Raw genomic sequence first — 449,585 nt, forward strand, 5'->3', positions numbered from 1 at the left:
GAGGCAATCCTCGCCGCGGCCGAGGAGCTGTTCGCCACCAACGGCTTCAATGCCGTCTCGGTGCGCGATATCGCGCACGCGGCCGGGGCCAATCCCGGCAGTGTGACCTATCATTTCAAGACCAAGGACGGGCTGCTGCTGGAGATCTATCGGCGCCATTGCGGGCCGATGAACCTGCGCCGTTCGGAGCTGCTCGCGGCCGCCCGGCGCGTGCGCGATCTGCAGGACCGGCTGGAGGCGATCGTGCGCGCCTATGTGGTGCCGGCATTCACCTCGGGCAGCGATCTCGCCGGCGGCGGGGCGCGCTTCACGCGGCTGCGCGCTGTGATGTCGGCGGAAGGCAACGAGGTCACGCGAAAGATCATCGCGCAGACTTTTGACGATACCAGCCACGCCTTCATCGATGCGGTCCACGAAAGCCTGCCGCATATTCCGCGCACCGACATCGTCTGGCGCAGCCATTTCCTGCTCGGCGCGCTCTATTATTCACTGGTGACGCCGGACCGCGTTTCGCGCCTGTCGCGCGGCGAGGCCGACGGCGGCGATGCCGCCACTGCCATCGAGCAATTGGTGCAGGCGACGGTTGCCTCGTTCCAGGCGCCGCCGCTCGATCATGCCGCGCCGGCGCGGCGCCGGCCGGTCGTCAGCAGCAAGACTTGAAACAAGCGGTCTCGCTTCGGCGGGCTCACCTGATGACGATGATGTACACGCCGACCATTCCGCCGCCCGATCCGAACACGCGCACGCCGAAGTTCAAGCTGCCGAAGCTGGCTTGCGACGCGCATTGCCACATCTTCGGGCCCGGCGCGAAATATCCTTATGCGTCGGATCGGTCCTACACGCCGCCGGACGCGCCGCTGGAGGATTTTCGCGTGCTGCATGCCAAGCTCGGTGTCGAGCGCGCGGTCATCGTCAATGCCAGCGTGCACGGCACTGACAATACGGTCGCGCTCGATGCGATCGCTGCGAGCAACGGTGCCTATCGCGCGGTCGCCAATATCGACGACACCATCACCGAGCGCGGGCTTCACGTGCTGCACGAGGGCGGCTTTCGCGGCTGCCGCTTCAATTTCGTCCGCCATCTCGGCGGCGTGCCCGATAAGGGCGTGTTCGACCGCGTCATTGCCATGGTCGCGCCGCTCGGCTGGCACATCGACCTGCATTTCGACGCGATCGACCTGCCGGATTATGCCGATATGCTGGCAAGGCTGCCGCTGAGTTACACGATCGACCATATGGGGCGGGTGAAGGCCGCCGAGGGGCTCGACCAGCTTCCGTTCAGGATCCTGATCGAGCTGATGCAGCGTGACGAGAAATGCTGGGTCAAGATCTGCGGCTCCGAGCGGGTGTCCTCGGCCGGTCCGCCGTTTACCGATGCGGTACCGTTCGCACGAAAGATCGTCGAGACCGCGCCCGATCGCGTCATCTGGGGCACGGACTGGCCGCATCCCAACGTCAAGGCGATGCCGAACGACGGAGACCTCGTCGATCTGATCCCGCTGTTCGCGCCGGAGCCGGAGTTTCAACAGAAGATCCTCGTCGACAATCCCGCGCGCCTGTTCGGGTTCGACCGATGACCGGGCGCCGATCAATTTGATGCCTACAAACGAAAGAAGGGAGTTCGTCCCATGAAGACAGGTCTCGTGGTCACCGCCCATCCCGGCGATTTCGTCTGGCGCGCCGGCGGCGCTATCGCGCTGCATGCGAAGAAGGGCTATCGCATGAAGATCGTCTGCCTGTCCTTTGGCGAGCGCGGCGAGAGCCAGTTCGCCTGGAAGGAGAAGGGCGCGACGCTGGAATCGGTCAAAGCGGGGCGCAAGGACGAGGCGGAGCGCGCGGCGAAGCTGCTGGGCGCCGAGATCGAGTTCTTCGACTGCGGCGACTATCCACTGAAGCTCACCGAGGCGCACTTCGACCGCATGGTCGACATCTACCGCGAGCTCAATCCGAGCTTCGTGCTGACGCATGCGTTGGAAGATCCGTACAATTTCGATCATCCCAACGCGGCGCATTTCGCACAGGAGACCCGTGTGGTCGCGCAGGCGATGGGCCACAAGCCCGGCGCGCAGTACAAGTATGCGGCACCGCCGGTGTTCCTGTTCGAGCCGCATCAGCCCGAGCAGTGCAACTACAAGCCCGACCTGCTGCTGAGGATCGACGAGGTCTGGAAGGAGAAATACGAAGCGTTCCAGATCCTGGCCGCGCAGAAGCATCTGTGGGGCTATTACGAGCGTGTCGCGCTCAACCGCGGCATCCAGGGCAGCCGCAACACCGGCGTGCCCATGACCTATGGCGAGGCCTATCAGCGCCTGTTCCCGACGGTTGCAGAGGAGCTGGCATGAAGCCGGTCGTCGTTCGCAACATCAAGCGAGCCGACCCTGCCGGCATGGCCGAGTATGGTGTCTCGACCGTGCATGAGGCCTACGGCCGCCTCGGCCTGATGAAGCCATACTTGCGGCCCGTCTGGCCCGGCGCGGCGATTGCCGGTCCCGCGGTCACCGTGCTGGCGCAACCCGGCGACAATTGGATGATCCATGTCGCCGTCGAGCAGTGCAAGAAGGGCGACATCCTCGTCGTCGGCTGCACCACGGACAATACCGACGGCATGTTCGGCGAGCTGCTGGCGACCTCGCTGCAGGCGCGCGGCGTGCAAGGGCTGATCATCGATGCCGGCTGCCGCGACGTCAAAGCGCTGCACGAGATGGAATTTCCGGTCTGGTCGCGCGCGGTCTCGGCCAAGGGCACGGTCAAGGCGACGCTCGGCTCGGTCAACGTTCCCGTGGTCTGTGCCGGCGTCAACGTCGATCCCGGCGACATCGTCGTCGCTGACGACGACGGCGTCGTGGTGGTGCCGAAGCGCTACGCCTCGGAGGTCGCCGACAAGGCGAGAAAGCGCAACTCGGACGAGGGCGGCAAGCGTAAGCGGCTTGCCTCCGGCGAGCTTGGCCTTGACATGTACAACATGCGCGAGGCACTGGCGAAGGCCGGGCTCGTCTACGTCGATAATCCCGAGGACGTCTAGGGCGAACACAAGCGGAGCAGGCGGATGGATCGTCTCAAGCTGAAGGCCGTGCTCGGCAACCACCGCCATGTGCAGGCGGTCAAGAGCGGCGAGCTCCGCTCCGACCAGTTCGATCTCGACTTCATCGAGTACACACCGACCAACACCGCGTTCAAGCCGATGGTGCGCGAGCAGGCCTTCGACGTCTGCGAGATGGCGATCGTCACCTATCTGATGGCGAAGGCGCACGGCAGGCCGCTGGTGCTGCTGCCGGCGACCATGCTCGGCCGCTTCCAGCATTCCTACGCGCTCTACGATTCCGCACGTGGATCGCTCGGGCCGTCCGATCTCGAAGGCAAGCGCGTCGGCATCCGCTCGTTCACCACGACGACAGGCGCCTGGATCAGGGGCATCCTCGCCAACGACTACGGCGTCAATCTCGACAGGATCCGCTGGATTACCTTCGAGGATCCGCACGTCGCCGAGTATGTCGACACCACCGAGCGCGCGCCCAAAGACAAGAAGATCCTGCAGATGCTGCTCGACGGCGAGCTCGATGCCGTGCTTGGTGAGACCTCCGACGATCCCCGGCTCAAGTCTCTATTTCCTGATCCTGCCGCCGAGGCCGCCAGATGGTACGCCCGGCGCGGCGTCGTTCCGGTCAATCATCTCGTGGTGGTGACTGAGAAGCTGGCGAAATCGCGTCCTGACGTGGTCGCGGGCCTCTATGATCTGCTCAAGCGGAACAAGGAACAGATGAGGCCTGCGGCAGAACCCGATCTCGTGCCGTTCGGGATCGAGGCCAACAGGAGGCCGCTCGAGCTGATCGTCGACTACGCCTTCCAGCAGTCGCTGATCCCGCGCCGCTATGCGATCGAGGAGCTGTTCGACGAGACGACACGAGGATTGAACTGATGGCGGATCCGAAGCGCTGGCAGATCGGGCTGATCGGTTATGGCGAGGTCGGGCGGATCCTGGCCGAGGATTTGCGCCGGCAGGATATCAAGGTGTCAACCTACGACATCAAGCTCGGAAGCGAGCAGGGCGCCTCGCTGCAGCAGCATGCGGCAAAATTCGGTGTGGCGCTCGCGGCTTCGCACGCCGAGTTGGCTGCGAAATCCGACTTCATCATCTCCGCCGTCACTGCCAGCCAGGCCGTGCCGGTGGCGAAGGCCTGTGCCGTCGCGCTCAACCAGGGCACCTGGTTCCTCGATTTCAATTCGGCCTCTCCCGGCGCCAAGCAGCGCGCGGCGGCCCTGATCGACGGTGGAGGCGGCCGCTACGTCGAGGGCGCGGTGATGACCTCGGTGCCGCCCTATCGCATCAAGGTGCCGCTGCTGCTCGGCGGCCCCGGCGCGAGGGAGATCGAGCCGCTTCTGAATGCGATCGGCTTTGCGGCCAAGATTGCGAGCGACGAGCTCGGCGTGTCCTCCGCGGTGAAGATGTGCCGCAGCATCATGATCAAGGGCCTCGAGGCCATGGTCATCGAGAGCTTCACCACCGCGCGCGCCTATGGGGTCGAGGACGCGGTGCTGGCCTCGCTCGCGGAGACGTTTCCCGGAATCAACTGGGAGAAGCAGGGCGCCTATTGCTTCCAGCGCGTGATCGAGCACGGCCGCCGGCGTGCCGAAGAGGTGCGGGAGGTCGCCGAGACCGTGCGCGAGGCGGGGCTGACACCATGGTCCGCGCAGGGCACTGCCGAACGGCAGGCGTGGATGGCCGATCTCGCCGACGAAGGGGTGTTCGGCGCCAGGGGCACCAAGGAGTTCGCCCGCAGCGCCGATTGGCGGACCGAGGCAGACCGGATCTTGGCGAAGATCGGGTGCTGAGGCCGAACGCCTGCGTTCAGCTCAACGCCCTGCGGCCGTCGCGATAGTTCGAGATTTCGTCACGAGCATGCTCGATCGCATCGACCAAGCTCTTGGCCTTGCGGACAACCTGCTCCTTGGCGGGCGCGGTGCGGAACTCCGAGACGATCATGCGGATGCACTTGTCGGCGGTCTCGAGCGTCCAGAGCGCGCGGGTCATGTCGTCCTGTGTGTGGATCGTGGAGATATCGAGGCTCGACAGGACTTCGCCGATTCCGTTGAGTCGCTTGACGGCGGTTTCCGCAGGGCTGTTGGCCCGAATGGAGCGATAATCGAGGCTACTGAAAGCGTTGAACATGGACAGACTTCCCCACTGAACCCGGATGGTTCAGAGCGCCCCCTTAGTATGATCCGGATGACCTCTTGTTCAATGCGCACAGCTACGGTCCGGGATTCTACCGGACTCGGATTTGGGGTGAGATCGGCCGTGAAACCAGCGCGAACGGCCTATATCCGGCTCCGTGTCCCGACGATTCTACCATTGGTGTTCAACTGAAAGGGGTCCAGGTTCCGGGCCGGAACAAGGTGGGCCGCTGCCGCTGAAAGGTCTGCCGGCCGCGCTTGAAGCCCATCACGACATCAGGCAGCTCGGCGATGGCGAAGCGGCTATCTTTCGTATCGAGGACGATGAGATCGGCGGGATTTCCGACCTTGATGCCGTAATCTGCAAGGTTCATCAGCCGGGCCGGCTGTTCGGTCACGAGATCGAGGCAGGTGTCGAAATCGGTCACCGCGACGTGCGCGACATTGGCGTAGAAGTTCGCCATCCGCAGCAGCGAGGCGTCGCCGAATGGCGTGAAGGGATTGAGTACGTTGTTGGTCGCAACCGAGCACACCACGCCATTGCCCGCGAGCTTGTGGGCGAGCGTCAGTCCGCGCGGCGCGTTGTGGGTGACCTCGCGGCCCATCAGATAGAGATCTGTCGCGGGCAGCACGGTGACGGCGACGCCGGCTCTTGCCAGCTGCGCGGTGGCAGCCTTCATCCGATCCGGCGGCAGGGCCGAGAGTTTTGTCGCATGGCCGATCACGACCCGTCCGTGATAGTTGCGCCGCTCGGTCTGCCGGCAGACTTCGTCGAGATGCCACCAGGAGGGATCGAGATCGAAATCCAGGTGAAGGTCGACGTCGACGTCGAATTCCCGCGCGAGATCGAAGATGCGTTCGAGATGCGCGTTCGGATCGGTGTCGGTATAGGGACAGCCGCCGATCACGTCACCGCCGTCGCGCAAGGACTGGATCAGCAGGTCCTCAGCTCCGGGATCGTTGGTCAGGCCTTCCTGCGGGAACACGCAGAGCGACAGGTCGATGGCCCAGGCGTAATCGCGTTTCAGCGCCTTCACCGCTTCGAAGCTCCGCAGGCCGATCCGTGGATCGATCTCGACATGCGTGCGCATCCGCGTCGTGCCGTGCACGATCGCGCGCTCCAGCACCTTGGCGCCGCGGGCGTAGACGTCCTCGACCGTGAAGTCGCGTTTCATCGCCGACACCGCCCGGATGGCGTCGCCGAGACTGGCGTGTTCGTGCCCGCAGCGGTCGAGCAGGCAGGCCTTGTCGAGGTGGATGTGGGTATCGACGAAGCCGGGCAAAGCCAGATGCCCGCCGAGATCGACGTCGAGCGTTTCGCAGGCCAGCTGTGACTCGATCGCGGCGATGCGGCCGCCATTCACGCCGATATCGACGGGTGCGGCCGACGATCGCAACAGCGCGTTGCGGAAGATCAGGTCGAAGGCGGGTTGGGTGATCATGGCTCTTGCGGACGGAATTTAGAGCAAGCGGCCGGGATCGGCGGCTCCAGATTGTCGGCAGTGTAGCGAGGCAAATGTCCAAAATATATGCATGGATCTTGTGCGAGTGGCGGTACTATTCCGCAAGTTCCGGGAGACCCAGCCATGTCCGTCGCCGTCAAAACCGAAGCCGCTCCATTGCCCGACGTCGCAATCGTGGAGGCCTATCTCACGGCATCGATGATCCCGGATCCGGATGCTGCGGCGGCCTATATGGCGCCGGGCACGGTTATCACCTTCACCGGCGGAAACACGTTCGATCATCCGCGCGGCCCGACCGCCTTCAACGCCAAGCGCTACCGCTGGGTCAAGAAGAAGATGGACCGGTTCGACGTCTGCCCCGGCGACGGCGAAACGGTGGTTTACAGCGTCGGCACGCTCTACGGCGAGTGGAAGGACGGGACCCCCTTCGAGGGCAACCGTTACGTCGATCGTTTCGTGGTGCGCGGCGGCAAGATCATCAAGATGGATGTCTGGAACGACAGCGCCGAGCGCATCCTGATCCGGCACGGCATCGACGCGTAAGAGCCGTCTCGCGTATTGAAAGCCGGGATAGCTGATAGGCGCAAGCGAGGCTGGCGGCCGGTGCGCGCCTGCGCTATCAACGCGCTCGATTGCGCCCGGCAAGGAGGCGCGAGACCCCTTGAGGAGCAGCCGATGCGTCTACCTACCGTTATTCTGGCCCTGACATGTCTTGCGAGTGCCGCCTCGGCCGAGGACCTCACGGGCACGCTCCAGAAGATCAAGGAGACGAAGAAGATCACGCTGGGCTATCAGGAGGCCTCGGTCCCGTTCAGCTATCTGGACGGCAACCAGAAGCCGGTCGGCTTTGCCATGGACATCTGCCTCAGGATCGTCGATGCCGTGAAGAAGCAGCTGGGCATGCCCGACATCGCCGTCGACACGCTCGCCGTGACCTCGTCGAACCGGATCCCGTTGATGGTCAACGGCACGCTCGATCTGCACTGCTCGGCGACCACGAACAACGCCGATCGCCAGAAGCAGGTCGCCTTCACCAACACGCATTTCCTCAGCGCGACGCGGTTCGCCGCCAAGAAGGCCGCGAAGATCAACACCATAGACGATCTCAAGGGCAAGGCGGTCACGGCCGTCGCCGGCTCGGTCAACCTGACGCAGCTCGCCAAGGTCAACACCGAACGCAATCTCGGCCTCAACGTGATGCCGGCGAAGGACCAGGCGGAGGCTTTCCTGTTGCTGGAAACCGACCGCGCCCAGGCCTATGCGCTCGATGACGTGCAGCTGGCGGTTGCGATCGCGCGCTCCAAGGAGCCGCAAGCCTACATGATCAGCGAGGAGGCGTTCTCGAAGCCGGAGCCTTACGGCATCATGCTGCGGCGGGAGGATGCGCCTTTCAAGGCACTCGCCGATCGGGCGACGGCGGAGCTCTACGCCAGCCCTGAGATCGAGGTGCTCTACAAGAAGTGGCTGCAATCGCCGACGCCGCCGAACGGCCTCAATTACAACGTCCCGATGTCGTCCGCCTTGCGCAACGCTTTCAAGAAGCCGAGCTCCAGCGCCGATCCCGACGTCTATGTGGTCAACTGAGGCGAGGGAAGAGCGCCGTTCCTACGCGTTCGAATATTTCCTCAGCTCCAGCCGCGCGATCTGGTTGCGATGAACCTCATCCGGTCCATCGGCCAGACGCAGCAAGCGTGCGGTCGCATAGGCGTGCGTCAAGCCGAAATCGTTCGAGGTGCCGCCGCCGCCATGGGCCTGGATCGCCCAGTCGATGATCTGGCAGGCCATGTTGGGCACGGCGACCTTGATCATCGCGATCTCGGCTTTCGCCACCTTGTTGCCGACCGTGTCCATGGCAGAAGCGGCGTTGAGCGTCAGCAGCCGGGCCTGCTCGATCATGATGCGGGCCTCCGCAATGCGCTCCTGCGTCACCGTCTGCTCCGAGACCGGCTTGCCGAAAGCGACGCGGCTGCGCACGCGGCGGCACATCTTCTCCAGCGTGCGCTCGGCGAGGCCAATCAGCCGCATGCAGTGGTGGATGCGGCCGGGACCGAGGCGTCCCTGCGCGATCTCGAAGCCGCGGCCCTCGCCGAGCAGCATGTTTTCCCGCGGCACACGCACATTGGTGAAGACGACCTCGGAGGCGCGGTCGGGCACGCCGTAGAAGCCAAACACGGGAAGGGGACGCTTGACCTCGATGCCGGGCGTATCCATCGGCACCAGAATCATGGACTGCTGCTTGTGGCGGTCGGGATTGTCAGGGTCGGTCTTGCCCATGAAGATGCAGATCTTGCAGCGCGGGTCGGTTGCGTTGGTCGTGTACCATTTGCGCCCGTTGATGACGTAGTGGTCGCCGTCGCGCACGATCGAGCTTTCGATGTTGGTCGCGTCCGATGAGGCGACCGCTGGCTCGGTCATGGCGAAGCAGGAGCGGATCTCGCCCGCGAGCAACGGCTTCAGCCAGCGCTCCTTGTCCTTCTCGCTGCCATAGCGCTCCAGCACCTCCATGTTGCCGGTGTCGGGCGCCGAGCAGTTGAACACCTCGGGCGCAAGATGCGAGCGGCCCATCACCTCGCAGAGCGGGGCATAGTCGAGATTGGAAAGACCCGCGCCATGGCTTGATTCCGGCAGGAACAGATTCCAGAGGCCCTCCGCGCGCGCCAGCGGCTTCAATTCTTCGACGACCGGATAGACCTTCCACGGCCCGAGTTCCTCGGCCTCACGATAGAAGCGCTCCTCGTTCGGATAGATGTGCCGGTCCATGAAGCTCTCGAGCTTGCGCTTGAGCTCGACGACCTTTGGCGACATCGGGTACAGCATCTCTGGTCTCCTTGATCGAAGGCGGGCGGCTCACGCAACCCGGTACTCTTTGAATCTATCGCGCAGCGCCGACTTTAGCACCTTGCCGGTCCCCGTCATCGGAAACTCGTCGAGGAATTCGACGGCGTCCGGCATCCACCAGCTTGCGATCTTCGGACGCATATGGTCGAGCAGCGACTTGCCGTCGACGCTCGCGCCTTTCTTGCGGACGACGAGGAGCAGGGGACGCTCCTGCCATTTCTCATGGTGGATCGCGACCACCGCGGCTTGGAGCACATCGGGATGCGACAGTGCGACATCCTCAAGCTGGATCGATGAGATCCATTCGCCGCCGGATTTGATCACGTCCTTGGAGCGGTCGGTCAGCGTGACGTGGCCTTGAGGGTCGATCACCGCCATGTCGCCGGTGATCAGCCAGCCGTCGCGGTCGAGACCTTCGTCCAGCTTCATGTAGCCGGAGGCGACCCAGGGGCCGCGGGCGCGCAGATGTCCGACCGTCTTGCCGTCGCGCGGCAGCTCGTTTCCGGCGTCATCGACGATGCGAAGAGAGGTGCCGAAGCAGGCACGGCCGGACACCTGGCGGCGGTCGAATTTCTCCTTCTCGCTGAGGTGCTCCGAGCCCGGCCGCAGGCCCGGCATCGAGCAGCCCAGGGCCTCGGTCATGCCCCAGGCCTGGATGTAGTCGATGCCGTAGTCGCGCTTCAGTTTCTCGACCATCGCGCGCGGCGGGGCGGAGCCAGACGACAACGTTGCGCGCAGGGTCGAGAACCCGTTGCCGGTACGCCCGAGCCAGTCGAGCAGGATCAGCCAGAAGCTCGGCACGCCGGCCGACAGCGTCACCTTCTCGCCTTCGAGCAGTTCATAGAGCTTGTCGGGCTCGTAGTTGCGGCCGGGCAGCACCAGCTTGGAGCCGGTATAAGGCGCGGTGAATGGCATGTTCCAGCCGTTGCCGTGGAACAGCGGCGCCATCGGCATCATCACCTCGCGCACGCCCTCGACATGTCCCGGCAGGAAGTCGAAATTGCAGCAGGTCATGGTCTGCAGGATCGCGGCGCGGTGCGAATAGATCACGCCCTTGGGATTGCCCGTCGTGCCCGAGGTGTAGCAGATCGTCGAGGCTGACTTCTCGTCGAACTCTGGCCAGGCGAAGCCGGCGTCGTTCTCGCGCGCCAGAAGCTCCTCGTAGCAATGCACGTTCTCTAGCTTCGTCTCCGGCATCCGCTCGCGCGAGGACATCACGACGTAACCCTCGACTGTCTCGAGCTGCGGCGCGATCGCTTCGACCAGCGGCAGCGTGGCGCGGTCGACGAACAGCAGGCGGTCTTCGGCGTGGTTGATGATGTAGACGAGCTGCTCGGGAAACAGCCTGGGATTGACGGTGTGCAGCACGTAGCCCATGCCCGGCGCGGCGTAGAACATCTCGAAATGCCGATGGGTGTTCCAGGCCAGCGTGCCGACGCGGTCGCCTTGCTTCATGCCGAGCCGCTTCAACGCCAGCGCCATGCGCTTGATGCGCGGATGTGCGTCCGCATAGGTGTAGCGATGAATGTCGCCCTCGATCTCGCGTGCGACGATCTCGGCTTCGCCGTGATAATCGGCGGCGTACTGGATCAGGCCGCTGATCAGAAGCGGCATGTCCATCATCAATCCCTGCATGGTCTCCTCCGGAAGCCACGTCGTTGCGCGGCGTACGCTTGTGATTTGCGCGCGAGGTTAGCGGAACGTCTCGCGACGTTCACGCAAAAAGCATTGGACGCGATTGCATGCCTCACTTTTTCGGGGCTAACGTAAGGCGAGCTGCCGGCGAAGCAGCGCTCTACTTGGAGGACGTGCATGGCAGCGGAAAGACACAAGACCGGTGCAGCCGGCGAGCCTACCGTCGACATCGCGACTCTTCGTGTGCGCTATCGCGAGGAGCGCGATCGCCGTTTGCGTGCCGAAGGCAAGGCTCAATATGTCGAGGTGGCAGGCGGCTTCAGTCGCTACCTCGACGATCCCTGGGCCGATCCCGGTTTTGCGCGCGCACCTGTCACTGAAGAGACCGAGGTGGTGGTGGTCGGCGGCGGCTTCGGCGGGCTGCTCTGTGGCGCGCGTTTGCGCGAGGCCGGCATCGATGGTTTCCGCATCGTGGAAAAGGCTGCCGATTTCGGCGGCACCTGGTACTGGAATCGTTATCCTGGAGCTGCCTGCGATACCGAGAGCTACATCTACCTGCCGCTCCTGGAAGAGACTGGCTACATGCCGGTGCGCAAATACGCCCGGGCGCCGGAGATCTACGAGCACTCCCGCCGCATCGGCCGTCATTTCGGTCTCTACGAGCGCGCGCTGTTTCAGACCGTCATCTCCCGCATGGTGTGGCGGGAGGAGGAGGCGCGTTGGCTGGTCGAGACCGATCGGTGCGATCAGATCCGCGCACGCTTCGTCATTCTCGCCGGAGGCCCGCTCAGCCGCCCCAAGTTGCCGGGCATTCCCGGCATCGAGAGCTTCAAGGGCCACAGCTTCCACACCAGCCGTTGGGACTACGACTACACCGGCGGCAGTGCTGATGGCGGTCTGACCGGGCTTGCCGACAAGCGCGTCGGCATCATCGGCACCGGCGCCACCGCGGTGCAATGCGTGCCGCATCTCGGGCGTTCGGCGAAGGAGCTCAATGTGTTTCAGCGCACGCCGTCCGCGATCGGCGTGCGCGACGACCGGCCGACGGATCCGCGCTGGGCAGAAAGCCTGAAGGCGGGCTGGCAGCGCGAGCGCATGGACAATTTCACCGCCGTGATCTCAGGCGAGCCGTTCGAGCGGGATCTGGTGCAGGACGGCTGGACCGGCCTGCTCGGCGAGATCCTGCTCGCGCCGCGCCGACAGCCGCAACCCGTCACCTCGATGGAGGAGGCGTTGAAGGTCATCGAGCAGGCCGACTACCGCAAGATGGAGGAGATCCGCGCCCGGGTCGACGCGGTCGTCAAGGACAAGGCGACGGCGGAGGCGCTCAAGCCCTGGTACAAGGCGTTCTGCAAGCGGCCATGCTTCCACGACGAATATCTCGACACTTTCAATCGTCCCAACGTTCATCTCGTCGACACCAAAGGGCAGGGTGTCGATCGGATCACCGAGAATGCCGTCGTGGCCGGCGGCAAGGCTTATGAGCTCGACTGCCTGATCTACGCCAGCGGCTTCGAGGTCGGCACCGATTACGCCCGCCGCATGGGTTTTGAGGTCTATGGCCGCGACGGCATGAGCCTGTCCGATCGCTGGCGCGATGGCGTCAAGACCATGCACGGCTTCTACAGCCGCGGCTTTCCGAACTGCTTCCTGATCGTCACGGTGCAGGCCGGCCAGAGCGCGAACTTCCCGCACATCATCGACGAGCAGTCGCGGCACATTGCCTATGTCATCGATCAGGCGCGCAAGCGCGGCGCCAGAACGCTGGAGCCGACGCTCGCCGCCGAGGATGCCTGGGTCGACGAGGTCGTCAAGGCCGCGATCGGCCGGCAGACCTATCTCGCCGAATGCACGCCCGGCTACTACAACAATGAAGGCGTGTTCGATCCGATCGCGGCAAGAAACAGCCAATATTGGCGCGGGCCGGTGGCGTTCCTGCGGCTGCTCGACAAATGGCGGAAGGAAGGCAATCTGGCGGGTCTGGAATTGACCTATGATCGCACCATGGAGTCGGCGCCTTTGACGGGGTAAGATTGCCGATCGGTACAGGACGGGAGACGGCGGGTATGATCAGGGGCAGGGCTGTTGCGGGGGCGATTTTTGGCGCGATGGCGCTGTTTGGTTGTCTGGCGCCCGCCGCCGAGGCGGCCACTTGCGGCAACGGGCCCGGCGGGTTCGAGGCCTGGAAGCGCGAGTTCAGCGCGGAGGCGCAAGGCAAGGGCATCGGTCAGACCGCGCTCTCGGCCCTGATGCAGACCAACTACGCCAGCGCCACCATCGCGGCCGACCGTGGCCAGCGCAGTTTTTCACTGACGCTCGACCAGTTCCTCGCCAAGCGCGGCGCCACCACCATCGTCGCCAAGGGGCGGCAGCTCAAGCAGTCGCAGGCCGCCTTGTTCGCCTCCATCCAGCAGCGCTATGGCGTCCCGCCTGGACCCTTGATCGCGATCTGGGGCATGGAGACCGGTTTCGGCAGCCAGCGCGGCAACCAGAACATGCTGTCGTCGATCGCGACCCTTGCCTATGATTGCCGCCGTCCCGAATTCTTCACCGACCAGCTCTACGCCGCGCTGAAGCTGATCGACCGCGGCACGTTGTCGGGGGCAACCCGCGGCTCCATGCACGGGGAGGTCGGCCAGACCCAGTTCATGCCCAAGAGCATCCTGGCCTATGGCACCGGCAATCTCGAAGTGGCCGCCAACGCGCTGAACTCGACGGCGAATTTCCTGAAGGCTCATGGCTGGCGCGCGGGAGCCGGGTACCAGCCCGGCGAGCCGAATTTCGCCGCGATCGAGGCGTGGAATGCCGCCGGCGTCTACCAAAAGGCGATCGCCTTGATGGGCCGGCAAATCGACGAGGGCGGAGCGGCGGCCGCCTCGCGGTGACCAGTTCAGCAAGGCGTGATGCGCCGGCGCGAGAAAATTGTTGCCATCAGGAACAGACGGCACGAGGTTTGCTTTGATCAGATTCAGGGGTGGGCATGAGGAGACTCAACATGGCAACCCAGATCGTGATGGACCAGACGGGCGATACACGCCACGAGTTTGATCCTGGCAATGCCGAAGCGCTGGCGCGAGCCGAACGGCGCTTTCGGGAGCTGACCGGGGCCGGTTTCACCGCCGCCCTGCGAACCGGACCTGGCGAGGTTACCCGCATCAAATCGTTCGACCCGACCGCGCAGGAAACGCTATTCTATCCCCGTCTGGTCGGCGGTTGATCTGAGCTGCACATGATCGCGGCAGTTTGGCTCCGCGCGCCGGCGCGTGCGCGTTTGCATGCGCTGCGTGAACTCTATCGGCGGTTCTTCGGCGAGAACACGCCGGATGCTCGTGGCCGCCGGCTTCTGGCCGAATGGTTGACGCCGGCGCAGCGCGCACAGTTCGAAGCGCACCGGTATTTCGACGTCGTCGGCTGTGACACCGGCAAGACATACCGCATCCACTACGGCACGGCCGCCAATGTCCACGAGATCGACGAGGCCGGGCATGCGACGATGGGCTGGTGCTTCGTCCCGTCAGGCTTTCTCGTCCCGGGCGACGTGATGCTGGCTCAGAAGATCGGGCTCGAAACGGACGAGAAGGGCACCTTGGCGCTCGCCAACCGCTTTCCACCGGCAACGCATTCAGAGCACTTCTACCGGCGACCATTCTAGTGCCGGAGAAGCGAGCCGGTCATGAATGCGTGGTGCGGTAGGCATCCAGCGCATGCGCTGCGAAAACGCCGACGCTGCAAAGGGCCAGAAGGGCGGAGATCAACTCGATCATAACTCGTCCTCCTGTAGCGGCTGGGCGACGAGGTTCTGACAGCAGGAATATTCGTAGATCAGGTCGAGAAGGAATTGCATGGTGGCCGTCCCTGTACTTGTTTTGACAACCACTTAACCGGCGATCTGTTTCAGGGATGTTTCGTCGCGTCAGGAATGCGGTTTCGCGGGGAACCCGGAGGGCGGGTTTGTGCGCTGCGGCCGCACCAAATGCCGGAGCCGAACAAGGATGAAGGCACCCTTGCGGCCGGCGCGGACCCTTGCGGCTCGCCCACGGAGGTGGTCATCTCGGCGCGGGGAATGCGCTGGAGGCTGACATGACACGATTCTTTCGCGCCGTTTTGCTGACCGCGAGCGTCCTTGGGGCAGGGCCGGCGCTGGCGCAGAAATCCAAGGTCGGTGACTGGACCATCGAAAAGCGGACGCAGGACACCCATTGCAATGCGAGCCGGGGCTACAAGGACAAGGACGACGAGAATCGCGACTACGTCATCGTGATCACCTATTCCGAGAAGACGATCGTGATCGTGATGATCTATGACGGCTGGGAATGGGAGACGGCCGGCGAGATCCTTCGGGCCGATGTCGGCACTGACGATGCGGACATCATGAAGAAGGCGAAGTGGGAGGTCATGGACAGGACCACCGTGCGCGGCATCTTCGAGTACGACCAGTCGATGATGGACCGCCTGTCGAAGGCCAAGCGCCTCACGCTCGACTTCGAAGACGATGACGACGACAGCATCGAGATGCAGACACCGCGCGCCGGCGAAGCGCTGGCCGCGTTGAAGTTCTGCGAGGAGAATCGGAAGTAAGCGATGCGAGCTTGGTCCCGCCGCGGGCGTGCCGCGGCGGAACTCACTCTGCAGGCCCATGAACAGGCGCCGCGCTAGTGTCGCTGCCGTGATGCGTCAGCGGCTTCATGCCGGTGATGGTCCGCAGCAGCACGTAGAACACCGGCGTCAGGAACAGGCCGAACACGGTGACGCCGATCATGCCGGAGAACACGGCAACGCCCATCGCGCGGCGCATCTCCGAGCCGGCGCCGGTCGAGAGCACCAGCGGCAGCACGCCCATGATGAACGCCATCGACGTCATCAGGATCGGACGAAGCCGCAACCGGCTCGCCTCGATCGCGGCCCGGATCGGCGTGCGGCCCGCGAATTCGAGCTCCCGCGCGAATTCGACGATCAGGATCGCGTTCTTGGCGGAGAGGCCGACCAGCACGATCAAGCCGATCTGGGTGAAGACGTTGTTGTCGCCCTTGGAGATCCAGACGCCGAACATCGCTGCCAGGAGGCCCATCGGCACGATCATGATGATCGAGAGCGGCAGGGTCAGGCTCTCATAGAGCGCGGCCAGCACCAGGAACACCAGCAGGATCGCCAGCGGGAACACCCAGATGCCGGAGTTGCCGGCGATGAACTCCTGATAGGTCAAGTCGGTCCATTCGAAGGCGAAGCCGGGCGGCAGCACCTCGGCCGCGATCCGCATCGCCGCCTCCTGGGCCTGACCCGAGGAGAAGCCGGGCGCGGCCGCCGCATTGATGTCGGATGACAGGAAGCCGTTGTAGCGGATCGCGCGCTCCGGCCCCGCGCTCTGACGGATCGTGAGCAGGGCCGACAACGGCACCATGTCGCCCGATGACGAGCGCACCTTCAACTGCCTGATGTCGTCGGCACGCGCACGGAACGGCGCGTCGGCCTGCACGCGGACGGAATAGGTGCGACCGAACTTGTTGAAGTCGTTGACGTAGTAGGAACCGAGGTAGATCTGGAGCGTGTTGAACACCTCCGTCACGGGCACGCCCAGCTGGAGCGCCTTGGTGCGATCGATATCGGCGAACAGCTGCGGCACGCTGACCTGAAAGCTGGAGAACACGCCGGCGATCTCCGGCGCCTTCTGCATCGCGGCCATGAAGGCGTTTGTCGCGTCGTTGAGGGCCTCGTAGCCAAGGCCCGCACGGTCCTCGATCTGCAGCTTGAACCCGCCGATGGTGCCGAGGCCGTTGACGGGTGGCGGCGGGAACATGGCGATGAAGGCTTCCTGGATGCCGGCATATTTCTTGTTTAGCTCGGCAGCGATGGCATTCCCACTCAGCGCGGGGTCCTTGCGCTCGTCGAACGGCTTCAGCGTCGAGAACACGATGCCGGCATTGGACGAGTTGGTGAAGCCGGAGATTGAGAGCCCCGGGAAAGCGACCGAACTCTCGACTCCAGGCTGTGTCAGCGCGATGTCGCTCATCTTGCGGATCACTTCTTCGCTGCGGTCGAGCGCGGCGCCATCGGGCAGGCGGGCGAAGCCGACGAGGTACTGCTTGTCCTGCCCCGGCACGAAGCCGCCCGGCACCTGCTGGAACAGGAGCGCGGTGAGGCCGACCAGCACGGCGTAAAGACCCATCACCGCGGCCTTGCCCGAGATCACCCGGGTGACGCTGCTGCCGTAGTTCTCCGAGGAGCGTGTGAAGGCCTTGTTGAAGCCGCGGAAGAACCAGCCGAGGCTCTTTTCCATGATCAGCGTCAGCCGGTCCTTCGGCTCGTTGTGCCCCTTGAGCAGCAGCGCGGACAGCGCCGGCGACAGCGTCAGCGAGTTGACGGCGGAGATCACGGTCGAGATCGCGATCGTCAATGCGAACTGCTTGTAGAACTGCCCGGTGAGGCCGGAGATGAAGGCGAGCGGCACGAACACCGCGATCAGCACCATCGCGATGGCGATGATCGGTCCCGACACCTCGCGCATCGCCTGATAGGTGGCATCGCGCGGCGATAGCCCGGACTCGATGTTGCGCTCGACGTTCTCGACCACGACGATGGCGTCGTCGACGACGATGCCGATCGCGAGCACGAGACCGAACAGGCTGAGCGCGTTGATGGAGAAGCCGAACACGTGCATCACCGCAAAGGTGCCGACGATCGACACCGGCACCGCCAGCAGCGGGATGATCGAGGCGCGCCAGGTCTGCAGGAACAGGATCACGACCAGTACCACCAGCGCGATCGCTTCCAGCAGCGTATGGATCACCGCCTCGATCGAGGAGCGCACGAACTGGGTGGGGTCGTAGACGATCTGGTAAGACACGCCTTCCGGCATGTTCTTCTTGATCTCGGCCATGGTGGCGCGGACGTTGTCCGAAATCTGCAGCGCGTTGGAGCCGGGCGCCTGGAAGATCGGAAGCGCCACCGCCTGCTTGTTGTCGAGTAGCGAACGCAGGCCGTATTCGGATGCCCCCAGCTCGATGCGTGCGACGTCGCGCAGGCGCACGACTTCGCCGCGCGTGCCCGTCTTGACCACGATGTCGCCGAACTGCTCCTCGTTCGAGAGCCGGCCTTCTGCGTTGACGGAGAGCTGCAGGTCGATCCCCTTGACGTTCGGGGAGGAGCCGACCACGCCGGCGGCGGCCTCGACGTTCTGGGCCTGGATCGCCCGCACGATATCGCTGGCGGTCAGGCCGTGCTCGGCGGCCTTCTGCGGATCGACCCAGACCCGCATCGAATAGTCGCCGGCGCCATAGAGCTGCACGTCGCCGACGCCGTCGATCCGCGCAAGCCGGTCCTTGACGTTGAGCACCGCGTAATTGCGCAGATACGTCATGTCGTAGCGGCCGTTCGGCGACAGAAGATGCACGACCATGGTGAGGTCGGGCGATGACTTTTTGGTGATGATGCCGAGCTGGCGCACTACGGCCGGCAGGCGCGGCTCGGCCTGCTGCACGCGATTCTGCACCAGCTGCGTCGCCTTGTCGGGGTCGGTGCCGAGCCGGAACGTCACCGTCAGCGTCATCGCGCCGTCGGTGGTCGCCTGGCTCGACATGTAGAGCATGTTCTCGACGCCGTTGATCTGTTCCTCGATCGGCGTCGCCACCGTTTCCGCAATCACCTTGGGATTGGCGCCGGGATAGGTCGCGCGCACCACGACGGAGGGCGGTACCACGTCGGGATATTCCGAGATCGGCATCGCGAACAGCGAGATCAAGCCGGCAAGGAAGATCAGGACCGACAGCACGCCGGCGAAAATCGGACGATCGATGAAGAACTTTGAAAGATTCATGGTCTTGCCCCTGGGCAATATCTTGGTCGTCCCCCGAACAACTCCGCAGTCATTCCGGGGCGCGCAAAGCGCGCGCCCGGAATCCAGAGGTGATGTGATCGGAGTTCATAGGCTCGAGATCCCGGGTTCGCGCGATGCGCGCCCCGGGATGACGGCGTGCACTAACGCTGCACCACGTCCTGGTTGCTGTGGTTGGAGGCCTGCTGTGCTCGCGAGCCCATGGCGGCAACCTCCGTTTTGAGAAGGCCGCCGGGACGCACGCGCTGCAGGCCGTTGACGACGATACGGTCGCCCGGCTTCAAGCCCGAAGTGACGACGCGAAGTCCGTCCACGGCGCCGCCGAGCGTGACCGGCCGGTACACTGCGCGGCTGTCATCGCCGACGGCCATCACGAACTTCTTGTCCTGGTCGGTGCCGATCGCGCGCTCGTCGATCATCACCAGCGCCTGCTGCTTCGGTTGGCCCATGCGCACGCGCGCGAACTGGCCGGGCATGAGACGGCCATCCTCGTTCCGGAACACCGCCCGGACCCGGATCGTGCCGCTCTGGCCGTTGACCTGGTTGTCGATGAGCTGGATGTGCCCTTTCGCCGAGAGGCCGCCGGAGGTCGTCATCTCCACGGGGATCTGGTCGAGCTTGCCGCGCTGGCCGGAGGCGTCCGCGATCGAGTTCAGCGCCCGCAGCACGACCTCTTCATCCGCATCGAACGAGGCGTAGATCGGATTGACCGAGACCAGCGAGGTCAGCACCGGGGAGGCGGTGCCGGCGGCAACGAGATTGCCGACGGTGACCTCGATCTTGCCGACGCGGCCGTCCACCGGCGCGCGCACCTCGGTGTAATCGAGATTGAGTTTTGCGGTCTGGAGCGTCGCCTCGGCCGCCTTCACATTGGCGATCGCTTCGCGGTTGGCGTTCTCGCGTTGGTCGAAATCGCGCCGCGTCACCACGGCGTTGCCGACGAGCTGTGCGCCGCGTTCGACCTCGCCGGTGGTGAACACCATGCGTGCCTTCGCCGCCTCGAGCTGGGCGTTGGCCTTGTCGACCTCGGCAGCATAGGGCGCCGGGTCGATCTTGAACAGGACGTCGCCGGCCTTCACCAGCGCGCCTTCGGTGAAGTTGGCGGAGAGAATTGCGCCCGCAACGCGCGGGCGCAGCTCGACGCGGTGGATGGCCTCGAGCCGGCCGGAGAAATCGTCCCACAGCACGGTCTGCTTCGGTTCGATCAGCGCGACGGTGACGGGCACCGGCTGCTCGGCCGCGGCGGCTGTTGCTGTCGCCTGGGCGGCGTGGAAGTAGCGGCCGGTCGCGATCGAGCCGGCGGCGGCGAGGACGCCCACGACGGCGACGCCACCGAGAAGACGGCGAAAACGGCCGGCGGAAGACGTTTCTTGGGAGGGGGGCATTTGCGCGCTCCAGATATGTAGTGTTCACTACAGATGTGGAGCTGGATACCGCAGCGCAAGATACTTATGTACCGGTCACTAAGAAAAATGTACGCCGATACCGCGACAATTGGAAGACACAAGAAAAAGAAAGCCAGAACAAATAGATAGGAACTGGCGTTAGGCTGATACGGTCCGCCGCTTCCGAGGAGACAGGCACATGCGCATGGGACGCCCCCGCGAATTCGACGCCGAAGCGGCGTTGGACCAGGCGATGGAAGTGTTTTGGCGCCATGGCTATGAGGGCGCTACCATCGCCCAACTCACCGAGGCCATGGGCATCAATCCGCCAAGTCTCTACGCCTGCTTCGGCAACAAGGAGGGCCTGCTGAAGGCTGCGCTCGACCGCTACACGCAGCTGCGCAATATCTGGATGGACGAGGTGGTCGCGGCCCCCACCGCCCGCGACGTCGCCGAGCGGATGCTGATAGGCATTGCCGACAAGCAGACCGATCCCGCCAATCCGCCCGGCTGCCTGCTGGTGCAAGGCGGCGTCGCCTGCGGCTCCGGCTCCGAGAGCGTCCCCTTCGAGCTCGCCGCGCGCCGCGCTCAGAACGAGGACCAGCTGCGCGAGCGCTTCATCCGCGCCAAGGTTGAAGGCGATCTGAAGCCGACGGCCGATCCCGCAGCCCTCGCGCGCTACGTCTCGGCGGTGGCCGTCGGCATGGGCGTGATGGCGTCCTCCGGTGCCGACCGTGAAGCGCTGCGGCAGGTGGCTGAGGTCGCCGTGCAGGCAGTCGAAGCGCAGTCGACCGCCAAGACGTAATCGACCATCATCACGGCGCGGACTGCTTCTCGGACAGCGACGGCGCCGTCGCGGCGAGGACGGGCGCTGGACACACGGACGACGATGTTTGCCCTCACATTCCTCGGCACCTCGGCAAGCGTTCCCTCCGCCGAACGCAATCATCCGGCTCTCCTCGTCGAGGCCGCGGGCAAGCGTGTCCTGGTCGATTGCGGCGAGGGAACGCAGCGCCAGTTGTTGAGGAGCGGCTCGGGCTTTCGGCGGCTCGACCGCGTGCTGTTGACGCATGCTCATCTCGATCACGTGCTCGGCATCCCCGGTCTGTTTTCGACACTGGGGTTGCGGCAGAGCGCTGAGGTGATGACCATTCATGGCGGGCTGGGCACGCTCGACAGCGTCATCCGAATGCTCGCCGGGTTATGGGGTGCGGGCAGGGCGCCGATCGCGGTCGAGTTCGTGGCGCTGTCCGAAGGAGAGGTCGTCGACGCCGGCGATTTCACCATCGGTTGCTTTCCGGTTCGTCACCGCGACTCCGACAGTTTTGGATTTACCTTCCAGAGCCCCTCGCGCCGCCATCTTCAGCCGGACCGGCTCGCGGCGCTGGGCGTACCCGACGGTCCCTTGCGCGGCGAGTTGGCCGCAGGTCGGGCGGTCGTGACCGAGGGTGATCGCAAGGTCGATCCGGAGGATGTTCTGGGGCCGCCGAGTGGCGGCAAGAAGCTCGTGGTGATCGGCGACACCGAAACCACCGAGGGATTGTCGCAATACGTCGCCGGCGCCGATATGCTGGTGATCGAGGCGACCTTCCTCGAGCGCGACGCCGCAACTGCGCGGGATTACGGCCATCTGACCGCGGCGGAAGCGGCCGCACTCGCGGCCGCCAGCAACGTCCGCCAGCTCGTGCTGACCCATCTGTCCGGACGATACGAGGACGACGAGATCCTGGCCGAGGCGGCGCGGATCTTTCCGAACACCCGGATCGCCGCCGATTTCGATCACATCGTGATCTAAAGCGCGCCGGCCGGCGCTCAGCTCGTCAATCCCGACTTGATCGCGAGATCCTGCACTTGGGCCGTCACCTGCATCAGCCTCGGCAGCGCTTGGTCGCGGAAGGCTGCCATCTCCATGCGCATCGCATCGACGGTAACGCTCAATCCTCCGATGACCAGTCCCTGCGCGTCGAAGATCGGCGTTGCCAGCGTGCGCAAGCCATAGGCGTTCTCGCCGTCGGAGACGGCGTGGCCTTTCTTCTTCACCTGGTCGAGCCGGGCGAGCAGGGCATCGAGATCGGTCAGGGTCCGCTCCGACAGTTTGACGCGCGGGCGCGATTCCAGCCGCGCGATCTGCTCCTCGCGCGACAGATGGGCCAGCATGACGTGGCCGAGCGCGGCGCTGTAGGCGGGAATGCGCGTGCCGGGCCGGCGGTCCATCTTGTGGCGGTCAAGGCCCGCGCCGACCCGCGCGAGATAGACGACGTCGCCGCTGTCGAGGATGCCGAGCGAGGCGGCATCGCCGACATCAGGCACGAGCTCGCGCAGCAGCGGCTCGGCGATCGGCCGCAACGATCCGCGCGACAGCACGGTGTAGCCGAGGTCGAGACAGGCAATCCCGAGGCGGAACCGCCGGCTCTGCGGAACGGCCTGGAGATACCCGAGCTCGACCAGGGTCTGGATCAGGCGAAACGCGGTCCCGCGATCGAGACCGGCAGTTGCGGCAATCTCGCTCAGGGTCAGCTCGAAATGCTCGCTGCTGAAGCTGCGGAGCACGGCAAAGGCCTTCCCGACGGAAGCAACATGGTTCTTTGGATTTTTCGGGAGCGAGTCCGATTTGCGCTCGGTGGCCTTCTTCTCGGCGTTGGCCATGCTCGAATACCTTGCCAATGGCAGCCATCGCCCTTGACGTGGCGGCCGGCTGATTTTACGACAGGTCACGCTAATAACAAATGTTCGCATTCCGAACAATGCTGATTTGACGATCGGAGGAAGCTTGTCGACACCATCGCTGCACCCCCGTGGCGTGTTCTCCGCCGCGCTGACGCCGCTCGATGCCGAGCTCGCCCCCGATCACGCGCGCTTCGTCGCGCATTGCCGCCATCTTCTCGATGAAGGCTGCGACGGCATCGCGCTGCTGGGTACGACAGGGGAGGCGAACTCCTTCTCCATCGCCGAACGCACGGCTCTGCTCGAGGCGGTGGTGGCGGCCGGAATCGCTCCGCAACATCTTCTGCCGGGCACCGGTGTTGCCGCACTCAGCGAGACCATCGCCCTGACACGGCACGCGCTCTCGGTCGGCGTCGATACCGTCGTGATGCTGCCGCCGTTCTACTACAAGGGCGTCAGCGACGACGGCATCTACGCCTCCTATAGCGAGATCGTGCAGCGCATCGGCGATGCCAGGCTCAAGGTCGTGCTCTATCACATCCCGCAGATGTCGGCGCAGCCGATCTCTCATGCGCTGATCGAGCGGCTGCGTGCGGCTTATCCGGCGACGTTCGTGGGGATCAAGGATTCCTCGGGCGACTTCGCCAACATGACCGCGATGGTCGACCGCTTCCCGGGCTTTTCGGTCCTGGTCGGAGCCGATCCCTTGCTGCTGCCGCTGCTGCGCAAGGGCGGCGCGGGCTGCATCACAGCGACCTCCAATCTGGTCGCGCGCGATCTGGCCTATGTCTACAAGCATTTTCGCGACAGCGACGACGACGCGGCGCTCCAGGCGGCGCAGGCGCGCATCGTGAAAGCGCGCGAGCTGGTCTCGCGCTTCCCGCAGATGGCGTCGCTGAAGACGCTGGTGGCCGAGCGCACCGGCCATGCCGGATGGCAGCGTTTGCGGCCGCCGCTGGAATCCTTGCCGTCGGCTCAGGCGAAGGAGCTGCTCGCAACGGCCGCTGCATTCGCAGCCGCCGCTTAAGGCCAGGCCCGAGAGGCGAGGCGATCCGATGTCCGACTCTTTGCAGGATGTGGTGGCCGGGCTTGCTGCGATCGTCGGCGACAAGCACGTCATCGCACCCGGGTCCGACCAGGAGCCCTACGTGGTGGACTGGCGCGGGCGCTATCGCGGCCGCGCCGCCGCGGTGGTGAAGCCCGGCTCGACCGCGGAGGTCGCCGCGATCGTCAAGTTCTGCGCGGCGCGCCAGCTCGCGATCGTGCCGCAGGGCGGCAACACCGGCATGTGCGGCGCCGCGACGCCGGACGATCGCTCGGGCAATGTCGTGATCCGGCTCGACCGGATGCGGGCGGTGCGCAACGTCAGTCCGCTCGCCAACACGATCACGGTGGAGGCCGGCTGCATCCTGTCCGAGGTGCAGAACGCGGCCCGTGACGTCGATCGGTATTTCCCCTTGAGCCTGGGCGCCGAAGGCTCCTGCCAGATCGGCGGCAACATCTCGACCAATGCCGGCGGCACGGCCGTGCTCCGCTACGGTCCGACGCGCGATCTCGTGCTCGGGCTGGAGGTCGTGCTGCCTGACGGACGCGTCTTCGACGGCCTGCGCGCATTGCGCAAGGACAACACCGGCTACGCGCTCAAGCAGCTCTTCATCGGGGCAGAGGGGACGCTCGGCATCGTCACCGCGGCCGTGCTGAAGCTGTTCGCGCCGCCGCGCAGCTCGGCGCTGGCGCTGCTGAAATTGCAAGGGGTGGAGCAGGCGCTCGAAATCATGCAGCGGCTGCGCGGCACGGTCGGCGACCGGCTCGGCAGTCTCGAAATCATGTCGCGGTCGCAGATCGAGGCGATCGCGGCGACGGTGCCGCATGTCGCGATCCCCTTCGAGCTGACGACGCCGTGGTATCTGATCGTCGAGCTGACCGACGCGCTTCCCGGCGTCGACCTCGACGAGCCGCTCGCCACGGTGCTGGCGGAGGCGATGGAGGCGAAGCACGCCGAAGACGTGATCCTCGCGTCAAGCCTCGCGCAGGCCAAGGCGATCTGGGCGGTCAGGCACAGCGTGTCCGAAGGCAACAAGCGTAGCGGCTACGTTGTGTCGCATGACAGCGTGGTGCCGCTGGAGCGGCAGGCGGCCTTCGTCGCCAACGTCGAAGCCCGGATCAAGGCCGCTGTTCCCCATGCTAACGTGGTGATGCACGGCCATATCGGCGACGGCAACATCCATGTCATCGCACTGATCGATCGCGCCCGTTGCCAGGACCCGACCGCGACGGCCGCTCTGGTCGCCGAGATCAACGGGATTGTCGACGACGAGACCGCGGCGCAGAATGGGGCGATCAGTGCCGAGCACGGCATCGGCATCACCAATCGCGACCGGCTCGCCCGCGTCACCGACCCGCTCGACATCGAGCTGATGCGCGATATCAAGCGGCTGTTCGATCCGAATGGCCTGATGAACCCGGGCAAGATCTTCGGCGCGGGAGCGGCACGATGACGAGCATCCGCCTGCTGGCCGACGATCTCACCGGTGCGCTCGACACCGCGGCGGAGTTCGTCGGGCTGGGCGGACCGTTCGACGTCGTCTGGTCGGAAGCGTTTGCGCCGCGGGACTCCGGCAGCTTCGCCATCGATAGCGGCACCCGCGAGCGCTCGAAGGCCGACAGCGTCGAGATCGTCGGGCGACTGGTGCCATACCTTCAGAGCGGGACGATCGCTTACAAGAAAGTCGACAGCCTCCTGCGGGGCGCTTGGGCGGCCGAGCTGGGCGCCTGCCTGCGCAATGGCCATTGGGCCTCGTGCGTGGTCGCGCCCGCGTTCGACTACCAGGGGCGCCGCACCGTCAGCGGCCAGCAATTCGCCCGAACCGTGCATGGCGATTGGCATAAGGTCGGCGACAATCTGCTGGATCAATTGAGGCAAGAGGGCATCGAGGCACGACAGGGCACGGCCGACACGCTCTCGCAAGGCGCCGTTCAGGTGTTCGATGCAGAGAACGATCTCGACCTCGATCGCGTCGTCGAGATGGCGCGGCGCATGCCGGGGCCGGTGCTGTGGTGTGGCAGCGGCGGCCTCGCCGGTGCGCTGGCCCGCAGCCATCGTGCCGATGCACCGAACCAATTGAAGCCGCCGGTGCTGGGCCTGTTCGGCTCCGATCAGGCGGCCACCGCATCGCAACTCGCGGCATGCGGCGAAGTCGCCATCGCGCTGGCCGAGGGCGAGGGCGGCGCGGGCGTTCGACGCAAGCTGGCTGACGAGGGCGTGGCGCTGGTTAAATTCTCCCTGGCCGACGGTCTGTCGCGCGTCGAGGCGGCGCGGCAGATCGCGCGCGAGATGAGCGGGCTGATCGCGTCGCTCGAACCGCCGGGCACGCTGATCGTGGCCGGTGGAGAAACCCTGAAGGCCGCCTGCGTTGCCCTCGGCGCGCATGCGCTCCAGGTGACAGGACGTATCGTGCCGGGATTGCCGCGCTCGATCCTGCAGGGCGGCCGCTGGGCCGGTGTCGACGTCATCTCGAAATCAGGCGCATTCGGCCCGAGCGCGCTGTGGCGCGACCTGCTCCGGGACAATCATCTGCTCAGAATGGAGAGTCCGACATGACCTCTCGTCATCTTGCCATCACCATGGGCGATCCGGCCGGGATCGGGCCGGAGATCATCGTCAAGGCCTGCGTCGGGCTCAAGGACCGGATCGCGAGCGGCGATCTGCGCCTGCTGGTCATTGGCAGCGGCGCGGCGCTCGATGGCGCGAAGGCTGCGCTCGGCACCGACATCGCGATCCCCCAGGTCTCAGCGGAGGACCGCGACTGGCCCAACCTCTGCTACCTGCAAGCCGACGCCGAGGGCGATCCGATCAAGCCCGGCGTGCTCAGCGCCGATGGCGGCCGCTTCGCCTACAAGGCGATCGAGCAGGGCGTGCGCCTGACGCAGGCCGGCCGGACCGCGGCGATCGTCACCGCGCCGCTCAACAAGGAAGCGCTCAACAAGGCCGGCTATCATTTCCCAGGCCATACCGAGATGCTGGCGCATCTCACCGGCGTGCGCGGCTCGGTGATGCTGCTCGCCCACGGCAACATGCGTGTCAGCCACGTCTCGACCCACGTGGCACTGGAGGACGTGCCGAAGCGTCTGACGCCGGAGCGGCTGCGCATGGTGATCGACCTCACCAACGATGCCTTGCTGCGGCTCGGCATCGCCAAGCCGAAGATCGCCGTCGCCGCGCTCAATCCGCATGCCGGCGAGGGCGGCCTGTTCGGCCGGCAGGATATCGACGTGTCCGCGCCGACGATCGCCAAAGCAGTTGCGGATGGTCTCGATGTCGTCGGGCCCGTGCCCGGCGACACCATCTTCGTCAAGCTGCGCGCCGGTCAATACGATGCAGCGGTCGCGATGTATCACGATCAGGGGCACATTCCGGTCAAGCTGCTCGGCTTCCAGGTCGATCCCGCGACCGGCCGCTGGCAGGAGCTTTCCGGCGTCAACATCACGCTCGGCCTGCCGATCATCCGCACCTCGGTCGATCACGGCACCGCCTTCGACATCGCCGGCAAGGGCATCGCCAACGAGCACAGCCTGATCGAGGCCATCGACTATGCCGAACGGCTGGCCGCCGGCGCCTCCGCATCCAAATCATGAGATCGAACGCACGATGACCAACGCCTTCACGCCCATCGAAATCCAGCGCCCCACCATCCTCGAGTTCGGCAACGGCACGATCGTCGCGGCGGCGCGCTTTGCCAAGCGGATCGGCGCCAGGCGGCCGCTGGTGATCTCGGATCCGTTCAACGCGCGGCGCGTCGACGTGCTGGCGCTGCCGGGCGCCGTCAAGGTGTTCGGCGAGGTCAAGCCCGAGCCGGACCTGCCCAATCTCGAGAAGGCGGTGGCGATGGCGAAGGACGTCAAGCCCGATCTCGTCGTGGGTTTTGGCGGCGGCAGCGCGATGGATCTCGCCAAGCTGGTCGCGGTGATGTGCAGGGGTGACGTGGCCTTTGCCGACATCGTCGGGCCGGAAAAGGTGGCGGGCCGCAGCGTCGCGCTGATGCAGGTTCCGACGACGTCCGGCACCGGGAGCGAGGCCGGCACGCGCGCGCTCGTCACCGATCCCGTCAGCCAGAACAAGCAGGCGGTGCAGAGCCGTTTCATGCTGGCAGACATCGCCATCGTCGATCCGGACCTGACAATGACCGTGCCGAAGGAGGTCACGGCGGCGACCGGGGTCGATGCGCTGGCGCATTGCGTCGAGGCCTATACCAGCCGCAAGGCGCATCCGGCGATCGATCTCTACGCGCTCGAAGGCGCCCGCTTGGTCGGACGTTATCTCAAGCGCGCGGTGGCCGACGGCGACGACCGCGAGGCGCGTGCCGGCCTGTCGCTGGCCTCGCTCTACGGCGGCTATTGCCTGGGACCGGTCAACACGACCGCCGGCCATGCGGTGGCCTATCCGCTCGGCACGCGTCACCATGTGGCGCATGGACTGGCCTGCGCACTGATCTTCCCGCACACGCTGGCCTTCAACATGCCGGCCGTGGAGGCGAAGACGGTCGCGGTGCTGGGTGCGCTCGGCTTGCCGGAACGGAGCGATCCGCAGCTCGCATTCGACGCCACCTACGCCTTCTGCAAGGATCTCGGCATCGAGATGCGGCTCTCCGCACTCGACGTGCCCAGGAACGATCTCGGCGTGATGGCGGACGAGGCGCACGCCATTCGCCGCCTGCTCGACAACAATCCGCGCGACCTCGGCCGGGATGCGATCCTGACCATGTACGAGGCCGCGTTCTAGCCCATCTGCCGCTCGCGGCAGTCAATCAACAACACAGTAAAAGCAGAGGAAACTTCGATGAGATCGATGTGGTTTGGTCTTGTGTCGGCACTGGTGCTGGCGATGTCGCCGACGAAAGCGCAGGAGGCTTATCCGTCCAAGCAGGTGACGGTGATCGTTCCCTTCGCCGCCGGCGGCACGGCGGACATCTTCGCGCGCATGGTCTCCAACCATTTGCAGGCAAAGTTTGGCAAGCCTTTCGTGGTCGAGAATGTCGGTGGTGCCGGCTCGATCCTCGGTGTGACGCGGCTGGCGAAGTCGGCGCCGGACGGCATCACGCTCGGCGTTGTCAGCACGTCCGCGCTTGCGATCAACCCGTCGCTCTACGGGCCCAAGCTCAGCTACCAGCCGGACAGGGATCTGGTGCCGGTCGCGCAGATCAGCGTCGTGCCCAACGTGCTCGTCGTCAATCCCAACAAGATCAAGGCGCGCACCGTGCCGGAGCTGATCGCCTATCTGAAGGCGAATCCGGACAAGATCTCGTTCGGCTCGGCCGGTGTCGGCACCTCGCAGCATCTTGCCGGCGAGCTGTTCCAGCAGATGACCGGCACCAAGATGGTGCACGTGCCCTACAAGGGCTCGAGCCAGATGCTGACGGACCTGCTGAGCGGACAGATCGACCTCGCCTTCGACAACGTGCCGCTGCTGCTGCCGCAGGTGAAAACCGGCCAGCTCGCGCTGCTCGCGACCGCAACGCCCAAGCGCGCCGACTTCGACCCGCAGGCCCCGGCCGTTGCCGAATTCCTGCCCGGCTTCGAGGCGGTGGCCTGGCACGGCTTCTTCGTTCCTGCCGGAACGCCGAAGCCGATCGTCGAGAAGCTCTCCGCAGAGATTCGCGCCTTCATGCAGCAGCCGGAGACGGTGCAGAAATTGGCCGAGCTCGGCGCCACCGCGGTCGCCGTGGATTCCGAGCCCTTCGCGGCCTACATCGCCGCCGAGACGGCGCGATGGAAGAAGGTGATTGAGGCCGCAAACATCAAGCTGGAGTAGGAATGATCCATCCACCGCAGCGCTTGCCAGCCCGGGGACGAGCGGGTAGAACCCTGCCACGCCTGAGCCGTGATTTGCGCCAAACGCGCTGCCGGCGACAGTCGAACAAATCAGCAAGTCATTGAATTTGTTCGACTATTCCGTTGGGGAATGGTGTAACGGTAGCACAACAGACTCTGACTCTGTTTGTCTTGGTTCGAATCCAGGTTCCCCAGCCAGTTCCGGGCGCTTTTCAGAGTCCAGCTCCCCGTGTAGAGCGTCGGGGACGTTCGCGCCATTGGCCGCTCCGCCGCTCGCGACGGTTTGCCTCATCCTGAAATCGCATCTCGACGTCGGATCGCGCCGCGCTCCATCGTCCTTGGGCCATACAACCCAAGGAGATCTGTGATGCCCTATGTCGATGGTTTCGTTCTGGCCGTGCCGAAGGACAAGCTCGAGGCCTACAAGACGCTGGCGACGACCGCCTGCACGATCTGGATGGAGCACGGTGCGCTCGATTATGTCGAATGCATCGGTGACGACGTTCCCTATGGCGAGCTCACCTCGTTCCCGCGTGCCGTGATCGCGAAGGAGGACGAGATCGTGGTGTTCGCCTGGATCGTCTATCGGGACCGCGAGAGCCGCGATGCCATCAACAAGAAGGTGATGGCTGACCCGCGGCTGAAGATGGAGGGGATGCCGTTCGACGGCAAGCGCATGATCTATGGCGGCTTCAACACCCTGCTGCGGGCAAGCGACGTGATCGGCTGACGAGAGGCGAGCTACTTGATCTTGTCGTAGGCGGCCGCGAAATCGCCCAGCGGCATCGGGATCGCGATCGTCTCCTTGGCCATGTTCTGGAACGAGACCTTCAACTGCTTGCCGGCCCTCAAAGCGGCGAGCAGGTCCGCTGCGATCGGGGTCGAGGCGTAGCAGCCGCGGTTCTCGCAGGTCTGGATCTGCAGGTCGAAGGTCTTGCCTTCGTCGACCTGGAGCTTGGCGCCGACGGGAAGGTTGAGGCCCAGCGGCAATTGCAGCAGCGCGATCGGCGTGCGGGTGTCGGGCGCGATGCGGATGTTGATCAGGACGACGGTCTGGCCGGTCTTGGTCAGCACCGCGTTCTGCTCCATCGCGCATTCGAGCGGGGCCTCGCGGCTGGCGCTGGTGCAACGGACGATCCAGCCGGGCTGCCCGGGAGCACCGTCAGCCTGTGCTTGCGTCGGCGCGGGCGTGGGCTGCGCGGCCGGGGCAGGCGCTGCGTTCTTCTTCGCGCTCTGCTGGGCCTGCGCGGCGGCCGTCGACAACAGGATAGCGGCGGCGAGAGCGGCAAGTCTGGATTGCATGGGCATGGCGAAACCACGTTGGCGTTAACCGAGGGCCTCGCTGTAGCGTCGTGGCGGCCGCGGCGCAAGCTTACTCGGCGGCTTCCTTGACCGTGCCGGGCGCGGGTGCCTCGTCGCCTTCGTCGTCACCCGAACGGCCCCAGGTCGAGAACCAGTTGTTGAGCTCGTCGAGATAGAGATAGACCACGGGCGTGGTGAACAGCGTCAGCGCCTGGCTGACGATCAGGCCGCCGACCATGGCGTAGCCGAGCGGCTGGCGGATCTCGGCGCCGGTGCCGTGGCCGAGCATCAGAGGCACGCCGCCGAGCAGCGCGGCCATCGTCGTCATCATGATGGGGCGGAAGCGCAGCAGCGCGGCCTGGCGGATCGATTCCTCCGGCGTCTTGTGCTCGTCGCGTTCGGCTGCGATCGCGAAATCGACCATCATGATGCCGTTCTTCTTCACGATGCCGATCAGCAGGATGATGCCGATCAACGCAATCAGGCTGAAGTCGAAGCCGGCCGCCATCAGGATCGCGAGCGCGCCGACACCGGCTGAGGGCAGCGTCGACAGAATCGTGATCGGATGGATGTAGCTCTCGTAGAGGATGCCGAGGACCAGGTAGACCACGACGAGCGCGGCGAGGATCAAGAGCGGCACGGTGCCGAGCGACTGCTGGAACGCCTGCGCAGTGCCCTGGAAGCTCGAATTGAGCGTCGGCGGCGCGCCGAGATCGGTCATCGCCTTCTGCACCGCCTCGGTCGCTTGGCCGAGCGCGACGCCTTGCGCGAGGTTGAAGCTGATGGTGATCGACGGGAACTGGCCCTGATGGCTGATCGAGAGCGGACGGACCGGATCGGTGGTCCAGGTCGCGAATGTCGACAGCGGCACCTGGTCGCCGGTCAGCGGCGATTTGAGATAAAGCTTGTTGAGGCTGTCGAGATTGCCCTGCATCTCCGGCAGGATCTCCAGGATCACCTTGTAGGTGTTGAGCTGGGTGAAATATTGCGTGACCTGCCGCTGTCCGAAGGCGTCATACAGCGTGTCGTCGATCAGCTGCGGCTGGATGCCGTAACGTGAGGCGGTATCGCGGTTGATCTTGAGCTGGACGGTGGTGCCCTGCGTCTGCTGGTCGGTCGCAACGTCGCGCAGCTCCGGCAGCGTCTGCATCTTGGCGAGGATCTTGGGCGCCCATTCGTTGAGCTCTTCCAGATTGGCGTCCTGCAGCGTGAATTCGAACTGCGTACGCGTCGGCCGGCCGCCGAGCCGCACGTCCTGGGCCGCCTGCATGTAGAGGCGGGCGCCCTCGACCTTGTCGAACTGGGGACGCAGTCGCGCGATGATCTGCTGCGCCGAGGCCTCGCGCTGGTCGCGGGGCTTCAGCGTGATGAAGATATTGCCGTTGTTGCCGGCACGGCCGCTGCCGCCGATCGACATGGCGACGCTGGCGACGTCGGGATCGGCCAGGATGATCTTGCCGAGCTGCTCCTGGCGCCGGGTCATCTCCTTGAACGAGATGTCCTGCGAGGCTTCCGAGGTGGCGGTGATCAGGCCGACGTCCTGCTGCGGGAAGAAGCCCTTCGGGATCAGGACGAACAGGTAGATCGACAGTCCGAGCGTGGCGAAGAAAATCGCAAGCGTGGTGCGCCGCCAGGCGAGGGCGTGATCGAGGACGTATTCGTAGCCGCGCAGCATCGCGTCGAAGGCGCGCTCGCTCCATTGATAGAAGCGGCCGTGCTGCACCTCGCCATGGGCACGCAGGAAGCGCGAGGCCATCATCGGCGTCAGGGTCAGCGACACGAACATCGAGACGAAGATGGTCATCGCCAGCACGACGGCGAATTCGCGGAACAGGCGGCCGATGATGCCGCCCATCAACAGCAGCGGGATCAGCACCGCCACCAGCGAGATGCTGATCGAGACGATGGTGAAGCCGATCTCCTTGGAGCCCTTGAAGGCGGCCTCCATCGGCGAGTCGCCTTCCTCGATGTAGCGGGTGATGTTCTCGAGCATGACGATGGCGTCGTCGACCACGAAACCGACCGCGATGGTGAGCGCCATCAGCGACAGATTGTCGAGCGAATAGCCGACCGGCCACATCAAAGCGCACGCGCCCAGCAGCGCCAGCGGAACCGTGACGGTAGGAATGACCGTCGCCCAGAAGCTGCGCAGGAAGATGAAGATCACCATGACCACGAGGGCGATGGTCAGCAGCAGCGTGAACTGGACGTCCTCGACCGCCGCGCGGATGGTCGTGGTACGGTCGCTGATGAGCTCGATCTTGATTGCGGGCGGGATCGCCGCCACCAGGCGCGGCAAGGTCGCCTTGATCCGGTCGACGGTCTCGATGACGTTGGCGCCGGGCTGCTTGAAGATCACCAGGAACACGCCGCGCTTGCCGTTGGCCCAGGCCGCCTGCTTGGCATCTTCGGCGGCACTGACCGCCCGGCCGACGTCGCGGATTCGCAAGGGACCGCCGTTGCGATAGGCGATGATGACGTCGTTCCAGTCCTTCGCCTGCGTGAGTTGGTCGTTGGCGTAGATCGTGTAGGCGCGCTTCTCGCCGTCGATATTGCCCTTGGGACTGTCGACGGTGGTGATCGCGATCTGGCTGCGGACGTCCTCCATCGACAGACCCTTGGCAACCAGCTTGGCGGGGTCGACCTGGATTCGGATGGAGGGTTTCTGCTGGCCGCCGATGAAGACCTGCGCCACGCCCGACAGCTGACTGATCTGCTGGGCGAGCTGGGCATCGACCGCGTCGCTGACGCTGGTCAGAGGCAGCGTATCCGATGTCGCCGACAGCAACAGGATCGGCGCGTCGGCCGGGTTGACCTTGCGGTAGGTCGGCGGCGAGGGCAGGTTCTTCGGCAACTGGCCGCTGGCGGCGTTGATGGCGCCCTGCACGTCGTTGGCGGCGCCGTCGATGCTGCGGTTGAGGTCGAACTGGATGGTGATCGACGCGGTGCCGAGATAGCTCGTCGAGGTCATCTGGGCGATGCCGGGGATCTGGGCGAACTGGCGCTCCAGCGGCTGGGCCACGGACGAGGCCATCGTCTCGGGGCTGCCGCCCGGCAAATTGGCGGTGATCTGGATGGTCGGAAAGTCGACCTGAGGCAGCGGTGCGACCGGAAGCAGGGGATAGGCGACGAGACCGACAAAGAGGATGCCGGCCATCAGCAGCGAGGTGCCAATGGGATAACGGATGAAAGGTGCCGAAATCCCGCCCTCGGTCATTCCTGTCGCACCTTGTTCTGGGTCGGGTTCGAACTCGCCACCGCCGTCGAGACCAGGCTTCCGGGCTGCACCTTGAACTGGCCGCCGGTGATCACCTGCTGCCCCGGGCTCAAGCCTTCTTCGATCACCGAATGTCCGTCGATGGCATAGCTGACCTTGACCTTGTGCAGCTCGGCCTTGTTGTCCTGATTGACGGTGTAGGCGTAGAGGCCGTTGGTGGAGTGTTGGACCGCGTCGTCCGGAACCACGGTCGCATCCTTCAGCGTCCGCACCAGAAGCCGCGTCGAGACCGATTGGCCCGGCCACAGCGCGTGGTCCTTGTTCTCGAACACGGCCTTGAGCCGGATCGTCCCGCTGCTGGTGTCGACCTGGTTGTTGATGACTGCGAGCTTGCCCTCGGCCAGCGTCTTCTTGCCGTCGGTGGTGAAAGCGATCACCTTGAGCGGGCCGCTCTTCTGGCCTTCGCTGATGTAGGGGAGCTGGTCTTCCGGCGCGGTGAAGATCACGGAGATCGGCTCGACCTGCGAGATCGTGACGATGCCCGTCTGCGTCGAGGCGTTGACGATGTTGCCGACGTCGACTTGGCGCAGGCCGGCGACGCCGGTAATCGGTGCCTTGACCTGGGTGTAGTCGAGCTGGGTCTGGGCGTTGGCGATCGCGGCTTCGTCGGCGGCGATCTGGGCGGTGAGCTGGGCCACGGTCGAGCGCTGGGTGTCGACCCGCTGCGCGGTCGCGAATTCGCCGAGCTTCATGGCGCGCTGAAGCTCGAGATTGGCGTTGGCGAGGCTCGCCTCATCCTGCGCCTTCTTGGCCTTGGCCTGGTCGAGCGTGGCCTGATAGGGACGGGGATCAATCGAGACCAGAAGCTCGCCCTGCTGGACGATCTGGCCTTCCTTGAAGGTGAGCTTGTCGATCTGCCCGTCCACCCGGCTGCGGACTTGGACGGTGTTGAAACCCTGAACCGTGCCGAGACCGGTCAGGTACACCGGGAAGTCGATCTTCTGGACCGGCGCAACGCTGACGGGGACGGGGGGCGGTCGCGGTGGACCCTTCTGGGCGGTCTGGGTTTTTCCGGCTCCAGGTCCGAATTTCTGCCAACCATAGTAACCCGCGGAGGCCACGGTCGCGATGATCAGAAGCCAGAGGATCGGCCGGGACTTTTTCATGTCGTCTCGTGTCGGCTCGTATGCCCTCAGCTGAGAATGACAGGGCAATCGCAGGGTTCCAGCGCGTTGTATAATACACGCCAAGTTCCAGTGTAAACAGCACTATCCGTTGATAATCCTAAACAATTGGAAAGCTTTGCACCGTGTGGGCAGTGCTCTGGCGCGGCACTGTGCAGCGCTGCATTTTCGCGGGCGGGTCGATCGGCGACAAGTCTTGGACGATGCCTCTTGGATGATACCCGCAGACGGTCTGCTCGAGCCGACGGCGCAGCCGACCCCGCTCGCGCGACCGACAAGAACGGTTCTAAATCGCGCGGACGCCGTTCCGGTTGTCAGCAATTTCGGCATCATTCATATCGGCGCCGCCACCAATGGAGCGCAGCATGGATGAATTGAACGGCAAGCTGATCGCGTGTCAAATTCTGATCACGGGATTGATCGCGCGGGTGGCCAACGAGCAGCGCGATCCCTTGCGCTTCCTCACCGACTTCCGCGACGAGATCAAAGCGGTGGTGAACGGTATCAACATCGCGGGCATGGACAGCACCGATCGGGTGCGAGCCGTCGCGCAGAAAACCGTCGACGAATTGTTTTCACTGATGAAGCCGCCAAGCAGCGATTGATGAGGGAGGCTGCGATTGCGCGGCGAGCGGCGCGTTTCTTAGAACGAGTCCAATCGCAATTTAGAACGGTTTCAAACTGTAGTTTAGAATTGTTTTGATCTGGATCGATTCAAGGGTTCTTGCGAGGTGCTCGCATTGACCCGCTATTTTGCGGCCGATACCAACACTCGTTGTTCGCCGAAGAGAATGAGCGAACAGGAAGATGGGGCGTTTGGTAATGGGGCAGGTGGTCGCACCGAAGTCGTTGCGTTCGGTCGCAGCATTCGATCTGGTGGATGAGAAATTCGCGGGCGTTTCCGGTAAGAAGGTTTCAGCGGTTGCGAGCTTGATCGCAGCGGCATCGGTGTCGAGCGGCGCGCAGGCGCAGCAGTCGAACCTGCCGCCGGTGACCGTCGACGCACCGATCGAGCGGCCGCGTCCGACGGCATCGAAGCCCTCGCCGGAGCAGGTCCGCGCCCGCAACGCGATTCGCCGCGCCGCGCAACGCGAGCAGGCGGCGCAACAGACGGCGCCGACGACGCCGTCAGGCGCTCCCGACGGCAATCCCTATGCCGATCCGGCCGCACCCTACAAGGTCGACCACGTCCAAGCCTCGGGCAAGTTTCCCGAGAAGATGCTGAATACGCCGAAATCCATCACGGTGCTCAGCAAGGAAGTGCTGGAGGACAAGAACGCCACGACCCTGAAGGAGATCGGCCGCTCGACCGCGGGCGTGACGCTGGGCTCGGGTGAGGGCGGCAACGCGTTCGGGGACCGCTTCTTCATCCGCGGCTTCGACGCGCGCAACGACGTCTTCATCGACGGCATCCGCGATCCCGCTGTGTCCATTCGCGAGAACTTCTTCACCGAGCAGATCGAGATCCTGCGCGGGCCGGCATCGTCCTACGCCGGCCGCGGCACCGCCGGCGGCGCCATCAACATCGTCACCAAGCAGGCCGGCAATCGCAACTTCCAGCGCGTGGACTCCGAATTCGGCACCGACATGACCAAGCGCGTCACGCTCGACGTCAACCAGGTCATCGACCCGACCTTCTCGGTTCGTGCCGGCGGTCTGTTCCAGGACGCCAACGTCGCCGGCCGCGACCACGTGACCGACAATCGCTGGGGCAGCTTCATCTCGACCAAGTACACGCCGACCAACGATATCAAGATCACGACGAACTACGTCCACACCGACCTCAGCGGTTATCCGGATTTCGGCGTGCCTTACTACAAGCAGGGCAACGTGCCGGTGACCTCGGCCGGCATTCCGCGTCAAAACTGGTACGGCTTCCTCAACCGCGACTTCCAGACGGCGCGGCAGGATTTCGGCACCGGCACCATCGAATACAAGGTCAACGAGGCCATTACGCTCACCAGCAAGGTGCGCGGCGAGCACTCGCTGCTCAACTATATCGGCACGCTTCCGCAGAATCCGAATACCACTAGTCCCAATCCGCTGCTCTGGACCACGACGGCGAGCGCGCAGAGCCGCTACCAGAACGTGGACGTGTGGGCCAATCAGAACGAGGCCACGTTCAAGCTCGACACCGGCGGGATCAAGCATACGGCGGTGTTCGGTGTCGAATATTCGAACGAGAACATTTCGATCGATCGCTATGCAGGACTGGCATCGGAACTGTCCGGCTCCGCCTTCACGAGCAACGGTGCCGTGACCGGCGTCAATCTCTACGCGCCGCAATACACCTACATTCCGTTCGGCATACCGTCGCTGATGGGCAATCCGACGCGCTATGGCGTCAACACGACCAGCGTGTATGTCATGGACACCGCGAACTGGCAGGACACGGTCATCGTCAACGGCGGCGTGCGCTATGACGGCTACAGCCAGAGCGCGTCGAACAATGGTCCGCAATATGTGAAGCAGAGCTCCGATCTGGTGAACTACAACGTCGGCCTGGTCTACAAGCCGATGTCGATCGGCAGCATCTATGGTGCCTACGCGACCTCGGCCAATCCGTTCGGCTCGGAGCTCGACGCGACCGGCACCGAGTACGGCGGCGTTCCCGCCAACTCGACTATCTTGCTCGGGCCCGAGCGCAACAAGGCGATCGAGCTCGGCACCAAATGGGAGCTTGCCGATCGCCACCTGCTGGTCACCGGTGCGCTGTTCCAGACCACCAAGGACAACGCGCGCGAGACCGTCAACGGTCTGCTGACCTCGGGCGCTGCCTACAGGATCCAGGGCATCGACATCGAAGCCGAGGGCAAGATCACCGATCGCTGGAGCATCTTCGGCGGCCTGGTGCTGATGCAGTCCAAGGTCACGCAGAGCGGCGTTGCTTCGAATCTCGGGCTGCAACTGGCCAACATTGCCCACCAGTCGTTCAGCATGCTGACCAAGTACAAGTTCGACGACGGCTGGGAGCTTGGCGGCCAGGCGGTGTACCGTTCCAAGGTCTATGGCGGCACGTTCGCGGCCAACACCAACGAGCTGCCGAGCTATTGGCGCTTCGATGCGTTCGTCGAGAAGAAGATCGACAAGAACTGGACCATGAAGTTCTACGCGCAGAACCTGACCAACAAGCTCTATTACGACTCGTTCTACCGCAGCAACGTACCGTTCGTGGCGGTCGCGCCTGGCCGGGCGTTCTACGTCGTGACCACAGCGAAGTTCTGATCATGTTGACGTGCCTGCCAGGCGTTCTCGGCAAGGATGATGTGGCGGACTTCCGCCGCATCATGGACGCCAGCGAATGGGAGGACGGGCGTTCTACCGCGGGCGCGCAGTCGGCCATGGTGAAGCGGAACGAGCAATTGCCGCCGGACAGCGAGGTCGCGCGCAAGCTCGGCAATCGCATCATCTCGGCGCTGACGTCCAACCCGCGCTTCATTGCGGCGGCTGTTCCGCTTCAGATCTTCCCACCGCTGTTCAACCGCTATGCGGCGAGCAGCGGCCATCATTTCGGCCTGCATGTCGACAACGCGATCCGCGGCGACCGTCTGACCGGCCTGCGCATCCGCACAGACCTGTCGGTGACGCTGTTCCTCGCTGAGCCGGAAGAGTACGATGGTGGCGAACTTGTGATCGAGGACACCTACGGCTCGCACGAAGTCAAATTGCCGGCCGGCGATTGTGTGCTCTATCCCTCGACCAGCCTGCATCTCGTCACCCCCGTGACGCGGGGAACGCGGGTTGCGTCTTTCTTCTGGCTTCAGAGCATGATACGGGACGACCAAGCCCGGAGCATGATCTTCGACCTCGACACCGCGATACAGGCGCTGGTGGAACGGCTCGGGCGTGACGATCCCGAAACGGTCAAATTGACGGGTATCTATCACAACCTCATTCGCTACTGGGCCGAAGTATGAAGACCATGACCTTCCAAGCGAGCCTTGCCGCAGCCGTCATCCTGACGGCCGCCTGGCTCGCGACCCCTGTTTCCGCCCAGACGCAGACCCCGCCCGCGGCGGCGGCGCAGCAGGCATCTCAGCCGCCCGTGGCCAGCCCGGCCCCGGCGGCTCCACCCTCAGCACCTGCGGCCTCGACGGCGACCGCGCCGGCAGCCCCGTCCGTGGCCGCCGCTCCGGCGCCCGCAAAGTCCGAGACCTCCGCTGTCGCGCCGGCGATGAAGGAGCTGTCGCCCTGGGTCATGTTCATGTCGGCCGACGTCATCGTGAAGGCGGTGATGATCGGGCTCGCCTTCGCATCGCTGATGACCTGGACCGTCTTCATCGCCAAGTCGATCGAGCTGTCGGTCGCCTCCACCAGGCTTCGCTCGGCCCTGAAGAAGATCGCCGAGACGCGCTCCCTTGCCGAAGCGCAGATGGCGCTCGGCGCCAAGCAGGGCGTCCTGTCGTCCTTCCTGGCGGCGGCTCTGCGCGAGGCGCGGATGTCGGCCGGCCTGTCCAGCGATGCCGGCATCAAGGAGCGTGCGGCCTCCAGCTTCTCCGAGATCGTGCGCGCCGAGGCGCGCCGTATCCGGATCGGTATGGGCGTGCTCGCGACCATCGGCTCCACGTCGCCCTTCGTCGGCCTGTTCGGTACGGTCTGGGGCATCATGAACAGCTTCATCGGCATCTCGAAGTCGCAGACCACGAACCTCGCCGTCGTCGCGCCCGGCATCGCCGAGGCGCTGCTCGCCACCGCGATCGGCCTCGTCGCCGCCATTCCCGCCGTCATCATCTACAACCACTTCTCACGCGTGACGAAGGGCTATCTCGAGCTCGTCAGCCGCGCCTCGGGGGCGGCGGGGCGGCTGCTCTCGCGCGATCTCGACCGCAGCCACGGCAGCGTGCATTCCCGCGCGGCGGAGTAGACCATGGCCGTTTCGCTCGCAGACAACGATGACGACGACGACTTCTCGGAAACGCATGACATCAACGTCACGCCGTTCATCGATGTCATCCTGGTGCTGCTGATCATCTTCATGGTCGCAGCCCCGCTCTCCACGGTCGATCTGCCGATCGACTTGCCGACGTCGAGCGCGACGCCCCAGAAGAAGCCGGACAAGCCGACCTATCTCAGCATCAAGCCCGATCTGACCCTTGCGATCGGAGAAAACGCGGTGCACCGGGCCGAGCTGATCGGGACGCTCGACGGCCTGTCGGATATGAGCAAGGATAAGTACGTGTTCCTGCGTGCCGACAAGTCGGTACCGTATGGGGAGTTGATGGGGGTCATGGAGCTGTTGCGCTCAGGCGGCTATACGCGGGTGAAGCTGGTGGCGCTGGAAGGCGCGCCTGCGGCCGGCGCCGCTCAGCCTTGAGAAGGCCCGCTATGTCGGACGAGCTCAGACCATCCCGCAAGCTCTGGATCCTGGCCGCCGTGGCGGCGCTGGCGCTGCATCTGGGCGGTGCTGCGCTCGCGCTGGCGCATCTGCGCGCCGACGACGACGGCGACGGCCTGGGTGCGAACGGTGCCGAGTTCGCCGTGGAGATGGCATCGCCCAAGGCGCCCGAAACCGATCTGCCGCCCGGGCCGGACAGCGAAGCGATGCAGGAGCAGCAGGCGCTTCCCGAGCAGAAGGCCGAGACCCAGGAGACGGAGCTTCCGAAGGATCAGCCGCAGGAGGTCGAGGATCCCGACCGCGTCGTGACCGAGAACAACGCGAAGAAGCCGACGGAAGACGATCCGAAGATTCAGGCGGTCGAAACGCCGGCCGCCGAAGCCTCGCCGAAATCGGTTGCCACGGCACGGCAGACGCTGGAGGAGGATGCGCGCGAGGCCGAGAAGGCGCTGGCGCCCGTCATCGGCATCGGCAAGGACGTCCTGAAGCTGACTGCCGACTGGAACCGCAAGATCAGCGCGCATCTGTCGCTGCACAAGATCAATCCGGAAGGCAAACATCCCAATAATCAGAAGGTCAAGGTGAGCTTCGCGATCAACCGGAAGGGCAACGTGCTGTCGGTGGATGTCGTGGAATCGTCCGGGGACGCCGCCTACGATGCGGCCGCGGTCTCGATCGTCCGCAAGTCCGATCCCATCCCGCAGCCGCCCGCCGGCCTGACCGAGGACCGGTTCGAGCGGACCGTCGATATCATCTTCACGCCGCCGGACGCGAAAAAGAAGAAGACCGCTCAGCGCCAGTAGAGCCGGATCCCGACATAGACCACGACCAGGCATGCGAAGATCAACGCCACCGGAAGCGGTCGTTTCTGGGGACCGGCGAATGCCGCCGCCCCGAAGGAAGCGGACCTCTTCGGCGCGGGTGGGGGGCGGCGGAAGGCGGTAACATTGTCCGCCGCCGGCTCGGCCGCGCGAGGGCGGACGTCGGGCGCAGTTCCCGCGCCGCCCATCTCGGCATAATAGGCCTTGTAGATCGCACCGATGGTGGCCTCGGTGGCCTCGCCCTCGCTCATCTGCGCCAGCAGGTTCTGGTAGCTCGCCAGGAATTCCTGGGCCTCCGGGGGTAAAGCGGACGCCCCGTTGAGCTTGGCCATCATCTTCCAGGTGGCGAAATCGGCGCGGGCACGGGTGTCGGCGCGTCGCGCGATCAGCATATCGGCAGCTTTGACCAAGTCGGCCTCTGGCCCTTCGGCTTGTGTTCGGTGTCGTTCGTCAACTACGCGTTGCCGGTCAGGAAGAGAACAGCCTGAATCACATGCCCGGTCAACGTCCGCAGTATCGCTGAAATAACATCAAGATTTAGACCGAACTGGGAACCCGCAAGGGGCAGCAAGATCAACAGCCCGATCAGGATCAGCATCCCGAACGGCTCGAGCCGCGCCAGGGGCAAGGCGAGGGGGCGGGGCAACAGCCCGACCGCGACGCGCCCGCCATCGAGCGGCGGGATCGGCATCATGTTGAAGACCGCCAGGATCGCGTTGATGATGAGGGCGTTCTTGAGGTTGTCGGCAACCCATTTCGCCGAGCTCGCCGGCATCAGGGGCAGGGCATGGAAAGCGAAGGCGGCGGCCAGCGCCAGCAGGATGTTGGTGGCAGGCCCCGCCAGCGCCACCCAGACCATGTCGAGCCGCGGGTTGTTCAGCTTGCGGAAGTTCACCGGCACCGGCTTGGCATAGCCGAACAGGAACGGCGAATGCGCGAACAACAGCATCGCCGGCAGGATCAGGGTGCCGAACGGATCGATGTGCCTGACAGGATTGAAGCTAACCCGCCCGAGCTGCGCGGCCGTGTTGTCGCCGAGCCGGTCCGCGACGAAGGCGTGCGCAGCCTCATGAAAGGTGATGGCGAGCAGCAGTGGCAGCACCCAGACGGAAAGGTCGTAGAGGGAAATGTTCACGGCTCGTTGATCCCGGTTAGCCTGCGGCCTTGCAGACCAGCCGAACCGGCGGTGCAGCAGCGCTTCGACGCAACATAGGGTGGCCGGTCCAGAAATGCCACGCTGCTGATGACGGGGGCCCCGGAGTCGCAACGCCGTCCATGCGGGCTTACGCGGGTATCGTCCCCGGATGTTGCACCAGACCGTCATCGAGCTTCAGCCAGGCGGGCTTTTCCGCCACCCAGATGTGCTCGGTCGGCGCGAAGGCGTTGCGATCGTCGAAAACGGAGAGGGACACGCCCGCCAGCGTGCCGTTGCGCCGCCAAGCGAATAGCCGCGTGCCGCAGCGCATGCAGAACACCCGGTCGATGGCCTCCGAGGAGGCGTAGCGCTCCGTGTCGCCGTCGACGGTCAGCGCACGCTGGTCGAACTGCGCCCTGGCGAAGAAGGGCGAGCCCATCGCCTTCTGACAGATGCGGCAATGGCAGATGCGAACGTTGAGCGGCTCGCCCTCCGCCTTGAACCGCACCGCGCCGCACAGGCAACCGCCTTCCCGGATCATGATATCCTCAATAGGTTGCGCGCCCGCCCGAAATGTCGAACACCGCGCCGGTCGAGAACGCGCAGTCCTCCGAGGCCAGCCAGCTCACCATCGCGGCCAGCTCTTCCACCAGCACAAAGCGCCCCTTGGGGATCTTCGACAGCATGAAGTCGATATGCTGCTGCGTCATCTGGTCGAAGATCGCAGTCTTGGCCGCCGCCGGGGTCACCGCGTTGACGAGGATGTCGTGCGCCGCGAGCTCCTTGCCGAGCGACTTCGTCAGCGCGATCAGGCCGGCCTTGGACGCCGAATAATGCGCCGCGTTCGGATTGCCTTCCTTGCCGGCGATCGAGGCGATGTTGACGATGCGCCCGTACTTCTGCGCGAGCATTGCGGGCACGATCGCCTTGCAGACGATGAAGGGGCCGTCGAGGTTGATGCGCAGCACCTTGCGCCATTCCTCCAGATCCGTCTCCCAGACCGGCTTGTTGATTCCGGCGATGCCGGCATTGTTGACGAGGATGTCGATCTTGCCGAAGGCGGCCAGCGTCGCATCGCGCGCCTGCTCGACGCCTGCGGTGTCGGTGACGTCGACCTTGAACACGCGAACGCCGTCGCCGATCTCCTTTGCGGTCTTCTCGGCCAGCGCCGCGTCGAAATCCCAGATCGCGACCTTGGCGCCGGAGGCGACGAAACGCTCGGTGATGGCGCGGCCAAAGCCCTGCGCGCCGCCGGTGACGACGGCGATGCGCCCGTTGAGATCGATCTTGTTCATGCCGCAGGCCCTTGGCGTCAGAGCATATAGCCGCCGTCGACGACGAGGTCGACGCCGGTGGTGAAGGCGCTCTCGTCGCTGCCGAGATAGACCGCCATGGATGCGATCTCCTCGGCGGTGCCGAGCCGGCCCATCTTCTGGCGGGAGATGAACATCTCCTTGCCCTGCGGTCCCTGCGCGGCGGCGCGGTCGAGCATCGAGGGCGTCTCGACCGTGCCGGGGCAGATCGAGTTGCAGCGGATGCCCTTGGTGATGAAGTCGAGTGCCACCGCGCGCGACAGCAGCGACACCGCCGCCTTCGACGAGGAGTAGACGTAGCGGTTGGCCGGCGGCCTCAAGGCCGCGCAGGACGAGATGTTGACGATGCTGCCGCCACCGCCGGCGATCATGTCGGGCAGGAACGCCTTGATGGTCCGGTGCATCGACTTGACGTTGAGGTCGAATGAGAAATCGAAATCCTCCTCCGAGCAGTCCAGGATGGTGCCGTGGTGCACGAAACCCGCCGCGTTGAGCAGGATGTCGATCCTGCCGACACGCTTGGCAAAGGCATTGACGTCGGCGGTGTTGCGGACGTCGAGCTTGGCGACTTCAGTGATGCCTTCCTTGGTCAGGCTCGCGATGCCAGCCTCGTTGATGTCGGTGGCGATGACGGTTGCGCCTTCACGCGCGAATGCGATGGCGCAGGCGCGGCCGATGCCGGCGGCTGCAGCCGTGACGACGGCGCGTTTGCCCTTGAGGCGGTCTGCCATTTTTCTTCTCCTTTAAATGAGTGCCGTCATTCCGGGGCGCGACGTAGTCGCGAGCCCGGAATCCATAACCACGATCGGGAGTATGGATTCCGGGCCTGCGCCTAACGGCGCATCCCGGATTGACGGTCTTTCCTAGTGATTATCCCGCGCCACACCGAACGTGCCGGCGACGTTCTGATAGCGCGTGGCGAGCTCCATGCAGGCGCCGGTCGATTGCTGGCCGACGGTGTTGCGGTAGATCTCCTGCCACGGCGTCTGATTCGGCGGATGCTTGAAGCCGCCGCTGGCCTTCAGCTCGGCGTGGCGCTTCTTCAGCTCCTCGTCCGAGATCAGGATGTTGGCGCTGCCCTTGTTGAGGTCGATGCGCACCTTGTCGCCGGTCTTGAGGATCGCAAGACCGCCATTGGCGGCGGCTTCCGGCGAGGCGTTCAGGATCGAGGGCGAGCCAGAGGTGCCGGACTGGCGGCCGTCGCCGATGCAGGGCAGGGACAGGATGCCGCGTTTGATCAGCGCCGCCGGCGGTTGCATGTTCACGACCTCGGCGCCGCCGGGGTAGCCGATCGGCCCGGTGCCGCGGATGAACAGCACGCAGCGCTCGTCGATGTCGAGCGAGGGATCGTCGATCCGCTCGTGATAATCCTCCGGGCCCTCGAACACGATGGCGCGGCCCTCGAAGGCGTTGAGGTCCTTCGGGTTGCTGAGATAGCGGTCGCGGAATTCCTTGGAGATCACCGATGTCTTCATGATCGCGGAATCGAACAGATTGCCTTTCAGCACCAGGAAGCCGGCGTCCTTCACCAGCGGCTTGTCGTAGGCCCAGATCACGTCGTTGTCGGGCTTTGGCGCATTGGCGCAGTTCTCGCCGATGCCGCGGCCGTTGACCGTGACGGCGTCCTCGTGGATGCGCTTGTGCTTCATCAGTTCGCGCACCACGGCCGGCACGCCGCCGGCGCGGTGGAATTCCTCGCCGAGATAGAAGCCGGCCGGCTGCATGTTGACCAAGAGCGGCACGTCGTGGCCGACTTTCTGCCAGTCCTCGATCGTGAGCTCGACGCCGATGTGACGGGCCAGCGCATTGATGTGGATCGGCGCGTTGGTCGAGCCGCCGATCGCCGAATTGATCACGATGCAGTTCTCGAACGCCTTGCGGGTCAGGATGTCCGAAGGCTTGAGGTCTTCCCAGACCATCTCGACGATGCGTTTTCCGGTCTCGTAGGCGATCTGGCCGCGCTCGCGATAGGGGGCGGGAATCGCCGCGCAGCCCGGCAGCGAGAAGCCGAGCGCTTCGGCGAGCCCGTTCATGGTCGAGGCGGTGCCCATGGTGTTGCAATGGCCGACCGAGGGCGCGGAGGAGGCCACGATCTCCATGAACTCTTCATAGTCGATCTCGCCTGCGGCGAGCCGCTCGCGCGACTTCCAGACGATGGTGCCGGAGCCGGTGCGCTCGCCGGCATGCCAGCCGTTCAGCATCGGGCCGCCCGACAGCACGATCGCGGGCAAGTTCACCGTCGCCGCCGCCATCATGCAGGCCGGCGTGGTCTTGTCGCAGCCGGTGGTGAGCACGACGCCGTCGAGCGGATAGCCGTAGAGGATCTCGACCAGGCCGAGATAGGCGAGGTTGCGGTCGAGCGCCGCGGTCGGGCGCTTGCCGGTCTCCTGAATGGGATGGGTCGGGAATTCCATCGCAATGCCGCCGGCCTCGCGGATGCCCTCGCGGACCCGATGGGCCAGCTCTATATGGTGGCGGTTGCAGGGAGAGAGGTCATTGCCGGTCTGGGCGATGCCGATAATCGGCTTGCCGGACTGCAGCTCGGCGCGGGTGAGGCCGTAATTGAGATAGCGCTCCATGTAGAGCGCGGTCATGCCCGGATTATGCGGGTTGTTGAACCATTCCTGCGAGCGAAGATGGCGTCGCGCGCCGTTGCCGGCGGGCGCATGCCCATTGGTTGGTTTCTTTGTCATTGGTTTCTCCTGCAATGCAAACGCACCGGCGTCCGTCCCGGGGTCTCGGCTTGTGCGATGCCCAGCGGCGCGAATGATGGATCGCTGGCCCGCTGGCGGGTCGTTTCCTCACAGATCCGATACTAGTCATGACCGCTTGGTAACGCTACCATTTTGTTCGCCGGACCCGCGCCTGATACGGCCGGCCTGCTTTCCGAATGACGCGACGACGAGCTTTGCCGCTCGATCACCTTGAAGCCGAGATCGAGCACCGGCTGCTCGGGACGTCGTCCGTCGATCGCCTCGATCAGCATGGTGGCGGCTGTGTTGCCCATCTCGTAGCGGTTGGTGCGCACGCTGGTAAGGGTGGGGACGGCGGAGGCCATGAATTCGAGGTCGTTGAAGCCGACGATCGCGAGCTGGTCGGGGACCGCGATCTCGCGGCGCCGGCATTCGAACAGCACGCCGAGCGCGAGGTCGTCATTGGCGCAGAACACCGCGTCGAGATCGGGCTCGCGCGCCAGGAGATCGGCGAACAGGGCGCAGCCGAGCGTCACCGAGGTCGGCGTCGCGGTGGTGACGACGAGGCGCTGCTCGAACAATGCGGCGTCCTTCATGGCCGAGACATATCCGTCCAGCCGCCGCTGCACCCTGGGATCCATCCGGGCACCGATGAAGCCGATCTTGCGGCGGGCCTGGTCGAACAGGTGCGCAACCGCCGCGCGGGCCGCATCATAGTGCGAAAAGCCGATCATCATGTCGACCGGATCGGGGCCGATCTCCATGATCTGCACGATCGGGCAGTCGGCGGCCTCCAGCATCGCGCGCGATTCGGCGGTCTGGTCGATCCCAGTGACGATCAGACCGGCCGGCTTCTGCGCGAGAAACAGCCGCAGCAGCTTTTCCTCCTGGAGAATGCTGTAGCGCGTGTTGGACAGCTGGATCGAGTAGCGGCTGCCTTCGGACGCATCGTAGATGCCGCGCAGCACGTCCGAGAACACGTTGTTGGTGAGAGAGGGGATCAAGACACCGATGACCTCGGTGCGTTGCGAGGCCAGCGCGCGTGCCGCAAGGTTCGGGACGTAGCCGAGCTCCTTGGCCGCGCTCTCCACCCGCGTCCGCTTGGCGACCGACAGGGCCTCCGGATTACGAAAGAAGCGAGACGCTGTAATCGGGCTGACGCCGGCAAGCTCGGCGACTTCCGCCAGCCGGATTTTGCCTGACTTGGTGCGTTTTCGACCCATTTGCTGCTCTTAACACAGTCGGTCCCGCAAACAAAGGAACGTTGACAGCGCTACCAGCAGCGACTAACCAAAGACAAATTGCCAAAACCGCACAAACTGCCGACAATGTTGCCCGCTACGGTCGGGCTTCGTTCGGCGAAGTCTGAAAAAACAAGACGGTCGCGGCGCCAAGGGCCGTCGTGGACTATCGAGGAGGGAGCTAGATGTCGTCTGTGCAAATCCGCGACGTGCGGAAATCGTTCGGCAATTTTGAAGTCCTGCACGGCGTGACCGTACCGATCGAGGATGGGCAGTTCGTCGTCCTGGTCGGCCCCTCCGGCTGCGGCAAGTCGACGCTTCTGCGCATGCTCGCCGGTCTCGAGAACATCACCTCCGGCACGATCTCGATCGGCGACCGCGTCGTCAACAATGTCCAGCCAAAGGAGCGGGACATTGCGATGGTGTTCCAGAACTACGCGCTCTATCCGCACATGACCGTCGCCGACAACATGGGCTTCTCGCTCAAGCTGCGGAACGCGAGTGCCGACGAGATCAACAAGCGCGTCAAGCGCGCCGCCGAGATCCTCGCGCTGGCGCCGCTGCTCGATCGCTATCCGCGCCAGCTCTCCGGCGGCCAGCGCCAGCGTGTCGCGATGGGCCGTGCCATCGTGCGCGACCCGCAGGTCTTCCTGTTCGACGAGCCCTTGTCGAACCTCGACGCCAAGCTGCGCGTCGCCATGCGCACGGAGATCAAGGAGCTGCACCAGCGGCTGAAGACGACGACCGTCTACGTCACCCACGACCAGATCGAGGCCATGACCATGGCCGACAAGATCGTCGTCATGCATGACGGTATCGTCGAGCAGATGGGTACGCCGCTCGAGCTCTACGACAAGCCCGACAACCAGTTCGTCGCCGGCTTCATTGGCTCGCCTGCGATGAACTTCCTGAAGGGGCATGTGCGCGTCAACGGTGTCGCGAGCTTCGAGGGGCCGAACGGCGTCAAGTTGCCGCTCAAGACCGCGCCCGCGGCGTCCGACGGCCGTCCTGCGGTCTACGGCGTGAGGCCCGAGCATTTCACCATCGCCGACGACGGCGCCGAAGCGGAAATCATCGTGGTCGAGCCGACCGGCTCGGAGACGCAGGTCTTCGCCAAGATCGGCGGCGAGCAGGTCGTCGCGGTATTCCGCGAGCGTCACCAGTTCAATCCGGGCGACAAGATCCGGCTGAAGCCGGATCCGTCGCTGGTGCACTTGTTCGACGAGGCGACGGGAAAACGCCTGAACGCGTAGTGTGAGTTTTACTTAAGATAATAAAAGCATCACAGGGAGGACGACATGCAAGACTTTACCCGCCGCACGCTGCTTCAAGGCGGAACGGCACTGGCTGCGACCGGCATGCTCACCGGGCCGGCGCTGTTCGACTTCGCCAAGGCCTGGGCGCAGAGCGCGCCCTGGAAGCCGGAGGCGGGCGCCAAGCTGACCGTGATGCGCTGGAAGCGCTTCGTGCCTGCCGAAGACGATGCGTTCAACCAGATGGTGGCCGCGTTCAAGGCCGCGACCGGCACCGAGATGAACGTGTTCAGCGAGTCCTTCGAGGACGTGCAGCCGAAGGCCTCGGTTGCCGCCAATACCGGCTCGGGGCTCGATCTCGCCTGGGGCCTGCACACGCTGCCGCAGCTGTTCCCCACCAAAGTGCTGAAGATGAACGACGTCGCCGATTATCTCGGCAAGAAATACGGCGGTTGGACCGATGCGGCCGCCAAGACCTGCAAGCAGGGCAACGACTGGCTCGGCATCCCCGTCGCGACCAACGGCGGCTACATGACGTACCGCAAGTCGGCGCTCGACAAGGCCGGCTTCAAGGAATTCCCGAAGGACTTCCCGGGCTTCCTCGAGATGTGCAAGGCCTTGAAGAAGAACAATACGCCGGCCGGCTTCGCGCTCGGTCATGCCTCGGGCGACGGCAATTCGTGGCTGCACTGGGTGCTGTGGGGTCACGGCGCCTACACGGTCGACCAGAACGACAAGATCATCATCAATTCGCCGGAGACGGCGAAGGCGCTGGAATATTGCAAGGCGCTGTACGACGCGTTCATCCCGGGCACCGCGTCCTGGAACGATTCCTCCAACAACAAGGCGTTCCTCGCCGGCGAGCTCTATTGCACGGCGAACGGCATCTCGATCTACGTCGCTGCCAAGACCGATGCCAGCAAGAAGGAGCTCGCCGAGGACACCTATCACGCGCTCTGGCCGGTCGGGCCGGTCGGCAAGCCGACCGAGCTGCAGCTGGCTCTGCCGATCCTCGCTTTCAACTTCACCAAGTATCCGAACGCGGCGAAGGCCTTCGTCGCCTTCATGCTGGAGAAGGAGAACTACGAGAAGTGGCTGGACGGCGCGCAGGGCTATCTGACACAGACCCTGAACGCCTACGAATCGGCGCCGATCTGGAAGGCCGATCCCAAGAACGAGGTGTTCTCGCAGGCCTCCAAGCGCACGCTGCCGGCCTCCGGCATCGGCACGGTCGGCGAAAAGGCGGCAACGGCCATCGCCGACTTCATCGTCGTCGACATGTTCGCCAATTACTGCACCGGCACCAAGGATGTGAAGGGCGCGATGGCGGAAGCCGAGCGCCAGCTGAAGCGCATCTATCGCTAGGCATCACGGAGCGGGCGGCAGTCGCGCCGCCCGCTCGTCAACATTTCGATCAGGGATATCGGGCATGGCTGATGTCGCAATTCCCAGGGCCAAGCCTCAGATGAGCGAGGGCGGCGCCTGGACCCAGCTCAAACACAACCGCAACTGGCTCGGCTTCTGGTTCATGGTGCCGGCCATGGCGTTCCTGATCTTCTTCCTGGCCTATCCGCTGGGGCTCGGCATCTGGCTGTCCTTCACCGACACCCGCATCGGCAGGGTCGGGCAATTCGTCGGCACCGAGAACTATGAGTGGCTGTGGGACGATTCCATCTTCTGGCTGTCGGTGTTCAACACGCTGCTCTACACCTTCGTCGCCAGCGCCCTCAAATTCGCGATCGGGCTCTATCTCGCGCTGCTGCTGAACGAGAACATGCCGTTCAAGGCGATGCTGCGCGCGATGGTCCTGATCCCCTTCATCGTGCCGACGGTGCTCTCGGCATTGGCGTTCTGGTGGATCTTCGATTCGCAATTCTCGATCATCTCCTGGTCTCTGAGGCATCTGGGACTGATAGATCAAAACATCAACTTCCTCGGCGACACGACCTGGGCACGCATCTGCGTGATCTTCGCCAACATCTGGCGCGGCGTGCCGTTCGTGGCGATCACGCTGCTCGCCGGCCTGCAGACGGTGTCGCCGTCGCTCTATGAAGCCGCGACGCTTGACGGCGCCACGCGCTGGCAGAATTTCCGCTACATCACCTATCCGCTGCTGACCCCGATCATCGCCGTCGTCATGACCTTCTCGGTGCTGTTCACCTTCACCGACTTCCAGCTGATCTGGGCGATGACGCGCGGCGGCCCGGTCAATGCCACCCATCTGATGGCGACGCTGTCCTATCAGCGCGCGATCATCGCCGGGCAGCTCGGCGAGGGCGCGGCGATCTCCAGTGCCATGATTCCGTTCCTGCTCGCTGCGATCATGGTGTCCTGGTTCGGCCTGCAGCGCCGCAAGTGGCAACAGGGGGAGAACAATGACTGATCTCCGCACTGTTTCCGTCTTTTTCGCGCGAACGGGGCAAGCCCCGCGCGCGCTGCCGCAAGTGGCAACAGGGAGAGAACAATGACTGATCTTCCTGCCTCCAAGGTCGATCTCAAGGGCGTCCTGTCGGCGTCCGCGCGCGTCGATAACAGCGAAGGCATGAGCTATCTGCAGTCGGTGCCGCGCCGGCTGGTGACGCTGTATCTGCCGCTCGCGATCATCGTCGTGGTCCTCCTGTTTCCGTTCTACTGGATGGCGCTGACCTCGGTGAAGCCGGACGAGCAGTTGCTCGACCTCGACAAATACAACCCGTTCTGGACCTGGAACCCGACCTTCAAGCACTTCCACAAGCTGCTGTTCGAGAGCTACTATCCGTACTGGCTCTGGAACACGATGTACGTGGCGATCTGCGCCACCATTCTCTCGATCATCGCCTCGGTGCTGGCTGCCTACGCCATCGTGCGCCTGCGCTACAAGGGTGCCAATCTGGTCGGCGGGCTGATCTTCCTCGCCTACCTGGTGCCCCCGTCGATCCTGTTCATCCCGCTCGCCACCGTCGTGTTTCAGTACGGCCTGTTCGACTCGCCGCTGGCGCTGATCCTGACCTATCCGACCATCCTGATCCCGTTCTCGACTTGGCTCTTGATGGGCTATTTCAAGACCATCCCGTTCGAGCTCGAGGAATGCGCGCTGATCGACGGGGCGAGCCGCTGGCAGATCCTGATCAAGATCGTCCTGCCGCTCGCCATCCCCGGCCTGATCTCGGCCTTTATCTTTTGCTTCACGCTGTGCTGGAACGAGTTCATCTACGCGTTGACGTTCCTGCAGTCGACCAGCAACAAGACGGTGCCGGTCGCGATCGTCAACGAGTTCGTGGACGGCGACATCTACCGCTGGGGCTCGCTGATGGCGGGTGCGCTGGCCGGCTCGCTGCCGCTCGTCATCCTTTACGCCTTCTTCGTGGAGCATTATGTGTCCGCGATGACCGGCGCCGTGAAGGAATGATCGCGGGCTTTGCCGAGGGCGCGCCAGGAGCAGCGCGCTCCGGCCAATGACAAGGAGTTGAGCTCTTGCACATTCTGGTTCTGGGCGCCGCCGGCATGGTCGGCCGCAAACTCTGTGAACGGCTGCTGCGCGACGGCCGGCTCGGCAAGAGCGACATCACCAAGCTGACCCTGCATGACGTGGTCGAGCCGAAGCAGCCGGAGAAGGCCGGTTTCCCCGTCGAGACGATGTCGGGCGATTTCGCCGTGCCGGGCGCCGCCGAGAAGCTGATCGCCGGCCGTCCGGACGTGATCTTCCACCTGGCCGCCATTGTCTCCGGCGAAGCCGAGCTCGATTTCGACAAGGGCTACCGCATCAATCTCGACGGCACGCGGATGCTGCTCGATGCGATCAGGCTCGTGGGCGGCGGCTACAAGCCGCGCGTCGTCTTCACGTCCTCGATCGCGGTGTTCGGCGCGCCGTTCCCGGATGCGATCGGTGACGAGTTCTTCCACACCCCGCTGCTCAGCTACGGCACGCAGAAGGCGATCGGCGAGCTGCTGCTGGCTGACTATTCGCGCCGCGGCTTCCTCGACGGCATCGGCATCCGCCTGCCGACCATCTGCATCCGGCCCGGCCTGCCCAACAAGGCGGCCTCCGGCTTCTTCTCCAACATCCTGCGCGAGCCGCTGGCCGGCAAGGAAGCGGTGCTCCCGGTGTCCGAGGATGTCCGCCACTGGCACGCCACGCCGCGCTCGGCCGTCGGCTTCCTGCTCCATGCCGGCACCATGGATCTCGCCGCCGTCGGCCCGCGCCGCAACCTGACCATGCCGGGCCTGTCGGCCACGGTCGGCGAGCAGATCTCGGCCCTGAAGCGCGTGGCCGGCGAGAAGGTCGCGGCGCGCATCAAGCGCGAACCCGATCCCTTCATCGTCGGCATCGTCGGCGGCTGGCCGCGCAATTTCAGCCCGAAGCGGGCGCTCGAGCTCGGCTTCACCACCGCCGAGAAGACCTTCGACGATATCATCCGTATTCACATCGAAGACGAGCTCGGCGGCAACTTCGTCGCTTGATCTCTGACTGAGCGGGCCTGGTGATGGCGAGCGTTGCTTGCATCGGCGAATGCATGGTCGAGCTCCGGCAGGCGCAGGGCGGCGCGTCCGCCGGGCAGGGGGGCGGGCTTTATTCACGCGGCTTCGGCGGCGATACCCTCAACACTGCCGTCTATCTGGCGCGGCTCGAAGTGAAGGTCGACTATCTCACCGCGCTCGGCGATGACGCCCTGAGCGACGAGATGATCGCGGCCTGGATGAGCGAAGGTGTCGGTACGAGGCGCGTCGTGCGGATCGCAGGCAAGCTGCCCGGCCTCTACATGATCCAGCTCGACGCCAAAGGCGAGCGCCAGTTCTTTCACTGGCGCGACAGCGCGGCGGCGCGCCAGTTGATGAACCTGCCGGAGACCGACGAGCTGCTCAATTCGCTGATGAGCTACGACATCGTCTATCTCTCCGCGATCACGCTCTCGATCTACGATGCGCCGGGGCGCGAGCGCCTGTTCGCGGCGATCAGGCGTGCGCGCCTGCTCGGCACCCGCTTCGTGTTCGACACCAATTTCCGTGCGCGGGGATGGCCGGATCGCGACATCGCGCGGGAGGTGTTCGCGTCGGCGTTTGCGGTCGCCGACATCGTGCTGACCTCGACCGAGGATCTGCTCGCGCTCTATCCCGGCGAGAGCAACGACCAGCTGATGGCGCGCATCCCGGCACCCGAGCTGGTGTTTCGCCTCGCCGAGCCGGTCAGTCTGCTGCGCTTCCCCGGCGGTACGAGCGAGGTCTCCGCCGAACCGATGTCCAAGCCGGTCGTCGACACCACCGCGGCCGGCGACAGCTTTGCCGCCGCCTACATTGCCGCCCGGCTCGCCGGTTCCGATCCGGTCGAGGCCGCTCAGGCCGGGCATCGCCTCGCCAGCGTCGTGATCTGCTATCCCGGCGCCATCATTCCGGGCTATGCCATGCCGCCGAAGAAGCGGCACCGGCCGCCTGTCTCGCGTCAAGCGACCAAGTGAATCGAGATCCCATGCCCACGACTGCCCAACAGAACCACCTCGTCGCGCTGTTCAGGGACGCGACCGTCATTCCCGTCCTCACCATCGAGCGCATCCAAGACGCCGTGCCGCTGGCGCGCGCGCTGGTCGCCGGCGGAATCCGCACGCTGGAGGTGACCCTGCGCACATCAGTTGCGATCGAGGCAGCGCGGGCGATGATGGCCGAAGTGCCCGAGGCTGTCGTCGGCATCGGCACGATACTCAATCCGGCCGATTTTACCCGTGTCGAGAAGCTCGGCGTCGCCTTCGGCATCAGCCCGGGCCTGACCCCCGATCTCCTCGAGGTCGCGACCCACAGCTCCCTGCCGTTCGCACCGGGCATTGCCACAGCGTCCGAGCTGATGATGGCGTTGGCACACGGCTTCGACGTTGCAAAATTCTTCCCGGCCGAGCAGGCCGGCGGCATCAAGGGCCTGCGCGCGCTCGGCGGTCCGTTCCCCAACGTGCGGTTCTGCCCGACCGGCGGCATCGGCGAGGCCAATGCGGCGAGCTGGCTCGCCGAGCCCAACGTGGTCGCGGTCGGCGGTTCCTGGCTATGCCCGACGGCAGAGATTCGGGCCGGGAACTGGGCCGGCATAACAGCCATCTGCCAGCGCACCCTGAAAGCCCTGAAAGCTGCGTGAAGTCTTGCCATCCCTGGGCTAAGACTTAGCTCAGGAGAAGACCCCCAGGGAGAGATGACCATGACCGCCAGCATCGTCGGATGGGCGCATACGCCGTTCGGCAAGTTCGACACCGAGACCGTCGAAAGCCTCATCACCCGTGTTGCCAATGAGGCGCTGGCGGATGCCGGCATTTCGGCCGGCGATGTCGATGAGATCGTGCTCGGCCATTTCAACGCCGGCTTCTCGCCGCAGGATTTTACCGCCTCGTTGGTGCTCCAGGCTGATCCGATGCTGCGCTTCAAGCCGGCGACCCGGGTCGAGAATGCCTGTGCCACGGGATCTGCCGCCGTGCATCAGGGCCTGCGCGCGATTGCCGCAGGCGCGGCCAAGGTCGTGCTGGTCGTCGGCGTCGAGCAGATGACGCGCACGCCCAGCGCGGAGATCGGCAAGAACCTGCTCAAGGCATCCTACCTGCCCGAAGACGGCGACACCGTCGGCGGCTTCGCCGGCGTGTTCGGCAAGATCGCCAGCTCCTACTTCCAGAAATATGGCGACCAGTCCGATGCGCTGGCGCTGATCGCGGCCAAGAACCACAAGAACGGCGTCGCCAATCCCTTCGCCCAGATGCGCAAGGATTTCGGCTTCGATTTCTGCCGCGCCGAGAGCGAGAAAAACCCCTACGTCGCCGGCCCCCTGAAGCGCACCGACTGCTCGCTGGTGTCCGACGGCGCCGCGGCGCTGGTGCTGGCCGACGCCGAGACCGCCAAGGGCATGGCCAAGTCGATCGGCTTCCGCGCCACCGCGCACGCCCAGGACTTCCTGCCGATGAGCAAGCGCGACATCCTCCAGTTCGAGGGCTGCACCGTCGCCTGGCAGCGCGCGCTGGAGAAGGCGGGCGTGACGCTGTCCGATCTCTCCTTCGTCGAGACCCATGATTGCTTCACGGTCGCCGAGCTGATCGAATATGAAGCGATGGGCCTGACGCCGAAGGGGCAGGGCGCCCGCGCCATCAAGGAAGGCTGGACGCTCAAGGACGGCAAGCTGCCGGTCAACCCGTCCGGCGGCCTCAAGGCCAAGGGCCATCCGATCGGCGCCACCGGCGTCTCCATGCACGTGATGACCGCGATGCAGCTCGCCGGTCAGGCCCCCGAGGGCATGCAGCTCAAGAACGCCAAGCTCGGCGGCATTTTCAACATGGGCGGGGCCGCGGTCGCCAACTATGTCTCCATCCTGGAGCCGCTGAAATAAGCCTTGTAGGGTGGGTTAGCCCAGCAGATGCGCGAAGTGCATCTGCTCGGCGTAACCCACGTCGTTTGTCTCCGAGGAGACAGAGTTGATGGATTACGCCTGCGGCTAATCCACCCTATGGCCTTTGCGCTAGATCATGGTGGAGACGCTGGGGGCCCTTAAAGCTCCTGATTGACTTGCAGGGAACGCATCATGAGCACTGACTACGAAGACTCGCTGTCGATGGACGCACTCAACGATCGCATCGCGATCCTCGAGGACAATATCCGCCAGCTCATCGAGCAGGCCGCGGCCGCCTCGGGCGAGCAGAGCGAGTCGCGCATCGCCGACCGGATCAGCCAGCAGAACGACGAGCTCGACCGGCTGCTCAGGATCCGCGAATCCCGCCAGAAGAAATAGCGGCCGGTATCGCCGCGCGGCGCATGCGGCCATACGCCGGCCGCCCTTGCGCGCACGGCCTCGCTGTCTTTAGCTGGACCGAATTCGCGGGGCCGCGCCTTGAGCCCTGCGCAATCGGGAGCGAACGATGGGGCCGCTGAAGGGCATCAAGGTCATCGACATGACGACCGTGCTGATGGGGCCCTATGCGACCCAGATGCTCGGAGACTACGGTGCCGACGTCATCAAGGTGGAAGCGCTCGACGGCGACGTCACGCGGCTGATCGGCCCGACGCGCCACGCCGGCATGGGCCCGGTGTTCCTCAACACCAACCGCAGCAAGCGCTCGATCTGCCTCGATTTGAAGAAGCCCGCCGGCCGCGAGGCCGTGCTGCGGCTTCTGAAGGACGCCGACGTGCTCGTCTACAACGTGCGTCCGCAGGCGATGGCGCGGCTTCAGCTCGGCTACGATGTCGTGTCCGCCATCAATCCGCGTCTGGTCTATGCCGGCGTGTTCGGATTCGGCCAGGACGGGCCCTATGCCGCAAAGCCCGCCTATGACGATCTGATCCAGGGCGCCACGGCCCTTCCGGCGCTGATGGCGCAGACCGGCGACGGTGTGCCGCGCTACGTGCCGAACGCGCTGGTCGACCGTATCGTCGGCCTCACCGCCGTCGGTGCGATCTGCGCCAGCCTGGTGCATCGCGACCGCACCGGCCGCGGCCAGCGTGTCGACATCCCGATGTTCGAGACCATGGCCGGCTTCGTCATGGGCGACCACATGGGCGGCCTCACTTACGAGCCGCCGCTCGACAAGGGCGGCTATGCCCGCCACCTCTCGCGCGACCGCAGACCCTACAAGACCTCGGACGGCTATCTCAGCGTCATCGTCTACAACGACAAGCAGTGGGAGAACTTCTTCAAGGCGACCGCGCGCGACGACCTGCGCGCCGATCCCAAATTCGCGACCTTCGCGGGGCGCGCCGCCAACATCGACGTCGTCTATGCCGAGCTCGCGCGCATCTTCGAGACGCGCAGCACGGCCGAATGGATCGAGCTGCTGACCAAGGCCGACGTGCCGGTGATGCCGATGCACGACCTTGCCTCGATCCTGCACGATCCGCATCTGGAGGCGACGAATTTCTTCCCGGTCGTGACCCATCCGACGGAAGGTGCGATCCGCAGCATGAAGGTGACCGCGACCTGGTCGGAGACCGAGGCCGAGCCGGTACGGCTGGCGCCGCGGCTCAACGAGCACGGCGCGGAGATTTTGCGCGAGCTCGGCTATTCCGCCGACGAGATCGCCGCCATGGTCCGCGACGGCGTGACGCGGTCGGCGCCGGAGTAGGGCATGACGATGAGTCTCTCATCCGTCATTCCGGGGCGATGCGTCAGCATCGAACCCGGAATCTCGAGATTCCGGGCTCGGCCCTTCGGGCCGCCCCGGAATGACAGCGGAGAGAGAGCATGAGCTTCGTTACCGGCGTCGGCCTCACGCCGTTCGGCAAGCACGAGGGCTCGTCCTCGCTCGACCTGATGAGCAAGGCGGCGCAAGCCGCGCTCGACGATGCCGGCCTCAAGCGGAGCGACATCGACGGCATTCTCTGCGGCTACTCCACCGTCTCGCCCCACATCATGCTGGCGACCGTGTTCGCCGAGCATTTCGGCATCCGCCCTGCTTACGCCCACGCCGTGCAGGTCGGCGGCGCCACCGGGCTCGCGATGACGATGCTGGCGCATCATCTCGTCGCGTCAGGCGTGGCGCGCCACGTGCTCGTCGTCGCCGGCGAGAACCGCCTCACCGGGCAGAGCCGTGATGCCTCGATCCAGGCGCTGGCGCAGGTCGGCCATCCCGACTACGAGGTGCCGCTCGGGCCGACCATTCCCGCCTATTACGGCCTCGTCGCCAACCGCTACATGCACGAATACGGTGTGACCGAACAGGATCTCGCCGAATTCGCGGTGCTGATGCGCAAACACGCCTGCACCCATCCCGGCGCGCAATTCCACGATCCCATCACGGTCGACGACGTCATGGCCTCGAAGCCGGTGGCGATGCCGCTCAAGCTGCTCGACTGCTGCCCGGTGTCGGACGGCGGCGCGGCGTTCGTCGTCAGCCGCGAGCCGACCGGAGAGGTGGGCGTGCGCATCCGCGGCTGTGCCCAGGCGCATACCCATCAGCATGTCACGGCCGCGCCCGCGCTTCATGAGCTCGGCGCCGAGATCTCGATCGCGCGCGCCAAGCAGGCTTGCGGCCTTGCGATCTCCGATGTGCGCTACGCCGCGATCTACGACAGTTTCACGATCACGCTCGCGATGCTGCTGGAAGACCTCGGCCTTGCCGGTCGCGGCGAAGCCGCGGCCCGCGTGCGATCGGGTCATTTCGGCCGCGACGGCGCGATGCCGCTGAACACCCATGGCGGCCTGCTCAGCTACGGCCATTGCGGCGTCGGCGGCGCCATGGCGCATCTGGCCGAGGCGCATTTGCAGATGACGGGGCGGGCGGCTGGCCGCCAGGTGCGCGACGCCTCGATCGCGCTGCTTCATGGCGACGGCGGCGTGCTGTCGTCGCACGTGAGTATGTTCCTGGAGCGGGTGCGATGAGTGAGCCTCCGGCGGACTGGACCAAAGGCGAAGCGGCCATCACTTACCAGGCCTGCACCTCATGCGGGCACGTGCAGTATTTCCATCGTGCCTTCTGCGCGGCATGCGGAGAATCGGATCCGCGTGTGCTGCGCGCCAACGGCAAGGGCACGGTCTACGCGGCCTCGCTGGTCTGCCGGGCCGCCACGCCCGAGACGCGGGCGCACGTGCCCTATAACATCCTGCTGGTCGATTGCGCCGAAGGTTTTCGCATGATGGCGCACGGTGAGAATGACCTCGCCATCGGCGATTCGGTCATCGCGAGCTTCAGGCCGTTTACCGGCAGGCTCGTGCCGTTCTTCACGAAAGACACATAGAGGGATTCGTCATTCGGGGGCGGTCATGCGACCGAGCCTGGAACGGGTATTCTGGGCCTGGCCTGTGCGAGAGCCACCCCGGAATGACGAAAACGCTAAAACTCCAACTAGCGCCCGTAGAACAAGATGCTGGCGATGACGAGCATCGCCGTCACCGCCAGCATATGCGCGAGCGCTCCCGAGGCCGCCCCCTTGGTGGCTTCCTTCATGCCGTTTTCTCCCTAGACTTGGGCGTGACTCATCGTTGTGCGGCTAGCGCACCCGACGGCCAATTGTTTTACTCGGAACACCCCACTTCTCGAGTACGCGCCGCGACGTGTCCCCACGCGGCGAATATCGATTGTCTCAGGGTCGATCAGCAATGCGGCGGCAATTTGACTCGATGATGTTGCTCCTGCGTCGGTGCAAGAATAGAGTTTCAAGGAACTCTCGCCGGCAATTGCAAAAAGCATCAAAAGCTCTGGGAAAACTTCAGGAAAATCATGGCCCGCATTCCGTACAGCGACCCGTCCAAGGCATCCGACCGCACCCGCGAGATCCTCGACAAGAACCGCAACGCCAACATCTTCCGCATGATGGCGCACTCGCCGAGCTACTTCGAACAGTATTGCCGGCTGGGGGGCGCGATCCGCCACAAGGGTGAGCTCGATCCTGTTGTCCGCGAGCTCGCGATCACCCGAACCGGGATCTTGTGCGAGGCGCCGTACGAGATCGTCGCGCACAAGCGGATCGGCAAGAATGTCGGCGTCACCGACGCGCAGAACGAGGCGCTCGAGAACTGGCAGGCGGCGACCTGCTTCAACGAGGTGCAGCGTGCCGCGCTCGCCTTCACCGACGAGATCGTCAAGCTGAGGAAGCCGACCGATGCGACCTTCAAGGCGATCGCGTCGCGGCTGACGCCGGGCGCGCTGGTCGAGCTGCAGCTCTCGGTCGGATTCTACATCATGACTTCGAAATTTCTGGAGACCTTCGAAATCGATCTCCAACCCGTCACCGAAGTGGTAGGCTGACCCAAAGACCCGGCGAGGGATGCTCATGACGATCGACGAGTACGCGGCCTGGGCCGCGACCATTGCCAAGGTCGGTGAGCATCCGTCCAACGAGCGGCTGTCCTATCTCGGCCTCGGTCTCGCCAGTGAGGCCGGCGAGGTCGCCGATCACATCAAGAAGCTGCTGCGCGACGACTGGCTCGACAAGGCAGGTCTGGTCGATGAGCTCGGCGATGTCATCTACTACTGGGCCTGCCTGTGCGCCGCGACCGGCCAGCAGCCGTCGGCGCTGCTCGAAGCCAGCGCAAAGAAGATCAAGCGACGGCTGAGCGAGGCGGCCAGCCGCTGAGGCATCTCTCAGTGGCCCATCCTTCGAGACGCCCGCCGTTGGCGGGCCCTCAGGATGAGGATCGAGCGTGCGGCAGCAGTATCGACGAGCAGAGATGCCGCTTAGCCTCATCCTGAGGAGACCGCGAAGCGGTCGTCTCGAAGGACGAGGCGCGCGCTCACGTCGAGGTCAGAATATCCACCTTCGCGTTCGCGACGATCAGGCGGTCGGCGAGCAGCTGCGCGAGGTTGCGCATGACGCGCTCGCTTGCGCGCGGGTGCTGCTTGCGGAAGCGTTCGAACGCTTTCAGCGGCACTTCGAACGCGGTCGCCGCCATGTCGGCGAACACGTCGGCCGAGCGCGTCGGCTCCAGCAGCGCCATCTCGCCGAACGCCATGCCGGCGGTCAGCGTCGCGAGCCGCACGCCGTCGGGCAGCGTGACATGCACCGCGCCGCTGCGCAGGAAGAACAGGGAGGAGGCCGGATCTCCCGTGGTGATGATCTTCGCGCCGGCCTGATAGGTGCGGATCGTGCAGATCGATGCGAGATCGGTCAGCTCTTCCTCGCTCATACCGGCAAGCAGCGGCTGCTCGGCAAGCGCAGTGGTCTCGTGGAAGTCGATGGAGCCGCCATAGCGGTAGACGATCTGGTCTTCGGCCCATTCGATCGCGGTGTCGAGCAAATAGAAATCGCGGACGTTCTTCAGCTCGGCGGTCCATTCCCGCAGACTATCCCATTCCCTGGAGGCGCGCCTGACGCCGGACAGCACCACCGTGACGTTCAGGGCCGCGAGCTCTTCGAAGGCTTCGGCGATCAGCCGCGCGCCCGCGCGGGTGGTGGACGTGACACGGTGCAGGTCGAACACGACGATTTGCGGCCGCGGTCGTCCGGCCAGCCGGCGCGAGACGTAGTCGACGGCCGATAGCGACAGCGTGCCGACCAGCTCGATGACCCGTACCTCCTGCTCGTGCGCGGCCAGGATCTCGCGCTCCTGCGGCCGGCGCACGCGGCGGGACGGGCTCTTGCCAATATCGTAATCGGCGATGACGGCGTTGCGGGCGTCGTCGCTGCGGTTGAGCATGTGGAGGTCGTAATGCGAGGACAGCGCCTCGCAGACCTTGATGCCGCGCACGCTGTTGCCGTGCTTGTCGAGCTTTGGCGAATAGCTGCCGAGCCCGAGGCGGGCAGGGAGCGCGGCCAGAATGCCACCGCCGACGCCGCTCTTGGCGGGAATGCCGATGCGGTAGATCCATTCGCCGGCATAGTCGTACATGCCCGACGAGGTCATCACCGAGAGGGTGCGCGAGATCGCGTAAGGCGTCAGCACCTGCTCGCCCGTGACCGGATTGACGCCGCGATTGGCCAGCGTTGCCGCCATCACCGCGATGTCGCGCGCGGTGACGAGCACCGCGCATTGCCGGAAATAGACGTCGAGCACGGCGGCGACGTCGTCCGAGATCACCGCGTTGGTCTTGAGGAGATAGGCGATGGCGCGGTTGCGGTCGCCGGTCTGGCTTTCTGACGCATAGACGGCCTCGTCCACGGCGAGCTCGCGGCCGGCAAAGCGGCCGAGCGCGAGACGGATCTGCTCGAAGGCTTCTGCGCCCTTGCTGTCGTGGATCAGCCCGGTGCAGGCGATGGCGCCGGCATTGACCATCGGGTTGAACGGGTGGTTCTCGGCGTTGAGGCGGATCGAGTTGAAGGGATCGCCAGAGGGCTCGACGCCAATCGCGCGCTCGACCCTGCCGGCGCCGAGCAGGTCCAGCGCCAGCGCGAACACGAACGGTTTCGACATCGACTGGATGGTGAAGGGCACCCTGGAATCGCCGACCTCGTAGACGTGGCCGTCCAGGGTCGCGAGGCTGATGCCGAAACAGGCAGGGTCGGCCTTGCTCAGCTCGGGAATGTAGTCGGCAACGCTGCCCGAAGTTTCGGCAGAGAATTCGTTGAGGCAGTTGTCCAGGAACCGCAGCAAGGGCGGTTGCGAGCGGGTCCAGGCGGCGGCGAGAGGCGAGAGCGGTGTCATCGCCTCACTTGTGCAACGCAATCAGGGGGCGCGCAACCCGTCCGGCACCATGGTCTGCCGCCGGACCAGCACGAGCGCGAGCAAGGCGGCGGGCACGAGAATGGCAAGGCCGAGCAGCGTCACCTGCAGCTGCGACAGCGGCATGATGCCGCCGCCGGGCGTGGCCACCACGAAGCCGCCGATCACCAGCAGCACGCGGATTGGCCATTCCAGCGCGCCGGCGCCGCGCAAATCACCGACGAAAGGCTGGTAACCCTGAATGCCGCCGCAGATGAACAGCGTACCGAAGGCCGCGAGCCCCATCAGGCCGAGGCCGGCCAGATACGGGCTCGGCCCCTGCAGCACCAGCGCCGGATTGAGCACGAAGAAGAATGGCAGGAAATAGATGATGCTGCCGACCCACATCGATTCCCATCCGGTCTTCATCGCCGGCGAGCCGGCGATGCCGGCCGCGGCGAAGGAGGCGATCGCGACCGGCGGGGTGATCGACGACAGCATGCCCCAATAGAAGATGAACATGTGCACTGCCATGCGGTTGAGCCCGAGCTTCTCCAGCGCGGGCGCGACCAGGATGGCGAGGAAGATGTAGCAGGCCGTCGTGGTCAGCCCGAGGCCGAGGATCAGGCTGGTCAGGGCGCACATGGCCAGCAGCAGGAAGGGATTGTCGCCGGCGATATGCAGGAGGTCGTTGGCAAGGCTCGACACCACGCCGGTCATCGAGAATGCGCCGATCAGCAGGCCGCAGCCGGCGAGGATGCCGACGAGCTCGACGAAGGTGCGCCCGTTGACCTCGAGGAACTTGCCGATGGTCGCAAGCGTCCAGCGCGTGTCCTTGGAGAAGAACTGGTTGAGCACGAGCAGCAGCGCGGTGGCATAGAACGGCGCATGGCTCTCGCGCTTGAAGTAGAGCAGCATCACGACCAGGAGCGCGATGACGAAGACATAGTACCAGCCGTCCTTGATCGTATCCATGACCCGCGGCAGCTCGGCGCGCGGAATGCCTTTCAGCTTGTGGCGCGCGGCGTAGGCGTCGACCTGCATGAACAGGCCAGCGTAATAGAGCACGGCCGGAATGATCGCGGCCACCGCGACGTCGGCATAGCTGACGTTGAGGAACTGCGCGATCACGAACGCCGTGGCGCCCATCACCGGCGGCGCCAGCACCGCACCGGTGGAGGCGCAGGCCTCGATCGCGCCGGCATAGGAGGCGCGGAAGCCGCTCTTCTTCATCACGGGGATGGTCATGGTCCCCGCGGTCAGCACGTTGGAGATGATCGAGCCCGACATCATGCCGAGCAGGCCGCTGGCGAAGATGCAGACCTTGGCCGCGCCGCCGCGGAAGGTGCCACACAGCGCGAAGGCGAGGTTGATGAAGAACTTGCCGGCGCCGGTCATCATCAGCGCGGTGCCGAACACCAGGAAGCCGATCACGGTGTCGGCAAAGGCCTGGATCGGAATGCCGAGCAGGCTCTCGCCCGACAGCACGTGATAGGCGGTCGCCTGCTCCAGCGTCGATTGCGTGCCGCGGAACGGTCCGAGCCAGCCGGCTTCGGCGAACAGAGGATAGACGGTGAAGGGCAGCACGCTCAGCAGCAGGCTCCAGCCCCCGGTGCGGCGCAGCGCCTCCATCAGGATCGCCCACATCACGAGGCCCGCGGCGATCACGCTGGTCGGCGCGCCGCCGAATTCCCAGCCGGCCTCCGCCGCCTTGCGTACGTTCGACATCAGCAGCAGCGCGGCGGCGAAGGTCGCGACGAACAGGACGAGGTCATACCAGGGAATGCGGTCGAGCGGCGCGCGCCCGGTGCCCGGGAAAATCAGGAACGTGAACGGCAGCATCAACGCGATCAGGAGGTAGAAATATTCGGTGTTGAGCTGGGTGTAGCCGACGAAGAATCGCAGCGAGAATTGCTGGTTGATGCACAGCAGGATGGTCGCCGCGGTCGCGGCCACCAGCATCCAGCGCCAGGCGCCGCGCAGCGTCCGCACGCGCGTGACCTCTGCTTCCTGCAGGTTGGCGGCGGCGCCATGCGGATCGTCGAACACGACCCGCGTGGCCGCGTCTTGCGGGGCGGTGGAGGTGGAGGAAGACATGAGTGACCCCGCGGCGTGGGCTGGTAAGTCTTAACTAGGTGAATGGCTGTTGGTTGAATCGACGGCGCCGCGTACTCGTCAACCTCTCCCGCTTGCGGGAGAGGTCGCGCCGAAGGCGCGGGAGAGGGCTCTCCTCCAGGGGATTGTCCCTTTGCGGAAACACCCTCTCCCCAACCCTCTCCCGCTTGCGGGAGAGGGGGTGCACCTATCGCGTGACGACGATCGAGTCCAATAACGCCTCCCTCTATTCCTCGAACCCGTTCGGCATATCCGCCTTCGCGAGCGCCGCCGCGCGGGCCTTCATCCAGCCGTCGAGAAACGCCTTGTCATCCGCCGGCGGATTGGACTTGCCGTAATCGGCCCATGCCGCGCCGAGCACCTCTTGGCGCTTGATCAGCTTGTTGTTGTGCGCCTCCTGCGCATCGCTCCATTGCCCGGCCTCCTTCAGCGCCTTCACCGCGCCGGGATGCACCGGCACCACCCAGTTCTTGGTCTGGCGATCGGCGGCAAGACCGCCGGCGCCGGGGGCGGAATCCTTGTAGGCGTCGTAGTTGACGATCATGGCCTTGGTCATCGCATAGACCTGGTCGGCCGGCTGCGAGGCGTAGGCCACGAAGATCGGGTAGGGGTAATTGCCGAGCTCGACCGGCTTCTGCGGCGTGATGCCGGCGCCGCAGGTCGCGACCTGCGGGAAGAAGAACGAGCCGACCTTCTGCATCCGCGCCCAGCCTTCCTTGTCCTTGGCGGGAAGCGGCGGCCAGATCAGGCCGCGCGGCGAGGTCTCGGCTTCCTTGGCAGGGCCGGTGATGGTAGTGCCGAAGGCGGCATCGACGTCGTTGTTGATCAGGCCTTTCCACATCGCGCCGTAGCTCGCGAACTCGACGACCTTGACGTCCTTCTGGGTCAGACCGGCGAAGGCCAGCACCGCGAGCGAGTTCTGGTTCAGTGCCGGCGAGCCGACCACGAAGCCGACGCGCTTGCCTCTGAGGTCTTTCAGCTCCTTCACGCCGGTGTCGGCGGCAACGCCGAGCGAGCCGCAATTGCAGTCGACCGACGAGAGCAGGATCTGCAGCGGCTGCGGTCCCCATTCCTTCGCGCCGAACTCGAACACGCCTTCCTGCGCGAAATAGGTTCCAGATCCCATCGCCGATGACACGGCGCGCTTGGCGCGCAGCGGCGCAAGGCGGGCGACGTCGTTGCCCGCGGGGAGCACGCGCACGTCGGTGCCGTACTTGTCCTTCATCATCTTGCCGACGCCGACCGCGATGTTGAAGCCGGCGGTGCCGGTGTCATAGGCGGTGAAGGCCAATGTCGCCGGCAGCTTGAGGTCTTCGGCGAACGAGTAGCGTGTAGACGCAAAAGAAATGCCTGCCACCAAGGCAGGCGCGAGCACGAGCAGCCTACGAAGCATGTTTCCCTCCCATCATCCTCGCTTTGTCGCGAAGATTTCTTTCTTTGTTTGAAACAACGTTTTGTTTGCAACAGATCATGTCACCGCGATCGAGCGATGGCAACGCCGTAGCTCGCATGCGGGAAGGAGGCTGACAGAATGTCGCGCAAGACTCCGAAACAGAACACTCAGTACGCGACAATCGCGATCGCCTGACCCTCCGCGACGACGTCGTCGAGCTTCACCAGCAGAGACGTGATCGTGCCGCTTGCGGGCGAAGAGACCGGTATCTCCATCTTCATGGCTTCGACCACCACAACGTCATCGCCATCCGCGACGGTTCCTCCAACTTGCACGGGAGTTGCGCAGACGCGTCCCGCGATCTCGGTGACGATCTTAATTTCTGGCATGCCATCGCCTTTTTGTTGTCGTCGCAAAATGCCTGAGGTAGCGTCGTCTGCAAGTGGAATTTAATTCCGCAGAGCGGAACACACGGTAGGGAACATGGGACGACGATCGGAGCGGTTGAGTAGGCAAGGCGCACTCGCTGGCGATGCCGGCGAGGGAGATGTCATCCAGGTGGTCTCGCGCGCGTTCGACGTGTTGCGATGCTTCGAAGGCCATGAGGCGAGGCTCGGCAATCTCGAGATTTCAAATCGCTGCGGCCTGCCGCGCTCGACGGTGTCGCGGCTTACGCACACGCTGACGCGGATGGGACAACTGGTCTATCTGCCGCGCGATCAGAAATATCGCATCGGCCCGAGCGCGGTCGCGATGAGCGCCACGATGATGAAGGGCGCGCAGCTGCGCAGCATGATTCGCCAGCGGCTGCAGGAAGTCGCCGAGCAATTGCCGGGCACGGTCGGCTTCGTCGTTCCGGATCGCTTCCATCTCGTCTATCTCCTGTTCGCGCGCTCGGCGACCGCACTCGGCCTGCACGAAGGCACGGGCAGCCGCATCGCGATGGCCTCCACCGCCGCCGGCGCGGCCTACACCGCGGCGCTGGCGCCGGAGCTCGGCGATGCCTTCATCGCGGAGATGGAGCGGGAGGCTCCCGAGGCGGCGAAGATCCTGAAGCCGCGCATCGAAGCGAACCGGCAGATGCTGCGCGAGCGCGGCTATGTCGTGGCCTGCGGCCTGTGGAGCCCGCACATCAACGGTCTCGCGCTGCCGATATGGTCGCCGCAGTACCAGACCTTCGTGGTCATTACGATCGGCCTGCTTTCGGCGATGTATGACGAGGAGCGGCTGCATGCCGAGGTCGCGCCATTGATGCTCGAGCTCGGTCGTTCGCTCGGCGGCCTGCTCGAGGGCGCCGAAGGTGACGTCTTCAACAACCGAATCCCGCGCAAGCCGGTCGCAATGGCCCTGCACAACAATAACAAGCCGATCCATTCGGAGGGAGTGAATGAACTGGAAGCCGGAACTCGACGAGCTCGCCCGGCGCGAAGCCTTCGCGCGGGAGATGGGCGGCGTTGACAAGGTCAAGCGACAGCATGACCAGGGCCGGCTGACTGTTCGGGAGCGCATCGACAAGCTGACCGACAAAGGCAGCTTTCACGAGATCGGCGCCGTCTCCGGCATCGGCGAGTACGATGCCGGCGGCGAACTGCAGAAATTGACGCCGGCCAACTGCGTGTTCGGCCGCGCTCGGGTCGACGGGCGCACATTGGTCGTGGTCGGCGACGATTTCACGGTCCGCGGCGGTTCGGCTGATGCGTCGATCTCGGCAAAGCCGTTGATGGCTGAGGAGATGGCGCACGACTTGCGCCTGCCCATCGTCCGCATCATCGAAGGCTCCGGCGGCGGCGGCTCGGTCAAGACCATCGAGACCAAGGGCGCGGCCAACCTGCCGGGCGGCATCGGCGGCACGCGCTGGTACCGCTTCACGACGGAGAACCTGTCGCGCGTGCCGGTCGTCGCGCTCGGCCTCGGCTCGGTGGCGGGCCTCGGAGCCGCGCGCCTTGCCGCCAGCCACTATTCCATCATGACGCGGAAGTCCGCGATGTTCGTCGCGGGGCCGCCGGTGGTGAAGGCGCTGGGGCAGGACCTCTCGAAGGAGGAACTCGGAGGCGCCGACATCCAGACCCGCGCCGGCGCAATCGATCATGCCGTCGACACCGAGGAGGAGGCGTTCGCCTGCGCGCGGCGTTTCCTGTCCTACCTGCCGTCATCGGTCTACGAGCTGCCGCCGACCTTGCCCTGCACCGACAATCCGGAGCGCAGCGACGAAGCGCTGATGAACGCGGTGCCGCGCAACCGCAAGCAGGTCTACAAGATCCGGCCGATCATCGAATCCGTCGTCGACCGGGGCTCGTTCTTCGAGGTCGCCAGGAATTTCGGCAAGCCCATCATCGTCGGCCTCGCGCGGCTCGAGGGCAGGGCGGTGATGGTGCTGGCCAGCGACAGCTTCCACTATGGCGGGTCCTGGACGGCGGATGCCTGCCAGAAGGTGGTGCGCTGGGTCGACTTCGCCGAGACCTTCCACCTGCCGATCGTCTACCTCATGGACTGCCCCGGCTTCATGATCGGCCTTGATGCCGAGAAGGCGGCGACCATCCGCCACGGCGTCCGCGCGATGGCCGCGGTGAACCAGACCACGGTGCCCTGGTGCACCGTGATCCTGCGCAACGCCTTCGGCGTCGCCGGTGTCGTGCATCAGCCGGCCGACCGCTTCTCGATCCGCTACGCCTGGCCGTCGGCCTATTGGGGCTCGCTGCCGCTCGAAGGCGGCATCGAGGCCGCCTATCGCGCCGACATCGATGCGGCCGAGGACAAGGCGGCGAAGCTGGAGGAGATCCAGCAGCGCCTCAACAAGCTGCGCTCGCCGTTCCGCTCGGCCGAGAAATTCTGGGTCGAGGAGATCATAGACCCCCGCAAGACGCGATCGCTGCTGTGCGAGTTCGCGCGCCTCGCCGAGCCGCTGCGTAAGCCGGGGCCGCCGGAAAATTTTTCGATCCGGCCGTAGCATCCTCGTGCCAGGACATGATCCTCGTGCCCCGGACGCAGCGCGCCGCTCCTTCAGCGGTGCGCTGCAGAGCCGGGGCCCATTTCACCGCGAACTCGGAGCCCCCTGGGTTCCGGCTCGGCGCCGCAACGCACGAAGCGTTGCGGCGCGTCCGGGACACGAGGTGCGGCACCGACAGATCCAAGCCACTTCCACAGCAAAACAATAACGGGCTAAGCTCGCCCAACAAGAACAACAGGAAACGCCAATCGTGTACGACTTCATCATCGTCGGCGGCGGCTCGGCAGGGTCCGTGCTGGCGCACCGGCTCTCGGCCAGAAGCGCCAACAGGGTCCTGCTGTGCGAGGCCGGACAGGACACGCCGCCCGGCAACGAGCCGGCTGAAATTCGGGACAGCTATCCGGGCACCGCCTATTTCGATCCGCGCTTCCACTGGACCGAGCTCAAGGTTACGACCCAGGTCGTCAGCCACAACAATCCGAACGAGGCGCGGCCTCCCTTGCGCAAATACGAGCAGGCGCGCGTGCTCGGCGGCGGCTCCTCGATCAATGGCCAGATGGCCAATCGCGGCGCACCGACCGATTACGATGAATGGGACGCGCGCGGCGCCGAAGGATGGACGTGGAACGAGGTGCTGCCCTTCTTCAAGAAGGTCGAGCGCGACCTCGATTTCGACGGTCCCTATCACGGCAAGGATGGCAAGATCCCGGTTCGCCGCATCCCCAGGGAGCACTGGACCAGGCACTCCCAGGCATTCGCCGAAGCCTTCCAGCAGGCCGGCCATCAGTTTCTGCCGGATCAGAACGGCGAGTTCGTCGACGGCTTTTTCCCGGTGACGCACTCCAACCAGGCCGAGCAGCGCGTCTCGGCCGCGATGGGCTATCTCGATCGCGATACCCGCAAGCGCGCCAATCTCACCATCTCCACCAATACCCAGGTGCGCGAGCTATTGTTCGAAGGCACGCAATGCGTCGGCGTGAAGGCCGTCGTCGACGGACGCGAGCAGGAATTCCGCGGACGCGAGATCATCCTCTCCAGCGGCGCCATCCATTCGCCGGCGCATCTGCTGCGTGCCGGCATCGGGCCGGTCGGACACCTCAAGGACTTGGGCATTCCCGTGCTGATGGGCCTGCCGGGCGTCGGCCAGCGCCTGATGGATCATCCCTCGATCTCGCTGTCCTCCTTCGTTCGCCGCGGTGCGCGCATGAACGAGCATACCAGGCGCCACATGCAGCTGGGCCTGCGCTACTCCTCGGGTCTTGCCGGTGTGCCGAAGGGCGACATGTTCGTCGTCCTGCTCTCCAAGTCGGCCTGGCACGCGGTTGGTGAGCAGATCGGCTCGCTGCTGACCTTCGTCAACAAGACCTATTCGGAGACCGGACAGGTCAAGCTCGCCTCGCGCGATCCCTCCGCCGAGCCGATCGTCGAGTTCAACCTGTTGTCCGATCGGCGCGATCTCGATCGCCTGATGAGCGGCTTTCGCAAGATGGCGGCGATCCAGATGAGCGACGTCGTCAGGAAGGTGACGGACAAGCCGTTTCCGGCCGCCTACACCGACAAGGTGCGCAAGATCGGCGTGGTCAACACCAAGAACAAGATCCTCACCGCGATTGCCGCAGCCCTGATGGACGGTCCGGCGGCGCTGCGCCATTACATGATCGACAATTTCGTGGTCGAAGGCTTCACCTTCGATCAGGTCATGAATGACGATGATGCGCTGGAGGCCTTCGTGCGCAAGGCCACCATCGGCGTCTGGCACGCCTCCTGTTCATGCCGCATGGGCCGCGCGGACGACCCGATGGCGGTGGTCGACAACCAGGGCCGCGTCAAGGGCATCCAGGGCCTGCGCGTCGTCGACGCCTCGATCTTCCCGGTGGTGCCGTGCGCCAACACCAATTTTCCGGTGTTGATGTCGGCGGAGAAGATCGCGGCTGCGATCATGCAGCCCGGTTGAGTGCATGCGCATGCGCGGCTTTGGCGCGATATGAACATAACCTAAGTTAAAGGGCGTAAGTAAAAGGCTTTTTCTGCCGCCCTTTGGGCCCATTTCGGACAAACCAATATTGGTTTCTCCGCAGCGGGGCAGGACCCTCCAACCAAGAGTCCTGCAATGATCAAGCAAGTTGTTTCTGCGTGCGTCGTCGTTATGGCCATGTCAGCCGCTGCCGAGGCGCGGCCCTATCGCATCCTCCAAGCGCCCGAATGCAACGTCACCATGCCCTGCGATTTCTCGCACTCGCAGGTGCGTCGCGAGCGGGCTCGCGGGGTTTCAATCCAGAGAGCTTCATTGCCGAAGGCTTCATTGCAGGCCTATCGCTCGATGCAAATGACCGCGACCGATGCCGGCAACGCCGCCACGACGATCAGCGTCTCCGGCGAGCGCGTCGTCGGGGGCCGCCCGGCCGGCTGCCCGTCGTCCTTCTGCGGCTGCGGCGCGTCCTTGCGCGTGTTCGGCCGCGTCGTGCCGGAGTTGAATCTCGCGTCCAACTGGCTGCGCTTTCCGCGCGCGGCGCCGGCGCCGGGAATGGTCGCGGCGCGCCGCGGGCATGTCTTCGTGCTGGAGCAGCATCTCGGCGGCGACACGTGGATGGCGTACGACGCCAATTCCGGCGGGCGCGCCACGCGAATCCACGCGCGCTCGCTGCGGGGCTACACAGTCGTCAATCCACACGGCTGAGACGATGGCGAAGGTGCGCGGCGTTCATCCCAGCCGCAGCACCTTGCCGGGATTCATGATGTTTTGCGGATCGAGCGCGCGCTTGATGGTGCGCATGATGTCGAGCTCGGTCTTGGAACGGTAGTGGCTGAGCTCGTCCAGCTTGTCGATGCCGATGCCGTGCTCGGCCGAGATCGAGCCGTCCATGGAGGTGATGAGGTCGTTCACCGTCCGCGTGATGGCGGCCTTGTATTGTGTCAGCGTCTGTTGGTCCATGCCCACCGGCGCCATGAACGAGAAATGCAGATTGCCGTCGCCGATGTGCCCCAAAGGATAGGGCCGGATGGTCGGGAGAATGTCGAGCACGGCCTTGAGCCCGAGATCGATGAACTCCGGAATCCGGGAGATCGCCACCGAGATGTCGTAGCTCAGCCCAGGCCCCTCGGCGCGCGAGGCCTCGGCGACGCTTTCCCTGATGCGCCACATGTTGTGCGATTGCTGTCCGGTCTGGGCGACGACCGCGTCGATCACGCGTCCGGCCTCGAGTTGATCGGCGAGAAACTGCTCCATCTTTTCGGCGATGCCGGCGGTCCCGTCCTGCCGCGCCCGCGCGGACGACCATTCCAGCAGCAGGTACCATGGCGTGTCCGCCTTGAGCGGATCCTGCGTGCCGGGAATGTTGCGAAGCACCATGTCGACGGCGGCGCGGCTCATCAGCTCGCAGGAGCCGACATTGTCCTCGGATGCGCTGTGGGCCTCCGACAGGATCTCCAGCGCCGCGCGCGGATCCCGAATCGCCAGCCACGCCGTGCAGACGTCCTTCGGCGCCGGCCACAGCTTGAGCACGGCCTTGGTGATGATGCCGAGCGTTCCTTCGGCGCCCATGAAGAGGTGCTTGAGGTCGTAGCCCGTATTGTCCTTCTTGAGCGCGCGCAAGCCGTTCCAGACCTCGCCGCTCGGCAGCACGACCTCGAGACCCAGCACGAGATTGCGGGCATTGCCATAGCGGAGCACCTGCACGCCGCCGGCGTTGGTCGACAGATTGCCGCCGATCATGCACGAGCCCTGGGCGCCGAGGCTGAGGGGCAGGAACCGGTCGTGCCGGCTTGCGGTCTCCTGCAGGGTCTGCAGCACGCAGCCGGCCTCGACCGTCATGGTGTATCCGGTGGCATCGATGTCCAGCACGCGGTTCATGCGGCCAAGCGACAGCACGATGCCGGTGTGCGCCGGCCAGGGCGTGGCGCCGCCCATCAGGCCGGTGTTTCCACCCTGTGGGACGATCGCGATCCCATGCTCGTGGCAGAGCCTGACCACCGCCGCGACTTCCTCGGTGCTGCCGGGGCGAACCACGGCGCCGGCGCTTCCAGCCAGCAATCCCCGCCAATCCGTCACGTACGGCTGCTTGCCGTGCGCGTCCTCGATAAGGCCTTTCTCACCCACGATCGCGCGCAGCGAATCGCGCAATGGGACGGTGAGCGGAACGGTTGGAATGATGGGTTCGGACGACGGACCGGCAACCGGCATTTGTTTCCCCTGGCGCATCTTGATGTGCACTGCGCACGCGGCGTGCGTCAGAGCATTGTCCACGTTTGCGCCGTGGAGTCTAACGGCAAAATGTCTCTCACCGGGGGGGCCAGACGGGCAGGCTTGCGCAGGCGGCATGGGGTCGTCTTCGGATTTTCCGTTTGATCCGCGCCGCACCGGGCGACCGCGGCGCTCCGCCGGCCGGCACCTCCGGTATTTCTACGGGGCGATGCTTAGGGTTTAGCGCCAATGTCTGCGACCGGATTCAAGCGACATTAATGATGCCTTCTCGATATGAGACATCCCGGTCCGCTTCGGCTGCTGTTTGCGGATTGCCCGTAAGCGTTGATTAAGAGAGCCGTCGTCATATCCCGCCTGTGATGGGCGAGCGCCGGGATCGATACCCGGCAGCCTCGTCCGGCGATTTCAGGGAAAAGACCGCTGCCGCAACGACGGCAGCCAGGATGAACGACATGCTCCGCCGCGCAATGCTCTGTTTCGCGACAGACCGGAAGGCCAACGTCGCCATCATCTTCGCGCTGACGATGGTTCCTATCATCTTTCTCCTGGGCATGACCCTCGACTACACGCTGGCCTTGCGCAAGCGCGAGCAGCTGAACGCAGCCGCCGATGCGGCCGCGATCGCAGCCGTGCGGCCCGCGATGCTGACGCAGACCGACGAGGCCACCATCCGGAACACGGCGGCTGCCGTCTTCGCTGCGAAGGCGAAACTTCCCGGGCTCGCCGCCGTGCCGACGCCGACGGTCACGGTCACGGATGTCGGTCTGTCGCGGACCATCACGGTGTCCTACGCTGCGGAATCGGTCAACAATTTCCCCGGCGTGCTCGGCAAGCAGACCTGGAAGGTGGCGGGGGCGGCGACGGCGCAGGCGTCCAGCGCCCCCAACATGAATTTCTACCTGTTGCTGGACGATTCGCCGTCGATGGCGCTGGCGGCCACCCAGAAAGACATCGACAACATGGTTCTCGCCACGAAGAACCAGCCCACTTACGCGAAGAATTGCGCATTCGCCTGCCACGAGGCGCATCCCAACAACGCAAATCCCAGCACGACGAACAAGGACAATCTCACGGTCGCGCGTGCGAACAACATCACGTTGCGGATCGATCTCGTGACCAACGCCGTCAAGCAATTGATGGTCGGGCCGTGGACCTGTCCGCAGTCGGGCACCACGGGCGGCGTCATGCAGTGCATGTCGGCGATCAACAACACGACCTACAAGGCCGCCATCTACACCTTCGACTACGCCTTGAATACGATCCAGATGCTGACCACCCCGACCACCGCCGGCACGAAGATCGGCAACATTCAGCTCCTGAAGGTCGACCATCAGAACTGCCCCGTTCTCGACAGCAAGGGCGCCTGCATCTACACGACCGACTACGGCACCGACATCTCGAAGGGGCTGACGGACCTCAATGCCATCATGCCCAATCCCGGCGACGGTACCGCGGCCGGCACGCCGCAGGAAGTGGTTTTCCTTGTCACCGACGGCGTCGAGGACAAGCTGATTCCGAAGACGGGGGGCAGCTGCGATCCCAGTGCCACCTATCCGCTTCCGCAGGCCAACACCTCGACTTTGCGATGCCAGCAACCGCTCAACACCGCCGTATGCGATACCATCAAGAGTCGGAACATCCGTATCGCGGTCCTCTACACCGAGTATCTGCAACTGCCGAGCGACGGCTGGTATAACGGCCGTATCGCGCAGTTCAACAACCCGACCTCGTCGACGGGCACGATCGCACAACGGTTGAAATCCTGCGCGTCGCCGGGCCTGTACGCAAACGTTCAGAATGGTGGCGACATCAGCAAGGCACTGACGGACCTGTTCATCAAGGTTGCGTCCAGCACGGCCAGCCTCGTGCAGTAGGAAGAGGCCATGTCCGGATCCCCCGCCACAATGAGGAGACGCCGCGATCGCTGCGCCGGTTTCGCGCGGGATAGCAGGGGCGCCACGGCGGTCGAGTTCGCGCTCGTCGCCGCGCCGTTCCTGGCCCTCGTCATCGCGCTGATCCAGACCTTTCTGGTCTTCTTCGCCCAGCAGACGCTCGAATCCATCGTGCGGCAGTCGGCGCGCCTCGTCATGACCGGGCAGGTCCAGTCCGCGAACATGACCCAGGCCGTCTTCAAGCAGAAGGTCTGCGACCAGATCCTGATCCTGTTCAAATGCAGCGGCATGATGGTCGACATGCAAGTCGCGACCTCGTGGACCTCCGCGAACACGGCGATGCCGACCCTGACCTACGACGGCTCGGGCAAGGTCTCCAACGTCTGGCAATTCAACCCGGGCCAGCCCGGCGATATCGTCGTGCTCCGCATCATGTACGAGTGGCCGGTCGTCCTCGGTCCGCTCGGTTTCAACCTGTCGAACCTCAGCAACGGCAACCGGCTGATCATGTCGTCCGCCGCGTTCCAGAACGAGCCATGAGCCACCCGATGATCTCCGCCCTGTCGTCCCGCGCCCGTCACCTGTTGACCGATGTCCGCGCCGTTGCAGCGACCGAGTTCGCCATCGTGACGCCGTTCATGCTGTTGCTCTACATCGGCGGCGTCGAGCTCGGCACCGCGCTCTCCATGAACGTCAAGGTCAGCGCGACCGCGCACAGTGTTGCCGACATGATCACGCAGAACACGTCCGTTAGCCCAAGCCAAATGGACGGTATCCTCGCGGCTGCGACCGCCATCATGGCGCCGTATCCCATCAAGAATGGCAGCACCTCCTTGATGACGATTACCGTCTCGGAAGTCTCGACCGACAGCAGCGGCAACGCAACGGTACAATGGAGCAAGTCGACCAGCGCGTCGGGGGCGAGAACGCCGGGGACCGCCATGACCTTGTCGTCCTTTACAGCACCGGGCGGCACCACCAACGCCAACATCTCGCTCATCCTGAGCGAAGTGTCCTACGACTACACGCCCAATCTCGGTTTCACCATCGCGGGCACCGTCAAGCTGTCCGACAGCTATTACCTGTTTCCGCGCTGCTCGACCAACGGTCCCGGCGGCTCCTCCAGCCCGCCTTATTACGACGTGAAGTATTCCACGACTTATCCGACATCGACCACCTGCACCTGCGTCCAGCATTTGCAGCAGAAGACCTGCTAGTCCCGCGCGAGCGGGCAGGGCTATCGTATTTCGGAGCGGGTTTTGGCTTGCGGCCGTCCGTCGAGACGCTCGCCGCTGGCAGGCCCTCGGTATGAAGACCGCGTGCGCGGCACAGGCCTCGACGAACCCGGATACTGCCCCACCCGATCCTGAGCAGACCGCCACCGGCGCGCGGGGCTGGTCTACAGCAACCCGCATTGCTTTGCGACATCGAAGCGGGCATTGATTGCGAGGAACGACGCCCCGACGCGCTCGACGCATTCACCCCGTGGATTTCTTGCAATGACCGGGCCCAAGGACAAAGAAGGCGAGGGGAGTCCCATAGAAGAGCCCAAGGATATTCAGGCCATGACCCAGGCACCCGCCATCAGTCGCTTTCCTGTCCCTGATCTTGCCAACATGCCGGACGACATTCGGGCCCGTATCCTGGCCGTCCAGGAGAAGTCCGGCTTCATTCCGAACGTCTTTCTGGTGCTCGCGCACCGACCGGACGAGTTTCGCGCCTTCTTCGCCTACCACGACGCGCTCATGGACAAGCCGGGCAACCTCACCAAGGCCGAGCGGGAAATGATCGTGGTTGCGACCAGCAACCTCAATCAATGCCAATATTGCGTCATCGCGCATGGCGCGATCCTGCGCATCCGCGCCAAGGATCCGTTGATCGCCGATCAGGTCGCGGTCAATTACCGCAAGGCGGACATTACCGATCGGCAGAAGGCGATGCTCGACTTCGCCGTCCGCGTCTCGACCGAGGCCTACAAGGTTTCCGAATCCGATTTCGCCACGCTGAAATCGCACGGGTTCACGGAAGAGGACGTCTGGGACATTGCCGCGATCACGGCCTTCTTCGGCCTCTCCAACCGGCTTGCCAACGTCACCAGCATGCGTCCGAACGCGGAATTCTACGGCATGGGGCGCGGCTGACCGAGTCCGCACGTTCACGATCGGGGGCTGCGCGGCTCAGGTGCCGCGGGCGAAGCCGGAAGTCGATCCTGTTCGATCGGCCTCCTGGGAAGCGAAGGGAGAGGTGGAGACATGACGGATTTCGTAACGCCGCAGCAGATGGCGGAGATGATACCTTCTGGGTGCAAGCTCGGCCTGGCACCGGACGACTACGCTGCGGCCCCGGGATTGGTTCGGATGCTGATCGAGCGCGGCATCCGCGATCTGCACGTGGTCTGTGCGCCGATCGGCGGCATGCAGGTCGACATGCTCATCGGTGCCGGTGCCGTGGCGACGCTGGAGACGAGCGCGGTCAGTCTCGGCGAGGCGGGCGGCGCGCCATGTTTCAGCCGGGCCGTCCGCGACGGATCGATTCGCCTTCGCGACGCGACCTGTCCCGCGGTGTTCGCAGGCCTGACGGCCGCCGAGAAGGGCGTTCCGTTCATGCCGATCCGCGGCATCATCGGCAGTGACGTCCTGAAGAAACGGGACGATTGGAAGCTGATCTCCAATCCGTTCGACGACGGCGAGAAGATCGTGGCGGTCTCGGCGATTCGGCCCGACATCGCCTTGTTTCACGCGCCCGAAGCGGACCGGTTCGGCAACGTCCGGCTGGGGCGCCGGCGCGAGGTGATGTTGCTGGCGCACGCGTCGAAGCAGGCCTTCGTGACCGTCGAGCGCATTTCCGAGGTCTCGCTGCTCGACGACGAGAAGATGGCCGCGGGCGTCCTGCCGGCGATCTACGTCAGCGCGGTGGCAGAGCTGAAGAACGGGGGGTGGCCGACTGGGCTCTACGCCGAATATCCCAGGGACGGGCAGGAGGTCGAGAAGTACGCGCGCGCGGCCCGCTCGCCGGAAGGCTTCCAGGCCTACATCCAGGGTTCGGGGAGCGCGGCATGAGCGAGCCGTGCACCAGCCGTGAGTTGATGATCTATACGATCTCGCGGCTGCTGAAGGGGGTGCGGCATGTTGCGGTTGGTCAATCCTCGCCGATGCCCGCGGCGGGAGCCATGCTGCTGCGTGCGCTCAACGAGCGTGACGGACTGGAACGCCTGCAGGTCTCGATCCTCGGCTCGGTCAAGCACAATGCCTTCACCGGCGGTGCCGAAGAGCTGTTCGATTGCGCCGCGCAGGGGCGGCTCGACGCGTTCTTTCTTGGCGGCGGCCAGATCGACGGCCGGGGCAACGTCAATCTCGTCGGCACCGGCGACTATCCGAACAATCCGGTCCGATGGCCCGGCTCGTTCGGCTCGGCCTATCTGTATTTTCTGGTGTCGCGCGTCATCCTGTTCCGCGAGGAGCACAGCCTGCGGTCCCTGGTGGAGCGCGTCGATTTTGTGTCTGCGCCCGGGGTCACGGACGAGACGGTCTACCGGCGCGGCGGCCCGCACGCGCTGCTGACCAACGCGGCGTTGTTTTCCTTCGAGCGCGAGGCGGGACGCTTTCGCCTCGAGAGCATCCATCCGGGATATGATTGGCGCGACATTCGCGGCACCACGGGCTTCGCGTACGACAACGAGCAATGTGAGGTCACGACGCCGTCGCCGGACGAGGCGACACTCGCCTTGATCCGGCGCCGGATCCGCGAGGAGCTGCGCGAATGCTATCCGCAGTTCGCAGGGGCCATGCCGGGGCCGGGGTAGGATATCGCTGGCTTTCACGCGCTCGCAATGACGAGGAGGAGAGAGTTGCGCGCGATCTGTCCTGCCGGTGCACGCCGCACCGGGGAGATATCCTTGTGCCGCCTTATGCCATCGCCGCTTGCGGCTTCGGTTGCCGCGACAGCGCCAGCACGATCAGGGCGGCGAACACGCAGAGCGCGCCGGCGATGAAGAACGCGGGCAGGTAGCTCTGATAGACCGTTCGCGAGAATCCTGCCCCGAACGCCGCGGCGCCGGCGCCGAGCTGATGGCCGGCGAAGATCCAGCCGAACACCAGGTTGGCGCGCTCGGGCCCGAATTTCTGCGCGGTGAGCCGCACCGTGGGCGGCACGGTCGCGATCCAGTCGAGGCCGTAGAACAGCGCGAAGAGCGAGAGGCCGTAGAAAGAGAAGTCGGTGAAGGGCAGGAAGATCAGCGAGAGCCCGCGCAAGCCATAATACCAGAACAGCAGATAGCGGTTGTCGTAGCGGTCCGACAGCCAGCCCGACATGATGGTGCCGAAGAAGTCGAAGATGCCCATCGCGGCGAGCAGGCTGGCGGCCTGCACCTGCGGGATGCCGAAATCGAGGCACATCGGGATCAGGTGCACCTGGACCAGGCCGTTGGTCGAGGCGCCGCAGACGAAGAAGGTCGCAAACAGGATCCAGAACGCCGTCGACTTCGAGGCGTCGGCCAGCGTGCCGAGCGCCACCGCGGTGATCGAGCCGTGGCTGGCGGGCGGCGCGGGCAGGGGTTTGGTGCCTTCGTCGCCGAACGGGCGCTGGCCGACATCGCTCGGCCGGTCGCACATTGCGAGCAGGACGGCCAGTGCGGAAACGCCGAGCATGATGCAGACGAAGCCGAGCGCGAGCCGCCAGCCGTAGCGTTCGGTGAGGCTCGCCAGCAGCGGCAGGAACACGAGCTGGCCGGTGGCGACGCTCGCGGTCATGATGCCGACCACGAGGCCGCGTCTTGCCGCGAACCAGCGCGTCGCGATCGTCGCGCCCAGCACCAAGGCGGTCATGCCGGTGCCGATCCCGATCACCACACCCCAGAGCGCGATGAGCTGCCAGACCTCGGTCATGCCGAGCGAGGCGACGAGGGCCGAGACGACGATCAGCTGCGCAACCAGCGTGACGTTGCGCAGGCCATAGCGGTTGAGCAGGGCGGCCGCGAACGGCGCCATCAGTCCGAACAAGATGAAGCGGATCGACAGCGCCGAGGAGATTTCCGCCGTGCTCCAGCCGAATTCCTTCTGCAGCGGAACGATGAACACGCCGGGCGCGCCGACCGTGCCGGCGCTGATCAGCGCGGCAAGGAAGGTGACGCCGACCATCACCCAGCCGTAATGGATGTTGCGGCGGGAGAGTGCTGCCGCGAGCCAGTTCGAGATCATCGAGCCTCAATCATGGTTGTCGAGCCCATGGGGACCCGCATCATCGTTGCAATCTGGCACAGGCGAGGAAAGTCTGAAACGCCAGACTTCCCTCAATTTCAGACATCGAGGTCAGCGGGCCGGCCGCTCGACGGCGATGGCCGTGGCCTCGCCGCCGCCGATGCACAGCGCCGCGATACCGCGCTTGAGGTTGTTCGCCTCCAGCGCATGCAGCAGCGTCACGATCAACCGCGCGCCGGTGGCGCCGATGGGGTGGCCGAGCGCGCAGGCGCCGCCGTTGACGTTCAGTCTGTCGCGGGGAATGCCGAGATCGCGCTGTGCCGCCATCGCGACCACGGCGAAGGCCTCGTTGATCTCGAACAGGTCGACATCGGAGGCAGCCCAGCCGACCTTGTCCAGCAGCTTGCGGATCGCCGGGATCGGCGCCGTGGTGAACCATTGCGGCTCCTGGCTGTGGGTGGCGTGGCCCCTGATCTCGGCGAGAACCGGCAAGCCGTTCCGATCGGCAAGCGAGCGTTTCGTCAGCACCAGCGCCGCGGCACCGTCGGCATTGGCGGAGGAGGCCGCCGGCGTGATGGTGCCGTTGGCGCGGAATGCAGGCTTGAGGCCCGGGATCTTGGCGGGGTCGACCTTCAACGGATGCTCGTCATTGGCGATCACGCGCGGGCCTGCCTTCTCGCTCAGCGTGATCGGCGCGATCTCGGCCTTGAACGCGCCGCCCTCGACTGCCTTGCGGGCGCGGGTGAGCGTCTCCATGGCGTAGGCGTCCTGGTCCTTGCGGGGGAACTGATAGGCCTCCGCGGTGGCCTCGCCGAAATCGCCCATGGAGCGGCCGGTCTCGTAGGCATCCTCAAGCCCGTCCATCATCATATGATCGATGATGCGGTCATGGCCGACGCGATAGCCGCCGCGCGCCTTTGCGAGGAGATATGGCGCGTTGCTCATGCTCTCCATGCCGCCGGAGACGACGATGTCGGCCGAGCCGGCGCGGATGATGTCGTGCGCCAGCATGGTCGCCTTCATGCCGGAGCCGCAGACCTTGTTGACGGTGGTGGCACCGGTGGCATCGGGCAAACCGGCGCTGCGGGCTGCCTGCCGTGCCGGCGCCTGGCCTTGTCCCGCCGGCAGCACGCAGCCCATGAAGACCTCGTCGACCTTCTCCGGCGCGAGCCTGGCGCGTTCCAGCGCTGCCCCGATCACGCGCGAGCCGAGCTTGTGCGCGGCTAGCGGCGACAATTCGCCCATGAAGCGGCCGAGCGGGGTACGGGCGGCGGAGACGATGACGACGGGATCGGCGGCTTCGGCCATGACGGAACTCCCAGGCGATGGCGTGTAAGATTATAGTCATCATATGATGCGACGCAAAAAATGCAACCGCGGCCGGGATGAGAAAATGTCGTGACGAGGATGAGATTTGTTGCGGCGGCGATGTCCGTGTCCCGGACGCGGCGCGACGTGCAACGTTGCGACGCAGAGCCGGGACCCAAATTCGCGCCGGCCCCAGTGCTGCATGGGCCCCGGCTCAGCGGCGCACCGCAAAGGGGCGCTGCGCTGCGTCCGTGGCACGGAAACCTGCGTCCTACCTCTTCCGGTTCACGAAGGCGGCCATCAGCCGGGTCGGCTCGTCGGTCAGGAACGACTGCCCGAACACCTTCACGCTCAGGTTCACCGATTCCGTCAGCGGCAGCTCCTCCCATTGCCGCAGCAGTGCCTTCTGCGACCGCAGCGCTTCGGGGCCGCATTCAAGCAATGCCTTCACCAGATGCTCGATTTCCGTATCAAGCCCGCCCTCCGGCGCGACCTTGTCGACGAGGCCCCAGGCCAGCGCGGTGGCTGCGTCGATATTCTCCGCCGTCATCACCAGCCAGCGCGCGCGAGCCCAGCCGATCAGGCGCGGCAGCAGGGCCGCATGGATCACCGAGGGGATGCCGACACGCACCTCCGGCATGCCGAAATGCGCGTCATGCGCCGCGATCCGGAAGTCGCAGGCCGCCGCCACTTCCAGTCCGCCGCCGAGGCACCAGCCGGGCATCCGCGCGATGACCGGGGCGGGGAAGGCGCGCACGGCCTCGCAGAGATCGCGCAGGCGGCTGATGAAGGCTTCGGCCGATGTCTGGTCGAGCTTGGCCATCTCCTTGATGTCGGCGCCGCCGATCATGCTCCTCTCGCTCTGCCCGCGCAGCACCACGACGCGGATGCTGCGGTCGGAGCCGAGCTGCTGCAAACCCTCGCGCACGGCGTCGGTCACCGGCGAGCCGAGAATGTTGAGCGGGCCGGCGTTGCAGATCGCGACATGGACGACGCCGCGCGCATCGCGCGTCACGCCGCAATGGTGGTTGAGCATTTCCATCGTGGGATCCCGGTCGGCTTTGGTGGCGCGCACAAGGCGCAGCGGTCGGTGTCACTTCCGGGCCGAAATCCCCGGCTTGTCAAGTCGCCAGTTGCCAGCGCGAAGTCCGCGAAGTAGTATGATGTTCATCATTCAAAGAGGCGTCTATGACCCCTAGCGATCAACTCGACCTGTTTTCGCCGGCGCAGCGGCGTGAGCGCGTGGTGGACTGGCAGGTGCCTGCGCCGGTGGCGAGGGCGGCCATGGCGCTGTCCGGCATGGATGCCATGCTAGGCATTCGCGACGGCCGGCTGCCGCCGCCGCCTTTCGCGAAGCTGATCGGCTTCACCATGGCCGTGGTCGAGCCGGGGCGGATCGTCATGGAACTGGAGCCGCGTGAGGATCTCGAGAACACCATCGGCCTCATCCACGGCGCGACCGCCGCGGCGCTGCTCGATACCGCCATGGGCTGTGCGATTTCGACCCGGCTCGAGGCCGGCCAGAGCTCGGTGACCCTGGATTTGAAGCTGGCGTTCCTGCGTCCGCTCTCGGTTCGTTCCGGGCTGATCTCGGCCGAAGGTAAAGTGATCAAGCTGGGGCGGCAGACCAGCTACACCGAGGGCTTCGTCCGCGACGGCAAGGGCGCCCTCGCGGTGCATGCAACTGCAACCTTTTCGATGATCGCAGCAACTTAACATGAATTAATGCAGCCATTTCGGCCTCCGCGTGTTATGAGATGATTTCCAACATTCAATGAGACCCGCATGCGCTATTCCCGGGAACACAAGCAGGAAACCCACGACCGCATCGTCAGGAAGGCTTCCGTGCGGCTGCGCGAAAAGGGCGCCCACGGCATCGGCGTCGCCGACCTGATGAAGGAGGCCGGCCTGACCCATGGCGGCTTCTACGCGCATTTCGATTCCCGCGAGGCGCTGGTGATCGAGGCGTTCGGTTACGCGATGGAGCGCTCGATGGAGCACTGGCGCAAGATCACCGACGAGGTGTCGCCGGAGAAGCGGCTGGCGCTGATCGCGGAGACCTATCTCTCGGCGCTGCATCGCGACAATCCCGGCCATGGCTGCTCGATTCCCGCCCTCGGCGCCGAGATCGCCCGCGAGAGCCCGAAGGCGCGCAAGGCCTTTGCCGGCAAGCTCGACGAGATGATCGAGCTGTTGGCGGACTACATCCCGAACCTGCCGCGCAAGGCCGCTCGCAAGCAGGCGATCGCGACGCTGGCGACGATGGCCGGCACCATGCTGCTCGCGCGTATCGCTGGCTCTAGCGAACTGTCCGACGAGGTGCTCAAGGCGGGCCGAGACGTTGCGCTCGAGGGCGCAAAGCGCGAGCCGAAGGCTGTGGTGGCGAAGAAGGCGAAGAGCTAGGCGAGGTCCTGTAGAGTGGGCAAAGGGAAGCGTGCCCACGACTTCGTTGCTATCGCAGAGAGATGGTGGGCGCGGCGCTCTGCGCCTTTGCCACCTTGCAGGACTGGCGCTACCGCCCCGCGAATAGCGCCCGTTCGCGCTCGACGATCTCGCTGATGTAATCCGCCACCGCGCGGATGCGCGCCAGATCCTTGCTGTCGGCGTGCATCAGCATCCAGAACGTGCGCGTGATCGAGATCTCGTCGGGCAGCACCGGAACCAGTTGCGGATAGTCGGTCGCCATGAAGTGGGGCAGCACCGCGATGCCGAAACCGGAGAGCGTGGCATTGAGCTGGGCGATCAGATTGGCGCTGCGGAAGCGCGCGGATATCCGGGGCGACACCTGCGGCAGATAATCGAGCTCCGGCGTGAACAGGAGCTCCTCGATGTAGCCGACAAAGCGGTGCTGCGGCAGCACCTCGCGCGAGGTGATCTTTGGGAAACGGTCCAGATAGGCGGGCGCGGCATAGAGGCCGAGGCGGTAGTCGAGCAACTTGCGGCCGACGATGCGGCCCTCCTTCGGCATGGTCAGGCTGATGGCGATATCCGCCTCGCGCTTGGAGAGGCTGAACAGCCGCGCGGTCGCCACCAATTGCAGATCGAGATCGGGATAGCGGTCGGCGAAAGGCGTCAGCCGCGGCGCCAGGAAGGCGGTGCCGAAGCCGTCGGGTGCGCCGATCCGGACCGTGCCGGTCAGCCGCGCCACCGAGCCGCCGACCTGCTCCTGGTTGGCGACGATGGTGGATTCCATGGCTTCGGCGCTGTCGGCGACGCGCTGGCCGGCCTCGGTGAGGAGGTAGCCGGTCTTGCGCCGGTCAAACAGTTTTGCCGAAAGGTGCCTTTCCAGCCGGTCGACCCGGCGGATCACCGTGGCATGGTCGACGCCCAGCTGTTTTGCCGCAGCCGAGACCGAGCCGCCACGCACGATGGCCAGCACGAAGCGAAAGTCGTCCCAGTCGATAGCGCCTTGATCCAGCATTTTCGCACATCTATGGTGCATTATCTCAGACTTGAATCCTATAAAATGCAGGTCGATAGGATTTGTCAAAGCGACCACGCTCGGCCTGAAGGAGACCATTCCATGCGTTCAATCGGACATTTCATCGGTGGCAAGGAGGTCAAGGGCACCTCTGGCCGCACCGCCGACGTTTTCGAGCCGATGACCGGTGACGTTCAGGCCAAGGTGGCGCTGGCGTCCAAGGCCGAGGTCCGCGCCGCCGTCGAGAACGCGCGCGCCGCGCAGCCCGAATGGGCCGCCACGAACCCGCAGCGCCGCGCCCGCGTCATGATGAAGTTCCTCGAGCTGGTGCAGCGCGACTACGACAAGCTCGCTGAGCTGCTGGCCCGCGAGCACGGCAAGACCGTGCCGGACGCCAAGGGCGACATCCAGCGTGGCCTCGAGGTCGCGGAGTTCGCCTGCGGCATCCCGCACCTGATGAAGGGCGAATACACGGAAGGAGCAGGTCCCGGCATCGACATCTATTCGATGCGCCAGCCGCTCGGCGTCGTCGCCGGCATCACCCCGTTCAACTTCCCGGCGATGATCCCGATGTGGAAGTTCGCGCCCGCGATCGCCTGCGGCAACGCCTTCATCCTGAAGCCGTCGGAGCGCGATCCCGGCGTGCCGATGCTGCTCGCTGAGCTCATGATGGAAGCGGGCCTGCCGGCCGGCATCCTCAACGTCGTCAACGGCGACAAGGAAGCGGTCGACGCCATCCTCGACGATCCCGACATCAAGGCCATCGGCTTCGTCGGCTCCACCCCGATCGCGCAGTACATCTATGAGCGCGCCGCGCAGACCGGCAAGCGCTGCCAGTGCTTCGGCGGCGCCAAGAACCATGCCATCATCATGCCCGACGCCGACATGGACCAGGCCGTCGACGCGCTGATCGGCGCCGGGTACGGCTCGGCCGGCGAGCGCTGCATGGCCGTCTCGGTCGCGGTCCCCGTCGGCAAGTCCACCGCCGACCGTCTCATGGAAAAGCTGATCCCGCGCGTCGAAAGCCTCAAGATCGGCACCTCGATCGATCCGTCCGCCGATTACGGCCCGCTGGTCACGCGCGAGGCGGTCGAGAAGGTCAAGAGCTACATCGACATCGGCATCAAGGAAGGCGCCACGCTCGCCGTCGACGGCCGCGGCTTCAAGATGCAGGGCTACGAGAAGGGCTTCTATCTCGGCGGATCGCTGTTCGACAACGTCACCAAGGACATGCGGATCTACAAGGAAGAGATTTTCGGCCCGGTGCTCTCGGTGGTGCGCGCGCACGATTACAAGGAAGCGCTGGCGCTGCCGTCGGAGCACGACTACGGCAACGGCGTCGCCATCTTCACCCGCGACGGCGATGCCGCGCGCGACTTCGCGGCCAAGGTGAACGTCGGCATGGTCGGCATCAACGTGCCGATCCCGGTTCCGATCGCCTATTACACCTTCGGCGGCTGGAAGAAGTCGGGCTTCGGCGATCTCAACCAGCACGGCCCGGATTCGGTCCGCTTCTACACCAAGACCAAGACGGTGACCTCGCGCTGGCCGTCCGGCGTCAAGGAAGGTGCGGAATTCTCGATCCCGCTGATGAAGTAAGGCTGTAGCCCAGCCCGTCATTGCGAGCGCAGCGAAGCAATCCAGGATCTCACCGCGGATACAGTCTGGATTGCTTCGTCGCTTCAGTGCAAAATTGCTCCGCGATTTTGTCACGAGCTCCTCGCAATGACGAGAACAATGAGCAGCCCAGCATGCAGTTCGCTCTGAACGAGGATCAGATCGCAATCCGCGACATGGCACTCGCGTTTGCGGCCGAGAAGATCGCGCCGCATGCGCTGCGCTGGGACGAGGAGAAGCATTTCCCCGTCGACGTCATGCGCGAGGCTGCGACGCTCGGCATGGGTGGCATCTACATCCGCGACGATGTCGGGGGCTCCGCCATGACGCGGTTCGACGCGGCGCTGATCTTCGAGGCGCTGGCGACCGGCTGCCCGACCACCTCGGCCTTCATCTCCATCCACAACATGGCGTCCTGGATGATCGACGCCTACGGCAGCGACACCCAGCGCCACCAATGGCTGCCAAAGCTCTGCACCATGGAGCTGATCGCCAGCTACTGCCTGACCGAGCCGGGCGCCGGCTCGGACGCAGCGGCGCTGCGCACCCGCGCGGTGCGCGACGGCGACCATTACGTCCTCAACGGCCAGAAGCAGTTCATCTCCGGCGCCGGCGGCACCGATCTGCTGGTGGCGATGGTGCGCACCGGCGGTGACGGTCCCGGCGGCATCTCGACCCTCGTCATCGACGGCAAGACGCCGGGCGTCTCCTTCGGCGCCAACGAGCGCAAGATGGGCTGGAACGCGCAGCCGACCCGTGCGGTGACGTTCGAGAACGCCCGCGTGCCCATTGCCAATCGCCTGAGTGAGGAGGGCGTCGGCTTCAAGATCGCGATGGCCGGCCTCGACGGCGGCCGCCTCAACATCACGGCGTGTTCTCTTGGTGGTGCCCAAACTGCGCTCGACAAGGCGCGCGCCTACATGAAGGAGCGCAAGGCGTTCGGCAAGCGCCTCGACCAATTCCAGGCGCTGCAATTCCGCCTCGCCGACATGGCGATCGAGCTCGAAGCCGCGCGCACCTTCCTGTGGCGCGCTGCGGCCGCGCTCGACCGCAAAGACCCCGATGCCACCATGCTGTGCGCGATGGCAAAACGCTTCGGCACCGATGTCGGCTTCGAGGTTGCCAACCATGCTCTGCAGCTTCACGGCGGCTACGGTTACCTCAGCGAGTACGGCATCGAGAAGATCGTGCGCGATCTGCGCGTGCACCAGATCCTCGAAGGCACCAATGAAATCATGCGGCTCATCGTGGCGCGCAAGCTGATCGAGGGCGCGCGATGAGCGGGGTGGAAGAGGGCGATCTCATCGCCCGCGTCGAGGGGGCGGCCGGCATCATCAGGCTCAACCGTCCCAAGGCGATCAATGCCGTGACGCTGGAGATGTTTCGCGACATCGAGAAGGCACTCGATCGCTTCGAGGCCGATCCTGAAGTCGCCGTGATCGTGCTGGAAGGCGCCGGCGAGCGCGGGCTCTGCGCCGGCGGCGACATCCGCGCGCTCTGGGAGAGCTCGAAGGTGAACGGCGACCTCGGCAAGATCCTGTGGCGCGAGGAATACATCCTCAACGCCCGGATCAAGAAATTCCCGAAGCCGTATGTCGCCTTCATGGACGGCATCGTGATGGGCGGCGGCGTCGGCCTGTCCGCCCATGCCAGCCATCGCGTCGTCACCGATCGGACCAAGCTCGCCATGCCCGAAGTCAGTCTCGGCTTCTTCCCCGATGTCGGCGGCACCTATCTGCTCGCGCATTCGCCGGGCGAGATCGGCACCTATTTCGGGCTGACCGGCCAGACCATGAATGGACCGGATGCGATCCATGCCAAGTTCGCCGACTGGGTCGTGCCGGCGGTGAAGTTGCCCGAGCTGCGCGAGGTCCTGACGAAGCTGCGTTCCGGCGCGACCGCCGCCGAGGTCAGCAAGCTGATCGGCAGCCTTTCAACCGCCGAGGCCGGGGGGCCGGTGGCGGCGAAGGAGCCTGCCATCGACGCGCTGTTCGGCTTCGACCGCATGGAGGACATCGTTGCGGCGCTCAAGCGCGACGGCTCCGACTTCGCGCTGGCCACGCTCAAGACGCTCAACGAAAAATCGCCGCGCGGCATGGTGGTGACGCTGAAGCTCTTGCGGCTCGCGCGCGCTTCATCGAGCCTGGAGGAGTGTCTGGTGCGCGAATACCGCGCCGCGCTGGAAGTCTTCCGCAGCGATGATTTTCGCGAAGGCGTGCGTGCCGCCGTGATCGACAAGGACCGCAACCCGACCTGGTCGCCGCGAAGAATCGAGGATGTGACGCCGGAGATGCTTGCGCCGTATCTCGCCGAGATCGGCGCCGACGAGCTGAAGTTCAACTGACAACAACGCGACAGCGGAGGAAACGACAATGGCCACGATCGCATTCATCGGTCTCGGCAACATGGGCGGCCCGATGGCGGCTAACCTCGTCAAGGCCGGCCACAAGGTGGTGGCATTCGACCTCGTCGAAGCCTCGCGTAATCAGGCCAGGGCCGACGGCGCTGGCATTGCCGATAGCGCCGCGGGCGCGGTGAAGGGCGCCGATGTCGTCGTCACCATGCTCCCCGCAGGCAAGCACGTGCTCGGTGTCTGGAACGAGGTCGTTCCTGCCATGACCAAGGGCGCGCTGATCATCGACAGCTCTACCATCGACGTCGAGAGCGCGAGGGCCGCGCATGTGCTGGCGGCGAAGCACGGCGTGCTTTCGGTCGATGCGCCGGTCTCCGGCGGCACCGGCGGCGCCAAGGGCGCGACGCTTACCTTCATGTGCGGTGGCGAGGAGAAGGCGTTTGTCGCGGCCAAGCCGGTGCTGGAGAACATGGGCAAGAAGATCGTGCATTGCGGCGGCGCCGGCGCCGGCCAGGCGGCAAAAATCTGCAACAACATGATCCTCGGCATCTCCATGATCGCGGTCAGCGAGGCTTTTGCGCTCGGCGAGAAGCTCGGCCTCTCGCATCAGGCGCTGTTCGACGTCGCCTCGACCTCCTCGGGCCAGTGCTGGTCGCTGACGACCTATTGCCCGGTGCCGGGCCCGGTGCCGACCTCGCCCGCCAACAACGACTACAAGCCGGGCTTCGCTTCGGCGCTGATGGTGAAGGATCTGACGCTGGCGCAGGATGCCGCCAAGGCTGCCGGCGCGGCTACGCCGCTCGGCAAGCATGCGCAGGAGATCTATCAGTCTTTCGACGCAGCCGGCCAGGGTGGGGTGGATTTTTCCGGAATTATCAAGCACGTTAGGAGTCTGGCCGGGAAAGCTTGATGACGACATTCCAGGAAGCGCGCGCGTTCCTTCTGCAACATCGCACGGATTACGAGACGGCGGTCAAAGACTTCCGCTGGCCGGATCCGGTCCCTTTCAACTGGGCGCTCGACTGGTTCGACGCCGAGCTGGCAACCAATGCGGAGAGCAGGGATCGTCCCGCGCTCTGGATCGTCGATGCCGCACAGGATCGCCAGACAAAGCTGTCCTTTGCGACGCTCTCCAAGCGCTCCAACCAGGTCGCGAATTTTCTCCGCGCGCAAGGCCTGCAACGCGGCGATCATCTGCTCTTGCTGCTCGGCAATGTGATTCCGTTGTGGGAAACCATGCTGGCGGCAATGAAGCTCGGCGTTGTCGTGATTCCCGCGACCACGCTGCTCACCGCGGATGAGCTGCGCGACCGGCTCGATCGCGGCAAGGCCAAGGCGGTGGTGGCGGCCGAAGATCAGGTCGCGAAGTTCGCGAGCCTTGGCGCCGAGAATGTCGTCCGGATCGTCGTCGGGGCGGTTTCCAACGGCTGGCTGGCCTATGACGAGGCGGCGAAAGCCTCGGAGAGCTTCGCGCCTGATGGTCCGACCAACGCCGACGACCCGATGCTGCTCTATTTCACCTCGGGCACGACGGCGAAGCCGAAACTCGTCCGGCACAGCCAGCGCAGCTATCCGGTCGGCCATCTCTCGACCATGTACTGGATCGGGCTGAAGCCCGGCGACGTCCATCTCAACATTTCCTCGCCCGGCTGGGCCAAGCACGCCTGGAGCTGCTTCTTCGCGCCGTGGAATGCGGGCGCGACCGTGTTCGTGGTCAACCAGCCGCGCTTCGATGCGAAAGGCCTGCTCGCCACCATCGGCCGTTGCGGCATCACCACGCTGTGCGCGCCGCCGACGGTGTGGCGGCTGTTCATCCAGGAGAACCTGGCCTCGTTCAAGGTGGCCTTGCGCGAGGTCTGCGGCGCCGGCGAGCCGCTCAATCCTGAAGTGATCGACCAGGTGCGGGCGGCCTGGGGCCTCACCATCCGCGACGGCTACGGCCAGACCGAAACCACCGCGCTGGCCGGCAACTCGCCGGGCCAGAAGATCAAGATCGGCTCGATGGGCCGGCCGCTGCCGGGCTATCGCGTGCAGATCAGCGACGCCGACGGCCATCCCGCCAGGGAAGGCGAGGTCACGCTGCTGCTGGGCACCGATCGCCCCGCCGGCCTGATGCAGGGTTACCAGGGCGACGACGGCCAGCTGTCCGGCGCCGAGGGTGAGCTCTATCGCAGCGGCGACGTCGTGTTCGAGGACGACGAGGGTTATCTGACCTTCGTCGGCCGCTCCGACGACGTGTTCAAATCGTCCGATTACCGGATCAGCCCGTTCGAACTCGAGAGCGTGCTGCTCGAGCACGAGCTCGTCGCGGAAGCCGCGGTGGTGCCGAGCCCGGACCCGATCCGCCTTGCCGTTCCCAAGGCCTTCGTGCTGCTGACCTCGGGCACGGAGCGGACGCCGGAGACGGCACTCTCCATCTTCAGGCATCTGCATAGCCGGCTGGCTCCGTTCAAGCGTATCCGCCGCCTCGAAATCGTCACCGAGCTGCCGAAGACGATCTCTGGCAAAATCCGTCGCGTGCAGCTACGACGGCTCGAACGCGACGACGATCGCGAGGACCCGCTGCGCGGCCGGGAATTCCGCGAGGAGGATTTTCCGGAGCTGGTGAAGGCAAGGGGCGAAAGTTAGTGAGATTTCGTCATTCCGGGGCGCGCGAAGCGCGAGCCCGGAATCCATTTCGCAGCAGGCTCTGCGGCGCGATGGATTCTCAGATGCGCAATTGCGCATCATAGCTCGATGCTCCGCATCGCCCCGGAATGACGGCACCAGGAGTGACCAAATGAACCAAATCTGGAAGTCGCCGCCGATCACGCTCGAGGCCTATCAGGCCTTGGTCGGCAAGGAGATCGGCGTGTCGTCCTGGCATCTGATCGACCAGCCCCGCATCGATAGCTTTGCCGACGTCACCGAGGATCACCAATTCATCCACGTCGATCCCGAAAGAGCCAAGAAGGAAACCGCGTTCGGCACCACCATCGCGCACGGGTTCCTGACCATGTCGATGTTGTCGGTGATGTCCTATGAAGTGATGCCGGCGATCGCGGGCACCACGATGGGCGTCAATTACGGTTTCGACAAGCTGCGCTTCATCTCCCCGGTGCGCGCGGGCAAGCGCATCCGCGGCCGCTTCGTCCTCGCGGAAGCCAAGCTGCGCAAGCCGAACGAACTGCAGTCCCGCACCAACGTCACGGTCGAGATCGAAGGCGAGGACAAGCCGGCGCTCGTCGCCGACTGGCTCGGACTGATCTATTTTGACTAACCCGCGGCGTCGTTGCCGGGCTTGACCCGGCAACCCATCGCTGCTCAAAAGCCTGTCGATTTGATGGATGGCCGGGTCAAGCCCGGCCATGACGAACTAGCATCTAGGAAACGCACTCATGGCAATCAGGTTCGACGGACGCGTCGCCATCGTCACCGGCGCGGGCAATGGTCTTGGCAAGGCGCATGCGCTGGGGCTGGCGAGCCGCGGCGCCAAAGTGGTGGTGAACGATTTCGGCGGCGCGCGCGACGGCACCGGTGGTTCGCTGTCGCCGGCCGAAGCCGTGGTCGAGGAGATCCGCAAGGCCGGCGGCACGGCGATGGCCGACGGCGCTGATGTCTCGAACTTCGCGCAGGTCACCGCCATGGTCGAGCGCGCCACCAAGGAATGGGGCAGCGTCGACCTCTTGTGCGCCAATGCCGGCATTCTGCGCGACAAGTCGTTCGGCAAGATGGAGGCGGCCGATTTCCAGAAGGTGCTGGACGTGCACCTCGTCGGCACCTTCTATTGCTGCAAGGCGGCCTGGGCCGGCATGCGCGACCGCAATTACGGCCGCATCGTGCTGACGACATCGTCCTCCGGCCTCTACGGCAATTTCGGCCAGGCCAATTACGGCGCGGCGAAGTCGGGCATGGTCGGCCTGATGAATGTGCTCGCGGAAGAGGGCCGCAAGAACGACATCCGCGTCAACATCATCTCGCCGACCGCGGCGACCCGCATGACCGAGGAGCTGCTGCCGCCGCAGGCGCTGCAGCTGATGAAGCCGAACGCGATCACGCCCGCGGTCGAGTACATGCTGAGCGAGGACGCCCCGACCCGCACCATCATGGGTGCCGGCGCCGGCTCCTTCGCCGTGATCAAGATTTTGGAGAGCGAGGGCATCAACCTGCCGGAGTCCGAATGGACGCCGGACGCCGTCGCCGCGCATTTCGCGGAGATCAGCGACATGTCGAAGGCCAGGGCGCTGACGGGCGCGTTCGAGCAGACGCAGAAATACGTGGCGCAGGCCGCGGCGCGGGCGGGGATCAAGCTCTAACCCTTCGGTCATTCCGGAGCGCGCGTCGCGCGAACCCGAATCCATCGCTCCTCAGAATCCGCCGCCTGATGGATTCTCAGGTGCGCAATTGCGCACCATAGTTCGCGCCAAGTGGCGCGCCCCGGAATGACGAGCGAGGCGTGAGAATCTGCCCTAAACTCCCGCCATGACCTCATCCGACTCCCACATCGCCGTCATCGGTGCCGGTCCCGCCGGGTTGATGGCCGCGGAGGTGCTGGCGCAGGGCGGCGCGCGCGTCACCGTCTATGACGCGATGCCGTCCGCAGGCCGCAAATTTCTGATGGCGGGCCGCGGCGGGCTCAATCTCACTCACAGCGAGCCGTTGCCGCAGTTCATGGCGCGCTACCGCGAGGCGGCACCGAGGCTGCAAGCGGCGATCGCGGCGTTCTCGCCCGAGGGGCTGCGGGCGTGGAGTGAAGCATTGGGCGAGCCGACCTTCGTCGGCAGTAGCGGCCGGGTGTTTCCGAAAGCGTTCAAGGCTTCGCCCTTGCTGCGTGCCTGGCTGCGGCGCCTCACCGCCAGCGGGGTGCGGTTTGCCTTCCGGCATCGCTGGACCGGATGGGACGGCGAGGGGCGGCTGCTGTTTCGAACGCCCGATGGCGAGGCGGCGGTCGTTGCCGACGCGACGGTCCTCGCGCTCGGCGGCGCGAGCTGGCCGCGGCTCGGCTCGGATGGCGGCTGGGTCGGGCTCCTCGCTGCCAGGGGCGTTGCCATTTCCAGACTGCGGCCCGCCAATTCCGGCTTCACGGTCGCTTGGTCAAACGTGTTCCGCGATCGCTTCGAGGGCCAGCCGCTCAAGGGTGTAGCGCTGACGATCGGTGGGCACACGGTGCGCGGCGAAGCCATGATTACGCGCAACGGCATCGAAGGCGGCGCGGTCTACGCGCTGTCGACGGAGCTGCGCGAAGCCGTGCTCGAACTCGGCCAGGCGCCGTTGACGATCGCATTGCGGCCCGACCTCGATGCCGGCGCGTTGACGACGCGGCTATCGGGCACGCGCGGCAAGCAATCGCTGGCGAATTTCCTGCGCAAGGCCGCGCAAGTGTCGCCGGTCGGAATCGGGCTGATGCAGGAGGCCGCCATTGCGTCTGGCCGAACGCTGGCCTCGTTCGCGCCGGCGGAGCTTGCGCAGCTGATCAACGCCATTCCGGTGCAGCTCACAGGCATTGCCCCGATCGAGCGCGCGATCTCGACCGCGGGCGGGATCACCTTCGCCGAGCTCGACGACCGCTTCATGCTGCGCAAATTGCCCGGCGTGTTCGCCGCCGGCGAGATGCTGGACTGGGAAGCGCCGACCGGCGGCTACCTGCTGCAGGCCTCATTCGCGACGGGGCTTGCTGCGGGCAGGGGCGTGCTCGCGTGGCTCGCCAACTCACAGGACTCGTAGCAAAGGCGCAAAGCGCCTTGCCCACGAGTTCGCGCGCAACGGGCTCATGGTTGGCACGCTCCGCTTTGCCCACCCTGCGGCAGTGTGCTCGTTACCGCAGCTTCCCCCGCGCCGCCACGGGCAGCGTGCCGATGATCTCCTCGCCGCGGACCATCACCACCTCGTCCATCATGTTGACGACGACGCAGACATGGTTCGGCACGATGCGGACGACGTCGCCGACATTCGGCCGGGTGTTGCTGCGGGACAGGTCGAGGAAGCCGTGCTCCTCGGCGAATTTCGCGATCTTCGCCTCGGGATGCTCCAGGATAAGGCCGTGGCCCTCCAGCCCGCCGGTATCCGTTGTCAACGTCTTCGAGCCGGCGTCTAAGATGCCGCGCTCGGGCGCCGCGCGGCTCACCACCGTCGAATAGATGTGCAGCGCGCAGTCGTCCCAGGTCGCCGAGCCGGCGGCAACCTGCATGCGGTCGTTGTAGATGTAGGTGCCGAAGCGGTGCTCGGTGCCGCCCTTGAGCTTGCCGATGTTGACGAGGTTCGGCGTGCCGCCGGTCGAGACGATCCTGGCATCCAGCCCGTGCGCGCGCACGCCGGCCAGTGCCTCGTCGTAGAAATTCTGCGCGTCCGCCCAGCCGGTCTCGGTCGGATACAGCATGAAGCCGGCGAATTCGAGCCCCTTGAATGCCGCGATCTCGCGCGCCAGCGCGATGGCTTCGGCCGGCGTCTCGACCCCTGCGCGCTTGCGCCCGGTGTCGCATTCGACCACGACCGAGAGCGGACGGCCCGATGCAGCGGCTGCCTTCGGCAGGCCGGCGACGACGGTGGAATTGTCGGCGGCCACCGTCATGTTGGCTTTGGCCTGCAGCGCCCCGAGGCGGGCCATTTTCTCCTCGCCGAGCAGATTGTAGCTGATCAGAATGTCGTCGATGCCGGCATTGACCATGATCTCGGCCTCGCCGAGCTTCTGGCAGGTGATGCCCTTGGCGCCGGCCGCGATCTGCATCTTGGCGATGGTCGGATTCTTGTGCGTCTTGATGTGCGGACGGTTGGCGATGCCGGCGTCGTCGCAGGCCTTCTGGATCCGCGCGATATTGCGCTCGACCCGGTCCATGTCGATGACGGCGCAGGGCGTGCCGTATTCGCGGGCGATCTTGGCGGCAAGGGGCGTGGTCATGATCTAAGCCTGTTCTATTTCTTCGCGGAGCATTTCCAGTTCGAGCCAGCGCTCTTCGGCAGCAGACAGCTCTTCGTGTGCCTTGGCGATGGCGGCCGACGTATCGTCGAATTTTTTGCGATCCTTCGCATAGAGACTGGGATCGTCGAGCACGCGCTGCAGCTTGGCGATATCGGCCTGCAGCGTCTCCATCTTCTTCGGCAGCGTCTCCAGCGCGTGCTTCTCGTTGAAGCTCAGCTTCCGCTTCGGCGCGGAGGTGGGAGCCGTGGCGCGCTCCTCCTTCTTCTCCACAGAGGCTTGCGCTTTCGGCGCTTCGCGTTTCAAATCTGCACCGCGCTGCGTGAGCATGTCGCTGTAGCCGCCGGCATATTCGGTCCACTTGCCGTTGCCCTCGGGCGCGATCACGGACGTAACGACGCGGTCGAGGAAGTCGCGGTCGTGGCTGATCAGGATCACCGTGCCCTCGTAATCGCCGAGCATCTCCTCGAGCACATCGAGCGTTTCGAGATCGAGGTCGTTGGTCGGCTCGTCCAGCACCAGAAGGTTCGAGGGTTTCGCCAGCGCGCGCGCCAGCATCAAGCGGCCACGCTCGCCGCCGGAGAGCACCTCCACCGGCGTGCCGCGCTGCTCCTGCGCGAACAGGAAGTCCTTCATGTAGCCGACCACATGCTTCGGCTTGCCGCCGACCATGATCTGATCACCGCGGCCGCCGGTCAGGGCCTCCGCCAGTGTCGACTTGGGGTCGAGGCTTTCGCGGTGCTGATCGAGCGTGGCTACCTCCAGATTGGCGCCGAGACGTATCGTCCCGGAATCCGGCTGCATGCCGCCCGTGAGCAAATTGACCAGCGTGGTCTTGCCGGCGCCGTTCGGCCCGATGATGCCGAGGCGGTCGCCGCGCTGGATGCGGGTCGAAAAATTGTCGACGATCTTGCGCTCGCCATAGGCCTTGGTGATGCCCTTCGCCTCGATCACCAGCTTGCCGGATTGCTCGGCTTCGCTGGCTGCGAGACTGGCGGTGCCGGCCGTGCCGCGATAATTGCGACGCTGGTCGCGTAGCGCATGCAAATTGGCGAGGCGCTTGACGTTGCGCTTGCGCCGGCCGGAGACGCCGTGGCGCAGCCAGTGCTCCTCGTCGACGATCTTGCGGTCGAGCTTGTGCTGGTCGCGCTCTTCCTCCGCCAGCACCTCGTCGCGCCAGCTCTCGAACGAGGCAAAGCCGCGGTCGATCTGCTTGATCCGGCCGCGGTCGAGCCAGGCGGTCGATCGCGAGAGGTTGGTCAGGAAGCGGCGGTCGTGGCTGATGATCACCAGCGCACTGCGGCGGCCGTCGAGCTCGCGTTCCAGCCATTCGATGGTGGCGAGATCGAGATGGTTGGTCGGCTCGTCCAGCAGCAGAATGTCGGGCGAGGGCGCCAGCACATAGGCCAGCGCCGCGCGCCGAGCCTCGCCGCCGGAGAGGTCGTGCGGGTTCTCCTCACCGGTGAGGCCGAGCTGCTCCAGGAGGTAGCGCGCCTGATGCTGGTCGTCGCCGGGTGCGAGCCCGGACTCGACGTAAGCAAGCGTGGTCTTGTGCGCGCCGAAATCAGGCTCCTGCGGCAGATAGCGCACGGTGGCGCCGGGCTGAACGAAGCGCGTGCCGCCGTCGGGCTCGACCAGGCCGGCCGCGATTTTCAGCAGCGTCGATTTGCCGGAGCCGTTGCGGCCGATCAGGCAGACCCGCTCGGATGGCGCGACGTTGAGCTCGACGCCCGACAGCAGCGGCGTGCCGCCGAAGGTCAGCCTGATGTCCTTGAGTTGGATCAGCGGCGGGGCCATGGCTAACCTTGGCTCGTTGCGGCCTGATCAGCGCGACGTCGCGCGATCCGCCGCAGCGTCTGGTCGAGCGCGGAGAGGAAGGCGGAGCGGTCGCGCGGCGCGAACGATCGCGGGCCGCCGGTGACCTCGCCGGCCGAGCGCAGATCCGTCATCAGATTGCGCACCGCCAGCGTCATCCCGATCGACTCCTCGGTGAACGGCTTGCCGTTCGGGGCGATCACGTCGGCGCCCGCCTTGACGCAGCGGCTGGCCAGCGGAACGTCCGACGTCACCACGACGTCGCCAGCCCTCGCGCGCTCCGCGATCCAGTCGTCGGCCGCGTCCATGCCGCTCCCGGCGGCAATGCGCTCGATCAGCGGGTCCTGCGGCGCACGGATGAAATTGCCGGCGACCACGCTGACGGGCACGCCGTGCCGGAGCGCCACGCGGTAGATCTCGTCCTTCACCGGACAGGCGTCGGCATCGACATAGATGCGGGTGGGGGCGTTAGTCATTCGCCGCGTGGTACCCCATCCGGGCCGCAAAGGCGAGGGGATTGACCGCTGTTCCCCGGGGCCTACGATCGGCCCTGCAGCAACAAGAATATGGGGAACGCCAGCCATGCCGAACCGGCTCGAAACCTACCGCGTCGAGGCCTACAACACCGCCAAACAATCCGAGAACAAGATGCATGACGACAAGGTGGCGCAGCGCTTCGGCTTTTCCGGCGGGCTGGTCCCGGGTGTCGACGTCTTCGCCTACATGATGCACGTGCCGATCGCCCGCTGGGGCCGTGATTTCCTGTCGCGCGGGCTGATCGAGGCGCGCTTCATCAAGCCGGTTTATGACGGCGAGACCGCCGATGTCGATGCCACCGAGCACGAGGGCGTGCTGACCATCGAGGTGTTCAGCCGCACCGAGCTCTGCGCGACCGGGACGGCCTCGCTGCCGGCGTCCGTGCCGGCGGTGTCGCTGGACGATTATGTCGCGGTGCCCGTGGTGGCCGAGCGCAAGCCGGTCGGTCCCGCGACGTTCGAGACGGGCAAATGGCTCGGCACGGCGCCGCGCCGCTGGGCCGGTCAGGATGCGGCGGACTATCTCACCGACGTCAGGGAGACCGATCCGATCTTCGCGCGAGAAGGGCTAGCGCATCCCGGCCTGATCCAGCGGGTCATGAACCGCGTGTTGGTGGATAATACGATCTTGGGCCCGTGGATCCACGTCGGCAGCCGTATGCAATTGCTGTCGGCCGCACGCGCCGGCGACGAGATCACCGCGCGGGCGAAGGTCACCGCGAATTACGAGAAGAAGGGCCACCGCTTCGTCGAGCTCGACGCGCTGGTCGTCGCCAACGGCACCACATCGATCGCACACTGCCAGCACACCGCAATCTACCAGCCGCGCGAGCAGGCGGCGGCGTAGGAGGCCGGAAGGGGCAGGCTGTCACCACATTGTCATGCCCGGGCTTGTCCCGGGCATCCACGTTCTTTGTGCGGCGTGCGTGGATGGCCGGGTCAAGCCCGGCCATGACGGCGGAGAGACCTGCTCCGCCTATGCCGCCTTGGCCTTCGCCTCCTGGATCGCGCGCCACACCCGCTCCGGGGTCAGCGGCATGTCGATGTGCTTGATGCCGTAGTCCGAGAGCGCATCGATCACCGCGTTCACCACCGTCGACAGGCTGCCGGCGCAGCCGGCTTCGCCGCAGCCCTTGCTGCCGAGCGGATTGGTGGTGGCGGGCACGGGGTGGTCGCCGATCGTCATGTTGGGCACGTCCTCGGCACGGGGTAGCGCATAGTCCATCAGCGAGCCCGTGATCGGCTGGCCGCTGTCGTCGTAGCGGATCTGCTCCATCAGCGCCTGCCCGATGCCTTGCACGACGCCGCCATGAAGCTGGCCCGCGACCAGCATCGGGTTGATCACCGTGCCGAAATCGTTGACCGCGCTGTAGCGCACGATCTGCACCACGCCGGTGTCAGGATCGATCTCGACCTCGGCGACGTGGCACCCGTTCGGGAACGCCGAGGCGATCGGTTCGCTGGTGTGATCGACGTCGAGGCTGTCAGGTATGCCCTCGGGCACCTTGCCGCCGTGCAAGCGCTTGGCGAGCTCCATGATGTCGATGCTGCGATCGGTGCCCGCGATCGTGAACCGGCCACCTTCGAATTCGATATCGCCTTCCGACGCTTCGAGCAGGTGCGCCGCCGCGCGCTTGCCTTTCTCGATGACGAGCTTGGCGGCGCCTACGATGGCTTGGCCGCTCGCGGTGATCGAGCGCGAGCCGCCGGTGCCGTTGCCGGTGTGGACGATGTCGCTGTCGCCCTGCACCAGCTTGATGCTGTCGAAGGGGACGCCGAGCTGTGCGCTCAGCACCTGCGCGAACGGGGTGGCATGGCCCTGGCCGTAATCGAGCGTGCCGGTGATGAGCTGCACGCTGCCGTCGGCGTCGAACACGATCTTGCCGAGCTCGGGGCTCGGGGGCGCCGTGACCTCGAGATAGGAGCCGACCGCGATGCCGCGCAGCTTGCCGGCCTTGCTGCTCTCCTTCTTGCGCTTGGCGAAGTTCTCGTGGTCGGAGATCTCGAGCGCCTTGTTGAACACGGCCTGGAAGTCGCCGCTGTCGTAGGTGACGCCGGATGAGGCCGCGAACGGGATCTGGCTCGGCTTGATGAAGTTGCGCTTGCGCAAGGTCAGCCGGTTGATGCCCATCTCGTCGGCGGCGCGGTCGATCAGCCGTTCCATGTAATAATTGGCCTCGGGCCGGCCGGCGCCGCGATAGGCGCCCATCAGCGTGGTGTTGGTCAGCACCACCTTGATGTCGACCGCCATCAGCGGCGTGCGATAGACGCTGGAAAAATTCTTGCCGGTGTTGAGCGAGAGCGGCCCGGGCGCGACGCCGGTGATGTAGGCGCCGACATTGCCGTAACCGGACAGCCTGGCCGCCAGGAAATGCCCCTCGGCATCGAGCGCGAGCTCGGCATGGATCTTCTGCGCGCGGCCGTGGCTGTCGGAGAGGAAGGCGGTCGAGCGCTCGTCGAGCCATTTCACCGGCCGGCCCAGCGCCTTCGCCGCATACAGGATGCACATGTATTCGGGATAATTGATGTTCTTCATCCCGAACGAGCCGCCGACATTGGCGGTGAGGATGCGCACCTTCTCGTTCGGCACTTTCAGGTTCTTGGCGAGGTTGGCGCGGTTGCCGGCCACGCCCTGCGTCGGCACCTGCAGCGTGTAGCGCTCGGTTGTCTTGTCGTAGGAGGCTAGCCCAACGCGCGGCTCCATCGAGACCACGGCGACACGGGTGTTCTCGATGTCGATCCTGGTGACGTGGGCGGCACTGGCGAAGGCCGCGTTGACCTTGTCGACGTCGCCGTAATGGTAGTCGAGCACGACGTTATCAGGGATGTGCTCATAGAGCTGCGGCGCGCCGGGCTTGGCGGCTTCCTCCGGGTCGGTCACCGCCGGCAGCGGCTCGACGTCGAGCTCGACCGCCTCGGCGGCATCGCGGGCCTGCGCCAGGGTCTCCGCCACCACGAAGGCGACGGGATCGCCGACGAAGCGGACCTTGTCGGTCGCCAGCGGCTGGCGGTTGGTCTGCAGCAGGGGCGACCCGTCGCGGCTCTTCAGCGGCAGGCCGCAGGTGAAGGGGCCGTAACCGGCGGCGTCGAGGTCCTTGCCGGTCCATACGCCCAGCACGCCCGGCATCGCCTTGGCGGCATCGATCCCGATGCCGCGGATGATGCCATGGGCGTGGGTGGAACGGACGACCACGGCATAGGCCTGGCCGGGCAGGTTGAAATCGTCGGTATAGCGGCCCTTGCCGCGCACCAGCGTGTCGTCCTCCTTGCGGCGGACGGGTTGCCCGACGCCATATTTTTGCAGTGCAATAGCGTTCTCGAGCGTGGACGATTTGGTGTGTTCTTGCATGGAATTGACCTGAAAAGCCGGCATTTGCGCATTTTCGCGGCAGCATGGCACCGGACCCATCTGAGATAACCCACGACCCCGTTCACGACAACGCACGAATGGGCATGGTCCTATGTGATGCGTTGTTGCGCATACCCGCCGCGCTGCTAATGTTTCAGGCGAAAAAGCAATTCCAGACCGGCCCGACCGGCCGCGGAAAGACAGTTTGTATGAATGACCACACGCGGCTCCGCGACGGCCATGCGCCGCACGGCGAGCTGGAGCGGTCGATGGCGGCAGTGGCGTTGGCCACCGAACCGGCGGCAGGTGCACAGGCGTCGGGAACCGGCGTCTATGCGGCGCTCGACCTCGGCACCAACAATTGCAGGCTGCTGATCGCCTGTCCGACCCAGGACGGCTTTCGTGTCGTCGATTCCTTCTCGCGCATTATCCGGCTCGGGGAGGGGGTCTCGGCGACCGGCTGCATCAGCGAGGCCGCGATCGAGCGCGCCATCGCCGCGCTCAGCATCTGCCGTGACAAGATCAACCTGCGCAAAGCGCGCCGGCTGCGGCTGATCGCAACCGAAGCCTGCCGCGCCGCCTCGAACGCCGAGGCGTTCCGCAGCCGCGTGGCGGCCGAGACCGGCATCGAGCTGGAGGTGATCGACCGCGAGACCGAGGCCGCGCTCGCGGTGCTCGGCTGCTCGCCGCTGGTCGACCCGAGGGGACGCGGCGCCATCCTGTTCGACATCGGCGGCGGCTCGACCGAGCTGGTGCGGATCGAGCGCGACGCTCAAAATCCGGAGCCGCGCATCAAGGCCTGGATGTCGATCCCCTATGGCGTGGTCACGCTCGCCGAGCAGTTCGGCGGACGCGACGTGACGCCGGAGATCTACGTTGCGATGGAGCAGGAGGTCGCGAACCACGTCGCGCCGTTCGCGGAGGAGCACGGCGACGATCTCGCCGACATGCACCTGCTCGGCACCTCGGGCACGGTGACGACGCTCGCCGGCATCCATCTCAACCTCGCGCGCTACGACCGCCGCCGCATCGACAGCATCTGGATGAACGATTCCGACATCGCCGCGACCATCAACAAGCTGCTCGGCATGAGCTACGAGGAGCGCGCGTCCAACAACTGCATCAGCGTCGAGCGCGCCGATCTCGTGCTCGCCGGCTGCGCCATCCTCGATGCGATCAGGCGCGCCTTTCCGCTGCCGCGCCTGCGCGTCGCCGACCGGGGCCTGCGCGAAGGCATGCTGGTCGAGATGATGCGCGAGGACGGCGCGCTCAGGAGCTGGTGAGATGGCCAAGGACACCACCGGCCGCTTGCACGTCCAAGTCAAGACCAAGGTCAAGACCGGCGGCAAGCGCAAGCTGTCGTCGAAGCTGTGGCTGGAGCGGCAGCTCAACGATCCCTATGTCGCCAAGGCCAAGGCCGCGGGCTATCGCTCGCGCGCGGCGTTCAAGCTCTTGGAGATCGACGACAAGTATCGGCTGTTGAAACCCGGCATGGCCGTGGTCGATCTCGGCGCGGCGCCCGGCGGCTGGAGCCAGATCGCCGCCAAGCGCGTCGGCTCCACGGAAGGCAAGGGCAAGGTCGTCGCGATCGATCTGCTCGAGATGCCCGAGATTCCCGGCGTCGATTTCGCGCAGCTGGACTTCATGGACAACGACGCGCCCGAAAAGCTCACCGCGATGCTGGGCGGCGGCGCCGACGTCGTGATGTCCGACATGGCCGCCAACACCACCGGCCACCGCAAAACCGACCAGCTCCGCATCGTCGGCCTGGTCGAGACCGCGGCCGCCTTTGCCTGCGACGTGCTCAAGCCCGGCGGTGCGTTCCTGGCCAAGACCTTCCAGAGCGGCGCCGACGCCGAGCTGCTCGCCCAGCTCAAGCGCGACTTCGCGAGCGTGCGCCACGTCAAGCCCGCCGCGAGCCGGCAGGACTCCTCGGAACGCTACGTGCTGGCCACGGGGTTTCGCGGCGGGCAAACGGCGTAGCCGCGTACTCTGTCATTCCGGGGCGCCTCGAAGAGGCGAGCTATGGTGCGCAATTGCGCACCTGAGAATCCATGTCTCCAGGCATTCTTGCGGCGCGATGGATTCTCAGATGCGCAATTGCGCATCATAGTTCGATGCTGCGCATCGCCCCGGAATGACGGAGGGGGTCACCCCAGCCGCTGGTCCCGCACGTCCTGCGTGTCTTCGCTGGCCGCCTTGACGGCCGCTTTTTCCGCGCCCTTGCCGGCCCCCTTGCGGCTCGCGATCTCCACGGCCTTGCGGCCGGAGATCTCGTGGCCCGCGTCCGCCGGCATCTGCCAGAAGAACCAGCTCGACGCCGCCGAGGCCAGTGCGACCACGATAAAGGCCGGCGCAAAAACGGTGGCGTTGATCTCGCTGACATGGCTGAACCACATCGTGGTCTCGACGCAAGCCGCGCCGACGGCGACGCCGGCCGAGATCGCCAGCTGCTGGTTGACGCTGACCAGCGTGGTGGCGCGGCTCATCTGTGCGGTCTCGACGTCGGCATAGGCGACCGTGTTGATCGCAGTGAACTCCAGCGAGCGGAAGAAGCCGCCGACCACCAGGATGACCATGATGATGAGCAGCGGCGTCGTCACCGTGAACAGCGCGCAGACGGCCAGGAAGAATGCGCTGACGATCGCGTTCACCGTCATCAGATTGCGGAAGCCGAAGGTGCGGATGATCCGCGCCGCCAGCGTCTTCATCCCCATCGCGCCGAGCGAGGAGGCAAAGGTGACGAGGCCGGAATGGAACGGCGACAGGCCGAAGCCGATCTGCATCAGGAGCGGCAGCAGGAACGGCAGCGCGCCGATGCCGAGGCGGAACAGAAAGCCGCCGAACACGGCCGCGCGCAGCGTCGGCAGCTTCAGGAGCGAGAAATCGAGGACCGGCGATCCGGTCCGCCGCGCGTGGATGACGTAGAGCGTCATCGAGATCGCGCCGCCCGCGACCAGCGCGGCCACTGTGCTCCACGGCAGCAAATTGAGCCCGGCGACCGACAGGCCAAATGCGATCCCGGCGAGTCCGATGCCGGCGAGCACCATGCCGTAGAGATCGAACGGCTCCTGCTCCTCGCTCTTGATGGGATCGATGAAGCGCAGCGCCATGAAGATGCCGAGCAGCCCGATCGGGATGTTGATCAGGAAGATCCAGTGCCAGGACGCGTAGGTGGTGATGAAGCCGCCGAGCGGTGGGCCGATCACGGGACCTATCAGGGCAGGCACCGTCACCCAGGCCATGGCGTTGACCAATGCGCTCTTGTCGACCGAGCGCAGCAGCACGAGGCGCCCGACCGGCGTCATCATCGCGCCGCCCATGCCTTGCAGGATGCGTGCGAACACGAAATCGGTGACGGAGGTCGAGAGCGCGCAGCCGACCGATCCGACCATGAACACGCCGACCGCGACCGCGAACACCATCCGCGCACCGAACCGGTCGGCAGTCCAGCCGCTCGCCGGAATGAACACCGCGAGCGACAGCAGATAGGAGGTGATGGCGAGCTTGAGCGTCAGCGGACTGGTGCCGATGTCGGCCGCGATCGCCGGCAGCGAGGTGGCGATCACCGTCGAGTCCATGTTCTCCATGAAGAGAGCAGTGGCGACGATCAGCGGAATGACGCGTTGCTTGTCGACCATGTCGGATTGGTAATGATCGGAGGGAAGGGCTGCTTTGCGGCTTAACACCAACGATTGGCCGGGACCATTGCGCATCGACGCATGGCACCTAAATCCTGCGAGAGGGGCATCGCTTTGTGGGATCATTGCGCTTGCTGAATTTATCGCATTATGCGATATTCGCGGCGTGAAGGAGATCGAATTCACTTCCGCCGCCGTCCGCCAATGGCGCAAGCTTACGGCCACCACGCGCGCCCAGATCGATCTTAAGCTGCAGGCCTTTGCGCAGTCCGGCGCGGGTGACGTCAAGGCGCTGAAGGGCGCGCCGGGCATGCGGCTCCGCGCCGGCGATTGGTGCGTGCTCTTCACGATGAAAGGCAACACGATTAGAATTCATGCGGTCGGGCACCGCCGTGAAATCTACGACTGAGAGGACGTCATGGCCAAAACCGTCACCGCGAAGAGCAGCGTTCAGTTCATTCGAACGCCAGGAGGCGACGATCTCGCAATTCTGCCGCGTAACGAATATGACCGACTGATCGCCCTTGCAGCGGAAGCGCAGGAAGACGCTTCGGCAAGCCGCATTGTCCGAAACTCCGTGCGTGCCGTGAAGGAAGGGCGCGAGGTGGTGCTGCCAAAGGCGGTCGTTGATCGTCTTGCGGATGGAGAGAATGCAATCCGGGTAATTCGCGAGTGGCGCGGCATGATCCAGGGCGAACTGGCCATAGCGGCAGGTATCAGCCAGAATTATCTCTCCGAGATCGAGAACGGACGGCGCAAGGGGCCTGCTGAGCTCCAGAAGAAATTTGCGCGGGCTCTGGGGGTTCCGATCGACCTGCTGATAGACTGAGGCGTGGGCCGGCCATCGATGCTGCCCCCTTGGGCCACGCCGGATGGACCAAAAAACCCCTGTGCATGGCTGGCCGGCGGTCCGAATTGCTTTGATTCGTCGCGCGGCCGTGCTATCGACCCGCGTCAACCCCACCGATGGGCTCCGATTCTCAAGGCGATGCCGCAAGGTACGCCGAGGGCGGCGCTCATCCATTAGCATTTGCGGCAAGGCCGCAGGAAGGAGTTGGCAAATGGCCACGGTGCAACTTCAGGGCATCCGCGAAGCCTTTACGTTCGACGACGTGCTGCTGAAGCCGGGCCTGTCGGACGTCATGCCGGGCGAGGTCGACATCCGCTCCCGCGTCACCCGCGCCATTCCGCTCAACATCCCGATCATGGCCTCGGCCATGGACACCGTCACCGAGGCGCGCATGGCGATCGCGATGGCGCAGGCCGGCGGCCTCGGCGTCATCCACCGCAATTTCGACCCCGAAGGGCAGGCGGCACAGGTCCGGCAGGTCAAGCGCTACGAGTCCGGCATGGTGGTGAACCCGCTCACCATCAGCCCCGAGGCCACGCTCGACGACGCGCTGAAGCTGATGAGCGATCACGGCATCTCCGGCATTCCCGTCGTCACCGGCGCCGGCAAGAACATTCCGGGCAAGCTGGTCGGCATTCTCACCAACCGCGACGTGCGCTTTGCGACCAATCGTCAGCAAAAGATCTCCGAGCTGATGACGCACGAAAACCTCGTCACGGTCCGCGAGAATGTCAGCCAGGACGAGGCGCGGCGGATGCTGCACCAGCATCGCATCGAGAAGCTGCTGGTCGTCGACGAGCAATATCGCTGCGTCGGCCTGATCACCGTTAAGGACATGGAGAAGGCGGTTGCTCATCCGCTCGCCTGCAAGGATGCGCAGGGGCGCCTGCGCGTCGCCGCCGCCACCACTGTCGGCGATACCGGCTTCGAGCGCACCGAGCGCCTGATCGATGCCGGCGTCGACCTCGTCGTCGTCGACACCGCGCACGGCCATTCCCGCCACGTGCTGCATGCGGTGAACCGCATCAAGCGCCTGTCCAACTCGGTGCAGGTCGTTGCCGGCAACGTCGCTACCACGGAAGGCGCGCAAGCGCTGATCGACGCGGGCGCGGATTGCATCAAGGTCGGCATCGGCCCGGGCTCGATCTGCACCACGCGCATCGTCGCCGGCGTCGGCGTTCCCCAGCTCACCGCGATCATGGATGCGGTGGAAGCGGCGAAGAAGGCCGACATCCCCGTCATCGCCGACGGCGGCATCAAGTTCTCCGGGGACCTCGCCAAGGCGCTCGCCGCCGGCGCCGATATCGCCATGGTGGGCTCGCTGCTCGCCGGCACCGACGAGACGCCCGGTGAAGTCTTCCTGTGGCAGGGCCGTTCCTACAAGGCCTATCGCGGCATGGGCTCGGTCGGCGCGATGGCGCGCGGATCTGCCGATCGCTACTTCCAGCAGGACATCAAGGACACGCTCAAGCTCGTGCCTGAGGGCATCGAGGGCCAGGTGCCCTACAAGGGCGCGGTCGGCCACGTCATGCACCAGCTCGCCGGCGGCCTGCGCGCCGCGATGGGCTATGTCGGTGCAAAGGACATGAAGGAGCTGCACGACAAGGCCCAGTTCGTCCGCATCACTGGCGCCGGCCTGCGCGAAAGCCACGTCCACGACGTCACGATCACGCGCGAGAGTCCGAACTATCCGGGCGGGGGCTAGTCTCTCTCCGCTCTCGTGCCCGGACGCAGCGCAGCACCACTTCGGTGATGCGCTCTGCAGAGCCGGGGGCCCATCGCCGGACTTGATCGTGTCGCGAGATCTGGGTCCCGGCTCTGCGCAGCAACGTTTCACGTTGCCGCGCGTCCGGGACACGAGAGCTGTGATGAAGCGTCATCATGCTCCGCCGCTTTTGTATTGACGCGGCTAGCTGCCTCCGCTTCCGTCCCCGTCGAAAGACAATTCGGAGGAAGCCATGTCCCAAGCTCAGCACAGTGCCAAACGCATCGTCCTCGCCGCGCGTCCCGTCGGCGAACCCAAGCCGTCTGATTTTCGCCTGGAGGAATTCGCAGTTCCGACACCCGGGCAGGGTGAAGTCCTGCTGCGCACGATCTGGCTGTCGCTCGATCCCTATATGCGCGGGCGCATGAGCGAGGGGCCGTCCTACGCTGCGCCCGTGCCGGTCGGCGGGGTGATGGAAGGCGAGGCGGTCAGCGAGGTCGCGGCGTCCAACAATCCTGATTTCGCGGTCGGCGACATCGTGCGCATTCGTTCCGGCTGGCAGACCCATGCGATCTCAAACGGCAAGGGCCTGATCAAGGTCGATCCCAGGCTCGGCCCGATATCGACCTCGATCGGCGTGCTCGGGATGCCCGGCATGACCGCCTATACGGGCCTGCTCGACATCGGCAAGCCGCAACCGGGCGAGACCGTCGTCGTCGCCGGCGCCTCCGGTGCAGTCGGCTCGGCGGTCGGCCAGATCGCGAAGATCAAGGGCGCACGCGCTGTCGGCATCGCCGGCGGCAAGGACAAGTGCGACTACGTGGTCAGGGAGCTCGGCTTCGATGCCTGCATCGATCACCGCGATCCCGATCTCGCCGCCAAGCTGAAGGACGCCTGCCCGAAAGGCATCGACGTCTATTTCGAGAATGTCGGCGGCACCGTGTTCGAGGCGGTGTTCCCGCAGCTCAACCCGTTCGCCCGCGTGCCGGTCTGCGGCTTGATCGCCCATTACAACGACACCGAGGCCAAGCCGCCGAAATGGGCCGGCGCGATGATGCGCAACATCCTCACCAAGCGGCTGACCTTCCGCGGCTTCATCGTGTCCGACTTCGCCGCACGCCATGGCGACTTCCTGCGCGACATGTCCGGCTGGGTCCGCGACGGCAAGGTCAAGTACAAGGAGTTCGTCACCGAGGGCCTGGAGAGCGCGCCCGGCGCCTTCATCGGCCTGCTGAAAGGCGCCAATTTCGGCAAGCAGCTGGTCCGGGTCGGGCCGGACAAGGCCTGAGGCGAGTGCTCCCGAACCCGCGTTGGCCGCCCCTGCGCTTAGGGCCGGGCGGCCGACGACGGCTGCAAAATCCGATTGGCAAACGCGGAAATGCTACTACCATAGGGTTAGCAATTGGGTCCTGCGATATGAGGTTGCGGGCATGCGGCGGCGCGATGTGCTTGCCGGCGGACTTGTCTGGGGGCAGTTGCTGGCGGCTCGAAGGGTCCTGGCGCAGCCTGCGGCCTCCACGCGCGGCGCTGTGGTGATCGGGGTCAACAAGACCGGCAACTTGCCCGTGCTGAGAGCGGCCGTCTCGGGCGCAAAGTCGATCGCACAATGGCTTACGACGGAAGGTTTCGAGGTCAAGCTGATCACGGATGAGGTCACGCCGGTCACTGGCGTAGCGCTCAGGGCGGCCGTGACGGAGTTCGTCAATCGCGGCACGCTGACACAGCTCGTGATCTACTTCTCCGGTCATGGAATTGCGTTTGGCAACAACGAGTTCTGGTTGTTGAGCGGAGCTCCGGACGATGTCAACGAGGCGGTCAGCCTGACGGAATGCGTGGCGCTTGCCGGGCGTAGCGCCGTATCAAACGTCGTGATCATCTGCGATGCCTGCCGGTCCAATTCGGACTTCGACAGCTCGCTGCTGCATGGAACGGTGATTTTCCCGCTGGGAAGCTACATCCCCGGACGTCCCTCTCCGGAGGTCGATCGTTTCTTCAGCACCCGCCCCGGCGCGCCATCCTATGAGTTGCGGCAGAAGGCGGCCGATGAGTTCCAGGGCATCTTCACCGAGACTTTTCTCGATGCCTTCCGCAACCCGCGACCCGATATGGTGTCGACGGTCGGGGGCGTGAGCGTGGTCTCGAACCGGAAGCTCAAAACGTTCCTGCTCGACGAGGTGCCGCAGCGGTTACGCGTACACAATGCGAGTCTCGCGCAATATCCCGATGCGCGCATCGAATCCCCCGACAGTGCCTACCTGGGACGCGTGCGGGGATCGGTGACGGCGGCGGTCGAACAGCCGCGAGATGTGACGCTGGTCGACGTTGCCGCCCATCAATTCAATCGCACCGCGGTCGGAGCGCTTGCGTCGCTGCGAAAGATCGATTCCGTCAGAGAGCTGGAGGTCGCTTCGAACACCGGCTTCAACGCGGCCCAGCAATCCTTGATTGTGGCGAAGCAGCCCGCCACGACCTTCAATGCACCGACCGGATTCTCGGTGACCGGCGCCCAATTGCGCGAGGCATGGCTGGCTGGCGGCAGGCAGGCGCAGATCGTTGCACCCGGCAACGGTACCGACCAGTCCGGCCTCGTGAACATTCCCGTCCAGGATGGTTCTCCAATGACGGCCGCGCTGGTGTTTGCGGACGGCAGCGGGACCGTGCTTGCCGCACTGCCCGGCTTCATAGGGTCGCTCACCGTCCGCAATGGCGGTGTGGCGGACGTCACGTATGCCCCGTCGCCGTCAAGCCGGCGATGGAGCGAGTACAAGGAGGCCGGACCCCGCCTCGATCAGCTGCGGGCGCTCATGGCGACGTCGGCCCAGTTCGGCGTGCTCCGCATCGAAGGCGACCGGCAAACGCGCTCGGCGGCGGCCTCGAGACTTGCCGATCAGATTCGTGTGCTGAAGGGAATTGATCCGACGCTCGGAATTTACGCCGCCTATGCTTACGCTGACGCCAATCTGCCGCAGCAGGTCGCCTCGGTGCGGTCTTTCATGGCGGGTGACCTCGAAGGCGAGTTGTTCGATCTTGCGCTGTTGGCCGACGTACTGTCGGACAGCAGGATATCCGAGCGCGCCGTGCCATTCTGCCCGATGTTCTCGCAGGGCTGGCAGCTCATCCGCACTCGCAATGTGGTGCTTCGGGACCAGGTCCTGCGGGCCAGGGACAGCCTGCGGTCGTCGCTCTGGACCACGTTCGGTCCCCCTGGAATGAAATTGATGCTGGAAGCCCTGGCCACCGCCAGCCGCTGATCGTGCGCGGCCGAACGCGGCCGAACACGGGTACCGGACGCGAAAGGAAGAGCGATGCGTCGTCGTGAAGTTCTTGCGGGTGCGGCTGGCCTGATGTCGCTGATTGCGACGGGGGGCCGTGCGGATCCGTTTCCTGTACGTCTCGTGTTGGTACATGGTCGTTCGCAACAGGGGCTGGACCCTGTCGAGTTGCAATCGATCTGGATGGAGACGCTGAAACGCGGCGCGGCCAAGATCAATCGTACCGTCCCGGACAATCTTGAAGTGGCATTTCCCTATTACGGCGATCGTCTGGACGAGCTTGCGCGCGAGGCTCAGGTGCCTCTGACCGACGATATCCAGGCGCGCGGCAGCGCGGTCGATGATGATTTCCTAAGGTTTCAGGCTTCCGTCGCGGAGTCGATCCGCAGCAAGGCCGGCATCACGGATGCCCAGGTGCAGCAGGAGTTCGGCAACAACCCGACTGCACGAGGTCCGCAGAATTGGGCATGGGTGCAGGCGATCATCCGCACCATCGATCGCTTCGGGGGCGGGCTGAGCCAGTCCGGGATCGAGCGCCTGATGCGAGACGTATTTCTCTATACGACGCGGTCAGGCGTCCGCGACCAGATCGACCGCATCGTCGGTGCCGGCTTCGATGAGCGGCCCTGCGTGGTAGTCGGGCATTCGCTGGGGTCGGTCGTAGCCTACAATGTTTTGCGGACCGACCGGCGTACGCTGAACGTGCGTGCATATGTCACCGTGGGCTCGCCGCTGGGTATCAGGGCCATCCGCGACCAGCTCCGGCCGATCGGTTTTCCGGCACCTGCCAAAGCCTGGTACAATGCGTTCGACCCCAAGGACGTGGTCGCGCTCTATCCGCTCGATGGCGCGAACTTCCCGGTCACGCCTGCCATCGAGAACTATGCGAACGTCCGCAACGGGACAGACAACCGCCACGGCATCGTGGGCTACCTCGACGATCCCATGGTTGCGCGGCACGTTCTCGACGCGCTGGGCTCCTGAACTCCCATAAGAGCCCGACCGCAGGTCCCTCAATGGTTAACAAAGAGTCACCAAATGGCCACACCTGCCCGCAAAAGCCGCAGGTGTGACCGGCGGTTCATTGACGGACCCACGAAGGCATTGAATCATCGCGCATATTTTGGGTGTTGCGATGTTAGAGATCAGTGTTTTCTGCGTTATCCTGCTGGCGGCCGGCTATTGGACGACCATGTTCATCATGGGCCGTCGCGACGACGTCATCCATGGCAAGTTCGTGCATGCCGACGAGGAGGGCGATCTGACCCGTTCCGCGATGCCGGCACCGCCACCATTCCCGAAGCGCCCGGTCAAGCCCGTGCAACCTGCCAGACAAGCATCCGCCAATGAGCTTGCGGCCAAGCCCGTGAACAGCGAAGCGCTGCAATCCTTGCTCGCCGCGATCCAGCAGGATCTCAAGAGCATCGCCTAAGCCGATCGATGCGCTAAAGCACGATCCGGAAAAGTGCGCAGCGGTTTTCCGAAAAGATCATGCTTGAACAACAACCTAAAGCGCGATGACGATTCATCCTAATCGCATCGCGCTTTAGTGCTCGCCGCCCATCTGGGCGAGGAGCTCTTCGATATCGACATCCACCTGGCCCGCGGCCCTGACGTGGCGGACCTCGAAACTGTCCGGGCGGAAGCGATATTCGACCAATCCGACTTCCTTGATCGCGACCCGGTCCTGCCGCCGATCGTTGATGATGAAGCCGGCCGACGGCGCCCAGACATGGCGGGTGTGGCGGAAGGTGAAGTCGCGCCGCTGGTGCACGTGGCCGCTGGCGACGAGGCGCAGATTGATTGTCCCGAGCATCTCGAGCAGCCGTGCCCGCGCCGGCTGCGGCACGTAGCGGATCGAGGTCTCCGGCGCTTCAGGATCGTCGGGCAGGTCGAGAAACAGCGGCTTGTGCAGGAACAGCGCGACCGGCCTGCCGTTCGTGCGTGATATCACCGAGGCGAGCCAATCGAATTGCTCCGCCTCGAAGGCGAGCCCTGAATTCATCACCAGCGAATTGAGGCCGATGAAGTGCCAGCCCGCGGCCTCGAAGGCCCAATGATCCGCGCCGATGATGTCGCAGAACTGCCGGCAATGCGCCTCGTTGACCGGCGGCTTCGGCGCCGGCCCGACCGCGGTCGGATTATCGCCGATGTCGTGATTGCCGGGGATGTAGCGGCATGCGACGGGCAGGGCGTCGTGCAGGCCTTTGGCGAAGATCATATCGTCGCGGCCGGTCGGCCCGTCGAAGGCGACATCGCCGGTGTTGACGACGAGATCGGGCCGATCAGTGTCGATGTGCTCGCAAACCCGGTGAAAGTTGGCGACGAGGCCGGGAAAGCGGCGGCCGAGATGGGTGTCGGAAATCTGGGTCAGGCGAAATTCGGACATGCGATCAACTTATCCGTTGTCGCGCGTCGGAACGATGACGGCGCCGGCATGGATCGCAACGAACAAAGTTTAAAGCACGCGGTAGCGGATCGTGTAGCCGTCCTGCGGCGCGATCGGGCCGGCGAGCGGCGAGGCGATGCGGTCGGCGAGGTGCCAGGGGCCGAACTCGCCGGTGCGATGCGGTTCGGCGGGCAGGCGGAGGCGGAACTCGAACGTGCCCTTGCCCGGCAGGTTCACGACCAGCATGCGGTCCGCCGTACGGTGGTTGAGCGCGACGGCGCCGCGCAGCAGGGCGCGGCCGCCATCGAGATCGCGCACGCCGCCGATCAGCGCCAGCGTCTGGTTGCGGTCGGTGTGCAGCTCGATCTGGCTGTCGGTCATGGCCGTCAGCATCTCGCGGGGCATGCGGATCTCGAACTCGACGGCGGGCTTGGACGGATTGAGACCGAGATAGGCAAGCGCGGCGTGACGCATGTCGTAGGCGGCAAAGGCGAACAGGGCGAGCGCGGCGAGCGCCGCAAGGCCATGCCGGGCCACGTCCCGCCAGCTCCGGTAGCTCAGACGAAAATAGACCGTCATCGCCAGCGCGACCGCGAGTGCCATCGCGATGCCCGACAGCGCCGACATGAGGATACCGAGCTGGCCGTCGGCGGATACGGTCCAGAGGCTGGACAGGGTGGTCATGGCGCCATCTCGCCTTGGGCCCCCGAGAGGGGCCGCAATCGCTTTAACTATCGGTGGTTGGTCGCAAGATCGGGAAGGCCGGTTCAACTCGCTGATTGTCAGCGTCGGAAGTCGCGGCTAATGACGGTCCGCGCGGCGTTTCGCCTTCCGGGAAAGTTCCGATGTCCCTTCAAATGGTCTTGCTGCCGGTCTTCGTCCAGATCGGGCTCACCTTCGCCCTGCTGATCGGCATGGTCGTCGCGCGCCGCAAGACGCTGGTCTCGGGCGAGACCAGGATCCGCGACGTCGCGCTCGGCGAGCCGAACTGGCCCAAGGGCGCCACCCAGATCGCCAACTGCTACCGCAACCAGTTCGAGCTGCCGGTGCTGTTCTACGTCCTGATCGCGCTGGCCTTGCCGTTGCGCCGCGCCGATCTCTTCATCGTGCTGATGTCCTGGGTGTTCGTGGTGACGCGCTTCGCCCATGCCGGGGTGTTCGTCTCCTCCAACGATCTCGGCCGACGCTCCACGGTCTGGCTCGCCGGCGTGCTGGTGCTGCTGGCGATGTGGATCTACTTCGCGCTGAAGCTCTTGTTGCTGATTTAGGCCCCATGCTGATCTGAAAGATCGAGAATGACCCCCGCTGCCCGGCTGTCCGCAGCCATCGAACTGATCGACACCATCGAGAAGGACCGCGTGCCCGCGGCCAAGGCGCTGAAGGAGTGGGGCACCGCGCATCGCTTCGCCGGTTCCGGCGACCGCGCCGCCATCGCCGGCCTGGTCTGGGACGTGCTGCGCCGCTACGCCTCGAGCGCGTATCTGATGGATTCCGATACCGCGCGCGCGCGGCTGATCGGCATGCTCCGGCTCGAGCGCGACATGGACGCGGCGACGATGGGCGCCTTGTTCGACGGCAGCCGCTTCGCCCCGGCGCCGTTGACCGAGGCCGAGCAGGCTGCGCTCGCCTCGCGGTCGCTTGAGGGCGCGCCGGCCGCGATCGCCGGCGACTATCCCGAATGGCTGGATCCGCACCTTGCAAAGGTGTTCGGCGAGGACCGTGCGGCGGAGGCGGCCGCGATGGCCAGCCGGGCCCCGCTCGACCTGCGCGTCAACACGCTAAAATCCAATCGCGACAAGGTGCTGCGCAATCTTGCTCATCTTCATGCGAAACCGACGCCGTGGTGCGCAACCGGCTTGCGCATCGAGCTTTCGGCCGATGCGCGCAACCCCGGCATCCAGGCGGAAGAGGATTTCATCAAGGGCGCCGTTGAAGTGCAGGATGAGGGATCGCAGCTGGCGGCGCAATTCACCGCGGCAAAGCCCGGCGAGCAGGTGATCGACCTCTGCGCCGGCGCCGGCGGCAAGACGCTGGCGCTCGCCGCGCTGATGCAGGGCAAGGGCCGGCTGATCGCGACCGACCGCGACAAGCGCCAGCTCGCGCCGATCCACGAGCGGCTGTCGCGCGCCGGCGTGCACAATGCCGATGTGCGCACGCCCAAGGGCGAGGTCGACCCGCTGGCCGACATCCGCGCCTCGGCTGATCTGGTCGTGATCGATGCGCCCTGCACGGGAACCGGAACCTGGCGCCGCAACCCCGATGCGAAATGGCGCATGCGCCCCGGCGCGCTGGAGATTCGCCTGCGCGACCAGGCCGAGGTGCTGGCGCGGGCGGTTCCGCTGGTAAAGCCGGGCGGCCGTATCGCCTACATCACCTGCTCGGTGCTGGCGGAAGAGAACGGCGAGCAGGTGAGGGCGTTCGTCGCGCGCCATGGCGAGTTTGCGGTTCAACCGCCCGAACAGATCGCAAGCGTGCTCTGGGACAAGGCCGAGGCTTTTGCCGGGGCCGCGCTGCGGTCGGACGAGGGCTGGTTGATGACGCCGAGAAGGACCGGGACGGATGGGTTCTTCGTGTCGGTGCTGAAGAAGGCGGCCTGATCTCACTCCGCCGTCATTCCGGGGCGCCCGAAGGGCGAGCCCGGAATCCATCGTGCGGCAGCGTGTTCGGTTCGATGGATTCCGGGCTCTCGCTTCGCGAGCCCCGGAATGACCGGGGCCAAAAACAAAAGCCCCGCGAACCGGATCCCGGTCGCGGGGCCTTTTAACTCTGGCGTTCTGCCGGTACGTCCGCGGTCAGAACGTTGCGCGGGCGTTAGCCGACGCGGAGATTGTCAGCCGACGACTTGCCGCTGCGGCGGTCGGCGACGATGTCGAACGAGACCTTCTGACCCTCGTTGAGGGAGGAGAGGCCAGCGCGCTCGACGGCGCTGATGTGCACGAACACGTCCTTCTGGCCGTCGTCCGGCTGAATGAAACCATAACCCTTTTGGGTGTTGAACCACTTCACGGTGCCCATAGCCATGGGAATTTCCTTTAGTTAGTTAGAGAGAGTACGCACGTGGACCGGAACGCAGTTGCGCCCATAGCCCTGTTCAGTCGATGTTTGGAGAAGTCATCTGAAGCGTGCGCGCCCGTTAGCAACGAGGCGAAGCGGCCCAGTCGTTCGGCCAAGTATCGATGATCACAATATAGCGAGAATTTGGGGCCAGTTCAAGGCACCACCCGTGGCTCGGAACGTCGCAGGACTTTGCTATTTTGCGGTGCAAATTAACCGCTCGCCGCAACTCAGTCCACGATGAAGAGCGTCGCTCCGGTTGCAGTCGAGGACCGGTGCGCGGCGTCGCCGAAATCCGAGACCTGGTAGCTCATCCCCGCCGTCAGCTTGAAGGTGCGCCCGTCGCGCAGCTCGGAGTCGAGCTCACCCTTCAGCACGTAGAGGACGTGGCCGCGGTCGCACCAATGGTCGGCCAGGTAGCCCGGCGAATATTCCACCATCCGCACCCGGAGATCGCCGATATTGAGCGTGCGCCACTTGGCCTCTCCCGTCTCACCAGGATGCGTGGTTGCCTCGACCTTGCTCCAGTCGGTGACGGTGAAGGGGGAGGTGGGGAGTTTCATGGGGAGAATCCGGTCAATGCGGTTGTGCGGTCTCCCTCATAGCTGCAAACGCGACCGTCGCAAGTCATCGGCGGCACCGGAGAGGGCCGGCGCCGACGGGCGGGCTGCTAGATATCGAGCTCGGCCCAGATTGCGGCATGGTCGGAAGCGGCCTCGACTTCCCTGGTGATCGTCGGAAAATGAGGGAAGAGGTCGCCGTTCTTGCCGCCCCAGACGCCCAGGCGGAAGATGCCGCCGGCCGTCGCCTTGTCGAACAGGGCCGGTGACAGCAGGACGTAGTCGATCTTGTTCGACGCGGTGCCGTTCTTGAACGTGCCCGGTCGGCCGCCATCGTCGAACCCGTCGAGCTCGCTGATGTCCTTCAGCCCGGTTTGATGAAACAGCGGGCTGAGCGGATCGCTGTCCGGCGTGTCGTTGAAGTCGCCGATCACCGCGATGAAATCGTGCTTCTGGCGGAGCTGGCGATAGATGGTCGCGGTGCGTGCGGCCTGACGCTTCCGCTTGGCGTTGGACGTCGCCTGGGAGCCGAATCCCTTGCTCTTGAAGTGATTGGCGAGAACGACGAGCGAATTTCCCGCCGCCGTCTGGACCTCGAACTGCGCGCAATCCCGGCTGAAGATGACGCCATCCTCGTCTTCGTCATCGACGTGGCTCGCGATCGAGACGATCTCGAATTTCTTCCTGGTCATGAGCCCGACATCGATGCCGCGATCGTCATTGCCGTCGATCAGCATGATGTGGTCGTAGGGCGTTGCCTCGACGGAAGGCATCACGTCCTTGCAGAACCGGACGAGGGCGGGCCGGCTTTCCGCTTCCACCACGCCGAGCACGTCCGCATCGATCTCCTTCATGACCCGCGCGGTGTTGCGTGTCGCCTCTTCGTTGACCTGCTCCATCGTCAGATCGACCCACCCGATCCAGTCGCCCCGTCCGCCTGCCACGACCTGGATCGGTCCGCTTTGCGGCCGCTTGACGAGATGGCCGCGATTCTGGCGCAGGATCGCGTATTTGTTCTCGTCGGACTTCTTGAGGCCGAGCACATCCAGCAGCTCGACGATCTTCTTCTTGTCGTTCGCAGTGTATTTGTCCTTGCCGAGGATGGCGTTGATGTCGGCCTGCGCCTTCAGAATGGTCTTGCCTTCCTCCGAGAAGCCGGGGCCGCTGAGCGCCCGCGCGCGCATGAAAAGGTTTTCGACGTTGAAGGATGCGAGCTTCATGAAAATCTCCCAGCGATGAAAAATAGAATTCAATCAATGGTAGAGATTATCAAAAGACTCGCATCAAGTCGAGGTGCTCGGATGCTGGCACGGCCGCGTGCGGCGAGCGGCGCCGGCCTTCGTCATATCGTCACAATCAGGTGCGGAGAACCGTCACCCCACCAGATGGTTCGCCGAGCCCTGCACGATCAGGCCCGCATCGTTCACCCGCAGATACTCGCAGATCTTCTTGCCGCGCTCGTTCGCGTAGAACACCACGACGCTGTCGGGGCTGACGAACAGATCGATCAGCGAAAAATGCAGCTGTGGCACCAGCCAGAGCGCCTTGCCCCAATAGGTGCGCAAGGCATCCTTGCCGCGCACCGTGCCGCTGGCGTCGAACCCGAGCATCGGGATGCGATCCGAGGTCATGACGGCGGCCTCGTCGTAGAGCGCGAGCACGCGCTCGAGATCACGCGCGTTCCAGGCCTCGACCCAGGTCCGGCCGAGCGCGGCCAGCGTTGAAGGTGGATGCTGCGAAGACATCTGCTGCAAAGACATGGCGTTCTCCCTGATCGCCCCGCTTCGAGAGTGGGGCATAATAGGTCAATAATACTTACCTATATCGGTTTGTCCATGCCCAAAGAAGCATGTGGGCGTCCCGCCGCTGCGGTTGCGGCGCGCGCGGCGCCAGCGTATTTGCTGGCCATGACAGCAGCACAGAACGACCGCTCCGCGTCGACGCCCTCGGTGGCTTCGGCGCATGACAAGATTCTCATCGTCGACTTCGGCAGCCAGGTGACGCAGCTGATCGCACGCCGCGTGCGCGAGGACGGCGTCTATTGCGAGATCGTCCCGTTCAACAAGGCGGAAGCCGCCTTCGACGAGATGAAGCCGAAAGCAGTGATCCTCTCCGGCGGCCCTGAATCGGTGCACGAGGCCGGCTCGCCCCGCGCGCCGCAACGGATCTTCGAGTCCGGCGTGCCCGTGATGGGCATCTGCTACGGCCAGATGACCATGGCGGCGCAGTTAGGGGGCGAGGTCGAGGGCGGCCATCACCGCGAATTCGGCCGCGCCGATGTCGAGGTGAAAGCGCCGAGCAAGCTGTTCGAGGACGTCTGGTCGCCGGGCGGCAAGAACCAGGTCTGGATGAGCCACGGCGACCGTATCACAAAAATGCCGCCGGGCTTCTCCGTCGCCGGCACCTCGCCGAACGCGCCGTTCGCGATCATCCAGGACGAGACGCGCAAATATTACGGCCTGATGTTCCACCCCGAAGTGGTGCACACGCCGGACGGCGCCAAGCTGATCCGCAACTTCGTCCGCAAGATCGCCGGCCTCACCGGCGACTGGACCATGCGCGCCTTCCGCGAGGAGGAGATCGCAAAGATCCGCCAGCAGGTCGGCAAGGGCAAGGTGATCTGCGGCCTCTCCGGCGGCGTCGATTCCGCCGTCGCTGCCGTCCTGATCCACGAAGCCATCGGCGACCAGCTCACCTGCGTCTTCGTCGATCACGGCCTGCTGCGTCTCGACGAAGCCAAGACGGTGGTCGACCTGTTCCGCCACCACTACAACATCCCGCTCGTGCACGTGGATGCCTCCAAGCAGTTCCTGGGCGAGCTCGAAGGCGTCACCGATCCCGAAGCCAAGCGCAAGACCATCGGCCGCCTCTTCATCGAGGTGTTCGAGCAAGAGGCCAAGAAGATCGGCGGCGCCGACTTCCTGGCGCAAGGCACGCTGTACCCCGACGTGATCGAGAGCGTCTCCTTCACCGGCGGCCCCTCCGTCACCATCAAGTCGCACCACAATGTCGGCGGTCTGCCTGAACGCATGAACATGAAGCTCGTCGAGCCCCTGCGCGAGCTGTTCAAGGACGAGGTGCGCAAGCTCGGGCGCGAGCTCGGCCTGCCCGAAATCTTCGTCGGCCGCCACCCGTTCCCGGGCCCGGGCCTTGCCATCCGCTGCCCCGGCGAGATCACCCGCGACAAGCTCGACATCCTGCGCAAGGCCGATGCGGTCTACATCGACCAGATCCGCAAGCACGGCCTCTACGACGAGATCTGGCAGGCCTTCGCGGTGCTGCTCCCGGTCAAGACGGTCGGCGTCATGGGCGACGGCCGCACCTATGATTATGTGGTTGGCCTGCGCGCCGTGACCTCGACCGATGGCATGACCGCGGATTTCTATCAGTTCGACATGAAGTTTCTGGGCGAGACCGCGACGCGCATCATCAACGAGGTGAAGGGCGTCAATAGGGTGGTGTATGACGTCACGAGCAAGCCGCCTGGGACGATCGAGTGGGAATAGGGGCAAACACTTCGAGGACGGATGGCGCACAAGATCTACACAATGAGTTTTGCGAGCGTCTATCCGCTCTACGTGGCGAAGGCGGAGAAGAAGGGCCGCACGAAGGCGGAGGTCGATCAGATCATCTGCTGGCTGACCGGACACACGCAGAAGACACTGGACAAGGAACTCGCGAAAAAAACCTCCTTTGAAAATTTCTTCGCTCACGCCCCCCGGATGAATGCCTCGCGCTCGCTCATCACGGGCACGATCTGCGGCGTCCGCGTCGAGAACATCGAAGAACCGATCATGCGGGAAATCCGCTATCTCGATAAGCTGATCGATGAACTCGCCAAGGGCAAGGCGATGAAAACCATCCTGCGTGGCGAAGTGCCTGGCGGGTCGAACTGAGTGGTTGATCAAACATCGTCCGCACGCTGAAGCCGTCCGCATGGTGGTTTTGGCCCCTGTAAAGCCGGCCAGCCGGATGAGAGCCGAGGTCCTCGTGTCGATCCAGAAGACATGACTGTGCTTCGCCGGGCAGTTGGCTCGACCGTGGTCATTCACGGCGTGCCGGATTAATAGTGTCGACAGCCCCAGAATCGTCGTCCGCGTGTGAACCGTTCTCAGCTTTGCGGCGTTGAAGCACGGTGCAGGACGCCTCCTTTGCCCCAGAACCATACATCCTGATCCTGACGGGAGCGGGTCTGCTGATCGCGCTCGTCACGTGGCTGCCGCTCGCCCTGAAGCGGCTGCCGCTGTCTCTGCCGATCGTCTGCATTGGGATCGGTGCCGCGATCTTTTCGCTGCCGGCGGTCACGCTGCGGCCATTGCCGCTCGATTATCCCGAGATCACCGAGCGTTTCACCGAGTTCGTCGTGATCATCGCGCTGATGGGGGCCGGCCTGAAGCTCGATCGCCCATTCAGCTGGCGCAAGTGGAGCGTCACCTGGCGGCTGCTGGCGATCACGATGCCGATCGGAATCCTGGCAATCACGGCATTGGGCGGGTGGATGCTGGGCCTGCCCTGGATCGCGGCGCTGCTGTTGGCGGCAAGCCTGGCGCCGACCGATCCGGTGCTGGCGTCCGACGTTCAGGTCGGGCCTCCGAAGACCGGCGAAGAGGATGAGGTTCGCTTCGGCCTCACGTCCGAGGCCGGCTTGAACGACGGCTTCGCCTTTCCCTTCGTGCACCTTGCGATCGCCCTCGGCCTGGCGGCGACGACGGGGGAGCCATGGGCGGGGCAGTGGCTGCTCCACAACGTACTGTGGGAGATTGCCGCCGGCCTGATCGGTGGCTGGCTCATTGGCCGGCTGTTCGGCTGGCTCACGTTCCACGTCCCCGCCGACACGAAGCTGGCGAAGACGGGAGACGGTCTCATCGCGATCGCCGCCACATTCGTTTCTTACGGTGTCACCGAGCTGATCCACTGCTACGGCTTCCTCGCCGTCTTCGTCACCGCGCTGACGCTACGGCGATCGCACCGCGATCACGAATTCAACCGGCAGATGCACGACATCACCGAGCAGGTGGAGCGGCTGGCCATGATGGTCCTGCTGCTGTTGTTCGGGGGAGCGCTGGTCAGCGGTTTGCTCCGCCCGCTTCATTTGGTGGACGTGGCGGCCGCGTTGGCGATCCTGCTCATCATCCGGCCGATCGGCGGGCTGATCGCGCTGGCCGGATTCGAGGCTCGCTTCTCCGAGAAGATGACGCTGGCCTTTTTCGGAATCCGAGGTGTGGGCTCGTTCTACTATCTGGCCTATGGGCTCAACCATATGGAGCTGACGGTCGGCGAGCGGCTATGGGCGATCGTTGGCCTCGTAGCGCTGTTGTCGATTCTGCTTCACGGGCTGACTGTCACGCCAGTCATGCGACAGCTCGACAGGAGTGGGGGGCGCGATCCAGACGCCGACGATGAAGCTCCGCCGCCAAGCCAGCAGGGACCGGCGCCGGCGTAGGCGGGATCAGCATTCGGTTGTGTATCGCGGCATCTGACGCGATGGATTCGATCGGGTGCCGGCTATTGTCCCTTGCCGTCTGTTTCGCTGCGTCAACGGTCATGCTCGCCCGCTGCAGACCGTGCGAGGGTAGGACATTCAGGCCTATTGAGACCGGAATGTGCCGACGATATCGTCCAGGGACAGTGCCTGCAGAATGCGTGAAACCCTCGACATCTGATGATCGAGGCAGCTGGAACCCGCGCAGGTTGAAAGCGTTGCCTGCAGGCCGCAATTGATGTCGGGGGGCGGAGCTATGTCCGACTTACTGCCCAGCGCATTGGATCTTGCGCGCTTCCAGTTCGCCTTCACGGTGGTCTGGCACTTCCTGTTTCCGGCCTTCACCATCGGATTGGCGAGCTATCTCGCCGTGCTCGAAGGCCTGTGGCTGTGGACGGACCGCGGCGCCTATCTCGATACCTATCGCTATTGGCTGAAGATCTTTGCTGTCGCCTTCGCCATGGGCGTCGTGTCGGGTATCGTCATGTCGTACCAGTTCGGCACCAACTGGTCGGTGTTTGCCGACAAGACATCGCCGGTGCTCGGACCGCTCCTTGGCTACGAAGTGCTGACGGCATTCTTTCTCGAGGCGGGCTTCCTTGGGGTGATGCTGTTTGGCCTTGGCCGCGTCGGCCCACGCCTGCATTTCGTTGCGACCTGCTTCGTCGCGGGCGGCACCTTGCTCTCGGCCTTCTGGATTCTGGCGGCGAATTCCTGGATGCAGACGCCGACGGGACATGGGACAGGGCCCGACGGCCAGTTCATTCCCGAGAGCTGGCTCGCGATCATCTTCAACCCGTCATTCCCCTACCGTTTCGCCCATACGGTGACGGCGGCTTACCTGACGACCGCGATGATCGTGGGCGCGGTGGGCGCCTGGCATCTCCTGCGGGACAGGATGAACGAGCGCGCCCGCATCATGTTTTCGATGGCGATGTGGATGGCCGCGATCGTGGCGCCGATGCAGCTCCTGATCGGCGATCTGCACGGCGTGAATTCGTATCACCACCAGCCCGCCAAGGTCGCCGCCATGGAAGGTCATTTCGAGACCGAGCGCCGTGCGTCCTCCATCCTGGTCGGCATGCCGGATGCCGATGCCGGCGTCACCCGCGGCCAGATTGCCATTCCCGGCTTCGCGAGTCTCTACCTCACGCACAGTCTCGATGGAGAGGTCAAGGGGCTGAAGGCGTTTCCGAAGGACACTTGGCCGACCAATATTCCGCTCGTGTTCTGGGCGTTCCGCATCATGGTCGGTCTGGGCATGCTGATGATCGCGCTGGGTGTGGCCTCGCTCATCCTGCGTTGGCGCGACAATCTCTATGACTCGCCATGGTTGCACCGCTTTGCCGTGGCGATGGGACCGTCCGGGCTCGTCGCGGTGACCGCCGGATGGACCGTGACAGAGGCTGGCCGACAGCCTTTCACGGTTTATGGATTGCTGCGGACAGCCGACAGCGTCGCGCCTATCGCCGCGCCGGCGGTGGCCGCATCGCTCGCCGCATTCATTGTCGTGTATTTCGTCGTGTTCGGCGCGGGGATCGCCTATCTGTTTCACCTCTTCCGTCAGACGCCTGAAGCCGGCGAGCACGGACCGCCGCAAGGCCAGCCGGTGCGCACGGCCGGCATCACGCCGGCGCCAGGGCTGGTCAATCGCGAGACGCACGGAGCAGAACCAAGGCAGGCGGGGATCAGGCCATGAGCATCGACCTCACACTGATTTGGGCGCTGCTGATCGCCACGGCGGTGTTGCTCTACGTGGTGATGGACGGCTTCGACCTTGGCGTCGGCATCCTGTTTCCGGCCGAGGCGGCAAGAGCCGAGCGCGACGTCATGGTCAATTCCGTGGCGCCGGTCTGGGACGGCAACGAAACCTGGCTCGTGCTGGGCGGAGGCGGATTGTTCGCGGTGTTTCCGCTGGCCTACGCCACGATCTTTCCCGCGCTTTACATGCCGCTTATTCTGATGCTGCTCGCCTTGGTGTTTCGCGGCGTCGCCTTTGAGATGCGGTTTCGGGCCCGGACATCCGCCGGTGAGATCTGGTGGGACCGCGCATTTTCGTGGGGCAGTTTTGCCGCGGCGTTCCTGCAGGGCGTCTGCCTCGGCGCCATCGTGCAGGGCATTCGCGTCGAGGGGCGTGCCTACGCCGGCGGTTGGTGGGATTGGCTGACGCCCTTCTCGGTGCTGACCGGAGTCGCCCTGGTTGTCGGCTACGGCCTGCTCGGCGCGTGCTGGCTGATCTGGAAGACGGACGGCGCCCTTCAGGCACGCTGCCGCAACTATGCCCGCGTTCTCGGCTTTGCGACGCTCGGCTTCATCGCGGTCATATCCTTGATGATGGTCATCCAAAGCGCGGCCTTTCGCGAGCGATGGCTGACGCTGCCCAACATGCTTTACGCAGCGCCTGTGCCGGTCCTCCTGGCCCTGCTGGCATGGCGCTTTCACCGCGCGCTCGCAAAGGGTGAGGACGGGATGCCGTTCCTGTGCGCGCTCGGCTTCTTCCTGCTGTCCTATGCCGGGCTGGGCATCAGCATGTGGCCGATGATCGTGCCGCCTTCCGTCACGATCTGGCAGGCAGCCACCCATCCCAGCAGCCAGCTGTTCCTGCTCGTCGGGGCAGCGGTGCTGGTGCCGGTGATCCTCGTCTACACGGGCTACGTCTATTGGATCTTCCGCGGCAAGGTCCGGCACGGCGAGGGCTATCACTGATGCAGCGCGCATCCCGGACCTGGAAGCAACTGCTATGGTTCGTGACGCTGTGGGCCGCAGGTGTCACGACGCTCTTCGTGATCGCATTGCCGATCCGGTGGTTGCTTAAGACGGGATGAAGAGTCCGGAGCGCGCAGGATCGGCAGGACTGTTACTCCTCTCTCGGCATAGCGCGGCGCCGCGAGGCCCTCGCGTGCACGCTTGGCCAGTGATTGGCCAGTGATTGGCCACGTCATCCCGACTGTGCGTAGCTACCCGGCATAAACGTCGGATGCCCCGACCTGTGCTCCCGTGATACGACATCCGCATCGTCTTCGAGGAGCCCGCTTCATGTCCGTCGCGACTGCCGCCAGCCAGCAGCCCGCTGCCGCTGAAACCGATCCCGAAACCCTCGGCTGGATGCGGGGCTTCCCGCCGTCTCCCGACCGCACCATCACCTTCCAGGACGGCTCATTCCGCAGCTTCCCCGAATTGCGCTGGGCCTGGAGCAACATCCGCCAGCTGGTGCCCACCGTGAATGTCTGGCGCGGGGCAGGACCTGCATCCGCGTTGCCACGCGAAGATCACGATATCGGCGCGGTGCCCTCCATCACGATGGACGGGCGGCCCATGACCTTCGCAAAGATGCTGGAGGAGACGTACACCGACGGCATCGCGGTGCTGCATCGGGGCAGGCTGATCTATGAGCGCTATTTCGGCGCGCTGAAGCCGCACAAGCCGCATATCGGCATGTCCGTGACCAAGTCGTTCACCGGCGTGCTCGCCGGCATGCTGGTCGCCGAGGGCAGGATCGATCCGCAGGCGCCGGTGACGGACTATGTGCCGGAGCTGAAGGCCAGCGGGTTCGGCGATGCGCGCGTGCACGAGGTCATGGATATGACCACGGGGCTCGCCTACACCGAAATCTACACCGACAGGAATTCGGACGTGTGGGGCCTTCGGCGCGCCAACGGCATGGCGCCGATTCCGCCTGACTATGACGGCCCGACCACCATCTTCGATTTCCTGATCGCGCAGAAGAAGCAGGGCGAGCACGGCGAGGCCTTCGCCTACAAGACCGTCAACACCGACGTGCTGGCGTGGATATGCCGGCGAGTGAGCGGCCTGTCGCTGTCCGACCTCTTGTCCGAGCGGATCTGGCAGCCGATGGGTGCGGAGGAAGACGCACATTATCACGTCGACCGCATCGGCACCGAGAGCGGCGGCGGCGGGCTCTCCACGACATTGCGCGATCTCGCCCGCTTCGGCGAGACCATGCGCAATCACGGCCGCTTCAACGGTGGCCAGATCGTGCCGTCGCAGGTGGTTGAGGACATCGCGCGCGGCGGCGATCCCGAGAAGTTCAAGCCGGCCGGCTACACCACGCTGCCGGGCGCGTCCTACCGCAATCAATGGTGGGTCAGCCACAACGCGCACGGTGCCTACATGGCGCGCGGCGTCTACGGCCAGGGCATCTATGTCGATCCCAAGGCCGAGATGGTGATCGCGCGCTACGCCTCGCATCCCATGGCGGGCAACGCCGCCAACGATCCCGTGACGCTGCCGGCCTACATGGCGCTGGCGAAAGCGCTGATGGCGGGCGGGTAGGCGCCAAGGCTGGCCTCTTCGTAGCCCGGATGGAGCGAAAGCGAAATCCGGGACAGACCAAGTGAGTTGCGCGACGGCCCGCGCAGATCGAACCCCGGATTGCGCTGTGCTCCATCCGGGCTACGAGGTCAACCAAAGCCGCAACCTCGGTCGAGCACGTCCGTCACCCGTCAAGCGGCGCCGTCACGCCTCCTGCCAATGCGGATAGGTGACGTAGGCGGTGAGGGCGCCTTGCTCGTGCGAGCGGATCGTGACCTTCTCGCCCTTCGGCATGTGGACGATCTCGCCGGGACCGGCAGTGACGGTGCTGCCGTCGCTCGTAACCGACAGCTTCCCTTCGAGGACGATCATGACATCGTCGACCTTCATCGTCTCCTGGAGATTCTGGTTCGGCGCGTAGCGGCCGTAGCCGATCGTGATCGGTCCGCCGTGGCGCTGGTCGACCATGTTGGCGACGAAGATATCGCCGTCCTGTCCCGGTGAACGCTCGAGCGAGGCGTCGGCGAGGGCGAATTTGCGTACTTTCATGAGGCCGTTCCATCTGATGTGGCTAGGGAGGGCACCAATAGACGCCGTGGCCGTTGGTTGGTTCCCGGTTCGACGCGGTCGAGCGCTCAAAATATAAGAATTGACTTATATAAGTTGTGACCGATATTACTCCCGACGGAAGAACAACAGGGAGAGCCGAAAATGCAGATCGACGTCGCCAGGGTCTTGGGGCTTGTGACGCGCTCGGTGAGGAGCTTCGACAAGGACGGCAAGCCGGCGAGCGCGGTGACGCTGACGCGGCTCTACGACACTGGCGTCGACGATCTCTGGGACGCCGTCACCAGCAGGGACCGCATTCCGCGCTGGTTCGCGCCGGTGGAAGGCGACCTTCGCCTCGGCGGACGCTACCAGGTCAAGGGCAATGCCGGCGGCACCATCACGTCATGTACGCCGCCGACCCACTTCGCCGCGACCTGGGAATTCGGCGGCGCCACGAGCTGGATCGACGTCACGCTGAGGGAAGAGCGAGGCCAGGCGCGTTTGACGCTTGAGCACACCGCGATCATCGAGGATCATTGGAATCAGTTCGGCCCGGGTGCGGTCGGGATCGGCTGGGACCTCGCGCTTGCGGGACTGGAGCGATATCTTGCGACCGGGGCATCGGTCAATCACGAAACCGCGGAAGCCTGGATGGTCTCGCCGGAGGGCAAGGACTTCATGACGACCAGCGGCGAGTCCTGGCGTGCGGCGCATGTCGCAAGCGGGGTCGACCCGGCCGAGGCGCAGCAGCGCTCGGACCGCACCATCGCGTTCTACCGCGGCGAGACGCCGCCCGATATCGTTCATCCCGGCACAGGAAGCTGATGCACGCCTTCGAAGTCCTCGCCGATCCCGTGCGCCGCCGCATCCTCGAGCTGCTGGCATCAGGCGAATTGGCATCCGGTGAGGTGGTCGAGGCGATCGGAGCCGAGTTCGGCATCACCCAAGCGGCCGTCTCGCAGCACCTCAAGGTACTGCGCGAGAGCGGCTTCGCCACCGTTCGGGCGGAGGCGCAAAGGCGACTCTATTCGGTCGACGTCGCAGGGCTCCGCGCGGTGGATATGTGGGTGGGCCAGTTCCGGAATTTCTGGGAGCCGAAGCTCGACGCGCTGGCAACCGAGATCGCGCGCGGCAAGCGCGAGCGCCGCAAATCGCCGATCACCAAAAGGAGCGGGAAGAGGGCGTGAGGCGCAGCGAGATGCGTAGGGTGGATTAGCCGCCGGCTGCGCAAAGCGCGGCGGGCGGCGTAATCCACCACTTTTGCCGTGGCGGGATCGGTGGATTACGCTTCGCTAATCCAACCTACGCCCCATCTTCTCGTACTTCTTCACCAGCCGTTCCCTCTTCAGCCGCGACAGCCGCTGGATCCAGAACATGCCGTCAAGTTGATCGATCTCGTGCTGATGGCAGACGGCGCGCAAGCCGTCCGATTCCTCGCTCTGCACATTGCCGTCGAGATCCTGATAGCTGATCCGCACCCGCGCATGGCGCTGCACGTCCTCGTTCACCCCCGGCATCGCAACGCTGCCCTCGCGATGCAGGATCATCTCGGGCGACGCCCATGTGATCTCCGGATTGACATAGGTCTGCTGCCCGCTCTCGGCATCGAGCTCGAGAACGACCACGCGCAGGGGCACGCCGATATGCGGCGCGGTGATGCCGATGCCGGGCGCGGCGCGCATTGTGTCGAGCAGATCCTGCGCGAGCGCGCGCAAGCCGTCGTCGAACGCGGTGACGGGGCGGGCAGGGCTCGCGAGCCGGCGGTCGGGATAGCGGAGGATGGGGCGGATGGGCATGATGGCTCCTACCACTCACGCATCGTTGATGCACCCGCAACTTGCCAATCTACCAACTGGAAGGTAGATATACGGCATGAACAATGCGTCTTCCACGGCCGACGATATCCTCGCCTGCGCGCGCACGTTGATCATCGCGGGCGGCTACAACGGATTCAGCTATGCCGACATCGCTGATGTCGTCGGCATCCGTAAGCCCAGCATCCATCACCATTTCGCCAGCAAGGTCGATCTGGTCCGCACCCTTGTGTCGCGCTATCGCGAGGAGGCCCAGGCCGGGCTGGCGGCGCTCGAACGCAACATCTCGGATCCCGGCGAGCAGCTGAAAAGCTATGTCGCTTACTGGGAGGCGTGCATCAAGGATACGACGGCTCCGTTCTGCGTCTGCGCGCTGCTTGCCAGCGAGCTCCCGATCCTGCCGGAGGAGGTGGCGCTCGAAGTCAGGGCTCACTTCCGTTCCCTGGCCTCCTGGCTGACCTCGGTGCTGGAACGCGGCAAGCGGCAGGGCCGGTTGCAGCTCGCCGGCACGGCCCGGGTCGAAGCCGAGGGATTCATGGCGAGCGTTCACGGCGCAATGCTGTCGGCGCGCGCCTATGGTGATCCCAAGATGTTCGGCACCATCACCCGGCCGTTGCTGGACCGGCTTTCCACCAGGCACTAACGAGATCGATACGGCGCTGACATCGCGGCGGCGCGACAATTTGCTTCGCGGTGTAAACTACCAACTAGTAGGTAAGGAGAAGAGAAATGAGGCCTTATGAGATCGCCCCCGGTACGACCGACCAGGCGCAATGGCTGAGGCAGTATTACTTCCTGCGTGGCGCCTTTTCCGTCGCCTGGGTCGTCGCGGCGTTTGCGATCGCGCCGTCGTCGGCGGTGATCGCAGCGGCATTGCTCGTCGCATATCCCGCATGGGACGCCGCAGCCAACTATCTCGATGCGCTCCGAAGCGGCGGGTTGAGCCAGAACCGCACCCAGGGGCTGAACGTGCTGGTGAGCCTCGCGACCACCATCGCGGTGATCCTGGCCTTGCAGGTCAGCATGAACTGGGTGCTCGGGATCTTCGGAGCCTGGGCGATCCTGTCCGGATTGCTCCAGCTCGGCACGGCCGTGCGCCGCTGGAAGCGTTTCGGCGCGCAATGGGCCATGGTGCTCAGCGGTAGCCAGTCGGCGCTGGCGGGCGGCTTCTTCATCTTTCAGGCCTCGATGCCTGTGGTGCCCTCGATCGCTGATGTCGCGGGCTATGCTGCGGTCGGCGCGCTCTACTTCCTGGTCTCGGCGGTCTGGCTCACGGTTGGCACGTGGCGCCGCCGCGCGGCCACGTGAGGCTTTGCTCCAGACGCTTCACGCGTCCGGATAGGGCGTGCCGTCCTTGTGCAGGAAGCGGCCGTCGGAGGCCGGGCTCATCATGTCGATGTCGGAGCAGGTGATGAGATCTTCCTGCGAGCGCGAGCCGATTTCGAGATAGACGGCCGTCGCATTCGACCTGTTGATCATGTGATGGCCGTTGCCGCTCGCCTTGGGGAAGGCCGCGCAATCGCCCGCGCGCAGCAGGGTTTCACCGCTGTCCTCGATCAGCGTCACCTCGCCTTCGAGGATGTAGACGAATTCGTCCTCGTGCGAATGCCAGTGCCGCTGGCTCGACCAGCCCCCCGGCTGCAGTCGCATCAGGTTGACCCCGAAATCCCTGAGGCCGCCGGCATCGCCGAGACGCTTGCGGATGCGTTCGGCGCAAGGTGCATCGAAGGGGGCGGGGTAGCCGGATCCCTTGCGGGCCGGCACCGTGGCGATGTCGATCTTTGGCATGGATATTTTCTGGTCTCCGTCGCGGGTGATTGGAAATAGCGCGTCGCGCTGTTTTGCCCGACACGTCAATCGCTCCCTGGGTTTCGCAAAGACAGGGCTCGCAAGTCCTTGATCCCGTTGAGGCCGGCTACTGTGCATGGGGTTGTTTTTCAACTTTCTATTGGCAGGTGACAAAGGCCTCGGCAAAAATGTCGTTCCATTGTCGGCCGGCGCAGTTCCCATTCGTCTTCTCCCAGACTGATCTCACGGGAGACCCATATGACCCAATCCCCCTATCGCTGGGTGATCGTCGCCGCCGGCGGCCTGCTCGGCTGCGTCGCGATCGGCGGCATGTTTTCGCTGCCGGTGTTCCTGCAGCCGATCGCCAAGGACACCGGCTGGTCGGTGACCGGCATCTCCAGCGCGATGACGTTCGGCTTTCTGGCGATGGCGTTCACCAGCATGGCCTGGGGCACGCTGTCGGACCGGTTCGGTCCGCTGCCGGTGGTGCTGACGGGATCGACCGTGCTGACGCTCAGCCTGTTCGCCGCGAGCCAGGCGACCTCGCTTCTGGTGTTCCAGATCGTGTTCGGCCTTCTGACCGGCGCGTCCTGCGCGGCGATCTTCGCGCCGATGATGGCGGCTGTCACCGGCTGGTTCGACACAAATCGCAGCCTCGCAGTGTCGCTGGTCTCGGCCGGCATGGGCATGGCGCCGATGACGATGTCGCCGTTCGCGGCCTGGCTCATCTCCGGCCACGATTGGCGGACCTCGATGCAGATCGTGGCGCTGGTGGTCGGCGCCATCATGATCCCGGTCTCGTTTCTGGTGCGCCGTCCGCCGGCGCTCGCGCAGGCCGCGGCCGCCCCGATCGGCGAGGGGACCGTGCAGGGCGAGATGTCGGTGGGCGAGGCGCTACGCTCGCCGCAATTCATGGTCCTGCTCGCGACCAATTTCTTCTGCTGCGCCACCCATTCCGGCCCGATCATCCACACCGTCAGCTACGCCGTGAGCTGCGGCATCCCGCTGATCGCGGCGGTGACGATCTACAGCATCGAGGGGTTTGCCGGCCTCGGCGGCCGCATCGCCTTCGGCCTGCTGGGCGACCGGTTCGGCGCCAAGCGCGTGCTGGTGTCGGGCCTGCTGCTGCAGGCCTTCGGCGCGCTCGCCTATGTGTTCGCGCACCAGCTCACGACGTTCTATGCCGTCGGCGCCATCTTCGGCTTCATCTATGCCGGCACCATGCCGCTCTATGCCGTGCTCATCCGCGAGAACTTTCCGCTTCGGATGATGGGCACGGTGATCGGCGGCACGGCGATGGCCGGCAGCCTCGGCATGGCGACCGGCCCGCTCGCCGGCGGCCTGATCTATGACGCGTTCTCCAGCTACGCCTGGCTCTACATCGCCTCCTGGGCGATGGGCCTCGGTGCCTTCCTGATGGCGATGACGTTCAGGCCGTTCGCCAAGCCGCAAGGGCAGGTGGCGCCGGCGGCGGCATGAGCTTCGGAATCGAGGCGCAGCGTCAGAGCTGCGCCTCGATCGCGGCCTTGTCGATCACCGACCAGACCTCCCGGATCCTGTCATTACGGAATTCGTAGAAGACGTTCTCGCAGAAAGAGACGCGCCTGCCGTTGACGGCAAGACCCATGAATGTCCCGACCGGCGCGCAATCGAACTTAAGTCGCGCCGCGATGCGGGGCGGGTCCGACATCAGCAGCGCGATGTCAAAACGCAAATCCGGAATCTCGCGAAAATCCCGCTCCAGCATCGCGCGATAACCGGACAGGCCGAGCGGCCGGCCGTTGTGAACGACATCGTCATGCACGAACCGGCCGAGCGAGGGCCAGTCCTGCCGGTTCAGGCAGGCGATATAAGCGCGGTAGGTCTCGGCGAGGTCGTCTCGTGTCACATCGAAGCTCCGGGCTGCTTCGACCTTAACGCGCAGACATCGCGATCGGTCCAGCTCAGAGCCGCTTTTCGAAGAACAGGTCCGGATAGGGATCGTCGTTGAAGCGGGGGATCTCGCGCCAGCCCGTGCTGCGATAGAGCTGGCCGGCCTCGGGCAGCGCGCTGTTGGTGTCGAGCCGCAGCATCGCGATGCCGAGATCGCGCGCAGCATCCTCGACCGCCTCCATCAGCCGCTTGCCGAGCCGCAAACCGCGCGCAGCGGGCGCGACCCACAGCCGCTTGATCTCGGCATAGCCGTGATCGGTTCCCTTCAGGCCCACGCAGCCGATCGGCAGCGTGTCCGACATCGCGACAATGAAGCTGCCGCGGGGGCGGCGCATGTCCTTGGCGTCAGGATCTCTCGAAAGGGAAACGTCAAAGCCCTGTTTGAAGCGGCGGCCGAGCTCGGCATAGTATTCGCCGAGGCAGTGGCGCGCCTCTTCGCTGCGCGGATCCATCTCTTCCAGCGCGACGCGTTCGCGCGTCAAGGCCGAGGCGATCAGGTCCATCGCCGCCAGCAGCGCCTCGCGCTGTGAATGCTGCGCGAGGAAGCCTTCGGCTTGCGCGTTCGACAGCGCCTCATAGGCCGCGAACTCGCGCCGGCCCGACCGCGTCAAGGTCGCAACGCGCCGCCGCGCATCGTCCTGATGCGCTTCGGTCTCGACCAGCCCTTCGTCCTCGAGGCTGCGCAGCAGGCGGCTCATCAATCCGGAATCGAGACCGAGATAGTCGCGGATCTCGGCCACGTCCGTACGCCCATGCCCGATCGCGTTCAATACGCGCGCCGCGCCGAGCGGGCGGCCGCGGCCGAGGAAGGAGGTGTCGAGCGCGCCGACCGCCGAGGTGACGGCGCGGTTGAAGCGGCGAACGCGCGAAATCGGGTCCAGCATGATGTCTGACTATAGTCAGACATCATGTCCTGTCAATCGCGACGATCGCGATGGAACATGGAGGAAGCCGCTGATCCGGACCGTCGCCTTGCGTTCGCAATGACGAGGTTGATGCGGCCGCGCCTTTCTTTGTGAGTTGTGCCGAAGCCGCGAGCCGCTACCATGCGCCGACTGCCGTGGAACACGGGAGCGAGCACGGGAGGCGGCATGAGCGGGCAGGAACGCAAGGCGAAAGGATCGGACCTGTTTGTCGCCGCGCTGGAGAATGAGGGCGTCGATCGCGTCTTCGGCGTCCCCGGCGAAGAGAATCTCGATCTGGTTGAATCGCTCCGCACCTCCAGAATCGAGTTGGTCCTGACCCGCCACGAGCAGGCCGCCGCCTTCATGGCCGCCACCTATGGCCGGTTGACCGGCAAGCCCGGCGTCTGTCTGTCGACGCTCGGCCCGGGTGCGCTCAACCTGTCCACCGGTGCGGCCTATGCGCATCTCGGCGCGATGCCGATGATCCTGATTACCGGCCAGAAGCCGATCATGAGCAGCCGCCAAGCCCGCTTTCAGATCGTGGACGTGGTCGCGACCATGAAGCCGCTTACAAAACTGTCGCGGCAGATCGTCAGCGCCTCCAGCATTCCGACCGTGGTGCGCGATGCCTTTCGCGTCGCGATGGAGGAGCGGCCCGGACCGGTGCATCTCGAGCTGCCCGAGGACATCGCCGGCGACGAGGTGCCTGCCGTGCCCGTGATTCCCGTGCATCCGATCGAGATCCCGGTCGCCCATCGCGCCGCGCTCGACCGTGCGGCCGGGATGATCTTGGCCGCGAAGCGCCCGCTGGTGATGATGGGCGCGGCAACCAGCCGGCCGCGCTCGACCCACGGCATCGCGAGCTTCGTGCGGCGCACCGGCATTCCGTTCTTCACGACGCAGATGGGCAAGGGCACCGTGCCCGGCGGCACCAATCTCTACATGGGCACCGCCGCGCTGTCGGAGCGCGACTATGTGCATGACGCCATCGACGCCGCCGATCTGATCGTCGCGATCGGTCACGACCCGATCGAAAAGCCGCCCTTCATCATGGGCCCGTCGGGGCCGAAGGTCATTCACGTCAGCTACACCTCGGCCAGCGTCGAGCAGGTCTACTTTCCGGACGCCGAGGTGGTCGGCGATGTCGGCCCGAGCCTGGAGCTGCTCGCCGACCGGCTCGAAGGCAAGCTGCCGCAGGCCGCGGCGCTGCTGCCGTTGCGCGAAGAGATCCTGGGCCACATCGCCGATCGCGCCACCGAGGCGCGCTGGCCGCCGACGCCGCAGCGCATCGTGCACGACATCCGCCAGGTGATCCCAGAGAACGGCATCGTCGCGCTCGACAACGGCATGTACAAGATCTGGTTCGCGCGCAACTACCGCACCCGTGTCGCGAATACGCTGCTGCTCGACAATGCACTGGCGACAATGGGAGCCGGCCTGCCGTCGGCGATGATGGCCGCGATGCTCTATCCCGACCGCCGTGTGCTCGCGGTCGCCGGCGACGGCGGCTTCATGATGAACAGCCAGGAGATGGAGACCGCCGTCCGCCTCAAGCTCAATCTCGTCGTGCTGGTGCTGGAGGACAACGCCTACGGCATGATCCGCTGGAAGCAGGCCGTCGATCATTTCGCCGATTACGGCATGACCTTCGGCAACCCGGACTTCGTGCTTTACGCGAGAGCTTATGGGGCGAGGGGCCATCGGATCGAGAGCATCGACGGCTTTGGCCCGACTCTGGAGGCCGCATTCGAGGAGGGCGGCGTGCATCTGGTCGTGGTCCCGATCGACTATTCGGAGAACGTGCGGGTACTCGTCGACGAGCTGCGCGCGCATGAGAAATCGAAGGCGTGACAACAGCGGCCTCGTGCCCCGGACGCAGCGCAGCGCTCCTTCAGCGGTGCGCTGCAGAGCCGGGGCCCATGCATCAGCGAGCACCGTGGCCTCCTGGGTCCAGGCTCTGCCAGCAACGCGAAGAGCGTTGCAGCGCGTCCGGGACACGGGAGAAGCGGTAACACTTGTCTAGCGCTCTCCAATCGCGGACACTCATCACCACACCAACCACAGGAATATCAAATGACCCGCGTTCGTTGTGTCACCGAGATGGGCATGGGCGTCGACGTCCACGGCAGGGACGCCACCAAGGCGGCGAAGCGGGCGGTGTCGGATGCCATCAGGCATTCCAGCCTCGGTTTCTTCCGGATGATCGGCAAGACCGCGAACGACATGTTCGTGGACGTCACGATCGGCGTGCCCAACCCCGAGGCGGTGGACAAGGAAGCCGTGGCCAGGGAGCTTCCCTACGGCACCGTGACCGTCACTGCGGTCAAGGGTGGGCTGGAGATCCCCTCGGCCACGGAAGTGGCCAACGATCCCATTCTCATCGCCAATGCCGCCGTCATCGTCAGCTTCGAGAAGGATTAGACCGGTGACCGACAGCGATGAGGCGCTGCTCGATCGTCCGATCTGGAGTGCGTTGACGACGAATCAGAAGCACCTGGCCGAAGGCGGCCCGCTCGCGCGGCGCTATCCCGTCGACATGACGCCGTTCGCCGACATGGTCGACATGTCCGCGGCGAGCTTTGCCGCGCTCCGCGATCTCCTGTCGGGCACGCAGGTCGCCGCGCTGTTCACGCCAGAGCCGGTCGAAGTTCCCGGCGGCTTCAAGGTGGTGCTCGCAGATACAGGCGAGCAGATGATCGGCTCGCCCGCCGACAGCCCGCCGCGCGATGCCGAGATCGTCACGCTGGGAGCGGCCGACGTGCCCGCGATGATGGCACTGACGGAGCTGACCAAGCCCGGGCCGTTCGCGCTGCGCACCCACGAGCTCGGCACGTTCCTCGGCATTCGCTCGGGCGGCGAGCTGGTCGCGATGACAGGCGAGCGGATGAAGCCGGGCAAGTTCGTGGAGATGACGGCCGTCTGTGTGCATCCGGATTATCGCGGGCGCGGCTATGCGCAGGCGCTGTTGGCTGCGGTCGCGCGGCGGATCGAAGCACGGGGCGAAATCCCGTTCCTGCACGTGTTTTCGAGCAATATCTCCGCGATTGCGCTGTACCAGCGGCAGGGCATGCGGATCCGGCGCCGGCTGTACGTGACGGCGTTCATGAGAGAAGAATAAGCGCGCTTCATTTCCCTCGAATTTTCGCTATACCCGTCCCAACCACAAATTCGGGGAGACGCATGGGCGCCAGAACGACCGATTTTTCCGCCGCGCGGACGGCGATGCAGCGCTACGTCGATCAGGAGATCATTCCGGGCGCGTCCTGGGCCGTGCTGCGCGGGCGCGAGGTGGTCGACCAGCAATGCGTCGGCTTTGCCGACCGCGAGGCGAGCACCGCGCTGCGGCCTGATCATATCTTCCGCGCGTTCTCGAACACCAAGATCTTCGTCACCTGCGCGATCATGCTCCTGGTCGAGGAAGGCCGCGTCGGGCTCGACGATCCGATCGAGACCTTCCTGCCGCAGCTCGGCCATCGCAAGGTGCTCAAGCAGGACGCTTCGAGCCTTGCCGATGTCGAGCCCGCAAGGAGCCCGATCACGATCCGCCAGCTCCTGACCCACACCGCGGGGCTCAGCTACGGCATCTTCGATCCCGGCACGGTGCTGTTCAAAGGCTACAACGAGGCGCGCGTGCTCAATCCGCTGACGCCGCTCTCCGATTTGATCGACAAGCTGGCCGATCTGCCGCTGTCCTATCATCCCGGCACGGCCTGGGAATATTCGGTTGCCACCGACGTGCTCGGCCGTGTCGTGGAGGTCGTCTCGGGTCAATCTCTCGATGCCTTCCTCAAGTCGCGCATCTTCGATGTCCTCGGCATGACCGACACAGGATTCCATGTGCCCGAGGCGCAGCAAGGCAGGCTGGTCGCGCTCTACAATGGCGCCGATGTGTTCGATCCCATGAAGCCGGGCCTGACGCGCGCCGACAACCTGCCGTTTCCGCAAGCCTATCGGCGGCCGTTCCCGCGGCTCTCGGGCGGCGGCGGTCTGGTCTCGACCCTGCCGGACATGCTCGCGCTGGTCCGCGCGCTGCTGCCCGGTGCGGATGCCCTGCTGAAGCCGGAGACGCTGCGGCAGATGATGTCGAACCAGCTGCCCGCAGGGCAGACCATCCGCTTCGCCAATCTCGGCCCGATGCCCGGCAAGGGGTTCGGCCTCGGCGGCGCCGTCACCTTCGCGCCGACGCCGTTCGATCCGCCGAACTCGACCGGCGAGTTCCAGTGGGGCGGCCTTGCCGGGACCCATTGGTGGATCTGCCCTGAGGCCAACACCGCCGGCGTGCTGATGACCCAGCGCTATATGGGCTTCTGGAATCCGTTCTTCTTCGAGTTCAAGCGCCTGGCCTATCAGGCCGCCGGAGGCTGACGAGACCGGCGGTCCCGCTTTCCAAAACCGAAGCGAAGCGGGCGGGAGGCATCACCTCCCGCCCGCGGTTTCGCGTCAGTCCTTCCACGGATCGAATTCGCCTTCGCCGGCCATGGCGACGGCGAACGGCCGCAGCGTGTGCAGCACCTTCACCGTGCCGGCGTGCTGCGCCAGCACGTCGGGCAGGCGACGATAGGCCATCGGGCTCTCGTCGAGGTCGGCACCGATCAGGGTGACGCCGCGCTCGTTGAGCCAGCGGTCCATCTCCGCACGTGAGAAGCGCCGCTTCGCCTCGCGTCGTCCGAACAGGCGGCCGGCGCCGTGCACGGTCGAGTAGAGCGAGGCCCTGGCTTCCGGGCTGTCGACGCCTTCGAGGATGACGGCGTCGTCGCCCATCGAGCCGCCGACGAATCCCTTCTGGCCGGGAAACGCCGGTGTCGCGCCCTTGCGCACCACCCATAGATCCTTGCCGTCGTGGGTCTCACGCCAGGCATAATTGTGGTGGTTGTGCACGCTCTCGGTGACGCTGCCGCCGATGATCTGGCGGACACGCTCGACGACCCACTCGCGGCCCGCATAGGCATAACGCCCGGCGAGCTGCATCGCCGCGATGTAGCGGCGGCCGAGCTCGCTGTCCTCGTCGACCACGGCGGGCGGAACGTTCATGCCGTCCTTGCCCCCGGCGGCCTTGAGGTAGCGCGTCGCGGAAGTGTGGCCGAGACCGCGGCTGCCGAAGTGGACGCCGATCCAGACGAAGCCTTCCTCGTCGCGCATGAGGTCGACATAGTGGTTGCCGGATCCGACCGTGCCGAGCTGAGCTACCGCCTTCTGGCGGTAGGACTCCATGTCGCTTTCGCGCCAGGCATCGCCGTCGTCGAACAGGTCGTGCTCGGCCCGCTCCGCGTTGGCCCGGCCGACGCCGAACGAAATCGTCCTGGCGACGTCGCGGATGATCGTGGGCACGCGGCTTGCGATGTCGTCGAAGCGCGTGTCGAGCCGGGCCGCCATGTTGCCGCAACCGATGTCGAAGCCGACGCCGGAGATGCTGATCTGCTTCTCATAGGCGATGACGCCGCCGACCGGCTGCGCATAGCCGAGATGGCCGTCGGCGCAGATCACGCCGGAGACGACGTTGCCGACCGCCATGCAGTTGCGCATCTGCGCGATCGTCGCCTCCTCGTGCGGGCCGAACACCTTCAGCGGCGCATTCTGGAAGCGGGCATCCTGCATTCGGAACTCGGCGATCGAGCTCGCGGTCGCATTGGCCTCGCGGGCCAGATGCTCCTTGCGCGCGGCGTCCTTGTACAGGCACCAGGCCGGCTGGCCGCGTCCTTCGCCGACGCGCGCGTCGGGATCGACACCGGCGGCGAGGCAGAGCTCGCGGGCGCGTTCCATGTAGGGATCGGGTCGTCGCATGGTCTTAGGTCCTGCTTGCAGTCCGCACGCATCTAGCCGGGGCGGGCGGATCATTTCAGAAATTTCGGAAGGCCCCGGGCGCATCTTGCGTCCGGGGCCGCTGTCGTTGCGCATCAGTTCAACGCCGTTTCCGACGCCGCGATCCACGCGACCACGGCCTCGGAGAAGCCGTTGACGCGGGTCCAGGCGCCGTGACCGACACCGTGCTGATACGAGGCCACGTTGACCATGGTGCCGCGCGCTCTGGGCTCAGGCACCTGGTCGTGGCTCTGCTCGTCGGTGAAGACGATCAGGCGATCGCCCTTGCGGTCGATCTCCGTCACGGCCTTGCCGAGATAGGTTCCGCCATGCGGCTGCGAGTTGATGATCGCGTCCCTGAGCGCGAAGCCGCGGCGGGGCGGGACCTTCACGACCTCATTGCTGAAGGTGAAGATCTCGACCTCGTCGCAGATCTCGCGCGCGAGGATGGCAAGGCCGCACGCCGCCTCCGCACGCGTCATTTCCGACTGCGCGGAGAGGGTCGCGAACATCGAGCCCGACACGTCGATCAGGAGCCGCGTCCGGCCCGGAAGCCGCACATGGTCCTTGACCGACTTGAGCATCGCAGCCTCGAGCTCGGGCTCGAAGTCCGGCGCATAGCGCGCCGCCGTGATGAAGCGATAGGGCAGGATGCGATCCGTCCGCATCGCCTCGATCGCGCCTGCGATGGTCTCGCGCGGGACCTGCGCAGTCTGCATCAGCCGCAGATTGCGCAGCAGTGCGAGGCCGCCGAGCTTGCGCTCGGCGATCAGCCGCTCGAAGGTCTCGCGCTTGCTCTTGCCGGCCGAGAGCGAAACCTCCCAGGTGTCGGGAGAAGCGAGCTCGCCGTCGACGAGCTGCTTCCACACCTTCTCCTGCTCAGCATCCCTAGGCTTGGCGTGGACCAGGAACAGCACGTCCCTGATCCGCACCGCACCGTCGCGGTCCCACTTGGCGAGCTGATAGGCGTCGAACTTGGTCAGCGCGCGGGCAAGGCCCTTCTTGACCTGGGCCGAGACCGGCTGACGCTTGCGCTGCTGCTGAGGGCCCAGTGCATCCGCCCAGTAGATCGCGAGCAGCTCCGTCATCTCGTCGGGACGCTGGATCACCTGGTGAAGCGTATCCGCCACGAGGGCGCGGTGCTTCTCGTTCCGCGCCATCTCGCGGATGACCAGCAGCGGCGCGTGCCGCAGCTTCATCACCTCGCGTGCCTCGATCGCGAGCTGCGCGACCTTGGCGGGCGCGACCTTGGGCACCAGGGCCTTGATGCGGTCTGCGATCGCAACGCCGTCCTCGTAGAACTGGTCCTCCCACAGGAGGCAGTTCATCAGCGCGCGCTTCAGCTCCATCTCGGGCGTGAAGCGCACCGCGCGCGCGCCCTCTCGCGTGAAGGCGCGAACGATCTTGTTGAGCCTGACCATGATGGCCTCCTCTTGGGTTGATGGGGATTGAAACGGGTGCCGGGGAACAGGCGAGGCTGTACTGCCCTCGCGGGCAAGTCACATGCTCTACCGCTGAGCTACGGACTTTCGTCCGGAAGGAGTCGAACCTTCGACATTGCGATCCGAAGTAACAGCGCTCTTCACCACCGGCGGTGGCTAAGGGGACACGATCCGGGAACGGGCGATTGCTGTACCCGACGAGCCGAAGCTCGCCGGAAAGCGCTCTATCCTCTGAGCTACCGGTGCATGGGACACCGGGCGGGATTCGAACCCGCGACCTCTCGCGTGGCAGGCGAAGTAACAGAAATCTTCACCACGGACCGTGATGGGATTGGCGGGGAACGATCGATGCTGTTGCTGCCCTTGCGGGCGAACCGCCTTTCGGCGCGCAGGGCTCGAACCTGCTCGGCGCTTTCGCGCCTTTACCACGAAGTAGCAGACATCTTCACCACCGCCTGGCCGGTGCTTTCGCACCGGCTGTTTGATGGGGTACGCTGGGGAACGGGCGATATCGGCTTTCAGTGACGACAACACAGGCACCGTCCTTGCGAACAGATCCTGCGCCGGGCCGCGTGCAAGCCATTTCCGAGGCCGCATCCCGGTGCGTGTGTCAAAGGCGGGAGGCATCACCCGCTTTGCCTTGCGGAGAAGTATCCGAGATCTTCACCACCAGCGTCGGTCGAGCCGCGATCGTCGCGGCAAACCGAGTTACAAAAATTCCATCGCGGCGCTGTCGACGCGCCGCACTTTGCGAACCCTTTGGGTTCGCTCTGCCATCGGTGTCCGGCTCATCGCCTCGTTCCCTCCGGCAGGCCCCGCGCACTTGGACACGCGCCTCTCCAGCGCGAGCCCCGGGATCCGGGTCTCCCGTTCCGGCCGATGCCGGGTTGTTCGGTTGGGCCGCGCGGCGGGCAACAAAAAACCCTCCGGAGCGGCAGGCTCGGGAGGGTCCGTGAGAAGCGGACTGTCGATCTTGCGTCAGGCAAGATCGCTCCCATGAGCCGGGCATGCGCAATCGAATAGCTCTGGGCTATTCGGCATGCGGACAATTCTTTCGTAGCGGTTCAGCATCGCTCGGTTCATGGTGTCTATCGCAAACGGAAGTGCTTGCGAGGGCGCGGGACATACGCCCGCAACTTGCGGATGTCAAGCGAGGTGCGTGTGAAAATTGCAGGACGCCGACGACAAGACACGGACTCATGACGTGTCGAACTATCTCGGCCTCGATGGTTTTCGCTTCGGCTGGGTCGCGGCCTGGATCGACGCGCGCGGCGATCACGGCTTCGACTACTCAACTCGCCTAACGCGCCTGCTCGCGCTGCCGCATGCGCGCGCGATGATCGACATGCCGATCGGATTGAATCAGAGCGGCTATCGCGCTTGCGATCTGCGGGCCCGCGAGCTGATTGGCCCCGCCGTGTTTCTCGGTGCGCGCCGCGACCTCTGGACATTCCCGGACATGGCGGCGGCCAATCGGCATTACTGGGCGCACGAGGGCAAGGGCAGGGGCGTGTCGGCGCAGCTCTGGAATATCAGAGACAAGATCAGGGAGGTCGACGAGGTCATGACGCCGGCGCGGCAGGCGACGATCGGCGAGTCGCATCCGGAATTGGTGTTTTGGAATCTGGCAGGGCGCGTGCGGCTCGAGCCGAAGATGTCGCCACGGGGCCGCGAGCAGCGCGTTGCGCTGCTGAGAGACCGCGGCTTCACCAAGCTGGAGAGATGGCTGACGCTTCGCCATGGCACCGGCATCGGTCGTGACGATCTCATCGATGCCTGTGCCTGCGCGGTCGCAGCGCGTGACAGCACCCAGCGCGTCGGTGGCGAGGAGGTCGATCCGCGCGGCTTGCGGATGGAGATCAACTATTGAACCGATCAATTCTGCCGATCGCCTGCATCGGCAAGGCGGCTGCGCTCGTGACGGTCGGGCTCTGGGGAGCCGTCCTCGTCGTCCAATCCTGCTGCTCGCGCCTCGTAGACATCGGCCATTGCTCGTAGCCGCCGCGCGGCTTCGCGATGGGCGAGATCGTCCGCGACGCTGCGACAGCGTTGCGCGTGGTCGAGCAGGGCACGTTTTTCGATGTTCATCTCGTCACAACGCGCAGGGCTGCTCGATGGTCCCTCGAAACCACGCAATGTCTCGTTTGTGAAAACGGGAAAAACTGGCAAAATTGTCGTACGGCGTCGGAACACCACGCGTGAGCTTGGCGTTTAGCCGAAGGAGTTGAGGGACAAAGGCCATGTACGACGTCTGCCAATGGGCGACCGCGACGCTCGCGGCTGCCTTCACGGCCGCGCTGCTGATCACAGGAGATTGGTTCATCCAGTATCGACTGCAGCATGAAACCATGACCCCGATCGTCAGCCCGATCGTCAGGATGGCAACGCTGCCGCCTTAGTCGCTTCAAGCGCACAGCGGCTCTTCTCCGCGATCATCCAGACGATTGGCCGGCCTTGCGTCGTTCGTCCGCTCGCCTAGACTGCGCGGCATCCCACGAACAGCTGGAGTGCCGATGTCCGATCTATCCGCTTTTCCCATCACCAGGCGCTGGCCGGCCAGGCATCCCGAGCTGCTTCAGCTCTACTCCCTGCCGACGCCGAACGGCGTCAAGGTCTCGATCATGCTGGAGGAGATCGGACTTCCCTACGAGGCGCACCGGGTCGACTTCGGCAAGGACGAGCAGAAGACACCTGAATTCCTCTCGCTCAACCCGAACGGCAAGATCCCGGCGATCCTCGATCCCAATGGTCCGGGCGGCAGGCCGCTGCCGCTGTTCGAGTCCGGGGCAATCCTGCAATACCTCGCGGAGAAGACCGGCAAGCTCCTGCCGCAGGACCCCGCGCGCCGCTACCAGACCATCCAGTGGCTGCATTTTCAGATGGGCGGCGTTGGGCCGATGTTCGGCCAGGTCGGCTTCTTCCACAAATTCGCCGGCAAGGATTTCGAGGACAAGCGGCCCCGCGACCGCTACGTCACTGAGGCCAGGCGCCTGCTCGGTGTGATGGAGACGCATCTCGCCGACCGGCAATGGTTCATGGATGACGACTACACCATCGCCGACATCTCCATGCTGGGCTGGGTGCGCAATCTCATCGGCTTCTATGGCGCCGGCGATCTCGTCGCGTTCACCCAGTTCAAATCGGTCGGTGCCTGGCTCGAGCGGGGCCTGGCGCGTCCGGCGGTCCAGCGCGGGTGTGCCTGAGGCCGGCGAACCTCAAAGACCTCCCGGCCTCGGGGCGATGGCGTCCGGGCCTCATCTGCTGGATTGCCGGCCGCACCGAGCGGAACGATGGCCGCCGCAACCGCATTTGCTGTCGGTAAGCCCGCCGCGGACGTGCCGCGGCCATGCATTCGCCGGTGGAAGGCAATGAGAGACAGCGCCTCGGATGTTGCCGAGATCAGGAACGCCGTTCACCTCTGCATCGACATGCAGAACATCTTCGCGCCCGGAGGTCTGTGGGCGACACCCTGGATGGAGCGCGTGCTGCCGACGATCGCCTCCATTGTTACGCGTTATCAGACCAGAACGATCTTCACCCGCTTCATCACGCCGCAGGATCCGGAAGATCGTGCCGGGCAATGGCAGACCTATTTTCGCCGCTGGCACCAGGCCACCCGCAGGCATCTTCCGCCGGCCGCGCTCGAGCTCGTGCCGGCCCTGGACAAGTTCGTTCCGCCGGCTGCAATCATCGACAAGCCGGGCTATTCCGCCTTCAGCAATCCCGGCCTTGCGGGCCGGCTGGTCGACAAGGAGGTCGGCACGGTCGTGATCTCGGGCGCCGAGACCGACGTCTGCGTGCTTTCGACGGTCCTCAGCGCCGTCGATTTCGGCTTCAGGGTCGTGATCGTCGAGGACGCGCTGGGCAGCTCCTCCGACGTTGGGCACGACGCGCTGATGACGATGTACCGCACCCGCTTCCACGGTCAGGTCGACCTGGTGACCGCGGAGGAGCTGACCGAGTTCTGGCGCGAGTAGCTGCTGCGTGCTCAATTGACGTTGTCGCCGAACATGTTGCGGAACGCCGTGGCGACGGCTGCAACGCCGTCCACGCCCCGCATCAGCGCGATCTCGCCTTGCTGCCCGTGGCGAATGGCATGCGCCATGATGCGCAGCCGCAGATCGCCGCGGCTCTGCCACATCCGGTCGGCCATCCTGACCGCGCCGGAATGATGCCTGCTCATGGCCTCGATGAAGACCGCATCGAACTGGTCGGATGGCGCGGCCTTGACCGCCCGCATCTCGGTCGGTGCCAGGTAGCCGGGCATGGCAGCGCGTTCCTCCGTGCTGCAATCGGGCATCTCGGTATCGAACCAGCTCAGCCACCAGTTCTCGAAGATCCTGATCTCGCCGGCCTGGCTTGCGGCCATCAACATCGCGAGCTTGCGCAGATGCGGGTCTTGGGCGCGCTCTGCGCCGATCCGCGCCAGCTCGACGCCCTGGGCGTGATGCGCGGTCATGTGACGGATATAGGCCTGGTCCGCATCCCTGTCGCGGCCCATCCATGCCGGCTCGTAGCCGTGGCTGCCGAACCATGCGATCGCGCCGAGCAGCACGACCACGGCAACCGCGCCGGTCGCCCAGGCATTGGTGAAGCGGATGTCGCGCGCCGGCGCCTGGCCGCGCGCCCAGCGCAGCCGGGCGAACAGGGGATACATCACGGCAGAGGCGCCATGGACCAGCAGGCCGATCCAGTACGGTTGTTGCAGCGTGAACAGCGGCTGCCAGAATGGAAACAGCGGCACCAGCACGAACCATTCCAGGCCTGAGGAGAACACCGCCCACGGCAGCGCGAGCAGCAGGATCGTTCGCGGCCACAAGTCCGCGGTCCAGCGCCCGAGCACGCCGAAGAACACCAGCGCCCAGGAGAAGTCCGCCCATTGATGAAAGGCGATGCCGACGAGGAGCGCGCTCCACGACGGCTCTGCACTGAGCGCCCAGTCCCGCGCCGGAATGGCGGCGACCGTCATCCAGTCGACCGCGGCGTCGCGGCCGATACGGGCGGCGAACAATTGGCTGACGAGGGTCGAGAACGTGCTGCTGATCAGGCCGAGCTCGGCGGCGGCGATCCAGCGCGAACGCCGTCGCCGCGCCAGCCACGACGCGCCTCCGCCAGCGTACCGTGCCGTGTCGGAGAGCGTTGGTCGCGGCTGCGCGTTCACGTCAGCTGCTTGAGCTTCTTCAGCGGATTGAGCTCGCTCGGCTGGTCCTGTTCGTCGCGGCCGCGCTCGGCCTGCGCCTTGCCGTCATCGTGGAGATCCTGGTCGCCGATGATCTCGCCGACGGCCTGCCTGGCCTTGCCGACGATCCGCTGCCGAAGACCTTTCGTCTTGCCCATGCTGCCTCCCTTGACGCCTCTCCGTTGGCCTGCCGCCAAGCTTGGTGCCGCAGGCCCCGGCGCCTGAGGCGGCGAGCGCCGGGGCCGCGGTTCGCGCAGTCCGCCTCCGCAGGGGGGATGTCGGAGGCGTTGATCAGACGCGCTGGCGCGCCGATGGTTCCTGCCGTCACCGCGCCTCGATGGCGATGATCACACCCTCATTGCCGCGGAGCAGGATGGATGCGTCCGGCACTGGCTCCGGCGGCCGATCGAGGTGTGTCGACATCAGCAGGCGGCCGCGGCCCTGCCAGTGGTATTTCCGCGGCTCGGCGGCGATGTTGAGCGCGATCAGGAATCCGTTGCCGCCGTCGGTGCGCTTGTAGGCGAGAACGTCGTTCTGCGAACGCAGCGGCTCGTAACCGCCCCGGCGCAGGCAGGCCTGCTCGCGCCGCAGCGCCATCAACGCGCGAAACAGCGCCAGGATCGAGCGCTCGTCGCGCTGCTGCGCGGCGACGTTGGCCGCGCCATCGGGCCGCTCCAGCGGCAGCCATGGCTGGCCGGTCGTGAAGCCGCCGTCGGGACTGTCGTCCCAGCGCATCGGCGCGCGCTCGGGATCGCGGCACAGGCCGAAACCTGGCACCAGCTTCTCGAAGGGATCGCGGACGCGGTCGGACGGAATCGGGACGCGCTTGCGGCCGATCTCGTCGCCCATGAAGAAGAAGGGCGTTCCGCGCAAGGTCACCAGCAGCATCGCCAGCACGCGCATCTGGGCCTCGCCGATCTTGCTGGCGACCCGCTGCTTGTCGTGGCCGCCGATCACCCAGACCGGCCAGGCGTGGTCCGGGATCGCGTTGAAATACGCATCGATGGTCGCTTGCAGCGACAGCGCGTCCCATTGCGAGTCCAGCAGGGCGAAATTGAGCGGCAGATGCAGGCGCGGCTTTGCGTTGCCGTAGAAGTGGCCGATGCGGTCGGTCTTGCCCTGGACCTCGCCGCAGAGCATGCGCTGCGGATATTGGTCGATCACGCTGCGGATGAACTCGATGCAATCCATCGTCTCCGGCCGGTCGTCGGTGAAGACCGGCCTCTGACGCTGCGGCGGCGGCTTGCCCTCGGCGTCGGGATTGGCGGGATTGTCCCGCATCAGCGCGTCCTTATCAGGACCGCGCTTGCGTCGACGCGAAAGCCGTCGACGCCACGGTCGAGCCAGAACCGCATGACGTCGGCGATCGCGGCGCGCACATGCCGGTTGCGCCAATTGAGGTCGGGCTGCTCGACGAGGAAGGAGTGGTAGTAATATTGCCGCCGTGCCTCGCACCATTCCCAGCCGCTGCCGCCGAAACGGCTCAGCCAATTGTTCGGCGGCCCGCCGTTCTCGGCCGCATCGGCCCAGATGTACCAATCGGCCCTGGCGCCGTGGCGCGAGCTCTCGACGAACCAGGAATGATCATTGGCGGTGTGGTTGGGGACAAGGTCGAGGATGAGGCGGATGCTCTTCGCGTGCAGCGCCGCGAGCAGGCGGTCGAAATCCTCCAGGCTGCCGAAGGCGGGGTCGATCGCGCAATAATCGGAGATGTCGTAGCCGAGATCGCGGAACGGGCTCCGGTAGATCGGCGTCAGCCACACCGCGTCGACGCCGAGCCATTGCAGGTAGTCGATGCGCGAGATCAGCCCGGCGAGGTCACCCTTGCCGTCGCCGTTGGAGTCCTGGAAGGAGATCGCTGCGATCTCGTAGATGACGGCGGATTCCCACCACGCAGATTTGTCAGGGGACTCGTCGCTCGTCACCTTGCTTCACCTCGTTCTGTCCCGCATGCGCTGCGATCTGCCTCGCCGCGGTTCGGATGCTCTCGACGCCCTTGGGGAAACCGCTGCGGTTCGGATAGAGCTTGCGCCGTGCATCGCGCGCGGGGCGGCGGGACTTGGTGGCTTGCGCGGCCCGGTAGTCGAGCATGGCGATGCCGCCGACCATCAGCAGCGCCAGCGCGATGTTGCCCTTCTTGGGATTATCCGGTGTCAGCCCCGACAGCAGCGCGGCGGCATCGAGGCCGTCGCCGCCGACGCGCGTCCAAAGACCGGCGTTCTTCTCGACCGAGAGCGTCATGATCCCGGCCATGATCTCGCGGACGCCGAAGGCCCGCACCATCGTCTCGTGGCCTTCCATGCCGAGCGTTTCGGTGACGCGCCGCGGCGCGAACAACTCGACGACGCCGAGGCCGATGCTGAACCAGCCGAGCGCGCGGGCGAGCTGGTCGGCCGGCTGCTTCAGGCTCGGCCCGCCCTCGATGATCCTGGGGTCGCCCTTGGTGCGCACGATGTTGGAGAAATGAAACATGGGTTTGCTCCTTCAGGGCTTCAGCACGACCTTGACGCAGGAATCGCGCTTGTCGCGAAACACCTGGTACATCTCCGGTCCCTGTTCGAGCGGGACGGTGTGGGTGATGACGAAGGACGGGTCGATCTCGCCGTCCTCGATGCGGCGCAGCAGATCGTCGGTCCAGCGGTTGACGTGGGTCTGGCCGGTCCGCATCGTCAGGCCCTTGTTCATGAAGGCGCCCATCGGCAGCATGTCGGACAGGCCGCTGTACACGCCGGCCACCGAGATGATGCCGCCGGGCCGGCAGACATAGATCATCTCACGCAGCACGTGGGGCCGGTCGCTCTCCGCCATCACCATCTGCTTGGCGCGGTCGAGCAGGGTGTCGGGCAGCGAGGCCATCACATGCGATTCCATGCCGACGCAATCGATGCATTTCTCCGGGCCCTTGCCGTCGGTCAGCTCCTGGAGCCGCTCCAGCACGCTCTCGGTCTCGAAATTGATCGTGGTGGCGCCGCCGGCTTCAGCCATGCTGAGGCGCTCGGGCAGGCAGTCGATCGCGATCACCTGGTTGGCGCCGAGCAGGATGGCGCTGCGGATCGCCATCTGTCCGACCGGGCCGCAGCCCCAGATCGCGACCGTGTCGGTCGGCTCGATGTCGCATTGCACGGCGGCCTGCCAGCCGGTCGGGAAGATGTCGCTGAGGAAGAGCAATTGCTCGTCGGGAATGCCCGCGGGCACCTTGATGTGGGTGGCGTCGGCATAGGGCACGCGCAGATATTCGGCCTGGCCGCCGGGATAGCCGCCGGTCAGGTGGGTGTAGCCGAACAGGCCGGCGGTGGCGTGTCCGAACACCTTGTCGGCGAGATGGCGCTTGCGGTTGGTGGTCTCACAGACGGAAAAGTTGCCGCGCTTGCACTGGTCGCATTCGCCGCAAATGATGGTGAAGGGCACCACGATGCGGTCGCCCTTCTTCAGCTTGCCGTCGACGCCGGAGCCGACCTCGACCACTTCGCCCATGGTCTCGTGGCCCATGATGTCGCCGGGCAGCATGCCGGGGATGAAATTGTGGAACAGGTGCAGGTCTGAGCCGCAGATGGCGCAGCTCGTGACCTTGATGATGGCGTCGCGCGGATCCTGGATCTCAGGGTCCGTGACGGTGTCGCAGCGAATGTCCTCCTTGCCGTGCCAAACCAGCGCCTTCATCTTTCGTCCTCTCGGCTGAACCAGTTGGCACTTAAGTCCAGGAATGAACGATGGTTGCTAAGCGACGAGCATTTCTTCGCACCGCACGCGGATAGGAACGAGATGGCGGCGGAGGGATTGGGCGTCATCATCCCATCTCGAGGACATGTGCCATGCCCGCCAATCAACTCGCCGTCGTCACCGGCGCCTCCACCGGCATCGGCCTGGAGCTCGCCAGGTGCTGTGCCCAGGACGGTTTCAACCTCGTCATCGCCGCGGATGAGCCCCAGATCGAACGGGTCGCCGTCGATCTGCGACGGCTCGGCGTCAGCGTGGAGCCGGTCGGAGCCGATCTGTCCACTACCGAAGGCGTCGACAAGCTTTGCGCCGCGGTGGGCGACCGGCCGATCGATGCGCTGCTCGCCAATGCCGGGGTCGGCCTCGGCAAGGCCTTCCTCGATCAGGACTTTGCCAGGGTGAAGGACCTGATCGACACCAACATCACCGGGACGCTTGATCTGATCCACCGCGTCGGCAACCAGATGCTCCGCCGCAACGCCGGCCGCATCCTGATCACGGGCTCGATCGCCGGCTTCATGCCCGGCAGCTTCCAGGCCGCCTATAACGCCAGCAAGGCGTTTCTGGATTCGTTCTCGTTCGCGCTGCGGGAGGAGCTGCGCGACAGCGGCGTCACCGTCACCTGCCTGATGCCGGGCGCCACCGAGACCGAGTTCTTCCGCCGCGCCGACATGATGGACACCAAGGTCGGCACCGAGCAGAAGGACGGCGCCTACGACGTCGCCAAGGCCGGCTTCGACGCCATGCTGCGCGGGGAGGCCGACATCGTCACCGGCCTGAAGAACAAGATCCAGACCACCGTCGCCAATGTCACGCCGAACGAGATTCTGGCCAAGCAGCATCGCAAGATGGCCGAGCCCGGCACGGCGAGGTCGTGAGACGGCTCAATTGCAGTCTGTGCCAGGCAATACGGTCCGTCCCGCGGCCCTGCTAAGGAGGACATCGATTCACATAGCCTAATGCGCGGCGGTTCCGAACCGGTCACATTTCCTGAGCTGGGAACGGGCTGTGATGGCGATGGACCGCATTGAACAGGCTTTTATCGCGACCGCAGTCACGGGCTTTCTTGTCATGATGGCGGCCGTCGTCTGGATGATGATGAGCTGACTCGAGGGAGCTGGCCGTCTTGCGCGTCGCGCTACCTTACGCCGCGGTTGTCCTATGCCTGGCCGTCACCGCCTGGCTTGCTTTCGCGCACCTGTTCTGATCGGTGGCGTGGCTGCGGGGAATCATATGGTTGACCGCCGACGAGGCTGGCAAGGTTCTGGGCCATGGCCCCGACGTTGATCGGCTTCTCCCAGAGCGGTATGTCCCGGAATTCCGTTTCGATGCTGAGCCTCTCGTAGCCTGTGGTGAACACGAAGGGTACCTGCCGTGCCCTGAGCGCACGGGCGATCGGAAAGATCGGCTGGTCGCCGATGTTGACGTCGAGGACCGCCGCGTCGAGAGCGCCGCCATTGTGCAGCATCTCGACCGCATCGTCGATGTGGCCGACGGGACCGGCGATCTCCGCGCCGAGCTTGCGCAGCGCGTCGGCGATGTCATCGGCGAGAAAATATTCGTCCTCAACGACGAGGATGCGGCGACCCATCAGCACTGTGGCATGATGAGACAACGCGGGCGATACTGACATGATCCCTCTGGCGCCTCCTCGTTCCCATGTGTTGGACAGATCGGGGCCGAGGCGCCTTTCGACAACGATGCAACCGAAGGCCGGTTCCATGAGCCACCGCGATATGAGCATGATCGGAGGCTCGGCCGGTACCACCCAGTCCAAACCCGGGCAGCCATCAGCCACCTGATCGACGCATTGAGACCGAACATGCGACCGAGCCGCTCCTTGATGCCGCCACGCCGGGAGGGGCTTGGTTCGGAAATCGAAACACGCGTAGGGACGTTTTTCTCTTTGATCTGTTGGGATAACATCAAGTTCCTGCGATTTGCAGGGCCGAGTGCCCGTTGGCCCCGGTCGATGAACGAAAGCTGCCAGTGCCATGCATGAAGTCGGCGACCAGCCGGTTGGTGGAGAGCGTCGGAGGAAAGCCCCGCTGATCGTCGGCGTGGGCGCCTCGCCGGGTTCGCTGGGCAGCATCGCGCGCTTTTTCGCCAAGCTGACGGTCGGTACCGATCTGACCGTCGTGCTGACGCTTGGGCATCACGAGGCCTTCGACGAGGTGCGCGAGGCCGTGCGAAAGGCCAACGGCGGCAAGATCGCTGAGATCGCCGATGGCCATGCGATCGAGGGGGGCACGATCTATCTGTGCCCGCCGGCGATGATCACCACCATTCGAAACGGCCGGTTCGCGGTTCGGAAGGCCGAGCAGTCGCCGGGCGAGCGCGCCATCATCGACAGCTTCCTGGTGTCGCTCGCGGAGGAACGCGCCGAACAAGCCGTCGGAATCCTCCTTGCCGGCACCGGCGGTGACGGCACGCTCGGCACTGCGACCCTGAAGGATCATGGTGGTCTCGCCATTACCGAAGGAGTCGCGAGCCCGGAGCAAGCTGCACATCTGGTCGACGGCAACGCGCCGGCTTCCATCGCCGATTTCGTGCTGCCGCCGGAGGAGATCCCCGCGTACATCCAGGTCTATGCCCGCCATCTGCGGCGCCTGGAGCGGAAATCCTCCGACGCGCGATCTGACTCGCTCAACAAGGAACTTCAGTCGGTCAACGAGGAGCTCGAAACCTCGCGCGAAGAGTCGCAGTTGGTCACCGCGGAATTGACGACGGTCAAGGGCGAGCTGGCGCATCGTGTCCAGGAATTGACGCGCACCAGCAGCGACCTCAAGAATTTGCTCGAGAGCACGCAGATCGCCACCTTGTTTCTCGACCACGATCTGCGCGTGATGAACTTCACGCCGGCGATCACGCAGGTCCTGCATCTCGTCGAGACCGATACGGGCCGCCCGATCGCGCACATCAAGGCTCGTGTCCCGATCGAGGAGCTGTATGACGACGTCCGCCGTGTGCTGCGCACGCTCGCGAGCGTGGAGCGCGAACTGAGCGCGACGGACAGCGGCGCGCGCTACATCGTGCGCATCCTGCCTTACCGCAGCATCGACAATCTGATCGCCGGCGTGGTCATCACTTTCGTCGACGTCACCGCGGTCACCCGCGCCGAGGAGCGCCAGCGCCTGCTGCTGGCCGAACTCCAACATCGTGTCCGCAACACGCTCGGCGTCGTGCGCTCGATCGCCCGCCGCTCCGCGGAGACGAGCTCAACGGTGGAGGAATACGCCTCCCATCTCGACGGCCGGCTCAACGCATTCGCCCGCACCCAGGGGCTGGTGACCCGCGATCCCGAGGGCGGGGTCGACCTCGAATTTCTCGTGGTCGAGGAGTTGCTGGCCTATAACGCCCGCGAAGGAGAGCAGATGCGGGTGGCCGGCCCCATGGTGCGCTTCCAGGCCAAGGCTGCGGAGACGTTTGCGCTCGCGATCCACGAGTTGGCGACCAATGCACTGAAATACGGTGCCCTGAGCCGGCCCGACGGACGTGTCGAAATCACCTGGCGCCTCGAAAAAGGCAGGGATCCTGCCATGTTCCTATTCCAGTGGCGCGAGCGCGGCGGGCCGCCGGTCAAGCCGCCGCCGCGAAAGGGCTTTGGTACCGAGCTTCTGGAGCGCACGCTGGCATTCGAACTCAAGGGGGACACCGCGTTGGCATTCGACCCTGCGGGGTTGGAATGCTCCATCGCGATTCCCCTCAGCAAGCGCACGTTCCACACACCGGTGATGGATGGCTGATGCCGCTCTCGACGTTCGATCGCAGCGTGGTGGAGCCGGCCATTCGCCGGCTCAGTGCGCTGAGGCCGTTGTCGGCGGAGGCCCGCGCTTCACTCGAATATGCGATGCTCGAAGGCTTGCAACGCGCCGGCTCGGGTGAGGACCTTCTCGCCGAGGGGGATCCCGTCGACAGCGTCCGTATCCTGCTCTCGGGCTGGCTCTGCCGCTACAAGACGCTGGAGGACGGGCGGCGCCAGATCGTCAATTTTGTTTTTCCGGGCGAGAGCTGTGACGCCCATGCGTACCTGCTCCCGGTGATGGACCATTCCATCGCGACGCTGACGCCGGTGGTCTACGCCGAGATCAAGCGCGCCCATTTCGAGACCCTGCTGGCCGGCGACCGCTCGCTCGCGGAAGCGTTCTGGTGCGAGACGCTGGTCAACAACGCGATCCAGCGCGAATGGGTCGTCAATCTCGGAAGGCGCATGGCGGTGGAGCGCGTGGCTCATCTGTTCTGCGAGATCTTCGAGCGGCTGCGTCCTGTCGGAATGATCGAGGGAAATTCCTGCATCATGCCGGTGACGCAAACGGATCTCGCCGACGCGACGGGATTGTCGGTGGTCCATCTGAACCGCACCGTCCAGGAGTTGCGCGCGTCGGGCCTGATCGTGCTGCGCGATCGCACGCTGACCATCAACGATCTCGCCGCGCTCAAGTGCGCGGCGCTGTTCTCGCCGGGCTATCTGCAGCTCTACCGGCGCGGCTGAACTGCGACCGGGCCGTCGCGGGGCGGCTGCGGTCCGACCAGGGATCGGTCATTCAGCCCTCGGGGGCATTTGGGTCACGCTGACCTTCGGCCGGGTCAAGCTGCTCCTTGGGGAAGGGCTCGTAGCTCTTGCGGCCGAGAAACGTGTCGGGGGGTGGAAGCCCGAGCACATCCAACGCCTCTCGGATCGCCCTGCGCGCACGCACGATGTGCTCCGCGTCAGACGACGATGGCGCGTCAAATGACGATGGAAAGTGAGTAGGCTTGTGCATAGCCGCGCTCCCTGTTGTTCAGGCGGGAGCGCAGGCGAGTCTCTCAGCCACCGACGCCTGGGGCAGAGCCTCAGCCGGTGATGGAGCGACAATACGCCTTTCGCAGTGATATGACTACAAGAACGTGTGCCACGACCTGCTGACCAGCAGAATGAGCCACTGGCTAAATTTACTCATGTTGCGGTTTCCAGCGGTTGAGACCCCGCGCAACCGTTCCGGCTCTGGAACGTTGTAGAGGCATCGCCTGTGCGCGATCATCTCAATCGGTAAGGAGGCAACGGCGCGCTCCGACCATGATCAGGGAGAACGCCTGATGACGACGCGGCATCGGATCAAGCATGCCGAGACTTTGGAAACGCGGCTCGCCGCCGAAGCGGAGCGGCTGCGCGAGCAAGCCAAATCCCTTCCGCCCGGCGCAGCCCGCGACGAGATGCTGCGCAAGGCGCGTCAAGCGGAGACGGGGTCTCAAATGAGCGAATGGCTGAGGTCGCCGGGCCTGCAGCCGCCGAACTGAACGGTGCAGCTTTCAGGCTGCACCGCCGGGAACGGGTTAGATGTCGGCGCGTACCGATGCGCTGATGTCGTGGGCAGAAACCGGAAAAATGAGCGCCACGTCCATCGTTCCCCGTTGCGTCCGGTTGTCACCCGGCGGTGCGGATCGTCAACGCCGCTTCGCCGCTTTGGTTCGGCGGTTGTAGGGCGAGCGGTTGGCGGGCCGCAGCGAGATGCCTTCGCGCTGCGCCTTGCTGCGGATGGCTGCGATCGGGCGCTGCAGCTTGATGCTCATCACGCCGGTGGGCGTGTTGCCTTTCGCAAGCTGCTTCAACTTGCTCACGTCCGCGGGCGTCCAGGGCTGCCGCGCGCGGCGCTTGTACGCGGGATTGGCCTTGCGCGGTCCCTTGCGGCCGATCGGTGAGCCCGGCCGCTTCCATGTTGCTTTCGCCATGATGATCCTCCTTCGGGTCATCCTTGAACATACGAATCAGCATTTCGGTTCCGGCGCATTGCACGGCGAGACGTCCGCAAAATCACGCAGCGTTAACTTATTGAAATGCTGGAACCGGCGGTTGCGGCGGAAGCTGCGACGGTTGCCGGTGTGGGCCGCCCCAACCGGCAAGCGACTTGAGTGACAAGAGACCTTGGGCCCCGGCGCCCGACCCCCGCCGGGGCCATTTCCCTCCATCCGAAATTCGCTGTGAAAGTCCGATGACCGCCAAACGTAACCGCAGGAAACAGACCCAGTCGCTCCAGGAGCGGCTCGCCGCCTTCGCCGAAAAGGCCCGTGAGCGCGCAAGCAGCCTGCCGCCCGGCAGGGAACGGGAGATTCTGCTGCAACGCGCCAAGCAGAACGAAATGACGTCGAACCTGACGGACTGGCTGAGTGCGCCCGTGTTGCCAAGACGAGGGCCATCATGATGGGCAGCCTCAAGCACTACCGCGCCTTCCAGATCGATCCGGACGGGCACGTGTTCGGATGCATCAATCTGGTCTGCGACGACGACGAGCAGGCCAAGCGCAAGGCCGCCGCGCTCGCGCTGGTGCATCGCATCGAGCTGTGGCGGCTGGACCGGCGCATCGCCAAGTTCGATGCGCCACGGGACATCGTTCGCCAGTAGCGGAAGGAACCGCGCGCAGTGCGCCGGGTTGGTCGGACAGCCGACTTTGCCGGAGCACGCATGAGCGACGCCGAAATTCGCAAGGGGATGCCGCCCGTCGAGCTGTCGCGCGACGAGTTCGAGCGGCGTTACAAGGGCCAGTTCGTCGATCCCGTCTTTGCGCCGCTCGGGCGCGAGCTCGATGCCATCACCGCATCGGCCTGGGACGCCTACAGCCATTCCCGCAAGGCGCCGCTGACGCGCAAGGCGGGCGCGGGCTTCTCCGATCCCGACTATGACATCGCCGTCGACTGGCTCGATGCGCGCGCAAGAATCCTGGAAGCGCAGCGACGGCACGACGACGCGGACGAGACGCCGCGCATCCTCGTCATCAACGGTTCGGCGCGCAGCGAGCACACCTGTCCCGGCGAGATGTCCAAGACCTGGCGGCTGGTCAAGCTGGCCGAGCCTGTCTTCACCGGGATGGGGTTTGCCGTCGACATCCTCGATCTGTCGCGCCTCGCCTCGGAGTACGGCAAGACGATTCATCCCTGCAAATCCTGCGTCGGTACCGCGATGCCGCTCTGCCACTGGCCGTGCAGCTGCTATCCGAATTATTCGCTGAGGCAGACCCAGGACTGGATGAACGAGATCTATCCGCTCTGGGTGGCCGCTCACGGCATCCTGATCGTGACGCCGGTGAACTGGTATCACGTGCCATCAGGCCTCAAGGCCATGATGGACCGCATGGTCTGCGCCGACGGCGGCAATCCCGATCCGACCTCGACGCATGGCAAGAAGGCCGACGAGGCCAAGGCGATCGAGCTGAAGGGCTGGTCCTATCCGCGCCATCTCGCCGGCCGTCATTTCGGCGTCGTCGTGCACGGTGATGCCGTCGGTGCGGAGAATGTGCGCCGCGTCCTGTCGGACTGGCTGACCGACATGCAGCTGATCTCGGCGGGACGCTTCGCCGAGATCGACGGCTATGTCGGCTACATGGAGCCATACGCCACCTCGCACCACGAGCTCGATGAAGACCAGGAATTCCAGCAGGAGGTGCGCAACGCGGCGCATGCGCTCGGCAACGCCGTCCGGCTGGCAAGGAGCGGGCGCCTTCAGGATCCCGGCGAGGGTCTTGCGGATCCGAACCCCAAATGAAGCCGGCGCAGTTCGATTGCCTGATCGTCGGCGGCGGCCCCGCCGGATTGATGGCCGCGATCTATCTGGCGCGCTTCCGCCGCAACGTCTGCGTCGTCGATGCCGGCGCGAGCCGGGCCGCGCTGATCCCGCGCAGCCACAACGTTCCGGGCTTCGTCCACGGCCTGTCAGGCGCGGAGCTGATCGAGAGGATGTCGGCGCAGCTGGACGAGCTCGCGGTCACGCGCGTGGCGGCCGAGGTCACGGCGTTGCGGCGGCACGAGGACGGCTTTCAAGCGAGCTGGAACGGCGAGGCGCACGCAGCCGCCACCGTCATTCTGGCCAGCGGCATCGTCGACACCCATCCGCCTTTCGAGGAGTGGCGTGCTGCGGTCGCGGACGGGGTGCTGCGCTATTGTCCGGTCTGCGACGCCTACGAGGCGACCGGCCGCCGCATCGGAATCGTCGGTCCGATTCAAAAGGCCGCCAGCAAGGCGCTGTTCCTGCGCGGCTATTCGCGCGACGTGACGCTGCTCGCAACCGGAGGCGATGACGAGCAGGGCGCACCCGCTGAGCTGACTGAGGCCGGCGTCGAGGTCGTGGCCGCGCCCGACCTGCATCTGCGGCGGAGCGGCGAGGGCGTCGCGGCCGTCTTCGCCGGCGGCCGGACGCTGCAATTCGACACGGTCTATCCTGCGATGGGAGCCGAGGTGCGTTCGCAGCTCGCGGTGTCGCTCGGCGCCGCGCATGTCGAGGAAGGCTGTCTGAAGGTCGACGACCATCAGCGCACCTCCGTCCGCGGGCTCTACGGCATCGGCGACGTCGTCACCGATCTGCACCAGATCTCGGTCGCGTTCGGCCACGCCGCGGTCGCCGCCTGCAACATCCATCACAGCCTGCCGCGGCGGCTCGCATGAGGGAACGAAGGGCGCGGCTTTGCCTTGAGTGAGAGGATCGCGCGCGAAGGACGACAACCCATGCTGGAAGAAAAGCTCAAGGACGCCATCATCGGCGAGTTGCAACGGCAGGCCGCCAACCGGCCGCAGGCGCTGACGATCGCGGGCGCCAAGGACGCGAAAGGCTCGGAAGAGCTAACCGTCAACGGCAGCATCGATCTCGGTGCGCTAGTCATGGCGATCGCGGGATCGGTTGCGGGCGGCCCTTAAGCCGCCGCGTCAGCCGTATTCGTCGCCGATGCCATATTCCCGGTAGATCTCCAGCGGATCGAGCTCGGGAAACAGGCGGCATTTGGCCTGGGCCAGGTGCAGGCTCACCGCTGCCGGCTCCTTGCCGCTCGAGAGCATCTTGCGGATGTCGTCCATATGCGCGTTCGGCTGGTGCTTCGGCTCGAGCTGCTCCAGCGCGACCAGCGCGGTCGCGAGGGCCTCGGTCAGAACCCAGTCGTCGTGGCCGGTGATTCCCTTCTTCGACATCGGCAGACCCCGGATGTGGCAGCGCCAGCCCAGTCTATCGCGACTTCCGCCAAATCGCCATCGAGCCGCTGCGGCTGTCCTGCGGGGCTGCGCCACCGGGCCATGCTTCGGCTTGCCTTATGTCCGGGGCAGGCTAAAAGGCGGCGAGGTGCGGGGCGACAGTATTCTTGTTGAAACGAACTTGGCGTAGACGGGCCGCTACCGCATCCGGGCCGGCCATTCCGGTCTGGGTCCCCCGATCCCGCATTTGCAGCACGATGTGACTGCACTCCTCAAGGTTCGAGCCAGCATGGGCATTCTCAGCTTCGTCTACCGCTTCCTCACCAATTTTGCCTTCATGGCGGTGGTCTATTTCAGCCTGAACTTCATGGAGAAATATCCGAACCGGGCGACACTGGCGATCCTGGTGCTGGTCTACGCCGCCATGCGCGGGGCCTCGACGCTGCGCGCGTTCTACTTCTTCCAGAAGATCGAGAGACTGGAAGCCGAGACACGGCGCCTTCAAGGCCCGATCAACGACGGCTCCGGAGGGACGAACACGCGCAGGCAGGTCGTCACCGACGTGGCCCGGCTGCGGCGCGACGGCGAGCTCAAGTCCTACATGGACCTGTTCTTCCTGGCGCTGATCGTGCTGCTCTGCGTCGCCGCCATCCTGCGGCCGTAGAGCTCAGGCGCGCTTCTTCAGACTGGCGACGCGGGTCGGGCGCGGCGTGGCGCTCTTGACCTGGGCGGCATGGTTCGGGTCGGCCGGTCCCGCATGCGCGGTGTGCCGGGCCTGGGGCTTGGCGGCCTTGCCCTTTGCGACCTTGTCTTTTGCGACCTTGCCCCTGGCCGCATGCGGCGTCTGGGCCGCCATTGCCAGCCGCGTCGCGGCACGCCGCGACAAGGTCGTCGACAGCAGCACCTCGACCGAGCCTTCCGGAATCGCGAAGAGAGCACGGCCGGGCACGGGCAGGGTGGATGCGATATCCATCTGTCCCTTGGTCCGGCGCGGCAGCAGCGGCTGATGCTCGGTCTGAGCGTTGAGGTCGGCGAGCGAGGGCGCCGGAAGCGTCCTGGTCTCGGCGAACACGAAGTGCGGGACAGCCGGCCAGCGCGCGATCGGCACGGTCTCGGTCGGCGGATGCAGCAGCCACTCCACCGCCTGGGTCGGCGTTGCCGGCCGGTCGGCAGTCGCCGGCACCACATGCACGATGCGATAGCCGCGCGCCTTGAGGTCGCGGATGATCTTCGGCAGCGCCGCCACTGTGCGGGCCTGGATGTCGTGCAGCAGCAAAATGCCCTTGCCCTTGGCCTCCAGCCGCTGGATCGCGAGCTGATAGACGCGGTCGGACGAGACATGGCGCCAGTCGTCGGCCGGGAAGTCGGCGCTCCAGATCTGGATGCCGCGCGAGATCAGGTAATTCTCGACGCCGTCGGCGCGCATCAGGCCGGGAATGCGGAAGAACGGGGCGAGCTGGGACGGATCGGTCATCGCGGCCGAGGTCCACTCGATGCCGCCGTTGATCTCCGGCTCGAACTTATCGAGTCCCATCCGGTCGAACGTCAGCGGATGGTCCATGCTGTGGGTGCCGACGGTATGGCCCGCCGCCACCAGCTTGCGCACGCCTTCGGGGTTCGCCTTGGCCTGCTGACCGACGATGAAGAAGGTCGCCTTGATGCACTCGTCGGCCAGGATCTTGAGCACCTGGTTGGAATATTTCGGCAGCGGACCGTCGTCGAAGGTGAGGACGACCTCATGGTCCTTCAGCGGCAGCGTCTCGCGGTACTGCATGGTGCCGATGCGCGGATGTTCGCGCGGATCGACCACGAGGGTGCGGGAGGTCCCGAGCGCGTCCGGATGGCCCGGACACTCGGCGGCGAGCGCCGGCGATCCGACGGCCGAACAGCCAAGGAAACCACTGAGGCAAAGGACGATCCACGATCGCGTCCGCACAACAACGCTACTTCCGATCATGAACCCCGTCTGCCCTCATCCGCGATGGCCGCCATAATAGGTCGGAGACGGCAGGAAACGGTTCAGGCGCGAAGAACCCTTCCCATGGCGACGTCCCCATCCATTTTCAGGGGGTAGCATGAACAGAGTGTTAATAGGACCCAAATCACCCCATTTTGCGCCGGCGTGACATTCCGGCATCAGCGCGCATCGGCGTTCTTCTGTGGCGTGCCCGTCGGCACGACGTGGACCACCCGGTAGCCGTTGTCCTTCAGATACCGGAGAAAGGCCGGCATCATTGCGGCCGTACGCACCTTGTTATCGTGGAACAGGATGATACCTTTTCGGCTCGCGGCGAGGCGCTCGGTGACGAGCTTCAGTTGCTGCTCCGGCGTCATCTCCTCCCAGTCGCTGGCCCATAGATCGGCCCCGAACACGACGATCCCGCGCGACTGGAGCAGGTCGAGCTGTGCCTGGGTCGACTCGAAATAGGGAAAGCGGAAGAACGGCGTCGAAGGTGTGGTCGTCGAAACTCCGCGCAGCGCCATCTCGTCGGCGGCGATGCCGCGGTCGACGTCCGACATCGCCTTCTCGAACGGGATGTGCGCCATGAACGGGTGCGACCAGGTATGATGGCCGACGGTGTGGCCCTCGCGGGCGATGCGCTTGACCATGTCGGGATATTCGGCGGCGTGCTGGCCGATCAGGAAGAAGGTCGCGCGCACGCACTCGTTCGCCAGGGCCGCCAGCACCTTCGACGTCGTCGGCGGGAACGGGCCATCGTCGAAGGTCAGCACGACCTCATGATCGGCCAGCGGCAGCGTTTCGGGGAAGCTCTTCAAGCCGACGCGCGGATACGTCTTGGCGTCAACCCTCAGGATGCGCGAGGTGCCGAGCGCGTCCTTGCGCGGGCACTCGGCGGCATCGGCCGAGGCGATGCCGATGATGGCCGCGATGACCGCGCCCGCCGTCATCGATGTCCATTTCAGTCGAAGCATCTTTGTCATTGCGCTCAGAGTTGCCTTGTGGGTATTGCCTGAACCATCAGCTCAGACCACTGGTTCCAATCTGTCAACCGGCGAGGCGCGCCATGGATGAACATATGGACGTTGCCCCGCCCGCTGCGGATTCGGTACTCGACCATGTGCCGATGCGCAATGAAGACGGCGATATCAGGCACGAATTCGTCGAAGAAATTGCCCGGGCGATCGAGGCCGGCGACAGCGCATCGCTGCGCGCCTGCGTCGCCGAGCTGCACGAGGCCGATCTCGGCGATCTGATCGGCGCCCTGGAGCCCGACGACCGTGTCCGCCTGGTCGAGCTCACCGGGGCCGACTTCGACTTCTCCGCGCTGAACGAGGTCGACGAGGCCGTCCGCGAGGAGATCCTGGACGAGCTGCCGCCGGAGACGGTTGCCGAGGGCGTCCGCGAGCTCGAATCCGACGACGCGGTCGAGCTGCTGGAAACCCTCGATGCCGCGGACCAGGAGGAGATCCTCGAGAAGCTGCCGCTGAAGGAGCGCGTCGCGCTCGAGCGCAGCCTGCTTTATCCGGAGAACTCCGCCGGCCGCCGCATGCAGACCGAGTTCATCGCGGTGCCCCAGGATTTCACCGTGGGCCAGGCCATCGACTACATGCGCGAGACGCCGGATCTGCCCGACCGCTTCTACGAGATCTATGTCGTCGACAAGGACCAGCACTGGCAGGGCGCAGTTCCCCTGGACGTGCTGTTGCGGGCGCGCCGGCCTATCGCGCTGACCGAGCTGACCGACGAGGATCGCCGCCGCGTCTCCGTCCTGGAGGACCAGGAGGAGGTTGCGCGCATGTTCGGCAAGTACAATCTCGTTGCCGCGCCCGTGCTCGATACCCAGGACCGCCTGGTCGGCGTCATCACCGTCGACGACGTCGTCGACGTCATCGAGGAGGAGGCGGACGAGGACCTCAAGGCGCTCGGCGGCGTCACCAGCGACGAAGAGCTTTCGGACACCTTCCTCACCATCGCGCGCGGCCGCTTCAACTGGCTGCTGGTCAATCTCGCCACCGCCTTCCTGGCGTCCTCCGTGCTCGGCCTGTTCGAAGGGCAGCTCGAGAAGATGGTGGCGCTCGCCGTGCTGGCGCCGATCGTGGCGAGCCAGGGCGGCAATGCCGCCACCCAGACCATGACGGTGGCGGTGCGCGCGCTGGCGACGCGCGAGCTCGGCGCCTCCAATGCCTGGCGGGTGGTGATGCGCGAGGCGCTGGTCGGCCTCGTCAACGGGCTCGCTTTCGCGGTGATCACGGGCATTGCCGCGGTGGCCTGGTTCAAGCTTCCGGGCCTTGGCATCGTCATCGGCCTTGCGATGGTCTGCAACCTCATCGCCGGCGCGCTCGGCGGCATCCTGATCCCGATGGCGCTCGAACGTGTCAGGGCCGATCCGGCGGTGGCCTCCGGCACCTTCGTCACCACCGTGACCGACGTCGTGGGCTTCTTCTCCTTCCTCGGCATCGCGACGCTCTGGTTCGGATTGAGATAGGGGGCGGTTTGAGCCCCGCTCTCTCCACGTCATTGCGAGCGCAGCGAAGCAATCCAGAGTCTCTCCGCGGGGGCAGCCTGGATTGCTTCGTCGCAAGAGCTCCTCGCAATGACGGGATAGGCAGCGGGCGCCCTTACTCTTGTGTCCCGGGCGCGCTGCGGCGCGTAGCGCTGCCGCGCAGCGTCCGGGGCGCGCCATCATCTTTAATCCGAACTTAAGCGACCTGCCGCATCATCGCCGGCGCTTGGGGGACTGGACATGCGGTTGCGGCTGAAGGCGGACGGACGGGTCGTCGAGTTGCGGGACGGACAGGAATTTCCGGTCCAGCCGTCTGCGGTCGAGCCGACGGCCCCAGCCGCGCCGGCCGAGACCTCTTCGCTCGCGGTGCGCGATTTGCGCCGCCGCGCCTGCCTGACCCAGATGGAGTTCGCCGCCAAGCTCGGCGTTCCCGTCGAGACCATCCGCAATTGGGAGCAGGGCAAACGGGCTCCGCGGGGGCCGGCGCGCGCACTGCTCGCGGTGATCGCACACGCCCCGGAAACGGTATTTCAGGCGCTTGCCAAAGCCTGACCTGACGGCCTGACGGACCGACCAGCCTTGACGCGAACCTCCCGTTAGTGTTGCGCCGAATATCCCGCCGAACTGCGACGGCTTCCGTTGGCAGCGTCCTGGGCCGGGTCCATAATGCCGGCTGATGGCGTTTGGGGCTGCCGCAACGGAAGAGGAATCCTCATGCTGTTCGTCGAGGCCAATGGCGCACGAATCCCCGCGATCGGGCTCGGGACCTGGGAGCTGAGCGGAAGGCTTGCCGCGCGCGTGGTCGAGCAGGCGTTGCGGCTCGGCTATCGCCACATCGACACCGCGCAGGTCTATGACAATGAACGGGAGATCGGCGACGGCCTGCGCGCCTCGGGCGTGCGGCGCGACGACGTCTTCCTCACCACCAAGGTCTGGACCAACCATTTCGCGCCTCACGATCTCGAGCGCTCGGTCAAGGAGAGCCTGGCGCGCTTGCGGCTTCCCTCCGTCGACCTGTTGCTGCTGCACTGGCCCAATTCGCACGTGCCGCTGGCGGAGACGCTCGGCGCGCTGTCGCATGCGAAGACGATGGGCCTGACCCGTCACATCGGCGTCTCCAATTTCACGGTGGCGCTGATCGAACAGGCGGTGGCGGCTTCGCCCGAGCCGCTCGTCTGCAACCAGGTCGAATTCCACCCCTATCTCGACCAGGCGAAGGTGAGGGCGGCCTGCGACCAGCATGGCCTTGCCCTCGTCGCCTACAGCCCGATCGCCAAGGGGCGCATCAAGACCGACCAGACGCTGGTCGAGATCGGGCGCGCCCACCACAAGACGCCGGCGCAGGTCTGCCTGCGCTGGCTGGTGCAACAGAATGTCGCTGCGATCCCGCGCACCTCGCGCATCGAGCGGCTGTCCGAAAACATCGAGATCTTCGATTTCGAGCTCTCGGACGACGAGATGAGCCAGATCGCCGCACTCGCCAGCCCGAAGGGCCGCCTCACCGACTTCGGCTTCGCCCCGAAATGGGATTGAGGGGAGACCGCGGTATGCTAACAGCAGGGCGGCAATCCAAGATCTGGCGATGGAACTGCGGACAATCATACGGACGGACGTTGCTGCGTCGGCGATCGCCCATCTGACGCTGGTGGCGCTGATCATCCTGATCAGCGAAGTCCATCCGTTCCGCGCGACGCCGCCCGAAACTGTCACGGTAGACATCGTCACGCCCGAGGAGGTGAAGCAGGAGGAGGCCAGAGCGGAGGAGAACGTCAAGGAAGAGGTCAAGCAGAAGACCCCGGAGCCGCCTTCCGATCTGAAGCTGCCGAAGCTGGATGTCACCGAGAAGGCCCCCGAGGCGTCGAAGCCTGCGCCCCCGCAGCCGGCCGCATCGCCGACGCCCGAACCGCAACGGCCGGCGCAGCAGCAACAGCAGCAACAACAACCTTCGCCGAAGCCGCGCGAGGCCAACGCGCAGCCGCAGGCCCAGCCAATGCCGCCGCCACAGCCACAGGCCGCGCCGCCGCCGGCCTATCAGGTGCCGCAGCCTGACGTCACCGTCAGGTACGGCGTCATGCTGGGGCTGCCGCCTGAATTGCCGTTGCCGCTGTCGAAAGACGGCCCCAAGGAGGATGGCGGCGGCGCCACGGACTCCATCGCCGCGAAGCTTCCGGCCGAGGTCATTGCCGCGCTTCGCAGTCATTTGCGCAGCTGTGCCAAATTGCCGGCCGGGCTTGCGCCTACCGACAACGTTCACATCAAGCTGCGCACGGTGTTCGCGACCGACGGCACGCTGGCGCGCGAGCCGATCCTGCTCGAAGCCCCGCCCTCGGCAAAAGGGGTCGCCCTCGTGAAGTCCGCAACGAGCGCGCTTCAGAACTGTCAACCTTACAAGATGCTGCCCGCCAATCTGTACGAGGAATGGAAGGTGCTCGACCTGCCGTTCAGCCCGCGGGATTTGGGCAGCTAGCCGGCAGCTTGCTGTGTCGCCCTCTGTCAACCCATTCGCGCGAAAATATTCCACTTTACCGAAATTCGGAAATGGCGTATGTGTCGCCCATCCCGGCTCAACCAGGAGGGGCGATCTCGAGGTCGTCTTGATCGCGAGCCGGGCTTGCGGTGGACGCGGCAGCGTCGGCACGAGAGGTGCGGGCAGGGCGGGTAGTCCCTGTGAGTCCGTAACCGCGTGCGGACGACGGCGCTGCTAGGCTTCGTCTCGCCTGTAAGTTTCCGGCTCTGTCGACGGAGCCAGGAAATACTGCGGCGAAAGGGCGGGCCGTGCGTACGGCAAAACCGTGCGGTCCTGGCCGTCGTTGCTACGGTCAAGCCTACCGCGGAGGTGCGAGCGAGCCCAACCGGGCAGACTGCATCATCCAATCCGCGGGGCGAGGGAGGCCAGAAGGACATTCGGCTCCCGGGAGAGCGCGGCATAAGCCGTCCGACCATCGCGCAGGGAAGGCCGAGTGATCGGCACCCACCTGTATGCTGCTGTGCGGTTCTTCTGCGTGTGCATTTTGCGCAGCAGACCGCGGGTGCGTTGTCAGCACCCGGCCTTCCCTGCGCCCTCCTGGATTTGAGGGTGGAGACGCAAGCAAAGCTCGGGCGAATTTGAGCCGCGAGGCCGACGAGTCACGTCTGTCACCACACACTCACTGTCATCGCCCGCGAAAGCGGGCGATCCAGTATTCCAGAGACGAGAGATCAATCCAAGAAGCCGCGGCGTACTGGATTCCCCGCCCTCGCGAGAATGACAGCGTCATTGGAGAACCAGCTCGCGCTTGTGCCCCGGACGCAGCGCAGCGCTTCCCCGGCGATGCGAAGCATCGTCCGGTGCGGTGCGCTGCAGAGCCGGGGCCCATGTCGCCGCATTGCGCTGTGTCGCCCTGGGGCGCGGACTGCAACGATTGCCACGCGTGAGCCGGCGCGGCAACGATTGATTGGCGGCAGGCGATGGCGTTAAAAGCGGCTCGCTCGAGCACGTCTCTGGAAGGAGTGAGGACATGGCTGCGCTGAAACTCGCCATCGGCAACAAGAACTACTCGTCATGGTCGATGCGGCCCTGGCTCGCGCTTCGCGCCAACGACATTCCGTTCGTGGAGACGCTGATTCCGCTCTACACCGACAATCCCGCGGACAAGGAGCAGATCCTGTCCTTCAGCCGCGCCGGCAAGGTGCCGGTGCTGGTCGACGGCGACGTCACGGTGTGGGATTCGCTCGCCATCATCGAATATATCGCCGAGCGCTATCCGGAAGTGAAGCTGTGGCCCGACGAGGTCGCTGCGCGCGCGCATGCGAGGTCGGTGTGCGCCGAGATGCATTCCGGCTTCGTGGCGCTGCGCAACGAATGCGGCATGAACCTGCATCGGCCGATCCGCCCCGTGGCGTTGTCCGCGGACGCCAAGGCGAACATCGCGCGCATCGAGGAGATCTGGCGCGAGTGCCGCACGCGGTACGGCGCCAAAGGTCCGTTCCTGTTCGGCCGCTTCGGCGCGGCGGACGCGATGTACGCGCCGGTCGTGCACCGCCTGCGCACCTACGCGATCGAGGTTGCGCCGGATACCAAGGCCTACATGGAGACCATGATGGCGCTGCCGGCGTTCCAGGAATGGACCCGGGACGGCCTCGCTGAGACGCTCGTCATCGCCAAGTTCGAGGACGCCTGACCCCCCGGGGCTGCTCGGGGCCGCCGGCCCGAGTCGGCCGGCGCTTTGGGTGCGACAAGCTGTCTGACCGAAGGGCCGCGCCGGTATCATCGGCCCACCGGTTCCGGTCCTATCACTCTGAAAAGACTGCCAAATATACGCGTTTGCCATGCTGCCATGGCGCTGGCCAAAACCACAGGTCGCGTGCTATACAGCGCCTGGGTTTCCGGCCGGCCGTCGTAGTGGGACCATGGACGAGGCAGGCGCTGTTTGAGTGATGGAGAGGGTGTTGAAGCACAAATTCCCGATTGGAACGCGCGTATTGTTCACGGCCAGCAACGTTGCGCGCCCCGCCGCCAGCGGCGCGTATGAGATCATCCGCCTGCTGCCGACCGATGGCGACGATTGCCAGTACCGGATCAAGAGCTCGACCGAAGCCTTCGAACGCGTGGCCAAGGAAAGCCAGCTCGCGCTGTCCTGAAGCCAGCCCGCGCTCCCAAAGGCTGACGCACCGCGCATCGCTGCCATCAGGGAATAGTGTCCTGCCGCCGTCAAAAGGCCCGCTTCACCTTCAAAAGGTGGGCCGGGGCAGTTGCCGACTCGCGGTGCTCGCTTGACCATTCGCTCTCTGCTCGCGTGAGGGGACGTCGCGCATGAACTGGGCATGGGCCGCTTCGCTCGACCAAATCTGGCGCTCACCGGCCTTTCCGATGTGGATGACGCTGGCCGCTGCGGGATTCTTCGGATTGATCCTGCTGATCACGCTGCTGCGCGCCGATAGATCCGTCGCCAACGGCGCCCTGACCGTGATCACGCTGCTCTCCATGGCGATCGCCGGAGCTGCCACCGTGCGCGTCTATGGCCCGGACGCGCCGACCGAGACGCGCGCGCAAGGTCAAGGTGCGGTCGTCGCCAGCCTGCCGGCGCTGTCCTGCCTTGACGACCTCGCCGGCGATGCGGTCGCCATCGGCTGCGAGAAGGCGCTGTTCGGCTCGCCGGATGCGGTGGCGGCCTCGGTGTCCTATACCGCGGCCCGGATCGATCGGCTGACGGCGCTCGGCGATGCCGCGACCGCCGAGAAGAGCCTGACGGCGGACATGAAAGCGCTGCGCAAGGCGCTGGAGCGCGATCGCTACGGTCTCGTGGCGCAGGTGCTGGTCGTGCGCGACGGCTGCACGCAGTTCGACTGTGCCGCGTTCCGCTCGCTGACCGACCAGCAGCAGGTCGCTGCCAACATGGATTCCCATCTCTACGACACGCTGGTCGCGCGCCATGCGCCGACCTGGAACGCGCCGGCGATGGCGACGGCGCCAGCGGCGCTGCCACCGACTGCGGCGCTCGCGGGTCTGCCGCCCTCGATGCCGACGGGCAAGCCGACCAATGCCGAGTTTCCGAGCGCCTCGTCGACGCCGCCGGTCAGCATCATGAATCCGGAGCCTGCGGCGACGACGCGGCAGGCGGCCCCGGCCGCGAACGCTGCGGCCGCGCCGGCAGCTTCGCGCGCGCCGGCAGCCGCCGCGGCACAGGCTTCCGCGCCCGCGGCGCCTGCTGCGAAGAGGCCGCCGCCGCCAAAGGCTGCGCGTGCCCCCGCAGCACCGGTTCCGCTCGCACCCCCGCCGTCGACGGCGGCGGCTCCCGCGGCTGCGGATAACGAATAGTTCGGCATTCCCAATGCGGTGCTGCCCGGCTAATGCTGGGCCATGCCGCTACATCTGATCAAGCTCGCCGTCGGCTGCGACTCCGTCAAGGAATTGAAGGAGTGGATCGCCGAACGGATGCAGACCGCCAAGAAGAAGGGTCTGCCGCAACGTCACGTCCACATCACCCGCATGGTCCCCAAGCGCGACGCCGAGATCCTCGCCGGCGGGTCGCTCTATTGGGTGATCAAGGGCGAGATCGCCGCGCGGGAAAAGATCATCGGCATCGAGCCGTTCCGCGACAAGGACGGTATCGGGCGCTGCCGCATCGTGATGCAGCCGAAGGTGATCTCGGTCTCGCCGCGGCCGATGCGCCCGTTCCAGGGCTGGCGTTATTTCACGGAGGATTCCGTGCCGCCCGATCTCGGCAGGTCCGCCGCCGGCTCGATCGCGGCGATGCCGGAGCCGATGCGGCGCGAATTGCGCGATCTGGGGCTGCTCTAGGCAGCGATTCTAGACAGCGATATTGTCGATCAGCCGGGTGCTGCCGAGCTTGGCCGCGACCAGGATCCGCAACGGGCCGTCCTTGCGCGAGGCGACCTGCGCCAGCGTCTCGGCATGGCGGACCTCGTAATAGTCCAGCGCAAAGCCCGCCGCCTCGATCATCTCGGCGCCGCCGGCCATCGCAGGCGCGATGGCGTCGCCGGCCTTGATCCGCCGCGCGCTCTCCTTCATGGCCCGGTAGAGGATGGGGGCGGTCTGCCGCTCCTCGGGCGACAGGTAGACGTTGCGCGAGGACATCGCGAGCCCGTCGCGTTCGCGCACGGTGCGCGAGCCGATCACCTTGACGCCGAGGTCGAGGTCGCGCGCCATCTGCGTCACCACCCGCAGCTGCTGAAAGTCCTTTTCACCGAAGATCGCGAAGTCCGGCCGGACTTGCGTGAACAGCTTGCCGACCACGGTGGCAACGCCGCCGAAGAAATGCGGGCGGAAGCGATCCTCGAGGCCGGCGAGGGCCGGCCCCTCCGGCACGATGCGGGTGGCGAAGCCCTCCGGATACATCGCCTTGACGTCCGGATGCCAGACGATGTCGACGTCCTCGGCCGCGAGCTTGGCGATGTCGGCCTTCCAGGTGCGCGGATAGGCACCGAAATCCTCGGTCGGGGCGAACTGGGTCGGGTTGACGAAGATCGAGACCACGACGCGGCTGGCGCGCCGCTTGGCGAGGCGGACGAGGGACACATGCCCGTCATGGAGCGCCCCCATGGTCGGGACCAGCGCGATCGTGGCCTTTCGTTTGCGAAGATTGTCGGCGGCGCGGCGCAAGGTCGGGACCGTGCGGGCGATCAAGGGGCTTGATGACATCAGGACTCGGCAGGGTTGGGAATCGGCGCGGCGCGATCTGCGCCCGGTGCGGCTAACCTTAACAAGCGGCGATCATGGACGCCATGCACCCGGATGCGGCACAGCATCCCGCGCAAGGCCGCGCATGACATCGCGACATTGTGGGCTGGATCACAGCCGAAGATTGGCGCCGCCATTCATGATGAGGATCGGCGCAATACGATTTGCAGGACCTGTCACGCATTTCACTTGACCGCAGACGCGGCCAACTCGAAGATATTCATCAGGGGTGTTGAGGATTGCCATGCTTGTGCAGGCTAGCCAAGGCCAATCCGGCTCGGCGCATGTGGTCGTGCTCGGCAACGAGAAGGGCGGCTCCGGCAAGTCGACCACCGCCCTGCACATCGCCGTTGCGCTCCTGAAAGCCGGCCAGCGCGTCGCCACCATCGACCTCGACTGCCGTCAGCAGAGCTTCACCCACTACATCAACAACCGCGCCGCTTGGGCGCGCCGCACCAAGCTCGACCTCGAACTGCCGGTGCATCGCTGCATCAAGCTCGGCGAGACCATGCAGATCGCCGACAACGAGAATTCCGAGTTCCAGCAGTTCATGGAGGCGGTCTCGGCGGTCGAGAGCAGCTTCGACTTCATCGTGATCGATACGCCGGGCACCGACAGCTACCTGATGCGGCTTGCGCATTCGATGGCCGACACGCTGGTCACGCCGATCAACGACAGCTTCCTCGATTTCGACGTGCTCGGCACCGTCGATCCCGCCAGCTACGCGGTGACCGGCGAGAGCCATTACGCCGAGATGGTGCGCGACGTCCGGCGCAAGCGCCGCCAGCTCGACGGCTCGACCACCGACTGGATCGTCGTGCGCAACCGCCTGTCGATGCTCGGCTCCCGCAACAAGCAGCTGGTCGCCGAGGGGTTGAAGGACCTGTCGCTGCGGCTCGGCTTCCGCTACGTCGATGGCTTCGCCGAGCGCGTCGTCTATCGCGAATTCTTCCCGCGCGGCCTGACCGCGCTCGACGAGATCGACGAGGCCACGCTCGGCATGCGGCCCAATCTCGGCCATCTCACCGCACGGGAAGAGGTGACGAGCCTGCTGCGTCAGCTCAAGCTGCCGCTCGACGAGCGCGGCCGCCGCCGCGCCGCCAACCGGGCCGAATGGTTCAACCAGATCGACAAGCCACTCGAGGTCCACGACATCCTCGGCGCCTGAGGCGGTATATCGCTACTTTCGATTGATCTGACGGCCGGGTTCCTCCTGGAACTGTCACGGCGTTAGGCCGTTTTTATTTGACGTTTACCGTGAAATTGAACCCGACCAATACCGGCTGCGTCGGATGGTGAGCTGCGACGTGGTCGCTGGATACAGGTGCTCAGAAAACGAGTGCGCCGCACAACGAAAGGGCTGCCGGTTCACAATATTTGGCCTTCCTGTCACGCGCCTGTGACATATATTAGCGATAGGCGACGAGGGGACGGAGAGCCCCGGAGAACACGATTTTCAACAGGGATTCAGGCCATAAGCGCCTGAGGCTGAGGACGAAAATGAAGCGTGGAATTGCCGTTCTGGTTTCGGTCAGTGCCCTCTGCGGCATCGCCTATTTCACGGCGAGCAAGTGGGCGATCAAGCACGAGACCATCACCTTCTACGACGCCTCGCGCGACAATCGTCCCGTGCCGGTCTACGTTGCAGTGCGCCGCGACAAGGAAATGCAGGCCAATGCCGGCATGATCACGCTGCCGGTCGCGGTGATCAACCACGGCAATACGGTCAAGAACACCGAGTACGGATTCCTCGCCAACATCTTCGCTGCGCGCGGCTACATGGTCGTCAGCCCGCAGCACGATTTGCCGACCGATCCTCCGATGGTCACCAAGCCCGGTGAGCTCTATGTCGGCCGGCTGCCGCAGATCCTGCGCGGCGTTGCCAACATCCATTACGCCATGCAGGAGTTGAAGAAGATTCAGCCCAATGCCGACTACGCCAAGGTGACGATGGTCGGTCACTCCATGGGCGGCGACATCACGATGTACTTCGCCAAGCACTATCCGGACGAGGTCAAGAAGGTCGTCACGCTCGACAATCTGCGCGTGCCCTTCGTCACCGCCGGCAAGTTCAAGATCCTCTCGTTCCGCTCGCAGGATCCGCAGTTCAAGGCTGATGCGGGCGTGATCCCGACCGACGAGGAATGCGAGAAGGCGGGCATCCAGGTCGTGAAGACCGAATTCCAGCATAACGACATGCGCGACACTGGTCCGGATGTTGCCAAGAGCTCGATCCAGAGCATGCTCGACAAATTCCTGAGCGCGACCGATAGCGAGATCGCACCGGTCGATACGCAATCGTCGCCGCCCAATGTGCTCGAGCCTGGTCCGGTCGCGCTGATGGCGCCTGCCAAGAGCTGATGCGTTAGCGCTCATCGTCCGCCGCATTCGCAAAGCCCCCGCCGGCTCCGTCGGCGGGGGCTTTGCACATTGACCGGGCCGCCCGCGCTGACCACATTAGCTGTCCACGTAAGGGTCAAGGGATGTCGGGCGAACCCATCAAGCCGCGCGGAGGCGATGCCGTCTCGGCAGACGCGGGCGGCGCGCTGCCGCAAGCCGGAACGTCGACCGCGGATGATATCGCAGCTTTCGTCGCCAAGGCGCGCGCGCTGTCACCGCACGCGCCGGGCGCGAAGGGGCGGCTGATCTTCGCATTGGATGCGACAATGAGCCGGCAACCCACCTGGGACATGGCCTGCGCGCTTCAGGCCGACATGTTTCGCGAGACCGCAGCGCTCGGCAGCCTGGATATCCGGCTGGTCTATTATCGCGGCCTGAACGAGTGCCGCGCCACGGGCTGGATCTCCGACAGCGCCAGGCTGGCGGCGTTGATGAGCAGGATCGATTGCCGTGGCGGCGATACCCAGATCGGCAAGGTGCTGACGGAGGTGCGACGCGAAGCGATCGCGTCGGGCGTGCGGGCTGTCGTCTTCGTCGGCGATGCCATGGAGGAGAACGTCGACGAGCTCTGCGCCAAGGCCGGTGAGCTCGGCATGCTCAAGGTGCCAGTGTTCGTGTTTCAGGAAGGTCATGACGCGGTCGCCGAACAGGCCTTTCGCGAGATCGCGCGCCTGACCGGCGGTGCCTGGTGCCGGTTCGATCCGGGCGCGGCGGCGCAGTTGCGCGAGCTGCTGCGGGCAGCCGCGGCCTATGCCGCCGGCGGTCGCGAGGCCTTGTTGAGATTGGCGGCGTCCGCAAGCGGCGCGGCCAGGCTGATCAGTCAGATGAAATAGCGTTCCGGTCGTCCCGGCTCGTGGCGCCATGCATTTTGCCGCGAGGGCGACTATATTCCTGCCATGACTCTGCTCGCCGGCGCTGTCGCCGTTATCACGCTCTACCTGCTGCTCCAGATGTTCCGCGCCGCAAACCCGGCGGTGCTGGCGCGCGCCGTCAGATTTGGCGGCGGCGTGCTGGCGCTGGCGGTCGCGGCGTTCACGGGCCTGCGCGGCGAGCTGGCGGTGGCGATTCCGCTGGGGATTTTCGGCGCCGGGCTATTGGGCTGGACCCCGCTGGCAAACACCGGCTTCGGCAATTTCGGCGGGCTGTTCGGCGGCGGCGGTGCCGCGCCCTCATCAGGGCAGACCTCGCGCGTGCGCTCGCAATTTCTGGATATGCGGCTCGACCACGATTCCGGCCAGCTCGGCGGACAGATCGTCGCCGGGCCGCACGCCGGGCGCGATCTCGGCGAGTTCGATCTTGCGAGCCTGCTGGCGATGGTCCCGACCTTCGACGCCGAGAGCGTGGCCTTACTTGAAAGCTATCTGGACCGCCGGTTTCCCGCTTGGCGTCAGAACGCGCAGGGCGATGCGGCAGGGGGGCAGCGCCGCACGGCGGCGAGCGGCAAAATGACGGCGGAGGAGGCCTATCAGATCCTTGGCCTGCAGCCGGGGGCGGGGCGTGACGACATCACCCGGGCGCACAAGTCCCTGATGAAGAAACTCCATCCCGACCAGGGGGGCTCGAACTATCTCGCTGCCCGGGTAAACGAGGCCAAGGATACTCTGCTTCGTACGCATAACGGCTAACTCCGGCACCACGCCACAAACGCCCGTACCGTGTGAGCTCCGCTTGCTCCGTTTGCCGTCGCCCCGATGCCCGCCATTCCGGCGTGGTCGATCCCTTGAGCAAAGTTTTAACCGTAAATTCTTGACGAGAGGTTGTCGCGGAACGGCCTCGTCGCGATCGCGCCGCCGTCTCCGCATCACGAACGCGTCCCCAAAACGAAAATGCCCGCGCAAGGCGCGGGCATTTCGTCTGGAATGGGAAGCGAGATCAGTTGCGGACGGTGATGCAGGAAATCTCGGCGCGCTTCAGGGTGCGGCAGACCGCCTCGGCCTGGTCGCGCTCGAGCCCGGCAAAACGGGCGCGATAGAGCTTGCGATTGTCCTTGGCGACGACGGGCTCGGTGAACGGATCGGCCTTGCTGAGCAGGCCGCGAGCCGAGCTGCGCGCGGCGTCGATACGCTGCTGGGCTTCGTTCTCGCTCTCGAGCGCGCCGACCTGGACGATCCAGCCGCTGTGGGTGACGGCAGGCTTGGTGGTGGCACTCATCTGGACCGGCATCGGTTCGGCCGAGGCGAGCTTCGGAGCGGCAGGGGCAGGGGTATGGGCGGGCGCGGCGGCCGTTGCGGCCGGCAGCACGCCGAGGATCCCGTTGCCGGTGCCGAAGCCGGCCGGCTGCCGCGGCAGCTCGGTGCGGGCGATCTCGGCCTTCGCCGCTTCCGGTTGGCTGGCGATCTCGGGCTTGTTGATGAGGTCGGCCCGGGCGACGACGGCGCCGGAGGTTTCCGCGACGTCGGAGCGGGACGGAATGGCATTGGTGACGGGCGGGCCAACCTGAACCGGGGCTGGGGCGGCGGAGGCGACCTTCACCGGGCCGGCCTTGACCTGAACCGTCTTGACCCGGACCGGCTTCATCGGCTCGGACGAGCCGGGAATGATGGAGAGCGGCTGGCTCGAGATCACGCCATTGGTGAGCGGCGCGGGCTCGACCCTGGATTCCGTCGGCCGAACCTCAGGCTTGCTGGCTTCCGGCCTGGTCGGGGCCGGCGGCACCGCGGCCGTCGCGGCGGCCAGCGTCGCGAGGCGTGCAGCGAGACGAGACGGGGCAGGCTCGGGAGCAGGGGCCGCTGCCTGGACCGGCAGTGCGGGACGCGCCGGCTGCATATCCGAGGCGGCGGCAACATTGGTCGCGGTGTCGGCGCCGTTGCGCTCGGTGACCGCGGCAACGGTGTGGACCGTCGCACCCTTCTCGAGATTCTCCGCGAGCAGGTTGCGCATGATGGCATCGCGCGAGCCGCCACTGCGGCCGCCGAGCACGACGCCGATCAGATGGCGGTTGCCGCGGCGCATCGAGGTGACGAGGTTGAAGCCGGAGGCGCGGGTGTAGCCGGTCTTGATGCCGTCCACGCCCTCGACGCTGCCGAGCAGGTGATTGTGATTGCGGATCGACTGTCCACGCCAGTTGAACGTGGAGGTCGCGAAATAGCGATAATAGCGCGGGAAGCGTTCCTGGATGGCACGGCCGAGCGTGGCTTGATCGCGTGCGGTCGTGACCTGCTCGTCGTTGGGAAGGCCGTTGGCGTTGCGGTACACCGTCTTGGACATGCCGAGCGCGCGCGCCTTGCGCGTCATCATCTGGGCGAAGTCGTCCTCGTCGCCGGCGATCGCCTCCGCGATCACCACCGCGGCGTCGTTGGCGGAGCGGGTGACGAGACCCTTGATCGCGTCCTCGACACGAATGGTCTGGCCGGCACGCAGGTTCAGCTTGGTCGGATCCTGGTCGGCGGCGTGTTTGGACACCGGCATCTCGGTGTCGAGCTTCATCTTGCCGGACTCAAGGCGCTCGAACAGCAGATAGAGCGTCATGATCTTGGTCAACGAGGCGGGGTGGCGGATTGCGTCAGGGCTCGTTGCCTGCAGCACCGCACCGGAATTGCCGTCGACGATGATGGACGCGAATTTCGAGCTGGAGCTCTCGGATACATCGCGCTGCACCCGATGGTGCACGTAGTGCCGGCGATGGCGCCGTGCCTCGGCGGCATCGATGGTGAAGATGACCGCGCTGGTGATGGTGAGAAGCCCAAAAACGCCAACCCGCGCCAAGCGCGAGGCAGACAAGTTTTTACGAAGCATGGAACCCCGTCCCCGTTTCTGACTAGATCACCGGCCCGTGAGGCGAAATTGTGCCCAACGGACCCGGGATCACTACCTGCTCAGGCTGTCCCTCCGCTGGTGTTCGCCACGGGGGACGTTGGACCTGAACCGCTATTCTGGCTAAGGTGATGTTCTCAAACGGCTTTCGACCGTCTTCGGAAGCTGACCACGTCCGGGAATCAGGGTAGGGGGCCGCGGTTTCCAAAAGCTTAAGGAAACCTTGCGGGAAACCCCGGGAATTTGCGCGAATGACACCAAATTTTGTGCGGCGCACAAATATTCTTGACTTATTTGTGCGTTGCACTAATTGTGAGCAGAGTCAGGGAGCCGGGGCTTCCGACGAAAGCCAGGGAAAAGGATTCCGGAATGTTCAAGGTTGAAGATTTTCAGAGCTACGGGAAAGAGCAGTTCGAGCAGTGCGTTGCTTCCGCGACCTCGGTGCAGCACGGCCTCCAGGCGATCGCCAGTGCCTATGGCGACTACACCAAGAAGTCGTTCGAAGACACCAAGTCCTTCGTCGAGAAGCTTTCCGGCGTGAAGTCGCTGGACAAGGCCATGGAAGCGCAGACCGATTTCGCCCGTTCCGCCTACGAGACCTTCGTTGCGGAATCGCAGAAGATCGCCGGCCTCTACAGCGACCTCGCCAAGCAGGCGTTCAAGCCGGTCGAGACCATCGTGTCGAAGTTCACCCCGGCCGCCCAGTAACGCTTTCAGGACATCCTGGAATCGAAAGCCCGGCTGATCCAGCCGGGCTTTTTTTGTGCGCGGCCAATCGGTCAGCGCGCCACGCGCAGCTTCGACAGCGAGGTGCCGATGTCCTTGAACACCGATACGGTCTGGCTGGGCGACGTGACCAGGTAGAACTTGTCGGTGCCGCTGGCGCAATATTGCAGCACGCTCGAGGTCGGATCGCTGCCGGTGTTCACCTGCACCGTGTAGATCGTGATGTTGGAAGGCTGGGCCTTGGCGTTGTCGCACAGCTTCTTCTGCCGCGCGTCGATCTGCGCCGCGTTGTTGTACCAGCGGTTCTGCGTATTGAGGCCGTCGGACAGCAGCACGATCGCGTCCTTGTAAGTGTAGTTGGTGTCCTTGGCCGGGGCGTTCATGGGATCGCCGGTCGACAGCGTCATCCATCCCCAGGCGAGGCCGATGCCCTGGTTGGTGTTGCCCGTGGGGTTCATGGCGTCGATCCGGCCCTTGAGCGCGGTCCAGTCGTAGCTCAACGGCATGATCGGTTGCAGGTAGGACCAACTGGCCGTGTTGCAGTAGGAGTACTGTTCAGCCGGGAACAGCGTGCCCACGTTGCCGCTCGTCGGCGTGGTGTTCTTGGTGTCGTAGTCCTGATCGCGATCGGTCACGCAACCGTTCCAGGTATCGTGGTTCGCCGGCGTCCATTTCCATTTGTTGCAATTGTTGGAATTGCCCGACGTGCAGCTCCAGCTGCCGTTGGCGGCATCCCAATCGCTGAAATCGATCCAGCTCTTGTTATAGTTGCTGGCGCCGACGTTGACGTCCTTGGCGAACGGAACGATCGAGATGTAGACGTCGCCCGGATTCTTGGCGAGCGCGCTGAGTTGATCGACCAGATTCTTCGCCGCCGTCTGCATCGCCCCCATCTTGCCGTCGCTGGCCATCGAGCCGGTATTGTCGAGCACCAGGGCCACGCGCATGCGGACGTTGCCCCAGGCGCTGGTGGACGTGGTGCCGACGTCGAGCGTCGGAAAGCCGGCGATCTTCATGAAGGTGGTCGTATAGGTGCCAGCTCCGGTGAGCTGGATCGTCGAGCCCATGCTGGTGCTCGCCGTATAGGTGGCCGCGACGCTGACCGAGGGCAGGGCGGACGTAGCCGTAAACAGAGCGTTGAAATAGGCCTGCGCCTTCGTGCCGAGCTGCGACGTGGTGATGGTGCCGTTCGACAGGTCCTTGGAGAGCATCAGAGCGGCGGAGTCGAGGGCTGCCTGCATCGACGTGCGGGCCTGGACGGCGCGGCTGTAGTCTATTGCAGCCCCGATGAAGCTCAGCACCGGGACCAGGGCAATCGCGAAGATCATGGCGATATTGCCTTGCTCGGCCGCCGCGAAGCGGGCGAACTGTCGACCAATCAGGCGGACGAGCGGCGAGCTAAACATGACGAGCCCCGAAATCGGTGGTTTTGCCCGATTTCGCGCCACGCCACTGAATGCCTGGTAAATCCCACCGTAGAAGACCGGGGTATCCCGGGGGAAACGTCGCAATCGTGTTAAATGGCTTGGTTCCTGGTCAACAGATTCTAAGCGTTATGGGCATAAATTTTTGTCAAATCGGTCCGGATTGATTAACCTTGGCCCGGATCGCCCGGACCGGGAATCGGGACTTGCGCGGCCATCGGTCGGACCTTTGCACGCTTGCGGCGAGCCGGGGGCAGGCCCATATTGCTGGCGAACGATCCGGCTTGGACCGGATCTGTCGGGAGCGGCGATCCAACAAGGCGGCGCGCCTGCGCCAGGCTCCGAAGGGCGGGGTCGCGCGGTGACCGCCATTCGCTTCCGTGGGGAATTTGAACGCCTGAGCCATGCCGCAATTGACTTCCAGACTCGACCTGTCCGCGCCAGCCGCTGCCTCCGCTCCTCGCATGAGCAATGACGAGAACCGTTCGGGCAGCCCGTCGGGGCCGAACACGTCGGTCATCACCAAGGTCAAGCCCAAGACCAAGCGGCCGAACCTCTACCGCGTGCTGATCCTGAACGACGACTACACGCCGATGGAATTCGTCGTCCACGTGTTGGAGAAGTTCTTCAACAAGGATGTCGAGGCCGCGACCAAGATCATGCTTCACGTCCACCATCACGGCATCGGGGAGTGCGGCGTGTTCACCTACGAGATCGCCGAGACCAAGGTGACGCAGGTGATGGATTTCGCCCGCAAGCACCAGCATCCCCTGCAATGCGTGATGGAAAAGAAGTAGACGGTGCGTTTGATGCCGGCCCTCGCGTCGGTCGCAGTATGAGCGTCGCGTGACGCCGGTGCGCACCACGTGTGTCGCAGTCGGCAAAACTACGGAATTCCGCGCCGGCCCCGCTCCCGCCCGATCGGAACGGGTTTTGCATCGAAAAATGCCTCAAGTGTGAGTCGCCCGAGTCGCGGAACCGGTCTTTCGCCCCGATCTTGTATAACTATATGTGACAAAGGTTGTTGTTGCCTGACCGGGCGATCACGACCATGATGGTGGGGGCCATAGAGGACGCGAATGCCGACTTTTTCTCAAAGCCTTGAACAATCCCTGCATCGTGCGCTGGCGATCGCAAACGAGCGTCATCACCAATACGCGACGCTCGAGCATCTCTTGCTCTCCCTGATCGACGATTCCGATGCAGCCGCGGTCATGCGCGCCTGTAGCGTCGATCTCGACAAGCTCCGTACGAGCCTCGTCAATTATCTTGAGACCGAATTCGAGAATCTGGTGACCGATGGCGCCGACGACGCCAAGCCGACCGCTGGTTTCCAGCGCGTGATTCAGCGCGCGGTCATCCACGTGCAGTCCTCCGGTCGCGAAGAGGTGACCGGCGCCAACGTGCTGATCGCGATCTTCGCCGAGCGCGAGAGCCATGCCGCGTATTTCCTGCAGGAGCAGGACATGACGCGCTATGACGCCGTCAACTACATCAGCCACGGCATCGCCAAGCGGCCGGGCGTCTCCGAAGCGCGCCCGGTTCGCGGCGTCGACGAGGAGACCGAGGCCAAGGGTAACGAGGACGCCAAGAAGAAGGGCGAGGCGCTCGAGACCTATTGCGTCAACCTCAACAAGAAGGCGCGCGACGGCAAGATCGATCCGGTGATCGGACGCAATTCCGAGATCAACCGCGCGATCCAGGTGCTGTGCCGCCGGCAGAAGAACAACCCGCTGTTCGTCGGCGAAGCCGGTGTCGGCAAGACCGCGATCGCTGAAGGCCTCGCCAAGCGCATCGTCGACAGCGAAGTGCCGGAGGTGCTGGCGGCGGCCACGGTGTTCTCGCTCGACATGGGCACGCTGCTCGCGGGCACGCGCTATCGCGGCGACTTCGAAGAGCGCCTGAAGCAGGTGCTGAAGGAGCTCGAGGCGCATCCCAACGCCATCCTGTTCATCGACGAAATCCACACCGTGATCGGTGCGGGTGCGACGTCGGGCGGGGCGATGGATGCCTCGAACCTGCTTAAGCCCGCGCTCGCTTCGGGCACGATCCGCTGCATGGGCTCGACCACCTACAAGGAATATCGCCAGCACTTCGAGAAGGACCGCGCGCTGGTGCGGCGCTTCCAGAAGATCGACATCAACGAGCCGACGGTCGAGGACGCGATCGCGATCCTCAAGGGTCTCAAGCCGTACTTCGAGGACTATCACCGGCTGAAGTACACCAATGAGGCGATCGAAGCTGCCGTTCAGCTCTCCTCGCGCTACATCCACGACCGCAAGCTGCCCGACAAGGCGATCGACGTGATCGACGAATCCGGTGCGGCGCAGATGCTGGTTGCCGAGAACAAGCGCAAGAAGACCATCGGCATCAAGGAGATCGAGACCACGATCGCCTCGATGGCGCGGATCCCGCCGAAGAGCGTGTCGAAGGACGATGCCGAGGTGCTCAAGCATCTCGAGACGACGCTGAAGCGCACCGTTTTCGGCCAGGACAAGGCGATCGAGTCGCTCGCCGCTTCGATCAAGCTGGCGCGCGCCGGGCTGCGCGAGCCAGAGAAGCCGATCGGCTGCTACCTGTTCTCTGGTCCCACCGGCGTCGGCAAGACCGAGGTCGCCAAGCAGCTCGCGGCGTCGCTCGGCGTCGAGCTGCTGCGCTTCGACATGTCCGAATACATGGAGCGGCACACCGTGTCGCGCCTGATCGGAGCGCCTCCCGGCTATGTCGGCTTCGACCAGGGCGGCCTCTTGACCGACGGCGTCGACCAGCATCCGCATTGCGTGGTGCTGCTCGACGAGATCGAGAAGGCGCATCCCGATCTCTACAACGTGCTGCTCCAGATCATGGACCACGGCCGGCTCACCGACCACAACGGCAAGCAGGTCAACTTCCGCAACGTGATCCTGATCATGACCACGAATGCGGGCGCGTCCGATCTCGCCAAGCAGGCGTTCGGCTTCACGCGCTCGAAGCGGGAAGGCGACGACCACGAGGCGATCAACCGGCAGTTCGCGCCGGAATTCCGCAACCGTCTCGATGCCATCGTCTCGTTCGGCCATCTCAGCGTCGAGGTGATCGGCACCGTGGTCGAGAAGTTCGTGCTTCAGCTCGAAGCGCAGCTCGGCGACCGCGACGTCACCATCGAGCTGTCCGAGCCCGCCAAGGCCTGGCTGGTTCAACATGGTTACGACGAGCAGATGGGCGCGCGGCCCATGGCCCGCGTGATCCAGGAGCACATCAAGAAGCCGCTGGCCGACGAGGTGCTGTTCGGCAAGCTGAAGGGCGGCGGTCACGTCCGCGTCGTTCTGGTCAAGGACGAGGCCGACGAGACCAAGGAGAAGATCGGCTTCGAATTCGTCGAGGGCCCGGTCACGCCGAAGCAGGAGAAGCTGCCCGGCGCCCGCAAGCGTCCGCCGGGCAAGTCCAAGCCGGGCGGTCCCGGTGGCTCGAAGGGGCCAACCAAGGGTCCGCTGGTCAAGGCTTGACCGAGCGATATGAATCGAAAGGCCGGCTGCGAAGCCGGCCTTTTTGTTTCTGAGGCGGTGCGTAGGCCTACGTTCCGGCTTCGGGCGTTACTGCTGGCGGACGGGGCTTGCGGGGGCCGGCCGGCCGCGCGCTGCGGGCGGGGGCCGACGGCTGCATCGTCACGATGACCGGATTCGGCTTGTGATCAGTTGCGGCGCCCGTTGCGGCATCGACGCCCATGCCGACGACGCCACCCAGCAGAAGATTGCCGGCAAAGCCGGCGGCTCCACCGGTCTGGATGTCCCGGCTGAGTGGCACGATCTGCGGTTCATAGCCTTCCTTTTGGAAGGTAATCGAAATGTCGGCGTTCCGCTTGACGACCACGGAGCAGGGCGTCGTGCAGGTGGTCGGAACCTCCATTCCGCTCACGACGGCTTCCACGCCCGAAGGTGTCGATGAAATGCTGATGTTCTCGGTCGTGCCGCGCGTCACAGACGCGCAGCCGCCCAGCATGACGCTGAGCGCCACAATTCCCAATAAGCGCATGAAGTGCCCCCATATTCCCCGCGTCTATCAAGCGCAACCGGAGCGTGAGGGCAATAGGTCATTGGTCCGGATAGTTCAGCCACGCAGGGGTTGTGCACGGGAATGGCGGGGACCTGAAGGTGGACGCCGTCAGTCGCCGCGCAGGCGCTGATCGTCCTGCACGCGGACATGCTCGGCGCCGCGCGCGCCGGCCGGGGACAGCCGCAGCATGCTCAGGACCGCGCCGCAGAGCGCAAAGCCGACGCCGGCGAGCAGGGCGTATCGGGTACCTTCGACCGGATAGCGGCCGAGCAGGAGCGCCACCAGCGCTGCGCCGGTGGTCTGGCCGAGCAGGCGCGCCGTCCCCAGCATGCCGCTGGCCCCGCCGGCGCGCTCGCGCGGGGCGGCGGCGATCATGGTGCGGTTGTTGGGGGTCTGGAACAGGCCGAAGCCGGCACCCGCCAGTGCCATGCGCCAGATCACGTCGAACGGCGTCGGGTCCGCCGGCAACAAGGCGAGCGCGGCAAGGCCGCAGGCGAACAGTGTGAGCCCGATGCCACCGAGCAGGCCGGCCGGATAACGCTCGACCAGGCGGCCGGCGAGCGGCGCTGCGAACGCCACCGCGATCGGCCATGGCGTGATCAGGAGTCCCATATGCACCGCCGAATAGCCGAAGCGGCTCTGGAGGTAGAAGGGGATCGCGACGAAGGCGAGCATTTGTCCGCAGAACGAGGCGATCGAGGTCGCGATCGACAGCGCGAACACCGGGATGCGCAGCAGATCGACCGGCAGCAGCGGCGAGGTCATGTGGGTTTCGCGCCAGATCAAGAGCGCGCCGGCGACGATGGCGATGGCGAACTGGATCAGGCAGACGATCGCCGGCTCGCCATGACCGACGCTATCGATCGCTGCGATGCCGACGCCGAACGTGATCGCGGACAGTCCCGCGCTCTGCCAGTCGAAGGAACGGCCGGCGGGCCTGGTATGCGGCAGGCTGCGCAAGCCGATCAGCAGCGTCACCGCGCCGAGCGGCACGTTGATGGCGAACAGCCAGGGCCAGCTTCCGACCGCGAGGATGCCTGCGGCGAGCGTCGGGCCGGCCGCGGCCGAGAAAGCGACGACGAGCGCGTTGAGGCCGATGCCGCGGCCGAGCAGATGGCGCGGATAGGTAAAGCGCACCAACGCGGCGTTGACGCTCATGATGCCGGCAGCGCCAAAGCCCTGGAGGATGCGCGCTGCCGTCAGCAGCGGCAGCGTGTGCGCCAGTGCGCAGAGGGCGGACGCCAGCGTGAACAGCACCAGCCCGGCCAGATAGACGCGGCGATAGCCGACGATCTCGCCCAGCGAGGCCAGCGGCAGCAGCGAGATCGTGATCGCGAGCTGGTAGCCGTTGACGATCCAGATCGAGAAGGCCGGACTCGCGTCCAAGTCGGCCGCGATCGTCGGCAGCGCGACATTGGCGATGGCGCTGTCGACCACCGCCATGACGATGCCGAGCGCGATCGTCAGCACCGCCTGGTTGCGCTGCGGCTGCGGCAGGCCGTCGACATGCTCGATCGTGGTGGACGACATCGTGACGCGCGTTCGGTTGAGATGCGGTTGCTGGTCCGCAACTTGGTCCGGCCCGGGATGGTTCCAGCCGGAGCGGCAGCCGTTTCAGCGCCTATTTCGGCTTCCGCGGCTCCTGAATCGCCCTGAGATAGCTTACCACGGCCTCGGCGTCGTCGCGGCCGAATCGGGCCGTCGGCATGGCGCGGTGAATGCTGCTGTAACCGTCCTGGAGGCGCTGCGCGAAGTCGGGATCGTAAAGCTTATTCTCGCCCAGCGTCCGGAAAGGCGGTGCCAGCTCATTTGGGCTCGCGCCGCTCCTGCCGACCGCATGGCAGTCCGCGCACATCCGCTGCAGCATTCCTTCTGCGCGCCGCTGCTCGGCGTCCAGAGCTTGACTCGCTGTGCTCCACAGAACGCCAACGACCAGCCACGCCGGCGCGGCGCGGCTAAGACTGAGGGTCGTGAACAGAGCCTTCATGGCAAATTGACGCATCGGGGCCTCGCGATGGCCGCAGAATGCCACGGCCGAGGCCAGCGCGCTTGACGCAGCTCAAGGGGTCCTAAACCGCCGGCGGGTTGCGGTCGATGAACGTCGTCCTCTGGTGCCAATAGGGATAGGGCAGCGTCACCTTGCTCGCTGCGTCGAGTTTTGCGACCTGGTCCTTGGTCAGCGACCAGCCGACCGCGCCGAGATTTTCGCGGAGCTGCGCCTCGTTGCGCGCCCCGATGATCAGCGTCGACACCGTGGGGCGCTGCAGCAGCCAGTTCAGCGCGATCTGCGATACGCTCTTTCCCGTTTCCTTCGCGACCTCGTCGATCGCCTCGACGACGCGATAGACGTGCTCGTCCGGCACGGGCGGGCCGAACTCGGCGGTCTTGGGCAGGCGGCTCACCTCGGGCTTCGGCTGATTCCGGCGGATCTTGCCGGTGAGGCGCCCCCATCCGAGCGGCGACCAGACCACGGCGCCGAGGCCCTGGTCGAGGCCGAGCGGCATCAGCTCCCATTCGTAGTCGCGCCCGATCAGTGAATAATAGGTCTGGTTGGCGACGTAGCGCGGAAAGCCGTGCTTGTCGGCAAGTGCGAGCGACTTCATCAGGTGCCAGCCCGAGAAATTCGAAACGCCGACGTAGCGGATCTTGCCGGCGCGCACCAGCACGTCGAGCGTTGACAGCACCTCCTCGGGCGGCGTGAAGGCGTCGAAGCCGTGGAGCTGGAACAGATCGATGTAATCGGTGCCGAGCCGGCGCAGCGAACCGTCGATGGCGGCGAGCAGATGCTGCCGCGACGAGCCGATGTCGTTGGGACCGTCGCCGAAGCGGAACGTGGCCTTGGTCGAGATCAGCACCTTGTCGCGGCGGCCCTTGACGGCTTCGCCGAGCACGCGCTCGGATTCGCCGAGCGAATAGACGTTCGCGGTGTCGAACATCGACACGCCGGCTTCGAGGCAGATGTCCAGGAGACGCCGCGCTTCGGTCGCGTCCGTGCTCCCCCACGCAGCGAGGCGGCCGACGCCGCCGAAGGTGCCGGTGCCAAGGCTGAGAGCTGGCACCATGAGGCCTGACCGGCCCAAGCGTCGGTGTTCCATCGATATGCTCCTCGGCTGACTGCTGATTGATGTGCGCGGCCCTGGTACCAACGTTAGCGCAAGCAGGCGCCTTGTCCTATCACGCCCTCACATACCGGACTTGCTTGGCGCAGCCGACCAGAACCAGCACCGCGAGCCGGAGCGCGATGCCTCCGGCGAGCGCAGGCCCCGGCCGATGGCTGCGGATCAGTGCCGCAACTGGCTGTGCCGGAAGTCGCGCGGCGACATGCCGAAATGCGCGCGGAACGCGCGGCCGAAATGCGAGAGGTCGTTGAAGCCCCAGGCGAAGGCGATCTCGCTGATATGGCGGTGACCGAGCAGGGGCGAGGCGAGGTCGCGCCGGCATTGGGCGAGCCGTTCGGCAAGGACGAAACGTTGGAACGAGGTCTCCTCGTCGGCCAGCAGGTCGTTGACGTAGCGCGGCGAGATGCCGAGCGCGGCCGCGGTATCCGACAATGAAAGGTCGGGATCGGCGAGGTGGGCGCGGACGTGCGCCTTGAGCCGGTAGAGCAATGCAGAGCGGTGGGTCGAGGACGGCAGCGATGTCTTTCGGAGCCGTTCGCTCAGCGCCATCGCGAGCAGATCGACGGCTTGCTCCGACAATGCGGCGGCGCCGTCGGACGCGAGCCGGTCGGCGCTCTGGCAAAGCCGGAAGATGAAATCATAGGCGAGCCGCTCGAGCGGCGCCTCGCCGCCGAACGACATCGCGGTCAGCGTCTCGGTGCCGCCGAGCCGGCGCTGCAACATCTCCCGCGGCACCTTGAAGATGGACTGCGTGAAAGGATCGTTGAACTTCAGCTCATAGGGGCGCGTGGTGTCGTAGAGCGCGAACTCGCCGGGATGGATCACGGTCTCGCGGCCGTCCTGCACCACGCCGCCGTCGCCGCGATGGCCGAGCGCGATCAGGACGAAATCCTGATCCGAGCGCGCAATGCGCGAGGGTGTACGGAACACGCGCTGGCGATCGGAGCAGACCTCGGAGCATACGGCCTTGCCGAGCGCAGCTTGCGTGACCGAGCCGCGAAAGGCGCTGCCGAGATCGGACCTGCAGTCGAGCCCGACGAAGACGTCGCAGACGATGTCCTGCCAGAGCGCGAGCCGCCGATGGGCCGGGCTGCCGTCCGTCGTGAACTGGATTGGCATCTGGAAGCCTCCCTTGTCCCGTCCAGCAAAACCGCCAATGGACGGACCCAGCCTGACCGGAGGCAAATCCCGTACCCGGCATGAATTCCGCCCGGTCGAGTTTTTGTTCCGTCGCGGTCGAGCGCTCGATCGCCCGCCTTGGTCCAATAGACTGCATCGGAGATGGCTTCCGATCAACCGGCTAGGGAGGCGGCAATGGGCATCGAACATCCGAAATACAAGGTGGCGGTGGTGCAGGCTGCGCCGGCCTGGCTCGACCTCGACGCCTCGATCGACAAGTCGGTCGCGCTGATCAGGGAGGCCGCCGAGAAAGGTGCCAAGCTGATCGCCTTCCCGGAGGCCTTCATTCCCGGCTACCCCTGGCACATCTGGATGGACTCGCCGGCCTGGGCGATCGGCCGCGGCTTCGTGCAGCGCTATTTCGACAATTCGCTGGCCTATGACAGCCCGCAGGCCGAACGGCTGCGCGATGCCGTGCGCAAGGCCAAGCTCACCGCCGTGATCGGCCTGTCCGAGCGCGATGGCGGCAGCCTCTATCTGGCGCAATGGCTGATCGGGCCCGATGGCGAGTCCATCGCCAAGCGTCGCAAGCTGCGGCCGACCCATGCCGAGCGCACCGTCTATGGCGAGGGCGACGGCAGCGACCTTGCCGTGCACGCGCGGCCCGACATCGGCCGGCTCGGCGCGCTGTGCTGCTGGGAGCATCTGCAGCCGCTGTCGAAATACGCGATGTACGCCCAGAACGAGCAGGTGCATGTCGCGGCCTGGCCGAGCTTCTCGCTCTACGATCCCTTCGCGCCGGCGCTCGGAGCCGAGGTCAACAATGCCGCCTCGCGCGTCTATGCGGTGGAAGGCTCATGCTTCGTGCTGGCGCCTTGCGCGACGGTGTCGCAGGCGATGGTCGATGAGCTCTGCGACCGACCGGACAAGCACGCGCTGCTCCATGTCGGCGGCGGCTTCGCCGCGATCTACAGCCCCGACGGCAGCCAGATCGGCGACAAGCTCGCGCCGGACCAGGAGGGGCTGCTGATTGCCGAGATCGACCTCGGCGCCATCGGCGTCGCCAAGAACGCGGCAGACCCGGCCGGGCATTATTCACGACCGGACGTGACGCGGCTGTTGCTGAACAAGAAGCCCTACAAGCGCGTCGAGCAGTTCGCGTTGCCGGCCGATAGCGTCGAGCCCACGGACATTGCCGCCGCGGCGAGCTGATCGCGGTGATCGAGGGGAGGGTACGGCCATGGAATCCGCAATTCCTCTGCATCTCGAAACCACGCGCACGCGCCACAAGCGCGTGCCGGACGATTACCAGCCGCCTTATCCGTCTTTCGTGGCGCGCTACAAGCCCGGCGTGAGCCGGGTCGTGATGGCCTATTTCGGCGTGCAGTATCGCGGTGCTGCGCCGGTGGCCGCGGCGGAGGCGCTTGTCGAGATCGCGGCGCGGCTCGCCGGGGCAGGCGGGCCCTCGCATTGGGACCGCGCGCACCATGTCGATCAGGCCGGATACGAGACCATCGTCTCGGTTGGCTATTGGGACGACATCGTGCGCTTCGAGGCCTGGTTCGAACCGGTGCGCGAGGCCTGGACCGGGCGGCAGCGCGAGGACGTCGGCACGTTCATCGAGGTGCTGCGTCCGACAGTGGCGCGGCACGAGACGCTGTTCTCATCGCCCGACCGAACCGAGGGCGTCGCGGCGGTTGCCGAGGGGATGAGCGGCGAGGTGCAGGAGCATGCCTATTGGGGTGGCATGCGCGACCGCATCCCGCTGTCGCAAACCGACGCGATGGCGCCCGGCGGCACGCCGAAGCTGGTCCGCGACGGCGCTCGGCTGCGGGTCGTGGCGCACGACAATCCCTGCCTGATCCGGTCCGGGCAGGATTGGAGCGATACCGAAGCGTCCGAACGAAAGCTCTATCTCGATGACGTCGAGCCGGTGCTGCGCGAGGGCATGGATTTCCTGCGCGATGACGGTCTTGCGATCGGCTGCTATGCCAACCGCTACATGCGCCTGCTCTCGGCTGACGGCAGCGTGTGCGAAAAGTCTTACGGTCAGAGCTGGTGGAAGAGTCTGGCAGCGCTGGAGCGCTGGGCGGAGTCGCATCCGACCCATGTCAGGATCTTTGGCGCGGCGATGAAGTATCTGTCGACGCTCGGACCGTCAGCCAGGCTGCGACTGTATCACGAGGTCACGGTGGCCGCTGCGGACGAGCAGTTCTTCGAATATCTGAACTGCCACGACAGAACCGGCATGCTGGCCTCGGTGGAAGCGGCCAGCGCCTAAACGACGCAATGGCCGAGCAGCTCGGGATGCGCGGCGCAGATGTGATGCGCGCCGGCGTCCTTCAGCTCGGCCTCGCTGCCATAGCCGTAGAGCACGCCGATCGCGGTCATGCCGTTGGTGCGGGCGCCAACGACGTCATGGCTACGGTCCCCGATCATGATCGCGCTCCCGGCATCGACTTTCGTCTCGTCCAGCGCGTAGCGCAGCAGGTCGCGCTTGTCGACGCGCGTGCCGTCGAGCTCGGAGCCGAACACGTGCTCGAAGTAGGGTTTCAGGCCGAAATGATCGACGATGCGCCTGGCATAGACCGCGGGCTTGCTGGTCGCGACGAACATGCGCTGGCTGGTCGCGGCGAGCGTCGTCAGCGTGTCCGCGATGCCGGCATAGGCCTCGTTCTCGAACAGGCCGATATCGCTGAAGCGCTCGCGATAGAGCAGCAGGGCGCGGTCGGCGAGCTCGTCGGTTCCGGTGAGTTTCTTCAGGCTGGCATGCAGCGGCGGCCCGATGCACCAGGTCAGCTCGTCCTCGCTCGGCACCGCGACATCGAGCCGCGCCAGCGCGTACTGGATCGAGCGCGTGATCCCCGGCTTAGGGTCCGTGAGGGTGCCGTCCAGATCAAAAAAGATTGTCACCATCGGGCCGGACCTGCGTTGATACTGCCGTGTGTTGCTAGTTGGCTGGGGTTCCAAGTCAAGGTCCGCTTTGTCCTGTCACGTCGATGCCATGCGAATAGCCCGGGTTATCGCTGTTTTGTGCCAGGCCCTCGTGCTGTCGCCGGCGCTGGCAGAGGAGACGCCGGCCCCGGATGGGCCTCCGAAGGCCGAGGAACACGCGAAGCCGCCGGAGACGCCGAAAGACGCCCGCGAGAGCGACACGCGGGAGTCGATCTGCCTGATCGTGGAGGCGGCGGCGCGCGATGCCGATCTCCCACTGGAATTCTTCGCCCGGGTGATCTGGCAAGAAAGCCGCTTCCAGGCCGATGCGGTCGGCCCCATGACGCGCAGCGGCGAGCACGCTCGGGGCATCGCGCAATTCATGCCGGGCACCGCGAGCGAGCGCGGGTTGCTCGATCCGTTCAATCCGGTGCAGGCGTTGCCGAAGTCGGCGGAATTTCTGAGCGAGCTGCGCAGCCAGTTCGGCAATCTCGGCCTTGCCGCGGCGGCCTACAACGCCGGCCCGCGGCGCGTGCGGGAATGGCTCGCCGGGACCGGCGGAATGCCGGAGCAGACCCGCAACTACGTCTACGCCATCACCGGCACCAGCGTCGATGCCTGGGCCAAGGCAGGAGCGACCGGCAAGGGACCGCCGAGCTCACCGCCGACGAGCTGCCGCGATCTGATGGCGCTATTGAAGCGGGCACCGAATGCCTTCGTTGCCGAGCTCGAGCAGCACGTGGAGCTTGCGGCCGCCAAGGCCTGGGGTGTCCAGCTCGCCGCCGGCTTCGACCGCAACAGGGCGCTGGCAATGTACTCGCGTGCCGTCACGCGGCTGAGCGCGGTGATCGGCGACCGCGACCCGAGCCTGCTGTCCTCGGTGATGCGCAGCCGCGGCACGCGCGCGTTCTACCAGGTGCGCATCGGCACTGAGACGCGCAGCGAGGCGGATGATCTGTGCAACCGGATCAGGAAGGCGGGCGGGGCGTGCTTCGTGCTGAGGAACAGGGGTGTCGCGGGGTAGGCTGTCATTCCGGGGCGCGACGAAGTCGCGAACCCGGAATCCATCGCGCAGCGGTCTCGGTGGCTTGATGGATTCCGGGCTCGCGCCAAGTGGCGCGCCCCGGAATGACGGCGGTGGGTGGGTCGCGCATGCCAGCCCCGCCGCGGGCTTCCTTGACGCGGATGCTCCCATTGCCCGTTATGCAGGCCCGATTCCGCAACCCGGCCAATCCTTCCGTGGCGCTTCCCCCTCTCGATTCCCCGCAATGGAATAGCTCCTGGCTCGCCTTCGGCTGGGGTCTGCGCTCGATCACACAGACGATCCTGACCATCGTGCTGTTCGTGACCTATCTCGGCATCGGCGCGCTCGCGCACGACACCCATTTCAGCCTGCTCTGGGCGCTCGCCTCGACGCTGTTCGTCTGGGCGGGGCCGGCGCAGATCATCCTGATCACCACGCTCGGCTCCGGCGCCACCATCATCCAGTCGGCGATCGCCGTCACCGTCAGCGCTATCAGGCTGTTTCCGATGGTGGTCTCGGTGCTGCCGCTGATGCGCACGCCGACGACCAAGCGGCGCGAGCTGGTCTTTGCCGCGCATCTCACCGCGGTCACGCTGTGGGTCGAGTGCCACCGCTTCCTGCCCCAAGTGCCGCGTGAGCGGCGCATCGCCTTCGTTCACGGGCTCGGCTGCGGCCTCGTCTCGGTCTGTCTCGTTGCCAACACGGTCGGCTATTTCCTCGCCGCCAATCTGACGCAGACGCTCGGCGCGGCGATCCTGCTGCTCACACCGCTGTCGTTCCTGTTCTCGACCGCGCGCAACAGTCGCGAAATTGCCGATGTCGTCGCGCTCGTCCTCGGCGTCATGCTGTATCCGCTGGCCGCGAAGCTGAGCTCGGGCGTCGATATCCTGGTCAGCGGGGTGGTGGCCGGCACCGTCGCCTATGGCGTGCATTGGTGGCGGGAGGTGCGCGCATGAGCTCGGCGCAGCTGATCGGCGACTGGCATGCGCTGGCGGTGCTGTTCGTCGCCGGCGTCATTCCCAACCAGATCTGGCGCATGCTGGGCCTGTGGTTCGGCGGCGGCATCGACGAAGGCTCCGAGCTGCTGGTCTGGGTGCGGGCGGTCGCCACCGCCATCCTCGCCGGCGTGATCGCCCAGATCGTGGTCGAGCCGCCGGGCGCGCTCGCCGGCGTGCCTGATATCCTGCGCTACGGCGCGGTGGCCGCCGGTCTCGTCGTGTTCCTGCTGACGCGCCGCTCGATCTTTGCGGGCGTCGTGACCGGCGAAGTCTTCATGCTGGCCGGCAAGTGGTGGTTGGGCTAAAACACGGCTCGACAGCAAGGAACTGGAAACATGGTTCGCAAGAACGAACTCCGCGAGGGCGAGGTCGCCATCGAGCTGCCGCCCGCGCAGGATGCCGGCCTGATCTTCATCGGCCGCATCCGCACGCCTTGGACCTCGCGGATGGAGACGCCACGGCAAGGCCGTCAGGATGGCCCGATCTGCCGTCTCGAGATCTTCGAGCCGTTCGTGCCGGCCATCAAGGGCGTCGACTTCTACAGCAATCTCGAAGTGCTCTACTGGCTCGACCAGTCGCGCCGCGACATCATCCTGCAGAGCCCGAAGAACAACGACAAGACCCGCGGCACCTTCTCGCTGCGCTCGCCGGTGCGGCCGAACCCGATCGGCACGTCGATCGTGAAGCTGGTCGGCATCGAGGGCAATGCGATCCTGGTGCGCGGTCTCGACTGCCTCGACAACACGCCCCTGATCGACGTCAAGCCGGATCGGTGCGAGTTCACCCCGCTGGCCGCGCCTCAGAAGGGCGATTTCGAGACGGAGTAGACTGTCATTCCGCGGCGCGCGAAGCGCGAGCCCGGAATCCATTCCACCACCATCTCTGCCGCCCGATGGATTCTCAGGTGCGCAATCGCGCACCATAGTTCGCGCCAAGAGGCGCGCCTCTGAATGACGGTCAGCCTTTCAACGCAGCGATCAACTTCGCTGCGTTCTCCTGCAGCACCTTGTCGTCTTCCTTGCGGCTGGCCGGCGGCAGCATGGCGACGCCGTCGTGGCGCGGCATCACGTGCATGTGCAGGTGAAACACCACCTGTCCGCCGGCGGGCTCGTTGAACTGCTGCACGGTGATGCCGTCGGCCTTGAAGGCTTTCATGGCGGCGGCTGCGATCTTGTGCGCGCCGCGGGCGACATGGGCGTAATCGTCGGGCTTGATGTCGAGAATATTGCGGGCAGGGGCCTTCGGGATCACCAGCGTGTGACCGGGGACGCGCGGCATGATGTCGAGGAAGGCGAACACGTGCTCGTCCTCGTAGACCTTGTAGCAAGGCAGCTCGCCGCGCAGGATTTTCGCAAAGATGTTGTTGGTATCGTAGGCGGTCATATTGGCGGCTCCCGAGAACTTTGCGCCTGGAATTTTGCGCTTACTGTCACCAGCAACGGCAAACCGTCAAGGCGCCTCGTCGGCGCCCTTGCGGAACGGGCCGAGCTCGGCGAGCTCCCGTCCGGCCTCGGCGACATAGGCGCGCTCGCGCTTGAGGTAATCGTCGATGGCACGGCGCAGGCCCGGATCGGCGATGAAATGGGCGGAATGGGTGGTGCGCGGCAGGTAGCCGCGGGCGATCTTGTGCTCGCCTTGTGCGCCGGCCTCGACATGCCTGAGGCCGCGTTTGATGGCGAAGTCGATCGCCTGGTAATAGCAGACCTCGAAATGCAGGAACGGATGATGCTCGACTGCACCCCAGTTGCGGCCGAACAGCGTGTCCGAGCCGATGAAGTTGATCGCGCCGGCGATCCAGCGGTCGTTGCGGCGGGCCATCACCAGCAGCACGTCCTCAGCCATGGTCTCGCCGATCAACGAGAAGAATTCCCGCGTCAGATAAGGCCGGCCCCATTTGCGTGAGCCGGTCTCCATGTAGAATTCGAAGAAGGCGTCCCAGGCCTCCTCGGTGATATCCTTGCCGGTGAGCCAGTGGATGGTGATGCCCGCGGCCAGCGCATCGCGCCGCTCGCGCTTGATCGATTTGCGGTGCCGCGAGTTCAGCGTCGCCAGGAAATCGTCGAAGCTGGCAAATCCTTCATTGTGCCAGTGGAACTGCTGGTCGGTGCGCTGCAGGAAGCCGTGCTCGGCGAGCAGCTTCCATTCCGCCTCCCGCGCGAAGGTGACGTGGACCGAGGAGGCCTTGCTGACGCCACACAGCGCCACCAGCCCGCCAGCCAGCGCATCCATGATCCGCTCGCGGTCGACGCCGTCGCGGACCAGGAGCCGCGGCCCGGTCGCCGGGGTGAACGGAACCGAAACCTGCAGCTTCGGATAATAGCGCCCGCCGGCGCGCTCATAGGCGTCGGCCCAGCCGCGGTCGAACACGTACTCGCCTTGGGAATGCGATTTCAGATAGCAGGGCACGATGCCGGCGACGCGGCCGTCTATCTTGGCCACGAGATGCCGCGGGCCCCAGCCGGTGCGGATGGTCGCCGAACCCGATTTCTCAATTGCCGAAAGAAAGGCGTGGGAGACGAAAGGGTTATAGGCCGGTCTTGAGAGACCGAGGGAATCGCCTGAAAGCGAAGATGAGGTTCCGTTGCCGGCCCCTGGGCACCGTCCGCCGGGATTGGCGCAGGCGTCCCAATCCTCCGGTGACACGTTGTCAATCGAAGGTACGGCCTCGAGCGTGATTTCGGATGATGCCATCGACCCCCAAGATCGTGCATTGCAGCAGCGACTTCAAGAGGGCGGGGAGGGAGGCTCGCTTGCCCGGACGCTGCGCAGCACGCAGTGGTGCGTTGCTGAGCCGAGGCCCATTTCTCCGCATTGTCCTGTGCGGCTTGCTGGGTCCCGGCAGCCGCTTTTCACGCTGCAGCGCGTCCGGGACATGGGCGGGGCCCTACGGCACAAATCCCTCGAAAATCATCTGGTCCGCGTATTGGCCGACCCGGGTCCGCTGCTCCGGCGTGCGGACGGTCCAGCCGAGCAGGGCGCAGCTGAAGACGTTGCGGGCGATCCAGGGGGCGGGCGCCGGGAGGTGATCGACCTTGAAAGCGACGAAGTGGGGCTGGGTCTGGAAGCCGTGGCGAAGGTACAGCATGCTGTCGCGCTGCTGCTGCGTCAGGTCAGCCCAATATTCATCCTCATAGGTCCGTTGCGCGACGATGCCGCGCGGGCGGGAGGGCAACAGCTCGCGCAGCGCCAGTACCTGGTCCGGGTCGAAGGACATGCCGACGGCCGGTCCGTCATAGGACGCCAGCACCTCGGCCATTCGCTTCACCAGCTTGCGGTCGCCGCCAAAATGGCTCTTCACCTCGATCACCAGCGGCACGCGGCCGGCGACGAGGGCGCAGAGGTCGGACAACGACATCATCCGCTCGGGCGTGTCCTTGAACCTGACGGCCTTGAGCTCGGCCGCCGTCTTCGAGATCACCTCGCCCGTGGCCCCGGTGAGGCGGCCGAGGGCATGGTCGTGATGCACCATGGCCTCGCCATCGGCGGAGAGCTGGATGTCGACCTCGATCGCGAAGTTGCCCGCGATCGCAGCCTGCACTGCACCCGGCATGTTCTCGACGATGCCGCGCGAAATGTCATGCAGGCCGCGATGGGCGACCGGCCGGGCTGTCAGCCAATCGGGCGCGCGCATGTCGCGTCAGACGACCTCGAACACGCCGTCGACCTCGACCGCGGCATCGGCGGGCAGCGAGGCGACGCCGACGGTGGTGCGGGCATGGCGGCCTTTGTCGCCGAAGGCGGCGACCATCAGGTCGGAGGCGCCGTTGAGCACCTTCGGCCCGTCCAGGAAGTCCGGCGCCGAGTTGATGAAGCCGCCGAGGCGCACCACGCGCACCACCTTGTCGAGATCGCCGAGCGCCGCCTTGACCTGGGCCAGCAGGTTCACCGCGCAGCCGCGGGCGGCCGCGGCGCCGTCCTCGATGGAGACGCCGGCACCCAGCTTGCCCTTGGCGATCAGCTTGCCGGCGGGATCGAAACAGACCTGGCCGGAGACGAACAGCAGATTGCCGGTGCGCACGAACGGGACGTAATTGGCGACGGGCGTAGGGGCCTCGTGCAGCTTGATGCCCTGTTCCGCCAGCCTCTGCTCGACCGTGCCCGCCATGTCCGACCTCTTTGTCCAAAAAATCATTCGCCCCGGCGCGTCCGCAAAGGTGGCCGGGCGCGCCCTGTTTCGCCCATCGGGCCGCCACATGCAAGCAACCGCGAGGGGCCCGTATTTGTTGAGATCGGACAGCAGGTTCAGCGCCAAGGGGCAACTTTACGTGAAACGGCCTCAGTTGCGACGCAATGGAACGGTCATTAAAATGTCGAATCTGCGCTTCGCAGGGACGCGCCCCCAAGGAATAGACATGGTGCACCTTTTCCGGACTTCGCTCGGTGTGATGGCGCTCGCGGCGGCCAGTTTCGGCCTTGGCGAGAGCGCGCAGGCCGCCAACGGTCCGTTCCTGCCGCACCAGGCGCTCTATGACCTCAGCCTGGTGAAATCGCGCTCCAACTCGGTCAACAGCGCGCGCGGCCGCATCCTCTACAACTTCACCGGCAGCGCGTGCGAGGGCTACACCTCCGAATTCCGCCAGGTCTCCGAGCTCGACAGCGGCGAGGGCAAGGTCACGCTCAGCGACCTCCGTTCCAATTCCTGGGAGGACGCCGCCGGCAAGAGCTATCGCTTCAAGATCGAGACGCGCATGAACGAGGCCGATGCCGGCCGGGTCGACGGCATGGCCGAGCGCGACGGCGACCACATCAACGTCAAGCTGAAGCTGCCGGCGCCGAAGAGTTTCACCCTCGACGGCAGCATCGTGTTTCCCACCGAGCAGATCCAGCGCATCATCGCCGCCGCCAGGGACGGCAAATCGCTGCTCGAGCTCTCGGTCTATGACGGCTCCGACGACGGCCAGAAGGTCTACAACACGCTGACCGTGATCGGCCAGCCGGTTCCCGCCGACCGCGCCACCTCCGCCGATCCCTCGACGTCGGACGAGCACATGAAGTCGCTGAAGCGCTGGCCGGTCACCGTCAGCTATTTCGACCGCGACGCTCAGCAGAAGGAGGGGGAGCAGACGCCGGTCTATGCGATGGCGTTCGAGCTCTACGAGAATGGCGTCTCGCGCCAGCTCGTGCTCGACTACAACGACTTCGTCATTTCCGGCGCGATGGGCAAGTTCGACGTCAAGGACAGCAAGCCCTGCAATTGAGCTTCGAGTGTCATTCCGGGGCTCGCGAAGCGAGAACCCGGAATCTCGAGATTCCGGGTTCGGTCCTGCGGACCGCCCCGGAATGGAAGAGTTCTGTCACTCGTCCGGTATCGTCATTGCGAGCGCAGCGAAGCAATCCAGAATCTCTCCTCGGAAAGATTCTGGATTGCTTCGTCGCAAGAGCTCCTCGCAATGACGGCTGGCTCTCGGCGCGCTCTCCAGCTACGCTCCTCCCAACTACAAACTCCGGGAGCCAGCCCATGCCCAAGCTTGACCATCTCCGCCCCGCCGGCCTGCATCACAATCCCGCTTATTCCCACGTCGTCACCGCCTCGGGCGCGCGCACCATCTACATCTCGGGCCAGGTCTCGGTGGACGAGGAGGGACGGATCGTCGGCGAGGGGGATATCGCCGCACAGACCACGCAGGTGATGCAGAACCTCGGCCACGCGTTGAAGGCGGCCGGCGCGAGCTATTCCAACATCGTCAAGATCACGACCTTCGTCGTGAACTACAAGCCGGAGCTGCGGCCGATCATCGGCAAGGCCCGCTCGGCCTTCTTCGCAGGCATGGAGCCACCGGCGTCCACGCTTGTCGGCGTCTCCGCGCTCGCCGCGCCGGAATGGCTGATCGAGATCGAGGCCATTGCAGTCGCGGATTGAGGGACTGTAGGATGGGTAGAGCGTAGCGAAACCCATCGTCCTTGCCGCGTGGATGGAGCTTGATGGGTTTCGCTACGCTCTACCCATCCTACGTTGCTACGGACAGCTCTTGCAGAATGGCTATCGCTTCGTCCGCATGGTCAACCGGCACGAAGAGATGGTCATGATGGAACGCCGAAACGGCATTCACGCTGATGCCGGCTTCGGCGAGGCGCGCCGTGATCGCCGCGAGGAAGCCGACAGCGTCGAGCGCGGAGTGAACCGTCAGGGTGATCAGGCGCGAGGCGAACGTACAGCGCAGTCCCGCGGCTTCAGCCTCTTCACGAGGGATCACCAGCGTTGTGCCTTCCTGCTCGCGAAACGTCAGCAGGGGGCTGATCGCCGCAGGAATGCTTTCATTTGCCGGGATCGTGCAGAACACGAAGATGCCCGGCCGCAGCTCCGGCTTCATGTGTCGCAGCAGCGCGTCCAGATCGCGTTCGCCCGTCATTGTTCCTGCGCCTTCTCCGGACCCTCATAGGCGATGCCGCGGATCACCGCGGCGCTGCCGAACTTCTTGCGCAGGCTGTCCACCGCGCGCTCGGCATGGGCGGCGCGGCGGTCGAGCATGTCGGTGTCGTCGGCCGGCGAGCCCTCGCGCAGCGCGCTGACGCCGGCGCCCATCAGGCGGAAGGCGGTGCCGTCGATCTCCTTCGCCAGCATCTCGCGGCAGATCGAGAAGATCTTGGCGGCGAGCTGCGTCGGGACGGCGATCGACTGCGAGCGCGTGCGCTGACGAAAGTCGGCGGTCTTCAATTTCAGCGTGACGGTCGAGCCGGCGAGCTCGCTGCTCTTCAGCCGCGAGGAGGTTTTCTCGCACAGCCGCCACAGGATCTTCTCCAGCGCGGCGAAATCGCGGATGTCGGTCTCGAACGTGGTTTCGCTGGAGATGGTCTTGGCGCCGCGGTCAGGCTCGACGCGGCGGTCGTCGATGCCGCGCGCGAGCCGCCACAGCCTGCGGCCGTCGCTCGGAAACTGCCGCATCAGCTCGATCTCGTCGGCCTTCTGCAGGTCGGCGATGACGCGGAAGCCGCGCTGCACGAGGCGCTCCTGCGTGGCGGGGCCGACGCCGAAGATGAAGCCGACCGGCTTGTCCGCCAGCATCATGCGTGCTTCCTCCTGATCGAGCGCGGCAAAGCCTCTGGGCTTGTCGAGGTCGGAGGCGATCTTGGCCAGGAACTTGTTGCAGGACAGGCCGACCGAGACGGAGATGCCGATGTCGCGTTCGACCTCGCGGGCAAAGCGCGCCAGCACCTTGGCCGGGGCCATGCCGTGCACACGCTCGGTGCCGGAGAGATCGAGGAAGGCCTCGTCGATCGAGAGCGGCTCGACCAGCGGCGTCAGCGCCTGCATGGCCTGGCGCACCTCGCGGCCGACGCGGACGTATTTCCCCATGTCGGGCGGGATCACGGTCGCATGAGGGCAGGCTTCCAACGCCTTGAACATCGGCATGGCCGAGCGCACACCATAGGTGCGCGCGATGTAGCAGGCGGCCGATACCACGCCGCGCTTGCCACCCCCGATGATGACGGGCTTGTCGGCAATGTCGGGATTGTCCCGCTTCTCGACCGTCGCGTAAAAGGCGTCGCAGTCGATATGGGCGATGGTCAGGGTGGACAGCGCGCGGTGGCGGACGAGACGGGGGGAACCGCAGGCCGAGCAGCGCCGCACCGCCATATCGAGATCGGCCAGACAATCCCGGCAGAAGCAGCGGGGCCCGGCCGGGTCGGGGACGATCACGGCACGTCGCGCTCCCAGGAGGGATCGCCGAGCGAGTCGCCGAGGACCTGCCGCGCTGCGGCGACGTTGGTCGGGTGCAGCTCGACCGAGCCGGCAAAGGCCTTCACGGTGGCGTCATCGCGCATCACGAAATCGAGCACGCTGAGCAGGAAGTTGGGGTCCGCGGCGGCATTGCGCAGGGTCTCCGGGCCGACCCCTGTCTCGGCCAGGAACAGGCCCAGCCGCTCGGGCTCGCTCGCGACGAAGGACAGGGCCTGAATCGCAACGATTTCAGCGACTTCGCGGGGGTTGTGAACAGGCTTTTTCAAGGGGACGGTTTGCCTTTCCGTTAACTTTCGGTGTCTACTTTGCATCATGCCCGAGTCTCGCCCCTGAGTCTTCCGACCCCGGACAAGCAACTGGAAACCACATCGCAGAAAATCGACCCTCGGGTTTAACGAAACTCAAGCGAATCTGAGGCTAGTTTGAATCCAGTTTTCGAAACGCCGGAAAGCGGCGTCTGAGGCGTCACATGTATCGGTCCTGCGGACCAACCAGGAGGGCGGGATGGCCAAGACCGTCCTGATCGTGGAAGACAACGAGCTCAACATGAAGCTCTTCCGCGACCTGTTGGAGGCGCACGGCTACCAGACCTCCGGGACCAGCAACGGCTATGAGGCGCTCGACCTCGTTCGCAAGATGCGGCCCGACCTCGTGCTGATGGATATCCAGCTGCCGCAGGTCTCCGGGCTGGAGGTGACGCGCTGGATCAAGGACGATCCGGAGCTGCGTTCCATTCCCGTCGTCGCGGTCACCGCGTTCGCGATGAAGGGCGACGAAGAACGCATCCGCGAGGGCGGCTGCGAGGCCTATTTGTCCAAGCCGATCTCGGTCGGCAAATTCATTGAGACGGTCCGGCGTTTTATCGGATAGGAAGTGAGTTCACAGTGTCTGCGCGTATCCTGGTTGTCGATGACGTTCCTGCCAACGTCAAGCTCCTCGAAGCCCGCCTGTCCGCCGAATATTTCGACGTGATGACCGCCTCGAACGGCACCGAGGCGCTGGCGATCTGTCATCGCGCCGAATGCGACATCATCCTGCTCGACGTGATGATGCCCGACATGGACGGTTACGAAGTCTGCCGCCGCCTGAAGTCCGACCCGGCCACGCATCACATCCCCGTCGTCATGGTCACCGCGCTCGACAGCCCCGCCGACCGCAACCGCGGGCTGGAGGCCGGCGCCGACGATTTCCTGACCAAGCCTGTCTCCGACGTCGTGCTGATCGCGCGCGTGCGCTCGCTGACGCGGCTGAAGATGATGACCGACGAGCTGCGCATGCGCGCCATCACCTCGCTCGAGATCGGCATGCAGGCGCCCGAGCGCAGCGCCGTCGCCGACACCGGCAAGGGCGGCCGCATCCTCCTGGTCGACGACCGCCAGTCCTCCTACGAGCGGCTGGCGACGATCCTCGCCGCCGAGCACACCATCGACGTCGAGCCCAATCCGACGGAGGCGCTGTTCCACGCCGCCGAGGGCAATTACGACCTCCTGATCGTCTCGCTCGACCTCAACAATTTCGATGGCCTGCGCCTCTGCAGTCAGGCGCGCTCGCTGGAGCGCACGCGCCACGTGCCGATCCTGGCGATCGCCGATCCCGAGAACTCGACGCGGCTTCTTCGTGGGCTCGAGATCGGCGTCAACGACTATTTGCTGCGTCCGATCGACAAGACCGAGCTGCTGGCGCGCGCGCGCACCCAGATCCGCCGCCGCCGCTACACCGATCATTTGCGCGACAACGTGCAGAACTCGATCGAGATGGCGATCACCGACGCGCTCACCGGCCTGCACAATCGCCGCTACATGGAGAGCCATCTGGCGACGCTCGCCGAGCAGGCCTCGACCCGCGGCAAGCCGCTGGCGCTGATGATCCTGGACATCGACTTCTTCAAGTCGATCAACGACAATTACGGTCACGACGCCGGCGACGACGTGCTGCGCGAATTCGCCGTGCGGGTGCGCAAGTCGATCCGCGGCATTGACCTTGCCTGCCGCTATGGCGGCGAGGAGTTCGTCATCGTGATGCCGGAGACCGATCTCCACGTCGCCGGCATGGTCGCCGAGCGGCTGCGCCGCTCGATCGCGGGCGAGCCGTTCGCGATCCACAAGGGCGCCAAGCGCATCGAGGTCACGATCTCGATCGGTCTCACCACGCTGGAGCGGAAGGGCGAGGCTGTCGCCGACGTGCTCAAGCGCGCCGACACCGCGCTCTACCGCGCCAAGCACGACGGCCGCAATCGGGTGGTGTCGCAGGCGGCCTGAGGGCCGACTTCGCAAAATTTGCGAAAACAACCCCATGCACAGTAGCCGGCGCCAGTCGGATCAAGGACTTACGAGGGTGTCAAGAATCGCATTTGCGCCTCGCACGCTCGTTTGATCTGTCGGGCAAAACAGGAGCATGGTGGTAAAATAGAGTCGTGGGATGAATGCTGTGGCAACACCCTCAGCCGTCATCCCGAATCGGCGCTTCGCTTCGCTGCGCTTGTCCGGGATGTCAGTGATCATTGTGGCGCGGGCTTGTGTCCTTTTGCCTTCGTATCGTCCCCCACATCCACCCCCGCATTCCGCAGCAGCACCTTCGCCGCTTCCTTCGCGGCGCGCGCCATCGCCGGGTCGTCACGGACGAGATCCTGGGCGATGGAGCCGTCGACCAGCAGCACGAGTTGGGTCGCGAGCGCGTCGGCATCCGCTACGCCGAGCTCGGTCAGGCGGTCGCGAAACCAGAGGCGGCGGCTTTCCTTGAAGGCGACGGCGATCTTCTTCACGGCGCGGTCGGCCGGGCCGAGCTCGGCCACCGCATTCACGAACGGGCAGCCGCGAAAATCCTTGGCCGCAAAACGCCGCTCCAGCGAATCGAAGGTGGCGAGGATCTGCTCGGCCGGCGGCTTGTCGGAAGGGGATGCGTGCACGAAACGGCGCTCGAGATAGGCCGCGATCAGCGCGTCCTTGGACGGGAAGTGGTTGTAGAGCGTGCGCTTGGAGATGCCGATCTCGGCCGCGATGGTGTCGACGCCGATCGCGCGAATGCCTTGCAGATAGAACAGCTTGTCGGCTGTCTCTAGGATCCGCTCTTTCATCGTCTGTGGGGCGGGCGGGGGAGCCATGCGGCAGAATGCGTCCTGTTCGCTTGACAGCACCTGCCGATCATAGCCTAAGTACACAGGTCTGTGTAACCAAAATCGGCGGCAAAAGCGGACGACGGCATGTGCGCCGTGCCCAAAGGGAGAAGAAGAATGCCCCTGCTGCAGGTCCTGCGGCCGACCTTGCCGATCCTGATCGGCGCCTCGATCATGCTGACGCTGAGCATGGGGCTGCGGCAGAGCCTCGGCATCTTCATGCAGCCGCTGACGCGCGACATCCACATCTCGATCTCGGATTTCACGCTGGCGCTGGCGGTGCAGAACCTCGCCTGGGGCTTTCTGCAGCCGCTCGCCGGCGCGATGACGGCGCGCTACGGCTTCCGGCCGGTCATGATCGTCGGCGCATGGCTGTACATCGTCGGCCTCGCGCTGATGGCGACCGCGAACGGGATGGTCAGCATCATGATCGGCGCCGGCGTGCTGATCGGGACGTCGCTGGCCTGCACCGCGGCCGCGATCGCGATGTCGGTGGCGGCACGTGCGGTGCCTGCGACGGTGCGCTCGACCGTGCTTGGCATCGTCTCCGGCGCGGGCTCGCTCGGCGCGCTGTTGTCGGCGCCGATTGGGCAGATGCTCAACGAGGGCTTTGGCTGGCGCGTCGGCCTTGCCGGCTTCGTCGTCATGTCCGTGCTGATGATCCCGGCGGCGTGGTACGCCGGGCGTGTCGACCAGGTGCCGCTGCCGAAGCCGGCCGCCGACGAGATCGACGAAGCCAGCGCGGTGACCGCGGCAAAAACCGCGTTCGGCAATGCCTCCTTCGTGGTGATGACCTGCGCCTATCTGGTCTGCGGCATGCAGCTCGTATTCCTCACCACGCATCTGCCGTCATATCTGGCGATCTGCGGCCTCGATCCGATGCTCAGCGCGCAGACGCTCGGCATGATCGGCGGCTTCAACGTGCTGGGTTCGCTGTTCTTCGGCTGGGCCGGCCAGCGCTGGAACAAGCTGGCGCTGCTGGGCGGGATCTACATCCTGCGCTCGCTGGCGCTCGCCTGGTACTTCCTGCTGCCTGCGACGCCGTTCTCGACGCTGCTGTTCGGCGCAATCATGGGCTTCCTGTGGATGGGCGTCGGCCCGCTGGTCGCGGGCGCCGTCGCCGAAATGTTCGGCCTGCGCTGGCAGGCGATGATCCAGGGCCTCGCCTTCATGAGCCACCAGATCGGCAGCTTCCTCGGTGCCTACGGCGGCGGCGTGCTCTACGACGCGCTCGGCTCCTACACCATGGCCTGGCGCATCGGCGTGGCGCTCGGCCTTGCCGGCGGCATCGTGCAGGTGGCGTTCGCGCTGGTCAGACCCTCGCAGCCGCCGGCGCCGGTGCTGCGCGTGGCGTAGGCGGGAAGGGGCTCATGATCGTCGGCTTTTGTCGCCCGCGCCGTTGTCTCGCCGCCTGACGATGACGACAAGCGTGCCGCCACGGCGCGCGAGCCTCGCGATGTCTGCTGTCTCCGGAAAAGCGGGCCTTGCCCCAGCGGGTTTACGCGCGCTTTACCTTGACCTCGCTGACGGCCGCTGCGCCGATGTGGGGCGGGCCGCTTCCGGTGAGGGGGGTCTGTTCCGGCAGGGCCATTTCGGTGGCGAGGTTCTGCTCCGGCACGTTCGCGAGGAGCACACGTTCACTTCTGGGCAGACCGAATCTCGCATACAGGACGGGCAGCAGCAGCAGCGTAAGCGCGGTCGCCGTGACGAGTCCGCCGATGACGACAATGGCGAGTGGCCGCTGGATTTCGGCGCCGGGTCCGGTCGCAATGAGGAATGGCACCAGGCCGAGCGCTGCGATTGAGGCGGTAAGCATCACCGGCCGGAGGCGGCGCTTGGCACCTTCCATGACCGCCTCCGTCAAGGGCAGTTCGCGCCGCGCTACGACCTCGTTGATGTAGGAAATCAGAACCACGCCGTTGAGAACGGCGATTCCCATCAGGGCGATGAAGCCGACGGATGCAGGAACGGACAGAAATTCGCCCGAAGCCCACAGGGCGACCACGCCGCCGATGGTGGCGAACGGCACGTTGCAGAACACCAGGACCGCCTGGCGCACCGAATTGAAAGTCAAGTACAGTAGCAGGAAGATCATGGCGAGCGCCATCGGGACGACAAGCGCGAGCCGGGCCGATGCACGCTGCTGGTTTTCGAACTGGCCGCCCCAAACCAGGGTATAGCCGCGCGGAATCTCGAGTTTGCCGGCGACGGCAGCCTTCGCTTCGTCTACGAAGCCAACCAGGTCGCGTCCGCGTACGTTGCTCAGAATGGTCGCGAAGCGCTGCCCATCCTCCCGGATCACCTGGATGGGACCGTCCTCGATGCGAACGTCCGCGATCTGCGACAGCTCCACGGTCCCTCCGCCCGGCAACACGATCGGCACGCGCGCGAGGTCGGATGCCGAGGCCCGTTGCCGTTCCTCGCCGCGAACCACCAGCGGCGTGCGAACCTGTCCCTCCAGGACGACGCCGAGATCGCGTCCATCCACCCAGACGCGAATCGCCTCCTGCACCTGTTCAACGTTTAATCCAAATCTGCCGGCCTTGGCGCGGTCGACCGCGACCGTGAGATATTTCATCCCGGCATTGCGAAGAGCGAAGACGTCCACGGCACCCGGAATCTGCTGAATGACCCCAGCGATGTCCCGCGAAAGCCGGTTGAGCGTACCGATGTCGTCGCCCAGGATCTTCACCACGACGTCGCCGCGCGCACCGATGATCATTTCCTGGACGCGCATATCGATCGGCTGCGTGAACGCGTAGACAATGCCTGGAATGGAGTCGAGCACGCGCCTGAGTTCGCCCAGAAACCACTGCTTGTCGGGATTAGGCCACTCGGATTTCGGCGCCAGCGACATGAACATGTCGGTCTCGTTCAGACCAACCGGGTCGATGCCGAGTTCATCGGCGCCGGCGCGGGCCATGATGCCCTTGATCACCGGGATTTCCGCCATCAGCACCTGCTGGATCCGGAGGTCCGTCTGCGCCGCCTCTTCGACGGAAACCGTGGGAAACTTGCGGATGGTCACGACCGGCGTGCCCTCGTCCATGACGGGCATGAAGGTCGCGCCAATTCGCGGGAACACGGCTCCGACCGACGCGATGCCGAGGACGAGCCCGATCACGAGCACGATCGGACGCCTCATGACATGAGCGAGCGCAGGATCGTAAACGGCGTGAAGCTTGCGCACGAGCCAGGGGTCCTTGGCCGAACCCGCCCGCAACAGATAGGTCGACAGTGTCGGAACGACCGTCAGCGAAAGCAGCAAGGCCGCACCGAGCGCGAAGGCGATGGTCAACGCCACTGGACTGAACAGGCGCCCCTCGAGTCCCTGCAGCGAGAGTAGCGGCGTGAACACCATGACGATGATGGCGACGCCAGACACCAGAGGCAGCGCGACTTCGCGCGTTGCCTCGAAGGTCAGCCGGAGGCGCGTCTTCAGATCCGGGTTTCGCGAGTGCGCGAGCCGATGCTCGACATTTTCCACGACCACCACAGCGCAGTCCACTAGAAGCCCGATGGCGATCGCGAGGCCTCCGAGCGACATGATGTTGGCCGACCAGCCGAACAACCGCATGATGCCAAAGGTGATCAGCACGGCGAGCGGGAGAATGACGGATACCACTAACGCCGAACGCAGATTGCCGAGGAACACAAGCAGCAGGATCATGACCAGCGCAATCGCTTCCAGCAGCACCTTCTGGACCGTCCAAACGGCTTGACCGATCAGCTCGCTACGATCGTAGAAAATCTCGATCCCGGCGCCCTCAGGGAGCAATGGTTTGAGCTCCTCGAACTTCGCTTTGACGCCGTCCACGACCGCGCGGGCATTGGCGCCCCGCAGGCCCAGGACCATTCCCCAGACGGTCTCTTGCTCGCCGTTAGTGGTCACCACGCCATTGCGGGCGAGCGAGCCGAACCGAACGTCCGCCACGTCACCGACCCTGACGACGGACGAATTCCGCGTCGTGATGATGATATTGCGGATATCGTCGAGCGTCCGGATGCGGCCTTCCGACCGAACCAACAGGGCCTCTTCGCCGTTGCGGATCCGTCCGGCGCCGTCGTTGCGGTTGTTCGACCGGACCGCGTTTTCGAGCACTTCGGTCGTGATTCCACGCGCGGCCATCGCTGCCGCCGAGGGGACGACCTCGAAGGTCCGCACGAAGCCGCCCAGCACATTGACGTCCGCGACTCCGGGAAGGCCGCGCAAGGCGGGACGGATGGTCCAATCAACCAGGAAGCGCTTCTCCTGGGGGCTCAGCACGTCGGACTGGATGGTGAACATCACCATTTCCGCCAACGGGGTGACGATCGGCGCGAGGCCGCCGTCCGCGCCGGCGGGCAACTGGTTGCGCACGTCCGACAGCCGCTCATTGACCTGCGCGCGAGCCCAGAAGATGTCGGTTCCGTCGGCAAATTCGAAAGTCAGCAGCGCGACCGAGTAACGCGTCGTGGACCGCATCTTGACCAACTGCGGAATACCGCGCATGGCCAGTTCGATCGGTTGTGTGATCCGACTTTCCAATTCCTCAGGCGTGAGTCCAGGAGCTCTCATGGAGACCAGAACCTGAGTCGGGGCCACATCCGGGAACGCGTCTATCGGCAATTGCCGGTAGGCGTTGGCTCCCCAGATCGCCAACGCTATGGCGCCCAGAGCCACGAGAATGCGCTGCTTCAGCGCACCGTTGATGAGACCTGTCCACATGGGTCAGCCCTTGTCCGCCGCGGCGAGTTCGGACAGAAGCGTGATCAGCCCCCGATCGGCGACCAGATCGTCCGGGCCCAAGTCGGCTCGGATTGACGTACGCGCCGACGACTCAGACAGAACTTGGACCGGGCGCGCGACAAAGCCTTCCTTGTTGCGAATGAAGACCCAGCTGCGGTCGCGGTGCCTGATGACCGCTGCAGCCGGGACCGACCATTGCGTGCCCGGTCCCAGGTCGAGACGGATGGTCGCCGTGGTCGCCAGCCCGGGTCGTACGCTCCCTCCGTTGGAATCGATCTCGGCCACGGCGATCGCCGATTGGGTTTGCGGATCGACGGTACGGGCGATGCGTATCAGGCGACCGCGCGCGCCATGGGCCGGAAGCACGACAGAGGCGCCCGTCTTGAGCGCCGAGAGGCGCGAGGCCGGTACCTGAATGTTGACCCACAGCGGATTGAGACTCGCGATCGTATAGAGGGGAGCGGCGGCATCGACACGTTCGCCCGGTGAGACGTGCCGCTTCACGACCATCCCGCCGACCGGTGCATGAACGGTCACGGCCGGAACGATCTTTCTCGTATTCTGCAAGGACACGATGTCGGTCTCAGACAGCTCCATCAGCGCCAGTATCTGCCGTCGCTCATCGAGATGCGCTTTCGCATTAGCAGCCGAGGTCTCTGCCGTCCGCAACTCGCGCTCGGGAGCGGCGCGCCCTTCGAAAAGCTGCTGCATTCGCCGCAATCGATCAGCAGCCAGAGCCTCGTCAGAAAGCGCGGCGAGAAACTGACGCTGAGCCTCGACGATCTCCATGGAGCGTAGTTGCGCGACGGCGTCGCCGGCATTCACGGGCTCGTCCGCAGCAACCAGCATCGACTCGACCAGGCCGTTCGCAGGCGCCGCGACAACCCGCATCTGCTGGGGAGGAATGGCGACGGTGCCGGGGAACGACAACTCGATTTCCGGCTGCTCCTTGTCCGGGCGTGTGGTGGTGATCCCGGCGAACCGGATCTCCCGCTCGTCCATCGAAATCGCGATCGCGTCTTCTGCGGCGCGGGACTGGCCATGGGTCGCCATCACGAGCGCCAGCACCAGGCATGCCAGCGCCGGATGCCGGAGAGACCGCCGTTTCCCGGATATCTCCACATGGCCGACATGATCGGCCACACCCGTCGTCTCAGGCGATCGCCTTGGCGAACTGAGAGCAGATGCGATGACATTGCGGAAGATTTCGATGAACGGGTTCATGATCTTCTTCGAGACTGACTGAACGTTTGATGCTGAGAGTGGTCCGGCACGTACAAGGCTGAGATGGGGGCTCTCCATCGACTTCCGCAACGCCACAATCCCTCTATTGGCGTTTCAAATGGGAGGCATTGACACGGCCGAGACCCTGCGAGTGGTATCGGACGGTGGGTGAGCCGCCGTCGACAGGCGCCTTTCGTGGACGATCGGCGGACTTCCCGACACACCGATTGGCGCAGCTGGCGCGACTGCCAATCGAGAGCTTGGCTCACGCTTAATCGGCGGGTTCATCCTTCGGACAAGCGCGGATATTGGACCGAGCGAGCCTGGCGTCGTCGAGCGATTTGTACGGACCGCTTCCGAACCAGATGACGGCACCATCGATGGTCGGGTTGGAGGTTACGATTTCGCATCTTTTGGTCGCATGATTGCCCACGACCCAAAATCCGGCGTACTCCGGCCAGCGCGCGAAAACGGCGGAAGCATTGGCGAAGGTCGCAGCAGCTAACAAGAAAGACGTCACGGCCAACGACTTCACAGTCCTTCTCCTCCAAGGCAGGCTGATCCGACATGATCCAGAGAGCGGCAGCGCTCGTCGGAATCCATGAGCTGCAGCCGACTCGCCCCAGGCGAGCTCGCCAGGCATTGCGACGCCACTTCGCAGACCGGCCTACGTTGCCAATTTCCGACCACGTTCGGGAAAAGCTACAGAGTGGCTCGCATCGCCATCTCGCGAAAACGAGCTCGCAACTGCCGATCGCTCATCGGCTTCCCGCACGCCTTCAGATCGGTTGCAACCTTTGCAACCACGTCATCATGACCCGGGCTACGGAGATCGGCGATGTGAACCGCAAGCGCGTAAGCCTCAAGGGCGTCGTCCTTAAGTCCCGCATGCTGTCCGGCCCACAATCCGAAAAGGACGTTTCTGCGGGCGATCTCGCCTTCTCTGGTGTCCTCATCCATCCGTTTCGAGAAGGTCCTCATGTTCAAATCCAGGGTCATTGTGCCGGCCTTTGTCTATCTCTGCACTCTTGATAGGGAGCCGACCGAACGAACGCCAATTGAAACGATCAATGCCGTCGATTGAAGGAATGCACGACCGGCCGTAGAGCCCGGGGTGCCGGGCCGCTGACCTTGTCGATCCCTGAGTGGCGCCTCATACGCCTCCGCAGCGCCAGTCGTGCGCTCACACTTCCTCAGGGCGTCACTTCGGCTATTCTGGCCGCCGATATTCGAGCGAATGAGTAATGTGCTCGGCCAGCATTTCGGCCGCACGGGACAACTTGCCTGGGGAGCGGTAAAGGGCGATTTCAGAATCCGGAAGCTGCGGGAGCTGTTGCTCCGCGCCGACGATCTTCAGGCCTGGCGGCACCATGTCCTTCGATAGTATGGTGATACCCAAGCCGGCGCGAACGGCGGCCTGCAAACCCTCGCTGCTGACACTCGTGTAGACGATACGCCAGTCGCGTCCCTGCGCCTGCAGACTCGCCAATGCTCTCTTGCGGTAGACATCGGGGGCAGGGGCCAACGCGAGCGGAATCGGACTTCCGGTTTCGAAGACAAACTGAGGCGAGCAAACCCAGACAAGAACATCGCGCCAGACCGGCACTCCCCCCAAGGGGGCCTGCGGCTCGCGCTTGATCAGAACGAGATCGTACTCCCCTTTGGAAAATCCCTCGAGAAGGCTGAAACTGAAATTGCAGTTCACGTCGAGCGTGACGCGCGGATGGGCCCTCGCAAAGCGCGCCAGAATGTCGGGCAGGTAGACGGTCGCGAAATCCTCCGTAGTCCCGAGGCGGATCGTGCCTTCGATGTCGGGCTCCATGAACCGGGCCCGGGCTTCATCGGCGATATGCAAGAGCTGCCGGGCATAGGCCAACAGAATCTCACCGTCCGTCGTCAGCAGAACCTCACGCCCGCTACGCTCAAACAGCGGCCTCTTCAGATTGTCCTCGAGCTTCTTGATTTGCAGGCTGACCGTCGACTGGGTCCGGCCAATGCGCTCTCCGGCCTTCGTGAAGCTGTTGTGGTCGACCACCGCCACGAAAGTGCGCAACAAGTCGAAATCAAAGGGTGGCGTATTCACGATGACCGATTCCTCACACGGCGCTCCGAGCGAATGGCATTGAGCTGAACCAGACCTTCAGCATAAGCGAAAATGTGGATTGTCCAAGGAACCATCGTTCTTCATTCGAGCGATTGATCAGGCGCAATACCGCTTGCGGCGGGTGGGAGTGTGTGACGCGCGGGCCGCTACCCACTGGTCGGGTAGATCGGTATCGCGCGGGGGACCGCCGGCGGCATCGTGCGGGAGAGATTTGCGCGGACAAGACCGTCAGCGGCGACGCCCCGTGTTGCGGGCGAAGTGATGAATGATGGCCGGATGCACGACGCACAACCCGGGACGCGGCCGCTTTAGTCGACGCGAAGCCCTTAAGGTTCATGCGTTCTGGAGAGTTTTCGTGGCTCGCCATCGCTTGTATGCAGTCATAGGATCAGTCCCTTGGGCGACGTGACTTCAGTTCCGATCCATTCCTGCTGAACGCCGCATTGTTGCTGGAGGCGGAACTGCTCGTCGAAGCCACAAACAACAACATAGGGGGGACCGTCATGTCCGCGTTGTCACGCCGTGATTTCCTGGCACTTTCGACATCCGCCGCCCTCGGCCTCGCCGCGCCGGTGCGGGCCGCGATGGGCCCGAACGATAAATACGACCTGGTGATCCGCGGCGGCGAGGTGCTCGACCCCAGCCAGTCGCTGCGCGCCAGGCGCGATATCGGCATCCGCTGGGGTGTCATCGAAGCCGTGCAGGAAGCGATCCCGGCCGAGCGGACGCTGAAGAGCATCGACGCGTCAGGCAAGCTGGTGATGCCCGGCCTCATCGATCTGCATAGTCACGTCTATCCCTACGGCTCGGCGATCGGCATTCCCGCCGACGAGCTCGTGCAATTCCAGGCGACGACGACCGTCGTCTCGGCGGGCGATGCCGGGGTCAACAATCTCGCGGCGCTGCGCCGCTTCATCGTGGCCCAGACGCGGGCGCGGATGTACGCCTTCGTCCACATCGCCAATAACGGCCTGTCGGCGTTCCCGGCCGCCGAGCTGTACAATATCGACGTCGCCCAGACCGAAGCCTGCGCCATGGCACTCGCCGAGAACCGCGATTTCCTGCTCGGGGTCAAGGTGCGGATGTCGGAGAACGTGATCTACAAGCACGGGCTCGAGCCGCTGAAACGCGCCATCCAGGCGTGCGAGATGTGCGGCTGGCCGGCGAAGATGATGGTGCATATCGGCGGCGTCGAGTCCAAGGAGCTGATGTCGCAGATCCTCGACTTGCTGCGGCCGGGCGACGTGCTGACGCACGCCTATTCAGGCGCCCCGAACATGTCCAACGTCTTCACCAATATCGTTCAGGACGGCAAGCTGCTGCCCGTGGCGCTCGCCGCCAAGCAGCGCGGTGTCATGTTCGACGTCGGTCATGGCGGCGGCAGCTTCGATTTCACCGTGGCGGAGGTTGCGATCGCCGGTGGCTGCGCGCCGGACACCATCTCCTCCGATATCCACGTCTTCTCCGGCAATTCGCCGGGCATTCCATTCCTGCCCAACGTGATGAGCAAGTTCATGACGCTCGGCTTCACGCTGGAGCAGGTGGTCGCGATGGCCACCATGGCTCCGGCGAAGATCATCGATCGCGCGCCGAAGATCGGCACGCTGCAAGTCGGTGCGCCCGGCGACGTCGCCATCATGGAGCTGGCGGAGGGGCCGGTCAGCTTCGTCGACACCCGCAACAACAAGAGGGACGGCAAGGCCCATCTCAAGCCGGTCCAGACCGTGATCAACGGGGTGCCCTTCGGGCGGCCTTATCAGGCGCCGTTTGCGGTAAGATAGCGAGCTCGTGCCCCGGACGCAGCGCAGCGTCGCTTCGACGGTGCGCTGCAGAGCCGGGGCCCATGTCTCGGCAGTGCGCTGTGTTGCTTTAAGGGTCCCGGCTTCTCAGGAGCAGCGCTCCGCGCTGCACTGCGTCCGGGACACGAGCGGAGTTGAAACGAAAACGGGACCCAAAAAGGGCCCCGCAAAGATCTTCAACGTTTCGCCGATCTTACTTGATCTTGGCTTCGCGGAATTCGACGTGCTTGCGCGCGACCGGATCGTACTTCTTCTTGACCAGCTTGTCGGTCATGGTGCGCGAATTCTTCTTGGCGACGTAGTAGAAGCCGGTGTCGGCCGAGGACACGAGCTTGACCTTGATGGTGACCGCTTTGGCCATGTTCTGAACCTCAGAAATATCGGGAATCTGGAGCCGGCCAAACGGCCCGCGTTGGCCGGCAACCTAGCCAGAAACGGCTGAAAGTCAAGGATTTAGGCCTGGAAAACCACCCAAATCGGGCCGATCAGGCCTCGAAGAAGCGGTTTTTCGGCCGCGGCAGGCCCAGATTCTCCCTCAAAGTGGCCCCTTCATACTCCCTGCGGAAAATCCCGCGCCGCTGCAGCTCCGGGACCACCTTGTCGACGAAATCGTCGAGGCCGGCGGGCAGGAACGGGAACATGATGTTGAAGCCGTCGGAGCCGCGCCCGACCAGCCATTCCTCCATCTGGTCGGCGATGGTCTTGGCGGTGCCGACAAACGAGAGCCCGCCATAGCCGCCGACGCGCTGGGCGAGCTGGCGCACGGTGAGCTTGTCGCGCTTGGCGAGATCGACCATGCGCTGGCGGCCGCTCTTGCTGGCATTGGTCTCGGGGATCTCGGGCAGGGGCCCGTCGGGATCGAAGGTCGAGGCGTCGGTGCCGAGAATGACCGAGAGCGAGGCGATGGCGCTGTCGTAATGCACGCGGCTGTCGAGCAAAGCGCGCTTCTCCCTGGCTTCGTCGACGCTGTCGCCAACCACGACGAAAGCGCCGGGAAGAATCTTCAGATGCTCGGGGTCGCGGCCGACCTTCTCCATGCGGCCCTTGATGTCGGCATAGAGCTTCTGCCCGTCCGCAAGGCTGCCGCCGCCGGTGAACACGGCTTCCGCCGTCTCGGCCGCGAGCTGCTTACCGTCTTCGGAGGCGCCGGCCTGCACGATCACGGGCCAGCCCTGCACCGGGCGCGCGATGTTGAGCGGGCCGCGCACCTTCAGATATTTGCCGTTGTGGTCGAGCGTGTGCATCCTGGCGGGATCGAAGAACAGGCCGCTCTCGACGTCGCGCACGAAAGCGTCGTCGGCAAAGGAATCCCACAGGCCCGTGACGACGTCGTAGAATTCGCGGGCGCGCTTGTAGCGCTCGGCGTGCTCCATGTGGTCGTCGAGGCCGAAATTCAGCGCGGCGTCGGGATTCGAAGTGGTAACGATGTTCCAGCCGGCGCGGCCGCCGCTGAGATGGTCGAGCGAGGCGAAGCGGCGCGCGACGTGATAGGGCTCGTCGAAGGTGGTCGAGCCGGTTGCGATCAGGCCGATGCGCTCGGTGACGGCCGAGAGCGCCGATAGCAGCGTGAACGGCTCGAACGAGGTCACGGTGTGGCTGCGCTTGAGCGCGTCGATCGGCATGTTCAGCACGGCGAGGTGATCGGCCATGAAGAAGGCGTCGAACTTGCCGGCCTCGAGCTTCCTGATCAGCTGCTTGATGTGCGGGAAGTTGAAATTGGCGTCGGGCCAGGCCCCGGGATAGCGCCAGGCGCCGGTGTGGATGCTGATCGGGCGCATGAACGCGCCAAGCTTGAGTTGCCGTTGTGCCATCGCCCGGTGTCCGTTCTTGGTGACGCTCGGAAAGACATAGGTGCGGGTAGAGACTCCGCCATTGGGGCGGGCAGGAAGATTATTTTGTTTTTCGATGCTCTCTCAGCACGTCATTCCAGGGCCGCGGAGCGGTGAGCCCGGAATCCATCGGAGTGCAGAGACGGTGGATGAATGGATTCCGGGCTCGCGCTGCGCGCGCCCCGGAATGACGGAGGAAAGAACAGCGCCTCGGGACCTAGCCCAAAATATCCTTCTGCATCCTGCCGCCGTAGAAATGGAAGAACGGCACCGGTGCGTCGTGGCGGAGCGGGCCGGTGGCAAGGCGGCTGTCGAGCTCGTTGAGCACGTTGCGCGTCATCGGATGCAGGTCGGCGAGCGGCTTCGAGCCGAGTTCGACCCAGACCAGCTCGACCAGCTCGGCTTCGGCATGGATCACACCGTCGATGCGGTGCGTGATCGCCGAGGCATCCGCGGTGAAGAAGCGGGTGTCGAACCGCTTGACGCGGCCGGGCGGGGTGATCGCGCGCGCGATCAGGAACAGGCTGGACGGATCGGGCAAGAGGCCGGCATCGGCGAACGGCTTCCACGGGCCGTCGAGCTTCGCCTTCACCTCAGCCTTGCGACCGAGACAGAGGCCGGTCTCCTCGCAGGCCTCGCGGATCGCGGCAATGGCGAGTGACTTCGCGCGCGAGGTCGGCGTCTTCGGACTGCCCTTGGCGAGATTGGCCTCCAGCTCGGGCGTGATGGGCGCCGCACAGGGCACGCGATAATCGGCCTTGTCGACGCGCCCGCCGGGGAAGACGAACTTGCCGGGCATGAACACCACCTTGTCGTGGCGCTTGCCGACCAGCACTTTCGGAACGGCGCCGCTGCGATCGACCAGGATCAGCGTCGCGGCATCCTTCGGACGGAAATAGGGATGGTGGTCGGCTTCCTTGCCCTCGTGAATTCTTGCCTTTTCGTCCGCTTGCGACGTGTCCGTCATGTCCTCACCCGAACTCTTCTTGCTTATTATGCCTACACCGGCGGAATACCATCCGGAGGGTTGTCGTCAAACCCGTGCATGCGCAGAGCCCATTGCAGCCCGACCACAGCTCCCTTGACCGGCTGCAGCAGCGCAAGCGATGCGACGAAGGTGAAGGGCAGATAGGCGGCGAAGCTGATCCAGACCGGCGTGGTGTAATTGGTCTCGATCCACAGAACGGCCGGCACCACGATGTGGCCGACGATGACGATGACGAGATAGGCGGGCAGATCGTCGGCGCGATGCGGCGTGAAATCGAGACCGCATGTCGCGCAATTGTCCGCCGTCTTCAGGAAAGCACGAAACAGCTTGCCCTCGCCGCAGCGCGGGCAGCGGCCGCGAAAGCCGCGCCGCATCGCCGCAAAGAGGTCGCGCTTCTCGACGAGACCCGTCTCGCGCGTCCAGATTTTCGGGGCCGTGCTCATCGTCACCATGCCTTGCCCTTCTTGCCTTTGCCCTTGTTCTTTCCCTTGCCCTTCCCAGGTTTGCCGGATTTCGGCTTCGCCGGCTTGCGTTTTCTCTCCGGACTGCGTCCGGGATGGGGCTTGGAGGATTTGCGCTGCGCACTGAGCGGCCGGCGCTGGCGTGGCGCGGTCTCGCTGGAGGATGACAGCAGCTCGAAGCGTAGCGCGCCCGCGATGGGAGCGGCCTCGATCAGGCGGACATCGACGACGTCACCGAGCTGGTACATGGTGCCGCTGCGCGTGCCGACCAGCGCGTGCCGGCTCTCGTCATAGTTGAAATATTCCGTGCCGAGGGATCGGATCGGGATCAATCCGTCGGCGCCGGTCTCGCTCAGCTTCACGAACAGGCCGGCGCGGGTGACGCCGGAGACGCGGCCCTGGAAGCTGGCGCCGATGCGGTCGGCGAGATGATGGGCGATCAGGCGGTCGACCGTCTCGCGCTCCGCCTTCATGGCGCGCCGCTCGGTCAGCGAAATATGCGCGGCGACCTCGCTCAAGCTTTCCGGCGTCTCGCTGTCGGGCAGGGCGCCTTCGCCGAGGCCCAGCGCGCGGACCAGCGCGCGGTGCACGACGAGGTCGGCGTAGCGGCGGATCGGCGAGGTGAAATGCGCGTAGCGACGCAAATTCAGGCCGAAGTGCCCGTAATTCTCCGAGGAATATTCCGCCTGCGCCTGCGCGCGCAGCACCACCTCGCTGACCAGCGGGTAATAATCGTGGCCTTCGAGCTGGGCCAGCACGCGGTTGAACAGCGTCGGGCGCAGCGCGCCTGACTTGGTGAAGGGGACGTCGAGCGTCTCCAGGAACTCGGAGAGCGCGTGGACCTTCTCCAGGGTCGGCTCGTCGTGCACGCGGTAGATCAGCGGGAGCGATTTCTTCTCCAGCATTTCCGCGGCCGCGACGTTGGCGAGGATCATGAACTCCTCGATCAGCTTGTGCGCATCGAGACGCTCGGGAACGACGACGCGATCGACCGTGCCGTCGCTCTTGAGCAGGATCTTACGCTCGGGCAGATCGAGATTGAGCGGATCGCGCTCGTCACGGGCGCGCTTGGCACAGGCATAGGCGGCGTAGAGCGGCCTCAAGATTGGATCGAGCAGGGGGCCGGTGGTGTCGTCGGGCCGACCATCGATCGCGGCCTGCGCCTGCGCATAGCTGAGCTTCGCCGCCGAGCGCATCAGGATGCGATGGAAGCTGTGCGAGCGCTTGCGGCCGTCGGGGCCGAGCACCATGCGCACCGCGAGCGCGCCGCGCGGCTCGCCCGGCACCAGCGAGCAGAGATTGTTGGAGATCCGCTCGGGCAGCATCGGCACGACGCGGTCGGGGAAATAGACCGAGTTGCCGCGATCGAGCGCATCGCGATCGAGCGCCGAGCCGGGCCGCACGTAGAAGCTGACATCGGCAATGGCGACATTGACGATGAAGCCACCCTTGTTGTTGGGGTCGTCATCGGGCTGCGCGTGGACCGCGTCGTCATGATCCTTCGCATCCGGCGGATCGATGGTGACGAGCGGCACGTCGCGCCAGTCCTCGCGGCCCTTCAGGTTGGCGGGCTCGGCGGCTTCCGCTTCGCGCTGTGCCGCGGAGGAGAATTGCAAGGGGATGTCGTGGGCGTAGATCGCGATCAGGCTGATCGCCTTCTCCGATTTGACCGAGCCGAGCTTCTCCTTGACCCGGCCCGAGGCAAGCCCAAAGCCGCGCGAGCGGACGATGTCGACGCTGACGAGATCGCCGTCCTGCGCGCCGGCGCTATCGGCCTTGGCGATGTTCAGCTCGCGGTCGGCGAACTTCTTGTCAACGGGCACGAGCCGCCCGCCACCTTCGGGAAGCTCGCGGAATACGCCGAGGACGCGGCTCTTGGCCTTGTCGATCACCTTGATGATGCGGCCGCGCCAGGCCGGGCCTTCGTCCTCGCCTGTCGGCTCGACGCGCAACAGCGCGCGGTCGCCGACGCCGGCGGCGGTGCCGGGCCTGGGCCGGCGCGGCATCTCGATCAGGATCCTTGGCGGCTCGCCGCTTTCGACCTCGTCCCATTCGGCGGGGGAGGCGATCAATTCGCCGTCGGCGTCGCGTCCGGTAATGTCGGCGAGCAGCGTGGGTGGCAGCGCGTCCGGCTCGGACACCTTGTGGCGCTTCTTCTTGACGATCCCGTTGTCGGCGAGCTCGCGCAGCATACGCCTGAGCTCGGCGCGATCGGCGTTCTTCAGGCCGAACTCGCGTGCGATTTCGCGGGTTCCGGCCTTTCCATGATTTGCCTTGATGAAGGCGACGATGGCTTGCCGGTCGGGAAAGCCATGGTCATTCTTGCGTTTCACTTAACCTCTAATTCTTGATCTCAAGTCTTGCCGGCACTCTTCTTGGCCGGAGCCTTGTTGGTCGATAATTTGGCGGCGGTCTTGGTCGGGGACGTTTTTGCCGTCGACGGCACGGCAGCGCGCGCCTTGCTGGTGGATTCGGCTTTCGATTTGGCCGCCTTCTTCGCGGCCGGCTTCTTCGGCTTTGGCGGGGTGTCCTCGCCGTCCGCGGCCTTTTCTGCAGTCTTCCTGGCCTTGGCAGGCTTCGCCGCCTTCTTGGCTTTGGCCTTGCCGCCGCTCTTCCCGCCGCCTTTGGCCGCGCGCTCGTCGATCAGGGCGATGGCCTGGGCGAGCGTGACGGTGTCCTTTTCGAACTCGGCAGGGATCGTCGCGTTGATGCCGCCGGCGGTGACATAGGCGCCGTAACGGCCGCTCTTCACGGTGACGGTGCCGAAAGTGGGATGGTCGCCGAGCGCCTTGCCGGGATCGGCACCGAAGCGCCGGCTCGGGCCCTTGGCCACCTTCTCCGCGATCAGCGTCACCGCGCGGTTGAGGCCGATGTCGAACACCTCATCGCCGGCCTCGAGGCTGGCGTAGGTCTTCTCGTGCTTGACGAACGGTCCGAAGCGGCCGAGCCCGGCGGTGATCGGCTGGCCGGTCTCCGGATGCTTGCCGATCTCGCGCGGCAGCGACAACAGCTTCAGCGCGAGTTCGAGATCGACATCGGCAGGCGAGGTGCCTTTCGGGATGCCGGCGCGCTTGGGCTTCTCGCCTTCCTCATAATCCTTCGGCTCGCCGAGCTGGATGTAGGGTCCGAACCGGCCGGCCTTGACCCAGACATCGCGCCCGGTGTCGGGATCCTGGCCGAGCGAACGGTCGGCGCTGGCCTCGCCATCGGCGGCGAGCTGGCGGGTGTAGCGGCACTCCGGATAGTTCGAGCAGCCGACGAAGGCGCCGAACTTGCCGGCCTTGAGATTGAGCCGGCCGGTGCCGCAATTCGGGCACTGGCGGACGTCGCCGCCGTCGGCGCGGGGCGGATAGATGTGCGGCCCCAGCATCTCGTCGAGCACGTCGAGCACCTGCGCGACGCGCAGATCCTTGATCTCGTCGACAGCGCCGATGAAGCCGGTCCAGAAATCCTTCAGCACCTGCTGCCAGGAGATCTCGTTGTTGGAGATGCGGTCGAGCTGCTCCTCGAGGCCCGCGGTGAAGTCGTACTCGACGTAGCGGCTGAAGAAGCTTTCCAGGAACGCGATCACGACGCGGCCCTTGTCCTCGCCGTGCAGGCGCTTCTTCTCCAGCTTGACGTAGCCGCGGTCCTTCAGGACCTGTAGGATCGAGGCGTAGGTCGAGGGACGGCCGATGCCGAGCTCTTCCATGCGCTTGACCAGCGAGGCCTCGGAGAAGCGCGGCGGCGGCTCGGTGAAGTGCTGGGTGACGGAGAGCGACTGCCGCTTCAGCGCGTCGTTCGGGCTCATCGCGGGCAGGCGGCGTGAATCCTCGTCCTCCTCGTCGTCGCGGCCTTCCTGATAGAGCGCGAGGAAGCCGTCGAACTTGACGACCTGGCCGGTGGCGCGCAGCTCCAGCGTGCGGGAGCCTGCCTTCGCCGTGATGTCGACGGTGGTGCGCTCGAGCTCGGCCGATTCCATCTGGCTCGCGATGGTGCGCTTCCAGATCAGCTCATAGAGCTTCGCCTGATCGGCATCGAGCCTGCGGCTCATGCTCGCGGGGCGGCGCGACATGTCGGTCGGGCGGATCGCCTCGTGGGCTTCCTGCGCGTTCTTGGCCTTGGCCTGGTACTGGCGCGGGGCATCCGGCACATAGGCGTTGCCGTAATCCTCGCCGATCACCTTGCGGGCCTGGGTGATCGCGGACGGATCGATCTGCACGCCGTCGGTTCGCATATAAGTAATGAGTCCGGTGGTCTCGCCGCCGATGTCGATGCCTTCATAGAGCCGCTGCGCGATCCGCATCGTGTGCGCCGGCGCAAAGCCGTATTTGCGGCTGGCTTCCTGCTGCAGCGTCGAGGTGGTGAAGGGCGCTTGCGGATTGCGCCGGGCCGGCTTGGCATCGACTGCGGTGACGGCGTAGGTCGCCGCTTCCAGCGCCTTCTTGAAGTCTTCAGCTTCCGCGCCGGTGCCGATGTCGAGGCGCTGGATCTTCTTGCCGTCGGCGCCGACGAGGCGGGCCTCGAACGCGTCGCCGCGCGGGGTGAGCAGGGTGGCGATCAGCGACCAATATTCCCGCGCCACGAACTTCTCGATCTCGAGCTCGCGGTCGCAGACGAGGCGAAGCGCCACCGACTGCACGCGGCCGGCCGAGCGCGCGCCGGGCAGCTTGCGCCACAGCACCGGGGAGAGGGTGAAGCCGACGAGGTAGTCGAGGGCACGGCGCGCCATATAGGCGTCGACCAGCGCGCCGTCGATCTGGCGCGGATGCTTCATGGCGTCCGAGACCGCCTGCTTGGTGATGGCGTTGAACACCACCCGCTCGATCTTCTGATCCTTCAGCGCGCGCTTTTCCTTCAGCACCTCCAGCACGTGCCAGGAGATGGCCTCGCCCTCGCGATCAGGGTCGGTGGCGAGAATCAGGCGGTCGGCACCCTTCAGGGACCTGGCGATGTCGTTGAGCCGGCCGGCCGCCTTGGGGTCGACCTCCCAGATCATCTTGAAATTGGCATCGGGATCGACGGAACCGTTCTTCGCGGGCAGGTCGCGGACATGGCCGAACGAGGCCAGAACCTCATAGGACGAGCCCAAATATTTGTTGATCGTCTTGGCTTTCGCCGGCGACTCCACAATGACGATATTCATGTAGTTCCAGTAACTTACGGGAAAATCTGAGGCCGAAAACGAAAGGATTCGGGTCGGCCGTTTCGACCCGAACATGGGTGGTGAGGCGGTCCCTGTCAAATCGGCGGGTGCCGAAGGCCCGCCGAATGGGAAAAGTTTCATATCGAAAAAGTTGCAAAACACCACCTTGGAGTTGCGGCCAATGTCGGCGTAATGTCGCCTGGGGCATGGATTCGGGTGGGGTCTGGTGACTAGGCCGGGGAAGAAACGGGCGCGCGCCCCTGTCGGCGCGCCGCGAGGCTCGCGTCACGAGGAACCGGGAGAGGGCGGCGCGGACGAGGCCGTCGCCTTCATCGCCGAGCAGGTCGGGGCGCTACGCAAGCTCGCCGAGCAGCACAAGCTCGCCGTGCTGCATTATCTGCTGGGCATGACCAAGCTCGAGGCCGACGAGCATTTGAGGCTGCGGAGCAAGCGCAAGCTGTCGTAGCCGGCGCCGGCCATCTCTCTCTTGTCCCGGACGCGCTGCAACGCTCTTGGCGTTGCTGCGCAGAGCCGGGACCCAGCAAGCCACACTGTCTGCGGCAACATGGGCCCGGCTCTGCAGCGCATCGTCGAAGGGACGCTGCGCTGCGTCCGGGGCACGAGACCTGAGCCTTCGCGCGCCGTTACGCCGACCGCCGTCGCGACGGCCGCGGCTTCAGCATCGTCTCCGCCGGCGAGAGCGGGCGCCCATCCGCCGCGCGCATTTCCAGCTTCTTCACCGGGCGGCCCTTCTCGCGATCGACCAGGATGGTCGCGATCTCCTCGGGGTGGTCGTCGAACTCCTCGCTCCATTGCCGCAGCGCCACCAGGATCGGGAAGGTGCCGCGGCCCTTCGGCGTCAGCACATATTCCTGATAGGCGCTGCCGTCCGAGGCGGGGGCGATTTCCAGAATGCCGTGATCGACCAGCGAACGCAGCCGCACGGACAGGATGTTCTTGGCCATGCCGAGCTTGCTCTGGAATTCACCGAAGCGGCGCACGCCGAACAGCGCCTCGCGGATGATCAGCAGCGACCACCAGTCGCCGAGCGCCTCCAGCGAGCGTGCGATCGGGCAGGAATTGCCCTCGAAGCTCGTTCGTTTCACCATCGGTGTCTGTCCTGTCGCGTTTACACGATTGCCGCGCCGATCACGCGCTTGTGTGGTTGCATTATAAAACCATGTGCCCTAGATGGCAATCTAGTTTTATGATGCAACCACTGGAGGCGAGTGTGAGACTGACGAACAAGACGGCCCTGATCACCGGCGGCAATAGCGGCATCGGCCTTGCGACAGCAAGACTGTTCGTGGCCGAAGGCGCCAAGGTGGTGATCACCGGGCGCAACAAGGAAACGCTGGAAGCGGCCGCGAAAGAGCTCGGGCCGAACGCGCTCGCGCTCGCCGCCGATGCCACCGACATCGCCGCGACGGAAGCGGCGATCAGGCAGGGCGCCGAGAAATTCGGCAAGTTCGACATCGTGTTCGCCAATGCCGGCATTGCCGGCGGCACGCCGCTGGGTTCGACTGCGCTTGACGTGTTCGAGAAGGTCATCAGCACCAACCTCACCGGCGTGTTCTTCACGGTGCAGTCGGCACTGCCCTATCTCAACGACAACGCCTCGATCGTCCTCAACGGCTCGGTGATCTCCGTGCTCGGCATTCCCGGTTACTCCGCCTACGGCGCCGCCAAGGCCGGCGTGCGGGCAATGGCGCGGATCATGGCCTCGGAGCTGTCGCCGCGCGGCATTCGCGTCAACGTCGTGGCGCCCGGCGCGATCCGCACGCCGATCTGGGGGCCTGCGACGGCAACGCCGGAAGCCGAGCAGGCGTTCGAGAGGCGGATCGCGCTGTCGACGCCTTTGGGGCGCATCGGCGAGACCGATCACGTTGCGAAGACGGTGCTGTTCCTCGCCTCCGACGATGCCGCGCATGTGCAGGGCCAGGAGATCTTCGTCGATGGCGGCGCGGTGGCCTCTCCAAGCGGCGCGCCGATCTACCGGGGCTGACCGCTCGCAAACAAACGCTGTTCCGTCCGGCGCAGGAGTCGCCTTGCGCCGGACGGTCCGCACGCCGCGGGCTATGCTGCCCGCAGAGTTGTTGCCGACTGAAGCGCGCCAGCGATCGCCTTCTCGCGGTGGTCCGGGCCGACCTGGATGCCGTCGGCCGGGATGAATTCGACGTTCGTGATCCCGATGAAACCGAACACCCAGCGCAAATAGCTTTCGAGGTGTTCGCCGGCCGCGTACGGGGTCTCCGCGCCGTAATAGCCTCCGCGCGAGATCGCCACGATCACGCGCTTGCCGCCGGCAAGACCCTCGGGTCCCGCGGCGCCATATTTAAATGTCTTCCCCACCACGAGGATGCGGTCGATCCAAGCCTTGAGCTGGCTCGGAATGGTGAAATTGTACATGGGCGCGCCGATCACGACGATGTCGGCAGTAAGGAACTCGTCGAGCGCGGCCGCGCTTGCGGCCAGGTCGGGTGCAAGCTCTGCCGGCGCGGGGGCGCCTTGCGCAGCGGCGAGGTGCGAGCCGGAGAGGTGGGCCAGCGGGGTCTGGGTCAGGTCGCGATAGACCACGTCGAGCGAAGGCGTCGCCTGGCGCAGCCGGTCGACGATGGCGGCGGAGACCTGCCTGGATACGGAGTGGGGGCCGAGGACGCTGGAGTCGAGATGGAGCAGTTTCATTTGGGTCACCCATGGTATAGATTTGTAACCAGAACTACATGAGTGACTGTCGAAATCCTCGCAAGAACGCACTGTTTTGAGCCATGGGCACATTACTGAAACCGACGCACGCCGATTTGCCTGCTCCGCCACGGCCGCATCCCGACCATGCCGATTGTCGCGGCGTGGCCTCGGTCCTGTCCCGCGTCGGCGACAAATGGAGCGTGTTCGTCATCATGATGCTGAGCGACGGGCCGAAGCGCTTCAACGAGCTGAAGCGCATGATCAACGGCATCTCGCAGCGCATGCTGACCTTGACGCTGCGAGGTCTCGAGCGCGACGGTCTCGTCACGCGCACGATCTTTCCGACCATACCGCCGCGCGTCGACTACGAGCTGACTGATCTCGGCCGTGGACTTCAGCAGCCGGTGAAAGCGCTGGGGCAGTGGGCGATGGACCACCTGACGCAGATCGAGGCGGCGCGTACGCAGTTCGATCGGCGCAATAGCGGCTAGCGCATCCGACGATCTTCGCGGTCATTCCGGGGGCCGAGCGGAGCGAGAAAGCCCAGACATCTATAGCAGCGATACCAAGCCGCCGCCGTGGCGTTCGAGCTTTCCGGCCAGCTCCAGCTCCAGCAGCACCGTGCGCACGATCGCGGGCGAGGCGCCGGACATCCGCACGAGATCGTCGATCGAGATGGGCGCCGGGCCGAGCAGGCCGGTGATCTGATCGCGGTCGTGGCCTTGCGGATCGCTCTCGAACGGCTCGCTGTCGGGTTCGCCCGCAGGACTCATCAACGGCCGCTCCATGATCGGTTGCACCGCGTTGATGATGTCGGCGGCTTCGGTGACGAGGGTCGCGCCCTGCTTGATCAGGTCGTTGGCGCCGGCGGCGCGCGGATCGAGCGGGGAGCCCGGCACGGCGAACACTTCGCGGCCCTGTTCGGCGGCCATGCGCGCGGTGATCAGCGAGCCCGAGCGGTGTGCCGCTTCCACCACGACGACGCCGAGCGAAGCGCCCGAGATCAGCCGGTTACGGCGCGGGAAGTCGCGGGCACGCGGCTCATGGCCGAGCGGCATCTCGGAGATCGCAGCGCCTTCATGATCGAGCATCGCCGCGAGCAGATCGCCATGCTCGGGCGGATAGATGCAATCATGGCCGCCGGCGAGGACGGCGACGGTGCCGCTGTCGACGCTGGCGCGGTGCGCGGCCTGGTCGACGCCGCGCGCGAGCCCGGAGATGACGACGAAGCCGGCTTCGCCGAGCTCGCGCGCGAGCAGGCCTGCGAATTTCAGCCCGGCGCCGGATGCGTTGCGCGAGCCGACGATGGCGATCATCGGCCGCGTCAAGGTTTTCGTGTCGCCGCGCACGGCGAGCAGCGGCGGGGCATCGTCGATCATCGCCAGCCGGGCCGGATAGCCGTCCTCGCCGGGCGCGCGCCAGGCGATGCCGAATTTGCGGCTTGCGGCCAGCTCGGCCCTGGCTTCATCCACGCTGCAGATGCGCCCCGATCGCTGCGCACCGCCGCGGCGCGCCAGATCGGGTAGCCGCTCCAGCGCGGCGCGTGCGGTGCCGAAATGGTCGACCAGCGAACGGAAGGTGCGCGGCCCGACGTTGTCGGAGCGGATCAGCCGCAGACGGTCGATCCGCTCGGCCTCGGTCAGCTCCACGCTCGGATTGATGGCGTCCACGGCGTCTCCTTGCAGGCGCAGCATGTAACAACCTGAGGGCGTTACGCAACAGCGACGTGCGCTTGCACGGCCTCGGCTCGATGCTAAAAGCGAGGCCAATAAGAAGGATGTTGCCATGATCTCACTCGCCGACCTCCAGCGCCGCATTGAAGCCGGCGAGTTGTCGCCCGATGCCGCCATCGCCGAGGCGCATGCGGCGATCGAGGCCAGGGAGAAGGACGTCCACGCCTTCGTCCGCTACGACAAGTCGGCGAAGGCGCAAGGCTCCGGCCCGCTGCGCGGCGTCGCGGTCGGCATCAAGGACATCATCGACACCGCCAATTTGCCGACCGAGATGGGCTCGGAGATCTATCGCGGCTGGCAGCCGCGCGCCGATGCGCCGGTCGTGACGATGCTGAAGCGGGCGGGGGCCACCATCATCGGCAAGACCACGACCACGGCGTTCGCCTCGCGCGATCCGACGCCGACGCTCAATCCGCACAATCCTGGTCATTCGCCGGGCGGCTCGTCCGCGGGCTCGGCGGCAGCGGTCGGCGCCGGCATGATCCCGCTGGCGCTGGGCACACAGACCGGCGGCTCGGTGATCCGGCCGGCAGCCTATTGCGGGACCGCTGCGATCAAGCCCTCGTTCCGCATGCTGCCGACGGTCGGCGTGAAGTGCTATTCGTGGGCGCTCGACACGGTCGGCCTGTTCGGCGCCCGCGCGGAGGATCTCGCGCGCGGACTCCTCGCAATGACGGGCCGCACCGAGTTTTCCGGCATCGTTCCGGCGAAGGCGCCGCGCATCGGCGTGGTCAGGCAGGAATTCGCAGGCAGCGTCGAGCCGGCGGCGGAAGAGGGGTTGCTGGCCGCGATCAAGGCAGCGGAGCGCGCCGGCGCCAGCGTGCAGGCCATCGATCTGCCCGAGGCGGTGCAGGAGGCCTGGCGCATCCACCCCATCGTCCAGGATTTCGAGGCGCATCGCGCGCTGGCCTGGGAGTTTTCGGAGCGTCACGACGAGATCGCGCCGATGCTGCGGGCCAGCCTCGATGCGACGGCCCATCTGACACCGAAGGAATATGATGAGGCGCGCCGGATCAGCCGCCGCGGCCGCCGCGAGCTCGGCGAAGTGTTCGAGGGTGTCGACGTGCTCCTGACCTATTCGGCGCCGGGCACCGCGCCGGCCAAGGAGCTCGCGACCACGGGCGATCCCCGTTACAACCGGCTCTGGACGCTGATGGGCAATCCTTGCGTCAACGTGCCGGTGCTGAAAGTCGGCGGCCTGCCTGTTGGCGTGCAGGTGATCGCACGTTTCGGCAACGACGCGCGCGCGCTCGCGACGGCGTGGTTCCTCGAGCAGGCGCTGGCGACGTCAGGTTAGCGCGGCTTCGGAGGCAGTGAGAGCCTGTGCGGATGCCGAAGGCGCTGCGCCGGCTTTTGCATCCTGCCCGAGCCAGCGCTCGGCCGCCGCGCGACCGCTCCGGTGCAGCAGCCGGATGAAGCCGCGGCCGAGATCGGTCGATGAGCGCTGCGCCAGGCCGTCGACGGAGTCTTCCGCCGCGATCCGGGTGAGCCGTAGCGAAGTGGCTGCGTGCGACTGTGCCCATGCGAGTGCCGCGATCTCGGCATTGAGGGCGGCGTTGGCCGCGATCTGGTCGAGCCGGCGGTCGATCGCGGCGAGGGTGATGGGCACGTAGCTGTCGCGCGCCGGGGTGACCTGGACCAGCAGGACGTCGGCCGTCGTCGTCTCCTGCGCCAGCCGCAGCAAAGGCGGATTGCCGCCGAAGCCGCCGTCCCAATAGGCCTCGCCGTCGATCTCGACGGCGCAATGAACCAGGGGCGGGCAGGTCGAGGCCAGCGCGACGTCGGCGGTGATGGCGTCGTTGCGGAAGATCTGCTGCTGGCCGTCGCGGATTCGCGTCGCTGCGATGAGCAACTTTGGTGCTCTTGAATCTTGCAGCGCCGTAAAATTAATGTCGCGCGACAGCGCCAGCCGCAGCGGATCGAGATCGAACGGATCGAACTGGCCCGAGCGCAACGTCGGACCGAATGCGACCGAGCTTCCCGCCGGCGAGAACCCGCCGAGCAGCATCAGCGAGCGGAACGAGGCCTCGTGCATCAGGCGGAGCCAGAACCGGTTCAGCCTTAACCGGGCAGCTTCGCGGCCGCCCTCCGCGAGGCCGGAGGCGAGCAGCAGCGCATTGATGGCGCCGGCGCTGGCGCCGCTGATGGTGTCGATCTCGATCGGCTCTTCCAGCAGCCGCTCCAGCACGCCCCAGGTGAAGGCGGCAAAGGTGCCGCCGCCCTGCAGCGCCAGCGACAATTGTCGCGGCGGCCATGGGGCCGGGCGCGCCTGCGCTGATGCAGCCGGGGTGGTCGCAGCTCGGAGCTCGACCGCGACAGGACCTGGCGCGACAGGACCTAGCGCGACAGGACTTGGCGCGACGGAAGCAAGTGAGGGCGCCGGCGGCGGAACGGCAACGAGCGTTGGCGCAGGAGGCGGTGCGGGCGCATCGGACCAGATATTGGTTGTCGACAGCAGCCGGCTTGCCGCAGTGCCCTGCGGGCCGGACTCCTGGTGCATGCCGTCGTTCGTCTCGCCCATTCTGAGCAACCGCGTAACGCCATCTGTCCCGTCAGGATGACAGGCATGGAACCCGTTCGCTACCTCGCCTTGCGAGTCGGCGACGAGTTGCGAACAGGATTCGAGATATAATGCAGAGAGGGGCTTCGGTATCCGTAGATGCCCTGGCTTTGGTTGCTTTGCTTGATGCGGCTTACGCCTTCTCGCCGATCCGGCTTTCCTTGCCGGCCTGCAGGCGCTTGATGTTCTCGCGATGCGCGTAGAACAACAGCAGCGTCAGCACCGCGAACAATGCTGCGAGCGCGAGATGGCCGAACCACCACAGGAATATCGGCGTGATGAACGCCGCCACCAGTGCCGAGAGCGAGGAGTAGCGGGTGGTGAAGGCGGTCGCCAGCCAGAGCAGGCAGAACACCACCATGCCGGGCCAGAACAAGCCGAGCAGGACGCCGATATAGGTCGCAACGCCCTTGCCGCCCTTAAACTTGAGCCAGACCGGAAAGAGATGGCCGAGGAAGGCGCCGAGCCCGGCCACCATGGCGGCGTTGGGACCTGCGATATAGCCGGCGATCACGACGGCCGCGGTGCCCTTGAGCGCGTCGAGCAGCAGGGTGCCGGCGGCAAGGCTCTTGCGTCCGGTGCGCAGCACATTGGTGGCGCCGATGCTGCCGGAGCCGATCGAGCGGATATCCTGCGTGCCGGCGAGCCTGGTCAGAACCAGGCCGAACGGAATCGAGCCGAAGAGGTAGCCGATGACGAAAGCCACCGGCAGGAATGCTTCAAGCCCCATGGCGGCCTCTCCAAAGGCTGGATTTCAATGTCGCGGGATCGCGCAGGTCAGACATGCTCGTACACCGTCCGGCCGCCGACGATGGTGCGCACCACGCGGCCTGTAAAGCGGGCCTCGTCGAACGGGGTGTTCTTGCAGGGCGATTTGAGGTCGGCGGGATCGACCACCCAGGGCACATCGGGGTCGATCACGATGACGTCGGCCGGGCTGCCGGCGCGCAAGGTTCCGCCAGGCAGGCCGAGCAGCTCGGCCGGGCGGGTCGACATCGCCCGGATCAGTGTTTTCAGGTCCAGCTCGCCATTGTGCACGAGCCGCAGGCCTGCCGGCAGCATGGTCTCGAGACCGACCGCGCCGGGCGCGGCCTCGGCGAACGGCAGCCGCTTGACCTCGACGTCCTGCGGATTGTGGTCGGACATGATGACCTCAAGCAGGCCGGAGGCGACCGCCGCCACCAATGCCCGGCGGTCGTCCTCGCTGCGCAGCGGCGGCGACAGCTTCAGGAACGACCGGTAGGGGCCGATGTCGTTCTCGTTCAGCGCCAGATGGTTGATCGAGACCGAGGCGCTGACGGCGAGCCCGGCGTCGCGGGCGCGCTGGAGGATGTCGAGGGAATCGATGCAGCTCAGCGAGGCCGCGTGATAGCGGCCCCCGGTCAGCGCGACGAGGCGCATGTCGCGTTCGAGCATGACGGCCTCGGCGGCATTCGGGATACCCATCAGGCCGAGCCGCGAGGCGAACTCGCCTTCGTTCATCACGCCTTCGCCGACGAGATCGGGGTCCTCGGTGAAGTGCACGATCAGCGCATCGAAATCGCGCGCGTAGGTCAGCGCGCGGCGCATCACCTGCGCATTGGTCACGCTTCGGGCCGCATCGCTAAAGGCGACGGCGCCCGCGGCCTTGAGCAGGCCGAACTCGGTCATCTCCTGGCCGAGCATGCCCTTGGTGAGAGCCGCCATCGGCTGGATGTTGACGATCGCGGTGTCGCGGGCGCGGCGCATCACGAAGTCGACGGTCGCCGAATTGTCGATCACCGGCAAGGTGTCGGGCTGGCAGATGATGGTGGTGATGCCGCCGGTCGCGGCCGCCTGGCTCGCGGTGGCAAAGGTCTCGCGATGGCTGAAGCCGGGCTCGCCGACGAAGGCGCGCATGTCGATGAGGCCGGGCGCGACGATCTTGCCGGCGCAATTGACGATGTCGGTGCCTTCAGGGACGCCGGCCGCGCCGATGCCGCGGCGGGTCTCGCGGATGGTGCCGTCGGCGATCAGGACGTCGCCGACACCGTCGAAATCCCTGGAGGGATCGACGACGCGGGCGTTGGCGAGCAGGACGGGGCGGCGATCGATCAGCATCGGCATCACGCGTTCGGCAGGTTGCGGGCGAGCGCTTCGAGCACCGCCATGCGCACGGCGACGCCCATCTCCACCTGTTCGCGGATCAGGGACTGCGCGCCGTCGGCCACGATCGAATCGATCTCGACGCCGCGGTTCATCGGGCCGGGATGCATCACGAGCGCGTCCGGCTTGGCGTAGGCGAGCTTCTTCTGGTCGAGCCCGAAATAGTGGAAATATTCCGACGACGACGGCACGAAGGAGCCGTTCATGCGCTCGCGCTGCAGCCGCAGCATCATGACGATATCAGCGCCGTTCAGCCCCTCGCGCATGTCGCGCGCGACCTCGACACCCATCCGCTCGATGCCGGGCGGCAGCAGCGTGGTCGGGCCGACCACGCGGACGCGGGCGCCCATCGTGTTGAGCAGGATGATGTTGGAGCGGGCGACGCGCGAATGCAGCACGTCGCCGCAGATCGCGACCACCAGCCCTTCGATCCGGCCCTTGTTGCGACGGATGGTGAGGGCGTCGAGCAGGGCCTGGGTCGGATGCTCGTGCGCGCCGTCGCCGGCATTGATCACGGAACCGTCAACCTTGCGTGCCAGCAGTTCCACCGCGCCGGAGGCGTGATGGCGCATCACCAGGATGTCGGGATGCATCGCGTTCAGCGTCATCGCGGTGTCGATCAGGGTCTCGCCCTTCTTCATCGAGGAGGAGGAGACCGACATGTTCATGACGTCCGCGCCGAGCCGCTTTCCCGCGAGCTCGAACGAGGATTGGGTCCGGGTGGAAGCCTCGAAGAAGAGGTTCACCTGCGTCCGTCCCCGCAGGACGGTGCGCTTCTTGTCAACCTGGCGGTTGAGCTCGACATATTCTTCGGACAGGTCGAGCAGGCCGGTGATGTCGGCCGCGGACAGGCCCTCGATGCCCAGCAAATGCCGGTGGCCGAGGACGAAGGTGGATTTCGATGTCATTAAAAGCAGAGCTATAGGGGGGGATGACGGGGGGAGCAAGCTTCAAATCCGGCCTGCGGACTTATCCACGGCGCTTTACGGACAACAGGGTGCCGCCGGCCTGTGTTCGGGACTGCCGCTTTGCGCTAGACTTGTGTTCTTCGTCGCGTCACGGGACGGATCATGACGAGCATGCGGTATTTTAATCGACTGGCGCGCAATGTCGCTGCGCTGGCGGCCGTGTGCCTCGTCGGCATGGCGACACCGGCGCTGGCTGAGAAGCGCGTCGCACTCGTGATCGGCAACGACCTCTATCCGAACTTGCCGGCGGACCGCCAATTGAAGAAGGCGGCCAATGACGCGACCAGCGTCGCCGACGCGCTGCGGGCACTCCAATTCGACATCGTGCTGGGGACCAATCTCGGCCGCCAGGCCATGATCGACCGCCTCGCCGATTTCACGGCGCGGCTCGAGCCGGGCGACACGGCGGCCGTGTTCTATGCGGGGCACGGTGTGGCGATCGCGGGGGTGAACTACCTGGTGCCGAGCGATGTTCCGACCGTGAGCGAAGGCGCTGAAGCGCGGGTGCGCGGGGCCTCGATCGCCGAGCCCGACTTGATCGCGGAGCTTCAGGCAAAGTCGGTGCGGGTCGCCTTCGTCATCATCGACGCCTGCCGTGACAATCCGTTTCCGCGCGCCGCGGGCCGTTCGATCGGCAATACGCGGGGGCTCGCGGATGCGCGGCCGGCGCGCGGCATCTTCACGCTCTATTCGGCCGGGATCGGCCAGACCGCGCTCGACCAGCTCGGCGGCAGCGATACCGCAAATAATTCGGTGTTCACGCGGATCTTCATCGAGCAGCTGAAGCGGCCCGAGCTGCATCTCGGCGATCTCGCGGTCGAGGTGCGCGAGCGCGTGGCGGCGTTGGCGCTGACCGCGACGGACAATGGCGGCCAACCGGCACCGCATGAGCAGACGCCGGCCTATTACGACCAGACGCTCGGCGGACGCATTTATCTTTGGGAGGCCTCACCCGCGATGCCGCGCGTGGCAGGCATGCTGGTGAAGCCGCCGGCAAAGCCTGCGGTCGCGGAGCGCGCGACGATGCGTCCGCCGCGTCCGTCCGCGGCGGGTGAAAGCTGCGCCCGCAGCGGCTTCGAGACCTATTGCGTCAGCTCGATGCTGAAGCCGCAATTCGGCAATTCATATGGCGCGACCAACCTGTTCGATGCCTCGACGGGGACGGCCTGGGTCGAGGGTGCAGCCGGCAACGGCATCGGCGAATGGATCACGGTCGAGTTCGAAACGCAGCGGCGCGTCAAGTCGATCCACGTGCAGAACGGCTACCAGAAGAACTCCGACATCTTCTCCAAGAACAACAGGGTTCGTCAGATCCGGGTACTGTTCTCCGGCGGCGAGTCGCAGGTCTTCATTCTCGAGGACAGGCTGTCGGCGCAATTGCTGACATTGCGGCCGCCGGTGACGGCCCATTGGATGCAATTCATCATCGACGACGTCTGGGCCGGCAACAAATACACGGACACCGCGATCACGAAACTTCTGGTCAGCTCGGATCCGGTGCAATGACCGCAAGGACAGGAATCGCAGCGCGCGCGGCGCTCGGCGTGCTGCTTGCGATATCGGTGCTCGCGCCGGCGCGGGCGCAGAGCTTGCCCGGCGATTTCGTCTATCTGCGCGACATCGACCCCAGCATCATCCAGGACATCCGCTACGCCACCTCGAACAATTTCGTCGGCCGGCCGCTGGCCGGATACAATGCCGGCGAATGCGTGGTGAAGCGCGAGGTCGGGCTGCGGCTGAAGGCGGTGCAGCAGGAACTGGCCGCACAGAATCTCTCGCTCAAGATGTTCGATTGCTACCGGCCGGCGCGGGCCTCGCTCGACATGGTCAAGTGGTCGCAGAACGGTCACGAGACCGCCGCCGAGCGGCGTTACAATCCCAAAATCCCCAAGACCGAACTGTTCCGCCTCGGCTACATCGCGAGCCGTTCGCAGCATTCCACCGGCGCGGCGCTCGATCTGACGCTGGTCGATCTGAAGGCTGACAATTCCGCCAAATACGACCCGTCGAGAACCTATGCCGATTGCACCGCGCCGGTCGAAGTGCGCGCACCCGAAGGCAGTGTCGATATGGGGACCGGCTACGACTGCACCGACACGAAGGGCCATACCGCAGCACCGTCGATCACGGCGGAACAACGCGGCTGGCGCAAGCGGCTGGTGGCGGCGATGGCCAGGCAAGGCTTTGTGAACTATTCGAAAGAGTGGTGGCATTTTTCCCTGCCTGGGGCCGGCGGGGCGGCCTATGATTTCCCGATCCAGCCGCGACGGAACTGATTTCGCGCCGAGGAAACGTGATGACCCAGCCGAGCTTTGCGACCCACGAAGTCTTCAACCAATCACCGCCGTTCGAGGATATCGACCTGTTCGCCGTGGACCGGCCGCTGGTCGAGGCGGTCAAGGCCAATGGCGGCGCGGCGGCGGAACGCGAGCTGTCCGAGTTCGGCAGGCAATGGGGCTCGGCCGCCATGGCCGATCGCGGGCGCCTTGCGAACGAGAACACGCCGAAGCTGCGCAGCTTCGACGCCAAGGGCAATCGCCGCGACCAGGTCGAGTTTCACCCGGCCTATCACGAGCTGATGGCGCACAGCGCCCATGCCGGCGTCCATAATTCGACGTGGACGGCGAACGGCAAACCGGCGGGCGATGCCGCCGAAGTCATTCGTGCGGCGAAATTCTACATGGCGGCCCAGGTCGAGACCGGCCACCTCTGTCCGATCACGATGACGCGCGCCTCCGTCGGTGCGCTGGCGATGCAGCCGGACCTGCTCGGCAAGGTGATGCCGGTGCTGTCGACCAGGAGCTACGACCCGAGCTTCGCGCCGTGGTGGGGCAAGCGCGGCATGACGCTCGGCATGGGCATGACCGAGAAGCAGGGCGGCACCGACGTGCGCTCCAATATGAGCCGCGCGGTGCGCGACGGCGAGGCCTATCGCATCACCGGCCACAAATGGTTCATGTCGGCGCCGATGTGCGATGCCTTCCTGGTGCTGGCGCAGGCCGAGCAGGGCCTGACCTGCTTCTTCATGCCGCGCTTTGCACCGGATGGCTCGGTCAACGCGATCCAGTTCCAGCGGCTGAAGGACAAGCTCGGCAACCGCTCCAATGCGTCCTCCGAGGTCGAGTTCGTCGGCGCGCATGCGCAAGCCGTCGGCGAGGCGGGCAAGGGCATCCGCACCATCATCCAGATGGTGCAGCTGACGCGGCAGGATTGCGCGATCGCCTCGGTCGGCCTGATGCGCTCGGGGCTGGCGCATGCGCTGCATCATGCCCGTCACCGCAGCGTGTTCCAGAAGCATCTGGCCGATCAGCCGCTGATGCAGGCCGTGCTGTCGGATATGGCGCTGCATGTCGAGGCGAGCACGGCCCTGGTGATGCGGCTCTGCCGCGCCTTCGATCGCACCCCGCACGATGCGGCGGAGGCGGCCTATATGCGGCTGCTCACGCCCGCGATCAAATACTGGACCTGCAAGAGCGCGCCGCCGTTCCTCTATGAGGCCATGGAATGCCTCGGCGGCAACGGCTATGTCGAGGACGGCATCCTGGCGCGGCACTATCGGGAATCGCCGGTCAACGCGATCTGGGAAGGCTCGGGCAACGTGATGTGCCTCGACGTGCTCCGCGCGCTCTCGCGCGAGCCGGAGGCCGCGACGGCGGTGCTGCAAGCGCTTGCGGCCGAGACCAAGGGTCTGCCGGGAGCGGGGGAGGCGGCCAGCTTCATCGGCAAGACTTTCCGACGCACCGACGGCGAGCGCGTTGCGCGGCTTGCCGTCGAGAAGCTGGCGCTGCTGGCGGCGGCCGCGGCATTGAACGGCGTGTCGCCGCGCAATGCCGAATTGTTCGCGGCGAGCCGGCTCGCGGCCAATCACGCCAGCATATACGGCGCCGTGGAGCTGGACAGCGGCGAGGTGCGCGCGCTGCTGGAGCGTGCGCTGCCGTGAGGAGAGCCCAGCTCAACCTCTCGTCATGGCCGGGCTTGTCCCGGCCATCCACGTCTTGTTGTGCGGCACGAAGAACGTGGATGCCCGGGACGCGCCCGGGCATGACGACATCTCGATAGTTTGCGCGACCTAACGAAAGCCTCCTGATGGATTCCCTCAATCCCGACCATCCGCCGCCGATCATCATGCCGGCGACGCCGCGCGTCTGGAAGTTCTGGGGCACGGCGCTGTGGGGCCTCTTCATTTTCGTCGCGATGTTCGTCGGACAGATCGGCGCCGTCGTCCTGGTGGCGGCGCAGCGCGGCCTGCCGATGGAGCTCGCCTCGATCCAGGTCGTCGGCCGCGAGCCGCAGACGCTTGCGCTCTCGGTCATCATGGGCCTGCCGGCGACGCTGCTGGCGGTGTGGCTCGCCATCGCCATCAAGAAGGCGTCCTTCGTCGACTATCTCGCGCTGCACTGGCCGTCCTGGAAGCAGCTCCTGCTCGGCGCGGTCGGCCTCATCCTGCTGGTGCTGGTCTGGGAGACCATGTCGCGCGCGCTCGGCCGCGAGGCGACGCCGGGCTTCATGACCGATCTGCTGAAATCGGGCCGCGACAAGGGCGCGGCGCTGCTGCTTCTGTTCGCCTTCAGCGTGGCCGCGCCGATGTCCGAAGAGGTGTTGGCGCGCGGCTTTCTGTTTCGCGGCTGGTCGGCGAGCTTCCTGGGCGTGCCGGGCGCGATCCTGCTGTCGTCTCTGGTGTGGACCATCGTCCACCTGCAATACGACCTTTACTTCCTCGCCGAGGTCCTCGCCATCGGCCTCTGGTTCGGTTACATGCGCTATCGTGCCAATTCGCTCTGGCTCACGATCGTGCTGCACGCGCTGAACAATCTGACCGCGGTGGTGCTGACGATGTGGCTGGGAGCTTGATCAGGCCGCCAGCGCGATCGCAACCGGCATCGTGATCGCCGCAAAGATCGTCTGCAGCGTGATGATCTGCGCCAGCAATGGGGCGTCACCGCCCATCTGGCGGGCGAGGACATAGGCGCTCGACGAGGTCGGCACCGCCGAGCAGATCGCGACGATCGCAAGGCTGTTGCCGGAAAGCCCGAACCAGACGCCGAGCCCCAAGGCAAACGCAGGCATCAGCACCAGCTTGAGCACGACGCCGATGGCAGCGCCGGCGCTGGGGCGCAACAGACCTTCCAGATGCAGCCCGGCGCCGGTGACGAGTAGGCCGATGGCGAGCGAGGAACTGCCGAGCGCATCCGCCACCTCGTGCCATAACCTCGGCAGCGGCAAGTGGCTGACATTGACGGAGAGGCCGATGATGCAGGCCCAGATCAGGGGATTGCGCACCAATGTCATGACGATGGCGCGGGCGGATTGCCTTTCCGGCGATGCATAGCGAGCGAGCACCGAGACGCTGAACACGTTTACGAGGGGGATGATCGCCACCATCGCCACGGAGGCGAGCGCCAGCCCGACATCGCCGAACAAATTGGCGGCGATCGACAGCGCCACGAAGGTCTGCCAGCGCGTCGCACCCTGGAAGATCGAGGTGAAGGCGGGGCCATCGACGCCTAGCCGCGCCAGGGCGGGGCGCAGCGCGAGGCACAGCAGCGACATCGCCAGCGCCGCCAAGAGAAGCGCGCCGCCGACGCCGGCCACCGGTACCTTGGAAAGGTCGGCCTTCACCAGGGTCTGGATCAGCAGCATCGGGAACAGCACGAAATAGGTCAGCCGCTCCAGCCCGTGCCATTGCGTGTCGAGCCGCATCAGGCTGCGCTTCAACACGACGCCGAGCACGATGAGGATGAAGACCGGCAGCAGCGCCGCGATGACGACCGGCATGGGTCAACCGTTGCGGAGATTGGCGAGACGGTCGAGCGCGCCTTGCAGGATGAAGATCGCGGCATGCTCGTCGATCACCTCGGCGCGCTTGGCGCGGCTGACGTCCATGCCGATCAGCTCGCGCTCGACCGCCGCGGTCGAGAGGCGCTCGTCCCACAGTCCGATGGGAAGCGCGGTCAGACCGGCGAGATTACGGGCGAAGGCGCGGGTGGATTGCGCGCGCGGGCCCTCGCTGCCGTCCATGTTGATGGGCAGGCCGAGCACGAATCCGGTCGCCTTGCGCTCCGCCGCAATCGCGAGCAGCCGGGCCGCGTCCCGCTTGAATTGCGTGCGCTGGACCGTCTCGACGCCGGTCGCCAGTCTTCGGTCCGGGTCGGACACGGCAACGCCGATGGTCTTGGTGCCGAGGTCGAGCCCGACCAGCGCGCCGCGCGCGGGCCAGTGGGTTGCAGCATCGACGAGAGGCAGGATAAGAGCCGGCATGCGTAGCGCATATCACGCGTCACGCCGCGGAGTGAACCCGAAACAATGGATGCGCTGACATTATTCGGCCTGTTCGCCGTCTCGGCGATGCTGGTCACTTACGCCCTGGAAGATCGCAGCCACTGGTTCGTGCTGCTATTCGCCGCGTCCTGCGCGCTCGGCTCGGCCTATGGTTTTCTCCAGGGTGCCTGGCCGTTCGGCCTGGTCGAAGCGATCTGGGCTGTCGTGGCGCTGCGGCGGTGGCAGCTCAGGCCGTAAATCGTCCGACGGCCCCACGACCCGCGAAATTGCGACAGGCGGCGACATCCATGATTTGTGGCAAATCTCACACTGATGACGCACAGACCGTGGCATGATGCCTGTGGTTGCGTGCCAATGAATGTGCAGGTTTAGAGTAGTGCGGGGTATATGCCCGCGATTTTCCAGAACAATCGGCCGCGGCCCGCAATCCGACCGCGCTGCAACCTAGGCGCAAATTTTCTGGCGCCCCCGACCGCGTCCCATATTCGCCCATTCATTTGAGAGGTCACGATGCTCATCAAGCCAAGCCTGATCGCGGGCTCAGAACGGCGATTCAAGCAAGCCGAGTTCTCACCCGAAGCTTTGAACCGGAAATTGGGCGACGGTCCGATCGAGATGTCCGTCGAAAAGATGCGCGTGCGCCAGCGCCAGCTGCTGGCCGAGACGCAGGACATGGAGAAGGCCGAGATCGGCCTGGAGCGGATCATCCAGGGCAATGATCTCGACAGCATCAATTATCTCGCCAAGGGGACCGCCGCCTCGCGCCCGGTCTGCCGCATCCAGCTCAGGGATCTCAAATCGAACCTGCTCGGCTATGGCTCGGGCTTTCTGATCGGGCCGGGCCTGCTGCTGACCAACCATCATGTCTTCGGCAAGCCGGCCGATGCGGCCAATTCGATCGGCGACTTCAACTACGAGCTCGACATCTCGGGGCACGAGCGCGCGCCAGTGCGGTTCGGGTTCGAGCCGGGCAGATTCTTCTACACCAACGACAGGCTGGATTTTTCGGTGGTCGCGGTGGCGCCGACCTCGCTGTCAGGCGGGGAGGAGCTCGAGGACTTCGGATGGCTGCCGCTCAGCGCCGCACCCGGCAAGGCGGACCCCGGCGAGTACCTCACCATCATCCAGCATCCCAGCGGGCAGATGAAGCAGGTCTGCGTCCGCGAGAACAAGCTGCTCAAATATGTCGGCGACTTCCTCTGGTACAACACCGACACGACGGCAGGCTCGTCGGGCTCGCCGGCGTTCAACCGCTTCTGGCAGGTGGTCGCGTTGCACCACAGCGGTGTTCCCCGGAAGAATGCGCAGGGCCGCACCCTGACCAAGGACGGCAAGGTGTGGAAGCCGTCGATGGACGAATCCCTGATCGACTGGGTCGCCAACGAAGGCATCCGCATCAGCGCGATCGTCGCCGATCTCAAGGTGGCCGTCGGCTCCCATCCTCTGATCAGGCCGGTGCTGGACGAGGAGGAGCCGCCGATCCGGCATGAGACTGCGAGGGTCCGGGCGCCGGCTGCCGTGCCTGCCTTCGGTGCCAATGTCTGGGTCGAGCACTCCCTCGACGGGAGCTCGCTGGTGGTCCCGATCCGCGTGCCGTTGCCGATGTTCAGAAAGGACATCCCGTTCGCGCCGCTCGCACCCGTGCCGGGACCTGCGGGAGGCAACGGAGGGGCGCCGAACGGCGGCATGGCAAATGGCAGGGCGCCTTTGATCGCCCGCCCGGCCGGCCTGCTGCCGCACATCAGCGCGAACAACGGCCTGCCGATGGAGGCCGTGCATATCGATCAGAGCACGTTGAAATCGCGTCCCGGATACAAGGCGAATTTCCTCGGCACCGGCAAATTCTCGGTGCCCTTGCCGAAGATTCCGGCCTCTCTCAAATCCAGGATAGCGATGCTCAAGGGAAGCTCCAGGCAATCCGAGCTGAAATATTTCAACTACAGCGTGGTCATGAACAAGGATCGCCGGCTGGCCTTCTTCAGTTGCGTCAATATCGACGGCGGCAAGCAGCAGGACGTCGGCAAGCGCGAGGGCGATTCCTGGCTGCGCGATCCGCGCATCGACGACGACGCCCAGATCGGCGACGAGTTCTACCGCAAGCAGGCCACGTTCGAGGCGGATCGCAGCAAGAATCCGTTCGACCGCGGTCATCTCGTGCGCCGTTTGGATGCGACCTGGGGCGACACCGTCGCCGCGGCCAAGCAGCATGGTGACGATTCCTTCCACTTCACCAATTGCGCGCCGCAGTTCTTCTCGTTCAACCAGGGCAAGCAGCTCTGGGCGGGACTGGAGGACTATACCCGTGACGTCCTGCTCGAAGGCGAGGAGAAGGGCATCGTCATGAACGGCCCTGTGTTCGACGGGCCGGACGCCGACGGGTCCGATCTGCCCAATCCGGCGGGCCGGCCGCACAAGGATCCGAGCTTCGGCGGCGTCCAGATCCCGAAATATTTCTGGAAGATCCTGATCCGGCGCAACGAGGACGACGACGCGCTCAAGGCGGCGGCCTTCCTGATGAGCCAGCGCAAGCTGGTCATGGAGATCGACCGCATCCAGGAGGTGGATCTGCGCGAGCGGATGTCGGAGGAGGACGTCAGCGTGTTTCAGGTCTCGATCGCGGACCTCGCAAAACTGACCAAGCTCGATTTCGGCAATCTCGCTGATGCGGATTCGCACGAGGCGACCGCGGTCGGCCCGCGGCGGATCGAGTCTTATGAGGATATCCGGCTCAAATAGGGCTTTCTCGTACGGTGCGAAACGACGCGCAATCGGGTGAGGGCGGCGGTGCTCAGCAGAGACACCGCATGACCTCACCCGATGATCTTCCGGACCCGTCGCGGCGTCAGCGGATCGCGATCGGGTTGATCATAGCCTGCACGCCGCCGGTCCAGCGCGGCTGTCCCAGCACGAACAGGAATTCATAACCCTTGTCGCGGGCCAGCGCGGCCGTATCCATGTTCTCGAGGATGTAGGTCCCGTTCATCGCGAGCAGGATCTGGTGCACCTCGAACACGTTCTTGGATTCGAACGGCAGCACCTCGAGTCCCCAGGTGTCGGCGCCGACGGCGACGACGCCCTTGCCAGTCAGATATTTTGCACCCTCGACGCCGAGCCCGGGCTCGCCGGCCGAATAGCGCTTGTCGTCCTTGCCGAGCAGGCTGAGCCAGCCGGTGTGGAAGATGACGACGTCGCCCTGGCGGATCTCGACGTTCTGCTGCTTGGCGGCTTCCTCGATCTCCTTGACGTTGAAGGCGGTGCCTTCCTTCACCACGTCGGTCTTGAAATAGGCGGCCATGTCGAGCAGGACGCCGCGGGTGACCATCGGCGGCACCTTCTCGATGCCGAGCTTCTTCAGCCCGTTGGGATCGGCGAAGTCGGCGAGCTTGTTACCGTTGTAGTAGACATGCTCGACGCCGAGATGGCCGAGGCCGTCGAGCTGGCTGCCGATGCCGACCCAGGTGTCGAGGATGTCATCGTTATAGGTGGCCTTGTTCGGACCTAGTCCTGCGCTGCCGGCCTGTCCCGGCTGTACCACGGTGATCTTGTAGGTGCGCGGCGGATAGGCGGGCGTCTGCGAGGTGACGGGAATGCCAAGAGCGTAGGTCTTGCCGGTCTTCACCAGCGACGCCGCCTTCACCACGAGCTCGGGCGTCATGTAGTTGGCGGCGCCGACCTCGTCGTTCGGCCCCCATTTCGATTTGGTCCAGTCCTGTGCGCTTGCAGTTCCTGAGATCGCCGACAATACGGCGACACAGCACAACACGAGCGTATTGCGCATTCGATAGTCCTCCCGATGTTCTTGCCGATGTTTGGCTTCGTTATGGTTCTGCGCTGGCCAGTCATTCATCCTAACGTAGAATGATTGCGGGCTTCAAAGCTTTTTGATGTGCTGCGTTGCCGCGGAAGGCGACGTGGACTCCGCGATGGATTTGTGACGAATTTCGCGGAGTGGAACGCTCGCCTCAGGCGGCGATGACGTCGTGGTCCTTCTTCAGGCCGTCGGCAAAACCGCTCAGTGCGCTGGTTTGATGTCCGGCGCGGCGGTGGATGAACAGCGTTTCGACGCGCGCATGCGCCGGGCTCAGCGCGTGGATCGTGATGCTGCCATTCATTGCGCTGCGCTCGACGACCGCGCGCGGCAGCAACGTCACGCCCATGTCGGCGGCGACGCAGCCGATCATGCCGTCGAGCGTGCCGAGCTCGAAGCGCGCCGCCGACGGCCAGCCGAACTCGACGAACACTTGTTCGAGTCGCTGGCGGTAGGTGCAGCCGGTGCGGAACACCAGCGCGGTCGGACCGGATTCCGGCGTGCCGGCGCGCAGCTCGGCAAGCGAAGCCCAGCGCCGCGCGCTCACGAGCACCAGCTCTTCGCGGAACGCGCTCGTCACGATGAGCTCGGCATGCGCGATCGGGCCGGCGACGAAGGCACCGTCCAGCGCGCCGTCGAGCACGGCTGCGACGAGGTCGGCGGTCGGCGCCGTGCGCAAGGAAAGCCGCACGGCAGGAAAGCGGCGGTGGAATTCGGCGAGCAGGGGCGGCAGCCGCACCGCCGCGGTCGTTTCCATCGAGCCGATCGCAAGCGGTCCCTTGGGCTCGCCATCGTCCCGCGCGGCGAGTGCGGCCTCGCGGGAGAGCGCGGCCATCCGTTGCGCGTAAGGCAAGAGGCGCTTGCCGGCGCCGGTCAGCGTCATGCCGCGGCTGTGGCGTTCGAACAGCGGCGTGCCGATCTCCGCCTCCAGCGCCTTCACGCGCTGAGTGACGTTGGACTGCACCGTGTTCAGCTCCTCGGCGGCGCGGGTGATGCCGCCGGTGCGAGCCACAGTGGCGAAGGTCTGGAGATCGCTGAGTTCCATGGCGCCGTTCCGTTTTCGAGATGGCAGCGTTCGCAACAATTCATTTCTGGAGAATGCTAGTCGCGCCTAGTCTCGCTGTCCAGAGATCGGGGACAAGCCATGCCGATGACGACGTCGCTGACCACGCTGCTGGAGATCGCGCATCCGATCTTGCTGGCGCCGATGGATGTCGTCGCCGGCAGCCGCCTGGTCGCGGCCGTGAGCCGCGCCGGCGGGTTCGGCATTCTCGGCGGTGGCTATGGCGAGCGAGCGTGGCTGGAGCAGGAGACTGCGAAGCTCGCCGAACTGCGGGCGCCGTTCGGCATCGGCTTCATCACGTGGAGCCTTGCCAAGCGGCCCGAGCTTCTCGACATTGCGCTCGGCGTGAAGCCATCGGCGATCATGCTGTCGTTCGGCGATCCCGCGCCGTTCGCAGCGAAGATCAAGTCCGCCGGCGCACGCCTGATCTGCCAGGTCCAGGACGAGGCGATGGCGCGACAGGCGCTCGATGCCGGCGCCGATGTCCTGGTCGCGCAGGGAACGGAGGCGGGCGGGCATGGTGCCTCGCGCACCACCGTTGATCTCGTGCCGGCGATCGTCGATCTTGCCGCCGGCCGCGTGCCGGTGGTCGCGGCCGGCGGCATCGCCGACGGGCGCGGGCTCGCCGCCATGATGATGCTGGGCGCAAGCGGCGTGCTGCTCGGTACGCGCTTCTATGCCAGCCAGGAGGCCGACGGCGCTGAGGAGGCGAAGCGGCGCATCTGTGCGGCGAACAGCGGCTCCACGGTGCGCGGCATCATCTTCGATCTCTCGCGCAACAATGTCTGGCCGGCGCCCTTCACCGGGCGGTGCCTGATCAATGATCACGCCCGGCGCTGGATCGGCCGCGAGGTCGAGCTGATGCAGAATGTCGCCGCAGTTGCGGCCGATTATGCGGCGGCCAAGGCCGCCGGCAATTTCGACGTCGCCGCCGTGATCGCAGGCGAGGCGGTCGGGTTGATTCATGATATCCCGCCGGCGGCCGAGATCGTCGGGCGGATTGCGGTGGAGGCGGAGCAGTTGTTCGCCGGGCGCAGAAACTCGGTGACAGCGGCGTAGAGGGGGAGGGTCGATCGCGCGAAGCGCGAGCGGGGTGGGGTGACAGTCTCTCCATTGAGGCGGTGCCCGTGTGGAGAGATCACCCCACCCCGCTTCGCATTTCGCTTCGCTACATGCGAACCGACCCTCCGGTAAGAGAGAACGAGAGAGAACAAACCATGTGGCCTGACCGTCGACTGATCGACCTCTTCAAGACCGAATTTCCGATCGTGCTGGCGCCGATGGCCGGCGTGATGGATGCGGAGCTGGTGATTGCGGCGGCGCAGGGCGGCGCGCTCGGCTCGCTGCCGAGCGCGATGATCACGCCGGAGAAGGCGCGCGAGCAGGTTGCCCTGATCCGCCAGCGCGTCAAGGCGCCGGTCAACATGAACTTCTTCTGCCACACGCCGGTGGGGCTCACGGCGGAGGCCGAAACACGCTGGAAGCAACGGCTCGCGGGCTATTACGCCGAGCACGGTCTCGATCCCGCAGCGCCGATCGCGGCGGCGAACCGCGCACCGTTCGATGCCGCCTTCTGCGAGGTCGTCGAGGAGCTGAAGCCGGAAGTCGTCAGCTTCCATTTCGGCCTGCCTGAGCAGGCGCTGCTCAAGCGGGTGAAGGCTGCCGGCTGCCTCGTGATCTCGTCGGCGACGACGGTGAAGGAGGCGGTCTGGCTCGAACAGCGCGGCGTCGATGCCGTGATCGCGCAAGGCGCGGAGGCGGGCGGCCATCGCGGCATGTTCCTGACCGACAAGATCGCCGAGCAGTCCGGCACCTTCGCGCTGGTGCCGCAGGTCGTCGATGCCGTGAAGGTGCCGGTGATCGCGGCCGGCGGCATTGCCGACGGGCGCGGCATCGCCGCTGCCTTTGCGCTCGGTGCCTCCGGCGTGCAGATCGGCAGTGCCTATCTGCGCTGTCCGGAATCGAAGGTCAGCGCGGGCGGCCGCAAGGCGCTCGCCGAGGCGGGCGATGAGTCCACCGTCATCACCAATGTGATGACCGGCCGGCCGGCGCGCGGGGTCCAGAACCGGCTGATGCGCGAGGCTGGCCCGGTGTCGCCGGATGCGCCGCCGTTTCCCCATGCCGCGACCGCACTGGGACCGCTCAAGGCCGCCGCCGAAAAGCAGGGCCGGGTGGATTTCACCAATCTCTGGGCCGGTCAGGCCGTGGCCCTCGGCCGCGAGGTCCCCGCGGCCGAATTGACCCGGGATCTCGCCAAATCGGCGCTGGCCCGCATGAAGGCCCTCGCAGGATAGGGGAAGCGCCGGTTGCGGCGCAAAAGCGGCCTCTGCTATACGGCACTCAGGTTTTACCGTGCTGGGTTTCGCCGTGAGAGGCCTTATATAATGTCCGTCGACGCCGCTACCGTCCGCCGCATCGCGCATCTGGCGCGCATTGCGGTTTCCGAGGACGAGGTTCCGCATCTTCAGGGCGAGCTCAACGCCATGCTCGCCTTCGTCGAGCAGCTCTCGGAGGTCAATATCGAGGGCGTGGAGCCGATGACCTCGGTCACCCCGATGCAGATGAAGAAGCGGCAGGACGTGGTCGATGACGGCGGCATCGCCGACGATATTGTCGCCAACGCGCCCGCGACCGAGGGGCACTTCTTCCTCGTGCCGAAGGTCGTGGAGTGAGTCTCCTATCCAGGACGTGGTCCGATGTGTCTGCTTTGCGACGATGAGAAGGCCTATCAGGCCTACATGAATTACCTCGACAAGATGGAGCGGCAGGGCAAAGCCGCCGATCCCAATGTCGCCGTCAATGCCGTGCTCGACGAGCTCGAGGCCGCCGCGAATGCCGCGGCCAAGAAAAACGTCATGCAAGACGACCCGGCCAACGACAAGACCCTGTCTCCGTTCTTCTGCAGCCCGATCAATAAATGACCGATTTGACATCGCTGACGCTCGCCGAGGCCCGCAAGGGTCTCGCCGACAAGACTTTCACGTCCCTCGAGCTGACCGACGCGCATCTTTCCGCGATCGAAGCCGCGCGCGTGCTCAACGCCTTCGTGATGGAGACGCCGGACCAGGCGCGCAGCATGGCGAAGGCCGCGGACGAGAAGATCGCCAAGGGCGATGTCGGCCCGCTCGCCGGCATTCCGCTCGGCATCAAGGATCTGTTCGCGACCAAGGGCGTGCGGACCACGGCGTGCTCGAAGATCCTCGGCAGTTTCGTGCCGACCTACGAATCGACCGTCACGTCGCAGTTGTGGCGCGACGGCGCCGTGATGCTCGGCAAGCTCAACAATGACGAGTTCGCGATGGGCTCGGCCAACGAGACCTCGTGCTTCGGTCCGGTCGGCAATCCCTGGCGGCGCGAGGGCAGCAACACGACGCTGGTGCCGGGCGGCTCGTCCGGCGGCTCGGCCTCGGCCGTGGCCGCGCTGCTGTGCATGGGCGCGACCGCGACCGACACCGGCGGCTCGATCCGCCAGCCGGCCGCCTTCACCGCGACCGTCGGGATCAAGCCGACCTATGGCCGCTGCTCGCGCTGGGGCATCGTCGCCTTTGCCTCCTCGCTCGACCAAGCCGGCCCCATCGCGCGCAGCGTGCGCGATGCCGCGATGCTGCTGCGCTCGATGGCCGGACACGATCCGAAGGACACCACCTCGGTGGATATCGCGGTGCCGGATTACGAGGCTGCGATCGGCAAGTCCGTGAAGGGCATGAGGATCGGCATTCCAAAGGAATATCGTCTCGACGGCATGCCGGCCGAGATCGAGAAACTCTGGGAAGAGGGTGCGGCCTGGCTGAAGGCGGCGGGCGCCGAGCTGGTCGAAGTGTCGCTGCCGCACACCAAGTACGCGCTGCCGGCCTATTACATCGTGGCGCCGGCGGAAGCATCCTCCAATCTCGCGCGCTATGACGGCGTCCGCTACGGTCTGCGCGAGCAGGGCAAGAACGTCATCGAGCTCTACGAGAATACCCGCGCGGAAGGGTTTGGCGCGGAAGTGCGGCGCCGCGTCATGATCGGTACCTACGTGCTCTCGGCCGGCTATTACGACGCCTATTATCTGCGCGCGCAGAAGGTGCGCACGCTGATCAAGAAGGATTTCGAGGATTGCTTCGCGAGGGGCGTCGACGCGATCCTCACCCCCGCGACGCCGTCGGCCGCCTTCGGCATCGGCGAGAAGGGCGGCGCCGATCCGGTCGAGATGTATCTCAACGACATCTTCACGGTGACCGTTAACATGGCGGGCCTGCCCGGCATCGCCGTGCCCGCCGGCAAGGACGCGCAAGGCCTGCCGCTCGGCCTGCAGCTGATCGGCCGTCCCTTCGACGAGGAGACGCTGTTCTCGCTCGGCGAGGTGATCGAGCAGGCCGCCGGCCGCTTCACACCGACGAGGTGGTGGTGAATGTCGCCGATTTCATCGCGAGCCTCGACGGCGCGGCGCCTGCGCCGGATCTGAACGCGCCGCTCAGAGGCCTCTGGTGGGCCGCCAAGGGCGACTGGGACCGCGCACACAAGATCGTTCAGGACGACAGCGGCCGCGACGCCGCCTGGGTGCACGCTTATCTGCACCGCGTCGAAGGCGATCTCGGCAATGCCGGCTACTGGTATCGTCAGGCTGGCCAGCCCGCGGCAAAGGATTCATTGGAAGCGGAGTGGGAGCGGATGGTTTCCGCGCTGCTCGGGGATGGAAAAGCATGAACGCGTCAGTCAGACAGGGAAAACTGATCAAGGGCCAGACCGGCGACTGGGAAGTCGTGATCGGCATGGAGGTCCATGCCCAGGTCACCTCGCAGTCGAAACTGTTCTCCGGGGCCTCGACCGAGTTCGGCGGCGAGCCCAACAGCCATGTCTCGCTGGTCGATGCGGCGATGCCGGGCATGTTGCCCGTCATCAACGAGGAGTGCGTCAGGCAGGCTGTCCGAACCGGGCTCGGCCTCAACGCCGCGATCAATCTGCGCTCGGTGTTCGACCGCAAGAACTATTTCTATCCGGACTCGCCGCAGGGCTACCAGATCAGCCAGTACAAGTCGCCGATCGTCGGCGAGGGCGAGGTCGTCGTTGAACTCGACGGCGGCAAGGTGGCCACCATCGGTATCGAGCGGCTGCATCTGGAGCAGGATGCCGGCAAATTGCTGCACGACCAGTCGCCGACCATGTCCTATGTCGACCTCAACCGCTGCGGCGTGGCGTTGATGGAGATCGTCTCCAAGCCTGACATCCGCGATGCCGAGCAGGCCAAGGCCTACGTGACCAAGCTGCGCTCGATCCTGCGCTATCTCGGCACCTGCGACGGCGACATGGAGAAGGGATCCTTGCGCGCCGACGTCAATGTCTCGGTGCGAAAGCCGGGCGGGCCGCTCGGCACCCGCTGCGAGATCAAGAACATGAACTCGATCACCTTCATCGGCCAGGCGATCGAGTACGAGGCGCGGCGCCAGATCGAGATCCTGGAGGAGGGCGGCCAGATCGATCAGGAGACGCGGCTCTACGATCCCAACAAGGGCGAGACGCGCTCGATGCGCTCCAAGGAAGAGGCGCATGACTACCGCTACTTCCCCGATCCCGACCTGCTGCCGCTGGAGTTCTCGCAGGGCTACGTCGATGAGCTGAAGGCTGAGCTGCCCGAGCTGCCGGACCAGAAGAAGATGCGCTTCGTCGCCGACTTCGGCCTGTCGGCCTATGATGCGAGCGTGCTCGTTGCCGAGCGCGAGAGCGCGGTGTTCTACGAGACCGTGCTGGACAAGCTCGGCAACCGTGCGCGCGACGGCAAGATGGCGGCGAACTGGGTGATCAACGAGCTGTTCGGCCGTCTCAACAAGGAGAGCCGGGATATTACGGGCTCTCCGGTGAGCGCCGAGCAGCTGGCCGCGATCGTCGATCTGATCGGCGAGGGCACGATCTCCGGCAAGATCGCCAAGGATCTGTTCGAGATCGTCTGGCAGGAAGGCGGCGATCCCCGCGCACTGGTCGAAAGCCGCGGCATGAAGCAGGTCACGGACCTCTCGGCGATCGAAAAGGTTGTCGACGACATCATCGCGGCCAATCCCGACAAGGCCGCGCAGGTCAAGGACAAGCCGCAGTCGCTCGGCTGGTTCGTCGGCCAGGTGATGAAGGCATCTGGCGGCAAGGCCAACCCGCAAAGCGTCAACGACCTGCTCAAGTCCAAGCTCGGCGTCTGACGCCCGCGCGTTCGAACGAGGTGACGGACAAGTCTCGTCACCTCGCTTTCGTTCCTCGATGCGACGTTCGCACGCATCCTCGGCGGCTCACTTCATCCCGATCGGCGGCGATGTGACGACCGAATCGCCGTGACGCGATTCGCGCAAAACGACGTCTCGCGCACGCTTCGACGAGCGCTCGCGCCGTTAAGCATGAAAATATTTTCGTTGCCAAAATTCGCGACTCAGAGTCCGCGAAGCGCCTTCGCGAGGTGATCGCGGGATTGCCGACGTCCGTCACCGCGACGATCGCGTGCGATGCGCGCGTGCAGGAAAATACTTGCTGCATAGTGTTTTTCTGCAATCGCATGTGCTGCGAACATCGATGTTGCGAGCACTCCCTGCGGTCGATCGCGCGCGTCGGGCAGTGCGCTTGCATCGCGCTCGCCAAGCGCACGCGCGTTGTGTCGTCAACACTTCTTTAAGCGAGACGCTGTTTTTTTCTTTGTGTTGGTGTATTCGGGATGAAGTGCATTCGATCCCCGAGTGCACGCAGCGATTAAAGCCATCTCACACATCGGAGGGCAACATGGCCAAGAAAGCGAAGAAGGCGAAGAAGGCGAAGAGCGCAGTGAAGAAGACTGCGAAGAAGACCCGCAAGGTCGCCAAGAAGAAGAAGTAACTTCGACTTCTGAAGTTGCCGGCTCCTAGCCGGCACGTCATCAGCGCCTCATCGAGGTTCTGATCGACGATAGAGGGTGTCGGCGAGACATCAGGTCAACGGTCGGATCGTTCGCTTTGACGGTCCGGCAGAAGAAACGAGTTTTCTTCGTTCGGTGCGGCTCTCCGGAAAGGGGCTCCGCAATTTCACAGGCGGCCTTCGGGTCAACGTGAAATCTGATCCTGACGTGTTCGCCGACGCCCTCGTTCTCCTGAGGCCGGGGTATTGCCGGCATTCCCATTTCCCGACATTGCTGATCCGATACGCGACGTGGCCGCGCCGGCTTCGCCCGAACTGTGGCTTGTGGCACGCCCGGGCCGCGGCTTGATTCGCGCTATTCGCATGCCGCTTCTCCGTTCGCGATGTCATCGCCCGACAGTGCGCAATTGCGCACGAGGACCGGGCGATCCAGCACTCCGAGGCGGCAGCGATTGAATCGATGAGTTGCGGAGTACTGGATTCCCCGCCTGCGCGGGGGATGACAGCACGGCGCGCGGCCACAGTGATCCACGCTTCACATTCTAACCACAGGACGCGCACCAGCGCGCGCGATGGTTATCGATCCCCCAAAATCCTGCGGTAAACAAAGTCTGACGAATCGCAGAAGTGCCTGCAAATCCGGAGCTTTTTGAATCTGCACGCGGGGCGCCGCGCCGGCGCGTTTACGTCTGCTTCATCGCGATACTTAAACTGCCATTCAAATTTGCCCGCCATCATCGCCTCCAACAAGCCGGCAAACGGCAATGGGCAACAAGCCTTTTGGCAACGAGCCTTTTGGCAGCAAGCCCTGGGGATGAGTTGAACGATGCACGATCCCGGGAAGGGTCATGCACATCAGAGTTGGACGGGAGCCGCGCTCGGGGGAACGAGGCGGCATAAGAACAAAGGGGATGCGTTATGTTTCAGGGTACCTTCGATATGGAGACGGCAACGCCGATCGACGCGACCGCGCTGTCGGACGTGCTGTTCGAGCGCGGCATCTATTGGGCGAGCGGCCGCTCCGGCCTCGTCGATCTCGTCGCCGCGCACAAATGGTTCAATCTCGCCGCGCTGAAGGGCCGCAAGGACGCCGTGGCGCTGCGCCAGGAGATTGCCGGGCAGATGTCGGATGCCGAGATCGCCGCCGCACAGCGCGATGCGCGGGCGTGGGTTTCCGCCCATTGAATTGAGAATCGCATCCACACCCGTGTTCGCACGGGTGGGCCTGGTTGCGCTGAATCAAGCTTCTCCGTCGTGCCGCCACATAAGACCCGAGCGGCATGAGCGAGCCCGACACGAATGGACAATGGCTGCCGATTCAAATCGCGCCCGACGAGTGCGATCTGGAACTCGGACGTCCGCACAAGACGGGGATCCTGCCCTGGGCGTTCCCCTGCCGGCGCCGGTCGGGCGTCTGGTTCAACGTCTGGGCCGACGAAGCCGTGCTGATTTCGCCCTCGCATTGGCGGATCTGGCGGTTCCACCGCTAGACGCGGGCGCACACATATAAAGTCAGTGCGAATCGGGATGAATGCAGCCGCGCCGATCCTTGCCCAGGCTTTCGAACCGGTCTCACGGTCGCTTTCAGGTGAAAGAACGCACCGATCTTGATTGATTCTGCCGCTGGGTGGCGGAGAGGGAGGGATTCGAACCCTCGATACAGCTTGAGACCGTATGACGCTTTAGCAAAGCGTTGCCTTCAGCCACTCGGCCACCTCTCCGGTGCGAGCCTTATGCATCTAATTGCTTGGGCCGGTCAATTTGGAAGCGTGTGTTTTCGCTCGAATATTCCCAGCGATCTTGGAAACGGGCGGTTTGCTGTCGGGCACCGTCTCAAGACGGGCCTTTATATAGAGGCGTGACTGGATTGCCGAGTGGTCGTCGGGGTGGGGCAGGCCCGTTGAGGTGCTGCGTTCCTTGCCGTCGAGTCTCGGTCCGATTCTACGATTCGCGCCTCCATCTGAGCTGTATCGCGCAGTGCACGGTCCCCGGCGCCTCAAGTGAGGAGTTTTGGTGGCAAATGGAACCGCTTCAAAAAGACCATTAAAAACAATATGTTGCGAAGCCGCCGTGATCACATCTGCGTGTTATTTGTGCAACACCCGGCGGAAAACCAGCTCCATCGGCCCGTTTGGAAGCGTTCTGTTGTTGTGTGTGCAAGGACGTTCGGTAATTGTGACTGAGCGACGGAGGGGGGCATCCCGAGGTCGTCCCGTTTAGGTCATTCGCTTAAGTCCCTCGCGTTCATGCGGGTGTGTCCGAAGGCGCGAAGGGGGCCAAAGCGGTGATTTAGAGGGGGTTGGGGAATTGGCCGTCCGGTCAGTAACCTTCCCTGAAGAGCAACTTGGAGGTTTAACATGAAGTTGGTTAAGAGCCTTTTGCTCGGCTCAGCGGCGGGTCTGATCGCCGTGAGCGGAGCTCAAGCAGCCGATCTGCCGGTCAAGGCCAAGGCGGTCGAATACGTGCGGATCTGCTCGCTGTACGGAGCCGGGTTCTACTACATGCCGGGCACCGACACCTGCATCAAGCTGGGTGGCTACCTGCGCGCTGACGCGCTCGCGAACACCAACGCCGCCTACAACATCGGCCAGGGCGCTCCGCAAGGCGGCAAGAACCGTCTGAGCGGTTACTACACGACCCGCGCTCGTATGGACTTCACCGTCGATACGCGTACGGCGACCGAATACGGTGTGGTCCGCACCTACGCCGACATGGTGTTCTCCTACGACACCCCGTCGGTCACCGGCTCGGGCGGCGGCACGACCTTCCCGTCCGGCGCGGCCTCGCTCAGCCTCTATCATGCGTTCATCCAGTTCGCTGGTTTCACCTTCGGCCGCACCGTGTCGATCTTCGACGCACCGTGGCAGAGCTATCCGGCTGGCGGTCCCGACTTCCTTCCGGGCGGCAGCAACAACGTGACCGGTGTCAACCAGATCGCCTACACGGCTGACTTCGGCCAGGGCATCACCGGTTCGCTGGCGTTGCAGGATATGTCGTCCGCTACCGGTGGTCCGTCGAACCTCTGGAACGCCTCGGCTTTCTCTGCTGCCGGTTCGGTTAGCAGCGCCGGCGTCGTGACTGTGACCCCTGCGGCGACGGTTGCGGCTGCGGCCATGATCCAGGGCCAGTACGGTGTGTCGGACTGGGGTGGCACGCGCGTGCCCGATATCGTCGGTCAGGTTCGCGTCGACCAGGCCTGGGGTCTGTTCCAGCTGTCGGCCGCCGCGCACAACATTCACTCGGGCTATTATGGCTCGACTGAAGTGACCAACCATCCCGACGACAAGTGGGGCTGGGCTGTGCAGGGCGCCTTGTCGATCAAGAACATCCCGACCGGTGCGGGTGACTCGATCAACTTGCAGGCGGTCTACACCGACGGTGCGTCGCGCTACAACTTCCAGAGCCTGTTCCCGCAGACCATGTTCATGTACGGCGGCAGCGGCGTTGCGTACCAGAGCCTTGCTTTCGCTGGTATCGCTGACGGCGTCTACGGCACCATTGGTGGCGTCGGCACCGGGATCGACACCGTCAAGACCTGGGGCTTCCGCGGTGGTTATACCCACAACTGGGCACCTGGTTGGGCTTCGGGCATCTACGGCGCCTATGCTTCGCTTCGCTACGGCGACACGGGCAAGGCTCTGATCTGCGCGAACTTCGTCGCCGGTCTGGCTCCGTCGGCTGGCGCCGCCGGATGTAACCCCGACTTCAACCTCGCGGTCGTCGGCGGCAACTTGGTCTGGACTCCCGTCAAGGGCCTCGCGTTCACGACGGACGTGAGCTACGTCTGGCTCGACCAGAAGTACTCGGGCACGATCTCGGGCGCTGGCACGGCGAACTCCGCGGTTGCGAAGCCGGCCACCACGTATGAGCTGAAGGATCAGGGTAACCTGCAGGTCCTGTTCCGCGCTCAGCGCAACTTCTAAGATCAATCTTCCGATTGATCGGAAAACCCCGGCAGGAAACTGCCGGGGTTTTTGTTTGCGGGTAGTGCACCGATTACCTAAATGGTGGGTTGCTTGAGCGCGCGGCGCTGCTCGAGAGCCGGCAGAAGGAGCTTCCGACCATGAACAATTCGACAATCTGGAGACGGATGCTCAGCGTGCTCGCCGCCATATCAATGGTTGCCGTGGTCACGTCGATATTTTCGCCGGCGGCTGCCGCACCCGTCGACTCCAACTATCCGGTGTGCCTCCAGCAATGGGAGTGGGGCGGCAGCAGCAGGATTTCCTGCAGCTACCGGACGTGGGAGGAGTGCAAGGCTTCTGCGCTGGGCTTGCCGGCGATGTGCCTGACCAACCCCTATTGGTCCCCGCCGACGTCAGCCCGCCCATCTCACCGCCGATCCGCCCCCGACAGAATGTGGTAGGGATCGAATCCTGAGGTCGGAGGCAGTCTGAACGTGACCTGCGCACTCTCACGAGAGCGCGGTCAGACGATTATCTTGCACCTCTCCCCTCACGGAAGGCATAGGTCGGGTTCAGCCCGCAGGCATCGATCGTGCCAGACGCAGTCGCCAAGCACTGCGCGTAAGTAGAGAACTGGCAGTTGCCGGGATAGCCCCAACGCAGCCCCTGCAGGCAATAGCGATCCTGAATGGCCTCGGCCTGCCGGGGGTGCTGGCGGTTCTTGCCGTAGGCAGCCGAGCCGCCGCCCGGAAGAGCGGACAAGACCACGGCCGCGATCGCGAATGCACCGACTATGCGCAACATGATATGTCTCCAGGTTTGTCGAGCCTATCAACCGATGGGTGGCAATGCCGGTTCCAATTATATCGCAATGGGATCGGGACCGTCATGGAATCATGCCGAACGCCTGCCGCACAGCGACCTGGATGCGTGCTATTCCACGCTTGCGGCGCCGCGACGCAGATCGGCCTCGATCTGCAGGCGCGTGCCGCCGCCGAAGCGGGCGCGGTAGACCTGAAGGTTCTCCATGATCCGCTGCACGTAATTGCGCGTTTCCGAGAACGGAATCAGCTCCACCCAGTCGACCGCGTCCACCTTCGGGTTGCGCGGATCGCCGTAGCGTTCGACCCACTTCTTCACGCTGCCGCGACCGGCATTGTAGGCCGCGAAGGTCATGATGTAGGAGCCGCGGTAATCCTCGAGCAGTCCGCCGAGCTCGGCCGAGCCGAGCGTGGCGTTGTAGACTGAATCGTTCTTCAGCCGGCCCAGATCGTAAGTGGCGCCGTGGCGCTTGCAGACGTAGCGTGCAGCGTCCGGCGTCACCTGCATCAGCCCATAGGCCTGCGCCGGTGAAACCACGCGTGGGTTGAATGCGCTTTCCTGCCGCGCGATGGCGTAGATGATGCTGCGCTCGACCTCGGGGCCGATCGGCGTGAACTGCGGAATGCCGTTGACGGGGTAGGCGTAGAAGTCGAACGGCAGGCCGCGATTGAGCGCAGCCTTGCCGAGCAGGAGCATGCCGCGCGCGTCGCTGTAGCGTTGGGTGAGCTCGCCGAGGCCGGCGAGCGCTTCGGGATCGCCGTTCTCGCCCATGTCGGCCAGCAGCGGTATCGCCATCTCGCGCTCGTCGAGCTCGTACAGCAGCTGCGCAGCGCGGACGATCTCCAGCCGGTCGGCGCCGCGGCCACGCGGCGGATTGTTGAGCTCGATCTGCGGCAGGCCGAGCTTGGCCCGCGCGAGCTGGCCGTAATAGCTGGTCGACTGCTCGGCGGCGCGCGCATAGGCGTTGCGCGCCTCCTGCTGACGACCCATCGCTTCCGCGGCACGGCCCTGCCAATAGCCGGCACGCGCCAACGCGGTCGGATTGACGCTGCCGACGCCGATGCGGGCGAAATGCTGCGCGGCAGTCGCGGGATCGTTGAGGAAGCGCAGCGCGATCCACCCGGCGGTGAACTCCTGCTCGGTCTTGTAGATGTCGCGCGAGGGCAGGGCGGCATCGCGCGCGATCAGATAGGCGCTGCGGAATTCCTCGGTGTCGATCATCTTGCGCGCCAAAAGGCGCCGCTCGATCCACCATTCGTCGAGATTGTGGAGGCGGCCCGGATCCTTCGGCGCCGACAGCATCAGCTGGGCAGCCTCGGCAAACTTCTCCTCGCGGCGCAGCAGCTGGATCTTGCTGAAGAGGAAGCCAGGATCGTTGTGCAGCTCACGCGGCACCGCGTCGAGCAGCGCGCGCGCGTTCGGCGCTTTCTTGACCGCGGCGATGCGGGCCTTGGCGAGTGCGACATAGCCGGCGCCGAGGCGCTTGGCGGCGCGCAGCGCGGCCTCGTTCTCGCTGCCGTAGAGCAGGGTGTCCATCCGCGCCTTCTGGTCGCCCGGCGACAGCAGGGCGCCGAACTGGTCGAGCGCGTTGTTCTCGGTGTCCTCCGACATCGGGTCGCTGCGCCAGGCCTCGCGCACCAGCCGCTCGGCGTTGGCGCGGTCGCCGCGCGCCAGCATCGCCTTGGCGAGCATGAAGCGGCCCTTGGCGGAGATCGGAGATTCGTGCTCGAACCACGACCACGCCACGGAATCGTCGCGCCTGTCGTCCCACATCGCAGCTTCGAGGCGCCGGCGCAGGAAGGTCTGCGACGGCCAGCTCGGGTTGGCGGAGAGGAAGGCGCGGTAGCGCTCCACGCTCGCGCCGTTGTCCTCGCTGCGCAGAATGATCCATTCCGCGAGCTTGCGCGCGACCGGATCCGAGATGCCGACCGCCGCATTGGTGGCGTCGGCCGCCTTGCGCTTGCGCACCAGCTCGATCACGCTCTCCAGCGTCTCCTTGTCGCCCTGCGACGTCGACGACGTCGCTGCGACCGCGGCCGGGACGACCGGCTTGCGCGGGGTAGCATGCTGGCGGGTCGCCGGAGCCAGCACGGGGGCTGCGGCGGGGCGTGGGGGAGGGGCGGAAGGTTTGACGGCGGCGGTCGCGGGGGCCGTTTTAGGGGGCGAGCCGCTGGCAGCCGGATGTGCTTTCGGCGCAGGCGCCGCTGCGGCAGGCGTTGCAGCCGCCTTGGGCTTCTCCTTCGCCGCGTCCTTCCCGGCGCTCTTGCCGGCCTCCTTGCCAATATCCTTGGCCGGTTTCTTCGCTGCGTCCTTGGCCGGGGCGGGAGCGGCACCCTTGCTCGCGGGCTTGGAGGCGTCCTTCGCGGAGGTTCCCTTGGACGCGCCCTTCGGGGTGTCCTTGGCGGCAGGCTTTGCGGTGTCCTTGCCCGCGTCCGTGGTCGTCTCGTTAGACTTGGCCAGGGCGGCGCAGCCGACCGACAGCCCTGCCATCAGGCACAGGACCAGGCCGGTGGACCGCCAGGCGGCACGAGGGAATGAGGTCACGGGTATCATCGCCCCGAATCAGTCAAGTGGCTCAAGATCTAGCTGTATTTGATTGAATATGCGGACAAAATACCAACAGCCGCTTACCTCGGACCGATTTGCACCATCACCGCGGCAAAATCGCGGCCTAAACGGTGCGTCACTCGGCAGCGGGTCTTTTACCGGCGGGACAGACCCGATATGAATGGCGCTTGCTCGAGATCGCCGCGTACGGAGGAAGTCCATGGCAGCCAAGACGAAATTCCGGGGGTCGTTCACCGCCTTGGTCACCCCGTTCAAGAACGGCTCGCTGGACGAGGCCGCGTTCCGCTCGCTGGTCAACTGGCAGATCTCGGAAGGCACCAACGGCCTGGTCCCGGTCGGCACCACCGGCGAGAGCCCGACGCTCAGCCATGACGAGCACAAGAAGGTGGTCGAGTGGTGCATCGCTGAAGCCAAGGGCCGCGTGCCTGTCATCGCGGGCGCCGGCTCCAACTCGACCAAGGAGGCGGTCGAGCTCTCCCAGCACGCCGAGAAGGCGGGCGCGGACGCCGTGCTGGTGGTGACGCCCTACTACAACAAGCCGACCCAGGAAGGCATGTACCAGCACTTCAAGGCGATCAACGACGCGATCGGGATTCCGATCATCATCTACAACATCCCGCCGCGCTCGGTGATCGACATGTCGGTCGACACCATGAAGCGGCTGTGGGAGCTGAAGAACATCGCCGGCGTCAAGGACGCCACCGCCAGCATGGTGCGGGTGTCGCAGCAGCGCGCGGCGATGGGCGAGGACTTCAACCAGCTCTCCGGCGAGGACGCCACTATCATCGGCTACATGGCGCATGGCGGCCACGGCTGCATCTCGGTGACCTCGAACGTCGCGCCGCGGCTGTGCTCGGAGTTTCACGCCGCCTGGCAGAAGGGCGACACCAAGGCGGCGCTGGCGATCCACGACAAGCTGATGCCGCTGCACAACAACCTCTTCATCGAGAGCAATCCGGCACCGATCAAGTATGCGATGTCGCTGCTCGGCAAGCTGGACGAGACGCTGCGCTTGCCGATGGTGCCGGTCAGCGAGCCGACACGCATTGCGGTACGCAGCGCCATGGTGCACGCTGGGCTGATCAACTGATGGGTTGACCAATCGGGGAGGCCGTTCATGAGCGTCGACGACAAGGGCAGGCGGATGCTCACGGAGTTCCGCGAATTTGCCATGAAGGGCAATGTCGTCGATCTCGCGGTCGGCGTCATCATCGGCGCGGCCTTCGGCGCCATCGTCACGTCGCTGGTCGGTGACATCATCATGCCGATCATCGGCGCCGTCACCGGTGGCCTCGACTTCTCGAACTACTTCGCCCCCTTGTCGAAGGCGGTCACAGCCACCAACTTAGCTGATGCGAAAAAGCAAGGCGCCGTCCTTGCTTACGGCAGCTTCCTGACGCTGACGATCAACTTCATCATCGTTGCCTTCGTGTTGTTCCTGGTGATCCGCGCCATGAACACGCTGAAGCGCAAGGAGGAGGCCGCGCCCGCTGCGCCGCCGAAGCCGTCGGCCGAGGTCGAGCTGCTGACCGAGATCCGCGACCTCCTCAAGAAGTGACGCGCGCGCTTCATCCAAACTGTTAGCCTCGCTGCGCATCTCGATCGGGTTTGTCCTCTCATGGCCGATAAAAACGAACGTCCAATCAAGGTCATGGCGGAAAATCGCAAGGCCCGCTTCAACTATGCGATCGAGGACACGATCGAGGCGGGCATTGCGCTGACCGGCACCGAGGTCAAGTCGATCCGCAACGGCAAGAGCACGATCGCGGAATCCTACGCCGATTCCAAGGACGGCGAGATCTGGCTGATCAACGCCACCATTCCCGAATATCTCCAGGGCAATCGCTTCAACCACGAGCCCAAACGGCCGCGAAAACTGCTGCTCCATCGCCGGCAGATCAACAAGCTGATGGGCGCCGTCGACCGCGAGGGCATGACGCTGATTCCGCTCAAGCTCTATTTCAACGAGCGTGGCCGCGCCAAATTGCAGCTGGCGGTTGCAAAGGGCAAGAAGCTGCACGACAAGCGCGAGACCGAGAAGAAGCGCGATTGGAGCCGGGAGAAGGGGCGCCTGATGCGGGCGAGGGGTTGACTAGATGACCCAGCGGAACCTGCTCGAAGTCGATTGGAGCCGGATTCCTGCACCGGTCGATGACGGCGCGGCCGCGCATCTCACCGGCATGGTGGTGCCGCCGATCGGCCTGCTCGCGACCAACGACACCTCGGTGAGCCTGTCGGCGCTGCGCGGCCGGACCGTGGTGTTCGCCTATCCGCGCACTGGCGAGCCCGGCAAGATTGCGCTGGTCGATGATTGGGACATGATTCCGGGTGCGCGCGGTTGCACGCCGCAGACCTGCGCGTTTCGCGATCTGTTCGCCGAGCTGAAGGCCGCCGGCGCCGCCCACGTGTTCGGCCTCTCGACCCAGAGCAACGCCTATCAGACCGAGATGGCCTCACGGCTGCATCTGCCGTTCCCCGTGCTGTCGGACGAGAAGCTGGCGCTCACGCGCGCCTTGAGGCTGCCGACCATGGAGGTCGCGGGCCTCACGCTGATCAAGCGCCTCGCGCTTGTTATCGACGACGCCAGTATCACGCACGTCTTCTATCCCGTGTTTCCGCCCGACCGGAACGCCGGCGACGTGCTCGACTGGCTCAAGGCCAACCCCAGGAGCTAATCCAGGTCCGCCTTCACCTTCGCGAACACGCTGCGGAACATGTCCGGGGTCAGCACGCCGGTGTTCGTGTTGTAGCGCGAGCAATGGTAGCTGTCGTACAGCTTGAACGCGCCGGCCTGGTGCACGGCGCCATGGCCGAACGGGGCCTCGGAGGCCTTCAACTTCAGCGGCTTGAGCACGCTGTCGTGCGCAATTCGGCCGAGCGCGATGATCGCGCGCAGCTTCGGCATGGTCTCGAGATTGGCGACCAGGAACCGCCGGCAGGTGTTGATCTCGGCCGGCAGCGGCTTGTTCTGCGGTGGCACGCAATGCACGGCATTGGCGATCCGGCAGTCGATCAGCTTCAGGCCGTCATCGGGACGCGCCTGGTAGGTACCCTTGGCGAATCCGTATTCGAGCAGCGTGGCGTAGAGCAGGTCGCCGGCATAATCGCCGGTGAACGGCCGTCCCGTGCGGTTGGCGCCCTGCATCCCCGGCGCGAGGCCGACGATCAGGAGGCGCGCCTTGATGTCGCCGAAGGGGGCGACCGGCGCATTGTGCCACAAGGGCTCGCGCGCGCGGTTTGCCTCGCGAAAGGCAACCAGGCGCGGACAGAGCGGGCAATCGCGGTCGGGAACGACGGTGGGAGGCTGGCGGCTCGGCCGAGCCGCCTCACTCCTCGAAGTCGTCATCGCCCCTCGGCGCCATCGTGGTTGCGCGCTGGAGGAATTGCGGGGCGTGGTGACGGGCTTCGCGCTCGCCACGGTCGCGCGGGGCGGGGCGTTCGGACGGATCACGGCCGAGCTTGGACTGCAGCTCGACGAGGTCGGTGAAGACGTCGGCCTGGCGGCGCAGCTCGTCGGCGATCATCGGCGGCTGGCTGGCGATGGTGGAGATCACCGTCACCCGCACGCCGCGGCGCTGCACGGCCTCGACCAGGGAGCGGAAGTCGCCGTCGCCGGAGAACAGCACCATCTGGTCGATGTGCTCGGCGAGCTCCATGGCATCCACGGCGAGCTCGATGTCCATGTTGCCCTTGACCTTGCGGCGGCCGGAGGCGTCGATGAACTCCTTGGTCGCCTTGGTCACGACGGTGTAGCCGTTGTAGTCCAGCCAGTCGATCAGCGGGCGGATCGAGGAGTATTCCTGATCCTCGATGATGGCGGTGTAGTAGAACGCCCGGAGCAGCGTCCCGCGGCCCTGAAACTCCTTCAGCAGGCGCTTGTAGTCGATGTCGAAGCCCAGAGTTTTCGCCGTCGCGTAGAGATTGGCCCCGTCGATGAAGAGCGCGATCTTGTTGGTAGGAGAAGGTGACATTCAGTTGCTCGCGTAGTGTTCGTGTTTGATCGTTTTATTGTTGGCGCGGCGACAGCAAGCCGCGCGTTTCCAGAGTGCCGCTCAGACCCGTCGAAACCGCAAATCCGGAGAAGTCGGGGCAATCAAGGTATAGTTATGACGGACTTGCATACACCCGGCGCTACCCCTGATGGCAACCCGGGAAACCACCCATCCCAACCCCAATGTGGGGGTAGCAGAGCCGTTTGGCGAGGCCAAATCACAAATTGGCCTTGCGAAACCGCCCCGGCCCCTATAACTAGCCCCAATCATCCACATATTTCGTCCCACCCACAACGGAGCGACAGTCCATGGCTCGCGTCACCGTAGAAGATTGTATCGACAAGGTCGACAACCGGTTTGACCTGGTCCTGCTGGCCGCCCACCGTGCCCGCATGATCTCGTCCGGTTCACAACTAACGGTTGACCGCGATAACGACAAGAACCCTGTTGTGTCTTTGCGCGAAATTGCCGACACGACCATCTCGCCGGAGGACCTTCGCGAGGAGCTGGTGCACTCGCTCCAGAAGTTCGTCGAGGTCGACGAGCCCGAGCCGGATACGGTGCCGCTGATCGGTTCCGCGGGCGCGAGCGTCGATGCGGACGATACCGAGGTCGCCGTCGAGCGCATGACCGAAGAGGAGCTTCTGAAGGGTCTCGAAGGCCTTGCGCCGCCCGAGGAGCAGCCCGAGGAGGACGAGTAAATCGTCCGTCGCGATCGTCGACTTCTTGTGATCTTATCAAAGGCCCGAACCGTCGTTCGGGCCTTTGCTTTTGTTGACGTTTTCGTGGTTACCATAGCGTCGTGGTCGGCGCTGCGTGCTGTCACTGAATTGATCGGACGCGGGCGCGATCGGAGCTAAGGTGAATACAACGGGCCGGCCCAGGCCCGCTTGAAGGCAGGACGGCATGGTATATCGGCGCCGCAGATCCACGCAGATGCAGGCCGCAACCGAATCGGTTGCCGTGGCCCCGACTGCGCCGGTCGCGCGCCCGGCCAAGCCGCGCGCGCGCATGATGCGTCAATATGACCTCGTCGAGCGCGTCAGGTCCTACAATCCCAACACCAACGAAGACCTGCTGAATCGCGCCTATGTCTACGCCATGAAGGCGCACGGTTCGCAGACCCGCGCCTCGGGCGATCCGTATTTCTCGCACCCGCTCGAAGTCGCGGCGATTCTCACCGACCTGAAGCTCGACGATGCCACCATCGTGGCGGCGCTGCTCCACGACACGATCGAGGACACCGAGGCGACGCGGGCCGAGATCGACCAGATTTTCGGGCCGGAGATCGGCGCGCTGGTCGAGGGCCTGACCAAGCTGAAGCGGCTCGAGCTGGTGTCGCGGGAGGCCAAGCAGGCCGAGAATCTACGCAAATTGTTGCTGGCCATTGCCGACGATGTCCGCGTGCTTCTGGTCAAGCTCGCCGACCGTCTGCACAACATGCGCACGCTGGACTTCGTGCCGACGGAATCGCGCAGGCGCATCGCCGAGGAGACGCTCGACATCTACGCGCCGCTCGCGGGGCGCATGGGCATGCAGGAAATGCGCGAGGAGCTGGAGGACCTGTCCTTCCGCACCCTCGATCCCGAAGCCTATTCGGTGGTGATGCAGCGCCTCGACGCGCTCGCCGAACGCAACCGCAATCTGATCGGCGAGATCGAGGATCAGCTCTCCAACAATCTGCGCCACAGGGGCCTGGGGGCGCGGGTCTACGGTCGCCGCAAGAAGCCGTTCTCGATCTGGACCAAGATGGAGCGCAAGTCGGTCGGCTTCGAGCAATTGTCCGACATCTTCGGCTTCCGCCTCGTCGTCAACGACATCGAATCCTGCTATCGCGCGCTCGGCATCGTCCACACCACCTGGCCGGTCGTGCCGGGGCGATTCAAGGACTATATCTCGACACCGAAGCAGAACGACTATCGCTCGATCCACACCACGGTGATCGGGCCCGGCAACCAGCGCGTCGAGCTGCAGATCCGCACCGAGGCGATGGACCAGATCGCCGAGCGGGGTATTGCCGCGCACGTCTTCTACAAGGAAGGCGTGGGGTCGCCGACCGAATTTCTCAAGCGCGAGTCCACCGCGTTCGCCTGGCTGCGCCACACCATCGGCATCCTCTCGGAGAGCGCCAATCCGGAGGAATTCCTCGAACATACCAAGCTCGAGCTGTTCCACGACCAGGTGTTCTGCTTCACCCCGAAGGGCAAGCTGATCGCGCTGCCGCGCCACGCCAACGTGATCGACTTCGCCTATGCCGTGCATACCGACGTCGGCAACAGCGCGGTCGGCTGCAAGATCAACGGCCAGTTCGCGCCGCTGTCCTCGGAGCTGCAGAACGGCGACGAGGTCGAGGTGCTGACCTCGGAGGCGCAATCGGCGCCGCCATCGGCCTGGGAGACGCTCGCGATCACCGGCAAGGCGCGCGCCGCGATCCGCCGCGCCACGCGGACGGCGGTGCGCGATCAATATGCCGGTCTTGGCCGGCGCATCGTCGAGCGCCTGTTCGAGCGCGCCAAGATCGAATATGCCGACGACAAGCTCAAGGGCGCACTGCCGCGGCTCGCGCGGACCTCGATCGAGGACGTGATGGCGGCCGTGGGGCGCGGCGAGATCAAGGCCTCCCACGTCGCACGTGCGATGTACCCCGACTACAAGGAGGAGCGCATCGCGCGCTACGGCGTCAAGAAGGGGCTTGCCGCCAAGCTCAAGGAGAAGTCCTCGGAGCAGCCGCGCAGCCCGGTCGCGATTCCGATCCGCGGCATCAATTCCGACCTGCCGATCAAGTTCGCGCCGAACGGCGGCGCGGTGCCGGGCGATCGCATCGTCGGCATCGTCACGCCGGGCGAGGGCATCACGATCTACCCGATCCAGGCGCCGGCCCTGAAGGATTTCGAGGAAGAGCCGGAGCGCTGGCTCGACGTCCGCTGGGACATCGAGGATTCTGCGCCGCAGCGCTTCCCGGCGCGCATCAGGGTCGAGAACGTCAACGAGCCCGGCGCGCTGGCGCAGATCGCGACCGTGATCGCCGAGCACGACGGCAACATCGACAACATCAGCATGCAGCGCCGCTCACCGGACTTCACGGAAACGACAATCGATCTCGAAGTCTACGATCTGAAGCATTTGAGCGCGATCCTGGCCCAGCTGCGCGCCAAGGCGGTCGTCGCCAAAGTCGAACGTGTTAATGGATAGGCGCATCTCGCATGCGCCGGTCCCTCCGATTCTGTGAGTCCTGAAATGCCCGCTTCGAAGCTTCGCCTCGGTGTCAATATCGATCACGTCGCAACCGTGCGCAACGCGCGCGGCGGCCGCCATCCCGATCCGGTGCGGGCGGCGCTGCTGGCGATCGAGGCCGGCGCCGACGGCATCACCGCCCATCTGCGCGAGGATCGCCGCCACATCCGCGACGAGGACATGGCGCGGCTGAAGGCTGAGATCTCCAAGCCGCTCAATTTCGAGATGGCGGCGACCGACGACATGATGCGCATCTCGCTCGCGACCAGGCCGCATGCGGTGTGCCTGGTGCCGGAGCGCCGGCAGGAGGTGACCACCGAAGGCGGGCTGGATGTGGTCGGCCAGCGTGACGCGCTCGCGCCCCGTATCGCGCAGCTGAGCGATGCCGGTATCCGGGTCTCGCTGTTCATCGCTGCCGATCCCGCCCAGATCGAGATGGCGGCGCAGCTGCGCGCGCCCGTGATCGAGATCCACACCGGCGCCTGGTGCGACGCCGTGGTCGACGGCCACAGCGCCAAGGCCGAGGCCGAATGGCAGCGGATCGTGGCGGGAGTGAAGCTGGCCAAGGCCGCCGGGCTTGAGGTCCACGCCGGGCACGGGCTCGACTACGCGACCGCGGAGACGATCGCGGCCCTGCCTGAGATCATGGAGCTCAACATCGGTTACTACATGATCGGCGAAGCGCTGTTCGTGGGGCTGGCCGAGACGGTGCGCAGCATGCGCGCGGCCATGGACCGCGGCCGGAGCCGGGCATGATCATCGGCATCGGCTCCGACCTGATCGACATCACCCGCGTCGCCAAGGTGATCGAGCGCCATGGCGAGCGCTTCCTCGACCGTGTCTTCACCGCGGCGGAGCGGGCCAAGGCGGAGCGCCGCGCCAAGAACGAGAAGATGGTGGTGGCGACCTACGCCAAGCGCTTCGCCGCCAAGGAGGCCTGCTCCAAGGCGCTCGGCACCGGGATCCGGCGCGGCGTCTGGTGGCGCGACATGGGGGTGGTCAACCTGCCGGGCGGGCGCCCGACCATGCAGCTGACCGGCGGCGCCCTGGCCCGGCTCCAGGCCCTGACGCCTGATGGCTTCGAGGCCCGGATCGACGTGTCGATCACCGACGACTGGCCGCTGGCGCAGGCCTTCGTCATCATTTCCGCCGTGCCGCTGCCGAAACCCTGACGCGGCGTCGTCGATTTTGTGATCTTCGTTGTAAATCAATATCTTACCCAGTTTTGATGCGATCCTTGATTGCGTGGCCTCCGACAACCGTCTAAAAGTCCGCGGACGCAAATCAGCCTGGGCGGGTTCGGCTTTACGCCGGAATTGGCCCTCACTGTCAGAATCAGGACAATCTCCTTGCGCCGCGAACCGGTGGGCCGTTCGCGGGAGGAGGGCGCTCTGTGATCGCCGACCGGAATTGAGAGAGCAATGAGCGTGACTTCGGGAACGAAAACTGAGAGCGGCGTCGGCGAAACGATCCGAGTCGTGATCCACGCTCTCCTGATCGCGCTGGTGATCCGAACCTTCCTGTTCCAGCCCTTCAACATCCCGTCCGGCTCGATGAAGGCGACGCTGCTGGTCGGCGACTATCTGTTCGTCTCGAAATATTCCTACGGCTACAGCCATTATTCGATTCCGTTCTCGCCGCCGCTGTTCTCCGGGCGGATCTGGGGCTCGGACCCGGACCGCGGCGACATCGTCGTGTTTCGCCTGCCGAAGGACGATTCCACCGATTACATCAAGCGCGTGATCGGCCTGCCCGGCGACCGCATTCAGATGCGGGACGGGCTGCTCTACATCAACGACACGCCGGTCGAGCGGCAGCGGATGAGCGAATATATCGGCGAGGAGCCCTGCGGCTCGGAAGGCGGCGGCATCTCCCGGGTAAAGCGCTGGAAGGAAACACTGCCGAACGGCGTGTCCTACGAGACGCTCGACTGCGCCGACAACGGCTACGTCGATAACACCAACGTCTACACCGTGCCGTCAGGCCATTTCTTCATGATGGGCGACAACCGCGACAACTCCACCGATAGCCGCTTTCTCGGCCAGGTCGGCTATGTGCCGAAGGAGAATCTGATCGGCCGCGCCCAGATGATCTTCTTCTCCATCGCCGAAGGCGAGCATGCCTGGATGTTCTGGCGCTGGCCGTGGGCAGTACGCTGGAATCGTTTCTTCAAAATCGTCCGATGAAAGACGAAGCCAAGGACATCCCGATCCAACCGGCCGAGGCGCAAGCCGCTCCTGAGGGCGAAGCTGCAGCGAAGACGCCTGCCAAGAAGAAGCGCACACGCAGCCGCAAGGCCAAGGGCACCGATGCGAATGCGGCGCTCGAGGCGCGCATCGGCCACAGCTTCACCGACCCGAACATGCTGATGCAGGCGATCACGCATGTCTCGGCGTTGAAGTCCGGGCGCAAGCGCGGCGACAGCTACCAGCGCCTGGAATTCCTCGGCGACCACGTGCTCGGGCTCGTCGTCTCCGACATGCTCTATCACGCCTTCCCGAACGCCGACGAGGGCGAGCTCTCCAAGCGCCTTGCCGAACTCGTGCGCAAGGAAAGCTGCGCCGACGTCGCCAAGTCGCTCGGACTGCTCGACGACATCAAGCTCGGCTCGGTCGGCTCCAGCGCCGATGCCCGGCTGCGCAAATCCATCCTCGGCGACATCTGCGAGGCCGTGATCGGCGCCGTCTTTCTCGATGGGGGCTACGCAGCGGCGTCCGAGTTCGTCAGGCGCAACTGGACCGAGCGCATGCACAAGCCGCGCCGTCCCTTGCGCGATCCCAAGACCGTGCTGCAGGAATGGGCGCAAGGCAAGGGGCTGCCGACGCCGGTTTACCGCGAGGTCGAGCGCACCGGCCCGCATCACGATCCGCAGTTCCGCGTCGCCGTCGACCTGCCGGGCCTCGCGCCGGCCGAGGGCGTTGGCGGCAGCAAGCGCGCGGCAGAAAAGGTGGCAGCTTCGGTGATGATCGAACGCGAAGGCGTCGGCGGCAGCAATGACGGCTGAAGCAAGCGGCGAGGCGCCCGTCGCGACGCGCTGCGGCTTCGTCGCGCTGATCGGCGCGCCGAACGTCGGCAAGTCCACGCTGGTCAATGCGCTGGTCGGCGCCAAGGTCACGATCGTCTCGCGTAAGGTGCAGACCACGCGCGCGCTGATCCGCGGCATCGTGATCGAGAACAACGCGCAGATCATCCTGGTCGACACGCCCGGCATCTTCCTGCCGAAGCGGCGGCTCGACCGCGCCATGGTCTCGACCGCCTGGAGCGGGGCGCATGACGCCGATCTCGTCTGCGTGCTGCTCGATGCCAAGACCGGCATCGACGAGGAGGCCGAGGCGATCCTCACCAAGGCTGCCAGCGTCAATCACGAGAAGATCCTCGTCATCAACAAGGTCGACCTGGTCCAGCGCGAGAAGCTGCTGGCGCTGGCGCAGGCCGCCAACGAGCGCATGAAATTCGCGCGCACCTTCATGATCGCGGCGATCTCCGGCGACGGCGTCGACGATCTCCGCAGGACGCTCGCCGAGATGGTGCCGCCGGGTCCGTTCCTCTACCCCGAGGACCAGATGTCGGACGCGCCGATGCGGCAGCTGGCGGCCGAGATCACGCGCGAGAAGATCTATCAGAAGCTGCACCAGGAGCTGCCCTACCAGTCCACGGTCGAGACCGACAAGTGGGAGGAGCGCAAGGACAAGTCGGTGCGGATCGAGCAGACGATCTTCGTCGAGCGCGAAAGCCAGCGCAAGATCGTGCTCGGCAAGGGCGGCGCCACCATCAAGTCGATCGGCGCGGACTCGCGGAAGGAGCTGATGCAGATCCTGGACGTGCCGGTGCATCTGTTCCTGTTCGTCAAGGTGCGCGAGAACTGGGGCGACGATCCCGATCGCTACCGCGAGATGGGTCTGGACTTTCCGAGAGAATAACCAAGAAAAGATCGGTATCCGATGAGCGTGCCCAGCAACGTCAGGCGCTTCGAAGCGCTGCTCTATGCATCGTTGATGCTAGACGCCTTGTCGGTGGCGGTGCAGGACCGCACGCCCAATGCCGAGATGACCGAGCAGATGATCATGACGGGGACCCTGCTCGCCGGCGGCATGATCCTGCTCCTTCTCTATTTCGTCCGGCTGGCCGCGCGTGAGCGCAGGAACTGGCCGCGCTGGGTGCTGGCGGCAGCGCTCGTGCTGTCGGTGATCTCGCTCGGCCAGATCATCGGCGCGAAGGGCCTCGAGCTCGACAGCGCCATCGAGATCGTGTCCTGCGCGCTGACCACGATGGGCCTGTATTTCTCCTTCACCGGCGACGCGCAGGGCTGGTTCAACGCGTGAGGCGCTGTGTCCCGGACAAGATGCAGCGCATGAGCGCTGCATCGCAGAGCCGGTACCCAGAACGCGACAAGGTGCAACGCGGAGAGATGGGCCCCGGCTCGGCAACGCGCCGCTTGCGCGCCGCGTTTTGTCCGGGGCACAAAGGATGCGAGCGGCACCGGAATCCTGTAATATTTCCCCATGGAATGGACCGACGAAGGCATTGTGCTGGGCGTGCGGCGGCATGGCGAATCCAGCGCCATCGTCGAGCTGCTGACGCGCGCGCACGGAAGGCATCTCGGCCTCGTGCGCGGTGGCGCCAGCTCGCGGCTGCGGCCGCTGCTGCAGCCGGGCAACAGCGTCAGCGCGGTCTGGCGGGCGCGGCTCGACGAGCATCTCGGCACTTATACGATCGAAGGGCTGAAGCTGCGCGCGGCCACGCTGCTCGGATCCTCCCACGGAGTCTACGGCATCACTCATCTCGCCTCGATCGCGCGCCTGCTGCCGGAACGGGATCCGCACGAGGAGATCTTTGCCCTGCTTGAGCATGCGCTCGACGATTTCGAGGACATCGGGGGGGCGGCCGTGCACCTCATCCATTTCGAGCTGGCAATGCTCGCCGAGCTCGGCTTCGGGCTGGCGCTGGAAAACTGTGCGGTGACCGGCGAGACCGCCGAGCTGATCTACGTCTCGCCGAAATCCGGCGGCGCAGTGTCGCGCAGCGCCGGCGAGCCCTGGCGAGACCGCCTGTTGCGCCTGCCGCCGTTCCTGCGCCAGGGCGAAACCGCCAGCGACCTGACCGAGCAGGACCTCCAGGACGGCTTTCGGCTCACCGGCCTGTTCCTGCTGCGCCACGTGCTGGAGCCGCGGGGGCAGGGCCATTCCGACGCGCGCGCGGGCTTCATCAACGCCCTGATCCGGCAACAGGCGCGACCCGCGATTCCTGCGCCATGAGCAGAACGGGACTCTGCCTTGTTCTCTCATGCAGAGTTCCTGGGGAACGAAATCGGGATCATCGAGTTCGCCCCAGAGGTTCCACAACGGGGACAGCCCAAATGTTGATCAGGGGATTCGCCTTTTCCGCGGCGCTGCTCGCGTTCGCGCCCGAAGCATGGGCCGGCGAGCCGCAACCCGGCGTGTTTCGCCGGGCGTCCTGCACCGTCGTGCGGTACTATGTGGCCAAATATTCCGCTGCTGCCGCAGAGGCATGGGCGCGGTCGAAGGGGGCGACGGAGGCCGAAATCGAGACCGCCCGGCGCTGTCTGGCCACTGCCCCGGCGCCGGCCCAGGACAAGACTAAGGACAAGACTAAGGACAAGACCCAGACCGTGACGGCCGGCTGGGCAGGGCACTAGCGCCCCACAGGGAACCAATCCATCCTTGCCCGATTCCCTTCCACGGTTTAACCGGGCGGCATGGGAAAACGAATCGTTCCGCCGGAAGAACCGGCCGAAATTCACGAGGTGCCGCTGCGTGAAGCGCTGGAAGAGCGCTATCTCGCCTATGCGCTCTCCACCATCATGCACCGCGCGCTGCCGGACGCGCGCGACGGCCTGAAGCCGGTCCATCGCCGCATCCTCTACGGCATGCGCCTGCTCAGGCTCGACCCCGGCACCGCCTTCAAGAAATCCGCCAAGATCGTCGGCGACGTGATGGGCTCGTTCCATCCGCACGGTGACCAGGCGATCTACGATGCCATGGTGCGCCTCGCGCAGGATTTCTCCTCGCGCTATCCGCTGGTCGACGGCCAGGGCAATTTCGGCAATATCGACGGCGATAATCCGGCCGCCTACCGCTACACCGAAGCGCGCATGACCGACGTCGCGCGGCTTCTGCTCGATGGCATCGACGAGGACGGCGTCGAATTCCGCGCCAATTACGACGGCCAGTCGAAGGAGCCGGTCGTGCTGCCCGGCGGCTTCCCGAACCTTCTCGCCAACGGCGCGCAGGGCATCGCGGTCGGCATGGCGACCTCGATCCCGCCGCACAACGCCGCCGAGCTTTGCGACGCCGCGCTGCACCTGATCGAAAAGCCCGACGCGAAGTCCAAGGCGCTGTTGAAGTGGGTGAAGGGCCCGGACTTCCCGACCGGCGGCATCATCGTCGATTCCAAGCAGGCGATCGCGGAGGCTTATACGACGGGGCGCGGCTCGTTCCGCGTTCGTGCACGCTGGTCGCAGGAGGAGGGCGCGCGCGGCACCTGGGTCGTCGTCGTCACCGAGATCCCCTTCCTGGTGCAGAAATCGCGCCTGATCGAGAAGGTCGCCGAGCTGCTCGACCAGAAGAAGCTGCCGCTGGTCGGCGACATCAGGGACGAGTCGGCCGAAGACGTCCGCATCGTGATCGAGCCGAAATCGAAGAACGTCGACCCGGCGCTGATGATGGAATCGCTGTTCCGGCTGACCGAGCTCGAAAACAAGATCCCGCTGAACCTCAACGTGCTGATCAAGGGCAAGGTGCCCAGGGTCGTGGGCCTTGCCGAGGCCTTGCGCGAATGGCTCGACCATCTGCGCGACGTCCTGATCCGCCGCAGCAATTACCGCAAGGCGCAGATCGAGCACCGGCTGGAGGTCCTCGGCGGCTTCCTGATCGCCTATCTGAACATCGACAAGGTGATCAAGATCATCCGCACCGAGGATGAGCCGAAACCGGCGCTGATGAAGGCGTTCAAGCTCACCGAGGTGCAGGCCGAAGCCATCCTCAACATGCGCCTGCGCTCCCTGCGCAAGCTCGAGGAAATGGAGATCCGCACCGAGGACAAGAACCTGCGTGCCGAGCTCAAGGGCATCAACGCCGTGCTCGCCTCTGAGGCCGAGCAGTGGAAGAAGGTCGGCGAGCAGGTCGGCAAGGTCCGGGACATGTTCGGGCCGAAGACGCCGCTCGGCAAGCGCCGCACCACGTTTGCCGACGCGCCCGAGCACGATCTCGCCGCGATCGAGGAGGCATTCGTCGAGCGCGAGCCGGTGACGGTCGTCGTTTCCGACAAGGGCTGGATCCGCACCATGAAGGGCCATGTCGAGGATCTCTCGGGGCTCGCCTTCAAGCAGGACGACAAGCTCGGCTTCGCCTTCTTCGCCGAGACGACCTCGAAGCTCCTTCTGCTCGCCACCAACGGCAAGTTCTACACGCTCGATGTCGCCAAGCTGCCGGGCGGCCGCGGTCACGGCGAGCCGATCCGCCTGTTCATCGATCTCGAGCAGGAGGCGGCGCCGGTTGCGCTGTTCGTCAACAAGGGCGGGCGCAAATTCCTGGTCGCCAGCCACGAGGGCCAGGGCTTCGTCGTCAACGAGGACGATTGCGTCGGCACCACCAAGAAGGGCAAGCAGGTCCTCAACGTCGACATGCCGAACGAGGCGCGCGCGATCACCGAAGTGGTCGGCGACACCGTCGCTGTCATCGGCGAGAACCGCAAGATGCTCATCTTCCCGCTCGACCAGGTGCCGGAAATGGCGCGCGGCCGCGGCGTGCGCCTGCAGAAATACAAGGACGGCGGCCTCTCGGACGTGACCGTGTTCGAGGCCAAGGCCGGCCTGACCTGGAAGGACTCCGCGGGCCGCGAATTCTCCGCGACCATGAAGGAACTCGCCGAGTGGCAGGGCACCCGCGCCGACGCCGGCCGGCTGCCGCCGAAGGGTTTCCCGAAGTCGAACAAGTTCGGCAAGGTGATCGGGTAGGCGCTCTCGTGTCCCGGACGCGCTGCAACGCTCTTCGCGTTGCTGCGCAGAGCCGGGACCCACGCGGCACGGATTGCACGGAGACATGGGCCCCGGCTCTGCAGCGCACCGTCGAAGGGACGCTGCGCTGCGTCCGGGGCACGAGCCAGGGTGTGATCCACATCTGTCTCCTCAATGACGGGAAGTGAGAGCGCCACTCTCCAATTCGCATTCCGCCGCTCTGCGACGTCTGATACGGTTCACGACGCCGGTGTTCTGGAAGGTCGAGAAGTAGCGCGATGTACGATGTCATTGTTGTCGGCGGCGGCTCCGCCGGTGCGGCGGTCGCGGCGCGGCTGTCGGAGGATCCCGCGCGGCGCGTCCTGTTGCTCGAGGCAGGCCGCGACTGGCGCGCGGACGAGGCACCGTGGGAGGTGAGGACGCCGAACCCGATCCCGATCATTCACAAGCGCGAGTACCAGGAGAAATGGCAATGGCCTGATCTGCTGTCGCGCCGGGTCGCCGGGCAGGAGGCGCGCTTCTACTGGCGCGGCAAGGGGCTCGGCGGCTCGTCGATGATGAACGGCCAGATCGCGATCCGCGGCGTGGCCGACGCCTTCGACGAATGGGCCGCCAATGGCTGCACCGGCTGGTTGGCCAGGGAGGTGATGCCGCTGTTCTCCGTGATCGAGGACGATTTGGAGTTCGGCGATGCCGAGGGCCACGGAAGCGGCGGGCCGCTGCCGGTCTATCGCGCGCCGCTGGAGACATGGGGACCGATCGATCGCGGCTTGCGCGATGCGGCGCTGGCGAGCGGCTATCCCTGGTGTGCCGACCTCAACGGCCCGGACGGTGAGGGCGTCGCCTGCTATCCCATCAACAGCCGCGACAGCCGCCGCATCAGCACCAATGAGGGTTATCTCGAGCCGGCGCGCGGCCGCGCCAATCTGGAGATCCGCGGCCATGCGCTGGTCGATCGCGTGCGGATCAGCGAAGGTCGCGCCACCGGCGTCCGCGTTCATAGCGAGGGGCAGGGCACCCACGAGATCGACGCGCGCCAGATCGTGCTCTGCGCTGGCGCCATCCACAGCCCGGCGATCCTGCTGCGCTCGGGGATCGGGCCGGCCGAGGAATTGAAGGCGATGGGCATTGCGGTCGCGCGTGACCTGCCCGTTGGCCGCCACTTCTTCGATCACCCGCTGTTTCGCGCCACGATCCAGCTCCGCGAGGAGTTGCGGCCGACCGATCCGGACACCCGCCATACCAATTGCTGCGTGACCTATTCCTCGGGCCTCGCCGCTGGCGGCAAGCGCGACATGATCCTGATCGCTTTCAATCATCGCGGCATCGGCGTGCCGGGCGCGATCGGCGCCGGCCTGTTCAACGCGTATTCCCGCGGCACGCTCAGATTGGCCTCGCCCGATGCCGCGATCGATCCTGTCGTCGAGGAGAACATGCTGGCCGATCCCCGCGACATGCTGCGCATGATGGATGCGGTGAAGCGCCTCGCGGTGATCACGTCGCAACCGGCGCTGGCTGGCATCGCCGACTGGATCCGGCTCGCCGACACCGACCTGACGCTGCCACAGGCCGCCAGCCTGCCGGACCGCGAGCTCGACGCGGTGCTGCGCCGTGAGACCGGCGACATCCAGCACGCCGCCGGCAGCTGCCGCATGAGCGGCGTCAATGATCCCGACGGCGTGGTCAATCCCGACGGCACGGTTAAGGGCATTTCCGGCCTGCGCGTCGCCGACGCCTCGATCATGCCGTCCGACTGCCGCGCCAATACGCATTTCACGACGGTGGTGATCGGCGAGGCGATCGCACGGATGATGACGCGGTAGTGCGACAAAGACGATGGTGGCGGTGTTCGCCGCTCCCTCTGCGTCATTGCGAGCGCAGCGAAGCGATCCAGAGTCTTTCCGCGGAGGCAGTCCTGGATTGCTTCGCTGCGCTCGCAATGACGGAACAAGGGGCGGGACCGTCGCTCTTCAATTCTCATTTCATACAGCAGACACACTACCGCCTTCTCGCGGCGCATGTCGCCCGAGTTTTGCGCTCGCACGCCCTCGACAAAGACAAGGGCGCAGGGAAGGCCGGGCGCCGGCGGCACCCGAGTCCGTGCGCGACAGAAGATGCACACGGGGTGGACCACAGGTGATGCCGGTCGCCCGGCCTTCCCTGCGCGAATGGTTTTAACGGTGTCCTTCGTGCTCTCCTCGGGGAGCGTTGCACTATTGCCCCCGTCGCCTTGCGGCTGGTAGATGCGCGCGCCGGTCGGCCGCCACATCACCGCAAAGGCTTGACGCCAGAACCCCGGGCGCCGGGACCACACGACTTCTCCGTCCGCGCACGTCCTCGCATGTCGCTCCGAGGGGTGGCGTGTGCTCGCCCCCGGAGCCATGCGAAGACGCTGTCGGCGCCGTGTCGTATGCGCGGCAAGCCATTGCTCACGGTGTCCCGCCCTGCAATGCCGCTCGCGCCGACGCCGTCGCGTCCATCGCTGCCCAGCCCGCGGTTCGTGACGATCGCGATCCGCCCCTCGTCTCGGGCCAGGGTGTTTTGCTTGTACGACGAATCCGAATTTCGGTAAAGTGGAATATTTTGCAGGGCGGGGCTTGACAGGCGGCTTGGTCAAACTGACCGGGCTGTTTTGCCCGACGGGCGCCGTGCACCGCGTGACGCTCGGAGTGCGAACTTCCGGTTTCGATTGGCCGGCAAAGGCCGCTGCAAGGCTCTTGCAGCGACCTTGCATGTCGCAAGGCAATGTTCGGCGTTCAGATCATCTGGCCGCCCGACACTTCGATCCGTTGCCCGGTAACCCAGCGATTGTCCTCACTCAGCAGGCTCGCGACCATCGGGCCGATATCATCGGGGACACCAACGCGGCCCAGCGCAGTCATGGCGGCGAATTGCTTGTTCACGTCGGGATTGTCGCGCACCAAGCCACCACCAAAGTCGGTCTCGATCGCGCCGGGCGCAACGCTGTTGACGCGGATGCCACGCGGCCCGAGTTCCCTGGCCATGCAGACCGCCATCATGTCGGCAGCGGCCTTCGCCATGGTGTAGACGGCGAAGCCCGGATAGGTGACGCGCGTCAAGCCGCTGCCGATGGTGACGATCGAGCCACCGTCCGCCATCAGCGGCAACAGGGCCTGGGTGAGGAAGAATACGCCTTTGACATGGAGGTTCATCTGCTGATCGAACTGGGCCTCGGTGGTCTCGCTGAGCGGAGCGAAGAGGCCGTCGCCGGCATTGTGCACGAGGTAGTCGAAGCTCTCGCGGCCAAATGTCTCCTTCAGCGTCTGAGCGAGTCTTCGCGCGAAGGAGGGAAATCCGGCGACGTCGGCGCTGTCCAATTGAAAGGCCACGGCCCGGCGTCCCAGCGCCTCGATCTCGGAAACGGCACTCTCCGCGAGATCCGCACGGCTCCGATAGGTGATGATGACATCGCTGCCCTTGCGCGCGATGTTGACCGCCATGTTGCGGCCAAGGCCGCGGCTCGCACCGGTGACGATTGCAATTTTAGCCATGTGATGTCTCCTTCGGTTGGCACGGCGAAGGTGGCACGCACCGCGGCATTCGAGTTGCCGGATCCTTGAGCCTTCTTGCCTATTCCTCCAAATGACCGCGAGCCTCGCTCAGGCCGGGCCGGCGCTGCGTCGAACGATCAATTCACGATGCCCAAAGTTGGAGCAGGCCGGCCATGTTGCCGGAGCCCGCGGTTGGTATAAATTCGCGGAATGACGACCTTGCTCGAAACGGTTCGCCGCTATGCGGATCTGCATTCAGATCAGAACGGCGCGGCCAGGACGCCGATCCCGGGCCTTACGGCCATACGGGCGCTGACGCCGGGCCAGCTCCAATACGCGATCAACCGGCCGCTCGTTGCGCTCGTCCTGCAGGGTCGCAAGCGCGTCACGATGGGCGCGCACAGCTTCGATTTCGGCGCCGGCGAGTCGCTCCTGATCTCGGCGGATGTGCCGACCGTCAGCCAGATTACCCGCGCCAGCGCAAAGGCCCCATATTTGTCCCTGGTCGTCGAGCTCGACCCGGCGGTGATCGCGAGCCTGGTCGTGGAGATGAACCTTGCTCCCGAGCAGCAAGGCATTCCCGTGCGGGTCGATCCGACCGAATCCGAGGTTGCCGATGCCGCGCTGCGCTTGATGCGACTGCTCGAGCGTCCGTCTTCCTTGCCGGTTCTGCAATCTCAGTTCGTTCGCGAAATCCACTATTGGCTGCTGGCGGGGCGACACGGCGCGGCGATCAGGGCTCTCGGGGTGGCCGACAGCCACGCGCAACGCATCGCGCGCGCCGTCGCGATCATTCGATCCGAATACGCGAAGCCTCTGAGGGTCGAACGCCTGGCCGAAGCGGCTGCCATGAGTCCGTCCTCGTTTCACCAGCATTTCCGCGCGATGACGTCGCTTAGTCCCCTGCAATTTCAGAAGCAGCTGCGCCTCATCGAGGCGCGTCGGATGATGTTGTCGGAGGGCTCCGACGTGAGCAGCGCGGCCTTCGGCGTCGGTTACGAAAGCGTGTCGCAGTTCACGAGAGAATATGGGCGCTTGTTCGGGCTGCCGCCTGCCAGGGATATCAAGGCCGCGCTCGGCCAGCTGGAGACCGCAGCCTGAAGCCGAGCCGGGCCATCGACCACCCGGGACGCGCAAGGCCGGATGACGTAGCGGCGATCTCCTTCCTAGATCACACCCGCCAGCCGCAGCGCCACGCCGGCCGCGCAGCTTCCCGCCAGCACCGTCAGCATCCCCAGCTTGAAGCGGAAGATCGCCGTCGCCGCGGCGATCGCCAGCACCAGCGCGGGGATGTCCACGCTCGTCAGCACCGGCCTGTCGAAGTTCAGCGGAAACGCCTGCACCGGCACCGTCTCGCGAAACAACGTGTGCAGCGCGAACCAGATCGAGAGGTTGAGGATCACGCCGACCACGGCCGCGGTGATGGCGCTGAGCGCGCCGGCAAGGCCGATGTTGCCGCGCAGGCGCTCGATGTAGGGCGCGCCGACGAAGATCCAGAGGAAGCAGGGCGTGAAGGTGACCCAGGTCGCGAGCAGGCCGCCGAGCGTCGCCGCCAGCATCGGCGACAGTCCGCTCGGGTCGCGATAGGCCGCCATGAAGCCGACGAACTGCAGCACCATGATCAGCGGGCCCGGCGTGGTCTCGGCCATGCCGAGCCCGTCCAGCATCTCGTGCGGCTTTAGCCAGTGATAATGCTCGACCGCCTGCTGGGCGACATAGGCCAGCACGGCATAGGCGCCGCCGAAGGTGACCAGCGCCATCTTCGAGAAGAACAGCGCGATCTGGCTGAAGACGTTGTCGTGCCCGAGCAGCACGAGCAGCGCGACGACCGGCACCAGCCAGAGCGCCAGCCACAACGTGGCGACGCGGATTGCGCGCGCGGTGTCGGGCTTGACGTGGTCGGGCACGGCCTCGCCGAGCATGCTGTCGATTGCGGCGCTGCCGCCGCCAGGGCCGTGACCGCTTGGTGCGAATTCCGGCCGGCCGCCGCGCGCGCCGGCATAGCCAATCAGGCCGGCGGCGATGATGATGATCGGGAAGGGCGCCGCGAAGAAGAAGATCGCGACGAAGGCCGCGGCCGCAATCGCGATCATGATGCGGTTCTTCAGCGCGCGCTTGCCGACCCGAACCACGGCCTCGATCACGATGGCGAGCACGGCGGCCTTCAGCCCGAAGAACAGCGCCTCGACGAAGCTGACATTGCCGAAAGCCGCGTAGACGTAGCTGAGGCCCATGATGGCGATGATGCCGGGCAGGATGAACAGCCCGCCCGCCATCAGCCCGCCCTTGGTGCGATGCATCAGCCAGCCGACATAGGTCGCGAGCTGCTGCGCCTCCGGGCCCGGCAGCAGCATGCAGTAATTCAGCGCATGCAGGAAGCGGCCTTCGGAGATCCACTTCTTCTCCTCGACCAGGATGCGGTGCATCACCGCGATCTGGCCCGCGGGCCCGCCGAAGCTCAGACAGGCGACGCGAAGCCAGACCCGAAAGGCTTCGTTGAAGCTGACGCCGTGACCGGCGTCAGCTCCTGCTTGAACATTCCTTGTGTCCATCAAGCCTTCACCTTGTTGGTCGGCCAGTTGTGGGTCTCGGCCGTGGCATCGCGACACCAGCGGTAGAAGGCATCGTACAGCGTCATGCCGGCCTCGAGCTGTTCGAGGTCGTCGTCATACATCCGCGACAGGCCGAGCGAGGCCACAAGCAGGCCGGGCGCCTCCGGGGCCAGGTCGGGCCGCGCAGTGTCGGCCCCGCGCACCAGCGTCGCCAGCCGCAGCAGGGCCGGGGTGGCGATGCCGAACTCCTCGATCATGACGTCGAAGGTGCAGAGCTCGCCGCGGTGGCTCCAGAACACGTTCTCGATGTCGAACGGCGCCGCATTGAAGCGTTCGCCGACCGCGACCACTTCGGAGGGAGCGACATAGAGGAAGACCGCGCCCGGATCGACGAAGCGGCGGATCAGCCAGGGGCAGGCGATGCGGTCGACCTTCGGCCGCGCCCGCGTCACCCAGACCGTGCGTCCCCTGGCATCGCGTGGCGGCAGCTTGCGGGCGTCGACCAGCGGCAGCTTGGCTGCCTTCCAGCCCTCGAAGCCGCCTTCCAGCGTCTCGGCCTCGACGCCGAGCTGGCGCAGCCAGGCCGCGGTGCCCTGGGCGAGTTTCTCGCCGCGGAAGCATGCGACGACGGCTCGGCGGCCGGTGAAGTCGCCGCCCCAGTCCGTCACATGCTCGTGGCTGAGCTTGATGGAGCCGGGGATCAGCCGCCGGTCGGCGGCAAAATCCTCCTCGGTGCGGACATCGATGAGAACGGGAGCGTTGGCCGTGCCGATCAGGCGCGCCAGTTTATCGGATGATATGGTCGTGAAGCTAGACATGTTGCGTCCTCGCAAGAAACCAACGGGACGCGATGCTTGGGCTTGTCGCCTCGTGGGGAGATCGCTCAAATCCCCATGGCTCGGATTACAGCGAAACTAACAAGCACTGTCAATCCGCAGGACGATTGGAGCTTAGAAAATTGGTGCCCGCCGTTTATATTCCGCGCGGACCGACCTGAATCTTCGGGAGACTTCGATGCATTCCCATTCCATCGACCAATGGACCCACGACCACGCCTTCCTGGGCGAGCAGCACGACGCCAACGAGCGCCGCACCTGGTTCGTGGTCGTGCTGACGCTGGTCATGATGGTCGGCGAGATCGTGGCCGGCTCGCTGTTCGGCTCGATGGCTCTGCTGGCCGACGGCTGGCACATGGGCACGCATGCGGCCGCGCTCGGCATCGCCGCCTTTGCCTACCGCTTCGCGCGCCGGCATCTGGGCAATGCGCATTTCACCTTCGGCACCGGCAAGTTCGGCGATCTCGCCGCCTTCGCCAGCGCGGTCATCCTGGGCCTGATCGCGATCGAGATCGCCTATGAGAGCGTGCTGCGGCTGATCAATCCGGTGCCGATCGTCTATGGCGAGGCGATGGCGGTGGCCGTCCTCGGCCTCGGCGTCAACCTCGCCAGCGCCTGGCTGCTGCGCGGCAGCCACGATCATCACCATCACGGTCATGCCCACGACCACGGTCATGCGCATGACGACCACGACCATCATGATCATCAGCACCATCATCACGACAACAATCTGCGTGCGGCCTATGTCCATGTCATGACCGATGCCGCGACCTCGGTGCTCGCGATCGCCGCGCTCGCGGTCGCCATGGTTTCGGGATGGGTCTGGGCCGATCCGGCCGTAGGCCTGATCGGCAGCGTGGTGATCGCGAGCTGGGCGTTCGGCCTGATCAAGTCATCGGGGGCGGTGCTGCTCGACGTGCGCGCCGACGAGAAGCTGGAGCGGGTGATCCGCGCGCGCATGGAGGTCGGCGACGACCGCGTCACCGACCTCCATCTCTGGCAGGTCGGCCCCGGCCATTGCGCCGTGCTGCTCTCGGTGGTGTCGGACAAGCCGCAGCAGCCGGCGGTCTACAAGCGGCGGCTCGCCGGGCTGAAGGGCCTCAGCCACGTCACGGTGGAGGTCGAGACCTGCCCGCATTGACGGGCCGCGCGAACGGACCCGCCGCGTTGTGCTGCTGCCACCAGGCTGGCAGCAGTGACGTGCTAACGCCCCGGAGGAACTCCGTGACGGGAGATGGCGGTGGGCGAGTGGGCCGGAGTTGCGATCGCGTTGGCGTCGAGCAGCTTCGGCGGGACCGCTGCTGCCATTACGCGCTATCTCGTCAACGGCGCCGATCCCATCCTGCTCGCGATCCTGCGCTGGGGGATCGGCTTTCTCTGCTTGTTGCCTTGCGCGCTTCTGCTCGGCGTGCGGTGGCCGCAACGGCCCGACTGGCCGGTGGTGATGCTGCTTGGCATCTGCTTCTTCGGCCTGTTTTTCATCCTCTATAACATCGCGGTCTCCTACACGACCGCCGCGCGCGCCAGTCTCGCGCTGGCGACGTTGCCGCTCCACACCATGATGGTCGGCGCGCTGCTTGGCGTGGAGCGCCTGTCCGCGCGCAAGATCACGGGCGTCGGCACCGCCGTGCTCGGTGTGGCGGCGGCCCTTGCCGCTGGCCTCGCGCAGAGCCCGCCCGGCGCCTGGCGCGGCGAGTTGATCATGACCGGCGCCGTGTTCTGCATGGCGTTCTACAACGTGCTATCGCGTCCGCTGATGCAGCGCTCCAGCGCGCTCGGCTTTCTCACCGTCGGCATGGGCGCGGGCGCCGGGATGCTGGTGCTTGTGGGCCTGGTGAACGGCAGCTTTGCGGCGCTCTCGCACTTCACGGCGGCGCAGTGGATTGCCGGCGTCTATCTGGGCATTGGCGGCGGCGCTCTCGCCTTCATCCTCTGGGTCATGGCGCTGGCGCGGGCGACGCCGACCCGGGTCGCCAATACGATGACGGTCAATCCGGTCGCCGCGGCTCTGCTGGCGGCGCTGCTGATCGGCGAGCCGATCACGGGAAATCTTCTGGTCGGGCTGGTCGCGGTGTTCGCCGGTATCTGGATTGCGACCAGCGAGGCAAAGGCGGCCTAGCTCCGCGGCGCGGTCGCCGGCGGCGGGCTCGCCTCCGACGTCTTCTTCGGCTTCAGCGTGCCGGCATAGAACGACAGCAGCCAGACCAGAAGGAGGGCGAGGAGGTAGACGCCCCAGGCCTGCGGCGGCGTGGTCGCCCAGCGCAGGAGGCCTTTGAATGTGCGGGGCGGGCCGGCATCGTCGCTCATGGCTCGCTTCTGCGCGAAAGCGGCTGCGCCGTCAATCCGGTGGCCGCTCGGGGCGGATCAGGAACAGTGCCGCCAGCGCGGAGAGGCTGAGGGCAGAGGAGACGATCAGCACCTTGGCGCCCATGAGGTCGATCAGCAGGCCGAAGGCGAGCGGCGCCACGGCCTGCGCCATCCGTGCCGGGGCGCCGATGATGCCGAGACGATAGCCGAAATCCTTCGGGCCGAAGATCGACAGCGGCAGCGTGCCGCGCGCGATCGTCAGGATGCCGTTGCCCGAGCCGTGGAACAGCGCGAAGGCGCTCGCCGCGGCGCCGCCGAAGATCGCCACGATCACCGCGCCGATCGGATGGGTGAGGCTGGCCAGCCGCGTCGACCACAGCGGATGGAAGCGGCTGAGGAAGCCCGCCTCCAACATGCGTGCGCCGACTTGCGCCGGGCCGATCAGGGCGCCGGCCGCGATCGCCTCGGCTGGCGTTGCGCCTGTCGCCTCCAGGATGCGGGGGAAATGCGCGGCCATGGCGCCGGTGACGGTCCAGACCGCCGCGAAGATGAAGGCGAGCAGGAGCATGGTGCGGTCGAGCGGCAAATGCGGCTTCGTGGCCGTGGCCGCCGCGCGGCTGGCGCCCTTGATCGCCGGCAGCATGAAGAAATTGAGCGGCAGGCCGATCAGGATGTTGGCGGCAGCCCAAGCAAAGCAGGTCTCGCGCCAGCCGATATGGGCAAGGCCCCAGGCGGTGAGCGGCCAGCCGACGGTCGACGCAAAGCCCGCCATCAGCGTGATGCCGGTGATGGGTCTGCGCGCCTCGGTGCCGTAGATGCGCCCCAGCGCGGCGAAGGCGGCGTCGTAAAGCCCCATCGCCATGCCGATGCCGAGCACGAGCCAGGCGATCGCCATCACCGCGACCGAGTGCGAGAGCCCGAGCAGCACGAGACCGCCGGCAATGGTCAGGTTCGAGGCCGACAGCACCTGGCGGCCGCCGACGAGGTCGATCTGCCGCCCGATCCGCGGGCCGAGCATCGCCGAGATCACCAGCGAGGCCGAGAACGCGCCGAAGATCCAGTTGGAGGAGACGCCGAGGTCGCGCGCCATGGGATCGGCGATCAGCGCCGGCAGGTAATAGCTCGAGGCCCAGGCCAGGGTCTGCGTGGTGCCCAGCGCCAGGATGATCGGAAGCTGCCGCTGGCTCATCGGCGCGTGCTTCCGATTCTGGCCGACAAGATCATCATCGTCGGCATTTGCTCCCGTGCGGCGAGGGCGTCAACCGCAGCCTCGGCATATTCGACCTGCGCGGGACGGGGAGCCTTGCGTGCGCGGCTTTGCGCCTTTCGTCCGTCACGAATGCACGCCATAATAGCGCATGCAAACAGCTTCACGCCTTTCCTTGATAAACTGGATCGCCAGCCAGGGGCTCACGGGCCTGCCCGAACAGGAACTGCTGCGCGGCTTCTGCGAGCGCTGCTGCGACGAAGGGCTCGAGCTGTCGCGCGGCCTCGTGATCATCGACACGCTGCATCCGATCTACGAGGGCCGCGCGTTCCGCTGGAGCGATACGCCGAGCAACGAGAGCGACGTCATCGAATACGGCTCGACGGCGGAGGGCGATGCGGCCAAGAACTGGCGCCGCTCGGTGTTCTACCATTTGCTCGAGCACGGCGAAGACGAGATGGTGATCGATCTCGCCGAGGCGCCGTCGCTGGATTTTTCGCAGATCGACGACCTCGCTGAAAGCGGCCACCGGCATTTCCTGGCTTTCGTGCACCGCTTCGGCGAGAGCGGAGCGCTCGGGCAGATGGACTGCCTCTACTCCTCCTGGACCACGCGGCGCGACGATGGCTTCACCGAGGCCGAGCTTGCCGCGCTGCGCGATCTCGTGCCGGTGCTCGGTCTCGCGATCAAGTCGGCGCAACAGGTCGACATCGTGCGCACGCTCGGCCGGGTCTATCTCGGCCGCGACGCCTCCGAGCAGGTGCTGCGCGGGCGCATCTCGCGCGGCGTCACCGAGCGCATCAATGCCGTGCTCTGGTACTCCGATCTGCGCGGCTCGACCGGGATCAGCGAGAGCATCGGCCCCGACGAGATCATCCCGTTCCTCAACGACTATGCGCAGGCCGTGATCGACGCCATCCACGAGGCCGGCGGCGACGTGCTCAAGCTGATCGGCGACGGCGTGCTCGCCATGTTCTGGGGCGAGGACATGGCGGATGCGCGGCGGGCGGCGCTGCGCGCCGAGCACCTGTTCCGCAAGAATATCGTGGCGCTCAATGCCCGCCGCGCGGCGGAGGGGCGTCCGACCACGTCAGCCTATATCGGCCTGCATGTCGGCCAGGTCTTCTACGGCAATATCGGCAGCGAGGACCGGCTCGATTTCACGGTGGTCGGTCCGACCGTGAACGAGGTCAGCCGCATCGCCGCGATGAGCCGCTCGGTCGACCGCGAGCTGCTGGCGTCATCGGAGTTCTACCAGGGTCTCGATGCCGCCGGGCGCCGCTATCTCGTCTCCACCGGCCGCTATGCGCTGCGCGGCATCGGCCGTGCGCAGGATCTCTACACCCTCGATCCCGAGGTCGATGCAAGCGAGCCGGTGACGGGAAGCTACGAGCGCTATCTGGCCGGTTAGGCCTCGCTGTTTCGACATACTCCGTCATTGCGAGGAGCTCTTGCGACGAAGCAATCCAGACTGTCTCCGTGGAAAGATTCTGGATTGCTTCGCTCGCGATGACGGCGTGGTTAGCATTGCGCCGCCACTTCATCCCCCACCATGTCCGGCTGCCGATCGAGCGCCACGGCCGGCGAAAGCCAGATCACCAGGGCCTGCACGCCGAACACGGCGGCTGCCAGATAGAGGCACGCTTCCGCGCTCCACAGCCCGCCGACCACCGCGCCCAGCACTGAGCCGAGCGGGCGGGCGCCGTAGCTCATGATGTTGATGGCGGAGACGCGTCCGAGCAGGCGCGGCGGCGTCACCGACTGGCGCAGCGTCGTGGTCGAGATCACCCACAGGATCGGCCCGACGCCGAGCAGGAAGAAGCTCAAACCCGCGAGCCAGGGCGAGGGGACCAGCACCGTCAGCGCCATCACGACCGCGGCAACGAGGCCGGTGACCGGGCCGAGGCCGACCACGGTGCCGAAGGCGATGCGCCGCATCACGCGGGTGGCGAGCAGCGCGCCGGTCACCATGCCGACGCCGTACATTGTCAGCACCGTGCCGACGCCCGCGGCGGTGAGGCCGAGATGGCGCACGGCATAGGGCACGAACACGGCGATCTGCAGGAACCAGCCCGTGTTGAAGATGAACTGGGTGATGAACACCGGCCGCAGTAGCGGATGGTGAAACACGAAGGCCGCTCCTTCGCGGATGTCCTGCAGCGGATGGCGGCGCGGCGCCGGTGCGCGGGCGGGTTCAAAGATGCCGGATAGCAGCACCACCGCGATCGCCGACAGCGCCGCGGCGAAGCCGAAGGCCGGGCTCGCGCCCCACCAGCCCACCAATGCGCCGCCGAGCGCAGGTCCGCTGGCGAAGGCGACGGTGCGCGCCAGCTCGATCCGCGCATTGGCCGCCGGCAACAGCTCGGCGCTCACCAGCGAGGGCACCAGCGCCGGCGCGGCCACGCTGTAGACCACGGTGCCGCACACCGCCGCGAAGCCGAGTAGCGCCAGCAGCGGCAGATTGAGCGCGCCGAGCGCGAGCAGCAGCACGATGGCCGCGAGCGCCACGGCCCGCAGCGCCTCGGCTCCTGCCATCAGCGAGCGGCGCGAGATGCGGTCGGCGAGCAGGCCGGCGGGAATGGCGAACAGCACGAAGGGCAGGGTCAGCGCGGTCTGCAACAGGCCGGTCTGGCCTTCCGCGACCCCAAGCGTGAGCACCGCGACGATGGGGGCGGCCGCCAAGGCGATTTGTTCGGCCGACTGCGCCGCAAGGTTGGACCAGGCGAGGCGGCTGAAGGTGTCGGGGAGGCGAGGCGGGTTTGACATGGCTCATGTCCTGCAAAGTCGGGTTGGCGCCAGTATTCGGCGCCGGGGGCGGCCAAACCCACCCGCTTCCCGACAAGGAGGGCAGATGACAGCCAGGCCGAGAGCCCATGCCACTAGATGCAGTTGCAAATGAGTTGCAATAAGATTCGATTTCGGTATTCTCGCCGAATGGATGCCCGATCGCCTGATTTGACCCCCGACACCGCCGGCTGGCGCAGTGATGCGCCGGTCACCAAGAGCCTCGCCGAGGTCAACGCCACGATCGCCCTGCCGGTCGCCGGCCGCTGGTGGCGCCGGCTGCTCGCTTTCGTCGGCCCGGGCTATCTCGTCTCGGTCGGCTACATGGACCCCGGCAACTGGGCGACCGACCTCGCCGGCGGATCGAAGTTCGGCTACACGCTGCTCTCGGTCATCCTGCTCTCGAACCTGATGGCGATCCTGCTGCAATCGCTGGCGGCCCGGCTCGGCATCGTCACCGACCGCGACCTCGCCCAGGCCTGCCGCGCCACCTATTCGCCGGCGGTGAACTTCCTGCTCTGGATCGCCTGCGAGGCGGCGATCATCGCCTGCGATCTCGCCGAGGTCATCGGCACCGCGATCGCGCTGAAGCTCCTGTTCGGCATTCCCCTGGTCGGCGGCGCGCTGCTCGCCGCACTCGATGCCTTCCTGCTGCTGCTGCTGATGAACCGCGGCTTCCGTTTCCTCGAAGCCTTCGTCATCGCGCTGCTGGCGGTGATCGCGGTCTGCTTCGCGGTCCAGATCGCGGCCGCGGCGCCGCCGGTCGCCGAGGTGCTGCGCGGCTTCATGCCGAAGAGCGAGATCTTCACCAACCCCGAAATGCTCTACATCGCGATCGGCATCATCGGCGCGACCGTGATGCCGCACAATCTTTATCTGCACTCCTCGATCGTGCAGACGCGCGCCTATGAGCGCAACGACGAAGGCCGCCGCGAGGCGATCAAATGGGCGACGACGGATTCGACCATTGCCCTGATGCTGGCGCTGTTCATCAACGCCGCAATCCTCGTCGTCGCCGCTGCGACCTTCCACAAGAGCGGCCATTCGGATGTCGCCGAGATCGGTCAGGCATTCGAGCTGTTGTCGCCGCTGCTGGGCCTCGGCATCGCCTCGACGCTGTTCGCGGTGGCGCTGCTCGCCTCCGGCCTGAACTCGACGGTGACGGCGACGCTCGCCGGCCAGATCGTGATGGAAGGCTTTCTCGATCTGCGCCTGCCGAACTGGGCGCGCCGCCTGCTCACGCGCGGCATCGCCATCGTCCCCGTGATCGTCGTCACCGCGATCTATGGCGAGCGCGGCACGGCGGATCTGCTGGTGTTCAGCCAGGTCGTGCTGTCGATGCAATTGCCCTTCGCCGTCATTCCGCTGGTCCGCTTCGTTTCCGACCGGCGCAAGATGGGCAAGTTCACGATACCGAGATCGGTCGCGGCGATCGCCTGGATCGTCGCGGGCGTGATCGTGGTCCTGAACCTGAAGCTGTTGTTCGATACGTTCTTTGGATGAGACGGCCCGCTGCTTTGGTGCGGAGGCTCTGCGGCGAGCTGGTTCCCGCGCGAGTCCGGCCATATCCGTTATGCGCGCATTGCGCTGAGCCCTTTTCCGAGTTCCGCATCGTGCGGCGGCTTTTGCCGCGAACTCGCGAACTACGGCTTTTCAATTGGTGCGAAGAGGTTATACTACTTTCAATTGCTGATAGGCCGAAGACTGCTCGTAGACTGCTCATGGGCCCTATTATGACATTGCGTTTTTCAGGATTGATTTCTTTCCCGGCGGGATAATCGGCGGTCCCGCGCCGGAGTAAGTGCGCCGATCGCATCTTCTCCGGTTACGTCTATGGGTTGTGCGCGATGTCGGCGCGCGGAGCCAGTGGCGAGGCCAATGGCTTGTTGGATTGATTATTGACTGCGCGGGTTCACGTCCGGTGAGGGACGATGATCAGGCCAGTATGCGTTGATTGCTGCGTTGAAGTCATTGATGAGTGAGTACAGCCGTGACCAAGTGTCCCGCATGTTCGGCCCGTGTTTCTCGCGAGCATCGCTTCTGCTCTCAATGCGGCGCGCGCCTCGATCGTGCCGTCGATCGTGCCTTGGAGCAGCCCTCCGTTCCACCGGTCGCCAGCACACCTGACCGCGAGCCGCGGGTTGTCCCGCTGCACGATTACACCGCGGTTCGGTCACAGATGCTGACTGAGAACAAGCAGGTCAGCGTTCTCTTCGTCGACGTATGCGACTCGACAGCCCTGCTCCAGCACTCCGACCCCGAGGAATCCCGCAATTATCTCGGCAGGGCCCTCAACCATCTGGCCGAGGCGGTCGGGACCTATGGCGGCACGGTGAGCCAGTTGCTCGGCGACGGGCTCGTCGCCTTGTTCGGCGCGCCGTTGGCGCAGGAGGATCACGCGCTGCGGGCGTGCCTTGCCGCCCTCAAGATGCAGCGGGCAACCATTCCCGGCCACGCGGTTCAGGGCGTGGCCAGCCCGACGCTGCGCATCGGCATCAATTCCGGCGAGGTGCTGGTCGGCGTCGTCGGACAATACGGCTGGTCGCACTACGGTGCGGACGGCAAGACGATTCACCTTGCATCGCGGCTCGAAAAGATGGCGCCGCCCGGCGGCATTCTGATCAGTGCCGCGACGCAGCGCCTCGTCGCGCAGCAGATCGACACGCGGCCGGTCGGGCTGCGCTCGGTCCGAGGGCTGGACGATCCGGTCGAACTCCATGAGGTCGTGGTCGCCACCGAAAGCTCGGCGGCGGCGCCGCTGACGCGCAAGCAGCGCTGGGCGCCCCTGGTCGGCCGCGAGGAGTCCTTGCGGATGCTGGCCGGGGATCTCGACATCGTTCGAACCGGCGCGATGCGAACGATCGGGCTGTGCGGCGATGCCGGCATCGGCAAGTCCCGCTTGATCGCCGACTGGATCGCCGCGCTTGCAGGTCAGGGCATCGACGTCTGTCTTTCGCAGGCGAGAGGTTATGCGAGCGCGCGCGCCTACAGCACCGCCGCGGACCTGATCGCGAGCCTGGCCAGGTTGCCGCAAACAGGCATGACGGATGCACAGTCCATCGGGCGCACCCTGGTCGCCGAATGGGCTCCGGAAGGCGCCGCACATCTCGCGGCGATCAATGACTTGTTGGATCTTGCGGCGCCGGATCAGGCCTGGCTGGCGTTGAACCCGGTCCAGCGGCGGCGTCGCATCGGCGAGGCATTGCTGTGGCTCGTGCGCAGACGCGCCCAGGCGGGCCCGTTCGTGCTCGTGCTCGAGGACGTTTTCCTGGCCGACCGCGAGAGCCGGCGGCTGTTCGAGGCCCTGCTTCCAAAGCTCCAGGGATGGCCGATCCTGGTCTGCGTCAGCTATCGACCCGATTTCGACCATCAGTGGCGCGAGGCGCCGTGGTTTGCAGAGCGGATGATCGAGCCTCTCCGCGACGGCGAGATGCTCAGGCTCGCGCGCGCCCTGCTCGGAGATGATTTGTCCGTGCTCGGCATCATGAACGAATTGGTCGCGCGCGCCGACGGCAATCCCTTCTTCCTGGAGCAGTTGGTCATTACGCTGATCGACGACGGATCGCTCGAGGGAACGCCGGGTGCATACCGTCTGCAGCGATCGCCCGGAGAGTTGCGCGTGCCGGGCTCCATCGCCGCGGTGATCAGTGCGCGCGTCGACAGGCTGCCCGACGCCGCCAAATCCGCGCTCGAGGCCGCGGCGATCCTTGGCGACCCCATCACGCGCGAACTGATCGCGGCGATGCAGGCCGTGGACCCGGGGCGAGCCGAAGAATTGCTGGGTCTGTGCGTTGCGTCCGGGTTGCTGGCGGGGCCGGATCAGGCACGCGATTCGCTCGAGCAGCACGCGTTCGCGTTTCGCCACGCATTGGTGCGCGACGTCGTGCTCGCCGCTCTCACGCGCGCGCGGCTGAAGGCGCTGCACCGGCAGGCCTTCCTGGCGCTGCATGCGCGGCCATGGGCCGCTGAAGCCGATGTCGCGCCGGCGCTGGCGCATCATGCCTTCAAAGGGGAGGAATGGGAGCAGGCGGCGAGATTCACCGTCAAGTCGATGGCCCGTGCCATCTCGCGCTCGGCCAATCAGGAGGCCCTTCAATCGTTCGAGAAGGGACTTCATGCAGCCCGCCGTGTCGATGACGCCTCGATCGCGCAGACCCTGGAGCTCGCGCTTCGGCTGGAAGCGATCGGGGCGATGCTGGCTCTCGGCCAGATCGACGACATCTTCCGCAACATGGAGCGTGCGGAAGCCATCGCGGTGCAGCTGAACGATCAGCGCGCACGAGCGGCGGTGTCGACCGAGACGGCGGTGTTCCTGTGGATGCGCGGACGCTTCGAGCAGGGCCTGCGGTATGCCTCACAGGGTCTGGAGGCGGCCCGCCTGGCGCAGCGCCGCCACATGATGATGGCGGCGCATCAGACCCGCCTGATGCACCTCCACGCTCTCGGGCGATATGCAGAGGCCGCCGTGGAAGGCCATGTTCTGCTCTCCGACTACGGACCAGAACTGTCGGCGCATGTCGTCCAATCCGGATGGGCCGCCATTCCCATCGTCAATCTCTATGCGTTCCATGCCAGCACGCTCTGGCGACTGGGCGACAGTGCAACCGCCCACACGTTCTGTGCCAAGGCCTACGAGATCCTGTCGAACATCAACCATCCCTATTCGCGGCTGCTGATCGACACCGTTCAGTCGCAGATATGGATCGAGGGCGGGGAGCTCGATCCAGCCGAGACGTTGATGCGGGCCGGCGTGCAGCAATGCATGGCGCACAACGTCCCGACCATGCTTTCGGTTTGCACGGGCGTTCTCGGCAGCGCGCTTGCGCGCAACGGCAAGGCCGCCGAGGCGGCGACGATGCTGGAGAACGGGTTCGCCGATCGCATCTACGAGGCGGCCGGACCCTACGGCAGGACGTTCATGCGCGTGAGCCTGGGCGTCGCCTATCGCAAGCTCGGGCGGTTCGACGATGCGATCGCGGTCGGTCGGAAGGCCGTCGAGGAGACCGCCGAGGAATACGGTCACCAGACCGAAGCGCTGTACGAGCTGGCGGAAACCTTGCGACACGCGGGCGATCTGGCCGGCGCCGAAGCCAATTTCAAGCGAGCCGCCGAGGCGGCGGACCGTCTGGGCATGCCCCACTATGAAAGACAGGCCGCCGCGGTCCTCGCAGATTGGCGGAAGGACGGGTATGCAGCATGAGACTCTCGACCTATGAACCCGACGCGTTGCCGCCGGGAGCGCGCCGTCTCTCCTATGGCCTGTTCTGCTGGCTCAACCGGCACACGACGGTCTTGCGTGCATTCGGCGCGCTGCTGCGACTCTGGCCGTCGGTTGGGGGCCGGCTTGGCCTTGCGGCGCGCGCCAGTGCCGTCCGGGACGTGCTGACGCGTACGCGCAGCTTCTCCAACACAGCGCATGCCGCCAACATGGTGTCCGGCGACTATCTCATCGGGATGGATCCCGGCCCGACTTATTCGGCCGATCGGGATCTGGTCCAAGCGCGGCTGGCGGCGCTGGACGTTCCCGCCGATTCCGATGCCGAGGCGCAGCGACGGATCAAGGCCCTGAACGGGCGCGGGGGCGAATTCGATCTGATCGAAGACTACCTGATGTGGGTCGTCTTCCACGCCATGCGGCCGCTGTTCGGCGCGGCCACGGGTGCGGTGGTGGCGGGGTCGGCGACCGACGCCGCACGAGGCGATGTCGACGAAGGCCTGCAACGGCAGTACATGCTGGAGATCCGCTATGTCGCGGGGCAGCTGCTGGCTGGCAGCCTGGCGACGCTCGATCTTCGGCGACGGGCGGAAGCCTGCGGGGATGCGCTGCAGGCGCGGATCGATCGCGTGAGCGGCCCGATCGGCGCCGCCTGGGGCGTCAAGAGCGCCTCCGAGGACATTGAACGGAACGCGGTCGGCCTTGCCTGGATCTCGCATCCAGTCACCGTTCAGTCTGGAGCCCTCGCTGTCCAGGAGCTGCTGGGACGAACGAAGGTCTACGAGGAGCTGCGATCGAAGGCCGGCAAGCTCGGCGAGCCCGGCGTCTGGACCGATCCCGAGTTCCGCACGATCGTGCGCAACCATGTGCTCGAGCTGATGCGCTTTCGGCCGATCTTTCCGCTGCTGGCGCGCGACGTGCCGCGCGACACCGAAATGAAGACCGGAGCGCGGTACAACGCCGGATGCCCGGGCGGCGGCAAGGTCTCGCTGCTGTCGATCGCCGCGCTGTTCGATCCCAGCGCCGTTCCCCAGAGCGGCCGCTTCTGCCCGAATCGCGATTGGGGCAAGCACGATGCCTTGCGGTATCTCATGTTCGGATATGGCTATCGCCAATGTCCCGCGCGGGATCACGCGGTGGAGATCCTGACCAGCGCGCTGATCGGCCTGCTCACTCTGCCGCGGCTGCAACTGGCGCGCGGCGAAGGTAAGGCCATCGCCTATGACGGGCCGCTGATGCTGCGCATGCGCATGCGTACCACCTGAGTGAGCGGAGGACGGGGCCATGCTCGAGATCGTCCGGCAGCAGATGATCTGCATCGTTGCGCCAGGCTGGAGCGGCGGAGCGGAAATCCCAAAGCAACTTCACGATGCATTGGATGCGCTGCTGGAAGACGTCGCGGTGGTGCACTTCGCCTCGATCGGGCTGCTCCCGGCCTTAGGCGGCGCCCCGAACCAGCAGCCGTCGCTCGTGCTCGAGCTTGCGGTGGAGGAGGGGTTGCGTCCCTACGACCTGCTGTACCGCCTCGTCTACCATCCCGACGGCGCGATGTGGACGTTGTTCGGCGCCATGGTCGCTCCCCATGTCGCCGCGCCCACAGCCAAGGACAAGGAGCAATTGCTGAACCAGCTGATGAGCTGGCACAGCATCGCCACCGGCGGCTTCGTCGGCGCGCGCGACCGCTCGGTCCGGCAGATCAAGATGGAAAGCGACCTGCTGGATCAGACGCGCATCGAAGCGCGAAAGCTGAAGCCGAAATACGGCAACGACCGCACCGCATTCGCCCTGGCGCTGGCGCGGTGGGCGTACGCCAATCCCCGTTTCGAGTGGGCGGTCAAGCCTGCGCCGCGATCCTATTGGCGCGGGAAGGGGGCGAGCATCGGTGCGAAGCTCGCTTATCCCGTGGCGGCGATCGTGCTGTGGTTCGTCGTGCTCGGGATCGTCTGGGCGCTTCCGCGGGCCTACAACTGGTTCTTCGGCGAGCCGGGGCAGGTGGGGCGGGCCATCGAAGACGCCGTCACCAGGACGAGCGAATGCCTGCTGACGATGACCTGGCACGGGCTGCTGGCGTTCGCCGTGATCGCATTCCTCGTCTGGCTGTTCCTGGTGCCGCTGCCCGCTCAATTCGTGTCCTGGCGGCGCTGGCTGAACAGCGTCCAGCAGGAGCTCGATCGGCCGACCCAGACGCTCTCCTCGCTGGCCACCTATGTGGGGGGCTGGCTGATCGGCGTGCCGCTGCTGCTGGCCGTCGCCGCGTGCGCCCTTGCCTACACGTTCGCGCCGCTGGCCTATGCGGTGGCACCGGATTACATGGCTCATGTCGTCGAGCCGAAGCTGCCAAAGCTGACCGGATTGCAGATCATCGGCATCGCCGTCGTCGCGATTGCCGCGGTGCTTTGCATCGGTGCGCTGTTTCACTGGCTCAACGGCCGCTTCAAGAAGCTGAGTGAACAGTTCTTTCATCCGCTCGAGGACGACGTTCCGCGCGCCCAGCAGATCCATCCCTCGATCGAGCGATGCGAGGCCGATCTGGTCGATGGTACCCAGCACATGTTCAGCCTCACGGAGCTGCGCGGTCCGCGATGGTGGAGCGCCTGGTGCATCCGACTGGCGCTGCGCATCGTGACGTTTGCCGGACGCGTGTTCTTCACGCAAGGCTGGCTCGGCAACGCGCCGGGCATCCATTTCGGGCATTGGCACATCATCGACAACGGTCGGCGCTTTCTGTTCTGCTCGAACTATGACGGCAATTTCGGCGGCTATCTCGACGACTTCATCAACGGTGCGGCCGCCGGCACCACGCTGGCCTGGCGCTGGACCGAGCTGCGTCCACGTGCTCCGGCGCTGCCCGGACAGCCCGGCATCGCGCAGCCGCGCAGCTTTCCGCCGACGCGCTTCGTGGTGTTTCGCGGCGTGAAGTGCGAGCTGAGATTCAAGTCCTATGCGCGCGACAGCATGCTGCCGCATCTCTACCATTTCGACGCCTGCAACCGGACAGTCGACCAGATCAATCTCGCCACGGCGCTGCGCGACGCCTTGTTCGGCGAGCGTAACGGCAAGAACGACGATCTGATCATGAGGGCCATCGAGACATGAGGCACGCTCCACGTCTCTCCGAACAAAGCCACGACATCCAGGCCATGTTGAAGAGCGGCTTCGGCTCGCTCACCACCAGCCGTTTCAGGCTGCTGACGATCCGCGACGAGAGGCTCGCCAAGACATGGCTGGCGCAACTGCTCGGCACCGGCCTGGTCGCCAGCGCAGAACGGGTCGGCAAGCCGAAGCAGCAGAAACAGCAGAAGGCGCCTCTCGATGCCGTCGTCGCGATCGGCTTCACCTATTCGGGGCTGGCGAAGCTCGGTTGCCGGGAAACCAGCGAGCATCCGTTTCCGACGCCGTTCCGCAGCGGCATGGGCAGCGAATTGCGCGCCAAGCTGTTGCGGGACGAAGACCGGCATTGGACCTGGACCGATCGCGAAGGCCCCGGCGGCGGCGAGGTGGTGCACATCCTGCTGGCGGAATGGAAGATGCGCGGCGTGGCTTCGCGGCTGCCCGCGATTGATCCGAGCGCCTTCTCCGTTATCGAGGTCGGGGAGGATTCCGACTTCTTCGGCGCGGATGGCAAGCTGCGTGAGCCGTTCGGGTTTCGCGATGGGCTCGCCCAGCCGGTGATCCGGGGCCTCAGGGACCAGGATGGCGAGAGCTTCAAGCAGGCGCGAGAGGGAGCTCGCGATCTCTATGACGACCGGGTCGTGGAGCCGGGCGAATTCATCCTGGGCTATCGCAACGAATACGACGAGCTGACCTTTTGCCCGAACGTGGAGGGATGGAGCAGTGCCAGCGGGCGGTTCACCCTGAACGGAAGCTATCTTGCCGTACGTCAGTTCGCGCAGGATGTGGCCGCCTTCGAGGCGTTTGAGGCCGCGAATGCGGACTTCGCGGCGGCGAACGGCGTCTCGGCCGGCGAGAAGCTGATGGGACGCCGGAAGAACGGGCTGCCGTTGTCATGGAAAGGCGATCCGAACGTGCCCGTGTCGGATTCGGCGGCCGATGCATTCCGCTATCGCGTGGAGGACGCCAACGGTTTCATGTGTCCCAAGGGCGCCCATGTACGCCGCTCCCATCCCCGGGACTCGCTCGGCACCGACGTGCAATCGAGCATCAAGTCATCCAAGCTGCACCGGTTGCTGCGGCGTGGACGGCCCTATCGCGAGACGTCGGGCCACCAAGGCATTTTCTTCATCGCCTGCAACGCGGATCTGGAGCGGCAGTTCGAGTTCATCCACCAGCGCTGGCTGCAGAACCGCAGATTTGGATCGCTCGAGAGCCAGGACGACCCGATCGTGGGATCGCAGCCGTGCCCGAAGACTTTCACCATTCCCGGCCAGCCGAGTGGCGGCGAAGTTTCGCTGAGGCAATTCACGCAGACGCTCGGCGGCGGCTACTTCTTCCTGCCGGGGATCGCAGCGCTGAACTTCATCGCACGCGCTTGAGCGCGCTCGAGATTGTTGCCTACGGGTGAGCTTTGCGGAAGACGCTTCGCGCTCTTCCGGACCGCGTCTCAATCCTGCGGCTCGGACGCGGCATCGCCCTGCGCGTCGATGCGCAGCCAGCCGGAGGGCGCGAGGCGCTGTTGCGGCAGGAAGCGGGCCTTGTAGTCCATCTTCTTGGAGCCCTCGATCCAATAGCCGAGATAGACGTAAGGCAGCCCCTGCCGGCGGGCGCGGGCGATGTGGTCGAGGATCATGAAGGTACCCATCGAGCGGCTGACCTGGCTCGGCTCGAAGAACGAATAGACCATCGACAGGCCGTCGCTGAGCACGTCGGTGAGGGCGACGGCGATCAGCTCTTCGCCGCGGCCGGTGACACCGCTGTCGGGGCCGCGCTTGCGGTATTCGATGATGCGGGTCTCGACATGGCTGTCCTCGACCATCATGGCGTAGTCGAGCACGGTCATGTCGGCCATGCCGCCGTGGCGGTGGCGGGCGTCGAGATAGGCCCGGAACACGGAATATTGCTCGGAGGTCGGCACCGCGCTGCGCTGCTCACCGATGATGTCGGCGTTGCGCGCCATCACCTTGCGGAAGTTGCGCGAGGGCCGGAACTCGTTGGCGATGACCCGGACCGAGACGCAGGCGCGGCACTGGTCGCAGGCCGGCCGGTAGGCGATCGACTGGCTGCGGCGGAAGCCACCATGGGTCAGGAGGTCATTGAGGTCGCCGGCCCGGTCCCCAACCAGATGCGTGAACACCTTGCGCTCATGCCGGCCCGGCAAATACGGGCAGGGGGAGGGCGCCGTAAGGTAGAATTGGGGGGTGTCGCGCGAGTGCTGGGTCAAGGGACGTCGTGGGCCTCCGAAGTGAATGTCAGCATCGCGCTACGGAAGCCCCTGGTCAATCGGTCTGCTCGGCGGGTCGGATCGGACAGCTTTAGTCGTTCCTGGTTGATAGGTCCTTGATCACCAGCTTCTGGCGCCCTGCGGCACCGGTGCACGGACGGAATTGTTGATCACGACCGTTCCCAGCACGAAATCGTGCAGCAGCCGCCGGCGGCCGTTGAACAGGCCGACAAGCACGACGAAAGGCGTCAGGAACGAGACCGTCACCCAGAACAGCACGGCATGGGTGGCGCCGAGCACGAAATAGCCGGGCGCGCCGTACCAGGTACGCAGCTCCAGATCCATCAGGCGCATGCCGATGGTCGCCGACGAAGGACCGCCGATGCAGGCGCCGTAATAGACGATGGCCCAGACGACAGAGGCAGGCCAGGCCAGCCAGAACAGCGCCCAGCCGATGCCGAGCGTAACCACGCCGAACAAGGCGATGAAGATGTAGCCGAGGATCACCGGCACGGAGATCACGACCATGTCGATCAGGAAGGCGAATACCCGCCGCGTCGCAACGCCCCGGAACAGCTCCGGGTGCAGATAGGGATCGTAGGCGTGCGGCTGCACCCCGCCGTCATTGCGCCAGGCGCCTGAATTGCCCGAGTCGTACGACATGATCCGTCCTCCCAAGGGGGAAACAGAGGGAAAACCCTCGAGGCAGGACATGGGAATAGGCTCTTCCCCTGCCAAGGGCGCGGACATTAACAAGCCGAAATATTCCGGCGATTCGGGGGCGGGGAGGAGGCGCGGCAGCATCGACAGAGTGCAGTCGTACTCGTCATCGTCGCGCTTGCATTGATGGTTCCGCTGCGCTCCACCCATCGTGCGCATAACCTCCTCTCGTGTCCCGGACAAGCGCCGCGAAGCGGCGCGCAGAGCCGGGACCCAGAGGCACAAGCGAGATCGCAGCAAGGTGGGCCCCGGCTCTGCGACGCATCACGTCGCAAGTGCGCCGTGCTGCGTTGCGTCCGGGGCACGGGAGCACCTCACCCTTGCGCGCGCAGCTTCTCCGCGGCCTTCGGCGCGAAGTAGCTCAGCACGCCGTCGGCGCCGGCGCGCTTGAAGGCGAGCAGGCTCTCCATCATCGCGCGCTCGCCGTCGAGCCAGCCATTGTTCGCGGCGGCCGCGATCATCGCGTACTCGCCCGAGACCTGGTAGGCGAAGGTCGGCATCGCGAACGTGTCCTTCACGCGGCGGACCACGTCGAGATAGGGCATGCCGGGCTTCACCATCACCATGTCGGCGCCCTCGGCGATGTCGAGCTCGACCTCGCGCAGTGCCTCGTCGCTGTTGGCGCTGTCCATCTGATAGGTGCGCTTGTCGCCGGTGAGCGTCTTGGCCGAGCCGATGGCGTCGCGGAACGGGCCGTAGAAGGCCGAGGCGTATTTGGCCGCATAGGCCATGATCTGCACGTCGAGCAGTCCGGCGCGATCCAGCCCCTCGCGGATCGCGGCGACGCGGCCGTCCATCATGTCCGAGGGCGCGATGATGTCGCAGCCGGCCTCGGCCTGCACCAGGGCCTGACGCACCAGCACGGCGACCGTCTCGTCGTTCAGGATCTTGCCGTCGGCAATCAGGCCGTCATGGCCGTGGCTGGTGAACGGATCAAGCGCGACGTCGCAGAGAATGCCGATCTCCGGAAACTCCTTCTTGATCGCGCGCACGGCCTGGCAGACCAGGTTGTTCGGATTGGTCGCTTCGGAGCCTTCCTCGTCGCGCAAGGACGGCTCGGTATAGGGAAACAGCGCGAGGCAGGGGATGGTGAGCTTCATAGCGCGCTCAGCCTCGCGCACCGCCTGGTCGACGCTGAGCCGCTCGACGCCGGGCATCGAGGCGACCTGCTCGCGCTTGTTGGTGCCGTCGATCAGGAACAGCGGCCAGATCAGATCGTCGGTGGTGAGCACGTTCTCCCGCACCATGCGCCGGGCCCATTCGGCCTTGCGGTTGCGGCGCGGCCGGACGGTCAGATCGAGGGCATGGGGCACCGCGGTGCCCTCGCGGCGCGAGACCTCGCGCAATTCGATCGGACGTCCGTATTTGATCGCCATCACTCTTCCTCCGGCTGGAATTATTCTTATACCAGCTCGCACGGTTCCCGTCACCGCGGCTTGACCTGCCGCAAGGCAGCGTTGAACTGAAGGCGCAGCCGATTGATTTTGCGGGGCGAAGCAGCCAGAAGGGGGCCATGTCCGAGATTTCCACCCGCGATGCGGCCCGCGACAGCGCCAGGGACGCGACCAGAGACCACGCGATCTCCGTCGCGGCGATCTCGTCGGAGCGGGCCGAGTCCGACGACAATGTCTGGACGCGCCGCCTGGTGCTGTTCCTGCGGGTGATGGCGCTGCTCTCGATCCTGAAAGGTCTCTATCACTGGGCGCAGGTGACGGGCTTTGTCGGCGGCGAGGACGAGGCGTTCGAGAACCAGTCGATGGCCTGGCAGGCCGCCACCGTCTACTTCGCCGTGATCGAGCTCGTCGCCGCGGTCGGCCTGTGGCTGGCAACGCCGTGGGGCGCGGTGGTGTGGCTGACCACCGTGGTCTCGATGGCGGTGATCGAGCTGATGTTCCCGGGCATCTACGGCGGCAGCCTGATCGTCGTCGGCGTCGAAGCCGCCATGCTCGCCGCCTATCTCGCGCTGGCCTGGATGGCCGCGCGCGAACGGCCGCCGTAGGGCGCACGATCACAACGCTTTCCCGTGCCCCGGACGCAATGCAGCGCGTCGCATTTGCGACGTGATGCTTTGCTGAGCCGGGGCCCATCCCTCCGCGATCTCGCTTTCGGCTTATGGGTCCCGGATCTTCGCTTCGCTCGTCCGGGACATGAGAGCAGAGTTGTGCGCGTTTGGTTGACCGCTGGTTGCCTAAAATTTGCGGTAAGTTTTCGTTGACCAGCCGGCGCCGCCACAGCTGTTACGCGCCCGTTTCGAAACCGGGCAGGCCTGTTCTGGAATGCGACAACAGGGGCGGACGGAGGGTGAACAGGAGCTTGCGAAGGTCAACAGAGGCTTTCGAAAAGTGCTTGTGGCACAGGCTTAATCCGCAATTCACTGTCTTAAATTCATGATCTCTTTATTCTCTTATTTAAGCCGATCTTCAAACGCGCCCCTTAAGTTGCAGCTATCAGGCGGGACACAAGTTTCGTCGAATAAGTGTCGACAAAAACGACAACAGGGGAAGTGTCATGATGAAAGCCGTCGCAACTGCGGCAGATACCGCAGAGCGCGTCTCCGGCCAGCAGGGTTCGGTGCAGTCGCTCTATCTGGAAGCTTTGACTCTGGTGGAGCGGCTGCATCGCCGGCTCCTCGACGTGATCAAGGACGAATTCGATCGCCGCGGCCGTGCGGACATCAACTCGGTGCAGGCGCTGCTGCTCTACAACATCGGCGACAAGGAGCTGACCGCGGGCGAGCTGCGCACGCGCGGTTACTATCTCGGCTCCAACGTCTCCTACAATCTGAAGAAGCTCGTCGAGCTCGGCTTCCTCGATCATCAGCGCTCGCGCGTCGATCGCCGCTCGGTGCGCATCCGCCTGACCCCGCAGGGCCAGGAAGTCCGCCGCATCGTCGATGCGCTCTACCAGAAGCACGTCAAGACGGTGGAGCAGGTCGGCGGCATCTCGGGCGAGGAATTCTCGACCCTCAACAAGTCGCTGCATCGCCTCGAGCGGTTCTGGACCGACCAGATCCTCTATCGCCTCTGAGCTTTCGAAAGGGATCAAGGCCAAGCCGGCCCGCAACAAGACCGGCAAGCCTGCCCTCGACGTGCCTGACTTCCCCAAGCGCACTGGTCCGGAGTTGCCCCGGGCCGGTGCGTTTCCATTTTTGCACTGCGAAAAAAATCGCGGGCTGCGCGGAACAAGTTCCGCACTTGGCGCTTATCTCCCCCGGGATCGGAGACAGGGCGATGCTGGTCGAGCGCGGGCTTCAGGCGATGAACGTGGAACTCGTGAGCGAGGCCTACGCCATCGCCGCGAACTATCTTCGCCGCTCCGGCGCGATCCCGGATACGCTCGTCACCGACGAACGTCTGCTCGGGATCATTATCAAGCTGCTCCAGCACGGCGAATTCAACAAGATCAGGCTCGCCAACAAGGCCATCGCCCAATTCCAGGCGCAGTCCGGGGCCCGCGCGGTTGCCTGATCAACCATCTCAGACCACCGATCAACCAGAGGGTGCCATGGAAGCCGCCATCGACCGCATCATGCAGACCTATAACCTGCTCGCCAACCGCACCGCCGCGGCCAGCGAGGAGGCGCGCATGAAGGTGACCAACTACCTGACCACCCTGATGGAAGCCGGCGAGAAGGACCCCCATAGGTTGACGGTGTGCGGCCTGACCTATCTGCGCCAGCTCGACGGCAGCGTGGACCCGGTCAAGGCGGGGTATACGGGTCTTTAAGGCGGCTCCTGCCGCAGCCAACGGCTTCGGGCATGACCCAGCTAAGGCCCGAAGCGGCCCCATTTTGGATGCGTTGGATGCGGCGGACGGAGGCTCTCGACGGGGGGCTCTCCCGGACCAGCCCGATTGCCGAAAACCTCCGCTCTCCACCATATCTGGCATAAATATTAGGCCCGACCCGCAAACCCTTGGCCTGTTGCGGGCGATGTGGTAGATCGCGCCTGCTTCCGACCGCCACACCAGACCCGCCCGCAGCCCGCCAAAAGGCCGCGGCGGTGGAGATATTCCCAAGATGACCGCACCCAAGACCGCCTCCGCGCCCGATTCGTTTTTCACCGCCTCGCTCGAGCAGGCCGACCCCGAAATCGCCGCCGCCATCAAGGGCGAGCTCGGCCGGCAGCGCCATGAGGTCGAGCTGATCGCCTCCGAGAACATCGTCAGCCGGGCCGTGCTGGAAGCGCAGGGTTCGGTGATGACCAACAAGTACGCAGAGGGTTATCCGGGCGCGCGCTATTACGGCGGTTGTGAGTGGGTCGACGTCGCCGAGAACCTCGCGATCGATCGCGCCAAGAAGCTGTTCGGCGCAGGCTTCGCCAACGTGCAGCCGAATTCCGGCAGCCAGATGAACCAGGCGGTGTTCCTGGCGCTGCTCCAGCCCGGCGACACCTTCATGGGCCTCGATCTCGCCGCCGGCGGCCATCTCACCCACGGCTCGCCCGTCAACATGAGCGGCAAATGGTTCAAGGCCGCGCACTACACGGTGCGCCGCGAGGACCAGATCATCGACATGGATGCGGTGGCCAAGCAGGCCGAGCAGGTCAAGCCGAAGCTGATCATCGCCGGCGGCTCGGCCTATTCGCGCGCCTGGGACTTCAAGCGCTTCCGCGAGATCGCGGACAGCGTCGGCGCCTACCTGCTGGTGGACATGGCGCACTTCGCCGGGCTCGTCGCCGGCGGCGTGCATGCTTCGCCGGTGCCGTATGCGCACGTCACCACGACGACGACGCACAAGTCGCTGCGCGGTCCGCGTGGCGGCCTGATGCTGTGGAATGACGAGACGCTGACCAAGAAGCTCAACTCGGCGATCTTCCCGGGCCTGCAGGGCGGTCCCCTGATGCACGTGATCGCGGCGAAGGCGGTCGCCTTCGGCGAGGCGCTGCGTCCGGACTTCAAAGTCTACGCCAAGAACGTCGTCGAGAACGCCAAGGCGCTGGCCGAGACGCTGAAGGGCCATGGTCTCGACATCGTCTCCGGCGGTACCGACAATCATCTGATGCTGGTCGATCTCAGGCCGAAGGGCCTCAAGGGCAACGTCTCGGAGAAGGCGCTGGTCCGCGCCGCCATCACCTGCAACAAGAACGGCATTCCCTTCGATCCCGAGTCGCCGTTCGTCACCTCGGGTATCCGTCTGGGGACGCCGGCCGCGACTACGCGCGGCTTCGGCGTCGCGGAATTCCAGCAGGTCGGCGGCATGATCGCCGAGGTCCTCAACGCTGTCGCGCAGTCTTCCGATGGCAAGGCGCCGCTGGTGGAAGCCGCGATCAAGGAACGGGTCAAGGCACTAACCGACCGGTTTCCGATCTATCAGTAAGGCTGGGTCCCACGGATGCGCTGCCCCAACTGCAACAGTCTCGATACGCAGGTGAAGGACTCGCGTCCGACCGAGGACTCGTCCGTGATCCGCAGGCGGCGGGTATGCGTCGCCTGCAATTTCCGCTTCACCACCTTCGAGCGCGTGCAGCTGCGCGAGCTCACGGTGATCAAGCGCAACGGCCGCCGCGTGCCGTTCGACCGCGACAAGCTGATGCGCTCGGTGCAGATCTCGTTGCGCAAGCGCCAGGTCGAGCCGGAGCGCGTCGAGAAGATGGTCTCCACCATCGTGCGCGAGCTCGAGACCGGGGGCGAGGCCGAGATCTCGTCCGAGGTGATCGGGGAGACCGTGATGGAGCATCTGCGCACGCTCGACGACGTCGCCTATGTGCGCTTCGCCTCGGTCTATCGCAATTTCCGCGAGGCCAAGGATTTCGCCGAGGTGCTCGGCGAGCTCTCCGGCGAGGAGGAAGCGCGGCTCGCCGCGATCCGCAAATGATCTTCCGCATCCTGGAAGACCAGTTCGCGCAGAAGGCCCGCGAGGCCAAGGACGCCGATCTTCGTTTCATGCAGCTTGCTTTGGCGCTGGGCAGGCGCGGGCAGGGACGCACCTGGCCCAATCCGGCCGTCGGTGCCGTCGTGGTCAGGGATGGCGTGATTGTCGGCCGCGGCTGGACCCAGCCAGGCGGGCGTCCGCATGCCGAGCCTGAAGCCTTGCTGCGGGCCGGCGAGGCCGCGCGCGGTGCCACGCTTTACGTCACGCTGGAGCCGTGCTCGCATTTCGGCAAGTCGCCGCCTTGCGCCGATGCGGTGATTGCGGCCGGCATCAAGCGGGTGGTGGCGGCGATTGAAGATCCCAATCCGGAGGTCGCGGGCCAGGGTCATGCGCGCCTGCGCGCCGCCGGCGTCCACGTGGACGTCGGCCTGTGCGCGGCGGAGGCCGCGTTCGACCATGCCGGGCATTTCCGCCGTATCCGCGATAAGCGCCCGCATGTGATCCTGAAGCTCGCGGTCTCGCCCGACGGCAAGATCGGTGCGGCCGGCGGCAAGCCGGTCGCGATCACGGGGGAGGCGGCGCGCAATCGGGTGCATCTGCTCCGTGCGCAATGCGATGCGATCCTGGTCGGCATCGGAACGGTGCTGGCGGACGATCCGCTTCTCACCTGCCGCCTGCCGGGCATGGCGGCGCGCTCGCCGGTGCGCGTGGTGCTCGATCAGAGCCTGCGAATTCCCGGCGCGAGCAGGCTGACAGGCTCCGCGCGCGAGACGCCGCTCTGGGTGATGGGTTCTGAGCTTGCGGAAGCCGCAGCCGCGACGCGGCTTGGTGCGACCGGCGCGCAAGTGATCCGCGCCCCGGCGGCCGGCGCCTCCGGGCTCGATTTGCCGGCCGTGCTGCAAGCGCTGGCCGGGAAGGGCATCACCCGCCTGATGGTCGAGGGCGGTAGTCGGGTGGCGTCCTCGTTTGTCGCGGCCGACCTCGTCGACGAGATCTGGCTGTTCCGCGGCGCGGAAGCAGTGGGCAATGGCGGCGTCGATGCGCTCGATGCATTGCCCCTGTCGAAAATCACGCAGTCGCAGGCCTACAGGGTTCATGCTAGCGAAACATTCGGCAAGGATACTCTCACCATCTACGAGCGCGCGTAATGTTCACCGGCATTGTCACCGATATCGGCGAGATCGTCAGCTTCACGCCCGTGGCGCAGGGCCAGTTGCACCGGCTCCGCATCGCCTGCCGCTATGATCAAGCCACGATCGCCGACGGCGCCTCGATCGCCAGCAACGGCGTCTGCCTGACGGTGGTCGCCTCCGGCGTCGCAGATGGCAAGACCTGGTATGAGGTCGATACTGGGGCCGAGACACTGGCGCTGACGACGGCGAAGCACTGGAAGCTGGGCACCAGGCTCAACCTCGAGCGCGCGCTGAAGATCGGCGACGAGCTCGGCGGCCACATCGTCGCCGGCCATGTCGACGGCATTGCGACCATCGTCAGCCGCGAGGACCTGCCCGACATGGCGCGGTTCGAGCTTTCGACCACGCGGGAGCTGGCGCGGTTCATCGCCACCAAGGGCTCGATCACGCTCGACGGCGTCTCGCTGACGGTCAATACGGTGAAGGACGCGACCTTTTCAGTGCTGATCATTCCGCACACGCTGACGGTCACCACGATCGGCGGCTGGAAGGCGGGGGACGAGGTCAATATCGAGGTCGATCTGATGGCCCGCTACGCGGCGCGGCTCACGGAGATGAAGTGACGGCGAAGCCGTCATTCCGGGGCGGCTCGAAGAGCCGAACTACGGTGCGCAATTGCGCACCTGAGAATCTCGAGATCCCGGGTTCGCTTCGCGCCCCGGAATGACAGTGTCTTTGAACTTGGCTTACCAGCCTGTGGCGACTACATAACGCGCCAACCTCTAGAACGGGACTTAACGATGGCAGACGCGCGGCGCGCACCCCTGAAGGACCAGACCGACATTTCGGGCGCCCGCGCGCTTGTAGTCGAGGCGCGGTTCTATGACGATCTCCAGGATGCGCTTCTGGACGGCGCGGTGACTGAACTGAAGGCGGCCGGCCTGACCCACGACGTCATCACGGTTCCTGGTGCGCTGGAGATTCCGGCCGCGGTGGCCATTGCGGTGGATGCCGCGGCGGCGAGCGGCAAGCCCTATGACGCCGTGATCGCGCTCGGCTGCGTGATCCGTGGCGACACCATTCATTTCGAGATTGTCTCGCAGGAATCCTCGCGCGCGCTGATGGACCTTGCGGTCTCGCGCAAGCTGCCGCTCGGCAACGGCATCCTCACCGTCAACACCGAGGCGCAGGCCTGGGCGAGGGCGCGCGCCAGCGAACTCAACAAGGGCGGCGATGCCGCGCGCGCGGCGCTTGCGATGCTGCGCATCAAACGCCGCCTGGCGCAGGCCTAAAGCCATGGCCGACAACACCAGGAAGCCGGCAGGCCCTGCCGAGAAGAAGGCGAACCGGCGCGGTGCGGCGCGGCTCGCGGCCGTGCAGGCGCTGTACCAGATGGATATCGCCGGCGCCGGCATCAACGACATCTTCGCCGAGTTCGAGAGCCATTGGCTCGGCAACGAGGTCGAAGGCGAGACGTATCTGCCGGCGGAAGCCGCCTTCTTCCGCGACGTCGTCTCGGGGGTCGTGCGCGACCAGAAGAAGCTGGATCCCCTGATCGACGAGGCGCTGTCGAAAGGCTGGCCCTTGAAGCGGATCGAGGCGATCCTGCGCGCGGTGCTGCGGGCGGGGGCCTACGAACTGGAGCATCGCAAGGACGTGCCGGCCCGCGTCGTCGTCTCCGAATATGTCGACGTCGCCAACGCGTTCGTCGACCGCGAGGAGACCGGCATGGTGAACGCTGTGCTCGACCAGATCGGCCGCCAGTTTCGCGGCGACGAGTTCGGGCGGGGGTAGTTTCCCGCGAGGGCGGTAGAAGTGATGCGATACGGCTGCCCCATTCTCCACCGTCATGCCCCGCGAAGGCGGGGCAACCAGTACGCCGCGGCCTATCGATTTCACGCGACCGTCTCTGGAATACTGGATCGCCCGGCCAAGCCGGGCGATGACAGCGGTGGAGGTGGCTGGCGCTGATGGCAAACAATCCCTCCGCGGAAGACGCCCTGATCGCGCGCTATTTCAAGCCGCTGGCGACCGACCCCGGGGCGTTCGGGCTGGTCGATGACGCCGCGGTGCTGTCGGCGTCCGGCGACGACATCGTCGTCACCACCGACGCCGTCGTCGAGGGCGTGCACTATCTTGCCAGCGATCCCCCTGACACCATCGCGCGCAAGGCGTTGCGGGTGAACCTGTCCGATCTCGCCGCCAAGGGCGCGGTGCCGGCCGGCTTCGTGCTGACGCTGGCGCTGCGCAGCAAGGAGGATGCCTGGCTGCGGCCGTTTGCGGACGCGCTGGGCGAAGACGCACGAGAATTCGCTTGTCCGCTGCTCGGCGGCGACACGGTCTCGACGCCGGGCCCGCAGATGATCTCGATCACGGCCTTCGGCCGCGTGCCGCAGGGGCGGATGGTCGGCCGCACCGGCGCGCGGCCGGGCGATCGCATCCTGGTGACGGGCACGATCGGCGATGCGGCGCTCGGCCTCGACGTGCTCAAGGGCGGCGCTGCCGCAACGGCGCTCGCGGGCAGTCCCGCTGCGAAGGACGCCCTGGTCTCGCGTTATCGCGTGCCGCAGCCGCGCAATGTGCTGGCGCGGGCCGTGCGCGATCATGCGACCGCGGCGATGGACGTCTCCGACGGGCTCGCCGGCGATCTGGCCAAGCTCTGCGCGGCGTCCGGGGTCTCGGGCTCGGTCGACGTGGCAAGCGTGCCGCTCTCGGCCGCGGCAGCAAGCCTGGTCGCCCGCAATGTCGTTGGCATCGAGGCCCTGCTCGCAGGGGGCGACGATTACGAGGTGCTGTGCACCGTGCCGCCGGCGCAAGCCGACGCGCTGATGGCCGCGGGGCGGGCGGCGGGCCTTGCCGTCACGGCGATCGGCACCGTCGTCGCGGGGAAGGAGAGGCCGCGCTTCCTGGACGGGCAGGGCCACGAGCTGGCTTTGACGCGGCTGTCCTACAGCCACTTCTAGGAATCGCTCCAAACCGGCATCTTAGTTCTCGGCACTTGGTTCTAAATACCTGCCGAGATCGGCGGTTTCGGCCTTATCCGGCGTTGCACCCTCAATTTGATTTTGGCAAGCTCGCGGCCGACTGAGGCCGCCCCTTTTGGGCAAGGGGCGGCTTTGTTCGAAATCAAGGCGCCGCACCGCACAACGGACAACAAGAGGCGCCGGGGATACATCAAGGATCTGAGGCAAACATCACATGACAGCATTATGGTTGATAGTGCTCTGCGGAGTGCTTTCCGTCGTCTACGCGATTTGGGCGACGTCTTCGGTGTTAAGCGCGGATGCGGGGTCGCCGCGCATGCAGGAGATCGCAGGGGCGGTGCGTGAGGGTGCACAGGCCTATCTGCGGCGCCAGTACACCACGATCGGTATCGTCGGCATCGTCATCTTCGTGCTGCTTGCCTATTTCCTCGGTCTCTATGTCGCGATTGGCTTTGCCATCGGCGCCATCCTTTCTGGAGCGGCCGGCTTCATCGGCATGAACGTCTCGGTCCGCGCCAATGTGCGCACCGCCCAGGCCGCGACGACGTCGCTCGCCGGCGGCCTCGAGCTCGCCTTCAAGGCGGGCGCGATCACCGGCCTTCTGGTTGCGGGTCTCGCACTGCTGGGAGTAACGCTTTATTTCGCCTTCCTGGTCCATTCGCTGAAGCTCGCGCCTGACAGCCGCGTCGTCGTCGACGCCCTGGTGGCGCTCGGCTTCGGCGCCTCGCTGATCTCGATCTTCGCCCGTCTCGGCGGCGGCATCTTCACCAAGGGTGCGGACGTCGGCGGCGATCTCGTCGGCAAGGTCGAGGCCGGCATTCCCGAGGACGATCCGCGCAATCCCGCGACCATCGCCGACAACGTCGGCGACAATGTCGGCGACTGCGCCGGCATGGCCGCCGACCTGTTCGAGACCTATGCGGTGACCGCGGTCGCCACCATGGTCCTGGCGGCGATCTTCTTCGCCAAGACGCCGATCCTCGCCAGCATGATGACGCTGCCGCTCGCGATCGGCGGCGTCTGCATCATCACCTCGATCATCGGCACCTTCTTCGTCAAGCTCGGGCCGAGCCAGTCGATCATGGGTGCGCTCTACAAGGGCCTGATCGCAACCGGCGTGCTGTCGCTGATCGGCATCGCGCTGGTGATCTACTACCTGATCGGCTTCGGCAAGCTCGAGGGCGTCAGCTACACCGGCATGGCGCTGTTCGAGTGCGGCGTGGTCGGCCTCGTCGTCACCGCGCTGATCATCTGGATCACCGAGTACTACACCGGCACCGACTACCGTCCGGTAAAGTCGATCGCCCAGGCCTCGGTGACCGGCCACGGCACCAACGTGATCCAGGGCCTCGCCATCTCCATGGAAGCGACCGCGCTGCCTGCGATCGTCATCATCGCCGGCATCCTGGTGACCTACAGCCTCGCCGGGCTGTTCGGCATCGCGATCGCGACCGCCACCATGCTGGCGCTGGCCGGCATGATCGTCGCCCTCGACGCCTTCGGCCCCGTCACCGACAATGCCGGCGGCATTGCCGAGATGGCGGGACTGCCGAAGGAGGTGCGCAAGTCGACCGACGCGCTCGATGCGGTCGGCAACACCACCAAGGCGGTGACCAAAGGCTACGCAATCGGCTCGGCCGGTCTCGGTGCTCTCGTGCTGTTCGCGGCCTACAACGAGGACCTCAAGTTCTTCGTCGCCGGCTCCGCACAGCATCCCTACTTCGCCGGCGTCAATCCGGACTTCTCGCTCAACAACCCCTACGTCGTGGTGGGTCTGCTATTCGGCGGCCTGTTGCCGTATCTGTTCGGCGCGATGGGCATGACGGCGGTCGGACGTGCCGCCAGCGCGATCGTCGAGGAGGTGCGGCGTCAGTTCCGCGAGAAGCCGGGCATCATGCAGGGCACCGACAAGCCTGACTATGGCAAGGCGGTCGACCTGCTGACGAAGGCGGCGATCAAGGAGATGATCATCCCCTCGCTGCTGCCGGTGCTGTCGCCGATCGTCGTCTACTTCGTGATCTATTTCATCGCGGGTGGTGGCGCGGTCGGCAAGTCGGCGGCGTTCTCCGCGGTCGGCGCCATGCTGCTCGGCGTGATCGTGACGGGTCTGTTCGTCGCGATCTCCATGACCTCGGGCGGCGGTGCCTGGGACAACGCCAAGAAGTACATCGAGGACGGTCATTTCGGCGGCAAGGGCTCGGATGCCCACAAGTCGGCGGTAACAGGCGACACCGTCGGCGATCCCTACAAGGACACGGCGGGTCCTGCGGTGAACCCGATGATCAAGATCACCAACATCGTGGCCTTGCTGCTGCTGGCGATCCTGGCGCACTGAGGGACGATAAGGTGAAAGAAGAAACCCCGCGGCGCGAGCCGCGGGGTTTTTGTTTCGGGTTGTCATTCCGGGATGGTCCGAAGGACCAGACCCGGAATCTCGAGATTCCGGGTTCGATGCTGCGCATCACACCCCGGAATGACGCTGCGCGTCACTGCACGTCCATCTGCAGCCCTTCCTTCTGGATGATGCCGGCGAACTTCTTGGTCTCGGCGTCCACGAAGGCGGCGAATTGCTGCGGCGTGCCGTAGTCGGCGCGGGCGCCCATGGCGGCGATCTGCTTCTTGACGTCGTCGCGCTCGAGCATCGCCTTGATCTGGAGATTGAGCGCGTTCAGCACCTCCGGCGAGACGCCCTTGGGCAGGAAGACGCAGAACCAGGAGGACACGTCGAAGTTCGCCAGCTCCGGCGCGCTCTCGCGCATGGTCGGCAGGTTCGGCGCGAGCTCGCTGCGCTCGGTCGTGGTGACGCAGAGGCCGTTGAGCGTGCCGTTCTGCACCTGCGGCAGGCTCGGATAGAGATTGTCGAACAGGATCTGGATGTCGCCGGCAAGCGCGGCCTGGAGCGCGGGTCCGGCGCCGCGGAACGGGATGTGCGTCATCTTCAGTCCGGTGAGCTGGAGAAACCAGGCGCCGGTGAGGTGAGGGCTCTGGCCGACGCCGGAGGAGGCGTAGCTGAGCTTGTCCGGATTGGCCTTGAGATAGGCGATCAGCTCGGGGATCGACTTGATGCCGGTCTTCGGATGCGCCGACACGATGTTCGGAATCCGGATCATGTTGGAGACCGGCTGAAGCTGGTCCGGCTTGTAGGAGAGATTCTTGAAGATGCTGTAGGCGATCGCGTTCGGGCCCGGATTGCCGACCAGGATGGTGTGGCCGTCAGGCTTGGCGCGGACCACCTCGGCCGTGCCGATGGTGCCGCCGCCGCCGGAGCGGTTTTCCACGACGGCCGACTGGCCCCACGCGTTTTGCAGATGCGCCGCCAGAAGCCGGCCCATCACGTCGGTCGAGCCGCCGGCTGCGGCCGGCACGACCAGACGCACGGTTTCGGTCGGCTTCCAGTCCGCAAGGCTCGATCGCGGCAGGATCGCTGCGGCCGAGAGGCCGGCAGCAGCGGTAAGCACGCGACGTCGGGAAAAAGTCTTAGGCACGAATCTACTCCCTGCTTCTTTCTTTGCAGGGAGCCTAGGAAACCGCAGATGCGACGGCAAGCCGCGCGCGAGAGCAAGTGCCGCACGAAGGGCGGCACGACGCCGCAGGCGAGGGCCCATTTACCTTGCGGCGGAATTGGAAGGCGCTCCAGGCACTTGTCTTGCAACTCTGCAGCGTTCTCTCGAGGCGAGCCGGTCCCGGCGTCGCTCGAAAACGCGTTCGCGACTCAGTTGAAGCTGAGCAGCTTGAACAGCGGCGTGAGGTAGCTCATCTCCTGACCCGACGTCGGCGTGGTGCGGCTGATGAAGTCGAAGATCTTGCCGTCCTGCAGGCCGTAATTCGCCAGCCGCCGCACGCGCCGGTTCTTGTCGAAATAGACCGCGATCACGCGCTGGTCGACCACCTTCTGGTTCATGAAAGCGACCACGCGCTCGGAGCGCTGCGAGATGTAGTAGAAGACTTCGCCGTCGAGCGTGGCGACGGTGGAGGGCGTGCCCATCACGATCAACACCTGATCCTGGCTCGCGCCGATCGGGATCTGCTCCAGCGCGCCGGGCGGCAGGATGTACCCCTTCTGGAACTGCTCGCCGGTGCAGCCCGCCAGCGCAGCGCCGACCAGGGTGGCGGCGGCGAGCATGCGCAAGGCGCGCCAGCGTGCATGGAGGCCGCGCCGCGTGTTCGCGCGCAGGCTGGTCTGGTTCGTTGTCGTCATAGCGGAACTGATTCCGTCCCCTTGCGTCGCGCGAGGCGCTGAAGTACCGGGCTGGGCGTCTGAATGCAACTCGCGCGCGCCCGCTTGCGGAAACCACAATGCTTTGGCCGTTCAATCACTTCAGGAAACCCCGGCGAACCCCGCCGGACACCATTGAAGCCATCTATGGCATGATCGTGACGCAGGCGCGAGAACCCATATTTTACCGCGACTTGGCCGTGCCCGATACGGTTAATGGGCGTTTCGACCTGTTGCTGCTGCACCTGTGGCTGCTGCTGCGACGCCTGCGCACGGCTAAAGGCGCCAGCGCGTTGTCGCAGGCGCTGTTCGACCGCTTCTGCGAGGATATGGACGACAATCTGCGCGAGATGGGGGTGGGCGACCAGACCGTGCCGAAGCGGATGCGGGCCTTCGGCGAGGCCTTTTACGGCCGCGTCCAGGCCTATGACCAGGCCATCGAGGCCGGCGGCAAGGCCCTGGCGGAGGCGATCTGCAAGAATATCTTGAACGGGACCGGCTTGGACCAGGCGGAGCGGCTCGCGGCCTATGCCCGCGCCAGTGAGGCCGCTCTCGGCCGGGCCGACGAGGCTGCGCTGCTGCAGGCCTCCTTCCGGTTTCCTCCAGCTCTTGCCGAGGACGTCACGCCATGAGCCGACCAGCGACCGGATCCCAGCCCGATCCTTGGCAGGCACCCGTCATCGTTGCCCAGATCCCCGACACCGGCCTGCACCGCAAGCTCGAGGCCTCGGCCGGCGAGCGGCAGGCCATCGCCGAGGTTGGCGGCGTGCGGGAGGTCCTGTCCGCCAGCGCCGATTTCGACGTGGTGCCCAGGAGCGGCGGCCGGGTTCAGGTGACCGGCACCGTCCGGGCCAGGGTCGGGCAAACCTGCGTGGTCACGCTGGACCCGATCGAGAGCGAGATCGAGGAGGAGGTGGACCTGATGTTCGCCCCCGAGGCCGAGGCGCGGCGCCTCGCCGACCTGATCGAGGAGGGCCAGGACGACGCGGCGGCGCCTGAAGTGGCCGATCCGCCGGAGGCGATCGTGGGTGGCATCATCGACCTCGGCCGGGTCGCCACCGACGCCCTGTTCCTCGCCATCGATCCCTATCCGCGCAAGCAGGGGGCCGTGTTCGAGCCTGACGTCACGGCCCCCGATCCGGAGGACCATCCGTTTGCCGCGTTGAAGGCGCTCCAGGACAAGAAGAAAGGCCGATAGCCGGGCCCTTCCGCGTCGGATCGCCTTGCGAAGGCACGCGAGGCCTTTGCCTGGATGGTTTCAAAGCATCCTTTATCCAGCTGATTTCAATGGATTTTTTTGCAAGTTACGGGCTTTCCCGGCCGGATCGCCCGGAAAGCAAAAGGCTGGGGGCAAGAGGTTGTTTCGGGGTAACAAAACGCTATTGTCGCGCCCCGGTCGGGGCGCGGCGTGGCGCCTGACCGGTCGCCACGTCCGTGGCGAACCCATTCCGCGGCCCCGCTCGTTCAGGACCGCACCAGATCAGGTTTTCCAGGACTTTTATGCCAAGCAAGGTTCGCATTGCGCTTGACGCCATGGGGGGCGATGGCGGCGCCGCCGTGGTCATTCCGGGCGCGGCCATCTCGCTTGGCAGGCATCGCGACACCGAATTCCTGCTGGTCGGAGACCGCGCCAGGATCGAGCCCGAGCTCGACCGGCACCCCGAGCTCAAGGCCGCCTCCAGGATCATCCACACCGACGTGGCCGTCAGCGGTTCGGACAAGCCGAGCCAGGCGCTGCGACGCGGCCGCAAGACGTCCTCGATGTGGCTTGCCATCGACGCCGTGAAGAAGGGCGAGGCCGATGTCGCGGTCTCCGCCGGCAATACCGGCGCGCTGATGGCGATGTCGCGCTTCCACCTGCGCACGCTGAAGGGGATCGATCGCCCGGCGATTACGGGCATCTGGCCGACCAGGCGTGGCGAGTCCGCCGTGCTCGACCTCGGCGCCACCATCGGCGGCGATGCGCACCATCTGGTCGCGCTGGCCCTGATGGGCGCCGCGATGGCGAGCGTGCTATTCGACAAGAAGCGGCCCACGGTGGGGCTGCTCAATATCGGGACCGAGGAGATCAAGGGGCACGAGGAGATCCGCGAGGCCGGGGAGATCCTGCGGGCCAGAAACCTGCCGGAGCTCGACTATATCGGCTTCGTCGAGGGCGACGGCATCGGCAAGGGGCTGGCCGACGTCATCGTCACCGAAGGCTTCAGCGGCAACATCGCGCTCAAGGCCGCCGAGGGAACCGCCAGGCAGATGGCCGAATTACTCCGCGACGAGATGAAGCGGAGCTGGATGTCCAAGCTCGGCTATCTCTTTGCCCGCAGCGCCTTCCAGGCCCTGCGCGACAAGATGGACCCGAACAAGTCCAATGGTGGCGTGTTCCTGGGTCTGAACGGTTTGGTTGTCAAAAGCCATGGCGGAACCAGCGCCGAAGGCTTTGCCTATGCGATCGATGTTGGCTATGAGATGGCTCACTACGATCTCCTGAACAAGATCAATCAGATGCTCAACCGCGAGGGTGGTGCACTCAATTCGGTGCAGGCCGCGCAGGAGGTTGTTTCGTGACTCAAATTCGTTCGGTCGTGCTCGGCTGCGGCTCCTACCTGCCGGAGCAGGTGGTGACCAACGCCCAATTGGCGGCGCGCATCGACACCTCCGACGAGTGGATCGTGCAGCGCACCGGCATTCGCGAGCGGCACATCGCGGCCGAGGGCGAGTTCACCTCGCATCTGGCGATCAAGGCGGCGCAGGCCGCGCTCAGCGATGCCGGCATGGATGCGCAGTCGATCGATCTCATCGTGCTGGCGACCTCGACGCCGGACAACACCTTTCCCGCCACTGCCGTCGCCGTGCAGAACGCGCTCGGCATCAACCACGGCGCGGCCTTCGACCTCCAGGCGGTCTGCTCGGGCTTCGTGTTCGCGCTCGCCACCGCCGACAATTTCCTGCGCACCGGCGCCTTCAAGCGTGCGCTGGTGATCGGCGCCGAGACCTTCTCGCGCATCCTCGACTGGAACGACCGCGGCACCTGCGTGCTGTTCGGGGACGGTGCCGGCGCGGTCGTGCTGGAGGCGCAGGAGCAGCCGGGCAATGCCGCCACCGACCGCGGCGTCGTGACCACGCATCTGCGCTCCGACGGCCGCCACAAGGCCAAGCTGTTCGTCGACGGCGGGCCGTCCTCGACCCAGACCGTCGGCCATCTGCGCATGGAGGGCCGCGAGGTCTTCAAGCACGCGGTCGGCATGATCACCGACGTCATCGTCGATGCCTTCCAGGCGACCGGGCTCAATGCCGACAGCATCGACTGGTTCGTGCCGCACCAGGCCAACAAGCGAATCATCGACGCCTCCGCCCACAAGCTCCATATCGCGCCGGAGAAGGTGGTGCTGACGGTGGACCGTCACGGCAACACCTCGGCCGCCTCGATCCCGCTGGCGCTCTCGGTGGCGCGCAAGGACGGCCGCATCAAGAAGGGCGACATGGTGCTGCTGGAAGCCATGGGCGGCGGCTTCACCTGGGGCTCCGCGCTGGTGCGCTGGTAGAGCCACACTCGATAAAATTTTGCCGGAATCAGCCGCGATTATCGATGCGCCTGCATTGATGAGCGCTGTTGACCGCCGTATCGTAAGCTCATAATTTCAGACAACAATTGTTCGCCGTGAGGTGGGGCAGGGCGATGACCGATCAAAGTAAAACCGTAACGCGAGTCGATCTGTGCGAAGCCGTCTACCAGAAGGTGGGCCTGTCGCGCACGGAATCGTCCGCCTTCGTGGAACTGGTGCTGAAGGAGATCACCGACTGCCTGGAGAAGGGCGAGACGGTGAAATTGTCCTCGTTCGGGTCGTTCATGGTGCGCAAGAAGGGCCAGCGCATCGGCCGCAATCCGAAGACCGGCACCGAGGTGCCGATCTCGCCGCGCCGGGTCATGGTGTTCAAGCCGTCGGCGATCCTGAAGCAGCGGATCAACGGCCAGCACCGCGCCAACGGCGACGCCACCAGCAAGGCTCAGCAAGAGGCGTAACCGCCTTTTCGGAAAGGACTGGCATTTGGACAAGGCGCCGGATGCGTTCCGAACCATCAGCGAAGTCGCGCAGGAGCTCGACATCCCGCAGCACGTGCTGCGGTTCTGGGAGACCCGCTTCTCGCAGATCAAGCCGATGAAGCGCAGCGGCGGCCGCCGCTACTACCGCCCCGACGACGTCGACCTGCTCAAGGGCATCCGCCGCCTGCTCTACGGCGAGGGCTACACCATCCGCGGCGTGCAGCGAATCCTGAAGGAGCACGGCGTCAAATCGGTGCAGGGCCTCGCCGACAGCGCCGCCGCGGTCTCGTTCGGAGCCATCGAGGACGCCATCGGCGCCAGCCTGATGGAGCCCGAGGACGAGGAGGCGCCGATCAAGGGCGTCACCGACACCGACGACGACGATTACCAGGGCGACGAAGAGGAAGGCATCGACTTCCGCTTCACCGAGGTCGACGACGAGGAGATCCTCACCACCTTCCGCAAGGGCGGCACCCCCGCCGCGCCCACTGGTCCCAGCGCGCTGGACCGGGAGCGCCTCGGCCGCGCGCTCGCCGACCTCGTCGCTGCCAGGGAAATGCTGGATCAGGCGCTGAAGGACGGGTAGGGGCGGTTTCGGACCGCTTGCGGTTCCGAGCCTGTGAGACCCGGCCGGCAAAATGCTGCGGCCTCGCCTTGCGCATCGCGCCGATCCTAGCTAATGGAACGACGTTCGGAGCGTGGCGCAGCCCGGTTAGCGCACTAGTCTGGGAGACTAGGGGTCGGAGGTTCAAATCCTCTCGCTCCGACCATTTTTCTCAAAGCATCGGTTGGGTGATTGGACCGGGACGTAGGGCTCGCTCCGGCGGTGACCCATGTGCGACGATCGGCGGCGGTGGCTGCTTGGGTGGTCGGTAAACAAAAAATTCCGAAGACGGTTTTGCAGCGCCCTGCTTGGCGGGTAGCTGAGGATTATTCATGGATAAATGGGGATGATCGTCGCACTACATTCTTTGCGTCTGTTTGCATCGCGAGATTCCAAACGGGCTATCGACAGTTGGCTCCTTCGATGGCTTCTGAATTGCCTCACAGCAGTTTAACGGTGACCTTAGCCTTGCCTCCGTTGTTCGGGTAAAACGTGTCGCTGAGCCATGGCAGGCCGATCACCGCATCGTTGACGTAGAGAAAAAGCTCACCGCTGCGTGCAGCCTTGAACGTTGCTTTGTACATCTGCGGTGTCGTGTTCGGGAGCGGGATGGGATCAAGGAAATACTCGTCTACCCCGGTCTCACCGACACGTGCGATAATGCGGTACCAGGGTCTGAACAGGATGCGGCGGAGGAAAATGGCGCTGCGAAACTTCCAACGGTTGGCAAGTTCGACGGTGGAGGTCCGGAAACCAAAGGGTGTGGTCGGCCGCTCTGCGTCGGTCCAGGGCTCGGTGACAGTGATCCTGATCTCATACGAGCGACCGGAAAAGACCTTCAGGCCTGTCGGCGCACAGATCGATGAGGTCGCAAAGTCCGCGCCATCCTGCTCTATGCCCTTATTGACCGGGACGAGCTTTGCCTCCGAAGTGCCTTTGCAAAATGCCCCCATCGAATCCGCGACGTTGAACAGGAAATGGCTCGCGATCGTCGCGCCGACCCAGACCATCACCACCACCAAAACAAAAGGCAGGACGTGCCGCTTCCCGGTGCGGATGACAAACTGATAGGCCGGGAGGGTCCTCAATGCGTAAATGGCGTCGTGCATCAGGCCAGAGAGCGGCACCGGCGCTGCCCGGTCCCGCCAGAGCAGGCGCATCCGGTCTTTGATTTTGGCGCTAAGGCTGCTGCCGAGAACCATAAGGATGACTACGGCGGCGATGCCGCCGGCGAACCATTCGGGGTTGGCGGCGTACCAGTCCGTCCACCAGTGAAATGATTTAGGCAGGAACGACTCGATGAACCGCACGAGTTCGGAGACCATCCGGATGGGCGACTCGAACTCATGTTCCTTGATGCGCTCGTGGAACAGCCAGAACGCCGCAAGATGCAGCGTGGCGGCCAGGGTCGCGAAATACGCCAGCCGACGCATCCAGACAAAATTCCAGAGCTTTTCCTGTGCCGCAAAACGGGCGGTCGCGCCCGCTGGCGTCTCGAATGTCGTCGGTCCGAGCGGCGTGAGCTTGCCGTTGCGGGAAACCACCAGATATTCCGGCGGCAAGCCGATCGGAGCATAGGCATTGCAGCCGCTGTCGATACGGTCGAACACACTTTCGTGGATCTTCGGCAACTTGACGCTGACGCCGACATGCGGGTCATTGCACAGGTCTGAGACCTTCCGTGGGCCATAGCGGTAATAGGAGCCGAGGCCGGAACGCGAGTCGTAGAGGCGGCCGTCCTTGTCCTGCGCTGAATCGATCAGTTTGATCGAGTCGGGGTCTGCGAAGGGGGCCTCCTTGAAAACGAGACCGCGCTTGATGGACTCGTCGACAAGCCAGGACAGCGGGACGAACGATACGGCATCGTCGGGATAACCTCCGCCCACGTTGGCGTGCATACCAACGAACCAGACCTGGACCAGGCGCTCGTCGTCAATGGTGGTGGGGACACTTGGCTTGGATTCGCCTTCCTCGGTCCAGAGCACGGGATGGAAGGTCGTCCGCTCATCGTCGAGCGCAAGCGCGTGCCTTGCGCATCTGACGCGTTGGCTCAGGATCCGGTTCGGAAGCTCAAGGGGCCAGATCCAGTTGCTGACGCCGCGCGTCATCTCGTCCATGGGCAGGCCGTAGGCCGCAACGGTGTCCCACACGCCGATGAACTCTATGGATGCGATGTCCTTGCGGACAATCTTTGCGTAGGGCTTGTTGCCCCGCAGGAAGTCGAACACCGGCACCAGGACGTAGTCGCGCAAGGCGCGGAAGAGCACCTCGATCTGCAGGATCGAGTGGTAGCCCTTGGCCCGGTAGGCCCTGTAAGCCTTGACCGCGCCGTTGTGCAGCTCTGCTTCGGTATCCGCCACAACCAGGCCCTGCTGGAGGATGAGCGCGCCGAGGACGCGCACGGTGAACGCGCCGCGGCTGAAGCCGAAGAGGTAGATCTTCGAGCGGTTCTGGTGATCGTAGTTGCGGCAGATGAACTTGTAGGCGTCGAGGATGTTGCGCTTGAGGCCGTATCCGAATGCGCCACCCAGCACGGCGAGCGGCACGAAGGACGAGGTACCCACGCCGTCGTCGTATTTCGCGGCCTGGCTGTTGCCTTGCAGGTCAAGCGCCTGGAACATCCGCCAGACGTTCGTGCGCCAGACGCTTGAGGCGGCATTACCGGTGCCATCAGATAGGATAATAATCTTGGGGCTGGCCATAGAGCGCCGTCCCGGAAAAATGATCGATGAATACGGTGAGCGTAACAGGTGCCGATAGAATTTCAACTTTTGATTGTCGCTGTTCAAATCTAGAATGTTAGACAATGGTCTGGGGCTAACGCCTCTCAAGATCACCTCGGCCCTGCCTCAGCACCGCGTTGTGCGCGACCGATTCGATCGCGCTGACGCAGATGAAAGTCGCGACGCGTCGAGGTCCATCTTTCGCATCTCGCTGCGGGGGGTCGAAATAGGTGCGCACCAGCGTGTGGACCTCGCCGTTGTAGGCTCGACCTCCGCGAGCTGACCGGAGCGGGGATCTGCTCGGCGAGCACGCGGCGAAGATTCGGGTCGATGTAGAGCCGCGATCGCGACCGTGACGGCAGGCGGCGGTTGTCAAACGTCCGTCAAGGCTGCTGCTGCGTATCCATCCCGCGCGCGACCTGCGCCGCCCTTCCGGCGCCGCGCAGCACAAGAGGTTCGAAGGCGCCGGTGACTTCCGGCGCTCTCTGTCCATCCACCAGACTCTCATGTGGAGATTTCTCCACGCGCTTGGACCAGGATCTGTAATAGGCAACCGCCGTCATGATCGCGATTCCTGCAGCTCCGACGAGCAGTTGAGCCGGGACGCCGTTCCCTGCCAATTGCAAGATGAAGTACCCGATGAAGGCCAGGAGAATGCCAACGCAAAACACTTCGAGGGAGTGCTGGCCGCACTTCACCAGGGGGTGCCAGATGGCGGCTCGTAGCCCGGGCGCATCGATCGGTATGAACCGGGCACCAAGGATGATCAGCACCATCAAATGAAGATAGCGGTAGGGCGCCAGATTGGTCTTGTCGTTGGGATTGAAAAGCTCGAACACGGCCGGCGCAAACAAGGCCCGCAGCTGAGGCTGGTGACCAGCCAGCGTCATGAGCGCCGCAAAGATCAAATAGGCAATCGCAACAACCAGCACGATCCTGGACCGCAGCAGGAAATGCAGGCGCCCCGCACCCGTCAACGCGAGCCATGCGCCCGTCACAAACAGAAGCTGCCACGCCAGCGGATTGAAGTACCAGCCTCCCGACGGATAGGACGGCAGGTTCCAATGGAATTGCCGCGCAGCCAGATACAGCAGCACCGACCCGATCATGGCGGCGTCGGGAAATCTCAACATCAACCAGAGGATCGGAGGAAACAGGCCCATCAAGACGACGTAGAGCGGCAGCACGTCCAGGTTCAGAGGCTTGTATCTCAGCAGAAGCCCCTGCGTCAGCATCTCGATCGGCGCGCTGGTGACCGGTCCGGCGTTGAACAGATCGATCAGATCAGGCGCGTTGAACCTCTCCGACAGGAAATGGACGAAAGCCAGGTAGATCACGAATAGCAGGATATGCGCCGTGTAGATTTGCCAGACGCGCCTGAACAGCCTGCTGGCTCCGAACACAAAGCCCCGTTCCATCTTTCGCGTATAGACGAGCGCCGAGGTGTAGCCGGAGATGAACACGAACAGGTCGGCCCCGTCGCTGAATCCATAGTTTCGGAACGAACACCACGCCAGCACCGTGCCGGGGACATGGCCGAGAAACATAGCCCAGTTGGCGAGGCCGCGAAACAGGTCGAGACGCAAATCACGTTGATGCGGTGGCAGCGCAAGCGCGGGCTTCATTCTGCTTTCCATCGTGTCACGATTCACGATCGATGTCCGCGATCCAGCACTGAGAAGCCGCCGAGACGCTCACGCTGGATGGCAGGCTGAGAGCCTCGTTTCAAAAGGATCAAACGATGCGGCCAGTACAACAATGTTGGCGCGCTGAGGCCAGCGGGATATTGACCTGGGTCAAGCGACCTGCCGGGAGCCCCCGGCACTATGTACGCTAGCTTAGTCCCGCGCAAAACGCGCGCTGTGCCATCGGGCCAGGCGAGGTGGGCGTTTCCTCGATCCGTCGTGTTCGGATCAGTAGTTTTGCGGGGCCGTCAGGCGTGGCCCTTGATCTCGTAGTGGCCCGGCACGCATTTGTAGCGCTCCAGGCGCCAATTGGCGTGATAGATCGGATGCTCGCCCATCCATTTCGCCAGGGGGGCCTGTGCGCCGACCGCGCACTGCATCATCGAAATCTCGGGCGTCATGTTGCTGTCGGTCACGATTTCTTCGACACAACTGCCTGAGCTGGCTGCGCTCAGCCGGCAGAGCACGGCTACGACGGTCACGAACATTCCTGTCACCTCATCGGTTGTTTCTGACCACCACAAGGGTGCAAGCGGAGTGCCAGAGCCTGTGACACGCAAACAACACGCTGGCCTGGCCGACTCGACCCAGCGTCCGGTGTTCATTTGACGATTCGGATTGTAAAAAATCTGCCCATAAACCGAAGCCGGGCAAATACGGGAACCGGGTGAATACGGCTCCGCGCCAGCCGGCGCGCCTGGCAACGGTGCTCCCCGTGACGACGGAGCAAGCGCCTCGTCCGTCGAGACGACCGCTTTCAGCGGTCTCCTCGAAGGATGTGCGGCGGGCGAGGCGCCCAGATGCAGAGAGCGTCATCACGTGTGCTCCCTTTAATCCGCGCGCCGAAATATGTGATGCTGGAGGTTGCATCGCCGATCCCCTTTCATTTGCCGATGCGGCGCTGCTACATTTTGCGCGCGCCGGCGGGCGGCGCGGCGACGAAGAAACATACCGACAAGGGAGGGGCCGAAAGTCCCATGAAGGATTTTGCTGGAAAGATCGCGGTCATCACCGGCGGCGGCACGGGCATGGGGCGCGAGCTCGCACGGCAACTCGTCGCCGAGGGCTGCAACGTCGCGATGTGCGACGTCTCCGAGGCCGCGATGGCCGAGACCAAGCGGCTGTGCGAGAGCGAGAAGCTGCCGCAGGGCCTGCGCGTCACGACCCATGTCGCGGACGTCGCGATCGAGGATCACCTGAAGCGCTTCCGCGACGAGCTCACCGAGCAGCAGAAGACAGACAGGATCCATCTCTTGTTCAACAATGCCGGCATCGGCGGCGGCGGCAGCCTGTTCACAAACACGCGCGAGCAGTGGGAGCGCACCTTCAACATCTGCTGGGGCGGCGTCTATCTCGGCGTGCGCACCTTCCTGCCGATGCTGGTGGCGGCGGACGAGGCCCACATCGTCAACACCGCGAGCGTCAACGGTTTCTGGGCCTCGATCGGCATGAACCAGGCGCACACCGCCTACAGCTCGGCGAAGTTCGCGGTGAAGGGATTCACCGAAGCGCTGATCAACGATCTGCGCCTGCACGCCCCTCACGTCAAATGCTCGGTGGTGATGCCCGGCCACATCGGCACCTCGATCGTCTCCAACTCGCGCAAGGTGCAGAGCGCCGACGGCTCGGAGCGGCTCAGCGACGACGAGGTCGCGCTGACGCGCAAGCGCATGGTCGCGGCCGGCGTGCCGGATGCCGACAAGATGTCGGACGAGGACGTCCAGGCGGTGTTCGCCGAGCGCGCCCGCAGCTTCCTGGAGGATGCGCCGACGACGGCGGCACAGGCCGCCAAGATCATTCTCGACGGCGTCAAGGCCGAGCGCTGGCGCATCCTGGTCGGCGAGGACGCCAAGCGCCTGGACGAGCGCGTGCGCGCAACGCCCGAGCAGGCCTATGACCGCGCCTTCTACGAAAGCTTTACGCAGGAGGTCGGCTGGCGGCTCGGTTGAGGGCCTGGGTTGAGAGCCTGGGTTGAGAGCCTTGGTTGAGAGCCTTGGTTGAGAGCCTTGGTTGAGAGCCTTGGTTGAGAGCCTGGGTGAGAGTCTTGGCGGACGCGCCGATGTAGGTAGGATAATCATCATGACAAGAGGGGCGCGTGCGATGATGCGTGCCACCTCTTGCCAATGTCCGGCCTTCATGCCGGATTGGAATGACACGCATGCGGCGTGACCATTCGTTCAAGCGATGGTGATCTCCAACGGCGCTCATTCGGTGCGCGGCTGCTTGGTCAGCGAACTGAAATGGTTTAGTAAGTCAGGGATAACGCGATGATAGAGCGTAGCTCCCGATGATGCCCGCATGCCTCTCCGACGACTGGACCCTTTGCCCGGAGCGAGAGGACATCTCCGCTGAGTTCACGCGGCTGCTGACCGCGGCCCAGGAAGGCGGCGCCACCATCGCCGAATGCCTGATGATCGCGCGGCAGCTGAAGCGGGGCGACGACGGCTCCTGGCATCGGGAGTGGAAGAGGCTCGCCCAAGCCAACCGGCACCGCGCCGAGGCCGCCTTCGCGGAAGGCCACATGGCGAGTGCACAGCGTAACTGGCTGCGGGCCATGAACTATTATGGCGCGGCGGCGATGCCGCTGGAGCCGGACGACGAGCGCCGCTGGGTCGCCGTGCTCGCGATGCAGGAATGCGCGCGCCGCTACCTTTCGGCGCGCAGCCCGGCGGGCGAGGTCGTGACCATTCCATGGCTCGAGGGACATGCGCTGCAGGGCTATTTCGTCCCCGCGCCGTCGGGCAGCCTGCGGGCGCCGACCGTGATCTGCATCGGCGAGCCCGGCCACCGCAAGGAAGAATTCCTGTTCAAGCTAGTGCCGCACGCGCGCGAGCGCGGATTCTCGCTGCTGGCGCTGGATCTGTTCGGCGAGCAGCGCGACGATTACATCGAGGCGCTGTTGCGGCGCCGCGATCTCGAGAGCGCCATTCCCTGCGTCATGGACTATCTGGAGGCGCGCAGCGACATCGATTTCGCGCGCGTCGGCATCATTGCCGATGGCTGGGGCTCTTCCTTCGTGGCGCGCGCGGTGCTGCAGGAGCCGCGGCTTGCCGCCGCGGTCTGCGATGGCGGCCTGTGGGACCTGCACGAGCGGGCCTTCTTTGCCAGCCGATTCGCGCTGAGCGACGTCAGCATCGTGCCGGTGCCACATGCGCCGCTAATGGCCTCCAGCGCCGACTGCCCGGTGCTGATCACGCTCGGCGAGGTCGGCTGGCTCAAGGCCGACCGGGCGCGTCAAATCGTCCAGAGCTCCCGGCTCGGCAGCTCGAACGTGGCGTTGAAGGTGTTCACTGCGGCCGAGACCGGCGCGGCGCAGTCCCATGCGGACAATCCGAGCCTCGCCAACGAATACATCTTCGATTGGCTCGAATCGCGGCTCGGCGCCGCCGCCCGGCGGATCTGAGCGCCCGAGGGCTAGAAGTCGAGGGAGATCCGGACGCAGGCCTTCTCGAGGCGATTCTTCAGTGTCGCGAGCTTGCCGGTGAATTCCGTCAGCTCGTCCTCGTCGAACTCCTGGAAGACGAATTCGCGGATCGTCTTGTATTGCTCGTTGAGGCTCGCGATGTGCTTCTGCGTCTTCTCGGCCAGCGACAACCGCACCACGCGGGCATCGGTCGGCGAGGGACGACGGCGCAACAGACCCTTCTTCTCGAGCAGCTTGGACTGGGTGGTGACGAAGGACGGATCGACGTGGAGGAGCTTGGAGACGACGTTGACCGGGATGCCGTCGTCCTTGTCGAGGTCGGAGATGGCCATCAGGATCAGCCATTGCGGGCCGCTGATGCCGAGCGTCTTCGCCCAGAATTGACGCAACTCCTCCAGATACATGTTGATCGACGAGATCTCCCAGGTGAAGCGCCTGATGATATCCAGATTGCCGGTCGAGCGCAGGCGCGCTCCTTCTTTCCTCGTCGCGGACACAGCGTCACTCCCCGTGAACCGATTGTTCAGGCCGGTGTTCGTGGAAGACCATAGTCCACGCAGGCCTGCTCTGACGCAAGTGCAGAGCAGGGTAATTTCGTCACGAAAATTACAAATATGATCAGCTCAGCAGATCGGTCGGCCCGCTTGTGTTGCGCGCGGGGCACACAGTTAGTGAAACCACAAAGCTTACTAGATAAAGTATTTTGAGTAGTTGTTTGACGCAGATATGTTGCTCGTGGCGGTGGGGGGTACTCGATCGTCCCGTTGCAGGCGGTTCGCTCACGTCCCTCGCGTCGAAAGCGAGTGTGTCCGAAAGCGCAAAGTGGCCGGGCGGATTTGGAGAGACGGGGATCTGGGGGGCCTCACGGTCCAGTCTCCGTAAAATGAGCAACTTGGAGGTTTTAAATGAGAATGGTGAAGAGCCTTTTGCTCGGCACTGCGGCGGGACTGATCGCCGTCGGTGGAGCTCAGGCGGCTGATCTGCCCGTGAAGGCCAAGGCGGTCGAATACGTGAGGATCTGCTCGCTCTACGGCGCCGGATTCTACTACATGCCGGGCACCGACACCTGCATCAAGCTGGGTGGTTACATCCGCGCCGATATGATCCTCGGCGGCGGCGGCGCCTATGGCTTCGCGAACAGCTCGGGCAGCGCGAACGGCGGGTCGAACAACCGTCTGACCAACTACTACTACAGCCGCGCTCGTCTGGACTTCAACGTCGATACCCGCACTGCGACCGAATACGGCGTTGTTCGCACCTACGCCGACCTGGTCGTCAGCTACGACACCACGAACGTCACCGGCAGCAGCCCGTCATCGGTTTCGACCAGTGCGGCTTCGCTCGCTCTCTACCACGCGTTCATCCAGTTCGCCGGCTTCACTTTCGGCCGCACCGTCTCGATCTTCGACGCTCCCTGGCAGAGCTATATGGCGGGCGGCCCCGATACCATTCCGGGCGGCTCCAACCACGTCAACGGCGTCAACCAGGTTGCCTACACGGCTGACTTCGGCCAGGGCATCACTGCTTCGTTCGCGCTGCAGGACGAGACGTCGGCGAACAATGGTCAGTCGAACCTCTGGAATGTGTCGTCGGGTACGGCGGCACAGTTCGTGACCGGCGTCTATGGTGCCAACGCCTGGGGCGGCACGCGTTCGCCCGACATCATCGGTCAGGTCCGTGTCGATCAGGCCTGGGGTCTGGCTCAGCTGTCGGTTGCCGCGCATGACATCCATTCCGCCTATTACGGCGCGAATGAAGCCACCGGTCATCCCTCCGACAAGTGGGGCTGGGCCGTGGCGGGTGCCTTGTCGATCAAGAACATCCCGACCGGCGCGGGTGACGCCATCAACCTGCAGGCCGTCTACACCGACGGTGCGACTCGCTACAACTTCCAGAGCCTGTTCCCGCAGAGCTTCTTCATGTTCAGCGGCAGCAGCAACGGCGCGTATCAGAGCACCGGCTTCGCGGGTCTTGCTGACGGCGTGTTCGGAACGGGTACCGGCATCGATACCGTCAAGACCTGGGGCTTCCGTGGTGGCTACACCCACAACTGGAGCCCGAACTGGGCGAGCGGAGTCTACGGTGGCTATGCCCAGCTGAAGTATGGCGATTCGGGCAAGGCCCTGATCTGCACCAACTTCGCTGCGATCGCCGTGGCCGGTTCAACGTGTAATCCGGACTTCAACTTCGCGGTGGTCGGTGCGAACACGGTGTGGACCCCAGTCAAGGGCCTGGCGTTCACGGCCGATGTGAGCTGGTCCCGTCTGGACCAGAAGTACTCGGGCGCAATCAACAGCCCGGGCATTGCCTCGGCTGCGAAGCCGGCGGCCGTGTACGAGCTGAAGGACCAGAACTCGGTGAGCATGCTGCTGCGCGCTCAGCGGAACTTCTGATCATCGATCGCGCCAATCGATCGGAGAACCCCGGCGGGAAACCGCCGGGTTTTTTTCATGGGCAATGGTTTCGGAAAATCGAATGGCCGCTGCGGATCGCGAAGGAGAGCCATGCGATTCAATGACATCAAACTTATTTACTTACTTGAGTTACTAAGCTATATACCTCTCAGCCAAATACGAAAGTTGCGGCTCTTAGCTTGATGCTAAGCCTCCAGAAACCTCCGGCGATGCCCCGCCGGAGGTTTTTTGTTGTCGCGATGGGCGCAATGTCAGCTGCGTATCGCGCGGGCGCGCACAGGCGGCCGGTAGGCGAGGCGGCTGTGGCCGGCGCAATAAGGCTGGCCGTCGGGCGCGGAATTGCCGCAGAAGCAGAAATCCTCGGCGCCCGGCGTCGAGATCGGCCAGCGGCAGCGATTCTCGGCCAGCTCCAGCAGCGAACAACGATTGGCCTCGTCGATCGGCCCGGTGGCGACGGGAGCGTCGGTGTCGCCATAGATCGTGGCGAGCATCTGATATTGCAGGCGCGGCACGGCCTTCGTCCGCGCCGCGCCTCTGTCCTGAACCTTGCGCTCATCGCCGGTGCGGCCGCGCGTCAGGTTGAGGCGGGACAGCTTGCCGATCACGGCATTGCGGCTGACGCCGATATCGGCGGCGATCTCGCGGCAGGAGAGGCCGGCCTCGAAGTGCCGCTTCAGAAGCTCGATGCGTTCGTCGGTCCAAGTGGGTGAGAGAACAGGCATTTGTAAACGGTCCCAGGTTGCAGGTGCCGGCCGCCCGCCGCGAGATCCGTCCGCCTCATGCCCCGAGCGCGCTCAGGTCCTGCCATTGTCGCGGATCGACAGAAGTCCGTCCTTGATGGCGAGACGGATGCCTTCCTCGATCAAGGTACGAGCGACGCCGGGAACACTGGTGCCGTGGGTGCCCTGTCTCACCAGCTTCTCCAGGTAGGTGATGGTCGAGAGCGCCAGGGTTACGGGAATGCGGTCAGTCTCGGCTTTTTCGGTGGCCATGGCCCGAACGCTAGCCTCTTACTCGGGTACATAAAAGTAACGATTAAGACTCTATTTAGGTTCGGGGGTGGAAGTCAAATACAGGCTTTGCTTGACGCCCAGCATATTGGAATCGCTCCGGAAATTGCTCATGACGCAGCGCGCCGCGCGGCAGGCCGGGCGGCGTCGGGCTTCAACAGGTCGAGGAAGGGCTGCTTGGCTAGCCGTGCACGATGGCCTTTTCGATCATGCAATGGATGCCCTTGGCGCCGTTGACGGTCTGGGTCACCCTGAGGTCGGCGGCGAGGCTGCACAGCGTGTAGGCATCCTCGCGCGACAGGTTTCGCCTCTCGCCGAGCAGCGCGATCATGTCCCGCAGCGCGCGCACCACGCATTGGTCGAGGTCGGGGTCCATCGCCATGGTCATGTAGTGGGTCGCCGTCTCGGCGCGCGGATAGTCGAACCTGAGATCCTTGCGCAGCGTCAGGCGGAAGCGGCCCTGCAGCGCGGTCTCGATCGCGGTGACGCACACCTCGCCGTCGCCCTGCACGCCGTGGCCGTCGCCGCAGGAGAACATCGCGCCGGGCACGAACACCGGCAGATAGAGCGTCGCGCCCGCACCTAGCTCCTTGTTGTCGAGATTGCCGCCCATGGCGCGCGGGATCAGCGAGGAGATGCGTCCCCAGGCTGGCGGCGGCGATACGCCCATCACGCCGAAGAACGGCTTGAGCGGCAGGTCGAGGCCCCACGGCATGCGGCCGGTCATCCTGGTTCGGTCGAGCGGGATGTTCAGGATTCGCGTCTCGTGGAAATCGTCGGGCAGGGTGCCGGCCAGCGGCTTGATCATGTTCCAGCCCCAATCCTGCCGAAGCTGAACGTCGAGGATCTCGACCGCGAGCACGTCGCCGGGCTCGGCGCTTTCGACCGCGATCGGGCCGGTGAGAATGTGGCCGGGCAGCATGCGCTCGTTGCTGGCATGGACCTCGAACATTTCGGGTGGAATGTGAAACTTGTCGCGGTCGGGCAGCATGTCCGGACCGCCGCTGATGGTGTCGACCGTCACTTCGTCGCCGCTTCTGATGGTGAGAACGGGCTTCAGCGCGGCTTCGAAGAAGCCCCAATGGCAGGTCTTGGGGCTCGAATGCAGGTGGTGATGGGTCATTTGCCGCGTCCGCTCGCTGTGATCAGGCCGGGCTTGACCCGGCGATCGATCCTCTTTCAAGAAGCTGTCTGAAGATCGCCGGGCAGGTCAAGCCCCGCGCAGACCGGCCAGCTCATTCCCGCGAGGCTCCCCTGTTTTTCGTTCTGTCCAAGACAATCGGTACCGCGCTGCTGCCGATCAACCTTCTGGTCGAGCTCGGCATCGTCTCGCTGGTGCTGATGGCGACACGCTATGCCGCGCTCGGCCGCAGGCTGGCCGTAACCACGCTGGTGCTGCTGGCGCTGGCGGCGTTCTCGCCGCTCGGCAATCTCCTGATCTATCCGCTGGAATCGCGCTTTCCGGCGTGGGACGGCTCGCGCGGGGCGCCCGACGGCGTCATCGTGCTCGGCGGCTCGGTCGACACCGATCTGTCGGCGGCGCATCGCACGCCCGTCGTCGCGCACGCCGCCGATCGTCTGTTCGCGCCGGCCGAGCTCGCGCGCCGCTATCCGAAGGCGCGCATCGTGTTTACCGGAGGCAGCGCGAATCTCGTCTCCAAGGATGCCAGGGAAGCTGACTATTCCGCGCCGATCCTGGAGAACCTGGGCATCGCGAAAGAGCGTCTGATCCTCGAGCGCAATTCGCGGAACACCTGGGAGAACGCGGTCTTCACCAAGCAGCTGGTGACGCCGAAGCCGGGCGAGCGCTGGCTGCTGGTGACGTCGGCCTTCCACATGCCGCGTTCGGTCGGAATCTTCCGCAAGGCCGGGTTTGACGTCGAGGCCTATCCGGTCGACTGGCGGATGGGCGGACGTGACGATCTGTTCTCCTTCACCAACATGGCAGCGGACGGGCTGCGACGGACCGAGGTGGCCGTCCGTGAGTGGATCGGCCTCGTCGCCTACCGCCTGATGGGCAGGACCGGCGAGTTGCTTCCGGGACCTGCGAAGGACTAGAACGAGACCGCACAACAAGAACACGCGGCGCGCGATCGCTGCGGCCGGAGGAAGCCATGCAACAGCACAGTGCAGACCGCATCGATCTTGCCGGCCTCGTCGCCGACCTCAACAGCCTGCTGCGGCTGAAGACCAATGTGATCGGCATGAAGCTGTTCGCAACGGTCGCAGAAATGGAGACGATCCCGAAAATCCGGCGGCCGAACGCGATCCACACCACTGATCAGATCGTCAGCATGGCGGCGCGGCTGGGCTGGACCGTCGGCATCACCGCCGACGATCTCGTCGGTGCCCAGTGCCGCGCGGTGATCGGGCTTAGCCCGCAGGATGACAAATGGCTCGCCGGCGAAAACTATGTCGGGGTCTGGCACGGCACGGCAGAGGACGCGCGCAAACGCCAGGAGGCGCTGGACGTGGTTCCGTTCGGACAATATCAGGCGCTCGCCGTCAGTCCGCTCGCGAGCGGCCGGCTCGACCCGCCCGACATCTGCCTCGTCTACGCGACGCCCGGGCAAATGATCATCCTGATCAACGGGCTGCAATATATCGGCTACAAGAAGTTCGAATGGGGCGTGGTCGGCGAGACCGCCTGCGCCGATTCCTGGGGGCGGGCGCTCAAGACCGGGGAGCCCAGCCTGTCCTTGCCATGCTATGCCGAACGGCGCTATGGCGGCGTGCCGGACGAGGAGATGCTGATGGCCTTGAAGCCCGCGCATCTCGCCAAGGCGATCGAGGGCATGAAGGCGCTGGCGAAGAACGGCCTGCGCTATCCGATCCCGCCCTATGGCATACAAAGCGACGTCCGCGCCGGCATGGGCGTGAGTTACGCGAAAAAGTAAGGGACGAGCATGAGCTCTGCGAAATTCGACATCGTCATCTACGGTGCGACCGGTTTCACCGGCCAGCTCGTCGCCGAATATCTGGCGGCGCATTACAAGGACGACAAGTCCCTGGCATGGGCGATGGCCGGCCGCAGCCTCGACAAGCTGAAATCGGTGCGCGATGCCATCGGCGCGCCCGCCGATACGCCGCTGATCGTGGCGGATGCGTCGGACGCGGCGTCGCTGAAGGCGATGGTGGCGCAGACGAAGTCGGTGATCACGACGGTCGGGCCGTATCAGTTCTATGGCGAGGACCTGCTGGCGGCCTGCGTCGCTGCGGGTGTGGATTATTTCGATCTCTGCGGCGAGCCGGTCTGGATGCGGCAGATGATCGACAAGTACGAGGCGGCGGCCAAGGCGAGCGGTGCGCGCATCGTGTTCTCCTGCGGCTATGACTCCGTGCCGTTCGAACTCGGCACCTTCTTCGTGCAGGAAGAAGCCAGGCGCGTGTTCGGCGCGCCGGCTGCGCGCGTGAAGGGCCGCGTGCGCGACATGCGCGGCACGCTGTCGGGCGGCACAGCGGCAAGTGCGAAAGCGACCTTCGATGCCGTCGCCAAGGATCTCAGCCTCGTCGCCATCCTCAACGATCATTTTGCGCTGACGCCGGGGTTCGTCGGCCCGAAGCAGCCCAAGGGCAACAGGGCAGCTTACGAGGAGGATCTGCAATCCTGGACGGCGCCGTTCATGATGGCGCTGATCAACACCCGTAACGTCCATCGTTCCAACATGCTGATGGGCTTTCCCTACGGCAAGGACTTCGTCTACGACGAGATGGTCCTGACCGGTCCCGGCGAGAAGGGCGAGGCCAACGCCAAGCGCGTGATGGCAGCCAATGCCGAGAAGACCGGTCCGAACGCGCCGAAGCCGGGCGAGGGGCCGTCGAAGGAAGAGCGCGAGAACGGTCTGTTCAATCTGCTCTACGTCGCGATCGCGCCGGACGGACGCCAGGTCCGCGCCGGCGTCACCGGCGACCGCGATCCCGGCTACGGCTCGACCTCCAAGATGATCTCCGAATGCGCGATCTGCCTGCTGCGCGATGCGACCGATGTTGCGGGCGGCTTCTGGACGCCGGGCGCAGCGATGCAGCACAAGCTGATCAAGCGGCTGCAGGACAATGCGGGGCTGACGTTCAGGGTGGAGAAGTAGGCGCAGTCGCGCGCCACACCTGCGTTGTCATCGCCCGGCTTTGACCGGGCGATCCAGTATTCCAGAGACCGGCGTTGGAGAGCTCACTCTTGCCACATCCGCCGCGACGTACTGGACCCCGGTCAAGCCGAGGCATGACAGCGTCAGTTGCCGCTACACCGTCCGCGCGTCATACGCGTACATGAACTCCATGCTCTTCGAGCCCAGCGGCAGCAGCCATTTCAGCATCTGATTTCTGACCCACGCGCCGGTGGCACTGAACTCGCGCTTGTTGTTGCCGTTGCGGCGAGCGATGGCGACGATCTTTTCCGTGCGCGGGCGGCGCTCGACTTCGAAGGCCTGGAAGATGGCGCCGAGCTCCTGACCCTCCTTCATCAGGCGGGCGAGCCGCATCGCATCTTCCAGCGCCAGCGAGGCGCCCTGGCCGGCATGCGGGCTGGTCGCGTGCGCGGCGTCCCCGATCAGCAGCGAGCGCTTGCGTGACCAGGCCGGCAAGGTCGCGACGTCGAGCGTGTCGGTGACCACGATGTTCTCGGCGGCCTCGATGATCGCGGGGATCGGATCGTGCCAGCTGCGATGGAATTCGCGCAGGTGCTGCTTCAACGTCGCGCGGTCGAGGGCGCGAAACATTGCCGCGTCCATGCCGCGCGCGGGCTGGGTGCTCCACCACATCACGCCATCGTTCGGATCCGGACTGCAATAGCCGTAGCCGAAGAAGCCGCTCTGGCCGAAGGTGGTCTCGACGTGGCGGCCGATCGACCGGCCGTTGAGGACAGCGTGCGGCACGAAGCCGCCAAAGCCGATCAGTCCGGTGTCGAACGGCTGCGGCCCATCGGGCACGACCTGGCGACGCGTGACGGAATGGACGCCGTCGGCGCCGATCAGGAAGTCACCTTCGGCGGTGGTGCCGTCGGCAAAGTAGGCGATGATCGGCTGGTCGCCGCGATCCTCGATCTTGATCAGGCGCTTCTCGAAATAGAGCGAGACGCAAGCGCACCAGGCCTTGTCGATCAGGATCTCGTTCAGCGTCGCACGGGAAATGTTGACGGCCGGCTGGCCGAAGCGCCGCGCCATGTCGCGGTTGATCGAGCCGAGCTTCTGGCCGCCTTGAGAATAGAAGTCGAAGGCCTCGGCGACCGAGCCGCGGCTGGTCAGCTCGTTCGCCAACCCGATCTCGTCCATCACCTGCATGCCGTTCGGCGCGATCTGAAGGCCGCCGCCGACGCCCTTCGAATAGGGCCAAGCCTCGTAGATCGCGGATTCGATGCCGGCGCGCCGCAGCAGGATCGCGGCCACGGGCCCGGCGATGCCGGCGCCGATGATCAGCGCCTTGCGGGGACGATAGGACATGGCTTGCTCCCGACGTTTCCGTGGTGCTAGGAGAAATTACGGCCGCTAAATCTCTTAGCAGCTAAGATATATATCGACTAAGATATGAGGCCGACCTTGTCAAGGACGAAGGCGCGCGCGGCGCTGTTGCAGGAGCTCGAGGAGGCGATGCGCCGGTCGTCCGCGCAGGGCGTGCTCTACGGGCAAACTGTTGCCAACGTTGCCGGAATTGCCAATTCCGACCTCGAATGCATGGACATCCTCTATCTCGAAGGTCGCGTCACCGCAGGCAGGCTCGCCGAGGTCACGGGCCTGACGACCGGCGCCATCACCGGCGTGGTCGACCGGCTCGAGAAGGCCGGTCTGGTGCGCCGCGAGCGCGACGACAAAGATCGCCGCAAGGTCTTCATCGCCGTCGTGCCGGAGGCGGCGATGAAGGTCGGCAAGTTCTACGTGCCGATGCAGCAGGCGATGGAAAAGGTATTGGCGGCTTACTCAGACGAGGAATTGCGCCTGCTGCTGCGTTTCGCCAATGAGGGCTACAAGGGCGTGCTCGCGGCGACGGAGGCGCTGAAGGGTCTACTCGACACGCCACCGGAAAAGCGGCCCGCGCTCAAGCTGAAGACGCGTCGTCGTCAGCCCTGATCTTGTAGATCTGTGCGGCCGCGATCATGCCCCACATCGCGCCCAGCATCATCCAGAAGTGCCGCCAGTGGTCGGTGTCGATCACGAAGCTTTCGCCGACGGTGCCGAGGAAGGCGGAGAAGACCGCGAGATAGGCCCGCTGCCAGGGGACCCGCACGAAGACGTGTCGGAGGCCCATGATCACGGTGGTGAAGACCAGCGCGGGATAGCACACGCCGGACAGCCAGCCGCCGGACATGAAGGCGTTGAGATAGGAGTTGTGGGTGTCCTCGGGAAAGAAGCGGTGGAATTGCAGGGGACCGATGCCGAACGGCAGGCCGAGCGCCATCTCCGCACCGAGGATGTGACGGCCGAACCGGCCGAAGCGGCCTTCGTCATAGCTCTGGCCGAAGCTTGCGCGCTGCTTGAACATCTCGGCGGTGGCGTCGAATGACAGCAGCACCGCGATCAGCGCCAGCCCTAGCACCGCGGCCACGATCGCCATGATGATGATGCGCGAGCGCTGTGCGTTGGTGCGGCCGGTCAGCACCATCAGCGCCAGCATGAAGGCCGAGGTCAGCACGAGGCCGCCCCAGGCGGCGCGCGAGAAGGCGAGCAGGATCGCCAGCGACATGATGGCGAAGGCGATGACGTTGCGGACCGCCTTTGCCAGCTTGTCCGAAACCACGCTCTGCAGCGCAAACAGCGCCGGCAGGATCAGGAAGGCGCCGAGCACGTTGGGGTCCTTGAACGTGCCGCGCGCGCGCCCATAGAGCGTGAGGAGGTCGTTGCCGCCAGGCACCAGGTGGAAATAGCCGGCGACCGCCAGGAGCGAAGCCACCATCGCGCCGACCACGAGCCCGCGGCGGAGCATGTCGAGCCGGGCCGCGGTGTCCTCGGACATCACCATGGCAAAGAACACCACGGTCACCGCCATGTACCAGGAGGTCGCGATCCAGCTCACCACCTCCGGCTGCTCGTACAGCGGAATCGCGCTGATGGTGTAGCCGACATTGAGCAGCACCAGCATCAGCACCAGCGGCATCAGCGCGAGCCGCAAGCGCAGGCCGGTGGCGAAGAAAATGACCGTGGCGAGCAGCGTCGCGATCTCGTAGGGGCTCGGCTCGATGAAGACGACCGCGCCGGAGGCGCCGACCAGCCACACCAGCGCGCGCTGCAGCGCCAGCACACCGGGCGCGGCCGGTGCGGACAGTTTCACTCCATCGGCTGTCGCCGCATACGCCATCACATGCTCATACGCTTACGCAACTCGTACGCCACAATCGCCGCTGTCATCGCCCGGCTTGACCGGGCGATCCAGTAATCCGCGGCGCCGATTGTTGAAAATCACTACCGCCGCGGCGTACTGGATGCCCCGGTCAAGCCGGGGCATGACTGAGAGACTCAACTCAATACGCATTCTCGTTCTTGGTCAGCAGCGAGATCGGCGTCTTCAGGAGAATGTAGAGGTCGAACAGCACCGACCAGTTCTCGATGTAATAGAGGTCGAACTCGACGCGCTTCTGAATCTTCTCTTCGTTGTCGATCTCGCCGCGCCAGCCGTTGATCTGGGCCCAGCCGGTGATGCCCGGCTTGACGCGGTGGCGCGCGAAATAGCCGTCGACGGCCTCATCGAACAGCCGGCTCTGCAGCTTGCCCTGCACCGCATGCGGCCGCGGGCCGACCAGCGAGAGATTGCCTGCAAACACCACGTTGAAGAGCTGCGGCAGCTCGTCGAGGCTGGTCTTGCGGATGAAGCGGCCGACGCGGGTGACGCGCGGGTCGTTCTTGGTCACGACCTTCGATGCGGTCGGGTCGGCCTGATGATGGTACATCGAGCGGAATTTGTAGACGTCGATGCGCTCGTTGTTGAAGCCGAAGCGCTTCTGGCGGAACAGCACCGGTCCCGGGCTGTCGAGCTTCACCGCGAGCGCGACGAGGCCCATCACCGGCAGCGCCGCGAGCAGCGCGAGGCTGCCGACGACGCGGTCGAACAGCCATTTCATCACCAGGTCCCAATCGGTGATCGGCGCCTCGAACACGTCGAGCGTCGGCACCTCGCCGAGATAGGAATAGGAGCGCGGGCGGAAGCGCAGCTTGTTGGTGTGCGCGGAGAGGCGGATGTCGACCGGCAGCACCCAGAGCTTCTTCAGCATCTCCAGGATGCGCGTCTCCGCCGAGATCGGCAGCGCGAACAGCACGAGATCGACGCGGGTGCGGCGGGCGAACTCGACGATGTCGTCGACCTTGCCGAGCTTGCGCGCCCCGGCGCAGGTGTCGAGCGCACGGCTGTCGTTGCGGTCGTCGAACACGCCGAGCACGTGGATGTCGGAATCCTCCTGCGCCTTCAGCGCTTCGACCAGCTGCTCGCCGTTGCTGTCGGAGCCGACGATGATGGTGCGGCGGTCGAGCCGGCCCTGGCGCGCCCAGCCGCGCACCAGCGAGCGCAGCAGCAGGCGCTCGGCGATCAGCGCGGCGAGCCCGAGGACGTAGAAGGCGGCCAGCCACAGCCGGGAGATTTCGCTGCCGTACTTGGCGAAGAAGGAAATGCCGATGAACAGCAGGAAGACGAACGACCACGACGAGATCATCCGCGTCATCTGCCGGAGCTGTCCTCGGAACAGCTGGACCTGATAGATGTCGGCGGCCTGGAAGCAGACCACGGCGGCGACCGCGACGGCGACGACCTCCGCAGGATAGAGCCAGCTGAAGCCGGAGAGCGGCATCACATAGCCGACATAGAGCGTGATGCCGACCAGGCACAGCAGCGCGAAGTCGGCGAGGCGGACGAAGCCGGCTATCACGATCGGCGAATAGGCGCGGGCGACCTTCTGGTTGACGACTTCGAGCGCTGCGGGCGAGAGTCGGCGACGGCGCTCGACGAAAGATTGGTCAGCGGGCTTCGCCGCAGCGCTGGCCGCGGCGTCGAGCATCGAGCGTGCGTTGAGCGGTTCCACGGGCGTCCACGTCCATTCCAAAGCCCGCGGCACGGCGTTCAGCGCCCGGGCGAGCATCCCCTGGACTTTCGATTATCGAACAAATCGGAAGATTCTCTAAAGCGGCGCTTAAGGATGGTTAATGATTGGCAAGTGCGTCGCGATAGCCGGCGAGCACGCCGTCGACCATCGCGGTTTGCGAGAAATGCGCGGAGATGCGCCCGCGCAGGGTGACGGCGCGCTGCGCGGTGGTTTGCGGATCGTCCAGCGCCGCGGCGATCGCTTCCGCCATGGCCTCGGGATTGCTCGGCGCGAACAGAGCGGGGCTGTCGGCGCCGAAGATTTCGGGGATGCCGCCGATTCTGGACGCGATCATCGGGATGCCGGCAGCGCCCGCTTCGATCACGACATAAGGCATGGAATCGCCGCGCGAGGGAACGACGAGGAGCCGCCCCTTGGAGAAGCCGTAGCGCGCCTTGACGTGGCCGATGAAGCGGATCGCGTGGGTGAGGCCGAGCGTTTCCACCTGCGCCTTCAGCGCCGCCGTTTCCTCGCCATCGCCGCCGAGCGTCAAGGTGACCTTCTTGCCGCCCTCGTGCAGGCGCGCCACGGCATCGACCAGGAGATCCGCACCCTTGATGTGCCTGAACTCGCCGACATAGCAGAGGTCGGTGGCATCGTCGGCGGTCACGACAGGCTCGAACTCCTCGGGCGTGACGCCGTTGAAGACGCAACGCACCACGCCCTTGGGCGTGCCGACGATGCGTTGATAGGTGTCGCGGGCGAACGCGCTCTCGAACAGGAACAGGTCGGTCGAATCCATCAGCGCGCGCTCCAGCCGCGCGTAGAACTCGCCCTTGAGGGTGTTGAGCGGATAATGCAGCGAGCCGCCGTGCGGGGTGTAGATGCGGATGGTGTCGTCGGAGCGGCGCCGCATCCGGATGAAGGCGCCGGCCTTGGCGCCATGGCCGTGCATGACGTCGGGCTTCAGCGTGGCGATCAGGCGCCGCATGCGAAGCCACACCAGCACGTCGTCCGGGGAGGGTTCGCGGCGGATCGCGAGCCGGTGCACGCCGAGCTTCAGCCGCGGTGCGAGCTCGGCAAGGGCCTTGTCGGCACGCTCGCCGCCGGTCAGGCTGTCGGCGAGAATGCCGACATGATGGCCGCGGTCGACCTGGCCGTTGGCGACGTCGAGGATGTGGCGGAAGATGCCGCCGACCGGAGCGCGCACGGCGTGGAGAATACGAAGCGGCCGGTCAGGAGAGGGGGGCATGCATCAAAACCAGCGCTCGACGGCGAATGCCGAACAATTCCTTGGAAGTATCGAGACGGATTAAGAGCCCTCGTGGTTAACAAACGGTGACGAGCGCGCGTGCGGCCGTCGCCGACGCCGCGATTAACCCAGCGGCAACCTTAATGGAGTGTAATCGCCCCGGTTGAGGTAACTTGGTGGCGTTGCCCCTGCGGGAGTGTTCGATGCGTTTAGCGTTCTGGCGTGCCGGCAAGGACAAGGCGGTGGTCGCGCGGGCCGTGTCGAAGCCCAAGGCCGACGTCGCGCCCAAGGCCGAGAAGGCCGAGAAGGCTGAAGTCAAGGCCGAGCCCAGGATTGAAGCAGCGCCTGCGCCGATCGTCACGAAGCAGGCGCAAGTCGAATCCGGCGACATCGACCTGCACGCGCTCGGCGCGGCATTGGCGCGCAAGCGTGGCTGGATCGTCGTGCCGACGGTGCTGGCGCTCGTCGCCTCGATTGCCGCCGTCAGTCTCGTCACGCCGCGTTACAAGTCCGAATCGCGCATCCTGATCGACGGCCGCGAGAACGTATTCCTGCGCCCGAACAGCGACCGCACCGAGGAGCGCCAGGCGCTCGATGCCGAGGCCGTCACCAGCCAGGTGCAACTGGTGCTGTCGCGCGATCTCGCGCGCGAGATCATCAAGAAGAACAAGCTTGCCGAGCGTCCCGAGTTCGACCCGGTCTTGCAAGGCATCTCGCCGCTGAAATCGCTGGCCGCGCTGATCGGTATCGTCCGCGATCCGTTCGCGATGACGCCGGAAGAGCGTGTGCTCGATGCCTATTACGAACGTCTGCAAGCCTATGCCGTCGACAAGTCGCGCGTGATCGTGGTCGAATTCCAATCCGCCGATCCCGAGCTTGCGGCGCGCGTCGCCAACTCGATCGCCGACGGCTATCTCGTGCTGCAGCAGGCGGTCCGCCAGGAGCAGGCCAAGAACGCCAGCCAGTGGCTCGCCGGGGAGATCGAGAATCTGCGCAAGAAGGTGTCGGACGCCGAGGCCAGGGTCGAGGACTTCCGTTCCAAGTCGAGCCTGTTCATCGGCACCAACAACACCACGCTGTCGAACCAGCAGATGGGCGAGGTCAACACGCAGCTCAACAATGCGCGCTCGATGAAGGCGGATGCGGAATCCAAGGCGCGGCTGATCAAGGAGATGCTCCAGAGCGGCAAGCCGATCGAGGCGTCGGAGGTGCTGAACTCCGAACTGGTGCGGCGGCTGTCGGAGCAACGCGTGACGCTGCGTGCCCAGCTTGCCGAGCAATCCTCGACCTTGCTCGGCAACCATCCGCGCATCAAGGAATTGAAAGCCCAATTGGGCGATCTCGACACCCAGATCCGCGACGAAGCCAGCAAGATCTCGCGCTCGCTGGAGAACGACGCGCGGATCGCCGGTGGCCGGGTCGACGGCCTGATCGTGAGCCTGGAGCAGCTCAAGAAGCAGGCGGCCTCGACCAACGGCCAGGACGTCCAGCTCCGCGCGCTCGAGCGCGAGGCCAAAGCGCAGCGCGATCTGCTCGAGACCTATCTCGCCAAGTACCGCGAGGCCAACACCCGCGAGACCATCGACACCGCGCCGACCGACGGCCGCATCATCTCGCGTGCCATCGTCTCGAACACGCCGGCCTACCCGAAGAAGCTGCCGATCGTGCTGATCGCGACGATCGCGACGCTGTTGCTCTCGTCCGGCGTCGTCGTCACCGGCGAGCTGTTGCGCCAGACCGCGCCGCGCGCAGTGGCGGCGGTTTTCCCGGCCCAGGCGGCGGTGCGGCAAGAGCCGACGGTCCGACCGGCCGCCGAGCCGGCCTTCGATCCCGGCATCGAGCCCGTTGTGGCCGAGCCCGCGCCGCTCCAGCCGGAGATGGCGACTGATAGCGACGTTACCGAATTCACCGAGATCGAACGTCTGGCCGAGGACCTGCTCGCCGCCGGCGCGGCCGCGAAGAAGGTCACCGTGCTCGGCACCGCCTCGGGAGAATCCATCACGCTGTCGACGTTGACGCTGGCACGGTATCTGGCGCGCGAGGCGCGTGTCGTGGTGGTCGATCTCGCCGCGTCCTCGCCGACGATCGCCGCGTTGTCCGTCGATGCGTCGGCGCCGGGCCTTGCCGAGCTGATGCAGGGCGAGGCCTCGTTTGCGCAAGTGATCACCCGAGACAAGCTGTCGCGGCTGCATCTGGTCATGGCCGGCCGTCCCGGCTTCGACCGCAGCCTGCTGCAATCGCCGCGGGTGATGCTCGCCATCGACGCGCTGCTGCGCGCCTATGATCACGTGCTGATCGATGCCGGCAGCGCTTCTGATCTTCCGGCCGAGCTGCTGACGGCGCATGCCCGCGCCGTCGTGGTGCCCGATGCGTCGATGGCGAGCGATGCGCGCACGTTGATGTGCGAGCAGCTGAAAGCGGTCGGCTTCAGCGAGGTGACGATGCTGACCAAGCCGGTGCAGCCGTCGAACGCGGCGGAAGCGCCGCGCGTGGTGGCGGCGTAGGTGTGCTTACCCTCCCCTTGAGGGGCCCTCCAGGGGAGAGTAAGAGATAGCTTCGCAATTTGTTAGAGGCGTGGGGACAGCCCGTTACCCGAACGCCTGCCGCAGCCGGCGGGCCAGGTCGAACAGCATCTGGTTCTGCTTCACCAGGCGCTTGCCGCGGCTCAGCGACGACATCGCCATCGCGGCGAGTGTTCCGCGCGAGGTCAGCGGGACGAAGCTGTCGAAGATGTCTTCGTCGTCCTTGCAGAACATCCGCTTGTACTCGTCCGAGCCGATGCCGAGGTCGAGCGAGCGGTAGCCGTGCTCGCCGTAGCGGTCGATGATGTAGCGCATCAGGATCAGGCCGGGACTGTAGCGGGCGTGCTCGGACATCGTGTAGGTGTTGAACATCATCGAGAAGCGCTCGCCGTCGGCGACGCCGGCGAAGATCGCGATCACCTCGTCGTCGCATTCGAGCGCATGGATGTCGATGACCCGGCCTTCGCCGCGCGGCGCAAGGCAGGCACTGCGGACGAACTGTTCGACGCCGGGCTCGGCAAAGACGTTCGGGAGCTTCTGCTCCGCCATCCGTACCGGCTTGACGCGAAAAAACCAGTCGAGCAGGCGGATAATGTCGGCGTCGGTGGTGGCCAGGTGGTAGCGATAGCCGGCGAGCGCCTGGAGCTTCTTTTCCTTGCTCTTGAGACGGCGGCGAAGCGAGTTGCTGATCCGCGATGCCGTCGGCCCGCCCGGCTCCATCACCAGCCGCGGACAGCCGTTGATGGCACTCTGTCGCGGCAGCAGCGCAAACGGGTTCGGCTGGTCGTGCCAGCGCAGCGGCTGCTGCGTCAGCGCGAGCACGTCGATGTGCTGGCGCAGCGGCACCAGCAGCGCCTCGAGATCGGCGGCATTGGTCTGCGCGGCGCAGGCGGCGTCCCACAGGCCCATGTTGAAGGTCGTATGCTTGCCACCCATGAAGCTGGCCGTGCGCACGCCGTGACTTTGGCGCAGCGAGAGCGGCAGCAGCAGCAGCGGATTGTGATCGGCGTCATGGGCGATCACCACGAACGGGCGCGCGCCCTCATGCGTGCCGACCAGCCGCTGCCAGGGGCTCAGCAGATCGAAGCGCTGATAGGGCGTGAAGAGATGGCCGGGCTCCTCGAAGCTGCGCCAGACCGCCTCGGCGGCGTCGAGATCGGTGACGATGTCGACCTGCGCGATACGGCTCGCTTTCGACCGCGCTGGCGCTTCTGCCGTCCGGCTTTGCATCGCCGCAGCCATGGTCATTCGCGAAACCTGTCGAGAAATCAGAAATAGACGTCAATCGGCCTGTGGCCGACCTTTGCAAAGAAAGGTCAACAAAGGGTAAGGACAGGGGAGCGGGAACGAACGCCTCGAGGGCGTCAAGGGGTGGGGATGCCTGGGGTGGGGATATTGGCCTCCGACGGCAGATGGCTGGAACGGCTGCGCCTCGAGCTGGCCTGGTTGACGGGCCGGGCCGCGCTGGGCAGCCGCGGTGCCGGCGCCATCCTGCGCTTGGAACGGGTGCGGCCGCGGCGGCGCGGCGGGTTTCAGCCGCTGCGCGCGCACGAGATCACGCCGCAATTTCTCGACCGCGCCATTGGCGCGCTGAAGCGCTGGGGTTACGATTTTCTCGGCATGGACGAGGTCTGCCGGCGCGCAGTGACGTTGCCGGAGCCGCGGCGCTTCGTGGCGCTCACCTTCGACGGCGCGCCCAAGGATCTCATCGAGTTTGCCTATCCGGTGCTGGCACGTCACGCGGTGCCCTTCACGGTCTACGTGCCGACCGCGTTTCCCGACGGCGTCGGACAGGCCTGGTGGCGCGGGCTCGAACAGGTGATCGCGCGCGAGAGCCGCATCAGCCTGATGATGGGCGAGAAGGAGCAGCGCTTCGTCGTCACCGAACCCGCCGAGAAGCAGGCGCTGTTCTCGCATATCGAGAGCTGGTTGCGCTCGCTGCCGCCGGCGGATCTGGCGGCGGCGGTCGCCGATCTCTGCACGCGCTACCGGATCGATCTTGCCGCGCTCTCGCGCGAGGCGTCGATGGATTGGGAGGATCTGGCGAAGCTCGCAGCCGATCCGCTCGTCACGATCGGCAGCGCGACCGTGAACTATCCCGTTCTCGCCAACATGAAGGACGGCGCGGCGCTGCGGGAGATGACGATGGGCAAGGCCGTTGCGGAAGCGGCCTTCGGCCGCGAGGTCGGGCATTTCGCCTTTCCGTTCGGTGATCGCGCCTCGTTCCGGCGCAGTCACGTCATCATGGCGGAGGAGGCCGGCTTCGTCAGCGCGGTGTCGACCATCGCGGGCATCGTGGATGCGGAGGGCCGGACCAATTTGCGCGCGCTGCCGCGGATCGCCTGGGACGGCCGTGTGCGCTCGCTGCGGATGTTGCGGGTCCTGGTGTCGGGCGCTGTCTTTGCGCCGGTGAAACCGACCGGCAGCACTACCGGCCAGACTTGACGCGGTCGGGACGCTGCATCCAGCTCACGATCGGCATCGCCGGCAGCACCCAGCCGATCCCGACGACCACGTAGTAGATCGCCTGCCGCCAGCCGGACTCGGCGATCCACGGCATCTGCGCCGCGGCCATGCCGAGCAGGGCCCAGACCGTAGCCAGCACCAGGAGCAGGATGGCGCCGAGGAACTTGCGGGTGCGGATCGTCATGACGTGAGCTTGCCGTTGTCGCGTAACTTGCGCTGCGGGAGCGGGGGACTATAAGGGGCACGCAGTCCGGTTCAAGCCCTGGTTTCAACCCCTGACATGACGACGAATTCCGTTCCAGACAATCCGCATCGCGCCGTGCGCTGGTGGCTGATCTCCGTCGCCGCGCTGATCGCGTTGATGGTGCTGGTGGGCGGCGCGACCCGGCTGACGGAATCCGGCCTTTCGATCGTCGAGTGGAAGCCGGTCACCGGCAGCGTGCCGCCGCTGTCGGAGGCGCAGTGGACCGAGGCGTTCGAGGCCTACAAGAAGATCCCGCAATATCGCGAACTCAATGCCGGCATGAGCCTGTCCGAGTTCAAGGAGATCTTCTGGTGGGAGTGGAGTCACCGCTTGCTCGGCCGCTTCATCGGCGTCGCCTATCTGTTGCCGTTCCTGTTCTTCCTGTGGCGCGGCGGTCTGTCCGGTGAGTTGAAGCGCCGGCTGTGGCTGCTGTTCGCGCTCGGCGGGCTCCAGGGCGCGGTGGGCTGGTGGATGGTCGCCTCGGGCCTGGCGGGCCGCACCGAGGTGTCGCAATATCGCCTGGCGACACATCTGCTGCTCGCGCTGCTGATCTTCGCCGGCATCGTCTGGACGGTGCGGCGGCTCGAGGAGCGGCCGCAGATCGCAGCACCGGCGCGGCTGCGGTTCACGAGCGTGCTGCTGCTGGCCGTGACCCTGGTGCAGATCTATTTCGGAGCGCTGGTCGCGGGCTTGCGCGCCGGGCGCGCCTACAACACCTGGCCGCAGATCGACGGCGCGTTCATTCCCTCGGCCGAGCGGCTGTGGTTCGAGACGCCGTGGTGGCGCAACATGTTCGACAATGTCTTGACGGTGCAGTTCGAGCACCGCATGACCGCCTATGCGCTGTTCGTGCTGGCGTTGCTGCACGCCATCGACGCCGTGCGCGCGGGCGCGGCCGCGGGCGGTGCGCTGTGGCTGCTCGCCGCGGTGAGCGTGCAGGCGGTGCTCGGCATCCTCACGCTGCTCAACCAGGTGCCGATCGACCTTGCGCTGTCGCACCAGGCGGTCGCGATTGCAGTGCTCACGCTTGCGGTGATGCAGGTGGAACGGCTCGCCTCGCGCCAGCAGACGCATGCGCAGCCGCGTGCGGTTCCGCTCGGTCAGGCCGGCTGATCACATCGGCCGGCTGATTAGCAATAGCCGTACACGCCGCACGCATAGGGCAGGCGCCAGAAATAATCGACCTGCTTCCCGCCGTAATACGCGCCCTGGTAGTCGTAGCTCCAGGGACGCCCGTAATAGCCGGGCAGCGTGTGGGAGCCGGGCAGGAGCGGGGTGCCCGGCAGGTTGCGGATGTAGCTGCCGATGCCATAGGCCGGCGAGATCAGCGCGTCCGGGTCGGTCTCGACATAGACCTGCGGCGGCGGCGCGGCGGCCCGCCGCTTCGGCGTCGCCGGCAAGTCGGCGGCGAGCGCGCCTGAAACCGTCAGCATCGCCGCAAGAGCAGGTACCATCCAGCGCAGCATCATCGGCTCCGAATCAAAAGGGGCGATCCAAGGACGATGTATGGGGCAGATGTGGTTAATGACTGTTAACTGACGACGGCCAAAGCGGCCGCCGTCATTCCGGGGCGGTGCGAAGCACCGAACCCGGAATCTCGAGCTGGATCAGACAAGATCGAGGTTCCCCGATGCGCAATTGCGCACCTGAGGTTCGCGCTACGCGCGCCCCGGAACGACAGTGACTACGCCCCCAGCGCCTGCTCCAGATCCGCGATCAGGTCTTCCTTGTCCTCGATGCCGACCGAGAGCCGCACCACGTCGGGGCCGGCACCGGACTTGGTCTTGGCGGCGTCGTCGAGCTGGCTGTGGGTGGTCGAGGCGGGGTGGATCACCAGCGAGCGGGTGTCGCCGACATTGGCGAGGTGCGAGAACAGCTGCAGCTTCGACACCAGGTTGACGCCGGCGTCATAGCCGCCCTTCAGGCTGAAGGTGAACACGGCGCCCGCACCCTTCGGCGCGTATTTGCGCGCGAGCGGGTGGTACTTGTCGCTCGGCAGGCCGGCATAATTGACCGAGGCCACCGCCGGATGCCCCGCGAGGAATTCGGCGACCGCTTTGGCATTGTCGCAGTGCTTCTGCATGCGCAAAGGCAAGGTCTCGATGCCGGTCAGGATCATGAAGGCATTGAAGGGCGACAGCGCGGGGCCGAGATCCCGCAGGCCGAGCACGCGGCAGGCGATCGCGAAGGCGAAATTGCCGAAGGTCTCCTGCAGGCGGATGCCGTGATATTCCGGCCGCGGCTCCGACAGCATGGGATATTTGCCGCCGGTGGACCAGTCGAAGGTGCCGGCATCGACGATGATGCCACCGAGCGAATTGCCGTGGCCGCCCAGGAATTTCGTCAGCGAGTGCACGACGATGTCGGCGCCGTGGTCGATCGGACGAATGAGGTAGGGCGAGGCCAGCGTGTTGTCGACGATCAGCGGCACGCCCGCCTTGCGCGCCACCGTCGAGATCGCCTCGATGTCGGTGATGCTGCCGGCGGGATTGGCGATGGATTCGATGAAGATCGCCTTGGTGCGCGGCGTCACTGCGCGCTCGAAGCTTTCGATATCGTCGGGATCGGCCCACACCACGTTCCAGCCGAAGCTCTTGAAGGCGTGCGTGAATTGGTTGATCGAGCCGCCATAGAGCTTTCGCGCGGCGATGAACTCGTCGCCTGGCTGCAGCAATTGTTGCAGCACCACGACCTGCGCGGCATGGCCCGAGGCCACCGCCAGCGCGGCCGTGCCGCCTTCGAGCGCGGCGACACGCTCTTCCAGCACGGCATTGGTGGGGTTGCCGATGCGGGTATAGATGTTGCCGAAGGCCTGCAGGCCGAACAGCGAGGCGGCATGGTCGGCGTCGTTGAAGACGAACGAGGTGGTTTGATAAATCGGGGTCGCGCGCGCGCCGGTGGTGGGGTCGGGCTGTGCACCGGCATGCACGGCGAGAGTTGAAAATCCCGGAAGGCGATCGCTCATTGAGGGCGTCCTGTTCTTGTGGCCTGAAATCGCGCGGCATGCTGATGGGCGCCGCGCTCGCCGTCAAGGCGCCACGTCAGTTCGGAATGATCTTGCTACGCATTGCCGCGTTCGCGAAACGAATCCGTCGCGATTGCGTCAGCTTTGCTCGCTCTTGTTCTTGGCGGCCCGATCGGATGCCGCGGTGTCGCCGCCGCCGACGCTCATCCGATTGAGGGAGAGCCGCATGCCTTGCGTCGGTGCCGGCGCGCGCTTGGAGCTCAGCGTGCGCGAATTCACGCCCATCCAGGAGATCTCCGACGACAGGCGGCCATATTCGATCTTGGGGCAGCGATTCATCACCACCTTGATACCGACCGATTCCGCCTTCGCCGCCGCGGCATCGTCCCGCGCGCCGAGCTGCATCCAGATCACCTTCGGCAGCGGATCGAGCGTGAGCGCCTCTTCGACCACGGGCATGATGTGGCTGGAGTTGCGAAAGATGTCGATCATGTCGATGGGACGCCCGATGTCCGAGAGCGAGGCGACAAAGGGTTTTCCGAGCAGCTCCTTGCCGACATGGCCCGGATTGACCGGGATCATGTCGTAGCCGCGCTGCGCCAGATATTTGAACGCGAAATAGCTCGGCCGCACGTTGACGGGCGAGGCGCCGACCATCGCGATCGACTTCACGCCGTTGAGGATGCCGCGGATGTAATTGTCCGGATAGGAGTCGTGGTTCATCACTCGTCTTTTCTTGTTGTCATTGCGAGCGCAGCGAAGCAATCCAGACTGTCACCGCGGAGAGATTCTGGATTGCTTCGTTGCGCTCGCAATGACGGGGTCACTCATCCCGCCATGTCGGCTTGCGCTTCTCGATGAAGGCGCCGATGCCTTCCTCGGCGTCGCGCGCCATCATGTTCTCGGTCATCACCTCTGCCGCATAGCGATAGGCGTTCGCAAGGCTCATCTCGGCCTGACGGTAGAAAGCCTCCTTGCCGAGCTTGACGGTGTAGGCGGATTTCAGCGCGACCTGTTGCGCGAGCTCGATCGCGGCACCGAGCTCGGTGCCGGCCGGCACCACGCGGTTGACGAGGCCGATCTCGCGGGCGCGCCCGGCGGTGACGGGCTCGCCCGTCAGCAGCATCTCCATGGCCTGCTTGCGCGGGACGTTGCGCGACAGCGCCACCATCGGCGTCGAGCAGAACAGGCCGATATCGACGCCGGGCGTGGCGAACTTCGCGTCCTCCGATGCGATCGCAAGATCGCAACTGGCAACCAGCTGGCAGCCGGCCGCGGTCGCGATGCCCTGGACGGCCGCGACCACGGGCTTCGGCAGATGCACGATGGCCTGCATCATGGCGCTGCAGGCATTCATCATCTCGGCGAAGAAGGCGCGGCCGCGATCGGGATCGGTGCGGCGCGCGGTGAGCTCCTTCATGTCGTGGCCGGCCGAGAAGGCGGAACCGGCGGCGGCGATCACGACGCCGCGGACCGCCTTGTCGTCGCGGATATCGTCGAGCTGTGCATGCAGGCTGGCTATCATCGCGGCCGACAGGCTGTTGCGCGCGGCCGGGCGGTTCAGCGTCAGGACCGCGATGGGACCTGCGCTCTCGCGCAGCAGGATCGGCGGTTGCGGGGAGGGGGCGCGGGCGGCCTGGACGGACATCGAAGCGTTTCCGTTGGATTATTGCATTTGAATGACGCAGATAACTTAATGTAACAGGACAAGTGAAGCGAGGGTGGGGAACAGCATGGCGTTAGCGAAATTGAGCGTGGCAGAGGTCGAGCAGTTCCTCCGTCTCGAGTTTCCCCAGGCCTTCAGCGGCGACGACATCACCATCGAAAGCGCCGACGGCCAGACCTGCCTCCTGCGGCAGCGTTACAGCGAAAGGATGCTGCGGCCCGGCGGCACCGTGTCCGGTCCGACGCTGATGGCGCTGGCCGATTTCGCCATGTACGTGGTGCTGCTGTCCGCGATCGGGCCGGTCGGGCTCGCCGTGACCACCAATCTCAACATCAACTTCCTGCGCAAGGGCCAGCCCGGCCAGGACGTGCTGGCCGAGGCGCGGCTGCTCAAGCTCGGCAAGCGGCTGGCGGTCGGGGAAGTGAAGCTGTTGTCCGGCACCTCGCCAGATCCGATCGCCCATGTCACCTCGACCTATTCCATTCCAAATGTTTGAGCTTTTTGCAGGTAATATAGCACCATATTTATAAGCACTTGATATTGCACGAGTAATTTGCGTCGCTTGGCATTGACCGTGGCGCGTCTCTTCTCTAGAACCCGCGCAGTCCGGTGCGGTGTTCGCGCCGATGCTCCCCGTCCACGGAAACTCTGACATGAAAACCTTTTCGGCAAAGCCGGCTGAGGTGACGAAGAAGTGGGTGCTGATCGACGCCAAGGGTCTGGTCGTCGGCCGTCTCGCCACCATCGTCGCCATGCGCCTGCGCGGCAAGCACCTCCCGACCTACACCCCGCACGTCGATTGTGGCGACAACGTCATCATCATCAACGCGCAGCATGCGGTCCTCACCGGTCGCAAACGCGAGCAGAAGACCTATTACAAGCACACCGGCTATGTCGGCCACGTCAAGGAGCGCACCGCGCGCCAGATCCTCGAGGGCAAGCATCCCGAGCGCGTGCTCGAGAAGGCCGTCGAGCGCATGATTCCGCGTGGCCCGCTCGGTCGCGTGCAGATGGGCAACCTGCGTGTCTACGGGGGGGCCGATCATCCGCACGAGGCGCAGCAGCCCGAGAAGATCGACATCGCCAAGTTGAACCGCAAGAACACGAGGGCCGCATAACATGGCCGAATCCATCCAGTCGCTCGACCAGCTCTCGCAGCTCAAGACGGCGGCCGCGCCCGACGCGCCCAAGCACGAGAAGAAGGTCGACAAGTTCAACCGCGCCTATGCCACCGGCAAGCGCAAGGACGCGGTCGCCCGCGTGTGGATCAAGCCGGGCGCCGGCAAGGTCACCGTCAATTCGCGCGAGGTCGAGGTCTACTTCGCCCGTCCCGTGCTGCGGATGATGATCGAGCAGCCGTTCTCGGTGGCCCAGCGTTCGGGCCAGTACGACGTGATCTGCACCGTCGCCGGCGGCGGCCTGTCCGGCCAGGCCGGCGCGGTCCGTCACGGCATCTCCAAGGCGCTCACCTATTTCGAGCCGGAGCTGCGCGGCGTGCTCAAGAAGGGCGGCTTCCTGACCCGCGACTCCCGCGTGGTCGAGCGCAAGAAGTACGGCAAGGCCAAGGCCCGCCGTTCCTTCCAGTTCTCGAAGCGTTAATCGCTTCTGCCGCATTCGCTGCGAAAGCGGCTTCAATGAGATGCAAAAGGGCGCTGATTCCAGCGCCCTTTTTGCTGTTCGTTTGTATGCAAATTGATGGCGTGTTTCCGGAAAACTTGGCCTCCCGCGAAAACCTGAATGGAACTCGCCAGACCTAGCGTCGCCTTCGGAAGGGCGCGCAAATCGGATCTACCGATCGCGTACTGCTATGTTCTAGAGGGGGCCGACATGATGTCGCTCGATAGCATCACGCTCTATTTGGTCGCCACCATGGTTGCCGCATTGCTCGGCGCGATGATGGTGTTTTTCGGCAGGCAGGAAAACAGCCCTGCACTGAAATGGTGGGGCACCGCCTATCTGCTCGGTGCCGCATCCGTTGCGCTATGGACCGCCGCCGGCGACAGGCTCGGCCCGCATCTCTATCTGGCGCTGAATGCCGTCGGCTTCGTTGCCTGCGGCATGGTGTGGAACGCGGCGCGCGTCTTCCATGGCCGCAAGCCGAACTGGCCGGGCCTCGTGCTCGGCGCGCTCGCCTGGGTCGCCGCCGTGACATTGCTGGATCCGGCAGCATCCATGCTGCGCATGATCGTCGGTGCCGGCATCGTCTCGGTCTATGCGGCGCTGACCGCCAGCGAGCTCTGGACCGAACGGCGCAAGAGCCTGCAACGACGCTGGCCGGCCTTCGTCATGCCAGTGATGCACGGCTGCGTGTTGATGCTGCCGATCCTGATCGGCAGCTTCCTGCGTCCGAACGATGCGGGCTTCTCCGGCAGCATCTGGGTCACCGTATTCGCGGTCGAGCTCATCCTCTATGCCGTCGGCACCGTCTTCGTGATCTTCATGCTGGTGTCCGAGCGCACGGTGACCGCGCACCGGACCGCGGCTTCCACCGATCCGCTGACCGGCATGCTCAACCGCCGCGGCTTCTCCGAGGCCTGCGGCCGCGTGATCGAGCGCGAGGCCAAGGCCGGGCGCCCCGTGACCGTGATGATCTTCGACATCGATCACTTCAAGTCGATCAACGACCGCTTCGGCCATCCCGCCGGCGACGAGATGCTGAAGCTGTTCTCGACCGTCGTCGTCAGCAATCTACGCATCTCCGACCTGTCGGGCCGCATCGGCGGCGAGGAATTCGCAGCGCTCTTGCCGTGCTCGCTGGCGGAGGGCGTGCTGGTCGCCGAGCGCGTGCGCGAGGCGTTCGAGACCTCCGGCGTCGTGGTCGATGAAGGTCCGGTCGATACCACTGTCAGCATCGGCGTCGCCGGCGGGCCCGCCGGGACCGAGCTCGAGGTGCTGCTGGCGTCCGCCGACACCGCGCTCTACCAGGCCAAGCGCGGCGGCCGTAACCGCGTCGAGGCGGCGGAGGAGCTGCCGTTGTCGCTGGAGAACTGGCGCCGCCAGAGCGCCGCGCGGATCGGCGCATCGCAGGCGCGGCCGGCCACCGCCTGAGACGGCGTTGCGGGTAATGCTCTGTTTACCATTCGATCCCTACCATTGCGGTCATGGAATCGATCCGCCGACAGAACCCGCAAGCCGCCCTGATGTCGCTCGAAGCCGCCGCGGCCTCGGCGCGCAGCGGTTTCGCCTGCCTGTTCTCGACCGCGGACGAATACGAAAGCGCGCTGATCAGCGAGCGCCGCGCGCAGGGGCGCTACACGCAAAGCCGCCGCAGCAACTGGCCGCTCGCGCTGTTCGTCGGTTGCGCCCTCATCGTGGCGGGCACGGTCCTGCTGCTGATCTGAGAGATCTGCATTTTTGGACCGACCAGGGCGCCGCTTCGGCGCCTTTTTCTTTTTCGTCGGCTGCGGTAGACACGCCCATCGAGCAAAAGAAAGGGTGGAAACCGATGATCACCGAGATCGCGCAAATCGACGTCAAGCCGGGCAGCGAGAAGGACTTTGAGGCCGCCGTCGCCAAGGCCAAGGCCGCTTTCGGCCGCTCCAAGGGCTTTCACGGCTTCGAATTGCACAAATCGATCGAGAAGCCGCAGCGCTACCGGCTGATGGTGAAGTGGGCGACGCTGGAAAACCACACCGTCGATTTCCGCGGCTCGGAGAATTTCACCGAATGGCGCGGCCTCGTCGGCCAGTATTTCGCCTCGCCCCCGGAGGTCGAGCACACCGAGACCGTGCTGACGAGCTGAGCTGCGTGAGGCGGCTTCACGCTGCCTCCATCAGCGGCGGCGCCTCATAGGTCTTGAAATGGTCGATCATGACCTTGGCGATGGCGACCAGCGGCAGCGCCAGGGCCAGGCCCCAGATTCCGAACACGACGCCGAGCAGGATCTGGAACGCGAACAGCGTGGCCGGCGGGATGTCCAGCGCCTGCCGCTGCAGGATCGGCGTCAGCACATAGCTCTCCATGGCGTGCACGCCCATGAAGAGCAGAAAGGCCGATAGCGCCGGGATCCAGCCTGAGGCGAGGCTTGCCAGCACCACGATGACGCCGGCGATGATGGCCCCGACGGTCGGGATGAAGGCGAGCAGGCCGGCCTGAATCCCCAGGATGAACGAGCCGGGGATGCCGATGAGGGCCAACCCGACCCAGGTCACCACGCCGACCGCGAGCATGACGATGATCTGCGCGATCAGCCAGCGCTCGAGGGTCTCGGCTATGCGGTCGATGACGAGGGTGACGCGGGTGCGGTGCCTGGCCGGCGCCAGGAACAACAGACCGTCGTGATAGGCCGCCGGCTGGGCGGCGAAGGCGAAGCCCAGGAACAGCACGATGAAGATGTTGCCGACACCGTGGATGGTGCCGAGCAGCAGCTTGAAGGTCTGGCTCACGATCGCGCCGCCGCTGGAGGCCAGCGCGCCCGCGCCGGGCAAGGCACTGCGCGGGGGCGTCGCCGGCGAGGGGCTCGTCTCCGCCGGCGGACTGACCGCGGACTCGGCTCCGCCGTTGCCGAGATCGAAGAAGCTGGTGTCGAAGCCGTGGCTGTCCAGGAACGACCTGACATTGGCGAGCTGCGACTTGAGGGTCTTGCTCAGCAGCGAAGCCTGCTCGGCAATGGTGGCGCCGCCAAGATAGGCGACGCCGGCGAGCATCAGGGCCAGCGCGGTGCAGACGATGGCGAGCCGCACCGCATGCGGCAGAGGCACGCGGCGGCCGAGCGCGATCGTCAACGCGTTGAGGCCGAGACCGAGCAGCATGCCTGTGAAGATCAGCAGCAAGGTGGCGGCGAAATACCAGGTGAAGGCGAGCAGCGCGGTGAACAGCACGACGCCGATGCCCCCGACCGAGACCGCCCAGGCGAGGTCGCCGCGGGAAAGGGAGCGTCCGTCTGCGGGTCTCGTCACGTCACGTCTTCCTTCTGGTTTCTGGCCTTGCGCCATGCCTGGGATGATCGACCGGGGCAGGGATTTGCCGGAAGAGCCCCCGCGAGCCAAGCGTTTTTGTGGAACCAAAGTCAAGGCGCCCGCTGGGCCACCGGCACGAAGTGTTTGGCGCGGATCATTCCGAACGACCAACCTGGGCGCGATGTGGAGGCCGAACGCCCTTGAGAAACAGGCCTCGTCCTGCTAATTCGCCTGTAGGAAAGGGCAGGTTTCATGGTCCAGATCTCTCGTCCGCTTCGGCCTGTCCCGATCGACGCGCTCAAGACTGGGGCAGATACCTATTCAAGCGCGATTGCGGATGCGCAGAACTACATGAACTGGGTCATCGACCAGTTCCGCCCTTATCTGCGGGGACAAATCGTCGAAGTCGGATTTGGTCACGGGCACTACAGCAAGGCGCTGGGCGAGCTCGGGGATTATTGCGGCGTGGACCACGACCGCGACAGCGTCGAGCAGGCCACGCGGCAGATGCCCGGCCGCAAGTTTGCCGTCTGCGATATCCTGGTCCGGGATCAGTTGCGGTCGCTGTTTCCTGAAGGCGTCGATGCGGTCTTCACCATCAACGTGCTCGAGCACATCGAAGACGACGCGACCGCAATTGCCAACCTGGTCGACGTGCTGAAGCCGGGAGGTCATCTCCTGATCAGCGTGCCGGCCCTGATGCTGCTCTATAATGATCTCGATCGCCTGGCGGGACACTGCCGTCGCTACACCACGACGCGTCTGGCCGATCTGCTGAAGGATCAGCCGGTCGAGCTCGTCCGGCTGAGCTATTTCAATCCCATTGGCGGATTGGGCTGGCTTGCCAACCGCCTGAAGCGGCATCACTCGCTCAACGATGACGCCGTGAATGGTCAGATTGCATTGTTCGACAAATACATTGTGCCGCTGTCGCGGGCGCTCGATCCGCTTTCGCGAAGCTTCTTCGGGCAATCCGTTACCTGTATCGCACGTCGCTTATGATTTCAGTCATCATTCCCGCGCTCAACGAGCGCAACGGCATCGTTGAAACCATCGATCGGGGCAGGGCGGCTCTCGAGGGCGCCCAACTCACCCCCTACGAAATCGTCATCGTCGACGACGGGTCGGTCGATGGCACCGGCGCGCTCGCCGAACAGGCGGGCGCCAGGGTGATCAGGCATCCCCACAACATTGGCTACGGCCGCTCGCTGAAGGACGGAATTCGCGCCGCGTCCTACGATACGATCGTCATCAGCGACGCGGACGGCTCCTACCCGATGGAGGCGATCCCCGGACTTGTCGCCCGCTACAAGCAGGGTTTCGACATGGTGGTCGGCGCCCGGACCGGGCCCAATTACCGGGAGTCGATGTTGAAGTCGCCGCTGCGCGCAATCCTGAAGGCGATCGTCGAATTCACCGCCAACCGCGACATTCCCGACATCAATTCCGGCCTTCGCGTGTTCGACAGGAAGGTTGCCATCTCCTATTTCGAGCATGTCAGCGACCTCTTCAGCTTCACGACGTCGCTGACCCTCGCCTACATGATGAACGCGAAGTTCGTCGACTACGTCGAGATCGACTACAGGGAGCGGATCGGCCGCTCCAAGGTGAACCTGTTCCGCGACTCCATCCGGACCCTGCAATACGTCCTGGAGGCCTGCACCTACTACAATCCGCTGAAGATCTTCGTACTGCTGGCGATGATGTGCACGGCGCTCGCGGTGGTCTCCCTGATCGGCGGCATCGCGCTGCAGCTCGTCAGTGCCTTCGTCCTGGGCGTCGGCGCGATCCTGCTCAGCATCCTCGTCGTCGCCATGGGGCTGCTCGCGGTGCTTCTGAAGCAGATCATGAATCAGCGGCCATGACCTCCCTCGGCAGGGGAACGCAATGTGCGGCGTAGCCGGCATCTTTCATCGTGACGGCCGCGCCGCGGATCCGCGCGCGGTTGCGGCGATGTCGGCTGCGCTGGTCCATCGCGGTCCGGACGGCGAGGGCACCTGGCTGGAAGGACCCGTCGGCCTGGCTCATCGCCGGCTCGCCATCCGCGATCTCTCCGAGGGCGGCCATCAGCCGATGCTCGATGCCTCCGGCCGCATCGTCGTCACCTATAACGGCGAGATCTACAACGACCGCGAGCTGCGCAGCGAGCTCGAGCGATCCTTCGGCTTCCGCTTTCGCAGCAGCTGCGACACCGAAATCCTTCCCTACGCCTACCTCGCCTGGGGCGAAGCGATGTTCGAGCGGCTCGAAGGCTTTTTCGCCATCGGCCTGTGGGATCGGCGGGAACGCCGCCTGATCCTTGCGCGCGACGGCATCGGGATCAAGCCGCTGCATTATTTCGAGAGCGACGGCAGTGTGCTGTTTGCCAGCGAGATCAAGGGAATCACCGCCAGTGGCGAGGTCGCGGCGCAGATCGATCCCGTAGCGCTCCACACCTATCTCGCCGCGGGCCACACCGGCACGCGGCAGAGCCTGTTTCAGGACATCAAGCAGGTCCCGCCCGGCACGGCGATCAGTTTCACCGACCGGGAGCGGACCGAGCGGCGCTTCTGGCGGCCGGTGCGCGCGCCGGAGATCGACGACCTCGACGAAGCGGTCGTCCGGCTGCAATCGACCATCGAGACGGTGGTGAAGAGCCAGATGGTGAGCGACGTACCGCTCGCCGTGCTCCAGAGCGGAGGCATCGACAGCTCGCTGATCAGCCTCACGCTCGGGCGGCTCGGCTTGAAGCCGCCGTTGTTCACGGCAGGCTTCAGCGAGAAGAGCCACGACGAAACGTCGGTCGCGCGGCAGATCGCCGCCGCCGCCGGCCTGCCGCTCAACGTCATCGACGGCGAAGCGGGCGAGGGGGCCGAGGCCGCGCTGCGGGCCGTGGTCTATCATTTCGACGGCCAATGCGCCGATACCGGCGCGCTCGGCTTCTATCACCTCGCCGGTGCGGTCCGGCGGCATTCCACCGTGGTGCTCTCGGGCGATGGCGGCGACGAGTTCTTTGCGGGATACGAAACCTACGCCGCGACCATGATGGCGGAGGGCGCGCGTCACCTGGTGCCGCGCCGCGTCGCAGGCCTGACCGGGCGCCTCGCCTATGCGTCCGTGCGCGGCAACGAGAAGCGGCTTCCAGCAGCCGCGCAACTCGCCCGCTTCGCGCTCGGTCTCGGCGACGGCGGCAGCAGCCCGCATCTGCAATGGCGGCGGCTCGTTCCCCGGTTTCTCGCCGAGAGGATCTATGACCGCGGGATGGCCGATCTTGCATCGGCCGACCCGTTTGCCGAATACGCCGAGTACTATGCGGAGCCGCACGAGAAGGTGCTGGATCGGGCGCTGATTGCCGACCAGCGCTTCCACCTCCAGAGCGTTCTCACCAAGGTCGATGCCATGAGCATGGCGCATGGTCTCGAGGTGCGCGTTCCGATCCTCGACCGGCGGGTCATGGACCTCGCCGGCAGGCTCGATGTCTCGCTGCTCAATCCCTGGCCCAAGGGCGCGCCGAAATACGTGTTACGCAAGCTGGCCGAGCGCCTGGGCATGCCGGCCGATGCCGCATGGTCGCGCAAGCGCGGCTTCAACGTGCCGATCGCGCAATTGATGCGGCGCGGCGGGCTGCGGCCGATCTGCGAACGGGTGCTCGACCGCGAAGCTGACGTTTTCGCGCCGTTGATGAAGCCGGACGCGATCCGGCAACTGTGGAAGGCGCATCGCGAAGCCAGCAGCGACAACGCATTTGCGCTCTGGCCGATCCTGACGCTGGGCATCTGGTTGACGGGGCTGGCAGCGCCGGCGCCGCGCCAGGCATGAGCGGCGAGGTGGACGCATGCCGGACCTGAAGGATCAGACGATCAGCGATTTTGGCGAGCAATGGACCGCCTTCCGCGACAATCCCGGCTATTACGGCTCGGCCGATCTTCTTGCCGATCTGTTCGGTCCGCTGCTCGCCCTCGACGATGTCGCGGGCAAGCGGATCGCCGACATCGGAAGCGGCACTGGACGCATCGTCAACATGCTGCTCGATGCGGGGGCGGCCCGCGTCGTTGCGGTCGAGCCGTCCGAGGCCATGCTGGTCCTGAAGGACAACACGGCGGCACGTGCCGACCGCATCGACTATTTGCAGGCACCCGGCGACCGGCTGCCGCCCGATCTCGGGCTCGACTACGTGGTTTCGATGGGGGTCCTGCATCACATCCCCGAACCGGCGCCCGTGGTTCGCGCCGCATTCGCGGCCCTGCGCCCGGGAGGACGCTGCATCGTCTGGCTCTATGGCTACGAAGGCAACGAGACCTATTTGTCGCTCGCGATCCCGCTGCGCAAGCTCACGGTGCTGCTGCCGCACCGGGTGCTCGTGGTGCTGTCCCACGGCCTTGAATGGATACTGACGGCCTATATCGGGCTGTGCCGGATCTTGCCGCTGCCGATGAGGTCCTACATGCGCTCGGTGCTTGCGAAGTTTCCGCGCAGCGTCCGCCGCTTGACCATCTACGACCAGCTCAATCCCGCTTACGCGAAATATTACACCCGCGCCGAGGCAGAAACGTTGTTGTCGGACGGCGGATTTGGTGACGTCAGGCTCTACCACCGCCACGGTTATAGCTGGACGGTGTCCGGCACCCGCCTGGCATGATCTGATCTTCCTGGCGCACGGCCGTCGCCGCCTTCGCGCCGCCAGTGCATTTGGAGAATCAATTTGCCTGCTAGCGACATCGGAGGTGGGTGGGGGCCAAGTCAGAAGTGGCAGGCACTCCTTGCATGGGCAAGCCGTCTCACGTGGCTCGGGATCTGGGTCTGGGCCATCGGCCTTGCCTTGATGGTTCATCTGGCGTTTCTGGTGGCCTGGCCGGATCATTTCGTCCACGAGGATAGCGATGCCTATCTGGACGAAGCGCAGGCCATTCTGAACGGCCATTACATCGATAATACCGGGAAACGGCCGTACGGCCTGGCGGTGTTCCTGGTGCTGCTGTCCAAGCTGTTCGGGCCGCATATCGTGGTCTTCGTCATCGTCCAGCATCTGATGAGCATCGGCACGGCTCTTCTCGTCGCCGCGACGGTGCGCTTTGCCGGTGCGCCCCGAATCCTGTCGGTCCTGGCCTTTCTGATCGCCGCGCTCTATGCGCGCACGGTTCACTATGACAACACGATCGGCGCCGAGAGCATCTCGAACTTTCTGGTCAGCCTTGCCGCCTTCCTCGCCGCAGGCATCGTCTTCAGGAAGTGGCCGCCATTTGTCGCTGCAGCGGTGCTCGGGGCAAGCCTGGGAGCCGTCATGACGTGCCGGTCGGCCGCGGTCGGACAAGCGGCGGTCATCCTGCTCTGGTTGATCGTGGTGCTGGACGCCGGATGGCTCCGCCGACTGAGCGTGGTCGCGCTGGCAGGCGGCCTCGCCACGGCCGTGTACCTGATCCCGACGGCGGTCAATTACGCGATTGGAAAACGTCCGGCCGGCAGCGAAAGCGTGGCGGTGATGGCATTCGTGGTCGGCTATTCCGGCGACTTCCATCACGGGGTCCATCTCGACCGGAAAGCCAAGGCGCGGGCCTATGTCGAGCGGATGCGGGCGCTGGATACGCCCACCGGCTGGTCCGACATCGTGGTCTATCAATGGCCCTTCGGCGCCCTGGAGGAGCTGAAGAAGCCGGGCGACACCCCGGAAGAATTCGAGAAGGTGGTTCGCGACATCTTCATCGAGACTCTGACGACACCGTCGACGCTGTACCGGCACATCAGCAGGCATTTTCTGCGCGAAATGTACTTCCTGCTGTTTGACGCCAATGGCGCGGCGCGGCGCGCCGTCAATCCGCAGGGCTACGAATTCTTCGTGCGCCGGGACGCCTATCCCATGTTTGGAAGCCCGACCGGGCTCAAATATCGGCGGCTGATCTACGACTATTACAAGCCTCACTGGCGGCTCGAGCGGTGGCTGTTGCCGTCGCCGGACCAGGTGCAGGTGAAACTGGACCGTCTCCTGACGTTCGGCTACCAGCCGCGGCCGGATCTGGCCGATCTCTGGTACGGGCTGACCATATCCAGCGAGTACGATGAGCTTCCGGGACCGATCCGCTGGGTGTCCGCGGCAACCCTGATCCTCGCTTTCGTCCTGGTTGCAGGTGCCATCGGCGCCCGCCTCGGATTCCTGCGCCCGCTCCCCCCTGGTCTGGTCGCCGGCGGCAGCCTGATGATCCTGCTCGCACTCGTCAGCCTCGCGTTTCCGGCGTTTCTGGTCTACGGCTTCAACCGCTACGCCTATTATGCCGTCCCGTTTCTGGGCGGCGCGAGCGCCATTCTGGCGGCGGTTCTGTTTGACCGGATCCGGCTTTTCGTCGCTGGAGCGTGGAGGCATCTGCGAGGCGACCGGGCGGCCGGGGCGGCGGCATTTGCGCGAAAATAGCATTGCCGTCCCGCGATCCCTTCGGTTGAATTTGTTCCATCCGGGGGGCATGTTACGGGAATCTTCTGACGGAGAGGCGCGGAACGACAGATGAGAAAGCCGGTCGTCGGCGTGATCGGGAACGCCCATCGCGTCGAAAATCGATTTCAGGTCCAGATGGTGGGCGAGCGAAACTTGCGCGCCGTGGCCGAGGTCTCCGGCGGCTTGCCGGTGATGTTCGCGGGCTCGCCTGACATCACCGATATCGCGGCACTGCTCGACACCGTGGACGGCATCATCCTCACCGGCGCCCGGGCCAACGTGCACCCGACCCGCTTCAACGTCGACCCCTGCGAGAAGCACGAGCCCTACGACATCCACCGCGACGAGGTGGCGCTGGCCCTTTCCGTCGCCTGCGTATCCCGCGGCATCCCGCTGTTCGGCATCTGCCGCGGCCTGCAGGAGATGAACGTCGCCTTCGGCGGCTCGCTGCATCCCGAGATCCGCGAGATACCCGGCCGCATGAACCACCGCATGCCCCGGCTCGAGAACGGCGAGATCCATCCCGATCCGACCGTGGTGTTCGCCGACCGCCACGATGTCGACCTGACGCCGGGCGGGGCGTTCGCGAGAATCCTCGGTTGCGAGAAGATCAGGGTCAACTCGCTGCACGGCCAGGGCATCCTCGATCCCGGCAAGCGCGTGCTGATCGAGGGCGTCGCCGAGGACGGCACCATCGAGGCGATCCGGATCGCGGAAGCCCCGAGCTTCGCGCTCGGTGTGCAATGGCACGCCGAATACGATCCCCAGCACAATCCGATCAACCGCAAGCTGTTCGAGGCGTTCGGCGAGGCGCTGGTGGCGCGGCAGAAGGCGGCGGCGTAAGGCGCGTTCGTGTGGCGCTCGCTCTCTCCACGTCATTGCGAGGAGCTCGCGACAAAATTGCGGAGCAATTTTGCGCTGATGCGACGAAGCAATCCAGACTGGTTCCGCGGAGGGATTCCTGGATGCTTCGCTGCGCTCGCAATGACGGAGCATGAGGCAGCTGGATCGCACTTCATCAGCGTTCGAAATCGTAAACACGCCTTTTCAATCTCGCGGCGGATTTCGCCCGAGGCTTGCAGGTCGTTCGCGCGCTTTGAAGTGCCAAAGGGCGCAGGGAAGGCCGGGCGCCGGCGGCACCCGCAGGTCCGTGGGCGTAAGAACGCACACGGGGTGGACCACAGGTGTGCCGGTCGCCCGGCCTTCCCTGCGCGGATGGTTTTAACGGTGTCCTTCGTGCTCTCCTCGGGGAGCGTTGCACTATTGCCCCCGTCGCCTCGCCGCTGATCGATGCGCGTGCCGGTTGGCCGCCACATCACGGCGAGATTTGACGCCAGAACCCCGGGCGTCGGGACCACACGACTTCTCCGTCCGCGGACGATCCCGCCAGATCATCAGGGGCTGACGCGTGCTCGCCCTTGATGTCCAACGAGACCGCTGTGACCGCGCCGTGTCGTATGCACGTTGTGTGAGACTCACGGTCGCCCGCCCTGTCGCCACACATCCGCGCCGGCGCTGCCGCGTCCACCGCACCCCAACCCGCATCTCGTGACGATCGCGAAGCGCCCCTCTGGCAGGGCGGGGATGAGTGTTGTATGCCATAAATCCGAAATTCGGGAAAGTGAAATATTTTTGAAGGGAGGGCTTGACCCGGGTGTTTTGCCCGACGCCTAGGCCCCGAAGCGCATCGCCCGATCTTCATGCCAAGTCTCGCACGAGATAAACCAATCGGTAGGAATTGATCCGCCCTGATTTTTGCGGCTCTGATTTGTTCTTTGGGAACGAAGTGGAGTCAGATGCAGAACGAAAGCTGACGCGTGCGAGATGCGAGCTGCACGGCCGCGACGCGGACGAAGCGCAGGCGCGCCAGCCGATCGTCCGGCTTCAGCTGGTGTCTGAGTTCAATGTCGCTGAAACGAAAAGGCGCTCCCTTTCGGAAGCGCCTGTTGCCTGTCGCGGACAGTTCGGGCCGCTTAGCCCGAATAGTACATCTCGAACTCGACCGGATGCGGGGTCATCTCGAAGCGGGCGACCTCGGTCATCTTCAGCTCGATATAAGCGTCAATGAAGTCGTCGTCGAACACGCCGCCGGCCTTGAGGAAGCCGCGGTCCTTGTCGAGGTTCTCGAGCGCCTCGCGGAGCGAGCCGCACACCGTCGGGATCTGCTTCAGCTCTTCCTTCGGCAGGTCGTAGAGGTCCTTGTCCATCGCCGGACCCGGATCGATCTTGTTCTTGATGCCGTCGAGGCCGGCCATCAGCATCGCGGCGAAGCCGAGATAGGGATTGGCCATCGGATCGGGGAAGCGCACCTCGACGCGCTTGGCCTTGGGCGAAGCGGTGTAGGGGATGCGGCAGGAGGCCGAGCGGTTGCGCGCGGAATAGGCGAGCAGCACGGGAGCCTCATAGCCCGGGACCAGACGCTTGTAGGAGTTGGTCGATGGGTTGGTGAAGGCGTTGATCGCCTTGGCGTGCTTGATGATGCCGCCGATGTAGTGCAGGCAGGTCTCCGACAGGTCGGCATATTTGTTGCCGGCGAAAACCGGCTTGCCGTCCTTCCAGATCGACTGGTGCACGTGCATGCCCGAGCCGTTGTCGCCGTAGATCGGCTTCGGCATGAAGGTGGCGGTCTTGCCGTAGATGTGCGCGACCTGGTGGATGCAGTACTTGTAGATCTGCATGTGGTCGGCCATCAGCGTCAGCGTGTCGAACTTCATGCCGAGCTCGTGCTGGGCGGAAGCGACCTCGTGGTGATGCTTCTCGACCTTGACGCCCATCTTGGCCATGGCGCCGAGCATTTCCGAGCGCATGTCCTGCACCGAATCCTGCGGCGGCACCGGGAAGTAGCCGCCCTTGGTGCGGATGCGGTGGCCGAGATTGCCGCCTTCATATTCGGTGTCGGAATTGGTCGGCAGCTCCGAGGAGTCGAGGCGGAAACCGGTTTTGTAGGGCTCGGCCGAATAGCGCACGTCGTCGAACACGAAGAACTCGGCTTCGGGGCCGACGAACACGCTGTCGCCCACGCCCATCGACTTCACCATGGCCTCGGCCTTCTTGGCGATGCCGCGGGGGTCGCGGTTGTAGGGCTCGCCGGTGGTCGGCTCGAGCACGTCGCAGGTGATGACCATGGTGGTCTCGGCGAAGAACGGGTCGATCGTCGCGGTGACCGGGTCGGGCATCAGGCACATGTCGGACTCGTTGATCGCCTTCCAGCCGGCGATCGAGGAGCCGTCGAACATCGTCCCTTCGGCGAAGATGTCTTCATCGATCATGCTGACGTCGAACGTCACATGCTGCCACTTGCCGCGCGGATCGGTGAAGCGCAGGTCGACGTACTTGACGTCGTTGTCCTTGATCGATTTCAGGACGTCTTTGGCGGTCTTCATGCATACCCCTTTTGGCTCTGCGGGTCGGTTTCCAGATGAGCAAATTGTTCTCGCTGAGGGCGAGTTTTGCGCGACCGCACAAACGAAATCAGGCCGCCGAAGCAGCCTTCATTCTAGTCGGAGTGTCGCAAAATTCGGGATAGCACCCGGCTCAGATAGCGTCCAGCCCGGATTCGCCGGTTCGGATGCGGATCGCCTCTTCGATGTTGGAGACGAAGATCTTACCGTCGCCGATGCGCCCGGTTTGCGCGGCGCGGCGGATCGCGTCGATGGCGCGCTCGACCAGATCGTCGCCGATCACGATCTCGATCTTCACCTTGGGCAGGAAGTCGACGATGTATTCTGCCCCGCGGTACAGTTCGGCGTGCCCCTTCTGCCGGCCAAAGCCCTTGGCCTCGGTTACGGTGATGCCCTGAAGGCCGACTTCCTGCAGCGCTTCCTTCACCTCGTCGAGCTTGAATGGCTTGATGATGGCTTCGATTTTCTTCACTGCGCGCCTCCGGCCTTTCGATCAAATCGCAACGTCTTCGTCAGGATGCGCTGCTCTAACGCACGATCTTGTCTTCGCTATGCCGGAAGTCCTGACCTGTCCGGCACCAACGGCCGGCGACACCCTGAAAATGCCAGTGAGCACGACGAACCGAAGCGGCTTCCTCGAAAGCAGGGTCTATGCCAAGTTGCAAATGCCCTGATTATTGGAGCGTTATCAGCCTTTTAACGAGCATCTCTGAGTGGTGGCGCCGACTTGCACAAAATACCGAAGACTACGAAATAGGCAAACGGTTCAATATGTGTGCAGATCGTTGTTCCCCGCGTCGGATCCACGCCGAGGATGCCTGCTGAAAAGGCGATTGTACTAGGGAAGTGGCATGGAAGTTCTGACCAACGCCGAAATGCAGCGGGCGGACCAGCTCACGATCGCGGCCGGCACGCCCGGTTTCAAGCTGATGCTGAGCGCGGGCCAGGCGGTCGCCGAGGCCGCCCAGGCGCTGGTGGAGGAGGGGCCGATCCTGATCGTGGCCGGGCCCGGCAACAATGGCGGTGACGGCTTCGTCGCAGCCGCCGAGCTCGCCGCCCAGGGCCGCGAGGTCTCGGTGATCCCGATGTGCGAGCGCGACCAGCTCCAGGGCGATGCGGCCTCCGCCGCGCGCGGCTGGAAGCACCCGGTGCTCCCGTTCAATCCGCAGGCGATCGGAAGACCTGCGCTGATCATCGATGCGCTGTTCGGTGCGGGCCTCAGCCGCCCTGTCGATGGCGAGGCGCGCGCGATGATCGAGGCGATCAACGCCAACGGTGCCGTGGTGCTCGCGGTCGACCTGCCGAGCGGCATCAACGGCACCAGCGCGGCCGTAATGGGCGCTGCGGTGAACGCCACCGAGACCGTCACCTTCTTCCGCAAGAAGCCGGCGCATTTGCTGCTGCCCGGCCGGATGCATTGCGGCCGCGTGCGCGTCGCCGACATCGGCATCGACGCGCAGGTGCTGGACGAGATCGCGCCGCAGACCTTCGAGAACGATCCGGATGTCTGGGGCGCTGCCTTTCCGCTGCCGCGCATCGACGGCCACAAATACGCGCGCGGGCACGTGCTGGCGGTCTCCGGCGATGCGGCCGCGACCGGGGCCGCGCGGCTTGCCGCGCGCGGCGCGTTGCGGGCAGGGGCGGGCCTGGTGACGCTGGCGAGCCCGCGCGATGCGCTCGCGATCAACGCGGCGGCGCTGACTGCGGTGATGGTTCGCGCGGTCGACACCGTCGTCGAGTTCGGCGAGCTGCTCGCCGACAAGCGCTACAGCACCTGCATCATCGGTCCCGGCGCGGGCATCGGCGAGCGCACCTGCGATCTCGTCCACACCGCGCTCGCCGCGCAGCGTCATCTGGTGCTCGATGCCGATGCGCTGACCAGCTTTGCCGCAACCCCCGAGCGCCTGTTCGAATCGATCAAGTCCTCACAGGACAATGCGGTGGTGCTGACGCCGCACGAAGGCGAGTTTCCGCGCCTGTTCTCGGACCTCAGCAACAAGTTCCCGGGCCGTTCCAAGCTGGAACGGGTGCGCGCCGCCGCCGAGCGGTCCGGCGCCGTCGTGCTGCTGAAGGGGCCCGATACCACGATCGCCGCTCCCGACGGCCGCGCCACCATCGCCGCCAACGCGCCGCCTTGGCTCGCCACCGCCGGCGCTGGTGACGTGCTGTCCGGCATCATCGCAGGGTTGCTGGCCCAGGGCGTGCCGGCGTTCGAAGCCGCCAGCATCGGCGTCTGGATGCATGGCGAGGCGGCGAGCGAAGCCGGGCCGGGATTGATCGCGGAGGATCTCACCGAGACGCTGCCGGCGGTGCACCGGCGGATCTATTCCGCGCTGGGGGTGGAGTACTAGTGCTCAGGCAGCCGAGTAGGATGGGTAGAGCGCAGCGAAACCCATCATCTCAAACCTTGACGTGATGGCGAGGGGTTTCGCTGCACTCTACCCATCCACAAGAGCTTCACTCCACCGCGTACCAGCGCACCAGCCGCGGCGCGGCCCAGTCCGTTGCAACCGACTCGATCAGCCATCGCCCGGGCGCGGTCGCCGCGAAGGCGACGCGCTGGGTCTGGCCGGGCTCGAGCGCGAGCGTGTCGAGCCAGTAGGGCTTCCAGCCGTCGTCGAGCCTGTCGAGCAGGCGGAAGGGGTGGCCGTGCAGGTGGAACACGGTGGTGACTGAGCCGGGATTGCTCAGGGCCAGCACGACGGTGCGGCCGGTCCTGGCCCGGAAGGCGGGTGCGGAGGCCGTGGAGAAGTTCGCGGGCCGGGCCCAGCCCGCATTGGGCGCGCCGGGCGCGACATCGAACCGCAGGGCGCCTTTCAGATCGAGCTTCTCGGGAAGGTCGTTCGGAGCGAGCGGCTGCGGCGGGGCCAGCGGAACGCGCCGCGCCAGCTGGTCGGAGATCTTGAGGCCGCCGACACGGTGCGCCGCCTTGCCGTCGTGCAGCAGGAACGGGGCTGATGCGACCGCATCCACGACGGCGTCGGCCCGTGCCCCGGGCGCCAGCACCAGGGCGCCGTTGCGCGCCGAAAACGGCTCGGCGGGCTGTCCGTCCAAGGCCAGCACGCGGACGTCGTGGCTTTCCAGTTTGATAGCCAGAACAGTGCGTTGCGAGCCGTTGATAAAGCGCAGCCGCAGCCGTTGATGGCCCAGGGCTGAGAGTTCGAATGAAGTCTGACCGTTGATCGTATAGGCCGGCGTCGCGTCCTTCGGGTCCTGGCCCGGCGGGACGGCGGTGCCATCGGGGCGCAGGCGCCATTCCTCGATCAACAGCACCTCGTCACGATCGACGACGGCCGGGCTGGTCTCGGCCGCGACGATCGCCAGCGGGCGTGCCGGCTGCTTCAGGCCGTCCTCGAACAGGCGGAAGTCGGCCAGCAAGGTTCCGGCATGAGGTATTGAAATAATTGATGTTTCGACCGCGTTCGGGGGCGCGGGCGCGCGTCCTCGCAGCGGATCGGCCGGAACGGGACCATTGAGGCCGTACCAGACTGGCGCAAGCGGCACAGCAAGGTCGTTTCGAAACACCACCTCGCAGCGGTCGCCGCGCTTGAGCCGGACGTCCCGGAGATGGCTGACGGCGGCGAGCTCCCAGACGGGTGTAGCAGGCTGACCCGGTCTGAGAGCCAGCGTTGACGCCCTTGCCTGTAGGGCAAGCTGGGCAGTCACTGGCGGGGTTGCGCCGCCCGCGATGACCGCGGCCGCGGAGGCGCCAAGCCCGGCCAGAACCTCGCGCCGATTGGGGTCGAAGATCCGCGATTTCATGCGGCAATCCGGACCACGCCGTGCTGGATAAGTCCAGCCATCGTGCCTACTTGAAGCCTGCCTCCATCAGACCATTTTTTTGCTGCGAACAGTCAGGCACATGCTATAAGCCCGGCCGCCCGCGGCATCGCGGCCGGTCTTGATGCAACTTCACGCGGGCGTGGCGGAACTGGTAGACGCGCTGGATTTAGGTTCCAGTGACGAAAGTTGTGGGGGTTCGAGTCCCTCCGCCCGCACCAAGCGCTGATCGCGTTTGCACGGATTACGAGGGCCTGCTTTCGCGCGGATGTCTGTCCGCTGAAGCCGGTCCGATGCAGCACCGGCGTCGAGGGTTTGCCTCGCGCCGGATCGATTAATGACAGCGTCCCGACGCATGCGCGCCGGGACCGAACGAGAAGAAGATTGGACGCCATGCAGGTCACAGAGACCCTCTCGGAAGGTTTGAAGCACGAGTTCAAGATCAGCGTTCCCGCGTCTGATCTCGACGCCAAGGCCGGCGCCAAGCTCGTCGACCTCAAGGACAAGGTCCGCATCAACGGCTTCCGTCCCGGCAAGGTGCCGGTCTCGCACCTGAAGAAGGTCTACGGCCGCTCGGTGATGGCCGAGACCATCGACCAGACCATCCGCGACACCAACACGCAGCTGTTCTCCGAGCGCGGCTTCCGCCTTGCGACCGAGCCGAAGATCACCATGCCGAGCGAGCAGGCCGAGGTCGAGGAGCTGCTGAGCGGCAAGACCGATCTGACCTACACGGTCGCGATCGAGGTGGTGCCGGCAATCGCGCTCGCCGACTTCAAGACCTTCGAGGTCGAGAAGCCCGTCGCCGAAGTCACCGATGCCGACGTCGACGAGGCGATCAAGCGCATCGCCGACAGCAACCGCAGCTATGCCGCGAAGGCCGAGGGCGCCAAGGCCGAATCCGGCGACCGCGTCACCATCAACTTCAAGGGCACCATCAACGGCGAAGTCTTCGAGGGCGGCACCGGCGAGGGCATCCAGGTGGCGATCGGCTCCAACACCTTCATTCCGGGCTTCGAGGAGCAGCTGATCGGCATCGGGGCCGGCGAGACCCGCACGCTGAAAGTGTCGTTCCCGCAGAACTACATGAGCGACAAGCTCGCCGGCCAGCCGGCCGAGTTCGAGACCACCGCGACCTTGATCGAGGCGCCGCAGGACGTTGCGATCGACGACGAGTTCGCCAAGACGCTTGGCCTGGAATCGCTGGACAAGCTGAAGGAAGCCGCGCGCGAGCGTCTGGTTGCCGAGTTCGCGACCGCGACGCGCCAGCGCGTCAAGCGCGCCTTGCTCGACCGTCTCGACGAAGCGCACCGCTTCGAGGCGCCGCCCTCGCTGGTGGACGAAGAGTTCAATCTGATGTGGAACTCGGTCAAGGCCGAGATGGCCTCCGCCGGCAAGACCTTCGCCGACGAGGACACCACTGAAGACAAGGCCCAGGAAGAGTACCGCAAGATCGCCGACCGCCGCGTGCGGCTTGGCCTCGTGCTCTCCGAGATCGGCGAGAAGAACAAGATCACCGTGACCGATGACGAGGTCGGCCGCGCCGTGATCGAGCGCGCGCGCTCGATGCCGGGCCGCGAGAAGGAGGTCTGGGACTATTACCGCAGCAACGCCCAGGCGTTGGCCCAGCTCCGTGCACCGATCTATGAGGACAAGGTCGTCGACTTCATCCTCGAACTCGCCAACGTGACCGAGAAGAAGGTCTCGCGCGAGGACCTCTACAAGGACGACGAGGCGGAAAAGACCGCGGCCTGAGGGTTTTGAGACAGCCCTCTGTTAAGGATGATCAGCGAAGAGGCCCAGCTAGCCAGATGGCCGGCTGGGCCTCTTTGTGCGAATCAGCTTCAACTGCCCGACGGATTAAGCCTTAATGCGCGCCGCACTTGTCAGAAGCGAATTGGGCTATATCTGTCGGTACGCCTTCTACCCTACCAAGTTCCTGCATCACAGGACGTCCCTTCGCCCTTCCGGCAGTTCCAGCCAAGCTGGCAAGCCTTGCCCGGCGATGGCCGTCTCCGAAAACCCTAGGTGACTCATGCGCGATCCGGTTGAAACCTACATGAACCTCGTGCCCATGGTGGTCGAGCAGACCAATCGTGGCGAGCGCGCCTACGACATCTTCTCGCGCCTCCTCAAGGAGCGCATCATCTTCGTGACCGGCCCGGTCGAGGACGGCATGTCGACGCTGGTCGTCGCGCAGCTCCTGTTCCTCGAGGCGGAAAATCCGAAGAAGGAAATCTCGATGTACATCAACTCGCCGGGTGGCGTGGTGACGTCGGGCCTTGCGATCTACGACACCATGCAGTTCATCCGCCCGCCGGTCTCGACGCTGTGCACGGGGCAGGCCGCCTCGATGGGCTCGCTGCTGCTCTGCGCCGGCGAGAAGGACATGCGCTTCTCGCTGCCGAACGCGCGCATCATGGTGCACCAGCCCTCCGGCGGCTTCCAGGGCCAGGCCACCGACATCATGCTGCACGCCCAGGAAATCCTGAACCTGAAGAAGCGGCTCAACGAGATCTACGTGAAGCACACCGGCCAGACCTACAAGTCGATCGAGGATGCGCTGGAACGCGACAAGTTCCTGACTGCGAACGACGCCAAGGAGTTCGGCCTGGTCGACAAGGTCATCGACAAGCGCGCCGAGGAAGCCGCGCCGGCGAAGACCCAGTAACACTACTGGGGTGACGGCGGACCTCCTTGGCAACCCCTGAGATCGCCTATCACCTTCAGGTGGCGTTCACGCTATGGACGCATATGCGCGCTGCAAAACGCGTCATTCCGCCCTGCGACAGGCAGAAGGTTCCGCTTTCGTGCCTGTTTTTCGTGTCAATCCAGCAACGCCGTGGTGATTTCGGTCACTTCGCCCATGCCAAGACCGGAAATCACGGTATTGTCACGGGTAGCCGGCGACCCCCGATTAGCGAATTCTTGATAGTCGGGTGACAGCATGGTTGGCTACGATTGATCGGCTATGATCGCGGAGAATCGAGCGACCGTGATTCGCACGGGATGTAATGCGTAGGGTCTTTTTTGGTACGGAATTTGCTCTACTTAAGCTTCATGCCGACCATCGTGTCGGAATGGAGCGATCGAGCGGAACGGGATCGAACCGCGGACGGAGAGATGAATGAGTAAGGTCGGCACGAGCGACTCCAAGAACACGCTATATTGCTCGTTCTGCGGCAAGAGCCAGCACGAAGTCCGCAAACTGATCGCGGGTCCCACGGTCTTCATCTGCGACGAGTGCGTCGAGCTCTGCATGGACATCATCCGCGAGGAGAACAAATCCTCGCTGGTCAAGTCGCGCGACGGCATTCCGACGCCGAAGGAAATCTGCAAGGTCCTGGACGACTACGTGATCGGCCAGAGCCATGCGAAGAAGGTCCTGTCGGTCGCGGTGCACAATCACTACAAGCGCCTCAACCACCAGACCAAGCACAACGACGTCGAACTCGCGAAGTCGAACATCCTGCTGATCGGTCCGACCGGTTCGGGCAAGACGCTGCTCGCGCAGACGCTCGCGCGCATCCTGGACGTGCCGTTCACCATGGCGGATGCGACGACGCTGACCGAGGCCGGCTATGTCGGTGAGGACGTCGAGAACATCATCCTGAAGCTGCTCCAGGCCGCCGACTACAATGTCGAGCGGGCCCAGCGCGGCATCGTCTACATCGACGAAATCGACAAGATCAGCCGCAAGTCCGACAATCCCTCGATCACGCGCGACGTGTCGGGTGAGGGCGTGCAGCAGGCGCTGCTGAAGATCATGGAAGGCACGGTGGCGTCGGTTCCCCCGCAGGGCGGCCGCAAGCATCCGCAGCAGGAGTTCCTGCAGGTGGATACCACCAACATCCTGTTCATCTGCGGCGGCGCGTTCGCGGGCCTCGAGAAGATCATCTCCGCGCGCGGCCGGTCGACCTCGATCGGTTTCGCGGCCCAGGTGATGGCGCCGGAGGACCGCCGGACCGGCGAGATCTTCCGTCACGTCGAGCCCGAGGACCTGCTGAAGTACGGCCTCATCCCCGAGTTCGTCGGCCGTCTTCCGGTCGTGGCGACGCTCGAGGACCTCGACGAGACCTCGCTGAAGAAGATCCTGACCGAGCCGAAGAACGCGCTGGTGAAACAGTACCAGCGGCTGTTCGAGATGGAGAACATCGAGCTGACCTTCGCCGACGAGGCGCTTGGCGCGGTCGCCCGCAAGGCGATCGAGCGCAAGACCGGCGCGCGCGGCCTGCGTTCGATCCTCGAGGCGATCCTGCTCGAGACCATGTTCGACCTGCCGGGCCTGGAAGGTGTGGAAGAGGTCGTGATTTCTCGCGAAGTCGTGGAAGGCACGGCGCGTCCGCTCTACATCTACGCCGATCGGTCCGATCGCGCCGTCGAGAACGCCAGCGCCTGACCCAGCGGCGCCGGAACGCTTCAATTGGACCTTCAAGTTGGGCTGCGGAAGAATATCTCCGCAGCCGGTGTTGCGTCGCTTACCGCGTTGCGTAAGCGCCTGATGGCGCGCGTTTTTCAATGACTTGACACCCCCCGGGTCGATAGCCACCTAATGTCGGCGGCGAGCGAAAAATTCTCTTCCAGATTCGCCTCAGATCCGATCCGGCGAGCCGGTCCAACTCGTAACAGGACCGACCGGCCTTGCGGATCACCTCGGCACCTTGTGGCGGCTGCGCATGAGCATGGCGGGCTGCGTGCAAGGGGGCAAAGCAAAAGGAAAAGGCCATGACTAATCCAAAACCCCGGCCAACCATCGTCCATGGCGAAACGCACGCCTATCCTGTGCTGCCGCTGCGCGACATCGTCGTCTTCCCGCACATGATCGTTCCGCTCTTCGTCGGCCGCGAGAAGTCGATCCGCGCGCTCGAAGAGGTGATGAAGAACGACGCGCTGATCATGCTTGCGACGCAGAAGAACGCGTCCGACGATGATCCGGCGCCCGATGCCATTTACGAGACCGGTACGCTCGCCAGCGTGCTGCAGCTCTTGAAGCTTCCCGACGGCACCGTGAAGGTGCTGGTCGAAGGGCTCGAGCGCGCGCGCGTGTCGAAATACACCGATCGCGCCGATTATTACGAGGCGACGGCCGTCGCGCTTGCCGACACCGATGCGAAGTCGGTCGAGGCGGAAGCGCTGGCCCGCTCGGTCGTGTCCGACTTCGAGAGCTATGTGAAGCTCAACAAGAAGATCTCGGCCGAGGTCGTCGGCGTCGTGCAGGCGATCACCGATTTCGCCAAGCTCGCCGACACTGTTGCCTCGCATCTCGCGGTCAAGATCGCGGATCGGCAAGGCATCCTGGAGACGCTGTCGGTGACCACGCGCCTGGAGAAGGTGCTGGGCCTGATGGAGAGCGAGATCTCGGTGCTGCAGGTCGAAAAGCGCATCCGCTCGCGCGTCAAGCGCCAGATGGAGAAGACCCAGCGCGAGTATTATCTCAACGAGCAGATGAAGGCGATCCAGAAGGAACTCGGCGACGACGACGGTCGCGACGAGCTCGCCGATCTCGAAGAGAAGATCTCCAAGACCAAGCTCTCCAAGGAAGCGCGCGAGAAGGCGCAGCATGAATTGAAGAAGCTGCGCCAGATGTCGCCGATGTCCGCGGAAGCGACCGTCGTGCGCAACTATCTGGATTGGCTGCTGTCGATTCCGTGGAACAAGAAGTCCAAGGTGAAGAAGGATCTGGAAGCGGCGCAGGCCGTGCTGGATTCCGATCACTACGGGCTGGAGAAGGTCAAGGAACGCATCGTCGAGTATCTCGCCGTGCAGTCGCGCGCCAACAAGCTGACCGGCCCGATCCTGTGCCTCGTCGGGCCCCCCGGCGTCGGCAAGACCTCGCTCGGCAAGTCGATCGCGAAGGCGACGGGGCGCGAATTCGTGCGCGTCTCGCTCGGCGGCGTGCGCGACGAGGCAGAGATCCGCGGTCACCGCCGCACCTATATCGGTTCGATGCCCGGCAAGATCATCCAGTCGATGCGGAAGGCGAAGTCGTCCAACCCGCTGTTCCTGCTGGACGAGATCGACAAGATGGGCGCCGATTTCCGCGGCGATCCGTCCTCCGCCTTGCTCGAGGTGCTCGACCCCGAGCAGAACGGGACCTTCAACGACCACTATCTCGAGGTCGATTACGATCTGTCCAACGTGATGTTCATCACCACCGCGAATACGCTCAATATTCCGGGGCCGCTGATGGACCGCATGGAGATCATCCGGATCGCGGGCTACACCGAGAACGAGAAGGTCGAGATCGCGCGCAAGCATCTGATCCCGAACGCGGTGTCCAAGCATGGCCTGGACTCCAAGGAGTTCTCGATCGACGACGACGCGCTGCTGCTGTTGATCCGCCGCTACACCCGCGAAGCGGGCGTGCGTAACCTGGAGCGTGAGCTCTCCACACTCGCCCGCAAGGCGGTGAAGGAGCTGATGATCTCCAAGAAGAAGTCGGTCAAGGTCACCGAGAAGACTCTGGAAGAGCTGCTCGGCGTGCCGAAGTACCGCTTCGGCGAGATCGAGAGCGAGGCGCAGGTCGGCATCGTCACCGGCCTTGCCTGGACCGACGTCGGCGGCGAGCTGCTGACGATCGAAGGCGTCATGATGCCCGGCAAGGGCAAGATGACGGTCACGGGCAATCTGCGTGACGTGATGAAGGAGTCGATCTCGGCGGCGGCATCCTATGTCCGCTCGCGCGCGATCAACTACGGCATCGAGCCGCCGATGTTCGACCGCCGCGACATCCACGTGCACGTGCCGGAAGGTGCGACGCCGAAGGACGGTCCGTCCGCGGGCGTGGCGATGGCCACCGCGATCATCTCGGTCATGACCGGCATCCCGGTCCGCCACGATGTCGCGATGACCGGCGAGATCACGCTGCGCGGCCGGGTGCTGCCGATCGGCGGCCTGAAGGAGAAGCTGCTGGCTGCGGCCCGCGGCGGCATCAAGACGGTGCTGATCCCCGAGGACAACGCCAAGGATCTCACGGAGATTTCCGATGCGATCAAGGGCGGCATGGAGATCATCCCGGTCTCCCGCCTCGACGACGTCATCGCCAAGGCCTTGGTGAAGAAGCCGACGCCGATCGTCTGGGAAGAGGACACCAAGGTGACGGTGAAGCCCGATGGCGACGAGGCCGCCGGCGGCTTGACCGCTCACTGAGTGTGCGGCTCGAAAAGATGATAAAACGGCGCCTTCGGGCGCCGTTTTTATTTGGGGCAAGGAGAGAGGGGCGATGCAGATCGACGGGCAATGCCATTGCGGCAAGATCGCCTATCAAGCCGAGATCGACCCCGAAGCCGTGTCGGTTTGCCACTGCACCGATTGCCAGACCCTGACCGGCTCGCCGTTCCGCGTGACCGCCATCTGTGCGGGGACCGACATCCGCCTGACCGCCGGCACGCCAAGAATCTACGGCAAGCGCGGCGACAACGGCCGGATGCGCTTCCAGCACTTCTGCGCCGATTGCGGTTCCCCGCTGTTCACCAGCGGCGAGGGCGACCAGGCCGACGATTGGGGCATCCGCTGGGGCTCGATCCGCCAGCGCGACCAGTTGCGCCCGGTCCGGCAGATCTGGTGCCAGTCGGCCGCGGTGTGGATCGACGCGGTGCCGTTGCTGCCGGGGCGGCCGCAGGATTGAGCCTGGAATGACGTTCGGCGCTTGCCCGTCCGGGGCCTGGGAGGCTAAAGAGGCGGCGAGGGCGGTTAGCTCAGCTGGTTAGAGCATCTCGTTTACACCGAGAGGGTCCGCGGTTCGAATCCGTGACCGCCCACCAGCCTTGAACCCGTTGCGTCGGGTCACCCGATCGGCAAATCCTGGCGCGCGACGTCGCCGCTGCGCTCTGTGGCCTTGTACCCGCCTCGCGCCATGGCCGGCTGCCATTGCCGAAGCCAGCCGATCGGATCGGTCAGGAAACGGGTCAGCGGCTTGATGGTGGGTTTTTCGACCAGCGCGTAGACCAGCCAGGCGACGGCAGCGAGGAATGCAGGAAGCACGAACGCGCGGATCAGCATGTCGCCCGCGGAGTCACGGCCCACATGCGCCCAGTGCAGGATCATCATCCCGACGTCCTGATGAATCAGGTAGAGCGGATAGCTGATGACGCCGATGAAGGCGAGGGCGCTCGACCACCGTGGCAGAAGGTGGTCATACCGTGCGGCAAGATAGACAGCGGCCGTGCCAAACCACAGCAGCAGCGACCGGTACAGCTCGATCTGGGCGGACGGCTGCTTGACGCCCATCTTCAGATGATAGAGCTCCACCGAGAACGCCACGATGATCCCCGCGATCGCCTCCCTGGTGCGTCCCCTGACAAGGGCAGCCACGCTCATGCCGGCGATGAAGAACGGAAAGAAATCGTTGGAGGTGTAATAGTCCGTGCTGGTGGTCACCGTCCGGAAGATGGTCACGGCGCACAGCAGCGCCAGCAGCCGTTGCTTGAGCCCCAGCACCATCATCAGGAAGCAGAAGAAGTAGAATTGAAACTCGATCTGCAACGACCAATAGGCACCGTCGGGCAAGTTGTAGTTCACCTGCAGGACGTTGAGCGTCGGAAGCGCGATCAGCGTGTAGATGTAGTGGACCCATTTCAGCCCACGGCCGGGCTCGACCAGCTCGGGCGCCAGAAACTTGAACAGCGTCGTCAGGAAGCCGCAGACGATCAGCGCCGGAAGCAGGCGGCCGAGCCGCTTGGCATAGAAGTGCCAGGCCGTTTGCGACGTCTCGGCGCTGAATGCGATGCAATAGCCGCTGATGATGAAGAACAACAGCACGCCGAACGTGCCCCGGTTGAAGGCCTGCAGCGGGACAAAATGGTAGAGCAGCACCCAGATGATGGAGATGGCGCGCAGGCAATCGATGCCGACCGATCGTTCGGATTTCAAAGGGTTTCCTCAGGTTTCCGAAGTTAGAACAGTGGCTTCCCATTGTGTCAACTCCGGACCCCGTGCTCACGCCGGTCCGGTGCCTGACTGCGCGCGACGGCGGCGGCACTGGGATAGTCTCGCTGGAATTGGTCTTGCGTCCGGGAACTGCATGCGGATAAGCGTCTTCTGGTTTGGCGGACGACCGGCGGTTCGAGGGAGAATGCGATGCAACAGCCTGGCCACGAGCAAAACGCCGACCAGATCGCCTATTGGAACGGCCCGAGCGGGCAGCGCTGGGCCGATCGCCACGCGGCCCAGGAAAACCTGCTCGGACCCATTGCCGACGTGCTGATCGACCGTGCCCGGCCGAAGCCGGGTGAGCGCGTCCTCGACGTCGGCTGCGGCTCCGGCGCGACGACGCTCGCTTTCGCCAGGGCTGTTGCGCCGAACGGCTTCGCGCTCGGCCTCGACGTGTCCGAGCCGATGCTGTCGCAGGCGCGTGCGCTGGCACCAAAAGGCCTGCCGCTCGATTTCGTGCTGGCGGATGCGACGGTCCATCCGTTCGAGCCGGCCAGCTTCGATCTGCTCGCCTCACGCTTCGGCGTGATGTTCTTTGCCGATCCCGTTGCGTCCTTCACCAACCTCCGCCGAGCGCTGAAGCCGTCCGGCCGGCTCGCCTTCGCCTGCTGGCGCGAGCCGAAGGACAATCCCTGGATGATGGCGCCGCTGATGGCGGTCTACAAGCACGTGCCGAAGATGCCGCCGGTCGGGCCGGAGGAGCCCGGCCCGTTCGCCTTCGCCTCGGAGGAGCGCGTGATGCGAATCCTCAAAGCGGCCGGCTTCGTCGACGCGGCGATGGAGCCGCACAATCTGCCGATGGATGTTGCGATCGGCGGCGGCCTCGATGCGGCGGTCGACGGCGCGTTGCAGATCGGCCCGGCCAGCCGTGCCCTGCAGGGCCATCCGCCCGAGACATATGAGACGGCCAAGGCTTCGATCCGCGAGACGCTCGCGCCGTTCCTGAAGGGGCAGCGCGTCGAGCTGCAGGGCGCGATCTGGATCGTGACGGCGAAGGCGGGGTGAGGCTGCCGCGGCGGTGCCGATCTATGACCGTGACAGACGGACGAGGAGGCTGAGCTGAATTGCGCGATCAGAGGTGAAAGCGGTGTGGTTGTGCCAGACCGTGCATTCTGCTAATCGCAGCCTCAAATGTCCGATACTCAGCTTCATGGGCGGCTGCCAGGCATCCAGCTCGGGCGCGCATTCGCCGCCCTGGCGGTCTTTTACTTCCATACGCATCTCGCGCTGAAATACTTTGATCCAGCCGGGCTCCATACTTGGCGGTTCTTGGCCGATCGCGGTGCGGCCGGCGTCGATCTCTTCTTTGCGATTTCCGGTTTCATCGTTTGCTACGTCTCGAAGGCGCCGGGCTATACGCCCACCAGCTTCCTCGCCAAACGATTCTTCCGGATCTATCCCCTCAATGCCCTGGCCACGCTCGTCATGATCGTGCTCTTCAGCCGCAGCATTGGTGGCCCGCCGCATGAGATCGAGTTCGGCCGGGTGCTGAAGTCGCTCCTGATCATCCCGCAACAGACACCGATGAATGCGGTGGGCTGGACACTCGAATACGAAGTCATTTTCTACATCGTCTCCGCCATCCTCATCCCGATCGGCGGCGTCAGGCTGTTGTTGCTCTGGTGCATTGCCGCTGCTGCCATCGGAACTGAAATAGCGCCACAGCCTCCGCAGATCTCGCGTTTCGGTGACGATCATTACGCCGACTTTGCCGCAGGGGTGTTCGCCTACATGACGGTTTCGCGACTTCAGCCTAGCTGGCGCTCCAGTCTGGCGTTGCTGACGCTCGCGATCTGGGTTTACGCATTCGGGCTGCCCTTGTCGTCATGGATGACGCCGGTCGCATGCTGGCTCGCCGTTGCCGGGCTTGCGCTCTTGCCGGCTGCGCCGCGCCTCGGCGTGAAGCTTGGCGACATCTCTTATGGCCTCTACATCTGGCACTGGCCATTGTTCTTGATCCTGCCCTGGCTGGCGCTGCGAAAGCAGCTCGACCCGGGCACCGGTGAGATGTGGCGCTGGATTCTGCTCGCGCTTCTCCTCGCCATCGCGTCGGCGTCCTGGATGTGCTTCGAGCGCCCGATCAATCGCTGGGCGGCGCGCTGGCTCGCGCAGCGCTCGAGGACCAGCGGTGCCGTCGCCGGCGGACAGCGCCCCGATGCGGTGACATAACCGACGTCCTTGCCGCGTCATCGGGGTCGTTCCTTCGCACGCGGGACAATTGGCGCGGGCAGCGCAATGGCTCACACCACGTCATCCGGCGCCAGCGCGCAGCCGTTGTCGGGATGGGTCTCGACCTGAAGCGTGGTGTGGCCGATGCGGAATGACGTCTTCAAGAGCTGCGCCGTCTCCATCAGGAACGCATCGTCGGTGCCGGCGGGCATGACGAGGTGGCAGGTCAGCGCCGTCTCGGTGGTCGAGATCGGCCAGACATGGAGATCGTGGATCGCCGAGACGCCCGGGCGGGCCAGCAGGAACGCCCTGATCGCGGCGAGGTCGGTGCCCTTGGGTGCCGCGGCCATCGACATGTCGATGGAGCCGCGCAAGAGGCTGGTGGTGCTCCACAGGATCGTCGCGCAGATGACGAGGCTGGTGACGGGATCGAGCCAGAGCCAGCCGGTCCAGATGATCAGTGCCGCCGAGATCACGACGCCGAGCGAGACCGCGGCGTCCGCCGCCATATGCAGGTACGCGCCCTCGATGTTGATGTCGTCCTCGCGTCCGCGCGCGAACAGCAGCGCGGTGAAGCCGTTGATGACGATGCCGATGCCGGCGACCGCCATCACGGTGACGCCCGCGACCGGCTCCGGCTCGCGCAGGCGCAGGATCGCCTCCCAGCCGATCGCACCGGTCGCGACCAGCAGAAACACCGCGTTGGCCAGTGCGGCCAGGATGGTGGAGGCACGAAAACCGTAGGTGAAGCGGCCGCTCGGCGCGCGGCGGGCTGCGATCGAGGCGCCCCAGGCGATGACGAGGCCGAGCACGTCGGACAGGTTATGGCCGGCGTCGGCGAGCAGGGCGGTGGAGTTGCCGATGTAGCCGTAGATCGCCTCGGCGACGACCAGCGCGATGTTGAGCGAAATGCCGAGCGCGAACGCCTTGCCGAAATTGGCGGGGGCATGGACATGGCCGTGTCCGTGATCATGCGAATGGCCATGACCATGATCATGCGAATGGCCGGCATGGTCGTGGTGATGGTGACCGTGGTGGTCGTGGTCCAATTCTAGCGCTCCCCGGACGCCGCCAAATCGGGCGTCATTGTAGGCGTTTCGCGCGTTCCGTCACGGCGGAACAGCACGTAGAGCGCCGGCAGCACCAGCAGCGTCAGGATGGTCGAGGAGATGATGCCGCCGATCACCACGGTCGCGAGCGGCCGCTGCACCTCGGCGCCGGCGCCGGTGGCGAGCGCCATCGGCACGAAGCCGAGCGAGGCGACGAGGGCCGTCATCAGCACCGGCCGCAGCCGCGTCAGCGCGCCTTCGCGAACAGCCTCGATAACGGATCGTCCCTCGCTGCGCAGCCGCTCGATGAAGGCGATGATGACGAGTCCGTTGAGCACGGCAACGCCCGACAGCGCGATGAAGCCGACGCCGGCGCTGATGGACAAGGGGATGTCGCGCAGCAACAGCGCCGCAACGCCGCCGGTCAGCGCCAGCGGCACGCCGGAGAACACCAGCGCAGCGTCGGCCGCCGATCCCATGCTCATGAACAGCAGCAGGAACACCATCAGCAGCGCCACCGGCACCACGATGGTCAGCCGCTTGGTCGCCGAGACCAGCTGCTCGAACTGGCCGCCCCAGCCGATGAAATAGCCCGGCGGCAGCTTGACCTTCTCGGCCACCGCCGCCTCGGCCTCGGCCACGAAGGAACCGAGGTCGCGCGCGCGGACATTGGCGGTGACGACGATCCGTCTCTTGCCGTTCTCGCGGCTGATCTGGTTGGGCCCGGGCGTCGCATCGACGGTCGCGACCGACGACAGCGGCACGTAGCGCATCTGGGCGAGGGGAGAGGCCGCCAATGTCGTTCGAATGGCCGGGCCGGAGCCGGCGTCCTCGCCGGGCGGCAGCGGAATCGGGATCGCCCGGATCGCCTCGAGATTGCCGCGCAAATGTTCGGGCAGGCGGACCACGATGTCGAAACGGCGATCGCCCTCGAACAGCTTGCCCGCGGACTTGCCGCCGACGGCGATCTCGACGATGCCCTGCACCTCGGCGACGCTGAGGCCGTAGCGGGCGAGCGCCTGGCGGTCGAGGCGGACCGTGAGGATCGGCAGGCCTGCGACCTGCTCGATCTTGACGTCGCTGGCGCCTCGGATGCCGCGGATCGCGGCCTCGACCTGCTTTGCGGCCCCTTGCAGGATGTCGAGGTCGTCGCCGAAAATCTTGACGCCGACATCGCTGCGCACGCCGGAGGTCAGCTCGTTGACCCGGAACTGGATCGGCTGGGAAAGTTCATAGGCGCTGCCCGGAATGTCGTCCGCGGCATGGTCGATGGCCTCGACCACCTCCGCTTTCGGCTTGTCCGGGTCGGGCCATTCGCTGCGCGGCTTGAGCATGATATAGCCGTCGGTCTGCGCCGGCGACATCGGATCGGTCGCGATCTCGGCGGTGCCGATGCGGGTGAAGAACTCCTTTACCTCCGGTATCTGCGTAACGCGCTTTTCCAACGCCTTCTGCAGGTCCAGCGATTGCGTCAGGCTGGTGCCGGGAATCCGGATCGAGGCAAGCGCGACGTCGCCTTCGTCCAGGCTCGGAATGAACTCGCCGCCCATGCGCGAAGCGGCGATCCCGCTGGCGATGACAATGAGCCCGGCCATGATGGCGACGGCCGCGCGGTTGTCGATGGCCCAGCGGAGCAGGGGGAGATAGCCGCGCTTGGCCATCCGCATGAACAGGTTTTCGTGCTCGGACACCTTGCCGGTGACGAAGATCGCCACCGCCGCCGGCACGAAAGTGACGGAGAACAGCACGGCGGCGCCCAGCGCCATCAGCACGGTCAGCGCCATCGGCGTGAACATCTTGCCCTCGACGCCGGTCAGCGTCAGCACGGGCAGATAGACCACCGCGATGATCAGCGTTCCGAACAGGCTCGGCTTGATGACTTCGCTCGACCCGCGCAGGATCGCGCGCAGCCGCTCCGTGGTCGTGAGCAGGCCGCCTTTCTCGCGTTGGGCCACAGCCAGCATGCGCAGGCAATTCTCGACAATGATCACGGCGCCGTCGACGATGATGCCGAAATCGATCGCGCCCAGGCTCATCAGGTTGGCGCTGACCTTGGTCTCGACCATGCCGGTGATCGTCATCGCCATCGACAGCGGAATGACGCAGGCCACCACGAGCGCGGCGCGGATGTTGCCGAGGATCAGGAACAGCACCGCCACCACCAGCGCCGCGCCCTCCAGCAGGTTGTTCCTGACGGTGCGGATAGTGGCTTCGACGAGGTCGGTGCGATCGTAGACGGTGCGCGTCACGACGCCTTCGGGCAGCGACTTGGCGATGTCCTCGAGCCGGGCCGCGACGCGGCGCGCCACCGTGCGGCTGTTCTCGCCGATCAGCAGCATGGCGGTGCCGAGCACGGTTTCCTCGCCGTCGCGTGTCGCAGCGCCGGTGCGCAGATCGCGGCCCTCGGTGACGGTCGCGACGTCCCTGATCCTGACGGGATTGCCGCCGCGCGAGCCGATCACGACGTCCTGGATCTCGGCGATGTTGCCGACCTGCCCCGGCGAGCGCACCAGATATTGCTCGCCGTTGCGCTCGATATAGCCGGCGCCGACATTGGCGTTGTTGGCGGCCAGCGCCGTCATCACGTCGCGGAAGCCGAGCCGGTAGGCCATCAGCTTGCCGGGATCAGGCAGCACGTGGAATTGCCGTTCGAAGCCGCCGATGGTGTTGATCTCGATCACGCCGGGCACGTTGCGAAGCTGCGGCTTGATGATCCAGTCCTGCACGGTGCGCAAATCGGTCAGCGAATAATCGTGTCCGCCTTGCGTCTTCGCGCCCGTCTTGTCGTCCCTTTTGGCCTCGACCGTGTACATGAAGATTTCGCCGAGCCCGGTCGAGACCGGGCCCATCGCGACCTCGACGCCGACAGGCAGCTGGTCCTTCACCTGCTGGATCCGTTCGCCGACGAGCTGGCGGGCGAAGAAGATGTCGGTGCCGTCCTTGAAGACGACCGTCACCTGGCTGAGGCCGTAGCGCGACAGCGAGCGGGTGTAGTCGAGTTTCGGCAGCCCTCCCATCGCGGTCTCGACCGGGAAGGTGATGCGTTGCTCGGTCTCGAGCGGCGAATAGCCGGGCGCGCGGGTGTTGATCTGGACCTGAACGTTGGTGACGTCCGGGACGGCGTCGATCGGCAGGCGCTGGAAGTTCCAGGCCCCGAAAGCGACGGCGCCGAGCGCGAGCAGGAGGACCAGCCAGCGCTGGGCAAGCGAGGCTGCGATGAGGCGCTCAATCATGCTCGGCCTCGCCCTTGCCCATCTCCGCTTTCACGACGAAGCTGTTCTCTGCGACGTAGTGCTCGCCGGCCGCGAGCCCGGCCTTGATCTCGACGAATCTCGGATCGGAATCCCCTGTTTCCACCGGGCGGGCTTCGATCTTGTCTCCGTCCTCGCGCACGAACACGATGGTCCGGCCTTCCAGCGTCTGGATCGCGCTCCGGCGCACGGCGACCGCGACGTTGCGCGCGGCGAGGATCAGCCGCGCCGTGACGAACAGGCCGGGACGCAGGCGTCCGTCCGGGTTTTGCAGCACCACGCGGGCCAATGCGGTCTGGGTCTCGCTCGAGCCGATCGGCGCCATGTAGGAGATCGTGCCCCTGATCTCGCCGCGGCCGTCGTCGGGATCGATCAGCACCTCGTCGTTGAGGCGGACGCGCCGGAGGTCCTGCCGGTAGATCGACAGATCGACCCAGATGGTGGAGAGGTCGGCGACGACGAAAGCCGGCTTCTGCTCGGAGGCGTATTCGCCGAGCGAGATCTGCCGCTCGATGACGGTTCCAGCCATCGGCGCCTTCAGCTCGTAGACGGTCAGGCTCTGGTTGCTCTCGATCGCGGCCAGCAGGTCGTCCTTGGCGACCTTGTCGCCGATGCGCTTCAGGATCGATTTGACGAGGCCCGGAAAGCGCGGCGTCACCTGGACCACGGCTTCCTGGTTCGCGCGCAGGATGCCGTTGAAGGCGAGCGTGTCGGTCAGCGTCGCGCTCGCGGCTTCCGCCAGCGTGACGCCGGCAGCCGCCAGCTTGACGTCGGAGATGCGGATGCGGTCGGCGCCGTGCTCGTCCTGCTCGACATGGTCGTTCGGCTTCTTGTGTTCGGAATGCTCGGCATGCTCGGTGTGTGCGACCTTGGCCGGCGCGAGCAGAGAGTAACTGTAAGCGCCGAGCGCGGCGGCAACGAGTGCGACGAGAACGGTGGAGGACATCTTCATCGTGCGCTCTCCCGCGCCAGCGTAAAGGGATTGCCGACAAGGCCTTCGATGGTCGCCACCCCTGCATGGAAGTTCTGCAGCGCCTCCTGCTCGCGCAGCCGCGCCTGGGTGACGCTGGCCTGGGCGTCGAGCACCTCGAGCAGGGTGAAGCGGCCCTGGCCGTAGCCTTGCGAGATCGCCTCGGAGGCCTCAACCGCCTTGGGAATGGCGATCTCGCGCAGCACCGCGAGCTCGCGCAGCGAGCCCTGCAGCGAGTCGTAGGCGCGGCCGGCAATCACGATCAGCGTGTTGCGGTTGGCCTCGCGCTCGGCCTTGGTCTTGGCAAGGCTCTCCTGCGCCGAGAGGATGTTGCCCTGGTTGCGGTCGAACACGGGAATGGGCACCGAAAGTGTGAAGCGCACGGCATCGTCATTGGTTTCGTTGAAATGACGCCAGCCGGCCGCGATCCGCACGTCCGGATAGGGCTTGAGCCGCGCCAGCAAGAGCTCGGCGTTGCGCTGGGCAAAGACCGCGGTCCAGCGCACCAGCTGCGGATTGGCGTCGATGGCGGCGACGACGGATTGGAACGTCGGCGGCTTGCCCATGGTATCGAGCCGGCCGGAGACCTCGCCGAATTGCGTGGCGGGATCGCCCATTAGCACCGCGAGTTCGCGCCGGGCGCTGGCCAGCGTCGCCTTGAAGCGTTCGCGGTCGGCCTTCACCAGGGCGGAGGCGACCTCGGCGCGGCCGGTCTCGGCCGGTGAGGAGGCCCCGGCCTCAACGCGGCGGCGCAGCAGCGGGGTCAGCCGGTCGATCGCGGCTATCTGCTCGTCGAGGATCTGGATGCGGCGCTGCGCGCCGAGCACGCTGAGGAAGGCGATCGCGGTCTCGGACAGCACCTCGAGCCTGACGGCCTTGCGCTGGATCGCCGCGACTTCGACGCCGGCCGCTCCGGCGGCGATCCGCGCGTCGCGCTTGCCGAACAACTCGAAGGCCTGGCTGATCTGCAGCGTGGTCTCGGCCGATCGCGTCCCGCGATATTTGCCGGAGCCGAGTGAATCGTCCTGCTCGTAGGACAGCTCCGGATTGAGCAGCGCGCCGGCCTGGATGCGCTGGCCCGTGGCGATGCCGACGTCGCGCTCCGCCGCCGTCAGCCGCGGGCTCGCGGCCAGCGCGCGCGACAGTGCACTGCGCATCGTCAAAGTCTGGGCCTGCGACGGTGTGAGCGCCGCGCCTGCAATCAGGCACGCTGCCGCGCACACGAGGCGCGCGGCCATTCCCTTGCGAAACATGAAACCGACCTGTGAAGGATGAACTCAATGGGCGCGGAACGCCCGACCAATCCGTTCAGGCAATGTGCTTGGGAGGCGGAGAATCGGTATCGGGGATGATGCCGGCGAGCCGGGAGGCATGTTGCGGGCGTGTTGCCGGCACAGGGGCGACCAATGCCGCCGATGGCGCCGGCTGGGTGACCGTCAACGAGAAGCAGCCATGGCAATGATGTCCGCCGATGGCCCTGTCGTCGCCATGGTCCGAGGGTCCGTCCAGGACCGCGGCGATCTCCGAGCCGCCGCCGGGCGTGGTGACGTCGATGTCGTGCGCGCCGTGCAGCGCGCCCGCGAGCAGATAGATCACCGCGATCAGCGCGGACAGCACTCCGCGCCAATGGCGCGGGCGGCAGGTTCCTGAGGGCTGGCGGTTGGCAAGCACGACGTCACTCTCGTTACGGTCGATGCCCGGCCTAGCATGGCGGCCGGAACAGTGTCGACCCGCAACATTGTTACGTCCCTGGAACAATTGCCGCAGCGACGCGTGCGCCGCGATCGGCTCTTACTGGCGGGCGATGATGCGGCGATGCGAATCCGTGGTTTCGATGAGGGGCGTACGGTTCGCCTCCGGACCGTGGCTGCCTTCGTCGGTCTCCACAGCAATCGCGGCGCGACGACCGGCCTCCATTGCCCGTTCCAGCCACTTGATGGCTTCGTCGATCCATTGGTCGTGGTGCTCGGGATCGGCAAGGGCCTTCTCCCGGAATGCATCCGCCTGATGCAGGCACGCCGTTCTGCGATCCACGCGGCTCTCCCGATCTACAGGTTCCGCCCCGATCGCATCTTCGATGATCCCGAGCTTGGCGTCGTTAACATAGGACAGGAGGCGGTGGGCGGGCAGACACGGAAAGGCCCCAGCCGGATCTCACCGGCTGAGGCCTTGTGCTCACAATCTTCATCCTCGGGACTCCAGCACTCAATTCGCATCTCGCGCCTTCGTTCCCGCCGATCTGTCCTATTTGGAACGTTCCTCATACGTCGCGATTAGCGGTCAGAAGAAACTGAGGAGGACGGACAATGGACGGATTGATTTACCTGATCGGCTTGATCGTCGTCATCATGGCGATCCTGTCGTTCTTCGGCTTGCGCTGAGAGCGCCGCGATGACGGTCGAAACGCTCATGCGGGAAGAAATCATCGAAGGCGGCCTGGAGGGCGACGCCCCCCGAACCATCCAGTGGAGCTCGGTGTTCGCGGGCGCTCTCGCCGCCAGCGCAATGTCGTTCATCCTGGTCGGATTTGGTGTCGCGGTCGGCTTGGGGGTCAGTTCGGCCTCGCCGACCTGGCGCGATGCCTCGGCAGCGCTGGCGCTGCTCTCCGGGCTCTATTTGATCATCCAGGCGATCATCAGCTTCGGCTTCGGCGGCTACATCGCCGGTCGGACGACCCGACCGGCGCCTGCGCTGGCAACGATCGAGGATGATGGCGAGCGCCGGGACGGCCTGCACGGGCTGACCTCCTGGGCCCTGGCGGTGCTGGCCGGCGCGGCTCTGCTTGCGCTTCTCGGCGCTGCCGCGCTCGACCGTTCGCCGATGCGGAGCTCCGCCAGCAATACCTCCGCGGCCGAGCCACTGTTGAGCTATGAGCTCGACAAGCTGTTCCGCGCGCCCCGCCGCGCGCCGAACATCGATCTGAGGGAGGCGCGTGCTGAAGCTGGCCGCATTCTGATGACGTCGTCCAGCCACAGCGGCGTCAGCGCCGACGACCGGACCTATCTGGTGCAACAGGTTGCTGGTCTGACGGGGCTGCAGGCCCCCGACGCCGAGCGGCGCGTCGATGCGCTGATCGCGGATTCGAAGACGGCGATCAACCGTGCGCGGCGCAACTCGATCATCGTCGCATTCTCGGTCGCAGCCGCGACCCTGATCGGCGCCGCGGTGGCCTGGGCGGCGGCGGTTGCCGGCGGACGGCATCGCGATGGAGAGCCGTTGCCGAACTGGATGTCGAGCTCAAATCGCTTCCATCGCAATCCACGCGCGATGCCGGTGCCGTAAGCTCGAAAACCAATGGCCGGGCGCCAGCCCGGCCATGCCGGACGCCGTCGGGAGGCCTCAGGCCTTCTCCTCCCAGATCATCGCGAGATGGACGATGGTCTGCACCGCCTTTTCCATGTCCTGCCGGCTGACCCATTCGAGCCGGGAATGAAAGGCGTGCTCGCCGGCGAAGATGTTGGGGCAGGGCAGGCCCATGAAGGACAGGCGCGAGCCGTCGGTGCCGCCGCGGATCGCGGTGCGCATCGGACGAAGTCCGGCGCGGCGGATCGCCTCGATGGCGTATTCGAGCACGTGCGGGTGACGGTCGATCACCTGCTTCATGTTGCGGTACTGCTCCTTCACCTCGAACTTGTAGGTCGAGCGCGGATAGTCCTTCATCACGTCCTTGACGATGGTCTCGAGCAGGTCCTCCTTCTCCTTCAGCCCTTCCTCGGTGAAGTCGCGGACGATGAAGGACAACGTCGCCTGCTCCAGCGCGCCCTCGATGCCGATCGGATGCAGAAAGCCCTGCTTGCCCGAGGTCGTCTCCGGCGAGCAGCCTTCGCGAGGCAGCCGCTCGACGATGGCGGCCGCAATCTTGATGGCGTGCTCCATCTTGCCCTTGGCGTAGCCGGGATGAGCGCTGACGCCTGATATGGTGATGGTGGCGCCGTCGGCCGAGAAGGTCTCGTCCTCGACGCAGCCGGCGCTTTCGCCGTCCATGGTGTAGCCGAAATCGGCGCCGAGCTTGTTCAGGTCGACATTGTCGACCCCGCGGCCGATCTCTTCGTCCGGTGTGAACAGGATCTTGATGGTGCCGTGCTTCACCTCGGGATTGTTGATGAAGAAATGCGCGGCATCCATGATCTCGGCGACGCCGGCCTTGTTGTCGGCGCCCAATAGCGTCGTGCCGTCGGTGGTGATGATGTCGTTGCCGATCTGGTTCTTCAGCGCCGGATGCTCATTGAAGCGGATCACCTGGCTGCGGTCGCCGGGCAGGGTGATGTCGCCGCCGCGATAATTCTTCCAGATCTGCGGCTTGACGTCCTTGCCGGTCACGTCGGGCGAGGTGTCCATATGCGAGCAGAAGCAGATCACCGGCACCTTCTTGTCGGTGTTGGCCGGGATGGTGCCGTAGACATAGCCGTAATCGTCGAGATGCGCGTCCGCGACGCCCATGGCCTTCAGCTCGGCAGCGAGCACGCGGCCGAGATCCTTCTGCTTCTCGGTCGAGGGCGAGCGGGGGGATGCCGGATCGGACTGGGTGTCGATGGTGACGTAGCGCAGGAAGCGTTCGGTCACGGTATGCGAAAAGGTGAGGGAGGACATTCTGGTCAAACCGCCGGGGTCAGGGATGACAGGCGGTATATCAGAAAGCGGGCCGCGTCGCGGCTGGATCGAGATGAGATCAGGCCTAACGAAACCTTGCCTCAGATCGCCTCTTTCAGTTCCTTGACCGGACGGAAGGTGACCTTCTTGCTGGCCTTGATGTGGATCGCCTCGCCGGTTGAGGGATTGCGGCCGGTGCGGGCGGCGCGCTTGCGGACCTGGAGGATGCCGAGGCCGACAATGCGGACGCGGTCGCCCTTCCTCAGGTGCTTGGCGATCAGGTCGACCATGTCGGTCAGGACCGCCTCGGCGTGCTTTTTCGAGAGGTCCTGGCTCTCGGCGATATCGGCGGCGAGGTGCTTGAGCGTGATCGTGGCGGGAGTGGCCGCCTTCTTGGCCGCGTCCTTCTTAGCCAAATCCTTCTTGGACATGTCTGGCCTCCTCGATTCCTGGCGGCCATGAGCGCGAGCCCGGGAACCGCACAAGTCACGGAAGCCGTAGACGATTCGGGACCGAATTGACTACGTCGCGCGCGTGGAGGGAGCAGCCGCGCTACGCGATCGTGACGAGACGGGAGTATTCCGGCTTTGGGTGCCAACGTCCTTGACTTCACCCGGGCCCGCCTTTAATTCCCCCCTCGTTCCGCGCGGACACATACGCGTCACGCGGGAGTAGCTCAGTTGGTTAGAGCGCCGGCCTGTCACGCCGGAGGTCGCGGGTTCGAGCCCCGTCTCTCGCGCCATTTTTGGCAAACAAATCAAGCAGTTGCTCTTTGAGCTCCCAGCCGCCTCCGGGGCTGTTTCGCCGCCGTGGCCGCCACCTATCGCGCTTTAGGCTCGACATGAGCCAGGATGCGCCGGGCGTTCGCGCTGCCGGCCTGCGCCGCCTTGGCCAGAAGCCGTCTGGCCTGGCTTAGATCGCGCGGGCCGCCGATCCCATTGGCGTAGCATCGGGCGAGATTGACCATGGCTTCGAGTTCGCCCATCGCGGCGCTCTTCTGGTAGAAGGCCCGAGCCGATTTCAGGTCCTGCCTGGTCCCCAGTCCTTTCTCGGCCAGCTCGCCCATCCTGTTGAGGGCGGTCGCATCGCCGAGCTCGGCGGCCCGCTGGTACAAGGCATAGGCTCGTGCCGGGTCGCTGGCCGTGCCGATTCCGCGCTCCTGTTGCAGGCCGAGGCTGACGAGCGCCGGCGCAATCTTCTTCTCGGCGGCCATTTCGTAGTAGAAGCGGGCGCGGGCGGGATCTTTCTCGACACCGTTGCCGCTCTCGTACATCAATCCGAGCTCGTAGAGCGCCCGCGCGTTGCCGAGTTCGGATGCCGCCTTGTAGCTCGCCATCGCCCCGGCGTAGTCGCGCGCGGCGAGCAGTGAGCGCCCGAGCTGATAGTGCAGCCGGTCCGCTCCCGGAGACAGCTTGACCGCATCCGAGCACGCCGCAACCGCTGCGACCGCGATCGGGTTCTCTCGCGCCTCGTCCTGGTCGGCGCCGATCGCCCGCGCTTCCGCGAGGCCGGCAACGGAATTGTCGCAGCGCTGCAGGACGGCGGGATCACCGTGCGCGACCTGCTTCACGGGATTGAGATAGATCCTCTCCTTGGAGAGCTGGCCATACATGTACGGCGTCTGCTTGCGCCGCGTTGCCAGCCGGACGTCGTCGCGAACGTTGCGAAACATGAAGTTGATCTCGAGGTCGGCTTGCGGCAGGTATTTGAGCAGCGCAGCAGCAAAAGGACTGTTGCGGCCTTCGCCTTCTTCCGCCGTGCGACCCGGCTCCGCCGGAAAGAACATCAGCGTGTTGCGGATCGGTGCTCGTGCGGCCGAGGCAGTGGAAGCGCCGTTGCGGCGGCCATCCGGCGTGGCAGGAAACGGGTTCTCCCGCAGGGCATCCAGGATCACCAAGCCCAGCCGGCGGGCCCGCGCCGCGGCGGCCGTCACCGCAGCCAAGGGAACGGTCTCCGCGATCGCGGACTGAGGCGTCGCCAGATGCGCATCGACAGGGATCAGGTAACCGCCGACACCCGCAGCTGCGCTGTATCCGGCAAAATAGAAGATCGCGATGTCCGCGCCTGCGGACTTTTCGGTGAAGGCGCCAAGTCCGGCGTGCAGATCGCCGATGGTCGCGTCCTTGCGCAGATCGACCTCGAAGCCGAGGCCGACGAGAGCTGCGGCAATGTCCTCGGCGTCGTTGACGGGAGTGCCGAGCCGCGGCGCATGCGCGTAGCTCGCGTTTCCAACGACCAGGGCGATGCGGCTGCTGGAGGCATCTGCTTCGGCGTCGAAGAGGAGCCCGATGGCGATGAACAGGGCCAGCCAGCGCACGATCAAGTCGCGTCCCTCAGTCGATGTCGGAATGGGGTTGCCGCCCGATCCAGTCGCGATAGGTCAGAAAATCGAGGCCGAGCAGACCATAGTCAACGCGCAGGAACCCGTCCACTCCCGATGACACCGCTGCGGGAGCCAGCCGTGCGACCTCCTGCGCCATCACGCCGACATAGAACGTCGCATCGCCCTTGTATCTGTAGCGATAGAGGTTGAGACCGCCGGCCGTCCGGCCGAGAGCCGTGATGTCCTGCTTGAGCCGGACGTCGGACGGAATGGTGACACGGCTCGCCGCATTCGAGGCGGCCGCAGACGCGGCTCTGCCGGCCGCGCTCGATGCGGCACTCGACGCCGAGCGGCTGGCGGCGTTCGCCGCGGCAGACGAGGCGGCGCGGCTGGCTGCATTTGATGCGGCCTGCGATGCTGCGCGGCTGGCGGCGCTGGATGCGGCGTTGCTGACCGCCGTCGAGACGGCATTGCTGACGACGTTGCCGACCACATTGCTGACGACGCCGCTGACCACGTTGCCGACATTCTGATTCACGCGGGCAACGACGCGCCGATATTCGCGATTGCGAACCTTTTCCTGTTCCGACCGGGTATAGGCAGAAACCAGGAGCCCGCGCCTGCGCGCCTCGGCCACCGCGTTGGCCATGCATCCCCTGGGATTGCCCTTGGACCGGCACAGCTGGAATTGCAGCTGGACGTAGTCGGGGTATGTCTTGATGGATCTGACGCAAGCCGCGGCATCGCCGTCGAAGCAGGCGTTCACGTCGCCGTCCTGGGCCGATCGCAGCATCAGTTCGGTGGAATTGACGGGGCGCAATGCAAGGTCGCTGCCCGGCGGCAGCCGGTTGTGGCGCGAGCTCGGGTAGCGCTCGGCAAACCGGCCGACCACGCTCTTGTCGCGCGACCCCTTCAGGACGTCCCATGCCTTCTCGATCGCCTCCGAATTGCCGGCGGTCGTTGCGGCCGATGCGAGCTGATAGCTCGCGGGCGGCGGCGCGGGCAGGTCGATCTGGCCGCCGGCCTGGCCCGGCTTCGCCGACTTCTCGAGCGCAGCCAACGTCACCCGCGCGCTTTCGACATGCTCGCCGAACGGATAGAGATCCAGATAGGCACGGTAGGCTGCGGGCGACTTCTGTCGCTCGACGACGGTCCAGGCGTTGGCTTCGGCGGTCTGCAACTGCGCAATGCGCTGATCGATTGCGGCGGCATGGGGGCTCGCCGGGAATTGCTGGACGAAACGACGCAAGGTCGCGATCTCGTTGGTCGAGCGGACGAATTCCCAGGCGAGCTGCTCGGCATCGGCTCCACCATCGTCGTGTGCCACGGCGGCTTCGCCGTAGAGATAGATGTCGTCCTTCGGGAGCGTCCCATAGATCGCCGGCTCCTGCGTCCCGGTCTCTTTCCAGACTTCGTCGTGCACGATCCGGAAGAGATAGTTGATCTCGAGCTGCGGCGTTTCGACATGACGCAGCAGCGAGCCGGAGTAGGGGCTGTTGCGCCCGGCGCCGTCGGCCGCCGTCGTGCCGGCAGCGGCCGCGAAGGCAACGAGCACGTTGTCGCTGACCTCGACAGGGGCGAGGCCGCGCGCGCCGGCCGCGAGCGGCGTCGGGGCTCCGGACGGGCCGGAAGCCGCCTTGGGCGGCCGCGGCGACAGCGCGCGCCCCGCAGCGGCAACCTTGGTCGTTTCGAACGGATCATTGCGGCAGGCGTCGAGAACCACCAGGCCGATCGTCTTCGGCATCACCGAGATGTCGATCAGGGTCTCGAGATTGATCGCCTCGGCATAGACGTCGATCTCGGACTTGATCTCGGCATCGACCGGGATCAGCCAGTTCTTGCCGTCCAACTCGACGCCGTGGCCGGCGAAGAAGATCACCGCCTTGTCGGCCGTCTTCGCCGCGTTGCCGAATTCGATGAGGGCCTGACGGAAACGGTTGTAGTCGAGGTCGGCGAGGTGCCTGACGGAGTAGCCGAGCCGGCCCAGCGAGGCCGCCATGTCCGCGGCGTCGTTGGCGGGGTTGATGAGTTTGGGGACCTTGCGATAGTCGCTGTTGCCGACGACGAGCGCGATCCTGTCGCCAGCGGCGGCTTGCAGTTTCGTCGAAACCAGGATCGTCAGCGCGATGCAGCCGAGAACGGCGAACCGGCGCGCCAGATCCTGCAACTTGAAGACGGGACGCGCGCTTGCGAGAACGAAGATCCCGAAATGACCAGGCATCAGTGGAAACTCAGAAAATGAAAAATCGAACAAACGGACTTGGCCGGCTTGTTCGTGGATTCTACATCAAGGGATGCGGGATGACGACACCGAAGGCCCCGGTGTTCAGCGCTTCGTGAACCGGGTCCGGCGACGCCTCGACCAAGAAGCTGCCCGTCGCGAGCGGTGAAACCAACCGTGCTGCGCTGTGTTGAGGGCGAGCAGGGCGGCCCAAGCCGGCGACATGTTCGGAGAACCCGATGATCAGGACCGTCAATTTCGCCCGTGCGCCGATGCTCGCCCTTCCGCTGCTCGTCGCTTTGTGCGGCGTGGCCCGCTGCAATGATCCGGCCGAGTCGTCGCGCGACACGATCATCCAGAACGTTCGTGAGGACGTGCGGCGACACATCCGGTCACGGGAAGCAGGCAAGGCCGCGAAACGTCCGGAACAAAGCCAAGCGGCAACGCAGGCTCGCGCCACGAAGAAGCGAAACCGTGCGGGGGCGGAGTAGACGGAAATCTGCACACACCCCCGTGCCCCGGGAAAGTGTTGCAAATGAGTATCAGGTGGGTGCGCTTGATGCATCCGCCCCCACAATTCAGCCAATCGGGTGAAGACGCGGCGGGTGGTCTGCCCATAAAACTCTGCACCAGAAGCTTGCGGGATTTTTCTCCCGCCAAGGCTCGGGCTGAAACAGCAGGGGGCTGATCGAATACCATGAGGGCAGGAGTTCTCCGCCGCGGCTTTGCCGTTGCCGTACCTTTTTTGCTTAGTCTGTTTGCGACGCGATCGGCCTCGGCACAGGAGGTCAATGTTCCGCAGCAAGTCATCAACAACACCGTCCAGAACATCATCCAGACCGTTCGCGATCAGATCCAGAAGCGCAGGGTCGTTGCGCCTCCGGGAATGCTGCGCTTCAGCGCAGAGGAGTCGGATTTCGACCGCCGCAACCCCTTCGCGTCCAGGGAGGTCAGCAATCCGTTCGGCGCGCTGGCCTACGCCAAGGATCCTTACGTCAAGGCTCCGGCCCTTGCGGCGCCGCCGCCCGCCGCGTGGCTTTACGGCGCGAACCTGGTCGGCAGCGGCGACAGGGCGCAGGCGTCCGGGGTCGAAGTCAGCGTCGCGACGATGACTGGCGCGGTCGATGTCACAAGGATCGGCATCTTCACCGCAACCGACGCGCTGACCTTCATTGCGACCGGCTCTCATTCGTGGGCGCACACCTTCACGACGGGCGGAGTGACGACCGATGGCTCAATTCCATCGACCTCCGGCACCCTCTCTTATCTCAACGGTGGTTTTTCGACCGACTTCACGGCCCTCGCGAGCTGGACGCGGAACACGTCCAGCGTGGCCCTGGTTGCGCCCGCGGACGGCAGCAGCATGGCCTATACCTGGAACGGCCAATATCGGTTCGACTTCCCGTACACGGTGTGGATCGAGCCCACCGTGGGGTTGACCTATTCGGAGAGCTATACCGCCAATTTCGGCACCAAGGCGGGCGATTCAACCGAATTTCACGGTGGCTTGCGTGTCGGATTCGAGGCGGACTTGCTGGGCTTTAAGATCCAGCCGTCGATCTCGGGTCAGTACTACAGGATCGTGGATGCGAGCGGCGCCGGCGCCGTTGGAGGTGCGGTCCCCGTTGCGGCCGGCATGATTGGTACCAATGGCCTGCGTGGTTCCGCCAAGGTCAACGTGCTCTGGACGCCGCAGCTGTCGTCCTACCTCGAAGTTCACGGCAGCAGCATCAACGTGCCGAACCCGCTTCTGCCTGGAGTTGGCGGACTCGGAACCTCGATCGCGGGTAGTCAGGCCGGCCTTCGCTATACTTGGTAGGAGCCTGAGCTCTCGAAGCACCTCAAAGACTTCCTCGTAAGTCTCTGAAACCAAAAGAAAAGGCCGCCCGAAGGGCGGCCTTTGTTCTCAGATCGGCCCTTTCGGTCGCCTAGCGGATCGCCGACGTCCCCGCGCTCGTCACCACCACCGGCTTGCCGGCCTTGATCACCTGGCTGGACTGGGCGGTCTGGCTGTAATCGGCATTGGTGCGGGCTGCGATCCCGAAGCCGGCCACCATAATGCCAGCCACCAGCGCCACCACCACGATCTTCAGGTGGGTCGCACGATCAGCAGAGTGAATTGAGTGGTTCATCAGAGCCTCCCGACGGGCTTTGCCGCCGTCTATGGCTCCTGTCTTAAGCGCCATCTGTTTCCGGATGGTTTCGCGGGTTCCGCAAAATGGTTTCATCTCACCGCCCGGCTCGTTTCGTCGTTCGGCAGCCGAAGGCGGGGGCCGGCTGGTCGCGTCCGGCTCCCGCTGGCGCCCGGCGAGCGTCCAGGCTTCCGCCAGCGGATCTGTGGATCGGTTAATCCGAAGAGGGCGCCGGCAACAATCTTTGGAGATATTGGATCGGTTCTAAGAGTCCTTCTAAGAAGCTTTCAATTAGGGAATTTTCGCGTGCTCCCATAAGCGTGACCTCCGAGCGCATGCCGTCGGGGGACAGACGGCATGTCGCAGCGAACATGCAGCTTTGGGGTGGCGCGTTGAACAGTCTTGGAATGCTGCGGTCGGCCGTGTTGGCGACCGCATCCGCTTTGGTGTTGATGCCGCAGGCATCGCTTGCCCAATCGTCCGCGCAGAGTGGGGCGCAGAATTTGCCGGCGGTGACCGTCACCGCGCCGGAAGCGCGCCGCCGCGCCGCCGCGACCTCGCAGCGCCGTGCGCCGCGGGCGCCAGAACAGGTCGCCACGCGAAACAGACCGCAGCAACCGCAGCGCAACGTCGGCTTCGTCGAGACGCCGCGCGGTCCGGTGAACGGCTACGTCGCCGGGCGCAGCTCGTCCGGCACCAAGACCAACACGCCGATCATCGAGACACCGCAATCGGTGTCGGTGATCGGTGCCGAGCAGATCCGTGACCAGAAGCCGAACAAGCTGGACGAGGTGCTGCGCTACACCGCCGGCGTGCGGGCAGGCACTTTCGGCACCGACACCCGCAACGATTGGTGGCTGATCCGCGGCTTCAAGTCCGAGGATATTGGCCTGTTCCTCGACGGCATGCAGCTGTTCTACACGTCCTATGCGAGCTGGAAGCTGCAGCCGTTCAACATGGAGCGGGTCGAGGTGCTGCGCGGTCCGTCGGCGGTGCTGTACGGCGGATCGAGCCCGAGCGGCATCGTCAACGTCATCAGCAAGATGCCGCCGGCCGAGCCGATCCGCTACGTCGAGGCCGGCGTCAACAATTTCGGCAACGCCTATGTCGGCTTCGATTTCGGCGGACCGGTCACGGTCGCGCCCGAGAACGGCAAGCTGTTCTATCGCGTCGTTGGCCAGGTCCAGAACGGTGGTACCCAGGTCAACTTCACGCCCGACAACAATTATTTCATCGCACCGTCGTTTACGTGGAAGCCGGATGCCGACACCACCTTCACGGTGCTGGCCTCGGCCTCGAAGCAGGATACCCGCGGCATCAACTTCCTGCCCTATCAGGGCACGGTGACCTCCGCACCGTTCGGCAAGATACCCACCAGCTTCTTCGTCGGCGACCCCACCGTCGACAAGTTCACGCGCGAGCAGGAGATGCTGGGCTATCGGTTCGAGCGCAACCTCACCGACGACCTGACGTTCCGTCAGAACGCTCGCTTTGCGCATGTCGATATCAGCTATCGCGGCTACGTCGGTAACGATTGGGCCAACATCAATACGGCGACGCTCAATCGCTACAATTGGTATGCGAAGAACACGGCCAATCAGGCCAATCTCGACAACCAGCTCGAGTATCGCTTCAACACCGGTCCGGTCCGACACACGATGCTGTTCGGTGTTGACCTGAAAGGCTATCAGATCGACGACTACCAGGCCTTCGGGTTCGGTGTGCCCTCGATCAACGTCTTCAATCCGGCCTATGGGGCAGCCGAGGTTTCCTTGCCGAGCGCGCCGTTCCGTAACTTCCTCATCACGCAGAAGCAGGCCGGCACCTATCTCCAGGACCAGATGAAGCTCGGCAATTTCACCCTGGTGCTGAGCGGCCGCAACGACTGGGTCGAGACGACACAGGAAGCCCGTGACACTGGCGGTTTGGTCAGCAGCCGCGACGACAGCAGGTTCAGCGGCCGCGCCGGGCTGATCTACAATTTCGACAACGGCATCGCGCCCTACGTCTCCTATTCGACGAGCTACAATCCGATCATCGGGCTCAACGCGTCGAACCAACTGTTCCTGCCGGAGACCGGCAAGCAGGCCGAGATCGGCGTGAAGGTCGCGCCGGTGGGCTTCGACGGCTATTTTACGGTCTCGGCTTTCGATCTGGTCCGTCAGAATGTCGCGACCACATTGCCGGGCAGCGTCCCGATTCTGCAAAACCAGACCGGCGAGGTGACCTCGCGCGGCATCGAGCTCGAAGCGGTGGCCAATGCCACCAAGGAGCTGAAATTCATCGGCTCCTTCACGTCTTACAATCTCTTTGTGAGCAAGGATCTCGATCCGACGTTGATCGGCAAGACGCCGACCAACACGCCCGAACTTCTGGTCTCGGGCTGGGCCGACTACACATTCCGGGACGGACCGCTCGCAGGGTTCGGCTTCGGCGGTGGCGTGCGCTACATCGGCGCGTCCTGGGCGGACACAGCCAATAGGCTCGAGGTTCCCGCGGTCGTGCTCGGCGATCTCGCGCTCCACTATGAATGGCAGAACTGGCGCACGGCACTGAACGTGATCAACCTGACCGACAAGATCTACGTCGCGAGCTGCGCGTCGGCCGCGTCATGCTTCTACGGCGATCGCCGGCGCGTGACCGCCAGCGTTTCCTACAAATGGTGAGGAGGGGCGAGGGGAGATACCGGTCGGGACCGGCCCGATCTCGACCGTCCTTCCGTCCCTGGTTGGACTGTCGCCACTCTTCCCTCGGGAGATAGATGAGCTTCCGGGCTATGCCTTCGGCCCGAAGCTCATCCGAGCGCGGCACGCGCGACGGCCCTCCACGTCGCCGTCGCCGCGCTCGCGGCGGGGCCCCGGCCGGCTCCGTCCCTACCGCGATGCATGGCTCGTCTGATGGCCTGCGCCTGTGGATAGGTGTCTCCAGCTTGATTTGGACTTGTCTTGGCTCGCGGCTGCGACAGCCCCGGGCCTTCGGGCGTTGAAGCCCGGATAAGGCCAGCCAAGACGTCACCGGCGGGGGCAGGGCGAAGGTTCCTGAAGTGGGTCCTATCCCGGGTTGCCTGTGCGGCCGCAGCCGAAAAGCCGGTATTTTTCTCGGGCGATCGACGGCAAGACGCTGCCGTGGCCCGCACGCCGCAATCGCCGCGCTGCTCCCGTGCAAAACCGGCGGCTGCCCTTGCTGGGCCCTGCGATCTGCTCCATACCAGCGCGGGGTGATTCCGGGATTTTCGCCGTTCTGGCAGCGGCAAAGGGCCTGAAAAGAGCGTGTCTTGCGCCCATTGGTGCACTGCGCTAAGGCTCAGAATAATTCCAAATCGGACGAATCCGTGGCTGTCCCGAGGCTGCGGGAAAAAGGGCTCGCCAATGAGCGGCATTCTGCAGAACTATCTTCCACTCGTGGTCTTTATAGGAGTAGCGGGCCTGATCGGCCTCGTGCTGCTGATCGCGCCGTTCATCGTGGCGTTTCAGCAGCCGGATCCGGAAAAGCTGTCGGCGTATGAGTGCGGCTTCAACGCCTTCGACGACGCGCGCATGAAGTTCGACGTCCGCTTCTACCTGGTCGCCATCCTCTTCATCATCTTCGACCTCGAGGTGGCGTTCCTGTTTCCCTGGGCGGTGGCGTTCGGCAAGCTTGGCGCGACCGGCTTCTGGTCCATGGTGGTGTTCCTTGCCGTGCTGACGGTCGGGTTCGCCTATGAATGGAAGAAGGGAGCACTGGAATGGGATTGACCCCTGTAGCGTCCACCGGCCCGGTCGTCGCGCCGGCCCCCAAGGGCATCCTGGACCCGTCGACCGGCAAGCCGGTCGGGGCCAATGATCCGTTCTTCCTCGAGGTCAATTCCGAGCTGTCCGACAAGGGCTTCTTCGTCGCCGCGACCGACGACCTCATCACCTGGGCCCGTACCGGCTCGCTGATGTGGATGACCTTCGGTCTCGCCTGCTGCGCGGTCGAGATGATGCAGGTGTCGATGCCGCGCTACGACGTCGAGCGCTTCGGCTTCGCGCCGCGTGCCTCGCCGCGCCAGTCCGACGTGATGATCGTCGCAGGGACCTTGACCAACAAGATGGCGCCCGCGCTGCGCAAGGTCTACGACCAGATGCCCGAGCCGCGCTACGTCATCTCGATGGGCTCCTGCGCCAATGGCGGTGGCTATTATCACTATTCCTACTCGGTCGTGCGCGGCTGCGACCGCATCGTGCCGATCGACATCTACGTGCCGGGCTGCCCGCCCACGGCGGAAGCGCTGCTCTACGGCGTGCTGCTGCTGCAGAAGAAGATCCGGCGTACCGGCACCATCGAACGCTAAGGTTTTACGTCATGGACGACGCCAAGCTCGACGCCCTGGGGCAGACGATCGTTAGCGCGCTTCCGGGCGCCGCCACCGGTCATTCGGTCGCCTTCAACCAGCTCACGGTCGAGGTCGAGGCCAGCAGGATCGTCGAGGTGGTCAAGTACCTCCGCGACGACCCCGGCTGCCGCTTCGTCAACTTCACCGACATCACGGCCGCGGACTATCCGTCGCGCGAAAAGCGCTTCGACGTGATCTATCACTTCCTGTCCCCGACCCTGAACGCGCGGATCCGGCTCAAGGCCCAGGCCGACGAGACCACGCAGGTGCCGTCGCTGATCGACGTCTTCCCCGGCGCCGACTGGTTCGAGCGCGAGGCCTACGACCTCTACGGCGTATTCTTCGTCGGCCATCCCGACATGCGGCGCATCCTCACCGATTACGGCTTCGAGGGGCATCCGCTGCGCAAGGATTTCCCGACCACCGGTTTCGTCGAGGTCCGCTACGACGACCAGGAGAAGCGGGTGGTGTACGAGCCCGTGCGTCTGAACCAGGAATTCCGCAAGTTTGATTTCTTGTCGCCGTGGGAGGGTGCGGATTACCCCCTGCCTGGCGATGAGAAAGCAGGACCGAAGGCCTGATCATGAACGAGCAACCTGAACAGCTTCGCAACTTCACCATCAATTTTGGACCGCAGCATCCCGCGGCCCACGGCGTGTTGCGCCTTGTGCTCGAATTGGACGGCGAAGTCGTCGCGCGCGTCGATCCCCATATCGGCCTGCTTCACCGCGGCACGGAAAAGCTGATCGAGCAGAAGACCTATCTGCAGGCGATCCCTTATTTCGACCGGCTCGACTACGTCGCGCCGATGAACCAGGAGCACGCCTTCTGCCTCGCCGCGGAGAAGCTGCTCGGCATCGAGGTGCCGCGCCGCGGCCAGCTGATCCGCGTGCTCTATTGCGAGATCGGCCGCATCCTCTCGCACCTGCTCAACGTCACCACGCAGGCGATGGACGTTGGCGCGCTGACCCCGCCTTTGTGGGGCTTCGAAGAGCGCGAGAAGCTGATGGTGTTCTACGAGCGCGCCTCGGGCAGCCGTATGCACGCAGCCTACTTCCGCGTCGGCGGCGTGCATCAGGATCTGCCGCAGAAGCTGGTCGACGACATCGAGGCCTGGTGCGATCCGTTCCTGAAGGTCGTCGACGATCTCGACCGCCTGCTCACCGCCAACCGCATCTTCAAGCAGCGCAACGTCGACATCGGCGTGGTGCCGCTGAAGGAAGCCTGGGAGTGGGGCTTCTCCGGCGTGATGGTGCGCGGCTCGGGCGCGGCCTGGGACCTGCGCAAGTCGCAGCCGTATGAGTGCTACGCCGAGATGGATTTCGACATTCCGATCGGCAAGAACGGCGATTGCTACGACCGCTATCTGATCCGCATGGAAGAGATGCGCCAGTCCGTGCGCATCATGAAGCAGTGCATCCAGAAGCTGAACGCGCCTGACGGCAAGGGCCCGGTCGTCGTCGAGGACAACAAGGTGGCGCCGCCGCGGCGCGGCGAGATGAAGCGCTCGATGGAAGCGCTGATCCATCACTTCAAGCTCTACACCGAAGGCGTGCACGTGCCGGCCGGCGAAGTCTACGCCGCGGTCGAGGCGCCCAAGGGCGAGTTCGGCGTCTATCTGATCTCAGACGGCACCAACAAGCCGTACAAGTGCAAGATCCGCGCGCCGGGCTTTGCGCATCTGCAGGCGATGGACCACATCTGCCGCGGCCATCTGCTCGCCGACGTCTCGGCCATTCTTGGCTCGCTCGACATCGTGTTCGGAGAGGTCGATCGTTGATGGGGCAACAGGCGCCAATCCAGTTCGACCGCGCCTCGGGGGCCCTGGAAGGGGCCAACCTGTGGGAGCGGACGGCTGCCTTGGCGCTGGTGACGGGATCGAAGATCTCCTCGCACTTCTCGCACATGGGCTACATCGCCTGCGCGAACCTGCTGCGCAAGACGCTGCCCGAGCGCAACATCGCGATCAGGCTCAATCCCGACGCCGTGTTCGAATTCCCCTATGGCGACGGCTATTGGAGCAAGTTGCTCAACCGCACCTACAATTACGAGGACGAGCTCGAGCTCTTGTTCGCCGATAGCATCGACGTCGACTACACCTTGCTCGATTGCGGCGCCAATTACGGCTATTGGTCGGTGCTGGTCTCGAGCAAGCCGTTCGGCGCGCACAAGGCGATCGCGATCGAGCCGTCGGGGCAGAACTATCCGAAGCTCGTCAACAACGCCCGCGTCAACGGCAATCGCTTCGAGACGATGAAGTGCGCGATCGGCGCCGTCCGCGGCACCGCGCATCTATCGGGCACCAAGCACGAGGCCTTCAGCATCGCCGGCGATCCCTCGGCGGGCGGCGAGGAGGTGCCGGTCATCTCGCTCGACGATCTGATCGAGGACGGCAAGGTCGCGGCATCTGGCAAGTACCTGATCAAGCTCGACGTCGAGGGCGTCGAGATCGAGGCGATCAAGGGCGGCGCCCGGCTGCTTCAGGCCGACAGCGTCATCATGTGCGAGGAGCACGGCAGCGACCGCAATCACTCCGTGTCGCGCTACATCCTCGAACAGACCCCGCTGAAGCTGATCGTGTTCGATCCGCGCAGCAGACGGATGGAGACCGTGACCGAGCTGTCGATCCTCGACCGCATCAAGGTCTCGACTCACGTCGGCTACAACGTTTTCGGCACCGCAAGCGCATTCTGGCAGGACAGGATCGAAGCCCTGAATGCGAAGACCGCGCGCCGTATGCAGTGAGAGATTGAAGAGATGTCCGTTCGTCGATTAGCACCGAAGGAAGTCCAGCCCGCGAGCTTTGCGTTCACGGAGGAGAACCTTGCGTTCGCCAGGCAGCAGATCGCGAAATATCCGGCCGGTCGGCAGGCTTCGGCCGTCATCGCCATCCTCTGGCGCGCGCAGGAGCAGAACGAGGGCTGGGTGTCCGAGGCCGCAATCCGCGTCATCGCCGACATGCTCGACATGCCCTATATCCGGGTGCTGGAGGTCGCGACTTTCTACACCATGTTCCAGCTCGCCCCCGTCGGGAAGAAAGCTCACGTCCAGGTCTGCGGCACCACGCCGTGCCGGTTGCGCGGCGCCGAGGATCTGATCCACGTCTGCGAGCACCGCATCCATCACGAGCCGTTCCATCTGTCCAAGGACGGCAATTTCAGCTGGGAAGAGGTGGAGTGCCTGGGTGCCTGCGTGAACGCGCCGATGGTGCTGATCGGCAAGGACACCTATGAGGACCTGACCAAGGAAAGCTTCGGCAAGGTGCTCGACGGCTTCGCCTCGGGCAATCCGCCCAAGCCCGGTCCGCAGAACGGCCGCCAGTTCTCGGCGCCGATCACCGGGCCGACCACATTGAAGGAGGTCACCTGATGCGTGATCTCGTCGCAATCGGAGGGACCGAGGTCGTGAAGAAATGGGGCTTCGTCGCCATGCACGCCGCGATCGCGGCTGCCTTCATGTTCCTGCTGCAGCGTTTCTTCCTGAACGCGTCGCAGGAGACCAGCTTGCTCTGGGCGCTGTTCTTCGCAGTCTGCGCCGCCGGACTTGCCTACAAGCAGTCCACTCGTTGATCGGAAAGCACTGACATGCTCGAGGACAAGGACCGCATCTTCAAGAACCTCTACGGCCTCCACGATTGGGGGCTCGAGGGCGCGCGGCGCCGGGGCGCCTGGGATGGCACCAAGGCCATCATCGACAAGGGCCGCGACTGGATCATCAACGAGATGAAGGCCTCGGGGCTGCGCGGCCGCGGCGGCGCCGGATTCCCGACCGGCCTGAAATGGTCCTTCATGCCGAAGGAATCCACCGACGGTCGTCCCAGCTATCTCGTCGTCAACGCCGACGAGTCCGAGCCCGGCACCTGCAAGGATCGCGAGATCATGCGGCACGATCCGCATCTCCTGGTCGAGGGCTGCCTGATCGCCAGCTTCGCGATGAACGCGCATGCCTGCTACATCTACGTTCGCGGCGAGTTCATCCGCGAGCGCGAGCGCCTGCAGGCCGCGATCGACCAGGCCTATGAGGCCAAGCTGGTCGGCAAGGACAACGTCAACGGCTGGCCGTTCGACATCTACGTCGCGCACGGCGCCGGCGCCTATATCTGCGGCGAGGAGACCGCGCTGCTCGAAAGCCTCGAAGGCAAGAAGGGCCAGCCGCGCCTGAAGCCGCCGTTCCCGGCCAATGTCGGCCTGTTCGGCTGCCCGACCACCGTCAACAACGTCGAGTCCATCGCGGTCGCGCCGGACATCCTGCGCCGCGGCGCGGCCTGGTTCGCCGGCATCGGCCGTCCGAACAATGTCGGCACCAAGCTGTTCTGCATCTCCGGCCATGTCGAGCGGCCCTGCAACGTCGAAGAGGCCATGGGCATTCCGTTCCGTGAGCTGATCGAGAAGCATTGCGGCGGCATCCGCGGCGGCTGGGACAATCTCAAGGCGGTGATCCCCGGCGGCTCGTCGGTGCGCATGGTGCCGGCCGAGCAGATCATCGACACGCCGATGGATTTCGACTCCTTGAGCAAGCTGCGCTCGGGCCTCGGCACCGCGGCCGTGATCGTGATGGACAAGTCGACCGATCTGATCCGCGCCATCGCCCGCATCTCCTATTTCTACAAGCACGAGAGCTGCGGCCAGTGCACGCCGTGCCGCGAGGGCACGGGCTGGATGTGGCGCGTCTTGACCCGCATGGCCGAAGGCCGCGCCCACAAGCGCGAGATCGACATGCTGCTCGAGGTGACCAAGCAGGTCGAAGGCCACACCATCTGCGCGCTGGGCGATGCGGCGGCGTGGCCGATCCAGGGCCTGATCGCGCATTTCCGCCACGAGATCGAGGCGCGCATCGACCAATATTCGCACAGAGCCGACATCGACGATATCGGCGTCCGCGATCCCGTGAACATGGTCGCGGCGGAGTAAGACAAATGACCAAGCTCATCATCGACGGCAAAGAGATCGATGTCCCGCCGGAGTACACGCTGCTTCAGGCGTGCGAGGCGGCCGGCGCCGAGATTCCGCGCTTCTGCTATCACGAGCGGCTGTCGATCGCCGGCAATTGCCGGATGTGCCTCGTCGAGGTGAAGGGCGGCCCGAAGCCGGTCGCGAGCTGCGCCTGGGGCGTGCGCGACTGCCGTCCGGGCCCCAAGGGCGAGCCGCCGGAAATCTCGACGCGTTCGCCGATGGTGAAGAAGGCGCGCGAAGGCGTGATGGAGTTCCTGCTGATCAACCATCCGCTGGACTGCCCGATCTGCGACCAGGGCGGCGAGTGCGACCTGCAGGACCAGGCGATGGGCTATGGTGTCGACACCAGCCGCTTCGCCGAGAACAAGCGCGCCGTCGAGGACAAGTATCTCGGTGCGCTGGTCAAGACCTCGATGAACCGCTGCATTCAGTGCACGCGCTGCGTCCGCTTCTCGGCGGAGGTCGCCGGCGCCCCAGAGATGGGCGCCACCGGCCGCGGCGAGGACATGGAGATCACGACCTATCTCGAGCACGCCCTGACCTCGGAATTGCAGGGCAACCTCGTCGACATCTGCCCGGTCGGCGCCTTGACCTCGAAGCCCTATGCCTTCGCGGCGCGTCCGTGGGAGCTCGGCAAGACCCAGTCGATCGACGTCATGGACGGCGTGGGCTCTGCGATCCGCGTCGACACCCGCGGCCGCGAGGTGATGCGCATCCTGCCGCGCATCAACGAGGCCGTGAACGAGGAGTGGATCTCCGACAAGACCCGGCACGTCGTCGACGGCCTGCGCACCCAGCGGCTCGACCGCCCCTATGTCCGCGAGGCCGGCAAGCTGCGCGCTGCCACTTGGCAGGAGGCCTTTGCCGCGATCGCCGCCAAGGCGGCGCGCACCGACGGCAAGCGCATCGGCGCGATCGCCGGCGACCTCGCCGGTGTCGAAGAGATGTTCGCGCTGAAGGATCTGCTTGCGAAGTTCGGCTCCGGCAATCTGGCGGTGCAGGGCGGCGATGCCTTCGATCCCGCGCTCGGCCGCGGCTCCTACATCTTCAACCCGACGCTGGCGGGCGTCGAGCAGGCCGATGCGCTGCTCATCATCGGCGCCAACCCGCGGAAAGAGGCGGCCGTGTTCAACGCCCGCATCCGCAAGCGCTGGCGCGCCGGCGGCTTCAAGGTCGGCGTGATCGGCTCCAAAGCCGATCTTACTTACGACTACGATCATCTCGGTGCGGGCACCGAGACGCTCGGTGAGCTCGCGGCCGGCAAGCACTCCTTCATCGACGTGCTGAAGAGCGCCAAGAATCCGATCATCCTGGTCGGTGCAGGCGCCACCTCGCGCCACGACGGCGCCGCCATCCTCGCGGCCGCTGCCAAGCTCGCGCTCGACGTCGGCGCGCTCAAGGATGGCTGGAACGGCTTCGGCGTGCTGCACGAGACCGCCTCGCGCGTCGGGGCGCTCGACATCGGCTTCTCCGCGACCGGCGGCGGCCTGAACGCCGCGCAGATGACGACCTTCGGCACGCTCGACCTGCTGTTCCTGCTCGGCGCCGACGAGATCAGCGCGCCTGACGGCACCTTCGTCGTCTATATCGGCACCCATGGCGACCGCGGCGCGCACCGCGCCGACGTGATCCTGCCGGCGGCCGCCTACACCGAGAAGTCCGCGATCTATGTCAACACCGAGGGCCGCGTGCAGATGACGGGCCGCGCCGCGTTCCCGCCGGGCGAAGCCCGCGAGGACTGGGCGATCATCCGCGCGCTGTCGGAAGCGCTCGGCAAGAAGCTCGGCTATGACTCGCTTGCGCAGTTGCGCCAGGCGATCTTCAAGGCCGTGCCGCACCTGATCCGTCTCGACCAGATCGAGGCCGGCTCCGCCGACCAGATCAAGAAGCTGGCGGGGAAGGGCGGCTCGCCCGAGAAGGCGCCGTTCAAGCCGCTGGTCGAGGACTTCTATTTGACCAACCCAATCGCGCGTGCGTCCGCCGTGATGGCGGAATGCTCGCGCCTCGCCTCCGGGCACATGCTGACCGCAGCGGAGTGAGCGTGATCTGATGGAATTCTTCGAAAGCGCATTCTGGACCGGTTTCCTCTGGCCGCTGATCATCATGGTCGCGCAGAGCGTGTTGGTGCTCGTCGTCCTGCTGGTGGCGATCGCCTACATCCTGCTCGCCGACCGCAAGATCTGGGCGGCGGTGCAGATCCGACGCGGCCCGAACGTGGTCGGCCCCTGGGGCCTGCTGCAATCCTTCGCCGACCTCTTGAAGTTCGTGCTCAAGGAGCCGATCATTCCGGCCGGCGCCAACAAGGGCGTGTTCCTGCTGGCGCCGCTGGTGTCATGCGTGCTCGCGCTCGCCGCCTGGGCCGTGATCCCGACCAATCTCGGCTGGGTGATCGCCGACATCAATGTCGGCGTCCTCTTCATCTTCGCGATCTCGTCGCTGTCGATCTACGGCATCATCATGGCCGGCTGGTCGTCGAACTCGAAGTATCCGTTCCTGGCCGCGCTGCGCTCGGCGGCGCAGATGGTCTCGTACGAAGTCTCGATCGGCTTCGTCATCATCACGGTGCTGCTCTGCGCCGGCACGCTGAATCTGTCGGCCGTGGTCGAGGCCCAGCACGCGCGCGGCCTCGCCAGCCTGATCGGGCTGCCGCAGCTCACCATCCTGAACTGGTACGTCTGGCCGCTGTTTCCGATGTTCGTGGTGTTCTACGTCTCGGCGCTGGCGGAAACCAACCGTCCGCCCTTCGACCTCGTCGAAGCCGAATCCGAGCTCGTCGCCGGCTTCATGGTCGAATACGGCTCGACGCCGTATCTGCTGTTCATGCTCGGCGAGTATGTCGCGATCGTCACGATGTGCGCCCTGGCGACGATCCTGTTTCTCGGAGGCTGGCTGCCGCCGGTGGACCTGCCGCCCTTCAACTGGGTGCCGGGCATCATCTGGTTCTCGCTGAAACTGTTCTTCATGTTCTTCCTGTTCGCGATGGCGAAGGCGATCGTGCCCCGCTACCGCTACGATCAATTGATGCGCCTCGGCTGGAAGGTGTTCCTGCCGCTGTCGCTGGTGATGGTGATCGTGGTGGCCGGCGTGCTGCATTTCGCCGGCATCGCGCCGAAGTGAGGGCTGTCATGGGTATCAACGTCAACGCCACTGCACGCTCGCTTCTGCTGTCGGAATTCGTCTCGGCGTTCTTCCTCGCCATGCGCTATTTCTTCCAGCCGAAGCCGACGCTGAACTATCCGTTCGAGAAAGGCCCGATCTCGCCGCGCTTTCGCGGCGAGCACGCGCTGCGCCGTTATCCGAACGGCGAAGAGCGCTGCATCGCCTGCAAGCTGTGCGAGGCGGTCTGCCCGGCGCAGGCCATCACCATCGAGGCTGGCCCGCGCCGCAACGACGGCACCCGCCGCACCGTGCGCTACGACATCGACATGGTGAAGTGCATCTATTGCGGCCTCTGCCAGGAGGCCTGTCCTGTGGACGCCATCGTCGAAGGCCCGAACTTCGAGTTCGCGACCGAGACCCGCGAGGAATTGTTCTATGACAAGGCCAAGCTGCTCGCCAACGGCGACCGCTGGGAACGCGAGATCGCGAAAGCGATCGAGCTCGACGCGCCGTACCGGTGAGGTGAGGGCATGATCCATCCCGCCAACCTCTCGTCATTCCGGGGCGCGCGAAGCGCGAGCCCGGAATCTCGCGCCACAACCTCCAGATTCCGGGTTCGCGGGCTTTGCCCGTGCCCCGGAATGACGGGGAATGCCCGATGATCCTTCCCGCGCTGTTCTTCTATCTCTTCGCCGGAATCTGCGTCGCCTCGGCGGTGATGGTGATTGTCTCGCGCAATCCCGTGCACTCCGTGCTGTACCTGATCCTGGCCTTCGTCAACGCCTCCGGCCTGTTCGTGCTGATGGGCGCCGAATTCCTCGGCATGATGCTGATCGTCGTCTATGTCGGCGCAGTCGCCGTGCTGTTCCTGTTCGTGATCATGATGCTCGACGTCGATTTTCTCGAGCTGCGCGAAGGCTTCATCGAGTACCTGCCGGTCGGCCTGGTAATCGGCGGCATCTTCCTGTTCGAGCTGCTGCTCACGGTCGGCTTCTGGGTCATCAATCCCGGCGTCTCCAAGACGATCACGGCGGCGATCCCGGCCAACGTCTCCAACACCGAGGCGCTCGGGCTCGTGCTCTATACGAAGTACATCCACTACTTCCAGCTCTCGGGCATGGTGCTGCTGGTCGCCATGATCGGCGCCATCGTGCTGACGCTGCGCCACAAGGCGAGCGTGAAGCGGCAGGACATCAACGTTCAGAACGCGCGCACCCCCGAGATGGCGATGGCGATGCGCAAGGTGGCGCCGGGGCAGGGGCTCTCGGACGCCGATGCGGCGGAGTGGGTGAAATGACGATCGGGCTCGGACATTATCTGGCGGTCGGCGCGATCCTGTTCACGCTCGGCATCCTCGGCATCTTCCTGAACCGCAAGAACATCATCGTCATCCTGATGTCGATCGAGCTGATCCTGCTCTCGGTCAACATCAACCTCGTGGCATTCTCGACCTTCCTCGGCGACATCGTCGGCCAGGTCTTCGCGCTGCTGGTGCTCACTGTCGCGGCGGCTGAAGCTGCGATCGGTCTTGCCATCCTGGTGGTCTATTTCCGCAACCGCGGCTCGATCGCGGTTGAGGACGTCAATCTGATGAAGGGCTGAGCTCTCAAATGGTTCAGGCAATCGTTTTCCTGCCTCTCTTGGGCGCCATTTTGGCCGGCCTGATCGCGCTTGTCGGCGCGCATGCCCGCAACCCCTCGGGTGACGAGCTCGATCATCACGGCGACCATGGACATGGCCACGGCGACGCTCACGCCTCGACGGCCCATGACGCCCACGGCCATGACGCCCACGGCCACGACGATCACGCTCACGGCCCGGCCGAGCCGCCGGCCGCCGGCTCGCGCGCTGCGGAGCTGATTACGACTGCGCTGCTGTTCGTCTCGGCCGCGCTGTCCTGGATGACGCTGGTCGATGTCGGCTTCATGCACCATGACGCCCGCATCCAGCTGCTGCCCTGGATCTTCTCCGGCGATCTCCAGGTCTGGTGGACGCTGCGGGTCGACACGCTCACCGCCGTGATGCTGGTGGTGGTGACCACCGTGTCCTCGCTCGTGCACCTCTATTCCATCGGCTATATGGACGAGGATCCGAACCGGCCGCGCTTCTTCGGCTATCTCAGCCTGTTCACCTTCGCGATGCTGATGCTGGTGACCGCGGACAACCTGGTGCAGCTGTTCTTCGGCTGGGAAGGCGTCGGTCTCGCCAGCTACCTCTTGATCGGCTTCTGGTACCAGAAGCCGTCGGCGAACGCGGCCGCCATCAAGGCTTTCGTGGTCAACCGCGTCGGCGACTTCGGCTTCGCGCTCGGCATCTTCGCGGTCTTCATGCTGGTCGGCTCGACCGATTTCGAGACGATCTTCCATGCCGCACCCGGCCTCACCGGCAAGACCATCAACTTCCTCGGCTGGCACGCCGACGCGCTGACCCTGACCTGCCTGCTGCTGTTCATGGGCGCGATGGGCAAGTCGGCGCAGTTCCTGCTGCACACCTGGTTGCCGGATGCGATGGAAGGCCCGACCCCCGTGTCGGCGCTGATCCATGCCGCGACCATGGTCACAGCCGGCGTGTTCATGGTGGCGCGCCTGTCGCCGCTGTTCGAGCTCGCCCCGACCGCGCAAGCCGTCGTGATGTTCTTCGGTGCCACCACGGCGTTCTTCGCGGCCACGATCGGCCTCGTCCAGAACGACATCAAGCGCATCGTCGCCTACTCGACCTGCTCGCAGCTCGGCTACATGTTCGTGGCGATGGGAGCGGGGGCCTATTCGGTCGGCATGTTCCACCTGTTCACGCACGCCTTCTTCAAGGCGCTGCTGTTCCTAGGCTCCGGCTCGGTGATCTACGCGATGCACCACGAGCAGGACATCCGCAACATGGGCGGGCTCTGGAAGAAGATCCCGTATACCTATGCGGTGATGGTGGTCGGCACCCTGGCGCTGACCGGCTTCCCGCTCACCGCCGGCTACTTCTCCAAGGACGCCATCATCGAAGCGGCCTACGCCTCGCACAATCCGTTCGGGATGTACGGCTTCCTGATGACGATCGTCGCCGCCGGCCTGACCTCGTTCTACTCCTGGCGCCTGATCTTCAAGACCTTCCACGGCGAGCCACATGACGAGCACCATTACGAGGCCGCGCATGAAGCTCCGCTCTGGATCCTGGTCCCGATCGGCGTGCTCGCGGTCGGCTCGTTCGTCGCAGGGTTCCCGTTCAAGGAGCTGTTCGCCGGTCACGGCGTCGAGGAATTCTTCCGCGAGTCCGTGAAGATGAACCCGCATATCATCGAGGAGATGCACCACATCCCGCAGACCATCGCGTTCCTGCCGACGGTCATGATGGTGCTGGGCTTCCTGGTCTCGTATCTGTTCTACATCCGCCGGCCCTATCTGCCGGTCGAGCTCGCGAACACGCAGCCGATGCTGTACCAGTTCCTGCTCAACAAATGGTACTTCGACGAGCTCTACGACATCATCTTCGTCCGTCCGGCGAAGTGGCTCGGCTACCAGCTCTGGAAAAAGGGCGACGGCTTCGTCATCGACGGCTTCGGTCCCGACGGCGTCTCGGCCCGCGTGCTGGATGTCACCCGCAACGTCGTCAAGATCCAGACCGGCTATCTCTATCACTACGCGTTCGCCATGCTGATCGGTGCCGCCGGCCTGATCACCTGGTTCATGTTCGGCTTTGGAGGCCAGTAAATGACGACCTGGCCCATTCTTTCGGTCACGACATTCCTGCCGCTGGTCGGCGCGCTGATCGTCTATCTCAGCCGCGGCGACGACGAGGCGGCCAAGCGCAACTCGCGCTGGATCGCGCTCTGGACCACGCTGATCACCTTCGCGGTGTCGGTGATCCTGGTCATGCGCTTCGACCCCGCCAATCCCGACTTCCAGTTCGTCGAGAAGGCGAACTGGCTCGCGACCGGCATCACCTACCACATGGGCGTCGACGGCATCTCGCTGCCGCTGGTGATCCTCACCACCGCCGTGATGCCGTTCTGCATCATCGCGAGCTGGAAGGCGATCAACAACCGCGTCCGCGAATACATGATGGCGTTCCTGATCCTGGAAACGCTGATGATCGGCACCTTCTCGGCGCTCGATCTCGTGCTGTTCTACCTGTTCTTCGAGGGCGGCCTGATCCCGATGTTCCTGATCATCGGCGTCTGGGGCGGTCCGCGCCGGGTCTACGCGTCGTTCAAGTTCTTCCTCTACACGCTGCTCGGCTCGGTCCTGATGCTGCTCGCCATCATGGCGCTGTACTGGAACGGCGGCACCACCGACATCCCGACCCTGATGCACTCCGCCGTGCCGCGGAACTTGCAGACCTGGGCCTGGCTCGCCTTCTTCGCTTCCTTCGCGGTGAAGATGCCGATGTGGCCGGTGCACACCTGGCTTCCGGACGCGCACGTCGAGGCGCCGACCGCGGGCTCGGTGGTGCTCGCCGCGATCCTGCTGAAGATGGGCGGCTACGGCTTCCTGCGCTTCTCGCTGCCGATGTTCCCGCTCGCCTCGCACGACTTCGCGCCGCTGATCTTCACGCTCTCGGCCATCGCCATCATCTACACCTCGCTGGTGGCCTTGATGCAGGAGGACATGAAGAAGCTGATCGCGTACTCCTCGGTGGCGCATATGGGCTTCGTCACCATGGGCATCTTTGCCGGCACCATGCAGGGCGTCGCCGGCGGCGTGTTCCAGATGATCTCGCACGGCATCGTCTCCGGCGCGCTGTTCCTCTGCGTCGGCGTCGTCTACGACCGCCTGCACACCCGCGAGATCGCGGCCTATGGCGGCCTCGTCAACCGGATGCCGCTCTACGCGATGACCTTCATGGTCTTCACCATGGCCAATGTCGGCTTGCCCGGCACGAGCGGCTTCGTCGGCGAGTTCATGACGCTGCTCGGCACCTTCAAGGTCTCGATCCCGACCGCGTTCTTCGCCAGCTTCGGCGTGATCCTGTCGGCGGCCTATGCGCTGTGGCTCTACCGCAAGGTCGTATTCGGCGCGCTGGTCAAGCCGCAGCTGGCGAGCATGAAGGATCTCACCTTGCGCGAGTGCGTGATCCTGTTCCCGATGATCGCGCTGACGATCCTGTTCGGCGTCTATCCGAAGCCGGTGCTCGACATGTCGGCCGCCTCGGTCCAGCAACTCGTCAACAATTACAACAACGCCGTGACGGCCGTGAAGGCCGCCGCACTGCTCCATTGATCGGGCAGGTCAGGATATCGCCATGAGCTTCGAGACTGCAGGCTATCAACTGGCGCCGGTGCTGCCCGAGATCGTGCTCGCGATCGGCGCCATGGCTCTGCTGATGCTGGGCGCCTATCGCGGGCAGGGGACGACCGGTGCGATCACCTCGCTGGCGGTCGTGCTGCTGGTCGTGGTCGGCGTGCTCGAATACATGCTGCCCGCCGGCAAGCACGTGACCTTCGGCGGCAGTTTCATCGTCGACGATTTCGCCCGCTTCATGAAGATCCTGGCTTTGATCGGCTCGGCGGTGACGCTCGTGTTGTCGACCGAGTTCCTGTCCGACCCCTCGCGCCGCATCTTCGAATATTCGATCCTGGTGCTGCTCTCGACTCTCGGCATGATGGTGCTGATCTCGGCCGGCGACCTGATCTCGCTCTATCTCGGCCTCGAGCTAATGTCGCTGGCGCTCTATGTCGTGGCGGCCTCCAACCGCGACAACGCCAAATCGACCGAAGCCGGCCTGAAGTACTTCGTGCTCGGCGCGCTGTCCTCCGGCATGCTGCTCTACGGCGCCTCGCTGGTCTACGGCTTCACCGGCACGGTCAGCTTCACCGGCATCGCCGCGGCCGCGACGATCTCGAATGTCGGGCTGGTGTTCGGCCTGGTCTTCCTGCTCGTCGGACTCTGCTTCAAGGTTTCGGCGGTGCCGTTCCACATGTGGACGCCGGACGTGTATGAGGGCGCGCCGACCCCGGTCACCGCGTTCTTCGCCTCGGCGCCGAAGGTTGCCGCGCTCGCCGTGTTCACCCGCGTCACGCTCACCGCTTTCCCGGGCATCGTCTCGCAGTGGCAGCAGATCCTGGTGTTCGTCTCGATCGCCTCGATGGCGCTCGGCTCCTTCGCCGCGATCGGCCAGACCAACATCAAGCGCCTGATGGCCTATTCCTCGATCGGCCACATGGGATTTGCCCTGGTCGGCCTTGCCTCCGGCACGGTCGAGGGCGCGCAGGGCGTCCTGATGTACATCGTGATCTATGTCGCGATGACGCTGGGCTCGTTCTCGATCATCCTCGCCATGCGCCGCAACGGCCAGGCCGTCGAGCAGATCAGCGATTTCGCCGGCCTGTCGCGGACCAATCCGCTGCTCGCCTTCATGTTCGCGATGCTGCTGTTCTCGCTCGCCGGCATTCCGCCGCTCGCCGGCTTCTTCGCCAAATGGTACGTCTTCGTCGCCGCCATCAAGGCGAATTTGTTCACGCTCGCCGTCGTCGGCGTGCTGACCAGCGTGGTCGGTGCCTACTATTATCTCGCCATCGTCAAGACGATGTATTTCGACGAGCCGGCCGGACAGGTCGATCCGGTGCGTATCGAGGTGAAGACGGTGCTGGCGGTTGCGGGCCTGTTCAACATCCTGTTCGCGCTGTTTGCAGGCCCCGTGGTGAGCGTCGCCTCCGCCGCGGCAAAGTCGCTGTTTTAGGATGGCTTTCGCGCTCGGTCCTCGCGCCTCATCCGCGGGCTACAAGCTCGCGGCGTTCGAGCGGACCGGCTCGACCAATACCGAGGCGATCGAGCGCGCCAGGGCCGGCGAACGCGGCCCGATGTGGTTCGTCACGTCCGAGCAGACCGCCGGCCGCGGCCGCCGTCAGCGGCCCTGGATCGCGCCGCGCGGCAATCTCGCCGCCAGCGTCCTCGAAGTCCTGGACGTCGCGCCGGCAATTGCCGCCACCATCGGCTTTGCCGCCGGGCTGGCCGAGGAGGCCGCCCTGGAAAAGGTCAGCCTCGAGGCCGCGCTCCGGCTCGGCGAGGGCCGACCCCGCTACGCGCTGAAATGGCCCAATGACGTGCTGGCCAACGGCAAGAAGCTGGTCGGCATCGGTCTGGAGGCCGAGGCCGTCGGCGACCGCCTCGCCATCGTCGTCGGCATCGGCACCAACGTCGTCGCGGCGCCCGAGGGCACACCGACGCCCGCGGTGTCGCTGGCCGCGCTCGGCGTCCAGATCAGCGCCGAGGAGCTGTTCTTGGCCCTGTCTGATGCCTGGGTCGAGTTCCGCGGCATCTGGGACAAGGGAAGCGGCTTTGCCGAGATCCGCAAGCGGTGGCTGGAGCGCGCTGCCGGCCTCGGCGAGAAGGTCTCGATCCACACGGGGACGGTGACGCTGGAAGGCATTTTTGACACCATCGACGACACCGGCTGCCTGATCGTCCGAACCGCGGAGGGCCGCCGCGTGCCGGTGGCGGCAGGCGAGGTGTTCTTCGGTCCGGTCCGCTCGGTGGGAGCTGCATGATGGCGAAGCCCGAGGAACTGGTATTTGCGCCGCTCGGCGGTGTCGGCGAGATCGGCATGAACCTGTCGATCTACGGCCTCGGCAACCGCCAGCAGCGCGCCTGGATGGCGGTCGATCTCGGCGTCTCCTTCGGCGACGAGGAGCATCTGCCGGGCATCGACCTGATCATGCCGGACATCTCCTTCCTGGAGAAGGAACGCAAGAACCTGATGGGCCTCGTGCTGACCCACGCCCATGAGGACCATTTCGGCGCCATCATCGACCTCTGGCCGAAGCTGAAATGCCCGATCTATGCGACGCAGTTCAGCGCCGCGCTGTTCGAGGCCAAATGCGCCGCCGAGCGCAACGCGCCGAAGATCCCGGTGACGGTGGTGCCGTCGGGCGGGCGCATCGACGTCGGCCCTTTCAACGTCGAATTCATTCCCGTCGCCCATTCGATTCCCGAAGCGCACGCGCTGGCGATCCACACCTCGGCGGGCACGGTGCTGCACACCGGCGATTGGAAGATTGATCCGACCCCGACCCTGGGGCGGCCGACCGACGAGAAGCGACTGCGTGAGCTCGGCGAGGAGGGCCTGCTTGCCTTGATCGGCGATTCCACCAACGCGGTGCGCGACGGGCGCTCACCCTCGGAAGCCGAGGTCGCGGCGACCATCATCGATCTCGTGAAGGCTGCCAAGGGCCGCGTCGCCGTGACGACCTTCGCCTCCAACGTCGCGCGCATCAAGGCCGTGGCCGCCGCCGCCAAGGCTGCCGACCGAGAGGTCGTCGTGGTCGGCCGCGCCATGGAGCGCGTGGTGCAGGTGGCGCGCGAGACCGGCTATCTCGACGGCGTGCAGAATTTCCGCTCGCCCGAGGTGTACGGCCATCTGCCGCAGGACAAGGTGCTGGCGCTGTGCACCGGCAGCCAGGGCGAGCCGCGCGCCGCGCTGGCGCGCATCGCCAATGACGACCATCCCGAGATCACGCTCAACCGCGGCGACAGCGTCATCTTCTCCTCGCGCACCATTCCGGGCAACGAGAAGGCCGTCAGCTCGATCGTCAACAATCTGGTGCTGCAGGGCGTCGAGATCATCACCGACCGCGACGCGCTGGTTCACGTCTCCGGCCATCCCCGCCGCGACGAATTGCGCGACCTGATCGCCTGGACCAGGCCGCAGCTCCTGATCCCCGTCCATGGCGAGGCCCTGCATCTGCACGAGCACGCCAAGCTGGCGCGCGCCGCCGGCGTGCCGCGCGTGCTGGTCTGCCGCAACGGCGACCTCGTCAAGCTCGGCCCCGGCGATCCCGGCATCGTCGGCGAGGTGCCGTCGGGGCGCCTCTACAAGGACGGCACGATCTTGGAGGATTCCAAGTCCCGCGCCGTGGTCGAGCGGCGGCGCATGGCCTTCTCCGGTTGCGCCTTCGTCGCCATTGCCATGACCGAGCAGGGCGAGCTCGCCGACGATCCCGAGGTCGACCTGGTCGGAATCCCCGATAAGAACCGGGCGGGCGAGCCGTTCGACGACATCGTGTTCGACGCCGTGATGTCGACGATCGAGGGCCTGCCGAAGGCGCGCCGCCGCGATGCGGATGCGCTGGCCGAGTCGGTGCGACGCGCCGTCCGGGCCGTCATCAACGAACATTGGGGCAAGAAGCCCCCCTGTCTGGTACACGTGCTGACAGTCTAACGGGAGAGAACCATGCTGGGCCGGCTCAACCATGTCGCGATCGCGACCAAGGACGCCGTCAAGGCGGCCAGGATCTACGGTGCCGCGTTCGGCGCCCAGATCTCGGACGCGGTGCCGCTGCCCGAGCACGGCGTCATCACCGTGTTCGCCACGCTGCCCAACACCAAGATCGAGTTCATCGAGCCGCTCGGCGAGGCCTCGCCGATCGCGAAATTCGTCGAGCGCAACCCCGACGGCGGCATCCACCACGTCTGCTACGAGGTGGTCGACATCATCGCCTCGCGCGACACGCTGGTGAAGGAGGGGGCAAGGGTGCTCGGTGACGGCGTGCCGAAGATCGGCGCCCACGGCAAGCCGGTGCTGTTCCTGCATCCGAAGGACTTTTCCGGCGCGCTGGTCGAAATCGAGCAGGCATAAGCCCGTCCCATGGCCATCCAGATATCGACCGCGATCGCGATCTACTTCGTCATCTGGTGGGTGGCGCTGTTCGTGACGCTGCCGTTCGGCGTGCGCAGCCAGCACGAGGACGGCGTCGGCGCGCCCGGCACCGATCCCGGCGCCCCGATCCTGACCCGGATGGGCCGCAAGCTGATCTGGACCACGATCATCTCGGCCATCATCTACGGCCTCGGCATGCTCGCCTATAACGCCGGTTATCTCTCGATCGAGCGCCTGTCGAAGCTGATGGGCATGCCGTTCTAACTTCACCTCTCCCTTCGGGAGATGCGCGGCACCGCCATAGACCTTGTTTCGTCTCACCACTCGCTTAGAGTTTTGCGTGTGTTTGATTGCTTTGGGGGACACAAATGACTTTTCAACGCATCGTCGTCGCGCTGCTGGTGCTGATCGTCGCCGGCCTCGGCGCCATCGGCTATGTCGAGTGGAAGATGGCCGTGCAGGTGCGAACGCTGAAGGCGTTCGTCGAGGGTTACGTCTTCAACGAAGCCGTGATGGCCTGCGAGCAGGCCAAGAGCTCGACACCGTTCAAATGGAACGGCGGCAAGAGCACCTCGGTGATCGGCCTGAACTCGGTCAAGCTCGACAAATACAACGTCAGCGCCAGCTATACGCTGGTCGCCGATCTCGTTTATTGTGATTACGATCCGATCAAGAGAAAGGCCGAGATCGGGTCGAGCTTCCTGGAGCGGGAGTAATTGTTCGGTCTCCCGCGTGAGTGCGGCGCAGAACCGCGCAGCTCCTGAGGCGAGTGCGCAGCCTCGTCGCGCTTTCGCGCAAGACCGTCAAATCGTTCGGCGTTGGCGGCCCGCGATCATGCCGTAGACGAGCAGCACGATGATCGCGCCAACGACCGCGCCGATCAATCCTGCTCCTTCTTCGGGACGATACCAGCCGAGAGCCTGGCCGAGGTAGGTCGCAACGAATGCGCCCACGATGCCGAGGATGGTCGTCAGGATGAAGCCGGACGGCTCGTTGTCCCCGGGCATGATGAATTTGGCTATGACGCCGGCGATGAAGCCGATGATGATCGTCCAGAGAATGCTCATTTCAAACCTCTTCGAGTTAGGCAGCGGCAGTCAAGCCTGCGGCAGGCGCCCATCCGGTGTGTACTTGTCGATCGCCGACGGCAATTCCCGGGACAGCCTTGCGAGGATCTCGTCTTGCGAGAGCCCCGTCTGCTGTTCGAGCTTCTCGAGCACGTCGGCGCCAACGGCGGTTTTCAGCTCAGGCGGCGCAATCTCCTTGTTGGGGCCGGGCTTTACCCAGGAGTCGGCTACCTCGCCCCGGCCATTCTGGTTGAACCTTTCCAGGAGCTCGCCAATTCCTCCATTGAGCAGCCCCCCGATGCCGCCCGCGCCGAGCATGCCGCCCAAATTCCCCAGCATTCCCCCAAGCGGCTCCTGAGCACTCCCGCCGGCGGTCCCTCCGCCCGCAGACCCTGCGCCTGAACCCTTCAGCAGTTCGGCCAGCTTGTCGCGGTTTTGATAGCCAGCTATGGCCAGCATCGCCAGAAGGGCAGTCATGGAAGGCGTTCCGCGCGCCATTGGCGTCTCCTTGAGATCCGGGATCCGAGAAGAGCGAAACTATCTCGACACGCCGGAGTTCCCGAGATCGCACATGATCGCTCGCGGCGAAGCGTCTCGCTGTCGTGAGGGAGAGAAGCAACGACGGGATGGGGCTGGCCGGAGATGGCGGCAGGAGGTAGTAAACCCGATCTCAGCTCGACCCCGGCGGAGCCGGACGATCTCAGGACCAAGCGCCCCGCGAGAACGCATATGCCGTCATCGGAAGCCGCCGACCGGATCATCGATCTCTACCAGCGCCAGGCCTCGGACTGGATCGAGAAGCGCGCCCAGAGCCGCCTGTTCGAGCGAGCCTGGCTCGACCGCTTTCGCGCGCTGCTGCCTCCCGCCGGTCCGGTCCTCGATTTGGGCTGTGGCTCCGCCATGCCGATCGCCGGGTATCTGATCGGTCTTGGTCACCCCGTCGTGGGCGTGGATTCCGCCCCGGCGATGATCGCGGAGTGCCGACGTCGTTTCCCGCAGCAGGAGTGGAGCGTCGGCGACATGCGCCAGCTTGCGTTGGGGCGACGGTTCTGCGGCATCCTGGCCTGGGACAGCTTCTTTCATCTGTCCTGCGAGGACCAGCGCCGCATGTTCCCGATCTTTCGCGAGCATGCCGCGCCGGATGCGGCGCTGATGTTCACGAGCGGTCCCGCGCACGGCGAGGCAATATTCGGCGGCGAGCCGCTGTATCATGCGAGCCTGGATGCCAGCGAATATCGGTCGCTCCTGGGCCGGAACGGCTTCCGCGTCGTGTCGCATGTCGCCGACGATCGCGATTGCGGCGGCCACACGATCTGGCTTGCACAGCGCATCGAGACGCTCGGTTCAGTCGCATGATCGTGGCGATAGGCGCCCGGGCGCTTTGCGGCTATGATGATCCGAAAAGAAAGCCGGCTCAAATCCTGACATGGGAGTGAACAGCTGCTCCCGCCGGCATAGTGGGGGAGACCGGCATGAGTTCAGCGGATCCGCGGCGGCAGGATTATCGAATTCTCCATGAAGCCGATTTGCGGGATTACATTGCGGAAGTTTTCGATGTTGCGGCCCGGCTGGGCGGCGAGCCGGCGTCCTGGACCATCACCGAGGTCGGCGACGGCAACCTCAACCTCGTCTTCATCGTCAAGGGCCCGCGCGGCGGCATCGCCGTCAAGCAGGCGCTGCCCTATGTCCGCCTCGTCGGCGAAAGCTGGCCGTTGCCGCTGTCGCGGGCCCACTACGAATATCTGGCGCTGTCGAAGCAGGCCCAGCTCGCGCCCGGCCTCGTGCCGGCTTTGCTGCATCACAACGAGGATCTGGCGCTGACGGTGATGGAGCTGCTCGAGCCCCATATCATCATGCGCAAGGGGCTGGTTGCCGGCACGCGATATCCCGGCTTTGTCGGCGACATCACCACCTTCATGGCGCGAACGCTGTTCTTCACCTCCGACCTCGCGCTGTCCGCGGCCGAGAAGAAGGAGGGCATCGCAGCTTTCGCCGGCAACCACGCGCTGTGCAAGATCACCGAGGATTTGATCTTCACCGATCCCTACCGCACCGCCGAGCAGAACCGCTGGACCGCGCCGTATCTCGATGGCCTCGCCGCGGAGCTGCGTGATGACATGGAGCTGCACGTCGCCATCTCCCGGCTGAAGCTGAAGTTCATGGCAAGCCCGGAAGCGCTGCTGCACGGCGATCTCCACACCGGATCGATCATGGTCACGGAGAGCGAGATGCGGGTGATCGACCCCGAATTCGCATTCTACGGCCCGATGGGCTTCGACGTCGGCGCCGTGCTCGCCAACCTCCTGATGGCCTATTTTGCCTCCGCCGGCCACGAGCGCGCGGCGGGCGGCCGGGCCGCATTCGAGGCCTGGGTCCTGGAGACGGTCGAGCAGGTCTGGAGCGAGTTCGCCCGCAAATTCCTCGAGCTCTGGCGCGCGGGCGCGGCAGGCGACGCCTATCCGGCCTCGCTCTTCGCCGGAGAGAAGGGCGCCGCGCGCCTGGAGGCCGAGCGGCAGGCTTACATGCAACGCCTGTTCGCCGACACGATCGGCTTCGCCGCCGCAAAGATCATCCGCCGCATCTTCGGTCTCGCCCACAACATCGACTTCGAGCTGATCGAGGATCCGAAGACGCGCGCCATCAGCGAAGCGCGCGCGGTGCGGCTGGCACGCATCATGATGGTGGAGACGCCGACGTTCCGGACGATCGCCGACGTCACGGATGCTGCGCGAAAACTGCGGCACTGGATGCCGGAATTGTCGGGCTGAAGACCCCGCGCAAAGGGAGGGGGGCGGCATCGGTTCAGGCTGCCCGATGACGCACCGCGTCAGCGCGGATTGCATCGCCGCGGCCATGCAACCCGCTCCCCGGGATCTCGGCCCAAGCGCCAGCTCCAGGCTGCCGCCGCGGAAAGACTGGATTGCTTCGCTGCGCTCGCAATGACGGGATCGGCGCGGCGAGCCGTGCGCCATCCCCATCATCCCAAGATGGCCGCTGTTTCGGCGGCCCTCGAAGGGCGACGGCTTGGCTGGCAGTGCGGCCGTGCATTCTTCCAGGCTCTGCATGCGATGCGTTCGCATCGTCTGCCTCGCATCGCAGAATGACGGGACATTGGCTGACTCGGCCGCCTCATGCCGGGATGACTGCCAACGTCACCGCCGCAGCGCTTCGACAGGATCGAGCCTCGCGGCACGCCACGATGGGTAGAGGGTTGCAAGAAGCGACAGGGTGAGCGCCATGATCACGACGCCGCCGGTCTCTACGACATCAATTTCCGCTGGCAGCTTCGACAAAAAATAGAGCTTTCGCGGAAACAAGTCGGTGTTGGTCAGCCAGGACAGAAATTGTCGGATCGCATCGACATTGAGGCTGACGAGGATTCCCAAGATGGATCCGACTAGCGTTCCCATGACGCCGATTGAGGCCCCGGTAATCAGGAATATACGCATGATCGAACCTCGTGAAGCACCCATGGTCCTGAGGATCGCTATGTCGCTACCCTTGTCCTTTACTAGGATGATGAGCCCGGACACGATATTCAACGCAGCCACCAGCACAATCATGATCAAAATGAGGAACATCACATTGCGCTCCACCTGAAGCGCGTTGAAGAAAGTCGAGTTGCGCTGTCGCCAGTCCACCAATAGGACCGGGCGCCCGGCTACCTCCATCACCTCCTTGCGAAACTGGTCGATGCGACCGGGATCGGTTGTGAAGATTTCGATGGCGGTTACGTCCTTATTGCGATTGAAATAGGCTTGGGCCTCCGCAATCGGCATGAAGATCATGCTTGCGTCATATTCGGACATGCCGATCTCGAATATGGCGACGACCTTATACTTCTTGATGCGCGGCATCATGCCCATCGGAGTGACCGCGCCGTGTTGGGCGACGAGCGTGACGGAGTCACCGGCGTGGAGCGAAAGCTGATCGGCGAGCCCTTGACCGATGGCTACTCCCTGGCCCTCGTCGAAACCTTTAATTGACCCATGCTTGATATTACGGGCGATCGCAGTGATCTTGTTGAGATCGTCCGCGCGAATGCCGCGCACCAGAACGCCAGAAGCTCCTGATGAGGATGCCAGCGCTGTGCCGTCAACGACAGGCGCGGCCAAGCGGATATTCGGTGCCCTGTTAAGTCGCCCGACCACATCCTTCCAGTCGGTCAGAGGTGATTCCATCGGCTGGACCAGAATGTGACCGTTGATGCCGAGGATCTTGTCCAGAAGGTCCTTGCGGAAGCCATTCATGACCGCCATCACGACAATCAGCGTGGCAACGCCGAGCATGATGCCGAGAAACGAGAAGCCGGCGATGACGGAGACGAAGCCTTCTTTGCGGCGTGCTCGCAAATAGCGCATTGAGAGCATCCATTCGAAGGGCGCAAAGGGCGCGGTCAGCAATTCTGTCATTGTCTTGCTATGCTCTAACAGCGGTTGCCATTGTGTCCCATTGCGGCCTGCTTGGCTATTCGTATGCAATCCTGCATTGTCGCATTTGAGTCCAGCAGCCTTCGTCGTAACCTTCCCGACCCGCTGGACGGATGCACCCTTCAGCCCGCGCTGTGCTACGCTGGGGGCCATATGTGCCGCGAGCCGAGGCGTCGGAGACGCCGGCGGATGGCACCGTGCGGTGCTGGCGGAGCGAGGAGATTGCGAGGCGGGCGGAGTCCGTCTCAATCTAATGCGGCCTCCTCACGGGAGAGGCAGCGCTTGGGTATCCCTGCTTCCACACCGTCATTGCGAGGAGCCCTCGCGACGAAGCAATCCAGGCTGCCGCTGCGGAAAGACTGGATTGCTTCGCTGCGCTCGCAATGACGGGATCGGCGCGGCGAGCGCGCTTCTATCCTCGTCGCCCTAAAGCATGATGAAGTGAGCTCGCGATTTTCTGCTGCTTCCTCGTCGCCTCAACTTCCGACGCCGCCAACCAGGCGCGGCCGCCGGGCATGCCGCATCTCGGTCGGCAGGGCGCGGAGCCATGCCCGAAAACTCTCGATCTCCGGGCAGTCCGCAGTGCCCTCGGGGGCAATCAGCCAATCGCCGAGGCCTGCGTTCTCGCTAATCCGCTCGCAGCGATAGCCCGGATGGTGGCTCACGCCGCGGGCGATCAAGAGGTCGACCTTGCCCTCGACCAATTCGTGCAGGCCGGCCGGCTGCAGCACCCGCAGGCCGATCTCCTCATGCGTGCCGCGGAACGCCGCCAGGTCGAGGCGGCGCAGGTCGAAGCTACCATGGACTCCCAATTGAAGCTGCACGGCGCCTGCCGGCTTCAATTGCGAGGTCGCCTCCGCAATGTGGCGAAAACCTTCGGAGACGCCTGGCAGGTAGGCCTGACCGGCCGCGGTGAGGATGAGCTGCTTGTGCAGCCGCTCGAACAGCTGCACGCCGAGGCGCGCCTCCAGCGCCTTCACCTGCTGCCCCACGGCAGCAGGCGTCACGTGGAGCTCGTGCGCGGCCAGCTTGAAGCTGAGATGCCGCGCGGCGGCTTCGAAGGCGCGGAGCGCGTTGAGTGGGGGAAGGGCGTAGGTCATCGCGCCGCACTTTGACACCGATGGCGGGCGGCCTTGCAATAGATTTTCTTGCGCTGAACCGCAGGAATGATGCTTTGCGCGGCCGCGAGTCCGGCGGGTAGGGTCGGCCCGCAATCCGGAGAAACGCCATGCCCCCAGCTCACCTCGTCAGCCACAATCCTGCAACGGTCAACGCGCCGCTCGGCGGCTACAGCATGGGACTTGAGCTGAGGCAGCATCGTCGCCTGCTGTTCGTCAGCGGCCAGGTCCCTGAAAGCTCCGACGGCAGCGTGCCGGAGGGTTTCGAGGCGCAATGCGAGCAGGCCTGGCGCAACGTCAAGGAAGTGCTCGCCGCGGCCGGCCTCGGCGTCGAGCATCTGGTCAAGGTCACGACGTTCCTGACCGACCGCAATCAGGTCGTGACCAACCGCATCATTCGGCGCGCGATGCTCGGGGAGCACCAGCCTGCGCTGACGGTCGTGATCGTCGAGACCGTCGACAGCAAATGGCTGCTGGAGATCGAGGCGATCGCCGCGGAATGAGACCGGGCCTTGCCGGCCTCGCAATGAAACCAACCGAAATGGGTGTCCAATGACCGAGATCGTCCGTCCCTTCTACGAGGCGCATCGAAGCGCCATGGAGGCCGCCATGCGCGACCGCATCGACCTTGCCGGAACGATGTTGCGCGAGCGCGGGCACCTGTCCGATACCGACAGGCTCGGCCGGGAGGTGATAGACGAATTCGAGATCGTGCTCACCCAGATGCCCTATGTCGGCGGCGCGACAAGCCGCATGAGCGATTTCTTCATGCGTCTGACGGGCTTCTTGGCCATCAGCCGGGTGCTGCGACGGCACGGCGTGCCGGTGCCCGTGATCGGTGAGATCGAGCGGGACACCTACAAGGCGCAATTGCTCGGGGTGCCCGAAGCCGAGCGCCTCGCCTCGGGCCGCCATTTCATGTCGCCGGAGAACCAGGCGTTGTTGCGCGAGCAGGCGGTGAGAAGCGTCACCGAGAGCCATCAGGAGCAGTTTCCGGAGGACTTCGTCTACGATTTCGTCGAGCCGGGTCCGCAGGACAGGTTCGAATTCGGCATCAACTACAAGGCCTGCGGCTTCTGCAAGCTCGCGGCGCGCCACGGCGACAAGGACATCCTGCCGAACATCTGCGGGCTCGACTTCGACGCCTATGCAACGCGAGGCATCCGCCTCGAACGGACGCAAACATTGGCGGGCGGTGCCAGCCACTGCGATTTCCGCTTCTCGCGATTAGACCGCGCCCGCTGAACCGCGATAGAGCGGAATGGTTTTAGGTCGAGTCGATTGCCACGGGCTCGGTGCAACCTCTCCCGCTTGCGGGAGAGGTCGGCGCGTCCGGGCGATGCGAAGCATCGTCCCGCGCGCCGGGTGAGGGCTTTCTCCTCTTGGGGATTGTCCCATTGCGGAAGCAGCCCTCTCCCCAACCCTCTCCCGCAAGCGGGCGAGGGAGCACACCTCCGTCGTTGCGTGATCAAGCCTCATTTCGCCGCGCTTTAGGTGATCCCGGATCGCCGTTCTGCCGCCACGTCATTGCGAGCGCAGCGAAGGCACCGGCCTTTCGAAGCCGGCTGCCGATAATGACATCATACCCCTGTTTTGCCCGACGGAGCAAATCGCTTCGCTAAATCCGCAATTGTGCGTTCAGGCAAGCCATTGATTCCGCTGGCCCCGGCTACTGTGCATGGGGTTGTTTTCGCAACTTTTTGCGTTGGCGGTCGTCTACTCCGCCGCCTTCTCCCTCAAGCGCTGCGCGTAGACGTTGATGACCAGCGCCGCCAGCAGGATCAGGCCGCGGATCAGGATCTTCAGGAAGCTGTCGATGTTGACGTGGTCGAGGCCGTTGTTGAGCACGCCGAGCACGAACAGTCCGACGATGGTGTTGCCGATGCCGCCGCGGCCGCCGAACAGGCTGGTGCCGCCGACCACGACCGCGGCGATGGAGTCGAGCAGATAGGTGTCGAACTCGTTCTGCTGCGCGCTGCCGAAATGGGCGACGCCGAGCATGCCGCCGATGCCGGAGCAGACCGCCGAGATCACCATCACGGCGCCGAGGATGAGCTTGACGTTGAGGCCGGAATATTCGGCCGCCTCGCGGTTGCCCCCGACCATGTAGACGTAGCGGCCGAAGCGCGTGTAGGTCAGCACCAGGTGACCGCCGAGCAGCATCAGCGCGGCGATGATGACGAGCCAGGGGATGCCGCCGATCGAGCCGGAGCCGAGCGTCGTGATCAGGCTCGGCACCTTGTAGGCGATCTGGCCGCGCACCAGCAGCGCCGAGATGCCGGCGGCGATCTGCATCATCGCCAGGGTCATGATGAAGGAGGGGATGCCGATCACGGTCAGCCCCAGCGCGTTGACGAGGCCGAGCAGGGCGCAGAGCAGGATCGACAGGATGATCGCGACCGCGCCGGGCAGTGGCACGTTGGCGATGTTGACGTAGGATTCCTGCAGCGTGAAATAGGCGACCGCGATGCCGGTGACGTTGGCTATGGCGGCGATCGACAGATCGATCTCGGCGCAGAGGATCACGAAGGTGAGGCCGACGGCGATGATGCCGGTGATCGATACCTGTGTCAGGATGTTGCCGAGATTGTCCAGCGTCGCGAAGGAGGGGCTGGCGAAAGCGAAGAAGGCGGACAGGAAGATCAAGGTGAGGAACGGCGCGATGTTGCGCATCTGGGAGCGCAGGAAGGGCGCAAGGCCCCGCGGCCGCCGTCCTGTCGCCAAAGCCGTGTCGCTGCTCATGTGCTTCTCCGTCACGCCGCTTCCAGCAGGCGGTCCTTGCTGACCGGCTCGTTCTTGAATTCCCGCACCAATGCGCCGCGCTTGAGCACGAGGATGCGGTCGGCCAGCGACAGCACCGTTTCCGGCTCGGTCGACAGCACGATGATCGCCAGGCCCTTGGCGCGGAGGTCGCGGACGATGTTGATGACGTCGTTCTTGGCGCCGACGTCCATGCCGCGGGTCGGCTCGCACAGCACCAGGAGCTTGGGCGGATAGGTCAGCCATTTCGCCAGCGCAACCTTCTGCTGGTTGCCGCCGGAGAGCATGCCGAGGTCGAGACCGACCACCGGCGGCCGGATCTGGAGCTGCTCGACCTGACGCCTGGCGATGTCGCGCTCCTGCGCCGGCTTGAGCAGCAGCGCGGAGATGCGATCGAGGATGCTGATCGAGATGTTCTTGTAGACCGGCTCCTGATGAAACAGCATGTCGCGCCGGCTCTCCGGCACCAGTGCCACGCCGGCGCGCCGCGCCGCCGCCGTGCTGGCGAAGGTTTTCGGCGTGCCGCCGACGACAAGCGTGCCGCTGTCCGGCTTCAGCTTGCCGAACAGGATGCGCGACAGCTCCTGCTGGCCGCAGCCCATGAAGCCGTAGATGCCGAGCACCTCGCCGGCACGCGCCTCGAACGAGACGTCCTTCAGGCTGCGGGACAGCGAGAGCTGGTCGACCTTGAGAACGACCTGGCTGTCGCTTGGCCGCGGCAGCATCAGATCGTCGGTGTAGCTGTGCTCGAGCGCTTCGCCGCCGCGACCGATCATGGCCTCGATCAGCGAGCCCTTGCTGGTTGCTGCGCTCGCGGTCTCCGCGACCTTCCGCCCGTTGCGGAACACGGTCACCGTGTCGGAGACGAGTAGGATGTCCTCGATGAAATGCGAGATGAAGACGATGGCAGTGCCTTGCTCGCGCAGCCGCCTGAGCGTTGCGAACAGTCGCTCGACCTCGGGCGGGGAGAGCGCGGAGGTCGGCTCGTCCAGGATGACGATGCGGGCGCCGGAGAACAGCACGCGCGCGAGCTCGATCAGCTGCTGCAGCCCGATCGGGAGGTCGCCGAGCCGCGACATCGGATCGACGTCGATGCCGAAGCGGGCAAGCTGCTCGCCGGCCTCGCGGGCCATCCGCCGCCATTGCACGAGGCCGAGGGCGTTGGTCGGCTGGTTGCCGAGGAAGACGTTCTCGGCCACCGTGAGGTCGGGCGCGACGGAGAGCTCCTGGTGCACCATGGCGATGCCGGCCGCGTGCGCATCGCGGGCCGAGCGGAAATGCGTCTCCACACCGTCGATCAGGAAGCGGCCGGAGAATTCGGTGTGCACGCCGGCGATGATCTTCATCAGCGTGCTTTTTCCGGCGCCGTTCTCGCCGACGAGACCGTGGATCTCGCCGGGATGGAGCGCGAAGTCGACACCACGAAGTGCTTCGACGCCGCCGAAGCTCTTCGTGATGCCCTGCAGTTCAAGGATGGGCGAACGACCCTCGGACATGAAAGTTCAGATCAGGAAGTGATCCTGCATCCACTGCATCCCGGCGGCGTTGGCCTTGGTCACGACCGGGCCGTCGGTGACGACGTTCTTCGGGATTCCCTGTCCGCTCTTCTCGCCGCCGACCACGGCCGAGACGCCCGCGATGATGGCGCCGCCATGGATGCGGCAGGACGGATTGCGGACGGTCGCGAACATGCGGCCTTCGCTCACCGCTTGAATCGCCGGCGGCATGGCGTCGACGCCGCCGATCAGGATGTTGGTGCGGCCCCGCGCCTTCATGATGTTGGCGGCGGCGAGCGCCATGTCGTCATTGTGGAAGAACGCCGCGTCGATCTGCGGATATTTGGTCAGGTAGGTCTCCCAGAGGCGGGCGGTCTTCGACACGTCCCAGTCGGCCGGCTGGGTGTCCAGCACCTCGATGCCCGGGAATTGCTTGACCACCGAGTTGAAGCCCTTGGCGCGTCCTTGCGCGCCGGTGTGGCCGAGCGCGCCCTGCGTCATGATGATCTTGCCCTTGCCGCCCATCGCGTTGCAGAGGGCCTGCGTCACCGAGGCGCCCATGAACTCGTTGTCGGGCGCGAGGAAGGAATGGACGTTGATCTGGTCGAGCGGGGCGATCAGCGTGTCCATGTCGATCACCGGCGTGCCGGCGTCGATCATCTTCTGCACCGGCTGGGTGAGGGTGCCGATGCCGAAGGCCTGGATCGCGACGAAGTCCCATTTCTGCGAAGCCATGTTGTCGATCGCGGCGCGTTGCTTCACCGCGTCGAGCTGGCCGTCGAACCAGGTGACTTCGACGTTGAACAGCTTGCCCCAGAATTCGGCGGCCTGCTTGCCCTGCGCGCACCAGGTGGCCTGCAGGCCTGCGTTGGAGAACGCCGCCTTCAGCGGCTTCTCGCTTCGCCCGGCCGCGGCGGCCAATGCGGGGTTCATGCCCATGCTGCCGAGGAGGGCAGCTCCGGCGCCGGCGCCCGCGGCCGCCTGAAGAAGATCGCGCCTCGTCGTCGAGAAATCTTTCGTCCCGGACATCGCTCGCTCCCATAATATTTGTCGTCGGCGCGTCATTGGTTGCGCTACCGATGGCCGAAAGTCTCTCGCAAGAGTTGTTCGCACTCAATCTGCAATCAGGTGCCGCGTCGTCGCGGGACGATCTCGCACGTGATCAGCCGGAAATGTGAGGCGCTCGGCGAAATTGAGAATCGCTTCCATCGTCAGCGCGAGCACCAGACGTCGGAGATTGGCGTGAGATCGGCGCAGCGCGAGGCGGCACGTTCGAAGCAATCTTGGATGGATGAGAGGCCGCGTTCATGGACAGTTCAGCCGCGCGGACAAAAAAAGAGCGGGGCCCTGGCCCCGCTCAAAAATTGTGTCGACCCTATTATCCCCGATTCTAAGATTTGCTCTTGATTGGCGGGGCGACGCTGCATTTTGCGCGTCAGGGGCTCCTCCCGAGACTTGGACCACCAGACTTCGACCTCGCGGCCAGCCTGAGCAAGGGGGATGCTAGATCAACTTTTCTCACTTGTCATCATTTTCGGCAACGAATGTTCAAAATTCGATCAGTGGACGAAATGATCGGGCGCCACGGCGCGCAAGTATATGACAAATAAAAGAAATCTGTGGAGAGCGGCGCCGTTTGACCTGCCTCAAATGGTCTCCCCGGTCCTATGCCGGTTATCCAGGTCACGATTTCCGAGAAATTTGCGCTGGGCCAAGAAGGGAGGCGGAACTGGCCTCGACTTAGGGCTTGGTGCGGTGTTTAGTTAGCAGGCGAACGAATGGTTCGGCGGATGCGCGCTCGGCTACAAAAATTCCTGCCTCTGGTCCTGCTCGCTTTGGCGATGCAGGTGCTGGCGCCGATTGCCGCCTGCTGGGCGACCGGCTTGGCCATTGCCGATCCGCTGTCTGCCGCCGTCATCTGCCATAGTGCGAGCGAGCAGGGCGGCCTGAACGATCAGACCGGCGTGCCGACAGCGCATGCGGGCGCTTGCGCCCTGTGCTGCCTGGCCCAGGCCAACGCCTCGCTCGATTCGCCGACGCCTGCGGCATTCTCGATTCCCGTCCGCCATGCCGAGCGGGTGGTGTGGCATCCGGTCGATGCGTTTGCCATCGCCGCTCCAGAGGGTTCGAGCGCTCAGGCACGCGGCCCGCCTCAATTTTCCTGACGTAGCGACAAACCGAACCGTTGGTGCGCCATTGCTGTGCCGACGGCGTGCTCAATGGACCGGCCGACGTGCCGGATGTCAGGAATCTAGGAAATGTTACGCATTCGTGCGATCGGGCGCGCGGGCTTGCCCGTGCTTGTCGGACTGGCGTCGCCGATCGGTTCAGACGCGCTGGCCCAGCCAGCCTCGGAAGCGATCCCCGCGGTGACGGTCGAAGCGCCGCAGAGATCCCGTCCCAAACCCATCATCCGGCCATCGCGACTGCGCGCCAGTGCGACGGCCAACACAGCGAGACCGGTCGCGCAGAACGCGACCGATGGTAGCCAGCAGCAAAACAACACGAGGAGCGCCGGCGAGGTGCGGGCTGGCCTCAACCAGTCGCCGGCCGGACAGACCGCGACCACCATCGATCGCGGCCAGTTCGACAATCGCCCGTCGTTCTCGGTCAGCGACGTCTTGCGGGACAGTCCGGGCATTTCGATCAAGCAGGGCAACGGTCCCAGGGATTTCGGCATCTCGATTCGGGGTTCCAATGCCCGCAACGGTTTCGCCATCCGCAATCTCGTGATCTTCGAGGACGGCTTCCCGGTGACGCAGCCGGACGGCCTGTCGCGCAGCGACCTGATCGATCCCCACGCCTATGGCGCGATCGACGTGATCCGGGGGCCTTCGTCGGCGCTCTACGGCAATTACGCGACCGGCGGCGCGCTCAATTTTCGGACGCGCCCGGGCGGCACGATCGACGGCGTCGAATATGGTGTGGACGGCGGCAGCTATGGCTATCTCAACAATTACCTGGCGGCCGGCAAGAAGGTCGGGAATTTCGAGGGCTCGCTGTTTGCGAGCGATGTGCGGGGTGACGGCTATAGCGGCAATAGCTGGTTCAATACGCAGACCGTCAACTTCCTCGGTACGCTCAAGGCGACGCCGGACGACCGCTTCACGGTCAAGATCATCAACAACGATCTCAGCGCGCGACTGCCGATCCGACAATCGCTGAACCAGTATCATCTCAACCCGTTCCAGCAGGGATGTGCGACCGGTGCCACCGCCGCGCCGGGATGCGGCACGGTCAGGCTGTTCAACAACGGCTTCAACGCCACAGCCGGGACCGACACGGAGACGGCCCTCCAAGCCGGGCTCGGCCGCAACGATCGCCGGACCATTGTCGGCGGCCGGTGGGAGCACGATTTCGACAACACCATGACGTGGCGCAACCAGTTCGTCTTCGACGACCGAAACATCAGCCAGCCGACCGGTACGACCGGCTCGATCGGAGATTTTCCGTCGTACAATTACATGAGCGACCTGACCAAGCGCGGCGAGCTTCTTGGCCTGGAGTCGACCACGTTCTTCGGTGCGTTCTACAACACCCTGACGGCGTCGAGTGACACGCGGAACGTGATGCCAGGGGGCAATGCGACGCTCGGCAGGCTCTCGCGCAATCTCTTCAGTGAAACGACCAATTATGGCGTGCGTGCCAGGCAAGAGGTCAGGCTGACGACCTCGCTGACGGCGATCGCCGGCGTCGGCTGGGAGACCACTGTGCTGAAGGGGACGAATACGGCCTATGCGTATGCAGGTCCTACCGGTATCACCACAACGACCCTCACGACGGCGGACCGGCAATTCCAAAATGCTGCGCCGGAATTGGCACTCCTCTACAATCTCAACAATGAGTGGCTGTTCCGCGGACGGGTCGCGACGGGATACGGCACGCCGCAGGTTTCGGATCTCTTCGTTCTTCCGACCGGCTTGTCAGGCAATAACACCCAGCTTCAGGCGCAGAGGAATCTCGGCTACGATCTCGGTTTCGACTGGACCCCGAACAACACGCTCAAGCTCAGCGCGACCGGCTTCTACGAGTTCTTTCGCAACGAGATCGTCAGTCAGGCGACGCCTGCGGGCTCACCCAACACGACTTACACGTTCAACGCGCCGCGATCGGAGCACCGCGGCATCGAGCTTGCCACCGACTGGACGTTCTATCCGGGCTGGCGGTTCATGGCGGCGTACACCTATCTCGACGAGGTCTATACCGAATATGTCGAGAACATCACCAATGGCGCGGTGTTCAGCTTCAACCGCGCCGGCAACAAGATCCCAGGAATATCGCCCAACGAGCTGACGGCCCGAATTGGCTACGACGAGTTCGCCGGGCCGCTGGCAGGGCTCGGTGGTTTCGTCGAGGTCCAGTGGAAGGACTCCTTCTACATGGACAACGCAAACCTGCTGAAGGCGCCGGGCTATGAGCTGGTCAATGTGAACGTTCACTACAAGACCGACCTGATGTCCCACACCTTCAGATCCCTGAACTTGTTTCTCGAGGTCAGAAACGTGTTCGATCGCACCTACATCGCCTCAGCCAACAACATCGCCAACACCGTCACCGGCGCAGGCCTTCAAAATCCTGCGAGCGTGCTGGCAAACACGACGGGATCGATCTATGCGGGCTCGCCGCGCACATTCGTTGCGGGTATGAAGGTGGCATTCAGATGATCCGGACTCTCTCCGCGAACAGGGCCATGATGCGAACTGGCCTGATTACCATCGTCGCGCTCGCATTCGCGCATGATCCAGCGCTCGCACAGATGCGAGCTCCGCCCGCATCTGAAGCGGCCTGTGAGCAGCCGACGCTGCGCTGTGCGACGAAGGCGACGCCGGCCTTCGGTCCGGATGGGACCTTGTGGCTGGTCTGGATGGCGGGAGGGCAGGTCTCTGTCGCAAGCTCGCAGGATGAGGGGCGCAATTTTTCGGCGCCGACGCAGGTCACGACGAAGCGCTTGAACCTCGATTGGGGGCCGGATGCGCGGCCGAAGATCGTGATCGATCGCAACGGCGGCGTCGCGCTGACGTTCTCGACCTTCAGGGACGAGGCCTTCAACGGAGAAGTGCTCTACACGCGCTCGGCCGACGGCGGAAAGAACTTTGCGGAGCTGAAGCCCATCACCGCCAACCACCAGAGCCAGCGGTTCGAGGCGCTGGCGCTCGATCAGGATGGAACGGTCTTTGCTGCTTGGATCGACAAGCGCAATCGTGTCCCTGCGAAAGAGGCGGGGCGAAAGTACGAGGGCGCGGCGCTGTTTTTTGCCGCCTCGCGCGATGGCGGCGCCAGTTACACGGAGGCCAGTCTCGCGCGCGACGGCACCTGCGAGTGCTGCCGTTTGGGGCTGGCATTCGCCGCGCCCGGGCGGCCGGCCGTGATCTTCAGGAATATTTTCGACGGCGGGGTGCGCGATCATGCGGTGATGACCTTCACCGACGTTGCAACGCCCGGTGAGATCCACCGGGTCAGCACCGACGATTGGCAGATCAACGCCTGCCCGCATCACGGGCCGAGCCTCACAATTGCACCGAACGGGACCTATCATGTGGTCTGGTACACGAACGGGAAGGCGCGAAAGGGATTGTTCTACGCGCATTCCCGCGACGAAGGCCGCACCTTCTCCGCGCCCATGGCGCTTGGGCAGCCGGGCCGCAACCCGACGCGGCCCTTCGTGCTGGCAGGCCCTGCGGGGACGGTGATGGTCTGGAAGGAGTTCGACGGCGAGAGGACTTCGGTGCAGATGACGATCTCCCGCGATGATGGCGAGACCTGGTCGCCGCCGAAGACGATATCGAGCACGAGCGACACCTCCGATCACCCCTTGCTCGTCTCCAACGGCACGAAGACCTACCTGTCGTGGATGACGAAGGCGGACGGCTATCGGCTGACAGCTATCGAGGACAAGCCATGAGATTTCGATTTGCAGGCATTGCGAGCCTTGCCGTTCTGATCGCGTCAGCGGCGGCGCTGGACGCATCTCCGGCCCTGAAGCCGTTCGAACGCGGCACCTGGCAGGGCGTCCTGAAGGGACACGCCGGCCGCCCCGTGCTCGTGCATTTCTGGGGCGTGACCTGTGGCCCCTGCAAGATCGAGCTTCCGCTGCTGGGGCAGTTCGCCAAGGATCATCCTGACGTCGACGTCGTCACGGTCAGCGCCGATCTCGTGCCAAACCTGCCGGCGGCGACGCAAGCGATGCTCGACAAGGCGGGTCTGTCGTCGACCGAGAACTTCATCTTCAACGACGGCTTCGTCGAGCGCCTGCGGTTCGAGATCGACCCGACGTGGCAAGGCGACATCCCCAGGACCATGCTCATCTCTCCGGAAGGAACCATCACGACGATCGAAGGCTCGGCCGAGATGGCCGATCTCGAAAAATGGTCGTCGCAACAACGCTCCAAACACTGAACCTCAAATCTGCAAAGGGAATACCGACATGAAGACAATCTCGAAAAACGTGCTGCTCGCCGCGTTCGCTCTCGCGATCTCCGCAACGCCGGCAATCGCCGACGACGTCAAGGCCGGCGATCTCGTCATCTCGCAGGCGTGGAGCCGTGCGACCCCGGGCGGCGCAAAGGTCGCCGGCGGCTATCTCGTCATCGAGAACAAGGGGACGGCGCCGGACAGGCTGGTCGGCGTCTCCGCCGATATCGCCGGCAAGTCCGAGATCCACGAGATGGCGATGGACAACGGCGTGATGAAGATGCGCGCGCTCGACAAGGGATTGGTGGTCGAGCCCGGCAAGACCGTGAAGCTCGCGCCCGGCGGCAATCATTTGATGCTCCAGGAGCTGAAGGGTCCGCTCAAGCAGGGCGACAAGGTACCGGTGACGCTGCAATTCGAGAAGGCCGGCAAGGTCGCGGTCTCCCTCGACGTCCAGGGCGTCGGCGCGCAGGCTCCCGGCGATGCCGGTCATTCAGGTCACATGGACATGAAGAAGATGCCGGATCATTCGGGAATGAAGATGAAATGAGGCTGATCCGGGCTTTCGAAAGGCCTGATATGCCGAACTGATCCCGACTGTTTCTGGTTGCCGCGCTCGCCGCCTTCCGGGGCGGCGGCGCACATGTCCCTCGACACCAAGCAAGCGGAGGTGGGCGCGGCGTCCCACAAGCTGTTCGCTCCATTGCGGAGGGCTCGCCAACACCGTCAGCTGTTGGATCGAGATCCTGGTCGAGGGGTAGGGCATTGTTCAAGGGCAAGCTGGCCGCGCCGGACGTGAAGCTGCTGTCCCTTCCTGCGTCTGAAGTTCGCGCTGAACTTGAAGTCCGACGGAAAAATGACAGGAATTCCGTTGCCTTAGCGGCTTTTCCTCATTCCCGGTCTTGTATTTTTGCCCTCAATCCGGTTTCACTGCAACCGATCACTGATTCCCAGAGTATTGTCATGCGGTTGTCGCGGTTCTTTCTGCCCATCCTGAAGGAAAATCCGAAAGAGGCGGAGATCGTCTCGCATCGGCTGATGCTGCGCGCCGGCATGATCCGGCAGGAGGCGGCTGGCATCTACGCCTGGCTGCCGCTCGGCTTCCGCGTGCTGAAGAAGATCGAGCAGATCGTGCGCGAGGAGCAGGACCGCTCCGGCGCGATTGAGGTTTTGATGCCGACGCTCCAGCTGGCCGATCTCTGGCGCGAGAGCGGCCGTTACGACGCCTATGGCCCGGAGATGCTGCGCATCGCCGATCGCCACAAGCGCGAGCTGCTGTACGGGCCGACCAACGAGGAAATGATCACCGAGATCTTTCGCGCCTATGTGAAGTCCTACAAGAACCTGCCGCTCAATCTCTATCATATCCAATGGAAATTCCGCGACGAGCAGCGTCCGCGCTTCGGCGTGATGCGCGGCCGCGAGTTCCTGATGAAGGACGCCTATTCGTTCGACCTCAACGAGGCCGCGGCGCGCGTCGCCTACAACAAGATGTTCGTCGCCTATTTGCGCACCTTTGCGCGGATGGGGTTGAAGGCAATCCCGATGCGCGCCGAGACCGGCCCGATCGGCGGCGACCTCAGCCACGAGTTCATCGTGCTGGCGGAGACCGGCGAATCCGGCGTCTTCATCAATCGCGACGTGCTGGACCTGCCGGTGCCGGGCGAGGATGTCGACTACGAGAGCGACCTGACGCCGATCATCAAGCAATGGACCTCACTCTACGCCGCGACTGAGGACGTCCACGATTCCGCGCGCTTCGAGCAGGAGGTGCCGGCGGACAAGCGGGTCAACACCCGCGGCATCGAGGTCGGGCAGATCTTCTATTTCGGCACCAAATATTCCGAGCCGATGAAGGCGCTGGTGGCGGGCCCCGATGGCGTCGACGTGCCGATCCATGGCGGGTCCTATGGCGTCGGCGTCTCCCGCCTGTTAGGTGCCATCATCGAGGCCTGCCATGACGATGCCGGCATCAAATGGCCGGAGGCGGTGGCGCCGTTCCGCGTCTCGATCCTCAACCTCAAGCAGGGCGATGCCGCGGTCGATGCGGCCTGCGAGAAGCTGTATGGCGAGCTCACCGCCAAGGGTGTCGACGTGCTCTACGACGACACCGACCAGCGCGCCGGCGCCAAGTTCGCCGCCGCCGACCTGATCGGCATCCCCTGGCAGATCATGATCGGGCCGAAGGGGCTCGCCGACGGCAAGGTCGAGATCAAGCGGCGGAGTGACGGCTCCCGCGAGACCATGTCGCCTGCGGACGCGGTCGCAAGACTTGTGGGCTGATCGGGCTGGTCGGCTGAATATTGTTCATCGCGCGATATCGCGGCCGCCAATCCGGCCACAATTGACCCCGAATCATGGGATTATCGAGCGATGGATGAGACCATGACCGAAACCGTGCAGACCGCGCCTTTTGCGCCATTCGAGTGGATGCTGTCGGCGCGCTATTTGCGGGCGCGCCGCAAGGAGGGATTCATCTCGGTCATCGCCGGGTTCTCCTTTCTCGGCATCATGCTGGGTGTGGCGACGCTGATCATCGTCATGGCGGTGATGAACGGCTTCCGCAAGGAGCTGCTCGACAAGATCCTCGGGCTCAACGGCCACATCCTGGTGCAGCCGCTGGAATCGCCGCTGACCGACTGGAAGGACGTCGCCGACCGCCTCAGCCAGGTCGGGGGCATCCGGCTCGCCGCGCCCGTGGTGGACGGCCAGGCGCTGGCGTCGTCGCCATGGAACGCTTCGGGCGTCCTGGTGCGCGGCATCCGCTCCGACGACCTCAACAACCTCACCTCGATCGCCAAGAACATCAAGCAGGGCTCGCTCGAAGGCTTCGACGAAGGGCAGGGCGTGGCGATCGGCCGGCGCCTCGCCGACCAGCTCTCGCTGCATGCCGGCGACAGCATCACGCTGGTGGCGCCGAAGGGCGCGGTGACCCCGATGGGCACGACGCCGCGCATCAAGCCCTACAAGATCGTCGCGGTGTTCGAGATCGGCATGTCCGAATACGACCTCGGTTTCGTGTTCATGCCGCTGGCCGAAGCGCAGGCCTATTTCAACCGCAGCAACGACGTCACCTCGATCGAGGTGTTCACCACCAATCCCGACAGGATCGACGCCTTCCGCAAGGCGGTGACGGAGGCCGCGGGACGTCCGGTGTTCCTGGTTGATTGGCGGCAGCGCAACTCGACCTTCTTCAACGCGCTCCAGGTCGAGCGCAACGTGATGTTCCTGATCCTGACCATGATCGTGCTGGTCGCGGCACTGAATATCGTGTCCGGCCTGATCATGCTGGTGAAGGACAAGGGCAGCGACATCGCGATCCTGCGCACGATGGGCGCCTCGCAGGGCTCGATCATGCGGATCTTCCTGATCACCGGCGCCTCGATCGGCGTGGTCGGCACGCTGGTCGGCTTCTTCGTCGGCCTCGTCATCTGCCTCAACATCGAATCGATCCGGCAATTCCTGTCCTGGCTGACCTCGACCGAGCTGTTCTCGCCGGAACTCTATTTCCTGTCGAAGCTGCCTGCCGAAATCGACATCGGCGAGACCACGGCCGTCGTCATCATGGCGCTGACGCTGTCGTTCCTGGCGACGCTGTATCCGTCGTGGCGCGCCGCGCGCCTCGATCCCGTCGAAGCGCTGCGGTACGAGTGAGGGGCTGATGGAGCAGCAGGGGGCTGACGATGTACCGGTCATTTATCTCCACGAGATAAAGCGGCAGTACTTGCAGGGCGAGGTGCCGCTGACGATTTTGGACGGCGCCAAGCTGGCGCTGTGGGCCGGTCAATCGGTCGCGCTGGTGGCTCCCTCGGGTTCCGGCAAGTCGACGCTGCTGCACATCGCAGGGCTGCTCGAGGCGCCGGATTCCGGTGAGGTCTATGTCAACGGCGCGCCGACCTCGCAGCTGCCCGACATCGAACGCACCCAGTTGCGCCGCACCGATATCGGCTTCGTCTACCAGTCGCACCGGCTGTTGCCGGAGTTCTCCGCGCTCGAGAATGTCATGCTGCCGCAGATGATCCGCGGCCTGAAGAAGTCCGAGACCGTCAAGCGTGCCAAGGAGATCCTCGGCTATCTCGGCCTCGGCGACCGCATCACCCATCGCCCCGCCGAACTGTCGGGCGGCGAGCAGCAGCGCGTCGCGATCGCGCGCGCGGTGGCCAATGCGCCGCGGGTGTTGTTCGCGGACGAGCCGACCGGCAACCTCGATCCGCACACCGCCGACCACGTGTTCCAGGCCCTGATGCAGCTGGTGAAGGCGACCAAGGTGTCGATGCTGATCGCCACCCACAACATGGAGCTCGCCGGCCGCATGGACCGGCGCGTCTCGCTGTCGAACGGCCAGGTCATCGAGCTCGACTAGTAAAAATTGCGAAAACAACCCCATGCACAGTAGCCAAGTGCCTGACGGGACTTGCGAAAAAAATGGGCGGCGGCGCTGCCCGCGCCCTTAGGCCTCAGGGCCGGATCACGGTCAATTTGAACGGCCCGCCATTGGCGGCGGCGTGCGCCACGGCCTCGTTGGCGTGGTCGAGGTCGAAGGAAGTTGCCTCGTACTCCTCCAGTCTCAGCAGTCCTGCACGCACCAGCGCGATCAGACGGCTCGCGGCATCCGGCGGGTACATCCAGACGCCGTGGATGCCGATGCAGTTGCGCATGATCCAGGGATAGGGCAGCTCGAGCCCCGCGCCGCCGGCCATGCCGACGCCGCCCATCAGCGCGACGCGTCCATAGGGGCGCACCGTCATGATCGCGGCCCGCACCACGGTCGGGCTGACCGAGGGCGGCATGATGTCGAGCACGCAATCGATCGGCGAGGACGCCGCGCGCTTCATCGCTTCGCGGTCGTGATCTTCATGGCCCGTGAGGATGACCGGTTGCACGCGGCTGCCGAAGCGGCGGACGAGGTCGGCGAGGATTTTTTCGTTGCGGCCCGGCGTGACCACGCAGGCCGCGCCCATCGCGAGGGCCACCGAGACGGCGGCGCTGCCGAAATGACCGGTGGCGCCACTCACCAGCACGGTCTCGCCGGGCTGAAGGTTTGCGGCGAGGAAGCCTCCGTAAGGCACCAGCAGCGTACCCAGCGCGCACCATTGCGTCGCGTCCTCCGACGCGATCGGCCCGAGGGGTTTGGCGTTCTCCGTCGGCACGCGCATCTGCTCGGCAAACGAGCCGTGGCGAAAATGCTGTTGCAGGCGCATGCCGCCGGCCCCGGCAGCGGTGAGCCCTTGCAGCGCGATGTCGGGCGCCACCGCGTCGTCGCGCGAACGCACTGTCGGATCGCAGAACACCCAGTCGCCGACGCTGAGCCTGGTTGCGTCCGGGCCGATTGCGCGCACCCGGCCGATGCCGCCGGGGCCCGGGATGATCGGCAGGTCGAGTGCGTAATTGCGCGTCCCGTCGAAGACTTCGTTCATGTAGGACAAGACGCGCGTGGCGACGACATCGACGATGATCTCGCCGGTGCCGAGCACCGGTTCGGGGACATTCTCGATCGCGAGTGGCGACCCGAAGGATTTGAGCACGGCAGCTTTCATGATGTTCACCTCGAAGTCGGATGATGCCGATATGCGCCGCCTTGGAAGAGCCATGAAGGCCTGGTATTATCCTAGTATTCCGGAAACCCTCCATCCGCGGGAGCGACAGCGATGGCCGACCCACGCCGCGTCGAGTTCGGCGATTTCCTCAGGTCCCGCCGCGAGAAGCTGTCGCCGAAGACCGTCGGGCTTCCGGCAGGGCGCCGCCGGCGCACCGCGGGGCTGCGCCGCGAGGAGGTCGCGCAGCTGGCCGGTATCGGCGTCGACTGGTACATCCGCCTCGAGCAGGGCCGCACTGTCAGCCCGTCCGTTACCACCATCGACGCGCTGGCCCGTGCGCTCCGTCTGAGCAAGGCCGAGCACGCCCACCTGAAGGCATTGGCGCGTGATGGCGCCAGAGGTGCGTTCACGCGCGAGATCGTGCCGGCGCCGATCCGGCGGATGATCGCGAGCGTGCAACAGCCGGCCTATGTCACCGGGCGGCGCTGGGACGTGCTGGCCTGGAACGAGGCCGCCGAGGATATCTTCGCCTTCGGGCAATTGCCCGAGCAGGATCGCAATACGCTGCTGCTGGTGCTGACGAACAAGCAGATGCGAAAGTTCTACGGCGCGAGCTGGACCGACGTCGCCAAGAGCATGGTCGCGATGTTTCGCGCCACCCACGACGTCTGGGCCGGCGATCCCGCCTTTGCGGAGCTGCTGACGCGGCTGCGCCAGGGCAGCCCGGAATTCGTCAAATGGTGGGAGGCCCACGACATCCGCAGCACGATGTCCGGCCTCAAGACCATGAACCACCCGACCAGGGGCCTGCTCCGGTTCGAGCACACCAGCTTCCAGGCTAACGACGATCCCGCGCTGAAACTGGTGATCTACACGCCGGTCGAGGGTGAGGACTGATCGGCAGGCTTCAGCTTCTCCAGATCGACGGCGAGGACCACGGGGTGAATATCGACACGGCTGCGATCCGGCCCACGACCTCGCCGGAACCTTAACGCCTTCATGAGGTTATCAGGAGGCGCGGGGCGTCGACCTCTCGCTGGCGTCGTCGTGGCCGGAAGTGGATGTCGCGAGGTTGCCTTGAACGCTATTCGGTGAAACGAGCAAGTGTCGGGGGGAGGCAGATGACAACGGCGGCCGGGGGGACCTCGACCGATCGCAATGCCGTCCTGGCTGCACTTGGCGACTACATCCGAGAGATCAATAATCCCGACGATCTTGCCTACGCCGCGGCCGAGCTGCTCGGCCGGAGCCTGAAGGTCAGCCGGGCAGGCTATGGCACGGTCGATACTTCCGCCGAAACCATCACCATCGTTCGCGACTGGAACGCGCCGGGCATTTCGAGTCTCGCTGGCGTGCTGCACTTTCGCGACTATGGCAGCTACATCGAAGATCTGAAGCGGGGCGAGACCGTCGTCTGTGCCGATGCGGAAAAAGATCCTCGCGTCGGCGACCGTGCCGCAGCGCTCGAAGCCATCTCTGCGCGCGCGCTCGTCAATATGCCGATCTCCGAGCCCGACGGGGTCGTGGCGCTGCTGTACCTCAATAACGCGGCGCCGCGCGAATGGAGCCCTGACGAGCTGGAGCTCATCCGCGACGTCGCCGAGCGCACGCGCACCGCGGTCGAGCGTCGCCGCGCGGAGACGGCCGTGCGGGAGAACGAGGCCCGGCTGCTCTTTCTGGACGCACTCAACAAGAAGACGGCCAAGATCCAAGATGCCGATGGTGTGATGGCGGTGACCACCAGGATGCTCGGAGAGCATCTCGGCGTTTCCAACTGCGCCTACGCCGACATGGATCCCGATCAGGACGGCTTCACCATTCGCGGCGATTGGGCCGCGCCCGGCGCGATGCACATCCTTGGGCATTACAGCCTGGCCAATTTCGGCCGGAAGGCGGTGCGAGAGCTTGGGGCCGGCAGGCCTCTCATCATCAACGACAATTTGAAGGAGATCGCGCCCGAGGAAGCTGCCGCGTTCCAGAATATCGGGATCGGTTCGACGATCTGCATGCCCCTCGTCAAGGAAGGCCGGCTCACTGCCCTGATGGCCATTCATCACCGTGGCCCGCATCGCTGGACGTCGCGCGAACTCGCCTTGCTCTCCGAGGTGACCGAACGATCATGGGCGCATATCGAGCGCGTCCGCTCGGAGCAGGCGGCCCGGGACGCGGCCGAACGGCTGGTCCTCGCGAACAAGGCGGCCGGCATCGGCACATGGGACTACGACCCGGTCAGCGACGTCTTGCGATGGGACAGCCGTTGCAAGGAGGTGTTCGGCCTCTCGCCCGACGCCGAGGTCAGCTATGAGGGATCGTTCCTGAAGGGCATTCATCCCGACGACAGGCAGCGCGCTCACGAAGCCGTCTCGGCGGCGCTGAATTCTCAGGCTCCGACGGGCTACAACATCCAATACCGAACCGTCGGCATCGAGGACGGTATCGAGCGCTGGATCGCCGCGACGGGGCAGGCCATCTTCTCCAATGGGCAGGCTATTCGCTTCATCGGGACCGTGCTGGATATCTCCGCGCAAAAGAAAACCGAGCGTCATCTGAGGATATTGAACGACACGGGAGCGTCGGTGGCTCGCGAGCGCGACCTCGATAAGATCGTGCAGATCGTGACGGATGCCGGCGTCGAGCTGACGGGCGCGCAGTTCGGGGCCTTCTTCTACAACGTTGTGACGGCGGATGGCGGCAGCTACATGCTCTATTCGCTGTCGGGCGCGCCGCGATCCGCTTTCGAGAGCTTCCCGATGCCGCGTAGCACGGCCGTGTTCGAGCCGACGTTCAAGGGCGTGGGCGTGGTGCGGTCCGACGACATCCTGCAGGACCCGCGCTATGGCAAGAATGCGCCGCGGAGGGGCATGCCCGAGGGCCATCTTCCGGTTCGATCTTATCTTGCGGTGCCGGTGATCTCGCGAACGGGCGAGGTCCTGGGCGGGCTCTTCTTCGGCCACGCCGAGAGCGGCAAATTCCAGGCCGAGCATGAGGCCGCGTTGCTCGGAATTGCCGGTCATGCCGCCACCGCGATCGACAACGCCCAGCTTCTGACTCGGCTCGAGGCGCTCAACGCCGAGCTGGAGCAGCGCGTCGCCGACGAGATCGCCGAACGCATGAAGGCCGAGGAGCAATTGCGGCAATCCCAGAAGATGGAGGCCGTCGGGCAGCTGACCGGCGGGATCGCGCACGACTTCAACAACATGCTGGCCGTGATTCTCGGCAGCTTGAATCTCGCCAAGCGTCGGATCGGCAAGGGAGAGGTCAACATCGACCGCTTTCTCGAGGGGGCCATCGACGGTGCGAATCGCGCGGCCACCTTGACGCAGAGACTGCTCGCGTTCTCGCGGCAACAGCCTCTGGCGCCGGAAGTCGTGGACATCAACAAGATGGTCGGGGGAATGAGCGAGTTGCTCGAACGCTCGCTCGGAGAGCTCATTCGCCTCGAGACCGTGCTGGCGGCCGGCCTTTGGCGCGTCAAGGCCGACCCGGCCCAGCTGGAAAGCGCCATTATCAATCTCGCGGTCAATGCGCGCGATGCCATGCCGAAGGGCGGCCGGTTGACGTTGGAGACCAGCAACGCCTCGATCGACCGCAAATATGCCCGCGAGTATGCATTGTCGCCAGGGCAGTACGTCCTGGTTGCGGTCACGGACAATGGCACCGGAATTCCGACCGACCTGCTGGGAAAGGTGTTCGATCCGTTCTTCACGACCAAGGTCGTGGGCAAGGGCACTGGTCTCGGCCTCAGTCAGGTCTACGGCTTTGTGCGGCAGTCGGGCGGGCACGTGAAAATCTACTCGGAAGTCGACGTCGGCACGACGGTGAAGATCTATCTTCCGCGCTTCGCGGGCGAGGAGGCTGTCTCGACCTCGTCGCCAGGCGCGGCACATCCCGGTGCAAGCCACCAGGGCGAGACCATCCTCGTCGTCGAGGACGATGAGCGGGTCCGCAGCGTCTCGTCCGAAAGCCTGCGTGAGCTTGGCTATACGGTCGTCGAAGCGGCGAGTGCCAAGGAAGCGATCAAGACGATTGAAGACGGTTTCGTTCCAGATCTGCTGTTTACCGACGTCGTCATGCCCGACATGACCGGCGCCGAACTTGCTGCCGAACTGTCGAAGCGGCGCCCGGATCTGAAGGTGCTGTTCACCACCGGTTACACGCGCAACGCCATCGTCCACAACGGCATGCTCGATGCAGGCAAGCATCTGCTGTCCAAGCCGTTCGCGATCGAAGACCTCGCTGCCAAGGTTCGCAGTCTGCTCGACGAGGTTTGAAGAGCTATCGCATCGCGCCGCGGGCTCGACACGAATGCAAATGTGGGCGAGTGCGAGCGAAAATGTGGCGACAATGGGGAAGGATTCGCCCGCGCATTTTTAAGCTCTGCATCACGCGAATGTGCGCGCGGCGATCTTGCGCGAGTCCGCAGCCCAACCTCCGCAGCAAATACTCGAACCACGGAAAAACACTTGTTTCAAAGGGTTTCGGACGCACGCTGGTAAATCTTCACTAACGAAGCGCGGCCCTTTGGCGCGAACTGTGGCGTCGCGGTTACAGCAATTCCGTCGATCGCTGATATGACGACGGCACGGCCCGGGGGCCTCTGAAGAAACTGGAACGGGAATCAAATGAGAAAGAATTTGTTGCTTGCTGCTGTGAGCCTCGTCGCGCTGAGCGCGGCGGCGCCGGCGCTGGCTGCTGACCTCGCGGCGCGGCCTTACACCAAGGCTCCGCCGGCGGCGCTCGCTGCGGTGTACGACTGGAGCGGTTTCTACATCGGCATCAACGGCGGCGGCGGTTCCGCGCACTCGACCTGGGATCTCGTCGGTGGTGGCCGCGAAGGTTCGCACGACGCGACCGGCGGCACGGTCGGTGGCCAGATCGGCTATCGCTGGCAGTCCGGTCAGTTCGTGTTCGGCCTCGAAGGCCAGGGCAACTGGGCCGACTTCACGGGCGACAACGTCAGCGCACTGTTCGCCACCCGCAACCGCTCGAAGATCGACTCGTTCGGTTTGATCACGGGCCAGGTCGGTTACGCCTGGAACAACGTGCTGCTCTACGTCAAGGGCGGTGCGGCTGTCGTCGGCGCCAAGTACGACGTTTACAGCACGGCTTCGGGCGCGCTGCTGTCCTCGAACGACCAGACCCGTTGGGGCGGCACGGTCGGCGCAGGTCTCGAGTTCGGCTTCGCGCCGAACTGGTCGGTTGGCGTCGAATACAACCACATCTTCCTGCAGGACAAGGACGTCACGTTCGCCCTGGTGCCGTCGACCGACCGCATCCGTCAGGACGTCGACATGGGCCTCGTCCGCCTGAACTACAAGTTCGGCGGTCCGATGATGGGTCGCTACTGATACAGACCACTCTCCTTCGAGCGGTCATCGAAAGCCCCGGCCTTGGCCGGGGCTTTTTTGTTGCATGGATTCAGCGAGTTAACCATTGCCCCTCGAGATCATCCGCCGAGCTTGACTCCCGAGAACGAAATGAGAACAATGTTCTTCATACGTTCTAGCAAGGGAGCGAGACATGTTCAGGGTTTTCGTTGAAGAAGCCGCCGCGTTGGCGTCGATCACGCTGTTCGTCGGGATGATCGCGATCTGGGCCCAGGTCATACCGCAGCTCTAAGTCCGGAGGCTTCTAGCGTGCCTGGTTGGGGAAAAGCGGGACGACGGGGCGAAGTCGTCGCTCCGGCGTGGACTCTCGCGGCGCGGCACCCCACCATTGAGCTGCGAGTCGGCCAGACAGGCGCATGATGCCTTGAGGAGCCGGCGACCGCTCCATTCCATCTGCAAGAGGCCGTCACGCGACCATGCCGAGCGCCGGATTTGTCCACCTTCACGTTCACTCGGCCTATTCGCTGCTCAAGGGCTCGATCAAGATCGCCAAGCTCGCCGAGCTTGCCAAGAAGGACCACCAGCCGGCCCTGGCGCTGACCGACACCGACAATATGTTCGGCGCGCTGGAGTTCTCCGACAAGATGGCGAGCTCCGGCATCCAGCCGATCGTCGGCTGCGAGCTGGCGATCGATTTCGGCGATCAGGATCCCAATGCCCGCAACGCGATGGGGCCCTCGCGCGTGGTGCTGCTGGGGGCGCAGGAGCGCGGCTATCGCAGCCTGATGCGGCTCAACTCACGCGCGTTCCTGGAGACGCCGGACAGCCATGCGCCGTTCGTCAAATTCGACTGGCTCGAGGGCGAGAGCGAGGGCCTGATCGCGCTGACGGGCGGACCGGACGGACCGATCTCGCTGGCGCTCGCCGGCGGTCATGCCGAGCTCGCGGCCTTGCGGTGCGAGCGTCTGGCCGGCCTGTTCGGCGATCGCCTCTACATCGAATTGCAGCGTCACAACACTGAGAAGGAGCGGCGCGTCGAAAGCGGCTTGATCGACATCGCCTACGCCAAGGGCCTGCCCCTGGTTGCGACCAACGAGCCTTATTTCGCGACGACCGACGATTACGAGGCGCATGACGCGCTGCTCTGCATCGCCGGCGGGCGGCTGATCGCCGAGACCGAGCGCGAGCAGCTCACGCCCGATCATCGCTTCAAGACGCGCGCCGAGATGGCGGTGCTGTTCGCCGACATTCCCGAGGCGCTGGCCTCGACGGTGGAGATCGCAGAGCGCTGCTGCTTCCGCCCGATGACGCGCAAGCCGATCCTGCCGCTCTTCACCGTCGGCGCCGCGCAGAGCTCGGATGCCGCGTCGGTGGAGGCCGCCGAGCTGAAGCGCCAGGCGGAGGAGGGGCTCGCCAACCGTCTCCGCGTTCACGGCCTGTCGCAGGGCACCACCGAAGAGGACTACAGCAAGCGCTTGGCGTTCGAGCTCGACGTCATCATGCGCATGAAGTACGCGGGCTACTTCCTGATCGTGTCCGACTTCATCAAATGGGCGAAGAGCCAAGGCATCCCGGTCGGGCCGGGCCGCGGCTCCGGCGCCGGCTCGCTGGTTGCCTGGGCGCTGACCATCACCGACCTCGATCCGATCAAGTTCGGCCTGCTGTTCGAGCGCTTCCTCAATCCCGAGCGCGTCTCGATGCCGGACTTCGACATCGACTTCTGCCAGGACCGCCGCGGTGAGGTGATCAGGTACGTCCAGGAGCGTTACGGCCGCGACCAGGTCGCGCAGATCATCACCTTCGGAACGCTGCAGGCGCGCGGCGTGCTACGCGACGTCGGCCGCGTGCTGCAGATGCCTTATGGTCAGGTCGACAAGCTGACCAAGCTGGTGCCGCAGAATCCGGCGGCGCCGGTGACCCTTGCGGCCGCGATCGAGAGCGAGCCGAAGCTCCAGGCGTTCCGCGACGAAGATCCCATCGTGGCGCGCGCCTTCGACATCGCCCAGCGCCTCGAAGGCCTGACGCGGCACGCCTCGACCCACGCCGCCGGCATCGTGATCGGCGATCGCCCGTTGAGCGAGCTCGTGCCGCTCTACCGCGATCCCAAATCCGACATGCCGGTGACCCAGTTCAACATGAAATGGGTCGAGCCCGCGGGGCTCGTGAAGTTCGACTTCCTCGGCTTGAAGACGCTGACCGTGCTCGACGTCGCGTGCAAACTGCTCAAGCCGCGCGGCATCCATGTCGATCTCGCCACGCTGCCGATCGACGATGCCGAGAGCTACCAGATGCTGGCCCGAGGCGAGGTGGTCGGCGTGTTCCAGGTTGAAAGCCAGGGCATGCGGCGCGCGCTGGTCGACATGCGCCCGGACCGTTTCGAGGACATCATCGCGCTGGTGGCGCTGTATCGGCCGGGCCCGATGGCGAACATCCCGACCTATTGCGCGCGCAAGCACGGCGACGAGGAGCCGGAATACCTGCATCCCGTGCTGGAGCCGATCCTGAAGGAGACCTTCGGCGTCATCATCTACCAGGAACAGGTGATGCAGATCGCGCAGGTGATGTCGGGCTATTCGCTCGGCGACGCCGACCTGCTGCGCCGCGCCATGGGCAAGAAGATCCGCGCCGAGATGGACAAGCAGCGCGACATCTTCGTCGCCGGCGCGGTGAAGAACGGCGTGCCGAAAGGGCAGGCCGAGACCATCTTCGAGCTGCTGGCGAAGTTCGCCGATTACGGCTTCAACAAGAGCCACGCGGCGGCCTATGCGCTGGTGTCCTACCACACCGCCTACATGAAGGCGCATTATCCCGTGGAGTTCATCGCGGCGTCGATGACGCTCGATCTCAACAACACCGACAAGCTCTCCGAATTCCGTTCCGAGGCGCAGCGCCTCGGCATCAAGGTAGAGCCGCCGAACATCAACCGCTCCGGCGCGACCTTCGAGGTCGGCGACAAGACGATCTACTACGCGCTCGCAGCGCTCAAGGGCGTCGGCATCCAGGCGATCGAGCAGATCATCGAGGAGCGTACCAAGCGGGGATTGTTCACCTCGCTCGCCGACTTCGCCGCGCGGGTCAATCCGCGCGCGATCAACAAGCGCATCATCGAAAGTCTCGCTGCCGCCGGCGCCTTCGACACGCTGGAGCCGAACCGCGCCCGGGTCTTCGCCGGCGCGGACTCGATCCTGGCCGCCTGCCAGCGCGCGCATCAGGCCGAGACCATCGGTCAGAACGACATGTTCGGGATGTCGGCGGATGCGCCGACCATCATGCTGCCGCAGATCGAGCCCTGGCTGCCGGCCGAAAAGCTCCGCCGCGAATACGACGCCGTCGGCTTTTTCCTGTCGGGCCATCCGCTCGACGATTACGCCACCGTGCTGAAGCGGCTGCGGGTGCAGAGCTGGGCGGAATTCTCGCGCGCGGTGAAAACCGGCGCCACCGCCGGCAAGGTCGCGGCCACCGTGGTCTCGCGCATGGAGCGGCGCACCAAGACCGGCAACAAGATGGGCATCATGGGGCTGTCCGATCCCACTGGCCATTTCGAGGCGGTGCTGTTCTCCGAAGGCCTCGCGCAATATCGCGACGTGCTGGAGCCGGGCGCCGCCGTGCTGCTGCAACTGGGCGCCGAACTGCAGGGCGAGGACGTCCGCGCCCGCGTGCTGCATGCCGAGCCGCTCGACGATGCCGCCGCCAAGACGCAGAAGGGCCTGCGCATCTTCGTGCGCGACACCAAGCCGCTGGATTCGATCGCCAAGCGTCTGGCCGGCCCCGACATGGCGGCTTCGAACGGCGCTGCGCCGAAGGTCGGCAGTCCGGGCATCGCGCCGCGCGGAAACGGCGACGGCGAGGTCTCGCTGGTGATGATGCTCGACCTCGAGACCGAGGTCGAGATGAAGCTGCCCGGTCGCTTCAAGGTCTCGCCGCAGATCGCCGGCGCGATCAAGGCGGTCGCGGGCGTGGTCGACGTGCAGCAGATCTGACGCGGCCTGCGGCGCCGCAAACCAAAGCTTAACTATCAAGCTCATGCATGGTTTCGAAGTCTGCCGAGCACAGCTATCAGTTGTTTCCCGGCGCGCAACCAAGAAAGAACAACCATGTGTGACAAATGCTCTGAAAATCCGCATCAATCGCTCGCTCCCTCCCGCCGCTCGATGATGCTCTTCGCCGCTTCCGCGCTCGGAGCCGCCGCGCTTGGCGGGGCGGCGTCGGCCAAGGAGGCGAAGGCGCCGCCGAAACCCCAGAACGTGCTGTCGCCCGATGCGGCGCTGAAGCGGCTGATGGAGGGCAATTCGCGCTACGTGTCGGGCGTGTCGCGCCGTCACGATTTCAAGCATGAGCGCGAGGCACTGGTCGGCGGTCAAAATCCCTATGCGGCCGTTCTGAGCTGCGCCGATTCGCGCATCGCGCCCGAATATGCCTTCGACAGCGGACGCGGCGATCTGTTCGTGTGCCGCGTCGCCGGGAATTTTGCCGGCGACGAGACCGTTGCGAGCATGGAATACACCGTCGCCGTGCTCGGCACGCCGGTGATCCTGGTGCTCGGCCACGACAATTGCGGTGCCGTCGACGCCACGATCAAGTCGCTGAAGGACGACAAGCCGCTGCCCGGGCACATCCCCACGCTGGTCTCCGCGATCGCGCCGGCGGTGAAGACGGCGGCCCAGCAGAGCGGGAATGCGCTCGACAACGCCATCCGCCAGAACGTCGTCGACAACGTCGCCAAGCTGAAATCGGCCGCACCGATCCTCAATGCGGCGGTCGAGCAGGGCAAGCTCAAGGTGGTCGGCGGTATCTATCGGCTGAGCACGGGCGCCGTCGAGTTGCTGGCCCAGGGCTGAGCGCATCGGATGCCGGATGGTCGCGCCTCTAGCCGTGAGAGTCCGGCTGCCAGGCGTTCGGCCGGCTCGATTGTCCGGTCTGATCGCATGTTGGGGACTTGAAGAGCCTCGCGCGTTTTCCAGGCTGCGCCGCGGTTGCCGTGAGGCTGCTGCGGCGCTGACGCGCGCGGCGGCATGGCCACGCCTCCGCCTCAATCCGAGCTTTTCGTTCAAGCGCCGTTCAGCCGGCCGCGCGCCTGATGCGTGGTGGCACCTCAACAAGAATAACGGGCAGGCGAGCCATGCGCGGGACGTTCAGAGCCTTCATTTGCCTTCTCCTGCCGATCGTGGCCTTGGCCGCCGGTGCGCCGGACGCGGCCCGCGCGCAGCAGCCGGAAAAGCGCATCGCGCTCGTGGTCGGCAACGGCGCCTATGCCAAGTCGCCGCTGGCGACCACCGCGAACGATGCCGGCCTGATCGCGCAGACGCTGCAGGCGGCCGGCTTCGACGTCGTTGGAGCGCGCGATCTCGACGGCGACACGCTGCGCAAGAGCCTTCGCGACTTCATCCAGAAGGCCCAGGCCTCCGGGCCGGGAACCGTCGCGATGATCTATCTTGCCGGCTATGGCGTGCAGCTTGCCGGCGAGAATTATTTCGTCCCGGTCGATTCCAACATCGCCCGCGACACCGACATTCCGACCGAAGCCCTGCGCATCAGCGATTATGCGCGTCAGCTTGCTGCCATTCCGCTCAAGGCCAACATCGTCGTGCTCGACGCGGCCCGCGCGCAGCCGTTCATCGAGGGCGGTCAGCCGATCGCGGGCGGTCTGGCGCTGGTCGAGCCCGAGGCGAACATGCTGATCGCGTTCAACGCGGCGCCCGGCACGGTGGCGCCGGAGGAGCCGGGGCCGTACGGCATCTATGCGCAATCGCTCGCCGAGATGATCCGCACCGGCGGCCTGCCGCTGGCGGAGGTGTTCGACCGCGTGCGCCTGCGCGTCAACGAAGCCAGCAAGGGCGCGCAGGTGCCCTGGCACGAGCAGAAGATCTCGACGCCATTCTCGTTCTTCGAGCGCGGGCCCGACGCGCCGCCGCCGGAGGCTGCACCCGACCAGGTCGCCGCGATCCGCAGCAAGCCGATCCGCGATCTCGGCGTGCAGGACGCCTATGCCGCCGCGCTCGCGCGCGACACGCTGGCGGCCTATGAGGAATTTCTCGCCGCCTATCCGGGCGATCCGCTCGCAAAGCGCGTCATGGCGATCGTGGCGGCGCGCCGCGAGGCGATCACCTGGAGGCGGACCTATCGCGCCGATACGCCCGACGCCTATTGGTCGTATCTGCGCCGCTATCCGCGCGGGCCGCATGCGGGCGATGCCCGGCGCCGGCTCGCGATCCTGACCGCGCCGATCGAGCCGCCGCCGACTTTCACGATGCTGGACTACGACGTGCCGCCACCGCCGCCGGAGGAGGTGATCTATG

Annotated in this window: 415 protein-coding genes, 7 tRNA genes and 4 pseudogenes (2 of these 426 only partly in view); 274 read left to right on the forward strand and 152 right to left on the reverse strand. The window is 65.2% G+C overall.

Going from position 1 to position 449,585, the window contains the following annotated elements; genetic code table 11:
- The 6 genes in view from K410_RS0115390 to K410_RS0115415 are tightly spaced (at most 51 nt apart) and all read left to right on the forward strand, a layout consistent with a single transcriptional unit that may run on beyond the window.
- Nucleotides 1-660, forward strand: partial view of a TetR/AcrR family transcriptional regulator gene (locus K410_RS0115390; RefSeq protein WP_028135717.1) — the 3' portion only. It extends 51 nt beyond the left edge of the window; only the last 660 of its 711 coding nucleotides appear in the window; its start codon lies off the left edge, out of view; it ends in the stop codon at nt 658-660.
- A gap of 32 nt (nt 661-692) precedes the next feature.
- The gene (locus tag K410_RS0115395; RefSeq protein WP_028135718.1) at nt 693-1,577 is read left to right on the forward strand and encodes an amidohydrolase family protein; all 885 of its coding nucleotides are present in this window, start codon (nt 693-695) and stop codon (nt 1,575-1,577) included.
- Nucleotides 1,578-1,628: 51 nt separating this feature from the next.
- Nucleotides 1,629-2,342, forward strand: coding sequence for a PIG-L deacetylase family protein (locus tag K410_RS0115400; protein ID WP_028135719.1), 714 nt, complete (start codon nt 1,629-1,631; stop codon nt 2,340-2,342).
- The gene (locus K410_RS0115405; RefSeq protein ID WP_028135720.1) at nt 2,339-3,022 is read left to right on the forward strand and encodes a 4-carboxy-4-hydroxy-2-oxoadipate aldolase/oxaloacetate decarboxylase; all 684 of its coding nucleotides are present in this window, start codon (nt 2,339-2,341) and stop codon (nt 3,020-3,022) included. Before K410_RS0115400 ends, K410_RS0115405 begins: the two co-directional genes overlap by 4 nt.
- 24 nt (nt 3,023-3,046) lie before the next feature.
- Complete coding sequence (locus tag K410_RS0115410; protein ID WP_028135721.1) at nt 3,047-3,916, forward strand: substrate-binding domain-containing protein; 870 nt, start codon at nt 3,047-3,049, stop codon at nt 3,914-3,916.
- A complete protein-coding gene (locus tag K410_RS0115415; RefSeq protein ID WP_028135722.1) occupies nt 3,916-4,830 on the forward strand; it encodes a DUF1932 domain-containing protein in 915 nt (304 codons plus the stop codon). Before K410_RS0115410 ends, K410_RS0115415 begins: the two co-directional genes overlap by 1 nt.
- Nucleotides 4,831-4,846: 16 nt before the next feature.
- On the opposite strand, the gene K410_RS0115420 is transcribed toward K410_RS0115415, so the two are convergent.
- Nucleotides 4,847-5,167, reverse strand: coding sequence for a hypothetical protein (locus tag K410_RS0115420; protein WP_028135723.1), 321 nt, complete (start codon nt 5,165-5,167; stop codon nt 4,847-4,849).
- 190 nt (nt 5,168-5,357) lie between these two features.
- A complete protein-coding gene (locus K410_RS0115425; protein WP_028135724.1) occupies nt 5,358-6,614 on the reverse strand; it encodes an amidohydrolase family protein in 1,257 nt (418 codons plus the stop codon).
- A 144-nt stretch (nt 6,615-6,758) separates the two neighbouring features.
- On the opposite strand from K410_RS0115425, the gene K410_RS0115430 reads away from it, so the two are divergent.
- Entirely contained in the window at nt 6,759-7,178 is a 420-nt protein-coding gene (locus K410_RS0115430) for a nuclear transport factor 2 family protein (RefSeq protein WP_028135725.1), read from the forward strand.
- Nucleotides 7,179-7,310: 132 nt separating this feature from the next.
- Nucleotides 7,311-8,219, forward strand: coding sequence for an amino acid ABC transporter substrate-binding protein (locus K410_RS0115435; RefSeq protein ID WP_028135726.1), 909 nt, complete (start codon nt 7,311-7,313; stop codon nt 8,217-8,219).
- A 21-nt stretch (nt 8,220-8,240) separates the two neighbouring features.
- Here the strand turns inward: K410_RS0115435 and K410_RS0115440 are convergent, their stop codons facing one another.
- Nucleotides 8,241-9,452 (reverse strand): acyl-CoA dehydrogenase family protein, encoded by a 1,212-nt coding sequence (locus K410_RS0115440; RefSeq protein ID WP_028135727.1) that lies wholly within the window; start codon nt 9,450-9,452, stop codon nt 8,241-8,243.
- 30 nt (nt 9,453-9,482) lie between these two features.
- The gene (locus K410_RS0115445) at nt 9,483-11,108 is read right to left on the reverse strand and encodes a long-chain fatty acid--CoA ligase (protein ID WP_028135728.1); all 1,626 of its coding nucleotides are present in this window, start codon (nt 11,106-11,108) and stop codon (nt 9,483-9,485) included.
- Nucleotides 11,109-11,285: 177 nt separating this feature from the next.
- On the opposite strand from K410_RS0115445, the gene K410_RS0115450 reads away from it, so the two are divergent.
- The 5 genes from K410_RS0115450 (at nt 11,286) to K410_RS0115480 (ending at nt 15,686) form a co-directional block, all read left to right on the forward strand.
- Complete coding sequence (locus K410_RS0115450) at nt 11,286-13,139, forward strand: flavin-containing monooxygenase (RefSeq protein ID WP_028135729.1); 1,854 nt, start codon at nt 11,286-11,288, stop codon at nt 13,137-13,139.
- Between the two features lie 35 nt (nt 13,140-13,174).
- Nucleotides 13,175-13,993 (forward strand): lytic murein transglycosylase, encoded by an 819-nt coding sequence (locus K410_RS0115455; RefSeq protein ID WP_028135730.1) that lies wholly within the window; start codon nt 13,175-13,177, stop codon nt 13,991-13,993.
- Nucleotides 13,994-14,103: 110 nt separating this feature from the next.
- Nucleotides 14,104-14,325, forward strand: coding sequence for a hypothetical protein (locus K410_RS0115460; protein WP_028135731.1), 222 nt, complete (start codon nt 14,104-14,106; stop codon nt 14,323-14,325).
- Nucleotides 14,326-14,337: 12 nt separating this feature from the next.
- Complete coding sequence (locus K410_RS0115465) at nt 14,338-14,760, forward strand: hypothetical protein (protein WP_028135732.1); 423 nt, start codon at nt 14,338-14,340, stop codon at nt 14,758-14,760.
- A gap of 428 nt (nt 14,761-15,188) precedes the next feature.
- Complete coding sequence (locus K410_RS0115480; RefSeq protein ID WP_028135733.1) at nt 15,189-15,686, forward strand: hypothetical protein; 498 nt, start codon at nt 15,189-15,191, stop codon at nt 15,684-15,686.
- 43 nt (nt 15,687-15,729) lie between these two features.
- Here the strand turns inward: K410_RS0115480 and K410_RS0115485 are convergent, their stop codons facing one another.
- On the reverse strand, nt 15,730-18,918 hold the full coding sequence (locus K410_RS0115485; RefSeq protein ID WP_028135734.1) for an efflux RND transporter permease subunit: 3,189 nt from the start codon (nt 18,916-18,918) through the stop codon (nt 15,730-15,732).
- A gap of 161 nt (nt 18,919-19,079) precedes the next feature.
- Nucleotides 19,080-20,321: an efflux RND transporter periplasmic adaptor subunit gene (locus K410_RS0115490; RefSeq protein WP_028135735.1), complete on the reverse strand. Its 1,242-nt coding sequence runs from the start codon at nt 20,319-20,321 to the stop codon at nt 19,080-19,082.
- A gap of 199 nt (nt 20,322-20,520) precedes the next feature.
- Here K410_RS0115490 and K410_RS0115495 point away from each other — a divergent pair, with 199 nt between their 5' ends.
- On the forward strand, nt 20,521-21,126 hold the full coding sequence (locus K410_RS0115495) for a TetR/AcrR family transcriptional regulator (RefSeq protein ID WP_028135736.1): 606 nt from the start codon (nt 20,521-20,523) through the stop codon (nt 21,124-21,126).
- An 84-nt stretch (nt 21,127-21,210) separates the two neighbouring features.
- A complete protein-coding gene (gene rnz / locus K410_RS0115500) occupies nt 21,211-22,116 on the forward strand; it encodes a ribonuclease Z (RefSeq protein ID WP_028135737.1) in 906 nt (301 codons plus the stop codon).
- Between the two features lie 17 nt (nt 22,117-22,133).
- Here rnz and K410_RS0115505 read toward each other — a convergent pair whose 3' ends face one another.
- Nucleotides 22,134-22,967 (reverse strand): IclR family transcriptional regulator, encoded by an 834-nt coding sequence (locus tag K410_RS0115505; protein ID WP_028135738.1) that lies wholly within the window; start codon nt 22,965-22,967, stop codon nt 22,134-22,136.
- Between the two features lie 124 nt (nt 22,968-23,091).
- Here K410_RS0115505 and K410_RS0115510 point away from each other — a divergent pair, with 124 nt between their 5' ends.
- The 8 genes from K410_RS0115510 to K410_RS0115545 all read left to right on the forward strand — a co-directional run bounded on the left by K410_RS0115510 (nt 23,092) and on the right by K410_RS0115545 (nt 30,543).
- Nucleotides 23,092-24,012: a dihydrodipicolinate synthase family protein gene (locus tag K410_RS0115510; protein WP_028135739.1), complete on the forward strand. Its 921-nt coding sequence runs from the start codon at nt 23,092-23,094 to the stop codon at nt 24,010-24,012.
- A 28-nt stretch (nt 24,013-24,040) separates the two neighbouring features.
- Complete coding sequence (locus K410_RS0115515) at nt 24,041-25,483, forward strand: FAD-binding oxidoreductase (RefSeq protein ID WP_028135740.1); 1,443 nt, start codon at nt 24,041-24,043, stop codon at nt 25,481-25,483.
- On the forward strand, nt 25,480-26,586 hold the full coding sequence (locus tag K410_RS0115520; RefSeq protein ID WP_028135741.1) for a four-carbon acid sugar kinase family protein: 1,107 nt from the start codon (nt 25,480-25,482) through the stop codon (nt 26,584-26,586). The genes K410_RS0115515 and K410_RS0115520 overlap by 4 nt, the downstream gene beginning before the upstream one ends.
- Complete coding sequence (gene pdxA / locus K410_RS0115525) at nt 26,583-27,620, forward strand: 4-hydroxythreonine-4-phosphate dehydrogenase PdxA (protein WP_028135742.1); 1,038 nt, start codon at nt 26,583-26,585, stop codon at nt 27,618-27,620. Before K410_RS0115520 ends, pdxA begins: the two co-directional genes overlap by 4 nt.
- A 13-nt stretch (nt 27,621-27,633) precedes the next feature.
- Complete coding sequence (locus tag K410_RS0115530; RefSeq protein WP_028135743.1) at nt 27,634-28,764, forward strand: iron-containing alcohol dehydrogenase; 1,131 nt, start codon at nt 27,634-27,636, stop codon at nt 28,762-28,764.
- A 57-nt stretch (nt 28,765-28,821) separates the two neighbouring features.
- Entirely contained in the window at nt 28,822-29,793 is a 972-nt protein-coding gene (locus K410_RS0115535) for a Bug family tripartite tricarboxylate transporter substrate binding protein (protein WP_028135744.1), read from the forward strand.
- 144 nt (nt 29,794-29,937) lie between these two features.
- Nucleotides 29,938-30,011, forward strand: a tRNA-Gln gene (locus tag K410_RS0115540).
- Between the two features lie 169 nt (nt 30,012-30,180).
- Nucleotides 30,181-30,543, forward strand: coding sequence for a DUF1428 domain-containing protein (locus tag K410_RS0115545; protein WP_028135745.1), 363 nt, complete (start codon nt 30,181-30,183; stop codon nt 30,541-30,543).
- 11 nt (nt 30,544-30,554) lie between these two features.
- Here the strand turns inward: K410_RS0115545 and K410_RS0115550 are convergent, their stop codons facing one another.
- The 3 genes from K410_RS0115550 to K410_RS0115560 all read right to left on the reverse strand — a co-directional run bounded on the left by K410_RS0115550 (nt 30,555) and on the right by K410_RS0115560 (nt 35,498).
- Complete coding sequence (locus K410_RS0115550) at nt 30,555-31,121, reverse strand: invasion associated locus B family protein (protein WP_028135746.1); 567 nt, start codon at nt 31,119-31,121, stop codon at nt 30,555-30,557.
- 64 nt (nt 31,122-31,185) lie between these two features.
- Nucleotides 31,186-34,332: a multidrug efflux RND transporter permease subunit gene (locus tag K410_RS0115555; protein WP_028135747.1), complete on the reverse strand. Its 3,147-nt coding sequence runs from the start codon at nt 34,330-34,332 to the stop codon at nt 31,186-31,188.
- Nucleotides 34,329-35,498, reverse strand: a complete 1,170-nt coding sequence (locus K410_RS0115560; RefSeq protein ID WP_028135748.1) for an efflux RND transporter periplasmic adaptor subunit — start codon at nt 35,496-35,498, stop codon at nt 34,329-34,331. The genes K410_RS0115555 and K410_RS0115560 overlap by 4 nt, the downstream gene beginning before the upstream one ends.
- Nucleotides 35,499-35,881: 383 nt before the next feature.
- Here K410_RS0115560 and K410_RS0115565 point away from each other — a divergent pair, with 383 nt between their 5' ends.
- The 6 genes from K410_RS0115565 (at nt 35,882) to K410_RS0115590 (ending at nt 41,654) form a co-directional block, all read left to right on the forward strand.
- Complete coding sequence (locus tag K410_RS0115565; protein ID WP_028135749.1) at nt 35,882-36,121, forward strand: hypothetical protein; 240 nt, start codon at nt 35,882-35,884, stop codon at nt 36,119-36,121.
- A gap of 217 nt (nt 36,122-36,338) precedes the next feature.
- A complete protein-coding gene (locus K410_RS0115570) occupies nt 36,339-38,741 on the forward strand; it encodes a TonB-dependent receptor (protein WP_028135750.1) in 2,403 nt (800 codons plus the stop codon).
- Nucleotides 38,742-38,743: 2 nt separating this feature from the next.
- The gene (locus K410_RS0115575; protein ID WP_028135751.1) at nt 38,744-39,433 is read left to right on the forward strand and encodes a Fe2+-dependent dioxygenase; all 690 of its coding nucleotides are present in this window, start codon (nt 38,744-38,746) and stop codon (nt 39,431-39,433) included.
- The gene (exbB, locus tag K410_RS0115580) at nt 39,430-40,380 is read left to right on the forward strand and encodes a tonB-system energizer ExbB (protein WP_028135752.1); all 951 of its coding nucleotides are present in this window, start codon (nt 39,430-39,432) and stop codon (nt 40,378-40,380) included. Before K410_RS0115575 ends, exbB begins: the two co-directional genes overlap by 4 nt.
- Nucleotides 40,381-40,383: 3 nt before the next feature.
- Nucleotides 40,384-40,830 (forward strand): TonB system transport protein ExbD, encoded by a 447-nt coding sequence (exbD, locus tag K410_RS0115585; RefSeq protein ID WP_028135753.1) that lies wholly within the window; start codon nt 40,384-40,386, stop codon nt 40,828-40,830.
- 11 nt (nt 40,831-40,841) lie between these two features.
- Complete coding sequence (locus K410_RS0115590) at nt 40,842-41,654, forward strand: energy transducer TonB family protein (RefSeq protein ID WP_028135754.1); 813 nt, start codon at nt 40,842-40,844, stop codon at nt 41,652-41,654.
- Here K410_RS0115590 and K410_RS0115595 read toward each other — a convergent pair.
- The 7 genes from K410_RS0115595 to gntR form a co-directional block, all read right to left on the reverse strand.
- Nucleotides 41,642-42,064, reverse strand: coding sequence for a hypothetical protein (locus K410_RS0115595; protein WP_028135755.1), 423 nt, complete (start codon nt 42,062-42,064; stop codon nt 41,642-41,644). The two genes, K410_RS0115590 and K410_RS0115595, sit on opposite strands and share 13 nt — an antisense overlap.
- Before the next feature lie 62 nt (nt 42,065-42,126).
- On the reverse strand, nt 42,127-42,807 hold the full coding sequence (locus tag K410_RS0115600) for a site-2 protease family protein (RefSeq protein ID WP_028135756.1): 681 nt from the start codon (nt 42,805-42,807) through the stop codon (nt 42,127-42,129).
- Between the two features lie 148 nt (nt 42,808-42,955).
- Nucleotides 42,956-43,348 carry a GFA family protein gene (locus K410_RS0115605; protein WP_028135757.1) on the reverse strand — a complete coding sequence of 131 codons (393 nt, stop codon included), beginning with the start codon at nt 43,346-43,348 and terminating at the stop codon, nt 42,956-42,958.
- Between the two features lie 7 nt (nt 43,349-43,355).
- A complete protein-coding gene (locus tag K410_RS0115610; RefSeq protein WP_028135758.1) occupies nt 43,356-44,102 on the reverse strand; it encodes an SDR family NAD(P)-dependent oxidoreductase in 747 nt (248 codons plus the stop codon).
- Between the two features lie 17 nt (nt 44,103-44,119).
- Complete coding sequence (locus K410_RS0115615) at nt 44,120-44,851, reverse strand: SDR family oxidoreductase (RefSeq protein WP_028135759.1); 732 nt, start codon at nt 44,849-44,851, stop codon at nt 44,120-44,122.
- 132 nt (nt 44,852-44,983) lie between these two features.
- Nucleotides 44,984-46,813, reverse strand: a complete 1,830-nt coding sequence (locus K410_RS0115620) for an IlvD/Edd family dehydratase (RefSeq protein ID WP_028135760.1) — start codon at nt 46,811-46,813, stop codon at nt 44,984-44,986.
- A gap of 122 nt (nt 46,814-46,935) precedes the next feature.
- Nucleotides 46,936-48,036, reverse strand: a complete 1,101-nt coding sequence (gene gntR, locus K410_RS0115625; RefSeq protein WP_028135761.1) for an HTH-type transcriptional regulator GntR — start codon at nt 48,034-48,036, stop codon at nt 46,936-46,938.
- A 203-nt stretch (nt 48,037-48,239) separates the two neighbouring features.
- Here gntR and K410_RS0115630 point away from each other — a divergent pair, with 203 nt between their 5' ends.
- From K410_RS0115630 to K410_RS0115700, 14 genes are all read left to right on the forward strand, one after another.
- Entirely contained in the window at nt 48,240-49,307 is a 1,068-nt protein-coding gene (locus K410_RS0115630; RefSeq protein WP_028135762.1) for an ABC transporter ATP-binding protein, read from the forward strand.
- Nucleotides 49,308-49,352: 45 nt separating this feature from the next.
- Nucleotides 49,353-50,672 (forward strand): ABC transporter substrate-binding protein, encoded by a 1,320-nt coding sequence (locus tag K410_RS0115635; protein WP_028135763.1) that lies wholly within the window; start codon nt 49,353-49,355, stop codon nt 50,670-50,672.
- Between the two features lie 100 nt (nt 50,673-50,772).
- Nucleotides 50,773-51,690, forward strand: coding sequence for a carbohydrate ABC transporter permease (locus tag K410_RS0115640; protein ID WP_080672162.1), 918 nt, complete (start codon nt 50,773-50,775; stop codon nt 51,688-51,690).
- Between the two features lie 81 nt (nt 51,691-51,771).
- Complete coding sequence (locus tag K410_RS0115645; protein WP_028135765.1) at nt 51,772-52,695, forward strand: carbohydrate ABC transporter permease; 924 nt, start codon at nt 51,772-51,774, stop codon at nt 52,693-52,695.
- 65 nt (nt 52,696-52,760) lie between these two features.
- On the forward strand, nt 52,761-53,747 hold the full coding sequence (gene denD / locus K410_RS0115650; protein WP_028135766.1) for a D-erythronate dehydrogenase: 987 nt from the start codon (nt 52,761-52,763) through the stop codon (nt 53,745-53,747).
- 23 nt (nt 53,748-53,770) lie between these two features.
- Nucleotides 53,771-54,739: a sugar kinase gene (locus tag K410_RS0115655; protein WP_028135767.1), complete on the forward strand. Its 969-nt coding sequence runs from the start codon at nt 53,771-53,773 to the stop codon at nt 54,737-54,739.
- A gap of 11 nt (nt 54,740-54,750) precedes the next feature.
- Nucleotides 54,751-55,401 carry a bifunctional 4-hydroxy-2-oxoglutarate aldolase/2-dehydro-3-deoxy-phosphogluconate aldolase gene (gene eda, locus K410_RS0115660; RefSeq protein ID WP_028135768.1) on the forward strand — a complete coding sequence of 217 codons (651 nt, stop codon included), beginning with the start codon at nt 54,751-54,753 and terminating at the stop codon, nt 55,399-55,401.
- Nucleotides 55,402-55,461: 60 nt separating this feature from the next.
- Nucleotides 55,462-56,631: an acetyl-CoA acetyltransferase gene (locus K410_RS0115665; protein ID WP_028135769.1), complete on the forward strand. Its 1,170-nt coding sequence runs from the start codon at nt 55,462-55,464 to the stop codon at nt 56,629-56,631.
- A gap of 192 nt (nt 56,632-56,823) precedes the next feature.
- Nucleotides 56,824-57,030, forward strand: a complete 207-nt coding sequence (locus K410_RS0115670) for a hypothetical protein (RefSeq protein WP_028135770.1) — start codon at nt 56,824-56,826, stop codon at nt 57,028-57,030.
- 127 nt (nt 57,031-57,157) lie between these two features.
- Nucleotides 57,158-58,357 (forward strand): CaiB/BaiF CoA transferase family protein, encoded by a 1,200-nt coding sequence (locus K410_RS0115675; protein WP_028135771.1) that lies wholly within the window; start codon nt 57,158-57,160, stop codon nt 58,355-58,357.
- A gap of 119 nt (nt 58,358-58,476) precedes the next feature.
- Nucleotides 58,477-59,613 (forward strand): thiolase family protein, encoded by a 1,137-nt coding sequence (locus K410_RS0115680; protein ID WP_028135772.1) that lies wholly within the window; start codon nt 58,477-58,479, stop codon nt 59,611-59,613.
- Nucleotides 59,610-59,969 (forward strand): Zn-ribbon domain-containing OB-fold protein, encoded by a 360-nt coding sequence (locus K410_RS0115685; RefSeq protein WP_028135773.1) that lies wholly within the window; start codon nt 59,610-59,612, stop codon nt 59,967-59,969. The genes K410_RS0115680 and K410_RS0115685 overlap by 4 nt, the downstream gene beginning before the upstream one ends.
- A gap of 482 nt (nt 59,970-60,451) precedes the next feature.
- Nucleotides 60,452-60,979 carry a carboxymuconolactone decarboxylase family protein gene (locus tag K410_RS0115695; protein WP_028135774.1) on the forward strand — a complete coding sequence of 176 codons (528 nt, stop codon included), beginning with the start codon at nt 60,452-60,454 and terminating at the stop codon, nt 60,977-60,979.
- A 25-nt stretch (nt 60,980-61,004) separates the two neighbouring features.
- Nucleotides 61,005-61,307 (forward strand): nucleoside triphosphate pyrophosphohydrolase family protein, encoded by a 303-nt coding sequence (locus K410_RS0115700; protein ID WP_028135775.1) that lies wholly within the window; start codon nt 61,005-61,007, stop codon nt 61,305-61,307.
- A gap of 157 nt (nt 61,308-61,464) precedes the next feature.
- On the opposite strand, the gene glsA is transcribed toward K410_RS0115700, so the two are convergent.
- The 4 genes from glsA to K410_RS0115720 all read right to left on the reverse strand — a co-directional run bounded on the left by glsA (nt 61,465) and on the right by K410_RS0115720 (nt 67,206).
- On the reverse strand, nt 61,465-63,312 hold the full coding sequence (gene glsA / locus K410_RS0115705; protein WP_028135776.1) for a glutaminase A: 1,848 nt from the start codon (nt 63,310-63,312) through the stop codon (nt 61,465-61,467).
- Nucleotides 63,313-63,333: 21 nt separating this feature from the next.
- The gene (locus tag K410_RS0115710; RefSeq protein WP_028135777.1) at nt 63,334-65,406 is read right to left on the reverse strand and encodes a TRAP transporter permease; all 2,073 of its coding nucleotides are present in this window, start codon (nt 65,404-65,406) and stop codon (nt 63,334-63,336) included.
- A 244-nt stretch (nt 65,407-65,650) separates the two neighbouring features.
- Complete coding sequence (locus K410_RS0115715; protein ID WP_028135778.1) at nt 65,651-66,817, reverse strand: TAXI family TRAP transporter solute-binding subunit; 1,167 nt, start codon at nt 66,815-66,817, stop codon at nt 65,651-65,653.
- Between the two features lie 167 nt (nt 66,818-66,984).
- Entirely contained in the window at nt 66,985-67,206 is a 222-nt protein-coding gene (locus tag K410_RS0115720; protein WP_028135779.1) for an acyl-CoA carboxylase biotin carboxyl carrier protein subunit, read from the reverse strand.
- 94 nt (nt 67,207-67,300) lie between these two features.
- Between K410_RS0115720 and K410_RS0115725 the strand changes: the two genes are divergently transcribed.
- The 4 genes from K410_RS0115725 to K410_RS0115740 all read left to right on the forward strand — a co-directional run bounded on the left by K410_RS0115725 (nt 67,301) and on the right by K410_RS0115740 (nt 72,441).
- Nucleotides 67,301-68,275, forward strand: coding sequence for an IclR family transcriptional regulator (locus K410_RS0115725; RefSeq protein WP_028135780.1), 975 nt, complete (start codon nt 67,301-67,303; stop codon nt 68,273-68,275).
- Entirely contained in the window at nt 68,205-69,764 is a 1,560-nt protein-coding gene (locus K410_RS0115730; RefSeq protein ID WP_028135781.1) for an acyl-CoA carboxylase subunit beta, read from the forward strand. The genes K410_RS0115725 and K410_RS0115730 overlap by 71 nt, the downstream gene beginning before the upstream one ends.
- 250 nt (nt 69,765-70,014) lie before the next feature.
- Nucleotides 70,015-71,718 (forward strand): GMC family oxidoreductase, encoded by a 1,704-nt coding sequence (locus tag K410_RS0115735; RefSeq protein ID WP_028135782.1) that lies wholly within the window; start codon nt 70,015-70,017, stop codon nt 71,716-71,718.
- A gap of 333 nt (nt 71,719-72,051) precedes the next feature.
- Nucleotides 72,052-72,441 (forward strand): hypothetical protein, encoded by a 390-nt coding sequence (locus tag K410_RS0115740; RefSeq protein WP_349509798.1) that lies wholly within the window; start codon nt 72,052-72,054, stop codon nt 72,439-72,441.
- A 24-nt stretch (nt 72,442-72,465) separates the two neighbouring features.
- Here the strand turns inward: K410_RS0115740 and K410_RS0115745 are convergent, their stop codons facing one another.
- Nucleotides 72,466-73,944, reverse strand: coding sequence for an FAD-binding oxidoreductase (locus tag K410_RS0115745; RefSeq protein WP_028135784.1), 1,479 nt, complete (start codon nt 73,942-73,944; stop codon nt 72,466-72,468).
- Nucleotides 73,945-74,417: 473 nt separating this feature from the next.
- On the opposite strand from K410_RS0115745, the gene K410_RS0115750 reads away from it, so the two are divergent.
- From K410_RS0115750 to K410_RS0115775, 6 genes are all read left to right on the forward strand, one after another.
- Nucleotides 74,418-75,839 carry a TadE/TadG family type IV pilus assembly protein gene (locus K410_RS0115750; protein WP_028135785.1) on the forward strand — a complete coding sequence of 474 codons (1,422 nt, stop codon included), beginning with the start codon at nt 74,418-74,420 and terminating at the stop codon, nt 75,837-75,839.
- Nucleotides 75,840-75,869: 30 nt separating this feature from the next.
- Nucleotides 75,870-76,397, forward strand: coding sequence for a TadE/TadG family type IV pilus assembly protein (locus K410_RS0115755; protein WP_080672163.1), 528 nt, complete (start codon nt 75,870-75,872; stop codon nt 76,395-76,397).
- Between the two features lie 8 nt (nt 76,398-76,405).
- The gene (locus K410_RS0115760) at nt 76,406-77,074 is read left to right on the forward strand and encodes a TadE/TadG family type IV pilus assembly protein (RefSeq protein WP_028135787.1); all 669 of its coding nucleotides are present in this window, start codon (nt 76,406-76,408) and stop codon (nt 77,072-77,074) included.
- Nucleotides 77,075-77,422: 348 nt separating this feature from the next.
- Nucleotides 77,423-77,998 carry a peroxidase-related enzyme gene (locus K410_RS0115765; protein WP_028135788.1) on the forward strand — a complete coding sequence of 192 codons (576 nt, stop codon included), beginning with the start codon at nt 77,423-77,425 and terminating at the stop codon, nt 77,996-77,998.
- Nucleotides 77,999-78,109: 111 nt separating this feature from the next.
- Complete coding sequence (locus K410_RS0115770) at nt 78,110-78,916, forward strand: CoA transferase subunit A (protein WP_028135789.1); 807 nt, start codon at nt 78,110-78,112, stop codon at nt 78,914-78,916.
- Complete coding sequence (locus K410_RS0115775) at nt 78,913-79,659, forward strand: CoA-transferase (protein WP_028135790.1); 747 nt, start codon at nt 78,913-78,915, stop codon at nt 79,657-79,659. The genes K410_RS0115770 and K410_RS0115775 overlap by 4 nt, the downstream gene beginning before the upstream one ends.
- 103 nt (nt 79,660-79,762) lie before the next feature.
- On the opposite strand, the gene K410_RS0115780 is transcribed toward K410_RS0115775, so the two are convergent.
- The 3 genes from K410_RS0115780 to K410_RS0115790 all read right to left on the reverse strand — a co-directional run bounded on the left by K410_RS0115780 (nt 79,763) and on the right by K410_RS0115790 (nt 83,402).
- On the reverse strand, nt 79,763-81,052 hold the full coding sequence (locus tag K410_RS0115780; protein WP_028135791.1) for an MFS transporter: 1,290 nt from the start codon (nt 81,050-81,052) through the stop codon (nt 79,763-79,765).
- Nucleotides 81,053-81,163: 111 nt separating this feature from the next.
- Nucleotides 81,164-82,360, reverse strand: coding sequence for an acetyl-CoA C-acyltransferase (locus K410_RS0115785; protein ID WP_028135792.1), 1,197 nt, complete (start codon nt 82,358-82,360; stop codon nt 81,164-81,166).
- 271 nt (nt 82,361-82,631) lie between these two features.
- Nucleotides 82,632-83,402: an enoyl-CoA hydratase gene (locus K410_RS0115790; protein ID WP_028135793.1), complete on the reverse strand. Its 771-nt coding sequence runs from the start codon at nt 83,400-83,402 to the stop codon at nt 82,632-82,634.
- A gap of 146 nt (nt 83,403-83,548) precedes the next feature.
- Between K410_RS0115790 and K410_RS0115795 the strand changes: the two genes are divergently transcribed.
- Both K410_RS0115795 and K410_RS0115800 read left to right on the forward strand, forming a co-directional pair.
- Nucleotides 83,549-84,076 carry a PaaI family thioesterase gene (locus K410_RS0115795; RefSeq protein ID WP_028135794.1) on the forward strand — a complete coding sequence of 176 codons (528 nt, stop codon included), beginning with the start codon at nt 83,549-83,551 and terminating at the stop codon, nt 84,074-84,076.
- A gap of 69 nt (nt 84,077-84,145) precedes the next feature.
- Nucleotides 84,146-84,763 (forward strand): TetR/AcrR family transcriptional regulator, encoded by a 618-nt coding sequence (locus K410_RS0115800; protein ID WP_028135795.1) that lies wholly within the window; start codon nt 84,146-84,148, stop codon nt 84,761-84,763.
- Between the two features lie 109 nt (nt 84,764-84,872).
- On the opposite strand, the gene K410_RS0115805 is transcribed toward K410_RS0115800, so the two are convergent.
- Nucleotides 84,873-85,781 (reverse strand): LysR family transcriptional regulator, encoded by a 909-nt coding sequence (locus K410_RS0115805; RefSeq protein ID WP_028135796.1) that lies wholly within the window; start codon nt 85,779-85,781, stop codon nt 84,873-84,875.
- Nucleotides 85,782-85,883: 102 nt separating this feature from the next.
- On the opposite strand from K410_RS0115805, the gene K410_RS0115810 reads away from it, so the two are divergent.
- The 8 genes and pseudogenes from K410_RS0115810 to K410_RS0115845 all read left to right on the forward strand — a co-directional run bounded on the left by K410_RS0115810 (nt 85,884) and on the right by K410_RS0115845 (nt 95,454).
- A complete protein-coding gene (locus tag K410_RS0115810; RefSeq protein WP_028135797.1) occupies nt 85,884-87,380 on the forward strand; it encodes a CoA-acylating methylmalonate-semialdehyde dehydrogenase in 1,497 nt (498 codons plus the stop codon).
- Between the two features lie 152 nt (nt 87,381-87,532).
- A complete protein-coding gene (locus K410_RS0115815) occupies nt 87,533-88,678 on the forward strand; it encodes an isobutyryl-CoA dehydrogenase (RefSeq protein WP_028135798.1) in 1,146 nt (381 codons plus the stop codon).
- Nucleotides 88,675-89,742 (forward strand): enoyl-CoA hydratase/isomerase family protein, encoded by a 1,068-nt coding sequence (locus tag K410_RS0115820; RefSeq protein WP_028135799.1) that lies wholly within the window; start codon nt 88,675-88,677, stop codon nt 89,740-89,742. Before K410_RS0115815 ends, K410_RS0115820 begins: the two co-directional genes overlap by 4 nt.
- 13 nt (nt 89,743-89,755) lie before the next feature.
- Nucleotides 89,756-90,661, forward strand: a pseudogene (gene mmsB / locus K410_RS0115825) (3-hydroxyisobutyrate dehydrogenase); the annotation flags it as partial.
- Nucleotides 90,661-92,379 carry an AMP-binding protein gene (locus K410_RS0115830; protein WP_028135801.1) on the forward strand — a complete coding sequence of 573 codons (1,719 nt, stop codon included), beginning with the start codon at nt 90,661-90,663 and terminating at the stop codon, nt 92,377-92,379. The pseudogene mmsB and the gene K410_RS0115830, both read left to right, overlap by 1 nt.
- 151 nt (nt 92,380-92,530) lie before the next feature.
- Nucleotides 92,531-93,010, forward strand: coding sequence for a MaoC family dehydratase (locus tag K410_RS0115835; RefSeq protein ID WP_028135802.1), 480 nt, complete (start codon nt 92,531-92,533; stop codon nt 93,008-93,010).
- Between the two features lie 118 nt (nt 93,011-93,128).
- Nucleotides 93,129-94,046: an SDR family NAD(P)-dependent oxidoreductase gene (locus tag K410_RS0115840; RefSeq protein ID WP_028135803.1), complete on the forward strand. Its 918-nt coding sequence runs from the start codon at nt 93,129-93,131 to the stop codon at nt 94,044-94,046.
- Between the two features lie 166 nt (nt 94,047-94,212).
- On the forward strand, nt 94,213-95,454 hold the full coding sequence (locus K410_RS0115845; protein ID WP_028135804.1) for a BaiN/RdsA family NAD(P)/FAD-dependent oxidoreductase: 1,242 nt from the start codon (nt 94,213-94,215) through the stop codon (nt 95,452-95,454).
- Nucleotides 95,455-95,545: 91 nt separating this feature from the next.
- On the opposite strand, the gene K410_RS0115850 is transcribed toward K410_RS0115845, so the two are convergent.
- From K410_RS0115850 to K410_RS0115860, 3 genes are read right to left on the reverse strand one after another with little or no spacing between them, the layout of a single operon-like run.
- Complete coding sequence (locus K410_RS0115850) at nt 95,546-96,625, reverse strand: D-TA family PLP-dependent enzyme (RefSeq protein ID WP_028135805.1); 1,080 nt, start codon at nt 96,623-96,625, stop codon at nt 95,546-95,548.
- A 3-nt stretch (nt 96,626-96,628) separates the two neighbouring features.
- A complete protein-coding gene (locus K410_RS0115855) occupies nt 96,629-98,440 on the reverse strand; it encodes an ABC-F family ATP-binding cassette domain-containing protein (RefSeq protein ID WP_028135806.1) in 1,812 nt (603 codons plus the stop codon).
- A 2-nt stretch (nt 98,441-98,442) separates the two neighbouring features.
- Nucleotides 98,443-98,934, reverse strand: coding sequence for a YaiI/YqxD family protein (locus tag K410_RS0115860; protein WP_028135807.1), 492 nt, complete (start codon nt 98,932-98,934; stop codon nt 98,443-98,445).
- Between the two features lie 106 nt (nt 98,935-99,040).
- Here K410_RS0115860 and K410_RS0115865 point away from each other — a divergent pair, with 106 nt between their 5' ends.
- A complete protein-coding gene (locus K410_RS0115865) occupies nt 99,041-99,841 on the forward strand; it encodes a hotdog family protein (protein WP_028135808.1) in 801 nt (266 codons plus the stop codon).
- A gap of 129 nt (nt 99,842-99,970) precedes the next feature.
- Here the strand turns inward: K410_RS0115865 and K410_RS0115870 are convergent, their stop codons facing one another.
- Complete coding sequence (locus tag K410_RS0115870) at nt 99,971-102,343, reverse strand: xanthine dehydrogenase family protein molybdopterin-binding subunit (protein WP_028135809.1); 2,373 nt, start codon at nt 102,341-102,343, stop codon at nt 99,971-99,973.
- Nucleotides 102,344-102,552: 209 nt separating this feature from the next.
- On the opposite strand from K410_RS0115870, the gene K410_RS0115875 reads away from it, so the two are divergent.
- Both K410_RS0115875 and K410_RS0115880 read left to right on the forward strand, forming a co-directional pair.
- A complete protein-coding gene (locus K410_RS0115875) occupies nt 102,553-103,626 on the forward strand; it encodes a Ppx/GppA phosphatase family protein (protein ID WP_028135810.1) in 1,074 nt (357 codons plus the stop codon).
- A gap of 1 nt (nt 103,627) precedes the next feature.
- Nucleotides 103,628-104,326: an RlmE family RNA methyltransferase gene (locus K410_RS0115880; RefSeq protein WP_028135811.1), complete on the forward strand. Its 699-nt coding sequence runs from the start codon at nt 103,628-103,630 to the stop codon at nt 104,324-104,326.
- 167 nt (nt 104,327-104,493) lie between these two features.
- On the opposite strand, the gene K410_RS0115885 is transcribed toward K410_RS0115880, so the two are convergent.
- Complete coding sequence (locus K410_RS0115885; protein WP_028135812.1) at nt 104,494-105,984, reverse strand: MFS transporter; 1,491 nt, start codon at nt 105,982-105,984, stop codon at nt 104,494-104,496.
- A 166-nt stretch (nt 105,985-106,150) separates the two neighbouring features.
- Between K410_RS0115885 and K410_RS0115890 the strand changes: the two genes are divergently transcribed.
- The 7 genes from K410_RS0115890 (at nt 106,151) to K410_RS0115920 (ending at nt 113,243) form a co-directional block, all read left to right on the forward strand.
- Nucleotides 106,151-106,393 (forward strand): type II toxin-antitoxin system RelE family toxin, encoded by a 243-nt coding sequence (locus K410_RS0115890; RefSeq protein ID WP_028135813.1) that lies wholly within the window; start codon nt 106,151-106,153, stop codon nt 106,391-106,393.
- A gap of 9 nt (nt 106,394-106,402) precedes the next feature.
- Nucleotides 106,403-106,813 carry a helix-turn-helix transcriptional regulator gene (locus K410_RS0115895; protein WP_028135814.1) on the forward strand — a complete coding sequence of 137 codons (411 nt, stop codon included), beginning with the start codon at nt 106,403-106,405 and terminating at the stop codon, nt 106,811-106,813.
- A gap of 232 nt (nt 106,814-107,045) precedes the next feature.
- Nucleotides 107,046-108,539, forward strand: a complete 1,494-nt coding sequence (gene guaB / locus K410_RS0115900) for an IMP dehydrogenase (protein ID WP_028135815.1) — start codon at nt 107,046-107,048, stop codon at nt 108,537-108,539.
- Between the two features lie 253 nt (nt 108,540-108,792).
- Nucleotides 108,793-109,827, forward strand: coding sequence for an NADPH-dependent curcumin/dihydrocurcumin reductase (curA, locus tag K410_RS0115905; protein ID WP_028135816.1), 1,035 nt, complete (start codon nt 108,793-108,795; stop codon nt 109,825-109,827).
- A 22-nt stretch (nt 109,828-109,849) separates the two neighbouring features.
- Entirely contained in the window at nt 109,850-111,790 is a 1,941-nt protein-coding gene (locus K410_RS0115910; RefSeq protein WP_155253419.1) for a caspase family protein, read from the forward strand.
- 54 nt (nt 111,791-111,844) lie between these two features.
- Entirely contained in the window at nt 111,845-112,795 is a 951-nt protein-coding gene (locus tag K410_RS0115915; protein ID WP_155253420.1) for a lipase family protein, read from the forward strand.
- Nucleotides 112,796-112,946: 151 nt separating this feature from the next.
- The gene (locus tag K410_RS0115920) at nt 112,947-113,243 is read left to right on the forward strand and encodes a hypothetical protein (RefSeq protein ID WP_028135819.1); all 297 of its coding nucleotides are present in this window, start codon (nt 112,947-112,949) and stop codon (nt 113,241-113,243) included.
- A 114-nt stretch (nt 113,244-113,357) separates the two neighbouring features.
- Here K410_RS0115920 and K410_RS0115925 read toward each other — a convergent pair whose 3' ends face one another.
- On the reverse strand, nt 113,358-114,200 hold the full coding sequence (locus K410_RS0115925; RefSeq protein ID WP_028135820.1) for a metallophosphoesterase family protein: 843 nt from the start codon (nt 114,198-114,200) through the stop codon (nt 113,358-113,360).
- Nucleotides 114,201-114,269: 69 nt separating this feature from the next.
- Entirely contained in the window at nt 114,270-114,884 is a 615-nt protein-coding gene (locus K410_RS0115930; protein WP_028135821.1) for a hypothetical protein, read from the reverse strand.
- A 161-nt stretch (nt 114,885-115,045) separates the two neighbouring features.
- Between K410_RS0115930 and K410_RS0115935 the strand changes: the two genes are divergently transcribed.
- Together K410_RS0115935 and K410_RS0115940 are read left to right on the forward strand one after the other, a co-directional pair.
- Nucleotides 115,046-115,468 (forward strand): MAPEG family protein, encoded by a 423-nt coding sequence (locus K410_RS0115935; RefSeq protein ID WP_028135822.1) that lies wholly within the window; start codon nt 115,046-115,048, stop codon nt 115,466-115,468.
- Nucleotides 115,469-115,495: 27 nt separating this feature from the next.
- Entirely contained in the window at nt 115,496-116,797 is a 1,302-nt protein-coding gene (locus K410_RS0115940; RefSeq protein WP_028135823.1) for an RsmB/NOP family class I SAM-dependent RNA methyltransferase, read from the forward strand.
- Between the two features lie 214 nt (nt 116,798-117,011).
- Here the strand turns inward: K410_RS0115940 and K410_RS0115945 are convergent, their stop codons facing one another.
- The 4 genes from K410_RS0115945 to K410_RS0115960 all read right to left on the reverse strand — a co-directional run bounded on the left by K410_RS0115945 (nt 117,012) and on the right by K410_RS0115960 (nt 119,559).
- A complete protein-coding gene (locus K410_RS0115945; protein WP_008141931.1) occupies nt 117,012-117,221 on the reverse strand; it encodes a cold-shock protein in 210 nt (69 codons plus the stop codon).
- Nucleotides 117,222-117,484: 263 nt separating this feature from the next.
- On the reverse strand, nt 117,485-117,817 hold the full coding sequence (locus K410_RS0115950; RefSeq protein ID WP_028135824.1) for a DHCW motif cupin fold protein: 333 nt from the start codon (nt 117,815-117,817) through the stop codon (nt 117,485-117,487).
- Nucleotides 117,818-117,924: 107 nt separating this feature from the next.
- Nucleotides 117,925-119,034, reverse strand: a complete 1,110-nt coding sequence (locus K410_RS0115955; RefSeq protein WP_028135825.1) for an endonuclease/exonuclease/phosphatase family protein — start codon at nt 119,032-119,034, stop codon at nt 117,925-117,927.
- A gap of 153 nt (nt 119,035-119,187) precedes the next feature.
- Nucleotides 119,188-119,559: a nuclear transport factor 2 family protein gene (locus K410_RS0115960; RefSeq protein WP_028135826.1), complete on the reverse strand. Its 372-nt coding sequence runs from the start codon at nt 119,557-119,559 to the stop codon at nt 119,188-119,190.
- Between the two features lie 162 nt (nt 119,560-119,721).
- Here K410_RS0115960 and guaA point away from each other — a divergent pair, with 162 nt between their 5' ends.
- The 6 genes from guaA to K410_RS0115990 all read left to right on the forward strand — a co-directional run bounded on the left by guaA (nt 119,722) and on the right by K410_RS0115990 (nt 127,589).
- Nucleotides 119,722-121,320 (forward strand): glutamine-hydrolyzing GMP synthase, encoded by a 1,599-nt coding sequence (gene guaA, locus K410_RS0115965; protein ID WP_028135827.1) that lies wholly within the window; start codon nt 119,722-119,724, stop codon nt 121,318-121,320.
- A 21-nt stretch (nt 121,321-121,341) separates the two neighbouring features.
- Nucleotides 121,342-121,710 (forward strand): DUF2200 domain-containing protein, encoded by a 369-nt coding sequence (locus tag K410_RS0115970; protein ID WP_028135828.1) that lies wholly within the window; start codon nt 121,342-121,344, stop codon nt 121,708-121,710.
- A 239-nt stretch (nt 121,711-121,949) separates the two neighbouring features.
- Nucleotides 121,950-123,257 (forward strand): cation:proton antiporter, encoded by a 1,308-nt coding sequence (locus K410_RS0115975; RefSeq protein WP_028135829.1) that lies wholly within the window; start codon nt 121,950-121,952, stop codon nt 123,255-123,257.
- 295 nt (nt 123,258-123,552) lie between these two features.
- Nucleotides 123,553-124,995: a cytochrome ubiquinol oxidase subunit I gene (locus tag K410_RS0115980; RefSeq protein WP_028135830.1), complete on the forward strand. Its 1,443-nt coding sequence runs from the start codon at nt 123,553-123,555 to the stop codon at nt 124,993-124,995.
- Nucleotides 124,992-126,002 (forward strand): cytochrome d ubiquinol oxidase subunit II, encoded by a 1,011-nt coding sequence (gene cydB, locus K410_RS0115985; protein WP_028135831.1) that lies wholly within the window; start codon nt 124,992-124,994, stop codon nt 126,000-126,002. The genes K410_RS0115980 and cydB overlap by 4 nt, the downstream gene beginning before the upstream one ends.
- Nucleotides 126,003-126,332: 330 nt before the next feature.
- Nucleotides 126,333-127,589: a serine hydrolase domain-containing protein gene (locus K410_RS0115990; RefSeq protein ID WP_028135832.1), complete on the forward strand. Its 1,257-nt coding sequence runs from the start codon at nt 126,333-126,335 to the stop codon at nt 127,587-127,589.
- 183 nt (nt 127,590-127,772) lie between these two features.
- On the opposite strand, the gene K410_RS0115995 is transcribed toward K410_RS0115990, so the two are convergent.
- A complete protein-coding gene (locus tag K410_RS0115995; RefSeq protein WP_028135833.1) occupies nt 127,773-128,117 on the reverse strand; it encodes a cupin domain-containing protein in 345 nt (114 codons plus the stop codon).
- A gap of 162 nt (nt 128,118-128,279) precedes the next feature.
- Here K410_RS0115995 and K410_RS0116000 point away from each other — a divergent pair, with 162 nt between their 5' ends.
- Nucleotides 128,280-128,942: an SRPBCC family protein gene (locus K410_RS0116000; protein ID WP_028135834.1), complete on the forward strand. Its 663-nt coding sequence runs from the start codon at nt 128,280-128,282 to the stop codon at nt 128,940-128,942.
- The gene (locus K410_RS0116005; protein WP_028135835.1) at nt 128,942-129,304 is read left to right on the forward strand and encodes an ArsR/SmtB family transcription factor; all 363 of its coding nucleotides are present in this window, start codon (nt 128,942-128,944) and stop codon (nt 129,302-129,304) included. The genes K410_RS0116000 and K410_RS0116005 overlap by 1 nt, the downstream gene beginning before the upstream one ends.
- A 105-nt stretch (nt 129,305-129,409) precedes the next feature.
- Here the strand turns inward: K410_RS0116005 and K410_RS0116010 are convergent, their stop codons facing one another.
- Nucleotides 129,410-129,913: a peptide deformylase gene (locus K410_RS0116010; protein WP_028135836.1), complete on the reverse strand. Its 504-nt coding sequence runs from the start codon at nt 129,911-129,913 to the stop codon at nt 129,410-129,412.
- 76 nt (nt 129,914-129,989) lie between these two features.
- Between K410_RS0116010 and K410_RS0116015 the strand changes: the two genes are divergently transcribed.
- Nucleotides 129,990-130,574, forward strand: a complete 585-nt coding sequence (locus tag K410_RS0116015; RefSeq protein ID WP_028135837.1) for a TetR/AcrR family transcriptional regulator — start codon at nt 129,990-129,992, stop codon at nt 130,572-130,574.
- Between the two features lie 86 nt (nt 130,575-130,660).
- A complete protein-coding gene (locus tag K410_RS0116020) occupies nt 130,661-131,239 on the forward strand; it encodes a DUF308 domain-containing protein (RefSeq protein ID WP_028135838.1) in 579 nt (192 codons plus the stop codon).
- 18 nt (nt 131,240-131,257) lie between these two features.
- On the opposite strand, the gene K410_RS0116025 is transcribed toward K410_RS0116020, so the two are convergent.
- Nucleotides 131,258-131,719 (reverse strand): cupin domain-containing protein, encoded by a 462-nt coding sequence (locus K410_RS0116025; RefSeq protein ID WP_028135839.1) that lies wholly within the window; start codon nt 131,717-131,719, stop codon nt 131,258-131,260.
- Between the two features lie 258 nt (nt 131,720-131,977).
- Between K410_RS0116025 and K410_RS0116030 the strand changes: the two genes are divergently transcribed.
- A complete protein-coding gene (locus K410_RS0116030; protein WP_028135840.1) occupies nt 131,978-133,198 on the forward strand; it encodes an MFS transporter in 1,221 nt (406 codons plus the stop codon).
- 22 nt (nt 133,199-133,220) lie between these two features.
- Here K410_RS0116030 and K410_RS0116035 read toward each other — a convergent pair whose 3' ends face one another.
- Nucleotides 133,221-133,607, reverse strand: a complete 387-nt coding sequence (locus tag K410_RS0116035) for an ester cyclase (protein WP_028135841.1) — start codon at nt 133,605-133,607, stop codon at nt 133,221-133,223.
- A gap of 55 nt (nt 133,608-133,662) precedes the next feature.
- Nucleotides 133,663-134,535, reverse strand: a complete 873-nt coding sequence (locus tag K410_RS0116040; protein WP_028135842.1) for a bifunctional helix-turn-helix transcriptional regulator/GNAT family N-acetyltransferase — start codon at nt 134,533-134,535, stop codon at nt 133,663-133,665.
- 207 nt (nt 134,536-134,742) lie between these two features.
- Here K410_RS0116040 and K410_RS0116045 point away from each other — a divergent pair, with 207 nt between their 5' ends.
- From K410_RS0116045 to K410_RS0116060, 4 genes are all read left to right on the forward strand, one after another.
- Nucleotides 134,743-136,407 (forward strand): acetolactate synthase large subunit, encoded by a 1,665-nt coding sequence (locus K410_RS0116045; protein ID WP_028135843.1) that lies wholly within the window; start codon nt 134,743-134,745, stop codon nt 136,405-136,407.
- Nucleotides 136,408-136,629: 222 nt separating this feature from the next.
- Nucleotides 136,630-136,977, forward strand: a complete 348-nt coding sequence (locus K410_RS0116050; RefSeq protein WP_028135844.1) for a Lin0512 family protein — start codon at nt 136,630-136,632, stop codon at nt 136,975-136,977.
- A complete protein-coding gene (locus tag K410_RS0116055) occupies nt 136,943-137,674 on the forward strand; it encodes a GNAT family N-acetyltransferase (RefSeq protein ID WP_155253422.1) in 732 nt (243 codons plus the stop codon). The genes K410_RS0116050 and K410_RS0116055 overlap by 35 nt, the downstream gene beginning before the upstream one ends.
- Nucleotides 137,675-137,736: 62 nt before the next feature.
- Nucleotides 137,737-138,921, forward strand: coding sequence for a serine hydrolase domain-containing protein (locus tag K410_RS0116060; protein ID WP_028135846.1), 1,185 nt, complete (start codon nt 137,737-137,739; stop codon nt 138,919-138,921).
- A gap of 75 nt (nt 138,922-138,996) precedes the next feature.
- On the opposite strand, the gene K410_RS0116065 is transcribed toward K410_RS0116060, so the two are convergent.
- The 3 genes from K410_RS0116065 to K410_RS39520 form a co-directional block, all read right to left on the reverse strand.
- Nucleotides 138,997-140,337, reverse strand: a complete 1,341-nt coding sequence (locus K410_RS0116065) for an RtcB family protein (RefSeq protein ID WP_028135847.1) — start codon at nt 140,335-140,337, stop codon at nt 138,997-138,999.
- Between the two features lie 113 nt (nt 140,338-140,450).
- Complete coding sequence (locus K410_RS0116070) at nt 140,451-141,776, reverse strand: TROVE domain-containing protein (protein ID WP_028135848.1); 1,326 nt, start codon at nt 141,774-141,776, stop codon at nt 140,451-140,453.
- A 107-nt stretch (nt 141,777-141,883) separates the two neighbouring features.
- A tRNA-Arg gene (locus K410_RS39520) sits at nt 141,884-142,040 on the reverse strand.
- 105 nt (nt 142,041-142,145) lie between these two features.
- Between K410_RS39520 and K410_RS39525 the strand changes: the two genes are divergently transcribed.
- Nucleotides 142,146-142,322, forward strand: a complete 177-nt coding sequence (locus K410_RS39525; protein WP_155253423.1) for a hypothetical protein — start codon at nt 142,146-142,148, stop codon at nt 142,320-142,322.
- Nucleotides 142,323-143,001: 679 nt separating this feature from the next.
- Nucleotides 143,002-143,667, forward strand: coding sequence for a DUF429 domain-containing protein (locus tag K410_RS0116075; RefSeq protein WP_028135849.1), 666 nt, complete (start codon nt 143,002-143,004; stop codon nt 143,665-143,667).
- 5 nt (nt 143,668-143,672) lie between these two features.
- Here the strand turns inward: K410_RS0116075 and K410_RS39530 are convergent, their stop codons facing one another.
- Nucleotides 143,673-143,885: a hypothetical protein gene (locus K410_RS39530; protein ID WP_155253424.1), complete on the reverse strand. Its 213-nt coding sequence runs from the start codon at nt 143,883-143,885 to the stop codon at nt 143,673-143,675.
- A gap of 152 nt (nt 143,886-144,037) precedes the next feature.
- Between K410_RS39530 and K410_RS40390 the strand changes: the two genes are divergently transcribed.
- From K410_RS40390 to K410_RS0116095, 3 genes are all read left to right on the forward strand, one after another.
- A complete protein-coding gene (locus K410_RS40390) occupies nt 144,038-144,196 on the forward strand; it encodes a hypothetical protein (protein ID WP_196236019.1) in 159 nt (52 codons plus the stop codon).
- Between the two features lie 114 nt (nt 144,197-144,310).
- Complete coding sequence (locus K410_RS0116090; protein WP_028135850.1) at nt 144,311-145,000, forward strand: glutathione S-transferase family protein; 690 nt, start codon at nt 144,311-144,313, stop codon at nt 144,998-145,000.
- A 165-nt stretch (nt 145,001-145,165) separates the two neighbouring features.
- Nucleotides 145,166-145,774, forward strand: a complete 609-nt coding sequence (locus K410_RS0116095; protein ID WP_028135851.1) for a cysteine hydrolase family protein — start codon at nt 145,166-145,168, stop codon at nt 145,772-145,774.
- Nucleotides 145,775-145,785: 11 nt separating this feature from the next.
- On the opposite strand, the gene K410_RS0116100 is transcribed toward K410_RS0116095, so the two are convergent.
- From K410_RS0116100 to K410_RS0116120, 5 genes and pseudogenes are all read right to left on the reverse strand, one after another.
- Complete coding sequence (locus K410_RS0116100; protein ID WP_028135852.1) at nt 145,786-146,958, reverse strand: DUF305 domain-containing protein; 1,173 nt, start codon at nt 146,956-146,958, stop codon at nt 145,786-145,788.
- Nucleotides 146,955-147,134 (reverse strand): hypothetical protein, encoded by a 180-nt coding sequence (locus K410_RS0116105; protein WP_028135853.1) that lies wholly within the window; start codon nt 147,132-147,134, stop codon nt 146,955-146,957. Before K410_RS0116105 ends, K410_RS0116100 begins: the two co-directional genes overlap by 4 nt.
- A gap of 166 nt (nt 147,135-147,300) precedes the next feature.
- A pseudogene (locus K410_RS0116110) lies at nt 147,301-148,901 on the reverse strand (alpha-amylase family glycosyl hydrolase).
- Entirely contained in the window at nt 148,879-149,448 is a 570-nt protein-coding gene (locus K410_RS0116115; protein WP_028135854.1) for a hypothetical protein, read from the reverse strand. The pseudogene K410_RS0116110 and the gene K410_RS0116115 overlap by 23 nt, the downstream one beginning before the upstream one ends.
- A gap of 12 nt (nt 149,449-149,460) precedes the next feature.
- Complete coding sequence (locus K410_RS0116120; RefSeq protein ID WP_028135855.1) at nt 149,461-150,636, reverse strand: zinc-dependent alcohol dehydrogenase; 1,176 nt, start codon at nt 150,634-150,636, stop codon at nt 149,461-149,463.
- Between the two features lie 152 nt (nt 150,637-150,788).
- On the opposite strand from K410_RS0116120, the gene K410_RS0116125 reads away from it, so the two are divergent.
- Nucleotides 150,789-151,571, forward strand: a complete 783-nt coding sequence (locus tag K410_RS0116125; RefSeq protein WP_028135856.1) for an SDR family NAD(P)-dependent oxidoreductase — start codon at nt 150,789-150,791, stop codon at nt 151,569-151,571.
- A gap of 281 nt (nt 151,572-151,852) precedes the next feature.
- On the opposite strand, the gene K410_RS36840 is transcribed toward K410_RS0116125, so the two are convergent.
- Nucleotides 151,853-152,416: a response regulator gene (locus K410_RS36840; protein WP_349509799.1), complete on the reverse strand. Its 564-nt coding sequence runs from the start codon at nt 152,414-152,416 to the stop codon at nt 151,853-151,855.
- Nucleotides 152,417-152,687: 271 nt separating this feature from the next.
- Between K410_RS36840 and K410_RS41525 the strand changes: the two are divergent.
- From K410_RS41525 to K410_RS0116155, 4 genes and pseudogenes are all read left to right on the forward strand, one after another.
- Nucleotides 152,688-153,263, forward strand: a pseudogene (locus K410_RS41525) (chemotaxis protein CheB); the annotation flags it as partial.
- 42 nt (nt 153,264-153,305) lie between these two features.
- Nucleotides 153,306-154,439: pseudogene (locus K410_RS41530) on the forward strand (sensor histidine kinase); the annotation flags it as partial.
- Nucleotides 154,439-155,185 (forward strand): Crp/Fnr family transcriptional regulator, encoded by a 747-nt coding sequence (locus K410_RS0116145; protein ID WP_028135858.1) that lies wholly within the window; start codon nt 154,439-154,441, stop codon nt 155,183-155,185. The pseudogene K410_RS41530 and the gene K410_RS0116145, both read left to right, overlap by 1 nt.
- Nucleotides 155,186-155,769: 584 nt before the next feature.
- The gene (locus K410_RS0116155; RefSeq protein ID WP_028135859.1) at nt 155,770-155,970 is read left to right on the forward strand and encodes a hypothetical protein; all 201 of its coding nucleotides are present in this window, start codon (nt 155,770-155,772) and stop codon (nt 155,968-155,970) included.
- Nucleotides 155,971-156,117: 147 nt separating this feature from the next.
- Here the strand turns inward: K410_RS0116155 and K410_RS0116160 are convergent, their stop codons facing one another.
- Nucleotides 156,118-156,402 carry a hypothetical protein gene (locus K410_RS0116160; RefSeq protein WP_028135860.1) on the reverse strand — a complete coding sequence of 95 codons (285 nt, stop codon included), beginning with the start codon at nt 156,400-156,402 and terminating at the stop codon, nt 156,118-156,120.
- A 260-nt stretch (nt 156,403-156,662) separates the two neighbouring features.
- Between K410_RS0116160 and K410_RS0116165 the strand changes: the two genes are divergently transcribed.
- From K410_RS0116165 to K410_RS0116185, 5 genes are read left to right on the forward strand one after another with little or no spacing between them, the layout of a single operon-like run.
- Nucleotides 156,663-156,872, forward strand: coding sequence for a hypothetical protein (locus K410_RS0116165; protein WP_028135861.1), 210 nt, complete (start codon nt 156,663-156,665; stop codon nt 156,870-156,872).
- Complete coding sequence (locus K410_RS0116170) at nt 156,869-157,072, forward strand: hypothetical protein (RefSeq protein ID WP_245269386.1); 204 nt, start codon at nt 156,869-156,871, stop codon at nt 157,070-157,072. The genes K410_RS0116165 and K410_RS0116170 overlap by 4 nt, the downstream gene beginning before the upstream one ends.
- Nucleotides 157,073-157,132: 60 nt before the next feature.
- Nucleotides 157,133-158,209, forward strand: coding sequence for a flavodoxin family protein (locus K410_RS0116175; protein ID WP_028135863.1), 1,077 nt, complete (start codon nt 157,133-157,135; stop codon nt 158,207-158,209).
- Nucleotides 158,206-159,105 carry an NAD(P)/FAD-dependent oxidoreductase gene (locus K410_RS0116180; RefSeq protein ID WP_028135864.1) on the forward strand — a complete coding sequence of 300 codons (900 nt, stop codon included), beginning with the start codon at nt 158,206-158,208 and terminating at the stop codon, nt 159,103-159,105. Before K410_RS0116175 ends, K410_RS0116180 begins: the two co-directional genes overlap by 4 nt.
- A 60-nt stretch (nt 159,106-159,165) precedes the next feature.
- Nucleotides 159,166-159,354 carry a hypothetical protein gene (locus K410_RS0116185; protein WP_028135865.1) on the forward strand — a complete coding sequence of 63 codons (189 nt, stop codon included), beginning with the start codon at nt 159,166-159,168 and terminating at the stop codon, nt 159,352-159,354.
- A 9-nt stretch (nt 159,355-159,363) separates the two neighbouring features.
- Here K410_RS0116185 and K410_RS0116190 read toward each other — a convergent pair whose 3' ends face one another.
- Nucleotides 159,364-159,621, reverse strand: a complete 258-nt coding sequence (locus K410_RS0116190) for a hypothetical protein (RefSeq protein ID WP_049820053.1) — start codon at nt 159,619-159,621, stop codon at nt 159,364-159,366.
- A gap of 289 nt (nt 159,622-159,910) precedes the next feature.
- On the opposite strand from K410_RS0116190, the gene K410_RS0116195 reads away from it, so the two are divergent.
- Nucleotides 159,911-160,285, forward strand: coding sequence for a hypothetical protein (locus K410_RS0116195; RefSeq protein ID WP_028135867.1), 375 nt, complete (start codon nt 159,911-159,913; stop codon nt 160,283-160,285).
- 3 nt (nt 160,286-160,288) lie between these two features.
- On the opposite strand, the gene K410_RS0116200 is transcribed toward K410_RS0116195, so the two are convergent.
- Together K410_RS0116200 and K410_RS0116205 are read right to left on the reverse strand one after the other, a co-directional pair.
- Nucleotides 160,289-161,578 carry a polysaccharide deacetylase family protein gene (locus K410_RS0116200; RefSeq protein ID WP_028135868.1) on the reverse strand — a complete coding sequence of 430 codons (1,290 nt, stop codon included), beginning with the start codon at nt 161,576-161,578 and terminating at the stop codon, nt 160,289-160,291.
- A 179-nt stretch (nt 161,579-161,757) separates the two neighbouring features.
- Nucleotides 161,758-162,564 (reverse strand): polysaccharide deacetylase family protein, encoded by an 807-nt coding sequence (locus K410_RS0116205; RefSeq protein WP_155253425.1) that lies wholly within the window; start codon nt 162,562-162,564, stop codon nt 161,758-161,760.
- Nucleotides 162,565-162,647: 83 nt separating this feature from the next.
- Between K410_RS0116205 and mgtE the strand changes: the two genes are divergently transcribed.
- The 8 genes from mgtE (at nt 162,648) to K410_RS0116245 (ending at nt 170,367) form a co-directional block, all read left to right on the forward strand.
- Nucleotides 162,648-164,069 (forward strand): magnesium transporter, encoded by a 1,422-nt coding sequence (mgtE, locus tag K410_RS0116210; RefSeq protein ID WP_028135870.1) that lies wholly within the window; start codon nt 162,648-162,650, stop codon nt 164,067-164,069.
- A gap of 252 nt (nt 164,070-164,321) precedes the next feature.
- Entirely contained in the window at nt 164,322-164,639 is a 318-nt protein-coding gene (locus K410_RS0116215) for a helix-turn-helix domain-containing protein (protein ID WP_028135871.1), read from the forward strand.
- Nucleotides 164,640-164,801: 162 nt separating this feature from the next.
- Entirely contained in the window at nt 164,802-165,620 is an 819-nt protein-coding gene (locus K410_RS0116220) for an aldo/keto reductase (RefSeq protein WP_028135872.1), read from the forward strand.
- 49 nt (nt 165,621-165,669) lie between these two features.
- Entirely contained in the window at nt 165,670-166,554 is an 885-nt protein-coding gene (locus tag K410_RS0116225; protein ID WP_028135873.1) for a hypothetical protein, read from the forward strand.
- A 1,030-nt stretch (nt 166,555-167,584) separates the two neighbouring features.
- Nucleotides 167,585-168,247: a glutathione S-transferase family protein gene (locus K410_RS0116230; protein ID WP_028135874.1), complete on the forward strand. Its 663-nt coding sequence runs from the start codon at nt 167,585-167,587 to the stop codon at nt 168,245-168,247.
- Nucleotides 168,248-168,503: 256 nt separating this feature from the next.
- The gene (locus K410_RS0116235; protein ID WP_126258634.1) at nt 168,504-168,707 is read left to right on the forward strand and encodes a hypothetical protein; all 204 of its coding nucleotides are present in this window, start codon (nt 168,504-168,506) and stop codon (nt 168,705-168,707) included.
- Nucleotides 168,708-168,879: 172 nt separating this feature from the next.
- Complete coding sequence (locus tag K410_RS0116240; RefSeq protein WP_028135876.1) at nt 168,880-169,884, forward strand: hypothetical protein; 1,005 nt, start codon at nt 168,880-168,882, stop codon at nt 169,882-169,884.
- A 42-nt stretch (nt 169,885-169,926) separates the two neighbouring features.
- On the forward strand, nt 169,927-170,367 hold the full coding sequence (locus K410_RS0116245; RefSeq protein WP_028135877.1) for a DUF1489 family protein: 441 nt from the start codon (nt 169,927-169,929) through the stop codon (nt 170,365-170,367).
- 9 nt (nt 170,368-170,376) lie between these two features.
- Here the strand turns inward: K410_RS0116245 and panC are convergent, their stop codons facing one another.
- Nucleotides 170,377-171,228 carry a pantoate--beta-alanine ligase gene (panC, locus tag K410_RS0116250; protein WP_028135878.1) on the reverse strand — a complete coding sequence of 284 codons (852 nt, stop codon included), beginning with the start codon at nt 171,226-171,228 and terminating at the stop codon, nt 170,377-170,379.
- Between the two features lie 283 nt (nt 171,229-171,511).
- Here panC and K410_RS0116255 point away from each other — a divergent pair, with 283 nt between their 5' ends.
- The 4 genes from K410_RS0116255 to K410_RS0116270 all read left to right on the forward strand — a co-directional run bounded on the left by K410_RS0116255 (nt 171,512) and on the right by K410_RS0116270 (nt 175,292).
- Entirely contained in the window at nt 171,512-172,435 is a 924-nt protein-coding gene (locus tag K410_RS0116255) for a division plane positioning ATPase MipZ (RefSeq protein ID WP_028135879.1), read from the forward strand.
- Nucleotides 172,436-172,767: 332 nt separating this feature from the next.
- The gene (locus tag K410_RS0116260; protein WP_028135880.1) at nt 172,768-173,628 is read left to right on the forward strand and encodes an alpha/beta fold hydrolase; all 861 of its coding nucleotides are present in this window, start codon (nt 172,768-172,770) and stop codon (nt 173,626-173,628) included.
- A 122-nt stretch (nt 173,629-173,750) separates the two neighbouring features.
- A complete protein-coding gene (locus K410_RS0116265) occupies nt 173,751-174,500 on the forward strand; it encodes a hypothetical protein (RefSeq protein ID WP_028135881.1) in 750 nt (249 codons plus the stop codon).
- Between the two features lie 63 nt (nt 174,501-174,563).
- On the forward strand, nt 174,564-175,292 hold the full coding sequence (locus K410_RS0116270; protein WP_028135882.1) for a DnaJ domain-containing protein: 729 nt from the start codon (nt 174,564-174,566) through the stop codon (nt 175,290-175,292).
- 247 nt (nt 175,293-175,539) lie between these two features.
- Here K410_RS0116270 and K410_RS0116275 read toward each other — a convergent pair whose 3' ends face one another.
- A complete protein-coding gene (locus tag K410_RS0116275) occupies nt 175,540-177,402 on the reverse strand; it encodes a D-alanyl-D-alanine carboxypeptidase (RefSeq protein ID WP_028135883.1) in 1,863 nt (620 codons plus the stop codon).
- Between the two features lie 387 nt (nt 177,403-177,789).
- On the opposite strand from K410_RS0116275, the gene K410_RS0116280 reads away from it, so the two are divergent.
- Entirely contained in the window at nt 177,790-178,128 is a 339-nt protein-coding gene (locus K410_RS0116280; protein WP_028135884.1) for a phasin family protein, read from the forward strand.
- Nucleotides 178,129-178,199: 71 nt separating this feature from the next.
- On the opposite strand, the gene K410_RS0116285 is transcribed toward K410_RS0116280, so the two are convergent.
- Nucleotides 178,200-179,552, reverse strand: coding sequence for a TadE/TadG family type IV pilus assembly protein (locus K410_RS0116285; protein ID WP_028135885.1), 1,353 nt, complete (start codon nt 179,550-179,552; stop codon nt 178,200-178,202).
- Nucleotides 179,553-180,034: 482 nt separating this feature from the next.
- Here K410_RS0116285 and clpS point away from each other — a divergent pair, with 482 nt between their 5' ends.
- Complete coding sequence (clpS, locus tag K410_RS0116290) at nt 180,035-180,367, forward strand: ATP-dependent Clp protease adapter ClpS (RefSeq protein WP_028135886.1); 333 nt, start codon at nt 180,035-180,037, stop codon at nt 180,365-180,367.
- A 282-nt stretch (nt 180,368-180,649) separates the two neighbouring features.
- Nucleotides 180,650-183,055, forward strand: coding sequence for an ATP-dependent Clp protease ATP-binding subunit ClpA (gene clpA, locus K410_RS0116295; RefSeq protein ID WP_028135887.1), 2,406 nt, complete (start codon nt 180,650-180,652; stop codon nt 183,053-183,055).
- A 67-nt stretch (nt 183,056-183,122) separates the two neighbouring features.
- Here clpA and K410_RS0116300 read toward each other — a convergent pair whose 3' ends face one another.
- From K410_RS0116300 to K410_RS0116320, 5 genes are all read right to left on the reverse strand, one after another.
- Nucleotides 183,123-183,581, reverse strand: coding sequence for a PEGA domain-containing protein (locus tag K410_RS0116300; RefSeq protein WP_028135888.1), 459 nt, complete (start codon nt 183,579-183,581; stop codon nt 183,123-183,125).
- A 129-nt stretch (nt 183,582-183,710) separates the two neighbouring features.
- On the reverse strand, nt 183,711-185,132 hold the full coding sequence (locus tag K410_RS36850; protein WP_049820055.1) for an MFS transporter: 1,422 nt from the start codon (nt 185,130-185,132) through the stop codon (nt 183,711-183,713).
- Nucleotides 185,133-185,223: 91 nt separating this feature from the next.
- Nucleotides 185,224-185,589 carry a c-type cytochrome gene (locus K410_RS0116310; RefSeq protein ID WP_028135889.1) on the reverse strand — a complete coding sequence of 122 codons (366 nt, stop codon included), beginning with the start codon at nt 185,587-185,589 and terminating at the stop codon, nt 185,224-185,226.
- An 82-nt stretch (nt 185,590-185,671) separates the two neighbouring features.
- Nucleotides 185,672-186,697 carry an aldo/keto reductase gene (locus K410_RS0116315; protein ID WP_028135890.1) on the reverse strand — a complete coding sequence of 342 codons (1,026 nt, stop codon included), beginning with the start codon at nt 186,695-186,697 and terminating at the stop codon, nt 185,672-185,674.
- 186 nt (nt 186,698-186,883) lie between these two features.
- A complete protein-coding gene (locus K410_RS0116320; RefSeq protein ID WP_028135891.1) occupies nt 186,884-187,840 on the reverse strand; it encodes an AraC-like ligand-binding domain-containing protein in 957 nt (318 codons plus the stop codon).
- A gap of 195 nt (nt 187,841-188,035) precedes the next feature.
- Between K410_RS0116320 and K410_RS0116325 the strand changes: the two genes are divergently transcribed.
- The gene (locus tag K410_RS0116325; protein WP_028135892.1) at nt 188,036-189,052 is read left to right on the forward strand and encodes a carbon-nitrogen hydrolase family protein; all 1,017 of its coding nucleotides are present in this window, start codon (nt 188,036-188,038) and stop codon (nt 189,050-189,052) included.
- 28 nt (nt 189,053-189,080) lie between these two features.
- Nucleotides 189,081-190,121, forward strand: a complete 1,041-nt coding sequence (locus K410_RS0116330) for a phenylacetaldoxime dehydratase family protein (protein WP_028135893.1) — start codon at nt 189,081-189,083, stop codon at nt 190,119-190,121.
- Here K410_RS0116330 and K410_RS0116335 read toward each other — a convergent pair.
- A complete protein-coding gene (locus tag K410_RS0116335) occupies nt 190,118-190,756 on the reverse strand; it encodes an HAD family hydrolase (RefSeq protein ID WP_028135894.1) in 639 nt (212 codons plus the stop codon). The genes K410_RS0116330 and K410_RS0116335 overlap by 4 nt on opposite strands.
- An 88-nt stretch (nt 190,757-190,844) precedes the next feature.
- Here K410_RS0116335 and K410_RS0116340 point away from each other — a divergent pair, with 88 nt between their 5' ends.
- The 4 genes from K410_RS0116340 to tsaA all read left to right on the forward strand — a co-directional run bounded on the left by K410_RS0116340 (nt 190,845) and on the right by tsaA (nt 193,623).
- Entirely contained in the window at nt 190,845-191,798 is a 954-nt protein-coding gene (locus K410_RS0116340; RefSeq protein WP_028135895.1) for a lytic transglycosylase domain-containing protein, read from the forward strand.
- A 215-nt stretch (nt 191,799-192,013) separates the two neighbouring features.
- Nucleotides 192,014-192,754 carry an AzlC family ABC transporter permease gene (locus K410_RS0116345; RefSeq protein WP_028135896.1) on the forward strand — a complete coding sequence of 247 codons (741 nt, stop codon included), beginning with the start codon at nt 192,014-192,016 and terminating at the stop codon, nt 192,752-192,754.
- A complete protein-coding gene (locus K410_RS0116350) occupies nt 192,751-193,101 on the forward strand; it encodes an AzlD domain-containing protein (protein ID WP_028135897.1) in 351 nt (116 codons plus the stop codon). The genes K410_RS0116345 and K410_RS0116350 overlap by 4 nt, the downstream gene beginning before the upstream one ends.
- Before the next feature lie 30 nt (nt 193,102-193,131).
- A complete protein-coding gene (gene tsaA / locus K410_RS0116355) occupies nt 193,132-193,623 on the forward strand; it encodes a tRNA (N6-threonylcarbamoyladenosine(37)-N6)-methyltransferase TrmO (protein ID WP_028135898.1) in 492 nt (163 codons plus the stop codon).
- A gap of 130 nt (nt 193,624-193,753) precedes the next feature.
- Here tsaA and K410_RS0116360 read toward each other — a convergent pair whose 3' ends face one another.
- The 4 genes from K410_RS0116360 to K410_RS0116375 all read right to left on the reverse strand — a co-directional run bounded on the left by K410_RS0116360 (nt 193,754) and on the right by K410_RS0116375 (nt 196,901).
- On the reverse strand, nt 193,754-194,179 hold the full coding sequence (locus tag K410_RS0116360) for an HIT family protein (RefSeq protein WP_028135899.1): 426 nt from the start codon (nt 194,177-194,179) through the stop codon (nt 193,754-193,756).
- Between the two features lie 66 nt (nt 194,180-194,245).
- Nucleotides 194,246-195,487, reverse strand: a complete 1,242-nt coding sequence (locus K410_RS0116365) for a GNAT family N-acetyltransferase (protein WP_028135900.1) — start codon at nt 195,485-195,487, stop codon at nt 194,246-194,248.
- Between the two features lie 193 nt (nt 195,488-195,680).
- A complete protein-coding gene (locus tag K410_RS0116370) occupies nt 195,681-196,427 on the reverse strand; it encodes a glycerophosphodiester phosphodiesterase (protein ID WP_028135901.1) in 747 nt (248 codons plus the stop codon).
- A gap of 6 nt (nt 196,428-196,433) precedes the next feature.
- Entirely contained in the window at nt 196,434-196,901 is a 468-nt protein-coding gene (locus K410_RS0116375) for a RidA family protein (RefSeq protein WP_028135902.1), read from the reverse strand.
- 247 nt (nt 196,902-197,148) lie between these two features.
- On the opposite strand from K410_RS0116375, the gene K410_RS0116380 reads away from it, so the two are divergent.
- Together K410_RS0116380 and K410_RS0116385 are read left to right on the forward strand one after the other, a co-directional pair.
- Nucleotides 197,149-197,994 carry a cell envelope integrity EipB family protein gene (locus tag K410_RS0116380; protein ID WP_028135903.1) on the forward strand — a complete coding sequence of 282 codons (846 nt, stop codon included), beginning with the start codon at nt 197,149-197,151 and terminating at the stop codon, nt 197,992-197,994.
- Between the two features lie 260 nt (nt 197,995-198,254).
- Nucleotides 198,255-198,656, forward strand: a complete 402-nt coding sequence (locus K410_RS0116385) for a RidA family protein (protein ID WP_028135904.1) — start codon at nt 198,255-198,257, stop codon at nt 198,654-198,656.
- A gap of 88 nt (nt 198,657-198,744) precedes the next feature.
- Here the strand turns inward: K410_RS0116385 and K410_RS0116390 are convergent, their stop codons facing one another.
- The 3 genes from K410_RS0116390 to K410_RS0116400 are packed head-to-tail and all read right to left on the reverse strand — an operon-like array spanning nt 198,745 to nt 200,743.
- On the reverse strand, nt 198,745-199,146 hold the full coding sequence (locus K410_RS0116390) for an ACT domain-containing protein (RefSeq protein WP_028135905.1): 402 nt from the start codon (nt 199,144-199,146) through the stop codon (nt 198,745-198,747).
- Nucleotides 199,143-200,435 (reverse strand): DNA polymerase IV, encoded by a 1,293-nt coding sequence (locus K410_RS0116395; protein ID WP_028135906.1) that lies wholly within the window; start codon nt 200,433-200,435, stop codon nt 199,143-199,145. The genes K410_RS0116390 and K410_RS0116395 overlap by 4 nt, the downstream gene beginning before the upstream one ends.
- Nucleotides 200,432-200,743 carry a DUF3572 domain-containing protein gene (locus tag K410_RS0116400; protein WP_028135907.1) on the reverse strand — a complete coding sequence of 104 codons (312 nt, stop codon included), beginning with the start codon at nt 200,741-200,743 and terminating at the stop codon, nt 200,432-200,434. The genes K410_RS0116395 and K410_RS0116400 overlap by 4 nt, the downstream gene beginning before the upstream one ends.
- Nucleotides 200,744-200,981: 238 nt before the next feature.
- Here K410_RS0116400 and K410_RS0116405 point away from each other — a divergent pair, with 238 nt between their 5' ends.
- Nucleotides 200,982-201,347, forward strand: coding sequence for a response regulator (locus K410_RS0116405; protein ID WP_008130064.1), 366 nt, complete (start codon nt 200,982-200,984; stop codon nt 201,345-201,347).
- A 14-nt stretch (nt 201,348-201,361) separates the two neighbouring features.
- A complete protein-coding gene (locus K410_RS0116410) occupies nt 201,362-202,735 on the forward strand; it encodes a PleD family two-component system response regulator (RefSeq protein WP_028135908.1) in 1,374 nt (457 codons plus the stop codon).
- Nucleotides 202,736-202,974: 239 nt separating this feature from the next.
- Here K410_RS0116410 and K410_RS0116415 read toward each other — a convergent pair whose 3' ends face one another.
- Nucleotides 202,975-203,577 carry a TetR/AcrR family transcriptional regulator gene (locus K410_RS0116415; protein ID WP_028135909.1) on the reverse strand — a complete coding sequence of 201 codons (603 nt, stop codon included), beginning with the start codon at nt 203,575-203,577 and terminating at the stop codon, nt 202,975-202,977.
- 129 nt (nt 203,578-203,706) lie between these two features.
- Between K410_RS0116415 and K410_RS0116420 the strand changes: the two genes are divergently transcribed.
- Nucleotides 203,707-204,945, forward strand: coding sequence for an MFS transporter (locus K410_RS0116420; RefSeq protein ID WP_028135910.1), 1,239 nt, complete (start codon nt 203,707-203,709; stop codon nt 204,943-204,945).
- 142 nt (nt 204,946-205,087) lie between these two features.
- Here the strand turns inward: K410_RS0116420 and K410_RS36855 are convergent, their stop codons facing one another.
- From K410_RS36855 to K410_RS0116445, 5 genes are all read right to left on the reverse strand, one after another.
- A complete protein-coding gene (locus tag K410_RS36855; RefSeq protein ID WP_080672164.1) occupies nt 205,088-208,297 on the reverse strand; it encodes an efflux RND transporter permease subunit in 3,210 nt (1,069 codons plus the stop codon).
- Between the two features lie 3 nt (nt 208,298-208,300).
- Nucleotides 208,301-209,542: an efflux RND transporter periplasmic adaptor subunit gene (locus K410_RS0116430; RefSeq protein WP_049820057.1), complete on the reverse strand. Its 1,242-nt coding sequence runs from the start codon at nt 209,540-209,542 to the stop codon at nt 208,301-208,303.
- A 271-nt stretch (nt 209,543-209,813) separates the two neighbouring features.
- Entirely contained in the window at nt 209,814-210,068 is a 255-nt protein-coding gene (locus K410_RS0116435) for a hypothetical protein (RefSeq protein ID WP_433994208.1), read from the reverse strand.
- A gap of 176 nt (nt 210,069-210,244) precedes the next feature.
- Nucleotides 210,245-210,541, reverse strand: a complete 297-nt coding sequence (locus K410_RS0116440; RefSeq protein ID WP_049820058.1) for an ATPase inhibitor subunit zeta — start codon at nt 210,539-210,541, stop codon at nt 210,245-210,247.
- Nucleotides 210,542-210,752: 211 nt separating this feature from the next.
- Complete coding sequence (locus K410_RS0116445) at nt 210,753-211,625, reverse strand: LysR substrate-binding domain-containing protein (protein WP_245269388.1); 873 nt, start codon at nt 211,623-211,625, stop codon at nt 210,753-210,755.
- Nucleotides 211,626-212,149: 524 nt separating this feature from the next.
- On the opposite strand from K410_RS0116445, the gene K410_RS0116450 reads away from it, so the two are divergent.
- Nucleotides 212,150-213,427, forward strand: a complete 1,278-nt coding sequence (locus K410_RS0116450; protein WP_028135915.1) for an amidohydrolase family protein — start codon at nt 212,150-212,152, stop codon at nt 213,425-213,427.
- A gap of 211 nt (nt 213,428-213,638) precedes the next feature.
- Here K410_RS0116450 and rpmG read toward each other — a convergent pair whose 3' ends face one another.
- From rpmG to topA, 6 genes are all read right to left on the reverse strand, one after another.
- On the reverse strand, nt 213,639-213,806 hold the full coding sequence (gene rpmG / locus K410_RS0116455; protein WP_007603295.1) for a 50S ribosomal protein L33: 168 nt from the start codon (nt 213,804-213,806) through the stop codon (nt 213,639-213,641).
- Between the two features lie 124 nt (nt 213,807-213,930).
- Nucleotides 213,931-215,256, reverse strand: coding sequence for an LLM class flavin-dependent oxidoreductase (locus K410_RS0116460; protein ID WP_028135916.1), 1,326 nt, complete (start codon nt 215,254-215,256; stop codon nt 213,931-213,933).
- A gap of 235 nt (nt 215,257-215,491) precedes the next feature.
- Nucleotides 215,492-216,241 (reverse strand): NUDIX hydrolase, encoded by a 750-nt coding sequence (locus tag K410_RS0116465; protein WP_028135917.1) that lies wholly within the window; start codon nt 216,239-216,241, stop codon nt 215,492-215,494.
- 32 nt (nt 216,242-216,273) lie between these two features.
- Nucleotides 216,274-216,714, reverse strand: coding sequence for a DUF983 domain-containing protein (locus K410_RS0116470; RefSeq protein WP_028135918.1), 441 nt, complete (start codon nt 216,712-216,714; stop codon nt 216,274-216,276).
- Nucleotides 216,708-219,056, reverse strand: coding sequence for a ribonuclease R (gene rnr / locus K410_RS0116475; protein ID WP_028135919.1), 2,349 nt, complete (start codon nt 219,054-219,056; stop codon nt 216,708-216,710). The genes K410_RS0116470 and rnr overlap by 7 nt, the downstream gene beginning before the upstream one ends.
- Before the next feature lie 20 nt (nt 219,057-219,076).
- Nucleotides 219,077-221,848, reverse strand: coding sequence for a type I DNA topoisomerase (gene topA, locus K410_RS0116480; RefSeq protein WP_028135920.1), 2,772 nt, complete (start codon nt 221,846-221,848; stop codon nt 219,077-219,079).
- A 226-nt stretch (nt 221,849-222,074) separates the two neighbouring features.
- Between topA and K410_RS0116485 the strand changes: the two genes are divergently transcribed.
- Entirely contained in the window at nt 222,075-222,314 is a 240-nt protein-coding gene (locus tag K410_RS0116485; protein WP_028135921.1) for a hypothetical protein, read from the forward strand.
- Between the two features lie 178 nt (nt 222,315-222,492).
- Here the strand turns inward: K410_RS0116485 and K410_RS0116490 are convergent, their stop codons facing one another.
- A complete protein-coding gene (locus tag K410_RS0116490) occupies nt 222,493-222,957 on the reverse strand; it encodes a winged helix-turn-helix transcriptional regulator (RefSeq protein WP_028135922.1) in 465 nt (154 codons plus the stop codon).
- A 122-nt stretch (nt 222,958-223,079) separates the two neighbouring features.
- On the opposite strand from K410_RS0116490, the gene K410_RS0116495 reads away from it, so the two are divergent.
- On the forward strand, nt 223,080-223,853 hold the full coding sequence (locus tag K410_RS0116495; protein ID WP_028135923.1) for an SDR family oxidoreductase: 774 nt from the start codon (nt 223,080-223,082) through the stop codon (nt 223,851-223,853).
- Nucleotides 223,854-223,924: 71 nt separating this feature from the next.
- On the opposite strand, the gene K410_RS0116500 is transcribed toward K410_RS0116495, so the two are convergent.
- A complete protein-coding gene (locus K410_RS0116500) occupies nt 223,925-224,533 on the reverse strand; it encodes an FMN-dependent NADH-azoreductase (protein ID WP_028135924.1) in 609 nt (202 codons plus the stop codon).
- Nucleotides 224,534-224,616: 83 nt separating this feature from the next.
- On the opposite strand from K410_RS0116500, the gene K410_RS0116505 reads away from it, so the two are divergent.
- Nucleotides 224,617-225,027, forward strand: coding sequence for a winged helix-turn-helix transcriptional regulator (locus tag K410_RS0116505; RefSeq protein WP_028135925.1), 411 nt, complete (start codon nt 224,617-224,619; stop codon nt 225,025-225,027).
- A gap of 60 nt (nt 225,028-225,087) precedes the next feature.
- On the opposite strand, the gene dprA is transcribed toward K410_RS0116505, so the two are convergent.
- Nucleotides 225,088-226,230: a DNA-processing protein DprA gene (gene dprA, locus K410_RS0116510; RefSeq protein ID WP_049820059.1), complete on the reverse strand. Its 1,143-nt coding sequence runs from the start codon at nt 226,228-226,230 to the stop codon at nt 225,088-225,090.
- A 91-nt stretch (nt 226,231-226,321) separates the two neighbouring features.
- Between dprA and K410_RS0116515 the strand changes: the two genes are divergently transcribed.
- On the forward strand, nt 226,322-227,566 hold the full coding sequence (locus K410_RS0116515; protein WP_028135927.1) for an amidase: 1,245 nt from the start codon (nt 226,322-226,324) through the stop codon (nt 227,564-227,566).
- Here K410_RS0116515 and K410_RS0116520 read toward each other — a convergent pair.
- The 4 genes from K410_RS0116520 to K410_RS0116535 all read right to left on the reverse strand — a co-directional run bounded on the left by K410_RS0116520 (nt 227,558) and on the right by K410_RS0116535 (nt 231,861).
- Nucleotides 227,558-228,790, reverse strand: a complete 1,233-nt coding sequence (locus K410_RS0116520; RefSeq protein WP_049820060.1) for a patatin-like phospholipase family protein — start codon at nt 228,788-228,790, stop codon at nt 227,558-227,560. The two genes, K410_RS0116515 and K410_RS0116520, sit on opposite strands and share 9 nt — an antisense overlap.
- Before the next feature lie 172 nt (nt 228,791-228,962).
- On the reverse strand, nt 228,963-229,559 hold the full coding sequence (plsY, locus tag K410_RS0116525) for a glycerol-3-phosphate 1-O-acyltransferase PlsY (RefSeq protein ID WP_028135929.1): 597 nt from the start codon (nt 229,557-229,559) through the stop codon (nt 228,963-228,965).
- 47 nt (nt 229,560-229,606) lie between these two features.
- Nucleotides 229,607-230,908 (reverse strand): dihydroorotase, encoded by a 1,302-nt coding sequence (locus K410_RS0116530; protein WP_028135930.1) that lies wholly within the window; start codon nt 230,906-230,908, stop codon nt 229,607-229,609.
- A 5-nt stretch (nt 230,909-230,913) separates the two neighbouring features.
- Nucleotides 230,914-231,861 carry an aspartate carbamoyltransferase catalytic subunit gene (locus K410_RS0116535; protein WP_028135931.1) on the reverse strand — a complete coding sequence of 316 codons (948 nt, stop codon included), beginning with the start codon at nt 231,859-231,861 and terminating at the stop codon, nt 230,914-230,916.
- Nucleotides 231,862-232,023: 162 nt separating this feature from the next.
- Here K410_RS0116535 and K410_RS36860 point away from each other — a divergent pair, with 162 nt between their 5' ends.
- The 4 genes from K410_RS36860 (at nt 232,024) to K410_RS0116555 (ending at nt 236,772) form a co-directional block, all read left to right on the forward strand.
- Complete coding sequence (locus K410_RS36860) at nt 232,024-233,427, forward strand: NADase-type glycan-binding domain-containing protein (RefSeq protein WP_049820061.1); 1,404 nt, start codon at nt 232,024-232,026, stop codon at nt 233,425-233,427.
- Nucleotides 233,424-234,197 carry a M15 family metallopeptidase gene (locus K410_RS0116545; RefSeq protein WP_049820062.1) on the forward strand — a complete coding sequence of 258 codons (774 nt, stop codon included), beginning with the start codon at nt 233,424-233,426 and terminating at the stop codon, nt 234,195-234,197. The genes K410_RS36860 and K410_RS0116545 overlap by 4 nt, the downstream gene beginning before the upstream one ends.
- A gap of 20 nt (nt 234,198-234,217) precedes the next feature.
- Entirely contained in the window at nt 234,218-235,861 is a 1,644-nt protein-coding gene (locus tag K410_RS0116550) for an acyl-CoA dehydrogenase family protein (protein ID WP_028135933.1), read from the forward strand.
- A gap of 146 nt (nt 235,862-236,007) precedes the next feature.
- Nucleotides 236,008-236,772 (forward strand): CPBP family intramembrane glutamic endopeptidase, encoded by a 765-nt coding sequence (locus K410_RS0116555; RefSeq protein WP_028135934.1) that lies wholly within the window; start codon nt 236,008-236,010, stop codon nt 236,770-236,772.
- Here K410_RS0116555 and K410_RS0116560 read toward each other — a convergent pair whose 3' ends face one another.
- Together K410_RS0116560 and ruvX are read right to left on the reverse strand one after the other, a co-directional pair.
- A complete protein-coding gene (locus tag K410_RS0116560) occupies nt 236,773-237,696 on the reverse strand; it encodes an AEC family transporter (protein ID WP_028135935.1) in 924 nt (307 codons plus the stop codon). It abuts the gene before it with no gap.
- 3 nt (nt 237,697-237,699) lie between these two features.
- A complete protein-coding gene (gene ruvX / locus K410_RS0116565) occupies nt 237,700-238,179 on the reverse strand; it encodes a Holliday junction resolvase RuvX (RefSeq protein ID WP_028135936.1) in 480 nt (159 codons plus the stop codon).
- Between the two features lie 45 nt (nt 238,180-238,224).
- Between ruvX and K410_RS0116570 the strand changes: the two genes are divergently transcribed.
- Both K410_RS0116570 and K410_RS36865 read left to right on the forward strand, forming a co-directional pair.
- A complete protein-coding gene (locus tag K410_RS0116570) occupies nt 238,225-238,437 on the forward strand; it encodes a hypothetical protein (RefSeq protein WP_028135937.1) in 213 nt (70 codons plus the stop codon).
- A gap of 273 nt (nt 238,438-238,710) precedes the next feature.
- Nucleotides 238,711-240,936: a DNA/RNA non-specific endonuclease gene (locus tag K410_RS36865; RefSeq protein ID WP_049820064.1), complete on the forward strand. Its 2,226-nt coding sequence runs from the start codon at nt 238,711-238,713 to the stop codon at nt 240,934-240,936.
- A gap of 106 nt (nt 240,937-241,042) precedes the next feature.
- Here the strand turns inward: K410_RS36865 and K410_RS0116580 are convergent, their stop codons facing one another.
- Together K410_RS0116580 and K410_RS0116585 are read right to left on the reverse strand one after the other, a co-directional pair.
- Entirely contained in the window at nt 241,043-241,978 is a 936-nt protein-coding gene (locus K410_RS0116580; protein WP_028135938.1) for a cyclase family protein, read from the reverse strand.
- A 184-nt stretch (nt 241,979-242,162) separates the two neighbouring features.
- Nucleotides 242,163-243,053 (reverse strand): LysR family transcriptional regulator, encoded by an 891-nt coding sequence (locus K410_RS0116585; protein WP_028135939.1) that lies wholly within the window; start codon nt 243,051-243,053, stop codon nt 242,163-242,165.
- Nucleotides 243,054-243,152: 99 nt separating this feature from the next.
- Here K410_RS0116585 and K410_RS0116590 point away from each other — a divergent pair, with 99 nt between their 5' ends.
- From K410_RS0116590 to K410_RS0116635, 9 genes are all read left to right on the forward strand, one after another.
- The gene (locus K410_RS0116590) at nt 243,153-244,130 is read left to right on the forward strand and encodes an NAD(P)H-dependent flavin oxidoreductase (protein WP_028135940.1); all 978 of its coding nucleotides are present in this window, start codon (nt 243,153-243,155) and stop codon (nt 244,128-244,130) included.
- Between the two features lie 158 nt (nt 244,131-244,288).
- Nucleotides 244,289-245,365 carry an NAD(P)H-dependent flavin oxidoreductase gene (locus K410_RS0116595; protein WP_028135941.1) on the forward strand — a complete coding sequence of 359 codons (1,077 nt, stop codon included), beginning with the start codon at nt 244,289-244,291 and terminating at the stop codon, nt 245,363-245,365.
- A 90-nt stretch (nt 245,366-245,455) separates the two neighbouring features.
- Nucleotides 245,456-245,743 (forward strand): Asp-tRNA(Asn)/Glu-tRNA(Gln) amidotransferase subunit GatC, encoded by a 288-nt coding sequence (gatC, locus tag K410_RS0116600; RefSeq protein WP_028135942.1) that lies wholly within the window; start codon nt 245,456-245,458, stop codon nt 245,741-245,743.
- Nucleotides 245,744-245,767: 24 nt separating this feature from the next.
- A complete protein-coding gene (locus K410_RS0116605; protein ID WP_028135943.1) occupies nt 245,768-245,992 on the forward strand; it encodes a hypothetical protein in 225 nt (74 codons plus the stop codon).
- Nucleotides 245,989-247,464, forward strand: a complete 1,476-nt coding sequence (gatA, locus tag K410_RS0116610) for an Asp-tRNA(Asn)/Glu-tRNA(Gln) amidotransferase subunit GatA (protein ID WP_028135944.1) — start codon at nt 245,989-245,991, stop codon at nt 247,462-247,464. Before K410_RS0116605 ends, gatA begins: the two co-directional genes overlap by 4 nt.
- Nucleotides 247,455-247,760 (forward strand): hypothetical protein, encoded by a 306-nt coding sequence (locus K410_RS0116615; RefSeq protein WP_028135945.1) that lies wholly within the window; start codon nt 247,455-247,457, stop codon nt 247,758-247,760. Before gatA ends, K410_RS0116615 begins: the two co-directional genes overlap by 10 nt.
- Nucleotides 247,757-249,241, forward strand: a complete 1,485-nt coding sequence (gene gatB, locus K410_RS0116620) for an Asp-tRNA(Asn)/Glu-tRNA(Gln) amidotransferase subunit GatB (protein WP_028135946.1) — start codon at nt 247,757-247,759, stop codon at nt 249,239-249,241. The genes K410_RS0116615 and gatB overlap by 4 nt, the downstream gene beginning before the upstream one ends.
- 1,597 nt (nt 249,242-250,838) lie before the next feature.
- Nucleotides 250,839-251,105 carry a hypothetical protein gene (locus tag K410_RS0116630; protein ID WP_028135947.1) on the forward strand — a complete coding sequence of 89 codons (267 nt, stop codon included), beginning with the start codon at nt 250,839-250,841 and terminating at the stop codon, nt 251,103-251,105.
- A 95-nt stretch (nt 251,106-251,200) separates the two neighbouring features.
- Nucleotides 251,201-251,410, forward strand: coding sequence for a hypothetical protein (locus tag K410_RS0116635; RefSeq protein ID WP_028135948.1), 210 nt, complete (start codon nt 251,201-251,203; stop codon nt 251,408-251,410).
- Between the two features lie 138 nt (nt 251,411-251,548).
- Here K410_RS0116635 and K410_RS0116640 read toward each other — a convergent pair.
- Nucleotides 251,549-251,641: transfer RNA gene (locus tag K410_RS0116640), tRNA-Ser, on the reverse strand.
- 636 nt (nt 251,642-252,277) lie between these two features.
- Here K410_RS0116640 and K410_RS0116645 point away from each other — a divergent pair.
- Together K410_RS0116645 and K410_RS0116650 are read left to right on the forward strand one after the other, a co-directional pair.
- On the forward strand, nt 252,278-253,843 hold the full coding sequence (locus K410_RS0116645; protein ID WP_028135949.1) for a porin: 1,566 nt from the start codon (nt 252,278-252,280) through the stop codon (nt 253,841-253,843).
- Nucleotides 253,844-254,010: 167 nt separating this feature from the next.
- Nucleotides 254,011-254,286 (forward strand): DUF3551 domain-containing protein, encoded by a 276-nt coding sequence (locus tag K410_RS0116650; protein ID WP_063831447.1) that lies wholly within the window; start codon nt 254,011-254,013, stop codon nt 254,284-254,286.
- A 70-nt stretch (nt 254,287-254,356) separates the two neighbouring features.
- Here the strand turns inward: K410_RS0116650 and K410_RS0116655 are convergent, their stop codons facing one another.
- Nucleotides 254,357-254,629, reverse strand: coding sequence for a DUF3551 domain-containing protein (locus K410_RS0116655; RefSeq protein WP_028135951.1), 273 nt, complete (start codon nt 254,627-254,629; stop codon nt 254,357-254,359).
- Nucleotides 254,630-254,758: 129 nt separating this feature from the next.
- Complete coding sequence (locus K410_RS0116660; protein ID WP_049820269.1) at nt 254,759-257,137, reverse strand: lytic transglycosylase domain-containing protein; 2,379 nt, start codon at nt 257,135-257,137, stop codon at nt 254,759-254,761.
- Between the two features lie 277 nt (nt 257,138-257,414).
- Here K410_RS0116660 and dapA point away from each other — a divergent pair, with 277 nt between their 5' ends.
- The 4 genes from dapA to K410_RS0116680 are packed head-to-tail and all read left to right on the forward strand — an operon-like array spanning nt 257,415 to nt 259,890.
- Complete coding sequence (dapA, locus tag K410_RS0116665) at nt 257,415-258,305, forward strand: 4-hydroxy-tetrahydrodipicolinate synthase (RefSeq protein WP_028135953.1); 891 nt, start codon at nt 257,415-257,417, stop codon at nt 258,303-258,305.
- A 54-nt stretch (nt 258,306-258,359) separates the two neighbouring features.
- Nucleotides 258,360-258,773 carry a large conductance mechanosensitive channel protein MscL gene (gene mscL, locus K410_RS0116670; RefSeq protein ID WP_028135954.1) on the forward strand — a complete coding sequence of 138 codons (414 nt, stop codon included), beginning with the start codon at nt 258,360-258,362 and terminating at the stop codon, nt 258,771-258,773.
- 60 nt (nt 258,774-258,833) lie between these two features.
- The gene (gene smpB / locus K410_RS0116675) at nt 258,834-259,307 is read left to right on the forward strand and encodes an SsrA-binding protein SmpB (RefSeq protein WP_027530006.1); all 474 of its coding nucleotides are present in this window, start codon (nt 258,834-258,836) and stop codon (nt 259,305-259,307) included.
- A 4-nt stretch (nt 259,308-259,311) separates the two neighbouring features.
- Entirely contained in the window at nt 259,312-259,890 is a 579-nt protein-coding gene (locus K410_RS0116680) for a peroxiredoxin (RefSeq protein WP_028135955.1), read from the forward strand.
- Here the strand turns inward: K410_RS0116680 and K410_RS0116685 are convergent.
- Nucleotides 259,887-260,561 (reverse strand): uracil-DNA glycosylase, encoded by a 675-nt coding sequence (locus tag K410_RS0116685; protein WP_028135956.1) that lies wholly within the window; start codon nt 260,559-260,561, stop codon nt 259,887-259,889. The two genes, K410_RS0116680 and K410_RS0116685, sit on opposite strands and share 4 nt — an antisense overlap.
- Complete coding sequence (locus K410_RS0116690) at nt 260,542-261,186, reverse strand: LabA-like NYN domain-containing protein (RefSeq protein WP_028135957.1); 645 nt, start codon at nt 261,184-261,186, stop codon at nt 260,542-260,544. The genes K410_RS0116685 and K410_RS0116690 overlap by 20 nt, the downstream gene beginning before the upstream one ends.
- A gap of 329 nt (nt 261,187-261,515) precedes the next feature.
- Between K410_RS0116690 and rpoZ the strand changes: the two genes are divergently transcribed.
- The 12 genes from rpoZ to K410_RS0116750 all read left to right on the forward strand — a co-directional run bounded on the left by rpoZ (nt 261,516) and on the right by K410_RS0116750 (nt 274,239).
- The gene (gene rpoZ / locus K410_RS0116695; RefSeq protein ID WP_008133017.1) at nt 261,516-261,908 is read left to right on the forward strand and encodes a DNA-directed RNA polymerase subunit omega; all 393 of its coding nucleotides are present in this window, start codon (nt 261,516-261,518) and stop codon (nt 261,906-261,908) included.
- 205 nt (nt 261,909-262,113) lie between these two features.
- Nucleotides 262,114-264,399 (forward strand): RelA/SpoT family protein, encoded by a 2,286-nt coding sequence (locus K410_RS0116700; protein ID WP_028135958.1) that lies wholly within the window; start codon nt 262,114-262,116, stop codon nt 264,397-264,399.
- A 45-nt stretch (nt 264,400-264,444) separates the two neighbouring features.
- Entirely contained in the window at nt 264,445-265,197 is a 753-nt protein-coding gene (locus tag K410_RS0116705) for a pyridoxine 5'-phosphate synthase (protein WP_028135959.1), read from the forward strand.
- Entirely contained in the window at nt 265,194-265,613 is a 420-nt protein-coding gene (gene acpS / locus K410_RS0116710) for a holo-ACP synthase (RefSeq protein ID WP_028135960.1), read from the forward strand. Before K410_RS0116705 ends, acpS begins: the two co-directional genes overlap by 4 nt.
- A 249-nt stretch (nt 265,614-265,862) precedes the next feature.
- A complete protein-coding gene (gene lepB / locus K410_RS0116715) occupies nt 265,863-266,627 on the forward strand; it encodes a signal peptidase I (RefSeq protein WP_028135961.1) in 765 nt (254 codons plus the stop codon).
- A complete protein-coding gene (rnc, locus tag K410_RS0116720; RefSeq protein ID WP_028135962.1) occupies nt 266,624-267,445 on the forward strand; it encodes a ribonuclease III in 822 nt (273 codons plus the stop codon). The genes lepB and rnc overlap by 4 nt, the downstream gene beginning before the upstream one ends.
- Complete coding sequence (gene era / locus K410_RS0116725) at nt 267,435-268,361, forward strand: GTPase Era (protein ID WP_028135963.1); 927 nt, start codon at nt 267,435-267,437, stop codon at nt 268,359-268,361. Before rnc ends, era begins: the two co-directional genes overlap by 11 nt.
- 21 nt (nt 268,362-268,382) lie before the next feature.
- A complete protein-coding gene (locus K410_RS0116730; RefSeq protein WP_028135964.1) occupies nt 268,383-268,763 on the forward strand; it encodes a hypothetical protein in 381 nt (126 codons plus the stop codon).
- 180 nt (nt 268,764-268,943) lie between these two features.
- Nucleotides 268,944-269,696: a DNA repair protein RecO gene (gene recO, locus K410_RS0116735; protein ID WP_028135965.1), complete on the forward strand. Its 753-nt coding sequence runs from the start codon at nt 268,944-268,946 to the stop codon at nt 269,694-269,696.
- Nucleotides 269,697-269,797: 101 nt separating this feature from the next.
- Nucleotides 269,798-270,097 carry a hypothetical protein gene (locus K410_RS0116740; protein WP_028135966.1) on the forward strand — a complete coding sequence of 100 codons (300 nt, stop codon included), beginning with the start codon at nt 269,798-269,800 and terminating at the stop codon, nt 270,095-270,097.
- 60 nt (nt 270,098-270,157) lie between these two features.
- A complete protein-coding gene (gene parC, locus K410_RS0116745; RefSeq protein ID WP_028135967.1) occupies nt 270,158-272,416 on the forward strand; it encodes a DNA topoisomerase IV subunit A in 2,259 nt (752 codons plus the stop codon).
- 278 nt (nt 272,417-272,694) lie between these two features.
- Nucleotides 272,695-274,239, forward strand: coding sequence for a GMC family oxidoreductase (locus K410_RS0116750; protein WP_028135968.1), 1,545 nt, complete (start codon nt 272,695-272,697; stop codon nt 274,237-274,239).
- 933 nt (nt 274,240-275,172) lie between these two features.
- Here K410_RS0116750 and K410_RS0116755 read toward each other — a convergent pair.
- Nucleotides 275,173-275,928, reverse strand: a complete 756-nt coding sequence (locus tag K410_RS0116755) for an SDR family NAD(P)-dependent oxidoreductase (RefSeq protein WP_028135969.1) — start codon at nt 275,926-275,928, stop codon at nt 275,173-275,175.
- Between the two features lie 210 nt (nt 275,929-276,138).
- Here K410_RS0116755 and K410_RS0116760 point away from each other — a divergent pair, with 210 nt between their 5' ends.
- Nucleotides 276,139-277,029 carry an AraC family transcriptional regulator gene (locus K410_RS0116760; protein WP_028135970.1) on the forward strand — a complete coding sequence of 297 codons (891 nt, stop codon included), beginning with the start codon at nt 276,139-276,141 and terminating at the stop codon, nt 277,027-277,029.
- A gap of 65 nt (nt 277,030-277,094) precedes the next feature.
- Here K410_RS0116760 and chrA read toward each other — a convergent pair whose 3' ends face one another.
- Nucleotides 277,095-278,480 carry a chromate efflux transporter gene (chrA, locus tag K410_RS0116765; RefSeq protein ID WP_028135971.1) on the reverse strand — a complete coding sequence of 462 codons (1,386 nt, stop codon included), beginning with the start codon at nt 278,478-278,480 and terminating at the stop codon, nt 277,095-277,097.
- The gene (locus K410_RS0116770) at nt 278,480-279,298 is read right to left on the reverse strand and encodes a chromate resistance protein ChrB domain-containing protein (RefSeq protein WP_028135972.1); all 819 of its coding nucleotides are present in this window, start codon (nt 279,296-279,298) and stop codon (nt 278,480-278,482) included. Before K410_RS0116770 ends, chrA begins: the two co-directional genes overlap by 1 nt.
- Nucleotides 279,299-279,494: 196 nt before the next feature.
- Here K410_RS0116770 and dmeF point away from each other — a divergent pair, with 196 nt between their 5' ends.
- Complete coding sequence (gene dmeF / locus K410_RS0116775; RefSeq protein WP_028135973.1) at nt 279,495-280,457, forward strand: CDF family Co(II)/Ni(II) efflux transporter DmeF; 963 nt, start codon at nt 279,495-279,497, stop codon at nt 280,455-280,457.
- A gap of 99 nt (nt 280,458-280,556) precedes the next feature.
- Nucleotides 280,557-281,435, forward strand: coding sequence for a DMT family transporter (locus tag K410_RS0116780; protein ID WP_028135974.1), 879 nt, complete (start codon nt 280,557-280,559; stop codon nt 281,433-281,435).
- Here the strand turns inward: K410_RS0116780 and K410_RS0116785 are convergent.
- Together K410_RS0116785 and K410_RS0116790 are read right to left on the reverse strand one after the other, a co-directional pair.
- Entirely contained in the window at nt 281,432-281,623 is a 192-nt protein-coding gene (locus K410_RS0116785) for a hypothetical protein (protein ID WP_028135975.1), read from the reverse strand. The two genes, K410_RS0116780 and K410_RS0116785, sit on opposite strands and share 4 nt — an antisense overlap.
- A 31-nt stretch (nt 281,624-281,654) precedes the next feature.
- Nucleotides 281,655-282,812, reverse strand: a complete 1,158-nt coding sequence (locus K410_RS0116790) for an MFS transporter (protein ID WP_028135976.1) — start codon at nt 282,810-282,812, stop codon at nt 281,655-281,657.
- Nucleotides 282,813-282,981: 169 nt separating this feature from the next.
- On the opposite strand from K410_RS0116790, the gene K410_RS0116795 reads away from it, so the two are divergent.
- Nucleotides 282,982-284,241 (forward strand): adenylate/guanylate cyclase domain-containing protein, encoded by a 1,260-nt coding sequence (locus K410_RS0116795; protein WP_028135977.1) that lies wholly within the window; start codon nt 282,982-282,984, stop codon nt 284,239-284,241.
- A gap of 110 nt (nt 284,242-284,351) precedes the next feature.
- On the opposite strand, the gene K410_RS0116800 is transcribed toward K410_RS0116795, so the two are convergent.
- Complete coding sequence (locus tag K410_RS0116800; RefSeq protein ID WP_028135978.1) at nt 284,352-285,596, reverse strand: MFS transporter; 1,245 nt, start codon at nt 285,594-285,596, stop codon at nt 284,352-284,354.
- A 168-nt stretch (nt 285,597-285,764) separates the two neighbouring features.
- On the opposite strand from K410_RS0116800, the gene K410_RS0116805 reads away from it, so the two are divergent.
- The 5 genes from K410_RS0116805 to K410_RS36870 all read left to right on the forward strand — a co-directional run bounded on the left by K410_RS0116805 (nt 285,765) and on the right by K410_RS36870 (nt 295,322).
- Nucleotides 285,765-287,117 (forward strand): Nramp family divalent metal transporter, encoded by a 1,353-nt coding sequence (locus K410_RS0116805; RefSeq protein ID WP_028135979.1) that lies wholly within the window; start codon nt 285,765-285,767, stop codon nt 287,115-287,117.
- A gap of 676 nt (nt 287,118-287,793) precedes the next feature.
- Nucleotides 287,794-290,814, forward strand: coding sequence for an ATP-binding protein (locus K410_RS0116810; RefSeq protein ID WP_245269391.1), 3,021 nt, complete (start codon nt 287,794-287,796; stop codon nt 290,812-290,814).
- On the forward strand, nt 290,811-292,094 hold the full coding sequence (locus K410_RS0116815; protein WP_028135981.1) for a cytochrome P450 family protein: 1,284 nt from the start codon (nt 290,811-290,813) through the stop codon (nt 292,092-292,094). Before K410_RS0116810 ends, K410_RS0116815 begins: the two co-directional genes overlap by 4 nt.
- Before the next feature lie 19 nt (nt 292,095-292,113).
- Nucleotides 292,114-293,925, forward strand: a complete 1,812-nt coding sequence (locus K410_RS0116820) for a hypothetical protein (protein ID WP_028135982.1) — start codon at nt 292,114-292,116, stop codon at nt 293,923-293,925.
- On the forward strand, nt 293,922-295,322 hold the full coding sequence (locus K410_RS36870; protein ID WP_049820065.1) for a Dyp-type peroxidase: 1,401 nt from the start codon (nt 293,922-293,924) through the stop codon (nt 295,320-295,322). The genes K410_RS0116820 and K410_RS36870 overlap by 4 nt, the downstream gene beginning before the upstream one ends.
- Nucleotides 295,323-295,390: 68 nt before the next feature.
- On the opposite strand, the gene K410_RS0116830 is transcribed toward K410_RS36870, so the two are convergent.
- From K410_RS0116830 to hemB, 3 genes are all read right to left on the reverse strand, one after another.
- Nucleotides 295,391-296,167, reverse strand: coding sequence for an arginyltransferase (locus tag K410_RS0116830; protein WP_028135983.1), 777 nt, complete (start codon nt 296,165-296,167; stop codon nt 295,391-295,393).
- A gap of 120 nt (nt 296,168-296,287) precedes the next feature.
- On the reverse strand, nt 296,288-296,830 hold the full coding sequence (locus K410_RS0116835; protein ID WP_028135984.1) for an RDD family protein: 543 nt from the start codon (nt 296,828-296,830) through the stop codon (nt 296,288-296,290).
- A 371-nt stretch (nt 296,831-297,201) separates the two neighbouring features.
- Nucleotides 297,202-298,263, reverse strand: a complete 1,062-nt coding sequence (gene hemB / locus K410_RS0116840; RefSeq protein ID WP_028135985.1) for a porphobilinogen synthase — start codon at nt 298,261-298,263, stop codon at nt 297,202-297,204.
- A 137-nt stretch (nt 298,264-298,400) separates the two neighbouring features.
- Here hemB and K410_RS0116845 point away from each other — a divergent pair, with 137 nt between their 5' ends.
- The 12 genes from K410_RS0116845 to K410_RS0116900 all read left to right on the forward strand — a co-directional run bounded on the left by K410_RS0116845 (nt 298,401) and on the right by K410_RS0116900 (nt 309,151).
- Entirely contained in the window at nt 298,401-298,886 is a 486-nt protein-coding gene (locus tag K410_RS0116845; protein ID WP_028135986.1) for a DUF6163 family protein, read from the forward strand.
- 509 nt (nt 298,887-299,395) lie between these two features.
- Complete coding sequence (gene ldtR / locus K410_RS0116850; protein WP_018320040.1) at nt 299,396-299,914, forward strand: transcriptional regulator LdtR; 519 nt, start codon at nt 299,396-299,398, stop codon at nt 299,912-299,914.
- A gap of 203 nt (nt 299,915-300,117) precedes the next feature.
- Nucleotides 300,118-300,354 carry a hypothetical protein gene (locus K410_RS0116855; RefSeq protein WP_028135987.1) on the forward strand — a complete coding sequence of 79 codons (237 nt, stop codon included), beginning with the start codon at nt 300,118-300,120 and terminating at the stop codon, nt 300,352-300,354.
- Between the two features lie 37 nt (nt 300,355-300,391).
- A complete protein-coding gene (locus K410_RS0116860) occupies nt 300,392-300,613 on the forward strand; it encodes a hypothetical protein (RefSeq protein ID WP_028135988.1) in 222 nt (73 codons plus the stop codon).
- A 292-nt stretch (nt 300,614-300,905) separates the two neighbouring features.
- Nucleotides 300,906-302,204 (forward strand): serine hydroxymethyltransferase, encoded by a 1,299-nt coding sequence (gene glyA / locus K410_RS0116865; protein WP_028135989.1) that lies wholly within the window; start codon nt 300,906-300,908, stop codon nt 302,202-302,204.
- Nucleotides 302,205-302,219: 15 nt separating this feature from the next.
- Nucleotides 302,220-302,702: a transcriptional regulator NrdR gene (gene nrdR, locus K410_RS0116870; RefSeq protein ID WP_028135990.1), complete on the forward strand. Its 483-nt coding sequence runs from the start codon at nt 302,220-302,222 to the stop codon at nt 302,700-302,702.
- A complete protein-coding gene (gene ribD / locus K410_RS0116875; protein ID WP_028135991.1) occupies nt 302,699-303,847 on the forward strand; it encodes a bifunctional diaminohydroxyphosphoribosylaminopyrimidine deaminase/5-amino-6-(5-phosphoribosylamino)uracil reductase RibD in 1,149 nt (382 codons plus the stop codon). Before nrdR ends, ribD begins: the two co-directional genes overlap by 4 nt.
- Entirely contained in the window at nt 303,847-304,455 is a 609-nt protein-coding gene (locus tag K410_RS0116880; protein ID WP_028135992.1) for a riboflavin synthase, read from the forward strand. The genes ribD and K410_RS0116880 overlap by 1 nt, the downstream gene beginning before the upstream one ends.
- 177 nt (nt 304,456-304,632) lie before the next feature.
- Nucleotides 304,633-305,124 (forward strand): 6,7-dimethyl-8-ribityllumazine synthase, encoded by a 492-nt coding sequence (gene ribH / locus K410_RS0116885; RefSeq protein ID WP_028135993.1) that lies wholly within the window; start codon nt 304,633-304,635, stop codon nt 305,122-305,124.
- Between the two features lie 4 nt (nt 305,125-305,128).
- Nucleotides 305,129-305,626 (forward strand): transcription antitermination factor NusB, encoded by a 498-nt coding sequence (gene nusB / locus K410_RS0116890; protein WP_028135994.1) that lies wholly within the window; start codon nt 305,129-305,131, stop codon nt 305,624-305,626.
- Between the two features lie 176 nt (nt 305,627-305,802).
- The gene (gene thiL, locus K410_RS0116895) at nt 305,803-306,795 is read left to right on the forward strand and encodes a thiamine-phosphate kinase (RefSeq protein WP_028135995.1); all 993 of its coding nucleotides are present in this window, start codon (nt 305,803-305,805) and stop codon (nt 306,793-306,795) included.
- Between the two features lie 235 nt (nt 306,796-307,030).
- On the forward strand, nt 307,031-309,151 hold the full coding sequence (locus K410_RS0116900) for a sodium-translocating pyrophosphatase (protein ID WP_028135996.1): 2,121 nt from the start codon (nt 307,031-307,033) through the stop codon (nt 309,149-309,151).
- Nucleotides 309,152-309,302: 151 nt separating this feature from the next.
- Here the strand turns inward: K410_RS0116900 and K410_RS0116905 are convergent, their stop codons facing one another.
- A complete protein-coding gene (locus K410_RS0116905; protein ID WP_028135997.1) occupies nt 309,303-310,301 on the reverse strand; it encodes a Bug family tripartite tricarboxylate transporter substrate binding protein in 999 nt (332 codons plus the stop codon).
- A gap of 227 nt (nt 310,302-310,528) precedes the next feature.
- The gene (locus tag K410_RS0116910; RefSeq protein WP_028135998.1) at nt 310,529-311,014 is read right to left on the reverse strand and encodes an outer membrane protein assembly factor BamE; all 486 of its coding nucleotides are present in this window, start codon (nt 311,012-311,014) and stop codon (nt 310,529-310,531) included.
- 98 nt (nt 311,015-311,112) lie between these two features.
- On the opposite strand from K410_RS0116910, the gene K410_RS0116915 reads away from it, so the two are divergent.
- From K410_RS0116915 to K410_RS0116945, 7 genes are all read left to right on the forward strand, one after another.
- Nucleotides 311,113-311,664 (forward strand): ubiquinol-cytochrome C chaperone family protein, encoded by a 552-nt coding sequence (locus K410_RS0116915; protein WP_028135999.1) that lies wholly within the window; start codon nt 311,113-311,115, stop codon nt 311,662-311,664.
- A complete protein-coding gene (locus tag K410_RS0116920; protein WP_028136000.1) occupies nt 311,661-312,230 on the forward strand; it encodes a YceD family protein in 570 nt (189 codons plus the stop codon). Before K410_RS0116915 ends, K410_RS0116920 begins: the two co-directional genes overlap by 4 nt.
- A gap of 302 nt (nt 312,231-312,532) precedes the next feature.
- On the forward strand, nt 312,533-313,594 hold the full coding sequence (gene plsX, locus K410_RS0116925; protein WP_028136001.1) for a phosphate acyltransferase PlsX: 1,062 nt from the start codon (nt 312,533-312,535) through the stop codon (nt 313,592-313,594).
- Nucleotides 313,591-314,571: a beta-ketoacyl-ACP synthase III gene (locus tag K410_RS0116930; protein WP_028136002.1), complete on the forward strand. Its 981-nt coding sequence runs from the start codon at nt 313,591-313,593 to the stop codon at nt 314,569-314,571. Before plsX ends, K410_RS0116930 begins: the two co-directional genes overlap by 4 nt.
- A 134-nt stretch (nt 314,572-314,705) precedes the next feature.
- The gene (locus K410_RS0116935; RefSeq protein ID WP_028136003.1) at nt 314,706-315,050 is read left to right on the forward strand and encodes an integration host factor subunit alpha; all 345 of its coding nucleotides are present in this window, start codon (nt 314,706-314,708) and stop codon (nt 315,048-315,050) included.
- A gap of 25 nt (nt 315,051-315,075) precedes the next feature.
- Entirely contained in the window at nt 315,076-315,657 is a 582-nt protein-coding gene (locus tag K410_RS0116940; protein ID WP_028136004.1) for a MerR family transcriptional regulator, read from the forward strand.
- A gap of 106 nt (nt 315,658-315,763) precedes the next feature.
- Nucleotides 315,764-315,841 (forward strand) — tRNA-Pro (locus tag K410_RS0116945).
- Between the two features lie 274 nt (nt 315,842-316,115).
- Here the strand turns inward: K410_RS0116945 and K410_RS0116950 are convergent.
- From K410_RS0116950 to K410_RS0116965, 3 genes are all read right to left on the reverse strand, one after another.
- Nucleotides 316,116-318,377: a T6SS phospholipase effector Tle1-like catalytic domain-containing protein gene (locus K410_RS0116950; protein ID WP_028136005.1), complete on the reverse strand. Its 2,262-nt coding sequence runs from the start codon at nt 318,375-318,377 to the stop codon at nt 316,116-316,118.
- A gap of 404 nt (nt 318,378-318,781) precedes the next feature.
- The gene (locus K410_RS36875) at nt 318,782-320,023 is read right to left on the reverse strand and encodes an OpgC domain-containing protein (RefSeq protein ID WP_063831422.1); all 1,242 of its coding nucleotides are present in this window, start codon (nt 320,021-320,023) and stop codon (nt 318,782-318,784) included.
- Nucleotides 320,024-320,331: 308 nt separating this feature from the next.
- The gene (locus K410_RS0116965) at nt 320,332-320,571 is read right to left on the reverse strand and encodes a hypothetical protein (RefSeq protein WP_015685698.1); all 240 of its coding nucleotides are present in this window, start codon (nt 320,569-320,571) and stop codon (nt 320,332-320,334) included.
- Between the two features lie 489 nt (nt 320,572-321,060).
- Between K410_RS0116965 and K410_RS0116970 the strand changes: the two genes are divergently transcribed.
- A complete protein-coding gene (locus K410_RS0116970; RefSeq protein ID WP_028136007.1) occupies nt 321,061-322,032 on the forward strand; it encodes an SDR family NAD(P)-dependent oxidoreductase in 972 nt (323 codons plus the stop codon).
- 338 nt (nt 322,033-322,370) lie between these two features.
- Nucleotides 322,371-323,486, forward strand: a complete 1,116-nt coding sequence (locus K410_RS0116975) for an alpha/beta hydrolase family protein (RefSeq protein ID WP_028136008.1) — start codon at nt 322,371-322,373, stop codon at nt 323,484-323,486.
- Between the two features lie 11 nt (nt 323,487-323,497).
- Here K410_RS0116975 and K410_RS0116980 read toward each other — a convergent pair whose 3' ends face one another.
- Complete coding sequence (locus K410_RS0116980; RefSeq protein WP_028136009.1) at nt 323,498-324,004, reverse strand: MarR family winged helix-turn-helix transcriptional regulator; 507 nt, start codon at nt 324,002-324,004, stop codon at nt 323,498-323,500.
- Between the two features lie 408 nt (nt 324,005-324,412).
- Between K410_RS0116980 and K410_RS0116985 the strand changes: the two genes are divergently transcribed.
- Nucleotides 324,413-325,900: a porin gene (locus tag K410_RS0116985; RefSeq protein WP_028136010.1), complete on the forward strand. Its 1,488-nt coding sequence runs from the start codon at nt 324,413-324,415 to the stop codon at nt 325,898-325,900.
- Nucleotides 325,901-326,172: 272 nt separating this feature from the next.
- Here the strand turns inward: K410_RS0116985 and K410_RS0116990 are convergent, their stop codons facing one another.
- From K410_RS0116990 to K410_RS0117000, 3 genes are all read right to left on the reverse strand, one after another.
- A complete protein-coding gene (locus tag K410_RS0116990; protein WP_028136011.1) occupies nt 326,173-326,643 on the reverse strand; it encodes a GcrA family cell cycle regulator in 471 nt (156 codons plus the stop codon).
- A 72-nt stretch (nt 326,644-326,715) separates the two neighbouring features.
- Nucleotides 326,716-326,913, reverse strand: a complete 198-nt coding sequence (locus tag K410_RS0116995; protein ID WP_007603456.1) for a hypothetical protein — start codon at nt 326,911-326,913, stop codon at nt 326,716-326,718.
- Between the two features lie 199 nt (nt 326,914-327,112).
- The gene (locus K410_RS0117000) at nt 327,113-328,054 is read right to left on the reverse strand and encodes an acetamidase/formamidase family protein (protein ID WP_028136012.1); all 942 of its coding nucleotides are present in this window, start codon (nt 328,052-328,054) and stop codon (nt 327,113-327,115) included.
- Nucleotides 328,055-328,221: 167 nt separating this feature from the next.
- Between K410_RS0117000 and K410_RS0117005 the strand changes: the two genes are divergently transcribed.
- Genes K410_RS0117005 through K410_RS0117015 form a run of 3 tightly spaced genes read left to right on the forward strand, consistent with a single transcriptional unit; the run spans nt 328,222 to nt 331,016 of the window.
- Entirely contained in the window at nt 328,222-328,989 is a 768-nt protein-coding gene (locus tag K410_RS0117005; RefSeq protein ID WP_049820066.1) for a YdcF family protein, read from the forward strand.
- A gap of 56 nt (nt 328,990-329,045) precedes the next feature.
- Nucleotides 329,046-329,828, forward strand: a complete 783-nt coding sequence (locus tag K410_RS0117010; RefSeq protein ID WP_028136014.1) for a DUF169 domain-containing protein — start codon at nt 329,046-329,048, stop codon at nt 329,826-329,828.
- Nucleotides 329,829-329,837: 9 nt separating this feature from the next.
- Nucleotides 329,838-331,016 (forward strand): saccharopine dehydrogenase family protein, encoded by a 1,179-nt coding sequence (locus K410_RS0117015; RefSeq protein WP_028136015.1) that lies wholly within the window; start codon nt 329,838-329,840, stop codon nt 331,014-331,016.
- A gap of 153 nt (nt 331,017-331,169) precedes the next feature.
- On the opposite strand, the gene K410_RS0117020 is transcribed toward K410_RS0117015, so the two are convergent.
- Entirely contained in the window at nt 331,170-332,366 is a 1,197-nt protein-coding gene (locus K410_RS0117020; RefSeq protein WP_028136016.1) for an FAD-dependent monooxygenase, read from the reverse strand.
- A 147-nt stretch (nt 332,367-332,513) separates the two neighbouring features.
- On the opposite strand from K410_RS0117020, the gene K410_RS0117025 reads away from it, so the two are divergent.
- On the forward strand, nt 332,514-332,990 hold the full coding sequence (locus K410_RS0117025; protein ID WP_049820270.1) for a MarR family winged helix-turn-helix transcriptional regulator: 477 nt from the start codon (nt 332,514-332,516) through the stop codon (nt 332,988-332,990).
- Here K410_RS0117025 and K410_RS0117030 read toward each other — a convergent pair.
- The 3 genes from K410_RS0117030 to K410_RS0117040 form a co-directional block, all read right to left on the reverse strand.
- A complete protein-coding gene (locus tag K410_RS0117030; RefSeq protein WP_028136018.1) occupies nt 332,959-334,215 on the reverse strand; it encodes an O-antigen ligase family protein in 1,257 nt (418 codons plus the stop codon). The genes K410_RS0117025 and K410_RS0117030 overlap by 32 nt on opposite strands.
- 163 nt (nt 334,216-334,378) lie before the next feature.
- Entirely contained in the window at nt 334,379-335,926 is a 1,548-nt protein-coding gene (locus K410_RS0117035) for an undecaprenyl-phosphate glucose phosphotransferase (RefSeq protein ID WP_028136019.1), read from the reverse strand.
- A gap of 118 nt (nt 335,927-336,044) precedes the next feature.
- The gene (locus tag K410_RS0117040) at nt 336,045-337,178 is read right to left on the reverse strand and encodes a glycosyltransferase family 4 protein (protein WP_028136020.1); all 1,134 of its coding nucleotides are present in this window, start codon (nt 337,176-337,178) and stop codon (nt 336,045-336,047) included.
- 203 nt (nt 337,179-337,381) lie between these two features.
- Between K410_RS0117040 and K410_RS0117045 the strand changes: the two genes are divergently transcribed.
- Entirely contained in the window at nt 337,382-339,682 is a 2,301-nt protein-coding gene (locus tag K410_RS0117045) for a GumC family protein (RefSeq protein ID WP_028136021.1), read from the forward strand.
- An 84-nt stretch (nt 339,683-339,766) separates the two neighbouring features.
- Here the strand turns inward: K410_RS0117045 and K410_RS0117050 are convergent, their stop codons facing one another.
- A complete protein-coding gene (locus K410_RS0117050; protein WP_028136022.1) occupies nt 339,767-340,948 on the reverse strand; it encodes a GNAT family N-acetyltransferase in 1,182 nt (393 codons plus the stop codon).
- 147 nt (nt 340,949-341,095) lie between these two features.
- Between K410_RS0117050 and K410_RS0117055 the strand changes: the two genes are divergently transcribed.
- Nucleotides 341,096-342,145, forward strand: a complete 1,050-nt coding sequence (locus K410_RS0117055; RefSeq protein ID WP_028136023.1) for a polysaccharide deacetylase family protein — start codon at nt 341,096-341,098, stop codon at nt 342,143-342,145.
- On the opposite strand, the gene K410_RS0117060 is transcribed toward K410_RS0117055, so the two are convergent.
- Nucleotides 342,129-342,350 (reverse strand): DUF2842 domain-containing protein, encoded by a 222-nt coding sequence (locus K410_RS0117060; protein WP_028136024.1) that lies wholly within the window; start codon nt 342,348-342,350, stop codon nt 342,129-342,131. The genes K410_RS0117055 and K410_RS0117060 overlap by 17 nt on opposite strands.
- A 96-nt stretch (nt 342,351-342,446) precedes the next feature.
- Between K410_RS0117060 and K410_RS0117065 the strand changes: the two genes are divergently transcribed.
- Entirely contained in the window at nt 342,447-343,523 is a 1,077-nt protein-coding gene (locus K410_RS0117065; RefSeq protein ID WP_028136025.1) for a COX15/CtaA family protein, read from the forward strand.
- A gap of 17 nt (nt 343,524-343,540) precedes the next feature.
- Here K410_RS0117065 and K410_RS0117070 read toward each other — a convergent pair whose 3' ends face one another.
- The 4 genes from K410_RS0117070 to K410_RS0117085 all read right to left on the reverse strand — a co-directional run bounded on the left by K410_RS0117070 (nt 343,541) and on the right by K410_RS0117085 (nt 347,023).
- The gene (locus K410_RS0117070; protein ID WP_028136026.1) at nt 343,541-343,876 is read right to left on the reverse strand and encodes a hypothetical protein; all 336 of its coding nucleotides are present in this window, start codon (nt 343,874-343,876) and stop codon (nt 343,541-343,543) included.
- Between the two features lie 218 nt (nt 343,877-344,094).
- Nucleotides 344,095-345,375, reverse strand: a complete 1,281-nt coding sequence (locus tag K410_RS0117075) for an O-acetylhomoserine aminocarboxypropyltransferase (RefSeq protein ID WP_028136027.1) — start codon at nt 345,373-345,375, stop codon at nt 344,095-344,097.
- A gap of 138 nt (nt 345,376-345,513) precedes the next feature.
- Nucleotides 345,514-346,098, reverse strand: a complete 585-nt coding sequence (locus K410_RS0117080; RefSeq protein ID WP_028136028.1) for a CoA-binding protein — start codon at nt 346,096-346,098, stop codon at nt 345,514-345,516.
- 100 nt (nt 346,099-346,198) lie between these two features.
- Nucleotides 346,199-347,023 (reverse strand): enoyl-CoA hydratase, encoded by an 825-nt coding sequence (locus tag K410_RS0117085; protein WP_028136029.1) that lies wholly within the window; start codon nt 347,021-347,023, stop codon nt 346,199-346,201.
- A gap of 85 nt (nt 347,024-347,108) precedes the next feature.
- Between K410_RS0117085 and K410_RS0117090 the strand changes: the two genes are divergently transcribed.
- The 6 genes from K410_RS0117090 to K410_RS0117115 all read left to right on the forward strand — a co-directional run bounded on the left by K410_RS0117090 (nt 347,109) and on the right by K410_RS0117115 (nt 350,783).
- The gene (locus tag K410_RS0117090; RefSeq protein ID WP_028136030.1) at nt 347,109-347,537 is read left to right on the forward strand and encodes a PaaI family thioesterase; all 429 of its coding nucleotides are present in this window, start codon (nt 347,109-347,111) and stop codon (nt 347,535-347,537) included.
- A gap of 157 nt (nt 347,538-347,694) precedes the next feature.
- Nucleotides 347,695-348,159, forward strand: a complete 465-nt coding sequence (gene rplM, locus K410_RS0117095) for a 50S ribosomal protein L13 (protein WP_011087726.1) — start codon at nt 347,695-347,697, stop codon at nt 348,157-348,159.
- Nucleotide 348,160: 1 nt separating this feature from the next.
- Nucleotides 348,161-348,640, forward strand: coding sequence for a 30S ribosomal protein S9 (rpsI, locus tag K410_RS0117100; RefSeq protein ID WP_028136031.1), 480 nt, complete (start codon nt 348,161-348,163; stop codon nt 348,638-348,640).
- 228 nt (nt 348,641-348,868) lie between these two features.
- The gene (locus K410_RS0117105; RefSeq protein WP_028136032.1) at nt 348,869-350,089 is read left to right on the forward strand and encodes a GGDEF domain-containing protein; all 1,221 of its coding nucleotides are present in this window, start codon (nt 348,869-348,871) and stop codon (nt 350,087-350,089) included.
- Between the two features lie 53 nt (nt 350,090-350,142).
- The gene (locus K410_RS0117110; RefSeq protein ID WP_028136033.1) at nt 350,143-350,382 is read left to right on the forward strand and encodes a hypothetical protein; all 240 of its coding nucleotides are present in this window, start codon (nt 350,143-350,145) and stop codon (nt 350,380-350,382) included.
- A gap of 104 nt (nt 350,383-350,486) precedes the next feature.
- Nucleotides 350,487-350,783, forward strand: coding sequence for an antibiotic biosynthesis monooxygenase family protein (locus tag K410_RS0117115; RefSeq protein ID WP_028136034.1), 297 nt, complete (start codon nt 350,487-350,489; stop codon nt 350,781-350,783).
- Nucleotides 350,784-350,799: 16 nt separating this feature from the next.
- On the opposite strand, the gene K410_RS0117120 is transcribed toward K410_RS0117115, so the two are convergent.
- Nucleotides 350,800-351,939, reverse strand: a complete 1,140-nt coding sequence (locus K410_RS0117120; protein ID WP_028136035.1) for an AI-2E family transporter — start codon at nt 351,937-351,939, stop codon at nt 350,800-350,802.
- Between the two features lie 252 nt (nt 351,940-352,191).
- Between K410_RS0117120 and K410_RS0117125 the strand changes: the two genes are divergently transcribed.
- From K410_RS0117125 to K410_RS0117150, 6 genes are all read left to right on the forward strand, one after another.
- Nucleotides 352,192-352,941 carry a class I SAM-dependent methyltransferase gene (locus K410_RS0117125; protein WP_028136036.1) on the forward strand — a complete coding sequence of 250 codons (750 nt, stop codon included), beginning with the start codon at nt 352,192-352,194 and terminating at the stop codon, nt 352,939-352,941.
- Nucleotides 352,938-353,804, forward strand: a complete 867-nt coding sequence (locus K410_RS0117130) for a glycosyltransferase family 2 protein (RefSeq protein WP_028136037.1) — start codon at nt 352,938-352,940, stop codon at nt 353,802-353,804. Before K410_RS0117125 ends, K410_RS0117130 begins: the two co-directional genes overlap by 4 nt.
- A gap of 22 nt (nt 353,805-353,826) precedes the next feature.
- Nucleotides 353,827-355,737, forward strand: coding sequence for an asparagine synthase (glutamine-hydrolyzing) (gene asnB / locus K410_RS0117135; RefSeq protein ID WP_028136038.1), 1,911 nt, complete (start codon nt 353,827-353,829; stop codon nt 355,735-355,737).
- A gap of 16 nt (nt 355,738-355,753) precedes the next feature.
- Complete coding sequence (locus K410_RS36880) at nt 355,754-356,557, forward strand: class I SAM-dependent methyltransferase (RefSeq protein ID WP_049820067.1); 804 nt, start codon at nt 355,754-355,756, stop codon at nt 356,555-356,557.
- A 63-nt stretch (nt 356,558-356,620) separates the two neighbouring features.
- Nucleotides 356,621-358,321, forward strand: a complete 1,701-nt coding sequence (locus K410_RS0117145) for a hypothetical protein (protein ID WP_155253444.1) — start codon at nt 356,621-356,623, stop codon at nt 358,319-358,321.
- 90 nt (nt 358,322-358,411) lie between these two features.
- Nucleotides 358,412-359,185 (forward strand): gamma-glutamyl-gamma-aminobutyrate hydrolase family protein, encoded by a 774-nt coding sequence (locus K410_RS0117150; protein WP_028136040.1) that lies wholly within the window; start codon nt 358,412-358,414, stop codon nt 359,183-359,185.
- Nucleotides 359,186-360,315: 1,130 nt separating this feature from the next.
- Here the strand turns inward: K410_RS0117150 and glnA are convergent.
- Together glnA and K410_RS0117160 are read right to left on the reverse strand one after the other, a co-directional pair.
- Nucleotides 360,316-361,725: a type I glutamate--ammonia ligase gene (glnA, locus tag K410_RS0117155; RefSeq protein ID WP_028136041.1), complete on the reverse strand. Its 1,410-nt coding sequence runs from the start codon at nt 361,723-361,725 to the stop codon at nt 360,316-360,318.
- A gap of 151 nt (nt 361,726-361,876) precedes the next feature.
- Nucleotides 361,877-362,215 carry a P-II family nitrogen regulator gene (locus K410_RS0117160; RefSeq protein ID WP_007603495.1) on the reverse strand — a complete coding sequence of 113 codons (339 nt, stop codon included), beginning with the start codon at nt 362,213-362,215 and terminating at the stop codon, nt 361,877-361,879.
- A 379-nt stretch (nt 362,216-362,594) separates the two neighbouring features.
- Between K410_RS0117160 and K410_RS0117165 the strand changes: the two genes are divergently transcribed.
- On the forward strand, nt 362,595-364,094 hold the full coding sequence (locus tag K410_RS0117165) for a bifunctional ADP-dependent NAD(P)H-hydrate dehydratase/NAD(P)H-hydrate epimerase (RefSeq protein WP_028136042.1): 1,500 nt from the start codon (nt 362,595-362,597) through the stop codon (nt 364,092-364,094).
- 106 nt (nt 364,095-364,200) lie between these two features.
- Here K410_RS0117165 and K410_RS0117170 read toward each other — a convergent pair whose 3' ends face one another.
- Nucleotides 364,201-365,505 (reverse strand): multicopper oxidase family protein, encoded by a 1,305-nt coding sequence (locus K410_RS0117170; RefSeq protein WP_028136043.1) that lies wholly within the window; start codon nt 365,503-365,505, stop codon nt 364,201-364,203.
- 154 nt (nt 365,506-365,659) lie between these two features.
- Here K410_RS0117170 and K410_RS0117175 point away from each other — a divergent pair.
- From K410_RS0117175 to K410_RS0117205, 7 genes are all read left to right on the forward strand, one after another.
- Nucleotides 365,660-365,744: transfer RNA gene (locus tag K410_RS0117175), tRNA-Leu, on the forward strand.
- A 172-nt stretch (nt 365,745-365,916) separates the two neighbouring features.
- Nucleotides 365,917-367,278, forward strand: coding sequence for a trigger factor (gene tig / locus K410_RS0117180; RefSeq protein WP_028136044.1), 1,362 nt, complete (start codon nt 365,917-365,919; stop codon nt 367,276-367,278).
- A gap of 280 nt (nt 367,279-367,558) precedes the next feature.
- Complete coding sequence (locus K410_RS0117185; protein ID WP_028136045.1) at nt 367,559-368,194, forward strand: ATP-dependent Clp protease proteolytic subunit; 636 nt, start codon at nt 367,559-367,561, stop codon at nt 368,192-368,194.
- Between the two features lie 456 nt (nt 368,195-368,650).
- The gene (clpX, locus tag K410_RS0117190; protein WP_018320118.1) at nt 368,651-369,922 is read left to right on the forward strand and encodes an ATP-dependent Clp protease ATP-binding subunit ClpX; all 1,272 of its coding nucleotides are present in this window, start codon (nt 368,651-368,653) and stop codon (nt 369,920-369,922) included.
- A 326-nt stretch (nt 369,923-370,248) separates the two neighbouring features.
- Nucleotides 370,249-372,672, forward strand: coding sequence for an endopeptidase La (lon, locus tag K410_RS0117195; protein WP_028136046.1), 2,424 nt, complete (start codon nt 370,249-370,251; stop codon nt 372,670-372,672).
- Nucleotides 372,673-372,745: 73 nt separating this feature from the next.
- Nucleotides 372,746-373,150, forward strand: a complete 405-nt coding sequence (locus K410_RS0117200) for a GFA family protein (RefSeq protein WP_028136047.1) — start codon at nt 372,746-372,748, stop codon at nt 373,148-373,150.
- A 59-nt stretch (nt 373,151-373,209) separates the two neighbouring features.
- Nucleotides 373,210-373,286, forward strand: a tRNA-Val gene (locus K410_RS0117205).
- Nucleotides 373,287-373,308: 22 nt separating this feature from the next.
- Here K410_RS0117205 and K410_RS0117210 read toward each other — a convergent pair.
- Nucleotides 373,309-374,394 (reverse strand): acyltransferase family protein, encoded by a 1,086-nt coding sequence (locus tag K410_RS0117210; RefSeq protein ID WP_028136048.1) that lies wholly within the window; start codon nt 374,392-374,394, stop codon nt 373,309-373,311.
- 207 nt (nt 374,395-374,601) lie between these two features.
- Between K410_RS0117210 and K410_RS0117215 the strand changes: the two genes are divergently transcribed.
- Nucleotides 374,602-375,459: a class I SAM-dependent methyltransferase gene (locus tag K410_RS0117215; protein WP_028136049.1), complete on the forward strand. Its 858-nt coding sequence runs from the start codon at nt 374,602-374,604 to the stop codon at nt 375,457-375,459.
- A gap of 126 nt (nt 375,460-375,585) precedes the next feature.
- A complete protein-coding gene (locus K410_RS0117220; protein WP_028136050.1) occupies nt 375,586-376,623 on the forward strand; it encodes an acyltransferase family protein in 1,038 nt (345 codons plus the stop codon).
- 71 nt (nt 376,624-376,694) lie between these two features.
- On the opposite strand, the gene K410_RS0117225 is transcribed toward K410_RS0117220, so the two are convergent.
- From K410_RS0117225 to K410_RS36885, 6 genes are all read right to left on the reverse strand, one after another.
- Nucleotides 376,695-377,672 (reverse strand): cation diffusion facilitator family transporter, encoded by a 978-nt coding sequence (locus K410_RS0117225; protein ID WP_028136051.1) that lies wholly within the window; start codon nt 377,670-377,672, stop codon nt 376,695-376,697.
- A gap of 2 nt (nt 377,673-377,674) precedes the next feature.
- On the reverse strand, nt 377,675-380,905 hold the full coding sequence (locus tag K410_RS0117230) for an efflux RND transporter permease subunit (RefSeq protein ID WP_028136052.1): 3,231 nt from the start codon (nt 380,903-380,905) through the stop codon (nt 377,675-377,677).
- Entirely contained in the window at nt 380,898-381,875 is a 978-nt protein-coding gene (gene ihpB, locus K410_RS0117235; RefSeq protein WP_028136053.1) for a divalent metal ion exporter adaptor subunit IhpB, read from the reverse strand. Before ihpB ends, K410_RS0117230 begins: the two co-directional genes overlap by 8 nt.
- Entirely contained in the window at nt 381,872-383,146 is a 1,275-nt protein-coding gene (gene ihpA / locus K410_RS0117240; protein ID WP_028136054.1) for a divalent metal ion exporter subunit IhpA, read from the reverse strand. The genes ihpB and ihpA overlap by 4 nt, the downstream gene beginning before the upstream one ends.
- Nucleotides 383,147-383,201: 55 nt before the next feature.
- Nucleotides 383,202-383,564 (reverse strand): hypothetical protein, encoded by a 363-nt coding sequence (locus tag K410_RS0117245; protein ID WP_028136055.1) that lies wholly within the window; start codon nt 383,562-383,564, stop codon nt 383,202-383,204.
- 120 nt (nt 383,565-383,684) lie between these two features.
- A complete protein-coding gene (locus K410_RS36885; protein ID WP_049820068.1) occupies nt 383,685-383,927 on the reverse strand; it encodes a hypothetical protein in 243 nt (80 codons plus the stop codon).
- 357 nt (nt 383,928-384,284) lie between these two features.
- Here K410_RS36885 and K410_RS0117255 point away from each other — a divergent pair, with 357 nt between their 5' ends.
- Nucleotides 384,285-385,175: a hypothetical protein gene (locus tag K410_RS0117255; RefSeq protein ID WP_028136056.1), complete on the forward strand. Its 891-nt coding sequence runs from the start codon at nt 384,285-384,287 to the stop codon at nt 385,173-385,175.
- Between the two features lie 57 nt (nt 385,176-385,232).
- Here the strand turns inward: K410_RS0117255 and pepT are convergent, their stop codons facing one another.
- Together pepT and K410_RS0117265 are read right to left on the reverse strand one after the other, a co-directional pair.
- Nucleotides 385,233-386,483 carry a peptidase T gene (pepT, locus tag K410_RS0117260; protein WP_028136057.1) on the reverse strand — a complete coding sequence of 417 codons (1,251 nt, stop codon included), beginning with the start codon at nt 386,481-386,483 and terminating at the stop codon, nt 385,233-385,235.
- Nucleotides 386,484-386,584: 101 nt separating this feature from the next.
- Entirely contained in the window at nt 386,585-386,914 is a 330-nt protein-coding gene (locus tag K410_RS0117265) for an HU family DNA-binding protein (RefSeq protein ID WP_049820069.1), read from the reverse strand.
- 234 nt (nt 386,915-387,148) lie between these two features.
- Between K410_RS0117265 and K410_RS0117270 the strand changes: the two genes are divergently transcribed.
- Nucleotides 387,149-387,225, forward strand: a tRNA-Asp gene (locus K410_RS0117270).
- 78 nt (nt 387,226-387,303) lie between these two features.
- Here K410_RS0117270 and K410_RS0117275 read toward each other — a convergent pair.
- Nucleotides 387,304-388,800, reverse strand: coding sequence for a caspase family protein (locus K410_RS0117275; protein WP_155253445.1), 1,497 nt, complete (start codon nt 388,798-388,800; stop codon nt 387,304-387,306).
- A 16-nt stretch (nt 388,801-388,816) separates the two neighbouring features.
- Nucleotides 388,817-391,027, reverse strand: coding sequence for a caspase family protein (locus K410_RS36890; RefSeq protein WP_049820070.1), 2,211 nt, complete (start codon nt 391,025-391,027; stop codon nt 388,817-388,819).
- A 239-nt stretch (nt 391,028-391,266) separates the two neighbouring features.
- Here K410_RS36890 and K410_RS0117285 point away from each other — a divergent pair, with 239 nt between their 5' ends.
- Together K410_RS0117285 and K410_RS0117290 are read left to right on the forward strand one after the other, a co-directional pair.
- Nucleotides 391,267-391,518 (forward strand): hypothetical protein, encoded by a 252-nt coding sequence (locus K410_RS0117285; protein WP_028136060.1) that lies wholly within the window; start codon nt 391,267-391,269, stop codon nt 391,516-391,518.
- A gap of 395 nt (nt 391,519-391,913) precedes the next feature.
- Complete coding sequence (locus K410_RS0117290; protein ID WP_155253446.1) at nt 391,914-392,846, forward strand: autotransporter domain-containing protein; 933 nt, start codon at nt 391,914-391,916, stop codon at nt 392,844-392,846.
- 109 nt (nt 392,847-392,955) lie between these two features.
- Here K410_RS0117290 and K410_RS0117295 read toward each other — a convergent pair whose 3' ends face one another.
- Nucleotides 392,956-393,159 carry a hypothetical protein gene (locus K410_RS0117295; RefSeq protein WP_028136062.1) on the reverse strand — a complete coding sequence of 68 codons (204 nt, stop codon included), beginning with the start codon at nt 393,157-393,159 and terminating at the stop codon, nt 392,956-392,958.
- Nucleotides 393,160-393,566: 407 nt separating this feature from the next.
- Here K410_RS0117295 and K410_RS0117300 point away from each other — a divergent pair, with 407 nt between their 5' ends.
- From K410_RS0117300 to K410_RS0117405, 22 genes are all read left to right on the forward strand, one after another.
- Entirely contained in the window at nt 393,567-395,825 is a 2,259-nt protein-coding gene (locus K410_RS0117300; RefSeq protein WP_028136063.1) for a TonB-dependent siderophore receptor, read from the forward strand.
- A gap of 702 nt (nt 395,826-396,527) precedes the next feature.
- Nucleotides 396,528-396,893, forward strand: a complete 366-nt coding sequence (locus K410_RS0117305) for an NADH-quinone oxidoreductase subunit A (RefSeq protein WP_008136158.1) — start codon at nt 396,528-396,530, stop codon at nt 396,891-396,893.
- On the forward strand, nt 396,884-397,471 hold the full coding sequence (locus K410_RS0117310) for a NuoB/complex I 20 kDa subunit family protein (RefSeq protein WP_028136064.1): 588 nt from the start codon (nt 396,884-396,886) through the stop codon (nt 397,469-397,471). Before K410_RS0117305 ends, K410_RS0117310 begins: the two co-directional genes overlap by 10 nt.
- Before the next feature lie 11 nt (nt 397,472-397,482).
- Nucleotides 397,483-398,094, forward strand: a complete 612-nt coding sequence (locus K410_RS0117315) for an NADH-quinone oxidoreductase subunit C (RefSeq protein ID WP_028136065.1) — start codon at nt 397,483-397,485, stop codon at nt 398,092-398,094.
- A 2-nt stretch (nt 398,095-398,096) separates the two neighbouring features.
- Nucleotides 398,097-399,293, forward strand: coding sequence for an NADH-quinone oxidoreductase subunit D (locus tag K410_RS0117320; RefSeq protein WP_028136066.1), 1,197 nt, complete (start codon nt 398,097-398,099; stop codon nt 399,291-399,293).
- Nucleotides 399,293-400,258 (forward strand): FkbM family methyltransferase, encoded by a 966-nt coding sequence (locus tag K410_RS0117325; RefSeq protein ID WP_028136067.1) that lies wholly within the window; start codon nt 399,293-399,295, stop codon nt 400,256-400,258. The genes K410_RS0117320 and K410_RS0117325 overlap by 1 nt, the downstream gene beginning before the upstream one ends.
- Nucleotides 400,259-400,270: 12 nt before the next feature.
- Complete coding sequence (nuoE, locus tag K410_RS0117330) at nt 400,271-400,882, forward strand: NADH-quinone oxidoreductase subunit NuoE (protein WP_028136068.1); 612 nt, start codon at nt 400,271-400,273, stop codon at nt 400,880-400,882.
- Nucleotides 400,882-401,082, forward strand: a complete 201-nt coding sequence (locus tag K410_RS0117335; protein ID WP_028136069.1) for a hypothetical protein — start codon at nt 400,882-400,884, stop codon at nt 401,080-401,082. The genes nuoE and K410_RS0117335 overlap by 1 nt, the downstream gene beginning before the upstream one ends.
- A gap of 15 nt (nt 401,083-401,097) precedes the next feature.
- Complete coding sequence (gene nuoF / locus K410_RS0117340; RefSeq protein ID WP_028136070.1) at nt 401,098-402,423, forward strand: NADH-quinone oxidoreductase subunit NuoF; 1,326 nt, start codon at nt 401,098-401,100, stop codon at nt 402,421-402,423.
- 5 nt (nt 402,424-402,428) lie between these two features.
- Nucleotides 402,429-404,504 (forward strand): NADH-quinone oxidoreductase subunit NuoG, encoded by a 2,076-nt coding sequence (nuoG, locus tag K410_RS0117345; RefSeq protein ID WP_028136071.1) that lies wholly within the window; start codon nt 402,429-402,431, stop codon nt 404,502-404,504.
- Nucleotides 404,505-404,514: 10 nt separating this feature from the next.
- Complete coding sequence (gene nuoH, locus K410_RS0117350) at nt 404,515-405,582, forward strand: NADH-quinone oxidoreductase subunit NuoH (protein WP_131868155.1); 1,068 nt, start codon at nt 404,515-404,517, stop codon at nt 405,580-405,582.
- Nucleotides 405,583-405,590: 8 nt separating this feature from the next.
- A complete protein-coding gene (gene nuoI, locus K410_RS0117355; protein ID WP_191093171.1) occupies nt 405,591-406,085 on the forward strand; it encodes an NADH-quinone oxidoreductase subunit NuoI in 495 nt (164 codons plus the stop codon).
- A gap of 137 nt (nt 406,086-406,222) precedes the next feature.
- The gene (locus tag K410_RS0117360) at nt 406,223-406,861 is read left to right on the forward strand and encodes an NADH-quinone oxidoreductase subunit J (RefSeq protein ID WP_028136073.1); all 639 of its coding nucleotides are present in this window, start codon (nt 406,223-406,225) and stop codon (nt 406,859-406,861) included.
- Nucleotides 406,858-407,166, forward strand: coding sequence for an NADH-quinone oxidoreductase subunit NuoK (gene nuoK / locus K410_RS0117365; protein WP_008547737.1), 309 nt, complete (start codon nt 406,858-406,860; stop codon nt 407,164-407,166). Before K410_RS0117360 ends, nuoK begins: the two co-directional genes overlap by 4 nt.
- A gap of 8 nt (nt 407,167-407,174) precedes the next feature.
- Nucleotides 407,175-409,259 (forward strand): NADH-quinone oxidoreductase subunit L, encoded by a 2,085-nt coding sequence (gene nuoL, locus K410_RS0117370; protein WP_028136074.1) that lies wholly within the window; start codon nt 407,175-407,177, stop codon nt 409,257-409,259.
- Nucleotides 409,260-410,768 (forward strand): NADH-quinone oxidoreductase subunit M, encoded by a 1,509-nt coding sequence (locus K410_RS0117375; protein WP_028136075.1) that lies wholly within the window; start codon nt 409,260-409,262, stop codon nt 410,766-410,768.
- 22 nt (nt 410,769-410,790) lie between these two features.
- Entirely contained in the window at nt 410,791-412,227 is a 1,437-nt protein-coding gene (gene nuoN / locus K410_RS0117380) for an NADH-quinone oxidoreductase subunit NuoN (protein ID WP_028136076.1), read from the forward strand.
- A 1-nt stretch (nt 412,228) separates the two neighbouring features.
- Complete coding sequence (locus K410_RS0117385; protein WP_028136077.1) at nt 412,229-413,035, forward strand: biotin--[acetyl-CoA-carboxylase] ligase; 807 nt, start codon at nt 412,229-412,231, stop codon at nt 413,033-413,035.
- A complete protein-coding gene (locus K410_RS0117390) occupies nt 413,035-414,705 on the forward strand; it encodes a ribonuclease J (protein WP_028136078.1) in 1,671 nt (556 codons plus the stop codon). Before K410_RS0117385 ends, K410_RS0117390 begins: the two co-directional genes overlap by 1 nt.
- A gap of 12 nt (nt 414,706-414,717) precedes the next feature.
- Complete coding sequence (mce, locus tag K410_RS0117395) at nt 414,718-415,122, forward strand: methylmalonyl-CoA epimerase (protein WP_028136079.1); 405 nt, start codon at nt 414,718-414,720, stop codon at nt 415,120-415,122.
- A 9-nt stretch (nt 415,123-415,131) separates the two neighbouring features.
- The gene (locus tag K410_RS0117400) at nt 415,132-415,407 is read left to right on the forward strand and encodes a DUF1467 family protein (protein ID WP_028136080.1); all 276 of its coding nucleotides are present in this window, start codon (nt 415,132-415,134) and stop codon (nt 415,405-415,407) included.
- A 104-nt stretch (nt 415,408-415,511) separates the two neighbouring features.
- Nucleotides 415,512-415,859 (forward strand): hypothetical protein, encoded by a 348-nt coding sequence (locus tag K410_RS0117405; RefSeq protein WP_028136081.1) that lies wholly within the window; start codon nt 415,512-415,514, stop codon nt 415,857-415,859.
- A gap of 87 nt (nt 415,860-415,946) precedes the next feature.
- Here the strand turns inward: K410_RS0117405 and K410_RS0117410 are convergent, their stop codons facing one another.
- Nucleotides 415,947-416,210, reverse strand: coding sequence for a GlsB/YeaQ/YmgE family stress response membrane protein (locus tag K410_RS0117410; RefSeq protein ID WP_028136082.1), 264 nt, complete (start codon nt 416,208-416,210; stop codon nt 415,947-415,949).
- A 30-nt stretch (nt 416,211-416,240) separates the two neighbouring features.
- On the reverse strand, nt 416,241-416,708 hold the full coding sequence (locus K410_RS0117415) for a YidB family protein (RefSeq protein WP_028136083.1): 468 nt from the start codon (nt 416,706-416,708) through the stop codon (nt 416,241-416,243).
- A gap of 231 nt (nt 416,709-416,939) precedes the next feature.
- Between K410_RS0117415 and K410_RS0117420 the strand changes: the two genes are divergently transcribed.
- A complete protein-coding gene (locus tag K410_RS0117420) occupies nt 416,940-417,566 on the forward strand; it encodes a class I SAM-dependent DNA methyltransferase (RefSeq protein ID WP_028136084.1) in 627 nt (208 codons plus the stop codon).
- 116 nt (nt 417,567-417,682) lie between these two features.
- Entirely contained in the window at nt 417,683-418,978 is a 1,296-nt protein-coding gene (gene mtnK, locus K410_RS0117425) for an S-methyl-5-thioribose kinase (protein ID WP_028136085.1), read from the forward strand.
- A 384-nt stretch (nt 418,979-419,362) separates the two neighbouring features.
- On the opposite strand, the gene K410_RS0117430 is transcribed toward mtnK, so the two are convergent.
- Nucleotides 419,363-420,622, reverse strand: a complete 1,260-nt coding sequence (locus K410_RS0117430) for a lipoprotein-releasing ABC transporter permease subunit (protein WP_028136086.1) — start codon at nt 420,620-420,622, stop codon at nt 419,363-419,365.
- A gap of 494 nt (nt 420,623-421,116) precedes the next feature.
- Nucleotides 421,117-421,740, reverse strand: a complete 624-nt coding sequence (locus K410_RS0117435; protein WP_028136087.1) for a LysR family transcriptional regulator — start codon at nt 421,738-421,740, stop codon at nt 421,117-421,119.
- A gap of 128 nt (nt 421,741-421,868) precedes the next feature.
- Here K410_RS0117435 and K410_RS0117440 point away from each other — a divergent pair, with 128 nt between their 5' ends.
- Nucleotides 421,869-422,261, forward strand: a complete 393-nt coding sequence (locus tag K410_RS0117440; RefSeq protein ID WP_028136088.1) for a RidA family protein — start codon at nt 421,869-421,871, stop codon at nt 422,259-422,261.
- Between the two features lie 49 nt (nt 422,262-422,310).
- Nucleotides 422,311-423,003, forward strand: coding sequence for an L-2-amino-thiazoline-4-carboxylic acid hydrolase (locus tag K410_RS0117445; RefSeq protein WP_028136089.1), 693 nt, complete (start codon nt 422,311-422,313; stop codon nt 423,001-423,003).
- Between the two features lie 471 nt (nt 423,004-423,474).
- On the opposite strand, the gene K410_RS0117450 is transcribed toward K410_RS0117445, so the two are convergent.
- From K410_RS0117450 to K410_RS0117460, 3 genes are read right to left on the reverse strand one after another with little or no spacing between them, the layout of a single operon-like run.
- Complete coding sequence (locus tag K410_RS0117450) at nt 423,475-424,500, reverse strand: ABC transporter permease (protein ID WP_028136090.1); 1,026 nt, start codon at nt 424,498-424,500, stop codon at nt 423,475-423,477.
- A gap of 11 nt (nt 424,501-424,511) precedes the next feature.
- Nucleotides 424,512-426,014, reverse strand: a complete 1,503-nt coding sequence (locus K410_RS0117455; RefSeq protein WP_028136091.1) for a sugar ABC transporter ATP-binding protein — start codon at nt 426,012-426,014, stop codon at nt 424,512-424,514.
- Between the two features lie 6 nt (nt 426,015-426,020).
- Nucleotides 426,021-427,043 carry a sugar ABC transporter substrate-binding protein gene (locus tag K410_RS0117460; RefSeq protein ID WP_028136092.1) on the reverse strand — a complete coding sequence of 341 codons (1,023 nt, stop codon included), beginning with the start codon at nt 427,041-427,043 and terminating at the stop codon, nt 426,021-426,023.
- Nucleotides 427,044-427,792: 749 nt separating this feature from the next.
- Here K410_RS0117460 and K410_RS0117470 point away from each other — a divergent pair.
- From K410_RS0117470 to K410_RS0117505, 8 genes are all read left to right on the forward strand, one after another.
- Nucleotides 427,793-428,179, forward strand: coding sequence for a DUF2946 family protein (locus tag K410_RS0117470; RefSeq protein WP_049820071.1), 387 nt, complete (start codon nt 427,793-427,795; stop codon nt 428,177-428,179).
- Between the two features lie 93 nt (nt 428,180-428,272).
- Nucleotides 428,273-430,678, forward strand: a complete 2,406-nt coding sequence (locus tag K410_RS0117475) for a TonB-dependent receptor family protein (RefSeq protein WP_028136094.1) — start codon at nt 428,273-428,275, stop codon at nt 430,676-430,678.
- A gap of 26 nt (nt 430,679-430,704) precedes the next feature.
- A complete protein-coding gene (locus K410_RS0117480) occupies nt 430,705-431,916 on the forward strand; it encodes a sialidase family protein (protein ID WP_028136095.1) in 1,212 nt (403 codons plus the stop codon).
- Nucleotides 431,913-432,410 carry a TlpA family protein disulfide reductase gene (locus K410_RS0117485; protein ID WP_028136096.1) on the forward strand — a complete coding sequence of 166 codons (498 nt, stop codon included), beginning with the start codon at nt 431,913-431,915 and terminating at the stop codon, nt 432,408-432,410. Before K410_RS0117480 ends, K410_RS0117485 begins: the two co-directional genes overlap by 4 nt.
- A gap of 28 nt (nt 432,411-432,438) precedes the next feature.
- Nucleotides 432,439-432,975: a copper chaperone PCu(A)C gene (locus K410_RS0117490; protein WP_028136097.1), complete on the forward strand. Its 537-nt coding sequence runs from the start codon at nt 432,439-432,441 to the stop codon at nt 432,973-432,975.
- 413 nt (nt 432,976-433,388) lie between these two features.
- Nucleotides 433,389-434,708 carry a proline--tRNA ligase gene (gene proS / locus K410_RS0117495; RefSeq protein WP_028136098.1) on the forward strand — a complete coding sequence of 440 codons (1,320 nt, stop codon included), beginning with the start codon at nt 433,389-433,391 and terminating at the stop codon, nt 434,706-434,708.
- Between the two features lie 90 nt (nt 434,709-434,798).
- Nucleotides 434,799-436,079, forward strand: coding sequence for a lipoprotein-releasing ABC transporter permease subunit (locus tag K410_RS0117500; protein WP_028136099.1), 1,281 nt, complete (start codon nt 434,799-434,801; stop codon nt 436,077-436,079).
- Nucleotides 436,080-436,086: 7 nt separating this feature from the next.
- Nucleotides 436,087-436,788: an ABC transporter ATP-binding protein gene (locus tag K410_RS0117505; protein ID WP_028136100.1), complete on the forward strand. Its 702-nt coding sequence runs from the start codon at nt 436,087-436,089 to the stop codon at nt 436,786-436,788.
- Nucleotides 436,789-436,882: 94 nt separating this feature from the next.
- Here the strand turns inward: K410_RS0117505 and K410_RS0117510 are convergent, their stop codons facing one another.
- Complete coding sequence (locus K410_RS0117510) at nt 436,883-437,962, reverse strand: quinone oxidoreductase family protein (protein WP_028136101.1); 1,080 nt, start codon at nt 437,960-437,962, stop codon at nt 436,883-436,885.
- Between the two features lie 111 nt (nt 437,963-438,073).
- Here K410_RS0117510 and K410_RS0117515 point away from each other — a divergent pair, with 111 nt between their 5' ends.
- The 6 genes from K410_RS0117515 to K410_RS0117545 form a co-directional block, all read left to right on the forward strand.
- On the forward strand, nt 438,074-438,859 hold the full coding sequence (locus K410_RS0117515; protein WP_028136102.1) for a helix-turn-helix transcriptional regulator: 786 nt from the start codon (nt 438,074-438,076) through the stop codon (nt 438,857-438,859).
- Nucleotides 438,860-439,083: 224 nt separating this feature from the next.
- The gene (locus K410_RS0117520) at nt 439,084-442,233 is read left to right on the forward strand and encodes a GAF domain-containing hybrid sensor histidine kinase/response regulator (protein ID WP_028136103.1); all 3,150 of its coding nucleotides are present in this window, start codon (nt 439,084-439,086) and stop codon (nt 442,231-442,233) included.
- A gap of 351 nt (nt 442,234-442,584) precedes the next feature.
- Nucleotides 442,585-443,310 (forward strand): outer membrane protein, encoded by a 726-nt coding sequence (locus K410_RS0117525; RefSeq protein WP_028136104.1) that lies wholly within the window; start codon nt 442,585-442,587, stop codon nt 443,308-443,310.
- Between the two features lie 455 nt (nt 443,311-443,765).
- Nucleotides 443,766-447,269: a DNA polymerase III subunit alpha gene (gene dnaE, locus K410_RS0117535; RefSeq protein WP_028136105.1), complete on the forward strand. Its 3,504-nt coding sequence runs from the start codon at nt 443,766-443,768 to the stop codon at nt 447,267-447,269.
- A 114-nt stretch (nt 447,270-447,383) separates the two neighbouring features.
- Nucleotides 447,384-448,127: a carbonic anhydrase gene (locus K410_RS0117540; RefSeq protein WP_028136106.1), complete on the forward strand. Its 744-nt coding sequence runs from the start codon at nt 447,384-447,386 to the stop codon at nt 448,125-448,127.
- A 281-nt stretch (nt 448,128-448,408) separates the two neighbouring features.
- Nucleotides 448,409-449,585, forward strand: partial view of a caspase family protein gene (locus tag K410_RS0117545; RefSeq protein ID WP_028136107.1) — the 5' portion only. The gene runs 1,454 nt beyond the window's last position; only the first 1,177 of its 2,631 coding nucleotides appear in the window; its start codon is at nt 448,409-448,411; the stop codon falls past the right edge of the window.

It is taken from the genome of Bradyrhizobium sp. 22 (assembly GCF_000482425.1).
Lineage (GTDB): Bacteria > Pseudomonadota > Alphaproteobacteria > Rhizobiales > Xanthobacteraceae > Bradyrhizobium > Bradyrhizobium japonicum_B.

What these genes read in the sequence shown, in the direction of transcription:
- K410_RS0115395 (WP_028135718.1), top strand. Translation starts at nt 693, where the DNA reads ATGACGATGATGTACACGCCGACCATTCCGCCGCCCGATCCGAACACG.
- K410_RS0115400 (WP_028135719.1), top strand. Translation starts at nt 1,629, where the DNA reads ATGAAGACAGGTCTCGTGGTCACCGCCCATCCCGGCGATTTCGTCTGG.
- K410_RS0115405 (WP_028135720.1), top strand. Translation starts at nt 2,339, where the DNA reads ATGAAGCCGGTCGTCGTTCGCAACATCAAGCGAGCCGACCCTGCCGGC.
- K410_RS0115410 (WP_028135721.1), top strand. Translation starts at nt 3,047, where the DNA reads ATGGATCGTCTCAAGCTGAAGGCCGTGCTCGGCAACCACCGCCATGTG.
- K410_RS0115415 (WP_028135722.1), top strand. Translation starts at nt 3,916, where the DNA reads ATGGCGGATCCGAAGCGCTGGCAGATCGGGCTGATCGGTTATGGCGAG.
- K410_RS0115420 (WP_028135723.1), bottom strand. Translation starts at nt 5,167, where the DNA reads ATGTTCAACGCTTTCAGTAGCCTCGATTATCGCTCCATTCGGGCCAAC.
- K410_RS0115425 (WP_028135724.1), bottom strand. Translation starts at nt 6,614, where the DNA reads ATGATCACCCAACCCGCCTTCGACCTGATCTTCCGCAACGCGCTGTTG.
- K410_RS0115430 (WP_028135725.1), top strand. Translation starts at nt 6,759, where the DNA reads ATGTCCGTCGCCGTCAAAACCGAAGCCGCTCCATTGCCCGACGTCGCA.
- K410_RS0115435 (WP_028135726.1), top strand. Translation starts at nt 7,311, where the DNA reads ATGCGTCTACCTACCGTTATTCTGGCCCTGACATGTCTTGCGAGTGCC.
- K410_RS0115440 (WP_028135727.1), bottom strand. Translation starts at nt 9,452, where the DNA reads ATGCTGTACCCGATGTCGCCAAAGGTCGTCGAGCTCAAGCGCAAGCTC.
- K410_RS0115445 (WP_028135728.1), bottom strand. Translation starts at nt 11,108, where the DNA reads ATGCAGGGATTGATGATGGACATGCCGCTTCTGATCAGCGGCCTGATC.
- K410_RS0115450 (WP_028135729.1), top strand. Translation starts at nt 11,286, where the DNA reads ATGGCAGCGGAAAGACACAAGACCGGTGCAGCCGGCGAGCCTACCGTC.
- K410_RS0115455 (WP_028135730.1), top strand. Translation starts at nt 13,175, where the DNA reads ATGATCAGGGGCAGGGCTGTTGCGGGGGCGATTTTTGGCGCGATGGCG.
- K410_RS0115460 (WP_028135731.1), top strand. Translation starts at nt 14,104, where the DNA reads ATGGCAACCCAGATCGTGATGGACCAGACGGGCGATACACGCCACGAG.
- K410_RS0115465 (WP_028135732.1), top strand. Translation starts at nt 14,338, where the DNA reads ATGATCGCGGCAGTTTGGCTCCGCGCGCCGGCGCGTGCGCGTTTGCAT.
- K410_RS0115480 (WP_028135733.1), top strand. Translation starts at nt 15,189, where the DNA reads ATGACACGATTCTTTCGCGCCGTTTTGCTGACCGCGAGCGTCCTTGGG.
- K410_RS0115485 (WP_028135734.1), bottom strand. Translation starts at nt 18,918, where the DNA reads ATGAATCTTTCAAAGTTCTTCATCGATCGTCCGATTTTCGCCGGCGTG.
- K410_RS0115490 (WP_028135735.1), bottom strand. Translation starts at nt 20,321, where the DNA reads ATGCCCCCCTCCCAAGAAACGTCTTCCGCCGGCCGTTTTCGCCGTCTT.
- K410_RS0115495 (WP_028135736.1), top strand. Translation starts at nt 20,521, where the DNA reads ATGCGCATGGGACGCCCCCGCGAATTCGACGCCGAAGCGGCGTTGGAC.
- rnz (WP_028135737.1), top strand. Translation starts at nt 21,211, where the DNA reads ATGTTTGCCCTCACATTCCTCGGCACCTCGGCAAGCGTTCCCTCCGCC.
- K410_RS0115505 (WP_028135738.1), bottom strand. Translation starts at nt 22,967, where the DNA reads ATGGCCAACGCCGAGAAGAAGGCCACCGAGCGCAAATCGGACTCGCTC.
- K410_RS0115515 (WP_028135740.1), top strand. Translation starts at nt 24,041, where the DNA reads ATGTCCGACTCTTTGCAGGATGTGGTGGCCGGGCTTGCTGCGATCGTC.
- K410_RS0115520 (WP_028135741.1), top strand. Translation starts at nt 25,480, where the DNA reads ATGACGAGCATCCGCCTGCTGGCCGACGATCTCACCGGTGCGCTCGAC.
- pdxA (WP_028135742.1), top strand. Translation starts at nt 26,583, where the DNA reads ATGACCTCTCGTCATCTTGCCATCACCATGGGCGATCCGGCCGGGATC.
- K410_RS0115530 (WP_028135743.1), top strand. Translation starts at nt 27,634, where the DNA reads ATGACCAACGCCTTCACGCCCATCGAAATCCAGCGCCCCACCATCCTC.
- K410_RS0115535 (WP_028135744.1), top strand. Translation starts at nt 28,822, where the DNA reads ATGAGATCGATGTGGTTTGGTCTTGTGTCGGCACTGGTGCTGGCGATG.
- K410_RS0115545 (WP_028135745.1), top strand. Translation starts at nt 30,181, where the DNA reads ATGCCCTATGTCGATGGTTTCGTTCTGGCCGTGCCGAAGGACAAGCTC.
- K410_RS0115550 (WP_028135746.1), bottom strand. Translation starts at nt 31,121, where the DNA reads ATGCCCATGCAATCCAGACTTGCCGCTCTCGCCGCCGCTATCCTGTTG.
- K410_RS0115555 (WP_028135747.1), bottom strand. Translation starts at nt 34,332, where the DNA reads ATGACCGAGGGCGGGATTTCGGCACCTTTCATCCGTTATCCCATTGGC.
- K410_RS0115560 (WP_028135748.1), bottom strand. Translation starts at nt 35,498, where the DNA reads ATGAAAAAGTCCCGGCCGATCCTCTGGCTTCTGATCATCGCGACCGTG.
- K410_RS0115565 (WP_028135749.1), top strand. Translation starts at nt 35,882, where the DNA reads ATGGATGAATTGAACGGCAAGCTGATCGCGTGTCAAATTCTGATCACG.
- K410_RS0115570 (WP_028135750.1), top strand. Translation starts at nt 36,339, where the DNA reads ATGGGGCAGGTGGTCGCACCGAAGTCGTTGCGTTCGGTCGCAGCATTC.
- K410_RS0115575 (WP_028135751.1), top strand. Translation starts at nt 38,744, where the DNA reads ATGTTGACGTGCCTGCCAGGCGTTCTCGGCAAGGATGATGTGGCGGAC.
- exbB (WP_028135752.1), top strand. Translation starts at nt 39,430, where the DNA reads ATGAAGACCATGACCTTCCAAGCGAGCCTTGCCGCAGCCGTCATCCTG.
- exbD (WP_028135753.1), top strand. Translation starts at nt 40,384, where the DNA reads ATGGCCGTTTCGCTCGCAGACAACGATGACGACGACGACTTCTCGGAA.
- K410_RS0115590 (WP_028135754.1), top strand. Translation starts at nt 40,842, where the DNA reads ATGTCGGACGAGCTCAGACCATCCCGCAAGCTCTGGATCCTGGCCGCC.
- K410_RS0115595 (WP_028135755.1), bottom strand. Translation starts at nt 42,064, where the DNA reads ATGCTGATCGCGCGACGCGCCGACACCCGTGCCCGCGCCGATTTCGCC.
- K410_RS0115605 (WP_028135757.1), bottom strand. Translation starts at nt 43,348, where the DNA reads ATGATCCGGGAAGGCGGTTGCCTGTGCGGCGCGGTGCGGTTCAAGGCG.
- K410_RS0115610 (WP_028135758.1), bottom strand. Translation starts at nt 44,102, where the DNA reads ATGAACAAGATCGATCTCAACGGGCGCATCGCCGTCGTCACCGGCGGC.
- K410_RS0115615 (WP_028135759.1), bottom strand. Translation starts at nt 44,851, where the DNA reads ATGGCAGACCGCCTCAAGGGCAAACGCGCCGTCGTCACGGCTGCAGCC.
- K410_RS0115620 (WP_028135760.1), bottom strand. Translation starts at nt 46,813, where the DNA reads ATGACAAAGAAACCAACCAATGGGCATGCGCCCGCCGGCAACGGCGCG.
- gntR (WP_028135761.1), bottom strand. Translation starts at nt 48,036, where the DNA reads ATGGGTCGAAAACGCACCAAGTCAGGCAAAATCCGGCTGGCGGAAGTC.
- K410_RS0115630 (WP_028135762.1), top strand. Translation starts at nt 48,240, where the DNA reads ATGTCGTCTGTGCAAATCCGCGACGTGCGGAAATCGTTCGGCAATTTT.
- K410_RS0115635 (WP_028135763.1), top strand. Translation starts at nt 49,353, where the DNA reads ATGCAAGACTTTACCCGCCGCACGCTGCTTCAAGGCGGAACGGCACTG.
- K410_RS0115640 (WP_080672162.1), top strand. Translation starts at nt 50,773, where the DNA reads ATGAGCGAGGGCGGCGCCTGGACCCAGCTCAAACACAACCGCAACTGG.
- K410_RS0115645 (WP_028135765.1), top strand. Translation starts at nt 51,772, where the DNA reads ATGACTGATCTTCCTGCCTCCAAGGTCGATCTCAAGGGCGTCCTGTCG.
- K410_RS0115655 (WP_028135767.1), top strand. Translation starts at nt 53,771, where the DNA reads ATGGCGAGCGTTGCTTGCATCGGCGAATGCATGGTCGAGCTCCGGCAG.
- eda (WP_028135768.1), top strand. Translation starts at nt 54,751, where the DNA reads ATGCCCACGACTGCCCAACAGAACCACCTCGTCGCGCTGTTCAGGGAC.
- K410_RS0115665 (WP_028135769.1), top strand. Translation starts at nt 55,462, where the DNA reads ATGACCGCCAGCATCGTCGGATGGGCGCATACGCCGTTCGGCAAGTTC.
- K410_RS0115670 (WP_028135770.1), top strand. Translation starts at nt 56,824, where the DNA reads ATGAGCACTGACTACGAAGACTCGCTGTCGATGGACGCACTCAACGAT.
- K410_RS0115675 (WP_028135771.1), top strand. Translation starts at nt 57,158, where the DNA reads ATGGGGCCGCTGAAGGGCATCAAGGTCATCGACATGACGACCGTGCTG.
- K410_RS0115680 (WP_028135772.1), top strand. Translation starts at nt 58,477, where the DNA reads ATGAGCTTCGTTACCGGCGTCGGCCTCACGCCGTTCGGCAAGCACGAG.
- K410_RS0115685 (WP_028135773.1), top strand. Translation starts at nt 59,610, where the DNA reads ATGAGTGAGCCTCCGGCGGACTGGACCAAAGGCGAAGCGGCCATCACT.
- K410_RS0115695 (WP_028135774.1), top strand. Translation starts at nt 60,452, where the DNA reads ATGGCCCGCATTCCGTACAGCGACCCGTCCAAGGCATCCGACCGCACC.
- K410_RS0115700 (WP_028135775.1), top strand. Translation starts at nt 61,005, where the DNA reads ATGACGATCGACGAGTACGCGGCCTGGGCCGCGACCATTGCCAAGGTC.
- glsA (WP_028135776.1), bottom strand. Translation starts at nt 63,312, where the DNA reads ATGACACCGCTCTCGCCTCTCGCCGCCGCCTGGACCCGCTCGCAACCG.
- K410_RS0115710 (WP_028135777.1), bottom strand. Translation starts at nt 65,406, where the DNA reads ATGTCTTCCTCCACCTCCACCGCCCCGCAAGACGCGGCCACGCGGGTC.
- K410_RS0115715 (WP_028135778.1), bottom strand. Translation starts at nt 66,817, where the DNA reads ATGCTTCGTAGGCTGCTCGTGCTCGCGCCTGCCTTGGTGGCAGGCATT.
- K410_RS0115720 (WP_028135779.1), bottom strand. Translation starts at nt 67,206, where the DNA reads ATGCCAGAAATTAAGATCGTCACCGAGATCGCGGGACGCGTCTGCGCA.
- K410_RS0115725 (WP_028135780.1), top strand. Translation starts at nt 67,301, where the DNA reads ATGGGACGACGATCGGAGCGGTTGAGTAGGCAAGGCGCACTCGCTGGC.
- K410_RS0115730 (WP_028135781.1), top strand. Translation starts at nt 68,205, where the DNA reads ATGAACTGGAAGCCGGAACTCGACGAGCTCGCCCGGCGCGAAGCCTTC.
- K410_RS0115745 (WP_028135784.1), bottom strand. Translation starts at nt 73,944, where the DNA reads ATGCCGGTTGCCGGTCCGTCGTCCGAACCCATCATTCCAACCGTTCCG.
- K410_RS0115750 (WP_028135785.1), top strand. Translation starts at nt 74,418, where the DNA reads ATGCTCCGCCGCGCAATGCTCTGTTTCGCGACAGACCGGAAGGCCAAC.
- K410_RS0115755 (WP_080672163.1), top strand. Translation starts at nt 75,870, where the DNA reads ATGAGGAGACGCCGCGATCGCTGCGCCGGTTTCGCGCGGGATAGCAGG.
- K410_RS0115760 (WP_028135787.1), top strand. Translation starts at nt 76,406, where the DNA reads ATGATCTCCGCCCTGTCGTCCCGCGCCCGTCACCTGTTGACCGATGTC.
- K410_RS0115765 (WP_028135788.1), top strand. Translation starts at nt 77,423, where the DNA reads ATGACCCAGGCACCCGCCATCAGTCGCTTTCCTGTCCCTGATCTTGCC.
- K410_RS0115770 (WP_028135789.1), top strand. Translation starts at nt 78,110, where the DNA reads ATGACGGATTTCGTAACGCCGCAGCAGATGGCGGAGATGATACCTTCT.
- K410_RS0115775 (WP_028135790.1), top strand. Translation starts at nt 78,913, where the DNA reads ATGAGCGAGCCGTGCACCAGCCGTGAGTTGATGATCTATACGATCTCG.
- K410_RS0115780 (WP_028135791.1), bottom strand. Translation starts at nt 81,052, where the DNA reads ATGATCTCGAACTGGCTCGCGGCAGCACTCTCCCGCCGCAACATCCAT.
- K410_RS0115785 (WP_028135792.1), bottom strand. Translation starts at nt 82,360, where the DNA reads ATGGCCGAAGCCGCCGATCCCGTCGTCATCGTCTCCGCCGCCCGTACC.
- K410_RS0115790 (WP_028135793.1), bottom strand. Translation starts at nt 83,402, where the DNA reads ATGGAAATGCTCAACCACCATTGCGGCGTGACGCGCGATGCGCGCGGC.
- K410_RS0115795 (WP_028135794.1), top strand. Translation starts at nt 83,549, where the DNA reads ATGACCCCTAGCGATCAACTCGACCTGTTTTCGCCGGCGCAGCGGCGT.
- K410_RS0115800 (WP_028135795.1), top strand. Translation starts at nt 84,146, where the DNA reads ATGCGCTATTCCCGGGAACACAAGCAGGAAACCCACGACCGCATCGTC.
- K410_RS0115805 (WP_028135796.1), bottom strand. Translation starts at nt 85,781, where the DNA reads ATGCTGGATCAAGGCGCTATCGACTGGGACGACTTTCGCTTCGTGCTG.
- K410_RS0115810 (WP_028135797.1), top strand. Translation starts at nt 85,884, where the DNA reads ATGCGTTCAATCGGACATTTCATCGGTGGCAAGGAGGTCAAGGGCACC.
- K410_RS0115815 (WP_028135798.1), top strand. Translation starts at nt 87,533, where the DNA reads ATGCAGTTCGCTCTGAACGAGGATCAGATCGCAATCCGCGACATGGCA.
- K410_RS0115820 (WP_028135799.1), top strand. Translation starts at nt 88,675, where the DNA reads ATGAGCGGGGTGGAAGAGGGCGATCTCATCGCCCGCGTCGAGGGGGCG.
- K410_RS0115830 (WP_028135801.1), top strand. Translation starts at nt 90,661, where the DNA reads ATGACGACATTCCAGGAAGCGCGCGCGTTCCTTCTGCAACATCGCACG.
- K410_RS0115835 (WP_028135802.1), top strand. Translation starts at nt 92,531, where the DNA reads ATGAACCAAATCTGGAAGTCGCCGCCGATCACGCTCGAGGCCTATCAG.
- K410_RS0115840 (WP_028135803.1), top strand. Translation starts at nt 93,129, where the DNA reads ATGGCAATCAGGTTCGACGGACGCGTCGCCATCGTCACCGGCGCGGGC.
- K410_RS0115845 (WP_028135804.1), top strand. Translation starts at nt 94,213, where the DNA reads ATGACCTCATCCGACTCCCACATCGCCGTCATCGGTGCCGGTCCCGCC.
- K410_RS0115850 (WP_028135805.1), bottom strand. Translation starts at nt 96,625, where the DNA reads ATGACCACGCCCCTTGCCGCCAAGATCGCCCGCGAATACGGCACGCCC.
- K410_RS0115855 (WP_028135806.1), bottom strand. Translation starts at nt 98,440, where the DNA reads ATGGCCCCGCCGCTGATCCAACTCAAGGACATCAGGCTGACCTTCGGC.
- K410_RS0115860 (WP_028135807.1), bottom strand. Translation starts at nt 98,934, where the DNA reads ATGACTAACGCCCCCACCCGCATCTATGTCGATGCCGACGCCTGTCCG.
- K410_RS0115865 (WP_028135808.1), top strand. Translation starts at nt 99,041, where the DNA reads ATGCCGAACCGGCTCGAAACCTACCGCGTCGAGGCCTACAACACCGCC.
- K410_RS0115870 (WP_028135809.1), bottom strand. Translation starts at nt 102,343, where the DNA reads ATGCAAGAACACACCAAATCGTCCACGCTCGAGAACGCTATTGCACTG.
- K410_RS0115875 (WP_028135810.1), top strand. Translation starts at nt 102,553, where the DNA reads ATGAATGACCACACGCGGCTCCGCGACGGCCATGCGCCGCACGGCGAG.
- K410_RS0115880 (WP_028135811.1), top strand. Translation starts at nt 103,628, where the DNA reads ATGGCCAAGGACACCACCGGCCGCTTGCACGTCCAAGTCAAGACCAAG.
- K410_RS0115885 (WP_028135812.1), bottom strand. Translation starts at nt 105,984, where the DNA reads ATGGTCGACAAGCAACGCGTCATTCCGCTGATCGTCGCCACTGCTCTC.
- K410_RS0115895 (WP_028135814.1), top strand. Translation starts at nt 106,403, where the DNA reads ATGGCCAAAACCGTCACCGCGAAGAGCAGCGTTCAGTTCATTCGAACG.
- guaB (WP_028135815.1), top strand. Translation starts at nt 107,046, where the DNA reads ATGGCCACGGTGCAACTTCAGGGCATCCGCGAAGCCTTTACGTTCGAC.
- curA (WP_028135816.1), top strand. Translation starts at nt 108,793, where the DNA reads ATGTCCCAAGCTCAGCACAGTGCCAAACGCATCGTCCTCGCCGCGCGT.
- K410_RS0115915 (WP_155253420.1), top strand. Translation starts at nt 111,845, where the DNA reads ATGCGTCGTCGTGAAGTTCTTGCGGGTGCGGCTGGCCTGATGTCGCTG.
- K410_RS0115920 (WP_028135819.1), top strand. Translation starts at nt 112,947, where the DNA reads ATGTTAGAGATCAGTGTTTTCTGCGTTATCCTGCTGGCGGCCGGCTAT.
- K410_RS0115925 (WP_028135820.1), bottom strand. Translation starts at nt 114,200, where the DNA reads ATGTCCGAATTTCGCCTGACCCAGATTTCCGACACCCATCTCGGCCGC.
- K410_RS0115930 (WP_028135821.1), bottom strand. Translation starts at nt 114,884, where the DNA reads ATGACCACCCTGTCCAGCCTCTGGACCGTATCCGCCGACGGCCAGCTC.
- K410_RS0115935 (WP_028135822.1), top strand. Translation starts at nt 115,046, where the DNA reads ATGTCCCTTCAAATGGTCTTGCTGCCGGTCTTCGTCCAGATCGGGCTC.
- K410_RS0115940 (WP_028135823.1), top strand. Translation starts at nt 115,496, where the DNA reads ATGACCCCCGCTGCCCGGCTGTCCGCAGCCATCGAACTGATCGACACC.
- K410_RS0115945 (WP_008141931.1), bottom strand. Translation starts at nt 117,221, where the DNA reads ATGGCTATGGGCACCGTGAAGTGGTTCAACACCCAAAAGGGTTATGGT.
- K410_RS0115950 (WP_028135824.1), bottom strand. Translation starts at nt 117,817, where the DNA reads ATGAAACTCCCCACCTCCCCCTTCACCGTCACCGACTGGAGCAAGGTC.
- K410_RS0115955 (WP_028135825.1), bottom strand. Translation starts at nt 119,034, where the DNA reads ATGAAGCTCGCATCCTTCAACGTCGAAAACCTTTTCATGCGCGCGCGG.
- K410_RS0115960 (WP_028135826.1), bottom strand. Translation starts at nt 119,559, where the DNA reads ATGTCTTCGCAGCATCCACCTTCAACGCTGGCCGCGCTCGGCCGGACC.
- guaA (WP_028135827.1), top strand. Translation starts at nt 119,722, where the DNA reads ATGACAGCAGCACAGAACGACCGCTCCGCGTCGACGCCCTCGGTGGCT.
- K410_RS0115970 (WP_028135828.1), top strand. Translation starts at nt 121,342, where the DNA reads ATGGCGCACAAGATCTACACAATGAGTTTTGCGAGCGTCTATCCGCTC.
- K410_RS0115980 (WP_028135830.1), top strand. Translation starts at nt 123,553, where the DNA reads ATGTCCGACTTACTGCCCAGCGCATTGGATCTTGCGCGCTTCCAGTTC.
- cydB (WP_028135831.1), top strand. Translation starts at nt 124,992, where the DNA reads ATGAGCATCGACCTCACACTGATTTGGGCGCTGCTGATCGCCACGGCG.
- K410_RS0115990 (WP_028135832.1), top strand. Translation starts at nt 126,333, where the DNA reads ATGTCCGTCGCGACTGCCGCCAGCCAGCAGCCCGCTGCCGCTGAAACC.
- K410_RS0115995 (WP_028135833.1), bottom strand. Translation starts at nt 128,117, where the DNA reads ATGAAAGTACGCAAATTCGCCCTCGCCGACGCCTCGCTCGAGCGTTCA.
- K410_RS0116000 (WP_028135834.1), top strand. Translation starts at nt 128,280, where the DNA reads ATGCAGATCGACGTCGCCAGGGTCTTGGGGCTTGTGACGCGCTCGGTG.
- K410_RS0116005 (WP_028135835.1), top strand. Translation starts at nt 128,942, where the DNA reads ATGCACGCCTTCGAAGTCCTCGCCGATCCCGTGCGCCGCCGCATCCTC.
- K410_RS0116010 (WP_028135836.1), bottom strand. Translation starts at nt 129,913, where the DNA reads ATGCCCATCCGCCCCATCCTCCGCTATCCCGACCGCCGGCTCGCGAGC.
- K410_RS0116015 (WP_028135837.1), top strand. Translation starts at nt 129,990, where the DNA reads ATGAACAATGCGTCTTCCACGGCCGACGATATCCTCGCCTGCGCGCGC.
- K410_RS0116020 (WP_028135838.1), top strand. Translation starts at nt 130,661, where the DNA reads ATGAGGCCTTATGAGATCGCCCCCGGTACGACCGACCAGGCGCAATGG.
- K410_RS0116025 (WP_028135839.1), bottom strand. Translation starts at nt 131,719, where the DNA reads ATGCCAAAGATCGACATCGCCACGGTGCCGGCCCGCAAGGGATCCGGC.
- K410_RS0116030 (WP_028135840.1), top strand. Translation starts at nt 131,978, where the DNA reads ATGACCCAATCCCCCTATCGCTGGGTGATCGTCGCCGCCGGCGGCCTG.
- K410_RS0116040 (WP_028135842.1), bottom strand. Translation starts at nt 134,535, where the DNA reads ATGCTGGACCCGATTTCGCGCGTTCGCCGCTTCAACCGCGCCGTCACC.
- K410_RS0116045 (WP_028135843.1), top strand. Translation starts at nt 134,743, where the DNA reads ATGAGCGGGCAGGAACGCAAGGCGAAAGGATCGGACCTGTTTGTCGCC.
- K410_RS0116050 (WP_028135844.1), top strand. Translation starts at nt 136,630, where the DNA reads ATGACCCGCGTTCGTTGTGTCACCGAGATGGGCATGGGCGTCGACGTC.
- K410_RS0116055 (WP_155253422.1), top strand. Translation starts at nt 136,943, where the DNA reads ATGCCGCCGTCATCGTCAGCTTCGAGAAGGATTAGACCGGTGACCGAC.
- K410_RS0116060 (WP_028135846.1), top strand. Translation starts at nt 137,737, where the DNA reads ATGGGCGCCAGAACGACCGATTTTTCCGCCGCGCGGACGGCGATGCAG.
- K410_RS0116065 (WP_028135847.1), bottom strand. Translation starts at nt 140,337, where the DNA reads ATGCGACGACCCGATCCCTACATGGAACGCGCCCGCGAGCTCTGCCTC.
- K410_RS0116070 (WP_028135848.1), bottom strand. Translation starts at nt 141,776, where the DNA reads ATGGTCAGGCTCAACAAGATCGTTCGCGCCTTCACGCGAGAGGGCGCG.
- K410_RS39525 (WP_155253423.1), top strand. Translation starts at nt 142,146, where the DNA reads ATGCTGTTGCTGCCCTTGCGGGCGAACCGCCTTTCGGCGCGCAGGGCT.
- K410_RS39530 (WP_155253424.1), bottom strand. Translation starts at nt 143,885, where the DNA reads ATGAACATCGAAAAACGTGCCCTGCTCGACCACGCGCAACGCTGTCGC.
- K410_RS40390 (WP_196236019.1), top strand. Translation starts at nt 144,038, where the DNA reads ATGTACGACGTCTGCCAATGGGCGACCGCGACGCTCGCGGCTGCCTTC.
- K410_RS0116090 (WP_028135850.1), top strand. Translation starts at nt 144,311, where the DNA reads ATGTCCGATCTATCCGCTTTTCCCATCACCAGGCGCTGGCCGGCCAGG.
- K410_RS0116095 (WP_028135851.1), top strand. Translation starts at nt 145,166, where the DNA reads ATGAGAGACAGCGCCTCGGATGTTGCCGAGATCAGGAACGCCGTTCAC.
- K410_RS0116105 (WP_028135853.1), bottom strand. Translation starts at nt 147,134, where the DNA reads ATGGGCAAGACGAAAGGTCTTCGGCAGCGGATCGTCGGCAAGGCCAGG.
- K410_RS0116115 (WP_028135854.1), bottom strand. Translation starts at nt 149,448, where the DNA reads ATGTTTCATTTCTCCAACATCGTGCGCACCAAGGGCGACCCCAGGATC.
- K410_RS0116120 (WP_028135855.1), bottom strand. Translation starts at nt 150,636, where the DNA reads ATGAAGGCGCTGGTTTGGCACGGCAAGGAGGACATTCGCTGCGACACC.
- K410_RS0116125 (WP_028135856.1), top strand. Translation starts at nt 150,789, where the DNA reads ATGCCCGCCAATCAACTCGCCGTCGTCACCGGCGCCTCCACCGGCATC.
- K410_RS36840 (WP_349509799.1), bottom strand. Translation starts at nt 152,416, where the DNA reads ATGGAACCGGCCTTCGGTTGCATCGTTGTCGAAAGGCGCCTCGGCCCC.
- K410_RS0116145 (WP_028135858.1), top strand. Translation starts at nt 154,439, where the DNA reads ATGCCGCTCTCGACGTTCGATCGCAGCGTGGTGGAGCCGGCCATTCGC.
- K410_RS0116155 (WP_028135859.1), top strand. Translation starts at nt 155,770, where the DNA reads ATGACGACGCGGCATCGGATCAAGCATGCCGAGACTTTGGAAACGCGG.
- K410_RS0116160 (WP_028135860.1), bottom strand. Translation starts at nt 156,402, where the DNA reads ATGGCGAAAGCAACATGGAAGCGGCCGGGCTCACCGATCGGCCGCAAG.
- K410_RS0116165 (WP_028135861.1), top strand. Translation starts at nt 156,663, where the DNA reads ATGACCGCCAAACGTAACCGCAGGAAACAGACCCAGTCGCTCCAGGAG.
- K410_RS0116170 (WP_245269386.1), top strand. Translation starts at nt 156,869, where the DNA reads ATGATGGGCAGCCTCAAGCACTACCGCGCCTTCCAGATCGATCCGGAC.
- K410_RS0116175 (WP_028135863.1), top strand. Translation starts at nt 157,133, where the DNA reads ATGAGCGACGCCGAAATTCGCAAGGGGATGCCGCCCGTCGAGCTGTCG.
- K410_RS0116180 (WP_028135864.1), top strand. Translation starts at nt 158,206, where the DNA reads ATGAAGCCGGCGCAGTTCGATTGCCTGATCGTCGGCGGCGGCCCCGCC.
- K410_RS0116185 (WP_028135865.1), top strand. Translation starts at nt 159,166, where the DNA reads ATGCTGGAAGAAAAGCTCAAGGACGCCATCATCGGCGAGTTGCAACGG.
- K410_RS0116190 (WP_049820053.1), bottom strand. Translation starts at nt 159,621, where the DNA reads ATGTCGAAGAAGGGAATCACCGGCCACGACGACTGGGTTCTGACCGAG.
- K410_RS0116195 (WP_028135867.1), top strand. Translation starts at nt 159,911, where the DNA reads ATGGGCATTCTCAGCTTCGTCTACCGCTTCCTCACCAATTTTGCCTTC.
- K410_RS0116200 (WP_028135868.1), bottom strand. Translation starts at nt 161,578, where the DNA reads ATGATCGGAAGTAGCGTTGTTGTGCGGACGCGATCGTGGATCGTCCTT.
- K410_RS0116205 (WP_155253425.1), bottom strand. Translation starts at nt 162,564, where the DNA reads ATGACAAAGATGCTTCGACTGAAATGGACATCGATGACGGCGGGCGCG.
- mgtE (WP_028135870.1), top strand. Translation starts at nt 162,648, where the DNA reads ATGGATGAACATATGGACGTTGCCCCGCCCGCTGCGGATTCGGTACTC.
- K410_RS0116220 (WP_028135872.1), top strand. Translation starts at nt 164,802, where the DNA reads ATGCTGTTCGTCGAGGCCAATGGCGCACGAATCCCCGCGATCGGGCTC.
- K410_RS0116225 (WP_028135873.1), top strand. Translation starts at nt 165,670, where the DNA reads ATGGAACTGCGGACAATCATACGGACGGACGTTGCTGCGTCGGCGATC.
- K410_RS0116230 (WP_028135874.1), top strand. Translation starts at nt 167,585, where the DNA reads ATGGCTGCGCTGAAACTCGCCATCGGCAACAAGAACTACTCGTCATGG.
- K410_RS0116235 (WP_126258634.1), top strand. Translation starts at nt 168,504, where the DNA reads ATGGAGAGGGTGTTGAAGCACAAATTCCCGATTGGAACGCGCGTATTG.
- K410_RS0116240 (WP_028135876.1), top strand. Translation starts at nt 168,880, where the DNA reads ATGAACTGGGCATGGGCCGCTTCGCTCGACCAAATCTGGCGCTCACCG.
- K410_RS0116245 (WP_028135877.1), top strand. Translation starts at nt 169,927, where the DNA reads ATGCCGCTACATCTGATCAAGCTCGCCGTCGGCTGCGACTCCGTCAAG.
- panC (WP_028135878.1), bottom strand. Translation starts at nt 171,228, where the DNA reads ATGTCATCAAGCCCCTTGATCGCCCGCACGGTCCCGACCTTGCGCCGC.
- K410_RS0116255 (WP_028135879.1), top strand. Translation starts at nt 171,512, where the DNA reads ATGCTTGTGCAGGCTAGCCAAGGCCAATCCGGCTCGGCGCATGTGGTC.
- K410_RS0116260 (WP_028135880.1), top strand. Translation starts at nt 172,768, where the DNA reads ATGAAGCGTGGAATTGCCGTTCTGGTTTCGGTCAGTGCCCTCTGCGGC.
- K410_RS0116265 (WP_028135881.1), top strand. Translation starts at nt 173,751, where the DNA reads ATGTCGGGCGAACCCATCAAGCCGCGCGGAGGCGATGCCGTCTCGGCA.
- K410_RS0116270 (WP_028135882.1), top strand. Translation starts at nt 174,564, where the DNA reads ATGACTCTGCTCGCCGGCGCTGTCGCCGTTATCACGCTCTACCTGCTG.
- K410_RS0116275 (WP_028135883.1), bottom strand. Translation starts at nt 177,402, where the DNA reads ATGCTTCGTAAAAACTTGTCTGCCTCGCGCTTGGCGCGGGTTGGCGTT.
- K410_RS0116280 (WP_028135884.1), top strand. Translation starts at nt 177,790, where the DNA reads ATGTTCAAGGTTGAAGATTTTCAGAGCTACGGGAAAGAGCAGTTCGAG.
- K410_RS0116285 (WP_028135885.1), bottom strand. Translation starts at nt 179,552, where the DNA reads ATGTTTAGCTCGCCGCTCGTCCGCCTGATTGGTCGACAGTTCGCCCGC.
- clpS (WP_028135886.1), top strand. Translation starts at nt 180,035, where the DNA reads ATGAGCAATGACGAGAACCGTTCGGGCAGCCCGTCGGGGCCGAACACG.
- clpA (WP_028135887.1), top strand. Translation starts at nt 180,650, where the DNA reads ATGCCGACTTTTTCTCAAAGCCTTGAACAATCCCTGCATCGTGCGCTG.
- K410_RS0116300 (WP_028135888.1), bottom strand. Translation starts at nt 183,581, where the DNA reads ATGCGCTTATTGGGAATTGTGGCGCTCAGCGTCATGCTGGGCGGCTGC.
- K410_RS36850 (WP_049820055.1), bottom strand. Translation starts at nt 185,132, where the DNA reads ATGTCGTCCACCACGATCGAGCATGTCGACGGCCTGCCGCAGCCGCAG.
- K410_RS0116310 (WP_028135889.1), bottom strand. Translation starts at nt 185,589, where the DNA reads ATGAAGGCTCTGTTCACGACCCTCAGTCTTAGCCGCGCCGCGCCGGCG.
- K410_RS0116315 (WP_028135890.1), bottom strand. Translation starts at nt 186,697, where the DNA reads ATGGAACACCGACGCTTGGGCCGGTCAGGCCTCATGGTGCCAGCTCTC.
- K410_RS0116320 (WP_028135891.1), bottom strand. Translation starts at nt 187,840, where the DNA reads ATGCCAATCCAGTTCACGACGGACGGCAGCCCGGCCCATCGGCGGCTC.
- K410_RS0116325 (WP_028135892.1), top strand. Translation starts at nt 188,036, where the DNA reads ATGGGCATCGAACATCCGAAATACAAGGTGGCGGTGGTGCAGGCTGCG.
- K410_RS0116330 (WP_028135893.1), top strand. Translation starts at nt 189,081, where the DNA reads ATGGAATCCGCAATTCCTCTGCATCTCGAAACCACGCGCACGCGCCAC.
- K410_RS0116335 (WP_028135894.1), bottom strand. Translation starts at nt 190,756, where the DNA reads ATGGTGACAATCTTTTTTGATCTGGACGGCACCCTCACGGACCCTAAG.
- K410_RS0116340 (WP_028135895.1), top strand. Translation starts at nt 190,845, where the DNA reads ATGCGAATAGCCCGGGTTATCGCTGTTTTGTGCCAGGCCCTCGTGCTG.
- K410_RS0116350 (WP_028135897.1), top strand. Translation starts at nt 192,751, where the DNA reads ATGAGCTCGGCGCAGCTGATCGGCGACTGGCATGCGCTGGCGGTGCTG.
- tsaA (WP_028135898.1), top strand. Translation starts at nt 193,132, where the DNA reads ATGGTTCGCAAGAACGAACTCCGCGAGGGCGAGGTCGCCATCGAGCTG.
- K410_RS0116360 (WP_028135899.1), bottom strand. Translation starts at nt 194,179, where the DNA reads ATGACCGCCTACGATACCAACAACATCTTTGCGAAAATCCTGCGCGGC.
- K410_RS0116365 (WP_028135900.1), bottom strand. Translation starts at nt 195,487, where the DNA reads ATGGCATCATCCGAAATCACGCTCGAGGCCGTACCTTCGATTGACAAC.
- K410_RS0116370 (WP_028135901.1), bottom strand. Translation starts at nt 196,427, where the DNA reads ATGCGCGCGCCCGATTGGCTGACAGCCCGGCCGGTCGCCCATCGCGGC.
- K410_RS0116375 (WP_028135902.1), bottom strand. Translation starts at nt 196,901, where the DNA reads ATGGCGGGCACGGTCGAGCAGAGGCTGGCGGAACAGGGCATCAAGCTG.
- K410_RS0116380 (WP_028135903.1), top strand. Translation starts at nt 197,149, where the DNA reads ATGGTGCACCTTTTCCGGACTTCGCTCGGTGTGATGGCGCTCGCGGCG.
- K410_RS0116385 (WP_028135904.1), top strand. Translation starts at nt 198,255, where the DNA reads ATGCCCAAGCTTGACCATCTCCGCCCCGCCGGCCTGCATCACAATCCC.
- K410_RS0116390 (WP_028135905.1), bottom strand. Translation starts at nt 199,146, where the DNA reads ATGACGGGCGAACGCGATCTGGACGCGCTGCTGCGACACATGAAGCCG.
- K410_RS0116405 (WP_008130064.1), top strand. Translation starts at nt 200,982, where the DNA reads ATGGCCAAGACCGTCCTGATCGTGGAAGACAACGAGCTCAACATGAAG.
- K410_RS0116415 (WP_028135909.1), bottom strand. Translation starts at nt 203,577, where the DNA reads ATGGCTCCCCCGCCCGCCCCACAGACGATGAAAGAGCGGATCCTAGAG.
- K410_RS0116420 (WP_028135910.1), top strand. Translation starts at nt 203,707, where the DNA reads ATGCCCCTGCTGCAGGTCCTGCGGCCGACCTTGCCGATCCTGATCGGC.
- K410_RS36855 (WP_080672164.1), bottom strand. Translation starts at nt 208,297, where the DNA reads ATGTGGACAGGTCTCATCAACGGTGCGCTGAAGCAGCGCATTCTCGTG.
- K410_RS0116430 (WP_049820057.1), bottom strand. Translation starts at nt 209,542, where the DNA reads ATGAACCCGTTCATCGAAATCTTCCGCAATGTCATCGCATCTGCTCTC.
- K410_RS0116440 (WP_049820058.1), bottom strand. Translation starts at nt 210,541, where the DNA reads ATGACCCTGGATTTGAACATGAGGACCTTCTCGAAACGGATGGATGAG.
- K410_RS0116450 (WP_028135915.1), top strand. Translation starts at nt 212,150, where the DNA reads ATGTCCGCGTTGTCACGCCGTGATTTCCTGGCACTTTCGACATCCGCC.
- rpmG (WP_007603295.1), bottom strand. Translation starts at nt 213,806, where the DNA reads ATGGCCAAAGCGGTCACCATCAAGGTCAAGCTCGTGTCCTCGGCCGAC.
- K410_RS0116460 (WP_028135916.1), bottom strand. Translation starts at nt 215,256, where the DNA reads ATGGCACAACGGCAACTCAAGCTTGGCGCGTTCATGCGCCCGATCAGC.
- K410_RS0116465 (WP_028135917.1), bottom strand. Translation starts at nt 216,241, where the DNA reads ATGACGGACACGTCGCAAGCGGACGAAAAGGCAAGAATTCACGAGGGC.
- K410_RS0116470 (WP_028135918.1), bottom strand. Translation starts at nt 216,714, where the DNA reads ATGGTGACGATGAGCACGGCCCCGAAAATCTGGACGCGCGAGACGGGT.
- topA (WP_028135920.1), bottom strand. Translation starts at nt 221,848, where the DNA reads ATGAATATCGTCATTGTGGAGTCGCCGGCGAAAGCCAAGACGATCAAC.
- K410_RS0116490 (WP_028135922.1), bottom strand. Translation starts at nt 222,957, where the DNA reads ATGGTGAAACGAACGAGCTTCGAGGGCAATTCCTGCCCGATCGCACGC.
- K410_RS0116500 (WP_028135924.1), bottom strand. Translation starts at nt 224,533, where the DNA reads ATGAAACTGCTCCATCTCGACTCCAGCGTCCTCGGCCCCCACTCCGTA.
- K410_RS0116505 (WP_028135925.1), top strand. Translation starts at nt 224,617, where the DNA reads ATGGGCACATTACTGAAACCGACGCACGCCGATTTGCCTGCTCCGCCA.
- dprA (WP_049820059.1), bottom strand. Translation starts at nt 226,230, where the DNA reads ATGCTGCGCCTGCAAGGAGACGCCGTGGACGCCATCAATCCGAGCGTG.
- K410_RS0116515 (WP_028135927.1), top strand. Translation starts at nt 226,322, where the DNA reads ATGATCTCACTCGCCGACCTCCAGCGCCGCATTGAAGCCGGCGAGTTG.
- K410_RS0116520 (WP_049820060.1), bottom strand. Translation starts at nt 228,790, where the DNA reads ATGGGCGAGACGAACGACGGCATGCACCAGGAGTCCGGCCCGCAGGGC.
- plsY (WP_028135929.1), bottom strand. Translation starts at nt 229,559, where the DNA reads ATGGGGCTTGAAGCATTCCTGCCGGTGGCTTTCGTCATCGGCTACCTC.
- K410_RS0116530 (WP_028135930.1), bottom strand. Translation starts at nt 230,908, where the DNA reads ATGCTGATCGATCGCCGCCCCGTCCTGCTCGCCAACGCCCGCGTCGTC.
- K410_RS0116535 (WP_028135931.1), bottom strand. Translation starts at nt 231,861, where the DNA reads ATGACATCGAAATCCACCTTCGTCCTCGGCCACCGGCATTTGCTGGGC.
- K410_RS36860 (WP_049820061.1), top strand. Translation starts at nt 232,024, where the DNA reads ATGACGAGCATGCGGTATTTTAATCGACTGGCGCGCAATGTCGCTGCG.
- K410_RS0116545 (WP_049820062.1), top strand. Translation starts at nt 233,424, where the DNA reads ATGACCGCAAGGACAGGAATCGCAGCGCGCGCGGCGCTCGGCGTGCTG.
- K410_RS0116550 (WP_028135933.1), top strand. Translation starts at nt 234,218, where the DNA reads ATGACCCAGCCGAGCTTTGCGACCCACGAAGTCTTCAACCAATCACCG.
- K410_RS0116555 (WP_028135934.1), top strand. Translation starts at nt 236,008, where the DNA reads ATGGATTCCCTCAATCCCGACCATCCGCCGCCGATCATCATGCCGGCG.
- K410_RS0116560 (WP_028135935.1), bottom strand. Translation starts at nt 237,696, where the DNA reads ATGCCGGTCGTCATCGCGGCGCTGCTGCCGGTCTTCATCCTCATCGTG.
- ruvX (WP_028135936.1), bottom strand. Translation starts at nt 238,179, where the DNA reads ATGCCGGCTCTTATCCTGCCTCTCGTCGATGCTGCAACCCACTGGCCC.
- K410_RS0116570 (WP_028135937.1), top strand. Translation starts at nt 238,225, where the DNA reads ATGGATGCGCTGACATTATTCGGCCTGTTCGCCGTCTCGGCGATGCTG.
- K410_RS36865 (WP_049820064.1), top strand. Translation starts at nt 238,711, where the DNA reads ATGCTCATCAAGCCAAGCCTGATCGCGGGCTCAGAACGGCGATTCAAG.
- K410_RS0116580 (WP_028135938.1), bottom strand. Translation starts at nt 241,978, where the DNA reads ATGCGCAATACGCTCGTGTTGTGCTGTGTCGCCGTATTGTCGGCGATC.
- K410_RS0116585 (WP_028135939.1), bottom strand. Translation starts at nt 243,053, where the DNA reads ATGGAACTCAGCGATCTCCAGACCTTCGCCACTGTGGCTCGCACCGGC.
- K410_RS0116590 (WP_028135940.1), top strand. Translation starts at nt 243,153, where the DNA reads ATGCCGATGACGACGTCGCTGACCACGCTGCTGGAGATCGCGCATCCG.
- K410_RS0116595 (WP_028135941.1), top strand. Translation starts at nt 244,289, where the DNA reads ATGTGGCCTGACCGTCGACTGATCGACCTCTTCAAGACCGAATTTCCG.
- gatC (WP_028135942.1), top strand. Translation starts at nt 245,456, where the DNA reads ATGTCCGTCGACGCCGCTACCGTCCGCCGCATCGCGCATCTGGCGCGC.
- K410_RS0116605 (WP_028135943.1), top strand. Translation starts at nt 245,768, where the DNA reads ATGTGTCTGCTTTGCGACGATGAGAAGGCCTATCAGGCCTACATGAAT.
- gatA (WP_028135944.1), top strand. Translation starts at nt 245,989, where the DNA reads ATGACCGATTTGACATCGCTGACGCTCGCCGAGGCCCGCAAGGGTCTC.
- gatB (WP_028135946.1), top strand. Translation starts at nt 247,757, where the DNA reads ATGAACGCGTCAGTCAGACAGGGAAAACTGATCAAGGGCCAGACCGGC.
- K410_RS0116630 (WP_028135947.1), top strand. Translation starts at nt 250,839, where the DNA reads ATGTTTCAGGGTACCTTCGATATGGAGACGGCAACGCCGATCGACGCG.
- K410_RS0116635 (WP_028135948.1), top strand. Translation starts at nt 251,201, where the DNA reads ATGAGCGAGCCCGACACGAATGGACAATGGCTGCCGATTCAAATCGCG.
- K410_RS0116645 (WP_028135949.1), top strand. Translation starts at nt 252,278, where the DNA reads ATGAAGTTGGTTAAGAGCCTTTTGCTCGGCTCAGCGGCGGGTCTGATC.
- K410_RS0116650 (WP_063831447.1), top strand. Translation starts at nt 254,011, where the DNA reads ATGCTCAGCGTGCTCGCCGCCATATCAATGGTTGCCGTGGTCACGTCG.
- K410_RS0116655 (WP_028135951.1), bottom strand. Translation starts at nt 254,629, where the DNA reads ATGTTGCGCATAGTCGGTGCATTCGCGATCGCGGCCGTGGTCTTGTCC.
- K410_RS0116660 (WP_049820269.1), bottom strand. Translation starts at nt 257,137, where the DNA reads ATGGCAGGGCTGTCGGTCGGCTGCGCCGCCCTGGCCAAGTCTAACGAG.
- dapA (WP_028135953.1), top strand. Translation starts at nt 257,415, where the DNA reads ATGGCAGCCAAGACGAAATTCCGGGGGTCGTTCACCGCCTTGGTCACC.
- mscL (WP_028135954.1), top strand. Translation starts at nt 258,360, where the DNA reads ATGCTCACGGAGTTCCGCGAATTTGCCATGAAGGGCAATGTCGTCGAT.
- smpB (WP_027530006.1), top strand. Translation starts at nt 258,834, where the DNA reads ATGGCCGATAAAAACGAACGTCCAATCAAGGTCATGGCGGAAAATCGC.
- K410_RS0116680 (WP_028135955.1), top strand. Translation starts at nt 259,312, where the DNA reads ATGACCCAGCGGAACCTGCTCGAAGTCGATTGGAGCCGGATTCCTGCA.
- K410_RS0116685 (WP_028135956.1), bottom strand. Translation starts at nt 260,561, where the DNA reads ATGACGACTTCGAGGAGTGAGGCGGCTCGGCCGAGCCGCCAGCCTCCC.
- K410_RS0116690 (WP_028135957.1), bottom strand. Translation starts at nt 261,186, where the DNA reads ATGTCACCTTCTCCTACCAACAAGATCGCGCTCTTCATCGACGGGGCC.
- rpoZ (WP_008133017.1), top strand. Translation starts at nt 261,516, where the DNA reads ATGGCTCGCGTCACCGTAGAAGATTGTATCGACAAGGTCGACAACCGG.
- K410_RS0116700 (WP_028135958.1), top strand. Translation starts at nt 262,114, where the DNA reads ATGGTATATCGGCGCCGCAGATCCACGCAGATGCAGGCCGCAACCGAA.
- K410_RS0116705 (WP_028135959.1), top strand. Translation starts at nt 264,445, where the DNA reads ATGCCCGCTTCGAAGCTTCGCCTCGGTGTCAATATCGATCACGTCGCA.
- acpS (WP_028135960.1), top strand. Translation starts at nt 265,194, where the DNA reads ATGATCATCGGCATCGGCTCCGACCTGATCGACATCACCCGCGTCGCC.
- lepB (WP_028135961.1), top strand. Translation starts at nt 265,863, where the DNA reads ATGAGCGTGACTTCGGGAACGAAAACTGAGAGCGGCGTCGGCGAAACG.
- rnc (WP_028135962.1), top strand. Translation starts at nt 266,624, where the DNA reads ATGAAAGACGAAGCCAAGGACATCCCGATCCAACCGGCCGAGGCGCAA.
- era (WP_028135963.1), top strand. Translation starts at nt 267,435, where the DNA reads ATGACGGCTGAAGCAAGCGGCGAGGCGCCCGTCGCGACGCGCTGCGGC.
- K410_RS0116730 (WP_028135964.1), top strand. Translation starts at nt 268,383, where the DNA reads ATGAGCGTGCCCAGCAACGTCAGGCGCTTCGAAGCGCTGCTCTATGCA.
- recO (WP_028135965.1), top strand. Translation starts at nt 268,944, where the DNA reads ATGGAATGGACCGACGAAGGCATTGTGCTGGGCGTGCGGCGGCATGGC.
- K410_RS0116740 (WP_028135966.1), top strand. Translation starts at nt 269,798, where the DNA reads ATGTTGATCAGGGGATTCGCCTTTTCCGCGGCGCTGCTCGCGTTCGCG.
- parC (WP_028135967.1), top strand. Translation starts at nt 270,158, where the DNA reads ATGGGAAAACGAATCGTTCCGCCGGAAGAACCGGCCGAAATTCACGAG.
- K410_RS0116750 (WP_028135968.1), top strand. Translation starts at nt 272,695, where the DNA reads ATGTACGATGTCATTGTTGTCGGCGGCGGCTCCGCCGGTGCGGCGGTC.
- K410_RS0116755 (WP_028135969.1), bottom strand. Translation starts at nt 275,928, where the DNA reads ATGGCTAAAATTGCAATCGTCACCGGTGCGAGCCGCGGCCTTGGCCGC.
- K410_RS0116760 (WP_028135970.1), top strand. Translation starts at nt 276,139, where the DNA reads ATGACGACCTTGCTCGAAACGGTTCGCCGCTATGCGGATCTGCATTCA.
- chrA (WP_028135971.1), bottom strand. Translation starts at nt 278,480, where the DNA reads ATGGACACAAGGAATGTTCAAGCAGGAGCTGACGCCGGTCACGGCGTC.
- K410_RS0116770 (WP_028135972.1), bottom strand. Translation starts at nt 279,298, where the DNA reads ATGTCTAGCTTCACGACCATATCATCCGATAAACTGGCGCGCCTGATC.
- dmeF (WP_028135973.1), top strand. Translation starts at nt 279,495, where the DNA reads ATGCATTCCCATTCCATCGACCAATGGACCCACGACCACGCCTTCCTG.
- K410_RS0116785 (WP_028135975.1), bottom strand. Translation starts at nt 281,623, where the DNA reads ATGAGCGACGATGCCGGCCCGCCCCGCACATTCAAAGGCCTCCTGCGC.
- K410_RS0116790 (WP_028135976.1), bottom strand. Translation starts at nt 282,812, where the DNA reads ATGAGCCAGCGGCAGCTTCCGATCATCCTGGCGCTGGGCACCACGCAG.
- K410_RS0116795 (WP_028135977.1), top strand. Translation starts at nt 282,982, where the DNA reads ATGCAAACAGCTTCACGCCTTTCCTTGATAAACTGGATCGCCAGCCAG.
- K410_RS0116800 (WP_028135978.1), bottom strand. Translation starts at nt 285,596, where the DNA reads ATGTCAAACCCGCCTCGCCTCCCCGACACCTTCAGCCGCCTCGCCTGG.
- K410_RS0116805 (WP_028135979.1), top strand. Translation starts at nt 285,765, where the DNA reads ATGGATGCCCGATCGCCTGATTTGACCCCCGACACCGCCGGCTGGCGC.
- K410_RS0116810 (WP_245269391.1), top strand. Translation starts at nt 287,794, where the DNA reads ATGCTGACTGAGAACAAGCAGGTCAGCGTTCTCTTCGTCGACGTATGC.
- K410_RS0116815 (WP_028135981.1), top strand. Translation starts at nt 290,811, where the DNA reads ATGAGACTCTCGACCTATGAACCCGACGCGTTGCCGCCGGGAGCGCGC.
- K410_RS0116820 (WP_028135982.1), top strand. Translation starts at nt 292,114, where the DNA reads ATGCTCGAGATCGTCCGGCAGCAGATGATCTGCATCGTTGCGCCAGGC.
- K410_RS36870 (WP_049820065.1), top strand. Translation starts at nt 293,922, where the DNA reads ATGAGGCACGCTCCACGTCTCTCCGAACAAAGCCACGACATCCAGGCC.
- K410_RS0116835 (WP_028135984.1), bottom strand. Translation starts at nt 296,830, where the DNA reads ATGTCGTACGACTCGGGCAATTCAGGCGCCTGGCGCAATGACGGCGGG.
- hemB (WP_028135985.1), bottom strand. Translation starts at nt 298,263, where the DNA reads ATGGCGATCAAATACGGACGTCCGATCGAATTGCGCGAGGTCTCGCGC.
- K410_RS0116845 (WP_028135986.1), top strand. Translation starts at nt 298,401, where the DNA reads ATGTCCGAGATTTCCACCCGCGATGCGGCCCGCGACAGCGCCAGGGAC.
- ldtR (WP_018320040.1), top strand. Translation starts at nt 299,396, where the DNA reads ATGATGAAAGCCGTCGCAACTGCGGCAGATACCGCAGAGCGCGTCTCC.
- K410_RS0116855 (WP_028135987.1), top strand. Translation starts at nt 300,118, where the DNA reads ATGCTGGTCGAGCGCGGGCTTCAGGCGATGAACGTGGAACTCGTGAGC.
- K410_RS0116860 (WP_028135988.1), top strand. Translation starts at nt 300,392, where the DNA reads ATGGAAGCCGCCATCGACCGCATCATGCAGACCTATAACCTGCTCGCC.
- glyA (WP_028135989.1), top strand. Translation starts at nt 300,906, where the DNA reads ATGACCGCACCCAAGACCGCCTCCGCGCCCGATTCGTTTTTCACCGCC.
- nrdR (WP_028135990.1), top strand. Translation starts at nt 302,220, where the DNA reads ATGCGCTGCCCCAACTGCAACAGTCTCGATACGCAGGTGAAGGACTCG.
- ribD (WP_028135991.1), top strand. Translation starts at nt 302,699, where the DNA reads ATGATCTTCCGCATCCTGGAAGACCAGTTCGCGCAGAAGGCCCGCGAG.
- K410_RS0116880 (WP_028135992.1), top strand. Translation starts at nt 303,847, where the DNA reads ATGTTCACCGGCATTGTCACCGATATCGGCGAGATCGTCAGCTTCACG.
- ribH (WP_028135993.1), top strand. Translation starts at nt 304,633, where the DNA reads ATGGCAGACGCGCGGCGCGCACCCCTGAAGGACCAGACCGACATTTCG.
- nusB (WP_028135994.1), top strand. Translation starts at nt 305,129, where the DNA reads ATGGCCGACAACACCAGGAAGCCGGCAGGCCCTGCCGAGAAGAAGGCG.
- thiL (WP_028135995.1), top strand. Translation starts at nt 305,803, where the DNA reads ATGGCAAACAATCCCTCCGCGGAAGACGCCCTGATCGCGCGCTATTTC.
- K410_RS0116900 (WP_028135996.1), top strand. Translation starts at nt 307,031, where the DNA reads ATGACAGCATTATGGTTGATAGTGCTCTGCGGAGTGCTTTCCGTCGTC.
- K410_RS0116910 (WP_028135998.1), bottom strand. Translation starts at nt 311,014, where the DNA reads ATGACGACAACGAACCAGACCAGCCTGCGCGCGAACACGCGGCGCGGC.
- K410_RS0116915 (WP_028135999.1), top strand. Translation starts at nt 311,113, where the DNA reads ATGCTTTGGCCGTTCAATCACTTCAGGAAACCCCGGCGAACCCCGCCG.
- K410_RS0116920 (WP_028136000.1), top strand. Translation starts at nt 311,661, where the DNA reads ATGAGCCGACCAGCGACCGGATCCCAGCCCGATCCTTGGCAGGCACCC.
- plsX (WP_028136001.1), top strand. Translation starts at nt 312,533, where the DNA reads ATGCCAAGCAAGGTTCGCATTGCGCTTGACGCCATGGGGGGCGATGGC.
- K410_RS0116935 (WP_028136003.1), top strand. Translation starts at nt 314,706, where the DNA reads ATGACCGATCAAAGTAAAACCGTAACGCGAGTCGATCTGTGCGAAGCC.
- K410_RS0116950 (WP_028136005.1), bottom strand. Translation starts at nt 318,377, where the DNA reads ATGGCCAGCCCCAAGATTATTATCCTATCTGATGGCACCGGTAATGCC.
- K410_RS36875 (WP_063831422.1), bottom strand. Translation starts at nt 320,023, where the DNA reads ATGAAGCCCGCGCTTGCGCTGCCACCGCATCAACGTGATTTGCGTCTC.
- K410_RS0116965 (WP_015685698.1), bottom strand. Translation starts at nt 320,571, where the DNA reads ATGTTCGTGACCGTCGTAGCCGTGCTCTGCCGGCTGAGCGCAGCCAGC.
- K410_RS0116970 (WP_028136007.1), top strand. Translation starts at nt 321,061, where the DNA reads ATGAAGGATTTTGCTGGAAAGATCGCGGTCATCACCGGCGGCGGCACG.
- K410_RS0116975 (WP_028136008.1), top strand. Translation starts at nt 322,371, where the DNA reads ATGATGCCCGCATGCCTCTCCGACGACTGGACCCTTTGCCCGGAGCGA.
- K410_RS0116985 (WP_028136010.1), top strand. Translation starts at nt 324,413, where the DNA reads ATGAGAATGGTGAAGAGCCTTTTGCTCGGCACTGCGGCGGGACTGATC.
- K410_RS0116990 (WP_028136011.1), bottom strand. Translation starts at nt 326,643, where the DNA reads ATGCCTGTTCTCTCACCCACTTGGACCGACGAACGCATCGAGCTTCTG.
- K410_RS0116995 (WP_007603456.1), bottom strand. Translation starts at nt 326,913, where the DNA reads ATGGCCACCGAAAAAGCCGAGACTGACCGCATTCCCGTAACCCTGGCG.
- K410_RS0117000 (WP_028136012.1), bottom strand. Translation starts at nt 328,054, where the DNA reads ATGACCCATCACCACCTGCATTCGAGCCCCAAGACCTGCCATTGGGGC.
- K410_RS0117010 (WP_028136014.1), top strand. Translation starts at nt 329,046, where the DNA reads ATGCAACAGCACAGTGCAGACCGCATCGATCTTGCCGGCCTCGTCGCC.
- K410_RS0117015 (WP_028136015.1), top strand. Translation starts at nt 329,838, where the DNA reads ATGAGCTCTGCGAAATTCGACATCGTCATCTACGGTGCGACCGGTTTC.
- K410_RS0117020 (WP_028136016.1), bottom strand. Translation starts at nt 332,366, where the DNA reads ATGTCCTATCGTCCCCGCAAGGCGCTGATCATCGGCGCCGGCATCGCC.
- K410_RS0117025 (WP_049820270.1), top strand. Translation starts at nt 332,514, where the DNA reads ATGCGCCGGTCGTCCGCGCAGGGCGTGCTCTACGGGCAAACTGTTGCC.
- K410_RS0117030 (WP_028136018.1), bottom strand. Translation starts at nt 334,215, where the DNA reads ATGGCGTATGCGGCGACAGCCGATGGAGTGAAACTGTCCGCACCGGCC.
- K410_RS0117040 (WP_028136020.1), bottom strand. Translation starts at nt 337,178, where the DNA reads ATGCCCCCCTCTCCTGACCGGCCGCTTCGTATTCTCCACGCCGTGCGC.
- K410_RS0117045 (WP_028136021.1), top strand. Translation starts at nt 337,382, where the DNA reads ATGCGTTTAGCGTTCTGGCGTGCCGGCAAGGACAAGGCGGTGGTCGCG.
- K410_RS0117050 (WP_028136022.1), bottom strand. Translation starts at nt 340,948, where the DNA reads ATGACCATGGCTGCGGCGATGCAAAGCCGGACGGCAGAAGCGCCAGCG.
- K410_RS0117060 (WP_028136024.1), bottom strand. Translation starts at nt 342,350, where the DNA reads ATGACGATCCGCACCCGCAAGTTCCTCGGCGCCATCCTGCTCCTGGTG.
- K410_RS0117065 (WP_028136025.1), top strand. Translation starts at nt 342,447, where the DNA reads ATGACGACGAATTCCGTTCCAGACAATCCGCATCGCGCCGTGCGCTGG.
- K410_RS0117070 (WP_028136026.1), bottom strand. Translation starts at nt 343,876, where the DNA reads ATGCTGCGCTGGATGGTACCTGCTCTTGCGGCGATGCTGACGGTTTCA.
- K410_RS0117075 (WP_028136027.1), bottom strand. Translation starts at nt 345,375, where the DNA reads ATGAGCGATCGCCTTCCGGGATTTTCAACTCTCGCCGTGCATGCCGGT.
- K410_RS0117080 (WP_028136028.1), bottom strand. Translation starts at nt 346,098, where the DNA reads ATGAACCACGACTCCTATCCGGACAATTACATCCGCGGCATCCTCAAC.
- K410_RS0117085 (WP_028136029.1), bottom strand. Translation starts at nt 347,023, where the DNA reads ATGTCCGTCCAGGCCGCCCGCGCCCCCTCCCCGCAACCGCCGATCCTG.
- K410_RS0117090 (WP_028136030.1), top strand. Translation starts at nt 347,109, where the DNA reads ATGGCGTTAGCGAAATTGAGCGTGGCAGAGGTCGAGCAGTTCCTCCGT.
- rplM (WP_011087726.1), top strand. Translation starts at nt 347,695, where the DNA reads ATGAAAACCTTTTCGGCAAAGCCGGCTGAGGTGACGAAGAAGTGGGTG.
- rpsI (WP_028136031.1), top strand. Translation starts at nt 348,161, where the DNA reads ATGGCCGAATCCATCCAGTCGCTCGACCAGCTCTCGCAGCTCAAGACG.
- K410_RS0117105 (WP_028136032.1), top strand. Translation starts at nt 348,869, where the DNA reads ATGATGTCGCTCGATAGCATCACGCTCTATTTGGTCGCCACCATGGTT.
- K410_RS0117110 (WP_028136033.1), top strand. Translation starts at nt 350,143, where the DNA reads ATGGAATCGATCCGCCGACAGAACCCGCAAGCCGCCCTGATGTCGCTC.
- K410_RS0117115 (WP_028136034.1), top strand. Translation starts at nt 350,487, where the DNA reads ATGATCACCGAGATCGCGCAAATCGACGTCAAGCCGGGCAGCGAGAAG.
- K410_RS0117125 (WP_028136036.1), top strand. Translation starts at nt 352,192, where the DNA reads ATGGTCCAGATCTCTCGTCCGCTTCGGCCTGTCCCGATCGACGCGCTC.
- K410_RS0117130 (WP_028136037.1), top strand. Translation starts at nt 352,938, where the DNA reads ATGATTTCAGTCATCATTCCCGCGCTCAACGAGCGCAACGGCATCGTT.
- asnB (WP_028136038.1), top strand. Translation starts at nt 353,827, where the DNA reads ATGTGCGGCGTAGCCGGCATCTTTCATCGTGACGGCCGCGCCGCGGAT.
- K410_RS36880 (WP_049820067.1), top strand. Translation starts at nt 355,754, where the DNA reads ATGCCGGACCTGAAGGATCAGACGATCAGCGATTTTGGCGAGCAATGG.
- K410_RS0117150 (WP_028136040.1), top strand. Translation starts at nt 358,412, where the DNA reads ATGAGAAAGCCGGTCGTCGGCGTGATCGGGAACGCCCATCGCGTCGAA.
- glnA (WP_028136041.1), bottom strand. Translation starts at nt 361,725, where the DNA reads ATGAAGACCGCCAAAGACGTCCTGAAATCGATCAAGGACAACGACGTC.
- K410_RS0117165 (WP_028136042.1), top strand. Translation starts at nt 362,595, where the DNA reads ATGGAAGTTCTGACCAACGCCGAAATGCAGCGGGCGGACCAGCTCACG.
- K410_RS0117170 (WP_028136043.1), bottom strand. Translation starts at nt 365,505, where the DNA reads ATGAAATCGCGGATCTTCGACCCCAATCGGCGCGAGGTTCTGGCCGGG.
- tig (WP_028136044.1), top strand. Translation starts at nt 365,917, where the DNA reads ATGCAGGTCACAGAGACCCTCTCGGAAGGTTTGAAGCACGAGTTCAAG.
- K410_RS0117185 (WP_028136045.1), top strand. Translation starts at nt 367,559, where the DNA reads ATGCGCGATCCGGTTGAAACCTACATGAACCTCGTGCCCATGGTGGTC.
- clpX (WP_018320118.1), top strand. Translation starts at nt 368,651, where the DNA reads ATGAGTAAGGTCGGCACGAGCGACTCCAAGAACACGCTATATTGCTCG.
- lon (WP_028136046.1), top strand. Translation starts at nt 370,249, where the DNA reads ATGACTAATCCAAAACCCCGGCCAACCATCGTCCATGGCGAAACGCAC.
- K410_RS0117200 (WP_028136047.1), top strand. Translation starts at nt 372,746, where the DNA reads ATGCAGATCGACGGGCAATGCCATTGCGGCAAGATCGCCTATCAAGCC.
- K410_RS0117215 (WP_028136049.1), top strand. Translation starts at nt 374,602, where the DNA reads ATGCAACAGCCTGGCCACGAGCAAAACGCCGACCAGATCGCCTATTGG.
- K410_RS0117220 (WP_028136050.1), top strand. Translation starts at nt 375,586, where the DNA reads ATGTCCGATACTCAGCTTCATGGGCGGCTGCCAGGCATCCAGCTCGGG.
- K410_RS0117230 (WP_028136052.1), bottom strand. Translation starts at nt 380,905, where the DNA reads ATGATTGAGCGCCTCATCGCAGCCTCGCTTGCCCAGCGCTGGCTGGTC.
- ihpB (WP_028136053.1), bottom strand. Translation starts at nt 381,875, where the DNA reads ATGAAGATGTCCTCCACCGTTCTCGTCGCACTCGTTGCCGCCGCGCTC.
- ihpA (WP_028136054.1), bottom strand. Translation starts at nt 383,146, where the DNA reads ATGTTTCGCAAGGGAATGGCCGCGCGCCTCGTGTGCGCGGCAGCGTGC.
- K410_RS0117255 (WP_028136056.1), top strand. Translation starts at nt 384,285, where the DNA reads ATGACGGTCGAAACGCTCATGCGGGAAGAAATCATCGAAGGCGGCCTG.
- pepT (WP_028136057.1), bottom strand. Translation starts at nt 386,483, where the DNA reads ATGTCCTCCCTCACCTTTTCGCATACCGTGACCGAACGCTTCCTGCGC.
- K410_RS0117265 (WP_049820069.1), bottom strand. Translation starts at nt 386,914, where the DNA reads ATGTCCAAGAAGGATTTGGCTAAGAAGGACGCGGCCAAGAAGGCGGCC.
- K410_RS36890 (WP_049820070.1), bottom strand. Translation starts at nt 391,027, where the DNA reads ATGCCTGGTCATTTCGGGATCTTCGTTCTCGCAAGCGCGCGTCCCGTC.
- K410_RS0117285 (WP_028136060.1), top strand. Translation starts at nt 391,267, where the DNA reads ATGATCAGGACCGTCAATTTCGCCCGTGCGCCGATGCTCGCCCTTCCG.
- K410_RS0117290 (WP_155253446.1), top strand. Translation starts at nt 391,914, where the DNA reads ATGCTGCGCTTCAGCGCAGAGGAGTCGGATTTCGACCGCCGCAACCCC.
- K410_RS0117295 (WP_028136062.1), bottom strand. Translation starts at nt 393,159, where the DNA reads ATGAACCACTCAATTCACTCTGCTGATCGTGCGACCCACCTGAAGATC.
- K410_RS0117300 (WP_028136063.1), top strand. Translation starts at nt 393,567, where the DNA reads ATGCTGCGGTCGGCCGTGTTGGCGACCGCATCCGCTTTGGTGTTGATG.
- K410_RS0117305 (WP_008136158.1), top strand. Translation starts at nt 396,528, where the DNA reads ATGAGCGGCATTCTGCAGAACTATCTTCCACTCGTGGTCTTTATAGGA.
- K410_RS0117310 (WP_028136064.1), top strand. Translation starts at nt 396,884, where the DNA reads ATGGGATTGACCCCTGTAGCGTCCACCGGCCCGGTCGTCGCGCCGGCC.
- K410_RS0117315 (WP_028136065.1), top strand. Translation starts at nt 397,483, where the DNA reads ATGGACGACGCCAAGCTCGACGCCCTGGGGCAGACGATCGTTAGCGCG.
- K410_RS0117320 (WP_028136066.1), top strand. Translation starts at nt 398,097, where the DNA reads ATGAACGAGCAACCTGAACAGCTTCGCAACTTCACCATCAATTTTGGA.
- K410_RS0117325 (WP_028136067.1), top strand. Translation starts at nt 399,293, where the DNA reads ATGGGGCAACAGGCGCCAATCCAGTTCGACCGCGCCTCGGGGGCCCTG.
- nuoE (WP_028136068.1), top strand. Translation starts at nt 400,271, where the DNA reads ATGTCCGTTCGTCGATTAGCACCGAAGGAAGTCCAGCCCGCGAGCTTT.
- K410_RS0117335 (WP_028136069.1), top strand. Translation starts at nt 400,882, where the DNA reads ATGCGTGATCTCGTCGCAATCGGAGGGACCGAGGTCGTGAAGAAATGG.
- nuoF (WP_028136070.1), top strand. Translation starts at nt 401,098, where the DNA reads ATGCTCGAGGACAAGGACCGCATCTTCAAGAACCTCTACGGCCTCCAC.
- nuoG (WP_028136071.1), top strand. Translation starts at nt 402,429, where the DNA reads ATGACCAAGCTCATCATCGACGGCAAAGAGATCGATGTCCCGCCGGAG.
- nuoH (WP_131868155.1), top strand. Translation starts at nt 404,515, where the DNA reads ATGGAATTCTTCGAAAGCGCATTCTGGACCGGTTTCCTCTGGCCGCTG.
- nuoI (WP_191093171.1), top strand. Translation starts at nt 405,591, where the DNA reads ATGGGTATCAACGTCAACGCCACTGCACGCTCGCTTCTGCTGTCGGAA.
- K410_RS0117360 (WP_028136073.1), top strand. Translation starts at nt 406,223, where the DNA reads ATGATCCTTCCCGCGCTGTTCTTCTATCTCTTCGCCGGAATCTGCGTC.
- nuoK (WP_008547737.1), top strand. Translation starts at nt 406,858, where the DNA reads ATGACGATCGGGCTCGGACATTATCTGGCGGTCGGCGCGATCCTGTTC.
- nuoL (WP_028136074.1), top strand. Translation starts at nt 407,175, where the DNA reads ATGGTTCAGGCAATCGTTTTCCTGCCTCTCTTGGGCGCCATTTTGGCC.
- K410_RS0117375 (WP_028136075.1), top strand. Translation starts at nt 409,260, where the DNA reads ATGACGACCTGGCCCATTCTTTCGGTCACGACATTCCTGCCGCTGGTC.
- nuoN (WP_028136076.1), top strand. Translation starts at nt 410,791, where the DNA reads ATGAGCTTCGAGACTGCAGGCTATCAACTGGCGCCGGTGCTGCCCGAG.
- K410_RS0117385 (WP_028136077.1), top strand. Translation starts at nt 412,229, where the DNA reads ATGGCTTTCGCGCTCGGTCCTCGCGCCTCATCCGCGGGCTACAAGCTC.
- K410_RS0117390 (WP_028136078.1), top strand. Translation starts at nt 413,035, where the DNA reads ATGGCGAAGCCCGAGGAACTGGTATTTGCGCCGCTCGGCGGTGTCGGC.
- mce (WP_028136079.1), top strand. Translation starts at nt 414,718, where the DNA reads ATGCTGGGCCGGCTCAACCATGTCGCGATCGCGACCAAGGACGCCGTC.
- K410_RS0117400 (WP_028136080.1), top strand. Translation starts at nt 415,132, where the DNA reads ATGGCCATCCAGATATCGACCGCGATCGCGATCTACTTCGTCATCTGG.
- K410_RS0117405 (WP_028136081.1), top strand. Translation starts at nt 415,512, where the DNA reads ATGACTTTTCAACGCATCGTCGTCGCGCTGCTGGTGCTGATCGTCGCC.
- K410_RS0117410 (WP_028136082.1), bottom strand. Translation starts at nt 416,210, where the DNA reads ATGAGCATTCTCTGGACGATCATCATCGGCTTCATCGCCGGCGTCATA.
- K410_RS0117415 (WP_028136083.1), bottom strand. Translation starts at nt 416,708, where the DNA reads ATGGCGCGCGGAACGCCTTCCATGACTGCCCTTCTGGCGATGCTGGCC.
- K410_RS0117420 (WP_028136084.1), top strand. Translation starts at nt 416,940, where the DNA reads ATGCCGTCATCGGAAGCCGCCGACCGGATCATCGATCTCTACCAGCGC.
- mtnK (WP_028136085.1), top strand. Translation starts at nt 417,683, where the DNA reads ATGAGTTCAGCGGATCCGCGGCGGCAGGATTATCGAATTCTCCATGAA.
- K410_RS0117430 (WP_028136086.1), bottom strand. Translation starts at nt 420,622, where the DNA reads ATGACAGAATTGCTGACCGCGCCCTTTGCGCCCTTCGAATGGATGCTC.
- K410_RS0117435 (WP_028136087.1), bottom strand. Translation starts at nt 421,740, where the DNA reads ATGACCTACGCCCTTCCCCCACTCAACGCGCTCCGCGCCTTCGAAGCC.
- K410_RS0117440 (WP_028136088.1), top strand. Translation starts at nt 421,869, where the DNA reads ATGCCCCCAGCTCACCTCGTCAGCCACAATCCTGCAACGGTCAACGCG.
- K410_RS0117445 (WP_028136089.1), top strand. Translation starts at nt 422,311, where the DNA reads ATGACCGAGATCGTCCGTCCCTTCTACGAGGCGCATCGAAGCGCCATG.
- K410_RS0117450 (WP_028136090.1), bottom strand. Translation starts at nt 424,500, where the DNA reads ATGAGCAGCGACACGGCTTTGGCGACAGGACGGCGGCCGCGGGGCCTT.
- K410_RS0117455 (WP_028136091.1), bottom strand. Translation starts at nt 426,014, where the DNA reads ATGTCCGAGGGTCGTTCGCCCATCCTTGAACTGCAGGGCATCACGAAG.
- K410_RS0117460 (WP_028136092.1), bottom strand. Translation starts at nt 427,043, where the DNA reads ATGTCCGGGACGAAAGATTTCTCGACGACGAGGCGCGATCTTCTTCAG.
- K410_RS0117470 (WP_049820071.1), top strand. Translation starts at nt 427,793, where the DNA reads ATGGTTCGGCGGATGCGCGCTCGGCTACAAAAATTCCTGCCTCTGGTC.
- K410_RS0117475 (WP_028136094.1), top strand. Translation starts at nt 428,273, where the DNA reads ATGTTACGCATTCGTGCGATCGGGCGCGCGGGCTTGCCCGTGCTTGTC.
- K410_RS0117480 (WP_028136095.1), top strand. Translation starts at nt 430,705, where the DNA reads ATGATGCGAACTGGCCTGATTACCATCGTCGCGCTCGCATTCGCGCAT.
- K410_RS0117485 (WP_028136096.1), top strand. Translation starts at nt 431,913, where the DNA reads ATGAGATTTCGATTTGCAGGCATTGCGAGCCTTGCCGTTCTGATCGCG.
- K410_RS0117490 (WP_028136097.1), top strand. Translation starts at nt 432,439, where the DNA reads ATGAAGACAATCTCGAAAAACGTGCTGCTCGCCGCGTTCGCTCTCGCG.
- proS (WP_028136098.1), top strand. Translation starts at nt 433,389, where the DNA reads ATGCGGTTGTCGCGGTTCTTTCTGCCCATCCTGAAGGAAAATCCGAAA.
- K410_RS0117500 (WP_028136099.1), top strand. Translation starts at nt 434,799, where the DNA reads ATGGATGAGACCATGACCGAAACCGTGCAGACCGCGCCTTTTGCGCCA.
- K410_RS0117505 (WP_028136100.1), top strand. Translation starts at nt 436,087, where the DNA reads ATGGAGCAGCAGGGGGCTGACGATGTACCGGTCATTTATCTCCACGAG.
- K410_RS0117510 (WP_028136101.1), bottom strand. Translation starts at nt 437,962, where the DNA reads ATGAAAGCTGCCGTGCTCAAATCCTTCGGGTCGCCACTCGCGATCGAG.
- K410_RS0117515 (WP_028136102.1), top strand. Translation starts at nt 438,074, where the DNA reads ATGGCCGACCCACGCCGCGTCGAGTTCGGCGATTTCCTCAGGTCCCGC.
- K410_RS0117520 (WP_028136103.1), top strand. Translation starts at nt 439,084, where the DNA reads ATGACAACGGCGGCCGGGGGGACCTCGACCGATCGCAATGCCGTCCTG.
- K410_RS0117525 (WP_028136104.1), top strand. Translation starts at nt 442,585, where the DNA reads ATGAGAAAGAATTTGTTGCTTGCTGCTGTGAGCCTCGTCGCGCTGAGC.
- dnaE (WP_028136105.1), top strand. Translation starts at nt 443,766, where the DNA reads ATGCCGAGCGCCGGATTTGTCCACCTTCACGTTCACTCGGCCTATTCG.
- K410_RS0117540 (WP_028136106.1), top strand. Translation starts at nt 447,384, where the DNA reads ATGTGTGACAAATGCTCTGAAAATCCGCATCAATCGCTCGCTCCCTCC.